The 461,373-nt window shown below is 38.3% G+C and carries 417 protein-coding genes, 21 tRNA genes, 6 rRNA genes, 4 pseudogenes and 5 riboswitches (2 of these 453 cut by a window edge); of the genes and pseudogenes, 381 read left to right on the top strand and 67 right to left on the bottom strand.

Annotation, left to right across the window (positions count from 1 at the left end):
- From KO172_RS02230 to KO172_RS02245, 4 genes are all read right to left on the bottom strand, one after another.
- A protein-coding gene (locus tag KO172_RS02230) for a copper amine oxidase N-terminal domain-containing protein (RefSeq protein WP_215491940.1) crosses the window boundary here: on the bottom strand, window positions 1–697 show its 5' portion. It extends 266 nt beyond the left edge of the window; 697 of the gene's 963 nt are visible here — the first part of the coding sequence; its start codon is at window positions 695–697; the stop codon falls past the left edge of the window.
- Window positions 698–823: 126 nt separating this feature from the next.
- Window positions 824–2,413, bottom strand: a complete 1,590-nt coding sequence (locus KO172_RS02235) for a copper amine oxidase N-terminal domain-containing protein (protein ID WP_215491941.1) — start codon at window positions 2,411–2,413, stop codon at window positions 824–826.
- Between the two features lie 210 nt (window positions 2,414–2,623).
- Complete coding sequence (locus KO172_RS02240) at window positions 2,624–5,824, bottom strand: stalk domain-containing protein (protein ID WP_215491942.1); 3,201 nt, start codon at window positions 5,822–5,824, stop codon at window positions 2,624–2,626.
- Window positions 5,825–5,907: 83 nt separating this feature from the next.
- Window positions 5,908–6,033, bottom strand: a complete 126-nt coding sequence (locus tag KO172_RS02245) for a hypothetical protein (protein WP_309557730.1) — start codon at window positions 6,031–6,033, stop codon at window positions 5,908–5,910.
- A gap of 347 nt (window positions 6,034–6,380) precedes the next feature.
- Here KO172_RS02245 and KO172_RS02250 point away from each other — a divergent pair, with 347 nt between their 5' ends.
- A complete protein-coding gene (locus KO172_RS02250) occupies window positions 6,381–6,899 on the top strand; it encodes an adenine phosphoribosyltransferase (protein WP_215491943.1) in 519 nt (172 codons plus the stop codon).
- Window positions 6,892–7,710 carry a tRNA 2-thiocytidine biosynthesis TtcA family protein gene (locus KO172_RS02255; RefSeq protein WP_215491944.1) on the top strand — a complete coding sequence of 273 codons (819 nt, stop codon included), beginning with the start codon at window positions 6,892–6,894 and terminating at the stop codon, window positions 7,708–7,710. Before KO172_RS02250 ends, KO172_RS02255 begins: the two co-directional genes overlap by 8 nt.
- 131 nt (window positions 7,711–7,841) lie before the next feature.
- Here the strand turns inward: KO172_RS02255 and KO172_RS02260 are convergent, their stop codons facing one another.
- The 3 genes from KO172_RS02260 to KO172_RS02270 all read right to left on the bottom strand — a co-directional run bounded on the left by KO172_RS02260 (window position 7,842) and on the right by KO172_RS02270 (window position 10,899).
- Window positions 7,842–8,009 (bottom strand): AbrB/MazE/SpoVT family DNA-binding domain-containing protein, encoded by a 168-nt coding sequence (locus tag KO172_RS02260; RefSeq protein ID WP_251320107.1) that lies wholly within the window; start codon window positions 8,007–8,009, stop codon window positions 7,842–7,844.
- Between the two features lie 698 nt (window positions 8,010–8,707).
- Entirely contained in the window at window positions 8,708–9,538 is an 831-nt protein-coding gene (locus KO172_RS02265) for a mechanosensitive ion channel family protein (RefSeq protein ID WP_215491945.1), read from the bottom strand.
- 77 nt (window positions 9,539–9,615) lie between these two features.
- The gene (locus KO172_RS02270; protein ID WP_215491946.1) at window positions 9,616–10,899 is read right to left on the bottom strand and encodes an alpha/beta hydrolase; all 1,284 of its coding nucleotides are present in this window, start codon (window positions 10,897–10,899) and stop codon (window positions 9,616–9,618) included.
- A 141-nt stretch (window positions 10,900–11,040) separates the two neighbouring features.
- Here KO172_RS02270 and KO172_RS02275 point away from each other — a divergent pair, with 141 nt between their 5' ends.
- The 9 genes from KO172_RS02275 to KO172_RS02315 all read left to right on the top strand — a co-directional run bounded on the left by KO172_RS02275 (window position 11,041) and on the right by KO172_RS02315 (window position 21,208).
- Window positions 11,041–11,589: a LemA family protein gene (locus KO172_RS02275; protein ID WP_215491947.1), complete on the top strand. Its 549-nt coding sequence runs from the start codon at window positions 11,041–11,043 to the stop codon at window positions 11,587–11,589.
- Complete coding sequence (locus KO172_RS02280) at window positions 11,589–13,358, top strand: DUF2207 family protein (RefSeq protein WP_215491948.1); 1,770 nt, start codon at window positions 11,589–11,591, stop codon at window positions 13,356–13,358. The genes KO172_RS02275 and KO172_RS02280 overlap by 1 nt, the downstream gene beginning before the upstream one ends.
- Before the next feature lie 1,415 nt (window positions 13,359–14,773).
- On the top strand, window positions 14,774–15,697 hold the full coding sequence (locus tag KO172_RS02285) for a substrate-binding domain-containing protein (RefSeq protein ID WP_215491949.1): 924 nt from the start codon (window positions 14,774–14,776) through the stop codon (window positions 15,695–15,697).
- A 65-nt stretch (window positions 15,698–15,762) separates the two neighbouring features.
- Complete coding sequence (gene pstC, locus KO172_RS02290) at window positions 15,763–16,629, top strand: phosphate ABC transporter permease subunit PstC (RefSeq protein WP_215491950.1); 867 nt, start codon at window positions 15,763–15,765, stop codon at window positions 16,627–16,629.
- The gene (gene pstA / locus KO172_RS02295; RefSeq protein WP_215491951.1) at window positions 16,622–17,428 is read left to right on the top strand and encodes a phosphate ABC transporter permease PstA; all 807 of its coding nucleotides are present in this window, start codon (window positions 16,622–16,624) and stop codon (window positions 17,426–17,428) included. Before pstC ends, pstA begins: the two co-directional genes overlap by 8 nt.
- Complete coding sequence (pstB, locus tag KO172_RS02300; protein ID WP_215491952.1) at window positions 17,428–18,180, top strand: phosphate ABC transporter ATP-binding protein PstB; 753 nt, start codon at window positions 17,428–17,430, stop codon at window positions 18,178–18,180. Before pstA ends, pstB begins: the two co-directional genes overlap by 1 nt.
- A gap of 15 nt (window positions 18,181–18,195) precedes the next feature.
- The gene (gene phoU / locus KO172_RS02305; RefSeq protein WP_215491953.1) at window positions 18,196–18,852 is read left to right on the top strand and encodes a phosphate signaling complex protein PhoU; all 657 of its coding nucleotides are present in this window, start codon (window positions 18,196–18,198) and stop codon (window positions 18,850–18,852) included.
- A gap of 8 nt (window positions 18,853–18,860) precedes the next feature.
- Window positions 18,861–19,532: a response regulator transcription factor gene (locus KO172_RS02310; protein WP_215491954.1), complete on the top strand. Its 672-nt coding sequence runs from the start codon at window positions 18,861–18,863 to the stop codon at window positions 19,530–19,532.
- Window positions 19,529–21,208, top strand: coding sequence for a sensor histidine kinase (locus KO172_RS02315; RefSeq protein ID WP_215491955.1), 1,680 nt, complete (start codon window positions 19,529–19,531; stop codon window positions 21,206–21,208). Before KO172_RS02310 ends, KO172_RS02315 begins: the two co-directional genes overlap by 4 nt.
- A 136-nt stretch (window positions 21,209–21,344) precedes the next feature.
- Here the strand turns inward: KO172_RS02315 and KO172_RS02320 are convergent, their stop codons facing one another.
- The 14 genes from KO172_RS02320 to dnaA form a co-directional block, all read right to left on the bottom strand.
- Window positions 21,345–28,703: an S-layer homology domain-containing protein gene (locus tag KO172_RS02320; protein ID WP_215491956.1), complete on the bottom strand. Its 7,359-nt coding sequence runs from the start codon at window positions 28,701–28,703 to the stop codon at window positions 21,345–21,347.
- Window positions 28,696–28,986 (bottom strand): hypothetical protein, encoded by a 291-nt coding sequence (locus KO172_RS02325; RefSeq protein WP_215491957.1) that lies wholly within the window; start codon window positions 28,984–28,986, stop codon window positions 28,696–28,698. Before KO172_RS02325 ends, KO172_RS02320 begins: the two co-directional genes overlap by 8 nt.
- Before the next feature lie 241 nt (window positions 28,987–29,227).
- Window positions 29,228–37,309, bottom strand: a complete 8,082-nt coding sequence (locus tag KO172_RS02330) for an InlB B-repeat-containing protein (protein ID WP_215491958.1) — start codon at window positions 37,307–37,309, stop codon at window positions 29,228–29,230.
- Window positions 37,310–38,078: 769 nt separating this feature from the next.
- Window positions 38,079–38,936, bottom strand: a complete 858-nt coding sequence (gene lipA, locus KO172_RS02335) for a lipoyl synthase (protein ID WP_215491959.1) — start codon at window positions 38,934–38,936, stop codon at window positions 38,079–38,081.
- Window positions 38,937–39,920 (bottom strand): lipoate--protein ligase, encoded by a 984-nt coding sequence (gene lplA, locus KO172_RS02340; protein ID WP_215491960.1) that lies wholly within the window; start codon window positions 39,918–39,920, stop codon window positions 38,937–38,939.
- Complete coding sequence (locus KO172_RS02345; RefSeq protein WP_215491961.1) at window positions 39,917–40,675, bottom strand: SigB/SigF/SigG family RNA polymerase sigma factor; 759 nt, start codon at window positions 40,673–40,675, stop codon at window positions 39,917–39,919. The genes lplA and KO172_RS02345 overlap by 4 nt, the downstream gene beginning before the upstream one ends.
- On the bottom strand, window positions 40,672–41,007 hold the full coding sequence (locus KO172_RS02350; RefSeq protein WP_215491962.1) for a hypothetical protein: 336 nt from the start codon (window positions 41,005–41,007) through the stop codon (window positions 40,672–40,674). The genes KO172_RS02345 and KO172_RS02350 overlap by 4 nt, the downstream gene beginning before the upstream one ends.
- Window positions 41,007–41,318, bottom strand: coding sequence for an STAS domain-containing protein (locus tag KO172_RS02355; RefSeq protein ID WP_215491963.1), 312 nt, complete (start codon window positions 41,316–41,318; stop codon window positions 41,007–41,009). Before KO172_RS02355 ends, KO172_RS02350 begins: the two co-directional genes overlap by 1 nt.
- 9 nt (window positions 41,319–41,327) lie before the next feature.
- Window positions 41,328–43,766 (bottom strand): DNA gyrase subunit A, encoded by a 2,439-nt coding sequence (gene gyrA, locus KO172_RS02360; RefSeq protein WP_215491964.1) that lies wholly within the window; start codon window positions 43,764–43,766, stop codon window positions 41,328–41,330.
- A 12-nt stretch (window positions 43,767–43,778) separates the two neighbouring features.
- Complete coding sequence (gene gyrB / locus KO172_RS02365; protein WP_215491965.1) at window positions 43,779–45,686, bottom strand: DNA topoisomerase (ATP-hydrolyzing) subunit B; 1,908 nt, start codon at window positions 45,684–45,686, stop codon at window positions 43,779–43,781.
- The gene (gene recF, locus KO172_RS02370; RefSeq protein WP_215491966.1) at window positions 45,676–46,776 is read right to left on the bottom strand and encodes a DNA replication/repair protein RecF; all 1,101 of its coding nucleotides are present in this window, start codon (window positions 46,774–46,776) and stop codon (window positions 45,676–45,678) included. Before recF ends, gyrB begins: the two co-directional genes overlap by 11 nt.
- Window positions 46,770–46,973 carry an RNA-binding S4 domain-containing protein gene (locus KO172_RS02375; RefSeq protein WP_215491967.1) on the bottom strand — a complete coding sequence of 68 codons (204 nt, stop codon included), beginning with the start codon at window positions 46,971–46,973 and terminating at the stop codon, window positions 46,770–46,772. Before KO172_RS02375 ends, recF begins: the two co-directional genes overlap by 7 nt.
- 36 nt (window positions 46,974–47,009) lie before the next feature.
- Entirely contained in the window at window positions 47,010–48,104 is a 1,095-nt protein-coding gene (gene dnaN, locus KO172_RS02380) for a DNA polymerase III subunit beta (protein ID WP_215491968.1), read from the bottom strand.
- Window positions 48,105–48,656: 552 nt separating this feature from the next.
- Complete coding sequence (gene dnaA, locus KO172_RS02385) at window positions 48,657–49,988, bottom strand: chromosomal replication initiator protein DnaA (protein ID WP_215491969.1); 1,332 nt, start codon at window positions 49,986–49,988, stop codon at window positions 48,657–48,659.
- Window positions 49,989–50,604: 616 nt separating this feature from the next.
- Between dnaA and KO172_RS02390 the strand changes: the two genes are divergently transcribed.
- From KO172_RS02390 to KO172_RS02465, 16 genes are all read left to right on the top strand, one after another.
- The gene (locus KO172_RS02390) at window positions 50,605–51,942 is read left to right on the top strand and encodes an ATP-binding protein (protein ID WP_215491970.1); all 1,338 of its coding nucleotides are present in this window, start codon (window positions 50,605–50,607) and stop codon (window positions 51,940–51,942) included.
- A gap of 839 nt (window positions 51,943–52,781) precedes the next feature.
- Complete coding sequence (locus tag KO172_RS02395; protein WP_215491971.1) at window positions 52,782–53,000, top strand: hypothetical protein; 219 nt, start codon at window positions 52,782–52,784, stop codon at window positions 52,998–53,000.
- 185 nt (window positions 53,001–53,185) lie between these two features.
- Window positions 53,186–53,320, top strand: a complete 135-nt coding sequence (gene rpmH / locus KO172_RS02400; RefSeq protein WP_215491972.1) for a 50S ribosomal protein L34 — start codon at window positions 53,186–53,188, stop codon at window positions 53,318–53,320.
- A 5-nt stretch (window positions 53,321–53,325) separates the two neighbouring features.
- Window positions 53,326–53,676: a ribonuclease P protein component gene (gene rnpA, locus KO172_RS02405; RefSeq protein ID WP_215491973.1), complete on the top strand. Its 351-nt coding sequence runs from the start codon at window positions 53,326–53,328 to the stop codon at window positions 53,674–53,676.
- A complete protein-coding gene (gene yidD / locus KO172_RS02410; protein ID WP_215491974.1) occupies window positions 53,669–53,884 on the top strand; it encodes a membrane protein insertion efficiency factor YidD in 216 nt (71 codons plus the stop codon). The genes rnpA and yidD overlap by 8 nt, the downstream gene beginning before the upstream one ends.
- A gap of 38 nt (window positions 53,885–53,922) precedes the next feature.
- Window positions 53,923–54,636 carry a YidC/Oxa1 family membrane protein insertase gene (locus KO172_RS02415; protein ID WP_215491975.1) on the top strand — a complete coding sequence of 238 codons (714 nt, stop codon included), beginning with the start codon at window positions 53,923–53,925 and terminating at the stop codon, window positions 54,634–54,636.
- Window positions 54,620–55,345 carry an RNA-binding cell elongation regulator Jag/EloR gene (gene jag, locus KO172_RS02420; protein ID WP_215491976.1) on the top strand — a complete coding sequence of 242 codons (726 nt, stop codon included), beginning with the start codon at window positions 54,620–54,622 and terminating at the stop codon, window positions 55,343–55,345. The genes KO172_RS02415 and jag overlap by 17 nt, the downstream gene beginning before the upstream one ends.
- Window positions 55,346–55,395: 50 nt before the next feature.
- Entirely contained in the window at window positions 55,396–56,751 is a 1,356-nt protein-coding gene (mnmE, locus tag KO172_RS02425; RefSeq protein ID WP_215491977.1) for a tRNA uridine-5-carboxymethylaminomethyl(34) synthesis GTPase MnmE, read from the top strand.
- Window positions 56,752–56,783: 32 nt separating this feature from the next.
- Window positions 56,784–58,661 (top strand): tRNA uridine-5-carboxymethylaminomethyl(34) synthesis enzyme MnmG, encoded by a 1,878-nt coding sequence (mnmG, locus tag KO172_RS02430; RefSeq protein ID WP_215493369.1) that lies wholly within the window; start codon window positions 56,784–56,786, stop codon window positions 58,659–58,661.
- Window positions 58,658–59,449: a metallophosphoesterase gene (locus KO172_RS02435; RefSeq protein ID WP_215491978.1), complete on the top strand. Its 792-nt coding sequence runs from the start codon at window positions 58,658–58,660 to the stop codon at window positions 59,447–59,449. Before mnmG ends, KO172_RS02435 begins: the two co-directional genes overlap by 4 nt.
- Window positions 59,450–59,480: 31 nt before the next feature.
- Entirely contained in the window at window positions 59,481–60,182 is a 702-nt protein-coding gene (rsmG, locus tag KO172_RS02440) for a 16S rRNA (guanine(527)-N(7))-methyltransferase RsmG (protein ID WP_215491979.1), read from the top strand.
- A gap of 674 nt (window positions 60,183–60,856) precedes the next feature.
- Window positions 60,857–61,627: a ParA family protein gene (locus KO172_RS02445; protein WP_215491980.1), complete on the top strand. Its 771-nt coding sequence runs from the start codon at window positions 60,857–60,859 to the stop codon at window positions 61,625–61,627.
- A gap of 4 nt (window positions 61,628–61,631) precedes the next feature.
- Window positions 61,632–62,468 carry a ParB/RepB/Spo0J family partition protein gene (locus tag KO172_RS02450; RefSeq protein WP_215491981.1) on the top strand — a complete coding sequence of 279 codons (837 nt, stop codon included), beginning with the start codon at window positions 61,632–61,634 and terminating at the stop codon, window positions 62,466–62,468.
- 1 nt (window position 62,469) lies between these two features.
- The gene (locus KO172_RS02455) at window positions 62,470–63,360 is read left to right on the top strand and encodes a PhzF family phenazine biosynthesis protein (RefSeq protein ID WP_215491982.1); all 891 of its coding nucleotides are present in this window, start codon (window positions 62,470–62,472) and stop codon (window positions 63,358–63,360) included.
- A 31-nt stretch (window positions 63,361–63,391) separates the two neighbouring features.
- Window positions 63,392–64,033 carry a cyclodeaminase/cyclohydrolase family protein gene (locus tag KO172_RS02460; protein ID WP_251320108.1) on the top strand — a complete coding sequence of 214 codons (642 nt, stop codon included), beginning with the start codon at window positions 63,392–63,394 and terminating at the stop codon, window positions 64,031–64,033.
- Between the two features lie 1,964 nt (window positions 64,034–65,997).
- A complete protein-coding gene (locus tag KO172_RS02465; RefSeq protein WP_215491983.1) occupies window positions 65,998–69,633 on the top strand; it encodes an S-layer homology domain-containing protein in 3,636 nt (1,211 codons plus the stop codon).
- Between the two features lie 294 nt (window positions 69,634–69,927).
- Here the strand turns inward: KO172_RS02465 and KO172_RS02470 are convergent, their stop codons facing one another.
- Window positions 69,928–70,164, bottom strand: coding sequence for a hypothetical protein (locus KO172_RS02470; RefSeq protein WP_215491984.1), 237 nt, complete (start codon window positions 70,162–70,164; stop codon window positions 69,928–69,930).
- Window positions 70,165–70,444: 280 nt separating this feature from the next.
- Here KO172_RS02470 and KO172_RS02475 point away from each other — a divergent pair, with 280 nt between their 5' ends.
- The gene (locus tag KO172_RS02475; RefSeq protein WP_215491985.1) at window positions 70,445–71,098 is read left to right on the top strand and encodes a hypothetical protein; all 654 of its coding nucleotides are present in this window, start codon (window positions 70,445–70,447) and stop codon (window positions 71,096–71,098) included.
- Between the two features lie 270 nt (window positions 71,099–71,368).
- Here the strand turns inward: KO172_RS02475 and KO172_RS02480 are convergent, their stop codons facing one another.
- Window positions 71,369–71,818 carry a hypothetical protein gene (locus KO172_RS02480; protein WP_215491986.1) on the bottom strand — a complete coding sequence of 150 codons (450 nt, stop codon included), beginning with the start codon at window positions 71,816–71,818 and terminating at the stop codon, window positions 71,369–71,371.
- Between the two features lie 126 nt (window positions 71,819–71,944).
- On the bottom strand, window positions 71,945–72,481 hold the full coding sequence (locus KO172_RS02485; protein ID WP_215491987.1) for a sigma-70 family RNA polymerase sigma factor: 537 nt from the start codon (window positions 72,479–72,481) through the stop codon (window positions 71,945–71,947).
- Between the two features lie 232 nt (window positions 72,482–72,713).
- Between KO172_RS02485 and KO172_RS02490 the strand changes: the two genes are divergently transcribed.
- The 8 genes from KO172_RS02490 (at window position 72,714) to tsaD (ending at window position 80,149) form a co-directional block, all read left to right on the top strand.
- Complete coding sequence (locus KO172_RS02490) at window positions 72,714–72,911, top strand: DUF1659 domain-containing protein (RefSeq protein ID WP_215491988.1); 198 nt, start codon at window positions 72,714–72,716, stop codon at window positions 72,909–72,911.
- A 33-nt stretch (window positions 72,912–72,944) separates the two neighbouring features.
- Window positions 72,945–73,157 (top strand): DUF2922 domain-containing protein, encoded by a 213-nt coding sequence (locus KO172_RS02495; protein ID WP_215491989.1) that lies wholly within the window; start codon window positions 72,945–72,947, stop codon window positions 73,155–73,157.
- Between the two features lie 617 nt (window positions 73,158–73,774).
- The gene (gene secA / locus KO172_RS02500; protein WP_215491990.1) at window positions 73,775–76,537 is read left to right on the top strand and encodes a preprotein translocase subunit SecA; all 2,763 of its coding nucleotides are present in this window, start codon (window positions 73,775–73,777) and stop codon (window positions 76,535–76,537) included.
- Window positions 76,537–77,641 (top strand): peptide chain release factor 2 gene (prfB, locus tag KO172_RS02505; protein ID WP_215491991.1). Its coding sequence is split into 2 segments (ribosomal slippage): window positions 76,537–76,611 and window positions 76,613–77,641, totalling 1,104 coding nucleotides; the frame shifts between segments, so codons are not numbered across the junction. The genes secA and prfB overlap by 1 nt, the downstream gene beginning before the upstream one ends.
- Window position 77,642: 1 nt before the next feature.
- Entirely contained in the window at window positions 77,643–78,059 is a 417-nt protein-coding gene (gene tsaE / locus KO172_RS02510; protein WP_215491992.1) for a tRNA (adenosine(37)-N6)-threonylcarbamoyltransferase complex ATPase subunit type 1 TsaE, read from the top strand.
- Window positions 78,060–78,066: 7 nt separating this feature from the next.
- The gene (tsaB, locus tag KO172_RS02515; protein ID WP_215491993.1) at window positions 78,067–78,738 is read left to right on the top strand and encodes a tRNA (adenosine(37)-N6)-threonylcarbamoyltransferase complex dimerization subunit type 1 TsaB; all 672 of its coding nucleotides are present in this window, start codon (window positions 78,067–78,069) and stop codon (window positions 78,736–78,738) included.
- Complete coding sequence (gene rimI, locus KO172_RS02520; protein WP_215491994.1) at window positions 78,735–79,151, top strand: ribosomal protein S18-alanine N-acetyltransferase; 417 nt, start codon at window positions 78,735–78,737, stop codon at window positions 79,149–79,151. The genes tsaB and rimI overlap by 4 nt, the downstream gene beginning before the upstream one ends.
- Complete coding sequence (tsaD, locus tag KO172_RS02525; RefSeq protein ID WP_215491995.1) at window positions 79,136–80,149, top strand: tRNA (adenosine(37)-N6)-threonylcarbamoyltransferase complex transferase subunit TsaD; 1,014 nt, start codon at window positions 79,136–79,138, stop codon at window positions 80,147–80,149. Before rimI ends, tsaD begins: the two co-directional genes overlap by 16 nt.
- A gap of 98 nt (window positions 80,150–80,247) precedes the next feature.
- Here the strand turns inward: tsaD and KO172_RS02530 are convergent, their stop codons facing one another.
- The 5 genes from KO172_RS02530 to KO172_RS02550 form a co-directional block, all read right to left on the bottom strand.
- On the bottom strand, window positions 80,248–81,885 hold the full coding sequence (locus KO172_RS02530; RefSeq protein ID WP_215491996.1) for a recombinase family protein: 1,638 nt from the start codon (window positions 81,883–81,885) through the stop codon (window positions 80,248–80,250).
- 72 nt (window positions 81,886–81,957) lie between these two features.
- Entirely contained in the window at window positions 81,958–82,134 is a 177-nt protein-coding gene (locus KO172_RS02535; protein WP_215491997.1) for a hypothetical protein, read from the bottom strand.
- 5 nt (window positions 82,135–82,139) lie between these two features.
- A complete protein-coding gene (locus tag KO172_RS02540) occupies window positions 82,140–83,081 on the bottom strand; it encodes a phage major capsid protein (RefSeq protein WP_215491998.1) in 942 nt (313 codons plus the stop codon).
- A gap of 245 nt (window positions 83,082–83,326) precedes the next feature.
- Window positions 83,327–83,728, bottom strand: a complete 402-nt coding sequence (locus KO172_RS02545) for a hypothetical protein (RefSeq protein WP_215491999.1) — start codon at window positions 83,726–83,728, stop codon at window positions 83,327–83,329.
- A gap of 163 nt (window positions 83,729–83,891) precedes the next feature.
- A complete protein-coding gene (locus KO172_RS02550) occupies window positions 83,892–86,195 on the bottom strand; it encodes a phage/plasmid primase, P4 family (protein ID WP_215492000.1) in 2,304 nt (767 codons plus the stop codon).
- 749 nt (window positions 86,196–86,944) lie between these two features.
- Here KO172_RS02550 and KO172_RS02555 point away from each other — a divergent pair.
- Entirely contained in the window at window positions 86,945–88,762 is a 1,818-nt protein-coding gene (locus KO172_RS02555) for an Eco57I restriction-modification methylase domain-containing protein (protein ID WP_215492001.1), read from the top strand.
- A 30-nt stretch (window positions 88,763–88,792) separates the two neighbouring features.
- Here KO172_RS02555 and KO172_RS02560 read toward each other — a convergent pair whose 3' ends face one another.
- On the bottom strand, window positions 88,793–89,494 hold the full coding sequence (locus tag KO172_RS02560) for a hypothetical protein (RefSeq protein WP_215492002.1): 702 nt from the start codon (window positions 89,492–89,494) through the stop codon (window positions 88,793–88,795).
- 1,304 nt (window positions 89,495–90,798) lie between these two features.
- Between KO172_RS02560 and KO172_RS02565 the strand changes: the two genes are divergently transcribed.
- From KO172_RS02565 to KO172_RS02575, 3 genes are all read left to right on the top strand, one after another.
- Window positions 90,799–91,641, top strand: a complete 843-nt coding sequence (locus KO172_RS02565; protein WP_215492003.1) for a KilA-N domain-containing protein — start codon at window positions 90,799–90,801, stop codon at window positions 91,639–91,641.
- 58 nt (window positions 91,642–91,699) lie between these two features.
- Window positions 91,700–92,179: a GNAT family N-acetyltransferase gene (locus KO172_RS02570; protein WP_034547755.1), complete on the top strand. Its 480-nt coding sequence runs from the start codon at window positions 91,700–91,702 to the stop codon at window positions 92,177–92,179.
- A 581-nt stretch (window positions 92,180–92,760) separates the two neighbouring features.
- A complete protein-coding gene (locus tag KO172_RS02575) occupies window positions 92,761–94,155 on the top strand; it encodes an MATE family efflux transporter (RefSeq protein WP_215492004.1) in 1,395 nt (464 codons plus the stop codon).
- Between the two features lie 65 nt (window positions 94,156–94,220).
- Here the strand turns inward: KO172_RS02575 and KO172_RS02580 are convergent, their stop codons facing one another.
- The 3 genes from KO172_RS02580 to ybaK form a co-directional block, all read right to left on the bottom strand.
- Complete coding sequence (locus tag KO172_RS02580) at window positions 94,221–94,535, bottom strand: AbrB/MazE/SpoVT family DNA-binding domain-containing protein (RefSeq protein ID WP_215492005.1); 315 nt, start codon at window positions 94,533–94,535, stop codon at window positions 94,221–94,223.
- Between the two features lie 614 nt (window positions 94,536–95,149).
- Window positions 95,150–97,990: an insulinase family protein gene (locus KO172_RS02585; RefSeq protein WP_215492006.1), complete on the bottom strand. Its 2,841-nt coding sequence runs from the start codon at window positions 97,988–97,990 to the stop codon at window positions 95,150–95,152.
- Window positions 97,991–98,029: 39 nt separating this feature from the next.
- Complete coding sequence (gene ybaK / locus KO172_RS02590) at window positions 98,030–98,497, bottom strand: Cys-tRNA(Pro) deacylase (RefSeq protein ID WP_251320110.1); 468 nt, start codon at window positions 98,495–98,497, stop codon at window positions 98,030–98,032.
- Window positions 98,498–98,577: 80 nt separating this feature from the next.
- Between ybaK and KO172_RS02595 the strand changes: the two genes are divergently transcribed.
- Both KO172_RS02595 and KO172_RS02600 read left to right on the top strand, forming a co-directional pair.
- Window positions 98,578–99,687: an amidohydrolase family protein gene (locus KO172_RS02595; protein WP_215492007.1), complete on the top strand. Its 1,110-nt coding sequence runs from the start codon at window positions 98,578–98,580 to the stop codon at window positions 99,685–99,687.
- A gap of 8 nt (window positions 99,688–99,695) precedes the next feature.
- Window positions 99,696–100,574, top strand: a complete 879-nt coding sequence (locus tag KO172_RS02600; RefSeq protein ID WP_215492008.1) for a glycosylasparaginase — start codon at window positions 99,696–99,698, stop codon at window positions 100,572–100,574.
- A gap of 29 nt (window positions 100,575–100,603) precedes the next feature.
- Here the strand turns inward: KO172_RS02600 and KO172_RS02605 are convergent, their stop codons facing one another.
- The 5 genes from KO172_RS02605 to msrB form a co-directional block, all read right to left on the bottom strand.
- Complete coding sequence (locus KO172_RS02605) at window positions 100,604–100,972, bottom strand: type II toxin-antitoxin system HicB family antitoxin (RefSeq protein ID WP_215492009.1); 369 nt, start codon at window positions 100,970–100,972, stop codon at window positions 100,604–100,606.
- A gap of 44 nt (window positions 100,973–101,016) precedes the next feature.
- A complete protein-coding gene (locus tag KO172_RS02610; RefSeq protein WP_215492010.1) occupies window positions 101,017–101,739 on the bottom strand; it encodes a DUF554 domain-containing protein in 723 nt (240 codons plus the stop codon).
- A complete protein-coding gene (locus KO172_RS02615; RefSeq protein WP_215492011.1) occupies window positions 101,739–102,470 on the bottom strand; it encodes an HAD family hydrolase in 732 nt (243 codons plus the stop codon). The genes KO172_RS02610 and KO172_RS02615 overlap by 1 nt, the downstream gene beginning before the upstream one ends.
- A gap of 283 nt (window positions 102,471–102,753) precedes the next feature.
- Window positions 102,754–103,659, bottom strand: a complete 906-nt coding sequence (locus KO172_RS02620) for a radical SAM protein (protein WP_215492012.1) — start codon at window positions 103,657–103,659, stop codon at window positions 102,754–102,756.
- Window positions 103,660–103,813: 154 nt separating this feature from the next.
- Complete coding sequence (gene msrB / locus KO172_RS02625) at window positions 103,814–104,830, bottom strand: peptide-methionine (R)-S-oxide reductase MsrB (protein WP_215492013.1); 1,017 nt, start codon at window positions 104,828–104,830, stop codon at window positions 103,814–103,816.
- 92 nt (window positions 104,831–104,922) lie between these two features.
- Here msrB and KO172_RS02630 point away from each other — a divergent pair, with 92 nt between their 5' ends.
- From KO172_RS02630 to KO172_RS02645, 4 genes are all read left to right on the top strand, one after another.
- The gene (locus tag KO172_RS02630; RefSeq protein ID WP_215492014.1) at window positions 104,923–105,561 is read left to right on the top strand and encodes a YARHG domain-containing protein; all 639 of its coding nucleotides are present in this window, start codon (window positions 104,923–104,925) and stop codon (window positions 105,559–105,561) included.
- An 841-nt stretch (window positions 105,562–106,402) separates the two neighbouring features.
- Window positions 106,403–108,883, top strand: coding sequence for an S-layer homology domain-containing protein (locus KO172_RS02635; RefSeq protein WP_215492015.1), 2,481 nt, complete (start codon window positions 106,403–106,405; stop codon window positions 108,881–108,883).
- Window positions 108,884–109,274: 391 nt separating this feature from the next.
- Entirely contained in the window at window positions 109,275–109,523 is a 249-nt protein-coding gene (locus KO172_RS02640) for a type II toxin-antitoxin system Phd/YefM family antitoxin (RefSeq protein WP_215492016.1), read from the top strand.
- Window positions 109,510–109,782, top strand: a complete 273-nt coding sequence (locus tag KO172_RS02645) for a Txe/YoeB family addiction module toxin (RefSeq protein WP_215492017.1) — start codon at window positions 109,510–109,512, stop codon at window positions 109,780–109,782. Before KO172_RS02640 ends, KO172_RS02645 begins: the two co-directional genes overlap by 14 nt.
- A gap of 186 nt (window positions 109,783–109,968) precedes the next feature.
- Here the strand turns inward: KO172_RS02645 and KO172_RS02650 are convergent, their stop codons facing one another.
- Window positions 109,969–110,775 carry a hypothetical protein gene (locus tag KO172_RS02650; protein WP_215492018.1) on the bottom strand — a complete coding sequence of 269 codons (807 nt, stop codon included), beginning with the start codon at window positions 110,773–110,775 and terminating at the stop codon, window positions 109,969–109,971.
- A 226-nt stretch (window positions 110,776–111,001) separates the two neighbouring features.
- Here KO172_RS02650 and KO172_RS02655 point away from each other — a divergent pair, with 226 nt between their 5' ends.
- The 6 genes and pseudogenes from KO172_RS02655 (at window position 111,002) to KO172_RS02680 (ending at window position 116,003) form a co-directional block, all read left to right on the top strand.
- The gene (locus tag KO172_RS02655; protein ID WP_215492019.1) at window positions 111,002–111,946 is read left to right on the top strand and encodes a D-2-hydroxyacid dehydrogenase; all 945 of its coding nucleotides are present in this window, start codon (window positions 111,002–111,004) and stop codon (window positions 111,944–111,946) included.
- A gap of 88 nt (window positions 111,947–112,034) precedes the next feature.
- Window positions 112,035–112,925 (top strand): annotated as a pseudogene (locus KO172_RS02660) (glycerate kinase); the annotation flags it as partial.
- Window positions 112,926–113,000: 75 nt separating this feature from the next.
- On the top strand, window positions 113,001–114,155 hold the full coding sequence (locus KO172_RS02665; protein WP_251320163.1) for an NAD(P)-dependent malic enzyme: 1,155 nt from the start codon (window positions 113,001–113,003) through the stop codon (window positions 114,153–114,155).
- Entirely contained in the window at window positions 114,155–114,664 is a 510-nt protein-coding gene (locus KO172_RS02670) for a hypothetical protein (protein WP_215492021.1), read from the top strand. The genes KO172_RS02665 and KO172_RS02670 overlap by 1 nt, the downstream gene beginning before the upstream one ends.
- 42 nt (window positions 114,665–114,706) lie before the next feature.
- Window positions 114,707–114,821: riboswitch (FMN riboswitch) on the top strand.
- Window positions 114,822–114,863: 42 nt separating this feature from the next.
- Window positions 114,864–115,508: an ECF transporter S component gene (locus KO172_RS02675; protein WP_215492022.1), complete on the top strand. Its 645-nt coding sequence runs from the start codon at window positions 114,864–114,866 to the stop codon at window positions 115,506–115,508.
- A gap of 93 nt (window positions 115,509–115,601) precedes the next feature.
- Window positions 115,602–116,003 (top strand): hypothetical protein, encoded by a 402-nt coding sequence (locus KO172_RS02680; protein ID WP_215492023.1) that lies wholly within the window; start codon window positions 115,602–115,604, stop codon window positions 116,001–116,003.
- 71 nt (window positions 116,004–116,074) lie between these two features.
- On the opposite strand, the gene gltS is transcribed toward KO172_RS02680, so the two are convergent.
- The 4 genes from gltS to KO172_RS02700 all read right to left on the bottom strand — a co-directional run bounded on the left by gltS (window position 116,075) and on the right by KO172_RS02700 (window position 121,556).
- Window positions 116,075–117,328, bottom strand: a complete 1,254-nt coding sequence (gene gltS, locus KO172_RS02685; protein ID WP_215492024.1) for a sodium/glutamate symporter — start codon at window positions 117,326–117,328, stop codon at window positions 116,075–116,077.
- 721 nt (window positions 117,329–118,049) lie between these two features.
- Window positions 118,050–118,673 (bottom strand): response regulator transcription factor, encoded by a 624-nt coding sequence (locus KO172_RS02690; protein WP_215492025.1) that lies wholly within the window; start codon window positions 118,671–118,673, stop codon window positions 118,050–118,052.
- The gene (locus tag KO172_RS02695) at window positions 118,663–119,940 is read right to left on the bottom strand and encodes a sensor histidine kinase (protein ID WP_251320111.1); all 1,278 of its coding nucleotides are present in this window, start codon (window positions 119,938–119,940) and stop codon (window positions 118,663–118,665) included. The genes KO172_RS02690 and KO172_RS02695 overlap by 11 nt, the downstream gene beginning before the upstream one ends.
- Entirely contained in the window at window positions 119,937–121,556 is a 1,620-nt protein-coding gene (locus tag KO172_RS02700) for a hypothetical protein (RefSeq protein WP_215492026.1), read from the bottom strand. The genes KO172_RS02695 and KO172_RS02700 overlap by 4 nt, the downstream gene beginning before the upstream one ends.
- A 285-nt stretch (window positions 121,557–121,841) precedes the next feature.
- Between KO172_RS02700 and KO172_RS02705 the strand changes: the two genes are divergently transcribed.
- From KO172_RS02705 to thiT, 24 genes are all read left to right on the top strand, one after another.
- On the top strand, window positions 121,842–125,159 hold the full coding sequence (locus KO172_RS02705; protein ID WP_215492027.1) for a stalk domain-containing protein: 3,318 nt from the start codon (window positions 121,842–121,844) through the stop codon (window positions 125,157–125,159).
- 466 nt (window positions 125,160–125,625) lie between these two features.
- Window positions 125,626–127,134 (top strand): hypothetical protein, encoded by a 1,509-nt coding sequence (locus KO172_RS02710; RefSeq protein ID WP_215492028.1) that lies wholly within the window; start codon window positions 125,626–125,628, stop codon window positions 127,132–127,134.
- 28 nt (window positions 127,135–127,162) lie between these two features.
- Complete coding sequence (locus KO172_RS02715) at window positions 127,163–128,056, top strand: LptM family lipoprotein (RefSeq protein WP_215492029.1); 894 nt, start codon at window positions 127,163–127,165, stop codon at window positions 128,054–128,056.
- Window positions 128,057–128,157: 101 nt separating this feature from the next.
- Window positions 128,158–128,886, top strand: a complete 729-nt coding sequence (locus tag KO172_RS02720; RefSeq protein ID WP_215492030.1) for a copper amine oxidase N-terminal domain-containing protein — start codon at window positions 128,158–128,160, stop codon at window positions 128,884–128,886.
- A gap of 27 nt (window positions 128,887–128,913) precedes the next feature.
- Window positions 128,914–130,134, top strand: a complete 1,221-nt coding sequence (locus tag KO172_RS02725; RefSeq protein ID WP_215492031.1) for an SPFH domain-containing protein — start codon at window positions 128,914–128,916, stop codon at window positions 130,132–130,134.
- Window positions 130,135–130,144: 10 nt separating this feature from the next.
- Complete coding sequence (locus KO172_RS02730; protein WP_215492032.1) at window positions 130,145–131,638, top strand: TFIIB-type zinc ribbon-containing protein; 1,494 nt, start codon at window positions 130,145–130,147, stop codon at window positions 131,636–131,638.
- Window positions 131,639–131,953: 315 nt separating this feature from the next.
- Entirely contained in the window at window positions 131,954–133,462 is a 1,509-nt protein-coding gene (locus tag KO172_RS02735; RefSeq protein WP_215492033.1) for a hypothetical protein, read from the top strand.
- A gap of 501 nt (window positions 133,463–133,963) precedes the next feature.
- A 16S ribosomal RNA gene (locus KO172_RS02740) occupies window positions 133,964–135,498 on the top strand.
- A gap of 200 nt (window positions 135,499–135,698) precedes the next feature.
- Window positions 135,699–138,558 (top strand): 23S ribosomal RNA (locus KO172_RS02745).
- A gap of 35 nt (window positions 138,559–138,593) precedes the next feature.
- Window positions 138,594–138,710 (top strand): 5S ribosomal RNA (rrf, locus tag KO172_RS02750).
- The 16S, 23S and 5S rRNA genes sit together here, the layout of an rRNA operon.
- 573 nt (window positions 138,711–139,283) lie before the next feature.
- Complete coding sequence (locus KO172_RS02755; protein WP_215492034.1) at window positions 139,284–140,009, top strand: YfjL-like protein; 726 nt, start codon at window positions 139,284–139,286, stop codon at window positions 140,007–140,009.
- Window positions 140,006–140,755: a YfjL-like protein gene (locus KO172_RS02760; RefSeq protein ID WP_215492035.1), complete on the top strand. Its 750-nt coding sequence runs from the start codon at window positions 140,006–140,008 to the stop codon at window positions 140,753–140,755. The genes KO172_RS02755 and KO172_RS02760 overlap by 4 nt, the downstream gene beginning before the upstream one ends.
- A gap of 234 nt (window positions 140,756–140,989) precedes the next feature.
- Window positions 140,990–142,150 (top strand): serpin family protein, encoded by a 1,161-nt coding sequence (locus KO172_RS02765; RefSeq protein ID WP_215492036.1) that lies wholly within the window; start codon window positions 140,990–140,992, stop codon window positions 142,148–142,150.
- Window positions 142,151–143,588: 1,438 nt separating this feature from the next.
- On the top strand, window positions 143,589–143,912 hold the full coding sequence (locus tag KO172_RS02770; protein ID WP_215492037.1) for an ArsR/SmtB family transcription factor: 324 nt from the start codon (window positions 143,589–143,591) through the stop codon (window positions 143,910–143,912).
- A gap of 137 nt (window positions 143,913–144,049) precedes the next feature.
- Window positions 144,050–145,276 carry a putative DNA modification/repair radical SAM protein gene (locus KO172_RS02775; protein ID WP_215492038.1) on the top strand — a complete coding sequence of 409 codons (1,227 nt, stop codon included), beginning with the start codon at window positions 144,050–144,052 and terminating at the stop codon, window positions 145,274–145,276.
- Complete coding sequence (locus tag KO172_RS02780; protein WP_215492039.1) at window positions 145,254–145,982, top strand: TIGR03915 family putative DNA repair protein; 729 nt, start codon at window positions 145,254–145,256, stop codon at window positions 145,980–145,982. The genes KO172_RS02775 and KO172_RS02780 overlap by 23 nt, the downstream gene beginning before the upstream one ends.
- 94 nt (window positions 145,983–146,076) lie before the next feature.
- Complete coding sequence (locus KO172_RS02785; RefSeq protein ID WP_215492040.1) at window positions 146,077–147,549, top strand: DUF1538 domain-containing protein; 1,473 nt, start codon at window positions 146,077–146,079, stop codon at window positions 147,547–147,549.
- Window positions 147,542–148,204, top strand: a complete 663-nt coding sequence (locus KO172_RS02790; RefSeq protein WP_215492041.1) for a P-II family nitrogen regulator — start codon at window positions 147,542–147,544, stop codon at window positions 148,202–148,204. Before KO172_RS02785 ends, KO172_RS02790 begins: the two co-directional genes overlap by 8 nt.
- Window positions 148,205–148,710: 506 nt before the next feature.
- On the top strand, window positions 148,711–149,628 hold the full coding sequence (locus tag KO172_RS02795) for an ABC transporter ATP-binding protein (RefSeq protein ID WP_215492042.1): 918 nt from the start codon (window positions 148,711–148,713) through the stop codon (window positions 149,626–149,628).
- Complete coding sequence (locus KO172_RS02800; protein ID WP_215492043.1) at window positions 149,621–150,418, top strand: hypothetical protein; 798 nt, start codon at window positions 149,621–149,623, stop codon at window positions 150,416–150,418. Before KO172_RS02795 ends, KO172_RS02800 begins: the two co-directional genes overlap by 8 nt.
- The gene (locus KO172_RS02805; RefSeq protein WP_215492044.1) at window positions 150,418–151,371 is read left to right on the top strand and encodes a sensor histidine kinase; all 954 of its coding nucleotides are present in this window, start codon (window positions 150,418–150,420) and stop codon (window positions 151,369–151,371) included. Before KO172_RS02800 ends, KO172_RS02805 begins: the two co-directional genes overlap by 1 nt.
- Window positions 151,372–151,534: 163 nt before the next feature.
- Window positions 151,535–152,476 carry a DnaJ domain-containing protein gene (locus KO172_RS02810; protein ID WP_215492045.1) on the top strand — a complete coding sequence of 314 codons (942 nt, stop codon included), beginning with the start codon at window positions 151,535–151,537 and terminating at the stop codon, window positions 152,474–152,476.
- Window positions 152,477–152,496: 20 nt separating this feature from the next.
- On the top strand, window positions 152,497–155,076 hold the full coding sequence (clpB, locus tag KO172_RS02815) for an ATP-dependent chaperone ClpB (RefSeq protein ID WP_215492046.1): 2,580 nt from the start codon (window positions 152,497–152,499) through the stop codon (window positions 155,074–155,076).
- Between the two features lie 149 nt (window positions 155,077–155,225).
- Window positions 155,226–155,319: riboswitch (TPP riboswitch) on the top strand.
- Window positions 155,320–155,342: 23 nt separating this feature from the next.
- On the top strand, window positions 155,343–155,894 hold the full coding sequence (thiT, locus tag KO172_RS02820) for an energy-coupled thiamine transporter ThiT (RefSeq protein ID WP_215492047.1): 552 nt from the start codon (window positions 155,343–155,345) through the stop codon (window positions 155,892–155,894).
- A gap of 457 nt (window positions 155,895–156,351) precedes the next feature.
- Here the strand turns inward: thiT and KO172_RS02825 are convergent, their stop codons facing one another.
- Both KO172_RS02825 and KO172_RS02830 read right to left on the bottom strand, forming a co-directional pair.
- The gene (locus KO172_RS02825) at window positions 156,352–156,519 is read right to left on the bottom strand and encodes a CC/Se motif containing family (RefSeq protein WP_215492048.1); all 168 of its coding nucleotides are present in this window, start codon (window positions 156,517–156,519) and stop codon (window positions 156,352–156,354) included.
- A gap of 141 nt (window positions 156,520–156,660) precedes the next feature.
- The gene (locus KO172_RS02830) at window positions 156,661–158,031 is read right to left on the bottom strand and encodes a cation:dicarboxylate symporter family transporter (RefSeq protein WP_215492049.1); all 1,371 of its coding nucleotides are present in this window, start codon (window positions 158,029–158,031) and stop codon (window positions 156,661–156,663) included.
- 353 nt (window positions 158,032–158,384) lie between these two features.
- Between KO172_RS02830 and KO172_RS08130 the strand changes: the two genes are divergently transcribed.
- From KO172_RS08130 to KO172_RS03030, 41 genes and pseudogenes are all read left to right on the top strand, one after another.
- Window positions 158,385–158,729: a recombinase family protein gene (locus KO172_RS08130; protein ID WP_374047639.1), complete on the top strand. Its 345-nt coding sequence runs from the start codon at window positions 158,385–158,387 to the stop codon at window positions 158,727–158,729.
- Entirely contained in the window at window positions 158,716–159,924 is a 1,209-nt protein-coding gene (locus KO172_RS02835; RefSeq protein ID WP_374047640.1) for a DUF4368 domain-containing protein, read from the top strand. Before KO172_RS08130 ends, KO172_RS02835 begins: the two co-directional genes overlap by 14 nt.
- A 62-nt stretch (window positions 159,925–159,986) precedes the next feature.
- A complete protein-coding gene (locus KO172_RS02840) occupies window positions 159,987–160,478 on the top strand; it encodes an NUDIX hydrolase (RefSeq protein WP_215492050.1) in 492 nt (163 codons plus the stop codon).
- A gap of 122 nt (window positions 160,479–160,600) precedes the next feature.
- Window positions 160,601–160,921: a DUF3847 domain-containing protein gene (locus KO172_RS02845; protein WP_116480551.1), complete on the top strand. Its 321-nt coding sequence runs from the start codon at window positions 160,601–160,603 to the stop codon at window positions 160,919–160,921.
- 240 nt (window positions 160,922–161,161) lie between these two features.
- Entirely contained in the window at window positions 161,162–162,646 is a 1,485-nt protein-coding gene (mobQ, locus tag KO172_RS02850) for a MobQ family relaxase (RefSeq protein WP_008800883.1), read from the top strand.
- 54 nt (window positions 162,647–162,700) lie between these two features.
- Entirely contained in the window at window positions 162,701–163,162 is a 462-nt protein-coding gene (locus KO172_RS02855) for a DUF5680 domain-containing protein (RefSeq protein WP_004819996.1), read from the top strand.
- Window positions 163,163–163,186: 24 nt separating this feature from the next.
- A complete protein-coding gene (locus tag KO172_RS02860) occupies window positions 163,187–163,678 on the top strand; it encodes a hypothetical protein (protein ID WP_008800989.1) in 492 nt (163 codons plus the stop codon).
- A 148-nt stretch (window positions 163,679–163,826) separates the two neighbouring features.
- Window positions 163,827–164,075: pseudogene (locus KO172_RS02865) on the top strand (type IV secretory system conjugative DNA transfer family protein); the annotation flags it as partial.
- A gap of 43 nt (window positions 164,076–164,118) precedes the next feature.
- Window positions 164,119–165,789, top strand: a complete 1,671-nt coding sequence (locus KO172_RS02870; RefSeq protein WP_215492051.1) for a recombinase family protein — start codon at window positions 164,119–164,121, stop codon at window positions 165,787–165,789.
- A 68-nt stretch (window positions 165,790–165,857) separates the two neighbouring features.
- Complete coding sequence (locus tag KO172_RS02875) at window positions 165,858–166,610, top strand: alpha/beta fold hydrolase (protein ID WP_018370703.1); 753 nt, start codon at window positions 165,858–165,860, stop codon at window positions 166,608–166,610.
- Window positions 166,611–166,738: 128 nt separating this feature from the next.
- Window positions 166,739–167,059 (top strand): DUF3847 domain-containing protein, encoded by a 321-nt coding sequence (locus KO172_RS02880; RefSeq protein ID WP_009216383.1) that lies wholly within the window; start codon window positions 166,739–166,741, stop codon window positions 167,057–167,059.
- Window positions 167,060–167,298: 239 nt separating this feature from the next.
- Window positions 167,299–168,759, top strand: a complete 1,461-nt coding sequence (mobQ, locus tag KO172_RS02885) for a MobQ family relaxase (protein WP_215492052.1) — start codon at window positions 167,299–167,301, stop codon at window positions 168,757–168,759.
- Between the two features lie 71 nt (window positions 168,760–168,830).
- Complete coding sequence (locus KO172_RS02890; protein WP_003031946.1) at window positions 168,831–169,649, top strand: class I SAM-dependent methyltransferase; 819 nt, start codon at window positions 168,831–168,833, stop codon at window positions 169,647–169,649.
- Between the two features lie 108 nt (window positions 169,650–169,757).
- Window positions 169,758–169,922, top strand: a complete 165-nt coding sequence (locus tag KO172_RS02895; protein ID WP_004831908.1) for a transposon-encoded TnpW family protein — start codon at window positions 169,758–169,760, stop codon at window positions 169,920–169,922.
- Between the two features lie 41 nt (window positions 169,923–169,963).
- Window positions 169,964–170,401 (top strand): annotated as a pseudogene (locus KO172_RS02900) (type IV secretory system conjugative DNA transfer family protein); the annotation flags it as partial.
- 96 nt (window positions 170,402–170,497) lie between these two features.
- Window positions 170,498–172,345, top strand: coding sequence for a recombinase family protein (locus KO172_RS02905; RefSeq protein ID WP_215492054.1), 1,848 nt, complete (start codon window positions 170,498–170,500; stop codon window positions 172,343–172,345).
- A 98-nt stretch (window positions 172,346–172,443) separates the two neighbouring features.
- Window positions 172,444–173,037 (top strand): TetR/AcrR family transcriptional regulator, encoded by a 594-nt coding sequence (locus KO172_RS02910; RefSeq protein ID WP_215492055.1) that lies wholly within the window; start codon window positions 172,444–172,446, stop codon window positions 173,035–173,037.
- A 19-nt stretch (window positions 173,038–173,056) separates the two neighbouring features.
- Window positions 173,057–173,644, top strand: coding sequence for an MptD family putative ECF transporter S component (locus KO172_RS02915; protein WP_215492056.1), 588 nt, complete (start codon window positions 173,057–173,059; stop codon window positions 173,642–173,644).
- Between the two features lie 19 nt (window positions 173,645–173,663).
- On the top strand, window positions 173,664–174,365 hold the full coding sequence (locus KO172_RS02920) for an energy-coupling factor transporter transmembrane component T (RefSeq protein ID WP_009529547.1): 702 nt from the start codon (window positions 173,664–173,666) through the stop codon (window positions 174,363–174,365).
- Entirely contained in the window at window positions 174,358–175,752 is a 1,395-nt protein-coding gene (locus KO172_RS02925; RefSeq protein ID WP_215492057.1) for an ATP-binding cassette domain-containing protein, read from the top strand. The genes KO172_RS02920 and KO172_RS02925 overlap by 8 nt, the downstream gene beginning before the upstream one ends.
- 24 nt (window positions 175,753–175,776) lie before the next feature.
- Complete coding sequence (locus tag KO172_RS02930) at window positions 175,777–177,132, top strand: MATE family efflux transporter (protein ID WP_215492058.1); 1,356 nt, start codon at window positions 175,777–175,779, stop codon at window positions 177,130–177,132.
- Window positions 177,133–177,417: 285 nt separating this feature from the next.
- Window positions 177,418–177,702 carry a hypothetical protein gene (locus KO172_RS02935; RefSeq protein WP_445080627.1) on the top strand — a complete coding sequence of 95 codons (285 nt, stop codon included), beginning with the start codon at window positions 177,418–177,420 and terminating at the stop codon, window positions 177,700–177,702.
- Window positions 177,703–178,050: 348 nt separating this feature from the next.
- A complete protein-coding gene (locus tag KO172_RS02940; RefSeq protein ID WP_445080628.1) occupies window positions 178,051–178,824 on the top strand; it encodes a hypothetical protein in 774 nt (257 codons plus the stop codon).
- Window positions 178,825–178,939: 115 nt separating this feature from the next.
- Window positions 178,940–179,356: a hypothetical protein gene (locus KO172_RS02945; protein WP_215492059.1), complete on the top strand. Its 417-nt coding sequence runs from the start codon at window positions 178,940–178,942 to the stop codon at window positions 179,354–179,356.
- A gap of 2 nt (window positions 179,357–179,358) precedes the next feature.
- The gene (locus KO172_RS02950; RefSeq protein ID WP_008750788.1) at window positions 179,359–179,562 is read left to right on the top strand and encodes a helix-turn-helix transcriptional regulator; all 204 of its coding nucleotides are present in this window, start codon (window positions 179,359–179,361) and stop codon (window positions 179,560–179,562) included.
- Window positions 179,563–179,718: 156 nt separating this feature from the next.
- A complete protein-coding gene (locus KO172_RS02955; protein ID WP_081689748.1) occupies window positions 179,719–179,832 on the top strand; it encodes a transposon-encoded TnpW family protein in 114 nt (37 codons plus the stop codon).
- Window positions 179,833–180,032: 200 nt separating this feature from the next.
- Complete coding sequence (locus tag KO172_RS02960; protein ID WP_215492060.1) at window positions 180,033–181,055, top strand: PTS sugar transporter subunit IIC; 1,023 nt, start codon at window positions 180,033–180,035, stop codon at window positions 181,053–181,055.
- A gap of 135 nt (window positions 181,056–181,190) precedes the next feature.
- A complete protein-coding gene (locus tag KO172_RS02965) occupies window positions 181,191–182,669 on the top strand; it encodes a C69 family dipeptidase (protein WP_215492061.1) in 1,479 nt (492 codons plus the stop codon).
- 279 nt (window positions 182,670–182,948) lie between these two features.
- Window positions 182,949–183,221, top strand: a complete 273-nt coding sequence (locus KO172_RS02970; RefSeq protein ID WP_215492062.1) for a type II toxin-antitoxin system RelB/DinJ family antitoxin — start codon at window positions 182,949–182,951, stop codon at window positions 183,219–183,221.
- Entirely contained in the window at window positions 183,218–183,496 is a 279-nt protein-coding gene (locus KO172_RS02975; protein ID WP_215492063.1) for a type II toxin-antitoxin system YafQ family toxin, read from the top strand. Before KO172_RS02970 ends, KO172_RS02975 begins: the two co-directional genes overlap by 4 nt.
- Window positions 183,497–183,645: 149 nt before the next feature.
- On the top strand, window positions 183,646–183,939 hold the full coding sequence (locus tag KO172_RS02980; protein WP_215492064.1) for a hypothetical protein: 294 nt from the start codon (window positions 183,646–183,648) through the stop codon (window positions 183,937–183,939).
- 93 nt (window positions 183,940–184,032) lie between these two features.
- Window positions 184,033–185,139, top strand: a complete 1,107-nt coding sequence (locus tag KO172_RS02985; RefSeq protein ID WP_215492065.1) for a metal ABC transporter substrate-binding protein — start codon at window positions 184,033–184,035, stop codon at window positions 185,137–185,139.
- Window positions 185,139–185,798, top strand: coding sequence for a metal ABC transporter ATP-binding protein (locus tag KO172_RS02990; protein WP_215492066.1), 660 nt, complete (start codon window positions 185,139–185,141; stop codon window positions 185,796–185,798). Before KO172_RS02985 ends, KO172_RS02990 begins: the two co-directional genes overlap by 1 nt.
- A complete protein-coding gene (locus tag KO172_RS02995; protein WP_215492067.1) occupies window positions 185,782–186,624 on the top strand; it encodes a metal ABC transporter permease in 843 nt (280 codons plus the stop codon). The genes KO172_RS02990 and KO172_RS02995 overlap by 17 nt, the downstream gene beginning before the upstream one ends.
- Window positions 186,617–187,240, top strand: coding sequence for a hypothetical protein (locus tag KO172_RS03000; RefSeq protein ID WP_215492068.1), 624 nt, complete (start codon window positions 186,617–186,619; stop codon window positions 187,238–187,240). Before KO172_RS02995 ends, KO172_RS03000 begins: the two co-directional genes overlap by 8 nt.
- 307 nt (window positions 187,241–187,547) lie before the next feature.
- Window positions 187,548–188,162: a TetR/AcrR family transcriptional regulator gene (locus KO172_RS03005; RefSeq protein ID WP_215492069.1), complete on the top strand. Its 615-nt coding sequence runs from the start codon at window positions 187,548–187,550 to the stop codon at window positions 188,160–188,162.
- Between the two features lie 107 nt (window positions 188,163–188,269).
- Window positions 188,270–190,039 (top strand): ABC transporter ATP-binding protein, encoded by a 1,770-nt coding sequence (locus tag KO172_RS03010; RefSeq protein ID WP_215492070.1) that lies wholly within the window; start codon window positions 188,270–188,272, stop codon window positions 190,037–190,039.
- The gene (locus tag KO172_RS03015) at window positions 190,036–191,760 is read left to right on the top strand and encodes an ABC transporter ATP-binding protein (protein WP_215492071.1); all 1,725 of its coding nucleotides are present in this window, start codon (window positions 190,036–190,038) and stop codon (window positions 191,758–191,760) included. The genes KO172_RS03010 and KO172_RS03015 overlap by 4 nt, the downstream gene beginning before the upstream one ends.
- A gap of 25 nt (window positions 191,761–191,785) precedes the next feature.
- On the top strand, window positions 191,786–192,376 hold the full coding sequence (locus tag KO172_RS03020; protein ID WP_215492072.1) for an MptD family putative ECF transporter S component: 591 nt from the start codon (window positions 191,786–191,788) through the stop codon (window positions 192,374–192,376).
- Window positions 192,376–193,104 (top strand): energy-coupling factor transporter transmembrane component T, encoded by a 729-nt coding sequence (locus tag KO172_RS03025; protein ID WP_215492073.1) that lies wholly within the window; start codon window positions 192,376–192,378, stop codon window positions 193,102–193,104. The genes KO172_RS03020 and KO172_RS03025 overlap by 1 nt, the downstream gene beginning before the upstream one ends.
- The gene (locus tag KO172_RS03030) at window positions 193,101–194,492 is read left to right on the top strand and encodes an ABC transporter ATP-binding protein (RefSeq protein WP_215492074.1); all 1,392 of its coding nucleotides are present in this window, start codon (window positions 193,101–193,103) and stop codon (window positions 194,490–194,492) included. The genes KO172_RS03025 and KO172_RS03030 overlap by 4 nt, the downstream gene beginning before the upstream one ends.
- Before the next feature lie 35 nt (window positions 194,493–194,527).
- On the opposite strand, the gene KO172_RS03035 is transcribed toward KO172_RS03030, so the two are convergent.
- The 3 genes from KO172_RS03035 to KO172_RS03045 form a co-directional block, all read right to left on the bottom strand.
- Entirely contained in the window at window positions 194,528–195,004 is a 477-nt protein-coding gene (locus tag KO172_RS03035) for a nitrous oxide-stimulated promoter family protein (protein WP_215492075.1), read from the bottom strand.
- 142 nt (window positions 195,005–195,146) lie between these two features.
- Window positions 195,147–196,811, bottom strand: a complete 1,665-nt coding sequence (locus KO172_RS03040; RefSeq protein WP_215492076.1) for an amino acid ABC transporter ATP-binding/permease protein — start codon at window positions 196,809–196,811, stop codon at window positions 195,147–195,149.
- Window positions 196,801–198,531: an ABC transporter ATP-binding protein/permease gene (locus KO172_RS03045; protein WP_215492077.1), complete on the bottom strand. Its 1,731-nt coding sequence runs from the start codon at window positions 198,529–198,531 to the stop codon at window positions 196,801–196,803. Before KO172_RS03045 ends, KO172_RS03040 begins: the two co-directional genes overlap by 11 nt.
- Before the next feature lie 454 nt (window positions 198,532–198,985).
- Window positions 198,986–199,120, top strand: a riboswitch (cobalamin riboswitch).
- Between the two features lie 69 nt (window positions 199,121–199,189).
- Between KO172_RS03045 and KO172_RS03050 the strand changes: the two genes are divergently transcribed.
- The 36 genes from KO172_RS03050 to KO172_RS03225 all read left to right on the top strand — a co-directional run bounded on the left by KO172_RS03050 (window position 199,190) and on the right by KO172_RS03225 (window position 243,631).
- Entirely contained in the window at window positions 199,190–200,734 is a 1,545-nt protein-coding gene (locus KO172_RS03050; RefSeq protein WP_215492078.1) for an ABC transporter substrate-binding protein, read from the top strand.
- On the top strand, window positions 200,735–201,652 hold the full coding sequence (locus KO172_RS03055) for an ABC transporter permease (protein ID WP_215492079.1): 918 nt from the start codon (window positions 200,735–200,737) through the stop codon (window positions 201,650–201,652).
- Window positions 201,652–202,419, top strand: a complete 768-nt coding sequence (locus KO172_RS03060) for an ABC transporter permease (protein ID WP_215492080.1) — start codon at window positions 201,652–201,654, stop codon at window positions 202,417–202,419. The genes KO172_RS03055 and KO172_RS03060 overlap by 1 nt, the downstream gene beginning before the upstream one ends.
- The gene (locus KO172_RS03065) at window positions 202,416–203,171 is read left to right on the top strand and encodes an ATP-binding cassette domain-containing protein (protein ID WP_215492081.1); all 756 of its coding nucleotides are present in this window, start codon (window positions 202,416–202,418) and stop codon (window positions 203,169–203,171) included. The genes KO172_RS03060 and KO172_RS03065 overlap by 4 nt, the downstream gene beginning before the upstream one ends.
- Window positions 203,149–203,823 carry an ABC transporter ATP-binding protein gene (locus KO172_RS03070; RefSeq protein WP_215492082.1) on the top strand — a complete coding sequence of 225 codons (675 nt, stop codon included), beginning with the start codon at window positions 203,149–203,151 and terminating at the stop codon, window positions 203,821–203,823. The genes KO172_RS03065 and KO172_RS03070 overlap by 23 nt, the downstream gene beginning before the upstream one ends.
- Window positions 203,824–204,457: 634 nt before the next feature.
- Window positions 204,458–206,233 carry an ABC transporter ATP-binding protein gene (locus KO172_RS03075; RefSeq protein ID WP_215492083.1) on the top strand — a complete coding sequence of 592 codons (1,776 nt, stop codon included), beginning with the start codon at window positions 204,458–204,460 and terminating at the stop codon, window positions 206,231–206,233.
- Window positions 206,234–208,003, top strand: a complete 1,770-nt coding sequence (locus tag KO172_RS03080; RefSeq protein WP_215492084.1) for an ABC transporter ATP-binding protein — start codon at window positions 206,234–206,236, stop codon at window positions 208,001–208,003.
- 414 nt (window positions 208,004–208,417) lie between these two features.
- A complete protein-coding gene (locus KO172_RS03085; RefSeq protein WP_215492085.1) occupies window positions 208,418–209,113 on the top strand; it encodes an ABC transporter ATP-binding protein in 696 nt (231 codons plus the stop codon).
- Window positions 209,114–211,354 carry an FtsX-like permease family protein gene (locus KO172_RS03090; protein ID WP_215492086.1) on the top strand — a complete coding sequence of 747 codons (2,241 nt, stop codon included), beginning with the start codon at window positions 209,114–209,116 and terminating at the stop codon, window positions 211,352–211,354.
- A gap of 385 nt (window positions 211,355–211,739) precedes the next feature.
- The gene (locus tag KO172_RS03095; RefSeq protein WP_215492087.1) at window positions 211,740–212,183 is read left to right on the top strand and encodes a hypothetical protein; all 444 of its coding nucleotides are present in this window, start codon (window positions 211,740–211,742) and stop codon (window positions 212,181–212,183) included.
- A gap of 14 nt (window positions 212,184–212,197) precedes the next feature.
- Window positions 212,198–212,641 (top strand): hypothetical protein, encoded by a 444-nt coding sequence (locus tag KO172_RS03100; protein WP_215492088.1) that lies wholly within the window; start codon window positions 212,198–212,200, stop codon window positions 212,639–212,641.
- Between the two features lie 238 nt (window positions 212,642–212,879).
- Complete coding sequence (locus tag KO172_RS03105) at window positions 212,880–213,149, top strand: type II toxin-antitoxin system HicB family antitoxin (protein WP_251320165.1); 270 nt, start codon at window positions 212,880–212,882, stop codon at window positions 213,147–213,149.
- A 241-nt stretch (window positions 213,150–213,390) separates the two neighbouring features.
- Complete coding sequence (locus KO172_RS03110; RefSeq protein WP_215492089.1) at window positions 213,391–214,050, top strand: nucleoside recognition domain-containing protein; 660 nt, start codon at window positions 213,391–213,393, stop codon at window positions 214,048–214,050.
- Window positions 214,051–214,069: 19 nt separating this feature from the next.
- Window positions 214,070–214,774, top strand: coding sequence for a nucleoside recognition domain-containing protein (locus KO172_RS03115; protein ID WP_215493378.1), 705 nt, complete (start codon window positions 214,070–214,072; stop codon window positions 214,772–214,774).
- Window positions 214,774–214,986 carry a hypothetical protein gene (locus KO172_RS03120; protein ID WP_215492090.1) on the top strand — a complete coding sequence of 71 codons (213 nt, stop codon included), beginning with the start codon at window positions 214,774–214,776 and terminating at the stop codon, window positions 214,984–214,986. The genes KO172_RS03115 and KO172_RS03120 overlap by 1 nt, the downstream gene beginning before the upstream one ends.
- Window positions 214,987–215,070: 84 nt before the next feature.
- Window positions 215,071–215,550, top strand: a complete 480-nt coding sequence (locus tag KO172_RS03125; RefSeq protein WP_215492091.1) for a ferritin — start codon at window positions 215,071–215,073, stop codon at window positions 215,548–215,550.
- Between the two features lie 153 nt (window positions 215,551–215,703).
- On the top strand, window positions 215,704–217,014 hold the full coding sequence (locus tag KO172_RS03130; protein WP_215492092.1) for a C1 family peptidase: 1,311 nt from the start codon (window positions 215,704–215,706) through the stop codon (window positions 217,012–217,014).
- 10 nt (window positions 217,015–217,024) lie between these two features.
- The gene (locus tag KO172_RS03135) at window positions 217,025–218,368 is read left to right on the top strand and encodes a C1 family peptidase (protein WP_215492093.1); all 1,344 of its coding nucleotides are present in this window, start codon (window positions 217,025–217,027) and stop codon (window positions 218,366–218,368) included.
- Window positions 218,369–218,916: 548 nt separating this feature from the next.
- A complete protein-coding gene (locus KO172_RS03140; RefSeq protein WP_215492094.1) occupies window positions 218,917–222,933 on the top strand; it encodes an S-layer homology domain-containing protein in 4,017 nt (1,338 codons plus the stop codon).
- Between the two features lie 283 nt (window positions 222,934–223,216).
- A complete protein-coding gene (locus tag KO172_RS03145) occupies window positions 223,217–224,695 on the top strand; it encodes an amino acid adenylation domain-containing protein (protein WP_215492095.1) in 1,479 nt (492 codons plus the stop codon).
- Complete coding sequence (locus KO172_RS03150; RefSeq protein ID WP_215492096.1) at window positions 224,676–225,395, top strand: GNAT family N-acetyltransferase; 720 nt, start codon at window positions 224,676–224,678, stop codon at window positions 225,393–225,395. Before KO172_RS03145 ends, KO172_RS03150 begins: the two co-directional genes overlap by 20 nt.
- A 5-nt stretch (window positions 225,396–225,400) precedes the next feature.
- Window positions 225,401–225,622, top strand: a complete 222-nt coding sequence (locus KO172_RS03155) for an acyl carrier protein (RefSeq protein WP_070599521.1) — start codon at window positions 225,401–225,403, stop codon at window positions 225,620–225,622.
- Between the two features lie 236 nt (window positions 225,623–225,858).
- On the top strand, window positions 225,859–227,049 hold the full coding sequence (locus KO172_RS03160; protein WP_251320112.1) for an MBOAT family O-acyltransferase: 1,191 nt from the start codon (window positions 225,859–225,861) through the stop codon (window positions 227,047–227,049).
- Window positions 227,050–227,057: 8 nt separating this feature from the next.
- The gene (locus KO172_RS03165) at window positions 227,058–228,806 is read left to right on the top strand and encodes a polysaccharide deacetylase family protein (RefSeq protein WP_215492098.1); all 1,749 of its coding nucleotides are present in this window, start codon (window positions 227,058–227,060) and stop codon (window positions 228,804–228,806) included.
- A complete protein-coding gene (locus KO172_RS03170) occupies window positions 228,790–229,440 on the top strand; it encodes a 4'-phosphopantetheinyl transferase family protein (protein WP_215492099.1) in 651 nt (216 codons plus the stop codon). The genes KO172_RS03165 and KO172_RS03170 overlap by 17 nt, the downstream gene beginning before the upstream one ends.
- Before the next feature lie 48 nt (window positions 229,441–229,488).
- A complete protein-coding gene (locus tag KO172_RS03175) occupies window positions 229,489–229,950 on the top strand; it encodes a hypothetical protein (protein ID WP_215492100.1) in 462 nt (153 codons plus the stop codon).
- A gap of 88 nt (window positions 229,951–230,038) precedes the next feature.
- A complete protein-coding gene (locus KO172_RS03180) occupies window positions 230,039–230,857 on the top strand; it encodes a hypothetical protein (protein ID WP_215492101.1) in 819 nt (272 codons plus the stop codon).
- Window positions 230,850–231,245, top strand: coding sequence for an HIRAN domain-containing protein (locus tag KO172_RS03185; RefSeq protein ID WP_215492102.1), 396 nt, complete (start codon window positions 230,850–230,852; stop codon window positions 231,243–231,245). The genes KO172_RS03180 and KO172_RS03185 overlap by 8 nt, the downstream gene beginning before the upstream one ends.
- Before the next feature lie 31 nt (window positions 231,246–231,276).
- The gene (locus tag KO172_RS03190) at window positions 231,277–231,768 is read left to right on the top strand and encodes a methyltransferase family protein (RefSeq protein ID WP_215492103.1); all 492 of its coding nucleotides are present in this window, start codon (window positions 231,277–231,279) and stop codon (window positions 231,766–231,768) included.
- Window positions 231,769–232,069: 301 nt separating this feature from the next.
- On the top strand, window positions 232,070–232,603 hold the full coding sequence (locus KO172_RS03195; RefSeq protein ID WP_215492104.1) for a cysteine hydrolase family protein: 534 nt from the start codon (window positions 232,070–232,072) through the stop codon (window positions 232,601–232,603).
- Window positions 232,604–232,798: 195 nt separating this feature from the next.
- Window positions 232,799–234,994, top strand: coding sequence for an AAA family ATPase (locus KO172_RS03200; protein WP_215492105.1), 2,196 nt, complete (start codon window positions 232,799–232,801; stop codon window positions 234,992–234,994).
- 63 nt (window positions 234,995–235,057) lie between these two features.
- Complete coding sequence (locus KO172_RS03205) at window positions 235,058–237,073, top strand: site-specific DNA-methyltransferase (RefSeq protein ID WP_215492106.1); 2,016 nt, start codon at window positions 235,058–235,060, stop codon at window positions 237,071–237,073.
- Window positions 237,074–237,075: 2 nt separating this feature from the next.
- Window positions 237,076–240,048: a type III restriction-modification system endonuclease gene (locus KO172_RS03210; protein WP_215492107.1), complete on the top strand. Its 2,973-nt coding sequence runs from the start codon at window positions 237,076–237,078 to the stop codon at window positions 240,046–240,048.
- A 211-nt stretch (window positions 240,049–240,259) separates the two neighbouring features.
- The gene (locus KO172_RS03215; protein ID WP_215492108.1) at window positions 240,260–241,513 is read left to right on the top strand and encodes an L-cysteine desulfidase family protein; all 1,254 of its coding nucleotides are present in this window, start codon (window positions 240,260–240,262) and stop codon (window positions 241,511–241,513) included.
- Window positions 241,514–241,525: 12 nt separating this feature from the next.
- Window positions 241,526–242,251, top strand: coding sequence for a gamma-glutamyl-gamma-aminobutyrate hydrolase family protein (locus KO172_RS03220; RefSeq protein ID WP_215492109.1), 726 nt, complete (start codon window positions 241,526–241,528; stop codon window positions 242,249–242,251).
- Window positions 242,252–242,263: 12 nt separating this feature from the next.
- On the top strand, window positions 242,264–243,631 hold the full coding sequence (locus tag KO172_RS03225; protein ID WP_215492110.1) for an APC family permease: 1,368 nt from the start codon (window positions 242,264–242,266) through the stop codon (window positions 243,629–243,631).
- Between the two features lie 146 nt (window positions 243,632–243,777).
- On the opposite strand, the gene KO172_RS03230 is transcribed toward KO172_RS03225, so the two are convergent.
- Genes KO172_RS03230 through KO172_RS03245 form a run of 4 tightly spaced genes read right to left on the bottom strand, consistent with a single transcriptional unit; the run spans window position 243,778 to window position 246,765 of the window.
- A complete protein-coding gene (locus KO172_RS03230; RefSeq protein WP_215492111.1) occupies window positions 243,778–244,464 on the bottom strand; it encodes a phosphoribosylaminoimidazolesuccinocarboxamide synthase in 687 nt (228 codons plus the stop codon).
- Between the two features lie 22 nt (window positions 244,465–244,486).
- Complete coding sequence (locus tag KO172_RS03235) at window positions 244,487–245,833, bottom strand: O-antigen ligase family protein (protein ID WP_215492112.1); 1,347 nt, start codon at window positions 245,831–245,833, stop codon at window positions 244,487–244,489.
- A 4-nt stretch (window positions 245,834–245,837) separates the two neighbouring features.
- Window positions 245,838–246,287 carry a hypothetical protein gene (locus KO172_RS03240; RefSeq protein WP_215492113.1) on the bottom strand — a complete coding sequence of 150 codons (450 nt, stop codon included), beginning with the start codon at window positions 246,285–246,287 and terminating at the stop codon, window positions 245,838–245,840.
- The gene (locus tag KO172_RS03245) at window positions 246,277–246,765 is read right to left on the bottom strand and encodes a DUF4330 domain-containing protein (protein ID WP_215492114.1); all 489 of its coding nucleotides are present in this window, start codon (window positions 246,763–246,765) and stop codon (window positions 246,277–246,279) included. Before KO172_RS03245 ends, KO172_RS03240 begins: the two co-directional genes overlap by 11 nt.
- A gap of 188 nt (window positions 246,766–246,953) precedes the next feature.
- Here KO172_RS03245 and KO172_RS03250 point away from each other — a divergent pair, with 188 nt between their 5' ends.
- The 32 genes from KO172_RS03250 to KO172_RS03405 all read left to right on the top strand — a co-directional run bounded on the left by KO172_RS03250 (window position 246,954) and on the right by KO172_RS03405 (window position 278,836).
- Complete coding sequence (locus KO172_RS03250) at window positions 246,954–247,892, top strand: ABC transporter ATP-binding protein (RefSeq protein WP_215492115.1); 939 nt, start codon at window positions 246,954–246,956, stop codon at window positions 247,890–247,892.
- Window positions 247,893–247,947: 55 nt separating this feature from the next.
- Window positions 247,948–248,991 carry an ABC transporter permease gene (locus KO172_RS03255; RefSeq protein WP_215492116.1) on the top strand — a complete coding sequence of 348 codons (1,044 nt, stop codon included), beginning with the start codon at window positions 247,948–247,950 and terminating at the stop codon, window positions 248,989–248,991.
- Window positions 248,978–250,087 carry an ABC transporter permease gene (locus KO172_RS03260; RefSeq protein ID WP_215492117.1) on the top strand — a complete coding sequence of 370 codons (1,110 nt, stop codon included), beginning with the start codon at window positions 248,978–248,980 and terminating at the stop codon, window positions 250,085–250,087. Before KO172_RS03255 ends, KO172_RS03260 begins: the two co-directional genes overlap by 14 nt.
- A 331-nt stretch (window positions 250,088–250,418) precedes the next feature.
- A complete protein-coding gene (locus tag KO172_RS03265) occupies window positions 250,419–251,072 on the top strand; it encodes an SIMPL domain-containing protein (protein WP_215492118.1) in 654 nt (217 codons plus the stop codon).
- Entirely contained in the window at window positions 251,072–251,473 is a 402-nt protein-coding gene (locus KO172_RS03270; protein ID WP_215492119.1) for a GNAT family N-acetyltransferase, read from the top strand. Before KO172_RS03265 ends, KO172_RS03270 begins: the two co-directional genes overlap by 1 nt.
- A 9-nt stretch (window positions 251,474–251,482) precedes the next feature.
- Window positions 251,483–251,746, top strand: a complete 264-nt coding sequence (locus tag KO172_RS03275; protein WP_215492120.1) for a hypothetical protein — start codon at window positions 251,483–251,485, stop codon at window positions 251,744–251,746.
- Between the two features lie 202 nt (window positions 251,747–251,948).
- Entirely contained in the window at window positions 251,949–253,073 is a 1,125-nt protein-coding gene (locus tag KO172_RS03280) for an acyl-CoA dehydrogenase family protein (protein WP_215492121.1), read from the top strand.
- An 8-nt stretch (window positions 253,074–253,081) separates the two neighbouring features.
- A complete protein-coding gene (locus tag KO172_RS03285; protein ID WP_215492122.1) occupies window positions 253,082–253,906 on the top strand; it encodes a phosphate/phosphite/phosphonate ABC transporter substrate-binding protein in 825 nt (274 codons plus the stop codon).
- 28 nt (window positions 253,907–253,934) lie between these two features.
- Window positions 253,935–255,071 (top strand): cobalamin-independent methionine synthase II family protein, encoded by a 1,137-nt coding sequence (locus KO172_RS03290; protein ID WP_215492123.1) that lies wholly within the window; start codon window positions 253,935–253,937, stop codon window positions 255,069–255,071.
- Window positions 255,064–255,552 carry an OsmC family protein gene (locus tag KO172_RS03295; protein WP_215492124.1) on the top strand — a complete coding sequence of 163 codons (489 nt, stop codon included), beginning with the start codon at window positions 255,064–255,066 and terminating at the stop codon, window positions 255,550–255,552. Before KO172_RS03290 ends, KO172_RS03295 begins: the two co-directional genes overlap by 8 nt.
- Window positions 255,553–255,700: 148 nt before the next feature.
- Window positions 255,701–256,033, top strand: a complete 333-nt coding sequence (locus tag KO172_RS03300; RefSeq protein WP_215492125.1) for a carboxymuconolactone decarboxylase family protein — start codon at window positions 255,701–255,703, stop codon at window positions 256,031–256,033.
- Between the two features lie 259 nt (window positions 256,034–256,292).
- Complete coding sequence (locus KO172_RS03305) at window positions 256,293–256,763, top strand: glutathione peroxidase (protein ID WP_215492126.1); 471 nt, start codon at window positions 256,293–256,295, stop codon at window positions 256,761–256,763.
- A gap of 406 nt (window positions 256,764–257,169) precedes the next feature.
- On the top strand, window positions 257,170–258,468 hold the full coding sequence (locus KO172_RS03310; RefSeq protein WP_251320113.1) for a DUF3798 domain-containing protein: 1,299 nt from the start codon (window positions 257,170–257,172) through the stop codon (window positions 258,466–258,468).
- Window positions 258,469–258,537: 69 nt separating this feature from the next.
- The gene (locus KO172_RS03315; RefSeq protein ID WP_215492127.1) at window positions 258,538–260,118 is read left to right on the top strand and encodes a sugar ABC transporter ATP-binding protein; all 1,581 of its coding nucleotides are present in this window, start codon (window positions 258,538–258,540) and stop codon (window positions 260,116–260,118) included.
- A 3-nt stretch (window positions 260,119–260,121) separates the two neighbouring features.
- Window positions 260,122–261,177: an ABC transporter permease subunit gene (locus KO172_RS03320; RefSeq protein ID WP_215492128.1), complete on the top strand. Its 1,056-nt coding sequence runs from the start codon at window positions 260,122–260,124 to the stop codon at window positions 261,175–261,177.
- Window positions 261,177–262,289, top strand: coding sequence for an ABC transporter permease subunit (locus KO172_RS03325; RefSeq protein ID WP_215492129.1), 1,113 nt, complete (start codon window positions 261,177–261,179; stop codon window positions 262,287–262,289). The genes KO172_RS03320 and KO172_RS03325 overlap by 1 nt, the downstream gene beginning before the upstream one ends.
- Before the next feature lie 155 nt (window positions 262,290–262,444).
- A complete protein-coding gene (locus tag KO172_RS03330) occupies window positions 262,445–263,689 on the top strand; it encodes an MFS transporter (protein WP_215492130.1) in 1,245 nt (414 codons plus the stop codon).
- A gap of 95 nt (window positions 263,690–263,784) precedes the next feature.
- Window positions 263,785–264,387: a DUF3793 family protein gene (locus KO172_RS03335; protein WP_215492131.1), complete on the top strand. Its 603-nt coding sequence runs from the start codon at window positions 263,785–263,787 to the stop codon at window positions 264,385–264,387.
- 81 nt (window positions 264,388–264,468) lie between these two features.
- Window positions 264,469–265,140 (top strand): response regulator transcription factor, encoded by a 672-nt coding sequence (locus KO172_RS03340; protein ID WP_215492132.1) that lies wholly within the window; start codon window positions 264,469–264,471, stop codon window positions 265,138–265,140.
- Complete coding sequence (locus tag KO172_RS03345) at window positions 265,137–266,423, top strand: bifunctional folylpolyglutamate synthase/dihydrofolate synthase (RefSeq protein ID WP_215492133.1); 1,287 nt, start codon at window positions 265,137–265,139, stop codon at window positions 266,421–266,423. The genes KO172_RS03340 and KO172_RS03345 overlap by 4 nt, the downstream gene beginning before the upstream one ends.
- A gap of 36 nt (window positions 266,424–266,459) precedes the next feature.
- Window positions 266,460–266,984 (top strand): NADPH-dependent FMN reductase, encoded by a 525-nt coding sequence (locus tag KO172_RS03350; protein WP_215492134.1) that lies wholly within the window; start codon window positions 266,460–266,462, stop codon window positions 266,982–266,984.
- A gap of 158 nt (window positions 266,985–267,142) precedes the next feature.
- Window positions 267,143–269,698 carry a sulfatase-like hydrolase/transferase gene (locus KO172_RS03355; protein WP_215492135.1) on the top strand — a complete coding sequence of 852 codons (2,556 nt, stop codon included), beginning with the start codon at window positions 267,143–267,145 and terminating at the stop codon, window positions 269,696–269,698.
- A gap of 88 nt (window positions 269,699–269,786) precedes the next feature.
- Window positions 269,787–270,791 (top strand): LCP family protein, encoded by a 1,005-nt coding sequence (locus KO172_RS03360; protein WP_215492136.1) that lies wholly within the window; start codon window positions 269,787–269,789, stop codon window positions 270,789–270,791.
- Window positions 270,792–270,978: 187 nt separating this feature from the next.
- On the top strand, window positions 270,979–273,099 hold the full coding sequence (nrdD, locus tag KO172_RS03365) for an anaerobic ribonucleoside-triphosphate reductase (RefSeq protein ID WP_215492137.1): 2,121 nt from the start codon (window positions 270,979–270,981) through the stop codon (window positions 273,097–273,099).
- Window positions 273,100–273,609 carry an anaerobic ribonucleoside-triphosphate reductase activating protein gene (gene nrdG, locus KO172_RS03370; protein WP_215492138.1) on the top strand — a complete coding sequence of 170 codons (510 nt, stop codon included), beginning with the start codon at window positions 273,100–273,102 and terminating at the stop codon, window positions 273,607–273,609.
- A 100-nt stretch (window positions 273,610–273,709) separates the two neighbouring features.
- A complete protein-coding gene (locus KO172_RS03375; RefSeq protein ID WP_215492139.1) occupies window positions 273,710–274,618 on the top strand; it encodes a stalk domain-containing protein in 909 nt (302 codons plus the stop codon).
- Between the two features lie 118 nt (window positions 274,619–274,736).
- Window positions 274,737–275,912, top strand: coding sequence for a carboxylate--amine ligase (locus KO172_RS03380; protein ID WP_215492140.1), 1,176 nt, complete (start codon window positions 274,737–274,739; stop codon window positions 275,910–275,912).
- A gap of 133 nt (window positions 275,913–276,045) precedes the next feature.
- A complete protein-coding gene (rpsF, locus tag KO172_RS03385; protein WP_215492141.1) occupies window positions 276,046–276,336 on the top strand; it encodes a 30S ribosomal protein S6 in 291 nt (96 codons plus the stop codon).
- Between the two features lie 11 nt (window positions 276,337–276,347).
- On the top strand, window positions 276,348–276,803 hold the full coding sequence (locus KO172_RS03390) for a single-stranded DNA-binding protein (RefSeq protein WP_215492142.1): 456 nt from the start codon (window positions 276,348–276,350) through the stop codon (window positions 276,801–276,803).
- A 17-nt stretch (window positions 276,804–276,820) separates the two neighbouring features.
- On the top strand, window positions 276,821–277,045 hold the full coding sequence (gene rpsR, locus KO172_RS03395) for a 30S ribosomal protein S18 (RefSeq protein ID WP_215492143.1): 225 nt from the start codon (window positions 276,821–276,823) through the stop codon (window positions 277,043–277,045).
- A 423-nt stretch (window positions 277,046–277,468) separates the two neighbouring features.
- The gene (locus KO172_RS03400) at window positions 277,469–278,356 is read left to right on the top strand and encodes a stalk domain-containing protein (RefSeq protein WP_215492144.1); all 888 of its coding nucleotides are present in this window, start codon (window positions 277,469–277,471) and stop codon (window positions 278,354–278,356) included.
- Between the two features lie 111 nt (window positions 278,357–278,467).
- Complete coding sequence (locus KO172_RS03405) at window positions 278,468–278,836, top strand: hypothetical protein (RefSeq protein WP_215492145.1); 369 nt, start codon at window positions 278,468–278,470, stop codon at window positions 278,834–278,836.
- Window positions 278,837–278,884: 48 nt separating this feature from the next.
- On the opposite strand, the gene KO172_RS03410 is transcribed toward KO172_RS03405, so the two are convergent.
- The 4 genes from KO172_RS03410 to KO172_RS03425 form a co-directional block, all read right to left on the bottom strand.
- The gene (locus KO172_RS03410) at window positions 278,885–279,604 is read right to left on the bottom strand and encodes a hypothetical protein (RefSeq protein ID WP_215492146.1); all 720 of its coding nucleotides are present in this window, start codon (window positions 279,602–279,604) and stop codon (window positions 278,885–278,887) included.
- Between the two features lie 127 nt (window positions 279,605–279,731).
- Complete coding sequence (locus tag KO172_RS03415) at window positions 279,732–281,477, bottom strand: NADH-dependent [FeFe] hydrogenase, group A6 (protein WP_374047641.1); 1,746 nt, start codon at window positions 281,475–281,477, stop codon at window positions 279,732–279,734.
- 10 nt (window positions 281,478–281,487) lie between these two features.
- Window positions 281,488–283,065 carry an NADH-ubiquinone oxidoreductase-F iron-sulfur binding region domain-containing protein gene (locus KO172_RS03420; protein WP_215492147.1) on the bottom strand — a complete coding sequence of 526 codons (1,578 nt, stop codon included), beginning with the start codon at window positions 283,063–283,065 and terminating at the stop codon, window positions 281,488–281,490.
- A 3-nt stretch (window positions 283,066–283,068) separates the two neighbouring features.
- On the bottom strand, window positions 283,069–283,551 hold the full coding sequence (locus KO172_RS03425; RefSeq protein ID WP_215492148.1) for an NADH-quinone oxidoreductase subunit NuoE family protein: 483 nt from the start codon (window positions 283,549–283,551) through the stop codon (window positions 283,069–283,071).
- A gap of 704 nt (window positions 283,552–284,255) precedes the next feature.
- On the opposite strand from KO172_RS03425, the gene rpsJ reads away from it, so the two are divergent.
- The 37 genes and pseudogenes from rpsJ (at window position 284,256) to KO172_RS03610 (ending at window position 304,933) form a co-directional block, all read left to right on the top strand.
- A complete protein-coding gene (gene rpsJ / locus KO172_RS03430) occupies window positions 284,256–284,570 on the top strand; it encodes a 30S ribosomal protein S10 (protein WP_215492149.1) in 315 nt (104 codons plus the stop codon).
- A gap of 49 nt (window positions 284,571–284,619) precedes the next feature.
- Window positions 284,620–285,246 (top strand): 50S ribosomal protein L3, encoded by a 627-nt coding sequence (gene rplC, locus KO172_RS03435; protein ID WP_215492150.1) that lies wholly within the window; start codon window positions 284,620–284,622, stop codon window positions 285,244–285,246.
- A gap of 18 nt (window positions 285,247–285,264) precedes the next feature.
- On the top strand, window positions 285,265–285,885 hold the full coding sequence (gene rplD, locus KO172_RS03440; protein WP_215492151.1) for a 50S ribosomal protein L4: 621 nt from the start codon (window positions 285,265–285,267) through the stop codon (window positions 285,883–285,885).
- Window positions 285,885–286,181: a 50S ribosomal protein L23 gene (gene rplW / locus KO172_RS03445; RefSeq protein ID WP_215492152.1), complete on the top strand. Its 297-nt coding sequence runs from the start codon at window positions 285,885–285,887 to the stop codon at window positions 286,179–286,181. The genes rplD and rplW overlap by 1 nt, the downstream gene beginning before the upstream one ends.
- An 18-nt stretch (window positions 286,182–286,199) precedes the next feature.
- Complete coding sequence (gene rplB, locus KO172_RS03450) at window positions 286,200–287,033, top strand: 50S ribosomal protein L2 (protein WP_215492153.1); 834 nt, start codon at window positions 286,200–286,202, stop codon at window positions 287,031–287,033.
- Window positions 287,034–287,043: 10 nt separating this feature from the next.
- Window positions 287,044–287,328 (top strand): 30S ribosomal protein S19, encoded by a 285-nt coding sequence (gene rpsS / locus KO172_RS03455; protein WP_215492154.1) that lies wholly within the window; start codon window positions 287,044–287,046, stop codon window positions 287,326–287,328.
- Between the two features lie 16 nt (window positions 287,329–287,344).
- A complete protein-coding gene (gene rplV / locus KO172_RS03460) occupies window positions 287,345–287,680 on the top strand; it encodes a 50S ribosomal protein L22 (protein ID WP_215492155.1) in 336 nt (111 codons plus the stop codon).
- Window positions 287,681–287,691: 11 nt separating this feature from the next.
- A pseudogene (gene rpsC, locus KO172_RS03465) lies at window positions 287,692–288,318 on the top strand (30S ribosomal protein S3); the annotation flags it as partial.
- Between the two features lie 216 nt (window positions 288,319–288,534).
- Entirely contained in the window at window positions 288,535–288,966 is a 432-nt protein-coding gene (gene rplP / locus KO172_RS03470) for a 50S ribosomal protein L16 (RefSeq protein ID WP_215492157.1), read from the top strand.
- On the top strand, window positions 288,956–289,162 hold the full coding sequence (rpmC, locus tag KO172_RS03475; RefSeq protein ID WP_058259852.1) for a 50S ribosomal protein L29: 207 nt from the start codon (window positions 288,956–288,958) through the stop codon (window positions 289,160–289,162). Before rplP ends, rpmC begins: the two co-directional genes overlap by 11 nt.
- A gap of 4 nt (window positions 289,163–289,166) precedes the next feature.
- Window positions 289,167–289,421 (top strand): 30S ribosomal protein S17, encoded by a 255-nt coding sequence (rpsQ, locus tag KO172_RS03480; protein ID WP_019214294.1) that lies wholly within the window; start codon window positions 289,167–289,169, stop codon window positions 289,419–289,421.
- 28 nt (window positions 289,422–289,449) lie between these two features.
- The gene (gene rplN, locus KO172_RS03485; protein ID WP_215492158.1) at window positions 289,450–289,818 is read left to right on the top strand and encodes a 50S ribosomal protein L14; all 369 of its coding nucleotides are present in this window, start codon (window positions 289,450–289,452) and stop codon (window positions 289,816–289,818) included.
- Between the two features lie 17 nt (window positions 289,819–289,835).
- Window positions 289,836–290,150, top strand: a complete 315-nt coding sequence (gene rplX, locus KO172_RS03490) for a 50S ribosomal protein L24 (protein WP_215492159.1) — start codon at window positions 289,836–289,838, stop codon at window positions 290,148–290,150.
- 14 nt (window positions 290,151–290,164) lie between these two features.
- Window positions 290,165–290,707 carry a 50S ribosomal protein L5 gene (gene rplE, locus KO172_RS03495; RefSeq protein WP_215492160.1) on the top strand — a complete coding sequence of 181 codons (543 nt, stop codon included), beginning with the start codon at window positions 290,165–290,167 and terminating at the stop codon, window positions 290,705–290,707.
- A gap of 13 nt (window positions 290,708–290,720) precedes the next feature.
- Window positions 290,721–290,906, top strand: coding sequence for a type Z 30S ribosomal protein S14 (locus tag KO172_RS03500; protein ID WP_215492161.1), 186 nt, complete (start codon window positions 290,721–290,723; stop codon window positions 290,904–290,906).
- A gap of 21 nt (window positions 290,907–290,927) precedes the next feature.
- Entirely contained in the window at window positions 290,928–291,320 is a 393-nt protein-coding gene (gene rpsH, locus KO172_RS03505) for a 30S ribosomal protein S8 (protein ID WP_309557791.1), read from the top strand.
- 21 nt (window positions 291,321–291,341) lie between these two features.
- Complete coding sequence (gene rplF, locus KO172_RS03510) at window positions 291,342–291,878, top strand: 50S ribosomal protein L6 (RefSeq protein WP_215492163.1); 537 nt, start codon at window positions 291,342–291,344, stop codon at window positions 291,876–291,878.
- A 12-nt stretch (window positions 291,879–291,890) separates the two neighbouring features.
- Window positions 291,891–292,253, top strand: a complete 363-nt coding sequence (gene rplR / locus KO172_RS03515) for a 50S ribosomal protein L18 (protein ID WP_215492164.1) — start codon at window positions 291,891–291,893, stop codon at window positions 292,251–292,253.
- Between the two features lie 17 nt (window positions 292,254–292,270).
- Window positions 292,271–292,777: a 30S ribosomal protein S5 gene (rpsE, locus tag KO172_RS03520; protein WP_215492165.1), complete on the top strand. Its 507-nt coding sequence runs from the start codon at window positions 292,271–292,273 to the stop codon at window positions 292,775–292,777.
- A gap of 12 nt (window positions 292,778–292,789) precedes the next feature.
- On the top strand, window positions 292,790–292,966 hold the full coding sequence (gene rpmD, locus KO172_RS03525) for a 50S ribosomal protein L30 (RefSeq protein WP_215492166.1): 177 nt from the start codon (window positions 292,790–292,792) through the stop codon (window positions 292,964–292,966).
- 15 nt (window positions 292,967–292,981) lie between these two features.
- Window positions 292,982–293,434 (top strand): 50S ribosomal protein L15, encoded by a 453-nt coding sequence (gene rplO / locus KO172_RS03530; RefSeq protein WP_215492167.1) that lies wholly within the window; start codon window positions 292,982–292,984, stop codon window positions 293,432–293,434.
- A gap of 1 nt (window position 293,435) precedes the next feature.
- The gene (gene secY / locus KO172_RS03535) at window positions 293,436–294,695 is read left to right on the top strand and encodes a preprotein translocase subunit SecY (RefSeq protein WP_215492168.1); all 1,260 of its coding nucleotides are present in this window, start codon (window positions 293,436–293,438) and stop codon (window positions 294,693–294,695) included.
- 10 nt (window positions 294,696–294,705) lie between these two features.
- On the top strand, window positions 294,706–295,353 hold the full coding sequence (locus tag KO172_RS03540; protein WP_215493384.1) for an adenylate kinase: 648 nt from the start codon (window positions 294,706–294,708) through the stop codon (window positions 295,351–295,353).
- Between the two features lie 8 nt (window positions 295,354–295,361).
- Window positions 295,362–295,646, top strand: a complete 285-nt coding sequence (locus tag KO172_RS03545; protein ID WP_215492169.1) for a KOW domain-containing RNA-binding protein — start codon at window positions 295,362–295,364, stop codon at window positions 295,644–295,646.
- Window positions 295,647–295,655: 9 nt separating this feature from the next.
- Entirely contained in the window at window positions 295,656–295,874 is a 219-nt protein-coding gene (gene infA / locus KO172_RS03550) for a translation initiation factor IF-1 (RefSeq protein WP_019214308.1), read from the top strand.
- Between the two features lie 11 nt (window positions 295,875–295,885).
- Window positions 295,886–295,999, top strand: a complete 114-nt coding sequence (rpmJ, locus tag KO172_RS03555; protein WP_019214309.1) for a 50S ribosomal protein L36 — start codon at window positions 295,886–295,888, stop codon at window positions 295,997–295,999.
- A gap of 16 nt (window positions 296,000–296,015) precedes the next feature.
- Window positions 296,016–296,369 (top strand): 30S ribosomal protein S13, encoded by a 354-nt coding sequence (rpsM, locus tag KO172_RS03560; protein WP_215492170.1) that lies wholly within the window; start codon window positions 296,016–296,018, stop codon window positions 296,367–296,369.
- A 13-nt stretch (window positions 296,370–296,382) separates the two neighbouring features.
- Window positions 296,383–296,781 (top strand): 30S ribosomal protein S11, encoded by a 399-nt coding sequence (gene rpsK / locus KO172_RS03565; RefSeq protein ID WP_019214311.1) that lies wholly within the window; start codon window positions 296,383–296,385, stop codon window positions 296,779–296,781.
- 38 nt (window positions 296,782–296,819) lie between these two features.
- Window positions 296,820–297,773, top strand: a complete 954-nt coding sequence (locus KO172_RS03570) for a DNA-directed RNA polymerase subunit alpha (protein WP_215492171.1) — start codon at window positions 296,820–296,822, stop codon at window positions 297,771–297,773.
- A 10-nt stretch (window positions 297,774–297,783) separates the two neighbouring features.
- Window positions 297,784–298,125, top strand: a complete 342-nt coding sequence (gene rplQ / locus KO172_RS03575; RefSeq protein ID WP_215492172.1) for a 50S ribosomal protein L17 — start codon at window positions 297,784–297,786, stop codon at window positions 298,123–298,125.
- A 60-nt stretch (window positions 298,126–298,185) separates the two neighbouring features.
- Window positions 298,186–298,710: a HutD family protein gene (locus KO172_RS03580; RefSeq protein WP_215492173.1), complete on the top strand. Its 525-nt coding sequence runs from the start codon at window positions 298,186–298,188 to the stop codon at window positions 298,708–298,710.
- A 1-nt stretch (window position 298,711) separates the two neighbouring features.
- Entirely contained in the window at window positions 298,712–299,662 is a 951-nt protein-coding gene (locus KO172_RS03585; protein WP_215492174.1) for a hypothetical protein, read from the top strand.
- 437 nt (window positions 299,663–300,099) lie between these two features.
- Window positions 300,100–301,116: a class I SAM-dependent methyltransferase gene (locus tag KO172_RS03590; protein ID WP_215492175.1), complete on the top strand. Its 1,017-nt coding sequence runs from the start codon at window positions 300,100–300,102 to the stop codon at window positions 301,114–301,116.
- Between the two features lie 102 nt (window positions 301,117–301,218).
- The gene (locus tag KO172_RS03595) at window positions 301,219–302,409 is read left to right on the top strand and encodes a cation diffusion facilitator family transporter (protein ID WP_215492176.1); all 1,191 of its coding nucleotides are present in this window, start codon (window positions 301,219–301,221) and stop codon (window positions 302,407–302,409) included.
- 23 nt (window positions 302,410–302,432) lie between these two features.
- The gene (locus KO172_RS03600) at window positions 302,433–303,767 is read left to right on the top strand and encodes an ATP-grasp domain-containing protein (protein WP_215492177.1); all 1,335 of its coding nucleotides are present in this window, start codon (window positions 302,433–302,435) and stop codon (window positions 303,765–303,767) included.
- Between the two features lies 1 nt (window position 303,768).
- Window positions 303,769–304,563 carry a hypothetical protein gene (locus KO172_RS03605; protein ID WP_215492178.1) on the top strand — a complete coding sequence of 265 codons (795 nt, stop codon included), beginning with the start codon at window positions 303,769–303,771 and terminating at the stop codon, window positions 304,561–304,563.
- Between the two features lie 112 nt (window positions 304,564–304,675).
- Window positions 304,676–304,933 (top strand): hypothetical protein, encoded by a 258-nt coding sequence (locus tag KO172_RS03610; protein ID WP_215492179.1) that lies wholly within the window; start codon window positions 304,676–304,678, stop codon window positions 304,931–304,933.
- Window positions 304,934–305,060: 127 nt separating this feature from the next.
- Here KO172_RS03610 and fdxA read toward each other — a convergent pair whose 3' ends face one another.
- Complete coding sequence (fdxA, locus tag KO172_RS03615) at window positions 305,061–305,228, bottom strand: 4Fe-4S ferredoxin (protein WP_215492180.1); 168 nt, start codon at window positions 305,226–305,228, stop codon at window positions 305,061–305,063.
- A gap of 181 nt (window positions 305,229–305,409) precedes the next feature.
- On the opposite strand from fdxA, the gene KO172_RS03620 reads away from it, so the two are divergent.
- The 39 genes from KO172_RS03620 (at window position 305,410) to KO172_RS03810 (ending at window position 347,134) form a co-directional block, all read left to right on the top strand.
- Window positions 305,410–306,105 (top strand): tRNA1(Val) (adenine(37)-N6)-methyltransferase, encoded by a 696-nt coding sequence (locus KO172_RS03620; protein ID WP_215492181.1) that lies wholly within the window; start codon window positions 305,410–305,412, stop codon window positions 306,103–306,105.
- Window positions 306,092–306,928, top strand: coding sequence for a 16S rRNA (cytidine(1402)-2'-O)-methyltransferase (gene rsmI / locus KO172_RS03625; RefSeq protein ID WP_215492182.1), 837 nt, complete (start codon window positions 306,092–306,094; stop codon window positions 306,926–306,928). Before KO172_RS03620 ends, rsmI begins: the two co-directional genes overlap by 14 nt.
- A 1-nt stretch (window position 306,929) precedes the next feature.
- Complete coding sequence (locus tag KO172_RS03630) at window positions 306,930–307,868, top strand: DNA double-strand break repair nuclease NurA (RefSeq protein WP_215492183.1); 939 nt, start codon at window positions 306,930–306,932, stop codon at window positions 307,866–307,868.
- Complete coding sequence (locus tag KO172_RS03635) at window positions 307,865–309,706, top strand: ATP-binding protein (protein WP_215492184.1); 1,842 nt, start codon at window positions 307,865–307,867, stop codon at window positions 309,704–309,706. The genes KO172_RS03630 and KO172_RS03635 overlap by 4 nt, the downstream gene beginning before the upstream one ends.
- A 2-nt stretch (window positions 309,707–309,708) precedes the next feature.
- A complete protein-coding gene (locus KO172_RS03640; RefSeq protein WP_215492185.1) occupies window positions 309,709–311,145 on the top strand; it encodes a glycogen synthase in 1,437 nt (478 codons plus the stop codon).
- Window positions 311,146–311,593: 448 nt separating this feature from the next.
- The gene (locus tag KO172_RS03645; RefSeq protein WP_215492186.1) at window positions 311,594–313,036 is read left to right on the top strand and encodes an aspartate ammonia-lyase; all 1,443 of its coding nucleotides are present in this window, start codon (window positions 311,594–311,596) and stop codon (window positions 313,034–313,036) included.
- Window positions 313,037–313,620: 584 nt separating this feature from the next.
- A complete protein-coding gene (locus tag KO172_RS03650; protein WP_215492187.1) occupies window positions 313,621–314,556 on the top strand; it encodes a carotenoid biosynthesis protein in 936 nt (311 codons plus the stop codon).
- Window positions 314,543–315,592 (top strand): DMT family transporter, encoded by a 1,050-nt coding sequence (locus KO172_RS03655; protein ID WP_215492188.1) that lies wholly within the window; start codon window positions 314,543–314,545, stop codon window positions 315,590–315,592. Before KO172_RS03650 ends, KO172_RS03655 begins: the two co-directional genes overlap by 14 nt.
- A gap of 191 nt (window positions 315,593–315,783) precedes the next feature.
- Entirely contained in the window at window positions 315,784–319,179 is a 3,396-nt protein-coding gene (locus KO172_RS03660) for an InlB B-repeat-containing protein (RefSeq protein WP_215492189.1), read from the top strand.
- Window positions 319,180–319,337: 158 nt separating this feature from the next.
- The gene (locus KO172_RS03665) at window positions 319,338–319,910 is read left to right on the top strand and encodes a methyltransferase domain-containing protein (protein WP_215492190.1); all 573 of its coding nucleotides are present in this window, start codon (window positions 319,338–319,340) and stop codon (window positions 319,908–319,910) included.
- Between the two features lie 397 nt (window positions 319,911–320,307).
- A complete protein-coding gene (locus KO172_RS03670; RefSeq protein WP_215492191.1) occupies window positions 320,308–322,026 on the top strand; it encodes an ABC transporter ATP-binding protein in 1,719 nt (572 codons plus the stop codon).
- A complete protein-coding gene (locus tag KO172_RS03675) occupies window positions 322,019–323,734 on the top strand; it encodes an ABC transporter ATP-binding protein (RefSeq protein ID WP_215492192.1) in 1,716 nt (571 codons plus the stop codon). Before KO172_RS03670 ends, KO172_RS03675 begins: the two co-directional genes overlap by 8 nt.
- A gap of 63 nt (window positions 323,735–323,797) precedes the next feature.
- Complete coding sequence (locus KO172_RS03680; RefSeq protein ID WP_215492193.1) at window positions 323,798–323,968, top strand: hypothetical protein; 171 nt, start codon at window positions 323,798–323,800, stop codon at window positions 323,966–323,968.
- A 90-nt stretch (window positions 323,969–324,058) separates the two neighbouring features.
- The gene (gene metG, locus KO172_RS03685) at window positions 324,059–325,996 is read left to right on the top strand and encodes a methionine--tRNA ligase (protein ID WP_215492194.1); all 1,938 of its coding nucleotides are present in this window, start codon (window positions 324,059–324,061) and stop codon (window positions 325,994–325,996) included.
- On the top strand, window positions 325,996–326,766 hold the full coding sequence (locus KO172_RS03690; protein WP_215492195.1) for a TatD family hydrolase: 771 nt from the start codon (window positions 325,996–325,998) through the stop codon (window positions 326,764–326,766). Before metG ends, KO172_RS03690 begins: the two co-directional genes overlap by 1 nt.
- Window positions 326,759–327,292: a ribonuclease M5 gene (gene rnmV, locus KO172_RS03695; protein WP_215492196.1), complete on the top strand. Its 534-nt coding sequence runs from the start codon at window positions 326,759–326,761 to the stop codon at window positions 327,290–327,292. Before KO172_RS03690 ends, rnmV begins: the two co-directional genes overlap by 8 nt.
- Window positions 327,285–328,145, top strand: a complete 861-nt coding sequence (rsmA, locus tag KO172_RS03700) for a 16S rRNA (adenine(1518)-N(6)/adenine(1519)-N(6))-dimethyltransferase RsmA (protein WP_215492197.1) — start codon at window positions 327,285–327,287, stop codon at window positions 328,143–328,145. Before rnmV ends, rsmA begins: the two co-directional genes overlap by 8 nt.
- Window positions 328,135–328,476: an ArsR/SmtB family transcription factor gene (locus tag KO172_RS03705; protein WP_215492198.1), complete on the top strand. Its 342-nt coding sequence runs from the start codon at window positions 328,135–328,137 to the stop codon at window positions 328,474–328,476. Before rsmA ends, KO172_RS03705 begins: the two co-directional genes overlap by 11 nt.
- 120 nt (window positions 328,477–328,596) lie before the next feature.
- Window positions 328,597–328,789, top strand: a riboswitch (cobalamin riboswitch).
- A gap of 82 nt (window positions 328,790–328,871) precedes the next feature.
- Complete coding sequence (locus KO172_RS03710; RefSeq protein WP_215492199.1) at window positions 328,872–329,582, top strand: energy-coupling factor ABC transporter permease; 711 nt, start codon at window positions 328,872–328,874, stop codon at window positions 329,580–329,582.
- Window positions 329,569–329,862, top strand: coding sequence for an energy-coupling factor ABC transporter substrate-binding protein (locus tag KO172_RS03715; protein WP_215492200.1), 294 nt, complete (start codon window positions 329,569–329,571; stop codon window positions 329,860–329,862). The genes KO172_RS03710 and KO172_RS03715 overlap by 14 nt, the downstream gene beginning before the upstream one ends.
- Before the next feature lie 15 nt (window positions 329,863–329,877).
- The gene (locus tag KO172_RS03720) at window positions 329,878–330,558 is read left to right on the top strand and encodes a CbiQ family ECF transporter T component (RefSeq protein WP_215492201.1); all 681 of its coding nucleotides are present in this window, start codon (window positions 329,878–329,880) and stop codon (window positions 330,556–330,558) included.
- Window positions 330,559–330,562: 4 nt separating this feature from the next.
- Window positions 330,563–331,375 carry an energy-coupling factor ABC transporter ATP-binding protein gene (locus KO172_RS03725; RefSeq protein WP_215492202.1) on the top strand — a complete coding sequence of 271 codons (813 nt, stop codon included), beginning with the start codon at window positions 330,563–330,565 and terminating at the stop codon, window positions 331,373–331,375.
- A complete protein-coding gene (locus KO172_RS03730; protein WP_215492203.1) occupies window positions 331,356–331,949 on the top strand; it encodes a precorrin-2 dehydrogenase/sirohydrochlorin ferrochelatase family protein in 594 nt (197 codons plus the stop codon). The genes KO172_RS03725 and KO172_RS03730 overlap by 20 nt, the downstream gene beginning before the upstream one ends.
- Window positions 331,918–332,820, top strand: a complete 903-nt coding sequence (gene hemC / locus KO172_RS03735) for a hydroxymethylbilane synthase (protein WP_215492204.1) — start codon at window positions 331,918–331,920, stop codon at window positions 332,818–332,820. Before KO172_RS03730 ends, hemC begins: the two co-directional genes overlap by 32 nt.
- A complete protein-coding gene (gene cobA / locus KO172_RS03740) occupies window positions 332,813–334,291 on the top strand; it encodes a uroporphyrinogen-III C-methyltransferase (RefSeq protein ID WP_215492205.1) in 1,479 nt (492 codons plus the stop codon). Before hemC ends, cobA begins: the two co-directional genes overlap by 8 nt.
- Window positions 334,281–335,237, top strand: coding sequence for a porphobilinogen synthase (hemB, locus tag KO172_RS03745; protein WP_215492206.1), 957 nt, complete (start codon window positions 334,281–334,283; stop codon window positions 335,235–335,237). The genes cobA and hemB overlap by 11 nt, the downstream gene beginning before the upstream one ends.
- Entirely contained in the window at window positions 335,237–335,839 is a 603-nt protein-coding gene (locus tag KO172_RS03750) for a ribonuclease H1 domain-containing protein (RefSeq protein WP_215492207.1), read from the top strand. Before hemB ends, KO172_RS03750 begins: the two co-directional genes overlap by 1 nt.
- A gap of 69 nt (window positions 335,840–335,908) precedes the next feature.
- The gene (locus KO172_RS03755) at window positions 335,909–336,289 is read left to right on the top strand and encodes a helix-turn-helix domain-containing protein (protein WP_215492208.1); all 381 of its coding nucleotides are present in this window, start codon (window positions 335,909–335,911) and stop codon (window positions 336,287–336,289) included.
- Window positions 336,289–336,831 carry an ImmA/IrrE family metallo-endopeptidase gene (locus tag KO172_RS03760; protein ID WP_215492209.1) on the top strand — a complete coding sequence of 181 codons (543 nt, stop codon included), beginning with the start codon at window positions 336,289–336,291 and terminating at the stop codon, window positions 336,829–336,831. The genes KO172_RS03755 and KO172_RS03760 overlap by 1 nt, the downstream gene beginning before the upstream one ends.
- Window positions 336,832–336,842: 11 nt before the next feature.
- A complete protein-coding gene (locus tag KO172_RS03765; RefSeq protein ID WP_215492210.1) occupies window positions 336,843–337,937 on the top strand; it encodes a C39 family peptidase in 1,095 nt (364 codons plus the stop codon).
- 54 nt (window positions 337,938–337,991) lie between these two features.
- Entirely contained in the window at window positions 337,992–339,131 is a 1,140-nt protein-coding gene (gene dsdA / locus KO172_RS03770; RefSeq protein WP_215492211.1) for a D-serine ammonia-lyase, read from the top strand.
- A 59-nt stretch (window positions 339,132–339,190) separates the two neighbouring features.
- Window positions 339,191–339,529 carry a hypothetical protein gene (locus KO172_RS03775; RefSeq protein ID WP_215492212.1) on the top strand — a complete coding sequence of 113 codons (339 nt, stop codon included), beginning with the start codon at window positions 339,191–339,193 and terminating at the stop codon, window positions 339,527–339,529.
- 1 nt (window position 339,530) lies between these two features.
- Complete coding sequence (locus KO172_RS03780; RefSeq protein ID WP_215492213.1) at window positions 339,531–340,715, top strand: cation:proton antiporter; 1,185 nt, start codon at window positions 339,531–339,533, stop codon at window positions 340,713–340,715.
- Window positions 340,715–341,161, top strand: a complete 447-nt coding sequence (locus tag KO172_RS03785; protein WP_215492214.1) for a GNAT family N-acetyltransferase — start codon at window positions 340,715–340,717, stop codon at window positions 341,159–341,161. Before KO172_RS03780 ends, KO172_RS03785 begins: the two co-directional genes overlap by 1 nt.
- Before the next feature lies 1 nt (window position 341,162).
- Window positions 341,163–342,218 carry a BMP family ABC transporter substrate-binding protein gene (locus KO172_RS03790; protein ID WP_215492215.1) on the top strand — a complete coding sequence of 352 codons (1,056 nt, stop codon included), beginning with the start codon at window positions 341,163–341,165 and terminating at the stop codon, window positions 342,216–342,218.
- Complete coding sequence (locus tag KO172_RS03795) at window positions 342,211–343,281, top strand: ATP-binding cassette domain-containing protein (RefSeq protein ID WP_215492216.1); 1,071 nt, start codon at window positions 342,211–342,213, stop codon at window positions 343,279–343,281. The genes KO172_RS03790 and KO172_RS03795 overlap by 8 nt, the downstream gene beginning before the upstream one ends.
- Window positions 343,262–344,227, top strand: coding sequence for an ABC transporter permease family protein (locus tag KO172_RS03800; RefSeq protein WP_215492217.1), 966 nt, complete (start codon window positions 343,262–343,264; stop codon window positions 344,225–344,227). Before KO172_RS03795 ends, KO172_RS03800 begins: the two co-directional genes overlap by 20 nt.
- Window positions 344,211–345,077, top strand: a complete 867-nt coding sequence (locus KO172_RS03805) for an ABC transporter permease subunit (RefSeq protein ID WP_215492218.1) — start codon at window positions 344,211–344,213, stop codon at window positions 345,075–345,077. Before KO172_RS03800 ends, KO172_RS03805 begins: the two co-directional genes overlap by 17 nt.
- Complete coding sequence (locus tag KO172_RS03810; RefSeq protein ID WP_215492219.1) at window positions 345,074–347,134, top strand: glucosaminidase domain-containing protein; 2,061 nt, start codon at window positions 345,074–345,076, stop codon at window positions 347,132–347,134. The genes KO172_RS03805 and KO172_RS03810 overlap by 4 nt, the downstream gene beginning before the upstream one ends.
- A gap of 99 nt (window positions 347,135–347,233) precedes the next feature.
- On the opposite strand, the gene KO172_RS03815 is transcribed toward KO172_RS03810, so the two are convergent.
- Complete coding sequence (locus KO172_RS03815) at window positions 347,234–348,076, bottom strand: C40 family peptidase (protein ID WP_215492220.1); 843 nt, start codon at window positions 348,074–348,076, stop codon at window positions 347,234–347,236.
- Window positions 348,077–348,183: 107 nt separating this feature from the next.
- Between KO172_RS03815 and pcp the strand changes: the two genes are divergently transcribed.
- The 21 genes from pcp (at window position 348,184) to KO172_RS03920 (ending at window position 362,626) form a co-directional block, all read left to right on the top strand.
- On the top strand, window positions 348,184–348,825 hold the full coding sequence (gene pcp / locus KO172_RS03820) for a pyroglutamyl-peptidase I (protein ID WP_215492221.1): 642 nt from the start codon (window positions 348,184–348,186) through the stop codon (window positions 348,823–348,825).
- Window positions 348,826–348,844: 19 nt separating this feature from the next.
- Window positions 348,845–349,285 (top strand): GNAT family N-acetyltransferase, encoded by a 441-nt coding sequence (locus KO172_RS03825; protein ID WP_215492222.1) that lies wholly within the window; start codon window positions 348,845–348,847, stop codon window positions 349,283–349,285.
- A gap of 103 nt (window positions 349,286–349,388) precedes the next feature.
- Entirely contained in the window at window positions 349,389–349,943 is a 555-nt protein-coding gene (locus KO172_RS03830; RefSeq protein WP_215492223.1) for a TetR/AcrR family transcriptional regulator, read from the top strand.
- A gap of 73 nt (window positions 349,944–350,016) precedes the next feature.
- Window positions 350,017–350,697: a hypothetical protein gene (locus KO172_RS03835; protein ID WP_215492224.1), complete on the top strand. Its 681-nt coding sequence runs from the start codon at window positions 350,017–350,019 to the stop codon at window positions 350,695–350,697.
- Window positions 350,678–351,094: a DUF2871 domain-containing protein gene (locus KO172_RS03840; protein WP_215492225.1), complete on the top strand. Its 417-nt coding sequence runs from the start codon at window positions 350,678–350,680 to the stop codon at window positions 351,092–351,094. The genes KO172_RS03835 and KO172_RS03840 overlap by 20 nt, the downstream gene beginning before the upstream one ends.
- Before the next feature lie 281 nt (window positions 351,095–351,375).
- Entirely contained in the window at window positions 351,376–352,257 is an 882-nt protein-coding gene (locus KO172_RS03845; protein ID WP_251320114.1) for a transporter substrate-binding domain-containing protein, read from the top strand.
- 8 nt (window positions 352,258–352,265) lie between these two features.
- Window positions 352,266–352,937 carry an amino acid ABC transporter permease gene (locus KO172_RS03850; protein ID WP_215492226.1) on the top strand — a complete coding sequence of 224 codons (672 nt, stop codon included), beginning with the start codon at window positions 352,266–352,268 and terminating at the stop codon, window positions 352,935–352,937.
- A 9-nt stretch (window positions 352,938–352,946) separates the two neighbouring features.
- The gene (locus KO172_RS03855; protein WP_215492227.1) at window positions 352,947–353,684 is read left to right on the top strand and encodes an amino acid ABC transporter ATP-binding protein; all 738 of its coding nucleotides are present in this window, start codon (window positions 352,947–352,949) and stop codon (window positions 353,682–353,684) included.
- Window positions 353,685–353,697: 13 nt separating this feature from the next.
- The gene (locus tag KO172_RS03860) at window positions 353,698–354,678 is read left to right on the top strand and encodes a glutathione S-transferase C-terminal domain-containing protein (RefSeq protein WP_215492228.1); all 981 of its coding nucleotides are present in this window, start codon (window positions 353,698–353,700) and stop codon (window positions 354,676–354,678) included.
- 159 nt (window positions 354,679–354,837) lie between these two features.
- Window positions 354,838–355,635, top strand: coding sequence for a PilN family protein (locus KO172_RS03865; protein WP_215492229.1), 798 nt, complete (start codon window positions 354,838–354,840; stop codon window positions 355,633–355,635).
- 100 nt (window positions 355,636–355,735) lie between these two features.
- Window positions 355,736–355,812, top strand: a tRNA-Ile gene (locus KO172_RS03870).
- A 4-nt stretch (window positions 355,813–355,816) separates the two neighbouring features.
- A tRNA-Phe gene (locus tag KO172_RS03875) sits at window positions 355,817–355,892 on the top strand.
- A gap of 147 nt (window positions 355,893–356,039) precedes the next feature.
- The gene (locus KO172_RS03880) at window positions 356,040–356,324 is read left to right on the top strand and encodes a hypothetical protein (protein WP_215492230.1); all 285 of its coding nucleotides are present in this window, start codon (window positions 356,040–356,042) and stop codon (window positions 356,322–356,324) included.
- Window position 356,325: 1 nt separating this feature from the next.
- A complete protein-coding gene (locus tag KO172_RS03885) occupies window positions 356,326–356,934 on the top strand; it encodes a DUF4230 domain-containing protein (protein WP_215492231.1) in 609 nt (202 codons plus the stop codon).
- Window positions 356,935–356,946: 12 nt separating this feature from the next.
- Window positions 356,947–357,438 carry a ferritin gene (locus KO172_RS03890; protein ID WP_215492232.1) on the top strand — a complete coding sequence of 164 codons (492 nt, stop codon included), beginning with the start codon at window positions 356,947–356,949 and terminating at the stop codon, window positions 357,436–357,438.
- 89 nt (window positions 357,439–357,527) lie between these two features.
- A complete protein-coding gene (locus tag KO172_RS03895; RefSeq protein ID WP_251320166.1) occupies window positions 357,528–358,064 on the top strand; it encodes a rubrerythrin family protein in 537 nt (178 codons plus the stop codon).
- Window positions 358,065–358,194: 130 nt separating this feature from the next.
- On the top strand, window positions 358,195–359,463 hold the full coding sequence (gene murA / locus KO172_RS03900; RefSeq protein ID WP_215492234.1) for a UDP-N-acetylglucosamine 1-carboxyvinyltransferase: 1,269 nt from the start codon (window positions 358,195–358,197) through the stop codon (window positions 359,461–359,463).
- 11 nt (window positions 359,464–359,474) lie between these two features.
- Complete coding sequence (gene mreB, locus KO172_RS03905; RefSeq protein ID WP_215492235.1) at window positions 359,475–360,500, top strand: rod shape-determining protein MreB; 1,026 nt, start codon at window positions 359,475–359,477, stop codon at window positions 360,498–360,500.
- Between the two features lie 119 nt (window positions 360,501–360,619).
- A complete protein-coding gene (locus KO172_RS03910) occupies window positions 360,620–360,958 on the top strand; it encodes an arsenosugar biosynthesis-associated peroxidase-like protein (protein ID WP_215492236.1) in 339 nt (112 codons plus the stop codon).
- Window positions 360,959–361,909 carry an arsenosugar biosynthesis radical SAM (seleno)protein ArsS gene (arsS, locus tag KO172_RS03915; RefSeq protein WP_215492237.1) on the top strand — a complete coding sequence of 317 codons (951 nt, stop codon included), beginning with the start codon at window positions 360,959–360,961 and terminating at the stop codon, window positions 361,907–361,909.
- A 297-nt stretch (window positions 361,910–362,206) separates the two neighbouring features.
- Window positions 362,207–362,626: a flavodoxin gene (locus KO172_RS03920; protein WP_215492238.1), complete on the top strand. Its 420-nt coding sequence runs from the start codon at window positions 362,207–362,209 to the stop codon at window positions 362,624–362,626.
- An 88-nt stretch (window positions 362,627–362,714) separates the two neighbouring features.
- Here KO172_RS03920 and KO172_RS03925 read toward each other — a convergent pair whose 3' ends face one another.
- The gene (locus KO172_RS03925) at window positions 362,715–363,488 is read right to left on the bottom strand and encodes a ZIP family metal transporter (protein ID WP_215492239.1); all 774 of its coding nucleotides are present in this window, start codon (window positions 363,486–363,488) and stop codon (window positions 362,715–362,717) included.
- A 103-nt stretch (window positions 363,489–363,591) separates the two neighbouring features.
- On the opposite strand from KO172_RS03925, the gene KO172_RS03930 reads away from it, so the two are divergent.
- The 40 genes from KO172_RS03930 to KO172_RS04125 all read left to right on the top strand — a co-directional run bounded on the left by KO172_RS03930 (window position 363,592) and on the right by KO172_RS04125 (window position 388,406).
- The gene (locus KO172_RS03930) at window positions 363,592–364,143 is read left to right on the top strand and encodes a hemerythrin domain-containing protein (RefSeq protein WP_215492240.1); all 552 of its coding nucleotides are present in this window, start codon (window positions 363,592–363,594) and stop codon (window positions 364,141–364,143) included.
- Between the two features lie 100 nt (window positions 364,144–364,243).
- Window positions 364,244–364,510 carry a hypothetical protein gene (locus KO172_RS03935; protein WP_215492241.1) on the top strand — a complete coding sequence of 89 codons (267 nt, stop codon included), beginning with the start codon at window positions 364,244–364,246 and terminating at the stop codon, window positions 364,508–364,510.
- A 173-nt stretch (window positions 364,511–364,683) separates the two neighbouring features.
- Window positions 364,684–365,217 (top strand): TIGR01440 family protein, encoded by a 534-nt coding sequence (locus KO172_RS03940; protein ID WP_215492242.1) that lies wholly within the window; start codon window positions 364,684–364,686, stop codon window positions 365,215–365,217.
- A gap of 166 nt (window positions 365,218–365,383) precedes the next feature.
- Window positions 365,384–366,292 (top strand): NAD(P)/FAD-dependent oxidoreductase, encoded by a 909-nt coding sequence (locus tag KO172_RS03945; RefSeq protein ID WP_215492243.1) that lies wholly within the window; start codon window positions 365,384–365,386, stop codon window positions 366,290–366,292.
- Window positions 366,293–366,324: 32 nt separating this feature from the next.
- Window positions 366,325–367,788, top strand: a complete 1,464-nt coding sequence (gene guaB / locus KO172_RS03950; RefSeq protein WP_215492244.1) for an IMP dehydrogenase — start codon at window positions 366,325–366,327, stop codon at window positions 367,786–367,788.
- A gap of 4 nt (window positions 367,789–367,792) precedes the next feature.
- Complete coding sequence (gene thyX / locus KO172_RS03955) at window positions 367,793–368,506, top strand: FAD-dependent thymidylate synthase (protein WP_215492245.1); 714 nt, start codon at window positions 367,793–367,795, stop codon at window positions 368,504–368,506.
- Complete coding sequence (locus KO172_RS03960; protein WP_215492246.1) at window positions 368,506–369,111, top strand: histidine phosphatase family protein; 606 nt, start codon at window positions 368,506–368,508, stop codon at window positions 369,109–369,111. The genes thyX and KO172_RS03960 overlap by 1 nt, the downstream gene beginning before the upstream one ends.
- A gap of 13 nt (window positions 369,112–369,124) precedes the next feature.
- A complete protein-coding gene (locus KO172_RS03965) occupies window positions 369,125–370,522 on the top strand; it encodes an MATE family efflux transporter (RefSeq protein ID WP_215492247.1) in 1,398 nt (465 codons plus the stop codon).
- Complete coding sequence (locus tag KO172_RS03970) at window positions 370,506–371,495, top strand: LCP family protein (RefSeq protein WP_215492248.1); 990 nt, start codon at window positions 370,506–370,508, stop codon at window positions 371,493–371,495. Before KO172_RS03965 ends, KO172_RS03970 begins: the two co-directional genes overlap by 17 nt.
- Window positions 371,496–371,508: 13 nt before the next feature.
- Window positions 371,509–372,663, top strand: a complete 1,155-nt coding sequence (locus tag KO172_RS03975) for an iron-containing alcohol dehydrogenase (protein ID WP_215492249.1) — start codon at window positions 371,509–371,511, stop codon at window positions 372,661–372,663.
- Window positions 372,664–372,703: 40 nt separating this feature from the next.
- A complete protein-coding gene (locus KO172_RS03980; protein ID WP_215492250.1) occupies window positions 372,704–373,231 on the top strand; it encodes a GNAT family N-acetyltransferase in 528 nt (175 codons plus the stop codon).
- A 650-nt stretch (window positions 373,232–373,881) separates the two neighbouring features.
- Window positions 373,882–375,416: ribosomal RNA gene (locus KO172_RS03985) — 16S ribosomal RNA — on the top strand.
- A gap of 72 nt (window positions 375,417–375,488) precedes the next feature.
- A tRNA-Ala gene (locus KO172_RS03990) sits at window positions 375,489–375,564 on the top strand.
- 134 nt (window positions 375,565–375,698) lie between these two features.
- Window positions 375,699–378,558: ribosomal RNA gene (locus KO172_RS03995) — 23S ribosomal RNA — on the top strand.
- 35 nt (window positions 378,559–378,593) lie between these two features.
- Window positions 378,594–378,710 (top strand): 5S ribosomal RNA (gene rrf, locus KO172_RS04000).
- Window positions 378,711–378,716: 6 nt separating this feature from the next.
- Window positions 378,717–378,791, top strand: a tRNA-Asn gene (locus tag KO172_RS04005).
- A 5-nt stretch (window positions 378,792–378,796) separates the two neighbouring features.
- A tRNA-Leu gene (locus tag KO172_RS04010) sits at window positions 378,797–378,885 on the top strand.
- A gap of 10 nt (window positions 378,886–378,895) precedes the next feature.
- A tRNA-Met gene (locus tag KO172_RS04015) sits at window positions 378,896–378,971 on the top strand.
- A 427-nt stretch (window positions 378,972–379,398) separates the two neighbouring features.
- Window positions 379,399–379,474: transfer RNA gene (locus KO172_RS04020), tRNA-Glu, on the top strand.
- A gap of 127 nt (window positions 379,475–379,601) precedes the next feature.
- Window positions 379,602–379,678, top strand: a tRNA-Met gene (locus KO172_RS04025).
- Between the two features lie 45 nt (window positions 379,679–379,723).
- Window positions 379,724–379,799: transfer RNA gene (locus tag KO172_RS04030), tRNA-Val, on the top strand.
- Window positions 379,800–379,804: 5 nt separating this feature from the next.
- A tRNA-Asp gene (locus KO172_RS04035) sits at window positions 379,805–379,882 on the top strand.
- A 32-nt stretch (window positions 379,883–379,914) separates the two neighbouring features.
- Window positions 379,915–379,990, top strand: a tRNA-Thr gene (locus KO172_RS04040).
- A gap of 16 nt (window positions 379,991–380,006) precedes the next feature.
- A tRNA-Tyr gene (locus KO172_RS04045) sits at window positions 380,007–380,091 on the top strand.
- A gap of 3 nt (window positions 380,092–380,094) precedes the next feature.
- A tRNA-Gly gene (locus tag KO172_RS04050) sits at window positions 380,095–380,168 on the top strand.
- A 13-nt stretch (window positions 380,169–380,181) separates the two neighbouring features.
- A tRNA-Arg gene (locus KO172_RS04055) sits at window positions 380,182–380,258 on the top strand.
- Between the two features lie 4 nt (window positions 380,259–380,262).
- Window positions 380,263–380,340: transfer RNA gene (locus KO172_RS04060), tRNA-Gln, on the top strand.
- Between the two features lie 3 nt (window positions 380,341–380,343).
- Window positions 380,344–380,432: transfer RNA gene (locus KO172_RS04065), tRNA-Ser, on the top strand.
- A gap of 44 nt (window positions 380,433–380,476) precedes the next feature.
- Window positions 380,477–380,570 (top strand) — tRNA-Ser (locus KO172_RS04070).
- A 5-nt stretch (window positions 380,571–380,575) separates the two neighbouring features.
- A tRNA-Ile gene (locus KO172_RS04075) sits at window positions 380,576–380,652 on the top strand.
- 4 nt (window positions 380,653–380,656) lie between these two features.
- Window positions 380,657–380,732, top strand: a tRNA-Trp gene (locus tag KO172_RS04080).
- 71 nt (window positions 380,733–380,803) lie between these two features.
- Window positions 380,804–382,087 (top strand): triphosphoribosyl-dephospho-CoA synthase, encoded by a 1,284-nt coding sequence (locus tag KO172_RS04085; protein WP_215492251.1) that lies wholly within the window; start codon window positions 380,804–380,806, stop codon window positions 382,085–382,087.
- Window positions 382,088–382,127: 40 nt separating this feature from the next.
- Window positions 382,128–382,559, top strand: coding sequence for a nucleoside deaminase (locus KO172_RS04090; protein ID WP_251320115.1), 432 nt, complete (start codon window positions 382,128–382,130; stop codon window positions 382,557–382,559).
- A tRNA-Ser gene (locus KO172_RS04095) sits at window positions 382,560–382,649 on the top strand.
- A gap of 16 nt (window positions 382,650–382,665) precedes the next feature.
- Window positions 382,666–382,742, top strand: a tRNA-Arg gene (locus KO172_RS04100).
- Between the two features lie 33 nt (window positions 382,743–382,775).
- Window positions 382,776–383,927 (top strand): peptidoglycan DD-metalloendopeptidase family protein, encoded by a 1,152-nt coding sequence (locus KO172_RS04105; protein ID WP_215492252.1) that lies wholly within the window; start codon window positions 382,776–382,778, stop codon window positions 383,925–383,927.
- A 1-nt stretch (window position 383,928) separates the two neighbouring features.
- Window positions 383,929–385,209 (top strand): alpha/beta hydrolase family protein, encoded by a 1,281-nt coding sequence (locus tag KO172_RS04110; protein ID WP_215492253.1) that lies wholly within the window; start codon window positions 383,929–383,931, stop codon window positions 385,207–385,209.
- A 48-nt stretch (window positions 385,210–385,257) separates the two neighbouring features.
- Window positions 385,258–385,431: a hypothetical protein gene (locus KO172_RS04115; RefSeq protein ID WP_215492254.1), complete on the top strand. Its 174-nt coding sequence runs from the start codon at window positions 385,258–385,260 to the stop codon at window positions 385,429–385,431.
- Window positions 385,432–385,517: 86 nt separating this feature from the next.
- Window positions 385,518–387,176 carry an ABC transporter substrate-binding protein gene (locus KO172_RS04120; RefSeq protein WP_215492255.1) on the top strand — a complete coding sequence of 553 codons (1,659 nt, stop codon included), beginning with the start codon at window positions 385,518–385,520 and terminating at the stop codon, window positions 387,174–387,176.
- A gap of 102 nt (window positions 387,177–387,278) precedes the next feature.
- Window positions 387,279–388,406: a YcjF family protein gene (locus KO172_RS04125; protein WP_215492256.1), complete on the top strand. Its 1,128-nt coding sequence runs from the start codon at window positions 387,279–387,281 to the stop codon at window positions 388,404–388,406.
- Window positions 388,407–388,461: 55 nt separating this feature from the next.
- Here KO172_RS04125 and KO172_RS04130 read toward each other — a convergent pair whose 3' ends face one another.
- Entirely contained in the window at window positions 388,462–389,739 is a 1,278-nt protein-coding gene (locus KO172_RS04130) for an ArsB/NhaD family transporter (RefSeq protein ID WP_215492257.1), read from the bottom strand.
- 126 nt (window positions 389,740–389,865) lie between these two features.
- Between KO172_RS04130 and mnmH the strand changes: the two genes are divergently transcribed.
- The 45 genes from mnmH (at window position 389,866) to KO172_RS04355 (ending at window position 439,676) form a co-directional block, all read left to right on the top strand.
- Window positions 389,866–390,882, top strand: a complete 1,017-nt coding sequence (gene mnmH, locus KO172_RS04135) for a tRNA 2-selenouridine(34) synthase MnmH (RefSeq protein WP_215492258.1) — start codon at window positions 389,866–389,868, stop codon at window positions 390,880–390,882.
- A 51-nt stretch (window positions 390,883–390,933) separates the two neighbouring features.
- Window positions 390,934–391,476 (top strand): DUF1836 domain-containing protein, encoded by a 543-nt coding sequence (locus KO172_RS04140; RefSeq protein ID WP_215492259.1) that lies wholly within the window; start codon window positions 390,934–390,936, stop codon window positions 391,474–391,476.
- Complete coding sequence (locus KO172_RS04145; RefSeq protein WP_215492260.1) at window positions 391,473–392,324, top strand: DegV family protein; 852 nt, start codon at window positions 391,473–391,475, stop codon at window positions 392,322–392,324. The genes KO172_RS04140 and KO172_RS04145 overlap by 4 nt, the downstream gene beginning before the upstream one ends.
- Before the next feature lie 135 nt (window positions 392,325–392,459).
- Window positions 392,460–392,975: a hypothetical protein gene (locus KO172_RS04150; protein ID WP_215492261.1), complete on the top strand. Its 516-nt coding sequence runs from the start codon at window positions 392,460–392,462 to the stop codon at window positions 392,973–392,975.
- Window positions 392,976–392,992: 17 nt separating this feature from the next.
- On the top strand, window positions 392,993–393,385 hold the full coding sequence (locus tag KO172_RS04155; protein ID WP_215492262.1) for a hypothetical protein: 393 nt from the start codon (window positions 392,993–392,995) through the stop codon (window positions 393,383–393,385).
- 123 nt (window positions 393,386–393,508) lie between these two features.
- A complete protein-coding gene (gene purC, locus KO172_RS04160) occupies window positions 393,509–394,219 on the top strand; it encodes a phosphoribosylaminoimidazolesuccinocarboxamide synthase (protein ID WP_215492263.1) in 711 nt (236 codons plus the stop codon).
- Window positions 394,219–395,607 carry an amidophosphoribosyltransferase gene (purF, locus tag KO172_RS04165; protein WP_215492264.1) on the top strand — a complete coding sequence of 463 codons (1,389 nt, stop codon included), beginning with the start codon at window positions 394,219–394,221 and terminating at the stop codon, window positions 395,605–395,607. Before purC ends, purF begins: the two co-directional genes overlap by 1 nt.
- Complete coding sequence (gene purB, locus KO172_RS04170; RefSeq protein WP_215492265.1) at window positions 395,594–397,030, top strand: adenylosuccinate lyase; 1,437 nt, start codon at window positions 395,594–395,596, stop codon at window positions 397,028–397,030. The genes purF and purB overlap by 14 nt, the downstream gene beginning before the upstream one ends.
- 9 nt (window positions 397,031–397,039) lie before the next feature.
- Window positions 397,040–398,314, top strand: a complete 1,275-nt coding sequence (locus KO172_RS04175) for an adenylosuccinate synthase (RefSeq protein WP_215492266.1) — start codon at window positions 397,040–397,042, stop codon at window positions 398,312–398,314.
- An 84-nt stretch (window positions 398,315–398,398) separates the two neighbouring features.
- Window positions 398,399–399,055: a hypothetical protein gene (locus tag KO172_RS04180; RefSeq protein ID WP_215492267.1), complete on the top strand. Its 657-nt coding sequence runs from the start codon at window positions 398,399–398,401 to the stop codon at window positions 399,053–399,055.
- Window positions 399,056–399,206: 151 nt separating this feature from the next.
- Window positions 399,207–399,301, top strand: a riboswitch (SAM riboswitch).
- A 68-nt stretch (window positions 399,302–399,369) separates the two neighbouring features.
- A complete protein-coding gene (locus tag KO172_RS04185) occupies window positions 399,370–400,368 on the top strand; it encodes a methionine ABC transporter ATP-binding protein (protein WP_215492268.1) in 999 nt (332 codons plus the stop codon).
- Entirely contained in the window at window positions 400,365–401,018 is a 654-nt protein-coding gene (locus KO172_RS04190; protein ID WP_215492269.1) for a methionine ABC transporter permease, read from the top strand. The genes KO172_RS04185 and KO172_RS04190 overlap by 4 nt, the downstream gene beginning before the upstream one ends.
- Window positions 401,019–401,036: 18 nt before the next feature.
- Window positions 401,037–401,894, top strand: a complete 858-nt coding sequence (locus tag KO172_RS04195; protein WP_215492270.1) for a MetQ/NlpA family ABC transporter substrate-binding protein — start codon at window positions 401,037–401,039, stop codon at window positions 401,892–401,894.
- A gap of 165 nt (window positions 401,895–402,059) precedes the next feature.
- The gene (glmS, locus tag KO172_RS04200; protein ID WP_215492271.1) at window positions 402,060–403,844 is read left to right on the top strand and encodes a glutamine--fructose-6-phosphate transaminase (isomerizing); all 1,785 of its coding nucleotides are present in this window, start codon (window positions 402,060–402,062) and stop codon (window positions 403,842–403,844) included.
- Window positions 403,845–403,852: 8 nt separating this feature from the next.
- On the top strand, window positions 403,853–404,722 hold the full coding sequence (gene galU, locus KO172_RS04205; protein ID WP_215492272.1) for a UTP--glucose-1-phosphate uridylyltransferase GalU: 870 nt from the start codon (window positions 403,853–403,855) through the stop codon (window positions 404,720–404,722).
- The gene (locus KO172_RS04210; protein ID WP_215492273.1) at window positions 404,712–405,350 is read left to right on the top strand and encodes an HAD family hydrolase; all 639 of its coding nucleotides are present in this window, start codon (window positions 404,712–404,714) and stop codon (window positions 405,348–405,350) included. The genes galU and KO172_RS04210 overlap by 11 nt, the downstream gene beginning before the upstream one ends.
- Before the next feature lie 9 nt (window positions 405,351–405,359).
- Window positions 405,360–406,241 (top strand): phosphate/phosphite/phosphonate ABC transporter substrate-binding protein, encoded by an 882-nt coding sequence (locus KO172_RS04215; protein ID WP_215492274.1) that lies wholly within the window; start codon window positions 405,360–405,362, stop codon window positions 406,239–406,241.
- Window positions 406,238–406,972, top strand: a complete 735-nt coding sequence (phnC, locus tag KO172_RS04220; RefSeq protein ID WP_215492275.1) for a phosphonate ABC transporter ATP-binding protein — start codon at window positions 406,238–406,240, stop codon at window positions 406,970–406,972. The genes KO172_RS04215 and phnC overlap by 4 nt, the downstream gene beginning before the upstream one ends.
- Complete coding sequence (locus tag KO172_RS04225; protein ID WP_215492276.1) at window positions 406,944–408,521, top strand: PhnE/PtxC family ABC transporter permease; 1,578 nt, start codon at window positions 406,944–406,946, stop codon at window positions 408,519–408,521. Before phnC ends, KO172_RS04225 begins: the two co-directional genes overlap by 29 nt.
- Window positions 408,522–408,739: 218 nt before the next feature.
- The gene (locus KO172_RS04230; protein ID WP_215492277.1) at window positions 408,740–410,008 is read left to right on the top strand and encodes an FTR1 family iron permease; all 1,269 of its coding nucleotides are present in this window, start codon (window positions 408,740–408,742) and stop codon (window positions 410,006–410,008) included.
- 13 nt (window positions 410,009–410,021) lie between these two features.
- Complete coding sequence (locus tag KO172_RS04235; protein ID WP_215492278.1) at window positions 410,022–410,705, top strand: iron transporter; 684 nt, start codon at window positions 410,022–410,024, stop codon at window positions 410,703–410,705.
- A gap of 52 nt (window positions 410,706–410,757) precedes the next feature.
- Window positions 410,758–411,999 carry a DUF2318 domain-containing protein gene (locus tag KO172_RS04240; protein ID WP_215492279.1) on the top strand — a complete coding sequence of 414 codons (1,242 nt, stop codon included), beginning with the start codon at window positions 410,758–410,760 and terminating at the stop codon, window positions 411,997–411,999.
- A 7-nt stretch (window positions 412,000–412,006) separates the two neighbouring features.
- The gene (locus KO172_RS04245) at window positions 412,007–413,281 is read left to right on the top strand and encodes an ABC transporter permease (RefSeq protein ID WP_215492280.1); all 1,275 of its coding nucleotides are present in this window, start codon (window positions 412,007–412,009) and stop codon (window positions 413,279–413,281) included.
- Window positions 413,268–414,416 carry an ABC transporter permease gene (locus KO172_RS04250; protein WP_215492281.1) on the top strand — a complete coding sequence of 383 codons (1,149 nt, stop codon included), beginning with the start codon at window positions 413,268–413,270 and terminating at the stop codon, window positions 414,414–414,416. Before KO172_RS04245 ends, KO172_RS04250 begins: the two co-directional genes overlap by 14 nt.
- Window positions 414,416–415,102, top strand: a complete 687-nt coding sequence (locus tag KO172_RS04255) for an ABC transporter ATP-binding protein (protein ID WP_215492282.1) — start codon at window positions 414,416–414,418, stop codon at window positions 415,100–415,102. Before KO172_RS04250 ends, KO172_RS04255 begins: the two co-directional genes overlap by 1 nt.
- Window position 415,103: 1 nt before the next feature.
- A complete protein-coding gene (locus tag KO172_RS04260) occupies window positions 415,104–415,547 on the top strand; it encodes an FMN-binding protein (RefSeq protein ID WP_215492283.1) in 444 nt (147 codons plus the stop codon).
- Window positions 415,548–415,575: 28 nt separating this feature from the next.
- Entirely contained in the window at window positions 415,576–415,995 is a 420-nt protein-coding gene (locus KO172_RS04265; RefSeq protein ID WP_215492284.1) for a DUF4418 family protein, read from the top strand.
- The gene (locus KO172_RS04270; RefSeq protein ID WP_215492285.1) at window positions 415,973–416,647 is read left to right on the top strand and encodes an ABC transporter ATP-binding protein; all 675 of its coding nucleotides are present in this window, start codon (window positions 415,973–415,975) and stop codon (window positions 416,645–416,647) included. Before KO172_RS04265 ends, KO172_RS04270 begins: the two co-directional genes overlap by 23 nt.
- On the top strand, window positions 416,644–417,846 hold the full coding sequence (locus KO172_RS04275; protein WP_215492286.1) for an ABC transporter permease: 1,203 nt from the start codon (window positions 416,644–416,646) through the stop codon (window positions 417,844–417,846). Before KO172_RS04270 ends, KO172_RS04275 begins: the two co-directional genes overlap by 4 nt.
- A 169-nt stretch (window positions 417,847–418,015) precedes the next feature.
- On the top strand, window positions 418,016–418,903 hold the full coding sequence (locus KO172_RS04280; RefSeq protein WP_215492287.1) for a YitT family protein: 888 nt from the start codon (window positions 418,016–418,018) through the stop codon (window positions 418,901–418,903).
- Between the two features lie 113 nt (window positions 418,904–419,016).
- Window positions 419,017–419,901 (top strand): Ppx/GppA phosphatase family protein, encoded by an 885-nt coding sequence (locus KO172_RS04285; RefSeq protein WP_215492288.1) that lies wholly within the window; start codon window positions 419,017–419,019, stop codon window positions 419,899–419,901.
- Window positions 419,902–419,905: 4 nt separating this feature from the next.
- Window positions 419,906–422,032, top strand: coding sequence for a polyphosphate kinase 1 (ppk1, locus tag KO172_RS04290; protein ID WP_215492289.1), 2,127 nt, complete (start codon window positions 419,906–419,908; stop codon window positions 422,030–422,032).
- A gap of 104 nt (window positions 422,033–422,136) precedes the next feature.
- A complete protein-coding gene (locus tag KO172_RS04295; protein ID WP_215492290.1) occupies window positions 422,137–423,306 on the top strand; it encodes an aminotransferase class V-fold PLP-dependent enzyme in 1,170 nt (389 codons plus the stop codon).
- Window positions 423,290–423,787 carry a DUF4446 family protein gene (locus KO172_RS04300; RefSeq protein WP_215492291.1) on the top strand — a complete coding sequence of 166 codons (498 nt, stop codon included), beginning with the start codon at window positions 423,290–423,292 and terminating at the stop codon, window positions 423,785–423,787. Before KO172_RS04295 ends, KO172_RS04300 begins: the two co-directional genes overlap by 17 nt.
- Before the next feature lie 261 nt (window positions 423,788–424,048).
- The gene (locus KO172_RS04305; RefSeq protein ID WP_215492292.1) at window positions 424,049–428,401 is read left to right on the top strand and encodes a S8 family serine peptidase; all 4,353 of its coding nucleotides are present in this window, start codon (window positions 424,049–424,051) and stop codon (window positions 428,399–428,401) included.
- 11 nt (window positions 428,402–428,412) lie between these two features.
- Window positions 428,413–431,466 carry an S-layer homology domain-containing protein gene (locus KO172_RS04310; RefSeq protein WP_215492293.1) on the top strand — a complete coding sequence of 1,018 codons (3,054 nt, stop codon included), beginning with the start codon at window positions 428,413–428,415 and terminating at the stop codon, window positions 431,464–431,466.
- Window positions 431,467–431,698: 232 nt separating this feature from the next.
- Entirely contained in the window at window positions 431,699–432,718 is a 1,020-nt protein-coding gene (locus KO172_RS04315) for an L-threonylcarbamoyladenylate synthase (RefSeq protein ID WP_215492294.1), read from the top strand.
- 42 nt (window positions 432,719–432,760) lie between these two features.
- Window positions 432,761–433,195 carry a ribose 5-phosphate isomerase B gene (gene rpiB, locus KO172_RS04320; RefSeq protein ID WP_215492295.1) on the top strand — a complete coding sequence of 145 codons (435 nt, stop codon included), beginning with the start codon at window positions 432,761–432,763 and terminating at the stop codon, window positions 433,193–433,195.
- A gap of 9 nt (window positions 433,196–433,204) precedes the next feature.
- Entirely contained in the window at window positions 433,205–433,828 is a 624-nt protein-coding gene (gene upp, locus KO172_RS04325) for a uracil phosphoribosyltransferase (protein ID WP_215492296.1), read from the top strand.
- A gap of 9 nt (window positions 433,829–433,837) precedes the next feature.
- A complete protein-coding gene (locus KO172_RS04330) occupies window positions 433,838–434,863 on the top strand; it encodes a glycosyltransferase family 4 protein (protein ID WP_215492297.1) in 1,026 nt (341 codons plus the stop codon).
- Window positions 434,860–435,966, top strand: a complete 1,107-nt coding sequence (gene wecB / locus KO172_RS04335; RefSeq protein ID WP_251320116.1) for a non-hydrolyzing UDP-N-acetylglucosamine 2-epimerase — start codon at window positions 434,860–434,862, stop codon at window positions 435,964–435,966. The genes KO172_RS04330 and wecB overlap by 4 nt, the downstream gene beginning before the upstream one ends.
- The gene (ychF, locus tag KO172_RS04340) at window positions 435,966–437,063 is read left to right on the top strand and encodes a redox-regulated ATPase YchF (RefSeq protein ID WP_215492298.1); all 1,098 of its coding nucleotides are present in this window, start codon (window positions 435,966–435,968) and stop codon (window positions 437,061–437,063) included. Before wecB ends, ychF begins: the two co-directional genes overlap by 1 nt.
- A complete protein-coding gene (locus KO172_RS04345; RefSeq protein WP_215492299.1) occupies window positions 437,063–437,992 on the top strand; it encodes a ribonuclease H-like domain-containing protein in 930 nt (309 codons plus the stop codon). Before ychF ends, KO172_RS04345 begins: the two co-directional genes overlap by 1 nt.
- A 9-nt stretch (window positions 437,993–438,001) precedes the next feature.
- On the top strand, window positions 438,002–438,235 hold the full coding sequence (locus KO172_RS04350) for a glutaredoxin family protein (RefSeq protein WP_215492300.1): 234 nt from the start codon (window positions 438,002–438,004) through the stop codon (window positions 438,233–438,235).
- Between the two features lie 10 nt (window positions 438,236–438,245).
- Window positions 438,246–439,676 carry an aminoacyl-histidine dipeptidase gene (locus KO172_RS04355; RefSeq protein WP_215492301.1) on the top strand — a complete coding sequence of 477 codons (1,431 nt, stop codon included), beginning with the start codon at window positions 438,246–438,248 and terminating at the stop codon, window positions 439,674–439,676.
- Window positions 439,677–439,761: 85 nt separating this feature from the next.
- Here KO172_RS04355 and KO172_RS04360 read toward each other — a convergent pair whose 3' ends face one another.
- Together KO172_RS04360 and KO172_RS04365 are read right to left on the bottom strand one after the other, a co-directional pair.
- Window positions 439,762–441,054: a sensor histidine kinase gene (locus tag KO172_RS04360; RefSeq protein ID WP_215492302.1), complete on the bottom strand. Its 1,293-nt coding sequence runs from the start codon at window positions 441,052–441,054 to the stop codon at window positions 439,762–439,764.
- 1 nt (window position 441,055) lies between these two features.
- Window positions 441,056–441,751 (bottom strand): response regulator transcription factor, encoded by a 696-nt coding sequence (locus KO172_RS04365; RefSeq protein WP_215492303.1) that lies wholly within the window; start codon window positions 441,749–441,751, stop codon window positions 441,056–441,058.
- Between the two features lie 136 nt (window positions 441,752–441,887).
- Between KO172_RS04365 and KO172_RS04370 the strand changes: the two genes are divergently transcribed.
- The 4 genes from KO172_RS04370 to KO172_RS04385 all read left to right on the top strand — a co-directional run bounded on the left by KO172_RS04370 (window position 441,888) and on the right by KO172_RS04385 (window position 445,069).
- Complete coding sequence (locus KO172_RS04370) at window positions 441,888–442,781, top strand: ABC transporter ATP-binding protein (RefSeq protein ID WP_215492304.1); 894 nt, start codon at window positions 441,888–441,890, stop codon at window positions 442,779–442,781.
- A 1-nt stretch (window position 442,782) separates the two neighbouring features.
- Window positions 442,783–443,535 (top strand): ABC-2 transporter permease family protein, encoded by a 753-nt coding sequence (locus KO172_RS04375; protein ID WP_251320117.1) that lies wholly within the window; start codon window positions 442,783–442,785, stop codon window positions 443,533–443,535.
- A gap of 8 nt (window positions 443,536–443,543) precedes the next feature.
- Window positions 443,544–444,248: an ABC transporter permease gene (locus KO172_RS04380; protein ID WP_215492306.1), complete on the top strand. Its 705-nt coding sequence runs from the start codon at window positions 443,544–443,546 to the stop codon at window positions 444,246–444,248.
- An 80-nt stretch (window positions 444,249–444,328) separates the two neighbouring features.
- Window positions 444,329–445,069, top strand: a complete 741-nt coding sequence (locus tag KO172_RS04385; RefSeq protein ID WP_215492307.1) for an alpha/beta fold hydrolase — start codon at window positions 444,329–444,331, stop codon at window positions 445,067–445,069.
- A gap of 60 nt (window positions 445,070–445,129) precedes the next feature.
- On the opposite strand, the gene KO172_RS04390 is transcribed toward KO172_RS04385, so the two are convergent.
- The gene (locus tag KO172_RS04390; RefSeq protein ID WP_215492308.1) at window positions 445,130–446,077 is read right to left on the bottom strand and encodes a helix-turn-helix domain-containing protein; all 948 of its coding nucleotides are present in this window, start codon (window positions 446,075–446,077) and stop codon (window positions 445,130–445,132) included.
- Between the two features lie 228 nt (window positions 446,078–446,305).
- Window positions 446,306–447,448: an AI-2E family transporter gene (locus tag KO172_RS04395; RefSeq protein ID WP_215492309.1), complete on the bottom strand. Its 1,143-nt coding sequence runs from the start codon at window positions 447,446–447,448 to the stop codon at window positions 446,306–446,308.
- 455 nt (window positions 447,449–447,903) lie between these two features.
- Between KO172_RS04395 and KO172_RS04400 the strand changes: the two genes are divergently transcribed.
- The 6 genes from KO172_RS04400 (at window position 447,904) to KO172_RS04425 (ending at window position 454,896) form a co-directional block, all read left to right on the top strand.
- Complete coding sequence (locus KO172_RS04400) at window positions 447,904–448,542, top strand: TetR/AcrR family transcriptional regulator (protein ID WP_215492310.1); 639 nt, start codon at window positions 447,904–447,906, stop codon at window positions 448,540–448,542.
- 63 nt (window positions 448,543–448,605) lie between these two features.
- Entirely contained in the window at window positions 448,606–450,357 is a 1,752-nt protein-coding gene (locus tag KO172_RS04405) for an ABC transporter ATP-binding protein (protein WP_215492311.1), read from the top strand.
- Window positions 450,358–452,082 (top strand): ABC transporter ATP-binding protein, encoded by a 1,725-nt coding sequence (locus KO172_RS04410; protein ID WP_215492312.1) that lies wholly within the window; start codon window positions 450,358–450,360, stop codon window positions 452,080–452,082. It abuts the gene before it with no gap.
- An 8-nt stretch (window positions 452,083–452,090) separates the two neighbouring features.
- Entirely contained in the window at window positions 452,091–453,599 is a 1,509-nt protein-coding gene (locus tag KO172_RS04415) for an ABC transporter ATP-binding protein (protein ID WP_215492313.1), read from the top strand.
- Window positions 453,596–454,297, top strand: a complete 702-nt coding sequence (locus KO172_RS04420) for an energy-coupling factor transporter transmembrane component T family protein (RefSeq protein ID WP_070599250.1) — start codon at window positions 453,596–453,598, stop codon at window positions 454,295–454,297. The genes KO172_RS04415 and KO172_RS04420 overlap by 4 nt, the downstream gene beginning before the upstream one ends.
- Window positions 454,298–454,314: 17 nt before the next feature.
- Window positions 454,315–454,896 carry an MptD family putative ECF transporter S component gene (locus KO172_RS04425; RefSeq protein ID WP_215492314.1) on the top strand — a complete coding sequence of 194 codons (582 nt, stop codon included), beginning with the start codon at window positions 454,315–454,317 and terminating at the stop codon, window positions 454,894–454,896.
- A 301-nt stretch (window positions 454,897–455,197) separates the two neighbouring features.
- Here KO172_RS04425 and dinB read toward each other — a convergent pair whose 3' ends face one another.
- Window positions 455,198–456,439, bottom strand: coding sequence for a DNA polymerase IV (gene dinB, locus KO172_RS04430; RefSeq protein WP_251320118.1), 1,242 nt, complete (start codon window positions 456,437–456,439; stop codon window positions 455,198–455,200).
- 401 nt (window positions 456,440–456,840) lie between these two features.
- Between dinB and KO172_RS04435 the strand changes: the two genes are divergently transcribed.
- The 4 genes from KO172_RS04435 to truA are packed head-to-tail and all read left to right on the top strand — an operon-like array spanning window position 456,841 to window position 460,049.
- Window positions 456,841–457,656: an energy-coupling factor transporter ATPase gene (locus tag KO172_RS04435; RefSeq protein WP_251320119.1), complete on the top strand. Its 816-nt coding sequence runs from the start codon at window positions 456,841–456,843 to the stop codon at window positions 457,654–457,656.
- Window positions 457,653–458,513: an energy-coupling factor transporter ATPase gene (locus KO172_RS04440; protein WP_215492316.1), complete on the top strand. Its 861-nt coding sequence runs from the start codon at window positions 457,653–457,655 to the stop codon at window positions 458,511–458,513. The genes KO172_RS04435 and KO172_RS04440 overlap by 4 nt, the downstream gene beginning before the upstream one ends.
- Entirely contained in the window at window positions 458,506–459,318 is an 813-nt protein-coding gene (locus KO172_RS04445) for an energy-coupling factor transporter transmembrane component T family protein (protein ID WP_215492317.1), read from the top strand. Before KO172_RS04440 ends, KO172_RS04445 begins: the two co-directional genes overlap by 8 nt.
- Window positions 459,315–460,049, top strand: coding sequence for a tRNA pseudouridine(38-40) synthase TruA (truA, locus tag KO172_RS04450; RefSeq protein WP_215492318.1), 735 nt, complete (start codon window positions 459,315–459,317; stop codon window positions 460,047–460,049). The genes KO172_RS04445 and truA overlap by 4 nt, the downstream gene beginning before the upstream one ends.
- Window positions 460,050–460,192: 143 nt before the next feature.
- Here the strand turns inward: truA and KO172_RS04455 are convergent, their stop codons facing one another.
- Window positions 460,193–461,077 (bottom strand): YitT family protein, encoded by an 885-nt coding sequence (locus KO172_RS04455; RefSeq protein ID WP_215492319.1) that lies wholly within the window; start codon window positions 461,075–461,077, stop codon window positions 460,193–460,195.
- On the bottom strand, window positions 461,074–461,373 hold the 3' portion of the coding sequence (locus tag KO172_RS04460) for a gamma-glutamyl-gamma-aminobutyrate hydrolase family protein (protein ID WP_215492320.1). The gene runs 399 nt beyond the window's last position; only the last 300 of its 699 coding nucleotides appear in the window; its start codon lies beyond the right edge, outside the window; it ends in the stop codon at window positions 461,074–461,076. The genes KO172_RS04455 and KO172_RS04460 overlap by 4 nt, the downstream gene beginning before the upstream one ends.

The following is a 461,373-nucleotide window of genomic DNA, read 5'->3' on the forward strand; positions in this document are numbered from 1 at the left end:
GAGCTTCTGCAACGAATCTTAGTGGAAGCATAGTTCTACCGTTTTTAATGTATGCTGCTGCGTCCATCTCAGTTTTGTTTTCTCCTGCAAGACTCACCTTGTTAATAGCCTTGGAGCCTATAGTGATAACGGCTCTAAGTTCATTATCTGCAAGTGGCGCAAGCTCTACTTTTTCTACTGGCTTTTCTTCAGTCTTTTCTACTTGCTTATCTAAAGCTAAGTCCTTTACATAGTCTTCCGCTAAAAAAGTGTAGTGTATAGACTTATTTCCGAACATCTCTTTAAGACCAGCTTGAATACCATCATAGACAAAGTCTGCCCACTTTGATGGTTTATCTGATGTATCATATGAAAACATCTTACCCTTTGGAAAATCATAACCAGCCTTAGGGATAAGCTCTATTGAGAACCTATATTCCCCGCCTGCATTAAATACCTCACCATGATATGGTGGTTTAAGTACCTTTCCTTCACCTGTCCAACATTCAAATTTAACATCAACTTCTCCTTCAAGAACCTTCACATCGACAGGCTTAATCTCCTTACCTATGCCATAAACATCTTTAAAGTTAGTTTCTATAACTACCTTATCAATCTCCTTAGTCTTAGCCACAAGCGTATTGTCCTTCATTGGCACAAGACCCACTAATAATACCAAAGCCATGGCGATGGCTAAAATATTTCTTATCTTTTTCATACTACTTCCTCCTTAACGTAGCTTTATTGAAGTTACACTTCTGTCATCATTATACTTCATTAGCATATTTAATGCAATAGAAAAGATCCGCCAGGCGAACCCAGCGGACCCTTTAGGACTTTTAAATTATTTAGAGTAAATTTTTCTTACGAAAGTTACTTGTTGCTTTCCAGCATCCCAAGTAATGTCTTGACCATCTTGAAGGCCTAACATTCTAGCAATGTTTGCAACAGCAAGCATAGTTCTTCCGTTCTTCATTTCAGGTTTAACATCGTTAATATATGGTACAGAGTTGACGATCATCTTGTTAGTGTCAACAGGGATTTCAATTCTGTTTATACCGTCCCAAATAAGAACAGTTCTAGTTTCCTTAACCCAAGAAACTTGTAAGCCAAGAGCCTCAGCAACATATCTTATTGGAAGCATAGTTCTGCCGTCCTTAACATAAGCAGCAACGTCCATAGCCATGATGGATTGGCCACTCATGTCAGCCTTGTTAAGGATAGTTGAGCCGATAGTGATAACCGCCCTTGATTCAGATTTTAGAACAGGAGCCTTCTTTTCTTCCTCAGCCTTGTCATTTTCTTCCTCATCAGCTTTAGCTTGTCTTTCGTAGTAGTTAGACTTTTTGTTTCTGCGATATCTGTAATAATAATAGTCGTCATCATCGTAGTAACGTCTGTAAGTTCCAGTTCTGCTGTCGTAGTAATATCCGTCACGCCAGTAAGGAGCACTTGTAAATGTTACTGTAACTGTTACATTGCTCTCTGGCATTGTAAAGTCAGCCTTGTCATAGTAAGTGTAACTACGATCATAACGCCAATTATAATAATCATCATCGTCATATCTGTCATACCAGTAGATGAAATCATCATAATCATCCTCATCTACAGTGTAATTATTTAACCTACACCAATATTTGTAGTTACTAAAGCTACGTACAGTGCTGTTAGTGTCGTAGCACCAACGTCTGTAGTCGTAGAAGTTGTATCTGTAAGAGTACTTGTAGCCATATCTTCCGTACCAGTATGGATATTCATTGTAGTAGTTTTTGTATTCGAAATTTCTTAAATCAAGAACATGTCCAGATGCATCTGTTACTACAATACTGTCAACAACATAGCCACTGTTTGGATAAGCCTTTACAGTTACTGTTTGACCAACAACAGCTGGATTAACATTTACTTCTGCATATCCAAATGATGAATCTTTTATAATTATATTCTTTCTTGTTGCTGCATCTCTATTGTTTGCAGATAATCTATTAGTATCTGCAACTACTCTATCTAATACAGCCTTATCTTGAGCGCCTTCGATTGCAGCAGTTGCTACACGTTTTTCTTCTGCTGATAAATATGGGTCGTTAGAAACCTTTGTCTTAGCCGCTTCTTTTGCTGTTGTTTCTGCTTTTTTATCTTTAGTTTCTGCTTCGCTAGCTGCATTTTTTGCCTCATCTACAGTTTGAGCATCTCTAATTGTTCCTAGTGCACGATTCTTATCTTCTGTTGATAAATAAGTTAAAGAATCAACTTTTGTCTTAGCTTCTTCTTTAGCCTTTGCTACAGGGTCAACTGCTGGTGGTTGTTGTGGTGTTCCTGTATTAGTTTGTGCTGGAGTTTGAGTTCCTGTCTCCCCAGCAAATACATTCACAGGAGCGAAGCCTATAAGCATTACAAAGACTAATGCTATCGATAAAATATTTCTTATCTTTTTCATACTACTACCTCCTAATTGTAGATATAATTTAGAAAGTCCTATACCGTTCCTTCTTAACACTATTATACCCCTTTATCAAGAGATTTACAAGAGCTAATTACTCTATCTTGTTAAAATTTTTAATTTTTTCATAGATACACCACTAAGTCTAGTTGTATACATATAAAAAGGCCCACTGACAAGGCAGCGGACCTTCAATATAAATATTAACTATTTAACTTCAATGTTTCTTGTGATGCTTGCGCTCTTAGTGATAGGGTTCCAGAATATGTCCTTACCATCTTCAAGGCCAAGCGCCCTTCCAATGTTCGCAATCGGTAGCATAGTTCTGTTATTTCTCATCTCAGGCTTAACATCACTTAGAGTAGCAAGTCCATTAACAATAATCTTGTTAGTGTCAACAGGTATCTCGACTCTGTTTTCCTTATCCTTAATGATAACAGTTCTGCTTGCGTGGTTCCACTCTACATTAAAGCCTAAAGCTTCTGATACATATCTAACGCTAAGCATAGTTCTACCGTTCTTAATATATGGCGCGATATTCATCTTGACAACGTTCTTGATGTCGCCAATGTATTGAACAAGGTCGCTAGAGCCTTCAGTTAATATAGCCTTCAAAGCAACGAATTTTTTACTTTCCTTCTTTACTTCCTTTGCTTCAGCTTTTCTCTCAACTTTTCTTTCTTCTCTTTGAGGTCTATATACCCTCTCGTCGTCTCTGTAGCTTGGTCTGTATGAGTAAATGTCTCTAAATGTAACATCGATACTTACGTAGCTGTCAGGCATTACGAAAGTTTCACTGTCTATAGAGATGATTCTTTGTCTTGCATCCCTAACCACTATGCTATAAACTTCGTAGCCAGGGTCTGGTCTTGTGAATATACGAACCCACTCGCCCTCCTCAGCTGTTCTTGTTAATGTCCATGCGTCACCGTTGTATAGTCTGTCGAAGAAGATGCGGTATCCCTTTTCTGTTGGTCTTGGTGTTGGTGGGTTGATAGGTGTGTCCGCGTTCTTAGTCCACTTAGCATATAGTGTTATAGCTCTAGTTATAGGTGTATTAAAATCAAACTTATTTGTCAAAGTTGACTCAGTGAACCATCCGCCAAAAGTGTATCCTGCAGCACTTGGATCTTGTGGCTTAAATGCTTTTGCGTTTTCTTTTACAGTTTGAGCTGGTACTTGATTGCCTCTACCCATCATATTAAAGCTTACAGTAATTGGATTTGGGTTTGGATTTGGAGTTGGAGTTGGATGTTCTGGGTCTGGGTTTGGATCTGGGTCTTGATGTCCTGGGTCTGGATCATTGCCATGGTCTTCATCGTTATCGCCATGGTCTTCATCGCCACTACCAGTATTACCATGATCATCTTCTGATTCATTAGGCTTTAATTCCCACTTAGCATATAGTGTTATCGGCTCTGTTATATTTCCAATAAACTTATTTGTGCATTGGCTATCAGTATACCAGCCAACAAAATCATATTTTGTGTCATTCATGCCATCGATTCCTGGAACCTCAGAGTTCTTTGCTACATATTGCACTACAGTCGATGGACTAGCTCCGTGACCATTCTTAACAAATGTCACTTTAACAGTTTCTACCTCATCTTCTGTATCTGTTTCGACTTGTACAAATTCAATCTCAATCCTTACGTCACATGGAGGCATTTTGAATTTTCCGTCAATAACACTTATAGAATATTTTTCTCTATCGTCTTCATTCTCAGGACTTAAAGTTAAGGTATTAACTTTGTAACCTCTTGGTATATCGTACTTTAGTGTAACCTCATCATCTACTGTTGCCTTTTGTGATTTAATAGTTTGGTTGTCTTCTTTATTTATATACTTTACTTCATATATTATCTTTTTGAAACTTGCTGTTACTGTTACGTCACATGCTGGCATTAAAAATGAAGAGTCGCCTGTTAAAGATACATTTTCTCCATTGCTAGCTTTAACAGTTATTTTATCTATTTCATATCCTGGCTTTGCATTTACTTTTACAGAAACGCCACTGTAATATGTTGCTGTTTTTTGGCTCTCTTCAAAAGTTCCAAATTCTGATTCTGTATATTTAATTTTAAAATTTTTAGCCTTAGATAAAAATCTTACTGTTACGTCGCATGCTGGCATTATGAATTCATCATTTACTAAGTCGAAAGTTTCATTTTTCTCATTAAATACAATTATTTTATCTAACTCGCTAGTGTCATATAACTTGTATGATACTTTAACTTTAGTGCCTGGTGTTATTTTTTTATCTTTTCCGTCTGCTGTTTTGCATTTAAACCACTTAAATCCGCCGTTTGAGTTTGCAAATGTGTCAAATTCTGTCCTTGGTATTTCTGGTTCTGGATTAGCTACTAATTTCCATATAGCTGTTAGAACAAGATGTTGATCTGTTGTTCTTATTTCATCTCCTTCTTTTGCGTATAGAGTTTGTTCTCCAAGTTTGTAACTCCACTTATCAAACTCTTTATTCTTTGGAGCCTTAAATTTACAAGGTGGTGCTTTAAAAGTTGAGTTCTTAGGGGCAGAGCTATCATACATAATTCCAGATCCTTCGCCAGATCTAAATCCAACATTAATAGTTTCTGGAGTTATTTCTACAGGACATCTTCTAACTTTCAAATAATAAGTATATCCTTCGTCACCCTCTGCTGCTTTTACTTTTATAATAAATTTTTTAGTAATATATTCACCAATAGAGCTAGTAAATGATTTTCCACCTTCAACATCTTTAACTTCTAGTTTTTCATTTCCGCATGTAACTTCTATGTTTTGATTTGAATCTGGACATTCCATTAATACAACAACATCTGCAGAATTATTAACTAGCGTCACTTCATAACTATTTTCTAAAGTTGAAAATTTTGGTATATAGTCATAATAATCCCAATTAATACCACTTGACTCTTTACTTCCTACTTTAATATCTTTTAAATAAGGATTAGTTTTATCAGTCATATAAGTTGCTGTAGCTTTTACATCCGTGTCTTTAATTGTAATTGTTTTCTTTGCATCTCTACTTGATTTTATGTCTCCAAGACCTTCAAATTTCCACTTGAAAAATTGTTCTCCTCTAGCCGAACGATCTTCTGGTGTTAGGTGAACACCTTCGCCTTCAAAAACTCTTTTTAAACTAGTAGTACCATCTACTACTGTAACAGTATGAGCCTTGTTAGGATCTCCTCTTGTTACTTTTATTGTGTAGTTTTCTTTATATCTTTTATCTGCTGATGTAACTTCAATTACAAATACGTTTACACCTGCATTTAAATAATACTTCCAGGAAGTGTATCCAGGTCTGTATAAATCCTCTCCATCAACAAGCAATCTTAAGCTTTGATCTATATCAGCCTTTTCTGTCTCAATAACAATATATCTTCTGTCTTGGTCTAGTTGCAACTCATAATTTCTTGTATCTGAGTTGAAACTTGGTGTTAAGCTTACTACTTTTGTTTCGCTTTGGTAACCGTTTTGCGATTTAACTACAATACTTCCAAGCTTTGTACTTGACTTAAATGCACCCCCCCAGCAGCTATATTTGTCGGCATCAAGCCTACTAGCATCATAAGTGCTAATACCATCGAAAAGATCTTTCTAATCTTTTTCATAATATTCCTCCTTCTTCTTATATGATTTTATCACACTAAAATCTTCTTATTAATATTATACTTCTTTATAAGAACTTTTGCAAGCAATATAAGATATATCTTATGTAATTTTGTTATTTTCGTACTATGATAAAGTGGATAGTCACATCCCGCCTCTCCTATGCATAGCAGTCTCCTATATAACACCTCGCTTCATATATATTAGCTCGCCTCTCATATAGTACCTCGCTTCTTATATAGTACCTCGCCTCTCATATATTAGCCCCTTTACTATACCATTCGCCAAGATATACGAAAACGATTGCCATAATCAAGAATTAGTGATATAATACCCTTTGGGTGATAATATGGATTTAAAAAGCACTATTAGGGTAATCGAAGGCTTCCCAAAGGAAGGTATTTCTTTTAAGGACATAACAACTCTTTTGAAGGACAAGGACGCTTTCAGATGCGCTATCGATGAATTAGAAAAAAATATAGAGGGACTTGGCGCTGAGTACATCGTGGGTCCTGAGGCGAGGGGCTTTATGCTTGGCTGCGCTCTTAGCTACAAGATGGGTCTTGGCTTCATTCCTGTTAGAAAGAAGGGCAAGCTTCCTGCTGAGACTGAGTCTTTCTCGTATGAAAAGGAATATGGTACTGACACTATCGAGATTCACAAGGATGCGATTAAGCCGGGAACTAAGGTTGTTGTAATTGATGACCTTCTAGCAACTGGTGGCACTGTTGAGGCTGTGAAGAACCTTCTTGTGAAGATGGGTGCCGAGATTGTTGCGTTTGAATTTTTGATTGAACTTACTGATCTTAAGGGCCGCGACAAGCTTCATGGTTACAAGGTCGACTCTCTAATCACATATAATGTATAGCATTGACAAAAAAGGGATTGAGCGCTTCATCATCAAGAGCTACCGCAAGGAGTTGTGGAAGAAGTTTCTTAAGGCGATAAACGACTTTAATCTCATCGAAGAAGGCGACAAGGTTTTGGTCGCTATCAGTGGCGGCAAGGACTCGATCCTACTTGCGAAGATGTTTGAGGAGCTAAAGAAGCACTCGATCATTAACTTTGACGTGTGCTACGTGAGCATGGACCCCGGCTTTACTAAGGAGAACAGGGACAAGCTAGAGGAGCTTTGTAAGTTTTTAGGCATAGACTTAGAAGTTTTTGAGACGGACATATTTGAGGTGGCGGAGAAGCTTGCGGGTGACTACCCGTGTTACATGTGCGCTCGTATGCGCCGCGGTGCTTTGTATAGCAAGGCCAAGGAGCTTGGATGTAACAAGGTGGCTTTGGGTCACCATATGAATGATGTGGTTGAAACGACTCTTATGAATATGCTCTACGCTGGCACTTTCAAGACCATGCGCCCTATACTTGACAGCCAAAACTTCGAAGGTCTAAAGCTAATTAGGCCTATGTACTACATAAGGGAGGATGACATAAGACGCTGGCTCAAAAGGAGCGACCTTAAGGCTTTGGACTGCGCCTGCTCTGTTACGAAGAAGAGAAGTGGCAATATTCGCTACGAGATCAAGGACCTTGTAGCTGAGCTTATGGCGAAGAACGACATGGCGGAGAGAAACATTTTGAACAGCGCGATGAATATTAATCTTGACTCTTGCGTTGCGTGGGAGAAAGATGGGAAGAAGTATTTACTTGGCGAAGAAATAGATGAATAATATATAAGAAAATGGTCGGATTGCTCCGACCATTTTCTTGTTTATATTATTTCTCCTTGTTTTACCATAGCTCATTACCCTTTGTTTCGCCCCAATCAATTTCTTCACTCTTGTAATTACCTTTGTATCCATCAAAAAGCTCTACTATGCTTTTTTCTTTTATTATGCTTTTGTATGATAATCTTGTCTTTGTCCTTGCTTATTGAAAGCTCGTCGTTTTCACTCCAACCAAGTTCATCTAGTAAAACTTTAGGAAGTCTTATACCTTGACTGTTGCCCCACTTTTGTAAAGTAATCATAGAATACACCTCCATATATATTTTTTTATTCACTTTGTCAATATTTAATCTTTTTACTCTGGAAGATAGTCAAAGCATGGGACTTCGCACATCGAAAAGATAGTTCCACCAGAGCTTAGTTCACCAAATTGACAATTGCACATCGAAAAGATAGTTCCACCAGAGCTTAGTTCACCAAATTGACAATTGCACATCGAAAAGATAGTTCCACCAGAGCTTAGTTCACCAAATTGACAATTGCACATCGAAAATTGTTTTCCTTCGCTTGCTGGTCTACGAAAACTGATAATTTCTAAGCTTACACATCAAAAAGATAGTTCCACGCAGCTTAGTTCACCAAATTGACAATTGCTAAGCTTGTCCGACTATAAATCCATATTCGTTCCGCTACGCTCCACTAGATGGATTTATGGCCGTCGTCCTACGCAAAGCAATTGAAGCAATTTGTCTCAATGCGCTGCTTTTGGAACATATCTTTTCTCACTAAAACAGTTTTCTCCGAATGCTGCGCTCGTGAATAACAATTTTCTCACTAAAATGCTTCGTATTTATATTGATTAAGAAAGGCGCTGCTTTTGGAACATATCTTTTCTCACTATTGAGATATTATAAAAGCGAACAAGCGTAAGGCGCAATTTGAAGAACCTCGACCTAACGGTCGAGAACCTTGGTGCTTAGCACGAACGCGATGGCTATAACTATTTATCAATTACAATGCTCTTATCTAGCACCCTAATATTATTTTCATTTAAAACACCTAAAGCAACGCTTCTCATCACTCTCTCCACTCTCCACTGCTCACCAGGTATAGTCTTGGCAGCGCAAGTAATCACTATACCACTAGATGCAAAGTCGGTGATGCCCCACACGCTCACATCCTCGATCACGGCGTGGTCGTCGTTAACTGGCTTTAGCGCCTCGGTCAAAAGATCTACTGCCTTCTTCGCGTCTGCATCGTAGGCTATCGGCACGTTGATCAGCGCTCTTTGTATGTTCTTGTTCCTGTTAGTAACGACTCTGATCTCGCCATTAGGCACAACGTGCAACTCGCCGTTGTAGTCGCGTATAGTCGTTGTGCGCAGGCTTATCCTCTCAACTATACCTGTTTTGCCCGCAACTGTGATGTCGTCGCCAATCACGAAGCTATCTTCAAGCATAAGAAAGATGCCGCTGATTATGTCCTCAACAAGACTCTTGGCCCCGAAGGAGATTGCGATACCGCCTATCCCAGCTGTTGTGATGATGGCTGAGGTGTTGACTCCGAATATCCTTAAAGCTGACAGAAACCAGGTAAATATTATAATGATCGTAACGAAGCTCTTCATAACGCTAAGGACTGTCTTAACTCTCTTCGCGTCGATGGCTCTGAGCTTGTCGTACTTCTTTCTTGCAAGCCTTGCGATGATTATACCTATAACCTTTATCACGACTATGGCGATGACTAGGTACAAGGCTGCTAGCGCTACTCTGCCAAGTGTGTTAAGGCCTCCTGCTTCATTCATTAGATGCAATTTTAATTTATCAAACATGCTATCCCTCCCAATATACCTTTATTATACCACAAAGATGAAAAAAAGTGGACATCTCGCCCACTTCTCTTAGATATCTATCTATCTTTCAAAAAATTACACATAATTTCAAGAGCCTTGATGTTCATAAGTATGCCCATGTGTGTGCCCTTCATTACCTTGAACCTCTTTCTTGTGTCAGCATCCATCTCCTCAAGCCTTAGCCCCATGCATGCAGAGTAAAGTGGCACTTGTCCGTCGCCTTCCTTAGTAAGCATCGCCTTTAATACAAGACTTCCGTCTTCGTCCTTTCTGTAGCAGCCTGAAACTTGCGTTGTGATGCCTTCCCCCACTATGAACATGGACTTGTCGCGCTTAAGTAAGTTTACATGACCCGAGAAGCTTTTGTACCTTCTGTAGCTCTTTGCATTTTTTGTAAAGCGGTCAAAGCGTGTCTTGCCGAGGTAGTCCTTCATGCGAGACTCTACATCTTTCACGCTGACATTTGCCGACGCAGCCTTTCTGTGCAGCGCCTCAAGCATATCATCGTAGCTTTTGTACTTCTTCGAAGCCAAATCGTCAAAGGCCTTCTCGTCTGTAATCCATTGGTATGGGTAGGCCTTCAGCATCTTATCCGTTGGATATAGCTCCACAAGTCCCTCGTAGTCCTCAACAACCTCTTGGTCTATGCCAAAGAGCTTCTCCAAGACGATGTCCGCAACGCCGCCTAAAATATTGCCACTGCTCATCTCGTTGTAGGCATGCGGCGCTCCCTCATACGGCGTACAAAAAGATATATACTTTTCGACTCTGTGCGAGTGTTCGTGCATATAGTGGGCGCTCACAAGGCCTCCCATGCTGTGCGCAACTATATCGACCTTGCCCCTCGCTCCTGCAACGCTCTTGATGAACTCCGCAAGCTTCTCGCTAGTAACTGTGTTTGACTTACGCCAATCGTAGGAGAAAAGGTAGATGGGTCTTTTCGGAAAATTAATTATAAGCGCGTTAAAAAGCATCGCATACGACGCGCCAGGTCCTGTGTGCCTATCGAAGATCTTCGCATACCTAAGGTCGCCCTCTTGCAGACCATAAGCCTCGTTTTTGATGTTAAGGTCCCTGTTTAGCTCTTCTTTGTCATAGTTTAAGGGTAGCCACAGCCTCTTTGCCTGAGCCTCCTTCTCGCGCGCAATCATGCCGACCTTGCGCTCTTCTTCGCCAACTAGAGCCTCGTCTATACTAAAGAGCTCACTACCAATGATGCCTGGTATGAAGATGATGGGTCTACCACAGTCTTCACTTGCAGCGTCCTCTCCTTGCACCATGTTATCGACGGCGTGCTTTGCCTTTTCTATAGTCTTAATAATGTCTTTTATCTTTTTCATAATACACCTCTTATGTAAGATAATTATAACACATATGCTTATGGTTTTGCTAAAATAATTATTGTCACAAATGGACAATTATTAAGTAGTTCCACTTCTTTTTGGGTACAATATTAATACAAAATAAAAAGGAGTGATACTATGCCAATAATAACAATTATTCTTATAGTGCTTGCACTTGTGGCACTATTCTTCATTTCAGAGCAAAGAAAATTCGTTTTCCTAAGCGAAAACATTGACAACGCTCTTGCAAACATCGAGGTAAACCTTAACTCGCGTTGGGACGCATTAAAGGCACTTGCTAGTGCAGTTAAGTCCTACTCAGAGCACGAGTTCGAGACACTTTCAGCCATCATTGATAAGCGCAGCGCGAGCGCAAAATCAGCCGCAGGCGTGAGTGAAGGCGAAGCGCTACTAGGAAGCGCACTATCAAGGATTAATGCCGTTGCAGAGAGCTACCCTGAGCTTAAGGCATCAGAGCTTTACACTAGGACCATGGACTCGATTAACGACTACGAAGGCAAAGTTAGAGTCAGCCGCATGGTATACAACGACAGCGTTACAAAGCTTAACAGAGCTGTGAAGATGTTCCCTTCATCCATAGTTGCAGGCGTTTTAGGCATTAACGCGAAAGACTACTTAGTTGTCGATGACAACAAGAAAGACATGCCAAACTTGGAGTTCAGATAATGAGAAGGCTCTTGGCATGCATCGCCGCAGCCATCATCATAATTTTCTCTTTTAATAGCTACGCATCCTCAGACGAGATCCACTCGATAGACATCAAGGCCAGACTTATGGACGACGGCTCGCTCATGGTAGAAGAGACGTGGAAGGCAAGGGCCGGTTCAGGCACCGAGTTTTTCATACCGAAGAGCCACATGCGTGACATAGTCATCATGGACTTCAAAGTCTCAGATGAAGATGGCGCTTACGAGACAGTCAGCAATTGGAACGTCGACTGGACCTTAGCTGAGAAGGCGCGCAAGTGCGGTCTACATGGCACAGCGGACGGAGTCGAGCTATGCTTTGGTAAAACAGAGCTAAACAAGGACAAGACCTACACACTTAGCTACAAGATGTACAGAGCGGCGCAAAGCTTTTCCGACATGGACGGCTTCAACATACGCTTTGTCAATGATATGATGGATCCTGCGCCAGAGAAGGTCTCCTTCGAGCTAAGCCTTGATGGTGGCGAGATCACAAAGGATAACGCACGCGTATGGGGCTTCGGTTCAGACGCGCCCATAGTCTTTGAAGGTGGCAAAGTCGTCGTGAACGAGATAGCAGACTTCAGTTCCGAGAGTCACCTAACAGTTCTCTTCGGTCTTGAAAAAGGCATCATACACCCCATTAGTGAGGGTAGCGGCAGCTTTGAAGAGCTTAAGAATGCTGCCTTAGAAGGCTCGGACTATGGTAGTCGTGATGATGATATAGAAACAGAAGTTCCTGCAGAAGTTCCTGCTGATAATGACGACTATTATTATCCAAACTATGGCAGATCTAATTTCTTCACGAGATTCATTGGCACTGCTAATCCAGTCGTTTTACCCATCATCTTCATAATCTTTATGTCCATCGTCTCATCGATTATGGGCATAATTACAAAGACTAGGTGCAGATCAGAAAACCGCTTGCCAAGCGATATTGGCTACTACCGCGACTTGCCGCTGGATGGCGATATACTTTTAAACTCAGCCATATACACAGTAAGGAGCGACTTTACTATCGATAATGTTGTTGCGGCATACTTCCTAAAGTGGATCAAAGACGGCAACATCGAGCTAGTTAAGGAGAAGTTCATTAAAGGGCTGATATTCAAAAAAGACGTTTTAGAAGACTGCTTCAAGATAGTCAAGGCACCCGTGACAGACGATGTCATGGAAGATTGGCTGTATAAGATGATTACGAGCGCCTCAGGTGACGACCTCGTGCTAAGAAACGATGAGCTTGTTAGAGCCTTCGAGCGCGGAAGCGTCGCCGAAAAGTTCGTAAAGAGCTACAAAGAGAATGCACTTAGTGCTGCTACAAGGGAAGATCTTATATATAGGAAGTCAGGCTTTATGCTTTCAAGCTACAATGTATACACAGAGCGCGGCCGCGAAGACGCGATTAAGCAGCTGGGCTTCATCAAGTTTTTAAAAGACTTCACACTGATTAATGAAAGAGAGCTAGTCGAAGCCTACTTGTGGGATGACTACCTAGTCCTTGCAACACTCTTTGGACTGGGAGATAAAGTCTTGGAGAAGTTCAAGAGCATAAACCCAAGCTACACATACGCAGGCTATAGAGGACTAGACCCAGTGATTATGTACCACGTTGTGAATAACGTAGGTTCATCCGTAAACCACGCCTACCATAGCAATAGATCCAGCGCCTCACATGGCGGAGGAGGAGGGATGTCGCATGGTGGCGGCGGAGGATTCTCATCCGGTGGTAGTGGAGGAGGAGGAAGATAGCCTTCGTAGGATTTTTCGTTCGATTTGCCCACGAAACTCGTTCGCTGCGCGCCCTCCCTCAACGTACGCGTTTGTACGATGTCGGTCGGTCGCTACGTTCCACTTCGTCCCGTGAATCAAATCGCTCCAAAAAATCTGTATGCGGCGGTTCATTTGAAGAAAATATGTGTATAGCGCAAAATCCATCATAGCGTAAAGGTTCACGTCTACAGACGGGGTTCTTCTTTATTTCAAGAACTTACGGTTGTGGATGGATTATTTTTAAATATTTAATTCACTTCGCCTTATCCATCATAGCGCAAAGGTTCTCGTACGATAAGTACGAGGTTCTTCATCGCTCCAAAAAATCTGTTTGTGGCGGTTCGATTGAAGAAATATATCTGTGGCGGAAGATATTGAGAAAAGTGATTTTAACGAGCGCAGTCATTGGGAGGAATTAAATTTTGTCTTCTCTATCAAATAAGAGAAAAGTGTTATTAACGAAGTGACGCATCTGAACAAATTGTGAAATTTATTAGCGAAGAGAGCTGCCCAAGTGTCTTGCACCAAGGTTCTCGTTCTTTAGAACGAGGTTCTTCCAAAACCATCTAGCTGAGCGTAGCGAACGAATATGGTTTTGCAAGTGAGTGAGCTTTTAGAAATTTCCAATTTGAGAAGCCTAAGTCACGAGTAATACACTTTTCGATTAACAAGACAAACTTCATACACAAGCAAGCGAGAGATGCACTTTTCGATGTATGACTCCCATGTTCAAAATAAAAATTCAAGATATAGCAAAGCAAGTACATATTGTGCTTGCTTTTTTCTTTGCTTGCGTACTATATAGTGGGAGGCTAGGTGCATATTGAGAAAAATATTTCACGAGCGCAGCATTCGGAGAAAACTGTCTTTAGTGAGAAAAGATATGTTCCAAAAGCAGCGCCTTTCTTAATCAATATAAATACGAAGCATTTTAGTGAGAAAATTGTTATTCACGAGCGCAGCATTCGGAGAAAACTGTTTTAATTTCTTGGCGCAACGAACCGCCCAAGTGTCTTGCACCAAGGTTCTCGTTCTTAAGAACGAGGTTCTTCTGGGCTCATCTAGCTGAGCGCAGCGAACGGATATGAGACCACAGGTGAGTAAGCTTAGAAATTATCAGTTTTCGTAGACCAGCAAGCGAAGGAAAGCCGTAAGTTTAATCAAATCGACGTTCACTAACGTTCCGTCTCTTTGTAAACTCTGGCATAAGGCATGCATAGCCAATCAAACTTCGTTTCACTCGTTCTCTTGGTGCATGGACTTAACAATTTTTGATGTGCAAAATTCGCTAAATTTTACATATTTTACAAACTCTTTACAATTCAAACACACACTCTTAACACTCCCCCATTATAATCAACTTGTAAAAATCATTTAAAGGAGTGTTATTTAAAATGACAAAAAAATTAATTTCATTAATGCTAGTACTTGTATTAGCTCTATCACTAGTAGCTTGCTCTAAGGGCGAGGATAAACCAGAGGAAACAGCTACTGAAACAAAAACAGAAGAAAAAACTGAAGAAAAAGCACCTGAAGCTTCTAACGAACCTATCACTGTAATATCAAGAGAAGACGGTTCTGGTACTAGAGGAGCCTTCATCGAAATCACTGGCATAGAAGAAAAAGACGGCGACCAAAAGGTTGACAAAACAACTATTGACGCTGTTGTTCAAAAATCTACTAACGCTGTGCTAATGACTGTTAACGGCGACAAAAATGCCATCGGCTACATCTCTTTAGGCTCTTTAAACGATAGCGTTAAGGCTGTCAAGGTTGAAGGCGTAGAAGCAAGCGCTGAAAACGTTCTAAACGCTTCATATAAGATTGCAAGACCATTCAACATTGTTTACAAAGGCGAGCTAAACGGACTTAAGAAGGACTTCCTTGACTTTATGATGTCTAAGGAAGGTCAAGAAATGGTTCTTGAAAACAAATACGTGCAAGTTGACACTGCAGCAGCTGAATACAAACAAAATTCTCAAAGTGGTAAGCTTGTTATAGGCGGCTCAACTTCTGTTACTCCTCTTATGGAAAAGTTTGCTGAAAAATACATGGAGATGTACCCAGAAGTTAAGATTGAAATACAAGCAACTGGCTCATCTGCTGGTATACAAGCTGCTATACAAGGCGCAGCTGACCTAGGTATGGCTTCAAGAGACCTATCTGACGAGGAAAAAGCAGAATTAACAAATGTAGTTATCGCAAAAGATGGTATCGCTGTTATAGTTCATAATGACAACGCAGTAGAAGACTTGACACTTGATCAAATCAAAGCCATCTTCGTAGGAGATATCAAAACTTGGGGCGACATTAAATAATTAAAATAAATTAGTACTACACGAGGAGGGCCCTAGCGCCCTCCATAATTATATAAGGAGTAATTATGAATAAAAACTTTAAAGAGACTTTCATGAAGTATTTCTTCTTCATCATCTCTCTTATCTCAGTCTTTGCTCTTTTTTTGATATGCTACTTCATTTTTTCAAGAGGCATACCTTTTGTAAAAGAGTACGGACTTAAAGCATTTTTATTTGGCAAAACTTGGGCGCCTAGAAACGTTCCTGCCTCTTATGGCATAGTGTCCATGGTCGTAGGATCTGTATATACAACACTTGGCGCGATAATTATAGGTCTACCTATAGGCCTTTTAACAGCCATTTACATGGCATTTTACGCCAATAAAAATATATACAAAATACTTGAACCCGCTGTTCAGCTCATGGCAGGCATACCTTCAATTGTATATGGTTTCTTCGCTCTAGTAGTTATGGTGCCACTTATAAGAAGTGCATTTGGCGGCGACGGCATGAATATAATAACGGCTTCCCTACTTTTAGGAATAATGATACTTCCAACGATAATATCGATTTGCGATTCATCATTAAGAGCCGTCCCCAAATCCTTCTATCAAGGTTCGGTAGCTTTAGGCGCAAGCAAGGAAATCAGCATATTTAAAGTAGTGGTGCCCGCTGCAAAGAGCGGCATCATCTCATCTTTCATCTTAGGTATAGGTAGAGCCATCGGCGAGACTATGGCAGTTTACTTAGTTGCAGGCAATCAGCCAAGAATACCAACCCATCTTACACAAGGCGTTAGAACCTTAACAACAAACATCGTTATAGAGATGGCATACGCGACGCCAAAGCATTTGCAAGCGCTTATCGCGACAGCCATGGTTCTATTTATCTTTATTTTGATAATTAATACTATTTTCTACTTTATAAAAGGAAGTGAGAAGAATTATGAGTAAATTTTTAAAAATCTTGATTAAGACCGCTGCCTACTTTACATTAGGGGTGCTTATCTTCATAATCCTCTACATTTCTATCAATGGCATACCAAACTTAAGGCTGTCACTTTTTGCGTTTAAGTACACAACAGAAAACGTATCAATGCTGCCAAGCCTCATCACTACGCTAATGGTAGTCGTTTTGACTCTTGTGGCCGCCGTGCCCATAGGAGTCGCGAGCGCCATCTACCTAAGTGAATACGCGAATAAAGGCTCTAAAGTCGTTAGACTAATTAGGCTTGGAACAGAGTCACTAGCAGGGATACCCTCCATCATCTACGGACTTTTTGGCCTGATCCTTTTCGTTTATCAACTACAAATGCAATACAGTGTGGCTGCTTGCGTGTTAACCGCCATCATTATGGTTTTGCCAATTATAATCAGAACATCTGAAGAGGCGCTTCTTAGTGTGCCTGACTCGTTTAGAAAGGCATCTTATGGTTTAGGCGCAGGAAAGCTCTCGACCATATTTAAAGTAGTTTTGCCTCCAGCCATGAACGGAATTTTGGCTGGGATAATACTTGCGATAGGAAGGATAGTCGGCGAAACAGCCGCATTTATCTACACTCTAGGTAACACTACTGGCCTACCGACTGCCTTAAATCAATCCGGCAGGACACTGGCCCTCCACATGTACTCTTTGAGCGAAGAAGGTTTTCACGTTGAAGAAAGTTTTGCGACTGCCTTCATATTACTGATAGTGGTCGTCATCATTAACATGCTATCAACAAAATTATCAAGAAAGGTTATGAGTAAATAATGAATAAAATTGAAGTTAAAAACGTTGACCTCTTTTATGGTGATTTTCAGGCTTTAAAAGACGTGTCAATAACAATGCCCGAGAACAAGATAACGGCCTTCATTGGTCCATCTGGCTGCGGTAAGTCAACTATGCTAAAGAGTTTAAATCGCATGAACGACCTTGTAGATGGCGTTAAGATTACTGGCGAGATCACTTTAGATGGCGAAGACATCTACGCGCCAAAGGTAGATGTGAACGAGCTTCGCAAGAGGATCGGCATGGTTTTTCAGCAGCCAAACCCCTTCAGCATGTCTATCTATGATAACATTGCTTATGGTCCTCGTGTGCACGGGATAAAAAAGAAAAAAGACCTTGACATCATCGTAGAGAGGTCGCTACGTGGCGCTGCTCTTTGGGACGAAGTAAAGGATAAATTAAAGAGAAATGCGCTTCAAATATCTGGAGGGCAGCAACAAAGACTATGTATAGCAAGGGCGCTAGCTGTTGAGCCAGAAGTTTTACTTATGGACGAGCCAACATCGGCCCTTGACCCAATATCTACATCTAAGATTGAAGAATTATGCGACTCACTTAAGGACCATTACACCATAGTCATAGTGACACACAACATGCAGCAAGCTGCTCGTATATCGGACTTTTGCTCTTTCTTTTTTGAAGGAGAAATAATCGAATCGGATCAAACGAGCACCATTTTCCAAAATCCAAAAAATAAAAAAACTGAAGACTACATTACTGGTCGTTTCGGTTAAAAAAGGGGTATAATCATGGTAAGAACAAGATACATTAACGAGTTAGAAAATTTAAAAAACGAAATCATTTTATATAGTGCTACAGTTGAAAAAATGCTGATGGATATGAAGGTCATCATCGAAGAGGCGCCAGATAGCTCTGATTTAGCGGATAAGCTAAGTGTGCTCGAAGCAAAAGATGAAGAAATACGCGGCTTTAGTAGAGATATCGAAACGCTTTGCCTTAAGATTATGTCGACGCAGCAACCCGTTGCAAAGGATTTAAGGTTTGTCTCGTCAACTTTGAATATCATTAGAAATATTGAAAAGATTGGCGGCCACGTGATTGAGGTCGCTGGCCTTTTAAAATTCACAAATGCACTCGAAGACTTCACTGAAGAGATTTTGGATATGTGCCTATCAACTAAGAAAATGCTTAAGAGCGCGATTGATGCCTTTATCACTGGCGACTTGGAAGAGAGCTACAAGGTCATCGCCTCTGATGACAAGATTGACGACTTGTTCAGTCACATTATGAATGAAGTCGCCACTAAGATTAGCGAGAAAAAAGAGGGCGCTCTAAGGCTCATAGACATAATTCAAGTAGCGAAGTACTTCGAAAGGATTGGCGACAACGCAGAGGCTATCGCGGACTGGAGCGTTTTTTCAATCACAGCAAAGCACTATGAGTAGGAGGAACTATGATTTATATAGTTGAAGACGACAGAAGCATTAGAGAATTAGTTCTATATGCTCTGCACAATGAAAATTACAAGGCTGAAGGCTTTGAGAATAGCGATGAATTATTTCTCGCGCTTAAAAAAGAGACGCCAACACTTATAATGCTCGACATCATGCTGCCTGGTATGAGCGGCCTTGAAATACTTGATAAAATGAAAAAAGATGCTGCACTAAAGAATATCCCTGTGATAATGCTAACAGCAAAAACAAGTGAGTTTGATAAGATTACAGGCCTTGATAGAGGTGCCGATGACTACATCACAAAGCCATTTAGCGTCTTGGAGCTCTTGGCAAGAGTTAGAGCCCTACTTAGACGCAGCAAAGTAAGTGAAGGCGAGGTCCTTGAGTACGCAGGCATAACTCTTGACTACGAAAAAAGAATCGCAAAAGTCGATGGACGCGAAATTTCTCTAACATATAAAGAATTCGAGCTACTCTACTTTTTACTATCAAACCCAAACATCGTTTTGACTAGAGATAGACTTATAGAAAAGATTTGGGGCTACGATTTTGAAGGAGAAACAAGAACCGTTGACGTTCACATCGCCTCAATTAGATCCAAGATTGAGCCATATCAAGGCATAATCAAGACTATCAGAAGCCTTGGCTACAAAGTTGGTGATGCTAAATGAAGAAAAAATTAAATATCACCTACGCCATCTGCTTTTTTCTAGCGATATTAATAAGCGTTTCATTCACAGTTTTTTTAATCTACAAAAATACTAGCGCAAACGAGCTAAGAGATTTGCAAGATGAATTGAAATTTGCCTCGAGCATAGATTTGGACGCACTTGAAAATATTGGCACATTTAAAAATAATATCCGTGTGACAGTAGTGGACCCTGATGGAAGGGTCATCTATGACAATTTTACAGATCCAAAAAATATGGAGAGCCATGCGGGTAGAAAAGAGATTAAAGAAGCACTTGCTGGCAAAGTTGGCAAGGACGTAAGGCTATCAAATACGCTTGGTAAAGACACTTACTACTACGCACAGCTTATGCAAGATGGAAACGTAGTAAGAATTTCAAAGCAAACAGAGTCCATACTCTCGCAGTTTATGAAGACAGTGCCACTAATTCTACTTATGTCAATCATCTTGATTATGGTCTTAGTCATAGTAAATAAAAAACTTGTCGATAAACTACTTAAGCCCATCGACTATGCGTCAGAGCACCTTCATAGAGATGATTTTAGTACCCAAAAGCTTGATGTTTACGACGAGCTAAGTCCATTCATAAGAACTATAGAGAGAAAAAATAAAGATATCAAAGACTATATCGAAAGGCTTGAAACTAAGGAAGCAACAGTAAGTGAGATACTTCGTAACATGAACGAAGGGCTAGTTTTAATTGATCCAGAGCTAAAAGTTCTTCAGTTAAACGAGGCGGCGAAGAGGCTATTTAAGGCCAATATGCAAAGTAATTACATCGATATGGATGTCGTGAGACTTACAAGAAGTCAAGAAGTTTCGGATAAATTAAATACTTTAAGAGAAACGCATAAAGCTTCAAGCTTCGAGCTTATGTCCGATGAAGACAGCCTAAAAATTTACCTTTCGCCTATTGAGAGCGGTAGCACACTTACAGGTATCATCATGCTTGTACTTGATGTGAATGACGAGAAGAAGGCAGAAAGGCTTAGACGCGAATTTTCTGCGAACGTTTCACACGAGCTAAAGAGTCCACTCACATCGATATCGGGCTACGCAGAGCTAATTAAGAATGGCATGGTGAAGGACGAAGACATCAAAAAATTCTCCGGCATCATCTTTGACGAAGCAGGTCAAATGCTAAGGCTTATTGAAAACATCATATTGATATCGAAGCTTGACGAAAAACCACAGCTCAAATGCGAAGAAGAAGTTTCGATTAAAGAGTGCATAGATGGCATACTAAAGCTGTATAAAGGAAAAATTGATGCGAAAAATTTATCGCTCGAGTGCCATATTGAAGAAGGACTTACGAAAAAAGTGCCGCTTGGCATGCTTTCAGAGCTTTACAGGAATTTGATATCAAACGCAATCAAGTACAATAAAGATGGCGGCAAAATCACCATAACAGTAGAAAGACGCGCCGATAATATCATAAGCAAAATTACAGACACCGGCATAGGCATCGCGCAAGAAGAAGTTCCTCGTATATTCGAACGCTTCTACATGGTTGACAAAGGAAGAAACAGAAACACAAACTCAACAGGTTTGGGACTCGCCATAGTTAAGCATATAGTTGAAGATATGGGTGGGACTATAGATGTGGCTAGCGAAATGGGAAAAGGAACTACTATGAAGGTGATCTTTAGTAAATAGTGTAAATTTGCTCTGCGAACTTAGTTTTGAGACGACTCAGGTGAATAAACGTTTTACAAATAAATACGTATATATACACAAAAGACGCATATCATTTAGGTATGCGTCTTTCTATCTTGATATTCTATTATTTTAATTATCTAATAACATTGTACTGAAACTTCTTTTGTTGAATTCTTAAATAATCAGTAACGATATTAAATGTAAGATTATCCATTACAACAGTATTCGCCTTATAATATCTATTATCTGTAAGCAATGTGTTGCTTGCGCATAGTATGTCTTCATATAGAGGCATGCTTGGATTGATATCCTTGTAAGTTAATAGTGTGTTTACGCTTCTCTTTAGATATACCTTATCAAGCACTCTTCTGAAGGCTCTATTAGATACATAAGCAACTTCTTGTCTTGTGATAGGCTTGTCAGCATCAAACTTCGCTGTACCATCTTGGTAAACGCCTAGCCAGCCAGCTTCATAAGCCGCTTCGACTTCAGCTGTTGCCCAGTGACCATTTCTTAGCATCATAGTATTGCCACTTGCCTCTTTAATGTCTTGGAACCTTCTAAGTGTTGCAACCCACTCAGCTCTAGTGATCTTACCTTCTGGTTTAAAAGTACCATCGCTATATCCTTGGAATACACCCGCTTGAGTTACGACTCTGATTGCGTCTGTGTACCAAACGTTTCCAACGTCACTGTAGCTTAGAGCGTAGTTTGCATCGTATCTGTAGCCGTCAGCCTTTAGAGCGTTGGCTAAGATTTGTGCCGCTTCGCATCTTCTTAAGCCATCGTATGGTCTGAACTTGCCGTTAAAGCCTTGCATGTATCTGATTTCTTTTTGCATTTCATCATTTTCGCCAACTTTGACAATCTTTTCAACAATCTTTTCTTTTTCGACAATTTTGTCTCTGTAGATAACTTCTGGATATGGTCTGTATCCTGGTTCACCGCCTGGCTTACCAGGTGAAGAAACTTGTTTAACTTTAGCAGTTACTACGATATCGCGATTGTTTATAACAATTGCATCTGCTGTATCCCAAGTATCAAATGCATATCCTGCAGCTGCATTAACATTTGGTTTTTTTAATGCTGCAAGTGTTAAATCTAATCCGCTTGTATTTTTTGCGCCCTTCTTAATAAAGAAAGCCTTAGACTTTGCTAGTTTTAATCCAGCTTCCGCCTCGAATCTAACTAAGACGTAACCCTCTGGTCTAGCAGTTGGATCGTTTGGATCGTATTCGATAATATCTTCAGCGCCAGTATAATTTGCTTTGATAATTGTTTCTTCTTTAAATTGATGTCTTTTTGCTAATGTATATGGAACATCAATATCATGTCCATTAGCATCTTTTCCTGGAATAGTCCAATTAATAAATCTGTATCCATTAATTGCTGTTGGATCTGATCCAGGTATTACAACTTGTGCATCAGGATTTACATAGAAGTAAGTTTTTTGTGGGTCTTTAGCCTTTGTAGTAGGATCTACTGTTACTTTTTTGTATCCGTCTGGCACATAAATAGGCTTGCCTTCTTTAGTTTTTGCTTCGTAAATGTTTTTAACTACCTTGATAGGTATGTCTACATCTTGAACTTCACCGTTTGCAAATGTTACTTTAGCCTTAATTTTTTCTATTCTAGATACTTCAGTTTCATCTTTTTCTTTTAGCTTATCATAAAGTTCTGTTGCTAAATCTGCATAAGCGTTTCCATTTGCATCTTTGCCTAAAATAAATGCTACTGTAGCATCAGTTGGCACATTTTGTTCATTTCCACTAGCATCCTTAACTTTGATTGCTTTTTTCAAAGTAACTTCACTTGGAATAAAGTTATTTATCCAAGTGTTGCCATCTTTAAATGATTCAGCAACTGTCAATCCTTCAGTCGAAACATTACCTTGATCTATTGTAACTTTTTCATATTGTGCAGTTATAGTTGTTTCTACAGGGAATTTATCTTCTATACCATCAGCTACCACATTTTCACTCCAAGTTCTTGGACCATTTTCATTCGATTTCCATTTAGTGAATTTCCATGAATACTCTTTAGGATTGCTTGCATCAACTGGAACATCTTTACCTGCTGGTTTAGTAACTGGTAGCTTAACTTTTTTATTAGGATTTACATAGAAAATTTGTTCTTCTTTTTCTGCTGGATTTGTAGAAAGTTTAGCCTTATCAGTCTTTTTAGTAGTTACTTTTACATAGTCATCTGGTGTTTCCGCTGGTTTATTTCCACTTGCATCTGCTGTAAGCACGTCATCTACATAAGTTGCTGTGATAATTGTTCCATTGATATCAGTGAATTTCTTAGGAGTGCTTGACTTGTAGACATCGCTTCCTAGCTTCCACTCCTTAAACGTCTTAGTGCCTGCGCCTACTGGATCTGCAATTTGGAATGTAACTTCCTTAGTTGGATTAACCCAATAGATTTTATCTGTCGTGTCAGTAGCCTCGTTTGTTGGCTTGAATGTAACCTTAACAAAGTTACTTGGAACTGTATTCGGCTTATTGTTTGGATCAGTTTGCTCGATTACATCTGTAGTGTACTCAGCTGTTATTGTTGTTTCTACATTAAATTGATATCTTTCATTATCAGTTTGAGCTAATTTATATTCTGTATTGCCATTAGCCCACTTAACGAAGGTATTTGTGCCCACTCCTACTGGATTGTCTTTAGTAATAAGAACGTTTGCCGCTGGATTTACATAGTAGTAAGTCTTTTGTGGGTCTTTAGCGTTTGTTGTTGGGTCTAGGATTACTTTTACATAATCTGTTGGTACGTAGTAAGGCTTTTCTGATAAAGTTTTTGCTTCGTAGATGTTTTTAATAACTTTGATAGGTATTTCTACTGTTTGTTCTTCAGCTCCTGGCATTGTGACTTTAGCTTTAAGTTTTTCTGTTCTAGATGGTTTATTGCCATCATCTTTTTCTTTTAGCTTATCATATAGATAATTCTTTAATTGATCTCCGCTTATGGCAGCATCATTATTATCTAAAAACTTAATCGTAGTACCTGTAGGTAAGTCTTTTAGTTGACCATTGTCATCTGTCACTTTAAGTGCTTTTTTTAGAACGTCTTCACTTGCTTCGTCAATAAATTTATTAACCCACTCAGTTGCATTCTTTTTAAGTGACTCGTGAACTGTAATTTCATTTGCCACAACCGTTCCTTTGTCTATTATAACTTTTTTATACTCTGCGTTTATTTCTGTATCTATCTTGAATATAGCTGTGATACCTGTGTCAATATTTGTATCCCAAGTTCTTGTAGCTGTTTCAGTAGAAATCCACTTTGTGAATTGCCACTTATATGCCTTTTCAGTTCCAGCAGCAGCTACTTCTTTACCTACTGGCTTAGCAATTGGAATTGTTACTTCAACACTTGGTTTAACCCAGAATATTTTATCTACATTTTCTGCAGCTTTGTCTGTCGGTTTAAATGTTACCTTAACAAAATCGTTTGGTACATTGGCAGGTTTATCAATTCCTGTTTGAGGAATTACATTTTTTCCTTGATATTTATATTGAGCAACGTGAGTTGTATTTTGTGAATATGCTGTAGCAATCTCTGGTGACCAAGCATCTTTGCCTCCCTTTTGTTCAAAGCCTTTAGCTATGTCAGGAGTTACTGTTGGAGCAGTAAGTGTTACTTCAGTATTCTTTAGTACCCAGTACACTGCTTGACCAGTTATAGTGCCGTGATCGCCTTTAGTAAATTCTACTTTTACATAATTTATAGTATCACTTGGATCAGATGTTAAAACATCTTTTAGATATTTAGCTGTAACTTCTTTTGCTTCCTTAATAACTGTATCTTCAGCTAAATCCCAGCCAACATGTTTCCAATGATCATCTGCTGTTACTTTTGGATGTCTTATATCAGAAAGTTTTTTATTCGCATCTGGATTTACCCAATAAACTGTAGTGCCGTCAAGTGTACCATTAGTACCCTCTTTAAACTCAACCTTAACATATCCAGGTTTTTTAACTGTTAGAATATCATCAAGCTTATTGTACTCGGCTTTGATTGTTGTTTTTTTCTTAAATGTAGCTGTAAGATATTTATCCCATGCGTTAAAGTCTGGTTTTTGTTCGTAGCCTTGATTTGCTGTTACGCTTGGTGCTGTTAATGTTACTTCTTTATTTGGATTAACCCAGTATTTAACCGTTTGATTTGCATCTATTGTTCCATCGTTTCCTGCAACAAATTCAACAAGTACAAAATTAGCTGGTACTGTAGCAGGTTTAGATCCATCTGAATTTGGAGCTATAACATCATCACCATTGTAATAGTATTGAGCAACGTGTTCTGTATTTGCAGAATATTTTGTAGCTTGTTTTGGTGACCAAGCCTCGTCGCCTGTTATTTGTGCGTAGCCTGTCGCTGGTGTTACTCTTGGTGCTGTTAATGATACTTCAGCATTCTTTAGTACCCAGTACTTTGCTGTATCTCCAGCTTTGATTTTACCGTGAGCGCCTTTAGTAAATTCAACTGTTACATATTTATCAGCATCAACTGTTGGCGCTGTTTTTAAAACATTTTCTAAATACTTAGCAGTAACTACTAATGGATTTGCTGTTTGCTCGTTAATTGCTGTAGTATCAGCAACGTCCCAACCATTGTGGCTCCAACCTGTACTTGGACTTACATTTGGATGAGTTACATCCTTAAGAGTTTTATTCTTTAGTGGATTTACCCAATAAGTTTGTGTTCCGTCAAGATGGCCATTATTACCAGCCTTAAACTCTACCTTTACATAGCCAGGTTTTTCTTCTGTTAATATATCGCCAAGCTCTTTGTACTGAGCTGTAATTTTTGTTGCTTCTGTAAATGTTTTTGTTAAAGGTTTGTCCCAAGCGTTAAGTCTTAACTGTTGCCTATAACCTATGTTAGGTTTTATTTCTGGAGCAGTAAGAGTTACCTCTTTATTAGGATTAACCCAATACATAATAGTTTGATTTTGAGCGAACTCACCATGGTCGCCCTTATCAAATGTTACAAGTACATAGCCCTGTGGCACAGTTGGTTTAACATTAGGATCTGTTTGTGGAATTACATCTTCACCATTGAATTTATATTGAGCTGTGTGAACTGTGTCTTCGTAGTAGTACTTAGCAACTTTTGGTGACCAGGCATCATTGCCTGTTTTTTGTGCGTAGCCAGTATTTGCTGTAACATTTGGTTCAGTTAAATTAACTTCTTCTTGTTTTAGAACCCAATATTGAGTTTTTTCAGTATTCGCAATAGTTCCGTGCTTGCCTTGATTGAACTCAACTTTTACATATTTATCTTTATTTTCTGTTGGCTCTTTCGTTAAAACTTTTTCTAAATACTGAGCTGTTACTTCTGTTTTTTCTGTAATAGCTGTGCTCTTATCTTTATCCCAGCCATTTTCCTTCCATCCATCATTTGCTTTTATAGTTGGATGAATGATATCAGAAAGTGTTATCCCTGCGTTTGGTTTAACCCAATACTTTGTTGTCCCATCAAGTGTACCGTTTGTTCCAACCTTAAATTCAACCAGTACAAAGTTATCCGGTACATTTGGTTTAGCATTTCCTGTTTGAGTGACAATATTTGAAACATATTGCGCTTCAATTGTAGTTTTATTAGCAGTAAATTGATGTCTTGGTTTCTTTGCAAGCTCATATACATCTGTCCCAATAGTCCATTTCTCAAAAGTATTATTAGCATTTCCTGTTGGATCTGCTCCTGGAATAACAACTTTAGCAGCCGGATTTACATAGTAATAAGTTTTTTGAGGGTCAGTAGCCTTTGTAGTAGGATCTACGATTACTTTTACATAATCACTTGGTACGTAGTAAGGCTTTTCAGTTAAAGTTTTTGCTTCGTAAATGTTTTTAACTACCTTGATAGGTATATCTACTGTTTTTGTTTTATTATTGGCAAATGTAATTTTTGCCGTAACTTTTTCTGTTCTTGTTGGTTCGTCTTTAGTATTATCTTTTTCTTGTAACTTTCCATAAAGATAATTCTTTAATGCATCGCCATCAGCTGTATATTCATTTGCTCCATCCACTATTGCAAAGGTGTCACTATTTGCTAGTGGTTTTAGGTCTCCATTTGCATCTTTAATCTTTACTTGTCCCTTTAATTGGTCAAGTGTCGGAATAAAGTCATTAACCCAATTATCTCCATCTTTAAATGATTCTTTTACTTCAAGCTCTTCTTCTTGTATATCGTTATTGTCCCAAATAGCGTAGAAAGTCTTTGCTTCTGTGATGTTTTTAAAAGCATCATCAGTGACTGGAGTAATTGTTCCTTGATTATCTTTTTTGCCCCAGCCCTTAAAAGTTTCTAGATCTTTTTTAGGCTCTTCAGCCTTGTCAGTTAAAGTGCCATCATATTCAACTTCTTTTACAATTTTTATTTCAGTATCAGGAGCTGTAAAATTAGCGAATTTACCACCATTCGCATCAAATGTCACTGGGATAATCTCAGTCATAGTAAGCTTTCCGCCGTTTATGACGTCGTATTTGAAGTCGTATTTGAACTTATGGTCTCCTGATGTAACAGTCTTATTTGTAGTATCAAAAGTTAAACCTGTTGTATCAGCTTTTACTTTAATATCTGTAGGCTTATTATATAAAAAGCTTACAAAAATCTTATCTGGTTTTCTACCTTCTCTTAAACTGTTAGTTCTTAGTATAACAGATTTAGTATCATTCTTTGGCAAATCAAAGATTGCAGTTTTTGTATTACTACCACTAGAACCTGTCATAGTTCCTTGTAGTTGTGGTCTTTCGCCCTCTACTACTGCTGTGCGCCACTCTGATACAAATTTTGATGAAGCAACTTGTTGTAGTCCTATCTCTAAAGTTAAGTGATATTTAATTCTGCCCTCTGCATCCGGTTTTTCAAATGTGGGTGAACCAGCATTTCCTGTTGTAGTTAACCTTGCAGTAAGCAGTTTAACCTTGTCAGAAACTTCCTCATCTAGTTTTACTTCATAAGTTAGAGGCTCTAGTTTATTATTAAATAAAGGTAGTTCTGCTGGATTCCCCTCTCCATCAGTCCAAGTATATGTGCCTGCTTGATTTACATTTAAAACACGCTCTACACCTGTCTCAACACCAGTCTCGTCATTCATTTGTATAAATCTTAAGTGTACCTCTTCAGTACCGAAGATTTCATTCCACTGGAATGGATTTCCACCAAGACCTGTAACTTTAAGATCGGCCTTAACTTCACCGTGGTACTTTAGCTTGTCCCCGTTCTTTGGCTCTTGGCCTTCTTCGAAGTAGCCGAACAGGCTTGCACCTGGGTCTGCGGATCTTCTCACTCTATTTTTTGCTGTCAATCTGTTTAACTCTAACATAAGCTTTGCGTCGTAGCTGTCGCCATTGATCACGCCTACAGTTACTAAGCCGTCCTCAGGAGCTTTCACCTCCTCTTTTGCAAATATTGCTTGTGGTGCAATGATTTGTAAAAACATTGCTATCGCTAGTATCAAAGAAGCTAATCTTTTAGTCATTTACTTTCACCTTTCCTCTACTTTTATTTGCGCTCTCTTCTTTATAGAGCAAAACCTTAGTTTCATTTCTTCTTATTTTATTGCCTAAATTATTAGGCTCGTTCATATCCCTTAAAATATCTTTACGCATATAGCTTAAATATATATGCTCTTTCTCACAATGTCCTCTTGCTTTTATCTTAATGCCGTTTTCTGCCGTGAGCACAAATCTCGAAAGCAGTGTCATTAAGAGCGTCACTGCGAGGACTAAAAGCACAGTCCCTTTAATTGTAATCTCCTTCATATATATCCCCTCGATTTAATTATATACATAGCGCATTTTGCATGCACTTCTCTTCATATTATTATACCACAAAATGCCGTCATTTTAAATAATTTATGTAAATTTAACACGTTGGTAACAATATTTTACAAAAGTTATCATTTTATATAAATATTTTTTAAAAAATAATAAAAAAATATTATTGCACACAAAAAAGATGCCAAGCATATAGCTTAGCATCTCTAAAATCTTTTGTATTAAATTATTTAATTCTGTACTCTCTTGTATCGGATCTTACTCCATTCAATTCTGCGTATACTTTAATTCTGTCTCTGTTCTTAAGTTTGCCACCTAATTCATCCGGTATTATAAAGTAGTACATCTTGTAATCAGAATCATATATTGCTTTAATTGTTGTAGTCTTATTTGATCTACTAACTTCAAGATATCCTATTGCACCCTCAGTCATAGATTCAACACTAACATCTGGATCTCCAGCACTTGGAAGTATTATGGTGATTGTTGGTTTTACTTTAGCTCCATCGCCGATATCTGTATCATCACTAAATTTCCACTCATTGTTAAGCTCTGTTAAGTCCCAACCTCTAAATACATAGTCATTTTTTACACCATTGCCAAGTTCTAGTCTACGAACAAGTGGCGTAGGAATGTTAACCACTTCATCTTTCTTTACATAGAACTTAGTATCGCCTAGCATAAAGGCTTTATTAGGATCAACTTTAAATGTTACTAGCACCATGTCATCTGGTTTTTCGTTTTGAATTTGTGTTTCGTCTGTTACGCTAGGATCTACTGGAATAACATCTGCTTTTGGTTCGTATTGAGCTGTGAATGTGATATCATTGCCGCCTAGTTCTAGTGCTTGATCCCAGCCATTATTAGCATCTTTTGCCTTGTAGTATTTTGCTGGAACTATTTCTGGTACTATTAGACCTTTTGCTTGATTAAGGCTTAAACCTTTGGCAACTTTATAAATTACTTTTTCAATTCCATCAGTTTGTCCTTCTTTAAGTGTTCCGTGGTCACCTTTTAAGAAAGTTACTCTGATGAATTTTTCTGTATCAATAAGGTCGTCTTCGTTAATCTCTTGTACTGCGTTTGTCCACTGAGCAAATAGAACTAAGTCTTTAATTATAGATTTGTTTTTAAAATCAAATAATGGATCTGTTTCACTTGCGTTTTTCGTTTCTTTCCATCCAGTGAATACGAAATTATCTTTCTTAGGATCAGTGGCAGGTTTTGTTGCTGTCTTTCCGTGTTCAACTAATTGTGTATCTGGTGCTTTTGATCCACCGTTTGTGTCAAACTCTACTTTGTGTGTATTAGCCTTCCACTGAGCTGTTGCTTTTTTGTCCTTGTCAAGCGTTATTTCTGCTCCCGCTTGGTAGATTGTTTCGTCGTTATCAAGTTTCCAGCCAGCGAATGTAGCATTTTCTTTTGTTAGTCCATCTGCGTTAGCTAATCTAACTTTTGTGCCAACTTTTACTTTTGTTGCTTCTGGTACATCGCCTGTAACATCTGTTCCGCCTTTTTCGTAAGTTAATTTTACTTTTCCGTCTTCGAAGATGGCTACGTGTGTTCTATCGCTTGTGATTGGAGTTGCCTCGTCGATAGGCTCTTGCCAAACGTTATTAAATGTGTAGTTTGCATTTACTACAACTTTTGGAACTGCAAGTTGTTTATCTGTTGCTGTTTCGTTTTTGCCTAAAACTTTTAAAGTAATTTCTGCATTTGGATCTACATAGTAGATTTTTTCTGTAACATTGCCTTCAAGTTTACCCTTGTTTTCATCTTCTGTTCTGAATGTTACTTTTACGTAGCCTTTTGGAATAACTTGGTTTGGATCGTTGGTTTTTTCTACTATATTAGCATTCTTTGTGAAATTAAAAGTAAATTCTGTATCTGTTTTAAATGTATCTTTTAATTTCTTAGTTTCGCTAGTATCCCAATTACCACCAATATATCCAACATCTGGAGTTTTTTCAATGCCATTAGCATATGATGTTAAATCAAGTTCTACTTCTGGTGAAACATAGTAAACAAATTCATTTGTAAGTGTGTTTTTGAATTTTCCGCCTGTGCCAGGTTTGAAAGTTATTTTTACATAATTTTCCATAGCTTTTTCAGGTTTTTCTCCATTTGGTCCAGCTGGGATGATTGGTTCGTGTACTTCAACTGGTATTACGATTGGATGTTCATTTGAGCCTTCTGTTGAACCGTCTTTGTATTTAACGATAACTTTTGCTGATGTATCGCCAACTGTATTGCCATCTGGTTTTGAAATAACTTCTATTGATTCAATTTCTTTGCCTGCTGGTGGTGTGATCTTGCCTTTTAAGTCCTTAGGAGTAATTTCTTTACCCTTTGGTGTATCTAATTTACTTATAGTGCTCTTGTCTATTAGTGGAGTAGAATCAATTTCTTCCTCATAAATAGCCTCAACTACTGATACTTTAGCTGAGTACTTGTTCTTTGCTAGGTCGATAGTTTCTTTTGGATCAAGATCTGTTAAACTATTATCATCTTCGCCAGTTTTTACTATTTGCCATCCTTTATATATATAGTTAACTTTTCTCTTGCCTAAAGAGCTTCCTTCGCCATCTGTTAATTCAATTTCTTGATTTACTTTACCTGTTGGATTTGTTACTTCTATAGTAACTTCCTTAGTAGGGTTAACCCAGAATGTTTTTTCAAACTTAGTTTCATCTGTAGCCTTATCTGTTGTCTTAACTACAACCTTGACATAAGTCTTTGGTACATCTGGTTTATTGTTTGGATCTGTTTGTTCAACTGCATCTTTTGCGTCAACTGGTTTGATGACAGTATCTTCTGTAAACATATGACGTTTAGCGAAATCAAATTTGCCATTTTCTTTACCATCTTCATTTTGACTTTTTTTGTCAGCTGTCCAATTAATAAATGTTGATGAACCTTCGGACTTAACTTCTGGTATTTCTACCCAAGCTTTTGGATTGACATAATAAACCTTATTATTTTTAGCCTTCATATCGCCAGATGGTGATACTGTTACTTTTACATAGGCTTTTGTAGCTGTATCTTTTAGAATATCTTTCAATCCACCATCTTTTGCGTCTTTCGCTTCTGCATCGGATAGATATTTAGGTTTTTGCCACTCTCTATTAAGTGCTTCGTAGCGGTTCTTGTAAACTGTGATTGGTATATTAAGTTCTTGCTTAGCACTTGCAATATCGCCTTTTTTGCTAGTAATCTTAGCTTCTTGTTCTTGAATCTTATCTTTATCTTGTGGGTTTGCAGTTTTAAGTGTTTTTAGTTCAGCCTCAAGAACCTTTAATTCTTCTTCAAGATTCTTTATTTCTGCTTCTGTCTTGAATAAAGCCTTAGCAATGATATTTACAGTACGAACTGTTTCTGTAGCATCGTCTTTACCCATTTCTTTAACAAGTTCGAATATATCTTCATCTTTTGTTATTTCTGTTTCAGTACCATCAGCATTTTTGTTAAAGAATTTAATTTTTACATTAGCTGGAATTGGTTTAACTACCTCTTTTTTTGTTCCATTTTCTTCAACAATTTCTTTCCATACTAATTGTGCTTTTAAGTCGTCAATAGTTGGAGCAAATTTATTGGACCAATCCTTTGTTCCATCTGCCTTAGGATCTTTAAAGGCTTCTGTTCTTACTAGGCCTTCTGCCTTAGCACTTAGTCCTGACCAATCAAAGTAGGCTGTGAATGTGTAGTTTTTGTTAATTTCTGTTTCAGCGTTCAACCACTTTTCATTGTCCCACTTAATAAATTTCTTGCCTTGGTCTGGTGTGATATAGTATCTGTTTTCTTCTTTTGCTAATGGTTTACCTTCAGAATCCTTCTTACCTTCTTCCCAAATAACTGGATGTGGTAGCTTATCTGACTTAAGTCCCTTGATTACATCGTAATGTAATTCTGTAACTTCTTTGCCGTCCTTGTCCTTAAATACGCCGCCTTTATGCTTGTCGTCAATCTTAAATGTTACTCTTACATAACCTTCTGGTGTCTTACCATCTTTTGGAACTTCGATTACTCTTGCGTCTTTATAATAGAAGTAAATTTCATCAGAGCCTGTGCCGTTGATGCCAAGGAACTCGTTTGTATCCTCGTTTACATCGTAGAATAGTTGTTGTTGCGGAGCGCTAACAAGCTTCCAGCCAGGTATATGTCTGTAGTTTCTTGCGTCGTAGTGACGGCATGCGCTTGTAACTTCTTCCTTGTCAATAACCTTGTACTTATCTAGAATTTCTTCTAATTTTGCTCTATTAGCTTCAAATTTTGCTTTGTTTGCTTTATTTGCTTCTAGTAAGATAGCTTCTTTTCCTTTATTGTCTGCTTTATTATATTCTTCGCTAGCCATAAGTGCATCAATGTCTGTTAGATCCAAGCCCTTGAAGAACGCATCTACTTCCGCCTTTCCTCTTTCATCTATATAGTTAACTTTGTAGTTACGTGTTCTGAATGGTCTGTAATAGAATCTGAATACGTTTTCAGGGTTTGGTTCATAAACAGGATTATCTTCAGTGCCTACGTTAATATTGTCTTGAACTCTGAAAGTTTGGAAGTATGTGTTATTTAGTTTAACGCGGTTGTTGTAAGCTTCGTATTCTGGTTTTAATTCAACATCAGTACCATTTTCCTTATAAGTGCCAGAAAGTTTTTCCATAAGCTCATCGTTATTAGCCAATATCCAGTGTTCGTCTTGCTTTTCTCCTGTTGCTGGAACATAGTCGTCTACACGCTTGTAAGATAGACTGTTAGGTTCTGGGTTTGGATACTTCTCATCATCTAGGACGAAATTGTTATTTGAATCCCTCTTTAGGTAGTAGTGGTAAACTTTTACCTCTGCTCTCTTGTTTTCAACCCAAATTGCCTTTAGATAGATTGGAGCAACTACATCTGTTCCGAAGGAATAAAGCTCTGGAACCTTATATCTAGTACGGTAGCCTGTATCTTGCTTGTCAGTATAATTATTATTTTGATCTTTTTCGTAATAAATTACTTCCCAGCCCAAAAAGTCATAACCGTAGCGAGTAGGAGGTGTTTTAGGTACTTTAAGCTTTTGTCCATGAGCAACGGTAAAGACTTGAAGGTTCTTAGCTTTTTCTGCGTCAGATATTATTTTATTGTCTTCAGGTGATTTTTCTAGATCATAATATCCTTTTACAGGGTATTCATTTTCTTCTTCTTTACCAATGTCGCCTTCTTTTATTTTTTTCTTCTCAGTTGTAAGATCATTTAGTTCAATATCATCAAGTTTGCCGCCATTTGGATCAAATGTAACCTTTCTTCTTTTATCTGGAATGTCCCATATAGCATAAAGGTTTGTTGGGTGGAAAGGCATGGTTTCTTTTGGATTCTTCCAAACCATCTTTTTCCCAGCAGGGTCTAGTGCCCAGCCCTTAAATACCTTGTCACTTGCAAGACCTTCTGGTCTCTTTACCACATAGTTGTTCTTTGAGTCTTTGGCAAATTCATTAGGATTAGTTTTATCTCTTTGTAGTAAGTCATATAGGCCTAGTTTGTATAAATTATTTGGGTTATCTAAAAAGTTTTCTGGCTTATCTTTAAAATACTCTCTGTCGTCTCTCTCTAAGTCATCTTGAACTAAGTCTGGACTTAGAACCTTTAGTGGGAATTCGTAGAAAGTTTCTAGTGCATTGGCCTTCTTGTTTTGCTCTTCTGTTCCTCCTTTAACAGGATACTTAAACTCACTATCGCCCTTAATCTTTGTTGGGTCGTAGTTAAATCTTAGTGGGTACTTATTACGTTTGTAATGGAATTGTAGATATCCGTTTTCTCCAAATGATTGACCACCTTCTTTTACATCTCCATATTCATCGGAATCGCTAAAAAAGACTGATATAAAGTCTAGCTGACCGATAGGTAATTTGAGCCCAAAGTTGTTATAGTATGTCCCACAATTGTTAGTGGTGATTTCATCACGTTCGTCGTTTAGTTCCCCAATTCTATCTTCGTTCACGCGGCCATCTTCCTGCTGATCCTCTCTGATTACCGGCCATGCAACTCCAGGTTTATAGTCCCTAGGTGTAAAGCCTGTAACTGTCGGGTATTTGTGGCCATAGCCCGGGTCACCTGTATCTGCCTTGGTTCTAACAAGGTCGTAACGTATGATGGTTTCGCCGTCCTTAAAGCCGTCCATCCAAAAGTCCATGTGGTGAGGGATAGATGGATGATCCTGCTTTATACCGAAGGAAAGGGTTGTAAAATCGAATCTATCTAAATCCTTGGTTGTGCCGTCGCCCTTGTCTATATGTTTAACATAGCCGCCCCAGCTAGTATAGTTCGCCATGTCAAGGAACTGATCAGCATCAAGTCTATAAGGTGGAGTGTCTAAATGCACTGGCCAGTTAGGTGTTTCATAGTTTGGTCCCCAGCCAAAAGATTGATAGCCCGGTGTAAAGCCTTTTGTTTGCTTGGCATCGTTTGGCCACTTATACATCATCTCATTAAATCTAGCCTTGTAGTGGTAGAGATTGCCAGGACCACCTAGCATTACCGCCTTTCCCTTTTGCGGGTCATAGCCCCAAATTTCTGGGTATAAAGTATTTTTTTCAGGTTGTACATTGGACTTAGTAAAGTATAGGTCGTAGACTTGTCTGTCGTAGTAGATGTTGTAGACAGTCTTGCCTGTGGCTGAAACTGCCTTGGTCATCGTTGGTTTGTTAGGGTCTTTGTTTTGCTCTTTAGTTAAGTCTTTATTATAAACAAAGAATTTGTTTAGATAAAGATTATGGCCACGATTGAATTTTTCGCCTTTCCAAATCTTTTGTAGACGAGTTTTATCTAGGTCTGGGAATGGGAGACCTGGTAAAGTTTTTTTGACTCCATTTTCTTGAACCTCTACCGGTCCTACGCTCTCCTTATCTAATTCTGGTCTTTTGCCTGTAAGCTCTTGAGGGTAAACACGAGTGCTCATATACTCGTATTTTTCAAAAATAGTAGCATTATCGGCATGGTCAGCCTTTTCTGTCCAGAATTGGATGGCGTAGTCTGCCTTGTCCTTGTCCTTCCAAACAGCTGTGAAAGTTAGCTTTTCTCTTGGTATTTCCTTGCCATTGCCAAGTTTAAGAGCAGGCATCATAAGTTTTATTTCTTCTTGAAGTTCTTCTTTTACAGGATCGTCATTTTTTTTAACGAGGTTACCGTTTCCATCTTTTTTATAATAAATTTTGCCTAAGTCAACTATGGCATTACCTTTGGCATCTTTAATGATTTCGCCTTTTTTATATTTTGTTCCATCATCCCCATACAAGTCATGAGATGGCTTCCAGCCTTGGAATTCACATCCTTCCTTTGTAGGGATGCTGTTTTCATCTATCTTAGGAATCTCTTGATCGTAGTAATAAGTTCTAGCTGGTAGAGGAGTGCCGTCTTGAGTGTCAAAAACAACATCGTAGTGAGCACGGTTGTAGCGATACTCAATCTTGAAATCAGTAGTGTCCTCTGGCACTTGAGTTTTTAGTTTCTCAACTTGTGGCACAAAGCCCGGTCTTTCATTTTCTTGTAGAGCTTGAACCTCCAAAGTAGAACCAGTGTTACCTGTTAAAATTTTCAGATTCTCATGATCACGTACAAACTCTTGATATTTTGCCTTTTGATCAGGATCCTTTAAATCATATTTTGTTTCGTGTCCCTCTTTATCTATAACTGTTCCGTCATTCTTTGTGATGGTACCGTCTTTGTTAGTAAACTTGTTGAAATCTTCCATATCTTGGAAAACGTGTTTAACAGTGATATTGCTAGTTGTAGCTGCGTATCTAAATTCTCTAAGTTCAAGATATTTATCACCATTGTCAGATTTTTTTTGACCATTCTTTGCTGCTTTTACAATGGCATCATAAGAGTTCTTAAAAACTTGTATTGTCTTAGAATCCTCGGTTATTTCTTCTTCTCCCTTAGGAGTCTTATAACCCGCCATGTCTGGAAGTTTGATTTTCTTATTAACCTTGGCTTGTTCATCTGGTGTCGCATTTGCGCCAACACTTGCAACGTATGGCTGATAGTTAACGCTGTATTTTTCGCCCTTTTCAGCCTTGAAGTCAGTACGCAAAGTGTATATAGCTGGCAAATCTGGTTCCTCTAAGTATTTCTTTGCAGTTGTGCCATCTTCCGGCCTAACTATCAAGGTTGGCGTTAGATTGTTGACATAGTTCGCCTTATCGCTTGCGATGTCATTGTGATCAACCCTCACCGTCCTTTCTTTTTCCGCCAATAAGTTTATAGGCATAGCTGTCGTGATCATCATAACAGCTAGTACTAATGTAAGTAGTCTTTTAAATCTTATGTTCTTCATACTTAATCCCCCTCTATGTATGATATATATATTATTCGATTATATGCATAGATAATCACTGTCATTATACCACAAAATTGCGCGTTTTACAAAAAATTTAACAAAAAAATTGCATTTTTAGCAAAATTTTACAAATTTTCTTGTCTAAGTAGAACTGAAAGAGCATAGTTATTAGACATATACTTACTACTTTGCTAGGTAGTAGGTCGTTGGGTATATAGTAGGCCGTTGGGTATATAGTAGCTCGTTTGCTATGTGCTAGTTCGTTGGGTGTGTAGTTGGTCATGAGGTATGTAGTGAGAAAAGTGCTTTTCACGAGCGTAGCCTTCGGAATAAATTGCATTAATTTCTTAGCGAAGCGAACTGACCGTGGGCTCATCTAGCTGAGCGTAGCGAACGGATATGAGACCACAAGTGAACAAGCTTAGAAATTAACAATTTATGTAGACGCAGCAAGCGAGAGAATGCACTTTTCGAGTTCTAATATAATTTATCTAGACAAGAAGCAAAGTAAAACACTTTTTGATGTGCAAGTTCTAATATAAAAAAAGACTATATGAATTTTAACTCATATAGTCTTTATCTTTGCTTTATTTGTTTTTATTTATAATTTCTAGGTATTTCTTGGAGCAAAGTGATATACAACTTCTTTCTTAGATAAAATGAGATGATTACGCGAAGTGGACCGACGAGGCAAGCGGAGTGTACAAATGTACTCGAGCATTGCCGAGAAGGGAACGAGCGTAAGGGCGCGTTTTATCAAGAAAGTCTATTTTTCGACCATGTCAGCCGCCTTATACGAACTCCTAACAAATGGTCCCGCAGCTATCTTCTTAATGCCTATGCTCTTGGCGTAGTCTTCGTATTCAAAGAACTCATCTGGGTGGACGTATCTCTTGACTTCATAGTGTTTCAAACTTGGTCTTAAATATTGTCCTATGGTTATATAATCACAGCCTGCTTCGTAAAGTTCTTTGATTAAATCTAAAACTTCTTCTTTTGTCTCTCCTAGTCCTACCATGAAGCCACTCTTTGTCTTTAGTCCCTTTTCTTTTGCGTACTTAATGACTTCGATGGAGTTTTTAAAGTTTCCTTCTTTACGCACTACTGGGAATAGTCTCTCTATGGTCTCTATGTTGTGGTTTAGTATGTCTGGCTTCTCGTCCATAACTATGTCTAGTAAGTCTTTCTTCGCGTGCATTTCGGGGATCAGTACTTCGACTGTTGTATCGGGGTTTAATTTTCTCACCCATCTGATGACGTCTCTAAACTGAGTTGCGCCCTCGTCTTCTAGGTCGTCTCTCGTTACTGAGGTAATAACTGCATGCCTTAGTCCAAGTATCTTCACTGCCTTCGCCAAATTTTCTGGCTCATGCGGGTCGACCTCTTCTGGCCTCTTAGTAGTAACGTTGCAATACCTACAGTTACGCGTGCAGTTCTCGCCAAGTATCATAAATGTCGCTGTTCTCGACTTGTAGCACTCCATCTTGTTTGGGCAGTTCGCCTCTTTACAAACGGTGTTGAGCTTTAAATCCTTTAGCATGTGCTCGATCTCGTCGTTGTTCTTATTGCCTGTAACTTTTATCCTTAGCCAATCCGGCTTTCTTATATAATTTCTCTCTTGCATTTAATCACCTGATTTCGTCTTTAATATATTCAAGGCTAATTCTTCCTTCGTAAGTCCTTCGATGTACTCACTCATATTTATGGACTTCATGGCATCCATAAGCGCATCCTTGTCAAGGCTCTTGCCTATGAAGAGGCTCTCTAGCTCCTCTTTCGCCTTCTCGCCGAAGTAGTCGCCATCTAGTCTAATGTCTTCGATGAGATTATCCTTTTCTTTCAAATATATATCCATCACGCAAGATTCGTTCATAAATGAGTGCACCTTATCAAACTTGCCGTAGCGAGCGTATGTCCACTCGTCATTTGCGTATTTATTTTTTCTTATCTCTTCGACTTTTTTAAGCTCTTCTTCACTTAAAACATATTCTTCGTCTATGTGATAATATTTTCTGATGTAGGCTTTAAGCTCTTCTATGAAGCTAGCTATGTCCATATTCATCATTGACTTAAGGCTAGTGATACGGCTTTTAACGCTTGTTAAGGACTTCTTCGCAAGCTTTAGCTTCGCAGGTGTTAGTAACCTTCCTATGTCCGTGGAGCTGTCTTGGTATATGATGCTTCCGTGGTGTATCATGAGCTCTCTGTCCTTGTACTGTGCGTTGCCTGAGATTTTCCTGCCATCAACTATGATGTCGTTACGACCTGTAAACTCTGCCTTAACGCCTTTTTCATTTAGGTAGCGAACGACTGGCTCTGTAAATTTTCTTAAGGAGTCCTCTTCTTTCTTCGTGATGATTGTGTACTGCACGATGTTTTTATCTGTATAGATGCAGCCGCCACCTGAGGGTCTTCTTACAAGCTTTGCCCCAATCTCATTCATATAGTCCCAGTTAACTTCCTTGTATGGATTTTGGTTTCTGCCTAAGAGTACTGTGTTGTCGTTTTGCCATATCATGAATAGCTCTTTTTTCACATTTTTTATTAAATACTCTTCAAGAGCGTGGTTGTACGCGCCGTCTGTCGATTTATTGTCTATGAATATCAATAGAAGTCCTCCCTCTTCGCGTGTTTTTTAATCTCTTTAAGTGCCTTCTTCTCTATACGCGAGACGCTCATCTGTGACAGGCCAAGCTCGCCTGCGATCTCAAGCTGTGTCTTTTGCTCGAAAAATCTCTTTCTGACTATCTCTTTTTCGGTTTTGGATAGGTTCTTCATCAGTGCCTCAAGCTGCTCACGGTTCTCAAAGTCTTTGAAGTTTTGGTCGTCGTCGCCTATGATGTCGGATAGTGCCGTCTTCTTGTCATCAGTACCAATCTCGTAGTCTATGGACTGAGGTGTATATACCTTACCTGCATCCATAGCGATGAGAACCTCGTCTGAGTCGATGCCTAAGTAGTCCGCGATCTCCTTAACGGTAGGCACCTCACCATTAACCATACTTAAATGGTGATACGCATCCTTGACCTTCTTCGTGTTCTCTTGCACTCTGCGCGGCACCTTGATAGTCCAGCCCTTGTCTCTGAAGTAGCGTTTGATCTCGCCAAGTATTGTAGGCGTAGCAAAGCTAGAGAACTTAAAGCCGCGGCTCGGTTCGTACCTATCCACTGCAAGTATAAGTCCCAAGGAAGCTATCTGAAAGATGTCGTCGTAGTCGATACCTTTGCCGACAAATTTCTTTGCAAGTATCTCGGCTATATACAAGTTCTTCTCGATAAGTTCGTCTCTAAGCTTTTGATCCTTAGTCTTGGCGTACTCTTCGAAGAGCTCCTGCATATTGTCCTTCTTCTTTGCCTTTGTCATGGTCTTGTCCTTATGATTTCAATCCTATCGTCCTGTTTAAGCATAGCTTCTGAAAGAGCGTTTATGATGTCAAAGTTCATCTCGAAGGCTTCATCATCTGGGAAGCGCTCTAGGTAGATGGTGATGATCATCGACTTCTCCTTAAGCTTGATATCCATCTTAAGTCTGTCTTTGTTAATGGCGTGCGCGATCAGAGCCATCTCACCAACGGCTGCCTTAGTGTCTTCTATGTCGTCAAACTTGTAGTTCTCCTCTGCCATAACCTTCATTACTAGCATCCTAAACATAGATAGGTAGTTTTCTTTGTTTTCTATCTCAAGTGTAAATAACATTATTCGTCACCTAGATTAAATAGTTTGTCAAGGTCTGTGATCTTGAAGACCTTCTTGATGTTCTTCTTAAGATTTTTTACTGTGATAGTTTTGTCCTCATCTCTTGTTAGCTTAAGAAGACTTATAAAGCTTCCTAGACCTGTTGAGTCGATGTACTCAAGCTTTGAGCAGTCAACAACTAAGTCCTTGTCAAGCTCTTCATATATATCAGCAAGTTTTTCTTTGAATTTTTTGTTATTATATATGTCGAGGTCACCTATTAATTCAATAAGGTAGTGATCCCCTTCATCGATTAAGTTTAAATCAAACATGTGGCCCTCCTATTCTTCAACTGAGGAGACAAACTTTGATGCACTCGCAACCTTGTCGTCCGCTTGCTTCATAAGTATAACTCCTTGTGTATTTCTTCCTAACTCGTTTATGCTGTCAGAGTCGATCCTGATTATAACGCCCTTTAGTGAGATGATCATGATCTCGTCTTCTTCTTCAACAGATTTTGCGACAACTATCGGTCCAGTCTTACTAGTTACCTTGTAGCAGATCATGCCCTTGCCGTTTCTTGCTTGTACCTTAAATTCGTCAAAGCTTGTCTTCTTGCCGTAACCATTCTCAGTGATCATAAGTAGGCTTGTGCCCTTTCTTGCCACTTCGATGGATACGATGATGTCGTCTTTGTTAAGCTTCATCGCCTTAACACCCATCGCTATCCTTGATGATGGTCTTGTTGTCTTCTCATCAAACATTAAAAACTTACCTTGCTTTGTTACGCAAACGATGTTTTCCTCGCCTGATGTTCTTCTAACGCCAACTACCTTGTCTTCATCTCTAAGGTTGATTGCCTTAAGGCCTCTCTTTCTGATGTTTTTGAACTCATCAAGGCTCACTCTCTTGTATATACCTTCTTGTGTAAGCATAGATAAGAAGCCGCCTTCTTCATCCTTCTTTAGTGGGATGATGGCTGAGATCTTCTCGTCTTTTTCAAGCTGAACAAGGTTTACTATAGCAAGTCCTCTTGCTTGACGCGAGCTCTCTGGTATCTCATAGGCTTTGATTGAGTAGATTCTACCCTTGTCTGTGAAGAATAATAAGTCGTCATGTGTCGAGACTACATATATGTCTTCAACAAAGTCTTCGTCACGTCTTTGCATGCCTTGGACTCCCTTGCCGCCTCTCTTTTGCATCTTGTATGCGCCCTCTGGCATACGCTTGATGTAGCCAAAGTGTGTTAGAGTGATAACAACGTCTTCGTCCTCTATCATGTCAATGGTATCAATCTCGCCTGGGTCTGGCATGATTCTTGTTCTTCTTAGGTCTTGATACTTTTCTTTTATATCTATAAGCTCGTCTTTGATGATGCCGTAGATAAGTCTTTCTGAGCCAAGTATCTCCTTGTATTGATTAATTAATTTAATTAGTTCAAGGTATTCTTCTTCAAGCTTGTCTCTTTCAAGACCTGTTAGTCTCTTAAGTCTCATCTCCATGATGGCATTTGCTTGGATTTCTGATAGCTTGAACCTAGTCATCATTTCATTAACAGCAGTCTTGTCATCCTTTGAGCCTCTGATTATCTTTATGATCTCATCGATATGGTCAAGTGCAGTGCGAAGTCCTTCAACTATATGCGCTCTCGCCTCAGCCTTAGCAAGGTCGAAGCGTGTTCTACGAGTGATGATCTCGTATTGGTGCATGATGTAGTACTCGATAAGCTCCTTAAGTGTAAGAACCTTTGGCTCGCCACCCACAAGTGCAAGGTTGATGATACCGAAGGTATTTTGCATTTGTGTGTTCTTATATAAATTGTTTAGGACAATGTTGGCGCTTTGATCACGCTTTATGTCTATAACAACACGTAAACCATCTCTGTCGGACTCGTCTCTGATGTCTGAGATGCCTTCGATCTTTTTATCTCTTACAAGCTCGGCTATCTTTTGTATAAGTTTTGCTTTGTTTACTTGGTATGGAAGCTCCTTGATTATGATCTTCTCTCTACCTTTTTTCTCTTCGATTTCGCAAAGTGCTCTTTGAACTATGCGGCCTCTACCAGTTCTGTATGCTTCCTTGATGCCGTCTTTACCCATAATCAGAGCTCCTGTAGGGAAGTCCGGTCCCTTGATGTACTTCATAAGACCATCGACATCTATGTCTTTGTTATCAATGTAGGCAACGCAAGCGTCGATTACTTCCTTTAGGTTGTGTGGCGCCATGTTAGTCGCCATACCAACAGCGATACCCGATGAACCATTAACAAGAAGGTTAGGAAAGCGTGATGGAAGAACTACCGGCTCTTTAGTTGTCTCGTCGAAGTTTAGCATGTAGTCAACAGTGTCTTTGTTAATGTCCCTAAGCATCTCCATGGCAATCTTTGTCATCTTTACTTCAGTGTAACGCATCGCAGCAGCGCCGTCACCATCGACACTGCCGAAGTTACCGTGGCCATCAACTAGTAAGTATCTTGTGTTGAAGTCTTGCGCAAGTCTAACCATGGCATCATATACAGCTGTATCGCCGTGTGGGTGGTACTTACCAAGTACGTCACCGACTACTCTGGCAGACTTTCTGTACTGACCTTGCGGTGTGATGCCAAGCTCGTTCATCGAGTAAAGTATCCTTCTGTGAACAGGTTTTAAACCGTCTCTTACATCAGGAAGCGCTCTTGAAACTATAACGCTCATCGCGTAGCTCAAGTAGCTATTCTTCATCTCGTGCTCGACATTGACATCCTTAAATTGTTTATCTTTTAAAATTACTTCATCTGTCATCTTATTACCTCATTATATATCTAAGTTCGACGCGTATTTTGCGTTCTTTTCTATAAATTCTCTTCTCGGTTCGACCTTGTCCCCCATTAGCATGGAGAATATCTCATCAGCATTAACAGCGTCGTCAACATTGACTCTTAAAAGTATTCTGTGTTCTGGGTCCATAGTTGTCTCCCAAAGCTGTTCAGGGTTCATCTCACCAAGACCTTTGTAACGCTGTATTGTGTAGTTGTCTCTGCCTATCTCTTTAAGTAAAACTTCTAGCTCGTCATCGTCGTATACATAGTACTCTTTTCTGTTCTTGCTAACCATGTATAGTGGTGGCTGTGCTATATAAATGTGTCCATCGTCAACAAGCTCTCTCATGTGTCTAAAGAAGAATGTTAGTAGAAGTGTCCTAATGTGAGCGCCGTCGACGTCGGCATCGGTCATGATGATGATCTTGCCGTATCTAAGCTTTTCTATGTTAAACTCAGTGTCTATACCTGTACCAAAAGCTGTGATCATCGCCTTGATTTCTTCATAAGCAAGTATCCTATCAAGCCTTGCCTTCTCAACGTTAAGTATCTTACCTCTAAGTGGAAGTATGGCTTGGAACTTTCTGTCACGGCCTTGCTTTGCAGAACCGCCGGCTGAGTCCCCTTCGACTATGAAGATCTCTGTCTCAGTGTTATCGTTCGATTGACAGTCAGCAAGCTTACCAGGTAGTGTTGTGTTATCCAAGACACTTCTTTTGCCTCTTGATAAGTCACGCGCCTTTCTAGCCGCCTCACGCGCTCTTTGCGCCGAGATTGCCTTCTCTATGATCTTCTTTCCTTCTTGCGGATGAAGCTCAAAGTAATCAGTAAGCTCAGTATATGCAACAGAGTTTACTATACCTTGCACCTCGCTATTACCAAGCTTAGACTTAGTTTGTCCTTCAAATTGTGGCTCCTTAAGCTTAACTGAGACTATGGCTGTTAGACCCTCTCTCGCGTCATCGCCTGATAAGTTTTCTTCCTTTTCCTTTATAATGTTGGCTTTTCTACCATAATCATTAAGCACTCTTGTTAAAGCATTTCTAAAACCTGTCAAATGGTAGCCGCCTTCTGTAGTGTGTATATTGTTCGCAAATGTTAGTACATTTTCAGAGTAACCGTCAGTGTATTGCATAGCTATCTCAAGCTCGCAGTCCTCCATGGACTTGTCGAAGTAGATGATGTCTTCACTGATAGGGTTCTTGCTGCGGTTGATGTATTCAACGAATGACTTGATACCGCCTTCGTAGTGGAAAACTTCCTCCTGTGGATCTTCTTCTCTCTCGTCGATTAAAGTGATGCGCACTCCTTTATTAAGGAAGGCAACCTCTCTAAACTTAGTGACTAAGACTTCCTTCGAAAATTCAGTTGTATCAAAAATTTCACTATCTGGCATGAATTGTATAGTAGTACCTGACTCCTTTGTGTCGCCAACTACCTTTATGTCGCCTTGCGCCTTACCTCTTGCAAAGTGCTGTTCATATATATGGCCGCCCCTCTTAACAGTTGCTATAAGCCACTCGCTAAGAGCGTTAACGCATGAAACACCAACACCGTGAAGACCGCCAGATACCTTGTATGCGTCGTTGTTGAACTTACCACCTGCATGAAGCACAGTAAGTACAGTCTCCAAAGTCGACTTGCCAGTCTTAGGGTGCACTTCAACCGGTATACCCGAGCCATTATCCTCTATAGATATACTGCCGTCCTTGTAGATCACAACCTTGACAGTGTCAGCTCTGCCCGCCAAAACTTCGTCTATGGAGTTGTCCATAACCTCCATAACACAGTGGTGCAGACCCTTTGTGCCAGTCGAGCCTATATACATGCCCGGTCTTTTTCTAACGGGTTCAAGTCCTTCAAGAACCTGAATACTACCCGCATTATAATTCTTATCTTCCATTTCTTCCTCCGTAAATCATTTCATTCGTTTCTAACTTTATAAGTAAATAGTCATCGTCTATCAAATCTTTAATATCATCCATATCCTGCAGCGTAAATATTACCTGCATATCAGAGACTGCATCAAGTAAGTACTTCTTCCTCGACTTGTCAAGCTCAGAAAAAACATCGTCAAGTAAGAGCGTTACATCCTTTTGAAAGCTCCTTATCATCTTGAGCTCACTAAGCTTCATAGAGAGCATCACAGTCCTTAATTGGCCTTGCGAGGCAAACTTTTTCGCCTCATTCTCAGCTATCGTTATAAGATAGTCATCCCTATGTGGACCCAAGGCAGTCGACTTTCTATCGATGTCCTTGTCAATGTTTGCTGTGAAAGCTTCTTCATAAGTCTTTTTAATGTCCGCTTTTATGTCAATGTTAGTCTTGTACTCGATACTTAAGTCTTCTCCACCACTTAAGTCATTGTGTATAGCCTTGCAAATGGCGTTAAAGTTCTCAGTAAAGGTCTTTCTCTTTTCTATAAGAGCCGCTCCAAGCGTAATTAGCTGCGCGTCATACGACTTTAGTACTGCCTTTAAAGAGTTTTTGTCTCTATACATCTTAAGCGCCTTGTTCCTATTCATAAGAACCTTGTTGTAGCTAAGAAGTTCATCGCGATACGAGGGCGATATCCTCGTTATGATGCTGTCGATGTACTTTCTTCTAAGAGCCGGCGCGCCTTTTAATATATTTAGGTCGAAGGGTTCAAAAAGAACCGCCTCAAACTTTTGCGTGTAGTCCTTCACATTCTTAAGCATCTTTTCATTTTGCTTAACAAGCTTACCTTTAGGCTCTATACTGATCTCTAATCTGTTTAGTATATCAGAGTAGAGGTACTCAAAAGAGGCATAACTCGATGAGCAGCCAAACTTTATTAGCTCATGGTTCCTTTCAGTCCTGAAGCTCTTTAAGAAACTAAGCATGTATATAGCCTCAATCACATTCGATTTGCCCTTGGCATTGCTTGCAAGTATTATGTTCTTTTTTGGATGAAACTTCAAATATAACTTTGAAAAGCTTCTAAAGTTTACAAGCTTTAAACTCTTTAACATATCTCTATACTTTCATCAAATAATGTAACAACGTCACCCACTCTGATCTTCTTACCTCTGCGAGTTTCTACCTCGCCGTTGACCTTAACAAGACCATCTTGAATGATGTTTTTTGCCATGGCGCCGCTATCTACAAGAGCGCAAACCTTTAAAACATTTTGCAGCTGAATGTATTCATCTTCTAGCTTAAACTTCATAATTCTCACCTAATCATCTATTATAATATATATCACTTACGCTTGCATCTTTACAGGTAAAACAAGGTAGCGATACTCTTCATTTTCAGTAATCTTCATAGGCCTAATGCTTTCAGAAAGCCTTAATGTAAGCTTATCCGAGCTCATAGCCTTGAGACCTTCAAGGACGTAGCGGCCGTTGAAGCCAATCTTGATATTGTCACCAGTTTTTTCTACCATGATGTCGTCACTTGCATTTCCCATCTCGTTCGAAGCAGTGATCTTTAAGTTGTTATCCTCAAAATCCATAACTATAAGACTAACTCTGTCCTCAAAGCCTATTAATGATACTCTCTCGATGGCATTGATTAAATCCATCCTAGATATCTCTACAGTAGTGTAGTCCTCACTTGCAAAGACTTCCTCGTAGTTAAAGAAGTCGCCTTCGATAAGCCTTGTATATAGTAGTGCTCTGTCTATCTTGAAGACTGCCTTGTCTCTTGCATATGATATCTCAACAATGTCATCAGTATCTTCAAGCATCTTTTGCACTTCAGATAAAGTTCTGTATGGAACTATGAAGGATGTTTCTTCTTCACTGTCCACCTTGAACTTTAAGGAACTAATTCTATAACCATCAAGACTTGCAGCGTCTAAGTAGCCCTTGCTAAATTTGAAGTAAACGCCACACAAAGTAGGTCTTGCTTGGTCTTGACTAGTCGAGAAAAGTGTCTTCTTGATAATCTTGTTAAGATCCTTCATCGATAGCTTCACGCTCTTGTCAGTTGCAACACGAGTGTCGATCTCTGGGTAGTCATCGTGAGGCATGCTCTTTAAGTTAAACTTTGAGAACTTCGCCTTGATCTCAACATCGTCACCTTCACAAGTGAAACTGATCTCACCTGAAGCTAGCTTTCTTACTATGTCACTTAAAAGCTTGTTCGAGAAGCAGCAAGTGCCCTCTTCAAGAACTTGGCACTCAACTTCGGATATGATGGTAAGCTCAGTGTCAGTTGAAACAAGCCTTATTCTGTTATTTGCAGCAGTAATTTTGATTGCTTCAAGAATTTCAAGAGGACTTCTTTGAGAGATAGCCCTTTGAGCAATCGTAATGTGTTTTAAAAATTGGTCTTTGTCGATAATAAATTTCATCTAATCACCTCTTATTTCTTGTTTGTAGAACAAATATTAATACTTTTTTTGATACTATCAAATAATTCCGTAGTATTTATTTTTTCTTAATAAAAATTTTTTAATTAAACTATAATTATATATTTTGTTCTTTTCTAATTTATATTTTTTCTTCTATCATATAATATATATAATAATTTTCTAATAGCAAATATTTTATTCAGAACGAATTTTTTTTTTAGATATCAAATATGGAAATATTTGATATCGCAAGAAAATTTAATTTTTGAATTTTCTTTTAATAATAAGAACCTCACCCTACCACAAAACTTTATTTTATCAAAACTATTTCTTTATAATAATAATTAAAAGAACCTCACCCTTCCACGATGCTTCGCATCGGGTGGGTACCCGAGAACCTTGCATTATTATTAACGCTTGCGCTTTAATAATAATTATAATAAAGAGTAATAGTAGTAGGCTCTGTATAATTGTGGATAACTTATCCTAATTAGGCTTTTTAGCTAATACTTATCCACAGGTCTTCTTGATAAAATGTTCACTAAATGGAACTTATCCACAGATGATCTTTTCCAAAGCGTCAACTGCTTCTCTAATTTCCTTATTTGCCTTCTTCGCCCTGAGTATTTTTTCATAGGCATATATCACGGTAGAGTGGTCGCGTCCACCAAAAGATTCACCAATCTTTGGATACGATAAATCCGTGTGTACACGAGCAAAATACATAGCTATCTGCCTTGGTATAGCTATGTCAGAAGACTTTTTCTTCGAGTGAATGTCATCAACACTTATATTGAAATACTTCGAAACAGCCTCCTTAATCGAGTCTATGGTGATCTCTTTTTCCTCAGTTTGACTCATAAAGTCAAGCGCACTCTTCGCAAGAGGCACAGTAATTTCAAGCTTAGTACCGCCTTCCTGTTCAGAAGCCGCCTTAACACCCATAAGCGCACCTTCAAGCTGACGAATATTCTGCTTAGCACGCTTTGCGATGTACTCAAGCACATCGTCACTAACATTAAGGTGCTCCTCGTCCGCCTTCGCCCTCAATATAGCGATACGCGTCTCCAATGGAGGCTGCTTAACCTCTATAGTTAGACCACTTTCAAAGCGGCTGATAATCCTGTCTTGAATATTTTTAATATCACTAGGCGACCTATCCGATGCGATAATTATCTGCTTATTCATAGTGTAGAGCGCATTAAAAGTGTGGAAAAACTCCTCTTGCGTTTGATCCTTGTACGACAAAAACTGAATATCGTCAATAATCAAGCAGTCCAAAGAGCGATACTTTTCCTTAAATTCGCGCATCTTTCTGTTTTGTAAGCAGCTAATAAGCTCATTTGTAAAGTCTTCACTAGTAATATATAAAAGCCTAAAATCCTTATGATCCTTTAGCATCTTATTGCCTATCGCATTGATAAGATGAGTCTTACCTAGACCAGTCTTACCAAATAAGAAGAATGGATTGTAAAGAAGACCTGGATTTTCCGCTATCCTCTTAGAATTTTCGAAGACATAAAGGTTTGCCTCACCAGGAATAAACCTGTTAAAAGTAAAGTAAGGATTCAAATTAGGAATTATATCCCCAGTTTTTTGAGAAGTCTCCTCAACACTTTGATGATAGTCATAACCTTCAGTCGGTTCCAAAATCTTAAGATCCACAACACCCATATCCAAGGCAATAAGCTTTCTCTTGATAAGGTCCTTGTAGTTAAACTGGACTATGCTCTTGATGAATAGGTTTGGAGCCAAAAGCATCAAGATGCCGTCTTCAAAGGCAACAGGTTCCAAAACACTGATCCAAAGGTCCATGTTGTTAAGAGCAATGTCTTCCTTAAGCGACTCCATACAAGATGCAAATATCGACTTTGCGTTGTTCATATTTATTACCTCCGTCCTATGTGGATACTTTATCCACAGACATCTGTCATTATATGTATTTTCACGAGAATGTACTTGTTCATAGAAAATACTATGTTTTCTGTGGATAAGTTTATATTTTTACTAACATATCCACAGTTTTTCCACAAGTTATTAACAGTTTACACAAGATATACTGCTCTATTTTCTAAGTCTTTTATATTATATCAACAAATAAAAAAATTATCAACATTTATTTTTGTGGTCTGTGGATAGACTGTGTATAGAACTTAAAAAGGTTCTCAATATATGGGACACTTCTTATATATAAGGACGCCTCTTATATAGTTAGTCGCTTACTATATATAAGTACGATAGCTATATACTTGCAAGGTTAGAAAGATTTTTAAGTAAACTTTGCTTTGTATATCGATTGCCTTAAAGCTAGACTAAGACAATCCCTTTTAAAATCCTCTTGAACAATTGGCGCTTTTGTGGTAAAATTAAGAAAAATAATTGGCGGGTTTGTGACAAAAGTACAAAAAATAATTGGCGGGTTTGTGACAAAAGTACAAAAAATAATTGGCGGGTTTGTGACAAAAGTACAAAAAATAATTGGCGGGTTTGAGGTGAAACTATGTTTAAAAGAAAAATTTATGCTAAGATGCTTGAGTGGAAAAGAAGGTCTAAAGGCAGCACTGCACTACTTATTGAAGGTGCAAGACGTATAGGTAAGTCAACTATAGTAGAAGAATTTGCAAAGAATGAATATGAAAGCTATATCCTTATAGATTTTTCACGAGCTGGTAAAGATTTAAAAAGTTTATTTGATGACTTAAGTAGTACTGATTATTTATTTATGCAGCTACAACTATTGTTCAATACTAAGCTTGTTGAGAGAAAGTCTTTGATTATATTTGACGAAGTGCAGTTTTGTCCAAAGGCTAGACAAGCTATTAAGTTATTAGTTGAGGACGGTAAATACGATTACATCGAGACAGGTTCGCTTATATCAATCAGGAAGAATGTTGAAAACATCCTAATACCGAGCGAGGAAGAAAAATTAAGCATGTATCCTATGGACTTTGAGGAATTTCTTTGGGCTACAGGCGATACGGCTAGTAACGATATATTAAGAGAGTGCTTTTTGAAAGGTGCATCTCTAGGCGAAGCGGTAAGCCGCAAGATGCTTCTAAAGTTTAGGCTTTATATGCTTGTTGGCGGTATGCCTCAAGCTGTTCTTAAATACATTGAGAGCAATAATCTTGAAGAAGTTGATATGGTAAAGAGAAATATAATTACATTGTACCTAGATGATTTTTATAAACTTGACATGAGGGGCTTTACATCTGATTTATATAGGAACATTCCTTCAGAATTGTCTAGGCACACAAGCGCATATAAAATTTCATCAGTTTTAAAAAATGAAAGGCCAAGCACGGTTCAAGATGAGATTAGAGAGCTTATCGAGTCAAAAACAGTACTCGCTTCATACAACAGCACAGATCCAGGCGCCTCGCTTGCCTTGACTAAAGATATAAACAAGTTCAAACTGTATCTTTCTGACACTGGCCTCTTTGTTACGTTAATGTTTATGGATAAGCCATTTACAAAGAATGAAATATATAAAAAATTGTTATCTAATAAGTCAGAGGTAAATCTTGGTATGCTCTACGAAAATGCAGTTGCAACATCACTTAGGTCTCTAGGCTACGACCTTTACTTCAACACCTCTTACGACGAAGATATAAAAAAGACATATGAACTTGACTTTCTTATTTCAAGTGGCAATAAAATCTACCCTATAGAAGTGAAGTCATCAGGATACAAAGCGCATAAATCCTTAGATGTATTTATCGATAAATACAAGTCAAGGATAGGAAAGAGTTTTGTTATATATACAAAAGATTATATGAAAGAAGGAGATATTGAATATTTGCCGGTGTATTATACTCAGTTTTTGGATGAAATATAAAAATTTGCATTGAATCAAGCCCTTTCGCTAGTTTCGAATTATTTTGTCTTTGCGGAGTGCATTTAGCACACCTCACTCCAAAAAATTCTGCACAACGCGAAATCATCTTGATTCCTCTGCAAATTTTGAAATTAACTATTATCACTTAAAGCCCTTTCGCTAGTTTCGAATTATTATATTACGAGCATTTAGTAAAACAGCTTTAACTTAAAATATTTACCTCTTAGCTCTAGCAAAACTATTTACTAAAATAGACTAAATACATTGAGCAAATAAAAGAAAAGTGCTTTTACAGAGCGAACCTTCGGAGAAAAATGTCTTAGTGAGAAAATTGATTTTCAAGAGCGCAGCCTTCGGAATAAATTGCATTAATTTCTTAACGAAGATGTCTGCCCGAAAATTCATCTAGTGGAGCAGAGCGTAACGAATATGAATTTTCAAGCGAACGAGCTTTTAGAAATTTCCAATTTGAGAAGCCTAAGTCACGAGTAATACACTTTTCGATTACTTGTCACAAAATAAATCACTTTTCTTTATAAGAAGAAAATTTTAAACAATTTAACAGACACTGTCTGTCATTTTTAATTTAAGAATATTAAATAAAAGATTCACCTAAGCATAATCCTCTTTAAAATTCTTGAACAATTGGCGGGTTTGTGGTAAAAGTGCAAAAAAGAATTGGCGGGTTTGTGCTTAGATATAAAATATTCCAGTCACTGTCTGGAATTTTTAATTTAAATAGATTAACAAAACACGCCCAACTATAATCCCTTTTAAAATCATCTTGTACTACGCCCCCTGCTGTGTTATAATAAAGTTATAATCAAGGGAGGTTTATCATGGACAATAAGAAAATTACGTTTTTTGAGTACACTATACTTAAGTTAATCATTGCAGGGCTATTCTTACTATTGTATTTTAATCCAAGTGTCTTTTGCATTTTTGAAAATACAATGCCTGACGCGATCATCTATTGCAAGGCGGCTTCTTTATTTTTTGCAATACTAACTATATCTAAGCTTTTTGATGCCATTTACAAGGCATCTTTGAATAAGTAACTTATATATAAGGTCTCTTAGGAGGCCTTTTTTATTTGTAATTACTACTAATACTACTAAGTATACTATAGTAATGGTCGCTTTAGTACTCGTTTATTAAGAATTTATTAATTTTCTCTTGACAAAGCGTATCTAATTAATTATAATTACTATAGGAGTTTATGTACTATAGGAGGTGTAGATAAATGAAGAGAACTTATCAACCTAAGAAGAGACAAAGAAAAGTTGAACACGGCTTTAGAAAAAGAATGTCAACTAAGTCTGGTAGAAATGTCTTAAGAAGAAGAAGATTAAAAGGAAGAAAGAAATTATCTGCATAATTACTATGCAAAGATCTTTAAGTTTAAGAAAAAAAGTAGAGATTAACAGGGTTTTCTTGGCGAAGAAGAAGGCCTTTAATGAGTCTTTTACGATATATTACCGCTATACGAACCTGGATCACCCTAGGTTTTGTTTTGCTATAAGTAAGAAGTACGGCAAGGCGAATAAGAGGAATTTATTAAAAAGAAGGCTCAAGGCCATCATCGAGGCGAATGCTTCTGACTTTGACAAGTCTTATGATATGGTTATCTCTGTCAAGCCCACTGTTATTGACTACGATTTCTACAAGATTAGAAAGAGGTTTCTTTCTTTATTAAGAAAAATAAATGTTTTAAAGGTTAAAGCTTATGAGTAGGATTATGATTTGCATTGTGAAGGGCTACAGGTTTGTGGCGCACAAGGTTTTACATAAAAGGCCGAGCTGTATTTTCACTCCAACTTGCTCTGAGTATGCGATAGAAGCTTTTGAGAAATATGGTTTTTTCAAAGGCTTGTATTTGTCTGTAAAAAGAGTGCTAAGATGCAATCCATTCTCTAAGGGTGGTTATGATCCGCTTGTATAGTTTACCTTTTTTACTTTTATTGTTTAGGAGGAATTTAGATGTTAGGTAAAATTCTAGGTTACCTGTTTAATTTCATATATGACCAGCTTGCAAGTATGGGCTCTGAGCCAGCGAACTTCTCATTTTTGGCAATGACTATCATAATCTCGACTGTTGTTGTGAAATTATTGGTACTGCCACTACAGATATCTTCTACTAAGAAGATGAAGAAGACTGCGGACTTGCAGCCTAAGGTTAAGGAGATTCAAGAAAAGTACGGCTACGATCAACAGATTGCCTCTCAAAAGGTTATGGAGCTTTATAGAAAAGAGGGCGCGTCAATTACTGGCGGCTGTCTTCCACTACTTATTCAGTTCCCAATCTTGATTGCCTTTTTCCAAGTGTGTCAAAATCCTGCAATCAACGCGTTTGGTGCAGAAAAGTATGCTGCTATGCAAAAGACATTCTTCTGGATTAAGGACTTATCAGTTGCTGACCCGTATTGGTATGGTCTTCCACTAATCGCAACAGCTGTAACATTCTTAATGAGTGTGACTACTCCAAAGGTTGGCATCACTGACGAGAATCAAGCTAAGTCGATGAACATAATGCAGTATTTTATGCCGATGATGACTTTTTTCTTTACAATTAAGTATCCTGCTGGACTAGCTCTTTATTGGGGTGTGTCAAGCTTATTTGCTGCAATTCAACAATTTGTGCAAAACAGGATTATTAAGAAAGAGGAGGTAATTGTAAGTGAAAAAGAGATTTGAAGCTAAGACTGTAGAAGAAGCCATCGTTCAAGCGGAATTGGACCTTGGCATGCATAGGGACGAATTTACTGTTGATGTAATAAATGAAGATACTAAGGGTTTCTTAGGTATCGGCGCGAAGAATGCTGTGATCGAGGTTGACTATACTATAAACGTAGAAGAACATTGCAGCTGCGGCTGTGAAGGTCACCACCATGACAATGACAATGACAATGATAACGACAATGATAACGACAATGACAATGACAATTGTGGAGATCATATAAAAGTATTAAAGAACTTCCTAAATGAGTTCTTTAGACTATTTGAAGTAAAGGCTTCGTACAAGATTGACGAGGCGGATGATATAATCACGGTACTAATCAAGGGCGAGACTTCTGAAGATACATCGAAGCTTATCGGTAAGAAGGGTGCGGTTTTGGACTCGATGAACACTATAGCGCAAATTCAGCTAAACAGAAACTTAGACGAGTTCAAGAGATTATTCATCGACATCGGTGATTACAGAAAGAAAAGACAAGAAAAAGTTAGAGAGCTTGCTATACAAGGTTGTGAAAGGGCTAGAAAGTATGGTACTAAGGTTTCATTAGAGTACATGACTAGCTATGACAGACGTATCGTTCACGAAACCTTAGCAGGTATTGAAGGCGTAAAAACATTTTCTGAGGGCAACGAGCCTCACAGAAGAGTTTGTATCATAGCGAAGTAATTAGGAGGCTTTTATAGCCTCTTTTTTTATTATGTGAATGGAGATTGATTATGAGAACTATATGTGCAATATCAACTGCAATGCAGCCGGGCGCCATCGCCATCATCAGGATGAGCGGCAGGGAGAGCTTTGCTATTGCGAAGAAGATATTTCGCTCATCGAGCGGCAAAAGTGATTTCAAAAGTAAATATATGTACTTCGGTAGAATTTACGACGGGGACGACTTCGTAGATGAGGTTTTGATCACCTTTATGAAGGCGCCAAATACCTACACTACCGAGGATATGGTTGAGATTTATTCGCACGGTAGCGTGATAAGTCAAAGAAGGATACTTAATCTCCTTCTGAAGCATGGCGCAGAACTTGCTGAGCGCGGTGAATTTACGAAGAAGGCCTTTATTGGCGGCAGGATCGACATCACGCAGGCTGAAGCTGTCGCTGACATGATTAACGCAAAGACCGACATGAGCTACAATCTATCCTTAAAAGCCTTTGATGGCTCAGTTCGTGACTTTATTAATGGTCTTGCGGATAGTCTTAAGATGCTTATTGCGAACATCGAGGTCGCTATCGACTACCCTGAAGAGGACATCGAAGAGATCAGCTACGAGCGCATCACTGCTACACTTACGGATGTGAAGGAAAAGCTTTCAAGCCATATGAAGCGCGCCTCTACATCGTCACTTATCAAAGACGGCATCAAGACGTCCATCGTCGGTGTGCCAAACGTAGGCAAGTCATCCTTACTAAACACATTCACACGCGAGGAAACGGCCATAGTCTCGAACATCGAAGGCACTACGCGTGACATGATTACTGAGTACGTCGACCTTGAGGGCATCAGCCTTAAGCTTATGGACACGGCAGGCATACGCGAGGCCTCGGACGAGATCGAGCGTATGGGTGTCGCGATATCGAAGAAGGCGATCAAGGACGCAGACCTTGTGCTTGCAGTCTTTGACTACTCCAAGCCTATGAGTGATGGCGACAAGGATATCATAGAACTGGTTCAGGACAAAAAGCACATATATATATTAAATAAGGTAGACGAAGGAGAAAATGGTGACTACCTTGACCACTTTGAGCAAGGCGCGAAGTTTATCCTAACGAGCCTAAAGACGGGCGAAGGCTTCGACGCGCTTAAGGATATGATTAAGGAGATGTTCTTAGGCGGCGAGATATCGCAAGATGACCTAGTTTATGCGAACATTAGGGAGATGGACCTCTTAAATAAGGCGCACTCAGCCATAAGCGAGGCACTTGGCGATGCTGAAAGTAGGCAGGTCTACGACTTACTCATAGTCAACATAAGAAGCGCTCTTGATAGCCTTCTTGAAGTGCTTGGCGAGAAGCTTGACAGCGAGATACTTGACAAGATATTCCAAAACTTTTGCATTGGCAAATAGACAAAGGAAGTGAAATTATGCAAAGAAGAGAAATAAAATACATTAGAGGCACTTTTGATGCTGTCGTAGTCGGTGCTGGACATGCGGGCTGCGAGGCAGCTCTTGCACTAGCGCGCCTTGGCAAAAAAACTGCGGTCGTAACTATCAGCTTAGATGCGATCGCTGCTATGAGCTGCAACCCAAACATTGGCGGCACTGGCAAGGGTCACCTCGTTCGTGAGGTCGACGCTCTTGGTGGCGAGATGGCGAAGAACATTGACAAGACCTACATACAGTCGCGTATGCTCAACACGTCCAAGGGACCTGCAGTCCACTCACTTAGAGTGCAAGCCGACAAGCAGGCCTACCACCGCGAGATGAAGAAGACACTTGAAAAGGAGCCTAATTTAACCATTATCCAAGGCGAGGTAGATGAAGTCCTTTTTGACGAGAGTGGCAAAGCGTCTGGCGTCAAACTATGCACAGGAGCTGTACTTGAGGCGAAGGCAGTCATCTTGGCGACAGGCACCTACCTTAAAGGAAGGATATTCGAAGGCGAGCTAAACTACGAGTCCGGCCCCGATGGCCGCTTCCCTGCTAAGTACCTATCCAGCTCACTTATTGAGCATGGCATAGATTTGCGTAGAATGAAGACAGGTACACCAGCGAGAGTCCACCGTCGCAGCATCGACACTTCGAAGATGGCTGTGCAAGAGGGCGACAAGACTATCGTCCCCTTCTCATTCATGAACGAGGCGGATGCCATCATGAAAGAGCAAGCAGTTTGCTACCTAACATACACAACTAAGCCTATGCACGAGTACATCCTTAAGCACATGGATCGCTCCGCAAGAACCATAGGCGACATCACAGGCGAAGGACCACGCTATTGCCCAAGCATTGAGGACAAAGTTCTGCGTTTCAAAGACAAGGATCATCACCAAGTTTTCATCGAGCCGGAAGGCACAGACACTGACGAGATGTACATCCAAGGTGTTTCGACTGCCCTACCCGAGGAGATGCAAGTTGAGATGTATAGGATGATAGAAGGCCTTGAGCACTCCGAGATTATGAGGAGCGCCTACGCGATAGAGTACGACTCGATCGACCCTACTTCCCTAAAGCTTAGTCTCGAGTCAAAGACAAAGGAGAATTTATTCTTTGCCGGCCAGATCAATGGTTCATCCGGCTACGAAGAGGCAGCCGCCCAAGGCATCATGGCAGGCATCAATTGCTACCTAAAACTTGAGGGCAAGGAGCCCTTCATTATAAAGCGCAGCGAGGGCTACATCGGTGTTTTGATCGACGACCTTGTGACTAAAGGCACAAACGAGCCGTACCGTATGATGACAAGCCGCTGTGAATATAGACTAAGTCTAAGGCAGGACAACGCGGACATGCGCCTTACAGAGTACGCATATAAGATAGGTCTTGCATCCGAAGAGCGTTACAATAGGATGCTTGCTAAGAAGGAGCGCATCGAAGGCGAGCTTGAAAGGATGAGAGCGAAGTCCATCGGCCCAAAAGACGAGACAAACGCCTACCTTGAAAGCCTTGGAACAGCGGCACTTAAGACCGCAGCCACACTTGAGGAGCTTCTTCGCCGCCCAGAGATACATTACAGTGACCTTGCTAAGTTTATGGAACTCGCACTAGATAAGAAGGATGAAGTGCTTGAGCTCGAGACAATCGTCAAGTACGACGGCTACATCAAGAAGCAAAATAAAGAGATCGAGAACTTCTTAAAGATGGAAGAACGCTCACTAGTAGATTTTGACTATAGCCTAGTCAAGGGACTTAAGATCGAAGCGAAGGAAAAGCTAGAAAAGTTTAGACCATCAAACCTTGGTCAAGCATCGAGAATTAGCGGCGTTACACCAGCTGACATCAACAACATCATCATCTACATGGAAGTAAATAAACGCAAATGATATACATTATTTTAGTTTTGCTGCTACTCGCCTTCTTCATCATGTGGAAGAAGAAGCTGGTAGTCACAGAATATACAGTAGCGGCACCCATTGACATGGACATACTCATACTCTCAGACCTGCACTCGATGAACTTCGGCGAAGGACAAAGAGAGCTCTTGGACCTTGTGGATAGCCTTGACTTCGACATCATCACCCTACCCGGCGACATCTTCGACGACAGCGTGGACGACGCGAAGGGATACGAGTTTGCGCGTGGCATCAAAAAGTACGAGTGCTACTACATCCTCGGCAACAACGAAGTACTCTCCGGCAAGGCCGAGCAGCACATGAAGAATATGCGCTCCCTCGGTGTACACACACTAGACGACGAGAAGCGCGTCATCACAAAGGATACAAAGCGCATCGCCATCTATGGCTTCACAGACCGCGACGCACTCAGTATGAAGGACCTCGCAGGCATAGTTGAGACCAGTCTTGATAAAGAGAGCGAGACTTATGACTATAGTATAGTACTTGCACATAAACCATTTGCAAGCAAGTACTTTGGAAAGTTCAAGGCAGACCTTGTCATCTGTGGCCACGCACATGGTGGTCAGTGGCGCCTACCTCCTATCAATAACGGAGTCTTTGCGCCAAACCAAGGAATATTTCCTAAGTATGCAGGCGGTGCATATGAGGCGAACGGCAAGTATGAAGTCGTCTCGAGAGGCCTCGCACGCGGACTAAAACTCGTGCCTAGGCTAAACAACCCGCCCGAGATCGTTTTACTACACTTAAGAAAATAATGTTCCACGTGGAACATTTGAAAGGATAGATATGCTAGAAACTTATTTGAATGATATTAATATCGAAGCGAATGATAAGCAAATTGCTGAGCTTGAGCGCTTCAAGGAGATGCTCGTTGAGAAGAACAAGGTCATGAACCTAACAGGCATCACAGACTCAGATGAGGTCGACAGGCTCCACTTCACCGACAGCGCCTACCCTCTTACTTTGCCAGAACTTAAAGGCACGAAAAGAATTATAGATGTCGGCACAGGCGCAGGCTTCCCCGGCATAGTTCTTAAAGTTCTCGCTCCAGACAAAGAGATTACTCTTAACGATAGTTTGTTAAAGAGACTAAAGTTTCTTGACGAGGTCATAGCCGACTTAGGCCTTGAAGGCATAACGACAGTCCACGCAAGGAGCGAAGACCTTGCACACGTGAGCGGTCAAAGAGAGGCCTACGACGTAGCCACATCGAGAGCCGTTGCTCGCCTAGCGACACTTACAGAGTATATGCTCGGCTTCGTAAAAGTCGGTGGCTACATGCTAGCGATGAAGTCTGGTGATATAGATGAGGAAGCTATGGAAGCCAAGAAGGCCATTATGGCAATGGGCGGAGAGCTAGTGAATGTGCATAAGTACAGACTCTTTGACGAGTTTGACAGGTCGATAGTGCTTATAAAGAAGGTGAAGCCGACGCCTAAGAAGTACCCACGCGGAAAAAATTTGGCAAAAACTAAGCCGATCTTGTAGTTTACTTATTTATATATAAGAGATCATATTTGATATGGTCTCTTTTTTGTTTGGCTCAATAACGAAAAGTGATTTATTTCAAATATTTAACGAAAAGTGTATTACTCGTGACTTAGGCTTTACAAATTGGAAATTTCTAAAAGCTCGTTCGCTTGAAAATTCATATTCGTTACGCTCTGCTCCACTAGATGAATTTTCGGGCAGCTCTCTTCGCTAATAAATTTCACAATTTGCTCAGATGCGTCACTTCGTTAATAACACTTTTCTGTCATTTGATAGTGAAAACAGAATTTTATCTTAAATAAATAAGTCATAAAGAAAAATCACTTTTCTTATATTATATTATATACAGAGAATACATATAGATGCAGCTCATAGCACTTATATATTGTCACTAAACAAAATGTTCCACGTGGAACATTACTCTTAAAACTTACCACAGCTCATAGGACAAGATTAATTCACAAACTAGGTAGGACAAAGACAATTCGTCGGAAAAATTTATGCATATGACGAAGATAAGCCTGAGCTCACAGCGAAATAGTACAAGTGGTACATTGGAGCTGTGACGAGGGTGTTCGAGTCCTAGGCGAAATTTTTATAGAATTGATTTGTTCCAACTTTCTATTGTTTTTTCTTATAATATATGCTATTATAAACTTAGAGGTGATTTCATGTCCAAAACTATTGTCATATTTAATCAAAAAGGCGGCGTCGGTAAAACTACGACTGCCATCAACCTAAGTTATGCACTTGCGAAGCTTGGCCAGAGGGTCTTGTGTGTCGATATGGACGCGCAGTCGAACCTTTCAAGCGGTCTTCTTGAAGACTACACAGAGGCCGCTTCATCAACGTACACGCTTCTAACAGAGGCTAGCAAGGACACAAAATCACTAATCAAGCGTACCAAGCTAGATAAGCTCCACGTCATCGACTCCTCGACCGACATCGCAGGTCTTGAGATCGAGCTTGCGCAAAAGGGCGAGTGGAAAGACATCTTAAGGCGCCGTTTAGACGAGGTCAAAAATGATTACGACTTCATCTTCATCGATTCGCCGCCATCACTTGGCATACTTTCCATCATGAGCCTTGCCGCAGCAAACTCTGTCATCATCCCGATACAAGCCGAGTACTACGCACTTGAAGGCGTTTCAAAACTGATCAAGACAGTAGAGCTGGTGAAGGAAAATTACAATCAGTCCCTTACGATCGAAGGCGTTCTAATCACCATGTTCGACTCGAGAAATAACCTTCACACAGAAGTCTTCTCCGAGGTCAAGAACTTTTTCAAGTCCAAGCTATACGAGGCAGTCATCTATAGAAATGTCAGACTTGCAGAGGCGCCAAGCTACTCGATGAGCATATTTGAGTATGACAAAGCCTCCAAAGGAGCAGAAAATTACATGAATCTAGCCGAAGAATTTTTACAAAAGCAAGGAAGGTGATCATATGGCGAAAAAACTTGGCAAAGGCCTAGGTAGCCTATTAGGCGTCGAAAGCATCACAGAAATCACAGAAAAGTCCAAAAACGAGCTTGTGGATTTAGATATGGCACAGGTAGTGCCAACAGAGGGACAGCCGCGTCAGTCATTTAATGCAGAGAGCATCAAAGAGCTAGCCGAGTCCATCGAGAAGAACGGTCTTTTACAGCCTATAGTCGTAAGACCTATGAAGGACGGCAAGTATCAGATCATAGCCGGAGAAAGGCGCTACAGAGCTTTTAAGAAGCTTGGCAAGAGCGTGGTTCCAGCCATAGTCAGAGACTACAAAGACGAAGAAATCGACAAATTGCAGCTCGTTGAAAATGTACAAAGAGAGGACTTAAACCCTTACGACGAGGCCATAGCCTACCTAAAACTCAAGGAAAAGTACGCCCTAAAGCAGGAAGACATCGCCAAAGCAGTCGGCAAGTCCCGTCCATACATCTCGAACATGACCAGACTATTATCCTTAGAGGATGAGATACTAGACATGCTTAAGAACGGCGAAATCACAGTATCACACGCCAAACTTATATTATCATTAGATACAAAAGAAGAAAGAATTAAACTTGCACACAAGATAAAAGACGCAGGCCTTACAGTCAAAGGTACCGAAGCGAGAACGAAGAGGCCCAAGAAGGCAAAGCCAGAGGACATCTACATCAAAGACATTCGCGAAAGACTCGAAGACTTCCTTACAACGAAAGTTTCGATCACACACACAAAGCGCGGCGGTACAATCACCCTAGACTACTACACAGACGACGACCTAACAAGGCTTGCAGAGCTGATTATGGAGGATTAGTATGGATCTACACGTATATATAGTTGACGCATTCGCAGCATGCCGTTTCGGCGGCACACCCATCGGCGTTGTACCAGACGCAAACAATATGAGCAAAGAAGACTGCCAACTCATCGCAAACGAGCTTAGAGTCAACCTCACAGCCTTTGTAGAGCCAGTCGACGAAGACGTCTTCAAAACCAGATATTTCACAAGTAAAAACGAGCTAGAAGCCTCCGGACAAGGCTCACTAGCACTCTTCTACGTCCTTACAAACCTTGGCTATATCAAAGCCATTGAGAATGGTGTCAAGCTCGTCTACGAAGTTACACGCGAGTCCAAGAAGAAAGTCTACATCTATTACAAAGACTACAAAATCGAGAACCTAGAGATCGAGACAAGTAGACCCGAGATAGTAAACAAAGCGCCCGAAATTACAAACATGCTTAGCGCGATGAGCCTTTCCACAGCAGACATAGGCATAACTGGCAAAGACGCCAAAGCCATGGTCGTGAATGCAGAAGAAAACACACTCGTGGTTCCAGTTAAGACGAGAGAAGCACTCTACAGCTACACAATCGACGAGTTCAAGTTCAAAGACGCGGCCAATAGCCTTGGAGTCGAGAACGTACACCTTTTCTGCGAGTCCGAAGACGGCATCTACTTCGTGAGAAACTACACAAAAGACATCTCCTTCGAAGAAGATGGTTCATCCGCTTACGCTAACGCGGCACTACAATATTACCTTATCAAAAACAAACTTACGACAAAACTCAAAGCCAAGATGTTCCAAGGCGAGACACTTAATAGACCGTCAAGAGTACAAACACGCTACCTTGAGGATAAGGATTCGGCGTTTATTACGGTTATGGGAACAGCACGCATTTCATTGGATGGAATACTTAATATCTAGTATATATAGACAAATACAAAGGAGGAAAATTATGTTAATCGAAAAATCACTAAGAGACTACCTAAAAGAAGTTAGATCAGACTCACCAGCACCAGGCGGTGGCTCAGTTGCAGCCTACTCATCAGCCCTAGGTGCATCACTTACAAACATGGTCATGGCGCTTACAGAAAGCAAGAAAGCCTTCCTAGAATTGCCAGAAGACGAGCAAAAAACAATGAAAGACTACTCGAAAAAGTTAGTAGAGCTATGCACAGAACTTGAAGACATCGTCGACACAGACTCAACAGCTTTCAACGATGTAATCAAGGCACTTAAGATGCCAAAAGAAACAGAAGAAGAAAAAAAGATCAGATCACAAATGATACAAGAAGGCTACAAAATCGCGCTAGAAATACCATTCAGATGCGCAGAGCTAGGTCTAGAAGCTATGAAGATGCAAAAAATCTTCGCTAAAAACGGCAACATCAACGCCATCACAGACGTAGGAGTAGGATGCTTACTACTACAAACAGGCGTAGAAGGCGCACTACTAAACGTTACAATCAACCTAAAATCACTTAAAGACGAAGCCTTCAGAGATGCAACAAGAGATAAAGTTGAGCACATGCTAGCAGAGTCAAAACAATACAAAGAAGAAACACTTGCGATAGTATACGAAAGATTGACTAAGTGATACAAAGTTATATAAGACGCTTCACACGAGGCGTCTTTTTCATGCGCACAAAAAAAGCAGTACACAAAGTACTGCCTTTGGGGATGGTAATAGTAACGGAACGGATCAGGACATATGTCCGTATCAGAGGCAAAAGAAATTGTTTAAATGAAGGAGAATTTCTTTTAACCCAAACTTAAGCATAGCCCTTGCTTAAGGTCTCTATATAAGTAAAAATTTCGTGAAACGAGAGCTGGGTAGCCCGAAGGCCTACGAAGGAGAACCTCCTAGATCACATTCCGGTAGTTCAAGTACCTAAGTACTTACTATTAACTACGACTTCATTGTACCATTTAAGCATAAGAAAGTCAATAGCATTGTAACATTCAGTTAAATTATTTTTTGCTAATCTCATATCTAATGTCTTCTTTCTTTATTAATATTTCTCAGATCTGAGTCTGAATGTTGCGAGCTGTGGGTCGAGCGCCTTTCTGTATGTCAGCTCTAAACATTCAGTTAAATTATTTTTTGCTAATCTCATATCTAATGTCTTCTTTCTTTATTAATATTTCCCAGATCTGAGTCTGAATGTTGCGAGCTGTGGGTCGAGCGCCTTTCTGTATGTCAGCTCTAAACATTCAGTTAAATTATTTTTTGCTAATCTCATATCTAATGTCTTCTTTCTTTATTAATATTTCCCAGATCTGAGTCTGAATGTTGCGAGCTGTGGGTCGAGCGCCTTTCTGTATGTCAGCTCTAAACATTCAGTTAAATTATTTTTTGCTAATCTCATATCTAATGTCTTCTTTCTTTATTAATATTTCCCAGATCTGAGTCTGAATGTTGCGAGCTGTGGGTCGAGCGCCTTTCTGTATGTCAGCTCTAAACATTCAGTTAAATTATTTTTTGCTAATCTCATATCTAATGTCTTCTTTCTTTATTAATATTTCCCAGATCTGAGTCTGAATGTTGCGAGCTGTGGGTCGAGCGCCTTTCTGTATGTCAGCTCTAAACATTCAGTTAAATTATTTTTTGCTAATCTCATATCTAATGTCTTCTTTCTTTATTAATATTTCTCAGATCTGAGTCTGAATGTTGCGAGCTGTGGGTCGAGCGCCTTACTGTAATGTCAGCTCTAAAACATTGAAATTTTCGCTCCATTAAAAACTTTCTTCCTATATATATGCATATACCCTCGCAGATAATATATACATAAGAGAACACATTGATATATATCCTTCATATATATATCACGTCAGATATATATGAGCTTCCTTTATATATAACAGCCAGTTATGGTATATGAAGCCTACTACTACATATGAGCCGCACAAGATAAACACGCGTGCTATGGTATATGAGGCCTACTACTACATAGGTAAAAAATCGTTTGCGCGCAGCGAGACAAAAAATTTAGCAGCAATTGAAGTTTGTAACACACTCTTAACATATGTGAGATATATTATGTGGTATAATGTATTTGTAAATAGTTACCACCGACAATATATGAAGATGTATGAGCTTGACAAGCTTGAATCTTACGGACTAATAATTGTACTGAGACTAATAATTGTTCATAAGAGTGGTTATATAGACTCTTGTTCGCAATTATTTAGAGCTGACATTACAGTAAGGCGCTCGACCCACAGCTCGCAATATTTGAAATGAGAATTCCAATTATTTAGAGCCGACTTGCTAAAAGGGCCAGGCCCACAGCTCGCAACAATCAAAATTAAAATTTCAATTGTTTAGAGCGGCCATACAGTAAGGCCCATCTTTCAAGCTCGCAACATTCGGCATTCGATCTAGGAAGTACTTTTAAAGAAAGAACATATTCCATATAAAACAAAATTCAACGGAGTTTAACCGAATGTTACAAGTTTGTTAAATTACTCGAATACATCTTGCAATATATCGTCGTAGATGGTATAATACATTAAGAGTGTAGGCTTTTCCTACACAAATACAAAAGGAGGTCATTAGACATGAGTAAAAAATTACTTGCACTATTACTAGCTATGATTATGGTAATAGGCTCATTTACTTCAGTTCTTGCTGATACTACTCCTAAAGCTGACGAAAAGAAAGCTGAAGAAGTAAAGACAGACAAGAAAGACGAAGCTAAGCCTGAAGAAAAGAAAGACGAAGCTAAGCCTGAAGAAAAGACTGAAGAAAAGAAAGAAGAAAAGAAGGAAGAACCTGCTAAGGACGAAGCTTTAGACAGAGCTATGGAAGTTCTTAAAAAAGCTAAAGTTATCGAAGGTTTCAAAGCCGGCGAAGAAGACTTCAAGGCTGAACAAAACATCACTAGAGCACAATTTGCTGCTATGATCGTTAGAGCAAACAACCTTGCAAAAGCTGCTGAAGCTGCAAAGGTAACTCCTACAGGATTCACTGACGTTCCAGTAACTCACTGGGCAAACGGCTATATCGCTATAGCTAAAAATCAAATGTACGTTAACGGTTATCCAAGTGGCAAGTTCATGCCAGAAGGACAAATCACTTACCAAGAAATGGCAAAGATGTTAGTTTGCGCTCTTGGCAAGGGAGAAGTTGGAGACATTTGGCCAACAAGCTACATCGTTAAAGCTCAATCATTAGGATTATTAAACGGCGTTACAGCTCCAGTATTCACTGAAAAGGCTACTAGAGGCGACGTATTCAAGATGCTTTACAACATGATGAACAGCAAAGAATTCGGAAACAGAAAGATTCTTAAAGCTATCGTTCTAGAAAACTCTAGAGTTGAAAACCTAGCTGATGACGAAGTAACTGTTGAAGTTATCGACGTTGTTCAAAAAGCTGAATGGGTAGAAAAAAGCAGATCAAATGATAAGAAGGGTGACCAACACACTTACAAACTTGACAAAGACCTTATGTTAGATGCTGAAGACTTACTTGGTAAAGTAGTTGACATCACAGTTGACCAAAACGACAAGATCGTTGAAGTAAAAGTTGATAAAACTTATGACTACGTAGAAGGTTCTATTGATGGTGTAGGTCCTAGAAAATTCGTTTTAGATGATAACACTTACAGCGCTGCATTTGATGAAAGATATTATTCAAGAGACGAAAGAATCTTCAGAACATATCTAAACAATGAAGACTACACATATGCAGACTTCGCTAAAAAGTTTAAAGAAAACAAATACGATTTTGCTAGAGCAACAGTTAAGAACGGTAAGGTTATCTTCATCGATGCTTACAATTTCAACGACATCGCTCCAGTAGTAGAAGTTAAAGACGGCGCAGTTTACTATCGTGACGATGCATGGGCTGCAAATGTTGTTAAAGCTTCAAAACTTAACGACAGAGTTGTTTTCCATGACGCTAAGGGATTCTCAGTAGCTGAAAGAAAAGCTATCGCAAAGGATGACGTTATCCACTTCTACAACGATTATAAAGATGCTATCGTTAGAAAAGACGCTAAGGTTGAAGCAAAATTAGACAAAACTCTTTTAAAAAGAGATGGCAGCGAATGGATTGTATTAGGTAAGGATGAATATATTCTAAATTCAGATGAACCACTACAAGCTATTTATAGCTATGAAGGTAAAAAATATTTAGTTCTTAAAGATGGCGACAGATCACTAGTTGATGGTATGCGTGGAGAAAACGTTAAAGTATTAGTTGCTTTAGACGGTTCAGCACAACTTATCGAAGGAACTAAAGCTTGGAACGACGGTATTAACGCTATAACAAGAATCACTTCAAGAGGAGAAGTTAAGTTCTTACCTTCAACAGGAGAAGAATTCTGGGCAGAAGAAACAAGAAATACAAGATATGTTGTTGATAAAACATCAAATAATAATAGATTACTTGATTTCAATGAAAATGATATAGTTTACCTAGCTAGAGGAGAAAAAGAAGAAATCTCTTATATGGGAAGACTTATCAAAGCTGGCGCATATCCACTTCATCCATATGCAAAGATGAACGGCAGATTCATAATGCTTGATACAAATAAGACAACTCAAAGAACTTACAGATATTTCTCTAATCTACATGCATATGCATTAGATAAAGATGGAAACTTACACCAAGTTGGAGATCTTAACAAGTTTATTGCTGACAACAGCGATAATAAAGATTTAAAAGCTTATGTAATGTCTGAAAAAGATCTTAAGGATACACTAGAAGACAAAAATACATTTGATCTTAACACTTATAAGTTCTTAAGCGATGATGAAAATCTTGCTAGCATTGTAATATTTAAGGATGCTGTAATAACATTTGACGCTGATTATGATTATGTTGAAGTTATAAAGACTTGGAACAACAAGACAGCTATAGATGTTATGGACTCTCACAACAATGTATTTACACTAGAATTAGTTAACGATGTTGACGCTAAATACAATTTTGGCAATGGAGACATAGTTAAAATTAAAGTTAATAAAGATTCTAAGGATGTTAAAAAAGGTTGTGTAGTTGGAGTTGAAATTCCAGTAGGCGCTAAGAAGTATTCAATTGAAGAAGGTAAATATCCACAAACATACAAGATTGGCGAAGACACTTACAAGTGGGATGCTAAACAAGTTGTATTCTATCCAAATGCATCAAAGACTGTTCAATTTACTAAAGATAAATATGGATTTATCAAGGTAATGAGATTTGTTAGAGACGGTGGTACAGTTTACACTAACATTCTTGATCAAGCTGCAGTAACAGCTTCAGGAAACTATGTAATTGTATTGAAAAACTCTAAGGGTGAGTTCGTTGCTAACTATTATGTAAACGATGATACAAGATTTGAAGATGAAACAGGCAGACCATTAGGATTTGGACACTGGGCTGTAGCTAGTTTCAATGCTTTGTACGGCGAAGGAACTGTTAAAGTTATAACTGATGGTAGATACGCTTCATTAGTAAAAGGATTAAAGAAGAAAGCTGCATTTGATGAAGACATGTTAAAGGCTGAATTAAACGAAAAAGTTAGAGATACAGTTGTAGCTCTTGGCAATATTGAGTTTGATTCATCTAAGAACACTGATACAGCAAAACTTGATGCATTTGCTGCAGAAGTTAAAAAAGCTTTAGAAAAAGTATTCAATAAGACTGGAGAGTCTGTTGTTGCAGCCTCAGCTACAGGTTCACCAGCATCTGTTAAAGTTACTGTAACTACAACTGGCAAAACTATTACTTTAGTTTCAACAATAGATGCTAAAGAGATTACAACAAAAATAACAGGTACAATACCTGCTATACCTGCTATGCCTGGTACACCTGGTGCACCAGCTGTTACAGCAAGTACAGAAGCTAAGAATGCTTACAAAGCTAACACAACAGTTGATGAAGATAAAGCTGCTAAAAAAGCTGTAGAACTAATGGAATATGCATTAAATAATGCTAGTGATCCAATAGTTGTAGGTGCAGATCCTAATCCAGGTCCTGCTTACGCATTAGCAGAAGTAGAAGGATTCATTAAAGCAGCTATGTCAAAAGCAGATGTTAAAAACTTTGACTTAAGTAAAGTAACATTAGTAGCTGCTGCAGATTCTACTCACCCAGTAGCATCTTTAACACATGTTGCTGATGATAAATATACTTTAGTATTCTATTACACATTAAGTTCAGGTTTACAACAAAGTAACTCAGTAAATATTAGATTAGTTAAATAATTAACCTAATTAAAATAAAGAAGGAGGGTCTTATGACCTTCCTTTTTTTGTACGATAATTTATAATAGATTAGAATAAGAGCCTATTCAAATTAGCAATGGGCTCTTTTATTTTGCGTGATATTACTTAGTATAATTGATAATAATATGTAAAAAAGTGCAGTTTTAGTAAATTTTATACTAAAACTGCACTATTTTGTGGTGGCACACATAATTTTCTCCTTTTTTGAAACATAAAATACTTACACTAGTGATATGTCATATTGACCATTATGACTTGTATACGTCTATCTAATTACAAGCTAAATGATTTGTTTGCTACGGCAACTGCGATAAAAGCACCTATAACATCTTTTAGTACATCATAGTATTCATTCATATTTTTTCCCAGATTAGATATCCAAGCAACTTCTGTTTTAATCATTTGCATACAAGTAAATTTATATACAAATATAAAACCAATTAATGAATATATGAGTTTTTTCCAACGTTCATTTTTCAAGTTTTGTTTGTCTTTGCTTTCTTTGTCCATGCATCGCACCTCCTTTACTTTATATTTTTAACCTCCTTTCCCTAATAATATTTATACATATCACTATATAGTATTATAACACAAACTTTGTATTTTGTCAAGTCTTATTTTTCTAGAACTCAGTAATTAAGCGAGCTATAGGCTTCTATAGCAGCCCATAGTTATTTAATCTTTTGCATATAATTTTTGCTTTAAAGTTATTACTGAATAATTTATTGTTGACAAATTCTTTTAATTGTTATATATTTTATTTAATTAAGATGTGAGGTGGAGTGTATATATGAATGAATTTTTTAAATCTCATATGTGGCCAGTAATTACGCTATTAATTGGAGGAGTTTTTCAATTTTTACTAACTTTGGCAACTGATAAAATAAAAGATAAGAAGGATAAAGAAAATGAAAGGAGAAAGTGTCTAAAAAAGTCTTATGATTATATTTTAAAGTATCTTAACAAGATACCGATTACCACAACAAAGGATGTTCTTAATAGCATGAGAGATTCCACTAGGTATGATGGATTAGAAACAAGTGATATTATATATAAAATGTATTCTGATTTGGAAAAATATGATTCTAACAAAGAGAAGCATGTTGATGAAATCAAAGAGCTTGAAGATAATATTGATCTACTTAAATATAATGAAAGAATGTATAGAGAAGCATGCGATATAGCGGAAGAATTTAAAAGCAAAGAGTATGAAGTTTTTAATTTATATGCTTCTAGAGAGGTTAAAATGGCTTGGTCACTTTTAAAAGTTATAGTGGACAGTGGCTATAAAAGAGATTCTAAAGGCGAATATAAAGCATTTATAATTGAGACTGATGATATAAATTTTGATAATAAATTTGTTGATGCTTATGAAAAACTGTATTCAGCAATAAGGAAAGATCTTGATATTAAAATCGATAATGATATAATTACTAAGAATTAGTGACGTAATTAATAAACCCACGCTTCAAAACTCTCTCTACACGTTTTATTTATAAAAGAAGACCCGTAGTACTCTCTATCATTTACTGAGTGCTACGGGCCTTTTATATGCTCTTAGGGGTATAAGTTTATTCCTGTCTTATGTTTTATCTGATTTAGTTGCAATTTGAAATAAGGATGCCATTATCCATTTCTTATTTCAGAAACTTTAGCTCTTTAATCTTGCACAAAAAAAGAGGACTTCTCGTCCTCTTATCTTCAATATTCAATTTTATGCGTTTTTCTTGCGCTTTGCTGTGAGGCCATCTTCTATGCGATCACAGTCTTTAATTCTGTCTCTGATGGTTCTTCTCTTGCTTTGTACTCTGACTTTGCCAAGGCCTTTCATATACACGGCGTTGTCTTCTATATCGTAGATGAGGTCTCTGTTTAGGTAGAGCATACAGCCATCGTTTCTCGACCTTACTTCTCTACACTTGATGCCTACGAGTTTGGTGCCATCAACGACTACGGCGAGTCCGGTTTTCTTCTTTGTAACGGTTTTCGCCCACGCTTTGTAGAGTCTCTCTTCGATGAGTCCTTCTCTAAATATCCTCGATATCGCTGTCCTTATGGATACGCCAAGGTTCTCTGCTGTGATGTCGTCGTATATGGCGACTGTTGTGTTGATCCCGTCTTTGTCGTAGCCGGGTACGAGTGCTAATAAGTTCTTTTCTTTCATATCTTCTTACCTCCATGATATCTTTCCGGTATAGTCTATTATAGTCCACTTGACGCTCTATGTCAATAGCTAATGTCTTCTTTTTCTGAAAATATTTGCCATTGTCTTAAAAATCATACTTTATGCTTAGCTGTATTTTTTATATTTGCGTCTAAGCTTTTTTAGTAGTGCTGTGACTTTTTTGTGTGCGGTGCTTTTGGAGCAGTGGAGTTCTTTGCCTATGTCTTCGAAGCTCATCTCGGTGTAGTATCTAAGGTAGATAAGCTGGGTCTCCTCGGCTGTAAGGCTTTTAAATATATTACCAAGGCTGTCTTTTCTAAAGAGTGCCTCGAAGTCGTCCATGCTTGTTTCGTCTTCTACGAGGAAGGCGTCTTCGCCTAGGGTGCACTCCTCGGTTTTCTTCTTATACTTATTAAGCAGGTGGTACTTGATGCGTGAGGCGATGAGGGCGAGGGCGTGTGCTCCGTGACTCTCTCTAAAGTCTAGCATGGCTTCTAATACTACGACTAGGAGCTCTTGCACGAGGTCGTCTCTATCTTTTGCAAGTGGGTAGTAGCGCGCGATGCTACTAAGTATAAGTGGCATGAGCCTTTCTAAAACTGTGGGCGCTATTTCCTTCATCTCTTGGTATCTGATTGCGACTGTATCAAAATCAATGTACATATGCATCTCTCCTTTCTTATCTTAAGTATAAGGATATGCATATCTTCTCTCAAATGATGAGTCGCGTGCATAATATGTGAGTGCGTGCATATATTGGTCACTTAGGATTGATATTGGACACTTAAGTGCACGCTAGCACTATTATCATAGTGGGTCCGCGTAGGAAACGAAGGCGCGTTTTAGTATATATAGGGTGTAAGGCTTAAGGCTTTACGAGATGAAAGGAGGTGAGATGATGGTTAAGACTTCTGTTAAATTATTCTTCGACGGCATGGGTAAGGACAACGCTGTAAGAAAGTTCTCTAGAACTGTAAACTACGTTGACAACACTGCTTCGAATGAGGACCTAAAGGTGTTTAAGGATGCTTTTACTGCTCTTTTAGGTAAGGAGATTAACAAACTACAAAAGATTAGTGTAACTGATCTATAGTTGTAGGCAAATTTATGGAAAGGAGGTGAGATAATGAAGAGATTACAATTAAGCTTTAAATGTGAGGACGGCAAGCCATATTCTATGTCTGTACAAGATCCTAAAGAGGGTCTTACAGCTGAAGAGGTTAAGAACGCACTAAAGACTATCGTTGAAAAGTCTTTACTTGTGAATAAGAACGACTCTAAGGTTATGTTGCTTGTTGGAGCGAAGAATGTTGAGACTAAGACTGAAGTCTTATTCTAACTATTTCACATTGAAATTTTACAGGGAACTTGTTCGCTTTTCGGCAATGCCCTGGGTACATTTGTACAGTTAAGTCCTTGCACCAAGAGAACGAGTGAAACGAAGTTCGATTGGCTATGCATGCCTTATGCCAGAGTTTACAAAGGTATGGAGCGTTAGCGAACATAGCTTTGATTAAACTTACGGCCAAGCTTGCTTCAAAGCTCCACTTCGTCCCCTGCCTAAATTTCCTCTGCGAAATAGCACGCGGGGTAGAGGTTTAGGAGCAGAAAAACAAAATAGTGTAAGTAATTGGGAGAAGGTAGATATACCTTCTCTTTTTTTATCTGCAATATACTGTAAGTGCAGGTATCTGTGGCGAGTACTTTATGTACTTGCTTTTTTTATGCCTCGCCTCTCACCATACACCTCGTTCACTACTATATAGCAAGCGCCCCACTATATACCACGCGAGTATATATATAGGAAGCTTCTCACTATATAGCAAGGGCCTATTATATGCCTCGCAAGCTGTACTTCGAAATTACTATTACCACTCATAATATTAATACTTATCTTGAAAAATATCTCATTATCGGGTATAATAGAGGGTGAAATAAAATAAAGAAGGTGAAAATATGGGATTATTTTCTAAGTTGTTTGGCTCTACTTCTGATAGGGCTATAAAGAAAAATCTAAATCAAACTGAGGCTGTTATGGCTTTGGAGGATGAATACTCTAGATTATCTGACGATGAATTAAAGAATAATACTAATAAATTAAAGGAAAGGCTTAAGGGCGGTGAGACGCTTGACGACATTTTACCGGAGGCGTTTGCAACTGTAAGGGAGGCTTCGAAGAGGGTTCTTGGCATGATGCCATACAGGGTGCAAGTCGAAGGCGGTATCATCTTGCATCAAGGCCGCATCGCTGAAATGAAGACTGGTGAAGGTAAGACTTTGGTTGAGACTATGCCTGCCTTTCTTAATGCGCTTGAGGGCAAGGGTGTGCACATTGTTACTGTGAACGACTACCTTGCTAAGCGTGACAGGGACTGGATGGGTAAGATCTTTGAGTTTCTAGGTCTATCTGTTGGCTGCATCATTCACGATATGTCTAAGGAAGATAGGAAGGTTGCTTACGCGTCTGACATCACTTACGGAACTAACAACGAGTTTGGCTTCGACTACCTAAAGGACAACATGGTTATCTACAAGGATGATATGGTGCAAAGGGAGCTAAACTACGCTATCGTGGACGAAGTTGACTCTATCTTGATAGATGAGGCGAGAACTCCTTTAATAATTTCTGGTCAAGGCGACAAGTCGACTGACCTATACGAGCTTGCGAAGACTTTTGTTTCGAGGCTATCTGTTAGGATTCAAGACCCTGATGAGCATGTAGACCCGCTTGACAGGTTTGTTAAGCCTGAGGTGGAAGAGGTCGAAACTAAGGACTACGTGGTTAATGAAAAGGACAGATCTGTCTTATTAACAGAGCTTGGAACTAAGAAGGCTGAGGAGTTTTTCAAGGTTGAGAACCTCTCTGACATTGAGAATATGGAGATCATTCACCATATCAATCAAGCGATGAAGGCAAGAAGTCTTATGAAGAAGGACAGGGACTATGTTGTGAAGGATGGCGAGATCATCATCGTTGACGAGTTTACTGGCCGTTTGATGTTTGGTAGACGCTACTCTGATGGTCTTCATCAAGCGATTGAGGCGAAGGAAGGCCTTGAGGTTAGAAGCGAGTCGAAGACTTTGGCGACTATCACTTTCCAAAACTACTTTAGAATGTACAAGAAACTTTCGGGTATGACTGGTACTGCGAAGACTGAAGAGGACGAGTTCCAAGACATCTACCACATGGATGTTATCGAGATCCCAACTAACAAGCCTGTAATCAGGGTGGACAATCCTGACGAGATCTACAGAACTGAGGCTGAGAAGTTTAACGCAGTTATTGATGATATAAAGAAGAGGCACGAGAGCGGCCAACCGGTTCTAGTTGGCACTATCAGCATAGAGAAGTCGGAAGAATTATCTAAACTATTAAAAAAGACTGGCATCAAGCACGAGGTCTTGAATGCGAAGTTCCACGACAAGGAAGCGGAGATTGTTGCGCAAGCTGGCCGTTTGGGTCAAGTTACTATCGCAACTAACATGGCAGGCCGTGGTACCGACATCATCTTAGGCGGTAACCCTGAGTTCATGGCTAAACAAGCGATGAGAAGGAAGGGTCTATCTGAGGAAGAGATGGCACAGGTTGATTCTCACGAGGACACTAAGGATACTGAAGTTCTTAAGAATAGAAAAGAATACGAAGATTTCGTTGAACAGTACAAGAACGAACTTCAAGAGGAGAAGAACAAGGTTGTGGCATCTGGCGGCCTACACATCATCGGTACTGAAAGACACGAGTCGAGACGTATCGACAATCAACTCCGTGGTCGTGCCGGAAGACAAGGCGACCCCGGTTCATCGACATTCTATATATCTGCTGAGGACGATTTGATGCGTCTATTTGGCGGCGACAAATTTAAAAATGCCATCGACATGATGAATATGGCTGAAGGCGACTCGATCAAGTCACCACTATTAACAAGGCTAATTGAGTCGGCGCAAAGAAAGGTCGAAGGTAACAACTACGGAATCAGAAAGCACGTTCTTAAGTACGATGACGTAATGAACAAGCAAAGGGAAGTTATATACACTGAAAGAAAGAAGCTACTTGAAGGCGCGGACTTCAGAGATAACATCGTTTCGATGATTAAGGACGTCATAGAGGGCTTCGTTAATACCATGACATTTGAGAAGGCGGACTCTTCTGAGTGGGACTTCAAGAGCTTATTTATGCACTTAAAGGCCATCTTCGACATAGACATGCAGGATGTGAAGGATCTTAATGTTAATGATGTGCACAAGGACGAGCTTGTAGACATGCTTGAAAGATGCGCACTTGACAGCTACGAAGCGAAGGAAAAGGAATTTACTCCTGAAAGATTCAGAGAAGTTGAAAGGGTTGTACTTCTACAAGTTGTTGACGAGAAGTGGATGGATCACATCGACGCGATGGATCAGTTGAAGCAAGGTATTGGACTTAGGTCGATGGCGCAAGAGGACCCTGCGAGAGCCTACGCTGTTGAAGGCTTTGACATGTTCGAGGCTATGAACGAGGCGATTAAGGAAGACACTCTAAGAATTTTATTCCACGTTGAAGACCCAAGCAAGGTCAAGAGGAGAGAGCAAGCCAAGAACATCAAGGAAGGCTTCGAAGGCGACGGATCTGACGAGAAGAAGAAGCCATATGTTAGAAAGACTAAGAAGGTTGGCAGGAACGACCCATGCCCATGCGGAAGTGGCAAGAAGTACAAAAACTGTTGCGGAAGGAATGAGTAATGAAGACCTTACAAGAGTATAAAGAAGATTATGCAGATTTTAAAGAGAGATATATAAAATTAGGAGACTATCTTTGACGCTGATGCTCTAAAAGAGAAGAAGCAAAAGCTTGAAGCCAAGATGGTGGAGCCGTCGTTTTGGGACGATAAAGAGGCTGCCGATAAGGTGATAGACGAGCTCAAAGACATTACAACGCCTCTTAATAGCTATGAAGAGATAGCCTCCAAGCTAGAGGATATGGAAGTCTACATCGAGCTATACGAGGAAGAAAGACCTGATAACTACAACGCTCTGCACACTTTGAGTGAAGAGATTGACATGGCGCTTGAGGAGCTAAAGGTGAGGACCTTACTTGATGGCGAATATGATAAGAATGGCGCTGTTGTCTCCATACACGCAGGTACTGGCGGCACCGACGCTCAGGACTGGGCAGAGATGCTCTACCGCATGTATACGAGGTGGGCATCTCATCATGACTACAAGCTGGAGCTCATCGACTACCTAGCGGACACTGAAGGCGGCATAAGAAGTGTTTACTTCAAGGTCTTAGGTGACTACGCGTATGGCTTTTTGAAGGCGGAGCGCGGGGTACACAGACTTGTTAGGATATCGCCCTTCGACTCGCAAAAGAAGAGACACACGAGCTTTGCATCCGTTGACGTCTTTCCTGACATCGACGAGACCATAGCCATAGATATAAAGGAAGAGGATCTAAAGATAGACTACTACCGCTCGCAAGGTGCAGGCGGTCAATCGGTTAACACGACAGACTCTGCGGTGCGCATCACGCACATACCGACAGGAGTTGTTGCGACATGCCAAAACGAGCGTAGTCAAAGGCAGAACAAGGAAGTCGCACTGCGCATACTCTACGGCAAGCTTGTGCAGCTTAAGGAAGAGGAGCGCAAGAAGACCATAGACGAGCTTACAGGCGACTACTCGCAGATTGCGTGGGGCTCGCAGATACGTAGCTACATCTTTAATCCGTACATGCTAGTTAAGGATCACAGGACAGATGTGGAGAACTTTGAGGTGCAAAAGGTCATCGACGGCGACATCGACAAGTTCATCTACGCCTACCTTGATCATGTGAGGGAGGCTTAGTATGAGAGAAGTACTAAATACACTCTCTGATACAGTGCGCGCCGCTGAGGCCATAGCTAAGACCATAGACCTAGGCGAGATTGTACTTTTAAAAGGGGAGATGGGTGCCGGTAAGACGACCATCACTAAGGCGATAGTTAAGGCACTCGGTTCGGATGACTACGTGACAAGTCCGACTTTCGCAATCATGAACGTATACAAGGCGAAGGAGGTCTCTATATACCACTTCGACTTATATAGACTCACAAAGTCCATGGATATCGACTCCTTAGGTCTTGATGACTACCTATATGATGAGAAGGCGGTGAGCCTAATTGAGTGGCCTGAGGCGATAGAGAGTGAGTTCAAAGACGCGAAGAGGATAAGCCTTACTAAAGACGGCGAGAGTCGTATTATAGAAACGAATTTTGATTATTAGAGGTTATATGAAGATATTAAGTTTAGACAGTTCAAGTAGATATATAAGCGCGGCGCTTGCAGTGGACGGCGTTGTGAGAGGCGAGTTCAACGTCTCATACGACAGGAGCGCCTCCGAAAAGCTTGCCCTGATGGCTAAGGAGATTTTGGACATCTTTGGTCTAAAAGTGGATGAAGTCGATGCCTTTGCAGTGTCAAAGGGACCCGGTTCCTTCACAGGACTTAGGATAGCCGCGGCCATGATTAAGGCCTTCAGCTTTAAGGACAATAAGCCAATTTACACCGTGTCTTCGCTAAAGGCGATGAGCTACCGCTACAAAGGGCTCAAATACATCATCCCCGCGATTGATGCGAGACGCGATAGAGCCTTTGCGGCGCTTTATAGCTATGAAGATGACTTTGAGCTGATGAAGGAAGAGAGAATCTACACTCTTGATGAGCTTGTAGACATGGTAAATGGACTTAGCGCTACTGTCATTATGCCGGGCGATTTCTACGGAAAATACAAGGAAAAGTTCGGTGCTAATGTCATAGCAGGCGTTTATAGAGAGAACGAACCCATAGCCAAGGAAGTCCTGGACTATGTCATAGATCACATGGATGAGATAAAGGCTGAGGACAGATACGGCGCGATACCTATATACATGAAGTCGTCGCAAGCTGAGGAAGACAAGAAGTGATTAGAAAAGCTGAGCTTATGGATGCCGAGGCCATATACGAGATTTTGCAAAGTACGGACGATGCGTGGAGCATGGGCGTCGTCGAAAGTGAGCTTAAAAGTGAAAGCTCTAAGGCCTTTGTCTATGTGGATGAAGAGGGAGCCGTGCAAGGCTTTGTCGACATCAAAATTTTGTACGATGAGGCGGATTTGATGCACATAGCGGCCTCGAAAGATATGAGAGGGCAGGGTATTGGCGCAAAGCTATTAGCAAAGGCGCTTGAGGAAGCGGAAGAAAAACCCATCGCATTAGAAGTTCGCGTAAGCAATTTCAAGGCGATAAGCTTATATGAAAAGTATGATTTTAAAATTGAGGCAAGGCGCAAAAACTATTATCATGGTGAAGATGCGCTGATTATGTGGAGGAGAAAGTGAAACATTTAGCTATAGAAAGTTCGTGCGACGAGACATCCATCGCCATCTTGGACGACTTGGAAGTTTTGTCAAATGTCATAGCAACGCAGATAGATACGCACAGAGAGTTCGGGGGCGTGGTGCCGGAGATTGCGTCAAGGATGCACATCGAAGCGATCTCGACTGTACTTGAGAAGGCGCTAGCTGAAGCGAAGACGGACTTAGAAGAAATTGAATTTATATCTGTAACGAGGGGACCGGGACTGATCGGAGCCCTACTTGTTGGCGTGTCCTTTGCAAAGGCACTAGCCATGTCCTTGGACGTGCCGCTAGTTCCTGTTAACCACATGAAGGGGCACATCGCAGCAAACTACATAACGACAGAGGGACTGAAGCCGCCATTCGTTTCGCTTGTTGTCTCAGGTGGCCACACCTACCTTGTTAATATGAAGGACTACTACGACTATGACCTAGTCGGCAGAACCTTGGATGACGCTGCGGGCGAATCCTTTGACAAAGTTGCCAGAGCCTTGGGACTACCGTACCCTGGTGGACCTGAGATAGAAAAACTCGCTATGGAAGGTAATCAAGATGCCATAGACTTGCCACGCGTTATGATGAAGTCGGGCGACTACAACTTTAGTTTCTCGGGATTAAAGACAGCGGTTCTAAACTACCTTCATAACGAAGAACAAAGAGGACAAGAAGTCAATAAGGCTGACGTCGCAGCATCCTTTCAAAAGGCCGCAGTCGATGTACTCGCAAAGAAGGCAGTCGATTTGAAAGACGAGCTCGGATATGACAAGATAGTGCTTGCGGGCGGCGTCTCGAACAATAAAGCCTTACGCGAGGCACTTATTAAGGAAGAGAAGGCACATGGCTTTACACTGTATTACCCAAAGGCCGTGTATACTACAGATAATGCTGCGATGATAGCTGCACAAGGGTATTTGGAATATGTGCATGGATGTTGTGGGATGGATCTGAGCTTTGAGGTTGATCCGAACCTAGGACTATAGTTAATTTCACATTCAAACGAGCCCTTAGTTGCTTTTAATTAGGGATTTGTTTTCTTAAAAATTTATCGGCATGAAGGTATTGACCTTTGTGCCGATTTTTAAATGTCAATTTTTCCTATAAAGTTCCAATAAATCCAAATGGTTTGCTTTTTTAATTTTGTATCTGGAATTTGTTCGAATTGTTCTACATAAATCTTGTCTACAAATGTTCTAATGATTTCAGGATCGAGTTCTTTAATATCTGTATATTTTCTTACTATCTTTAAAAATGACTCCACATTAAGCTCTTCTTGCTGGGATATTGCAATGGTTTCTTTAAGTTCAGCAATTTTTGTTTGAAGCATATTTTCTTCATCATCGTAAGCTTTAGCCTTTTTTTTAAATCGCTGGTCAGATATTTTACCTGCCAAGTTATCTTCATAGAGGCTTTGAACTATAGAGTCGATTTTTAAAATCCTATTTTTTGCATCTTCCATTTCTTTTCTTTGACTCCTTAATGTCTGATTTAATTCACTAGTCTTTTTCTTTAAAACTAAATCTACAAACTCGTCCTCATGTTCTTTTGCAAAGGCTGTAATTTTCCTTATTTCTTTAAGTAGTATTTCTTCGACTTGTATATTCTTTATTTTATGTGAAGTGCATTTGCCTTTTTGCTTTCTATAAGTTGAGCAGACAAAGTACTCTCTTTCATGCGACCAGCCTTTACCTCTTGCTTGATAAAGTTTTGCTCCACAGTCTGCACAGTATAGCATACCAGAAAGAGCTGGCATTTCACCTAAGTCATTTGGAACTCTTCTTGCTTTTCTTATCCTTTTTACAATATCAAAAGTTTCCTCATCGATAATTGCTTCGTGAACATTATCAAAGATCGCCCACTCAGACCTTGGATTGTCTACACTTTTCTTTGTTTTATATGATTTTCTCTTTGTTCTAAAGTTTACGACTTTGCCTAGATATTCTTCTCTGTCTAGTATAATTGCGACTGTATCAGGACTCCAGTTACCTTTAATCTTAGGAGCACTAACAGGATAGTTTATACCTATAGTTTTAAAGTGTTCAGCAGGGGTTGGTATATTTCTCTTTTTTAATTCGTTTGCAATTTGACTTGGACCATATCCTTTGACACAAAGGTTAAAGATAAGTTTAATAACTTCTGCTGCATCTTCATCAACTACCCATTTATTTTTATCTTCTTTATCTTTTAAATAGCCATAAGGTGGATTAGTTGATAGTGGTTTTCCACTTTGACCTTTAGATTTGAATATAGCCTGTACCTTCTTGCTCGTGTCTTTAGCATAAAACTCATTGAAGATATTAATGAAAGGTGTTAAATCGTTTTCTACTTGCTTACTTGAATCCACACCATTGTTAATAGCAATGAATCGTATATCGTTATCTGGGAATAGGACTTCTGTGAAGAATCCTACCTTTAGATAATCCCTTCCAAGTCTGCTCATATCTTTTACAATGATATTTTCAACTTTTCCATCTTTTATTAAGGCACTTAGTTTATTCCATGAAGGTCTGTCAAAGTTTGTTCCTGAATATCCATCATCTACAAAGAATTCTAAGTTTTTAAATCCCATATCTAAAGCATATTTTTTTAGTATGTTTTTTTGATTTATGATAGAATTACTCTCTCCTTGAAGATCATCATCTCTCGAAAGTCTACAGTATAGTGCTGTAATCTTTTCATTATCTGAGAAGTAAGAAGACTGTCTATTTAATTGTTCCATATTTTCCTCCCTTCTGACAGTCTTCAAGTGGCAATTACATATTACCGTACTTTTCAGACTATATCAAGTTAATTAAGCAGATAAACTCGCTTTTTTAAAAGAATCTACATTGCTCAATATTAAGTCTTTGATAATTTTATCTACACTCTTTTTTGCATTTTTACTATTCAGAGAATGAACTGTAAAAAGAGTGCCGTATGCTTCAATGCTGTCCGATGCCTTAATATCATTCTTTTTAACATCCAGCATAGTAATTATCCCTCTATAGATAAAGTAAGAACTGAATTTTTATCCATAAGTTTTGCATCAAGGTATTCACGTATGATAAAGCCTTGGTGTTGTTTAAGAGTAAACATCTCCGACAATCTTTTTATTGTAGGATTTTGTCTTTCAATAATCCAGTAATTTGAAAAGTCACCAAAAGCTATTGGTTTTTTACCTGCATCAATATCTGGCATAAAGTTAGAGATAAGAATTTCTTTCCCCATAAAAGTGCCGTCATATTGATTCCACAGGAAGCTACCTTGACTATCTTTTAAGCTTTGAAGATAAAGAGCTGTTTTATCATTCATTATCCATTTAGCATTTTCTCTATATTCACTATCTAAACAGAAGAATAGCCTTTTCAAATCATCAAGCTTTACTTCTTTCGTAGCTGATATGTTCTTAACCTTATCATCGACTAATATTCCTAAAGGTTCTTTACTACCAGAGCCAGTAAGGAAAGCTTTATCTTCAGCCTTTGCAAAATTATGTGCAAATGTATTTAGAATTATTTTATCGATGTCAGTATTTTGATTGCTCAATAAATCTTCGTGTATTGTAATTAAGTTAGAAAGTGTGTTATATTCTAGCTTTAAGCTCACATCTTTCATCTCTAAGACATCTGAAAACAAGTCTTGCTCTCCAGACTTTGTCCAAGTAGCCATTGATTTATTTGGAAAAGTTACAATGGAAGATGAGTCCACATCATTATTAAAAATTGTAGCTAGTTTTCTAAGTACACTTTTTCCTGCAAGCTTCTCTCTAAAATATTCTGTACTCTCTGTATCCATAAAAGGTGAACCATCCTTGATTAGACCAAGAGATTGAATATCTGTATATGATGATTCATTTTTCTTTCTTAAATAATTCCACAAATTAGTTCTGTAGGAATTACCTGCTAATACTTCGTTTCTTTTTAAATTTTCTTTCATTATTATACATGTCTCCTTTATATTTTATATTTGGGGTTAATACCCCCTTTGAACCTAAGTTTTTGTGCACGAGAGGGCGGCACCGTTGATGGTGAAAAGCTTTCTAGAGATTTAGATGCCCCCTAGGTCACAAATTATTTTTCATTAAAAGTATATGGGGCAGTGTGGCAGATGAAAATTAAACTTCCTATATAGAATGAAAGTATTAAGTCTTATATATTTACCTGCCACATAGCCACAAAGCTTTATAGCTTAAAACTATTTTGATTTAAAAACTCTACAAGACTCTCTGTTCCTTTGAATGGTATGACTGTGTCTTGATTATCCAGTGTGTACTTATATATTTTTTCCTTAACAACTTTTATAGGCGTCTTGTCAATCTTATGAAGAACGATTACATCCCTTAACTTGAAAGCATTATTTAGCATGTCTTCACTTACAATTTCATTGTTCCTATAAAGGTGCATATCTTTACAATATAGAACTAAGTCTTTTAAATCATTAAGCTTGACTTCTTGTTCATCTTTCTTAATGAGATACCTATAATTTTTCTCTCTTTTTAATTCTGTAGATACTCCCTTTGGGGAAGTAACCACGATTTTGTCGTTTAAAGTAAACTTTCTTTCTAAATCTTCTTTTGTAAGCATTTATATTTCCTCCTTATTTTATTTTTTGCTTAAAGCTATAATTACACACACTCATAAGCATCACCTCCTTAAATGAGGGCAAGTGTGGCAGGTAAAAAAGTATTTTATATATAGATACAAGATTTACAAATTAAATTTTTCATCTGCCACATTGCCACAAGTTTTATAGAAATTCTGAAACTAACCTATAGCCTATTAGAACTGTGGTTTTGTGTTTTCCATCTTTAGGTCTCTTTCTTAGTATGCTAGCTTTAGATTCTAAAGACTGCTTAAAGGTCTTCATGCTTTCAAGGTAGTAGCCATTTTCTAAAGACCACGACCTATATCTTTCGTATACTTCAGAAGTCCTAACTTCATAATCACTTCCTTCTTCTAAGCAGTCTTCCATAAAGATAGCTATCTTATCTGATTCTTTTTGATATTTTAATGTGGCATCTTTTACTGAATTAGGAATGGTTAATCCTTCTTTTTGTAAAAGTTTGTAGCCTTCAATAAGCCAGTTAAGAATTGCAGACCTTACCTCTTCTTTTGCAAATTCAGTCTTTAATGTCTTATCTTGCTCATCTTCAGTAAAATGTCTGTCAAAGGGAATGATGAGCATTCTTCCACTTGTGAATACAGTTACATCATTGACTATGGGTAAGTAATTGGTGTTGATGTAGATTTTAAATTGTGGTTTAAAGTCAAAGGAGTTCTCGTGAAGAAATCTCGCATTGATAGTATCGTTACCAGTTAGGCTTTTTACTTGAGCGACATTTAAGGGTAGTCCCTTACCAGGCTCTGGAATATTTACAAAGCGTACACCAGCAAGTCTCGCTATCTCTTCACTGGGTCCAGAGCTGTTCACTTTGTTTTTAAGAGCTAGTGTCTCAGGTCTTGATGCACAGGCATAAGTACCAAGAACTTTTAATATGGACTCACAAAGAGTTCCTTTGCCATTTCTTGTAGTCATTCCATATAGAATTGCCATACATTCATATCTTGTATCGCCTGTAAGTCCATAACCTAGTATCTTCTGTAAAAATTTAGCTTTTTCTTTATCACCACTCATAATTTCATCAATATAGCTAAGCCACCTATTGTTTTTTAATTTAGAGTCATAGATGACATCAGCCATCTTGCTTAAGTAGTCAGAACTTCTATGCTCATAAAATTCCATTGTCCTTAGATTTAAAGTTCCATTCGTACAGTTAAGAAGGTAGGGGTCTTTGTCAAAGTCTGAAACGTTTAAAGGATGATGAACTTCTGCATCTTTTAAAACGCTCACTCTGTAGCCTCTTGCTTGCCACCTACTTGAAAATTTAATGTAGGCTTTTCTTTTATGCTCATCGTCGATTTCGAGAGCAAGTGTGTGCATAAAGTTTGCAAGCTTCATACACAGCTTCATAGCCTTCAAGCTTCCTGTATCAGCTATCCATATCCCTTTTTCATAGTAATACCAGGACTTTCTTTCAGGAACATATCGAAGAGAGTCTTCGTAAAAGTCTGCAAAGATTTTTCCTGCACCTATATCTGTCCATGAGTATTTAGATGATAATGGTAGTCCCATTTCTTTTAATTTTTCAATGCCATACTCGAACTCTAGATTTGGATCTGTCCTTTGAATTGGCATGTATGTTTCTTCTAATGAATTGATAGCTTTTTCAATAGTCATTTCACCATAAGTTTTTCCTCCTCTGTTTTCATCCCACTTTTCTCTAAATAGTTTTGATTTTCTAAAAAGCCTATCTACTTGCTCAAAACTGCCACCTGCATAAAAAGCAAGAATTGATGCTAAGGCTAAGTCTGCTTCACTTGAAGAAGGGTAGTTTTTAATATCTCCACTCCATAGATTTAAAAACTTCTCTTTATTACTAGCCTTAGATGCTTTTTCTAAAATCTGCTCATCACTTAAGTAGCTTTTAAAATCTTGTGTACTAGACTTGATTTGTTTTTCTCTTTTCAGATATTTTTCTAAAAGCCATAGTAGCCCATCAGATTCTTCTACAATATCTCCTTCTTGAAAAATATTTCCTGTAACAGTTACAAAGCGATTAGTAAAGCCAGCAACATATACTTCAACCTCTTTAGTTTTCATCTTATATATGCTATTGTCATAAGCTATAGAGTTTGGTAGAAAAGTAAAGATTCTAAGACCTTTGCCACTTGGACTAAATTCAATGTATGACTTTGGAAAGTGGCTAACTATTTCTTTTGCCAGAGGATTTAAGTCATCATTAAGAACACAGTGATCCACATCAATAGCTACAAGATTATTTTCAACTCTTATTCCAAGTCCATCATATGAATTAAGTTTTTCAGCTGCTTTTTCAAATGATGAGAAAGTTCTTGAATCATCAGCAGATGCATATCTTTCTGTAATTGGATTGATAGGTATCTTTGTTTCCTTATCCTCTCTTATTTCATACTTCCATAGACACCAGCTTGTATTTTCTTTTAAATATTCTGGTATATTTTCTAAATTCACATATCTACTCCTTTCATATTTTTTAGAAGAAGAAATATCCCTCTATATTCCTTAGGACACTTAGAAGAGTTTTGAGTACTTAAGACAATTCTTTCAATGTAGACCTGTAAAGAGAAATCTCCATCTACTAGTCCTAAGACAAATTTGTATGTCTTGAGTAATTAAATATTAATAAGGTTAGTTTTCTTCCTTCACTAGCCCTAAGACATTTTTGATAGTCTTGTTAGGTTTTATTTTTCCTTCCCTATATAACAGGCGAAGAAAACTTATGAATTTTAACCCTATAGAAGAAATATTTTTTCCCCTTCACTAGCCCTAGGACAAAAATCGTGGTTTTGATTAGAAAAAGACGGAAATATATCCGTCTTTAGAAATTTATAAGGATTAAATTGTAAAATGTGGTATAATGTTGTAAGATGGTTACGTAAATTAGAAACTTTAGTTTTGATTGATTTAGAGATTTTCATTTGATAAATTTATGCGAAAATTAATAGATGAAAAGATGAATAAACTAGACTTACAAAAAGCTATAAATACAACTCCTCATACCATAGCTAAAATGGGATGAGATGAGAATGTGAGTATGGAGATACTTTGTAGAATTTGTAAGTATTTTAATGTGATATATCGGATATATTGGAAATTAGAGTGAAAATAAAAAACAATTTAGTTGACTTTTTTTAAATGTTGAGCAATATATTAATTACATAATAATACATAATTTTGTGGAGAGGAGAAGGTTACACTTAATGAATAATAACGATTTGGTAAAATCTTTTATTAATTATTCTAAGAAATATTTAATGGACTATTTTAGCCATTATTCTATTCATTCTAATTTGTCATTATTAGATGTTTATCCCTTAAAATATCAAACAACTAGCTCTGACTTGGACATGAGCATTGATTTTAATATTGATGCGTTGCATTTCTTAGGAAATTATTATGAGCAATCAATACCTATAAAACTAAAAAAAGATTATGGTAGATTCTTTACGAGTGATGAAGAATTAATAAAAGTTATGATTGATGAAGTAGATTTATTATCCGGTAAGATATTAGAACCCTCGTGTGGTTCAGGAAATTTTTTGGCAATTATTATTAATAAAATAATTAAAACCTTAAAAAATGATGGGTTAGATTCAAAAGAAATAATTGAGTATATAATAAACAATGTTAATGGGAATGATATTGATGAAATTGCTATTCAAATTTCAGAGCTAAATGTTCTCGCAAGTCTTATGCCATTAATTGTTGATGCCACTAATAAGGATCCTACCTACAAAATTAATAAACTAGGACTTGAAAAATATGACTTTATTGATAAAGATGAAATTAGAAAGAAATATTCTGTCATAATTGGCAACCCTCCTTTTGTAACAATGTATGGGAAGAGAAGTCGAAATATGACTGAATCAAAAAGATTATATTTTAACACTTTTGATTTTGTAGTTAATAAAAAAGGAAACAATAAATTTAATACATCTATGTTTTTTATTGAGAATGGATTAAAGTCATTAATTGAAGATGGTAGATTAATTTATATTTTGGATATTGCTTTTTTCGAGACAGCATATAATGATATTAGAAAGCATTTGATTCAAAATTATAAAATCAATAGAATTATAAAAGGAATAATGTCATTTGACGATGTAGCTAGTGGACAAATTATTTTAGATGTTTCTAATTCAAAAAAACAAAATTCAATAACACAATATATTGATTTTGAAAGAAAAATAAATGAAAAAATAGATCAAAGTTACTGGAATAACGAGGATAATGAATATAAAATATTAGTGCCTTTAAATAAATATGAAAAGTCTATAACAGAAAAAGTAACTAAATTTAGAAAATTAGATTATTATTTTCCTAAAAAAGGACTAAGGACCTGCTGCGCATTAACTGGTAGAACGAATGATTTTATAGTAAAAAAAGATAGTGATACAAATAATGAAATATTTCCATATTTAGAAGGTGCAAAAGGATTAGATAAGAGATTTGGCGAGTTAACAAATACAAAATTTATTAAATATGACTATGAATTACAACTAAAAATTTCTAATGATTTCAAAAAAGAACTTCAAGCTAAAGGTGTAAAAAACAAAAAAAGAATTACTTTAGGCGACAAGGAAGCATATCTATCCCCTAAAGTTTTTATAAGACAAAGTGCAACTAAAATAATAGCATCATATACAGAGGACCCATATGCTGCTAATAATAGTTTATATATTTTGACTAATAAAAAAAATACAGCTAAAGATAAAGAACTTCTTAAATACACTTGTGGCATTTTAAATTCGGATTTAATCACATTTTTTTGCTTAATCCATAAAATAATACGAATAGAAAGAGGCAAAACACCCCAAATAAAAATTTCTGATTTAAAAAAAATATGTATAAGTTATAATTCAATGTACAAAGAAGACATGATTTATTTGGTTGATCAATTGTTAGATAATCCAACAGATACAAATTTTAATAAGAGATTAAATAATTTGGTATATCAAATATATAATATAAGCGAAATTGAAATTAATTATATTGCACAATTTTTAAAAACCGTCTAATTATTATAATTGACGGTTTTTAAAATAAGACTATTTTTGATATTGTTTAAGCTTTGATCTAAGTTCATTAAACCTAGAATCTAATTCATCCCTTTTCCTTAATTGTTTTGAAATATTTCTTTCAATTGATTCTTTATATTTTATATAAAACAGCTCTAGAAATTCTTCTCTTGATCTATATTCCTCTGGTTCTTTAATATTAACCTGAAATTGAGGTTTAGGGTTGATTCTAACTGTGTGATTAATGTCTTTTAAAAATTGACATTTCACATATTTACCATTAGCAAAAGATATAAATTTTGTTTTATCATCGCTTGTAGACTCATATTCAAAAAATACATATAATAAATAAAAATGACCATCTAAGATAAAATTAATTATCTTTTCTGGCGTTCCCATATCAGGATTGCTATCGTCATAATTTTTTTTAGTAGCTTTAATATCTCCCCAGATAAGATCATCAAAATTGAAATCTTCACATTTGTAATTAAAACAAATATCATATGGATTTTTGGTAGAACCCTTAGGAGATCCTTTCGGATCATATATTCTTTCATGTGAATTTTGTTTTAAAAATTCAACAAAACTATCTTCTAAATAATCACTTATTTCTGCACCACTCCTAGATCTTGCACTAATATTTAATAAATAATTGTGCTTTTTGAGTATAGAATTGAAAATAGTTTCGATGTCATTTTTCATTAACATCTCAAATTGCTTAACATCCATCATTAACCTCCAAAATAAAATAATAATATATATTTATTATATCATAAATGATAGTTGTTATTCAAAAAATATTCTAGAAAATAATGTAGCATAATGTTAGTAACATTTTTCCTAACTTCTTATGAGATGTTTTTATATCAATCACTAACGAGAAAAGGAATAACAGTAATATTATATGGCAATATTGAACTTGAAGTTTATAAATTTCTAGATAGTTCTACTATGGAATTGAAAATGCCTTAATTAAATGCTACAAATTATAAAGTACTTATTATGCAAATACTATAAAAAATTGCTATAACTCAATTATTACTAAATATATAGATAAAATTAATGGTATTTTATATTTTATAAATAACAAAACATTTAAAGTTGGAAACAACTTCAACACAAAATTAACAAATGCAAAAACACTAGTTTATACTGCTGAATAAAATTAAGTACTCTTGAAGATATAAAAATATATCTATGTGGAGATTATATGACATCAGTAATGAAAATCGTGATAGCGCCATCATAAAGTTTAGAACATTTTTGAAGAGGTATTTTTATGTAATAGAGAAACAAATTGAACTCCAGACTTGAGTGGTAATATACAAAAATTAAATAGATAGGTTATAAAATTCTATAATATGTACGCAGATACAAATTTTGATAAAAGGATAAATACATTACTTTCAGTACCAAGTAGTATAGTCTTTGAATATCTGAAATAAGAAATGACAGTGATTTTAATGGGGTGGGTTATACTAGAATTAATATTGAAAACATTATATATTATTTTTTGTTATTTTTCAAAGTCTATTGCAAATTTTGCTTATCAATTTAGTATAAACAAATGTAATCTATAGAATTATTTAGAACTTTGAGTTTCATGAATATGTAAAAAGGCTATGAGAGTTCAAACTCATAGCCTTTCCTCTTGCCACCTAAAGACTTTAAGAACTAGCTTTTATAAAATCCCTAATTCAATGCGCCCTTGAACTCGTTCCCTCCTCGGCAATGCTCAGGTATGACTATACATTCCGCTTGCCTCGTCAGTCCACATCGTCCAATCATCTCGTTTGCTTTGTGAAATTGTGTTTGTGCGAAGCACCAAGGTTCTCGGGACCCATTCAAAGCGAAGCTTTGTAAATGGGTGAGGTTCTTCAATTTGCGCCTTGCGCTCATTCGCTTCTCGGCAATGCTCAGGTATGACTATACATTCCGCTTGCCTCGAAGCTCCATTTCGCGCAATCCATCATAGCGCAAAGGTTTTATGAAAATAAATCTTGTAAACAGTATATCAGCATAAAGGAGGAACTCATATGTCTAAGGTGAAAAAAGAGACGATTGAAGCAAAAGGCTTTGCTATTCAAATTTATACTGAAGACTTTCAAAACGATTATATAAGTCTAACGGATATTGCTAGATATAAAAATAATGATGATCCTAGATTTGTTATACAAAACTGGATGAGAAACAGAAATACTTTGGAATATATAGGTTTATGGGAAGTTTTGAATAATCCAGATTTTAACCGTGTGCAATTCGACACGTTTAGAAATGAGGCAGGACTTAATAGATTCACTATGACACCACAAAAATGGATTGATTCTACAAATGCTATTGGTATAATATCGAAGTCTGGGAGATATGGTGGAACCTATGCGCATTATGATCTTGCGATGGAATTTGCTTCATGGATTTCACCAGAATTTAAGCTTTACATTATTCAAGATTATAAGAGACTTAAATCAGATGAAAATTCAAAATTGTCACTGGGTTGGAACCTTAATCGTGAAATCTCTAAGATTAACTACAAAATTCATACAGACGCAATCAAAGAATATCTCTTAAAAGATCTTACCAACGAACAGTTGTCTTATAAATATGCAAGTGAAGCAGACATGCTAAATGTTGCTTTATTTAACAAAAGAGCTAAACAGTGGCGTGAAGAAAATCCTGAGTTAAAAGGTAATATGAGAGACTATGCAAGTCTGAATGAGTTACTTGTACTTGCCAATATGGAAAGCTATAATGCGATTCTTATTGGAAAAGGTATGGAGCAAAAAGAAAGAATGATGGAACTTAGAAAACTTGCTAGAACACAATTAATGTCACTTGAAAAACTTGGTGATAGTGGCATTAAAAGATTAGAAGGAAAGTAATAATAACATTTAGTATTTTATTAGATAAACAAATTAGAAGTTGTGGAGGATGATAAAAATGATTAGATTTGATGAAATTACGAATAAAAATATTTGGAAAGTTTGTGCATTAGAGCCATATGAAGAGCAAAAAGATTTTGTTGCTGATAACATACAGAGCTTGGCGGAAGCATATTCAACAAGAAATGAAGGCAATAATGCGTTGCCGCTTGCAGTATATGATGATAACACCCTGATTGGATTTGTTATGATCGGAAAAGGAACCGTTGGCAATGAAGAAGAAAGTCCTTTAATCAAAGAAAACTACTGCCTCTGGAGACTAATGATTGATAGGAAATATCAGGGACGAGGTATGGGAAAGCAGACGATTGATGCCGCAATCGATTTGATACGTACATTCCCATTTGGTGAGGCAAGAAAGGTATGGTTGTCGTATGAACCAGAAAACACTAGAGCAAGAGCAATATACTTAAAGTATGGCTTTTCCGAGAATGGAGAAATGTGTGGCAATGAAATTGTAGCCGTGTATGATTTATAAATTGGAACTTTTTCAGCTTATTTTAAAATTGTAGATTCATATATAGATTTCGACATAATGTATCTAGATTTAAGATAGACAACTTCCAGTTTGTAGCATTAACAATCCACCTGAATATGCAATTTTCATTTAGGCTGTGTATAGCGCAAAGGTTTTTAAGTCCATGCACCAAGAGAACGAGTGCTAGCGATGTTCGATTGGCTATGCATGCCTTATGCCAGAGTTTACAAAGAGACGGAACGAAGTGAACGTCGATTTGCTTAAACTTACGGTAGGACTTATAGTCCTAAGTTCTTCAATTAATTATCATCTCAAGAGTTTTGACTGAGGGTTTGAAGAAGGAATTGAATATTAGTTAGTTAAGGAAGGTCTATTGACCTTCCTTTTTTATTCTTTTGCATTCAAACGAGCCCTTGAACTCGTTCCCTCCTCGGCAATGCTCGAGTACATTTGTACACTCCGCTTGCCTCGTCAGTCCACATCGTCCAATCATCTCGTTTGCTCTGCAAAACTATGAAGCGATTCTATGGAGTATATAGGAAAAATCCTAAAAGACAAGTACTATGTGCTTGTCTTTTTTTATGTCATACATCAATGCCGCGTTCTTGCTTATAAAAGTTTATTGTGGTATAATAACAGTTAAGGGAGGTTTTACTATTACCACTACAAGCATCAAGAAAAAGTTTTTCTCCTATATAATACCGTCGCTCTCTGCCATGATCATATTTAGTTTATACTCAATGGTTGATGGCTTCTTCGTGAGCAAGTACGTCGGTGTCGAGGCACTTAGTGCAGTTAATATTTCAACGCCATTTATCAATATAGTTTTTGCGCTTGGTATAATTGCAGCGGTCGGCTCTCAAACGATGTGCGGCGTCTTTATCGGCAGAAAAAACTACATGAAGGCAAACAAGATCTTTAGCTTCAACATATTAACCGTGGCAGTGCTATCGGTCTTATTGACTCTTATTTTTTATTTCAATTTAGATAGGATAGCGACACTTTTGGGTGCAACTGAGGACCTAAAGCCGCTTGTCCTAAAGTACATTGGCTACATAGTCTACTTTGTGCCATTCTTAATGATTTCGTATAACTTCGAGGTCTTGGTCAAGGTCGATGGTTTTCCGCGTCTTGCGGTCGCAACCGTTATCACTTGCGGACTAAGCAATGTCATCTTGGACTATGTCTTCGTCGGACTCATGGGCAAGGGCCTAGAGGGCGCGGCGGTCGCAACAGGTATCTCGCAGGTCATCTCGACCGTGGTCTACCTTATCCACTTCACGCTTGGCAAGTCGAACCTGGAGTTTGTCGAGGTCAAGTTCTCATTTGACACTCTTAAGTCCATATTCTCCTTGGGTGTTGGCGACTTCGTTTCAGAGGTCGGCATCGCGATGATAGTTTTGTTCTACAACATATTCATAATTCGTTTCCTTGGTGAGAAGTCCATCGCGACTTTCTCTGTCGTAAGCTATGTCAATAACCTTGCGCTCACATGCTTTGCAGGTATCACGCAGGGCACGCAGCCACTTTTGAGCTATTATTATGGTAAGAGGGACTACGATACACTCAAGAAGCTCTTCCGTTACGCAAGCTTTGCGATACTTATAACGGGAACGGTCTTTTTGCTCGCTTCGCAAGTTTTAGCAAGAGAGATCTTCAATATATTTTTAGATGTAGACGAAGAGACTATGCTCTACTCGATACTTTCACTAAGAAAGTTCTCGGTCTCATTTATGATCACAGGCTTCAACGTCTTGATAGCCGCAGTCTGCGTTTCGTCCTTGAAGCCGAAGTACTCGGTTGTGATCAATGTCTTGAGAAGCTTCGTGATGATCTACCTCGCACTCTTTGTCTTGACAATGATCGAGCCAACGCTAATATGGTTTGCTTCGAGCGTATCAGAAGCACTGACCCTAGTCTTTGCATTTGTATTTTATAAGAAGCTGAGTAAAGAAAATAGAGAACGATATGAGTAATTTCTTGATAAAATGCAAAAGGCTGTGAGATTAATCTCACAGCCTTTTTATATTATATGTTATATTTAATAATCTACGGTTTCGCCACTTTTGTACTCGTTTAAAACATCACGCTTTAATTTCTTCACGGCCTTTGGCATGTTCTTTTTAACTCTTTTAAATTCATTCAAGAGTTCTTCACCTTCATAGCCATTATTAATTAGATCTTCCAAGATTAAATCCGAAAAGTCATCAAGCTCAACTGCCTTTGACAATATGATCTTGTCATCTTCGACATCAAGCTTAAGCTCGTCATCAACATTGATACCTAGAGCCGATAGAACTAGCTTTGGCAGTATAATGCCTTGGGAGTTGCCCCACTTTTTTATGGTAATGTTCATAATATCACCTCAAGTATAGTTTATACTATGTATAACTATTTGTCAAGATGTTTATGTGAAATTGAAATAAACAAAACCAGATTTTGATGAGATTGGAGCCAGACATCGAAAATTGCTTTCTCTCGCATGCTGCGCCTACATAAATTGTATTAGTAATCGAAAAGTGTATTACTCGTGACTTAGGCTTCTCAAATTGGAAATTTCTAAAAGCTCGATCGCTTGCAAAACCATATTCGTTCGCTACGCTCAGCTAGATGGTTTTGCGGCCAGCTCTCTTCGCTAATAAATTTCACAATTTGTTCAGATGCGTCACTTCGTTAATAACACTTTTCTCTTATTTGATAGAGAAAACAAAATTTTTATCTTACTATAGACCGTGCTCGTTAAAAGCACTTTTCTCGCTAAAGAGTTCTAAACTAGTCAAGAGGGCAAATCGAACGAAAAATCAGATTTCTTAGATAAAATGCGATGATTACACGAAATGGAGCTTCAAGGCAAGCGGAGTGTACAAATGTACTCGAGCATTGCTGAGAAGCGAATGAGTGTAAGGGCGCATTTGAAGAACCTCGTCCAAATAAACGAGAACCTTGATACTTTAGTATAATCAAGAAAGCCTATCTTATATCTATAACTTCGTCGTACTCAATCCCATCATCCCCATCAGGACCTATAACTGCAAAGCTTGCATCTTCTAATCTATGCAATTTATCCACATACTTTTCTTTTAATACGTTCAAATCTGTATCCAAGATCTCTCTATATGCCTTTAGGTCGTCTTCTTCACTCATTCCTTGCAGCATTCTCACGAAGGCAAGCTTACCTTTTTGTCCCTTGCCATATGCCTTATTGTACTTAAGTGTCGAGGCAATCTTTCTTCTTTCAAGCTCATCTTTATCAAGCTCGAAGCTCTTCAAGAAGTCTGCGGACTTTCTCATCACTTCAAGGCTTCTTGCAAGGTTTGGATCTCTAAATGTAAACTCTGCAAGGTAATCTATGCCGGCATTTAGTCCATCGCCGTAGGCACCGCCCTTGGCACGTATCTCTGTGTGAAGGTAGTCGTTTGAGACTATCTGTCTTAGCACTTCGACGTCGCCACTATTGTCCTCGTCTACATCTGTTGCTACAGCGTTGAAGTAGACTTTGGACGACACAACTAGCTTTGTGTTCTTCTTATCCCTCTTATGCTCTGTGCACACAGCAGCAGCTGGGATGCTCTCAAGTGAGGCTTCAAGTGCGGCTACTGCCTTGTCAAGCTCATCTATCCTCTCTTCGTATGAGTAGTGAGAAGTGAAGCCTTCCTTCCTAAACATAGTCTTAAGTAGTCTTTGGTAGTCACGGATCTCCTCATCCTTAAGTTCATCGAAATTAGCTTTGAGCTTCTTTACGTGTATGAACTTTTCTATACCATGGAGCTTAAGTGTAAGCCTTTCTTTCTCAAGTGTTTGCGCCTTCGCCACGTCCATGGCAATGTTGGAGGCGATATTCAAAACGTTGTTGTCGAAGTCTGAGACGCTCTCCAAAACGTTCATCTTTAGTACTTTCTCATCACTTGGGTCGGAGCACTTGATGATCTCGTCTATAAGTTTCATAGCATCAGCTGCCTTGTCTTTAGTAAACTTTGCGCTGCATTGAACGAATGGCGTAAGCTTACCGCTCTTATAATTCTTCACTACGCTTGAAGCGAAATTTATCGAGCCGGTAGTTTTGAATATGTCTGTCTCAAGTTTTTCTCTAGATGACTTCGTTGTCTTGATGTCTGCTAAGAGATCAACAAGGTTTGCGACCTTGACGTAGTCTTCCTCGGCTATGTGCGAGATATCGAAGAATAGGTTTAGGTAGCAGATCTTGCTGTCTTCTTTGGAGTAGTATATAAAGTCTTGCACCTTCTCAAGTGGCAGCTTTTCTATATCACGCGGCAAGTCCTCTAGCTTAAGAGCGGGTATTGACGCAATCGCTTCCTTTGTGTCAGGCTCTTCTTGCATAGCCTTAAGGTCTTCATTCTCCTTAATCAGTGCATCAAGCTCTTCTGGAGTGAGTGAAGCCTTGTACTTATTAAGCGCGTCCCTCTCTTCTTCGTCTCTTTCCTTGTAGAAGTCCTTCACAGGGTAGAAGTCCAGCATCTTGACATCCTTATGAGCGGCATTTACAAAGTTTATAAAGGCGCTTTCATCCTTCTTAAGCTCATCAAGTGTCTCGTTGAAGGCAAAGGCGCTCGCAGGTGACTTGTCAAATAGCCACATAGCAACCGACTTTAGCGCAAGAGCTATGCCCTTAGTAGCAGTGTTTGCGAACTCCTTAAGTGTGAAGTCCATAAGGTTTAGAACCGACTCATATATGTCCTTGTTGATGCGGCCAGACTTGATGGCATCAATCTCATCATGGGCAGCCTTTTTAAACTCCTCAAGCGTACCTGGCTCGGCATCCTTTAGTATAAGGCTAAGGTCTGTGTAATTGCCATTACCATAGCCATAGTTGGAGTAGCTCAAAAGGTCAGAAGCTATGCCCATCTCTTGGATCTTTTTCTTAAGAGGGGAGTTGGAGAAGTAGCTAAGGTACTTACTCAAAAACTCTGTCATTATGCTATCACGCGTATTGTCGATAGCGCCTGTAATGAAGGCGTAGGCGTAGTTGTGCTTGTCTGAGACGTCATTTGGGTAGGCGCGCTCAAAGACACACTTCTTAGGCTTAACTAGCTTCATGCCAATATTATTCGCAATGTCCTTGTACTCGTAGGCGGATAAAAATTCGTCTAAGTGCGCTAGCTCTGCGTCCACATCGCCATCACCATAAAGCACGATGTATGAGTTCGATGGGTGGTAGTGCCTTTTGTAGTAGTCAAGAAGCTCATCGTATGAAAGCTTTATGATCTCATACGGATCGCCGCCTGAGTTGTACGCGCAGTAGGAGTCTGGATATAGCTCCTCTTGCATAGCTTGGTAGATGAACTCTTCTGAGGAAGACATAGCTCCCTTCATCTCGTTATATACAACGCCTTGGTACTTAATTTCTTCATCTTTATTAAAAATTTCGCGTCTAGTGCCTTCTTGAAGGAAGACTCTCTTGTCTGTTAATAGTCTCGGATTGAAGACAGCATCTAGGTAGACGTCCATAAGGTTGTAGAAGTCCTTCGCGTTTCTTGATGATATCGGGTAGACAGTCATGTTTTGGAAGGTCATCGCGTTTAGGAAAGTCGCAAGTGATGACTTCGCAAGATCCATAAACGGCTCCTTCGTTGTGTACTTCTTCGAGCCAGATAGAACCGCGTGCTCAATGATGTGCATGATGCCCTTCGAATTCTCAGGTATAGTTCTAAAACCTATCATAAAGGCTTTGTTGTCGTCGTCGTTCTCAAACTTTATGACCTTAGCCTTAGTCTTCTTGTGCGTAAAAATTTTATAAGCAGAGCTTATCTCGTCTATAAATCCACTCTCCACTAGGGAAAATTTCTCGTTCATTTAATCACCTCTCATGTATTATCTTAATTGTAACATAGGCTACTTTACTATGTCAATGGCGCTCGCATCCGTAAGCTTCACTAGATCAGAGGGACTTACTTTGATTTGCAAACCGACCTTGCCACCGCTTACAAAAATATATTCCTTGTCCATAGCTGATATATCGATAAAGGTCTTAAGGCGCGTCTTCATGCCGATGGGTGAGCAGCCGCCATGCACGTAGCCTGTTAGTGGAAGTAGATCCTTTTGCTTAAGCATGTCGACCTTCTTCGCCTGAGAGGCCTTCGCAGCTTTCTTAAGGTCTAGCTCCATAGCCACGGGAACTATGAAGACGAAGTGCTCACCTTTGTTCGACTCGGTAACTAGAGTCTTGTAGACCATGCTCACGTCTTCATTCAAAGTCTTGGCAACGTCCACGCCGCTAATGCCGCCCTTGGTATCGTATTCAAACTCTTCATATTTCACGCCCGCTGCATCGAGTAGGCGCATCGCATTTGTTTTTTTCATAATATCACCTAAGATGATTATACCCAAAACTATTGCCCTACTCATGCATTTGTGCTATGATTTAACTAAGAGGTGAGACTATGTTACTTGTTAAAAACGCGAAGGTGAATGGCGAAGTTATCGATATTTTATCCTTAGACGGACGCATCACTAAGCTTGGTAAGAATACCCACAACGCTTATGCTATAGACGAGATTGACTTAGAAGGAAGGAGGGTCTACCCAAGCCTTATCGATGGCCACGTCCATGTGACAGGCGGCGGCGGAGAGATGGGTCCGACATCGAGAGTGCCTGAGATAAAGTATGGTGATATAATCATGTCAGGGGTAACGACTCTTGTGGGACTACTTGGCACAGACAGCGTGACTCGCTCTGTGGAGAACCTTGTCTCTAAGGTCAAGGCACTGAATGAATACAACATAAGGAGCTATGCACTCACAGGTGCCTACGAGTATCCATCCAAAACCATAACAGGCTCGGTGAAGAAGGACATCACATATATAGCTGAGATCATAGGATGCAAGCTTGCAATCTCAGATCACAGGTCAAGCTACATCACTGAAGATGAACTTGCAAGGCTCGCAAGTGAGTGCTACATAGGTGGTCTCTTCGCAGGCAAGGTAGGGGAGCTGCATATGCATACAGGAGGAATGGGTAAGGAAGGCCTTTCGAAAGTCTTCCACGTCCTTGAAAAGCACGAGATACCGATCAAAGTCTTTAGACCGACACATTGCAAGAACGTAGTAGAGGATGCGATTGAGTTTATGCACATGGGTGGATACGCAGACTTCACCGCAGGCAGCGGCCTTGACGCAATCGACTACGCGCTAAAGAAGGCGCCATTTGATAAAATCACGCTATCATCTGACTCGAACGGCTCAGTGCCTATCTGGTCAGAGGATAAGGAGCTCTTGGGTATAGGCGCGGCGAAGATAGGGGCACTTTTTGAGACTATAAAAGAGCTTAGAGATAAGTATGGTTATAGCCTTGAAGACATGATTAAGCTTGCATCTACCAATGTCGCAAAGGCACTCGAGATAGATAAGATAACAGGCGAGATCAAAGAGGGACTCTCACTCGACATCATGGCACTTGATGATGATGACATGATTGACACAGTCATTAGCAAGGGAGTCGTCGAGATGAAGGAGAAGAAGGTACTGCGCAAGACTAATTTTAGCGATTTTTAGGAGGAATTATGAGTATAATAGCAACTTGGAAGATGGCATACGAAGGCACTTTGCTCGCACGTAAGGCACTTTTAGAGGGCAAGACTTTGGAAGAGGCCTTGATTACGCTTATAAAAGATGTGGAGCTAAACGAGAATTTTCACTCGGTAGGCTACTCGGGACTACCGAACGAGGAAGGCATAGTCGAGTGCGACGCAGCCATGATGAACGGGGACAACCTGCACTTCGGTGCCGTTGCTGGCCTTAGAAATATAAGGAGCGCTGTATCAGTTGCACGCACGCTTATGGATAGAAGCTACAACAACTTTTTAGTCGGCGAAGGAGCTCTTAAGCACGCCATCGCCATGGGCTTTAAAGAGGAAGAGATGCTTACAGAAGAAGCGAAGAGACGCTGGGTTGAAGAGAGGGCGAAGGATCCAAAGGTCTACAAGGGTCACGACACTGTATGCGGCCTTATAGCTGAAGAAGGTAGAGTCATTGCGGGGACATCGACATCGGGTCTCTTTATGAAGAAGGTGGGACGCGTGGGCGACTCGCCACTAGTGGGACCGGGTCTATATGCCGACAGCGACATAGGAGCCGCAGCCGCAACAGGCGTCGGAGAAGACATAATTAAAGGCACACTATCTTATAGGGTCGTCTCACTAATGTCAGAAGGACTAAGCGCGCAAGACGCCGCGATAAAGGCAGTCATGGATTTAGACGCAAAGCTTAGGGCGAAGGGCGAAGAGCCGCGCGACTTCTCAGTCATCGCAGTAGAAAAGAGTGGCGCGTGGGGAGCCGCATCAAACATAGCCGAGTTTCCATTCATAGTAAGCGAAGAAAGTGGCGAAACGAGTATCTACGTAGCGAGAGACTTTGGACGCACGATAGAAAAGATTAAGTAGATGGACTTTGTATATAGAAAAGGCGAGGACTAAATCCTCGCCTTAATTATATCTGCATTGTTTTTAATATCCGAAGCTCTATCAAGAAGCTCCTTGTAATATCTTTCATCACTTCTTATATATATGTTCTCCATAGTATTGCTACTTAGCTCTGCCTTTACTAAAATCAAAAACTCGCCTCTCTTTAATTTTATGTCCTTTGCTTCACTAGGCAAAGGAACTTTCATATCATTATCAAAAAGAACATTGATGCATGCATTCAAAACTTCACTTGTGTATACAAATAATTCTTCCAAATTGTCCGCATCAGTAAAGCAAGCGTCAAAATCAGGAAAATTAGCATAGTAAGTTTCGTCTTCATACCTTACTACACATGGATAAACAGAAATGTTTTTCATAAGAGCCTCCTTTTGTACAACTTGTCAATATTAATATAAATATTTTAAAAAGCCACTGGCAAATATGCTGCCGCCATAGCAACTACAAGTGCGGGAAGCATATTGGCAACGCTGACTCTCTTATCAAAGAGTAGGTTTATGCCTATGCACGCGATTAGTACAGAGCCCACAAGCGACAAGTAGTCTATCGCAAGATCTGTTACATATGGCGCGATGAGCTTAGAAAGATACGTTATGCTCATCTGCAAGATAAAGACAGGCACGAAAGAGAATGTCGCTCCTTTACCCATGGACGCGGCCATCACGAAGACAACGATGAAGTCCAAAACAGCCTTCAAAGCAAGAGTTTGGTAGTCACCAGTTATGCCTTCTTGCATAGATCCGACTATGGCCATGGCGCCGATGGAAACAGTAAGAGATGTCGTTACGAAAGCAGCGATAAAGCCTTGATCCGAGTCGCTTTTAGTCTTTCTCTTAAGGTAGGCACCAAAGTTTTCAAAGCCTTCCTCGATACCTATGCTCTCACCTATAAGCGCGCCTATAGCAAGAGAGACCACCACAAGCATGGCTCTGCCGCTCTTAAGCGTGCTACCCGATATACTTAGCATGCCTTGCATAGTGCCAGCAAGTCCTATGAAGAAGATGCTCACACCAGATGATAGCACGAGAGCTCTCTGCACCTTTGGCTTGAAGACCTTAGCTGTTAGCCTTCCTAGTATGCCCGCTACTATGATGGCCAAGCAGTTAATTAGTGTACCTAGACCCATTAGTCAAGTGCCTTCTTTAAGACTTCTCTAAGCGCCTTTGCATCAGGGGCATAGTTTACGTAGTACTTACTTGGCTTTGCACCGAAGAAGACAGCCTTCATGCCACTTGCAAGAGCACCGAAGACGTCCGAGTCAATGTTGTTGCCGACCATGATGCACTCACTTGGTCTAACGCCTGCCGCCTTCATCGCACCGAAGAAGAACTTTGTGTCAGGCTTGCCATAACCGAAGTCTCCTGAAGCAAAGACGTAGTCAACGAGCTTATCAAGGCCAAGAGTGTGCGCCTTTCTGTGCTGCACCTCACTGATGCCGTCAGTAATCACACCAAGCTTCTCTCCAGCATCCTTAAGCTCCTTTATAAGCTCAAGCATGCCATCAATTGCTTCAGTGTAGTCGAAGCGTCTCTTTAGGAAGGCTTGAAGAAATTCTTCCTTAGTAGCGCCTCCTAGTATGTCCTTGACGTCATTATATACACCGTCCTTGAACAGCTCAAGTCTTTCTTCCTCGTATGGCTCCTCCATAAGTAAGTAGTCAAGAGGGTCTATGCCGATAGTTTCGTTGTAGGCAAAGTCCATGTGTCTAATCATGCGCGAGCGTAGAGCAGTTCTAAGCCTGCCCATGAACTCATTTGGATCCATGTCTATGTGCAAATCCATCTGTGCACGTTCAAATATTAGAGTGTTTATCTTGGCAGTTTCTAAGACTGTGTCGTCTAAGTCAAAAAATATCATATAGTAGTTACCTCCGTTAAAAATTATTCATAAGTTAACACTTTCGCATTCGAATGGCGCCTAGCGCTCGTTCGCTTTTCGGCAATGCTCGAGTACCGTTTGTACACTCCGCTTGCCGCTAAGCTCCACTTCGCCCCATCCATCCATTCGCTCTGCAAAAGTTGATATTGCGATTGCTCGCCTCCATTAAAAATTATTTATAATAATTACATTAATTACAATAATAGCATATATATTATAGCACATTCTCCAAGTTTTGTAGAGCTAGATTGAACGCGAAATTTTATTCTTTGCTCCACACTTGCCACTTCTTCATCTCGTTCCTACGCAAGTCCTTCTCACTACCCGCATCTCTATACTCCCTAAGCTTCTCTAGCATCGCCTCTTTGCCCTCAGGGAACTTCGCGAGTACTGGCAAAGGATTGGTCTTGTGTGTCGCCTTGATCACTGCATCCATGTCTATGTGCTCAAGTATGTAGATCTCTTCATTTAAAACTTCCTTTATCGAAAGTCTTCTAAACTTCTTCTCACGCACATAGTCTTTTAGAGGCGCTCTCTTAAATATAACCGTAGTTACAAAGACTACTTCGAATGGCTTTATCTTGTTTAGTAGCTTTGCAGTTTCTTCTCTATGCACCTTTGTCATATCCTTGCCACCGAGGCCGAGCATGATGTAGACTGAGTATTTTATGCCGAGTCTCTCAAGCTTCTTGCAGGCTCTCACACTATCTCGAGCTGTGTGACCTTTATTGTGAAAGCTAAGTACATCATCCGAGCCGCTCTCAAGTCCTAAGCACAGCCTATCGAGGCCAAGGCTCTTAAGGCGCAGTAGCTCCTCATCGCTCTTACGAAGTACATCACTTGCGCGCGCAAACATCGATATGTAGTCCACATCGAAGTACCTTCCTATGAGTTTGAAGACGCTCTCAAGGTATGAAGTCTTCACGCACAAAGGATTGCCCTCAAGCAGAGTGAACTTCTTAGGGCTGCGCTTCATCTTAGTATATTTACTTTTTTCGCTCTTAAGGTAGTCTTCTATGTCTTCGAGCTTAAACACGTGAAACTTTTGCCTGAAGTTAAGGTCGCAGTAGAGGCACTTGTGGTAGGAACAGCCACTTGTTAGTGGCACCATAAGGTTGTGCATCTCAGGCATAGGCGTGTACATGTATATGGGGTAGAAGCCTTCCATATATATCACCTCTTATAATAATATTAGCACTAAAGTGAGATCATGTCAAAAAAACAGCTATGATTTTTCATAGCTGTTTTCGTTTTACACCTTACTTTTTAAATTTTTTCCAAATTACCCTTGCTACTATTATTATAAGGATAATTATTACTATTCAATCACTAGTGATGCCTTTAGCTGGAGCTTCTTTTTCGTCTTTACTTAGCTCGGTATGCTCTATAAGCTTATCTTTTCCATCCTTTAAAAAGATGATGTAGTCAGCGTAGCCTTCCTCTGCCATCTTTTCAAGTGGAACGAAGCGTAGTGCAGCTCCGTCTATGCAATATCTAAGGCCGCCTTTATCACTAGGGCCATCATTAAAGACATGACCTAGGTGGTTCTTGCCATGAAGACTTTTAACTTCAACGCGCTTCATGCCATACGAGTCGTCCTCTCTATATGCAAGGCTGTCACTCTTAATCGCTCTTGCAAAGCTTGGCCAGCCGCAGCCTGCATCGAACTTTTCATCCGATGTAAAGAGAGGCTCGCCAGTTAATTTATCTACATAGATGCCACTTCTCCACTCATCATTTAGCTCGGAGGAGTGTGGATGCTCAGTGCCTTCCTTTCTCATCACGCGGTAGCTCAGCTCGTCAAGTAGCTCCTTGGCTTTCTCATCGCTGACTTCCTTATACTCACTCTCAAACAGTGGCTCATCCGCCTCAGCTAGGTTGATGTGGCAGTAGCCGCCAGGGTTTTTATCCAAGTAGTCTTGGTGGTAGTCCTCAGCATTGACAAAGTTCTTAAGAGCGCTCACTTCAACAGCTAGCTCGCCATGAAGCGCCTCCTCATAGCTATACACCTTGTATATGGCCTCTTTATCAGCAGCGTCACTGTAGTAAATGCCGGTTCTGTACTGTCTACCTCTGTCGCCGCCTTGCTTGTTAACACTCTTTGGGTCTATGACCTTGAAGTAGCGAAGAAGTATCTCTTCAAGACTTATCACACTCTTGTCGTAGACTAGTTTTATGGTCTCCGCGTGATCAGTCTCCTTAACCCTTTGGTAGTCAGTGTCAGCGCCTATACCATTGGCATAGCCGACAGTAGTATCTACAATGCCATTCACTCTTTTAAAGTAGCCTTCCATACCCCAGAAGCAGCCGCCTGCTAGGTATATAGTTTTGTATTTCATAATATCATCTCCATATATATTCTCACTACATAGATACCCATTCACTATTGAAATGATACTCTCTAAGTGTTATAATTATCATAGGTGATGAAATGAGAGTTAGAAGAAACACTAGTGTTTACATAAATTTTGAAGGTAGAGGCGAGGGTCAAAGAGATATGAGTAAGGTCTACGCATGTATACTAAGCGCAGTAGCCGTAGCTTTACTTGTCGCGTTTTACTTTTTGTATAGATACACAACAAGCCATGTATATATAAAGGAAGCGAGTGAGGACGCAAGGACTTATGAAGAGATCTGCAAAGAGACTACACTCGACCTTGAGAAGTTTAATAAGGCAGATGACAAGTTCAAGATGAAGATAGACGACGCAAGTTTTATTAAGGCGCAAGCAGAGTATTTTATGCCGCTTGAACCGAAGGAGAAACTTGACAAGAACTTTGCCAAGTCGTACAAAAAAGTCTTCGAAGACGAATACCTTTTCGCTGGCGATGCCAAACTGATACCACTGAAGCTCTTGAAGGCACTGTCGCGTAACGAGATCAGACTCATTAAGGCAGAGATACTTGCGCGCCACGGCTATGAATTTAAGACAAAGGAATTCGCTGATTACTTCAAAAGAAAGTCGTGGTACAAGCCCGATGAGCATTACAATAGTGCGTTTTTGTCGAGTACTGAGGCGCAGAATATAGCGTTTATTGTACAATATGAAAAAGAACTCGATCGCAAATAAAATTTCTTAATAAAATGCGCCCTTGAGCTCGTTCCATTCACGGCAATGCTCGCTTATTTCGCATTAAGTTGAGCTCTTTTGCTAGTTTTGAATTTTTTTGTCGCTGCGGAGTGCGCATTTGCACACCTCACTCCAAAAAATTCTGTACAACGCTAAATCATCTCGTTTTTCCTGCGAAATTTACTCGGTGTATATATACTGATAAAATATTTTGACAAAGCTAATTAGTGAGGAGAAAATATGTTTATTTAGATCAATAAGTGAGAAAATTGTTATTCACGAGCGCAGCATTCGGAGAAAACTGTTTAGTGAGAAAAGATATGTTCCAAAAGAAGCGCATTGAGACAAATTGCTTCAATTGCTTTGCGTAGGACGACGGCCACAAATCCATCTAGTTGAGCGTAGCGAACGAATATGGATTTGTAGTCGGACAAGCTTAGCAATTGTCAATTTGTTGAACTAAGCTTCGTGGAACTATCTTTTCGATGTGCGAACGGATATGAGATCACAGGTGAGTAAGCTTAGAAATTTCCAATTTGAGAAGCCTAAGTCACGAGTAATACACTTTTCGATTACTAAGACAGCCTCCATAGGCGCAGCGAGAGAGGTAATCACTTTTCGTTATTCAGATCATATTAAATCACTTTTCGATTAATAATGCATTTTCGTAGACGAGCAAGTGAGAGAAAACAATTTTCGTGATACACGCAAAACAATTTTTTATGAACAAGAGAAAAACATATGGAGCTTATCCTAATCAGATAGGCTCTCTTTTTTGTTTGAAAAAAGCTATATTATGGTATAAATAAGTATAATCAATATTCATACAGGAGGTAATACTATGAAGATGAAGAAAATTTTATCCATTGTCCTAGCTTTCGTCTTAGTACTAGGTACTATGAGCGCAAGCTTTGCACAAAATGAAGCAATGAGCAATAAAGACAAGATTGACTACCTTGTTTCAAAGGGATATGTCAAAGGTGACGCGAAAGGACTTAGACTAGCAGACCCTATCACTAGAGAAGAGTTTGCAGCTATGCTTACAAGAACACTTGGCAAGGAAAGTCTTGCTGACAAGGCAATCAACCTACCTAGCAAGTTTAGCGATATGGCTATGGGACGCTGGTCAAACGGCTTTGTCAATATCGCAAGCGAGCTAAAGATCATCAGTGGATACGAAGACGGCACTTTCAAACCTAGAAACAATGTTAGGTATCAAGAGGCCATCAAGATGCTTGCTGTGGCAGCTGGCGGAACTGATATCAAGGCAGGAGAAGGTGCTAACTGGGCTCTACCATACATCACATACGCTGCAAGTAATGGCGTGCTTGATGGACTTATGGACCTTGATTACAAGGCACAAGCTAGTAGGGAGAACGTTTTTGTAATGATATACAACCTTCTTAAGGGTATGAAGGAAGCTGATTTATCAAAGCTTACTGCCATAGTTACAAAGACAAATGCAAATTCAAATCTAAGTGAAAAGCAAGCAGAGATACTTGTATTAAAATCAAGCTTAGATGGCTTCAAAGAAGGTAAGGCCTACATCATTGACCTTAAAGACGGCATGGACCCTATGGACATAGTTGGCAAGGTATACGACCTAGACATCGACCAAAAGAACATGATTAAGACATACAGAGACAGCGCCATCGCAAAGACTGAAATCGCGCCTATCAATATCAAAGGTGCAAGACTATATGTAGGAGACTCTACTAAGGAATCAACAGTTCTTGAAGATAAGGCTGCTCTTACAGAGCAAAAGTTCCGCGGAGGAGCTGTTAACGGCAAGTACTTTGATTTATTCAACGACTTTGCTAAAGAGACAAACTACAAGGCAGACCTTGCATATGTAACAAGCGTTTCTGCAAAAGTTGTCTATATCAAGGCCTACACATTCGAAGACATCATGCCACTTATCTCTTATGACAATGGAGCAGTTAAAGTTCTTGACGACGAAACAGGCGCTATTGTAAAGAGAAATCTTAAGAAGGCATATATCTATAATGATGGCAAGCTTGCGGCAATAGACCCTGCTAAGCTTGAAAAGTACGACGTTTTGCACTTCTACGCAAGTGATGAGGCTATAGTCGTAAGAAATAAGGTAGAAGGAGAAGGCGCTAAGTACAAGATCAGTAGAGATGGAGCCTTCATCAACCTAGCTAATAAAGACTACAAGCTATCAGATGAAAAATCAAGAAGAGCCGTTGCAACTATTGACGAAAAAGTATTCACACAAGTGAACGCACAAAAGTACAACGACGAAGTAAAACTACTAATCAATGAAAAAGTTAATCTTGCACTAGACATCTTTGGCAATGTTCAAGTGATCTACGGCAAGCTTTCATTCGATGAAGACGTCTTTATGATAGACAGAGTTACTACAAACGCAGTCGCTCTTATTGACAGAGACGGCAAAGAAGTGAGAGTTCAAGACTCACTAGACCTTAAGATTTATAAAGATGGCAAGGAGATAAGACTATCCGAGCTTAACAACTACGACATGGTTTACGCACTATATACAAAGGATGCAGTACAAAAACTATTTGTATTGACAGGACACGCTGACTATGCCAAGGACTTCAAGCCGCTTGACAGAGATGCAAAGACATACAAGGTCTTCGCACCTACAAAGAGCGTTAAGAGAAGCACTATCTACGTGGCAGGCAAAGAAGTGAACCTTCTTGACAATACTTTGCTATATAATTTAGTAGAAGTAGGCAAGGACTACAAAGTTGAAACTATTAGCCTAGATGAAGTAAAGAACGCAGGCTTTAATAAGACAGTAACAGCTTATGTATTCACAGTTAAGGACCTAAACGCAAAAGACGTTACTAAGTACGACAGCTTCCGCGGCGCAGATGATGCACCAGTTGCTATAGTATTTAAAAACGTTGAAAAGAAGAAAGTAGTTGACACAGAAGACATACTTGAGCTAAGAAGCGACTACGATTCCAAACTTGATAAGTCCTTCGAAGGCTACGACAAGACAAAAACACTTAGAGTCTACGACACAGACGGCGCAAGCTTCCCTAATGCTAAAGCAGGCGATATCGTTAAGCTAAGCCTTGACAAAGATAAAAAAGTTTTAAGAGTAGATAAGCTCATCACAAGCCTAAGCGAAGAGTACACAATCACAAACGTATTATACGACGCAGGTGGCGCAGAAAAATTAATCCTTAAAGATAGCAAAGGTAAAGTTCAAAACCTATTCACAAACGATAAAAGGATAGTTTTCGGCAAGAACTATGCGAAGGATAGTGTGATTAAGATTGCATTAAATGAGAGTGCAGAGGTGTACGTAATATCTGTAATAAAGTAATTTCGCATTCGATTTGCGCCTAGAGCTTGTTAATTTCATACACCAAGAGAACGAGTGCTAGCGATGTTCGATTGGCTATGTATGATTTATTCCAGAGATCACAAAGGTGTCGAGCAAGGCGAAGACAGCTTTGATTGATCTTACGGATCGATTTTTGCCAATGCTCAGGTACGATCTGTACATTCCGCTTGACAAAAATCTCCACATCGCTTTATCCATAAATTTTTCCAGCAAAATCTTTGGCGGGGTATGTATAGAGAGGCGGTTCATCGCTTCGTAAAAAATTAGCTTAATTAAAATAGGGATCGATATAAATTATCGATCTCTTTTTTTGACCAAACTCTTGACTTTTTATTTAACGTACGGTATAATGTACATAAGAGGTGATATTATGAAAAGCATGAACGTTACTAACTTTAGAAAAGATATATTTAAGGTACTAGAAGACACTGTAAAATACAACAGCGTTGTGAATGTGTCAACAAAAGAAGGAAATGCAGTACTTATGAGCGAAGATGATTATGAGGGAATTATGGAGACTTTATATTTAAGCTCAATTCCAGGACTTAAAGAAAGCATAATAGAAGGACTTAATGCTGGGCCAGAAGAGTATGTGAGTGAAGACGATGTTAGATGGTAATTATAAAATATTCTATTCTAAAAAGGCTTTAAAAGATATTGATAATATAAAAAGTGCTGGACTTGAAAATACAGTAAAATCATTGATTGAAATAATAAAAGAAGATCCATTTACTAGTCCACCACTGTTTAAAAAGCTTGTTGGCGATATGAAAGGAGCCTACTCAAGAAGAATAAATTATCAACACAGGTTGATTTATAAAGTAGACAAAGATAGTAATAGTGTTTATATAATTAGAATGTGGTCACACTATGAATAAAAGTTTATAAAGCGATGCGTTTATTACGTGTCGCTTTTTTATTTATGGCTCTATGTCAAATATTGAGGAGACTTTTTTGTTGCTTAAGGCCATTTATTTACTAAGTGCAAAAAAAGCCCTCCTTACTGATTCTTCAGTAAGGAGGGTAGATATTTTACAATTAAACCAACTGCTTTATTTTTTAAGCTATTTAACTTTTTTTTGATTATCTAACTTTAATCCATCTACATCTTTTAAATTAATAGGTTTAAAGTATTCTACATAACCATTATTTAAATCCACTTTTTTAAGTTCTACTTTACGTCTATTCTCTTGGTCCTCTGGAATTTTTCCATTATTAAGCCATTCAGTAATATAAATTCGAAGCTCACTATATCTTTTTGCATTATGATTATAGTGCATATCCTTGGCTATTTGTTCTTGATTTGCTCCTCTATTAATGAATAATTGTATTACCTCTTCTGTTTTTTGTTCATCTCTTAAATTAGTATAAGTGGTAGACTCAAAATAATATGGCTCACCCTTATCGTTGATAGTAATTAAAGCAACATGCCCATACTTAGTACCATCTTTTTCTGTACCTTTAAGAAGTATAGATTTATATGGCAATCCAGCTTTCTTAAATAATTTAGCAGCAAACACAGATAAACTATGACAGTTGCCTTTCTTGCTATCTAAATTAATAGTATCTCCAGCATTATGGCTATATTTTAAATTGTAATTAATCATATAATTAACTACGTCTTTAATTTTGCCCTCTGGAGTATCTGCACTAGTTTTAAAGCTGTTAATGTAAGCTTCTGTCTTAGGTCCAACTTTATATCCATCATAAGGGAGCTCTGAGTTAGTCTCCCAAATACCCATCGTGCCATTATCAAAAATATCAGCTTCATATTTAAAATTACTCAAATCTTCTTTTATTTGAGCATTAGCTATAGGTGAAAACACAAATAGCATTACTAGTGTAATAGTTAATATCCTTTTAAATTTCATATAAAACACCTTCCTTATTTGTTTGTTTTTCTACTCTAATGTATACTTCTAATTTAGATTTAATTAACTTAATTATATCACATTATTATTTTTATTACAATGTAAACTACATGGATTATAAAGAAAAAGAATAATATAAATTAGAAACGTATCGCAAATCATCTAAGCCCACCCCCACCGTTTAAAATCACTTCTCTTTGGGCATATATACTTTAGAGGTGATATTATGAAGATTGTTTTCTTAGACATGTACAATTCAAATCCGGGCGACATTGACACGTCCATGTTCAAGGATTTTGGCGAATTCACTACATACGACAGAACTAATCCATCAGATATAAAAGAAAGAATAAAGGATGCGGACATCGTGATCACAAATAAGGTAAGGCTTGGCAAGGCTGAGCTTGAGGGCAGCAAGGTGAAGTTCATAGCCGAGGCGGCAACTGGCTTCGATAACATTGACCTAAATGCCATTAAGGAGCTTGGCATTGGCCTTGCGAATGTGCCTAGCTACTCAACATATTCGGTTGTGCAGCTAACACTTGCTCACTTACTTAATGCTGTTAACGATGTCTATTCTTATGCTCAAAAGGTTCGCGAGGGAGCATGGGTGGACAGCCAAGACTTTAATTTCTTCCTAGGTACTATACACGAGCTTGCAGGCAAGACTGCGGGCATCGTTGGCTATGGTGATATCGGTCAAAAGGTAGCTGATGCATATAGGGCTCTTGGTATGAAGGTCATTGCTTTAAAAGTAGCGGGTCACCATGCGGACGGGGACTTCTTCCGTGACTACGAAGACTTTTTCAAAGAAGCTGACATAGTGAGCCTTCACGCGCCAATGAACGCGGATTCAAAAGAAATTATTAATAAAAAGAGCCTTGCTCTTATGAAAAACACAGCCATCATCATAAACACTGCACGCGGCGGTCTTATCAACGAATCTGATTTAGCTGACGCGCTTAAGAACGGCGATGTTGCTTTCTATGCATCAGACGTTGCGGCACCTGAACCTATGACTAAGGACAACAAGCTATACGCACTTAAAAACGCGGCTTTCACACCGCACATCGCTTGGGCATCTTTGGAAGCAAGACAAAGGCTTTACAAGGTGATTTATGACAACATCGATGCCTATGTTAATGGAAGGAGCTTAAACAGAATTGTCTAGAAAGGTCGCACTTATCGCCGGCTCTTTCATATCGGGGATTTCTTCCTTGGAGCTACTTAAGGCGATAGAAGGAAAAATAAACGCTGATGTGGATATATATGCACTTCCAGACGGCTACGGCAACATCTATGAGGCGACAGAGGACCTAAAGTCCTTCAAGGTAGATGAGGCCATTGTCATGGACGAGGAAGGAGTAGAACACACTCTTAAGTACCTCAGATGCGATGACAATGTCATTGTGTCCTTCTCGAGCATCATAAAGTACAGGATGAAGGGCGACTTAAGCTCGACTAGCTACCTTGCAGGCGCTCTTGTGAAGAAGCTTATAGAAAATGGCGAGAAGAAGATCACCATCAGTGTAGGTGGCAGCGGTGTCAATGACGCAGCTGTTGGCTTTTTGCGTGCCATGGGCGTGAAGTTCTACAATGTATTGAACGAAGAAGTGACAGAGACTAGGGACATATACAAGATCAAAGGCTTTAACACGACTGCCATGGACAGTTTAATTCACGGCGTTGACTTTAAGATCATCAAGTACTCAAAGATGCGCTTCATAGGCTACCGCGGCACGACATATCAAAACAGGCTCATCACGGACAATCTCATACTTGAGATCTTCGAGCGCAATATGGAAAACTTCCAATACCTACTTCAAAGCGCCTTCAATTGCAAGGCTAAAAACGTAGAGGCGGCAGGCGCAGGTGGCGGTTCGATGTTTTCACTTTGCATGTTTTTAAAACCAAAAGTTGTGGATCTTGGCGATTTTCTAGAAAAATATTTTAATTTTGACAATATTACTCAAAAAAGTGATATAATAATCTTAGTTGACGACTATCTATCCTTAAAGCTTAGAAAAGAAAGCTTTAGGTCGCTAGTTCTTAATAAGGCAAAGAAGTATGACAAGAAGATCATAGGTCTTGCGCTCGACGCGGAAGAGGAGAAGGTATCCTTTATCGAGCAAGGCTTTACTAGGATGGTTGACCTTACATATGACTCCGAGTCACTAGATAGAGCGGCAAATATCATCAATAATTATTTAAAAGGAGAGGATGACATGGCTTACAAAGAAGAAGCACTTAAGTTTCATGAAGAAAAGAGAGGTAAATTAGAAGTAGTACCTAAGGTTGAAGTTAATAACGCGCACGACCTTGCACTTGCTTACACACCAGGTGTTGCAGAGCCTTGCAAGCTTATACACGACGACCCAGAATTGCAATACAAATACACTGCAAAAGGTAACCTCATAGCTGTAGTTACAGACGGTTCAGCAGTTCTTGGCCTTGGTAATATCGGCTCTAAGGCAGGTATGCCAGTTATGGAAGGAAAGTCCATATTATTCAAAAAGTTTGGCGGCGTTGACGCTTTCCCTATCATGCTAGATACACAAGACGTTGACGAGATCGTAAACACAGTTAAGAACATCGCTCCAGGCTTTGGCGGCATTAACCTTGAAGATATAAGCGCGCCTAGATGCTTTGAGATAGAAAGAAAACTTGATGAGATGCTTGATATACCAGTCTTCCACGACGACCAATATGGCACAGCCATCGTCGTAACAGCTGCACTTATCAACGCATGCAAGCTAATAAAGAAGGATTATGCAGACCTTAAAGTCGTTATCAATGGTAGCGGCGCAGCAGGCATTGCCATCGCTTATATGATGCTTAACCTTGGCGTTAAGAATATACTTATCTGCGACTCAAAGGGCATTATCTACAGAGGCAACGAAAAGAACAACTGGATCAAGAAAGAGATCGCTGAAAAGACAAATCCAAAGAACGAAGAAGGCACACTTAAGGATGCCATGGTAGGAGCAGACGTATTCATAGGCGTATCAGCACCAGGAGTGCTTACAAAAGATATGATCAAGACTATGAACAAAGACGCTATCGTCTTCGCTATGGCAAACCCAGTTCCAGAAATCTACCCAGACGAAGCAAAAGAAGCAGGCGCTAAGGTAGTTGGTACAGGTAGAAGCGATTTTCCTAACCAAATCAACAACTCACTTGCCTTCCCAGGTATATTCAGAGGCGCACTAGACAGACGCGCAAAGACTATTACCTTCGATATGAAGGTTGCAGCTGCACATGCAATCGCAAACCTTGTAGACGATAAAGACCTTACAGAAGAGCACATCATGCCAGATATGTTCGATGAGAGAGTTCCAAAAGTCGTTGCAAAAGCAGTTTACGACGCTTATAGAGAGTAATGAGCTACGGATTCATTAAAAAATTAGATAAAGTAGATAAAGAAGTGATGCTGGGAGTGAGCCTAGCATCACTTTCTATTACCACAGACTTTGACGGCACAGGCCTAAATAACCACTGCGCCTTCACTACAGCCACCAACATCTTGAAGATGATGGGCTTTGATGATGTAAGCTTTGATGAAGTGTATAGATATATAAAATCAGGGCCAGTTTTGTTTATGGAGCCGCGTGTGAAAAAAATTATTAAGAATAGAAAGACAAGCGTAAAAGTTAAAAGAAAATATTTTCCCAAAACCATGGACATAGTAAAGGCTATTGATGAAGGACATATCACAGCCATGCTACTCATAGAGTCAGTAAAAAGCGCACACTGGATTATAGTCACAGGCTACGCCATCAGCAAAGGCGATATCTACCTAAAGGTCTTCACTAACTGGTACCACGAGGCGCGCTACTACAAAGTGAATAGTGGGAGCAAGGCCGTGATGAGCCTCGAATTTTATATCTAAGGCTTGACAAAGAATACTACTAGGACTATAATAAAAGTACATCTAATACTTTGGGGTAAGGTGAAATTCCTTTTAACCGGCGGTAAAGCCCGCGAGCATATGCAGAACCTGTGAAATTCAGGTGCCGACTGTACAGTCAGGACGGAAAAAGATCTTAAAGGTTATTAGTTGAATAATCATTAAGGAGGGTGTTTTTTTTATGTCAAGAGCAAAAAAAATCACATTAATTGCAGTAGTTGCCGCTATGGCAATAGTTTTAACAGCGATAATTCGCTTTCCAATCACATCACTACCATTCTTAAAGTATGACCCGAAAGATGTCATCCTAACAACAGCAGGCTTCATCTTTGGACCACTAGTTGCGATCGCAGCGGCAGTCATTGAAGTACTTGTTGAGATGATAACCTTCTCCGAGTCAGGACCTTGGGGCGCAGTGATGAACATCATAGCAACACTTTCATTCTCAGGCGTTGCAGCAGCCATCTACCACAGAAAAAGAACAACAAAGGGAGCAGTTTTGTCACTAGTTTGCGCAGTTTTATCGCTAACAGTAGTTATGGCACTTTGGAATCTAGTTGTAACACCGATATACACAGGTTTTCCAAGAGCAGAAGTCGTAAAACTTATGCCAGTAATCATACCATTTAACCTAATCAAAGGCGGAGTCAACGCAGCACTGATCATACTTTTGTATAAGCCAATCAAGAGCGCACTTGCAAAAGCAGGCCTAGCAGAAGGAGTAGCAGCAGGAAAGAACGCAACTTGGAATGTGATTAAGATGCTAAGCTTTGTTGTATTGCTTGCATTGATTGCACTAATAATTTATTTAAGAAGTGGCATATAAATAATATTTAAGTGAGTACATTGATTAATGTGCTCACTTTTTTTACGCCTTGGGTATATATAGACAAACATCATATTAGAAAGGTGGCGCATCATGGTAAAGAAAAGATACCTACTACTAATCGCGAGCCTCGTGTGGCTATTCGCAGGGCTGAAGGTTCTAAGCCTAGGACTCGAGGCCTACAAAACAAAGTTCACGGCGCTTAACGTCCTTATGTCACTCGCAGTCTTCATAGTCTTTTGGCTCATGGTCTTTAATAGACTCGTAAACAAGCACACCGTGCGCATCAAAGCATACACAGAAGAGAAGAGATACTTTTGGAACTTCTTCGACCTCAAGAGCTTCATCATCATGGCGATCATGATGACAGGCGGCATACTTATAAGAAAGTACTCACTATTAGGCGTGAACTTCATCGCCTTCTTCTACACAGGCATAGGCGCGGCACTAAGCTTAGCAGGCTTGAAATTTATGTATAATTTTATAAAGTACTAGTGCCCTCCACTTACAAGTTAATGCAAATAAAAAAAACCCTCTCTACTAAGCAAAGTAAAGAGGGTATTATTTTATCTAAAGTTTTGCGCGATATTCAAAAATACGGTTATGGAAAGCGAGTTGATTATGTCGATTGCGAAGGCTCCAACCATTGGCAAGACAAAGTATGCCTTTGGTGATGGACCAAATCTTTCAGTAATCGAGTCCATGTTGGCGATGCCGTTGTATGTTGCACCCATGCCGAAGCCGCAAAGGCCGCCCGACAAAACTGCCGCGTCGTAGTTTCTACCCATAACCCAGTAGTTGATAAAGTACGCGTACAAAGCCATGAGCACAGTTTGCGCAAGTAGCACCACGAGCATGATGCCGGCAACATCCTTTAAGTCAAGAAGGTTGATGTCGATGAGCGCCATTACCAAGAAAATGTTTAAGCCGACGTCACCGCAGATGGAGTTAGCTCTCTCATCAACAGCAAACTTCGAACCCTTCTTGCCGATGGTGTTGACGAAGATGCCTGCAAGTATCATTGCTGTTACATAACTAGGTAGGCTCAATGGATTACCAAGTATGCTTACATTGTTTTTGATGAGAACTTGCAATATCGAACCGAGACCAACAGATACGAAGATGAGACCTAAAACCTTGACAAAGTCGAAGGCGTTTAGTGGAACAAGCTCTTTATAGCTAGCACCAGCGCTAACCTTTTCGAGACTCTCCAAAACATTATTCTCAGAGCTGTCATTGTATGTAGGCTTAGCCAAGTGATTTCTTCTAATAAGCATAGAACCGATAGGTCCACCTATAACAGAGCCCATAATTACACCGAAAGTTGCAGCCGCCATGCAGAAAGTTGACGCATTAAATAGGCCGTGCTCCTCAAAAGTGCTACCCCACGCGCCAGCAGAGCCGTGACCACCAACCATAGTAACCGAGCCGCAAACAAGGCCAAGCAGCGAATCTACCCCTATAACTTTGCACATGAAAATGCCAAGGACATCTTGAAAAATAACTAAAACCGTTGCTACAAGTAAGAAATAAACAAAACCCTTGCCGCCCTTCTTAAGCGTGTCGAGATCGGCACCAACGCCGATGGATGTGAAGAAGACCATCATGAAAGGATCCTTAAGAGTGTTGTCAAAAACAAAAGTACATAGCCCCGTAAGAGCTAAGACAAACCTAATGATAGCGAACAAAAAGCCGCCAATAACAGGCGCAGGGACACAAAAAGTCTGGAAAAATTTAACCTTCGTTCTGATAAATTTCCCCACCAAAAAAACCAAGATAGCAAAGCCAACCGTTTGCATTACATTAAATGAAAGAATCATTTAATAAACCTCCTTATTAAAGATTGCCTCTCCTATCTACAAGAATAATTATAACATAAAAATTGTAAAATGCAAGAGTAATTATATATAAAAGTATTACAAATATGTAATCTTTGTATATTGAGTGAAAGCGACATAGTATAAAGAAAGACTACACAGAAAAAATTGTGTAGTCTTTCTTTATGTCTTAAGATAAGAAAAGCACATCGAAAAGATAGTTCCACCAGAGCTTAGTTCATCAAGTTGACAATTGCACATTGAAAATTGATTTCCTTCGCTTGCTACGTCTACGAAAACTGATAATTTCTGAGCTTACTCACCTGTGGTCTCATATCCGTTCGCTTCGCTCAGCTAGATGAGCCCACGGGCGGTTCGTTTCGCTAAGAAATTAAGGCAGTTTTCTCCGAAGGCTGCGCTCGTGAAAATCAATTTTCTCTTTATGTCAGCGCAAATCCATCTACCCCGCACCAATTTCTTAAAGAAAATGCGATGATTGGGCGAAGTGAATTTAATAAAATATACAAAGTCACTCAAACCCTTAGTTTGCAGAGAAGTTGAGATGATTTTGCGTTGTACAGAATTTTTTGGAGTGAGGTGTGCAAATGCGCACTCCACAGCGACAAAATAATTCGAAACTAGCAAAAGGGCTCAACTTAATGCGAAATAAGTCGAGCATTGTCGAAAAAAGGAACGAGTCCAAGGGCGCATTTTATTAAGAAATTTAGTCCTCGATTACAAAGCCAGTGACCCGTGACTGAATCGCCAATTGCGTTCTCGTCTCAAAGCCTGTCTTCTCTAACAAATGCTTTATATGCGTCTTCACAGTATTTTGTGAAATATCAAGTTTTTCTGCTATCTCATCATTTCCTGCACCCGTTGTAAGCAGTCTTAAGACTTCAATCTCTCTTGGTGTGAACTCGCTTGACTTCGCCATACCTAGCGTAACCACAGGAGTATTATCAGGGTATATCGACTCACCCTTTAAAGTTCTCTCGACTATCTCAATCAGCGTCTCCTCAGAGACATCCTTGTACCAAAAACTCTCAATACCTATCTTTCTCGCGCGCTCCATCCAAGAGACTTCCGGCATACTCGTAACAGCAATTATCTTAAGATTTGGCTTTAGCTTTTTAATCTTTTCCGCGGCGTCAAGGCCATTCGACCCGTCATTCATCAGTATGTCCATGATTACGAGGTCAAGAGGCGCCTTCAAAACGTAAGTATCCGCAAACATCGCCGTATCAATGCAGTAGAGCACCTCGTACTCAGGCGACTGCTCGATGTAGAGCTTAAACAGCTCCCTCGAAACGAATTGATCGTCAACAATCATAATCTTATAAGTCATAATTTTCTCCTTTCAGCCAAGAAATCCTAAGAGTAAATACCTCACTCGTATCAATACTCATCTTTCCGCCATAAATCTTAAGACGCGCTCGGATGTTCTTTAAACCGCCCTTTTCCTTAATTTCAGAGCTTGGTTTATGGCCGTCGTTCTTTATAGTCAAATTTATCCTTAGACCATCTTCATTTATATCAATCCACACATTTTTCGCTTCAGCGTGGCGAATGGCGTTGTTCAGCGCCTTGTGGACTATGCTTATAAAAGTATTTTTATCATTTTCGCCCTCTGGCAAAGAGCCAGTAAAGTGAAAACCTATGCCGATTGACTCCGCAGTTTCAAGCAGTTTCTTCCAAAGAGCGTCCTTTACCTCTTCGTCTTCACCCTCATCCAAAACGACGAGACTCTCGTTCCACAGCTGCACTAGCCTCTTGCGCTCGTCCTCATTCTTGTCCTGTTTATCCAAGTAGTGCCTAAAATAAATTAGCGACTGAGCGATCTTGTCGTGAATCTTAATCTTTGAGCGCAAAATTTCCTTCTGCCTAGTGTATTCCAAAGCCGTATCTTGATAATCCTTCAAACGCTTGTTCGCAGCCTTTATCTCTTTATTCTTCTTTTTTATCTCTCCAAGCACGCCCCACTCCTCGGTGATGTTGTAGGCAATCGTCTCTCTGTACTTTTTCTCTTTATCTTCAATAATTTGGTAGAGCCATATCTTGCCACACGCCCCCATAACCAGAGGATCCTTTTGCAAAATTTGAGTTGAGTCGCTTACCTTGCACTCACGAGCAAGCCTTGCACAAGTCAAATCATTAATCAGATGCTTTCCAAAAACTTCGTAGCTAATCATTTGCATCTGCCTGTTGACAAGAGTCGGCGTTCCGTCAAGCTTCGAGAAACACAAGCCGTCAGGAAGATTATCCATACTCTCCTTAATCGAGTTTTTGCCGATTTGACTTTTTCTTATGCGCCTTAGCCTAAAGAAGAGATCGATCTGCGCCAGAGCTATGCCAAATAAGTAGCTCGTAAAATTAGATACCCAAAGATTTAAGAATGGTTTTGAAATCAGCATGCGCCTTGATCCAAGCTCCGCAAGTATTTGCACTAAAAATAAATTTACTAAAACCAAAAATACGCTCGAGGCAAAGGCAGCCGACCTTGGCTTTATATCCATCAGCTCAATCATCAGCCTAAGGCTAATTGCAAGCAGCACCATGCATATGGCGAAGATTATGCTTATTTCACTCGAGTTTAATTCAAAGATCCTCATCATAACCCATAACCTCCTAAGCTTATGCGCCAAAGACCACCCTCAAGGTCCTCTAGCATATCTAGCCCATCAATCACCATGCCGATGGTCCCCACCTCATCAGCACTTATTTTTATCTCTACTTCATCATCATTTACAAGATTTACATCCACAGCTTTGAGAGCATGATAATTTACTTCAAGTATCCTTTGAAAAACTTCGTAAATGGCAAGAGCAGTGTCTATATCCAAAGCGCTATCACTTTGCCAATTTATCTTAGATTCCACGCCGCTTAAGCTTAGATAATTTAGTGATTCAGTAAAAGCAAGACCCAGCTCAGCCATGGCGATGTTTTTATCTTTTTTACTTAATAAAAATAGGTTCGAGTACCTCTTGATGTAGGCACTCGTTATGCATGCCCTTTTTAGAACCGCTTCAAAAGATTCTTCGTCCTCGGGTAAATTATTCATTACAATCTTTAAAAAATTAAATTTATCACTTAAGCTCGAGTCGATGTAGGAGCGTATCTCATTTTGCTCCTCAAGCTTCGCCATCTTCTCCTTAAGCTTTTTATCCGCGCTCAAAAGTTCATTCTCACTCATAAGACTTTCATTTAAAGCGTATAGCCGCTTTTTAAGCGAGTTAAGCTCCTTTAAGTCTATAAACCAAAACGCCTCGCCGCCACTAATCCTTGCGCTCTCAAGTAGAGTGTCCTTGTCAAGCTTAGTAGCCTTACCAAGCGAAGCGTGTATCATTTCAGCAGTTACTGGTGGCATTTTAGTCGGCGCAAAAACTATATCCCCATCCATGTCCATGATTCCAATATTTAAGGACGATAGTCTTAAGAACTTGTCGTAGCCCCTGTTAGATGGGATTGACCTTGTAAATACCAAAGACTCGATAAAGAGAATAATTATAAGTATGTTAAATTCGGCACTTGCAATCGCCGTCTTGATATACACAAAGAAATCTCTGTTAATAACGTAAGAGAAAGTATATAAAATCCACAAAAGCATTGGAAGTATAGGAAGCATCACCGGCCACGGCGAGCGCATCGACCTCGACGCACGTAAGGCCGAGACCAAAGAAGCGATAGTTAATATTGCGGCATATAGTACGATTATGTAGAAGAGTGGCTTATACGCCTCAACACCCAAAGGCACATCCGTACTAAAGGCAAGGCCGTGGAAGTCATTCGTCAAAACCAAAATTACAAAACACTCAGTCGGTATCCAAAGAAGGTGCCACCACTTGCTGATAGGCTCGCGCTCAGACTTATTCACCATGAGCGAGATAAAAAATACAAGATGAATTATGTTTAACGAGAAAAGGTAGTAAATGTAGCGGATGTACTTGATCACGAGTATATTGTCAAAGAGGATCTCATACTTCAAAGTCCTCGCACCAAGGTAGCCAATCATAAGAAAGGCGATCATCTTAAAGTACTTTTTCGACTGCGTCCTAAGAATACGGCTCTCCATGATACGATCCCAAAGCAGGATCACAATCGTGTATAAGAAAAAGACGATGGCGTTCACAGAAAAATTAATTACGCCGAAGTACTCTAGTAGATGTAGGCTCATCGCCAGCAAAACGAAAAACGTACTCGTTATGTAACTTAAAATCTCCTTGCGATACATAGTAAACCCCCCTTCACATACTTTATATAGTAATTATATCATATAGCACTTTATTATACTAGAAAAAAACTAGGTAGATAGAAAAAAATTGCAAAAATATTTCTTATATATCACCCTTTTGGGTGATGTGGAAATGGTTTTTATTATATATAATGTACTTAAGGGAAAATATTTATACAAAAAAATTTTTTAAATATCACCCTTTTGGGTGATGTGGAAAATATTTTTATAGTATACAATATATTCAAGAAAAAATTTGAAAATTTCATTAAAGGAGTGAGAATTATGAAAAAGAAAAATGAAAGACACATCGCGATACTTTTGGCAGTGATGATGATCTTTATGAACTTCATCATAACGCCTGTTATGGCAAATGGGGAAGATAGAATAAAAGTAACGGAGATAGAAGCAACAGCGACTAATATGGAACCGGTGTTTGGTAACTCAGTTTCTTCAGAGCCTACATTTACTGTAACAAAAGGAACTGAAGCTCATTTTAATACCATTATGGGAGATTGGAAAAAGAAAAATGTAGAAACGGGAAAGTTTGAACATGGTGATGAAACTATTACTGCCGGGACTTGGAGATATGAGGTACAAATTAGAGTGGATGGTGCTTATGGAACAACTCACGTTCTTGACAATAATTTTACAGTTAAAGTAAATGGTGAATTATGGACAACTGAAATGGGCCTTGTTGACACCAACTTTTCATTTGGTCACGCTTACTCACCGGAATTTACTGTAGAGGAACCTGCCATTGACCTAACTTTTTATGATTCATATACATTTGATATCACAACAGTGTATAAAAATGTAGCTATTTCTTCATTTTCAGTAGCAAATAATGCAGCAGGTGGAACAAGACCTTATACTTTTTCAAAAACATCCGGTCCTGCTTGGATAAAAGTATCAACAGATGGAATAATTAGCGGAACACCTACTGCTATGGGAGAAAATGAAGATTTAGTCGTTAGAGTAACCGATAGTAATTCAAATTACAAAGAAATTACAATAAGTGTTGCAAATACAGTTGTTAAACCGGAAGATAGAATAAAAGTAACGGAGATAGAAGCGACAGCGACTAATATGGAACCGGTGTTTGGTAACTCAGTTTCTTCAGAGCCTACATTTACTGTAACAAAAGGAACTGAAGCTCATTTTAATACCATTATGGGAGATTGGCAAAAGAAAAACGTAGAAACGGGAAAGTTTGAAGATGGTCATGGTACTATTACTGCCGGAACTTGGAGATATGAGGCACAAATTAGAGTGGATGGGGTTTATGGAACAACTCACGTTCTTGACAATAATTTTACAGTTAAAGTAAATGGTGTATTATGGAGAACTAAAAAGAGCGTTGTTGACACCGACTATTCATTTGGTAACGCTTACTCACCGGAATTTACTGTAGAGGACTCTACTCACACAGACCATAGTGCTCGCACCAAAACTGACGGACAGCCGGCAACCTGCGTAGCAGACGGTTGGAAAGATTACTACAAATGCAACGGCTGCGATAAAGTGTTTGACGCAGCGACAAACGGCAACGAATACTCTGACCTTGCAGCGTGGAAGACCGGCGCAGGTAAAATTGATGCATTAGGTCACGATTATTCCGTAATGCAGCACGATGATACACAGCACTGGAAGAAGTGTTCACGTTGTGATAGCACTACCACAAAAGAAAATCACAGAGACGGAAGTGCTACCTGCACGGCAAAGGCAGTATGTTCTGTTTGCGGTACACAATATGGCGATCTTGCAGATCACAGCTACAGCACCGACTGGAAGTACGATACAAACAATCACTGGAAAGAATGCACTTGCGGCGACAAGAAGGATTCTGCGGAGCATACATGGAATGTAACTGCCGCAACAGAGGAAACAGATAAGCATTGTACTATCTGCGGTTATGTAGCAGAGCCAAAGCTCGGCCATACCCACAGCCTTACACTTGTTCCAGAAGTTAAACCCGACTGCGATACAGATGGAACAAAGGCATACTACACTTGCTCCTGCGGTAAATATTTTGAAGATGCTACGGCAACTAAAGAAATTACCGACCTTGAAGCGTGGAAGACCGGCGCAGGTAAAATTGAAAAATTAGGTCACGATTATTCCGTAATGCAGCACGATGATACACAGCACTGGAAGAAGTGTTCACGTTGTGATAGCACTACCACAAAAGAAGATCACAGAGACGGAAGTGCTACCTGCACGGCAAAGGCAGTATGTTCTGTTTGCGGTACACAATATGGCGATCTTGCAGATCACAGCTACAGCACCGACTGGAAGTACGATACAAACAATCACTGGAAAGAATGCACTTGCGGCGACAAGAAGGATTCTGCGAAGCATACATGGAATGTAACTGCCGCAACAGAGGAAACAGATAAGCATTGTACTATCTGCGGTTATGTAGCAGAGCCAAAGCTCGGCCATACCCACAGCCTTACACTTGTTCCGGAAGTTGAACCCGACTGCGATACAGACGGAACAAAGGCATACTACACTTGCTCCTGCGGTAAATATTTTGAAGATGCTACGGCAACTAAAGAAATTACCGACCTTGAAGCGTGGAAGACCGGCGCAGGTAAAATTGAAAAATTAGGTCACGATATAAATATAAACACACCAGCAAATGGAACAGTTAGACTTAGTAAAACTAAAGCGAAAAAAGATGACATAATTACTGTAACAGCTACAGCAAATCCAGGCTATGAACTTGACAAGATAGAAGTAGACGGAACAAAAATAACAGGCAATACATTTACAATGCCAGACAAAAACGTTTCAGTCGTTGTTACATTTAGAGTAAAAACTGTAACACCACCAACAGCTCACAGCATAACTGTCATCGCATACTCTCACGGCTCAGCTTCCGCAAGCAAGAGCTCAGCTAATCCAGGCGATCTCATCAGCATAAGCGTTTACCCAGACCACGGCTACGTAGTTGACGAAATCTACGTAAAAGACGCAGCCAATGCGTTGATATCAAGAAACGACTACAATTTCTACATGCCAAACAGTGCAGTAAATGTTTACGTACACTTCAAGCCATACTTCTACGACTATGACTACGACTACTATAGACCATATAGACCACATAGACACACAGAAGACAAGAAAGAGGACAAGAAATCTGAAGACAAAGCTATTGACAAGGATACTAAGAAGCCAGTAGAAAAGACAGAGTCAGAAGTGGTACTTAGTATCGGCTCAAAAGATATGAATAATAAGTACAACGGTATAGCTTCTAAGAAGGGCATGGACGTAGCTCCATATATCAAGAACGGTAGAACTATGCTTCCAATTAGATATATCGCTGAAGCCTTAGGCATGGGTGTTACTTGGGATGCAAAGACAAGAACTGTTATCATTCAAGATATGTTCTACAGGGTCGAAATACCTGTTAACACAAACAAAATTATTGTCAATGGAAAAACTTATACAAGCGACGTAAAACCTGAAATTAAGAATAACAGAACAATGCTTCCTATCGCGAACATTGCAAGAGCTCTTGGCCTTAAAGATGGTGAAGACATCATCTGGGATGCTAGCAAGAGACAAGTGATTATTAAGAGAATATACGATAAATAATTTTATAAGTCCTAGCAAGGTCCGTGCGCTCACTCCGCACGGATTTTTGCTAAAGAAAGCAAAAGTTTTCTTTTCATAGACCTCTCCCAAATGGTCCTGCCAAAGTGGCGGGATCATTTTTTTGAGTGGATTTGTTTTTTTGAGTAGAATTGTTTTAAAGAAAATTTACTTATGTAATTTTTCTTGCGATTTTAAATATTTTATATTTAAAATCTATGAAGTTAAAATCTTTTTCAAATTCGCAAAAATATTTCGAAGAAAATTTATTTGCAAAAATTTTCTTGTAAAATTTAATATTTTCATATTAAATTTTTCAAATATCACCCTTTTGGGTGATGTACAAAAGTGTTAATGGATGTAAAATAAAAGAAAATTTATAATGATAAATTTTCTTGCGATTTAAAATATTTACATATTTTAAATCTAACTAGAAAGAAATATCTTTCAAAGAAAAGGAGTGAGAATTATGAAAAAGATTTCTAGAAGCATAATTATTTTTATGCTTCTATCTGCATTATTATTATCTAGCTGTCAAAAGTCAAATGACCTAGCGAGTGAGACGGGTGCTAATGAAAAGGCAAAAACTGAGGACAAAAAAGATGATGATGCAAAAACTGAGGACAATAAAGATGATGATGCTGATAGTGGCAAGACCATAAGCAAGACTAAAGAGGCGCTAAAGTACGTTAAGGGCGCCAACTTCGGCTCTATGTCTTCTTATGTCGTTGATAAAGAGATTTGGAAGGACTTTGTCGACGAAAAGTATATAGACTATGTAAGTAAGGAAGGCCCTGGCATGCACTTACCTAGAGTGCTTTTGGACAGCGCCGATGCAAAGGACGCAAATAAAGAGATTGACGAGACTGAAAAGTGCCTTAGACAGCTATACGAAAAGCACGAAAGCGAGATAGAGGACGGTGACCCAGGTATTTACGCGGACTTCTCTGTGTATCAAGATGAAAGCGTTCTAAGCATTATGATTGAAACATACTGTTTTTGGGAGGGCGATTACCCTACGTACGAAGTATTTAACTTTTCTCTACCTGATGGCAAGTACATCTCAGACTTTGACCTTATGAAGCACTTTGGCGCAGAAAAGGATGAAGTGCTTGCTAGTATTGAAAATAGCTTAAAGGAAGATAGGGATTTGAACACCAAAATGTATTACCCAGACGTACATGATTATACGTTTATAAATTCGCCAAATAACTACATTGGCATAGTTTTAAATCATTTGTGGGACGATTTTGCTTCAACAAATCGCCAAATATATATAGACGAGGTCGGCAAGCCTAATTTTATATTTAATCAAAGTTGTTACTTTAATTTTATGGGTCCTGTAACTTTAGAGCTTAAGTTAAATAAATTTGATACGAATCCAATCTCAAGTGAATATATAAGGACGGCTAGAAAATTAGGCATAGATCCAAAGGACGAAAAATACAAAGCCTTAGTCATTTACTTAGGCTCAGCTTACGACGAAGAAAGCCTTAAGGACACGCTTTTAAAGTTAATTGTTTGGAGAGATAATTTTTCTAGCTATGATGATCCAAACCTATTGCTATCATTAGGTGATGGCGAAGGATCTGAAACGCCGATCTTAAAAGGTCAGGAGTGCTACCTAGTAGTGCCTAAGTACAAAAACGCTTCAATTATGCTTAAAGAGCTAAAACTTTCTGAGGGAGGCGAGCTAAAAGAAGTGGTTAATAACTACATGGACAATTGCGCGTGCTCTGGACCTACACTTGTCTGTCAAAATATTAGCGAGATAGCACCAAACGCGAAGATCACAATAAGGTATAGGGATGATGTACTTGAGTTTTCACCTAGTATCAGCCAAAAAGATGGCAGCGTGATCTTGCCAGATGAAGTCTACAACGCAGAAGATCTAATTGACTGGGACAAGCTAATCGGAGAAGACGCCTACCCAGGAAATATCTTTGACATACTTAAGTCAATGATGCCTAAGGGTTAGAGATTAAGAAAAATAGGAGGATAAAAAAATGAGAAAAAGATTATCCATATTATTAGTTCTGGCAATAATTTTCTCATTAGCGGCATGCGGTAAAGAACCTCTTGACGACAAGGCAGATAAGGCAAGCGAAAAGGTAAAAAACAAGGCAGACACAGAAAAGAAAGAAGAAAAGAAGGAAGAAGCAAAAGCCAAGGGCATGATAGAGGTTCACGGTGAAGGCATATTTACAACTCCAGAAGGCATCGAAGAGCTCAGTGAAGAAAGATTAAAAGAAATATATGAATATTTTGATGCCAAGCATTTAAAAACTGAGGGCATGACCTATGAAGAAGTAGAAGAATACATTGGCGTGCCAGGTGCTCACTTTGTAGACCATGATGAAGAAAATGAAAATGGAGAGCTTACAAAAAGCATTTTTTGGTATTCACCAGACCACTTCCTTTCTATGGTGTTTACTGCTGACAAGGATAGTCCTGATGACTTTGGCCTCACAGAGACTTGGGCCATGCCAAAGGCCATTGAAGAAGATGTAGAAGACCCAGTATCAGAAAGTGAAGAAAAACCGACAGTAGCATATTCAGATGAGACAGGCATGGTGGAGCTTACAGGCGGAAGCCAAAATATATATCCAGGAGATATCTCAAAGCTTAGCGAAGAAGAACTTGAAAAAATAGCTAAATACTTTAAAGATAACTATTACGAAACTCAGGGGATGACCTATGAAGAAGTAGCAGAATATATTGGCGCGCCAGGTGCTCACTTTGAAAACTATGATGAAGTGGATCCCAAAAGCGGAGAACTGACAAGATATGTTTGCTGGTATTCAGAAAACAGTGTCTTTGTTGCGTTTTTTAATGCTGATGCAGAACATCCTGATGACTTTGGCCTTGGATTGACCGAATACCATGAACAGTTTAAATAAAAAATAAATCACCCGTTTGGGTGATGTGCTAAAGTAAATTATATTATATAATTATATACAAGAAGAGAAGTTTACTTAAAGTACACAAAGGAGGTAGAATTATGAAGTGGATGAAAAAGGCACTTTGCCTAGGACTAGCCCTCATTATCATGCTTAGCGTGGCAGCCATTGCAAAAGAAGAGCCTGTGAAGATATATATCAACAAAGGCATAATTCCATCGGATCAGCCGCCCATCATCAAAAATTCGAGGGTGCTCGTACCACTAAGGGTTATCGCTGAGCAGCTTGGTGCAGATGTATCTTATGAGGCAAAGGAAAGACGCGTCAACATCAACAAGGATGAGATAAGCATGACCTTGGTTATAGGTGACGACACTATTTGGTATTCTGATAAGGAAAAGTCTGGTCCGGTCGCTATCGATGTGCCGGCTATGATTAAGAATGGCAGAACCATGGTGCCTCTAAGGGCTGTGGCTGAATTATTTGATATGAATGTTAAGTGGGATGGCAAAAAAAGAGCTGTCTATATCGACAACAATACAGAAAATCAGTACACTATCACATTGAAAAATGCCGGATTGAAGATCATGGATGCACTTAAACAAAAGGGCTCTTTACCGGACGGTACTTATGTCGCCGATGTCATAAGAGAAGAGATTGACTTCGACGGGGCCAAGGTCCAAGGCTACGCGGTCACTCTTAGAAAGGACAATCCAAACGACAAAAGCCTAGCTGAGCTTGTTGGCCACTACTTTATCGACGAAAGCGGCAGTACGATTTTGCACTACGACGTAGTTACTGATACGTATAAAAATATATTTTTAGAATAATTTTATAGTAAAAAGGAGGATATTATTATGGGATTTATTAGAGCATTTACAGGTGCCTTAGGCGGCACTTTCGCGGACCAATGGCTGGACTTTTACGGACCGGGCAATCTTTCTTCGGGCACTTTAGGTATATTTCCAGCGGTAGCTCAAGGACAAAACGCTGGGCGTGGTGAAAATACTAAGGGCAACAACAATATCATTTCAAATGGCAGCAAGATTATAGTTCCTGAAGGAACTGCGCTTATCACTATGCAAGACGGTATGATCACTGGCATTGTTAATGAGCCGGGCGGTTTTATATATTCGTCAGACGACCCTAACTCACAAAGCATATTCGCAGGAGATGGCTTAAGCGCTTCACTAATCAAATCTACCTGGGAAAAAATTAAATTCGGTGGCCAAGCAGGCGCTGAACAACTTGCCTTCTATGTCAATCTTAAGGAAATTCCTAAGAACAGATTTGGCACTCAAAGCGAAATATACTGGGACGATGCCTTCTTCGGCACACAAGTAGGCGCTGTAACTAGAGGTACCTACACTTTGAAGATAATCGATCCACTACTATTTGTCAAGAACTTTGTTCCGCAAAAGTACTTAGTTGCAAATGCACCTGCTTTTGACTTCCAAGATATGGACAACGAAGCGGCAGAAGAGCTATTTAACGAAGTAGTTTCATCACTATCAGCAGCCTTCTCAAACTATACGAATGACCCAACAAAGGGTAATCGTATGAGCAAGATCCAAGGCGACCAAATCGGTTTTGCTAAGTCACTATCTGACGCAGTTGAAGATGGTTATGAGTGGAGATCAACAAGAGGTCTTGAGATAGCAAAGACTGCGATACTTGCTATAGAGTACGACGAAGACACTAAAGTGCTTATGTCAGACGTTAAGAAAGCGGATGCCTTATCAGGTGCACGTGGCAACTCCTTCTTCCAACAAGCAGCAGCAAGAGGCATGCAGGCTGCTGGCGAAAACGGCGGCGGCGCTAACATGGCCTTCATGGGCATGGGCATGAACGCAGCAGGTAATATGATGGGAGCGACTCAGCAAGCTACAGGCCAAAGCACTTATCAGCCAAACTTTGGCGGCGTACAAAACGCAGGTGGCGGACAAAATGCGGCTCCACAAGCGGCTCCACAAGAGGATCCAACTGAAAAACTTATCAAGATGAAAAAACTTCTTGACGCTGAGGTTATTACACAAGAGGAATTTGACAAAGCGAAAAAAGACTTACTAGACATATAGAGGTGATCTTATGACTATAGATGAAGATATTAAAATTAGAGATATGACGAGTGATCTCAAAGACGGTCAAGTCAAGTGTCCTAAGTGCGGCTCGACCGACATAGCGACTAATACCAAGACTGGCAAACTTAGATGTAATTTCTGTAGACACGAGTTTGAGCCAGAGCTAGCACCCGAAGATGCAGATATAAGCACACTTGAAGGCACTACCATGGGCACAGGGGCAGCCGACATCAATGAGGCGGCAGATAGCATGATCACACTTAAGTGCGAGAGCTGCGGCGCAGAAGTAGTTGTTGACACAAACACGGGCGCGCAGGCGAGATGCCACTGGTGTAGAAACACCCTATCCATTAACAATGTTATTGACAATGGCGCAGTGCCTGACGTAATCTTGCCATTTAAGGTCACAAAGGCAGAAGCCCAAGAAGAGATAGGTAAATTCGTTAAGAAGAGAAGGTTCTTCGCTCATCCGACATTTTCGAGAGAGTTCACTACAGAAAACATCTCCGGCGTCTATTTGCCATACATGCTAGTTGATGTCAACGCCCACATGAATCTTTCTGGCGAAGGCCAGATAGAGACAGCGCGTTACCAGGTCAAAGAGGATGACAAAACGCATACCGAGTACGACGCAAACAGCTACGAAGTCGAGAGAGACTTCGATATATTCATAGACGATTTATCGATAGAGGCGAGCAGCGACAAACTTGATTATATGTCAAAGGAAAAGACTACAAATATTATAAATGCGATCATGCCATTTGACACAGAAAATTGCGTGAAATTTAACGCAAACTACATGAGTGGCTACACATCAGAAAAAAGAGACAATAACATCGATGCCCTAAGAGAGACGGCCCTGGCGCAAAGCTCTGACGTTGCAAGGCTTGCAGCGAAGGAAACCATAAAGGACTACGACAGAGGAGTTAGGTGGGACAGTGAAGAATACACAGTTAAGGGCGACTCGTGGAAGGCGGCCTACCTACCAGTGTGGCTATATAGCTACATGCAAAAGAACAAGGGCAAAAACCTACTTCACTACGTCGCAGTAAATGCTAGAACTAAAGAGACCATGGGCAGCGTCCCTATAAACTTCAAAAAACTATTTATCTACTCAGGCTTAGTTGAACTTTTTGGCGGTCTTATTGCTTTTATAATAAACATGGTCGCATCTATGAGCGTATTTGACGGTACAAAATTCCAAGACTATAAGGATGCCGGTTGGCTTTTACTAGTTTCAGGCTTCGTTTTTTACGCCACTATCTACTTAAGATATAGAAATATCGATGAAAGGCACCACTACGAGAACGAGACCAAGCACGAGATCAAAAATCTTGTCCGTGAAGATAGATTCATTAGGAAACTCACTGGTCTAAAAAAAGACCGTATCGAAGGAGAAAATGCTTCCGAGCTTAAGGGCAATAGGCTTGATCTAAAGAAAAACAAAGAGCTTAAGAAAGTTATAGACAAGGGTCTACTTGATGAGGTAGAAAAAAAATAAGAAAAGACTCAACGAGACCCTTGACGAGAGAGATAAAAATTCTAATAATAAAAATAAAGATTTAGAAAAATAAATTAATTTTGCTTTTTCATAATTCATATCACTAGAGAGGCGCTCCTATAATTATGGGGGCGCTTTTCTTTATGCAAATGGCAATAGATTTTTCTAAAAAAACTTACTTACGTAATTTTTCTTGCGATTTAAATATTTTCATATTTAAATCTAAAAAATCACCCTTTTGGGTGATGTGCTAAAGTAAATTTAATTTTATAATATACTTAGAATGATAAGATAATTTTAAAAGGAGTGAGAATTATGAAAAAGATTTCTAAAAGCATAATTATATTTATGCTAATGGCGGTGCTCTTATTAAGTAGCTGCCAAAAGACGAGTGATAAAAAAGAAACAAGTGATACAAGAGAGACAAGCGCAAAAACACAGGACCATAAAGATGATGATGCAAAAACTGAGGACAAAAAAGATGATGATGCTGATGCTGAAAAGACCATAAGCAAGAATAAAGAGACATTAAAATATGTTAAAGGCGCAATCTACGGCTCTGCATCATCCTACGTCGAAGACAGAGAGATCTGGACGGGCTTCGTTGACGAAAAGCACATAGAATTTGTAAGCGGCGACGGACGTGGCATGCACCTACCTAGGATACTTTTGGACACAGACGACGCAAAGAAGGCAAACAAAGATATTGACAAGATTGAAAAGGAGATTAAGGGCCTATACAATAGATGTAAGAAAGAGATCACTGATGAAGAAGTAGGCATATATGCGGCTTTCTCCGTTTATCAAGACGAAGATGTTTTAAGCCTTATGGTCGAGAGCTACAATTTCTGGGAGTCTAAAAACACTTCTTATTACGTATATAACTTTTCTCTACCAGATGGCAAGTACATTACAGACGCAGAGCTTATGAAGCACTTTGGCGTAGAAGAGGACGAAATTTTGGGCTTAATTGAAAGCTCTTTGAAGGACGAGCATGAGCTTGAAAACAAGCTTTACTATATGAACGTTTGCGATTCATCCATCTTAAACACACCAAGGAGCTACACAGGCGTGGCGCTTAATAACTTGTGGGACAACTTCGACCCAGATGCACATCATATCTATATAGATGAAGTTGGCGAGCCGCACTATATTTTCAAAAAAGTAGAATTTGATAGCCCTCTAATAGCGGATTTGAAGCTTAAGTCAAATAAACTTAGTGAAAATCCAATATCACCTGCATATATCAAGATGGCGAGAAAGCTAGGCATAGACATAAGTGACGACAAATACAAAGCCTTAATCATAAACCTAGGTGCAGCCTTTGATGAAAAAAGCCTTAAAAAGACACTTCAAAAGCTAGATCCTTGGGAAAATGATTTTAATAATTTTGAAGAACCAAGCATGTTACTTACAGTAAAATACGATGATCAAGATGAAAATCCATACCTAAACGGACAGGAGTGCTACCTAGTAGTGCCGAAGTACAAATACGCCTCGGTCGCACTCAAAGAGCTAGAAATATCGGGAGGCGGCAAGCTAAAAGAAAAGGACAACGATTACATGGATTATATTGCCACAGCCGGACCTACCTTTGTCCTACAAAATATTAGCGAGATAGCGCCAAACGCCAAGATCGTGATTAAGTATAGAGACGATATTTTTGAGTTTTCACCAACAATTAGCCTAAATGATGGCAGCATGATCTTGCCAGATGAAATCTACGACGCAGAAGACGTCCTTGATTGGAAGAACCTCATAGTAGAAGAAGCATACTCAATAAATTTCTTTGAGATACTTAAGTCAATGATGCCGAAGGGTTAAATAGATTAATTAATAAGAGAAACTACAGGTAAATAAAACACACTCCTAATAAACATTAAAGCGGTTAGGCATATACGACCTAGCCGCTTCTATTTTATGCCCTTATATAATAGGAAGAAAATATAAGAAGCGAGGCATATAGTAGTGAGCCTGTGACTATATAGCACGTGAGATATATAGTAAGTGACTTTATATATAGTGAGAGGCGAGGTGTATAGTGAGAGCCTTCCTATATATAAAGAGGGCCAATACACAAGACCTTGTGTGCACATAAGAGACGATACACAATTGTAAAAATATTTTTAAAAATTTTTTAATTATTTTAAAAAAACCCTTGACAAAGATAAAAATAAATGGTAGAATGGATAAGTCATCTGGAAAGACTCCAGAGGGCAAGCAAAACTGAATAAAAGTGAAAAGAACGATTTAAACCAATCAATTTTTATTGATAAATAATTTCGAATTTAAGAGCCAAGGTTAACTTGGGATTAAATAAACCATTTAATCGAGAGTTTGATCCTGGCTCAGGACGAACGCTGGCGGCGTGCTTAACACATGCAAGTCGAACGATGAAAGAGAATCCGATCTCTTCGGAGTGAAGAATCTCTGGATTAGTGGCGGACGGGTGAGTAACGCGTGAGCAATCTGCCTTACACAAAGGGATAGCCTCGGGAAACCGGGATTAATACCATATGATATCTAGCGACCGCATGGTAGATAGATTAAAGAATTTCGGTGTAAGATGAGCTCGCGTCCCATTAATTAGTTGGTGAGGGTAACGGCCCACCAAGATAGCGATGGGTAGCCGATCTAAGAGGATGACCGGCCACATTGGAACTGAGAAACGGTCCAAACTCCTACGGGAGGCAGCAGTGGGGAATATTGCACAATGGGGGAAACCCTGATGCAGCGACGCCGCGTGAGCGATGAAGGCTTTCGAGTCGTAAAGCTCTGTCCTATGGGAAGATAATGACGGTACCATAGAAGAAAGCCCCGGCTAATTACGTGCCAGCAGCCGCGGTAATACGTAAGGGGCGAGCGTTGTCCGGAATTATTGGGCGTAAAGAGTGCGTAGGCGGCAAATTAAGTCAGATGTGAAAACTAAGGGCTCAACCCATAGATTGCATCTGAAACTGATATGCTTGAGTCAAGGAGAGGAAAGTGGAATTCCTAGTGTAGCGGTGGAATGCGTAGATATTAGGAGGAATACCGGTGGCGAAGGCGACTTTCTGGACTTGTACTGACGCTGAGGCACGAAAGCGTGGGGAGCAAACAGGATTAGATACCCTGGTAGTCCACGCCGTAAACGATGAGTGCTAGGTGTCTGCTCATACGAGTAGGTGCCGTACGTTAACACAATAAGCACTCCGCCTGGGGAGTACGTACGCAAGTATGAAACTCAAAGGAATTGACGGGGACCCGCACAAGCAGCGGAGCATGTGGTTTAATTCGAGGCTACGCGAAGAACCTTACCAGGACTTGACATACCAAGGAAAGTTTTTAGAGATAAAAACCCTAGATTTATCTACCTTGGATACAGGTGGTGCATGGTTGTCGTCAGCTCGTGTCGTGAGATGTTGGGTTAAGTCCCGCAACGAGCGCAACCCTTACATTTAGTTACTAACAGGTTAAGCTGAGGACTCTAGATGGACTGCCGATGACAAATCGGAGGAAGGTGGGGATGACGTCAAATCATCATGCCCTTTATGTCCTGGGCTACACACGTGCTACAATGGTCGGTACAAAGAGAAGCGAAATAGCGATATCAAGCAAACCTCAAAAAACCGATCCCAGTTCGGATTGATCTCTGCAACTCGAGATCATGAAGCCGGAGTTGCTAGTAATCGCAGATCAGAATGCTGCGGTGAATGCGTTCCCGGGTCTTGTACACACCGCCCGTCACACCATGGGAGTAGGCAATACCCGAAGCCTGTGAGCTAACCGTAAGGAGGCAGCAGTCGAAGGTAGGGTCAATGACTGGGGTGAAGTCGTAACAAGGTAGCCGTATCGGAAGGTGCGGCTGGATCACCTCCTTTCTAAGGAGAACATTAGTTCTTTTCACTTTGGGCTTTGCTTTATGGATCTTGAAGAACTTAAAAAAGGTGCAAATCCTTTTAGATCCAAAAACCAAATAAAACTTAATAACCATAATCAAATGAAAACGAAACGACATTTATAAAGAAAATAAATACAGTAAATTTTAACAATAAGCGTTAAAGGATTTTTAAAAAAATTAGGTCAAGTTACTAAGAGCGCAGGGCGGATGCCTTGGCACCAAGAGGCGAAGAAGGACGTAGAAAGCTGCGAAAAGCTCCCTAGATCTGCAAACAAGAAACGAAAGGGAGATATCCGAATGGGGCAACCCACTTAAGCAAACCTTAAGTATCTATATATGAATAAAATAGTATATAGAGGCAATACCGGGAGAACTGAAACATCTAAGTACCCCGAGGAAAAGAAAGAAACATCGATTTTCAAAGTAGCGGCGAGCGAAATGGAAAGAGCCCGCTTAAAGAAATACTAAGAAAGTATCCGAATGATCTTGGAAAAATCATCCATAGAAAGTGAAAGACTTGTAAGAGAAGATATTAGTATTTCAATAAGCTTAACGAGTACCACAAGGCACGAGAAACCTGGTGGGAACATGGGAGGACCACCTCCCAAGGCTAAATACTACTTGGTGACCGATAGAGAACAGTACCGTGAGGGAAAGGTAAAAAGAACCCCGAAAGGGGAGTGAAATAGAACCTGAAACCCTGCGTTTACAAGCAAAGAAAGCACGTGAAAAGTGCAATCTTGTACTTTTTGTAGAACGGGCCAGCGAGTTACTTTTGTAAGCAAGGTTAAGAAGTTAAGCTTCGAAGCCGAAGAGAAATCAAGTCTTAATAGGGCGGTTTAGTTTACAGGAGTAGACCCGAAACCAGGTGACCTATCCATGAGCAGAGTGAAGTTAAAGTAAAATTTAATGGAGGCTCGAACCGGGTGTGGTTTAAAACACATCGGATGACTTGTGGATAGGGGTGAAAAGCCAATCGAACCTGGAGATAGCTGGTTCTCCTCGAAATAGCTTTAGGGCTAGCCTTTAGGATGTTTAATGGAGGTAGAGCTACTGACTGGTTGCGGGGTGTTTGTACATTACCAAAACCTATCAAACTCCGAATGCCAAGAAAACAAACCTAAGGAGTCAGACATAGTGGGATAAGCTTCTATGTCAAAAGGGAAAGAGCCCAGACCATCAGCTAAGGTCCCCAAATACCGATTAAGTGGTAAAGGATGTGAAGTTACCCAAACAACTAGGATGTTGGCTTAGAAGCAGCCATACATTTAAAGAGTGCGTAATAGCTCACTAGTCGAGTGACCTTGCGCCGAAGATTTCCGGGGCTAAATCGGATACCGAAGCTGTGGACTCAACTTGAGTGGTAGAGGAGCATTGTGTAATAGGCTGAAGCAGTATCGAAAGGCGCTGTGGACGAAACACAAGAGAGAATGCTGGCATAAGTAGCGAGAAGGAGTGTGAGAATCACTCCCGTCGAAAACCTAAGGATTCCTGAGCAAGGCTCGTCCCCTCAGGGTAAGTCGGGACCTAAGGCCAGGCCTAAAGGCGTAGCCGATGGACAACTAGTAAAAATTCTAGTACTATCAAATATCGTATAAATGAAGCGGGGACACAGAAGGATAAGCTAAGCGTACCAGATGGAAGAGTACGCTCAAATAAAAAGGCATGCCAGGACTAATAACCAGGCTAAGCTGATTTATGATGAGGATCGAAACAAAGTAGAGAAGTAGCCGATTTCACACTGTCAAGAAAAGCCGCTAAATAGATAAATGATACCCGTACCGTAAACCGACACAGGTAGGAAAGGAGAGAATCCTAAGACGCGCGGAAGAACCTTTGTTAAGGAACTCGGCAAAATGACCCCGTAAGTTAGCGAGAAGGGGAGCCAGAGCGATCTGGCCGCAGTGAATAGGCCCAAGCGACTGTTTACCAAAAACACAAGTTTCTGCTAAGTCGAAAGACGACGTATAGGAGCTGACACCTGCCCGGTGCTGGAAGGTTAAGGGGAAATGTTAGCGTAAGCGAAGCATAGAACTTAAGCCCCAGTAAACGGCGGCCGTAACTATAACGGTCCTAAGGTAGCGAAATTCCTTGTCGGGTAAGTTCCGACCCGCACGAAAGGTGTAACGATTTGGGCACTGTCTCAACAAAGGATCCGGTGAAATTGAAGTAATGGTAAAGATGCCATTTACCCGCGACAGGACGGAAAGACCCCATGGAGCTTTACTGTAGGCTGACATTGGATTTCGGTAGTACATGTACAGAATAGGTGGGAGGCAAAGATCCTGGTACGCCAGTATCAGAGGAGCCGAAAAGTGGGATACCACTCCTGTAGTGCTGGAATTCTAACCTTGAGCCGTAAACCGGTTTAGGGACACTGTCAGTTGGGCAGTTTGACTGGGGCGGTCGCCTCCCAAACAGTAACGGAGGCGTTCAAAGGTTCCCTCAGCACGGACGGAAATCGTGCAAAGAGTACAAAGGCAGAAGGGAGCTTAACTGCGAGATAAACAGATCGAGCAGATGAGAAATCAGGACTTAGTGATCCGGTGGTACCACGTGGAAGGGCCATCGCTCAACGGATAAAAGCTACCCTGGGGATAACAGGCTTATCTCCCCCAAGAGTTCATATCGACGGGGAGGTTTGGCACCTCGATGTCGGCTCGTCTCATCCTGGGGCTGAAGTAGGTCCCAAGGGTTGGGCTGTTCGCCCATTAAAGAGGCACGCGAGCTGGGTTCAGAACGTCGCGAGACAGTTCGGTCCCTATCCGTCGTGGGCGTAGGAAATTTGAAAGGAGCTGTCCTTAGTACGAGAGGACCGGGATGGACAAACCAATGGTTTATGAGTTGTAACGCCAGTTGCATAGCTCAGTAGCTACGTTTGGAAAGGATAAGAGCTGAAAGCATCTAAGCACGAAGCCCCCCTTAAGATAAGATTTCCTTTAAGTAAGACACCTTGAAGACCACAAGGTAGATAGGCAGTAAGTGTAAGAGTAGTAATACTTTGAGCCTAACTGTACTAATATGTCGAAAACTTGATCAAAAGACGCTTGTTGAAGAATTATGGTTATTAAGAAATGTGGCAGCAATAGCAAGAGGGAAACACCCGTTACCATACCGAACACGGAAGTTAAGGCTCTTAACGCTGAAGGTACTTGGTTGGAGACGACCTGGGATAATAGGTAGCCGCCACTTGATTTAAACAGATAGCATTATATGCTATCTGTTTTTGTTTCGCATTCAATTTGCGACTGAGGCTCGTTAAGTCCATGCACCAAGAGAACGAGCGATAGCGAAGTTAGATTGGCAATGCATGCCTTATTCCAGAGTTTACAAAGAGACGGAACGAAGTGAACGTCGATTTGAATAAACTTACGGATCGCTTTTTCGGCAATACTCAGGTACGTTTAGTACATTCCGCTTGACAAAAACCTCCACTTCGTCCTATGAATCATAGCGTAAAGGTTCACGTTCATTTATGGACGGGGTTCTTCTTTTCTTCGCAAAACTCGCTTCGCAGTAATTATGCTCAAATATATATTTACTTTGTTTGCTTCTCAGCAATACTTAGGTACGTTTAGTACATTCCGTTTGCCGAAAAACTCCACTGCGTCCCATGCATCATAGCGTAAAGGTTCATGTATGTTAGTAAATGCTACTTCTCAGAAATTTTAATTACACACAATTTATTCTTAGCCGCATATTTTTATATGCGGTTTTTTTGCTTAAAAAGCTATTTTATGATATAATCCACTAAAGGAGGCTACTATGAAGAAATTCAAAGCGCTATACTACAGTCTATACATAATTTTAGCTCTAATTGTCATCGGCTATTACCTTATTAATTATGGCAATCCCATCATCAAAGCGAGGGTAGAGAAAGATGCAAAGGAGTACATAAGTAGGCATTATAAGGATCTTGACCTTGAGATCGAGGGCGTTAGCTATCAAATGACGGGCGGATTTTACATCGTAGAGCTTCAGGACAAAAAGAGCCAAGACACGAATTTTCATCTAGATTATAAGGCATCCGGCAAGTTTATGTGTAGTACTTACGATGAAATTCTTGATAACACATACAAAAGGTACGAGGCCTTTCTTAAGGACTATGCCAAGGATATAGCTGATGAAGAGGCTTTTGATTTTGAGCTTAGTCTTCTTCCTGACAATGAGCTTAAGTATGAAAACTACCTTACACTTGATCAAGAATTTGACAGGGAGCATCTCCCAAGTAAGGTCTTAGCACACTTTCACGCATATGAAGATGAACCAAGCCTTGATGGCATGATGACTAGGCTTAAAAAAGTGCAAAAAGCCATGAGCAAAAGGAACTTGGACGTGCGCTACTACTCAGGCAGGATAATTCCCACAGCTGACAAGGCCAAAGAGGGTATGGCGGAGAAATGGGGGAACGCCATCAGCGCCGAGAGGGTTATGGAGAAGACTATATTAGATGGTAATATGGAAACCTTAGAGAGGAGGTCTAATAAATGACTAAGACTATAAAAATAATTTTATACACATTGCTTGTGCTGCTCTTGGGCATAGTTTTGTTCCTTGTACTGTCATTCTATGGCAATCCCATTAGCAAAATTATGGCGGATAAGGCAGCGGATGAATACTTAAAGACTCACTATACAGAACTTGACCTTGTACGCGAGCGTGCCTACTACAACTTTAAGGATGCTAAATATGTCGTAGAGCTCTGGGACAAGAATAGCGTCGACACGAAATTTGCTCTAAGTTTCGATAGCTTTGGTAAAATGAAGAACGATACTTATGGCGACAGGCTTTTTAACACTTTCCGTAGATACATGGGCTTTTTAGATGACCTAGCAGATGAGATAGCTAAGGACAGCGGACTTGATTTTGAAATATGGCTTAGACCAGATGATGATATTGATTATAGAGCCTATCTCACACTTGATCAGGACTTCGATGCAGATAATTTGCCAAGCAAGATTACGGCAGCTTTTAAGGCCTATGCAGAAAAACCGAGCTTAGAAGATTTAATGAATGGTCTTAAAAAACTTTATGAAGTGCTTAAAGAAAGGAATATACCAGTGTCGTCATACTCAGGCCTTATAATTCCTAACGCTGACAAGAAAGAAGATGGCGAGGCAGAGACTTGGAAGAACGCTATCAGCGTCAATGCTGTTCTGGAGGAAGTAATTATAAAAGAAGACATGGAAGAGCTGAAGAGAATATTTGATCAAGGAAATGAGATTTTATATAAATGAAATTTTGCGTTAAATTTGCCCACGGAACTTGTTCGCTTCGCTTCCTCCCTCAACGTACCCGTTAGTACGATGTCGGTCGGGCGCTACGTTCCACTTCGTCCCGTGAATCAAATTTCTCCGCAAAATTATTCTTCGGACAATATAGTGATGAGCGAAATTTGGTTTAGTGGTCCCACGCTTTTTCTTGACTAAAACTCTTTATTATGATAAAATTGTAGCACGAGGAGGGATACTATGAAATTTAAGAATATATTAGCGGCTATTACTATAGCCATGCTACTTATGGCGGGCTGCACCAATGTGCCTGAAGCGCCAAAGGAAAAAGTTGAGGTTGACAATGTGAAATACGACAAGTTCACATCTGAGAGCTACACAGCTATTTTCGAAGATTATATAAACAATACTGACGAGAAGAACCTTATCTACTCGCCGTACTCTTACAAGCTTGCTCTTGAGGGCCTAGGCACTGTGACAGCGGACTTTGATGCGGATGAGTACCTTGGCTACGCTGTTAAGGAAAATATGCCTAAGGAGCTTAGTGGCACTAAGACTAAGACCATTATCATGCTAAATAAGAATGAGTTTGAGACTAAAGATAAAAATATAAACGTCGTGAGCTTTCCAGATGAGGCTGTAAAGCTTAGTGATAACGCCAAGAAAGAGGTTTTTGGCGAGCTTTTGTGGCCTAGCGAATATGATAATGCGACTCGTTTTGCCATCATGAACGCGACTAAGTTCGAGTCCGAATGGGCTGAGCCATTTGACAAGAGTTTGATGAGGGATGACGAGTTTTGCACATATGGCGATGGCAGCGGCAAGCCGGGGGACATTATCAAGAAGAAGTACATGATTGGCGAGCTTGACACTCTTGCCTACGACGATGATGATGTCATGGTCGGCATGAAGCCTCTTAAGAAAACTAACTCAGCTGTCTACTTCATAGCGGCAAAGGACTTTACTAAGGACAAAATTGCAAAGATCGCCGCAAATATTACTACGTATGTCAATAAACTTCGCGATTATAAAGATGGTAATGGCGCAAAGTTCTACGACTATGTTAATATAAAAGTCCCTACTATATTGGACGAGACTAAGGTAGATGTTTTGAAAGCGGAGCTAAATGCGGGTCACGTGGGGCTTGCGAAGGGCTTCAAGGTTAAGGACACTATCACAAATAAGGGCGATGAAGAGCTATATATTAATGATATCACACAATTTGCACGCTTCAAGCTTGACGACAAGGGTGTAAGAGCTGAGGCGGTAACTGATATAAAGGACGGTGCTGAAGCACCTGTAGAGAATCCGACAGAGCTTAATATCGAGTGTACACAGCCATTCTTTGTAGCAGTTGAAAGCGAGGGGGTAATCACCTTCATTACCTTCATCGGATACTAAATTTTGCGTTCGTGCGTAGCACCAAGGTTCTCGTACGCAAGTACGAGGTTCTTCAAATTGCCCACGGAACTTGTTCGCTTCGCTTCCTCCCTCAACGTACCTCTTAGTACGATGTCGATCGGGCGCTACGTTCCACTTCGTCCCGTGAATCATAGCGCAAAGGTTCACGTCCATTTATGGACGGGGTTATTCTTTTTCTCTGTGTAGCGTAAAGGTTCACGTACGCAAGTACGGGGTTCTTCAATTACTCGTTGTACAATGTAGCAAGATATAAAATTGTCTACGGAACTTGTACATTCCGCTTGACAAAAATCTCCACATCGCGCAATCCATCATAGCGCAAAGGTTCACGTCCATTTATGGACGTGGTTCTTCTTTTCCAGCAAAATTGCTCTTCGGACAAAAGAGATCTAAATCAATTCGCTAATCTCATCATAGCGCAAAGGTTCACGTCCATTTATGGACGGGGTTATTCTTTTTCTCTGTGTAGCGTAAAGGTTCACGTACGCAAGTACGGGGTTCTTCAATTACTCGTTGTACAATGTAGCAAGATATAAAATTGTCTACGGAACTTGTACATTCCGCTTGACAAAAATCTCCACATCGCGCAATCCATCATAGCGCAAAGGTTCACGTACGCAAGTACGGGGTTCTTCAATTACTCGTTGTACAATGTAGCAAGATATAAAATTGTCTACGGAACTTGTACATTCCGCTTGACAAAAATCTCCACATCGCGCAATCCATCATAGCGCAAAGGTTCACGTCCATTTATGGACGGGGTTCTTCAAATTGCCCACGGAATTTGTTCCATCTATAATATCTCAATAGTGAGAAAAGTGATTTTCACGAGCGCAGCATTCGGAGAAAACTGTAATTAGTGAGAAAAGATATGTTCCAAAAGCAGCGCATTGAGACAAATTGCTCCAATTGCTTTGCGTAGGACGACGGCCGAGTGTCTTGCACCAAGGTTCTTGCCAAAGGGGCAAGGTTCTTCTAAATCCATCTAGTTGAGCGTAGCGAACGAATATGGATTTTTAGTCGGACAAGCTTAGCAATTGTCAATTTGTTGAACTAAGCTGCGTGGAACTATCTTTTCGATGTGTGAACAAGCATAGAAATTATCAGTTTTCGTAGACCAGCAAGCGAGGGAATTACTTTTCGATGTGCAAAATTATTCTTCGGACAATATAGTGATGAGTAACATTATTCTTTGAATAAGAGTCTTATAATAAATATTTATAGTAATGAGCGTGGTATATCCACGCTTTTTCTATTTGCAAAGCTAAAATAATATCTATAATAAACCTAGTCAATATAAATAAGTATAATGCGTGTACAAATCCTCTTCTTTTTCAAAATATATTGGGATAAACATATTGACTATTTTCTATGTGTGTGCTATCATCAATTTATAAATAAGAAAGGAGTGAAGGATATGAGTGAAAATATATATGCAGCTGTTTCTAAAAAGCTTAAGGCGATATCGGATCAAAAGAGACTAAAGATTGTTGACATGCTATCTTGCGGTGAGCTATGTGCTTGTGAGATTCTTGAAAAGTTTGACATCACTCAGCCGACTCTCTCTAGTGACATGAAAAAGCTCGAGGAGGCAGAGCTTGTCAAGAGCCGCCGCGAGGGCAAGAACACTTATTATACGCTAAACAAAAAGGCGCTTGAACACTTCCTTGAGCAGCTTGAGTACATCTTTGGTGACAAGCCTGATTGTATCTGTCACAGCAAGGAGAAGATTGATTACTAATATGTATTTCGGATAAAATATAAGATTTATCTAAAAAATGAGCTTATCTGTATTGGATAAGCTCTTTTTTTTACCCTATCCCTGCCCATATCTTGCCAAAATCGCCATTTAGTGATACAATTACCTTAGGTGATACTATGGATTTAAAGGCGAAGCTTAAAATTTTATCTGACTCGGCGAAGTATGATGCTTCATGCTCTTCGTCTAATTCTTCGCGCAAGAATACTGGCGGCATCGGTAATGCGGCCTCATCTGGCATCTGTCACAGCTGGTCTGAGGACGGCCGCTGTATATCTCTACTTAAGATCTTATTCACCAACGTTTGCATTTACGACTGCGAGTACTGCATCAACCGCGCTTCGAACGATGTCGTGCGTGCTTCGTTCACACCCGAAGAGGTTGCCGAGCTCACTATGAACTTCTACATCCGTAATTACATCGAGGGCCTCTTCCTATCGAGCGCCGTTATCAAGAGCCCCGACTACACTATGGAGCAGCTGATCAGGACTGCCGAGCTTCTTCGTAACACTTATCATTTTGCTGGATACATACATATGAAGGTCATACCGGGCGCGTCCAAAGAGCTAGTTACAAAACTAGCATCTCTAATTGATAGAGTCTCTGTCAACATAGAGCTACCGACCGAGAACTCACTTAAAATGCTCGCTCCGCAAAAGACTACTGATGGCATCATGAAGCCCATGAACAATATTAAAATGGCGATAGCTGAGAACAAAGAGGACAGGTTGAGGTACAAGAGCGCGCCACTCATTGCCCCGGCGGGTCAAACTACGCAGATGATTATAGGTGCCGCGAATGAAAGTGACGAGACCATCATCACGAAGGCGTCGCTTCTATATAAAGGCTTTAATATGAAGCGTGTCTACTACTCAGCCTTTGTCCCTGTTGTTAAGTCGAAGTACACATCCGGCATTAAAGCTGCGCCGCTACTTAGGGAGCACCGCATCTACCAAGCGGACTGGCTGATGCGCTTCTACAAGTTTAAGCCGAATGAAATCGTTTCACGCAAAAACCCCATGCTCGACCTGGACCTTGATCCGAAGGCTTTTTGGGCAATTACGCACATCGAGCTCTTCCCGATCGAAGTCAACAAGGCGAGCTACGAGGAACTTCTTCGCGTGCCCGGCTTCGGTCCGACAACTTGCAGAAGGATTATCAACGCAAGGCGCTTTGCCAAGCTATCGTACACTTCACTTGAGAACATGCACATCTCCTTAAAGCGTGCTAAGTACTTCATCACAGTAGGCGGTGTTTATAGAGGTGGTAAAGTGGGTACTCGTGAAGAGCTGCGCATAAAACTCATGGATAAGGTGAACTTAAATGAACAGCTATCGTTATTTTGATTACGACCAAAGCTTCGAGGGATTAATGACGGTCATCTTTGAACTTTATGAGGACATAGAGCGCGCGAAGTACATGAGAGAGGCTCAAGAGTCCCTACTCGACACTAAGGTCTTTATCGCGACGGATATGGAAAAGGCGACTCGCGTAATTAATGCCATCAAAGAAAAATTTTCAAGCCGCTTCATGAGGGAAGTCATTGCAGTCTTTTTGTCCTATGATCCTAAGAAAGAAGATATATTAATCCGCGCCATCAAGGGCATCTTCAAGCGCGGCTACGGCTACATCTTTTCTTCGGAGAAGGCGGCAAGCGAGTTTCGCCGCATACGTAGAAGCGTTTTATCAGAGAACCACTCGTACAAGGGTCTACTTCGCTTCAAAGAGGTAGAGGGCGGCGTGATGCTAGCTGAGTTTGAGCCAAAAAACGACATCCTTACACTACTCGTGCCGCATTTTGTAAAAAGATTTCCTACGATAAACTTCGTCATCGCCGATGTAAAGCGGGGTACGGCCGCCATGCACATGGACGGCAAAGTAGAGTTTCTGGAGCTAAAAAAGCTAAATTACGAAATTAGTGAGAGAGAAAAATTCTTCGAAGAGGCTTGGCAGGACTTCTACAAGGCAATTGCCATAGATGAGAGACGTAATGAAAAGCTCATGATATCCAATATGCCAAAGCGTTACTGGCACTACCTCACTGAAAAATAACTTGTATTTAATGAGGGTTTCCATTATAATGGAATTAAACAGTTTATCAGTCTAAATGATTAAATAAAATATATGCACAGAAGGAAGTGACATTTTGATTAAAGAAAAATTTAAAGAAGTCATAGCGACCGTTTTGCCGATCTCGCTACTTGTAATCATACTAAACTTCACATTCATACCGCTTGAGGCAGATCTATTCAAACGCTTTTTGCTAGGCGCAGTTTTCATACTTTTGGGGCTAACGATATTTCTTATCGGCGTCGACCTTGGCATCACACCTATGGGAGACAGCTTCGGTCACGCAGCAGTTAAAAGCGGCAAGCTTTCGGTCATAGCAATCATGGGACTTGTGCTTGGCTTCGTTATATCCATAGCTGAGCCGGACCTTCACATCTTGGCAGACCAAGTTGGTGATGTGACCTTAGGCGTGGTATCAAAGTCGTCCTTAGTTATGCTTGTGTCAATGGGTGTCGCAGTCTTGATATCGCTAGGCATGGTGCGTATAGTAAAGGTCTTCTCACTAAAGACATTCCTACTCATAACATACGGCGTCATACTAGTTCTTGGAATACTTGCAGACCAGTTTTTCCTAGCCATCTCCTTCGATGCATCGGGAGCAACTACAGGGGCGCTTACAGTACCCTTCTTACTTGCTTTATCCGCAGGTGCCTCAGCCATTAACAAAGATAGTCAAAAGTCCGAAGAAGACTCCTTCGGCTTAGTAGGCATAGCCTCTGCAGGCGCCATCATTGGTGCACTCTTACTTGGTATGCTGGGTAGTCCAAGCTTTGGAGACGTACCCGACTATGCTGCAGCAAGTGAGGCAGGAGTCATCTCGCACTTCATTCACGAGGCGCCGATAGTTGCAAAAGAGATCATTATCGCATTGCTACCAATCATCGTGATATATACGATATGTAACCTAGTCTTCTTCCACAACTCGAAGAGGATGAACGCAAGAGTCGCAACAGGCTGCGTGCTAACATTCGTAGGACTAGTAATCTTCTTAGTTGGTGTAAACTCCGGCTTTATGGATGTCGGACGTTATATAGGCCGCGTGCTTGCAACAGAGCACAGCAAGACCTTCATAGTTGCCATCGCCTTTTTAATGGGTGTTCTAACTATACTTGCAGAGCCGGCAGTGCACGTACTTACTAATCAGATCGAGGCCGTTACAGCAGGCTCAATCAAAAAGTCAGTAGTACTTATGACCTTGTCAATAGGTGTCGGCATCGCAGTTGCCTTGTCGATACTTAAGATACTAGTACCAGGGATGCAGCTTTGGCACGTCTTGCTACCTGGATATATACTTACATTCATCATTATGCGCAAAGTGCCAAACCTATTCGTCGGCATAGCCTTCGACTCAGGTGGAGTCGCATCAGGACCAATGACAGCAACATTCATACTTGCTTATGCGCAAGGAGTTGCAGCGTCAACACCATCGGCAGATTTGCTTATAGACGGCTTCGGTACCATCGCCATGGTTGCGATGACACCCTTAATAGCACTGCAAATACTTGGTTTATTCTACGTAAAAAATAAAGGAGGAGGAGCTAATGCGTAATTTAAAGTCTCGTCACTTAGAGATGCTAGTAGTCATAGTCGAGCAGCACAAAGCAAGCAAAGTCTTGCACTTAGCTGATGAGAAAGGCATTACAGCCTCAGTAGCCATGCTAGGCGTGGGCACTGCATCAAGGACAATCTTCGACTACCTTGGACTAAACGACAAGAAGAAAGAGATACTTCTAATCTTTGGCACAAACGAGGAGATAAGAAGCCTTGCAGCGTGCATCACAGAAAAGTTAGAGCTAAACAAGCCAAACCACGGAATCGCCTACATCGAGAGCGCATTCAACGTCTTTGGCACAGAAGATAATGATAAAGATAATGATAATATTAAAAGAGGTGAAACAATGTACAACGCCATCTATACAATAGTTGAAAAAGGAAACGCAGAAGACGTCATCGAAGCCGCACAAAAGGCAGGCTCAAGAGGCGGCACTATAGTTAACGCTAGAGGCTCCGGCAGTGAAGAAGCACGCAAAGTCTTCAACATGTTCATCGAGCCTGAGAAAGAGATCGTTTTGATTATATCCGAAGAGCAGATGACAAAGGATATAGTTGAGTCGATAAGGAAAGAGACAGGTATTGAGGAGAAGGGTAAGGGAATAATATTTGTGACGAATGTGGAGGCCACATATGGCCTAGTCAAAAATTAGGATTTTGCGTTAGAATTGCGCCTAAGGCTTGCGCGCTCGCTTCCTCCCTCAACGTACCCGTTAGTACGATGTCGGTCGGGCGCTCGTTATGCATCGCCTTATCCATCAATTCTCTCCGCAAAATCTGTATGCGATGCTTATTCATTTTTTTATCAAATCGCTCTGCATAGCGCAAAGGTTGTTAAGTCCATGCACCAAGAAAACGAGTGCGAGCGATGTTCGATTGGCAATGCATGCCTTATGACAGAGTTTACAAAGGTTCTTGTTCGTAAGACCAGGTTCTTCTTTTGCCTACAGAATCTACTCTTCGTACAAGATTGCGAAATTAAGCGCTAAATATAAACAATACGATAAGAGAGCTTCGGCTCTCTTTTTTGTGTGCAGCTAAAAGTGAATTCTTAAGCAAAACTTAATGATTCTTAAGAAATTCTTAAGGTTTAATTAAGAAAAAATTAAGATTTGTATATTATAATAAGACCATAAAGATAAACAAAGGAGTGAAAACTATGAATGAAATTTTAAAGGTAAATTCTGTAAGCAAGGTTTACGGCTCTTTCTACGCACTAAAGGATGTCAACATGTGTGTAAACGAAGGCGAGATTTATGGTCTTGTCGGCAAGAACGGCGCTGGTAAATCTACTTTACTTAAAATCATAACTGGCCTTAGCTACCAAACAAGTGGTTCTATCGAGCTTCTTGGCGATGCGGGCGCAAATATTAACATAGCGAGGAGAAGGACGGGCGCTCTAATCAACAGGCCTTACTTCATTCCAACGCTAAGTGCAAGGGACAATCTTGAGTACATCGCGATCAACAGGGACATCAAGGAGAGAAAGAAGAAGGTTAACGAAACTTTGGAGCTTATCGGCCTTGAAAATACTAAGAATAAGAAGGCGAAGAACTTCTCACTAGGTATGCAGCAAAGGCTTGCCATCGGTATCGCGCTTATCGATGACCCGGTCTTTCTAATTCTTGACGAACCAATCAATGGTCTTGACCCTATCGGTATCAAGGAGATCAGGGACCTTATCAAACTTGTTAATCAAGAGAAGAAGACTACTGTCATGATCTCGAGCCACATCCTAAGCGAGCTTAACATGGTTGCTACTAAGTACGGCTTTATTGACAATGGCAGACTTATCCAAGAGATTACTAAGGATGAGCTTGATGAAAAGCTTAAATCGTCGACAAAGATCAAGGTTGACGACGCTGCCAAAGGGGCTATAGTTTTGGAAGAGGACATGAAGCTTCATAATTACAAGGTTTTAGCTGATAATGTTATAGCTATCTATGATAATGTTAATAGCAGCGCCATATTCAAGGCCTTCCAAGCAGCAGACGTTGAAATTATCGAGATAAATCAAGCTAAGGAAGAGTTTGAATCTTATTTCTTAAGCTTAGTAGGAGGTAGAAGAGATGTTTAATTTTATAAAAGCAGAAATTTTTAGAATTAGTAAAAGAAAGTACAATGTAGGTCTGTACATCTTCGGTTTTGCAATGTGTGCCTTTGTCTTATACATCTTCGCAGGATTTCAAAAGAGCAGATTTGATGTAGACCGTGACCTTTCGATGATGTTCTTCACTTTAGGTCAAATAATGTCTATAGCATCCATACTAATACCTCTGATGGTGAACCTTACAGCTCTTGAACCATACGCATCGGGCGCAATTAACAACAACCTAGCTCTTGGCCAATCAAGGATGAAGATCTACTTAGCAAACGCAATCATTTCCTTCCTATATATCTTGGTCTACATGATCATCATGTGCACTATACTTCTAGCTGGGGGCGCACTTATCGCACCTACCAGCACTACACCATTTGCAGATATGATGAAGAACTTTCTTATAGGCTTTGCATATCTACTACCATGTATATGGTTTTACGCGTCACTAGTCTTGTTCTTCCAAATACTTACAAGACACAGATCTTCAGCCATTGCCATCTCTTATGTGGCCATGGCAATCTTCCAACCAGTTCTTTTAATAATTTTGAGTAAATTTAGGTTGTCTCCAAATTTAATATTCTTAGCACCATCAAGAATTGTCCAATCAATAACAACAATGATGGGTAGCTATGAATTTGACTTTTTACGAGGAATAACTTACACAGAAAGAATTATGAATGTTAACACCTTGCTTTATATCATGCTTGGCTGGATAGCTCTTGTTTGGGCTGGCATCTACTTTGTAGGCAGAAAAAGAGAATTTTAATGAGGAGGGTATTTCCTGCAATCATACTAGCAGCGGCACTAATTTTTTTAGTAGCCGCTCTTGGTTTAGATTTGATGACTGTTGTTATTGTGCTTTTAACTCTTGTGGCATATCTTTCTTACACCATATACCTATCAAGAAAAGAGCTTAGAGAATTTCGTGAAAATCTTGAGGACAAGGAAGCAAGCGAGATTAAGGTCGCTTTGCAAAGCTATTCTTATACGGGTGAATTGAATGAGATCTGTAAGATAATTGAAGCAATCATTGACTCGAAGAACACTATGGGTCAAAAGTACAACGCCTCGATCGAGAACCAAAACCTGATGATTACGAACATTTCGCACGATTTTAGAACGCCTCTTACCTCCATCATGGGCTACATCGATGTCTACGAGAGAACTAGGGACGAGAAGTACCTTGAGATAATCAAGAAGAAGGCCGAGGAGCTAAAGGACCTCATCGACGGTTTTTATGACTTTTCAAGGCTTGTGTCGAAATCCTACAAGATTGATAAGAGGGTCTTTAATCTCGATGACTTTATCAAGGAAGAGATAGTGAACTACTACGACTACTACATTGCCAAAGGCCAGATGATTGAAGTGAGCTTGGATAGAGTGAGATGCTTCCAAGATGAGAAGAACCTTAAGATAGTTGTCGACAATTTGATTTCAAATATGATGAAGTACTCCGAAGGCGGCGACAAGATTGAGCTAAAGTACAAAGATGGCTACTTCGAGCTAAAATTTTCTAATCTCGCGCATATAGTAAGCGATGATAGTATAGAGAGAGTTTTCGAAAGGAACTACACTATAGATAAGTCGAAGAATGATGCGTCGAGCGGATTGGGGTTAAATATTGTGGAGAATTTGTGTGAATTGATGGGACTTGAAGCAAGTGTATCGTACGAAGATGATGTATTTGCGATTACAATCAAAGGCAAAGCACTAAACTAAATAAAAAATAAATTCATAATAAAACCACTGAAGCGAATGATATTTAATTATCATCGCTTCTTTTTTATTATTTTTTACTATTTTCATTGAAAAATAAAAAATATGTTTATATTTTCATTTGCTGGGTATAAATAAGTCAGAGATAGTCAAAGGAAGTGATATTATGGAGTATAAAGATTACTATAAAATATTAGGTGTCGACAAAAAGGCCTCTGATGCTGAGATCAAGAAGGCTTTCAGGACGCTTGCCAAGAAGTATCATCCTGATTTGCATCAAGGTGACAAGGCGAACGAAGAAAAGTTCAAGGAAATAAACGAGGCTTACGAAGTTCTCTCTGACAAGGACAAGAGACAAAAGTATGACGCTTTCGGCTCGAACTACGACTTCAGAGGCGGACAAAACTTTAACCCGAACGATTTTGGTTTTGGCGGCTTTGGCGGTGCTAATGCGGGTGGCGGCACTTATTACAGATACGAAACAAACGGCTCTGGTGGTGACTTCTCTGACTTCTTCAATATGTTCTTTGGTGGACAGGGGGGCACTAGAAGCAGCAGAAGCTCAGCAGGCTTTAATATAAATGATATATTCAGAGGCAGAGCAAAGAAAGAGAGACAAAGGTACAACACTGAGCTATACATCACTCTCGATGAAGCATACAGTGGCTCAAAGAGGTCTGTCTCACTAAACATTGACGGCAAGAACATAAGCGTAAATCTAAACATACCAAAGGGTATTACCGCTGGCAAGTCCATAAAAGTGGCGGGCGAAAAGTGGGGTGTAAGTGGCGACATCTACTTCAAGATTCAATTCTTAAAGGATCATCGCTACGAGCTTGATGGCCTCGACATCAAAACTAGCGTGGATATCTACCCTTGGGGCGCATACTTCGGCTGCGAAAGAGTGGTTGAAGTCTTTGACAAGAAGATCAAGATTAAGGTGCCAAAGGGCTACGACACTACTAAGCTTATGAGGATCAAGGGCAAGGGCTTTACTGATATGAAGGGTGCAACAGGCGATTTATATATCAGATTTAACATGGTGAACCCAAAACTTGATGAGGAAGGCGAAAAATTATATAAAGAATTAGAAAAAAAATATAAATAAATATAATAGAAGGTGATATTATGAACATGGATAAATTAACGAAAAAAACAATTGAGGCGATAAATAATTCGAATGAGGCTGCGAGGTCACTCGGCAATCCTGAGATAAGACCAGCGCACCTACTTAAGGCACTACTTGAGGACAAGGAAGGCCTTATCAGAACTACAGTTGAAGCTATGGGTGTAAATGTAGACGGCATGCTTATGGATGCCCAAGGCATAATTAACAATTTCCCTAAGCAAAGCGGCGCAAATATCTACACATCGGCTGAATACAATAAAGTTTTGGAACTAGCAGAAAATGAGATGAAAAACTTCCAAGATGAGTACCTAAGTGTTGAACATCTATTCTTAGGTATCATGGAAGTGAAAAATGCGAACATCGATGCCATTTTCAAGAAGTACAATATAACGAGAGCGGCATTCTTAGATACTTTGAAGGGCTTTCGTGGCAATCAAAATGTAACTAGCGACAACCCTGAGATGCGTTATCAAGCGCTTGAAAAATACGGCAGAGACCTTGTGGAATACGCAAGAAAGGGCAATATGGACCCAATTATAGGCCGTGACGACGAGATCAGAAACGTTCTTATGATTCTTTCGAGAAGAACAAAGAACAATCCTTGCTTAATCGGTGACCCGGGCGTTGGTAAGACAGCCATCGTCGAAGGTCTAGCACAAAGAATTGTTAAAGGCGACGTGCCAGAAAATTTGAAAGACAAGACAATTTTCGAGCTTGACATGGGCGCTCTAATCGCTGGAGCTAAGTACAGAGGCGAGTTTGAAGAGAGATTAAAGGCAGTTTTAAAAGAAGTCGAAAAATCTGAAGGCAAGATAATATTATTCATAGATGAAATTCACAACATCGTCGGCGCCGGCAGAACTGAAGGCTCTATGGACGCTGGCAACCTTCTAAAACCGCTACTTGCAAGAGGCGTACTAAGAACCATCGGTGCGACAACCATTGACGAATACAGAAAATACATCGAAAAAGACAAGGCACTTGAAAGAAGATTCCAAAAAGTTATGGTTACTGAACCATCTGTTGAAGACACCATCTCCATCTTGAGAGGTTTAAAGGAAAAGTACGAGGTTTATCACGGAATCAGAATTTCTGACCCCGCTGTTATAGCTGCCGCAGTACTTTCAGATAGATACATCACCGACAGATATTTACCAGATAAGGCCATCGACCTAATGGATGAGGCCTCGGCGATGATTAGAACTGAGATTGACTCGATGCCAGAAGAGCTCGACTCGAAGAGAAGGCTTATTATGCAGCTTGAGATCGAGAGAGAGGCTCTTAAGAAAGAGGACGACGAGCGCAGCATGAAGAGGCTTGAGGAGCTTAACAAGGATTTGCAAGCGCTTCAAGAGGAATACGACGTCAGTCTAAAGAAATGGCAAGAGGAAAAAGACAGGATAGAGGACGTTAAAGAGCTTAAGAAGAAGATAGATGAGACAAAATACGAGATAGAAAAGGCACAAAGAGAATACAATTTGGAAAAACTTTCCGAGCTTAAATATGGTACACTTGCGAAACTTGAGGCAGAACTTAAGGAAAAGAACGAAAATGTCAATGAAAAGCAAAAGTATCTAAAGCTTGAAGTTACTGAAAACGAGATCAGAGACGTTGTATCGAAATGGACTGGCATACCTGTTTCTAAGCTTGAAGAGAGCGAAAAGGAAAAACTACTAAAACTTGACGAGATACTTCATCAAAGAGTAGTCGGTCAAGATGAGGCGATAGAAGCCGTATCAAACGCCATCATCAGAAACAGGGCAGGATTATCTGACCCGAACAGACCTATCGGCTCCTTCATCTTCCTAGGACCAACTGGCGTAGGTAAGACAGAATTAACAAAGGCCTTGACACAAGACCTATTCGACGATGAAAAGAATATGATTAGAATCGATATGAGCGAATATATGGAAAAATTCGCTGTATCTAGGTTAATAGGCGCACCTCCAGGATATGTTGGCTACGAAGAAGGCGGCGAGCTTACTGAAAAAGTAAGAAGAAAACCATATTCGGTAGTATTATTCGACGAGATAGAAAAAGCGCATCCAGATGTATTCAACATACTTCTACAAGTTTTGGATGATGGTAGATTAACTGACAATCAAGGCAGAACAGTCGATTTCAAGAACACCATCATCATCATGACAAGCAACATCGGCTCGCCAGACATACTTGAAGGAATTAGCGAAGACGGCAAGATTACAGACGAGACAAGAGAAAAAGTTAATGACGAGATGAAGGCCGCATTCAGACCAGAATTTTTAAACAGGATCGACGAGATTGTTATGTTTAAGCCGCTTATGAAGGCAGAAATCTTTGACATCATCGAAAAAGAAGTTGACAAGATCAGAGTTAAACTTGAAGCAAGATCCATCACTTTGACTATATCAGAAGCTTTGAAGGAATACATCCTTAAAGAAAGCTACTCATCAGCCTTTGGCGCAAGACCAGTTAAGAGATTCATTCAAAGAACAGTTGAGACAAAACTTTCTAGAATGATTATAGCTGGAGAAGTTATGGACGGCGAAAACATCACAATGGACTACGACGGAAAAGATATTGCAGTAAAGAAAAATTAATATAGACGAAAGAGCTTCTACTACGGTAGGAGCTTTTTTATGCCGCGCTGTGTATATTGACAAAGGAAGAGAATTGTAATACATAAATTCGTCTATATCCTTGACAATTAAGTTTCGTTGTGCTACAATCATCATTGTAATAATTAATATTTTATCACTAGGGGAGCCATTGGCTGAGAGATTTATCGACCCTTATGACCTGATCTGGTTAGTACCAGCGTAGGCAAGTGGAGTAACTCCTAGTGACATCATTAGGAGGTTTTTTTATGAAAAAATTTAGCACAAAAGTATTGACAGAAGCGGCAGTTATGATCGCCATGTCCATAGTACTTGGTAGATTCAAGATTTTTGAGATGCCACAAGGCGGCTCAATCACTCTTGGACAAATGATACCACTTTTATTCTTTGCAATAAGACACGGTGCTGGCTACGGCATCATCGTTGGCGCAGTGTATGGCGTTCTAGATATGATACTAGGCGGCTATGTAGTAACACCATTCCAAGCTATACTTGACTACCCACTAGCCTTCGGACTACTTGGACTTGCAGGCTGCTTCTCTAAACAAATTGTTAAAGAAGGAAAATCATTCTACGTACCAGCCTCTGTTATCATCGCAGTACTAGGTAGATTCATCTGCCACGTTGCATCAGGCTACATCTTCTTCGCAGAGTATGCAGAAGGATCAGGCCACGGCCCATTTATGTACTCAGTTATATACAACGGCTCATTCTTAGGAGTGGAAGCGGCAATTGCTTTTGTAATTATTCTTATTTTAGCAAAGAATGTGTTGCTTTATGGCTTAGATAGAAGCAAATAAGATTTTGCGCTTGTGCGAAGCACCAAGGTTCTCGGGACCCATCCAAAGCGTAGCTTTGAAGATGGGTGAGGTTCTTCTAATTGCGCCTAAGGCTCGCGCGCTTCGCTTCCTCCCTCAACGTACCCGTTAGTACGATGTCGGTCGGTCGCTCGTTATGCTGCGCCTTATCCATCAATTCTCTTCGCAAAATCTGATTTATTGGATAAGAACTAATATCTTATTCTTATGAAATTTAAAATTATATATCTTTTGCATTGGCTATTGTGAGTTTGCTTACAATAGCCTTTTTTTGATTTTGCACATCGAAAATTATTTTTGTGAAAATAAATTTTGCTTAAGCCCATAAACTAAATATATTTTTTAATTTGCAGAGAAAGCAAAATAATTCAAACTAGTCAAAGGGCTTGCTTTAATGCAAATAAAAAGACAGGTGCTTAATATAGCACCTGCCCATCTCTTATTTAATTACACCTTCAACAAGGTATAACTTTTTAAACAATATTTTCTTGAATTTCAAAGTTAGCGTATCGTCCATCGCCCTGACAGCAACAAAGACGTAAACCTTGAATCCATCTACTTCATAAAGATCGTAATCATCTTTATTACTAGGTTCTTCCAATTTCACGATTGGTGTTACTTCACCTGCGCCTCATTCGGAGCAGCCCAGTAAATCAATCGTTACAGTGTTTTTTCCTTCGCTCTTAAGAGCGCTCTTAAAACTATCTTCAAGAATAATCTTCATAATTGTAACCTCCTTTAATAGAGTTTAGTCCACAATTTCTTTTCTGTTGTAAATTTCTTCGTTCAATACACCAGTTCTCTTCGCAGCTATAACCCCAGCAAGTAGTGAGTCAGAGATGTTTAGAGCAGTTCTACCCATGTCTATGATTGGTTCAACTGAAATTAGTAGACCAACTAAGCCAACTGGGAAGTTTAGTGCACTTAAAACAACTATGGCAGTGAAAGTAGCTCCACCACCTACGCCTACAGTACCGAAGCTTGCTAGTACGCATAGCAATGCTACTTCAACAAGAAAAGCTATTGACAATGGATTTATACCCATAGTCGGTGCAATCATAACAGCAACCATAGCTGGGAAGACTCCGGCGCAACCGTTTTGGCCCACGCTTGTACCAAGTGTCGATGCTAGGTTTGCTATGCCCTCTGGCACACCTAAGTTATTTTCTGCATTGTTTATGGTAATAGGAAGTGTAGCTGCAGATGATCTTGATGTGAAGGCAAATAATAGATTACTCATAGATTTTCTGTAGAATGTGAATGGATTTAGTCCAGCTGTCAATAGATATAGCATGTGAACTATAACCATGATTATCATTGCTGCGTAGCTGATTAGTATGAAGTTTACAAGCTTTAGTATAGCTTGCCAATCAGATGTTGCAGTGATCTTGATCATTAGAGCTAAAACGCCGTATGGTGTTAGTCTAATTATGATTCTAACAAGGTGCATAATGACATCGGAGATGTCCTGTACCCCTTGAATAAACCTATCTGCCACGTCCTTCTTATAATTTTTAAGCTGCATAGCTGCAAGACCTATCATGAAAGCAAAGAAAACAACAGCAAGTGTTGCGTTATTGCCTTGACCAGTAAGTGCGTAGAATGGATTTGTTGGTATGATATTAACGATTTGCTCTTGCATAGGAAGTTTGCTGAAATCAGCTTGCTTCTCCATAAGCACCTCTTGTCTGTGCAATTCGTTTTCACCAGAATTTAGTCCATCGGCATTTAGTCCAAAGACTGCTGATAATGAGCCAGATACCATAGCCGCGATAAATACTGTGATTAAGAAGACAGCCATAATCCTAAATGTGCTCTTGCCCATGCCGCTTTCTTGCATAGCAACTGATTTAACGATGCTTATAAAGATTAGTGGGAAGGCCACCATTGTTAAAAGTTTTACATAAGCACTGCCGACTATCGAAATCCAGGATACTGATGTTCCAAGGACTTCCTTATCTTTAACGATAATTTGTAGTAGTGCGCCGAAAATGATGCCGACTGCTAAAGCTATCAAAACTCTAGCGTTGAAGCTTAGGTTTAGCTTCTTCATGTAGCTAATTGCAAATAGCATACATGCAAATATTGCAATAATTAATAATACAAATAATAAAGTCATTTTTTCTTCCTCCTTTGCTTGAAGCATACCACTTATGCTTTTAATTGTCAAGAAGGGTGCGTCACATAGATTGATTTATGCTTATGGTTTTGCGAAAAAACATTATACACATAACATTATATAAATATGGAACGAGATCAAATATCTAGTTTTAAATTTCGACGAAAAAGCAAGATGATTGAAGAACCTCGTACATTTAGTACGAGAACCTTTGCGCTAGCCAAAGTTGAGAATTTTCTGAACGAGTTGAACTTATTGTTCATCGCAGTGAAGAAAAAATTTGAAACGAGTCAAAAGGATTAACCTCTTAGGGACAGAGAAAATAATAAAAACTTGGAAAGGAGGTAATTCTCATGTCAAATACGAAAAGAACAGGACAAACGGCACTTTATGAGCGTTTAAGTCGTGATGATGACCAAGGGTCAGACCCTGAAATGCAAGGAGAAAGCAATTCCATCACCAATCAAAAACAGCTGCTTGAAAGCTATGCGAAAAGAAACGGTTTTGTAAATATCTATCACTATACCGATGATGGAGTAAGCGGAACGACCTTTGATAGAGAGGGATTTCAAAAGATGATAAAAGCAGTAGAAGAAAACAAAGTATCTACTGTGATAGTAAAAGATATGAGCAGGTTTGGCAGAGATTACCTCAAGAAAAATACAGTCTATCTTCAGAGCAAGAATGGAAGAAGGTAAAAGAGTATCTCCAAGCGTTCCATACGGCTATTATAGAAACCCTAAGAACAAACAGCAGTTACTTGTCGATAAAGAGAGTGCAAAGGTCGTAAAACGCATTTATAGGCTTGTAATAGAGGGATATGGCGTAACACAGATAGCAGATATACTAACCAAAGATAAAGTCCTTATCCCATCAGCCTATGCAGAAATACACTATCCTGAAAGTAACCACAGTTCCAAGAAAAGAGGAATAGAAGACCCGTATTTTTGGACACCAACCACAGTAAGCTATATCTTAGAAAAAAGAGAATATATGGGACACACCGTACTTGGGAAAACAATATGCTTTGATTATAAAACCAAAAAGCGAAGAAAGGCAAAAGAAGATGAACTCATTATCTTCAAAAACACCCATGAAGCCATCATTGACGAAGAAACATGGAACAATGCTCAACGATTAAGAAAAACAGTGAGAAGAAGTCCAAAGTATGGTACAACCTCACACCCGTTTACAGGACTTTTAATCTGTGCAGATTGTGGAGGAAAATTAAGCTACAGAGAGCCGGCAGAACATAAAGAAAAGAAATATGATAGTGATTACTCTTTTGTATGTCAACATTACCGACACAGAAAAGGCACTTGCAGTATGCACTACATCAAAGTAAAAACAGTAAATGAAATTCTATTAAAATCAATCAAAGAAATCACAGACTTTGCCAAAGAAGAAAAGCAAGAATTTCTAAAAGTGATGAACAAGTTATCTGATGAAAAAAGAGAAGAAAAGTATCAAGATGATAAAACGAAATTAGAAAAATTATCTTCAAGAAATGAAGAACTAACAACCCTTATTACAAAGCTATATGAAGACCATGCACTTGGGAAAATTCCTGTAAAACACTTTGATAGATTATTTAACACTTATGATACAGAGCAACAAGAATTAGAAAAGCAAATACAGTATTTTGAAAATGAAATAGAAAGCTATCATCAGAGAAAAGTTGACACCGATAAATTCCTAAAGATGATAGAAAAATATACCGATATTGAAGAACTCACAGTCCCAATGATAAATGAGTATATAGAAAAAGTAGTAGTCCATGAAGCAACAGGAGGAAGAAAAGGGAAAGATAGAAAACAACAAGTTGATGTTTACTTTAACTTTATAGGCAACTGTCAAGTACCACAGAAAGCTGATATAGAAAAAATGGCTTAAAAATGGTATAATATTACTAATTATTGAGATAGAAAATTAGAAGTTATAGGACAGGTGTTTTTATGAGTGAAATTTTAGCTAAGCCATGTGTTGGAGCAATTATTACCAAAACGGAAAATAATGAAAAATATATTCTTATTCAAACAAGACAAAAAGATGATGGAAATGAAACTAATGGAATGATAGAAATACCCGCTGGTAAGGTTAGAGAATATGAAAATATTTTTTCTGCACTGTGTAGAGAAGTTTTGGAAGAAACAGGATTGAAAATAACAAAGATTTATGGGAAAAATAGTGCAGTATCAAATAGGGTTGGAGATGTTACCACTATTTCGTTTGAACCATATTGTGTTACACAAAATTTATCTGGTGCGTATTCTATTATTCTTATTACATTTTTATGCGAGGCAGAGGGGAATTTGTTAAATTACACAAATGAAACCCAAAATATTAGATGGGAAAAGATTTCGTATGTGGAAGAATTGTTAAAAGAAAAAATAGAACAAGTATTCTTTATGCATGTAAATGCTTTGAAAAAATTTTTAAACCTATAAATCTCCGTTTGTCGAAGTAAAACAATTAAATAAAAACAATAATATAGCAACTTACAAAACAGTAAATCAAATCGGTTTACTGTTTTTCTTTGCTCAAAAATAGAAAGAGAGGAAAACAGAAAATGAAAAATATAGATGAAAAAATTTTAATGGCAGAAGAAGAAATTAAGCAGTTACAAAACAAAAGAAAAAAGCTCATCAGTCAGCAGAAACAGGAAGAAAGAAAAAAGAGAGATAAAAGGATATATGAAAAAGGAGCAGTCTTTGAAAGTATCTTTACCGAAAGCAAGGGTTTTACCAAAGATGAATTCTATCAGCTAATCACATTCCCAAATATCAAAGAGTTAGTCAATCAAAAAATCCTAAAAATCATAGAGAAGCGAGAACAAAGCGAAAACAAAATTATAGAAACACAAGAGGAAGAAATGAACACAGAGGAATAGTCCCTTGTTTACAAGGGCGCACTTATACACCCTAAAGGGTGTGTGCGTTCTCCGAAGGCTCTTAGCAGAGGGCATATCAGCTAACGCTGATACAGGGGAGCTACACTCCCCTACGGAAATAAATTTCCTACCCCTTGTGTACTTCCCAAAAGAAATCGGATAAAAGCTATCCGATTTTTTTAGGAAGTCTTATCTATCGCCACCATATCCATATAAGAAAAAGAAAGGAGGTTTTTAGCTATGGCGATATACCATCTTTGCATAAAGATTATCTCAAGAGGAAAAGGCAAAAGTGCGGTAGCAGCTTCCGCCTATCGAAGTGGTGAAAAGATAAAAAATGAATATGACGGCATAGTCCATGACTTTACAAGAAAAGGCGGAATAGCCCATACAGAAATCCTATTACCACAAAATGCACCACAGGAATTTTCAGATAGAGGAACATTATGGAACAGTGTAGAAAAAATAGAAAAAAGTAAAAATTCACAGCTTGCAAGAGAAATAGAAATTGCATTGCCTAAAGAATTAGACAGAGAAAAACAGATTGAGCTTGTAAGAGAGTATGTAAAAGAAAATTTTGTAAAAGTCGGTATGTGTGCTGACATTGCATTGCACGATAAAAATGAGGGAAACCCACATGCTCATATCTTACTTACTATGCGACCGTTCAACGAAGATAAGACATGGGGAGCAAAATCAAAAAAAGAATATATCCTTGATGAAAACGGAGAAAAAGTAAAACTCAAAAGTGGAAATTACAAAACCAAAAAAATCAATACAGTCGATTGGAATGAGCAAGAAAAAGCGGAAGAGTGGCGAAAAGCATGGGCAGATATTACCAACAAATATTTGGAAGAAAACAACATACAGGAAAAAGTCGATCACCGTTCTTATCAAAGACAAGGCATAGAACAAATACCGACCATTCATTTAGGAATATCGGCAAGTCAAATGGAGAAAAAAGGTATTGTTACCAACAGAGGAAATATCAACAGAGAAATCAGACATCAAAACATGATTTTAAGAGAAATTTCAAGACGAATAAAAGCCTTAATGAGATGGATAAGAAGTTTAACAACAAACAAGAACAAAGATAATCTAATAGAGAACCAAGAGGATATATCTTTACAATCCACCACCCCACTAAAACAAAATGATTTAACAGATATACTCTCTAATCTCATAAAAGAAAATGCAGATAATAGTAATATAAACTTAGAAAAATATATTGAAAGCTATCAATTTCTTAAAGAGAAAAATATTACATCAATACCCGAATTGAAAGAATGTATATCAGCATTAAGAGATAAGAACTACAAGACTACAAGAGCTATCAAAGATACCGAAAAGAAAACCAATGACAAAGTAGAGCTTATAGACCAATCAGAAAAGTATTTGAAACATAGAGACACATACAAAACCTATGTCAAGTTGAAGAAAAGCAAGCAAGAAGATTTTTATAACGAACATACAGCAGAAATTATTTTATTTGAGAGTGCAAGAAAATATCTAAAAGAGCATTTAGGAGAAAGTAAGACATTAGCTATATCCAAGTGGAAGTTAGAAGCAACAGCATTGAAGAAAGAAAAAGACACCCTATATTCTCAAATCTTAGATATGAGAAAAGAGGTTGAACAAGCTGAAAGTGTTAGAAACTGTATAGAGAAATTACTACAAGGAAATAGAGAACTAACACAGGTAAAGAGGAACGAGTTAGACCTATAAAACTAATTGGAAATATGGTATAATAATAAACAAATACAATTTTGATTTAAGGAGATGAACATTGTGCATGATTTGAAAATAAAAGGTATCATTGAATTTTTAATTAAGGCAAAAAAAGCAACTTATGCTGGCGATGGAAATACAACCAATTCATCAAGACCGTGTTCACATGATTTAAAGTATTTTGAAGATAATTTTGAATACTATGATTCTTATTTTGGAACAGATCCGTTCATTGGAGAGGAGGCTCTTTGGTCAAACGGAGAAATAATTTGGTCGATGAACTATGCAGGTCGAAAACTTGACAAAGAATTTGAGTACGGATTTTTAAAAGAAGCATTGCTTTTGGTTAATAGTGAAAATCCGTTTAGAGGACCTGATGAATATTCTAATGGTGATTATAAATATATGTGTGAAACGATAGGGGATTTTGAATGGTTTCAAGGATATGAATCAATAACTTTTCAAGGGAAATTAGTCTATGAGTGCTATTATCATGGAGGGATAGTTCGATAAATTTCGGTTTTAGGAGGTGGAAGTTTGGAATTTTATAAAGCGTTAGTTGGAGAAAAAAAGCAAAAGAAAAATATATTCAGCGATTTGATTGGGGAGTGGGATATTGAATGGGTTGATGGAAAAGGTACTGAAAAGGAAAGACATGTAATTGGAGAATGGATATTTTCAGAGATACTAAATGGTGATGGAATACAAGATATTTTTATTTGTCCATCAAGGGAAGAACGAGTATCCAATCCTCAGCCTGACGCAGAGTATGGTACAACAATAAGAATGTACAATCCTAACAAACAAAAATGGGATATTTGCTATACTTGTTTAGGTAAAATGGTATATTTAGAAGCTGAAAAAGTAGAAGATAAAATTGTACTTACAAATATAAGCAATGATAAAGGCATAAATTTATGGGTCTTTGATGATATTTCTCCTTCAAAATTCCATTGGGAAAATAAAACATCTTTTGATAATGGAAAAACTTGGATAACAAATGGAGAAGTATTTGCTAAAAGAAGATAATTATAGATAATGGTTTGTATCATGATTGATAACTTAATAAAACCGATACAGGAACAGTAAATCAAAAAAGGTTTACTGTTTTTCTTTCCCTAAAAGTTAAATTTCCATACAGGACAAGCGTCCATAAATATAAAAAGGTACTTGACAAAACGCTCTCTGGGGAACGACAAAAGATATTCAGCCTTATGTAGATGAGAAGTTCCAAAATAATATCTTGCTTACTCAAACCGAGCGATTAACCATGAATGGCAGACCGGCAAATCCAAAGTATGCAAGAAACAAGAATGTGCTTGTTATTGGTGGTTCAGGCTCAGGAAAAACAAGATTTTATGTAAAACCGAATCTAATGCAAATGCACTCGTCATATTGCGTAACAGATCCTAAAGGATTAATCTTATAGGGACAGAGAAAATAAAAAACTTGGAAAGGAGGTAATTCTCATGTCAAATACAAAAAGAACAGGACAAACAGCCCTTTATGAGCGTTTAAGTCGAGATGATGAAATGCAGGGAGAAAGCAATTCCATCACTAATCAAAAGCAACTACTTGAAAGTTATGCGAAAAGAAACGGCTTTGTAAATATCTATCACTATACCGATGATGGAGTAAGCGGAACAACCTTTGATAGAGAGGGATTTCAGAAAATGATAAAAGCAGTAGAAGAAAACAAAGTATCTACTGTGATAGTAAAAGATATGAGTAGGTTTGGCAGAGATTACCTTAAAGTAGGTTTTTATACCGAAATACTTTTCAAAGAAAAGGGAGTAAGATTTATAGCCATCAATAACGGAATAGATAGTGAAAAACAAGCAGAAAGCGACTTTACCCCATTTCTAAACATTATGAACGAATGGTACGCAAGAGATACATCAAGAAAAATACAATCTATCTTCAGAGCAAGAATGGAAGAGGGTAAAAGAGTATCACCAAGCGTTCCATATGGCTATTACAGAAACCCTAAGAACAAACAGGAGCTACTTGTTGATAAAGAGAGTGCAAAGGTCGTAAAACGCATTTACAGGCTTGTTATAGAGGGATATGGTGTAACAAAGATAGCGGATATACTAACCAAAGATAAAGTCCTTATACCATCAGCCTATGCAGAGATACACTATCCTGAAAATAACCACAGTTCCAAGAAAAGAGGAATAGACGATCCATATTTTTGGACACCAACCACAATAGGCTATATTTTGGAAAAAAGAGAATACATGGGACATACTGTACTTGGTAAAACAATATGTATTGATTACAAAACCAAGAAACGCAGAAAGGCGAAAGAAGAGGAACTGATTATCTTTAAGAACACCCATGAAGCAATCATTGATGAAGAAACATGGAATAACGCCCAAAGGTTAAGAAAGACAGTAAGAAGAAGTCCGAAGTACGGGACAACATCCCACCCATTTACAGGACTTTTAATCTGTTCAGATTGTGGAGGAAAGTTAAGTTACAGAGAGCCGGCAGAACATAAAGAAAAGAAATACGATTGTGATTATTGTTTTGTATGTCAACATTACAGACACAGAAAAGGCTCTTGTAGTATGCACTACATCAAAGTAAAAACAGTGAATGAAATTCTCTTAAAATCAATAAAGGAAATAACAGATTTTGCAAAAGAAGAAAAGCAAGAATTTCTAAAAGTGATGAACAAGTTATCCGATGAAAAAAGGGAAGAAAAGTATCAAGATGATAAAACGAAATTAGAAAAATTATCTTCAAGAAATGAAGAACTAACAACCCTTATTACAAAGCTATATGAAGACCATGCACTTGGAAAAATTCCCGCAAAACACTTTGATAGATTATTTAATATCTATGACACGGAGCAACAAGAATTAGAAAAGCAAATACAGTATTTTGAAGATGAAATAGAAAGCTATCATCAGAGAAAAGTTGACACCGATAAATTCCTAAAGATGATAGAAAAATATACCGATATTGAAGAACTGACAGTCCCAATGATAAATGAGTATATAGAAAAAGTTGTAGTCCATGAAGCCACAGGGGGAAGAAAAGGAAAAGATAGAAAACAACAAGTTGATGTGTATTTTAACTTTATAGGCAACTGTCAAGTACCACAAAAAGCCGATATAGAAAAAATGGCTTAAAAATGGTATAATATTGTTAATTATTTAGAGAGAAAAATTAGAATTTGTACACAGGATGGATTAGACTAATGAATATACATGAATTTGGAAAAGGTAATGAACAAGCAATTCTGCTGATACATCCTTCTGTTGTAAGATGGGATTATTTTGAACATTTAATTCCGCTTCTCAAAAACAAATATCATCTGATTATTCCGGCTCTTCCCGGATATGATTCTGAGGATGAAAGTGACTTTACAAGCATTGAGAAGATCGCTGCCGAATTGAATGAGTGGCTTCAGGCTGAAGAGATTGCCGAATTGTATGCAGTATATGGGTGCTCGATGGGCGGCTCCGTTGCTTTAATGGTAACGCTTGGACAACTTATTCCAATCAGACACTGCATTATGGACGGAGGCATTACACCATATCAGCTACCATGGCTTGTCACACGCTTTATCGCCTTGAGAGACTATCTCATGGTGATGCTGGGCAGGACAGGTGGAGTGCGCTTGCTTGAGAAGGCTTTTGCTACCGATGAATATTCGAAGGAAGATCTTCAATATGTTGCAGATGTTTTGAAGTGCTCCAGTAGAAAAACGTTATGGAGAACTTTTGACTCATGCAACAACTATAAGATTCCACAGCCCATTCCGAAGGTCGATACGCAAATGCATTACTGGTATGCCGATGGCGAAGAAAAGGAGCGAAAACTTGATATCGCCTACATGAATCAGCATTTTCCGCAAACAGAATTCAAGGTTTTGCCTAAACTGGGGCATGCAGGTCTTGTTTTACTGAAACCGGATTTATTTGTGACAATGATAAACGAATTGTTTTGAGACAGACAAATTGCAGTTTGTCGAAGTAAAACAATTAAATACAAGCTATAACATAGCAGTTCACGAAACAGTAAATCAAATCGGTTTACTGTTTTTTCTTTACTAAAAATCAGAAAGGAGAACAGAAAATGAAAAATATAGATGAAAAAATCTTAATGGCAGAAGAGGAAATTAAGCAGTTACAAAACAAAAGAAAAAAACTCATCAGTCAGCAGAAACAGGAAGAACGAAAGAAAAGAGATAAAAGGCTTTATGAAAAAGGAGCAGTTTTTGAAAGTATCTTTAACGAAAGCAAGGATTTTACCAAAGATGAATTTTATCAGCTAATTACATTCCCAAATATCAAAGAAGCAATAAATGAAAAAATCCTAAAAATCATGGAGAAAAGAGAAAAAACGGAAGAAGAAAATATAGAAAAACAAGAGAAAGTAACGGAAACAGAGCAGTAGTCCCTTGTTTACAAGGGCGCACTTATACACCCTAAAGGGTGTGTGCGTTCTCCGAAGGCTCTTGCAGAGAGCATATCAGCTAAAGCTGATACAGGGGAGCTACACTCCCCTACGGAAATAAATTTCCTACCCCTTGTGTACTTACCAAAAGAAACCGGATAAAAAACAATCCGATTTTTTTAGTAAGTCTTATCCATCGCCACTGTATCCACATCAGAAAAAGAGAGGAGGTTTTAGCTATGGCGATATATCATCTTAGTATAAAGATTATCTCAAGAGGCAAAGGCAAAAGTGCGGTTGCAGCAGCTTCTTATCGAAGTGGCGAAAAGATAAAAAACGAATATGACGGCATAGTCCATGACTTTACAAGAAAAGGCGGAATAGCACATACAGAAATCCTATTACCACAAAACGCACCACAGGAATTTTCAGACAGAGGAACGCTATGGAACAGTGTAGAGAAAATAGAAAAAAGTAAAAACTCACAGCTTGCAAGAGAAATAGAAATCGCCTTACCCAAAGAATTAAACAGGGAAAAACAGATAGAACTTGTAAGAGAATATGTAAAAGAAAATTTTGTAAAAGTCGGTATGTGTGCCGATATTGCTTTGCACGATAAAAATGACGGGAATCCACACGCTCATATCCTACTTACCATGCGACCATTAAATGAAGATAAAACATGGGGAGCGAAATCAAAAAAAGAATATATCCTTGATGAAAAGGGAGAAAAAGTAAAACTCAAAAATGGCAATTACAAAACAAGAAAAATCAATACAGTGGATTGGAACGAACAAGACAAAGCGGAACACTGGCGAAAAGCATGGGCAGATATTACAAACAAATATTTGGAAGAAAATAGCATACAGGAAAAAGTAGATCACCGTTCCTATCAAAGACAAGGTATAGAACAAATACCGACCATTCATTTAGGCGTATCAGCTACCCAAATGGAAAAGAAAGGCATAGCCACAGACAGAGGAAATATCAACCGAGAAATCAAACATCAAAATATGATTTTAAGAGAAATCTCAAGACGAATAAAAGCCTTACTAAATTGGATAAGAGGAATAGGCAAAGAAGAAAAAGAAGAAACTGATAATCTCAAATCTACCCTCCCACCCAATGAAAATATACTATCCGTTTTTGAAAATCTTATCCGTAAAAATGCAGATAACCATAATACAGATTTAGAAAAATACATCGAAAGCTATCAATTCTTAAAAGAGAAAAACATTATTTCCTTATCTGAACTGAAAGAAAGTATAGTTACTTTAAGAGATAAGAATTACAAGACCACAAGAGCCATTAAAGATACTGAAAAGAAAATAGATGGTAAAGTACAGCTTATTGACCAAGCCGAGAAATATTTGAAGTATAAGGACATCTACAAAGCCTATACGAAATTAAAGAAAATAAAACAGGAAGATTTTTATAATGAGCATACGGCGGAGCTTATTCTATTTGAAAGTGCAAGGAAACATCTCAAAGAGCATTTAGGGGAAAGTAAGACCTTAAATATATCCAAATGGAAATCGGAACTTACCACTTTGAAGAAAGATAAAAAGAGCCTATATAGTCAAATATTAGAAATACGAGAAGAAGTAGAGCATGCTGAAAAAGTTAAGACCTGTATAGAGCAGTTACAGGAACAAGAAAAACAACTATCACAGGTAAATAGGAATGAGTTAGACCTATAAAACTAAGTAAAAAAAGTATATAATATTAACTAGTGAAGACAAAAAATAAAATTTGAAGGAGGCGTTTACATTTGGGGAAAATAGAAATGCAAGAGAAAATAAAACCTGTTTTGAACGGCACTGCAGAAACTATGCTTCAAAGTTTTTATGCACGTGCAGAGTATTCACAGAGAAAGAAGCATAAATTCTATGATGCAAAAGCAGTAGAACTTGTAAATAAGATTGATTATGACTTTTCAACTGCAGCAAAAGATCGTACCATGAGTAGTGGTGTAATCGCACGCACACTCGTCTTTGACGAACTGGTCAAAGAATTTATTGGGCGAAACCCGACTGCTACAATAGTGAACATTGCCTGTGGACTGGACACAAGATTTTATCGTGTGGATAATGGTACTATCACTTGGTATAATCTGGATCTGCCTGATGTTATAAATCTCAGAGATCAGATTTTTTTAGAAAGCGGGAGAGTTTCATCTATCAGTGCGTCTGCTTTAGATCCAAATTGGTTCAAGGAAGTAAAAAACAGAGAGAATGTACTTTTTATTATAGAAGGACTGTCCATGTATCTCACTGCTGAAGAAAATGCCAAGATACTTTCTATCATTCATAAAAACTTTGACACCGCTACGGTCATAATGGAATGTATTGCAAAGATGTGGGTAAAACGAGAAGGGGTTGAAAAATCCATTCAGCAAACCGGAGCCAGATTCGTTTTCGGTGCAGACAGCTTTGATGATATAAAGAATATTGCTCAGGGGTTTCATAAGATTAAAGATGACAACATATTACGTGGTATGCGTGTTCTTATGCCTACATTAAAGCTAATCGACTGGCTTCCGATTGCGAGGAAGATCACGCAGAAGATTCTTGTTTTTAGTAAAGATTAAAGCAAACCACAGTTTGCATAACTAACAATTTAATAAAAACTAACACAGAACAGTAAATCATAAAAGGTTTACTGTTTTTTCTTTGTCTAAAATCGGAAAGGAGGACTTATGAAAGAAGAAAAAAGAGAAATACAAGCACCACCCAATAAACAGTTAATAATGGATATTGGAAAGACAAAATATACTGTAAACCTACATTTCAAACAAGGTACAGGAGAAACATACAAGGATAAAATACTGAAGTTAATCAAGAGAGAAACAGAAAAGATATAAATTTGTCAAAGAAATTTTGTTTATGTCCTTGACAAATCTTCCCTAAAGGAACGATAGTAATTGAGTGTGGTAAGATGCTTGAAGATAATGGTTATGAGATAAAAATCTTAAATACCATCAACTTTAAAAAGAGCATGAAGTACAATCCCTTTGCCTATCTCAGAAGTGAAAAAGACATCCTCAAATTGGTACAGACAATCATTGCAAACACTAAGGGAGAGGGGGAAAAATCAGGCGAGGATTTTTGGGTGAAAGCCGAAAAGCTCTACTATACAGCACTTATCGGCTATATCTTCTATGAAGCTCCAAGAGAAGAAAAGAACTTTGCAACTCTGCTTGATATGATTGATGCTTCAGAAGTCAGAGAAGATGATGAAACATATATGAATCCGATAGACAGACTCTTTGAAGCACTGGAAAAGAAAGAGCCTACACACTTTGCAGTCAAGCAATATAAAAAATATAAACTTGCTGCTGGAGTAATAGAATTAAGGAGAACACTTAATCACTATTTTAGTGAAATATGTACTTCTTAATTCTTTTTTTATTGAAAAATTAAGAGAAAGGGGGTAAAAATGAGGAATTTTGAAAAGATAACAGCACTCTATGAGAGATTAAGTCGTGATGATGAACTGCAAGGAGAGAGTAACTCTATCATCAATCAGAAAAAAATATTGGAAGAATACGCAAGCAAAAATAACCTGTCAAACATCATTCACTTTACAGATGATGGAATCAGCGGAACACAGTTTGACAGACCGGGATTTATGGCAATGATGAACGGAGTCAATCAAGGAAATATTGGTTGTATCATCGTAAAAGATATGAGCAGACTTGGCAGAGATTATCTCAAAGTCGGTCAATGTATGGAGATACTAAGACAAAAGGGCGTAAGACTAATCGCTATCAATGACAATGTAGATAGTTTTTACAGAGAAGATGATTTTACCCCTTTTAGAAATATCATGAACGAATGGTATGCAAGAGATACATCAAGAAAAATCCAATCGACTTTCAAGTCAAAAGGGGAAAGTGGAAAACATACGGCAAGTACACCGCCTTATGGCTATATCAAAGATGAAAAAGATAAAAACAAATGGATAGTAGATGAAAAAGCAGCAGAGATAGTAAGGCGAATATTTAACCTGACCATGCAAGGAAATGGTCCGTATCGAATAGCAAAGATATTAGAAAGTGAAAAAGTAGATATACCCGCCTACCATCAACAAAAATTAGGCTATGGACTATATCAAAGCAAAAACTTTGAACATCCCTATCGTTGGTGCAGCTCAACCATAGCAAGCATTTTAAAGAAACAGGAATACTTGGGGCATACAGTCAATTTCAAGACAAGAAAGCATTTCAAGGACAAGAAAAGTAAATATGTATCGGAAGATAACTGGCTTATTTTTGAAAACACGCATGAACCAATCATAGACCAAGAAACCTTTGATAATGTGCAAAGGATAAGGGGAAATGTAAAAAGGTATCCTGACGGTTGGGGAGAATATCACCCACTCACAGGACTGATGTATTGTGCAGATTGTGGGAGCAAGATGTATGTTCATAGAACGAGCAATTACAAAAATATACCCTATTACACTTGCAGTGCCTATACTAAAACACCTTGTGGCATGCTTTGTCCATCAGCACACAGAATAAAAGCGGAAGTAGTCTTAAACCTTATTAGGGAAACACTGAAAGACATTAAAAAATACCTTGATGAAGATAATGAAGCCTTTATCCGTTCCATTCAAAATGAAATGGAAGAAAAAGAAAAAATAGAGATAGAAAAGGAAAAGATAAGATTAACGGAAAGCCAAAACAGACTTCAGGAACTCGAACGACTGATGTGCAGAATTTACGAAGATATGATCCTGAATAAAATACCGAATAATCGCTATGAAATCCTTAATAATCAATATGAAACGGAGCAGGTAGCTTTAAGTAAAGAAATTAAGGACTTGGAGCAGCAGGTTTCAAGATATGAAAAAGAAACAGACAGAGCAAGAAAATTTATATCTCTTATCAGTCGTTATGAAAACTTTGATGAACTTACAACTACAATGATAAATGAGTTTGTAGAAAAAATTATCGTACACGAAAGAGATAGAAAAGGAAGTCAGACATCAAAGCAAAAGATAGAAATTTACTTTAATTTCATAGGAAATTATGAACTGCCACAGGCGGAGTTAAGCGAGGAAGAAAAGCAAAAATTTGAGGAAGAAGAAAGAAAAATCAAGGAAAGAAAAGACAGGCTTCATCAAAACTACCTCAAGCGTAAAGTAAACGGCAAGCAAAAAGAATATGAGGAGAGATATAAGGCAAGGCGAGAGGAGAAAAAACAGGAAAAGCTAAAGAGTTTGAAAAGAACAGGGATACCAGTAAGTGAGTATAGAAAAATATTTAAAAAACAAAAATGATATACAATATTTAGTTGACATTAACTATCATATAGTATATAATAAAAACAGACGACACTGTCGGTTTTTATTTGTTGAGTAGAAATGAGGTCTTTATTTTGAAAGAAGAAAAACAAAAAGTTGGACAAATTAGAAAAAAAGAGATTCGAGAAGCTGCAAAAAAATGTTTTTTTACAAAAGGCTTTCAAAGCACAACGATGGAAGATGTTATTACAGAGATAGGTATGAGTAGAGGGGGTGTTTATCATCATTATGCAAGTACAAATGAAATGCTTAAAGACTTAATGCTTGATGGTAATGATTACAGAAACAGCTTGATAAATGAGTATTTGGAAAATAATCGAGGCAAAGATAAATATCAGCAAATGGGTGATATTTTGGTTGATAAGTCACTGGCTGATACAGATTTGATGAGATTATATACGCTCCTTTTACAGGCAAAAAAATATAATGAGGATTTTGAAAAGTTGTATCAAGAATTGAAACTTAATACGACTAATGAGCTAAGTTTAATCGCCAAGCAGCTTGGAATTAAAGCAGATATATTTGGTGATGGTTTTTTAGTGAATTATATCAATGGATTGATATTAAGTTCAGAAATTTTAGGTGCGAGAAAGTCTTATAGCGAGCATAAACGATATATAAAAGAAACAATGATAAATTATATTGTTGATGTAGAAAAGAAAAATTAAAACAATTAGGAGGTTTCAAATGAGCAAACGATTAGAGGTAAAGGATTTAATCAATATAGGATTATTTTCCGTATTAGGATTCATATTTATGATGATTGGATCATTTTTAGCAATGGTTCCGGTTTTAATGCCGGTTGTCCCATTTGCACAGGGAGTTTTGGTAGGACCTGTAAATATGCTATATTCTACCAAGATTAAAAAAAGAGGAATGATTTTTATTCAATCATTATTGATTGCATTGATATATGTTGCTATGGGACATGGACCTTGGGCATTATTGACTGCTGTTATTGCGGGGATTATTGCTGAAATAATTTTGAAATCAGGAGAATATACGAATGTAAATAAAGCGAGATTAGCATTTTCTATTGCTCCACTTTGCACATTGGGAAATTGGTTACCAATTTTTATTTCAAGAAATGAATATATTCAGCAGATGTTAGAGCAAGGATACAATCAAGAGTTCATTGATAAGATGCTTAGTGTTATGCCGAATTGGATTATTGTTGTAATGGCAATAGTAGGAATTATCGGTGCATATATAGGTTGCAGCATTGGAATGGCATTTCTAAAAAAACACTTCAAAAAAGCCGGTATGGAAAAATAAGATTTCATGGAGAGTTAGGATGATAATCAAACTTGATTTTCGTACAAAACTTTTTATGACGATAGTTCTTTCATATGTGATGGTATTAGGCAATATTCAAACAAAGTATTTCGTGCAAGCCATTTTAATATCCACAATTCCGATAATACTTTTAATTAACGCAAAATATATAAGAGTAGCTATTATTGGAGTGGCTACTCTTTTGTTTGTTTATGCTGCTGATAAATTTCTGATAGGGCTTAATTACAATCCTGTGGTTGCAATTTTATTGATAATAGTGATGGTTATTAAAAAAATTCTCCCCGCATTTTTGATGGGGAGATATACCATACTTACATCAAATGTTGGAGAAAGCATTTACTCATTAAAAAAAATGAAATGTCCTGATGAAATAGCCATTCCCTTGACGGTAATGGTACGTTTCTTTTATGCTGCAAGGATTGATTATAGTAATATAAAAAAAGCTATGCGTTTGAGAGGATTGACGCTTAAAAGGTTAATAAAGAGTCCAATTTTATTATTTGAATATAGATTAGTGCCATTATTGATGTGCTTATCAAAGGCAGCAGATGATTTGACGGTATCAGCTATGACGAAAGGGTTGGCTGTAAATCAAAAGAGAACAAGTATTAGTGAAACATATATGGGACTTGTTGACTTTATGTTTTTCTTAATAATGGCATGGATAATCTATCTATATATAAGGGGAAAATATGCTTGAATTACAAAATTTAACAGTGGGTTTTGACGGTGAAAGCATATTGAAAAATATAAATATGATTTTCAAACCCGGTGAAGTAACCGTCATTACAGGACATTCAGGAACAGGAAAAAGTAGCTTGCTAAAAGTTATCAATGGAATCATTCCGGAATACAATAATGCAGAATTAGAAGGAGATATTGTATTTAACGGAAAATCATTGTTTGGCTTGACAATATTGGAACGATCTAAATTTATATCTACAGTGTTTCAAAATCCTAAAACACAATTTTATTGTATCAATTCAACCGATGAACTGGCTTTTCAGTTGGAAAATAGAAACATAGACAAAGATTTGATTTTAGATAAAATTCAGTATTATTCAGCGGTTTTAGGTACAAAGGAATTATTAGATAGGAATATCTTTGAACTATCTGGAGGCGAAAAGCAATTGATTGCAGTAACAGCTTGTGGGATTTCTGAAAATGAAATTATCTTGTTGGATGAACCCTCATCTTCCTTAGATCAGGTTGCAATAGAGCATTTACAGAATGCCATTATGGAACTGAAAAAAAGAAAGAAAATTATCATCATTGTGGAGCATAGATTGTTTTATCTGAAAGATATGCTTGATAAATTGTGTGTGATAGAAAATGGAACTTATAAAGAATACACAAAAGAGCAGTTTTGTGATGATTTCTTTGAACAGGTTTCTGAAAAACACAATCTAAGGAGTTTTAATGCGATTTCTAAAAACAATTTTTTAAGCAGGAAATATAAGCAAGTAGAAGTGTTAAAGAAAAATTCTTCAGATCTTGATTGTAAAGCATTGTCTTGTTTGAATTTCAAAAAAAAATATGAAAGAAAGGAAATCTTTGACTTCAGTATTGCCTTTGAATCCGGTATCAATTTCATCATTGGTCAAAATGGTGTTGGGAAAAGCACTTTTATCAATTTGCTGATGGGGCTGACAAGAGGAACAGGAGAGGTGTTTTATAAGGGAGAAAAACTAAAAAAACGATATGAAAATATTTTTGCAGTCATGCAAGATGTTAATTATCAACTTTTCACAGAATCTGTATGGCAAGAACTTGGAACAGTTACGAAACAGGATGATTTGAAAAATGAAGCCTTAAGAAAGGTACATTTATTTAATAAAAAAGAAATGCACCCAAGTTCGTTATCAGGTGGAGAAAAACAGAGATTGTTACTTGCTATGTCTATGGTAAGCCAAAAACCAATCATAATATTTGATGAACCAACGAGTGGACTTTGCAAAATGCAAATGGATATTTTGATTGAATTTTTGAATCAAATGGTATCACAAGGGAAAACTATTATTATAATCACACACGATTATGAATTTATAGATAGATGTAACGGAAAAGTATATGAGTTTGTGAAATAAATATAGGTAAAGGAGAATGATACGATGAAAGAAGATATGAAAACACAACTATTAACAAAAAGTCCTAAAGAACTGTTATTTAAGTTGGCAATTCCTGGAATAATCGGGATGATTGTCATAGGATTGTATCCATTTATGGATGGTGTGTTTGCGGGATGGATTATTGGAGACTATGCAATGTCTGCTATTAGTATATCCATGTCCTTAACAATAATAAATGGTGGAGTATCAGCACTTATTGGAGTTGGTAGTGCATCAATATTATCAAGGGCGATTGGAAAGGGAGATAAAGAAACAACTGACAAGATATTTGGAAATTTTTGTTATTGGGTAATTTTATTCTCTATAGTTATCACAATATTAGGTTTGATATTTGCACCTAATTTTTTGGATTTAGTAGGAGCAAAGGGGAATATTAAAGAACTTGGAGTCAGATATTTAAGAGTAGTTTTTTTTGGCTCCATATTTGTTAATTTTGCTCAAGCCGGAAATATGACAATGCGTGGTGAAGGTGCATTAAAGCAATCTATGATTATTATGGGGGTAGGAGCAATATTAAACATTATTTTAGATCCTATTTTCATGAAGTTGATGGGAGAATATGCGATTGAAGGGGCAGCTATTGCAACTGTAATCTCTCAAATTGTGCAAGCTATATTAACCTTCCGCTATTTTTCAAAGAAAAGTGCTTTTGTGGGGATTCATAAAATCCAAAAGAGTAAGGATATTTCCAGTGAAATGTTTAGCATAGGAAGTTCTGCAATGATGATGCAAATTTTATTTGCAGTACAGCAAACATTTTTGTTTAAGCAAGCCTTTGCGTATGGAGGAGATGATTGGGGAATTTTGATGTCTGCTACAATGCGATTATATATGTTTTCCTTTATTCCACTGTGGGGTATGAGTCAAGGTTTACAGCCTGTTATTGGGGCAAATTTCGGAGCAAAGCAATATAAAAGAGTAAAAGATACAATGAAGGTTTTTATGTACGGAGCAACTATTCTTGCAGCTCTTTCATGGATACCATCGATGTTTTATTCAGAAAAATTACTATCACTATTCAGTGTAAGAAGTGAAATCATAGAAGCTGGTGTTATGAATTTCAAGATGTTTTATTCTACATTCATCTTATATGGAATTATGATTATGACACTCACATTTTTCCAATCCATAGGAGATGGGAAAAAAGCAGGTATGATTGTAATGCTTAGACAGTTAGTTTTATTTATTCCTGCAATATTACTATTTCCAAAGGCATTTGGAGCGTCAGCAGTTTGGTGGACAGAACCTATCGTAGATTTTAGTATGATTATGTTGGGACTGTTTTTAATGCTTAATGGACTTAGGAAAATGGGAAAACAACAAATTACAAAAAGTTAGGTAGCTCAAAAGACAAAAGAAAAAATGAGAAAGGTTTGATGTATGAACATTATTTAACTATAAGGGATGGGTGATTAAGATGAAAAAATCTTTATATACAAAAGAAATAAATAATAAAAATTTCTATTTGCCTTATAGTTGTCTATTCTCTCAAACAATTAAATACATCTAAAGAAAAGGTAAACTCTTTTCAATTCGGAGGACTATTTACGCCAAAGTGTAGAAGTCCTCCTTTTTTTATTCTCAAAAAGCAAAAACAGAGAGCAGAAAAAGGAGGATAGCACAATGAATAAAAAAGAATATCACATCTATGTTAGAGGGAAAGCTGTACCTGTAAGTGAAGAAGTCTACAAAGCCTATTGGAAGATAACAGAGCATGAAAAATATCTTCAGAGAAAAGATTGGAAGTATGACGTGATTCCATTTTCAGCACTGGATAACGATGGACACTTTGTAGACAATATCATAGATGAAAGAATAGACTTAGAAAAAATTGTAGAGGTCAAAATGCAAATTGAAGAATTAAACAAGGCATTAGCTACACTCACAAAAAAGAAAGAGAGCTTATAGAAGCCATTTTCTACAAAGAAGAAAGTCTAAGATCGATTGGCAAAAAAGAAAAAGTAAGCTATCAAGCAATCGGAAAAAGGAGGGATAAGATTTTAGAAAAACTAAGAAAACTTTTAGAAGATAAATTCTAAAAAATGCTGAAAGGTTAAGTATCAAAGAATGGTGCTTAGCCTTTCTTTGTTTGGAACACAACAATATTGAAATGGAGGAATGAAAAATGAAAGAGTTAGAAAATGTAATGAGCCAGTTGGAAAAAGAAACTAAGAAAAAAGAACAGACGGAAAACAAAATTAAGCAACTAAGACAAAAGAACTCCCGCAAATTCATTTAGGCACAAGCAGTTATCAGATGGAGAAAAAAGGCATAGCCACCGATAGAGGAAATATCAACCGAGAAATAAAACATCAAAACAAAATACTAAAAGAAATTGCAAGACGAATAAAAGCCTTAATGAGATGGATAAGGAGTTTAACGAAAGATAAAAATAATGATATTTCAAAAGATAAACAGGACGATATGGCTATACAATCCACTACCCTACCAAAACAAAATGATTTAACAGATATGCTCTCTCATTTCATAAAAGAAAACTCAGATAACCACAATGCAGACTTAGAAAAATATATTGAAAGCTATCAATTCCTTAAAGAAAAAAATATTACATCAATACCAGAATTGAAAGAATGTATATCAGCATTAAGAGATAAGAACTACAAGACTACAAGAGCTATCAAAGATACCGAAAAGAAAACCAATGACAAAGTAGAGCTTATCGACCAAGCAGAAAAATATTTGAAACATAAAGACACCTACAAAGCTTATACCAAGATAAAGAAAAGCAAGCAAGAAGATTTTTATAATAAGCATACGGCAGAGCTTATTCTATTTGAAAGTGCAAGGAAACATCTCAAAGAGCATTTAGGGGAAAGTAAAACCTTAAATATATCCAAATGGAAATCGGAACTTACCACTTTGAAGAAAGATAAAAAGAGCCTATATAGTCAAATATTAGAAATACTAGAAGAAGTTAAACAGGCAGAAAAAGTTAAGACCTGTATAGAGCGATTACAGGAACAAGAGAAGCGACCATCACAGGTAAAGAACAATGAGTTAGGTCTGTAAAAATAAAAGTGAAATATTTATAACTTTGCTATTGACATTAAAATTATTATGTGATATATTTATAACATCGAGTTAGAAATATATCACTTGAAATTATATGTAAGGAGAATTTGAAATGAAAAACAAAGTATCTATACGAGAAGTTGTTGCAACAAAAATTATTATTGCAATTTTAATTGCAGGGTATTATTGGTTGTGGAGTAGAAGCGACTATCAGCCTGAATATCGACAATTTTCAAGCTATTGGGGTTTTCTTTTATTTTTGATACTGATAGTACATTATTTTAGAGTAAGAAAATATAAGAAAGAATACTTTGATGAATTGGCAGAAAAAAATCTACTCAGATGTGATGCGATATGCTTGAAAGTTTTTTGTCTTTTGATGGTGATTATAGCATATTTAGGAGGAATTTTAGGCCATGTAAACGCAATTTCAACAGCAATTATGGGATGGCTTATTATCGGAAGCGTAATTGCAATTACAATACTTCGTACGATTATATTTTTAATTATGGATTCTAAAGGGGTATAATTATGGCATTTATAACGAAAGTGAAAGAATATCGAGAAAAGGCAAAATATAAGCAATCTGAACTTGCTGAAATGGTAAATGCCAGAAGAGAAACTATTGTACATCTTGAAAATGGGAAATATAATCCATCATTAAAATTAGCCATGGATATTGCAAAAGTATTTAATGTTAGTGTAGAAGATTTATTTGAATTTACAGATGATTGAGATACACAATTTAATTTAAGAAAATATAATATGCAATTCTCAGAACAGTAAATCAAAAAAGATTTACTGTTTTTTTTCTTTGTCAAAAATGGAAAGGAGAACTTATGGAAGAAGAAAAAAAGGAAAATACAAGCACCACCCAATAAACAGTTAATAATGGATATTGGAAAAACAAAATATACTGTAAACCTACATTTTAAGCAAGATACAGGCGAAACATACAAGGATAAAATACTAAAGCTAATCAAGAGAGAAACGGAGAAGATATAAATTTATCAAAGAAATTTTGTTTATGTCCTTGACAAATCTTCCCAAAGGGATTGCTTTAACAAGAAAGTTAAAACATTCACATAGAACTAACAAAGATAAAATTAAATATTAATAAGTTTTCAAAATCGTGAAAAAATGGCAAAAAATCCCTTCACATAAAAATTATTAGTGCTATAATATCAAAAAAGGAGATTGATGAAATGAAAATAAAAGAATTTTTACACAAGAAGAACGTACTTATCTCATACAAGGTCTACCTTATTGACGTACTTGGCAACATGGCGATGGGTCTGTTCGCATCGCTACTTATCGGCACTATACTTAACACAATCGGCACTCACACAGGATTAAAATTTCTCTCTGAGGAGCTTTGGCCGCTTTGCAAAAACATGACTGGCCCAGCCATCGCCGCAGCGATAGGAGTTGCGCTAAAGGCACCGAACCTTGTCATGCTCTCATCGCTTGCAGTAGGCTACATCGGTAACGAACTCGGTGGACCTGTTGGCTGCCTTATCGCCTCAGTCGTTGCAATCGAGCTCGGTAAACTCATCTCGAAGGAGACTATGATTGACATCATCGCAACACCGCTTACAGTCATACTATCGGGCTTCGCGATCGCAAAATTCGTCGGCCCTTCCATCAATATGATGATGGTGGGACTAGGTGATATCATTATCGAAGCGACTAAGCTAAGACCATTCTTCATGGGGATAATAGTCTCCTTAATCGTTGGAATGGTTTTGACGCTCCCAATATCGTCTGCGGCTCTTTGCATGATGCTTGGACTAAGTGACCTCGCTGCAGGCGCTGCGACTGCTGGCTGCTGCGCGCAAATGGTGGGCTTTGCGGTGATCAGCTTCAAGGTGAACAGCTTCGACGGCCTTCTTGCTCAAGGACTTGGCACTAGTATGTTGCAAATACCAAACATAGTGAAGAATTGGAAGATATGGCTTGCACCAAGCTTAGCGTCCATGGTGACTGGACCTATCGCAACTTGTGTATTTCAATTAAAAAATACTCCGCTAGGAGCTGGAATGGGAACTTCAGGATTAGTCGGAATTTTAGAAACCTTTAATGCAATGCAAGGGGAAGATATGACCATGACAATGATTGGCGCTCTATTGACATATATTATTTTACCAGCAGTGTTGTCACTACTATTCCATAATTTATTTAAAAAATTGGGATGGGTGAAGAACGAAGACCTATTACTTTCGCGTTAATTTATAATTCTATTCCGATTAGACATTTTTCAAAGCTATACTATAAAATGTGTAGTCTTTTTTGTTATAATGGGTAAAAATCCTGTGTAAGATTTAATATTATTAAAGCAAAAGAAAAGAAAGAGAGGTAATTATATGGCATGTACAACAATCCTAGTCGGTAAAAATGCGAGCTACGACGGCTCAACTATAGTCGCAAGAAATGAGGACTCACCATCTGGCATCTTCTGCGCAAAGAGATTTGCAGTGATGAAGGCAAAGGATCAACCTCGCAAATACAAAGCAGTGATTTCAAAGGTTGAGATCGATTTACCAGATGACCCTATGGACTACACTTACTCTCCAAGCTCTGACACAAGTGAGGGCATTTGGGGTGCTTATGGTGTAAACGCAGCAAACGTTACTATGAACGCGACTGAAACTCTTACAACAAACGAGCTTGTTATGGGAGCTGACCCATTGGTAGAGTATCACAAGGACAAAGACGGTACTGAACACTTCGGTGGTATCGGTGAAGAAGACCTTGTTACTATTACACTTCCATACATCAAAAGTGCTAAGGACGGTGTAAGAAGACTTGGAGCTCTTCTTGAAAAGTACGGTACTTACGAAATGAACGGTATCGCTTTCCAAGACGAAAACGAAATTTGGTGGCTTGAAACTATTGGCGGACACAACTGGATGGCAAAGAGAGTGCCTGACAACGCTTACGTTATCATGCCAAACCAACTAGGCATAGACGAGTTCGACTTTGACGACGCTTATGGCGCAGAAGAAAACTACATGTGCTCAAAATCATTGAAAGACTTAGTTAAAAAAGCACATCTAGATAAGAGAATGAGTGAAGAAGAGGTATTTAACCCAAGAGATGCCTTCGGTTCACACGACGACTCAGACCACACATACAACACACCAAGAGCTTGGGTTCTACTTCGTTACTTCAATCCAAAGACATACTTCTGGGATGGAATGGACGCAGACCTAAGACCAACAGATGACGATCTACCATGGGCAATGGTACCTGAAAAGAAGATTACCATAGAAGAAGTTAAATGGGCACTTTCAAACCATTATCAAGGTACACCATACGACTGCTACGCAAAGCACAAAGACGAAATGAAATCAGGTATCTTTAGACCTATAGGTATAAACAGAAACAACGTTTTAGGCTTAACACAAGTTAGAGGCTACATGCCAGACGACTTGAAAGCACTTCACTGGCTAGCACTTGGCTCTAACGTATTCAACGCGATAGTTCCATTCTACACAAAGGTTTCTAAGACTCCAGACTATGTTGGCAAGGCAGTTACAAAGCCATCGACAGACAACTTCTACTGGATCAACAGAATCATAGGTGCCCTTGCAGACGCACACTTTGCAGAAAACGCATCCAATGTTGAACGCTACCAAATCAAGATCAATAATAAGATGAACGAACTAATCAACAAGTTCGACGAAGAATACGCAAACGCAAAGGATAAAGAAGCCTTCTTCGAAAAAGCAAACCAAGAAATATCCGACTTCGTAGAAAAAGAAACATTGGATTACTTGGATAAGGTATTGTTTACTTCTTCGTGCTTGATGAAGAATGGTTTCTCGCGTAGCGACGCATAAAATTTCTTGTTAAAATGAGCCCTTTCGCTAGTTTCGAATTTTTACTCACTGCGACGTATTATTCATACGACTCATTCGTAAAAATTCTGTACAACGCGAAATCATCTCATTTTTCCGGCGAAATTTACTCGTAGTACAAGAGCGACAAAATAAATAAATTCTTATATAAACAAGAAAACTGTGGGACTCATCTCTCACAGTTTTTTCATGCCACAATAATGACAATGTATTGACAAAGTCCTTATAAAGTGCTAGAATTATCTTAAGGATGGTGATATTATGAGTAACACTAACTTAAATGTAAGACTTGATAAAGACATAAAAAAGGCAGCTGAAGATATATATGCCGAACTTGGTTTAAATATGTCGACAGCCATAAATATGTTTTTAAGAGCTAGCATTAGAAAGGGCGGCATACCCTTTGACGTAAGATTAGACGTGCCAAATAAAGAGACACTAGAGGCAATTGAAGAAGGCGAAAGGATAGCTTATGACAGTTCGGTGCCTTCTTATGATAATACTGAAGACCTTAGAAGAGCTTTAGAAGTATGAAGTACAAAATAAAGTTTACTTCGAAATTCAAAAAAGATATTAAACTTTTTAAAGGACAAGAAAGAAGGCTTGATAAAGTTTTTGAAGTCATCGATAAGCTAGCTAAGGGAGAAAGATTAGAAGCAAAATATAAAGATCATCCTTTGTTGGGTGACTATATTGGTACAAGAGAGTGTCATATAGAAGCTGATTTACTGCTGATATATCAAAAGAAGAAAGATGTATTAGTACTGAACATTTTACGTTTAGGTTCACATTCAAAATTATTTGTATAAAAGATTGGTCGGATTGCTCCGGCCATTTTTTTTATGTTCAAATTACATATGTACGCATCAACATATATATTTTAATCCATACAAGCGTTGAAATCTTGACATCTTATCGGCCTTGCTATATAATAAGCCGTGTAATAAAGGAGGCTTATATGTCAAAGCGTGTCAAAGTTTTAATCGCAATACTATGCATCATCTTAGCCCTAATGTCGCTACTAAGCTTTTTCGTTGCGTCCATGAGCGCCTTCCACATATGTAGACGCAGCTCCTGCCCTATATGCCGCTTTATGGATATGGTATCAGACATGCAAAAGTCACTAAACCTTAGAAGCAAGGCAGTGCTACTAATATTATTAGTCTTGGTATATATAAAGAGCCTTACAAGTATAACGAGAGTCTCTTCATCAAAGACGCCCGTCGAGCTTATGGTAAGGATGAACGATTAGAAGATTTATAATAAGAAAATAAGAGAGTAAATAGTAGAATATACAAAATATACAAAATACAAAAAATATAATTAATATATAAAGGAGAATAAAATGAGTAAAAAAATAAATATCTTTTTAGCGTGCTTACTAGCTTTAGTTTTGCTATCAGCTTGTAATTCAAACAAGGCACCCGAAAAGACAGAGGCACCTCAAGCTGAGTCAATCCCAGCAAGTGAAGCAGACAGTATACAAAAGGACGGCGCTATCAAGGTCGTTACAAACATCTTCCCAGCATATGATTGGGTAAAGAACATCGCAGAAGGTACTGACGTAGAGGTAGTAAACCTTACTGACAAGGGTGTGAGCCTTCACAACTACGAACCATCAGCTTCTGACATCGAAGAGATTGCTAATTCAAACCTTTTCTTATATGTTGGCGGCGAATCTGATGAGTGGGCTCCAGATGCAGCTAAACAAGCAAAAAATGCAAAAGTTCTTAACATGCTTGAAATCTTAGGAGACAGTGTTAAGGAAGAGGAAGTTAAAGAAGGTATGGAACACGACCACGACCATGAACATGAAGATGCTGATCACGATCACGACCACGACCATGACCACGATCATGAACATGAAGATGCTGATCACGACCACGACCACGACCATGACCACGATCATGAACATGAAGAAGTAGAATATGATGAACACGTATGGCTATCATTAAAGAATGCAAAGACTATATCTAGAGCGATAGCTGATGCACTAGCTGAAATTGATCCAAAGAACGCAGACAAGTTTGATAAAAACTACGAAGTATACGCAGCAAAGCTTGATGCACTTGAAGCAGATTTTGAAGAAGCAAGAAAGACTGCAAAGGTTGACACTATCTTAGTTGCGGATCGCTTCCCGTTCCGCTACTTAGTAAATGACCTTGACCTTGACTACTACGCTGCCTTCGTTGGCTGCTCAGCAGAATCAGAAGCAAGCTTTGAAACTATCAGCTTCTTAGCACAAAAACTTGACGAGCTTGGCTTAAAGCACATCATCAAGCTAATGGGCTCAGACGGCAAGATAGCTGACACTGTAAAGAACTCTTCAAAGGCTAAAGATCAAGACATACTTGAGATGACATCTATGGAAAATGTAGGCTCAAAGGACGGCAAGAGCTACCTTGAATACATGCAAATGAACTTAGATGCTTTGAAGAAGGCACTAAATTAATGAAATTAACACTTAAGAACTTAGGATTTGGCTACAATGGTCAAGTCCTAAGTGACTTTATAAACCTAGAAGTAGATGACAAGGACTACATCGTCATCATGGGCGACAACGGTTCAGGTAAGTCCACACTTGTGAAGACCATCTTGGGTTTAAACAAGAAGATCTCAGGAGATATAATACTGGAAGGCATCACAAAGGACGAGATTGCCTACCTACCGCAGCTTATCTCCATAGCAGAGGACTTTCCAACTACAATCTTCGAGCTAGTCTTATCAGGCTTTAAGATTAAGAAGAGGTTCTTCTACACTAAAGAAGAAAAGAAGAGAGCCCTTGACTCTTTAGAGAAGTTCGGCATCTTAGATTTAAAAGACAGGCGCTTTTCATCACTATCAGGTGGACAAAGGCAGAGAGTTTTGCTTGCAAGAAGCTTCGTAGAAGACAAGAAGCTCCTTATACTAGATGAGCCGCTTGCAGGTCTAGATCCAGATGCGCAAGAGAGCTTGTACACAATGCTTAATGAGCTTAACAAGAGCGCAGCCATCATCATGGTGTCGCACGACATAGGCAGAGCAAGAGGCTTTGCCAAGAAGGTCATCAAGCTTGAAAACCATCATATAAAAGTGGAGAAAGGAGATGCTACACATGGACTTAGTGAATAAATTCATCTTCTACCTAGGCTACCCCTTCGTGCGCTACGCACTAGTATGCGCCTCACTCATAGCACTTGCATCAGCCTTCTTAGGCGTGATACTCGTTTTGAAGCGCTACTCTTACATCGCAAACTCACTTTCAAACGTAGCCTTCGCATCCCTATCGATAGCGACAGCCATCGGCTTCACACAAAAGCTTGCTTTAGCACTACCACTAACCATATTCTTCGCACTAATACTACTTCAAGGCAACAATTCCAAGAAAATTATCTCTGACGCAGCCATCGCCATGGTCTCAGTATCGGCACTGGCAACAGGCTACCTTGTTATGAACGTCTTTAGAGTCGGCCCCAACGTCTCAGTCGACGTGTGCACAACACTTTTTGGCTCAACATCCATACTAACACTTACAAAGTTTGACGTCATCACATCCATCGCCTTGTCAATACTCGTGATACTTTTCTTCATCTACTACTACAAAGAAATCTACATCACAGTCTTCGACGAGGACCTTGCGAGTGCGTCAGGCATCAAAGTTGAAAGGCTAAACACAGTCTTGTCTATGGTAGTCGCAGTTGTGATCACACTTGCAATCAGACTTGTGGGTTCGCTTTTAGTCGCAGCACTCATAGTCTTTCCAGCAGTTTCGGCGATGAAAGTCTTTCACTCATTTAGAAAGATCGCCATCGGATCGGCAGTTATATCGCTCATCTCGGCACTAGGCGGCGCAGTCTTTGCGATACTTGCCTCGACACCAGTCGGCTCGACCATAGTCGTGATGAATCTCGTAATATTTTTAATCATGTCAGTAATTGGAGGTATGAAACGTGGATAAAACAAGAAAGAGAATTTTGACCATAGTCGGAATCTTGATTTTAGTCTTGATGCTGTTCTCCTTTACGAGCAAAAAAGTAATTTATCGCTACATGCCAAACAGCGTTGCTAACCAAACCATCAAGAAGATGAAAGAGGCTTCCAAAGGGATGACGACTGATGAGAAGAAAGTAGAGCTGGATGAGAATGAGATGGCTAAGGAAGAAGCAGTGGATAATGATGAGAGCAAAGCAAAGGACGAAGATGCTTCTAGCGAAGAGGGCGAAGAAAGAGGGTACGATTACGACCTAACAGGCAACGACGCAGACATGAACTACGTCATAGTCGCAATGATCGCTGAAGATCCAAAGAGCTTCGAAGGCATCAAGATCAAACTTAGAGGACTTGCCATAGACCTTGAGACAACAGACACATCCGGCATGGATCACTACGTCGTTATCAACGATAGACAGGCGTGCTGCCAACAAGGTCTGCAATATATATTGAAAGACAAAAATCAAAAATACCCTAAAGAGCAAGAGATGATTACAGTGGAAGGGGAACTAACAGTGTTTAATAGCGAAGAGATTCCGTTTCCATTGGCTGTGATTAAAAACGCTCGCCTTATTTCACGCTAAAACAAGCCCTTTGACTAGTTTCGAATTCTTTTGTCGCTGCGACGTATCTTCATACGACTCGCTCCAAAAAATTCTGCACAACGTCAAATCATCTTGTTTTCTCTGCGAACTAAGTGTATTGATGAATATAAAAAATCTTTGTAAATATAAAGTTTAATATAATAATAAATAATGGCGAGATCACTCTCGCCATTTTTAATTAACTTAAGCAAATTTTTAATTAGTAGCAATAAAGTACTTGACAAAATAGTTAGCAAATGATAACATATATAAAAAGAACGAGTGTCGGTCAATTGGTGGTGAAAAATTGTCAAATAGAATTACAAAGAATCCTGATGAAAGAAGAAAAGAGCTTATAACTATTGCTTCTAAGCTTTTTGAAAAGTATGGGTATGAGAAAGTTTCTGTTAGAGATATTCTCGCAGAAGTTAATGGAGCGCCAGGAATGTTTTATTACTATTTTAAATCGAAAGAAGATATTTTCTTGGCTTGTATGGAAACGTATTTTGAAGAAAAACTAAAAAATAAGTTGGATATACTTCAAAATAAGGAAATGGATTACGAAGAAAGAATAAAAATTTTAAGAGAACTCATAGTAAAAGATATCAGTCAATTTACAACAAGATATAATTTTTCAAAAGAGAATTCAATTACTGATAACTCTTACAGGCTATGGGAATTGATTCATTACATTGGAAAATTTATAGATGTCTATTCAGAGTTTATAATTGAAGGAATTGAAAATAAAAAAATAGAAAATAATATGGGAATAAATAGAGAAAATGTGAGAAGTTTTGCAGCTTTTATTTTATACGGAGCTGTTGGAACAATATATAACGACTATATTATTAATGGAGAAAACAAAACAAATTCAAGTGAAGCCTTTGGAATAATAAGCGAACTATTTCAAAGATCTCATTAGAGAAAAATAAAATATAAGTATTATACAAGGGAAACATCAATGGTGTTTTCCTTGTATTAGTTTTAAGGCAAATGAACGAACTCGTTCGGTAAGGAGGCAAGTTTTAGATGAAAAAGAAGAAATCAATCAAAGATATTATTTCCTACAGTGAAATAAAAAAAGGACAACTTGTAGGAGGAATATTATTTGTTAGTCTTGGGATGCTATTAAGTATTTGTCCAATTTTGGTGATATACAAAGTCATAAAATCTCTATTTTTATATGGGAAATTAGAACAAAGTACAATGCAGTTTTGTATCTATGGACTTGCAGCAGTGGTATTGGCATATTGCTTGACTTACATAGGTAGTATTTTATGTCATAAGTTTTCATATGTTTTAATAGCTAACTTAAAAAAGAAGATATTATTTCATATTGGGAATCTTCCTTTAGGATTTTTTACCGGAGACAACAAGTCAAAAATAAGGCAAGTATTGGGATCGGATATGAATCAAATTGAGGGATATTTTTCTCATCAATTACCAAATTTAATTTCAACTTTAGTACTAATTTTAGCAATGATAATTGTTATGTTGAAGATAAATTTAATATTAGGTCTTACGACTTTGTTAATTATATTTGTTGGTTTAGGAATTCAGATTGCAATCATGGCAAAGATTATAAAGTCGGGTGGACTTGAGAAGAACTTTGCGATTTTAGATCAAATTAATTCAGCAACTACTGAATACGTTAAAGGTATGCCGGAAGTGAAAATATTTGGAACGGGAATAAAATCATTTAAAACTTTTTCAAAGTCAGTAGGAGAATATAGAGACTTTACAAGTTCGATGACATCAATGATAAGACCGGGATTTGTTTCATTTAGAATGTTTATTTTATCTGTTGCTACATTCATAGTTCCAGTAGGAATACTTTTAATGTCACGAAATAATAACTTGGATTTCACTACAGTCTTTATTTTCTATTTGATTCTTGCACCTGCCATTAGCGTACCTGCATTAAAACTTAGAGATTTTGCAGAAGGAATGAATTTACTAAATGAAGTTGTTTTGAGAATCTACGAAATTATAGATCAAAAAGAATTGACAATTGAAAATAGCAAGGAAGAGATAAAAGGTCATGATCTTGAATTTAATAATGTAAGCTTTTCTTATGGAAATGAAGAGGTTTTAAAGAATATAAGCTTCTGTGCTAAACAAGGAGAAGTTACAGCATTGGTTGGCTATTCGGGAGCAGGCAAATCTACCATTGGAACGCTAATACCCAGATTTTACGATCCTTCAGAAGGCTCTATTAAAATTGGTGGAGTTAATATAAAAAATATTCCGATGAACGCCTTAATGGAGAGGATAGCATTCGTTTTTCAAGACAGTGATCTTATCACAGATACAGTCTTCAATAATGTTGCTATGGCAAAGACAGGTTCTACAAAAGAGGATGTCATAAAAGCATGTAAAAAAGCAAGATGTCATGATTTCATTGAAAAACTTCCTGATGGGTATGATACTGTTTTGGGTAAAGGAACTTATTTATCTGGCGGAGAGAAACAACGTATTGCAGTAGCAAGAGCAATTTTAAAGGATGCACCTATATTAGTATTAGACGAGGCAACAAGTTTTGCTGATTCTGAAAATGAATATCTTATGCAGGAAGCTTTGTCTGAATTGGTTAAAGATAAGACAGTCATCATGATTGCTCACAGGTTAAATACCATAGAATATGCAAATCAAATTTTAGTAATATCTGATGGAAAAATTGCAGAAAGAGGTAAGCATGAAGATTTAATCCTTGCAGATGGAATATATAAGCGACTCTTTGATATTTATAAGAAGACAAATATTTGGCAAATGGATATAGAAGGGAGTGAGAATGAATGATAAGAAATATTACATTAGGAAAGATGAATAATATAAGAAAATCAATTATTTTAAATGTTTTGGCATCTATTTCCAACCTTATACCATTTATTGCTTTGGCGAAAGTTGTAGAAACACTATTTTTAAATAGAGGAGCAGATAATATAGATACGAGACTTTTATGGAAGTATTTTGGGATAATGGCAGTATTTTTCTTAATAACATTCTTATTGGAAAATTTAGCCACAAAATATACCTATGAACTTGGATACAAGACAAGTGCAGATGGAAGAATAGAGCTTGCAGACCACATAAGAAAACTGCCAATAGGTTATATTTCAGGGAAAAGTTCAGCAGAGATCTTAGATACATTAATGAATGATTTTTTCAAAGTTGAAACGGCAGTAACTCATCAATTACCTCAATTTTTCAGTGGTATATGTGTAGCGGTTCTTTGCTCAATATTATTTTTGATGATTAATGTAAAAATGGGAATAGCAACTCTTATAGGACTACCTATTTCTGTTCTACTTCTCACGCTCATGCAAAACTTTCAGAAACAAATTTATTTAAAAACAAAGAAAATGAGGATAAAAGAGGAAGAAGATATAAACGAATATTTGGATGCTATTAAGACTCTAAAAGCTTATAACAGCTTAGATGATACATTAACAAAGCTTGAAGAAGATATAGATAACTCAAGAAATGCAAATATTAAGAGTGAGAAAGGAGTTGGTTCATTAACTACTATAGCAAGTATGATTTTAAGAATAGGACTTCCTTTGATGAGTTTAGCGGGTTCCTATTTGTTTATAAATGGATCTTTGGAAATTGATACATTTTTAATGTTCTTATTTGTAGGCACAAGGATTTTTGATCCATTAGAGCTTGCACTTGTAAATTATACAGGTTTACAAATGGCATCAGTTTCAGGAGAGAGAATCATTAACTTACTTAACGCTAAACCTATGTCAGGAAATTCCGATGTAAACGAAAGCAACAAAATTGAAATCTGTGATGTTTCATTTTCTTATAAGGAATCTAAGGTTATCGATAATGTTTCATTAGACATTAATGAAAATGAATTAACCGCCTTTGTTGGTTACTCTGGCTCTGGAAAATCTACACTAATTAAATTAATTTCCAGATTTTATGATCCTAATGAAGGGACAATTAAAATTGGTGGAGTAGATTTGCTAACAGCCGACCCTGATAAATTAATGGATAAATTTTCTGTTGTTTTTCAAGATGTATATCTTTTTAAAGACACAATTTATAACAATATAAAATTTGGAAATGAAGATGCAAGTAAAGATGAAATCATGAATGCTGCAAAAATGGCAGGAGCTTATGACTTTATAGTCAAAAAAGATGATGGATTTGGCACTATGATTGGACAAGGAGGAGCGACTCTGTCTGGAGGCGAGAAACAAAGAATATCAATAGCGAGAGCAATATTAAAAAATGCACCAATAATACTACTTGATGAAGCAACATCTTCACTTGATCCTGAAAATGAACTTATTATACAAGAAGCCATATCAAATTTAATTAAAAATAAAACAGTTGTGGTTGTAGCTCATAAACTAAGGAGCGTAATGGGAGCTGATAAAATTGTTGTTTTAAACAAAGGAAATGTAGAGGAAGTTGGGAAGCATGAAGAACTTATTAAAAATGAAGGACTATATAAAGACTTATGGAATTATCAAGAAAAGTCTAAAGAATGGAAGATTGTACAGTAACAATCAATTTTAAAGGAGGAAACTTATGAAAACACAAAAGAAATCATCAAAAAACGCAGTTACAGCCGGTGTTTTAATTGCACTTTACTTTGTAACATATGCAGTAATTGGGGCAATATCTATGCCAGTCCCTGTTTTATTTTTACTAATGCCTATGCTTGTAGCACTACTTGCTGCACCAACCTATCATATGATTCTTGCAAAAACAAAGTCAGCTACTGCTATTGTAATCGCAGCTATCTTACCAAGTATTTTATTAGTTGCAACTGGGCATATTCCAATTGCACCATTAGTGGCAGTGCCTGCCGGAATAATTGCCATGTTCATAGCAAAAGGTGGGAATTATACAGACTTTAAGAAAAATACAATTAGTCATATGTTTTTTTCTCTAAACTTATTTGGAGGATTCTTACCAATTTGGGTTATGAGAGAAGCATTTTTTGAAAGTGTAATAAAAGGTGGCTTAGATCAAAGCTTTTGTAACACAGTAAGGGCATGGACACCAATATGGATGTTACCAGTTATGATTATAGGAACATTTATATTCTCTTTGATTGGTTCTTATTTTACAAAGAAAATACTAAATAAAAAGTTGGAATCCGCAGGAGTTTTATAATGGAAAATTCAAAGTTTGTTCTGGGGTCAAAATATGACCTCAGAACAAAACTTATCTTGCTTATAGGTGCAAATATTTTAATTTTTTTAGGGTTTGATTGGATCTATCAAAGCCTTATTACATTATTTTTCCTTGTCATTATTATTAGCGATGGTTATAAAAAATCCGCTATAAGGTATATTTTATTTTTTGTAATAAGTGTAGTATTGGAAAAATCTTTAGCCTATTTTAGTATGAATTTTCTTTTGAATTTAATTTTATTTATCTTGGCAATTGGAAGAAAATTTCTGCCATGTATTATCGTGGGTAAATGGATTTTAAATTCAACATCTGTTTCCAGTGCAGTGGCAACTTTACAAAAATTAAAACTTTCAAAAGACTCGCTCATAATGATTTCTGTAATATTTAGATGTTTGCCTACTATTAAAGACGAATGGAGTCATATAAATATGGCGATGAAAACTCGAGGAATTAATTTTAACTTAATCAATTTAACAAGAAGACCAACATTAATTATGGAATATTTTTTTGTGCCATTGTTCGTAAGTGTGATAGAACTTGGGGATGAGCTCTCTCAATCAGCCATTATAAGGGGACTCGATGCTCCTGTTAACAAAACAAGTAGACACCTAATTAAGTTTAGAAAAAATGATATTGGTGTTCTAATTCTTATGATTTTAATTTTATCAATAGTAATATTTATGAAAGTATCAGGGTGGGACTTATGATCGAAATTAGAGAATTAAGTTTTAAGTATAAGGGAGGATCTGATTACTCATTAAAAGATATAAATTTGAAAATCAAAAAAGGGGAATGCATTCTTCTGTGTGGTAGGAGTGGTTGCGGAAAGTCGACTCTATTAAAGCTTATGAACGGCATAATACCTGAGTTTTATGATGGGGACATTTCCGGCAGTGTTATGGTCAATGGTATGAATACATTTACTACACCAATTTATAAATTATCTAAGAATGTAGGCTCGGTTTTTCAAAATCCTAAAACACAGTTTTATACAATCAATACAACCGATGAAATTGCTTTTGGTTTAGAAAATTACGGAATAGAAAGAGAAGTAATTAACAAAAGGATTGAAGAAGTTGAAAAAGAGCTTCATCTTGAAAAGTTGATGAATAAAAATATATTCAATCTTTCTGGAGGAGAAAAGCAGAAGATTGCTATAGCAAGCATTTATGCATTAAACCCTGAGATATTTATTCTTGATGAACCGTCTTCAAGCTTAGACATAAAGTCAATGAAAGAACTATCTCTTACAATAAAAAAGCTTAAATCTTTAGGAAAAACTATTATTATTGCAGAACACAGGTTGTGGTATTTAAAAGACATTGTTGATAGAGCAATATACTTAGAGGATGGAAAAATCATCAGAGAATATAGTATGGACGAAATTGAAAATCTAAGTGAAGATGAACGAATGAGAACTGGACTTAGGCATTCTGATTATAAAGCTATTGAAAGATTTGATGATTTTGAAACTTCAAATAAAGGGACTTTATTAGAGTTAAAAAATCTAATATTCAAAAGAAATACCAAAATAATTTTGTCCATTGAGGATCTTAAATTTTGCTATGGGAATATTATTGGAATTGTTGGAGAAAATGGAATTGGGAAGTCTACGTTAGCAAAAATTATATGTGGCTTATACAAAGAAAATAAAGGTAAAATTTTAAAAGATGATGATAATTTAAATATAAAAAGTAGGCTAAATGAGAGCCTGCTTATTATGCAGGAAGTGAACTGCCAGTTATTTACAGACAGTGTTAAAGATGAAATAGTATTAACATCAAATACTAAAGATAATAATGCTTTAGATACTTGGTTAAAAGATATGGAGTTAAAAAATATCAGTGATAGGAATCCTCACACCTTGTCAGGAGGACAAAAACAGAGAGTGATTATCTTATCAGCTTTACTATCAGACAAGAAAATTCTATTTTTCGATGAACCAACCAGTGGATTGGACTATAGAAATATGAAAATAGTAGCTAAAAACATAAAGAAAGTAAAGGAAGAAGATAAGTTGATTTTAATAATATCCCATGACGTTGAGTTTTTAGAGTCAGTTTGTGACAGAATTTTAAATTTTAAAAGCATATAAAAATTGGCGAGATCACTCTCGCCATTTTCATGTCATTATTCACTTGTTTCTATATATTTTTTTATTGTCTTCTTTGCTATCAAGAGATTAATTACGAATTTAAGCCCTATCAATGGATGCTTCATCATGATCTTTCTGCCGGCGTACTTCATTATCGGCTCTATCTGTTCCAGATCGCTTGCCTTGTAGCAAGTAGTCGGACACTGGTGGCAGAAGGTTTTGTAGAAGGAGTGCGGACAGCGCTCTATGTGCCTAAAGGCCTTCATAACAAGCTCGTAGTACTCATCGTTAATTTTGTACTTCCACATACGCGGCCTAGATGAGATAAACTCGTCTATCTCGCCATCGAAGCAGTATTTATTGATGGGCTTTTTGCTGCGTGCAACTTTGTCCTCGCAGTAGATGGCCGTCATCAATAGAAAGACCTTCTTTTCGAATAGCTTTTTTGCAGCTTCCTCATCCTTGCCGATGGGGATTTTATTTTTTAATATAGGAAATGTTTTTGTTTTCATTTTTCACTTCTTTATATATTATTTTTATAAACTTCAGCCGTTCATTTTGCGATGAAAATCGATAGATAAGGCGAAGCATAACGAGTGACCGACCGACATCGTACTAATGGGTACGTTGAGGGAGGAAGCGAGCGCGCTAGCCTTAGGTGCGATTTTGGCGCAAAATAATCACATTATCACAAATGCGTAGAGTACTATCCCTATGACTTACCATAAGCACGGTCTTGCCCTTCATATACTTCTTAATCGAGTTTAAGATTATGCTCTCGTTAAGTGCATCCAAATTACTTGTTGGCTCGTCAAAAAGATATATCTCTGCGTCTTTCAAAAAGCATCTTGCAAGGCCCAGTCTTTGCTGCTCGCCACCTGAGAAGTTCTCGCCCAGCTCCTTGATATATGTGTCCAAGCCGTCCTTAAGTGAGCTCACGTAGTCAAGTATAGATGCCTTGCGTAGCGCCTCTTTGAGCTCTTCATCTGTAGCATCGGGTTTTGCTATCAAGAGATTGTCCCTAATGCTGCCTTCGAAGAACTCGCTCGTTTGCGTCATATAGCTAAGCTTTTCGTATAATGATGCAGTGTTTATATCCAAGATGTTCTTGCCAGCGATTTTGATCTCGCCACCCTCGAGGTTCCAAAAGTGCATGATGAGCTTAAGCATAGTCGACTTACCGCAGCCGCTCGGACCTTGAATGCCGATGAACTCGTGATTTTTAACTCTAAGCGAAAAATTATCCAAAATCTTCTCACTCTTGTATGCAAAGCTAATGCCATTAACTTCGATTATATCAGCTTCGTAAGAAGCAATTGCGTTCTTGCTTAAGTATCCTTTATTAGTAATCTCTTCAACCATAGGCTTCTCTTCAAGTATAGACATGACCCTATCAGCTGAGGCAAGAGTTTGAGCTAGGCCGTTACCAAGTAGTGAGACGGCTCTTACGGCACCGAAGCTAAAGTATGTTAAGCTAGAGGCTAATAAGATGTCAGAGCTGGCATTACCAGACTTTGCAAGCACTACAAAGACAGCCGCCGTTACAAAAACTTCCAGCATATCTTCAAGCGCAAGCAGCACCGCAAGCTGTCTAATAAGCCTGTCCTGGTTCGTCTTAAGTTTTGCGTTTAGCGCGTTTACTTTTTTAACCGCCCTCTTTTGATAAGCAAAGCTAATGATCTCAGCAATACCTCTTAGTAGATCTAAGAAGCTGTTACTGATGCTTGCAAGGCTGCGTCTCGTTTCAGCTGCCGCATCTCCTGCAAGAGATGAGAATACCATTGGCAAGACCACGGCGATGGCTATGTGACCCACAAGCATTACAATTGCTGCTAGAGGAGATATTTGTCCTAAGGCGAGTGCATATACAAGGCTGGTGATGATCGCTATACAAACCGGGGATATGGTGTGCGCGTAGAATACCTCTAAAAGCTCCATATCAGATGAGATGGCGCTGATAAGGTCACCTTTGTTCATCATCTCAATCTTGGCTGGTGCGAGTCTACGAATCGCTGCGAAGACCCTGTTTCTTAATAGAGCCAAGACTCTGAAGGCGATGAGGTGATTCATGTACTGCTCAAGATATCTAAATAAGCCCCTTAAGATGACAGCTCCAGCCATTATCTTCATGATAAATGCAGCCTTTGAGCCGCCTTCAACGTACTCTATTATAAGCCTTGCACCTAGAACGCCGATGGCTGTGTAGAAGAGGAAGGAGATGCATCCTGCTAAAACAGCCACTGCCATGTATTTACTTAGAGGTTTAACAACTTTTACTAGCTTCGAAATTACTTTTAATCCATCTCTCTTACTTTGCATCGTTAAGACCTCCTTCCAAGCTCTCTTGCGCATCATAAATGCGCTTGTACTCGCCACACTGCTTCATAAGAGTCTCGTGCGTACCTTCTTCTACGAGATTAGCCTTTGCCATGACATAGATCTTGTCAGCGTCCTTAATCGATGAAAGGCGGTGACTTACTATGATGACAAGTTTTTCCTTCGCAATCTCTTTAATATTGTTCAAAATTATTTCTTCACTTTCTATATCAATGTTGCTAGTTGCCTCGTCAAAGATAAAGATCTTAGGGTCATAGACCATGGCTCTAGCAAGAGCAAGCCTTTGCCTTTGGCCGCCGCTAAGGTTTAGTCCGCCGCTTGATAAAGGCATTTCAAGGCCGCCCTTGTCCATAATCTCATCATATAGATTAACCTTCTTCAGAGCTGTGTATATGGCACTGTCACTAACATCATCCCTTGCCATGACGATGTTTTCCCTTAAAGCACCTTCAAAGATGTGCGCGTTGTGCGTGATCCTGTTTACGTTCTTGGCGATGGATGCCGAAGCAAGCTCAGTATATGGAGCGCTTCCAATAAATACATCTCCACTCGTCCCTCTCATCGCAGCTGAGATGAGCTTTGCAAGAGTCGACTTACCAGAGCCGCTCTCACCAACAAGAGCGATGTATCCTTGAGTAGGAAAGTCGATCGTGATATTATTAAGCGCATAAGAGTCCCCGTCAGGGTACTTGTAGGAAAGCTTCTTCACACTTAGCTTAAGATCCTTATCATTAGGAAACTGAGCTTCTCTATCATCCTCGTTTAGTTCTAGAAAATCGATAAGCGTCTTGCCAGCAGCAACACCAGTCATTGCAACGTGAAAGCTCGACGTCAAAGTGATCATCGGCCTAAACGCATCCATCGACATAATCAGTATCATAATCAAAAAGTTTAGAGCAAGTCCAGTCTTAGTATACACATAAAGACTTGTGAATATACACGCAATCGATGAGCCGTATGCGATCCACTCGATAAGAGTGATAGAGTTTAGCTGCATAGCAAGTATGCGCATAGTCTCATTTCTGAAGTCTTCAGCCTTCTCGTCAAGCTCCTCAGCCCTCCTTATGTCCGCTCTGAATATCTTTAGAGCAGTGATGCCTTGTAAGCTGTCTAAGAATAGCTCGCCGACATCTTGATACTTGCGCCAGTACTTCTTTTGCATGCGTCCAACCATAGTCAAGATAAACTTCAAAAGTAGTGGTATGATAGGCATTAAAACTAAGAAGACTAGTCCAACGCGCCAGTCTATGTATGACAAGATAGCAAAGTTAACAAGACTCGCACCGAAAGCGCCGTAGTACTCAGGCAAGAAACGTCCGTAGTAGTTTTGCAGCTGCTCAATAGTGTCCGAGCCTAGATTGATTAGAGTCGCAGTCGAGATTTGCTCCTTGTAGCTGGGACCAATCGAGGCCGCCTTAGTGATGAGCCTTTCTCTAAGCTTACCCTTCACCTCACCAATGATGTTCGATTGGTAGTCAGTCACCTTGTATAGAGCAAGGACCCTGATAGCAATACCAAGGACAAAGATTATTAGAAGTTTTTTTATGTCAATGGTACTTTTAGAGTAAAGAGCCTCAGCTAAAGAGCCGAAGGCAAAAGCAAGTAGAGCAGTCCCTACAACGCGTAGCATCATCATAAAGACACTGCTTAGTATGTATTTTTTCGCCTTGCCTATAGATTTGAATAAATATTTATCAAGCATATATTCTCTCCTTTGTATATAGTCGTTACATAAACATTAGCATGAACTAATAAGATAAGTATAACATAAAGCAAGCGCTTTTTCTATAAATTTATGAAATACAGTGTGATTGTAGTAGTGATTTGTTACAATTGTGTTAAATACCCATAAAGACTTGTATTTCTATGGTGAGGGTGATATGATGAATAGTAAGAACATATGTAAATACATATTATACGAAGGAAAAACAAGGAGGAAAAATGAAAAAGAAATTATTCGCAATGATACTTTGCTTAGAAATTATCAGTTTTCGTAGACCAGCAAGCGAAGGAAAACACTTCTTGCATTAAAACTTGAATTGGCTGATTGTGAATACAAAGATTAGTTCATTAATTATTAAAAAACTGGCTAGAAATTAAATAAACTATATACAAGAAGGCATCGTATGATGTCTTCTTTTTTATACATTTTGATTGACTTAATAAAATTTATGCGTTATAATGTGCTCAGATAGAATATAACAAGGAAGTAGGTTAGAATCCTACACAGTGCCGCTACGGTATTTGCATTTATGCATAAGTCCGATACTTGTACTTTAGTTTTGTTCCGGTTCAGGGCAAGGCTAGTTTTTTTAGCACAGTTAATTCTATACTATATCTTATTAAAGGAGAAAGATTTTATGAAGAAACTTATTTTCTTAGTAGTCATATTGTCGCTAGTGTTCACATATGGCTGCAAATCAAATGAAAAGCCAGCTGAAGTTAGTGACAATGCTAATGCTAGCGAAAAAACTGAAGCTAATGAAAAGGCTGACGTTAATGAAATTGTTGTTGGTCAAACTTGGGTTATCTCAAGTGACGATCCACTTGACGGAGCCAATGGTTGGAGTATAACTAACCACGGCATTAGCGAGTACGTATACACACTACAAGCTGATGGTACTCTTAAGTCGAGATTCGTTAAGTCTATCGAAGCTAAGGATGAAACTCACTTCACAGCTGAACTAAACGAAGGAGTTAAGTTTGCTGACGGCAGCGAAGTTGATGCAAAGGCATTCTCTGAAGCTATGAACATGATCATGGAAAACAACGAGTTCGCTCGTGCTTCTGCTGGTAAGATTACTTTCACTCCAGTAGAAGATTACAAGGTAGACATCGTTACTGAGCTTCCTACTGTTAATCTTGAATCCATCTTTGCTGAATGGACTAATGTTATGTTCAAGAAAGATGGTGATAAGTACATCTTCACTGGCGCTTACAAGATTAAAGAGCTTAAACCAGGCGCTGAAGTTGTACTAGAAAGAAACGAATACTACGATGGCTTTGAAGCTAGACCTGAGACTGTCACTATAAAGGCGTTCAAGGACGGCAACGCTCTTAAGCTTGCTTACGAAAGTGGCGAAGTAGACCTTGCTTTTGGTCTTACTAATGATGTAGCTGTAGGCTTAAAAGACAAGGGCTTTAAGGCGCTTGACTACAACGCAGGCTACCAATACTACTGCTTCTTAAATCTTAAGAGAGATCACTTAAATGACCTTCACTTCAGAAAGGCTCTTGACCTTCTTGTTAATAGACAAGAGATTATTGACGCACTTGGCGGTGGAGACATGCCTACTGGACTATTCGCAAAGAACTTTAGCTTCAATGGCGATCAAAAATTAACTTATGACATAGAAAATGCTAAGGAAGAATTCAAGGCTGCTGGCTACACTTATGAAGGCGACAAGCTTATGGACAAGAGCGGCAAGCCTGTTAAGCTTACTATATTAACATACTCTGCGAAACCAGACCTACCAGTTATAGGTCAAGTGCTTGTATCTGACTTAGAGCAAGTAGGTATCGAAGCAAGCGTGTCACTAGCTGACAGCATCGACGAAGAAGCTGCTAAGGGCAATCACGATATATTATTATACGCTCAAAACCCAACAGCAAGTGGCAACCCACACTACTTCTTTGCTCAACACTTCAAGACTGACGCTGTTAAGAACCACAGCTACTACTCAAATGCTGAAGTTGATAAGATTATAGACGAGCTTGGCGTTACAGCTGACCTTGCTAAGAGAGACGAGCTTTCAAAAGAAATTCAAGCAAAGATCTACGAAGACCTTCCAATACTATACACAGTTGACCCACACTGGTTCGTAATGCTTTCTGACAATATCAAGAATTATGAAATCTGGAACGGCGACTACTTTGTAACAAATCCAACACTAACAGTTAGATAGATGAAAGTCATAAACTTTTTTTGCAAATGGTTTTTGATCTTCTTCGTAGGCTCACTTATTGCCTTTGGCATAGTTAGGCTTATGAGCGGAGACCCGGTGATGATGGCTCTTAGCGAAAGAAACCTACCTGCCACTGAGGAGAACGTAAACTATTTAAAAAAAGAATTTGGTCTTGACAAACCGCTTATATCACAGTATTTAGACTGGATAGGAGATTTTATAAAGGGTGATTGGGGCAAAAGCTACATGACAGGCGTCAATCTTAAGCCTGAAATACTAAGAAGAGCTCCAGTCTCACTTTTGCTTGGCTTACTTGGGCTAGTATACGCAAGTATATTAGCCTTTTGGCTAGGCTACCTTGCCAGTTTGAAGCGTGGATTTTTTGATAAACTAACAAGGGCACTAGCATTATTCACGCAGACAGTGCCTGTTTTTATACTCATCATACTCTTCGTCTACTTTTTCGGAGTGAAGTACAGGTTTATCAAATTTTTCAAGTCAGGCTCCATAGCAAGTCTAGCAGTCGGAGTTTTCTTCGTCGGCCTTCCACTTATAGGGCCGATGTCAAGAACAGTCAGGATCTACTTCTTGGAAGTGATGAAAAAGCCATTCTTCAGCTTCTACCTTGAGAGAGGCTACAAAAGAGAAAGAGCGCTTTTAAAGTATTGCTACCACGAGCCCTTACAAGGCTTAACAGGTCTACTAATAAGTCAAAGCGCCTACGTCATAGGTGCCAGCTCAGTTGTTGAGTTCGCTCTATCTATACAGGGACTCTCGGCACTTTTAATCGAGTCCATAGCGCACAGAGATTACCTAATCATACAAACATACATAATGATGATCATCATATGGATGTTCTTTGTGCATTTAATATTCACAGTGTTTTCAAAAGTCTTTATTAGAAGGGGGAGTGCGTAATGAAAAAAGCTATAGTTTCCGTAGTCATCATTTTACTCGTGGCGATAGTTTTGTCAATAATACCTACGCAAAACCCGAAGTTCGTCGACATCAAGAACAAGTTTCTTCCGCCATCGGCTGAGCACATCATGGGCACAGACCACCTTGGCCGCGACATCTTCTCGCTCATGGCACAAGGCTTTTTAAGAACACTCTATGTAGTTGTGATAGCAAGCGCCGTCTCGTATATCTTAGGCATGTTTCTAGGCATAGTCGCAGGCTTTTATGGCGGCTTTGCACTAAACATTATCAGGTTCTTAACCGACCTAACGCTTATCATACCTACCTTCATAGTCGCCTTGATCGCGTCCATAGTCTTCACAGACTCAGTACTTGCGGTTGGACTTGCACTTGGCTTTTCAAACCTAGGCTTCTTTGCTAATCAAAGCTACAAACTAAGCGAGATTATACTAAAGGACCCTTACGTTGATACACTAAGAATGCTGCAAGCGCCAAACTCCTACATTATGAGAAAGTTCCTACTACCACAGCTTCTTGCACCGAGCCTAAACCTTATGGGTAACAAGGCATCAAATCACATCTTGGCATATGCTTCACTTACATTTATAGGCCTAGGAGCAGACATCACCGCGCCAGACTTTGGAACCATGCTCTACCAATACAGAGGCTACATCATAGATAAGCCGCTCATAGTACTGTGGCCGGCACTAGGCATATTCTTCCTAAGCCTTATCTTTCACTACACATTTGACGAGGTGAACATATGATAGAGCTAAAGAATTATTCAGTAAGCATAGCTGATAAGAAGATCATCAAGGATATAAACTTTAAACTTGCGCCCGGCGAAGCCATAGGCATCATAGGTGCTTCGGGTGCGGGTAAGAGCGTATCGTTTAGATCGGCACTTGGCTTAATAAAAAACGCGCACATAGACGGCGAGATATATTATAAAGGAGAAAAAGTCACAACACTTAAAGATAAACTAAAAGGGCCCATAGGCTACATAACACAGGATGTACAAAACTCACTAAACCCCTACATCAAAGTTCTAGATCAGATGACCTCTGACCTAGTCTTCGCCAAGGGTATGAAGAGAAGCGCAGCGAGACAGAAGGCGCTTTCGTCTTTGGAGATGATAGGCATCAAAAGAGAGAACGCGAAGAAGTACCCAGATGAGTTCTCAGGTGGTATGCAGCAAAGAGTAGTTATATCGATGATACTCAATAGAGACCCAGAGCTCTTGATAGCAGACGAGATATCGAGCGCACTTGATAGAGAGTCCACAGACATGGCCATAGACATAATCAAAAGGCACATGCAAAAGAGCAAGATGAGCCTTATCTATATCACGCACAACCCCTACGACGCGATCGAACTAACAGATAGGATCTGTGTTTTTAAAGCGGGGCAAATCACCGAAGACAAGACATCAGCTGATATATTTACAAGTACAGATGAGAATACAAAGTCATTATTAGAGGCGGCAAGGATTATATATGGAAAAGATACTAGAGATTAAAAATTTAAAAAAGAGCTTTAAGATGTCAGACGCGCCGACCATATCAGATTTAAACCTAGACCTTTATGAGAATGAGTTTTTAGGCATCATTGGCCCCTCAGGTAGTGGCAAAACAACCCTACTTAGGCTCATAGCTGGGCTCATAGTCCTAGACAAAGGAGAGATACTCTACAAAGGACGCGACCTACCCATAGTTGGAGATAAAAGAAGAAACTTAGAAGACTTTCCGGTGCAGCTGATATTTCAAAATGCAGTCTCGTCCTTCGACAGCAAGAAAACGATTATGGACAGCTTTAAAGAGGCACTTCACTTTTCAAAGAAGGACTTAAACCTTGATGAGCTTAAAGAGCTTATGGACGAGTTCGAACTAGATGAGTCAGCACTGGATAAGAGGCCCTACGAGCTCTCAGGCGGTATGATTAGCCGCGCGCAAATAATTAGAGCGCTTCTAACACAGCCCAAAGTTCTCTTAGCAGACGAGATTACATCGCCACTCGATGTCAACCTTAAGCTCAAGACTACAGAGCTACTTGACAGCTACAGGAAAAAACACGGCATGAGCATAATACTTGTTAGTCATGATGTGCAGTTATTGGAGCATGCGTGTGACCGGGTTGTTAGCATAAATGATATAATGGTTAGGGCTAATTAATTCTTAAAAAAATTTCGCCTAAGGCTTGTTCCTTCATTGCCAATGCTCGACTTATTTCGCATTAAGTTGAGCCCTTTTGCTAGTTTCGAATTTTTTTGTCGCTGCTGAGTGCGCATTTGCACACCTCACTCCAAAAAATTCTGTACAACGCAAAATCATCTCAACTTCTCTGCGAACTAAGAGTTTTAGAGACTTTGTACAGCATTATCAAAAATTCACTTCGCCTTATCCATAAATTTTTTTTGAAGAATGGCTTTAGGTTTAAACTTTAGTTTAAACGCTAAAACCTTAGTTGACACGTGGTAAAAATTTGATTTTATAAAATTTAATAAATATTTTGGTGGATACAATTAACTTTGTATCCATTTTTATTGCTAGATATGTTTTTACATCAAAATATTTATTTACGACAGAGAATCATCGCCAAACTTATGATTTGCAGAGCGAACGGATGGATAAGGCGAAGCATAACGAGCGACCGACTGAGGTGTACGTACGGGTACTCCGCAAGGAGGAAGCGAGCGCGCGAGCCTTAGGCGCCGTTCGAATGCGAATCATTTGAATGCAAATCTTTGACAAGCAAAAAAATTAGTAGTATAATAAACCTACTATATGGCGTAAACGAGGTGATACTATGAGAAAACTTTCTCTAATTAAAAAATACATACAGCCATACATATTTATTTATTTACTAGCATTTTTATTCGAAATCATGTCGAGTGCACTGCAAATGCTCATACCTATAATCTTAGGTACGACTATCGACAGCATCATAGGCAGCGAGGAGCCGACTAACAAGATCATGATTTCATTCATAAATCTTTTAGGCGGCAGAGACTTAGTTAGGGAGCGCCTTGGCCTTATCGCAGTGGCTTTCATTACTATCAGTTTTACTATAGCGTTACTTAACTTCTTAAGGCCATACATGAGTGGCAGAGCGACTTACAGCATCAGCAAGGGCATTCGTGACAATATTTATGCGAAGATTTCTTCTCTAAGCATTAAGGACATGGCATCGATCACAACAGGTGACATGCTTCAAAGGGCGTCAAGCGACATCACTCAGTTTGAAAGCATTGTCTCCACTACCATGATGGCGCTTATGGGCAATATCTCATACATTATTATTTCTTTAATCACGCTATTTACAATAAACTTGAAGCTTTCACTAGCGTCTATTGCACTTCTACCGATACTTTTCGTAGGAACTTTTATTTTTGATAGGAAGGTTGTCAAGACCTTCGACGAGTTCGAAAAGTCGGAGGCGAGACTTACTAGCATAGTGCAAGAGAACCTATCGTCTTACAAGGTCGTAAGAGCTTTCTTTAAGCAAAAGCACGAGATTGAAAAGTTCGAAGAGGCGAACATGGACCTTGCGATGAAGGACTACAAGATCATGGAGTACTTCGCGTTCTTCTGGTCGATAGCCGAGTTTATTTGCTTCTTACAGATAGCTTTGACAGCCATCTTCGGTGTGCTTATGCACCGCAGTGGAGCTGTATCTTTAGGTGAGTTTACAGCGGTCTTTGCCGTTGCCTTTAACATGGTTTGGGTCGTTTTAGGCACAGGTAGAATGCTTTCGAGGTTCACTAGGGTAACTGTTGCCATAAGACGCTTCGACGAAGTTTTAGAGATGGACTCTGAAGACCTTGACAAGGGCATCAAGGACATGGATATCAAGGGCGGCCTAGTCTTTGATAAGGTAAACTTTGCCTATGACCAGACGCATGGTGCACTTAAGGATTTATCCTTTAGTATAGATGCAGGCAAAACGCTTGGCGTACTGGGACTTACTGGCTCTGGCAAATCAACTTTAGTTTCTCTTATACCTAGGCTTATGGACTACGAGGGATCGATCAAGGTTGATGGCGTCGAGCTCAATACTATAGCCAAGCGCAAGATAAGGGAGAACACGTCAATCATTCTTCAAGAGCCCTACCTATTTAACAAGAGTATAAAAGAAAATATTGCATATAGATGGCCTGAAGCGAGCGATGAAGAGATCATCAAGGCGGCTAAGATTGCTGACATTCACGATGACATCATGAACTTTCCTGATGGCTATGATACAATTGTCGGAGAGAAGGGTGTGAGTCTATCGGGCGGACAAAAGCAAAGGCTTGCGATTGCGAGGACTATACTAGTTCACACGCCTATAATTATCTTCGACGATGCGCTATCGGCTGTTGATACGCAAACCGACATCAACATAAGGACTGCGCTTAGCCAAAACGAAAAAGCTCAGACAAAGATCATCATCTCGCACAGAATTTCAACTCTTATGAACGCTGACAAGATCATCGTTATGAAGAGGGGAAAGAAGGTTCAAGAGGGTACACATGAGGAGCTAATCCACGAAGACGGCCTTTACAAAACTATCTATGATATACAAAACATCGAGGTGGACTAGATGAGGATTACATTATTTAATTTAGTTAAAAAATTTAAGAAAGAAGCTGCAACCGTTGCGACTCTTAACATGATATATGCGGTGCTACTTGCGTTTTGGCCGCTATTAACAAAGTTTATCATCGATAATTACATCTACAAAAACGACGTAGAGGGCTTTCCGAAATTCGTCATCTTGATGCTAGCCTTTGTCGTGATGATATCATTAACAGAGCTTACTTACTGCTTTGCAGCGGGCAAATTCGAAAAAAAGGTCATACTTTACTTAAGAAGCGAAACCTTTCTTAAGACGCAAAAGCTATCTGCCAAGTACATGGACACGCACCAAGTTGGCTGGCTAGTTTCAAGGCTTGTCCACGACACTATGTCAATCAAGGAATCAGTTGCGTGGAACCTCTTCGATATGGCGGACAGCGCTTCGAGACTAATCATCATATTTATCACAATGTATTTACTTAACGCGAAGTTATCGCTATATGTATTAGCAAGCATGCCGTTCATAGCCGCCTTTACTTACATCTTCCAAGGCAAGATGATGAAGGCGCAAAAGGACATCAAGGAAGCCTCATCAGACCTTACAAGCAAGTTAAATGAAGACATACAAGGACAAAAGACCATAAAGACACTGCTTAGAGAGAAGGAAAACCTTGAAGAGTTCAAGGCAATATCTGCAAGGTACAAAAGACGCGGCAAGCACTCAATAACAATGCAAAGTTTGTATATACCGTCGCTTGCCTTCCTAGGTTCCATCGCCACAGCTTTTATACTTAAAGATGGTGGAGCGGCAGCCATAGTCGGTACCTTGACAGTAGGTACGCTCTTTGCCATGGTTCAGTACTCGACAGAGATCTACGAGCCTATTAGGCAGCTTGCCTCAGTACTAACTGAGCTTATATCGATGCAAGCCTCTATGGAGAGAGTAAACAGCATACTTGAAGCAGACGTAGAAGTCTACGACACGAAAGAGATAGAAGAGGTCTACGGCGATGCACTTGAGGCACCTAAAAAGTCGCTTCCACAGATGAAGGGCGAGATCGAGTTTAAGAACGTCTCCTTTGCATACAAGGACGAGGACTATATACTCAAAGACTTTTCACTTAAGATAAAAGATGGCGAAAGGCTTGCACTAGTCGGCGAGACAGGCGGAGGTAAGTCTACCATCATTAACATAGCGTCACGCTTTTACGAGCCAACAAAGGGCAAGGTCTTTATCGATGGCATTGATTACACACAGATGCCGCTTAAGTGGGTGCAAATGAACCTAGGCTACGTTTTGCAAACGCCATACCTTTTTAGAGGCAGCATACGAGACAACATTCTATATGGTAGAGATGGTGCGACAGAAGAGGATATGCTTAGAGCCGCTGAAGTGGTCGGCTTAGATGAGATAGTTAAGTCATTCAAAGATGGCTACGACACAGACGTCGGTGAAGGCGGAGGAAAGCTTTCACAAGGCGAGAAGCAGCTAGTGAGCTTCGCAAGAGCCTTGATCAAGGATCCGGCTATACTGATACTAGACGAAGCGACATCCTCAGTCGATACTTACCAAGAAAAGAGGATACAAGACGCAATCGAGAAACTTCTTGAAGGAAGAACCTCAATCACCGTTGCTCATAGATTATCCACAATAGTTACTAGCGACAGAATTTTGTATATACATCAAGGACGCATAGCAGAGATGGGTACGCATAGGGAATTGATTGCTAAAAAGGGACTTTACTATAATTTGTATAGGAATCAATATATTGAAAGTCAATTAGAAAATATATAACTCTTTCTATAAAAATTGCGCCTTCTGCTAGTTTCGAATTATTTTGTCGCTGCGGAGTGCTCTTGCACACCTCACTCCAAAAAATTCTGTACAACGCAGAATGCATCAATTTTTCCTACGAAAGAGAAGCGAAATAAATGAAATAAGGCGACTCTTCTATAAAGACAATCACATTTGCTCCAAAAAATTTATTTGCGATGGATTGTATAAGAGAAAAAACTTTTTCCTACGAAAGAGCAGCAAAATAAAATAAAACTTCTTGTAAAGATGCAGTTACTTAAACAGTAGCTGCATTTTTTTGCAAAAAAGTCCATTTGTGATAAAAGTTAGTTGACGCTAACAATAGCTTGTGATAATATATACTTGAAAATATAATTAAAAGTATATTTATCGATAAAGCAGTGAGGTGTTTATATGATAAAAATTTCAAGTTTGCATAAGTACTACGGCACAAAAGATAATAGGGTGGAGGTACTTAAAGGGATTGATCTTGAACTTGAAGACGGCAAGATTATCTGTGTCTTAGGTCCATCTGGCTCTGGTAAGTCAACTTTATTAAATATTTTAGGCGGGATTGAAACTATTGACGAAGGTGATGTCAGTGTATTTGATAAGGATCTTAAATCTATGTCAAAGAAGGCGCTTGAAAATTACAGGCGCGATTACCTTGGTTTTGTTTTTCAATTCTATAATCTAATCAGCGACCTCAATCTTCTTGAGAATGTTCAAGTGGGCGAGTATCTATCGAAGGAGCCGCTTGATATAGATGAGCTTCTAAAGGACTTAGGACTTGATGAGCACAAGTACAAGTACCCAAACGAAATTTCTGGTGGTCAAGCACAAAGGGCATCCATCGCAAGAGCTATGATTAAGAGTCCAAAACTTCTTATCTGCGACGAACCAACTGGCGCACTTGATTATGAGAGCGCAAAAGATGTTTTGTGTTTAATCGAAAAACTTAATCAAAAATACGGCGCAACAATCATCATCGCGAGCCACAACACACAAATTGCCAAGATGAGCGACGTAATTTTGTCCTTGCATAACGGCAGCATCAAGAGCGTAGAAGTAAATACAGAGAAAATCTCTGCAAAGGAAGTGACTTGGTAGATGAGAAGTCCTATTAATAAACGTGTTTACAGGCAGTTTAAATACAAGCCTTTAAAAGTCATACCCATCTTGCTAGCACTTACTTTTATAGTTGTCTTCGCATCGTCATTCTTCATCTCGCAAGAGTCAGTTGAAAAGCTTTATAATAAGCAAATAATTAATGGAAAAGTTGAAGATGGCGAGTTTGAAGCAATTTATGCGCTTAGCGATGAGGCAAAAGATGAGATAAAAGATATTGGTGTAAAACTTTATGAAAATTATTATTTTGAAGAAGAAGTAGCTAGTCGTAAAGTTTTAAGAATTTTTAAAAATAGAAAAGATATAAACGAGGCACAAATATTTGAAGGTGCTTTGCCTAAAAAAGATGATGAGATAAACATCTCTGCTAATTATGCTAGAAATAATAAAATAAATATAGGTGACGAGATTACTATTAAAAATAAAAAGTTCAAAGTTTCTTCTCTAGCATCCTTCCCTGATTACTCCTCAGCACTTAAAAATAGAAACGATCTTGTTATGGACACAGGTCACTTCGGCATAGCGACTATATCTGAAGAAGCCTTTGACGATATGAAGGACGCTAAAGTGAAATATCTTTACTCTTATCACACAGATGAGGCTTTAAATAAAAAAGATGCGAGAGAAAAATTAAAAGATATAGTCAAGATAGTTAACAAGGATAATCTTGTGGTTGACGCTGTCACACGCTTTGACAATAAGTGCATCACCTTCATTGCAGATGACATGAGTGGCGACGTACCTACAATGAGCATAGTTACAGCACTTCTCTTCCTTGCAATCGCTTTCATTTCGAGCGCAGAAGTTAAATCCATCATCGAAGAAGAAGCGCCAATCATCGGAACTTTGCTTGCTTCAGGCTATAAAAAGAGAGAGCTTCTTTTAAATTACATGGCAATGCCACTATTCATAGTAATAATTGCGTCAATAGCGGGAAATGCGATAAGTTATCTTCATGTGTATAAAATATATGCAAACGTTTATTATCAATCCTATGATTTACCAGTATTTGAGCCATATATCACACTTCGCTCCTTCTTGATAACATCGATTATGCCACTAGTTTTGTATCTTGTGATCAACTACATCATCATAGCAAAGAGCCTTAAGATGAGACCAGTCGATTTCTTGAGAAAAAACTTTAAAAAGGCAAAAACAAGAAGTAGATTTAAGCTAAAAAATATGAATTTTATAAATAAATTTAAATTAAGAGTTATATTTGCAAATAAATTTAGCTACGTTTCCTTGCTTTTTGGCGTTTTTATAGCAAATTTATTACTCATCTTTGGTGTTTCGGCCAAACCCATATTTACAAAATATGCTGATGATATGCAAAATCAGATGAAATACGCCCACACCTACATTGTCAAGAGCGATATGGATGATTTAGATGCGAGCAAGATAAGCTTAGTAAGCGTTGAACTAGTTGATAAAAACGACGAAAAAGTCCAAACTTATGGCATAGACGCTGATACAAAATATGATGAGATTGATGTAAAAAGCCTTAAAGATGATGAGGTAGTTATCAGTCTCGGTCTTTCAAAGAGATTTAACTACGAAATAGGCGATAAAATTAAGATTAGAGAGCCATACAATACAGAAGAAAAATATCTTGTGGTCAAGGACATAGATAGGACCAATAATTATTTCCAAATTTTTACAAAAAGAGAGATTTTAAATAAAATTATAGGCAAAGACAGTGATTATTACAACGCTTATCTTAGCGATAAAGAGCTAAAAATTACTAAAGAAAATCTACTTACACATATAGACAGAAAAGAAATGTCAAGATTCATGAGACACTTTTTAGATTCATTCTCAGCAGTTTTCATCATGATTCAGCTCGTTGCCGTAGCATTCTTCTTTATATTGATACTCATGGTAACAGAGCTCATCATAGACAAAGCCAAACTCAATATGACCTATCTAAAAGTTTTTGGATATAAAGATAAAGAAGTCGCGAAATTTTATGTAAATACAAGCTTTGCCATGCTAATAATATTTCAAATAATACTAATTCCAATCCTAGATAAACTCGTTAAATATTTTTATTTTATAGCAATGCAAAAATTTGACGCATATTTAGAAGTAACAGTACCAGTGAGAGTTTTTGTTACAAGCTATTTGATGACAGTTGTAGTCTTTATACTTTGTCAATGGATTGAGAGAAGGAAGATTGCTAGGATTGATATGGTGAAAGAGTTGAAGGTAATAGCAGGATAATTATATAAGAGGCCTTAAGTGGTCTCTTTTTATTGTAGTTAGAATACCCCCAGTTAGACTGGGGGTATTCTAACTACAAAGAAATCGGATAAAAAGCAATCCGATTTTTTTAGGAAGTCTTTATCATCGCCACCATATCCATATCAGAAAAGAGGATTAACACAGGTAAATAAGAAAGAGTTAGAGGTATAAAATTCGAATAAAATTAAAATAATAGTATGATACTAAACGAATTTTTGAGTGAAGAAATATGAATAAATATTGCGTGCATGGTGAAAAATTAATATTGACATTTTGTATATAAAGACATATAATTTATACGTAATTTTGTGCTTAAAATTAGATATACGTTAGTATCATTATTGTACTTTAAGGACGGTTGATTTTGGAGAAAATATATAGAAGAAGCCTAGTTGCGTTTATTTATAATTTAATAATAATGATTTTTGGAGCGCTTGTTGCATTTTTAATTTCCGGAGTAATTGGAGGATATAAAGTTGCAATTATTATATCATCTATCATCATTATTTTGGTTGTAATAAGTATATTTAGGCAATTGAGAACTAAAATAATTATAAATGGAAATGATTTATCGATAAACGATGGGAAAAAGGAATTTAACTATAATCTAAATGAAGTTCATATTTCTTCAGAACAAAGAAACAATGACTCGTTTTTCTTATATATTTATACAGAAGATGGTAATAAGGAAATGTTTGATTTATCTTCGCTAGGAAAAAGAAAATATAATGAACTTATTGAAGATTTAGGAGTGGTTGGAGTAAAAAGCAAAACAATTAAATTAAATGATGTTAATAAAAATAATTAAAAAGGAGAATGAAAATGGAGAAGTATTTAGAAGCATTTTTTTCAATGGGAGTATATGCCTATGTTGTGATTGCAATTTTTATATTAGCGGCTGTTTTTTCGTTTGTGTCAATTAAAATGAACAAAAATGCCTTGACTAAATGGTTAGCTGTACATCCTAATGCGGTGAAAATTGAGCTTTCTTCCGGAAATAATGTAATCACTCAAAAACAATTATATGCTAGAGTAATCAGTGGTGAAGCTGCTATTTTTAATGAAAAAGCAAAATATATAGTTTGTGCAGATCCAGGAGATATTGTTTTAGAAGTAACTTACACATATACTAGACCTGGAGTGTTATATAAAAACGTTACTACAACATGGGGACCTGCAAAAGTGGAGCTTAATGTTGAAAGAGGAAAAGACTATTTACTAAGTTTTGATAAGAAAGAAGAGCAATTTAAGTTATCTAGTAAATAATTATTTGATTGACTTGAGTTGAAGAAATAGCTATCGTTCAAAAATTTTGTATTAAAGATAGTTATTATTTAATATTATGTATCGGTTTAATTAACAGCAAATCAAACAGGTTTGCTGTTTTTTGCTGTTCAAAATAAGGCGTCAATAAATAAGAAAAGGTACTTGACAAAACGCTTCATGGGGAGAGTTTCCAGACGTTGAGGGCTGTCATGCGCAAGGCGACACTATAGATGAAATTATTGAAGATGCTACTTTAGCTCTAGAGCTTCACTTATCCGAAATGCTTAAAGATGGCGAAAAGCTTAATCCGCCAAGTGACATTAAGTCTATAAAGACAGACAAGAACTCTTTTGTGAGCATAATTAGAGCAGATGTTAACCTTAACAAAGGTAATAAATCTGTTAGAAAAACACTTACCATCCCATCATGGTTAAATGACAGAGCAGTTGAGATGAATATCAACTTTTCAAAAACTTTGCAGGAGGCGTTGGCTAGAAAGATTATATAAGAGACCTTAAGTGGTCTCTTTTTATTTATTTCTATATATGGGCAATAGTGTAAATATATTTGATTAATTTCGTGTAAAATCAATTATCTGCTTAAAAACTATTGACCTTTACTAGTTAGCGTTGTATAATCTACTTGTTAGCATAGACTAATAATATCATTTTCAAAAAGAAGATGACGATTCTGAATCGATCATCACTAGTGAAAGATACAAAAACATCCAAAAGGATATGAAGGGAATCATGAAGAAGTCTTCTGAAAAGAAGCTTAGCTTCTCTGATAAAGTTGACAGAGTTGTTACAAACAGATTCCTAGCTATCCCTATATTCTTAGCTATTATGTGGTTTATATATTATGTATCAATCTCTACTTTAGGAGATTACTGCATAGGCTTTATTGAACAAACTTTTGAAAAACTTGGCGAGATCATAACTACTAAGCTACCTGAACTAGGTGCTTCTGAAGTTGTTACATCGCTTGTAAATGATGGTATCGTCCAACCTATAGGTTCGATATTCACATTCGTTCCACAATTAATGCTACTTTTCTTCTTCCTATCTTTACTAGAAGACTCAGGATACATGGCGAGAGTTGCATTTATCATGGACAAGTTATTTAGAAAGTTCGGACTATCCGGTAAAAGTTTCATACCTATGCTTATAGGTACGCTCTGTTCATTCCCTGGCGTTATGGCTACAAGAACTATTGAGTCTGACGCAGACAGACGTATGACTATATTACTAACACCGTTTATACCATGCGGAGCTAAACTTCCTATCTTTGCCATGTTTATATCCCTAATATTCAATGGTACCCCTTGGATAGCTCCAATGATATATCTAATTTCTATCGCTGTTGTAATTATAGCCGGCATAATATTGAAGCGTACTAATAGATTTTAAGGGCCCTGCTCCTTTCGTTATGGAACTTCCTCCATATAGAGTTCCAACACTAAAGAATGTTATTATTCACATGTGGAAAAAGGGTAGAAGCTTTATCATCAAAGCGGGAACAGTTATCTTACTTGCTTGCTTAACACTTTGGTTCTTACAAAGTTTCAACTTCTCTCTTGAGTTCTTAGGTGACTCTATCGAAGACTCAATGCTTGTGAAGATTGGTAGCGTGTTAAGATATGTATTCGTTCCACTTGGCTTTGGCGATTCGTGGGCACCTGCTGTTGCATCTATAACAGGCCTTGTTGCTAAGGAAGTTGTAGTTGCTACGTTTGCAACAGTTGGTTCTAAGGCACCTATCTACTTCAGCTACGTTAGCGCTTTTGCATTCATAATATTCACTATGTTTGCAGCTCCTTGTTTTGCAGCTATCGGCGCGATGAAGAGAGAGCTTGGTAACACTAAAGACACATTATTTACAGCAGGCTTCCAAACAGGTCTTGCTTATGTCTTAGCTCTAATTGTTAACCAAGTTGGAAACTTGATCTTCCGCGGTACTAAGTTTACTGAAAAAGTAATGCTTGACTACGGTGCCGCTGAAGAAGCCTCAGAAGCAATCGACGTTAAGGGTAACCTAATTATATATGTTCTAATTGCTCTAGTAGTAATTGCCGTTGTTGGTGCACTTATTGCAAGAATTCAGCAAAGACAAAAATATAAGAAGGTGATATAATGAGTCCCATCGATATAGCTATAGTTGTTCTTGTTTTAATATTTGTATTTTTTGGTATAAAGAAGACAGTATACTCAATAAAGAATGGCAAGTGTGCTTGCTGCTCTGAAAAGTGCGAGTGCAACAAGAAGAACGCAGAGCTTCAAAAGGCTACGAAGAGTGGCTTAAGAAGAAAAACGAGAAAAAAGAAGCTAATTAAATACTATAGATGAAGAGCCGGTTCGTGCCGGCTTTCTTCATATAATCATTTTGTTATTCGGCCGTATATAAAATTTATATTGAAAGAGGGAAAGATAATGAAGAAAGAAGTATTACAAGCATTAAACGATCAAATTAACTTTGAGTTATACTCAGGTTACATTTATCTAAACCTTTCCATCGCTATGGAAAGAGAAAACTACAAAGGCTATGCAAAGTGGCTTGCTAATCACTACAAAGAAGAATTAGCTCACGCTGATCAATTCATCGAGTTTATTCAAAAACGTGATGCTAAGCCAGAACTTATGCCTATCGAGATGAAAGATTTCACGGTTAAAGAACCTCTAGAAGTAGCAAAGATCATCTTAGATCATGAAAAGAAAGTAACTGAAAAGATTTACAAGATTCATGACATCGCTAAGAAGAACGATGACTACGCAACAGAAATCTTTATGCATCAATTTATAAGCGAACAAATCGAGGAAGAAGAACTTGCTCTAGATATCGTAGATAACTTCACACTTGCTGGAGATAACATCGCAGCAAAGATTACTATAGATAGAGAACTAGGCGCATAATAGTTTTATTTATACGGCTTGGATATATCGGGGGGACTTAATGTCCCTCCATTTTTAAATGAGAATTTCTTGTAAAGTTATTGCAAAATAATTGTCTTCGCGGTATAATTGTTACGAGAGATGAAATATTTATTATATATAAAGGAGGACAATATGCAAAAATCAATTACTAAAGATGTGCTTATGAAGTTTAAAAAGTCTTACGACGAAGGCTTCAGCAAGGCAGCACAAAATATGATAGCATCTGCTGGTATCTTAGACGCTTCCATAAACTTTACGAAGCTTAACAAGAACCCAGATGTCTTCAAGAAAACTGTCAAGATCGGCAAGATGACTAATCAAAGACAATCCGGTAGATGCTGGATGTTTGCAGGACTTAACACTGTTAGAGTTAATCTAATGAAAAAGTTTAAGCTTGGCGACATCGAGTTTTCACACAAGTACCTATACTTCTACGACAAGCTTGAAAGAGCTAATCAATACCTTGAAGATGTTATAGCGCTTAAGGATAAGGACCTTGACGACAGACTAACAAGAGACGTTGTCTTCTATGCAGCAGACGACGGAGCTTGGTGGACAACATTCTCTAGACTAATCACTAAGTATGGTATAGTACCTGAGTATGCTTATCCAGACACAGCCGATGTTATGAGAACTGACAGCCTAATCTACGTACTTGACAAGAGACTTAAGATCGCTGCAAAAGACATTAGAAAGGCAAAAACTGATGAGGCCATAGACGAGATTAAAGAAAAGGCACTTAAAGATGTCTACAAGATCACAGCTATCTCACTAGGTGTGCCTCCAAAGAGATTCGACCTTATCTTAAGGGACAAAGACGACGAACTTATCGAGAGAAGAAACATCACAGCCATCGACTTCTACAGAGAATTCATCGCTGACGATTTAAGTGAATACGTTGAGCTAGGCAACTACCCAGGCAAGGGCAAGGAAGAAAACAAAGTTTATGAAAGAGACTTCATTCAACAAAGACTTGGCGGCTCACTTAAGTATCTAAACGTTTCTATGCAAAGAATGAAGGACATAGTCATCTCCATGATTGATGATGACGAAGTTGTATGGTTTGCATGCGACGTAGGTAAGGACTCTTCAGTATCACGTGACGGAGCAGGAACAGGCCACCTAGTATACAATCTACTTGATAGAGACAGCTTATTTAACATAGATACAAAGCAAACAAAGGTAGAACGTATGGAAACTTGCGAGTCTAATGCAACTCACGCCATGGTCATAGTTGGCTACGACAGAACTGACGATGGACTTAAGTTCAAAGTTGAAAACTCTTGGGGCGAAAAGGCAGGCGTCAGAGGCTACTTAGTTATGGACGAAGAGTGGTTCGATAACTACGGCTTCGAGATCATTCCTAAGAAGAAGTACCTAAATGAGGAAGAGCTAAAAGCGCTTGACGAAGAGCCAATAAAGCTAATGCCATGGGAGCTATAGGAGGTAGAAGATGAGACAATTAAGCACAGATAAATTAAATTTATTAGAACAAGAATTCTTGTCAGATAAGAAAAACATCGTTGCAATGAACGCAGCAGTACAAAGCGGCATTAGAAAAGTTGCAACAGACATTAACAAAGTTAAAGAAAACCCATATAAGTTCAACCTAGACATTGAAAACGGCGAAGTATGCAACCAAAAGGCATCAGGCAGATGCTGGATGTTTGCTTCACTAAACTTTATGAGAAACGTAATCATCAAAAAGTATAAATTAGAAAATTTCGAACTTTCACAAAGCTATCCATTCTTCTTTGATAAACTAGAAAGAAGTAACTACTACTTCGAAACAGTTATTGAAAAGGCAGACGAGCCTATAGAAGACAGAGTTATGCAATACCTTATGGGCGACCCACTATGTGACGGCGGCCAATGGGACATGTTCGTAAACATCGTTAATAAATACGGTCTAGTACCAAAGTACGTTTATCCAGAGTCAGTAGCTTCATCAAACACAAGAGAGCTTAATAAGTACCTATCCAAGATACTTAGAAAGAACACAGTTACACTTAGACAAGCAGTTAAAGAAGGTAAGAGCAAAGCTGAAGTAAACGCACTTAAAGAAGCTGCTCTACAAGACGTCTTTAACGTACTAACAGCAACACTAGGTAAGCTTCCAGAAACATTCGATTTCATAGCACACGACAAAGACCATAAACTTATCGAAGAAAAGAACCTAACAGCACAATCCTTCTTCAAGAAGTATGTTGGACTTAAGCTTGATGACTTCGTTTCAATCACAAACGCGCCAACAAAAGATAAACCATACAACAAGACATTCACAATCAAATACCTTGGCAATATCGTAGAAGGCAAAGAAGTTAAGCACCTTAACCTAAAAGTTGAAGACCTAAAGAAAGCCATCGTTAAGCAATTGCAAGACGGCATGCCAGTATGGTTCGGCTGCGATGTAGGTAAAGATATGTTCACAGGCGATAAAGACGACAAGAGAGCAACCCTTGCCAAAGGAGTCATCGATTACGAAACACTATTTGACCTAGACCTAACACTATCTAAGGAAGATGGCCTTAACTATGGCTACTCACTAATGACACACGCCATGACATTCACAGGCGTAGAAATGGAAGGCACTAAGCCAGTCAGATTCAAAGTCGAAAACTCATGGGGCGACGAATTCGGCTACAAAGGCCACTTCGTTATGAGTGATGAGTGGTTCGACAACTTCGTCTACCAAGCCGTAGTTAATAAGAAGTACCTAAGCAAGAAAGAACAAGAAGATTATAATAAGAAAGCGGTAGTGTTGAAGCCTTGGGATCCAATGGGATCACTAGCATAGGATTTTGCGTTAAAATTGCATCTTGCGCTTGTTCCTTCCTTAGCAATGCTCGAGTACATTTGTACACTCCGCTTGCTTCGTCGGTCCACTTCGCGCAATATATCAATTTTTCCAGCAAAATCAGTATTACGATTGTTCGTTGACACTATACAAATATCATCAGAGATCAAAGTTAATCTTTGGTCTCTTTTTATATGTGTCTGTGTGATCTAATACGGGCTGCGCCTTATCCAGCATAGCGTAAAGGTTCATGTCCATTTATGGACAGGGTTCTTCTTCTCTTCGCATAGCGCAAAGGTTTTAGGACGTATAGTCTTAAGTTCTTCAATCAGTTTGCGATGGTACGTTGACACTATAAAAAATAGCAAAAAATACCATTAGAGAGCAAATTGAGTTTTGCTCTCTTTTTGTATTTTAGCCACTTCAATGTTACAAGCGTGTTACATAACGCTTAAAAGCTTGATTATTATTAGTAAGAGGTGTTATACTAGACTTAGGATAAAGATATATTCACATTTATAAAGGGGATAAAAAAGAAGGAGGACATTATGAAAAAGAAAGTACTAGGACTCTTGTTAGCACTTATGATGCTTGTGACAATGAGCGCAGATGCAGCATATGCACTAAGCTTCTCAGAGGTAAAATTGTCAGATGCAAAGGGAATTTACTTTGAAGACGCAAATTTAAATCCTGACGAGCTAGATCCAAATCTGAAACTAGATGAGGACATAGAGCCAGTGAAGGTAGTAGAGCCAGAAGCAAAAGTGCTTGAAGAAGAAAACAATCTTGATAATGCGGGCGACACACTTGAACTCGGCGAAGAAAGAGAACCTGAGGCAGTAGCTACACCAGCAGGCTTTAGTCTAGATTCAATAAACACCATAGCTAAAGACCAAGATGGTAATTGCTATGGAGTTAAAACTTATGGCGGCGACAGGGATAATGTTTTAACAAAATATTTTTACAAAATAGACGAAGCAGATTATAATACTTTATCTCAAGACTTTTTAATGACTTTTAAAAGAAAAGATGGACAGCCTTTCAAAGTTTACGACTCTAAGATAAGCAACGGAGATATAAGTGAAGCAACACCAAGTTATAGCGATATTAATGCAGTGTTTACGGAACTACAATTTAAACATCAATCTGCTTATGATGTAGTGGTTTCTGGAAATTATTCTCCTGTCGATAGAATTCCAGAACAAGGTAATCTCACTTGGATTATTGAATTAAATAAAGACTGGGATATTAAAGCAACACCAGGCTTTACAGATAGATCTAATACTAGGTCAATTTATATGAATTACGATGTGGAACTAGACGGCAAGAATCATAAAATTCATAATACAGATAATAAAAGTGAAATAATTCTTCAGCTTGGATCAGGACATAGTGGAGCCAGTGCAATAGTCAGAACAGCTACGCTTAAAAACCTTACTATAGATGGAAAGGGATTCGATGAAAATGTACTAAATAGGTGTATAAAAGTTTATGATAAGGGAGTATTAAACTTAGAAAATGTTCAAATTATAAACGGCAATACTGATCAAGTAAATGATGGCGCTGGTATAACTCTAGGATCTGAAGGAAAGCTTAACATGGACGCAAAATCCTCAATTAAAGATTGCTTGGCCATCCGAGGCGCAGCTATCAACGCAGATGACAATACAATTTTAAATATAAATGGCTCTAAATTTATAAATAACCTTGCAGACCTAGGTGGAGCTATATGCTCTTTGAATAAAAAGAGCACAATTAACATTAAGGATGCGACTTTTGTTAACAATCAAGCAATTTTATTGTCGTTTGATGGTTATGCAAATGGTGGAGCAATTTACACTCAATCTAATACAAGCATAGAAAATTCTACCTTTGTAAACAATTATGCTCAAAAGTCTGGAGGAGCTATTTATCATATAAGCGCACCTAAGTTTGATATAAAAGGATCTACTTTTAAAAACAATGGTATATTAAGGATTCCACAAGGCACATACTTTACTAATAAAGGTGGAGCAATTTATGCTAATGAAGTGAATATATCAGATAACTGTACCTTTGAAGGCAATATAGCTGATTATGGTGGAGCACTTATTAATAATGAAAAAGCAGAAATTTCTGACTCTATTTTTAAAGGTAATCAATCTTCTAGCGGAGGATCTATATATTCATTTAAAAATCTAATAATTCATGACAAGTGTACTTTTGAGAATAATGAAGCTTACCATGGTGGAGCAATATATGCTAACAATCTTACTATAAATAAAACTGAATTTAATAACAATAAGGCTTATAAGATGGGTGGAGCCATATATGCAAAAGACACCGTAAAAATTATTGGTTCAAACTTTAAAGAAAATACAGCAGCGCAGCAGGGAGGAGCCATATATTTGTTAAAAGGTGGATCTGAAATTAAAGATTCAATTTTTTATAACAACGGCTCAAATCTTGGCGGTGGAGCAGTGTTAATTGCTAAAGATAGTAATGGCATTACAAGTATTCAAAAAACTTCTTTTATTCATAATTTTTCAAACGAATTAGGTGGAGGAGTTTTACTAAGTGCTAATGGTAAATTAGAAATCAATGAGTCAAAGTTTATCGATAATGATGCATCTTACGGAGCGGGGATTTCTAGTTCAGCTAACGGAAATGTAGATAAAAATTTAAATAATATAAAAGTTACAAACTCTATATTTGATGATAACACTTCATATATGGGTGCTGGTATCTTCACAGCTTTCCCAACAGAAATTAATAGCTACACATTTACAAAAAATAAAGCAGCACTTAAAACAGGAGATGATGAAAAGAATCCACATGTTTCTGGTGTGGGTGGAGCTGTTGAAGTTATTAATAACACAACTATTATCAAAAACACTACTTTTGAGGGAAATTATGCTTATGGCTCAGGGGGAGCCCTAGGCATTAACGGTGTTGAAAGACATGATAATGAAAATAAAGATATATCATCTATTAAAAATAATATAAAAGTAGAGATTTCTGAAGGCACAAAATTTATAGGAAATACTTGTGGTGTCGGACAAGGTGGAGCTATATATACTATACCATTCTTATACGATTTAGAAGGTTATGGCACTAGCGTTAATGAAAACACTCTTAAGCAAGAAGGGTATAAAAACTTAAAAATAAGTCATGATACTTTATTTAAGGACAATTTAGCGTTTAGTGGTTTTGCTGATCCACCAGATAATTATCAAAATTATGTTTTTTTAGACTTTAGTAAAAATACTTTTAGTGAGAGAATAAATGATCAAATAACTGCAAAATCACTACTAAATAACTATGATGTAAACTATAAGAATGAAAAGATAAGTGCTTATTTTGATCCTAATGGCGGAGAATTTACAAATGAAGCTAATCCAAAGGCAATAAGAGTAGTTAAAGAAGATAAAGTTAAAATTAGTGATGAAGATAAAGGCGCAGAATTTATTATATTGCAAGCACCAAAGAGAGATGGCTATAAGTTCTTAGGATGGAAAGGTACAAGATATGTACCTGGAGCTAATATGGAAGAAAGACTTAAGCTAGCGATTGAAAAAGCAAAAGCAGAAATACATTCATTTGAAAGGATATACAATCCTGGCGAAAAAGTTACATTAAAGTCAAACTTTATATTCACTGCGCAGTGGGAGAAGGCGTCTGCACCTAGTACTCTTATTCTTACTTTAGATGAAAACTACCCACATGGCAAGATTACTGACTACGATGTAATGCAAGGCGAGTTTATAGATCCATATCTATATACACCGCGCAGAAGAGGATATGTCTTTGAAGGATGGAGCTACAGTAGAGATCGTATGCGCGAAGTAAGAAAGGGCGATCAAGTATATACTAACACAGTGCTATATGCAATGTGGACTAAGAGGAAGGCAAAGGCAGAAGAAGCACCTGAGCCAGAAGAAATAAAAGGACAAGAACACAAAGCCTACATCTTCGGCTACCCAGATGGCACTGTTAGACCTAACGGCAAGATCACGAGAGCCGAAGCAGCAGCTATGCTTGCAAGACTTTTAGACATCGAAGCATATGGATCAGCAGATGCACCAATGTTCCCTGACACTCCAAGCTCGTGGTACAACAAAGCCATCAACGCGGTAGTGACTAGAGGCATAATGCAAGGCTACCCAGACGGAAACTTTAGACCAAACAGCCCTATAACAAGAGCGGAGTTCACTAAGATGATAGCCGTGATAGACAACAAGCCTTACGGCACAGCGCCATTCGCAGATGTTATAGGTCACTGGGCAGAGCGTCCTATAGGCGCTGAGTACCAAGCGAAAAGAATTTTAGGCTACCCAGATGGCACATTTAGACCAGACGCTCACATCACAAGGTGCGAAGCAGCTGTTATATTAAACAAGATATTTGAAAGAAACTTCGATGCTATGTCATTAATCAAGTGTAAAAACCCACAAATGATTAAGTACTTCACAGACCTTGATATATCGTTCTGGGGTTACAATGATATGGTAGAAGCAACTAATACTCATGAATACATTAGAAGAACTAAGAACAGAGTTGAAGAAGACTGGTTATTAATTAAATAAATTTCTCAATGGATACATGTCATGTGATATGTATCCATTTTTTATTGATACTTCATAGCGAGAAAAGTGATTTTCATGAGTAGACCAGCAAGCGAAGGAAAACACTTCTTGCATTAAAACTTAAATTAACTAGTTGTGAACACAAAGACCAGTTCATAAAATAAAAATAAAATTTCTTATAAACTATAAACAAGAAGGCATCGTATGATGTCTTCTTTTTTGCTCATATGCGAAATTATTGACAATCAACACATCTTGTGATAATATTGTTGTGAGGTGTAATATGCTATTCATCGATCAACTCGACCGTATAACAAGTAAATATCTTGACAAAGTAGCCATCGTTGACAAAGAGAAGTCCATCACTTTTAGTGAGCTTCGTGCGAGGGCTATGAGTCTTGCAAGCGAGATACATAAGGTGCATCCACAAACGAAGCGTCCCATCATGGTTGAGACTGACAGGCTACTTGAGACTATAATCTCTTTCTTCGCTGTTCTTTACAGCGGCAACTTTTACGTGCCCATCGATGCGGCTATGCCTCGTGAGAGGATTGAGACTATCAAGAAGCGTCTTGAGAGCACTCTAGGCATTTATCATACGAAGAACATTTTCGAGGATTATGCTCTTCACTATGACCATGACCATGATTATGGCTGTGACGATCTTGCTCTTGATGATATCAGAGCTAAGATGATAGACACAGATCCTGTTTATGTTTTATTCACATCAGGCACAACTGGTGAGCCAAAGGGCGTTGTTATCAGTAATTTCATGCTCGTTGACTTGCAAGATTGGCTTTACAAAACACTAAAGATAAACGAAAACGATAGGCTTGCAAATCAAACGCCACTCTTCTTTGATGCGTCGCTTAAGGAGCTTTGTCTATTTACTAAGACTGGAGCTACTCTATACCTTATGGATCCAAAGGACTTTTTATTTCCTGTTAAGGTGGTCGACTACCTAAATGAAAATAGAATTACGGCCATACTATGGTCGGTGTCGGCGCTTAATATACTTGCAAATTCAAATGTTTTTGATATAGATAAACCAAAATACTTAAGGCTAGTTACTTTTGCTGGCGAGCAAATGAGCGCGCAAAAGCTAAACATCTGGCGCCAAGCTGTAGAAGCTGAGTACTTTAACCTATATGGACCGACTGAGGCGACTTGCGACTGCTGCTATTACAAGGTTGACAGGGACTTTCAAGATGATGAGATCATCCCCATAGGCAAGGCTTGTGAGAATATGGAGGTCATGATACTTGATGGCGAGCGTGAAGCTGACGAGGGCGAGCTTGTTATCAGAGGTAGAGGCGTTTCATATGGCTACTACAACAAGCTTGACCAAACTGAGAAAGCTTTCGTGCAAAATCCACTAAACAAGGCATATAGAGAGATTGTTTACAGGAGCGGCGACTTTGTTAGAAGAAATAAGTTTGGCGAGATAGAATTTTTGGCTAGGAAGGACAATCAGGTCAAGGTCTTTGGGCACAGAATCGAGCTAGACGAGATAGAAAGACAGGTATACGCCATGGGCATACACGAGGCGAGCGCTGTTTTTGATAAAGAAAATGAAATTATAATTTTGTTTTACTCAGGAAAGGAATTTTCGAGGAAGGAGTTTAAGGACTTTATCCTTGAAAGGCTGCCAAAGTACATGCTTCCATCGAAGTTTGTGCATATGGATGCTCTTCCTAAGACGCAAAATACTAAGATTGACAAGAAGAGGCTTTTAGAAATTTATGAACGTGGAGAAGTTTAAATCACTAAAGGAGCTTGAGATTTTAAAATCTTATGAGGGCTCCATCACAAACGATTACATGAACACTTCTCTATATGAAGCTAATATCGATAGGCTCTACTACATAAAAGGCGATATGAATTTCTATGTCCTAATCAAAAGAGAAGGCTATTACAAACTTTATTATTATATAAACGATATCAATGAAAAATTTGATGCGAAAGGAACTTTTGTGAGCGAAATCGTTTCTAAACAAATGGATGAGACGCTTGAAAATATGGGCTTTGAGCTATACAAGACAAGAGTGAGACTGCGCTTAAATCATAAGGAGCCTTATGAATCAAGCCGCGTGAATTATATGGATGATGCGGACTTCATATATCATGCACTTCAAAATTTTGATGAGTACTCAGGTGAGAGACTTGACTTAGATGAGGTACGTGAGCGCATAGAAAAAAAACTTTTCATAGGCATAGACGGCGCTGGCTTTATCGAATTTAGTACAGATGCGTTTAAGGACAGTATCGAGCACTTCTACATAGACCCGGCTAAAAGAGGCGAGGGACTCGGCAGCGAGATCTTGCACCATTATCTAGGAAGCGTGTCTAAGAAGAAGCGCGTCAATGTGTGGACTGATGAAGGCTCGAGAGCGATAAAACTATACCATAAATTTGGCTTTAAAGAGGACGGACTTAAGTCCTACGTATATATTTGGAGGTAAGACTGATGAAAGAAAAAATTAAAGAAATCATCGAAGACGTCACTGGTGAAGCAGTTGAGGACACAACAGAGATCATCGAAGAAGGCATACTTGACTCCTTCGACATAGTGACTTTAGTTATAGAATTAAATGACGCTTTTGGCGTTAAAATACAAGTTTCCGAGCTATTGCCAGAAAATTTTGCAAACGTTTTAGCGATAGAGAAACTAATTAAATCATTGCAATGAGTTTTACAAGCTTCACTTTCATAGTATTCTTACTATGTTCCTTTATTGTGTTTAAGGCTACTAAGTATAGGTGGCAGGCGCTTTTACTCATCTCTTTAGCTTATTATGCAAGCTTTAGTGTAAAGGCCTTCGTCTACTTAATCTTTGTAATTTTAAGCACTTATTTTTCTGCCATTTATCTAGAGAAGCATAAGAATAAATTTATTTTGGCTCTCACACTCATTTTGAACTTTGGTATGCTAAGCTTAGTTAAGTTTACGAGTGTCAATATCTTCGAAAACTTCATTCCGCTTGGCATTTCATTCTACATCTTCATGGCGAGTGGCTACGTGATTGATGTTTACAGAGCAAAGTACGAGGCACAAAAGAACATCTTCAAGTACTCTCTCTTCGTTTCATTCTTCCCGCAAATGATGCAAGGACCTATCTCACGCTACGACGACATCTCACAAGGTCTCTATAGCGGGGCAAGCGATGCAAAGGACATCTCTTATGGTCTTATGCTCATACTTTATGGATTCTTTAAAAAGCTTGTCATTGCGGACAGGGCAGCAGTCTTTGTGAACAAAGTTTTTACTGAGCCAGATTTATATTCGGGCATCTTCGTTTTTATTGCAATTATATTTTATTCAATACAAATTTATTGTGACTTCTCAGGCGGTATCGACGTTGCAAGAGGCGCAGCGTACCTTTTTGGCGTAAAGCTTGATCGAAACTTCAAAAGGCCATTCTTTGCGACAAGCCTTGCAGACTTTTGGAGACGCTGGCATACAAGCCTTGGCACGTGGATGAAGGATTACGTTTTTTACAGCCTTTCACTATCAAAAGCCTTCGTCTTCATCAACAAAGCTTCGAGAAAGCACCTAGGACGAAAGTTTGGTAAGTATCTAACACTTAGCATAGCAAGCTTTATTGTCTACTTCATCATAGGTATATGGCACGGCGCGGGACTAAACTTCCTTGCCTTCGGTCTATATAATGGTACGATAATCAGCTTGGGACTTATATTCGAAGAGCACTTCAAGGCACTAAGAACCAAAATTGGCTTAAAAGATACTTCACTTGCCTATAGACTAACAAAGATATGCTCAACACTGATGATAGTCTTTGTAGGAAGATACTTTACAAGGTCAGCAAGTCTTAGAGGAGCACTGCACATGATGAAGAAGACCCTTGTCGACAGAGCCTTCAGGTTTGCAGATACAGGTCTAAGTACACTTGACTACGCCATCATACTTATCTCGCTTATAATCGTCTTCATCGTTTCATACAGTGAAGAAAAGGGCGTCGATGTCAAAGAGAAGGTGCTTAAGACCAAGACTAGCTACCTATGCATGGGCCTTTTCATCTTCATGGCATTCGTAGCCTACTTCGGAGTCTTTGCGAGCGGCTTTACAAAAGTAGACTTTATATATAGAAATTATTAGGTGATCATATGAATGAAAAGAAATTTATAAAGATATTTTTCATATCAATCTTAATACTAGCTTTATTGATAGCGGCTCTAAACCTTATAGTAGATCCGTTTAATGTCTTTGGCGACAAATTTACAAAGTGGTACACATACGACTTTACACAAAATCCAAGAACAGCAAAGATCGAGTATATCAAGGGCAAGGATTACCAAAATTTCATACTTGGAGCGAGCGGTGCTTCATCCATACCCATAAAGTATCTAGAAGAGTATACAGGCAAGAAGTATTTCAATCTCTTTTCCTACGGTGCAGACCTTTATGTAGTGGAGAAAAACCTTGACTACATCCTAAAGAATTATGAGGTTAAGTCCATAATCCTGCCGCTTTCTATACCGTCGGCGTCGAAGTACAACGAGCCGAGGACATCACTAAACTACTACATGAATCCAGACGTTTCAGGCGAGAGCAAAGCACTTTTCTACTCAAGATACACACTCGCTAATCCGAGAAATGCCGTGGAGAAACTCATCAGCATGGGCAAGAGGTCGCACGTGCAAATGAATTTTGACGCCTTCAATATAGACGGCTCATACGACAAGAGCCAAAGAGACATTGAATACATCGGTAGTGAAGAAGAGTACATGGAGGCGAGCGGCTTTGCAAAGGATTACTCACCTGTCAAGCTCAATCACATGGACGAGGCACTCTCAGCCATACGCCGCATGAAAAAGGCATGCGACGAGGCAAATGTCGAACTAACAATGATTCTTTGCCCAATGTACAAGGATGAGAACGCAAGATATGACAGAAAAGAGGTAGAAAAGTACTACGAAGAGCTTGCCAAGATCAGTCCGTTTTGGGACTTCACGGGCACAAAATATGAGAACGACCCAAGATTCTTCTACGACCCGTCACACTTTAGAAATGCCCTTGGCAAGATGATGCTTGAGAGCATATATGAAGGACGCAAGGACTTTGGTAGGTACGTAGACAAGGTAGAGGCGCCTACTTACACAGACGAAAAGACAGACACAAGGAGCTTCTACATCTTTGAACTGCACCACGTCGACCCAGACCCTGCCAACGAGTACATCATAACAGAAAAAAAGCTTGAGAGCCTAATGAAGTTTTTGAAGAAGAACAAGATAGAGACAGTCTCATTTAAAGATATATATAACTATGTCAATGGTAGAGGCACACTTCCAGAGAAGTTCTGCGTCTTGACCTTTGACGATGGTTACAGATCCAACTACACAATCGTCTACCCAGTGCTTAAGAAGTATGGCTTCAAGGCAAGCTACTTCCCTATAGGCAGGACCATGGGTCTAGATAAGTACCCAGACAGTGGAGAGGCGATGTTTGTTCACTACAGTGTAGAAGAAGCTAAAGAGATGACAGACATCATCGAGTTTGGCACACACACATACTGGATGCATCAGTCATACCCGAACAAAAACTACACTTTCCGCAGAACAGCAAAGAAACTTCCAAAAGAGAGTGAGGACAGATACATTGAAGCATTTAAAGAAGACACTGCGAAGTTCAAGCAGCTCTACAAGGAATTTGCATCAGGAGAGCCTCTAGTCTTTGCTTATCCAGAGGGCGACTACGACAAGCTTAGCGAGCTAGTCAGTGAAGAAGTTGGCTATAAGGTCACACTTGGGGTTAAGCCAGGCAAGAACTACATCGTAAAGGGTCTACCAGAGACACTCAAGAAGCTAAAGAGAGTCAACATAGACGAGAAGACAGACCTTGATCAGTACAAGTAAGATGATACAAGTCATAGATACATTAGCTCAAGACCCATCTAGCCTAGAGATTAAAGGCACACTTCTTTTAAAAGTGAAGACAGACTCATCACAGCTAGAGGATTTTCAAAAGTACTTGAGCAGCACAAATCTTGCAGAGCTAGATGAGATTAAAAACGAGCAAGATAAACTTCGCTTCATAAAGACAAGAGGCCTGGTTAATATGCTTTTTGCGCATGATAATTGCGGCGCAGAAGCCATATGGAAGAGAAGTAAATACGCTAAGCCATATATATCTGGCTGGGACAAAGACTTTAGCATCTCGCACAGCACAAAGATATCCATCGTGGGAGTGTCAGCAAGGCATGTGGGAGTAGACATAGAAGACATAGGGCGCGATATAGACCTAACAAAGTTTAAAAGAACTGGTTTTTTGAACTTCGATGAGGGTGCTTATGAGAGTAAGGAAGAATTCCTTATGCGTTTCACAGCCCTTGAAGCCTACCTTAAGTATATAGGCAGAGGTTTTTATCATGATGCCAGAGATATTAGCGTAAGGAAAGCCAGTGGCAGTATAGTGATTGAGGATGGCAGCTTAATCAAAGCAGAAACGATTAGGGATGGCGACTATACCATTAGCATGGTTATGGGATAAAGAATAAAACCCATCGAAATCGATAGGTTTAGAAAAAAGAGGCAAAAGATGGACAGAGAAAAAGTAAAAGTATTATTTGATAAATACACAAAAAAGTTACGCATAGTGCCTGAGTGGGACATAAGACTTGAATTTGTCGAAGACCCCGAATGGAAGAAGACGGGCGATTTCAAGATAGATCCAACAGACAAGAAGGCTGTGCTTATGCTAAACGCGGTAAATCCAAAGGACGAGAACATTGAAGAAACCATAGTTCACGAGCTAATGCACATCAAGATGTATCCACTAGACCAAGTATGCGAGTCGATGATTATAAATATGTTCGACGAAGGGAGCAAGGCACAAAACTTTGCTTATCAAGAGTTCTTCACGACGCTTGAAGTGACTGTTGAAGAGCTTGCAAAGTGCTTCCTATACGAGTTTGGCGAGAACAAAGAGCTCTCATACGGAAGGATGAAAAAGATCAAGTCCTTTAATGATCTTTATGACGGCTTAAATAGTATTGAATAAAACACGCGCTCTTTACTTATGGTAGAGAGCTTTTCTTTGCCTTGAAAAATGACTTTGCTAGTGATATAATTAATTAAAGAGGTGGACTATGGCGGATATTATGGAGTTCAAGGGCAAACTTGAACTAAAGGATGATATAAAGGCGCTTAGGGAAGAGCTTGTAAGGCTTGTAGAGGAGCGCGACAATTTAATATATACGACTTGTCCCAACATTAAGATGAGGTACATGATAGAGGTGGGCTACCTTGAATACAAGCTCTACGAACTAAGTCTTAAGTATCAAAGGCTCAAGAGGAAGAAGGAACTCATTCAGGCAAAGGTCTATAGAGATGAAAAAGTTATCGTCATAGAGATAGATGAGATGCTTGACAAGGAGTTTGAGAGGTATCAAGAAGAGCTTGAAGAGAAGCTTAAGGAAGTAAACGAGTCAATCAAGAGGAGCGAGGGCGAATTTTTATCGGATGTAGAGAGCGAAGACCTTAAGGATATGTATAGAAAAGTAGTTAAGAAGCTGCACCCAGACATTAACCCAGAAGTCACTGAGGCTGAGAAGGAACTTTTCATTAGAGCAGTCGAAGCATATAAGGCGGGGGACGTCTCTAGTATGAAGCTTATATATGTAGTATCTGGCGCGGATGAAGAGACAAAGGACGATGAGTCTAGCTTAAAAACAGTTTTGGACTTTGCCGAAGAGAAGGCTCGCCTTGAAAAGCTTATTGAAAATATTAAAAAGAACATGGATGAGATCAAGAGCCGCTTCCCATACACACTTAAGGTCTATCTTGACGATGTAGAGCTTAGGAAGAAGAAAAAGAACGAGTTAGAAGATTCAATAAATGATTATAATCTTGCAATAAAGGATGTGGAAGAAGCTATAGCAAAGCTATTGGAGGAGAAAGATGAGTGATTTAGTTAAAAAAGATGATGGCGGCGGTCTTTTAGGTGTCTTGCATGGCACTAGTGGTCTTGTGGTGCCAAAGCCATTCGAACGTGAGATATATCTATTCACAACGCATGTCGCAGGTACAACGCACGTTGACAATATTTTAAAGATAGACAAGCATTTGGATATTGACGATAAATTGTTATTCTTCAGAGAAGAGAATCCTCACGACGAAAAGGCTATACGCATAGAAACTCTTCGAAAGGAAAAGATTGGCTACGTGCCAAGAGTTGACAACGTGGTATTCTCTAGGCTGATGGATGCCGGCAAGGAGCTCTATGCCAGGATCAAGGGCAAAGAGTTTATTGACGAGTGGCTCAGAATAGAGATAGACATCTACCTAAAGGACTAGGGTACATAGCAAAGCTATGAAGGAGGTAAAGATGAAAGATAAAGAAAAAAGTATGCCCGTCTTCGGAGTTGGGCCGCTATTTGTTGTAACAACAGTTTTAGCAACCGTAGTCGCAGTAGTTTTGAATAGAAGCGGAGCCCTTGTCAACACGAGACTCGGCGGAGCGAAGTGGATTTACATCGCAGTTGAAATCATTTTCATAGCGCTGGGCGCCTATCTATGGCTAGCCTCAGTCATCGGTTCAAAGATCAACATAAATGCAAAAGAGGGTAAACTCATCACTACAGGGGTCTATGGAATCGTCAGAAACCCAGTTTACTCGGCCTTCCTAGCCATATCTACAGGCATAATCATAGGCGAGAGGAGCGCGGCGCTCTTAGTCGTGCCCGTGGTATTGTGGGGTTTTCTCACAGTTCTTATGAAGAAGACAGAAGAGAAGTGGCTTTACGAGAGATTTGGCGAAGAGTATCTAGCATATAAAAACCGTGTCAATAGAGTGATACCTTGCTTTAGAAAGAAATAAATAGATAAAATAATCCCCGATACAATTACGTATCGGGGATTTCTTAAACTATCTGTCCTTTTTAATTAATTCTTTTGTCTCTAAGTTGTACTCGTACTCGATGTCTTTGCCACTTGCATCTTCAAGCTCTACATCAAGCTTAGTAAAATCGCCAACTGTTTCATGCTCAAGGCTGAATGAGTCTAAGTGGTATCCTTCTCCAGCCTCACTTAGTGAAGAAGCTACTAGCTCATCTATGTTCTTGATTATAAAGAGTATAATGTGATATAATATTGATACTAAAAGGAGGCTTATATCAATTATGAACGCATTAATTGTATTAGATGTACAAAAAGGGATTTTAAAGAAAAAAGATTTTTCAAACACTTTAAAAAATATTAAACTATTAATAAATGATTTTAAGAGCAAAGGCGATGTCGTAGTCTTGACACAACATTTTTCAGACGATAGCGATAGTCCGTTTTATAAAGGATCCAGCGATGTAGAATTGTTAGATGAATTTAGAGAAGCTGCTGATTATGTGATACCAAAATCATCATGTAATACATTTCATAATACAAATCTTCAAGAAATATTAAGTGAAAACAAAGTATCAAAGGTTTATATCTGTGGTTTTAACACGGAATATTGCTGTTTATTTATTAGTATATTGTCTTCTGATAGAGGTTATGAAACTATATTTGTAGAGGATGCCTGTGGAACTTTTGGAGATGAAGAAATATATGAAATGCCAGGACTAGATATTAATGATTTTATTGGCTCAATACTTAATTGGTCAGGTGAAGTAGAAGTACTATATACAGAAGAATATTTCAATGGTGTAAGCGAGGAATAAAATTTAAGCAAATAGAAACATGATGATAGATGTCAAGAGATAAAAGTACTTGGCATCTATTTTTATGGGCTAAAGAGAATATTATGTGATATAATTAAATTAGTGAGGTGTGAATATTGAAGAACGGAAAGAAAACTATGATAGGCATCATACTTAAGGAACTATACTAGACAAAAGTATAAAAAGGAGAAATATATGTTATTAGAGGATGGCACAATGAATATTGATTTGAAAGAATTGGATATATTTGATACTGAGTATATTAATTTGGTCAAAAAGACTTGCTTTATATTTGGAAATAATGGAACAGGCAAAAGCACATTTGCAAGTCATTTAAAAAACAATTTAGGTGATTACGATGTTAGGGTATTTCAAGGATTTGACAGCGTTGTAAACAGTAATGATGAATTGAACGCTGTTGTGTTAGGAGAAGAAAATGTTGAAATTGACAACAAAATAGCCAATATTAAATTAAAGATTGAAGAAATAAATGTAGATATAAAAGATAAAGAAAAGCTAGTTGATGAAAATAATTCGGATGAGAATAATCTATATTCAAAAATGAAAGCTGCTGAGACAAATTTCAGAGAATTAGAAGATAAAATTGAAAATTTTTATTCTAAAAAAGCATCTATAATAAAAAATATAGATCCTAAAATTACGAAAACTACTTATAATAAAAATGATTTTAAAAATGACATTAATATGGCAAATTTGTTGTCAAATGAAGAACAAGATAAATATAATGATATATTAAAATATGATATTAAAAATGCTAAGAAAATTGATTTTGAAAATATTAACTTTGATAATGAATTAAATAGAGTCAATGAATTATTGACAAAGAGTGTACAACCATCAAAAAAAATATCGAGATTAGATAATAATGATGAGAAACGAGAGTTTGCTAAAAAAGGATTAAAAATACATAAAGAAGGTGAAGTATGTAGTTTTTGTGGGAATTTAATATCCCGTGAATGTTTCGATGAATTGAAACAGTATTTTTCTGGAGAGGATATAAAAAAGTTTGAAAATCAACTTCATGAAGAGGAAAAAATATTAAATCAGAATAGAGAAAATATAAATAAAATCAATCTAGATAGTGAAAATTTTTACGTTCAATATTATGAGAAAGTTATAGATTTAGAGAAGAGTTTTTTAAAATTAAAAAAAGAAATTCTGGAATTTTATGAAAAATTAATAGATATTATTTCAAATAAACAAAAAAGATTATTTGAACCTATGGAACAATTAAATATAAAGACGCCTGATAATTTAGAGGAAATATTGAATAATTATAATAAATTGTGTGATCTGAATAACAATACAAATATAGAAAATCAAAAAGATGATGCTAGGAATAATCTAAGATTACATATGGTAAAAGAGAGTTTGCTAGAATTTGAGCACACTGAAAAGAAAGATGAATTAACGAAACTCGAATTTGCATATGGAGTATCAAAAGTAGAATTTAATAAAGTTAAAAAAGAAATTGAAAATCTAAATACTGAAAAATCAAATCTTGATAAAGAAATACTAGAGCTTAAAGCAAGTAGTAAAAATGAGGAAAAGCTAGCAACTGAAATAAATAAACGTTTAGCTATTTATGTTAATTTTAACTTGCTTCATTGTAAAGACGGACAAAACGGATGCTATCGGGTGAAGGATAAACAGACTGGCAAAGTAAGAGATGTGAAACAGTTATCAACAGGAGAAAAGAATATAATAGCGTTTTTATATTTTTTAGAGAAATTAGAAGAACTAAATTCCGGTATAGCTAAAAAGAAAAAAGTAATAATTTTTGATGATCCAATGAATTCTAATGATATAAATATGCAATATATTATAATTGATGAACTAAATAAATTAATAGAAAAAGCAAATAAAAATGATTATATAGAAAAATTGATAATAATGACTCATAATCATCACTTTTATATAAATTTAGCTGGATTTCCAAAGACTAGATACAGAGTTTGTGATCATTTGCGTTTTGTATCAAACGGAATAAATACGAATGTAATAACTATTGCCAATAAAAATGAAGATTTTAAATCAAGTTATGATTCATTATGGCAAGATCTGAATTTTGTTTATAGTTCTAAGGAAGGGAGTGCTGGTCTATTGTGCAATATTTCTAGAAGAATAATAGATTCATTTATCAATTTCAATTCTATGACAAAAAATGATTTTTATAAAGATAATGGCGATGCGAAAAAATTGTTTGATGTAAATTCGCACGAGTTATATGATTTTGATGCTGATTTTTTTGGACTAGATAAAAATAAAATTATAAAAACTTTATATAAATGTTTTGAAAGTAATAATGCAAAAGAGCATTTTAAAAACTATTTTAATACAGAAGATATAGAGGAAATTATTAATAATTAAGATTAAAAAAATTATCTAAATATAAAGTAGTTTTAAATGACATAAACTTTGGGGAGGAAATATATGATAGGTAAAAACTTACAAGATAATCTTGATATAAAAGTTAACAGTAAAAAGATGGAGAAACTTAAAGATGATTTTCCTGAGTTTTTCACAAAAGAAGGAGATTTTAAGCTTGATTCATTTAAAGATTTTTTAAAAGAGGAAGAAGTTGAGCTAACAAAAGAAGCTTATGAACTAAACTTCTTAGGCAAATCTTATGCCAAATACCAAAGCTCATTAAATACTGAAACATATATTTCGCCAGAAGTTGAACACAATGAAAAGCCTGAAAACAAAAACAGTGAAAACGTTTATATAGTTGGAGATAATATAGATGCACTAAAACATTTATTGGGTTCATACTCTGGAAAAATCAAATGCATCTATATAGATCCACCATACAATACAGGCTCTGACGGTTTTGTTTATCCTGATAATTTTAAATTTACTAATGAAGATCTTGCGGAAAAGATAGGCATAACAGAAGAAGAGGCAGATAGAATTTTAAATCTTGAAGGGAAAAGCTCTCATGCTGCTTGGTTAACATTTATGTATCCTAGATTATTATTAGCAAGAGACTTATTAGCTGATGATGGCGTTATTTTTATTAGCATGGATGACAATGAGCAAGCAAATTTAAAGTTAATGTGTGATGAGATATTTGGTGAAGAAAATAAAGTTGGGAATTTGCCAACAATAATGAATTTAAAAGGTAATCAAGACGAGTTTGCTTTTGCAGGTACTCATGAATATACCGTAGTTTATGCGAAAAACAAAGCTGATTTAATTATAAAAAATTTAGAGCTAGATGAAGAGGAAATTTTATCGGAGTGGATGATTGATGATATAGGATATTATAAAAAAGGTGCTTCTTTAGTATCCACTGGAGTTAATTCACCTAGAGAACATAGACCAAATTTATGGTTTCCTATTTTATTTAAAGATGATAAGATATTTTTACCTGACAAAGAATTGTTGAATGCATTATATGATATGAAATCTAAAAAATTTAATGATGGAGTGTTAGAAGAATATATTGATTCAAAGAAAAATGAAGGTTATAATGTTATATTACCTTATGTAAACAAACAAAAAGCAAGGTGGCGTTGGAGTTATAATAAGCTAAAAAGAGAGTTAAATGAGGTTATTATAACAAAAACACAAAATGGAATTTCATTAAATAAGAAACAGAGACCAGATTTATTAGATATACCTAGTAAAAAAATGAAATCTTTGCTTTATAAGCCTGAGTATTCAAGCGGAAACGGCACTGCAGAGTTAAAATCGCTATTTAATATTGATAGACTATTTGATAATCCTAAGCCAAAGTCATTATTGATGGATTTAATTAGCATCTCAACAACCCAAGGCTCATTAATCCTAGACTTTTTCTCAGGAAGTGCAACAACTGCAGATGCAGTTATGCAGCTTAACGCAGAAGATGGAGGCAGTAGAAAATATATTTTAGTACAATTACCTGAAGCTATAAAAAAAGACAAACCAGCATACAAAGCAGGCTACAGAACAGTTGATGAAATTGGTAGAGACAGAATTGAAAGAGCAGCTGCAAAGATAAAAGATGAAACAAAAGCAGATATCGACTATGGATATAAACTTTACTACTTAGAAAAACCAAGCGAAAAAACGCTGCTAGACTTAGAAGAGTTTGAGCCAGAAATAAAACTAGTTTCAGACGACATGATATCAGTTTTTGATAATAAACACGCTAGTGGTAAAGAAAATATTTTAGCAACATGGCTAAATGAAGACGGCTACGGTTTAACAAAAGAAACAAAAGATTACAAATTAGAGAACTATACAGCACAGTTAATCGAAAAGACTTTGTACATTATAGATCAAGGACTAAAGTCAAACGACATAATGAAACTTATAAAGCAAATTGAAGATGATACATTAGATATAACAAGATTAGTTATATATTTGCATTCAATGGAATTCAATGTTTTAAATGAATTAAGAAAGAATATAAAAGTTTTGAAGAATAATAAGAACGTAACTTTGATTGAAAGGTTTTAAGTATGATAGAGTTAACTATATTGCCACATCAAAATGATTTTTTGACAGCCATAAAAAAAGCCTTTGATGGAGTAGTTATAAAAAAATCAAACGATGTGTACGCGAATCCAATTATTGATTTGCATGATGAAAAAATAAAAAATAATATTAATGAGTTATGGAACGGATATGAAGAACTTCCAAATATTCCTCAAGTTTGGAGAAAAAGTGATGGAAATGACTATCTAGGCTTAGATATCAAGATGGAGACAGGAACAGGAAAAACATATTGCTATACAAGAATGATGTATGAACTAAATCAATTGTATGGTTTTCATAAGTTTATTATACTTGTTCCTACAACTGCAATTAGAGAAGGATCTAAGAGTTTTTTAACTGCTGATTATGCAAAGAGGCATTTTGCGGATCTTTATCCAAATAAAAAACTATTCTTAGCAAGTTTAGAGGCTCAAAAAAATCCTAAGGGCAGAAAGCTTTTTCCAGCAGCTGTAGCTGAGTTTGTAAGAGGAACAAGTTTAGAGAAAAACAAATTTTCAGTATTACTTATGAACTCTGGTATGTTATTATCAGAAAGCACTATGAATACTGATTATGATCAAACTGTTATTGGTACATTTACTAAGCCATACAGGGCTCTTGAAGCTACAAGACCAGTTGTTATTATCGATGAGCCTCATAGATTTAAAAAAGCTAATTCAGCATACAAAACACTTATTAAAGGAATTAATCCTCAATGTATCATTAGGTTTGGCGCTACATTCCCTGAGCTTAAAAATAATGAAATTGATTATAATAACTTAATTTTCAATCTAAATTCTGTTCAAGCATTTAATCAAAACCTAGTAAAGGGTATTGAAACGTATATGATAGATGCTGAAAAAGAGAATGAAAGCAAACTAAAACTAATGGATTTTAAGAAAAACCCTAAAGTATGTACATTTAGAGACGAGATAAATAAGAAAACTATTGAATTCAAAAAAGGCGAGTCTCTAGCTTCTTTTGGTAATGACTTTTCAGGACTAAGTGTTGATGAAATAGGAAAGCTTGGAGACGATGGGATTAAGAGCGGCGTCAGATTATCAAATGGTCAAGTTCTTTCTTTGTCTGATATTATATATGGTGGCATATATACAGATACTTATCAAGAGCTCATGCTTAAACAAGCCTTAGTGAATCATTTCGAATCTGAAAAAGAAAATTTTATGAGAAGTAAAAAAATAAAAACGCTTAGTTTATTTTTTATAGACTCTGTTAGTTCATACAGAGATGAAAACGGTGGTAAAGGTAGTTTAAGACTGAAGTTTGAAGATTTACTTAAAAAGCATCTAAAACATGAAATAAATAATATTGATAAAGAGCTTGATAATAGACAAGATGAAAAATTGTTAGAGTACAAAGAATACTTAGAAAGTTCCTTAGAAGATATTAGTAAAACTAATGGTGGATATTTTAGTCAAGATAATGCATCCTCTGACAAAGAAATTCAGGAAGAAATTGATAAAATACTAAAAGATAAAGATTATTTGTTAAATTTTAAGGACAATAAAGGCAAATGGAATACAATGAGATTTATTTTTTCAAAGTGGACTTTAAAAGAAGGTTGGGACAATCCTAATGTATTCCAAATTGTTAAATTAAGATCTTCTGGATCAGAAATAAGTAAGCTTCAAGAAGTAGGAAGAGGATTAAGGTTACCAGTTGATGAAAAGGGTCAAAGAATTTCTGATGAACAATTTTATTTAAAGTATTTGATTGATTATTCAGAAAAGGATTTTGCAAGCAGGCTTTTAGATGAAATAAATTCAGATCAACCTAATAAGCTTATGAATGTTAAAAGCGTACTACCTAGATTGTCGACACTTATGAATAAACCTCAAGATGATATTTTTGTTGATATGCTAAGCAAAAAATATATTGATTTAGATGGCAATATAAAGACAGAAAAACTTGATGACTTGTATCAAGATTACCCTGAAGCAATCAATAACTTAAAACCAAGTAAAGTTATTGATGGTACAAAGAAGAAAAATGTTGTAAATATTAGAAAAGATAAATTTACTTCTATTAGAAAACTTTGGGAAAAAGTAAATCAAAAATACTATATGAAGTTTGAAAGTATTCCAGATCAAGAACTTGTTGATGCATTGTATAAAATATTAGATTCAGATGTGTATAAAGATACTAATATATTAACGAAAACAGAAAGAATTGAATCAGTAGATGGAGCGGTAGTTTTAAAAGATAGAGTAAGTAATTTCTTCACGGTTGATGAAAGGTTGACATACTCAGAATTTCTTATGCAGTTGAATAATCAAATTGCAGTTCCAATAAATTTAATACATCAGGCACTTTGTAAATATTACGATGCAAATGCAAGCATTGATGAGAGGTTGTTCACAAAAGTAAGCATACAAGCAGTTGTTAGCGAATTCAATAAGTGGCTTGATGAAGAGTTATTGAAGAAGTTTTCTTATAAGGCTTTAGATGTAGATATCAAAGAAACAAGTTTGACTGATTATAAAGGTGAGGTTGTTGATAGCATATCGCAAGGACTTCTAGGAGTATACAGAGATGACAACTGTAGTGTACCTAAGAAATTTATATATGATGCTGTTGTATATGATAGTCCTAAAGAAAAAGAGACATTAATAAAAAGTGACATTGCAGATGTGGTTGTTTTTGGAAAGATTCCACGTAAGTCAATACAAATACCACTATTCACTGGAGGAACAACGAGTCCAGACTTTATGTATGTGATTAATAAAAAAGACGGTGAGTCACAAATAAATTTCATAGTAGAGACAAAGGATATGAAAGATGAAAAATCTCTTAGAAGTGAAGAGGATTTAAAGATAAGGTCAGCAGAAAAATTTTTCGAGACTATGAAGGAAGATGGCATTAACGTTGTATTTAAAAAGCAATTAAAGAACGATGACATTGTTTCTATGATAAGCAACATAATTAAAGAAAATTAATTAATCCACACCCAATAAAGACTATCGCTTGATAGTCTTTTCTTTTGTCTCACCTAACTTATCACGCTCCACCTCTCTTGTGCTTATACATTTTTATGCTTTTGGTTTTTCTCGTTAAATTGCTTTTGCATAAGTATAGATTTTTCTTATAGCAGCTATCAACTTTTTGTGATATAATATTTGAGGAATATTTTACATAGAGGAGATTAAAATGAAAGATTACACTGAATTATTGAAGAAGGAGCTGATCATGGCTCTTGGATGTACTGAACCTATCGCGATAGCTCTTGCTGCGGCGAAGGCTAAGGAGGTTCTTAATGCTGACATTGTTAAGGCTGAGATTATCTGTTCGGGTAATATCATTAAGAATGTTAAGGGTGTTACTGTTCCTAACACTGGTGGTATGAAGGGTGTTGAGGCTGCTTCGGCTATCGGTTTTGTTGCTGGGGATGCATCTTTGGGTCTTGAGGTTTTATCTAAGGTTAAGGATGAGGACATCGCGAAGGCTAAGGAGCTTCTTAAGAGGGACATCATCTCTGTTGGTTTGAAGGAGGGTGTTGAGAATCTTGATATTGAGATCAAGGTTTGGGACAAGGATGGCAATGATGTTGATGTTGAGATTAAGAACAAGCACACTAACATTGTCAAGGTTGTGAAGAATGGCAAGCTTTTGCAAGTTGACAACTGTTACACTCACTCGACTGATGACAAGCTTTATGAGGACCTTTCTTTAAGGGGTATCTATGATTTTGCGACTAATGTTGACTTGTCGGGTCTTAAGGATCTTCTTGAGAATCAAATTGTTTTGAACTCTAGGATTTCTGATGAGGGTTTAACTGGCAAGTGGGGTGTTGCTATCGGCAAGATTTTGATGGATGAGGACAAGTCTTTAAGAAGTGTTGCAAAGGCTAGGGCTGCTGCGGGCTCTGATGCGCGTATGAGTGGCTGCTCGCTTCCTGTTGTTATCAATGCTGGTAGTGGTAATCAAGGTATCACTTGTACTATGCCGCTTGTAACTTTTGCTGAGGCGAAGAATTACTCTAGGGAGGATTTGTACAGGGCTTTGATTGTATCGAATCTAACTGCGCTACATATTAAGAGGTTTATTGGCAGGTTATCTGCGTTTTGTGGTGTAACTTCTGCGGGGGTTGCTGCTGGTGCTGGTATCTGTTATATGGAAACTAAGGATTTTGAACTTATGGAGCACACTGTTTCTAATGCTTTGATGATTGCATCTGGTATGATCTGTGACGGTGCGAAGCCTTCTTGTGCTGCGAAGATTGCAACTGCTGTTGATGCGGGCATTTCTGCTTATTACATGGCTAAGAATGGCAAGAATTTCGAAGCTGGCGATGGTCTTCTTAAGGATTCTGTTGAGGAAACTATCAGAAGTATCGGTTATGTTGCTAAAGAGGGCATGAAGGAAACTGATATTGTTGTTTTAAATACTATGATTAGCAAGTAAGGGGTGTTACATATGAAGAAACCTATAGTTGGTATTTCGGGTTCCATCATCATCGATGGTAGTGGTAATTTCCCTGGATATAGAAGAAGTTATGTTAATGAGGACTATGTAAAGAGTGTTATCAAGAATGGTGGTATTCCATACATAATCCCGATGAACTCTGATGAGTCTGTTGTTAAGGAGCAAATTAGTCATGTTGACGCGCTTATCTTAAGTGGCGGTCACGATGTTACTCCTCGCTTCTATGGTGAGGAGCCTCACAAGAGTCTTGGCGGCATTCTTCCTGAGAGGGACATCTTTGACTTTAATTTAATCAAGTATGCTATGGAGAAGGACATCCCTGTTCTAGGTGTATGCAGGGGCTACCAAATTATGAATGTTTACTTTGGCGGCAGCTTGTATCAAGATGTGGGTCTAAAGAAGGACACTTATGTAAAACATAATCAAGTTAATTTCCCTACTATGACTAGTCACAGTGTTGACTTGGTAGATGGTAGTAAATTAAAAGAGCTTTTTAAAGAAGATACCATAATGGTGAACTCGTTTCACCACCAAATTGTGAATAGAGTGGCTGAGGGCTTTTTGGCTTCGGCTATCAGTAAAGATGGTGTTGTGGAGGCTATAGAAAAGAAAGATCACAAGTTTATGCTCGGTGTTCAATGGCACCCTGAGATGCTTCATCAAACTGAGGAGAAGATGAATCTTTTATTCGCTACTTTAATCAAATCTGCTATGTAAAGGAGTTTTTAAATGGATAAAGCTACTAAGAAATTAGGTTTTTGGTCGATTGTATTATTGACCATCAACTCTGTAATCGGTTCTGGTATATTCTTATCACCGGGATCTGTTGTTAAGATGTCAGGTAAATATGCGCCTGTAATTTATCTTGCTGCAGCCATCTTTGCTGCGGTACTAGCTATCACTTTCGCGTCTGCTGCAAAGTATGTATCTAAGGGTGGAGCTGCTTATGCTTATACTAAGGCTGCCTTTGGTGACAACTGGGGTCTATACATAGGTATAACAAGGTTCTTCTGTGCGGCTATCGCGTGGGGTGTTATGGCTACTGGTGTTGTTAAGACTGTATTAAATATATTCGCGCTTGACAGCTCAAACTTTGCTTATATCACAACTGGTTTTATTGTACTTATGGGTGTATTATTCGTAATTAATATTTGTGGTACTAAGATTTTAGAGTTTGTAAGCAATATTTCTACTATCGGTAAATTGCTAGCACTTGTTACTGCTATACTTGCTGGCGTTTTAATCGTTATCTTCACTGGTCAAAACAACTTCTCTGAGGTTGAAAGTGTTACTAGCGAAGTAACTAGTAACATGGATGTACAATCGATTGTTATGGCGATCATCGCTGCTTTCTATGCCTTCACTGGCTTCGAAAGTGTTGCCTCTGGTTCTGAGGATATGGAAAAGCCTGAGAAGAACTTACCTAAGGCTATACCTCTAGGAATTTTAGTTATCGCCTTCATCTACATCGGCATAGTTCTAGTTTGTATGATGATAGACCCTGTTGCTCTTGTAGAGACTAAAGAGGTTGTTGCGCTTGTTGATGTATTCAAAAACAAGATTATTAGAAATGTAATCCTATACGGCTCTCTAATATCTATGTTCGGTATCAACGTTGCAGCATCTTTCCATACACCAAGAATTATCGAGTCTATGGCTAAGCAAAACCAAGTGCCAAAGATTTTCGCAACAAGAACTGACAAGGGCTTCCCAATATTCTCAATGATAGTCACTGCTGTTTTAGCTATCGTTCTACCAATTGCCTTCAACTACAGCATGGGCTCTATCATGATCATAAGTGCGATCGCAAGATTTGCTCAATTCATCATAGTGCCTCTTGCAATAATTACTTTCTTCTACGGCAAGAACAAGGAAGAGATCGTTCAAGGAGTTAAGAAGAACTTCTTCACTGACGTTATCATCCCAGTATTATCAGTATTATTAACAGTACTACTACTAGTTAAGTTCAACTGGGTAAAACAATTCACAATAAACACTGACGGAGTATTGACTCCAAACTATCTAGCCATAGTATCTATGATCATAGGCTACGTATTTATACCTTTGATGGTGTATTTATACAACAAGAGAAAATAATTAATATTTGGTATTTATAAAGCTCTATATGCGGTGCAGGTATTGACCTGTGCCGCTTTTTATTGCAAATCATCTTGCAAAAAAAAGAGATGCCTATCTAAGCATCTCTCTTTTGTATATTGTCTTGTGTATATTAACTTTGTGTATTACTTAAGTCCTTCTAGTAGTATCTTCTCTAGCTTAAGTGGCTCTACGTACTCATCAGCTTTGTATGCACGCATGTTGCCGCCTGAGATCTCGTCTATCAAGGCAACTTTGCCATCTATCATGCCAAACTCGAACTTGATGTCGTATAGCTCAAGGTCTTTCTTTGCAAGCTCATCTTTTACAAACTCGCCTATCTCTTTAGCAAGACCTACTAGCTCGTCATACTCCGCTCCTGTCATGATGCCAAGTATCTCTAGTGCGTCCTTAGTAATAAGTGGGTCGTTTCTGTCGTCGTCCTTAAGTGTGATCTCAACGTATGAAGGAAGCTTCATGCCGCTCTCTGCGTATTGGCCGTAGCGTCTGATGAAGGAGCCAACTGCTCTGTATCTCACGATGACTTCAACGCCGTTACCAAAGACTTTCGCCTTTCTAACTACAGCTTCGTTCTTGTCTGGATCTGCTGAAACGAAGTGAGTATTTAAACCCTTTGCGTTTAGTTTTTCATAGAAGAACTTTGTTAAAAGGCATGCACTGTGTCCTGCGCCTTCCATTGTAAGTCCAACTTGGTTTTGGCCTGGGTCGAAGACACCGTCTTTGCCAGTTACGTCGTCTTTAAATTTTAATAATACTTCTTTGTCGTTTAACTCGTAAACGTCCTTTGTTTTTCCTTGGTATATTTTTTTCATTAACTTTACCCCCCCCTAATTATTATATATTATCAAGCTTTTGCTCATCTACGTTAATGTTTTTGAGTGCGCTTACAAGACCCAATACTAGCCATAAAACTACGATGATCCTGTAGATGTAGACTATGTGCTCAAACATTGCGTGTGTTAGTATGCCAAGTGTTGCGGCTAAAAGTCCTGCTGCAAAGGTTTTGACCTCGCTGCTCTTTGCCTTGTAGATTAGCTTTATCTCTTGGGCTATGGCTGTTATGATTATAAGCACGAAGCTTATAAAGCCTGTGAAGCCGCCTTCGGCCATCATCTCAAGGTAGGTATTGTGCGCGTGGAAGATTGGCATACTTCTTATATATCTTTCGAAGACGTACTTAAATGGCTTGTGTCCAAAGCCGACTCCGACTACTGGATGATCCTTGATCACATCTTTGGTAATTGACCAGATTTTGAATCTGTAGCTTGTTGACGAGTCTTTCACGTTCGATATTGACATGATACGCCTTTTGATGTTCTCGGGTAGAAAACTTAGCGCCAAGAGGAAGAACGGCAGCGCGACAACTATAAGTGGTCTTGCTTGGAAGAAGAGGAAGACTAGTGCTGCAACGCCTAGTGACATAATGCCGCCTCTTGAGAATGTTAGCATCAAAGAAAGAAGCATCAGTCCAACTATGCATAGGTAGACGAACTTCTTGAATGCGTCTTTGTGTGCCCAGAAAAGACTCACGACTATAGGCACTACGAGTACGATGTACTCTGCGAAGACATTTGGATTCATAAATACTGAATATGCACGCTTCGATATCTGTCCTGCGACTTGACTGTCGAGCCACTCACGCCTAACTGTGCCGAAGAACTTGTACTGAACTATACCCCAAAGGCAGATTAGTGCTGCGTTGATGGCAAGGCTAGTTGCGATTTTGTTGTAGTCATCTTTGTTTTTAACAGCTATATTTACAGATAAGAATATTGCAAGTCCTGCGAAGTTCATGGCTAGGTCTCTCATAGAGCCAAGCGGCTTAACCGATGTTACAGTGCCTATAATTATCATGATTACGCCTAAAGCTACGGCTACGAAGCTTGAGTTTATCCTTAAGCTTTCCTTTTTATATATATACACGTCCACTAGATACATGGCTAATATGGCAAGTGCGCCAGCGATTGAGACTATGTCCGGAAGAAAGTTGTAGCCAAGTATGAAGAGGTTTAGCATCAGAAACTTTCTCTTCGCAAAGAAGGGAAGACTGATTAAAAGTAGCACAAGTGCGAGTGCAATCTTAGTAGAGACAAACTTATATGCAGCTAAAAATGCTGCCGCAGCAAGCACTGGATAGAGTAGATTGTTTTTAATCTTGTAATTTTCTATAATTGCTTTCATCTTTTTACCTCTCAAGTCTGTATGCATAACTGAAGAACTTGTATACTAGAGAGCTCTCGTAGTACTTGTTCTTCACTATCACTTGGAAGAATTTTGCCAGTATACAAAGTATTAGTAGAACTAAAGTCCTTTTTATACTAAAGCCAAGCGCAAAGTTTGCGAGCAATATGGCTACGGCTGTTAAGACAAGAGTGTGCATATCATTGTCCAGGTATAGAGAGTTTAAAACATTTGATGATGTAGTCGTTTTGGTACCTTGCGCCTCTAGCTTCTTAATTAGCTCATATGACTTTGTATCAGCTAAGACATCTGTATCCATGAGCTTTCTTACTATACTAGACTTTGACTTTTTATCCTTCATCTTGAAAGTCTTATAAGTAAGTGATGAGAAGTAGCTTCTCTTTAAAAACGCGTATATACTTGTGATTAATCTTACGAAAAAACTACTCTTCATCAACATCAAGTCCTATTAAGAAGGATTCCATGCTTATATATTTAGTTTTGATACTGTACTTAACGCCGGCTCTAACTTGTTCGCCCATAGCCCAGTATGCGTTGGCATCGTCTTTAAGAGTTGCTTCAACAGTGATAGCTACGTCATACTTACCAGGGACAGGTCTAAATACCCAGTCTCCATCCTTATTAAGAGCTTCTTGGTGAGATATTGTTTCAAGCTTAGTGATCTTACCGATAGGAACTGATCTGTCAGTCCAGAATAGGTCGTCGCCTTCGTGTAGCGACTTAAGTGTTATGTCCCTTACGTCTTGTATCTCAAAAGTTAGATTTGCCTTTCTCATCATCTTACTTTCATCAGGCTTTATAAAGTATCTCTTAGCTGCAAAGACTATCGCAAAGACTAAAACAACTATGATTAATAAGTCAATGATATTTATTAAGCCAAACAATTTTCCTTTTTTGTCAATAATGTTCATTATGTGCCTCCTAGTTAAAATTTATCGTTAATATTATACATTATATGCACTTAAAAGTAAAGATGTCATGGCGTTTCACAAGAAAAATTATGCAGATTAGATATATTTACATGCACTTTACATAATTTTTATACTATTTTAATGGCTTTAGTGATATAATTATGACAATAGTGATATAGGAGGTAATTATGGATACTGTTATAGAGGTAAGGGGTCTTGTTAAAAAATACAAGGAGCTCACTGCTGTTGACAATTTGGATTTGGACGTAAAGAAGGGCGAGATACTTGGTCTTCTTGGACCCAATGGTAGTGGTAAGTCTACTACCATAAACTGCATATTGTCGCTGCTTAAGAAGACTAGTGGCAGCGTAAAGATATTTGGCGAGGAGATGAAAGCTGATGCCTATGACATTAAAAGAAGGATAGGCGTTGTTTTTCAAGACGTGGCTGTTTATGACGAGCTAAGTGTTTACGAGAACATCGACTACTTCTGCGGTCTATACATTAGTGATAAGGCTGAGAGGAAGGAGCTTGTACAAAGGGCAATTGACCTTGTTAGTCTTAACGATTTCGTGAAATTTAAACCGAAAAAGCTATCTGGCGGTTTGCTAAGAAGGCTTAATATTGCATGTGGCATTGCTCACAGACCTGAGATTATCATTCTTGACGAGCCGACTGTGGCTGTCGATCCTCAATCAAGAAACAATATCTTGGAAGGGATTAAAAAGCTTAACGATGAGGGCTCAACCATCATCTACACTTCGCACTATATGGACGAGGTTGACTTTTTGTGTGATGATATAGTCATAATTGATAAGGGCAAGGTCATTGCAAAGGGCACTTCTGAGGAGCTTAAGGACATGATCACTATGAATGAAAAAATTAGCTTTACATCGAAGGAACTTAATGAGGAGCTCATTACAAAGATCAAGGCTCTTGATAATTTGCTTAGCTTTGAGAACAAGGACGACTCTGTTAAACTAAGCTTCTCTCATGGCGATGGCTACCTAATGAACTTAATCAAGCTTCTTGATGAGAATAAAATTCACTACAGCTCTCTAAATGTTGAAAAGCCAAGTCTTAATGACGTTTTCTTGGAATTAACTGGCAAAGATTTGAGGGATTAGTATGTGGCTGCACTCATTTAAAAATACATTTAGATACCTTTTAAGGCAGAGGGCAATGTTATTTTGGGCTTTAATATTTCCTATAGTTCTAGGAGTATTCTTTAAGCTTGCCTTTGGTAATATCACACAGATGGATAAGTTCAAGACCATAGACGTGGCTGTGAATGAAAACCTTATGAAGGATGAGAATTTTAAACGTTTTATGAAGGAGATGGAGGACGAGGAATATTTCCATGTGACTGAAGCTAAAGACAAGGATGTTTTGGACGAAAAAGATGCTCCTAAGGCCTACATCGAATCAATGGACAAGATTTATACTAAGCGCTCTGGCATTTCTGAGACTATAGTTGAGACGATAATGAATGTGTATTCACAAAAGTTCTCTATGATAGCTAGGATAATGCAAAAGGATCCGACTACTGATTTAAGTAAAATTGTGGGTGTGGATGATCATATAAAAGATGTTTCGCGTAAAAATATGGATATGACAAACACGTTTTTCTACACGCTTCTTGGTATGACGGCAATCTATGGCTACATGTGGGGTATGTTTGTTATTTATCAATACGAAGCAAATCTATCGACTAATGCAAAGCGTAATGTAATTTCGCCAACAAAGAAGAGCACTATGCTATCGGCATCGCTTTTGGTCAGCTGGATTATTAACTTCGTCATAATATTGATATTTATTATTTATTTAAAATATGGTCTCGGGGTTGACTTTGGCGGTAGAGCCCTTCCACTTATTGTGCTTAGCTTACTAGCGTCACTAAGTGGTGTTGCCTTTGGCGTCTTGCTTGGCGTTTCAAATAAGGCAAGTTTAGACACGAAGATTGGTTTAGGCATCGCCATAACTATGCTTATGTCGTTTTTAGCTGGTATGATGGTATCGGACTTAAAGATAATTATCGCTGAGAAGGCACCCATCATCAACAAGTTAAATCCAGTTGCAATAGTGACTGATGCAGTTTATTCGTTATACTACTACGATTCGATGGCAAGGTTTAATTGGGATATGATTAATCTAGCTTTGATTACTTTGTTATTCGTAGTGGCTTCACTATTTTTCATGAGAGGTAAAGAATATGAAAGTCTTTAAAAATTATTTTAAAATAGTATGGGCTCACAAGACAGCCATCATTCTTTATACAATCATTTTTGCTGTTATTATGAGTTTTAGCACAAAGGGTACAAAAGAGGCCTCTTATAAAAGTATTGATGTAAGAATATATTTAAAAGATAACGCCAAGACAAGTCTTTCTAAGGCGCTTTGTGATTATTTAAAGACTTGCACAAAGCCTATCGACATGGACGAATCTTTGGTAGAAGACAAGCTTTTCTACGCCAATATTAGCTGCGCAATTGAAATACCTAAGGACTTTGATCAAACGAAGAAAGTTTTATTTAAGGCGGCACCAGATGAGATGTACGGCATGAGCGTTAAGGAGAAGGTCAATATCTACTTAAGTCAAGTAGATGCATACGAGGCGGCAGGCTTTAGTGAGGATGATGCCATTAAGTATACTAAAGAAGATTTGGATAAAAAGTTTGATGTTGAGATAAAAGAAGGCAGCGTCGATACTAAGAGAGATAATTCACGCATTTACTTTAACTTCCTAAATTATGTTTTACTTGCGCAAGCCATCATGGTTGTAGCGACCATAGTCAAAGTCTATAGGAAAAAGCCTATACTTATGAGAAACCTTGTATCGCCTATGCCAAGAACGAAGATTAATTTTCAGATGATGCTCGGCCACATCGTTACGGGACTGTTCTTATGGCTACTATATATGATACTTTTCGTGCTTATGTATAAGTATGACTTTACTAAGACGCACGTCAACCTCATGATGCTTAACTCATTTATATTTACGATTACAGTAGTAGCCATGTCGGTGATGATAGCAAATCTAATTAAGAGCGAAAATGCCATCTCAGGCGTGATGAATGTAGTCTCACTCGGCTCGTCATTCTTGTGCGGTTCCTTTGCTCCGCAAGAGCTGCTTGGTGATACAGCCTTGACATTAGGAAGAGTCTTTCCAGGCTTTTACTACATTCAGAGTAACGACATGCTTATGGAGAAGCCAGAGTTTAGCACTATGCTTCCGAATGTATTAATAATGGTAGGTTTTGCAGTGGTATTTATAGTGGTGAGTATAGTGGCAAGACCAAAAGCAAACGACAACGTAAACTAATTTCACAATAAAATGCGCCCTTGAGCTCGTTCCTTCCTCGGCAATGCTCAGGTACATTCGTACATTCCGCTTGCCTCGTCGGTCCACATCGCTCAATCATCACAGTGCGAAGTACCAAGGTTCACGGGACCCATCCAAAGCTTGCTTTGATGATGGGTGTGGTTCTTCTTTTCTCCGTGAAATTATGCGTATATAAGAAATTGAAGAGATATAAGAGAAAAAATTTCGCTTTCAATAAAATATCTTAGCGTTCACAGCAATATTGTGGGCGCTATTGTTTTGTGATATAATTAAGACAAATAAGTATATCAATGCAGAGGGAGGTATTATTATGGGACAAATAAAAGTAACAGGCAAGGGCACATTATCATTAAAGCCAGACACTATTGTCGTAAGATTTACATCAAGCGCGGTCTACACTGGCTATGCTGAGACCATCGCCAAGGCGAGCGAGGCGACTAAGGACTTGAAAGCTGTCATTGCAAAGGCAGGCATCGATGGCGAGCTTCTTAAGACTGCAAAACTTGATGTAAGTCCATCGTATGATACTTGGTATGACGATAAAGACCATAGACATAGAAAGTTTATTGGCTACGAGTACACTCATAACTCGAACATCAAGATCGATAATGACAACAAGCTCTTAGGCAAGCTTTTGTATGAGGTGAGCACTTCGCCACTTGATGTGGAATTCGATATAAGCTACACTGTTAAGGACATGGAGAAGGCTAAGAATGATTTGCTTAGAGAAGCTGTTAAGGACGCGAAGGAAAAGGCGGAAGTTTTGAGCGAGGCGGCAGGTGTTAAGCTTAAGGGTATAGAGGACATTAGCTACTCGTGGGGCGAGCTTAAAATATATTCTCAGCCGCTAAGCCTAGAAGCGTATAGCTTAAAAGCTGCACCATCGGAGTCATTCGATATAGACATAGACGCTGATGATATCGACGTAAACGACACTGTAACTGTAGTTTGGGAGATAGACTAGTGAAATTAGTTGAGATAGATGAAAGCTATTTAACACAAATAAAGGCTCTTTACGAAGAATCTGGCTGGAGTGCTTATCTAGGCGATGACGCAAAGCTTAGTAGGGCGATAAAAAATTCATTGCTAACACTTGCGTATATGGATGAAGGCGAGCTTGTGGGCTTTGTAAGATGCGTAGGAGACGCTGAACACGTTGTCTTAGTGCAAGACCTTGTCGTTAAGAAGGCATATAGACGCAAGGGTCTTGCGAAAAAGCTTATGAAGGAAGTTTTTGAAAAGTACAAGGACGTTCGCTGGATACAAGTTAATACCGACGGCGAAGATGAAGTAGCAAATGCTTTCTACAAGGCCATCGGCATGAAAGATATCAGTGAAGCGGGCGTAGTGAGTTATTTTATATAGAGGTAAGAAATGATAATCATAGAAATTTTATACTTTTTAATAATGTTTTCAATTAAAGGAGTCTCTAGTCCAGACTCTATGCTATTTTTTACTACACCATTGATTGTTTTTACTGTCTTTGGTCTAGCAGAATTTATTCTGTGGGCAAGTAAAAAGTTTGATAAGGATAGCAAGTCAAGCAAAATAAAACTTGTATTTTATCTCGCAGCAACCATGCTTATGATATACATTAATGTAACATTAGTCGCAATGAGCTTAAATCCAAGAGCTTAAATGTTTTTTAGGGTTAGACCAGTGGTCTAGCTCTTTTTTTATACAGCTTATATAATTTTAAAATATCAGAGAAAAATATATATAAAAAAATCTTATACAAACGGCTGAAACTATTGAAAAATCTAATTTGTAATGGGCTCACTCTTGTGCTATACTTAAGTCGATAGTGATATCGACATAAACACGAAAGGGAGGGTTTATTATGAATTCATTTGAAAGAGCAAGGGAATTTGCAAAGAAATACATTGATCCCGTTGCAAAACAATTAGACGAAGAAGCAAAATTTCCAAAGGAAATTTTTGATAAACTAGGAGAAGAAGGTTTCTTTAAGGTAATGATACCTAAGGAAATGGGCGGTGAAGGCGGTACTATAAAGGACCACTCACAAATCTGTATGGCTCTTGCTGAAAGCTGTGCATCTGTTGGTTTATGCTATATGATGCATAACGTAGCACTTATGTGTATCTTAGCTAATGGTAATGACGAGCTTAAAAATAAGATTGTTAAAGAAATTCTTGAAGATAAAAAATTATGTGCACTTGCATACAGCGAATTTGGCACAGGAACTCACTTCTACATGCCAGAGATGGGTATTGAACACAAAGAAAACTCTTGTGTATTAAACGGTTCTAAGTCAATGGTTACTTCAGCTGAATACGCTAGCTACTACTTAGTATTAGTGCCTTCTAAAAAAGAAGGAGAAATCGATAACTGGGTAATTCCTATAGATAAAAAAGGCGTTCATTTTGAAATGAAAGCTTGGAACGGTATGGGTATGAGAAGCAACGCATCTTGTCCAATGCTTCTTAAGGACGTTGAACTTGAAAATATGTATAGAATTGGCGAATGGGGTAGCGGTCAAGCACAAGTATTCTCAGTTGTTGCACCATACTTCATCTTAGGTCTAGCAAGTGTTTACTCAGGTCTAGGCAAAGCCATCTCTACAGCAGCTAACGAACACGCTATGAAGAGAAAATACCCTTCAGGACAATCTCTTGCAAACATTGAAACAGTTCAAATACACTTAGCTAAGATTTACAACAGAACTCACGCAGCAGAAGCATTTACAAAGCTTGCAGCTGAAAAGGCTGAAAGAGGCGACGCTGATGCAGTTGTTGACATCATCGCAGCTAGAGTTAACGCAAGTGAAGCAGCTATTGAGACATCTATCGATGCAATGAGAGTTGCTGGCGGTAAGGGCTATAACAAACAAAACCCTATAGAAAAATACATGAGAGACGCATATGCAAGTCAAATCATGGCACCATCAGTAGACGTGCTTACAATTTGGCTTGGTAAATTGATCACAGATCAACCAATACCATAGGAGGAAAGATGACTAATAAAATTAAAGTTGGAGCAGTTCTTTATGATCCAAAAGTTAGTATCATTTGGGATATGATCCACAAATTTTTTGAAGAAAGAGGCATGGAAGTTGAAGGAGTTTACTTCAAGGACTATGACTTACAAGTAGATGCTGTTGTTAACGGCGATATTGATATCGCTTGGAACTCACCATTAGCTTGGTTACAAACTCAAATCAGGACTCACGGAAAAAGTGAAAATGGTCCTATGAGAGATACAGATAGAGACAGAAAGACTATCTGCCTAGTTAAAAAAGGCTCAGGCATAAAATCTTTTGAAGATCTTAAGGGCAAAAAGATAGGCTTCGGCGCATTTGATAGCCCTCAAGCAAGACTTATTCCTATCTATTATTTAAAAACTAAAGGCTTAGAATATGGCAAAGACTACGAAGAAGTAAGATTTGACAAGGGTGTTGGCCTTAACGGAGACCATGTTGGCGGCGAACTTGACGCTGTGAAAGCACTTGAGGCAGGCGATGTAGACTGCGCTTTCACTATTGATTTAAACTTCAACGCTTGGTCAAAGGACGGCACTATCGATGCAAACGCTCTAGAAGTTTTAGGCGAAACACCTCACTTCGATCACTGTATATTCTCAGCTCGCGTAGGCTTCCCATCAGAAGACTTCAAAGCTTGGGCTAAGATACTTCTTCAAATGGACTATAATGATCCAGAACACAAGAAGATTATGGACCTTGAAGGCCTTAGAGAATGGGTTGAAGGCAGAACTAGTGGTTTTGAACAAATCACTAACGCCGATAAGTATTTAGACTTCTTCGGCAAGTATCGTGACTAGGGCATTCTCCACTTCACTTATAGGAAGCATGCCAAGAAATGAAGATATATTAAGGGCCCTTAGAAAGAGATCTAAGGGTTCTCTAAGTGAAGAGGATTTTATTAAGTTAATAGATGCTGAGGAAGAAGCCGTCCTACGCATGCAAGAAAAACACGGCATCAGCTACGTCACATCAGGCGAATTATCAAGAGATAACTACGTTTCATTTATATCGACAAAGTTAAATGGCGTTAAAATGATGTCAATGTCTGAGATGCTTGAGTACATCGACGATAAAAAAGCATTTGAACAAATACTTTCTATACTTGACGTTCCAGCCATAAGCATAAAAAACGCAATATGTACAGGAAAAGTCTCTCGTAAGACCAATATCGTTTGTGACGAACTAAAGAGACTAAAGGCAAGAACTGATCACAAGGTAAAAATCACTTTGCCAGGACCCTATCTAGTAACTCGCTCAATGTGGCTATATAACTTATCTAGCAAGGCTTACGGTTCTAAGGAAGAGCTTGGCGAAGATGTTATCAAGATTTATAAGGAAGAGATAGAAGAGCTTCAAAAGATTGGCGTTGACATAATTCAGTTTGATGAACCAGTTTTAACTGAAGTCGTATTTACCGAAGGAAAGCCGCGTACCTTCATGTGTGCAGCGCTTTCAGAAAAGAAAGATCCGACAGAGGAGCTAAAATTTGCGACTCACCTAATTAAGTCATGCATGGAGCATATCGATAGGACTAAGTCGATACGCGCGCTTCACGTCTGCCGTGGCAACTGGTCCAAGGACGAGAGCATTTTACTAGAAGGACCATATACACCGCTAATCAAATTATTTGAAGACATAGATACAGACGCACTATTCCTTGAATTTTCAACAAAGAGAGCAGGCGAGCTAAAAAGCTTATTTACTTCAGACAAAATTAGAAAAAATTATATCCTAGGTCTTGGCGTTATCAATCCAAGAACTGATGAGATTGAATCGCATGAGGATATGGTCAAGAGAGCCGAAGAAGCGCTTGGCTATATTGACAAAGAAAGATTATTCTTAAACCCAGACTGCGGTTTCGCTACTTTTGCAAATAGACCTGTATCAACACTTGAAATAATTGACAAAAAATTAGCAGAGCTTGAGACAGCAGTTAAAGAATTGAAGGAAAAATATGAGTAGCTACGGTAATTTTAATAGTACGGAAGAGATGGGCCGCTTTGATTTTACGATGAGAGCGACATCGAACGACATCAAAACCGTTAACAGCTACGGCGACATGGCCTTCATATCGACAGACCAAGAGCTGCCATACGATAACGAGAAAAAAGAATTATCGTCGGTGGAGATATTTTTGGCAGGAATTTTGGAGTCGATGATGCTCACAATCATTAGAGAAGCCAAAATCAAGAAGCTTTCACTAGATGAGATAGAAGCAAAGGCAGAAGTAAAGACGACAAACCCACTTCGTACGCTAAAAGTAGTTGGCGTTGATGATGCACCGCGCATAGACGAGATTAAGATCAAAGTGTATTATTATATAGACGATATCACAAGAGAAGAAGCAGATAAGTTTATGAGAGATGCTTTGGATATGGATATGGTTTATAGCGGAGTGAAAAAGGGATTTAACATAGAGACAGAATTTATATATGAGCTATAGAAATCAAAATAGTAGGGGCAGATGCTCCCTACTATTTTTTTATCTTATAATACACGGCAAAACTATAAATATATTCAATATCAAAGCCATTTGCTAATGGGTAATACATAATCGAAGAGAATAAAAATATATAAATGGAGGTAATTTTATGGATTTTAACAAAGAAAGAGAATTAAATGGTGCTATGAACAAAGAGCTAGTCAATTCAGCGCCAGAAATCATGAAAGCCTTTGGTGACTTGCATGCTGTTTACACAAAAGAAAGCGCTGCTACACTCATTGAAAAAGAAATGGTTGCTCTAGGCATCTCAATCACAATCAAGTGCATACCATGTATGCTAGCTCACATCACAAGCTTTAAAAAAGCAGGCGGCACAAGAGAACAACTTGTTGACGTTATCAAAACTTGTATCTTGATGAATGGCGGTCCAGGAACTGCGTATGGGGCAAAGGCGTTAGCGATGTATGACGAACTAGACTAAATTTCACGTTAATTTTGCGTTAAAATTAGCCCTTGAGCTCGTTCCTTCCTCGGCAATGCTCATGTACGTTTAGTACATTCCGCTTGCCTCGTCGGTCCACGTCGCTCAATCATCTAATTTTTCCTGCAAAATTAATACATAGTGAATAAAAAGATTTAGATTTCATAAAACAGATTTAAAAGTCTTGTGGCAAGTCCATAAGACTTTTTTCATGCTTATGGGTATATATAATTGAAAGAATATATATTAGGAGGTACTTATGTTTTACGATTATAAAGTTAAGAACATATTAGGTGAAGAAGTTTCTATGTCTGAGTACAAAGGCAAGGTAGTGCTTATAGTTAACACTGCAAGCAAGTGCGGCTTTACTAAGCAGTACGAAGGTCTTGAAGAATTATACGAAAAGTATAAGGACCAAGGCTTTGTGATCTTGGGCTTTCCATGCAATCAATTTGGCTCTCAAGAGCCGGGAGACAATGCTGAGATAAAAAATTTCTGCACATCTACATTTAGCGTGACTTTCCCTATGATGTCAAAGGTCGATGTCAATGGTGAGAGTGCAGATCCTTTGTACAAATTTTTGAAAAAGGAGCAAGGCGGCATACTTGGTGACGAGATTAAGTGGAACTTCACAAAGTTCTTGGTCGATAGAGAAGGAAGGGTTGTAGATAGATTCGCTTCACAAAAGACACCTAAGGCACTTGAAAAGGAAGTAGAAAAACTATTGTAGCAGTAGGACTATAATCTATGTAGCACTCATATATATGGGTGCTTCTTTTTTTTATGAAAAGCTTTGTAGCAACTTAGCACTTTTCTTGCTTAAGTAAGTAAACCTATTGCAAGTTGGCGGTTCATATATTGCATATGATACTCACAAAGTAGTATTGTATGCACATATTTGCAAATTTTTATATAAAAATTTCAAAAAGACTTGTCTTTTATAACATAAAGTGCTATAATATATAAAAGAGCTTCCACTTGATAAAGTGTAACATAGCTATCGTGACTATTAGTAACGCCATTAAGTTAATCAAGGCGGAGGAGTTACTTCACGAGATTAAGGCTCTTTGAATTATAACTTAAGATCCGTTGAAATTATCTTAAGCTAAGAGGACATTAAAGTACGAGGAGGTTTTATGATGAAAAGAGTACTTGCGATGTTAATCGCGCTAATTATGATGTTTTCTCTAGTAGCATGTAACAAAAACGATGCACCTGCTACTGACGCAAACAAGACTGAAGGCGAAAAAACTACTGAAGCTACTGATGGCGAAGCTAAAGACGGCGAAGCTACTGAAGCTAGTGATTTTCACATCGGTGTTGTAACTGGTACTGTATCACAATCTGAAGACGAACAACGTGGTTGTGAAGCTATGATCAAGAAATACGGAGATGCTAAGGAAGGTGGACTTATCGTTCACAAGAACTATCCTGACAACTTCTCTGCTGAACAAGAAACAACTATCCAACAAATAGTTTCTCTTGCTGACGACCCTAAGCTAAAAGTTATCGTTGTTAACCAAGGTGTACCTGGTACTGCAGCAGCATTTAAGCAAGTTAAGGAAAGACGTCCTGACATTTTCTGCTTCGTATCTAACTCTCAAGAAGACCCTAACCTTATCGAAAGCGCAGCTGACTTAGTTATCGACCCAGATAACGTTACTCGTGGATATTTAATCCCACTAGCTGCTCAAAAGATGGGTGCTAAGAAATTCGTTCACGTTTCTTTCCCAAGACATATGTCAATCGAACTATTGTCCTTAAGAAAAGATATCATGGAAGCAACTTGTGATAAGATCGGTATGGAATTTGCTATGGAAACTGCACCGGACCCAACAAGTGATATCGGTATCCCAGGCGCACAAAACTTCATTTTGGAACAAATGCCAGCTTGGGTTCAAAAGTATGGTAAAGACACAGCATTCTTTGCAACAAACGATGCTCACACTGAACCAATGCTTTTAAAAATCGCTGAATTAGGCGCATTATTCGTAGAACAAGACTTACCATCTCCAATACTTGGATATCCAGGAGCTCTAGGACTTGACCTTAAAGACGCTGCTGGCGACTTCCCTAAGATTGTAGAAAAAGAAGAAGAAGTATTATCTAAGAAGAACCCTGGTAGAATGGGTACTTGGACTTATTCATACGGTTTCTCTACAACTCAAGCTCTAATCGAACTTGGTAAGAGAATGGTTGAATCTGGTAAAGACATGATGAACACTGACGACGTTGCAGCTGTATTATCTGACATGACTCCAGGTGCTGCTTGGAAGGCAACTGTTTACAAAGACAGAACAAGCATGGAAGAAAGAAAGAACCACTTACTAGTACTACAAGACACTTACGTATTTGGTAAAGGTTTCTTAAAGATGACTGATGAAGAAGTTCCTGATATCTATAAGATGCTAGAAGATTTTCAATCTAAGAAATAGACATATTTGATTAATGGACGGAGCGGCTTCATGCTGCTCCGTTTAACATTATTGGAAGGCGAGGTTTTTATGGGCGAGTTATTAGAGTTTAGAAATGTAGGAAAAAGCTTCTCCGGTAACCATGTTTTAAAGGATGTTTCTTTCAAACTTAAAGAAGGGGAGATTCTAGGACTTGTAGGAGAAAATGGTGCTGGTAAATCGACCATGATGAACATACTCTTTGGTATGAGTTTCATTAAAGAGACTGGTGGCTATGAAGGAGATGTTCTTATCAATGGTGAAAAGGTTAACTTCAAAAACCCTATCGACGCACTAAATGCCGGTATCGGTATGGTGCATCAAGAGTTTTCATTGATTCCTGAATTTACTGCAACAGAAAATATATTGTTAAATCGTGAGATTACTAAGAAGAATCCAATCTCTGCTATCTTTGGTAAGCAATTGGAAACATTAGAGAGATCTACGATGGAAGAGAAGGCAAAAGAAGCTATCGAAAAGCTTGGAGTAGATATAAACTCAAAGACTTTGGCAAAGGATATGCCAGTTGGTCACAAGCAATTTTTGGAGATAGCAAGAGAGCTTTCTAAAGAAAAAGTAAAATTAATTATCATGGACGAGCCGACAGCGGTACTAACTGAGTCGGAAGCTGATATACTGATTGACGCGATGAAGAGACTTGCAAAGAAAGGTATTTCCATCATCTTCATCTCTCACAGACTTCGTGAAATCATCGATGTTTGTGACAAAGTTATAGTTCTTCGTGACGGAGAAATTATTAAAGATACTGAAAACAAAGACCTTAATATCATGGAGATAGCAAGCTGGATGGTTGGCCGTGATATGTCAAAGAAGGAACAGGCTAAGGAGCTTAGACAGATCGGAGACGAAACTATCATGAAGGTTGAACACCTTTATGTAGATATGCCGGGTGAGTCGGTTCGTGATGTTTCCTTCGAAGTTAAGAAAGGCGAGATACTTGGAGTGTGCGGTCTAGCTGGACAAGGCAAGCTTGGTATACCAAACGGTATCATGGGTCTATATCCATCAGGAGGCAGCGTTACTTATGAAGGTGAGCCGTTAGATATCGCACATACAAAGGAAGTTTTGAAGAAGAACCTAGCCTTTGTATCTGAAGACCGCCGTGGTGTTGGCTTACTTCTTGACGAAGGTATTGACTGGAACATAGCTTTCGATGCAATGATGGTCAACGATAGATTCACTAAGAAAGTTGGTCCATTTAAGTTCAGAGACGACAAGGCGATGAAAGAAGCCGCACTTAAATACATTGACGAGCTTGAAATAAGGACACAAGGTCCTAGTGAAAAGGCAAAGAACTTATCAGGTGGTAATCAACAAAAGGTATGTTTGGCAAAGGCATTTGCCCTTGAACCAAAATTCTTATTTGTATCAGAGCCAACTCGTGGTATAGACATAGGTGCGAAGTCACTAGTTCTTGAAGCACTTAAAAAGTACAACAGAGAACACGACACATCCATAGTCATAATATCGAGTGAGCTTGAAGAGCTAAGAAGCATAGCTGACAGAATACTTGTTATATTTGAAGGAAAAGTTTTTGGAGAGCTATTACCTACAGATCCGGTAGAGTACTTTGGACTAATGATGGCCGGAACTAAACCGGAGGAGGTGTAGAATATGAGAGAAGAAAGTTTTGTTAAAAAAGTAGGACTTCCTAGAATAATCATTTTCTTTTTCATAGTAGGACTTTTCATAGTAGGATCCTTTATAGGTGTTGACCTTAAGAGATCTTTCATAGACGTTCTAACACGTTTCGGTATGAACGCAATACTAGTATTATCAATGATACCTATGATACAAGCAGGCTGCGGACTTAACTTTGGTTTGCCAGTTGGACTTATAGGTGGTATGCTAGGCGCAGTTTTATCCTTAGAGTTAAGACTAACAGGATTTGGCGGCGTAATGTTTGCCCTTGGTCTAGGAATGCTTTTCGGAGCAATCTTTGGCTGGGTATATGGTTTAATTTTGAATAGAGTTAAAGGCGACGAAATGATTATCGCAACATACGTTGGTTTCTCATTCATCGCACTAATGAATATATTCTGGGTAGTACTTCCATTTAGAAATCCTGAATCAGTTATGGGTTTCAACGGTGAAGGTTTAAGAACAACTATATCCTTAAAGGCATACTGGGAGAAAGCCTTCTCTCGTATACTTGGTATAGAACTACAAACAGCAAGCGAGCTAGGAGACAAATTACTTATACCAACAGGTATGTTCATAGTCTTCGCAATATTTGCATATTTAGTTTATTTATTCTTCAAATCTAAAAAAGGTACAACAATGACAGCTGTTGGCTCAAACGAAAACTACGCAAGAGCAGCAGGTGCACACATCAACAAGACAAGGATGCTAGCAGTAATCCTTTCATGCGCAATAGGCGCAGCTGGTATGGTTATCTACGAACAAAGTTACGGCTTCGTTCAAATGTATAACGCACCACAATTCTTCGCTTTCCCAAGCGTTGCAGCCATACTACTTGGCGGTGCATCCATTAAGAAAGCTAATATAAAGAACGTTTTGATAGGTACACTACTTTTCCAAGGTATACTTACAATGACACCAACAGTTATTAATACAGCAATCAAGGTTGATATATCAGAAGTTTTAAGACTTATCATATCAAACGGACTTATACTATTTGCCTTGACACGTAAGGAGGGTGGAAAATAATGAAAAAGCGTAATAAATTCTTTACAGTAAATGAATACACCGTTCCTGTGATGTTCATCATCATATGCGCGATAGGTATAATATTTAGTAGATTCACACCACAATTTTTGATCTCACAAGTAGTTATAAGATTTGCAAGAAACGCCTTTTTGGTACTTTCATTACTAATACCTATAGTTGCCGGTCTAGGCATCAACTTTGGTATGGTACTAGGAGCCATGGCAGGACAAATCGCACTTATCTTTGTTGAGAACTGGGGCATAACAGGACTACCAGCAATACTAATTGCTGCACTAGTTTCCATCCCAATCTCCGTAGTTTTAGGTTTGTTCGCAGGTGGCGTACTAAACAAAGCAAAGTCAAGAGAAATGATCACATCCATGATACTAGGTTTCTTCATGACAGGTATCTACCAATTCTTCGTACTATACATCTTTGGTGGTATCATACCATTTGGCAACAAGAGCCTAATACTATCACGTGGTTATGGTGTTAGAAACGCAATCGACCTACAAAGTCAAAAAGGACTAGATAAGTTATTAGATAGAATCGTTGGCCAAGACCTATCCATATTCGGAGTACAACTACCAATTGCTACCTTCATAGTTATCATACTAGCTTGTCTTTTCATAGTTTGGTTTAGAAAGACAAAACTAGGACAAGACATGAGAGCCGTTGGAGCCGATATGAAGATAGCCGAAGACGCAGGTATCAACGTTGACAAGACAAGACTTAAAGCCATCGTCATCTCAACAGTTATGGCAGCCTTCGGACAAATCATCTACCTACAAAACATAGGTAACCTAAACACATATAACGGCGCAGACCAAACAGCACTATATGCAGCAGCAGCACTACTAATAGGTGGAGCGAGCGTATCAAAGGCGACAATCAAAAACGCCCTTGTTGGTACAGTACTTTTCCACTTGATGTTCATAGTAATGCCTACAGCAGGTGCTAACATCACAGGTAACTCAATGATAGGTGAGTACCTAAGAACATTCATCTCATACGCAGTCGTTACAGTTACACTTATACTTCACTCTATAAGAAGAAAGAGCGAAGCACAAGAACAAATGGAAAAATTAAAAGACGAAGAAAGCAAAAAATAAATTTCTTCTTTAAATAATACCGAAGATAGGGTGCTGACATGTGTTGGCACTCTATTTTCTTTTGCATAAAACTCTTGACATATGAGTTAGCGTATGCTAACATATACTCAATATTAATGTTTTTAAACAAAGGAGGGCTATTAATGAGGTTTTCTATGAAAAAATTACTTAAAAACAAAAGTTACTTAAGTTATTTTTTTGCAAGCGCTTTGTCGATGGGTGCGTCAAATATTTTGCAGTTTGCTTTGGCTCTATACATCTTGGATATGACAGGTTCTCCCTTGATTTACGCCTCTATACTTTCTATAATCATAATTCCAAGGATAATATTGACACCCATAGCTGGTGTTTTAGGTGACAGGCTAAGACGTATAGATATAATGAAGGTTTTAAACTTTGCTCAGGCTCTTCTTATGCTAATATATGCGATATTTGCAATTTTTTACAAAAATATTTCTCTTATTGCGGTTTACGCTCTTGTAGTTCTTCTTGAGATGATTGAGGTTTTTTACAATGCGGCGGAAAATTCAATACTCGCTGAGATTATTGATCAGGATCTTATGGAGGAAGCTGTCGCTTTTTCAAAAGTGGATGATGGCATTGTCTATGTGACTACACCTATGCTTGCGGCATTTATCTACAAGCAATTTGCTTTGAGTGGATCTTTTATTTTGGTTTGTGCCTTGATGAGTTTAACATTTATTTTGAATTTCTTCATAGAAACGCCTTTTGAAGTCAAGGGCAATCACGACGGGGAAAATTCTTTTAAAGGCTATTTTACTGATTTTAAAGAAGGTTTAGTTGAGCTAAGCAAAAATAAATTTGCAAAGGTCTTTGTTGTTGTAGCTCCCTTAATAAATTTTTCTTTTGATGCAGTTTGTTCAGTAATTATAACTTATGTTTTTTTAGAAGTTTTTAAGCTTGATGAATATGTTTATGGCGTCTATAGAACGATAACTGCATTAGTGAGCATAACTCTACCATTTATTATACTACCTGTAGTTAAAAAATTTAAGCCGCTAAAATTATTGAAGTGTGCTTCTTTATCTATAGCCACATGCATCTTTTTAATGGGAGCAGCTGTTTACTACGGCAGCTTGGATTTGGAAAATAATGTGATTATTAGCGTTATCTTGATAACAATTTTTGACTGCTTAATAATTAGTTCAGTTATGCCGCTTAATATAGCGACACAGGTTTTTTTCCAAAAGAATGTTAAGGATGAGTACAGAAGTAGGATTTTATCAGTGCTTAGAATGCTTGTTCTATCATCGATACCTCTTGGCAATATGTTTTATGGATTTCTAGCAAATACATTTGAGGCTCATATATGTATCTTTGTCGGCAGTTTGGCAGTTTTTATAACATATCCACTTATTTTATATCTATCGAGAGAATAAAAACGCTTGACATATTAGTTAGCTTGTGCTAATATATTCTTAAGTCGTTAGCCCACGCTAACGCTTTGTAAATATTTATAGAGAGGAAGAGTGCCATGTGCGAGGTGAAGTTTGAGAGCATCTTAGCAAATCACTGCTCACCTGTCCTTATGGGGACTAAGCTATCGAATTTAATATCTGTTTCGAAGCAGGACGCAGGTCATGGCGATGAGCTTCTCAAGAAGTACAAAAGTGCATTTAAGACTTATGGCATTGCCATAGAAATGCTTTGTGAGTGCGACGAGAGAATGCAACTTTTTGTCTACAATGAAGAAAGGCTTAGGAGGCATCTACATAAGGAGAGTATAGCGAGCTTTCTTATGGACTACGGTTACAGTAGTAGTGACCTAAGTAGCTGTCTAGCTGTGCTTAAGGCTAAGCTTAGACACTTTGAATTTCCTCACGAGATTGGTATCTTTTTAGGTTTTCCGCTAGATGATGTCAGAAGCTTTATCGAAAATCAAGGACAAAACTACATCTACTGCTCTTACTGGAAGGTTTATCACAATCCCGACCTTGCTAGGCGCACCTTCGACCTATATGACAGGCTCAGAGCCTTTGTTAAGTCTAGGCTCGATGAGGGTGACTCTATCGAGGTAGTAATGCGCGATGTTTACAAGAGTTCTAAAGGACTACACGATTTATTGAATGCTTATTAATACTTTGTGGGTAGAGAGATCTATCCACTTTTTTCTTGCTATTATCACGAATTCATTATATAATTATCTTGAGGTGTTCTTATGATATTGATAGTTGAAGACGATAAAGACATAAACAATTTAATTAAGGAGCTCTTAGGAGAGCGTGGGTTTGAAACGAAGCAGGTCTTTGATGGGGCTGAAGCGGTTGACTACCTAAAGAATAATGAGGTGGACTTGATGCTTTTGGACCTTATGATGCCTAAGCTTATGGGTGAGGACGTGATTAACTATGTAAGAAGCCGTGGTATGAAGATGCCTATCATAGTTTTATCTGCGAAGATTGACAAGGCGACTAGGCTTGGCTGCCTTGACCTTGGCTGCGACGATTTCATTATGAAGCCTTTTGATACTGATGAGCTTATAAGTCGTGTGAGGGCTCAGCTAAGGCGCTCTAATGCATACAACAGACTCGGCGAGAAGGCTGTGCGCTTCGAGGACTTCTACCTTGACAATGACAACAACGTCATAAGCTTTAAGGAAGTGCCCCTTAATTTAACGCGCATGGAGTACAAGCTATTAAGACTATTGATTGAAAATCCTAAAAAAGTTTTCACAAAGGAGAACCTGTATAGATCTGTTTGGGAAGATGACATCTACTCAGACAACACCATCAACGTGCATATATCAAACCTCAGAAATAAACTAAAGGAGATTGACCCGGATCATAAGTACATAAAGACTGTTTGGTCCATAGGTTATATATTGAAATGATAAATTATTTTGAAAAGGCAAGCGAGATACTTGACGGGCTCTATGGCACGGCTAAGCGCAAGCGTGACATGACTAGCAATGAGAACATGAAGAGGCTTGTGGAGATTTTTGGGATAGATCTAAGTAAGCTTAACGTGATTCATGTCGCAGGTACTGTTGGCAAGGGCTCGTTTTGCATAATTTTGGACAATATTTTACGCGAGGCGGGACTCAAAACTGGCCTCTATGTAGGACCATCGATAGAGGGTATGAACGACAGAATACGCATAAACGGCGCCTTCATACCACCAGAAAAGTTCTACACTTACCTAAAAACTATAGTTGACAAGATTACAGAGCTCGAGATCAACTGCATCTACTTCGAGGTAGTCACTCTCATCGCTCTTATGTACTTTGCTGACGAAGGAGTGGACTTTGCCATCGTCGAAGTGGGGGTTGGCGGTCTATATGACTCGACAAACTGCTTTTCTACAAAGGCTGCGGACGTCATAATGAAGGTTGACTACGACCATCAGAATGTGCTTGGCAACACTTTGGAAGAGATTGCCTTCAACAAGGCAGGCATCATCATGCCGTTTGATACGGTCTACGTTTATCCTCAAGGGGACAATGTCATAGAAGTCATTAAGGACGAGGCGAAGAAGGTTGATGCGAAGGTAAAGCTTATGCCAGCTGATGTAGATGTAGAAAAAACTGATACAAAGACAAGCTTTATATATGATGGCGAGGAGTACACTGTAAGCCTTGCAGGCGCCTTTCAAGCGACAAACGCGGCCATGGCTGTGTGGGTAGCAAAGGACCTTGCCACAAGGTTTAGACTCGATATAGATGATGAGGCTATAAGGAAGGGCTTAGGCGAAGTAAAGTGGCCTTGCCGCATAGAGACTTTGAAGGAAAAGCCATACATCATCATAGACGGCGCGCACAACGAGATAAGCGCTGCTGAGCTAAAAAACTACCTAATGAGTCTTGGCAAGAGGGTCATAATGATTACTTCGTTTTTGAAGGATAAGGACTACAGGAAGGTCTTCCAAACTTTCGAGGGTTTGAAGGCAGACTTTATACTAACGAGCCTTGTCTTCAAAGGCAGAGACTTTGAGTTCGAAAAGCTTGAGGAGGCCATAGGCGAAAGAGACGGCATCTACTTTATCAAAGACAACAAAGAGGCATACGAGAAGGCGCTTGAGCTATATACAGATGACTCGGTGATAGTTGTTGCAGGCTCACTCTACCTTGCGAGCGTTTTCAGAGATTTAATCACAGGAGAAAAGCATTATAATTAACGAACCTGGGTATATAGTCTAAGAAGGGGTGATTAGATGAAATTAGTATTTTTGATAGGCTCACAAAGAGAGGGCTCACTGAATAAACTATTAGCAAGGGAAGTAGAGAAGGAATTTGGTGATTACGAGATCGTTGAGTACTACCCAAACGATTTTAAAATGTTCAATGGGGATCTTGAGAAGCCAGAAGAAGCTTGGATAAAGAAGATTAGAGAGGACATAAGAGAGGCAGAAGGAGTCATCATCGCTTCACCTGAGTATAACTACTCAGTTCCAGGAACAGTTAAGAACATGATAGACTGGCTATCGAGACCAAATGATGAAGGTAAGTACCTTATAGGCGGCAAGAAATTTGCTCTACTAGGAGTGACTATGGGGCTTGATGCAACAAGGCTTGCACAAAAAGAATTAACAGCAATTCTTCATCAACTAGGAGCACATATTGATACTAAGAATATGATCAGCGTGCCATTCGCCGATGCACAAGGTAAGTTCGTAGAGGAGAACAAAGAGAGAATAAAGAACTTCGCTGATAAGTTTAAAAAGTTTATTAAGGCTTAAAGCTATGCATATAGAGCTGCGCGGTGCGGCTCTATTTTTATATGAGAAGTGACAAAGTTCTATGCAAATTATTTATTAAAATTATGTAAAAGAGGTGCAAAATATGTTATAATTAAACATAGTTAATTAAGCCTAACGGCACAAAGGAGACGAATGAAGTGAAAGACAAAAAGCTGAATATAGTTTTCGGCATCATATTTTTAATAAATGCAATTTTTTATTACAACGTATATATATACAAGGTAGCTTTGGAATTAAGACCAAGGCTTATTTTATTGCTCGCAGCAGTAGTACTAACATCTATGATAGACATATCAGTCCTACTTGCCTTCAAGAGTAAGACATATAAGGTGGTAGTCGCCTCTCTTATAGGGCTACTAAGAGTTGCAGCAAGCATATTCTACGCAGAGTTTGCGAATTTTGACATACTTTCTAGAACAGGTCAAGCCAAGGAACTTAAGGGTGTTGGCACAGAGATCATGCACAAGTTCAACATCTTCCTACTTATCATTTGCATACTTACACTAGTAAACATATATTTGATAATAAGCGCGCGCATAAGAAAGAGAGACGAAAAGTATAAAGACACTATATTTGAGATAGCGTTTAGGTGCGTTATCTCACTTATCATAGCAGGCATACTTGTAGTCGTACCGCAAAGCTTTGCCAAGGGCATCTTCGGTACAGAGCTCTTCTCAAGCATCGCTCTAAGCAATATTAAAAGAGAGCTTGCAGAGAAAGAGATGCATGATGAGGGTATTGAGGACGACATAGCCCTACAATTTAGCAAAAGAGAGTTTAAAAATAATGAGTTCACTGGCATTGCCAAAGATAAAAACATCATCATAATTCAGTGCGAGAGCTTGCAAAATACCTTCGTAGGTAGAGAGTATAACGGCCAAGAAATCACACCATTTATGAACAAGCTCATCAAGGAGAAGGGCAGCATCTACTTTGACAACTACTTCGAACTTCTAGGCATGGGCAACACCTCAGACGCCGAGTTCGTCTCAACAAACGGTATATTCCCGTCTCTGAACGGACAGTCATACAAGCTCTTCGAAGACAACGAGCACTACGGACTACTCAAGTCTTCAAAGGATTACGGCTACACTAGCATGGCGTTTCACGGCAATGTTGGAAAGTTCTACGATAGAGAGCATTTCTACAAGAAGATGGGCATAGAAAAAATCTATCTTGGAGAAGACTTCAAGCAAGATGAAATCATCAACATGGGTCTGTCAGACAAGTCATTTTTCAAGCAATCCATAGAAAAGTACAAAGAACTAGCACCAAAGAATGAGAAGTTCTTCTCACTCATGGTTACGCTTACAACACATACACCATTCATACTGCCAGATGAGCTCTCACATATCAAGCCGAAGGCAGGCGATGAAGACGACTTCGTGTATAAGTATGCAAAGTGTGCAAGGTACACAGACGAGGCTATCGAAGACTTTTTCAAGGACTTAGATGAGATAGGTCTACTAAAGGATTGCGTCATCGCTATATATGGAGACCACCATGCAATGTCAGTTAAGAACCCAGACCAGCTAAACTCAATTACAAAGTGGCTAGGTAGAGAGATTGACTACGACGAGATGATGAACATCCCATTATTAATAAGAGTGCCAGGACTTGATAAGAACGTTCAAAGGCACAACATAGGAAGCCAGCTAGACCTATATGCAACACTTTTAAACCTACTAGGCTGGGACAGAACTAAGTATCCAAACATGGGCATAGACCTACTTGGAGATGATGAAGAGACAGAAAATAACGTCGTCTTCCCACAAACACACTTACTTAAAGGAAGCTTCATTACTAAGGACAAACTATTTGAGTATCCAAGAGACAGAGTCTTCGAGCACGGCCGCTATATTAACAGAAAAACAAGAGAAGTACTGAATGTAGAAGATGCAAGAGAGCTTTCCAAAAGAGCGGTCATCACTACAGATTACTCATACAGCCTTATGAAGTCAAACTCACTTATGAACCTAATCAAAGCACCAGAGAAGCTTGCATCAGATAAAACCATACTCATGGGTGGAGGCGAGCTAGAAGGTCTTGCAAGAAGCAACGTCCTTGACGCCTTCGAGTACAACTACAAAAGAGGAAAACGTAAGTTCGAAGTTGACCTTTCCAAGACCACAGACGGTAAATATGTTGGACTAGAAGACTGGGACGGCATCATAAGAAGGTTCTTCGTTACTAAAGATACAAAGATGCCAGAAGTCAAGAGACTTAGCTACGAAGAGTTTAAAAATCTTGTGCCACTACGCGATCGCAAAGCCATCGACCTAGATGTGCTAGCAGGCTTTATGAACGAAAAACAAGATACAGAAGTCTTCATATGTACAAAAGACGATACCAAAGAGCTACTTAGCTATATAAAAGAAAACTACGAAGGACTTATGAAGCGCTTAACAGTAGAAGTTCACAGTAAAGACGAGTACAAGAGTGCAAACGATTTTGGCTTTAAAAACATTGTCTATAGCCTAGAAAACGCAAAAGACATAGACCTTGAGCTCAAAGAGATAAAAGACTTCAAGCTCACAGCCATCGCTTTGGATGCATCAAAGCTAGATGAAGAGACTGCGAAAAAATTAGTAGCAAGCGGTCACAAAGTCTACGCATATAAAGTCAATACCAACGAGCTAGCAGAGAAATTATTCACTCTTGGCATCACAGCCATATACACAGATAAGCTATAAGCTTAACAAAATCTTAACAAAATTATAAAGAGTATTGAAAAACATTGTACCTTGTAATATAATATGAGAGTACAAAAGGAGAATGATTATGAGAAAGAAATTTGTCATTTCCTTCATCGTTGCGCTTATAGCATTCAGCTTTGTTTTTTACAAGGCACAAAAGAAGCTAGACAGCGGTGCAGGACTTAATAAGAATATAGAAAACACAGAAAATGAAGACGCACACGAGGAGAACAAAGAGAGCGAAGAAGAGCTAAACCCTGTCTTCCCCGACGACCAAAAAGTGCTTAAAGAAGAGCACGGCAACGAACTTTGCTTCATACTTATGGGTATAGACAAAAGAGACGCAGGACAACAAGAGATGAAGGGACAAAGATCAGACACTATGATGCTATGCAAAGTAAACTTCGACGACGGCTCAATCAAGATGCTAAGCCTTCCTCGTGACAGCATAGTAAAAATTAGAGGCAAAGACGATAAATTAACACACGCTCACTCATACGGAGGACCAGCACTAACACTTAAAGCAGTTAGAGATTGGTTAAAGCTCGACGTTCGTTACTACGTAAGAGTTGACTACAAAGCAGTTGAAGAGCTAGTAGGTATAGTTGGAGGCGTTGAGTTTGACGTGCCAGTCGATATGAACTACCACGACACAACAAAAGGTAACGAACTACACATCAACATTAAGAAAGGCAAGCAAACCATCACCAAAGACAATGTCATAGGTCTACTAAGATTTAGAAAAGGCTACAACGACGGCAAGTATGGCGTGCAAGACTATGGTAGACAAAAGACACAACAAGACTTTTTGAAAGCACTTGCAAAGAAGATGCTTAGACCAGAAAATATATTGAAGATAGGATCAATTTGGAAGACAATCAACAAAAATGTTAAGACAAACATCCCAGGAGGAACCATCGCAACATCCATCTTGCAAGCCGGCATAGGTAGAGTACACGCAGATAAGATGGAAACCGCTTCACTTATAGGAACTGAAGGTCATATTGGAAAGCTTAGTGCACAAAAAATTCCTCAAAAAGAAATTGATGAGAAGGTGTATCCTTGGTTTGGAGATTATAAGTTTAGATAATAAGAAGGCGAGAGAGCCTTCTTTTTTTGCGCAAAATATATTTAAAGTTTTCATCGCTTCATCACATAAAAATATATGAACAAATCTTAACAAATTATTTATATTTTACTATTGTCATCTGCCACTATATGTAGTATAATAATAATTGCAATAAGGAGAAGCAATCAAAATATTGTGGAGGTAAAAGATGTATATATTCAAGAGAAGCGGCGAAAAAGTGCCATTTGACGAATCTAAGATAATTGTAGCTATTAAAAAAGCGATGAATTCTTCAACAGGGGTGTACGAAGAAGGTCTTGCTGAAAAGATAGCTGATGAGATCAAAAGGGAAGCTGTTGTAGCTGAGAGACCTCTTTCGATTTATGATATCGAAGACAAGGTTTACTACAAGCTTATCGAGAACAAGAACCCTGCTACTGCTAGAAGTTACGAAAACTACAAGGCTGTTCAAGCGTTTAAGAGAAGGATAAACACTACTGACGAGAGCATTATTGGTCTTCTTGACAGAAAGAACAGTGACTTAATGAAGGAAAACTCTAACAAGAACGCTCACATTGCATCTACTCAAAGAGATTTGATTGCTGGAGAGGTTTCTAAGGACATTGCTAGAAGACTAATGATTGATGATGACTTACTTCAAGCGCACGACGAAGGCTCCATCCATTTGCATGATATGGACTACATCATTCAACCTATGTTCAACTGCTGCCTTGTTAATATGAAGGACATGCTTGACAACGGAACTGTTGTTAATGGCAAATTGATTGAAAGCCCAAGATCATTCCAAGTTGCCTGCAATGTTATGACACAAATCATTGCGCAAATCGCATCTAACCAATATGGTGGTCAATCCATCGACATAAAATGTCTTGCTAAGTACTTAAGACGCAGCTATGAAAAGAACATGAAGCTTGCTAAGGAAATGTTTGAAGATGAGACAAAGCAAGACGAACTTGCAAGAAAACTTACTCAAAGGGATCTTGAAAGTGGTATACAAACTATACAATATCAAATAAATACACTTATGACTTCGAATGGTCAAGCGCCTTTCGTTACTCTTTTCATGCACATGGAAGATGATTTCGAGTATGCAGATGAGCTTGCTATGATCATCGAAGAGATTTTAAAGCAAAGAATTCAAGGCATCAAGAACGAATGCGGTGTTTATGTGACACCTGCTTTTCCAAAGCTTGTTTATGTGCTTGATGAAAACAACGTTCACAAGGATTCCAAATACTACTACTTAACAGAGACAGCTATTAGGTGTACTGCAAAGAGGATGTACCCTGACTATATCTCTGCTAAGAAGATGAGAGAAAATTACGAAGGCAACGTTTTTGCACCTATGGGCTGCAGAGCATTCTTATCGCCATGGAAGGATAAGGACGGCAACTACAAGTTTGACGGCAGATTCAACATGGGTGTTGTTTCTCTAAACTTACCGCAAATAGCTATCGTTAGCGGCGGCGATGAAGATAAATTCTTCGAAATACTTGACAAGAGACTTGACCTATGCAGAAAGGCATGTCTACTAAGATACGATATACTTAAGAACGTTACAAGCGATTCATCTCCAATACACTGGAGACACGGCGCTATCGCGAGACTTCATGAGCACGAGTCTATCAGACCACTTCTTCAGAATGGTTACGCGACTGTAACTTTGGGCTACATAGGCCTATATGAAGCGACTTATCTAGTACGCCATACTACTCATACTGACGAGCATGCGACTGATTTTGCACTAAAAGTTATGAGAACTATGAACGAAAAGCTAAACTCTTGGAAGAGGGAAGATGGCTTAGGATACGCACTTTACGGCACTCCTGCTGAAAGCCTTTGCTATAGATTTGCGAAGAAGGACCTTGAAAGATTTGGCGAGATAAAGAACGTAACTGACAAGGGTTACTATACAAACTCTTTCCATGTTGATGTTAGAGAGAACATCTCTGTATTTGATAAGTTCAAGTTTGAAGCTCAGTTCCAAACACTTTCAAAAGGCGGCTGCATAAGCTATGCTGAGATACCAAACATGGCAAATAACTTGGAAGCACTTGAAACTATAGTAGACTATATTTATGACAATATTCAATATGCAGAATTCAATACAAAGTCTGACTACTGTCACGTTTGCGGCTATGACGGCGAGATCATAATAAACGATCATAACGAATGGGAATGCCCTCAATGCCACAACAAGGATCAAGCAAAGATGAACGTTACAAGAAGGACATGCGGCTACCTTGGCGAAAACTTCTGGAACGAAGGCAAAACTAAGGAGATAAAGCAAAGGGTACTTCACATATAAATGAACTACGCGCAAATAAGGAAGTACGACATCGCGAACGGCCCTGGCGTTAGAACAACAATATTTTTAACAGGTTGCACTTTGAACTGCAAGAACTGTTTCAACAAAGAGTATCAAAACTTTCACTTTGGACATGTTTTTGATGAAAAGGCATTTGAGGAAGTTATTAGTTGCTTAAGTGATGACAATATCCGCGGCCTATCGGTTTTAGGAGGCGAGCCCTTTGACAACCTTGCAGGCCTTAAGGACTTCATAGGAAAGCTCAGAGAGAAGACAGATAAAGACATCTGGATCTACTCCGGCTACACCTACGAAGAGCTCTTAGAGAAGGACGGAGCCAAAGATGTTCTAGATAAGATAGACGTCCTTGTTGATGGACGCTTCGTTGAAGAGCTAAAGGATTTGAAGCTAAAGTTTAGAGGCTCATCAAACCAAAGAATCATCGATATGAAGAGAACACTTAAAGAGGGAAAAGTATTACTCATGGACAAATATATGAAGGAAGATTGACTAGTCAGTCTTCTTTTTTTTAATTAAAATATTAAAGTACTTGACTTATTATTGTAATAATGTATAATAGAATTAAGAAACAAATCAAGGAGGGTTTTAAATGAAGAAGAAAATTTCATTATTATTAGTGGCTTTAATCTTAATAGCGTTTATACCACAAATGACAGCACAAGCCAAGAATGTTACAGCTTTAAAGTCAAATCAAAAGTTTGCTTTTACAAGAGGCGTAGCTTATGGAAGAGATGACATAGACATAAGCTCTTATTCTATTGAAGGAAGCAATTATGTGAAACTTCGTGATGTTGCAGCTATACTGGTTGGAGAGTTTTATCAATTTAACGTAGGCTATGATAAAGAGAGAAACTTAGTAATTGTAGAACCATATATTCACTACAATAAGTCAGAATCAGACTTAAGTAAAATTACAAATAATAAAGCGAAAGCCACAGTGAGCAAAAAGCCGATTTTAATAAATGGCGAAGAAAAATTAGTGAACATGGCATATATTAATGGCAATAATTATATGAAGCTAAGAGATATAGCAAGCTTGATTGGTTTTCCTGTTAAGTATGAAGAACAAAGTAAAACAGTATTGCTGGCTATGGATACTGAAGAGGGTCAGGAAGCAAAAGTTATAGAGACATATGATTTAGCTGATGATATGGATATTGATAAGATTAAAGATATTTTTGATGCTTTTATTGAGAACAACGAAGCAAAGGCAGAAATGGCTGGAGAATCTATTGAAGGGTTTAACATAGATATTAGCTTTGAAATTCAACGTGAAGATTTATATGAAAATGCTGAGAAATTAGGAATCATTCCTTCAAAAAATTACAATAAAGTTAAGAAAACAGTTATAAGAAAGTTGTCACCTGGTGGATTTAGCTATAGCGATGAAATAAATTATGAATTCGAATATGATGATTATACAGGTATTAAATTAACTTTATATGATTATGGAGTAAGAGATTATCAGTTATTTTATATAAATCCATATAGAAAATAACAAATAGATCAGAAATGCAAAAGGAGAGTAAAAGCGCTCTCCTTTTTTTATGCCATATCGTTGACAAAGCGGTGCCTATGGTGTAGACTAAAGATAGAATTACATTGGAGGTAAATATATGAAATATAACGCTATAATACTTGGCACGGATCACAACTCATACTCAGTTGCAAGAACTTTTTACGAAGCATATGGCGAGAAGCCGATAGTTGTAGGAGCGGCTCTACTTGTGCCTTTCGTTGCAAGCACGATTGCAGAGGTGCACATCGTGAAGGACTTTTCAAGCGATGACGATGTTTTTGTAAAAACTTTAAACGAAATTGCAAAGGCAAGAAGTGAGGAGGACTTCATCTTCTTCGCACCGACTGAGCACTATGTCGATCTTCTTGTAAGGAATGAGGACAAGTTCGATTTCAAGGCACATGTGCCATATCCAGATCCAAAGGAAGCGGAAAAGCTCATACTTAAGTCTGAGTTCTACAAGATCCTTGAAAAGATTGGCGTAGCTTATCCAAAGACTTTTATAGCGAAGAAGGATAATTACAAAGAGGTAAATATCGAGGGCGAGGCCTTCCTAAAGGCTGATGAATACAATGACTTCATAGAGTCAAATGCGACAAATATTCAAAAGGGATACCACGCGATGAATAAAGACGAGACTTTAGCTATACTTGACGAGATTTACAAGAGCAACTACACTGGCTCCATCATAGTTCAAGACTACATCTATGGCGGACAAGGAACTGAGTACTCGCTTAATGGCTACAGGTCGCACGATGGCAAGGTGTCCATGGTCTTAGCAAGAAATTTATTATCAGACATGAGGCCTATGTGGGTCGGCAATCACTTGGTGCAAGTTGACCACTATGACGATGAGATGTTTAATATAGCAGAAAAAATTACCTCTAGCCTTGATTATAAGGGGCTCTTCAATTTTGACTTTAAGAAGGATGCAAAGACAGGCAAAGTTTATACGCTTGAGATGAATATTAGACAAGGTAGAACTTTCTACTATGCGACTCTTGGTGGGGTCAATCTAATGAAGATTGCAGCGGATGATATGATACTTGGTAAATCTGTAAGTGAAAGAACAAAGAGAGCTTTTATGCTCACAGCTATTGACAAAGATATTTGCAGAGAGCACCTTGATAAAGAACTTTTAAAGGACTTCGACAAGAAAGAAAGACAAGAAAACACAGCTATACACATAGTGAATTCAAAGGACGCTGCGCCTGAGAGGCTAGAGAGGGTTATGAACGCTCTTAAGCGTCAAGCGGATGATTTGTATAAGTAGACTTATGGAGATAGAGGGATCTATCTCTTATTTGTAAAAAATTCTTGACAAAGAGGAGAATTTATTATATACTAACAAGGTAACCTTGCTCTTTATTTAGTAAAGAGCCATGAGTCCAAAAGGAGGTGGAAAGATGAAAAAATATGAAGCTATGTATGTTTTTTATCCTGAAACAAGTGAGGAAGATAGAAATAAATTCCTTGATAGGATAAAAGCAGTTATCGAAGCAGAAGAAGGTAAAGTAACTAACACTGATGATTGGGGACTAAGAAAATTAGCATACCAAATCAAATTCAAAACTGAAGGCTACTACTTCTTAGTAAACTTTGAAGCAAAAGAAGAAACAATTTTAGAACTTACTAGAATTGCAAGAATCACAGACGTTTTACTACGTCACATGATAGTAACAGACGAAGATAAATAAGAGGTGAAAAGATGAACGTATGTAGTTTAATCGGAAGATTAACAAAGGATCCTGAGCTAAGATATACACCTAGCACAAATCAAGCAGTTATCACATTTACTATAGCTGTTGATAAGGGTTTATCTAGAGAAAAAAGAGAAGAGATGGAAGCAAAGAACATGCCAACAGCAGACTTCATTTCCATAGTAGCTTGGGGTAGAACTGCAGAGAATATCAGTAATTTTGTTTCAAAGGGCAACATGGTAGGAGTAACAGGTAGAATTCAATCAAGAACATACGAGGCTAAAGATGGTACTAAAAGGTACGTTACAGAAGTCATAGCATCATCCGTAGAATTCTTAGAAAGAAAGAACATTACTTCACAAGCTTCAACTCAATCACACGAAGACTACTTCAGTAATGAAGAAGACTTCTCAAATGTAGATGAAGGCTTTGCTCCTGGAAGCAATAGGGATATTCCATTTTAATTAAAGGAGGGAATATAATGCAAAGAAGATTCAGACCTAGAAAAAAGGTATGTGCTTTCTGCCAAGAAAAAAGCGAACACATAGATTATAAAGACGTTGCAAAACTAAGAAAATACATCACAGAAAAGGGTAAAATCTTACCAAGAAGAATCACAGGTACTTGCGCTAAACATCAAAGAGAGATCACAGCAGCTATCAAGAGAGCAAGACAAGTGGCGCTATTACCTTATACACAGGATTAGTACGTTTATGTGCTAAAATTGCGGTATAGCAAAATAAATAAATTATTAAAAGCTTTCACTTTGGTGAGAGCTTTTTTTGATGCTTATCTCAAAGCTCCACGAGTGTAGCGTAAAGGTTCTCGTCTGTTTACTGACGAGGTTCTTCAATCATCTTGGCGCTTTGCGATAAGGTTCCCGGGTACCCGCCCGATGCGAAGCATCGTGGAAGGGTGGGGTTCTTCTTTCTTCAAAAAATCACTATAAATTTTGTGCTTTCTTAGAAAATATAAATTAAAAAACTTTAAAAGCTTTCACTTTTGTGAGAGCTTTTTTAATGCTTTATTACAAATTTGTTAAAAATCACGAAAATCCATTTACTTTTGATTGAACGGGTGTATAATATATATAGGTAAAGTAATAAAAAGTGATAAAAGGAGGTTTATTATGAAAAAGTTTTTATCATTTGTTTTAGTATTTGTGCTAGTTTTGTCCATGTCTGTGAACACTTCTATGGCGAAGCTTCTTAAAGGGGAGATAGTAGTATTTGCAACTGAAGTAGGACCAGAAGATGCTACTATATTAATAGCTGACAAAACTTATCCTGTTAAGAATTGCACTGTTTTATCTATAAACGGTGAAGTAATTCCTGAAGCTGAGGTAATTATGGACGCAGGCAAGGCAATGCTACCTCTAAGAATTATTGCTGAAAAGCTTGGCTACGAAGTTGGCTGGAACGGCGCTGAGAAAAAGGTTACGCTTAAAAAAGCTGATAAAACCATAGAAATAAGTGTAGCTAAGGATGATGCAGCTAAGCTTATCAAGAATTCTACTTATGTAAGTCCAGCTTTTGTTGAAAAGAATCTTGCTGAAAGCGCTATAGTGACTGAAAGACTTGGCGATGACTCAAAAGAATTTTATGATACCAAGATGCCTATAACTCAAGATAAGACTATTGAAAGAAGCTTAAGAAATGTCATCATTGATGAAAAGCACGAGTATAAGGACAATCTAAGCTCGGATGACGCGATGAAGCTAGTAAAGGAGAAATGTCTTGAAGGTCTAAAGAATTTTGCGAAGACTTTGAAGGAAAAAACTAAGGAAGAACCAGGTAGGTTTGACGATGACATAAAATTAATCGAAAAAGATATCAATAGAATGATATACATTGGCAAAGTATCTAAGTTTTACAGATACACAATAGGACCTTACGATGTTTTATATGACAGAACAGATGGCAAAATCTACTTCCAAATATATTCATCAGGAAGTTATATTAAGGAAATGGATGTGAATGATCCGGATTTGTATATGTCAATTTTTATCGTGGGTTAAAGAAATTTCAATTAAGCTCCATTAATTTGGAGCTTTTTCCATGTCTACACAATTTGCAAAAATGATTTTTTAGTATTATAATATAAGTAAGTTTATTAGTGGGGTGTCAAAATGGAAAACCTTAATAAAACAAAGTCAAAGAGCAAGGTAAGTAAGATATATAACTACACTGTTTTAGGCATATATGTTTTGGTTTTGCTAGCATATACAGTTTTTAAGCTTATGGGTGCTGATGAAAAGACGGGCAGTATCATCCTTAATGCTGTGCTACTAAGCTTATTATTTGCGTTAGTGGGACTAATATTTATCCCGAAAAATACTCTTACATGGATAAACATTATCTTGCCTGTGGTAATCAATCTACCATACTTCTTAGGTCTTGTAGCATTTACGCGTGGTTTGGATTGGCTCGGTGTTATATCTTACTACTTTGAGAGGGTAATTACTTCGCCAATAAATTTAATAAAGGCGTTTTTCTAGATTACGCATAAAAATGCAGCTACATTATGTAGCTGCATTCGTTTTTATCTAATTACTTGCGGATATATTATCTATGGCTGTTCTATCTGAAATCTCGCTAATGTCTATCGGGCTCGAGTTTGACTCTGGCATATCGTCGAACTTGCCTTTCCAGGCTGGTTTTATTTGAACGTTTAAGTTCTCATCTCCTAGTTCGATTCTTATATCGTCAATGCTGCTATCACCATTACCTGAGGACACACAAAAGTAGGATAATGTATCTTTACTTTCGCTTAGGCCGATGTCGCCTCTAAAGCCGCCTGCTCTAGCTACTCCTACTGGCACAATTTCATCTGAACTTAGCTCTTTTGTAAAGTCTTTGTTTGGATAATAAAACTTGACGTCTGACATACCATAGTCATAGTCTTGATAAACTATAAGTAGTGGGTAGTCTAAATTGTTTAGCTTTACGAGTGAATATGTGTAAGTGCAATTAAATCCATCATCTTTTGTAGCTGGATTAAATTTCTCTGGGTTCATATTGTCCAAAACACTTGTGTATACTTGCTTTACTTTTTCAAGATTCTCATCTTTTTGAGCTGCTGCGTTTTCTTCAGCATCTTTACTTTCTTCGTTGTCTTCGCTTTCTTCATTATCTTCGCTTGATTTATCGTTTGCACTCTCTGTAAGATTCTTATCTTCAAGTGTAGTTTTTTGTTTTGATGAACATGCTGTTAGGCTTAAGATAAATGTAAGGCTAATTAGAAGAGCTATTATTTTTTTCATCATAAGGTCTACTCCTTTTCATAGATATTTTATATATCAATTCTAGCATATTTTTCTTTGTTTTACAATAATTTTGTATAGAGAAAACCCTCTTCACCACGTGGCAAAGAGGGCATATCTTTATATTAAATTACATCTTTGGATCGGCTTCGTAATGTGTGTGCAAAAGTTCGTGTGCTAATTCGCCGCCAACTTCGCCAAGGTACTCTTTGTAAAGTTGTATGATTTTTGGATTGGCGTGTGATTTCCTTATTACTTTACCTTTATCTATATTATAGATGGCTTCAGCTCTTCTCTTAAGTATTGAGATGTCGCCGTTATGAAGCGGTTGACCGCCTCCGCCTATACATCCGCCTGGGCAAGCCATAACTTCTATCGCATCGTATTCTTTTTCTCCTGACTTAACCATGTTTAGTAGTTTTCTTGTATTGCCAAGTCCGTTTGCTACGGCGATTCTGATTTCTCTTCCATCTATATCAACTGTTGCTTCCTTGATGCCGTTAAGGCCTCTAAGTGCAGTAAATTCAATCTCTTTAAGCTCTTTTCCTGTTATAGTCTCGTAAGCTGTTCTGCATGTTGCCTCGATAACGCCGCCTGTAGCTCCGAAGATTGCGCCTGCGCCTGTTGATTCACCCATTGGGTCGTCGAAGTTCTCGTCTTTAAGGTCTTTAAAGCTTAGTCCTGCTTCTTTGATCATTGCGCCAAGCTCATTAGTTGTGATAACTATATCAACGTCGCTGTGGCCCCTGCTCTTAAGCTCATCTCTTGCTGATTCGTATTTTTTAGCTAAACAAGGCATTACTGATACGACTACCATATCCTTAGGATCTATGCCAAGTTTTTGGGCAAGGTATGTCTTTGCAACTGCTCCAAACATTTCATGAGGGCTCTTGCAGGATGATGGTATATCGATCATATCTGAGAATTGTTGCTCCATAAAGTTTACCCAACCTGGACAGCAGCTTGTAAGTATTGGCATTTTGCCGCCCTTTGTAAGCCTTTGAACGAATTCGTTTGCTTCTTCGACTATAGTAAGGTCGGCTGCGAAGTTTGTATCGAATACTTGGTCGAAACCTAGTCTTCTAAGTGCGCTAACCATCTTACCAGTAACTATAGTTCCTGGCTCCATGCCAAATAGCTCGCCTAGAGCAACTCTAACTGCTGGAGCTGTTTGAACAACAACGTATTTCTTTGGATCTGCAAGTGCTTTCCATACTTTTCTTGTGTAGCTCATACCATGAAGTGCGCCTGTAGGGCAGACTGTAACGCATTGACCGCAGAAAGTACAAGTTGTTTCGAACATGCTTCTATTAAATGTTGATCCAACATGACAGTCAAAACCACGGCCAACCTCAGCAAGTGCACCAACTGTTTGCACTTCGTTACACATAGTCTCGCATCTTCTACATAGTATACACTTTTCTGGCTCTCTAACCATAGACAAACTTCTGTCGTCTATAGGTATATGTCTTCTTTCGCCTGCATATGGGATTTCTCTAACTCCAAGGTCTTGTGCCAATTTTTGAAGTTGGCAGTTAAGGTTCTTTGTACAAGTCAAGCAGCTGTTTGGATGGTCCGAAAGCAATAGCTCAACTATAGTTCTTCTTGCTTGAATTGCAAGAGCGGAGTCAGTTAGTATATTCATACCTTCTTTAACAGGAGTTGCGCATGAAGCAAGTAGTTTACCGCTTTTCTTATCTTCAACCATGCACACTCTGCAAGAAGCAAGTTTATTTACAAATTTTATATCATGTAAGTCCATATGGCATAGTGTAGGAATCTTTACGCCTATGGTCTTAGCAGCGTCAAGTACTGATGTTCTTTCCTCAACAGATACATTTACGCCGTTAATAGTTAAATTTATCATCTTAGCCATAAGTACCCTCCTATACCAATACTACTGCCTTAACTGGGCAGACATTCATACAGTTACCACACTTGATACACTTAGCTGTGTCAATAACGTGCTTTTCCTTAACCTTGCCACTGATACAGTTAACAGGGCAGTTTCTAGCACATTTTGTACAACCGATACACTTGTCAGTGATGAAGTAGTTAAGTAGACTCTTACACTTCTTAGCAGGACAAGTCTTGTGCTCAGCAACGTGCGCTAGATATTCGTCTCTAAAGTATGTTAGTGTTGAAAGTATAGGGTTTGGAGAAGATTGACCAAGTCCGCATAGTGATGACTTGCTCACTATGATCGATAGTGTTTCTAATTTTTCTATATCTTCCTGTGTACCATTGCCAGAAGTTAGCTTTTCAAGCAATTCAAGAAGTCTCTTGTTACCGATTCTACAAGGTGTACATTTGCCACAAGACTCATCAACTGAGAACTCAAGGAAGAACCTACATACGTCAACCATACAGTCTTCTTCGTCCATAACAACCATACCGCCTGAACCCATGATAGATCCTATAGCCTTAAGAGATGCAAAGTCAACCTTAGTATCGAAGAGTCTCTCAGGAATACATCCGCCAGAAGGTCCACCTGTTTGTACAGCCTTAGCCTTCTTTCCACCTTGAATGCCGCCGCCTATGTCAAAAACTATCTCTCTAATAGTAGTTCCCATAGGTACTTCAACAAGGCCAGAGTTTTCTACCTTACCAACAAGTGAGAATACCTTAGTTCCAGGAGAGTCTTCAGTACCGATGGACTTGAACCAGTCAGAACCGCGCTCAATGATTTGAGCGATGTTAGCAAAAGTCTCAACGTTGTTGATAACAGTTGGCTTGCCCCAAAGTCCTCTCTCGGTTGTTCTGTATTCCTTGTTTCTTGGCATACCACGCTTTCCTTCGATAGACTCCATAAGAGCAGTACCTTCACCGCATACGAAGGCTCCAGCACCTAGACGAAGCTCGATTTGGAAAGAGAAGTCTGTTCCTAAAATATTGTCACCTAATAAATTGTTTTCGTTCGCTTTTTGGATAGCGACTTTCAGGCTTTCTACAGCCTTTGGATACTCAGCTCTAACGTAGATAAAGCCTCTTTGAGCACCGATAGCGTAGGCACATATGGCCATACCTTCTAATACACTATGCGGATCCTTCTCCAAAACAGATCTGTCCATGAAGGCACCTGGGTCACCTTCGTCAGCGTTACAAATTACATATTTTATGCCTTCTGGCTGAGCAAAAGCAGCCTCCCACTTTTTACCAGTAGGGAAACCAGCACCGCCTCTACCTCTTAAACCAGAAGCTTTTACTTCACTAATGATATCTTCTTTTTGCATATTAAGGACCTTCTCTAAAGAGAAATATCCACCTAATGCTATGTATTCATCCAACGATGCAGAATCGATTACATCACAGTTCTTAAGAACAATACGATGCTGCTTTTCAAAAAATTCGCCCTTTTTAGTAATCACGTCACCATCAATATTAAAAGAGCCGTCCTTTTTAAGTCTATCAAGAAGAAGATCCTTAGTTTTCTTTTGAATTTCTAATAGATTTTCCTTATTCATTTACTACTCCTTATACTTATTAATAATTTCTGTAACTTGACTTTCTTTTACATGTTCATAAACATCGTCACCAACAGTTATAACAGGTGCTAGTGCACACTCACCAACACATCTAGTCTCAACAATAGAGAACAAGCCATCAGAAGTTGCTTCACCCTTAGCTACATTTAGCTCCTTTAAGAAATCATCAAGTAGTTTGTCCGCACCCTTAACGTAGCAAGCAGTACCTAAGCAGATACATATAGAGTGCTTACCCCTTGGTTTAAAAGTGAATTGACTGTAGAAAGATGCAACGCCGTAAATTTCGCTGCTATGTTTATTTAATTTAAGAGCCATAAAGTCTACAATCTCTTCAGGTATGTATCCAAAGAGTCTTTGTGCTTCTTGAAGAACAGGCATTACAGCGCCCTTATCATTCTTCTTATCTTCAACAAATTGTAAGAACTCGTCGAACTTAGCACGGTCTTTGTTAAAACAAAAAGCCATAATTTACCTCCTTTAAAAAATAAAAATAGTGCCATTTCCATTCTAATATAAAAAGCATATTTTGTCAATGAGATAAATCAAAAAAGTAGTATTAAATTATTTAGCATCCAAAAGCAAAGAAAAGGTATAGTTAAAATTAATTTTCCGCGTGCGTGTAATGAGTCGAAAACCATTTTAAACGAGTGATATATAAGGGGCGAGGTAGTATATGAGAGGCGAGGTGATATATAGTGAGCGAGGCAATATATGAGAGGCGAGGTGGCACATAAGAAGTGAGGTAGTATATAAGAGGTGATATATGTATACATTAGTAGGCATTATAAAAGAGGAAGCCTACGCATAGAAAAAAAATATTAAGCTCAAAGACGCTTTTAAAAGTTAAAAATATATATAGCTATATATAATATAAAGGAAGAAAAAAATTTAATAAAAAGAAAAATATTTTTAAAAAAGCCTTGACATAGCCCTGCATATTATGTATAATATATGAGTGCTTAAATCAAATGGCTATGACTAAGAAAGGTTGCGCATCATGTTTTTTTTGTTGCGTGATGTGGTAATTTCCCTAGTTTTATGCAAGTCTACTCACTTTAAGAAGTAGGCGATTGATTGGCATATTTTATTTACACTTAGAGAAAACGCACGGCTGCGTGTGTAAGAGTTGACTCTCTAGGAAGTAAAAAATATTACATGGAGGTAATTAAATGTCAAGCAAAAAACAAAAAATCAGAATTAGACTTAAAGCTTATGATCACACACTATTAGATCAATCAGCTCAAAGAATTGTTGAAGCTGCTAAGAAGACAGGCTGTAAGGTATCAGGACCAGTTCCACTACCAACAGAAAAGCAAATCATAACTATTTTAAGATCAGTTCATGTAAACAAAGATTCAAGAGAACAATTCGAACAAAGAACTCACAAGAGATTAATCGATATCCTTGAACCAAACGACAAAACTGTAGACGCACTTATGAAGATGAACGTGCCTGCAGGTGTAGATATAGAAATTAAACTATAATCTATAAGATTTTATTTAAAATCCGCTGTAAATTATGGAGGTGCAGTTAATGAACGGAATTTTAGCAAAAAAAGTTGGAATGACTCAAGTTTTCGAAGAATCAGGAAACTTAGTTCCAGTAACTGTTCTTCAAGCCGGACCTATGGTAGTTGTACAAAAGAAAACTGTTGAAACAGATGGTTACAACGCTATCGTAGTAGGTTTTGGAGAAATCAATGAAAAGAATGTAAACAAACCTCGTAAGGGTCAATTCAAGAAAGCTAACGCTAGCTACAAAAGATACCTTAGAGAGTTTAAAGTAGAAGATGTAGAAAAGTACAACTTAGGTGATGAAATCACAGTTGAGATCATGGAAGGCGTTGAATTTGTAGACGTTATCGGAACATCAAAAGGTAAAGGTACTCAAGGTGTTATAAAGAGACACGGCTTCGGTAGAGGTAGAGAATCACACGGTTCTAAGTTCCACAGAATGCCAGGTGGTATGGGTGCTGCAACATGGCCAGGAAAAGTATTTAAGGGCCACAGAATGATGGGCCGCATGGGTAATGAAAGAACAACTGTTCAAAACCTAAAAGTAGTAAGAGTAGATAAAGAAAACGGAATTATCCTAATCAAAGGTGCTGTACCAGGACCAAAGAAAGGTTTAATTACTGTTAGAAAAGCAATAAAGAAATAGCGCTAAAGGAGGATTAAAATGCCAAGTTATAAAGTTTTAAACATGGAAGGTAAAGAACTTGAGACAATTGAATTAAATGATGACATCTTTAATCAAGAAGACAACCCTCATCTTATTTACCAAGTAGTAGTTAATCATTTAGCGAACAAACGTCAAGGAACTCAAAGCACTTTAACAAGAGCTGAAGTTAGAGGCGGTGGAAGAAAGCCTTGGAGACAAAAAGGAACTGGTAGAGCAAGACAAGGAAGTACAAGAAGCCCTCAATGGAAAGGCGGCGGAGTTGTATTCGCACCAAAGCCAAGAAGCTACGGCTACAAACTTCCTAAGAAGTTAAAGAGATTAGCTTTAAAAGTTGCTCTTTCAAACAAAGTTCGTGATAATGAGCTTATTATAGTAGATGATATAAAATTACAAGAAGTTAAGACAAAATACGCTTTTAAAGCACTACAAAATCTTAACGCAAAGAAAGCATATATAGTTACTAAAGATAACGATAAAGATACACAAAGAGCTTTTAGAAATATACCATTCACAATGATTAGTGAAGCAAGAAACATAAACGTATATGATATAGTAAGACATGATAGCATGATACTTACAAAAGCTTCTTTAGAAACTATCGAGGAGGTGTTCAAATAATGCTTAATCCACATGATATAATCATAAAACCCATAGTTACAGAAAAATCTATGAGAGATATGGAAGAAGGTAAGTACACTTTCAAAGTAGACAGAAGAATCAACAAGTCAGAAATCAAAAAAGCAATTGAAAACATTTTTGATGTAAAGGTTGAAAAAGTAAACACAATGAACATGCTAGGTAAGTTAAAAAGACAAGGCGCTCACGAAGGAAGAAGACCTAACTGGAAAAAAGCCATTGTTACACTTAAGGAAGATTCAAAGAGAATTGAATTCTTTGAAGGCATGGCAAATTAGTGATAGGAGGGAAATTTAATGGCTATTAAAACATATAAACCAACTACTCCGTCCAGAAGAATGATGGCATCACCTGCTTTTGAGCTTATCACAAGAGATAAACCAGAAAAGTCACTTGTAGAGAGCATTAAGAAAAACTCAGGTAGAAACAACACTGGTAGAATCACATCTCGTCACAGAGGCGGGGGAGCTAAGAAGATATACAGAATTATCGACTTTAAGAGAAATAAAATAGGCGTTGTTGGAAAAGTTGCTCACATCGAGTACGATCCAAACAGAACAGCAAACATCGCACTAATTCAATACGAAGACGGCGAAAAAAGATACATCCTTCATCCAGTAGGATTAAATGTTGGAGATAAAGTAGAAGCTGGAGAACACGTAGACATCAAGGTAGGTAACGCACTTAAATTAAGAGACATCCCAGTAGGTACTCTAATCCACAACATTGAAATGAAGCCAGAAAAAGGCGGACAACTAGCAAGAAGTGCCGGATCATACGCACAACTTATGGGTAAGGAAGGCAAATACGCACAACTTAGATTACCATCAGGCGAAATGAGAGTAGTATTACTAGACTGTATGGCAACTATAGGACAAGTAGGCAACCTTGACCACGAACTAGTTAACCTAGGTAAAGCTGGTAAGAAGAGATTAACAGGAAGACGCCCTCACGTAAGAGGTTCAGCGATGAACCCAGTAGACCATCCACATGGTGGTGGTGAAGGTAGAGCACCAATAGGTAGACCATCACCAATGACACCTTGGGGTAAACCTGCTCTAGGACTTAAGACTAGAAAGAAAAAGAAACATTCTGATAAGTATATAATCAGAAGAAGAAACGATAAGTAGGAGGGTTTAAATGGCAAGATCAATTAAAAAAGGACCTTTCGTAGACGAACACTTAATGAAAAAAGTTGAAGCTATGAACGAAGCCAACGATAAAAAAGTTATTAAAACATGGTCAAGACGTTCAACAATCTTCCCAGAATTTATAGGACACACAATCGCTGTATATGACGGTAGAAAACACGTTCCAGTATATGTTACAGAAGATATGGTAGGACACAAACTTGGAGAGTTCGTACTAACAAGAACTTTCAGAGGCCATGTTGCTAAAGGCGATAAGAAAGCAACTGTAAAATAATAGAAGGAGGATATAAATGGAAGCAAAAGCAATAGCTAAATATATTAGAATTTCTCCTAGAAAAGTACACTTCATATGTAACGAAGTAAGGGGAAAACATATTGATGAAGCTCTTTCTATTTTAAAATTTACACCAAAGAAAGGCGCAAGAGAACTATTAGCAGTACTTGAATCTGCAATAGCTAACGCTACAAATAATTTTGATTTAGATAGAGACAAATTATATGTTAAGGATGCACAAGCAACTGATGGACCAAGAATGAAAAGATATAGACCAAAGGCTCACGGTTCAGCTTATCCAATACTAAAGAGAACTGCACACCTTTCAGTTGTAGTTTCAGACGAGAAATAAGGAGGTAAGAAATGGGCCAAAAAGTAAATCCACATGGACTAAGAGTCGGAGTTATTAAAGAATGGAGCTCAAATTGGTATGCCGACAAGAAAAGTTTCTCTGATAATTTAGTTGAAGATTACAAAATAAGAGAATATTTGAAAAAAGAGCTTTACCAAGCAGGAGTTTCAAAATTAAAAATTGAAAGAACAAGAAAGAAAATAAAAGTTACTATATACACAGCAAAACCTGGTATCGTTATCGGTAGAGGCGGAGAAGGTATAGAAGCACTTAAGAAGAAAATCGAAAGACTTACTACTAAAGCAGTTTTAGTAAACGTTGAAGAAGTAAGAAAGCCAGACTTAGATGCTCAACTAGTAGCTGAAAACATTGCCTTCCAACTAGAAAGAAGAATCACTTTCAGAAGAGCAATGAAGGGCGCTATCCAAAGAACAATGAAAGAAGGAGCTAAGGGTATCAAAACTCAAGTATCCGGAAGACTTGGTGGAGCCGACATGGCTAGAAGCGAAGGTTATTCAGAAGGAACTATACCACTACAAACACTTAGAGCCGACATTGACTATGGTTTTGCAGAAGCAAACACAACATACGGCAAGATCGGTGTAAAGGTTTGGTTATACAAAGGAGAAGTACTTCCAGAAGTAACTGACGAAAGAAAGAAAAACTTCAAAAAGAGAAATCAAGACGACAAGAAGAGAGATTTCAAAAAGAGAAGAAGAAACAACGGTCAAAACACTGGTTTTAAAGACAGAAAGAACGGCGAGAGAAACAATAACAACAGAAGAAGCTTTAAGCCAGAAGCAAAAGAAGCACAAAACGCTAATAACGAAAATTAGTAAGGAGGAAAACATACTATGTTAATGCCTAAAAGAGTAAAGCATCGTAGAGTTCATAGAGGCAGAATGAAGGGTAAAGCATACTCAGGTAACACAGTTACTTACGGAGAATACGGCCTTCAAGCTACTGAACCAACATGGATGACAGCAAACCAAATAGAAGCTGCTCGTCGTGCGATGACAAGATATATAAAAAGAGGTGGAAATATCTGGATCAAAGTATTCCCAGATAAGCCAGTAACAAAGAAACCTGCAGAAGTACGTATGGGTTCCGGTAAAGGTGCTCCAGAGTATTGGGTTGCAGTAGTAAAACCAGGAAGAGTATTATTTGAAATGGGTGGAGTTTCAGAAGATATAGCAAGAGAAGCTATGAGACTTGCAGCAATGAAACTTCCTATAAAGACTAAATTTGTAGTTCGTGAAGAAGGTGGTGAAGCTAATGAAGGTTAAAGAAATACGTGATTTAACAACTGAAGAATTAAATCAAAAAGAAAAAGAACTTAAAAAAGAACTTTTTAACCTAAGATTCCAATTAGCTACCGGACAATTAGAAAACCCAAAGACAATTTCTCAAGTTAGAAAAGACATTGCTAGAGTGAAAACAATTGTCAGAGAAAGAGAACTTTCTCAAGTAAAGGAGGCTTAAATCAATGGAAAGAAATCTTAGAAAAGTTAGAACAGGTACAGTAGTTTCTGATAAGATGGAAAAGACAATAACTGTTGCAGTTGAAACAAAAGTTAGTCATCCTATATATAAGAAGAGAGTAAACAGAACTACTAAATTTAAGGCTCACGATGAAAACAATGAAGCAAGAGTTGGCGATTTTGTAAAGATTATGGAAACAAGACCACTATCTAAGACAAAAAGATGGAGACTCGTAGAAATTATAGAGAAAGCGAAATAGTCCTTTTATAGGAAGGGAGGTTAATAAATTGATACAATCTGAATCAAGAATGAGAGTAGCTGATAACTCCGGAGCCAGAGAGGTACTAGTAATTAAAGTCTTAGGTGGCAGTAAAAGAAAGTATGCCGGAGTAGGTGACATCGTGGTTTGCACTGTTAAGAATGCAACACCAGGAGGCGTTGTTAAAAAAGGTGACGTTGTTAAGGCAGTTATAGTTAGAACAACACAACCTATTAGAAGACCAGACGGATCATATATAAGATTTGATGATAACGCAGCAGTTATCGTAAAAGAAGATAAAAATCCTGTAGGAACTCGTATATTTGGACCTGTAACTAGAGAACTAAGAACTGGTGGTTATATGAAGATCATATCACTAGCTCCAGAAGTTCTTTAATGAAGGGAGGTTAAATTATGCACGTTAAAGTAGGCGACAAGGTAATTGTTATTGCCGGTAAAGATAAAGGAAAAACAGGTAAGGTATTAAAAGCATTACCAAAGAAGGATCGTGTTATTGTTGAAGGTATAAACATTCAAACAAAACACCAAAAAGCTCGTGGACCTCAAGAACCAGGTGGAATCGTTAAAGCAGAAGGAGCAATTCATGTTTCTAATGTAATGATATATAATGAATCACTTAAAAAAGGTACAAGAGTAGGCTATAAGGTTTTGGAAGACGGCAAGAAGGTTAGATACATGAAAGCCGACGGAGAAACATTAGACAAATAAGGGAGGTAGAACGGATGGCTTCCAGACTGGAAACAAGGTACAAAGAAGAAATTGTGCCTCAATTGATGGAAAAATTAGGATATGATAATATAATGCAAGCTCCTAAGCTAGATAAGATCGTTATAAACATCGGTTTAGGACACGCTAAAGAAAATCCAAAAGTTCTTGAAAATGCCTTAAGAGAATTAGAGCTAATAACTGGACAAAAACCTGTTATTACACACGCTAAGAAATCTATAGCTAACTTTAAGCTAAGAGAAGGCATGAAGATCGGATGTAAAGTAACACTTAGAAGAGACAAGATGTACTACTTCTTAGACAAGTTAATGAACATCGCTCTTCCAAGAGTAAGAGACTTCAGAGGTGTAAGCAGCACTTCATTCGACGGTAGAGGAAACTATGCATTAGGTATTAAAGAACAATTAATATTCCCTGAAATCGTTTACGACGAAGTAGATGAAATCAGAGGTATGGATATCATAATTGTTACTACAGCAAATACTGATAAAGAAGCTAAAGTATTCTTAGAGCTTCTTGGTATGCCTTTTAGAAAGTAAAAGGAGGAAGTAGATGGCTAAAAAATCAATGGTTGCTAAGCAACAAAGAAAACAAAAATACAAGGTAAGAGAATACAACAGATGTAAGATATGCGGAAGACCACATGCTTACCTTAGAAAATACGGAATTTGCCGTATATGCTTCAGAAAGTTAGCATATAAGGGAGAAATTCCTGGCGTTAAAAAAGCAAGCTGGTAGAAGGAGGAGTGATGTAATATGATGACGGATCCAATCGCGGATATGCTTACAAGAATCAGAAATTCTAACTCACAAAAACACGATTCAGTAGATATTCCGAAGTCAAGAATTAAACAAGAAATCGCTCAAATACTTTTAGATGAAGGTTATATAAAGGGCTTTGAAGTCGTAGAAGACAACAAGCAAGGCTTAATAAGAGTTGAACTTAAATACCTTCCAAACAAAGAAAGAGTAATTTCCGGTATCAAGAGAATTTCTAAACCCGGACTTAGAATATATGTAAATTCAAACGAAGTGCCTAAAGTATTAGGTGGATTAGGTATAGCAATACTTTCTACATCTCACGGTCTTATGACAGATAAAAAAGCTAGAGAAGACAAAGTGGGCGGAGAAGTAATCTGCTATGTATGGTAAAATTAGCTAGGAGGAGTAATAATGTCAAGAATAGGTCTTAAACCTATTACAGTACCTCAAGGCGTAGAAGTTAAAGTTAATGACGGAGTAGTTACTGTAAAAGGACCAAAGGGCGAACTAAAAGAAAACATCTGTAAAGATCTTACAATAAAGATTGAAGATGGTATCTTAAATGTTGAACGTCCTAACGATGAAAAGAAAATAAAAGCTCTACACGGCCTAACTAGATCACTAATCCATAATATGGTTACTGGTGTAACAGAAGGTTTCTCAAAAGAACTTACTATTATAGGTACAGGTTATAGAGCACAAAAGAATGGTAATAAACTAGCCTTAACACTTGGTTTTTCACATCCACTTGAACTAGAAGATCCAGAAGGAATTACAGTTGAAGTGCCTGAACAAGACAAGATTGTTGTTAAAGGTTTAGACAAACAAAAAGTTGGACAATACGCAGCATACATCAGAACATTCAGAATGCCTGAGCCTTACAAAGGAAAAGGTATTAGATACACTGACGAGTATGTAAGACGTAAAGTTGGTAAGACTGGTAAGTAGGAGGATAATTAGATGATAAACAAAGAAGCAAAAAAAGTAAGTCGTCAAAAAAGACACTTAAGAATCAGATCTAAGATTTCCGGTACTCAAGAAAGACCAAGACTATGTGTATTTAGAAGTGATAAACATATATATGCACAACTTATAGATGACGTTAATGGTGTAACACTTGCACAAGCATCAACACTTGATAAGTCTTTGAACTTAGAGAGAACATCAAACATCGATGCAGCTAAAGCTGTTGGTACAAAGATTGGTGAAATCGCTAAAGAAAAAGGCATAGAAGAAGTTGTATTCGACAGAGCAGGTTACATCTATCATGGTAGGATTAAAGAACTAGCTGACGCAGCTAGATCAGCAGGTCTTAAATTTTAACAAAGGGAGGGGAATTGATGGAACACTTAATTATTGATGCAGCAACTCTTGATCTTGAAGAACAAGTTGTTTCTATAAACAGAGTTGCAAAAGTAGTAAAGGGTGGTAGAAACTTTAGATTCTCGGCCTTAGTTGTTGTTGGAGACAGACAAGGACATGTTGGCGTTGGTATGAGCAAGGCTCTTGAAGTACCTGAAGCTATAAGAAAGGCAGTACAAGACGCTAAGAAGCACTTAATTGAAGTTGCTATAGTTGATACAACTATACCACACGAAATTAAGGGTATCTATGGTGCAGGTAAGGTATTCTTAAAGCCAGCTCCTAAGGGATCAGGTATTAAGGCATCTTCCGCTATCCGTGCCGTATGTGAACTTGCAGGTATCGAAAACATTTCTGCAAAACGTCTTGGATCAAACAATCCTCGTAACATTGTAAACGCTACTATCAACGGACTTATGAACTTAAAGAGAGCCGAAGAAGTTGCAAAAGCAAGAGGAAAATCTGTAGAAGAGTTATTAGGATAGGAGGTTTAAGTTATGAACACTATTAAAATTAAACTTAAAAGAAGTTTTATTGGTAAACCTTCTGATCATATAAAGGTAGTTAGAGCTATTGGTCTTAGAAAGATTGGCCAAGTAGTAGAAAAGAATGATACCCCACAAATTAGAGGGATGATACACAAAGTAGACTACATGCTTGAAATCGTAGACTAATAAGGAGGTGTAAAGATGAAGCTAAATAATTTACAAGCTCAAGAAGGCGGCAAGATCGGTCAAAAGGCTACTCGTAGAGGTAGAGGTATTGGATCAGGCTTAGGCAAAACTTCTGGCCGTGGTACAAAAGGACAAAAGTCAAGATCAGGTGGAGGAGTTAGACCAGGCTTCGAAGGCGGTCAAATGCCACTATTCAGAAGATTACCTAAGAGGGGCTTTAAAAATATATTCAGAAAAGAATATGCAACAGTTAACATCTCCAGCTTAAATATCTTTGATGATGGTGAAACTGTAGATACACAAAAGCTTATCGATAGAGGCTTAGTTAGAAAGAACTTAGCCGTAAACGGTGTTAAGGTTTTAGGTAATGGAGAATTAGAAAAGAAAATCAATCTTAACGTTGAAAGAATAAGTGAAAGTGCTAAAGAAAAGGTTGAGGCAAAGGGCGGAAAGGTAGAGGTGAAATAAAATGTTTAAGACTCTAAAGAACGCATGGGCTGTTAAAGAGATAAGAGTTAAAATTTTATTCACTCTTGCCATGTTATTCATTTATAGACTTGGAAACTTTATTCCACTTCCATTTGTAAACAGAGATGCTCTTCAAAGCTTCTTTCAAGCAAACAACTCAAGCCTTTTAGGCTTTCTAGATATGATGGCAGGTGGAGCGTTATCCAGATTAAGTATATTTGCATCAAACATTTATCCTTACATCAACGCATCCATCATCATTCAGCTACTAACAGTTGCTATTCCAAAGCTAGAAGAACTTGCTAAGGAAGGCGAAACTGGTAGAAAGAAAATTAACAGATATACAAGATACCTTACTATACTACTAGCTGTAATTCAAGGTGTTGGTACAGTATTTGGACTACTTAGAGGAACAGTTACTGGCGGCACACTAGCAAAATTACTTATGGTACTTTGCTTAGTAGCTGGTACACAATTCTTAGTATTCCTAGGTGATCAAATCACTGAAAAGGGCGTTGGTAACGGTATTTCACTTATCATCTTCCTAGGAATCATCGCAAGACTTCCTGAAACAGTAGGACAATACTTCAAATTAACTAAAGCTGGACAATACAACTTAGTTAACGTTATAATTATGACTATCGCTATGATAGCTATAGTTGCTTTCGTTGTAGCAATACAAGAAGGCGAAAGAAGAATCGGCGTACAATATGCCAAAAGAGTAGTAGGTAGAAAGATGTATGGTGGACAATCAACACACATCCCTATGAAAGTTAATATGGCAGGAGTTATGCCAGTAATCTTCTCTACATCATTCCTTGGAGCTTTCCAAACAATAGGAATGATCACTGGAGGTTCATTTGGTAAGTTTATGGAGACATATTTAGGATACAACTCAGTAGCATTTGCGGTATTAAATATCATACTAATTGTATTCTTCACATTCTTCTACAACGAAATACAATTCAACCCAATTGAATACTCTAAGAACTTACAACAAAACGGTGGTTTCATCCCTGGCATCAGACCAGGTAGACCTACTAGCGACTTCTTAACAAAAGTTGTTAGAAGAATCGGTCTTGTTGGAGCTATATCGCTTGCATTACTTGCAACACTACCTATAATACTTGGATCAGTATTAAAGATGCAAACACACTTTACAGGTACAGGTATCATAATCGTTGTTGGTGTTGTTATTGAAACAATCAAGCAAATCGAAGCTCAAATGATGATGAGACACTACAAGGGTTTCTTAAGCTAGGAGGTTAATGATGAGATTATTAATTTTAGGACCTCCAGGAGCTGGAAAAGGAACTCAAAGTGATAAGATTGTTGAACATTACAAAGTAAAACATATTTCTACAGGAGATATGTTCAGAGAAAATATTAAAGGTGGTACAGAGCTTGGTAAGAAGGCAACTGAGTACATGGACAAAGGACTTTTAGTTCCAGACTCACTTGTTAACGATATGGTTATGGATAGATTATCCAAAGACGACCTTAAAGAACATGGCTTCTTACTAGACGGTTACCCAAGAAATATAAGCCAAGCTGAAGCGCTTAAAGACATGCTTAAAAAACTTGATATGCCGCTTGACGCAGTTATCAACATAGAAGTACCTTCTAAATTCTTAATTGATAGAATCACTGGAAGAAGGGTATGCCCTAAGTGCCAAAGAAGTTATCACATACAAAACAATCCACCAAAGGAAGAAGGAGTATGTGATTACGATGGCGAAGCTCTTATTACTAGAAAGGACGACAACGAAGAAACTGTTAAGAACAGAATCGATGTTTACGAAAAAGAAACAAAGCCTTTAGTAGATTTCTATACAGCTGAAGGCATCATATTGAATATCGATGGAACTCTTTCTATTGATGAGACTTTTGAATCGATAAAATCTAAATTGGGTAGATAGGTGAAACGATGGAATCTACAAAGGATATTGTAGTAGGACAACTGGTTAAATCTAAATCCGGAAGAGATATGATGAGACTGTTTTTGGTCTACGGTGTTGTTGACGATGCACACGTGCTACTTGTTGACGGAAAACTAAGAAAGCTTGAGAAGCCTAAGCTTAAAAAGATCAAGCACTTAATCGTATATCATACAATAGTTGAAGATTTTCAAAAGAAAGTAGAAGAAAATTCAAGATTAACAAACAGTCAAATAAGAAAGTATCTAGAACCTTTCTTAGAAGAGGAACATTAGGAGGACAAAATGGCTAAAAAAGACATTATCGAGCTTGAAGGTGTAGTAGTCGACGCACTACCAAACGCCATATTCAAGGTTAAGCTTCAAAATGAACACATAATTACATGTCATATCTCTGGAAAATTAAGAATGAATTATATAAGGATTCTACCCGGAGATACAGTAAATGTCGAACTTTCTCCATATGACTTGGAGAGAGGACGTATAACTTGGCGTAAGAAGTAAGGAGAGATAAAATGAAGGTAAGACCATCAGTTAAGAAAATTTGTGATAAATGCAAAATTATCAAAAGACACGGAAAAGTTATGGTAATTTGCGAAAATCCAAAACATAAACAAGTACAAGGTTAATAGGAGGTGTAGCTTAATGGCAAGAATTGCAGGTGTTGATATCCCTAGAGATAAAAGAGTTGAAATATCTTTAACATATATATTTGGTATAGGTCTTTCAACTTCGCAAAAAATATTAAGTGAATGTGGAGTAGATCCTAACACAAGAGTTAAGGATTTAACTGAAGCAGAAGTAAACCTAATCAGAGATAAGGTTGATCACATCAAAGTTGAAGGTGACTTAAGACGTGATGTTGCTCTAAATATAAAGAGACTTCGTGAAATAAACTCATACAGAGGAATTAGACATAAAAGAAATCTTCCTGTAAGAGGACAAAGAACAAAGACTAATGCTAGGACAAGAAAAGGCCCTAACGCAGGTAATAAGTAAGGAGGTAGAGTAAATGGCAGTTAAAAAAGGTACAAAAACTAAAACTAAAAGAAGAGTTAAAAAGAACATAGAAAAAGGCCAAGCTCATATTTCTTCATCTTTCAACAACACAATGGTAACAATTTCCGATATGCAAGGAAACGTATTATCATGGGCTAGTGCTGGACAATTAGGCTTTAGAGGTTCTAGAAAATCAACTCCATTCGCAGCACAAGAAGCAGCTGAAACAGCAGCTAAGAAGGCTATGGAGCACGGTTTAAAAACTGTTGAAGTTTATGTAAAAGGACCAGGAGCTGGTAGAGAAGCAGCTATAAGAAGTCTGCAAGCAACAGGACTTGAAGTTAACATGATCAAAGATGTTACGCCTATACCTCATAACGGTTGCAGACCACCTAAGAGAAGAAGAGTATAATTTGAAATATACTTTTTTAGTCTAAGGAGGGGTTAATTGTGATTGAAATAGAAAAGCCACATGTACAAGTACAAAGTGCTACAAGTGACGGAACTTATGTTAAGATGATTATAGAACCTCTTGAAAGAGGCTATGGAGAAACACTTGGTAACTCATTAAGAAGAGTACTACTTTCTTTATTACCAGGTGCAGCTGTAAACAAAATCAAGATAGAAAACGTATTACACGAATTTTCTACTATTGACGGAGTATTAGAAGACGTAAGTGAAATAATATTAAATATTAAGAGCTTAGTGCTTAAATACACAGGAGATGAACCGCAAAAGCTTCTTATCGATCAAAAAGGACCGAAGGAAGTAACTGCAAAAGATATAATCGCATCACCTGAAGTTGAAGTTATAAATCCTGATCATCACATAGCAACTATAAATGAAGATGGAAAATTAAGTATTGAAATGGACCTTGTAAGAGGCAGAGGCTATGAACTAACTGATATATACAGAACTGGCGACGAAACTGAAGCTGAGATAGGCATCATACCTATAGACGCATCATTCTCACCTGTTAAGAAAGTTAATATATCGATTGACAATACAAGAGTAGGACAAATAACAGACTTTGATAAATTAACACTCGAAGTATGGACTAACGGAACTATAAAAGCAGTAGATGCTGTAAGCTATGCAGCAAAGATTATAACTGAACACATGGGACTACTAATGGAACTATCCGACGGTATAGACGATGTTGAAGTTATGATTGATGTTCCTAACAAGAAGAAAGACAAGGCACTTGATATGCAAGTAGAAGAACTTGATCTTTCAGTTAGAAGCTACAACTGCTTGAAGAGAGCTAATATTAACACAGTTCAAGAGCTTGTTAGCAAGACTGATTCAGAAATGATGAAAGTAAGAAACCTTGGAAAGAAATCACTAGAAGAGGTTAAGAATAAGCTTGCAGAACTAAACTTATTTTTAAAGGAAGAAGAATAGGAGGAAGCTTATGGCACAATATAGAAAATTAGGCCGTAGAACTGATCATAGAAATGCTATGCTTCGTAACTTGGTAACATCACTTATAAAAGAGGGAGAAATTAAAACTACAGTTACACGTGCAAAGGAAACTAAGAGAATGATTGATAAGATGATCACTCTTGCTAAGAGAGGCGACATGCACGCAATCAGACAAGCACAAAGCTACATCTATGACAAAGACGTAAGTAAAAAATTATTTACTGAAATCGCACCTAAGTATGCAGATAGACAAGGCGGCTACACAAGAATATATAAACTTGAACCAAGAATTGGTGACGGCGCCGAAATCGCATTATTAAGATTAATATAAGTTAAGATGTATACAAAGTGGGCTTGAGATGGTCCACTTTTTTACCGCGAATTTTAAAATATGAAAGATTTAAATAGTAAAAGAATCGTTTCCACTTGGAAGGGAGGCACAACAGAAGAGCTTTGCATAGAGCCAAAAGATGCCTCGCTTCAAGAGAGAAACTTTGATTTAAGGATATCATCTGCGACCATAGACCTTGAGCGCTCAGAGTTTTCAGACTTCACAGGATACAGACGCTACCTAATGAAGCTAGAAGGGGATATCACACTTTTGATAGATGACAAAGAAGTCATTATTAAAGAAGACGAAGCCTTCGAGTTTATGGGAGACGAAAAAGTCATCTCCATAAGCAAAGAGCCATCAAGAGATTTTAACGTCATCATTAAGGAAGACAGAAAAGCAGATATATCTATAATAAAAAACAAAACAAAGGGCACAGATGAGGGTGCATATATATTCGCCCTTGAAGACGCTAAACTTAACGGAAAAAATGTAGAGAAATATTCTTTATACGAATCAGAGGGCGAAGAGATGAGCCTAGAAGGTAGATTCATTTATATAAAGATATTCACAATGGAGGATTAATATGAAAAATTCAAAATCAATACTAGCGTTAGTACTAGCATTAATGCTAACAATGACATTATTCGCATGCAATAAAGCAGACGAAAACAAAGCTGTAGAAGAAAACACAGAAAAGACAGAAGAAGCAAAGACAGAAGAAAACAAAGAAGAAGAAAAAGAAGCAAGCAGTGCACAAGAAGCACCAAAGGATGCACTTACACTAGAAGTGAAGAAAGCAGAAAGCTTAGACGCTAAGTATGATAACGCCTACGCATTTATGGATACAGAAAACGAAGAAGAAAAGGCAAAGTATGATGAATTATATCCAAATGATCCATACAAACAAGAAGTAGAACTAAAAGACACAGAAGAACCTAACAAAGCAAACTACATTGCACTACAAGACAAACTAGGTTACATGGACAGAATGCTTGACGAAGCAACAGATGAAAAGCCATATGACACAGCAAGAAATAAAGGTGAAAGAGTCCTTAACTATATTCTAAGCCAAGAAGATGGCAAAGACCCAGTATTCTTCGCAAACAGATACCTATACGATTTTCTAGGACTTGAACTAGAAACAGGCGACAAACTAAAAATTAAAGACTGGGCAGACAAGATAGATGAGCCAACAAACGTTATACTTGGCTTCAATCAAAAAGACAGATACGAACTAGGTAAGACATACGAAATCGACTACTTTGGAAGCAAGCTTAGCATAGTTCCAGTTGGCGTTGCAAAAGAAGGCGCTAAATTTGTTAATGGTAAAGGCGAAGAAATCAATCTTGATAACGCCATCATCACACCACTTAACTACAACGCATCAAAAGCAATGTTAAACGAAGAACAATGCAAAGAAATTAACAATACTAGTCTACTAATATCACCAGAAGCAGATAAGGCTATGTATGTAGGTAATTATCTTAGAGGAGCATATAAGGTAGTTCATCTTTCAGACCTAATTTTGCGTTAAAATCGCCCCTAACACTTGTTCACTTTTCGGTAATGCTCGAGTACACTTACGTACGCTCCGCTTACCTCAAAGCTCCACTTCGTGTTATGAATCGATTTTTCCAGCAAAATTATAAATAAGATGAATATATTATAATTAGTACAGATAATTAATAAATAAGAGCATGTGGGAAATATCTCACATGCTTTTTTTGTACCCCAAGATATACAAAATTTAAGTTTTGGAAGTGAGCTATATAGTAGCAAGCTTCTCATATAATAGCAAGCCTTGCTATGATAAGAAGCCTCTCATATAATGGGAGCCTAGCTATATACACGGCGGCTTTTATACCTATGCACGCCTCTTAGATATAGCTAATTAGCCATTGCTCACACAATTTAGCGTATTATTTTGTTTTAATAATCTTTCTAATGGGTAAACTTAAGCAAGGTGATTTTATGAATTTTGATACTATTATAGATGAAGCTCTTAAGAAGAAGGAAGCGATGCAAGGCTCTTTCTCGGGTCCTATTAAAAGACATGCTTCTAAGCTAAGGTTTAAGACGATAATGATGAAGGGTGAGGCGCACTTGCAGCTTGAAAGTTTTGAGGGTAAGAAGGCTTTTCACGAGAACATCGCCATGCGTGATGCGAAGGCAAGGCTAGGCGCTCTTATGAATGAGTACAAGCAGCTCTTCATAACTCTTGGCTCTGAATCTTATCAAGTTTTTAACAACAAGGGCAAGTTCAAGCTTCTTAAGGTTAAGACTGAAAGAGCGGCGAAGGCGCAATCTCATAACAAGAAGAAAAATTACATACTTGAGGAAGGGGAATGCATTGACTTTCTTATCTACCTAAAGGTTATGAGTGAGGACGGCAAGGTCTACAAGAGCTACTACGACAAGTTTAAGCAGATCAATAAGTACCTTGAAATCTTTGACAAGGCGCTTGAGAAGGTAGATACAAGTAAGAAGCTACGCATACTTGACTTTGGCTGCGGCAAGGCATACCTAACTTTTGCAGTTTATTATTATCTAAAGAATATAAGGAAGCTCGACTTCTACATCGAGGGTCTCGACCTTAAGGAAGATGTTGTTCATGACTTAAACTCCATCAAGGATGCGCTTCACTACGAGGACATAGACTTTGTATGTAAGGATATAAAGGACTACTCCAAGACTGATAATATCGACATCATGCTTACTCTGCACGCTTGCGACATAGCGACCGACATCGCCATAAAGAAGGCGGTGGATCTAAATGCGTCACTTATACTATCGGTTCCGTGCTGTCAAAAAGAGCTATTCCCTAAGATTAAATCTAACGAGCTTGAGGGCATTCTTAAGCACGGCATACTTAAGGAGAGGGTCGCAGCAATCGTCACTGACTCACTTAGAAGTCTTTACCTAGAGATGCATGGCTACAAATCAGAAATCATAGAGTTCATCGACATGGATCATACACCTATCTTATGATCAGAGCCTTCAAAGACAAGGCTAATCCATTAGCCAAGGCTCAGTACGATAGTATCAAAAAACTATTTAATTTAGAAAATATTTTCATAGAAGGTTAGACAGATGATAGAAAAATTAATTTACTTTATAAACAGACCTAACAGAAACACGCGTGATGCGTTATTTAGAAAGAAGACTGGTTACTTCGTTTCAATCACGGGTATCATCTTTAACATACTTTTAAGTGCAGCGAAGCTTACAATCGGTATCTTTGTTCACTCCATCGCCATCATGGCGGATGCGGTAAACAACATCTTTGACACCATCTCGTCGGTGATTACACTTTTGGGCTTTAAGTTATCGGAGAAGCCGGCGGATAGGGAGCATCCATACGGACACGGTAGGCTCGAGTACATATCAGGCCTTGTCATATCCATCATCGTCATCATCATAGGTCTGCAATTCATAAAGTCGTCGTTTTTAAGAATACTGCACCCAGACATCGTTAAGTTCGACCTTGCAAGCTTTATAATTATGCTGCTTTCGATACTTGTCAAAGTTTTCATCACTTTCTTGAACAAGGGTGCAGGCGAGATGATAGACTCGAAGGCGATGAAGGCAACTAGCATAGACTCACTTGGCGACGTCTTCACGACTATGGTTGTCATTGTGCCGATGATTAGCTCACTTTTCACAACTGTACAAGTCGACGGCTACTTCGGTATACTAGTTTCACTTATGATTATTAAGAATGGTATAGAGATGATAAAGGAGACCATAGGCCCAATTTTAGGCGAGGAGCCAGACAGGGAGCTTGTGGAGCTTATACACAAAGACTTAGAGTCTGAGCCATTAATCAAGAACGTGCACGACTTTCACGCACACAACTACGGTCCTGATAATGTCTACATCTCCTTCGATGTTGAGATGCCAGCACACCTTACCATTGAAGAGGCACACAGCGTTATAGACACTTGGGAGAGGATACTTGAGGACAAGTACAAGATCACCATCATCATACACGTTGACCCTTACATGGCTGAGGACGAGTGTTCTGAGCTTTACAAGAAGCTTGAGAATGCGGTGAAAGATGACAAAAATGTTGTTGCTTTACACGATTTTAGAGTTGTAAACAGTAAGTCTAGCAAGGACATCTTGCTACTAGACCTCGTTTTGAACGATATGCAGGGTAAGGACAAACAGACGCTTGCGGACGAGATGTGTAAACGTTTTGAAAGTGAAGTCTCAGATGACTACGACTATAGATTAAGGATAGTACCGAATTTTACAAATATAGGAGACGATTTGAAGTAATAGTTTGATTTTAGGAGGTAATTATGAAGGATATGGATTATGATAAGATAGGCGAAAGATACATCGAGATAGTGAAGGAGGACCCTGAGAAATATTATAAGGATTATAAAAAGCTCTTGGAGAAGGTTGAAAAGTTGACTGCGAAGTACAAGGGTAAGCCGGTTCCTGCTATATACCAACCTTTCTTCGTATCGGATGAGGACGAGGAGAACTTCAAGTACATCTCTGAGATGATGATGAGGATATCAGACAAGGTGACTAAGGCTTACGTTGCAATATCTGCTTTTAGAAACAGCTTTGACTTCGATGACAAGATGAAGAAGCTTTTGATACACAAGCCATTGCTTTCAACATTTGTACCAATCTGCCGCTACGACATCTTCTACAAGTCGCGTGATGAGTTCAAGTTCTGCGAGCTAAACACTGACGGATCCTCTGCCATGAACGAGGACAATGAGCTTGCACCTATGATGCTTGAGCTTGAAGCTATGAAGGAGATGGAGAAGCGCTACGGCTACAAGTTCTCATACTACGAACTGTTTGACTCGTGGGTTGATGAGTTCATAACGCTATACAAGGAAACTAATGGCGAAGAAAATTTCAACCTTGCCATAGTCGACATCATGTCAAGCGCATCAACAGAAGAGTTCGAACGCTTCAAGAGAGCCTTTGAGAAGAGAGGTATCAAGACCATCATCTGCGATGTAAGAGACATTAAGCGTAAGGACGGTCACATATACTCAGGAGATTTTAGGATAGACGCTGTCTACAGAAGGCTTGTTACCTTCGAAGCAGTTGAGCACTGGGACGAGATACAAGAGTTTGTTGATGCATACCTTAACGATGAGTTCGTTATGATAGGTTCCTTCAAGAGCCAAGTTATGCACGACAAAAGGATATTCATAAAGCTCTTCGAAGACAGAGTTAAGAAGTTCTTGTCAAAGGACGAGCTTGAGTTCATAGAAAAACACATACCATACACAGCCATGCTTACAAAGAGCACTGTTAATGAAGTTTTGGATAATAAGGACAAGTACATCATAAAGCCTGTTGACCTAAACGCATCAAGGGGCGTCTACGTTGGCAAGGACCACTCCGCAAAAGAATTTGAAGAAATTTTGAAAAAGCATGCAGACACTGGGTATATATTCCAAGAATACATCGAGCTATACAAAAGAGATGTTGTGATCTTTAACGATAAGGGTGAGCTAGAGGTGAAAGAGCTTAAGTCCATAGCCGGCCTCTTCATATATAACAAGAAGTTCAAGGGTCTCTACACTCGCTATGGTGAAGGCAATATAATTTCAAGCTTGCACCAATATTACCTTGGTGTAAACATCAGAGCAAAGGAGTCTTAAAGTGAAGAAGAAATTAATTTTGATGCTTGCTATGTTAATGGCGGCCGCACTAGTATTAACAGCGTGCAAGAAAGACGTACCAAAGAATAATGAAGCAAAAGAAAATACTGCTCAAGAAGATAGTAAAGACGACGCTAAAACAGAAGAAGATAAGAAGAATGATGAGTACGCTGAGCTTGTTAAGAAGACGAAGGGCGTATCGGACCTTATAGAAGGCGACTTAGTTATCCAAGATGTAAAGGTTTACAAGGCGGTAGAAGAAGGAGACAAACTTTCACTTTTAGTTAATTATGCAGAGTTTGGATATAAGTACAACGACCACGTTTTTGAAAACACAGCCGGTATGCTAATGCCGCTTAAGCTTGTATATGTGAAAAGTGGTGATGAATACGAGTTAAAAGAAAAGATTGATGCAGAAGATGGCGAAGGATATTATGCTTCTTTAGTTAAGATGGCAGACGGAGATGAAGAGCTTGCCAAAGAGGTAGCTGTGCAAGGCATAAACCCAAGATACGACAGCGTTATGAAGGAGCTTTACAAAGCTGCTCAAAAGGCAGGACTAAAGGACTTCACGCTAGATATTGACAATGCACCAGGCTACCCAAAGGATGAGTCTTTATTCATAGAAGACGTTCCTAACGAGCCTAAGAACACCATTGCCATAGTTAATAAAGAAGCTTACGAAAAAGCAAAGAAGAACGAAGCTAATGAAAATTGGCCACATATAGATGGCTTATTGTATCACAAAGATACAAAGATCGCAGTTAAAAACATTATTGACGACTTTACAAAATAATGTATACTTTAGCCTTGTCTATAAGATGAGGCTAAAATATTGCATTATTACTTGTAATTTTTGAATTCTTAGTGTATAATGACTGTAGGGAAATAGAGAAAGGGAGTGCGTGATGAAAGAGTTAGAACTAAAAGTTATTAAATCTGAATCATCAAAAGGCTTATACATAGAACTTGGTCAGGGAGTTGTTGACTTCACAAAAGCAATCAAAGCTAAGATATATATATCTGTAGGCGACAAAAAAGTAGAAGCTAGTATGATTAAGTTCCCAAAGGGCTTATATATAGTACCACTTAAAGAAAGACAGTTAAGAGTACTTAAGGTCGAAGAGGGTAAGACATATAAGTTCAAGATAGAACACAGAAGATAGCTATAAGCATTAAGGCGAAACATAAGTTTCGCCTTTTATTTTTGCGTGAAATAAGAGCTAGATTGCATAAAAATTGCACAAAAAAAGACTTCACAAATGTGAAGCCTTTAATCGATACTCCTATGTCTTAGTTTTGTTTTGGAGCATCTACTGGACAAACACTGCTGCATTGTCCGCAGTCGATGCATTTATCTGCATCAATTATGTAGATATCGCCTTCAGATATAGCGTCAACTGGACACTCTGGTAAGCATTGTCCGCATGCTATACATTCTGAACTGATTACGTATGCCATAATATCCCTCCTTGTACTTATATTATAATGAATGTAGATACGTTTGTCAAGTGATTAGAGTCACATTATCCATTTAAATAATGCGCTGCACTAACAGCTCTACTATCATCCATTATATCTATACCCAAATATGATTGTCTTTAATCACGATAAATGATATAATATTTATAAGGAGGCATATATGGACAAGGTAGCAGGTACAAACTATTACATATATCAAGACAAGGACGACTTTTCTTATGGTATAGACGCAATACTTCTTTCTGACTTTGCAAAGGCGAAGGAAGATCACATAGACCTTTGCACTGGTAACGGCATAGTCGCGCTTAGACTTTCCTACCTTTACAAGAAGTCGAAAGTGGTCGGAGTCGACATAGATGAGAAGGCGATAGATTTATGCAAAAAGTCCATAGCCGTGAACGAAATTAATGACAGAGTAGAGGCTATAAGGCTTGACATAAGGGAAGTGGAGGAGCACTTTAAGAAGAACGCCTTCGACAGTCTCTCTGTAAACCCGCCCTACCTTGATCCAAAGGATAATATAGCAACAGATGACTACAAAAGGCAGGAAATCCTACTTAAGCTTGATGATATAGCAAAGGCAGCGAGCTACCTACTTAAGCCATTTAGTAAGGTTTACATGGTGCATAGACCATCAAGGCTTATCGACATCGTCTTGAGCTTTAAAAAGTATGGCATCAACACTAGAAGGCTCAGAGCTGTTAAACCATTTGCGGACAAAAAGGCGAACATGATACTTATAGAGCTCGAAAAGTCAGACAAGACTGGCTTTGAATATATGAATGAACTTGTCGTCTACAACTCAGACGGCACTTACACTGATGAAGTAAAGGAGATTTACTATGGACATCAATAAAGGCACTTTATATATAGTCGCAACACCCATAGGTAACTACGAAGACATAAGCTTACGTGCGCTGAACGTATTAAAGAGCGTAGACTACATTGCCTGCGAGGACACAAGGCACTCAGGTGTGCTTCTTAAGCACTACGAGATTAAAAAGCCGCTCTTTGCCTACCACAAGTTTAATGAGAAGGACAAGACGCCATATATACTTGAGCTTCTAGCTGATGGTAAAAGCGTCGCAATAGTATCAGATGCAGGCTCACCTGGCATATCGGACCCAGGAGTTGTAGCGGCTCGTGCTGCAAGAGAAGCTGGATATACCGTGACAGCCATACCTGGAGCGACAGCCTTTGTTACATCACTTATGGCAAGTGGCATAGACCTTAGTCACTTTGCCTTCATAGGTTTTGCACCGCAAAAGGATGCGAAGCGTAAGAAGTTTTTGGAAAGCTACAGAGCGTACAAGATGCCACTAATCTTCTACGAAGCGCCGCATAGACTTATCGCTTTCTTAGAAACGGCACTTGACGTTTATGGTGACAGAGAGGCCTTTATAAGCCGTGAGCTAACAAAATTATACGAGGAGCACCTTCATATGCACCTAAGTGAGTTAATATCACACTTCAAAGAGAATGAGCCACGTGGTGAGTTTGTTATCACGATTTTAAATGACGCTGCAAGTGATGAAGATGAGACCATGGACATAAACGAAGCTGCAAGAGCACTTATAGGCGAGGGGATGAGCATAAAAGATGCTACAAATAAGTTAAAGGAGCTTGGCTTTAAGAAGAACGATGCCTACAAGGCTCTGCTTGAGATAAAGGATGAATAATATGAACGAAGAATTACTCATAAAGATTAGAGATATAAACTCTTTGCTTAGAGAAAAGTCGAAAATTTTCGATGAGAAGGGCAAGGAAGGTATAAAGAGTGAGATCTATGGCGTGCTTGCGGATAAGTACATGATAGAGGACGAGGTGGATCTAGAAAAAATTGCAGACGAAGGCGGTTTATGGGCAGTTGACGGCTCTCTGAATAGGATAGGCGCCTTGTATCCGCACTACATCAGTGTCATAGACGCACTTGTGATATCGACAAAGGATAATTATGAAAAGAGGCTCACTACAGTTTACTCGCCTATTGAGGATAGGATCAGAGAGGAAGATGAGTTTTCCTTTGAGCAAGAGGTCTACATCAAGAAGGAGATGGCAAGGCTAGAAGTAAGAGTGTGCATAGAAGCCTTGAAGGAGAGAAAGCCAAAGATGATATTCATGGACGGAGGCTTCATTCGCTACATCATTAGCTGCGAAGACGACTTCAACGAGCTACGAAAAATCTGCGTAGATGAAGGCATCATCTTAGTCGGTGTCATCGAAGAGATCAAGACAGCCACTATCTCAGAAGCAATAAAATTTGAGGCCTACGACAAGGAGATATTATACTCCCTACTTGATTACAAGGAAGCGATGATTATAAGGGACGCATGCAACAAGAAGGCAGAGAGCGGCATAGTGAGCGCCTTTGCTAGAACATCGATGAAGCCTAATGCCATCGGCGTGGATATATGCAAAGAGCAAAGAGATTACATGCACATGGTTTTAGAGACTATACTTAAGCTAACACCAAAAAACTCCAGAGGCATACCGCTTATACTTGACATAGTTGATAAGAAGGTCAAGATTACTGAAGAAATGAAAGAAGATGTTCTTGTTAAAGAGCTTGACAAGGACATATATGATAGATATTTTAACGAAGTGAGGAATTTAAGATGAAAGTTTTAGGTCTTACAGGAACTAGCGAGGTATACATAGCCTCGAATACGAGAAATTTTAGAATAAATGAATTTTTGCTTATAGAGGACGAGAAGAGAAACTACATCGGTGAAGTCGTTGAAGCTAATACCTATAACCGCTTTATGCCGTTTGAGAAGGAGAAGGACTTTATCGACCAAAGCGTGATTGAGTCACTGTTGAAGTTGGGCTACAATGTTGACAACGAAGTAGTCTACCTTGCCAAGCTTAGACTCTTGGAAGAAGCGATGTATCCTATCATGGCAGGTTCAAAGCTTAGGCTTCCAAGCTTTGACGAGATTAAGGATCTCATCATCAAGTCATCACCTAAAGCTGGTCTTGTGCTAGGCATCATAAAGAACACAGACGACCTTTATGAGAAAGCAGACGAGGAGCTAAAGAACTTAGTCTACACCTTTGAAGGCGGCACAAGACTTAAGCAAAATGATCTACCATACATCTACGATGTTGGAGAGCTTAGTCAGTATCCACACATCGGCGTCTTCGGAGGCTCCGGCTCGGGTAAGTCATTTGCACTTAGAGTCATCATAGAAGAGCTTATGAAGAAGAGAATTCCGACTATAGTCCTAGATCCTCACTATGAGATGGACTTCAAGCTTAAGACCTACGACGAAGCACCAAGCTACGAAGCATACTACGAAAGCTTCCTTCTTGGTAAGGAAGTTGGTGTTGACTACAAGGACATCAACGTCTCGGAGTTTAAGAACCTTCTTAATGCGGCTGGCATGATGACAGACGCGATGGAGGCGGCAGCAGACGAGATTTTCGTTAGAGGTGAGGACCACAATGCCTTTAGAGCGAGACTTGACGAGATCATCGAAGCCATAGACATGGGGGAAGATGGCATTAATAAGGCTATACAAGACGAGAACAACGGTGATCCTGATACGGCAGAGTTAATTAGATTAGAAAGACTAAAAGGCTATTACAAAAAGTATGGCAGAAGACTTAACACAGCGAGCCTAAAGGGCATTGGCTGGAGGTTCAACAGACTTGTTCAGGACAATGTCTTCAGTAACGACTCAGAAGGTATAGAGACTGCACTTAGAAGTGGCAAGCTCATCTCATTAAAGGGACCAACAAGACTACTAGAAGTTTACTCAAGCTATATACTTAAGAAGTTCTACTACAAAAGAAGAGCATACATGGATGCAAAGCTTCTTGGCATGGGCATAGAGGACTACTTCCCACCATTCATAATCATAACAGACGAGGCACACAACTTTGCACCGAAGGGCTACGAGAGCGCATCCAAGTCCATACTCAAAGAGCTTGCACAGGAAGGAAGAAAGTACGGTGTCTTCCTAGTCTTAGCAACGCAAAGAATAACGCTGCTTGATGACACAATCACTGCGCAGCTTAATACGAAGTTTATACTAAGAACAGTTAGAGAGTCTGACATCAGTACCATCAAAGAGGAGACAGACATATCCTCCGACGATGCCAAGAGACTGCCTTACCTTACAACAGGCGATGCCTTTATCTCGCAGGCCTCCTTCGGTAGAACGATATTCACAAGATTTCGTTATGCAGATACCAAGGCCATAGACAAAGTCAATCCGTTCCTAGAGCTAAGAAGTCAAACTGAAGACAAGATGCTCTCAGTTTATGAAGGGCTTAAGGATAGTCTACCTATCAGCGACTTTAACTTAACACGCGAGGCAGCAAGGCTTGAGAAGACAGTTGGCACACTAAGCGCCGAAGAGCTTCTTGATATACTTGAGCGCCTTGTAGAGAGTGGAAAGCTTGACAAGAGAAAGAATCCATTTGGACAAGATGAATATATAGAGAAGGCATAAGTATGAGGATATTTTTTTTAGCAGCAGAAGTAAGTCCCTTCGTTAAGACGAGAGGGCTAGCAGACACTATGCGCTGCCTACCCAAAGAGGTAGCTAAACATGATAACGATGTCTACGTCTTTATACCACTACACAAACCTATCAAAAGAGAGTATCAGTCTAAGCTCGAGTTTATGTCAAGCTATGGGGTTATGATGGGCGACGGCCTTATATATGCGAGCGTCTTCAAGTACGAAGAAGATGGTGTAAAGTACATCTTCATAGATAACGAAGACTACTTCAACAGAGACAGGATATATGGTGAGTTCGATGATGCCAAGCGCTACATCTTCTTTACAAAGGCAGTTTTGGAGTTTATAAAGACCTACAAGATCAAGCCAGACATCATACACGCGAACGACTGGCACACAGGCCTTGTGCCCGTGCTACTTAAGCAGTATGTCAAGAGCGACAGCTACTACAGAGACATCAAGACAGTATTTACGGTGCACAATCTTAAGTACCAAGGCGTATTCAATCAAAACATCATAGCCGGCATAGTCGACACAGACCTTGAAGTTTTGAAAGATGAGAATTACGAGTTCATCGACTCCATCAATATGCTTAAGGCGGGCATAGTCTCCTCAGACATAGTCACAACCATTAGCAAGTCGTTTAGAGACGAGCTGATGGATAAGCACTTTGGCGAGGGATTAGATGAAGTCTTTAAGGAGTATAGCTACAAGTTTCACGGCATTGTTAATGGCATAGACACAGATAAATACAATCCATTGACAGACAAGGCGATCTTTAAAAACTACGACGCTGCGAGCTTTAAGCTTAAGAGATATAACAAAGAAGCGGTGCAAGACTACTACGGCCTTAAGAAAGATGGTGACAAGCCACTTGTCGTTATGATTAGCCGTATGAAGCGCTCCAAAGGTATAAGCTTAGTCATAGGTGCCATAGAGGAGATGATGAAACTCGACTGCAACTTCATCATCATGGGTACAGGCATAAAGAGCTATGAAGAGAAGTTTAGAGAGTTAGAAGAAAGCTACCCTGACAAGATGGCTTCAAGGATCTACTACAACGAGAACGAAGCGAGAAGATTATACGCAGCCTCCGACATACTCCTAATGCCATCAGAGGTAGAACCTTGCGGCAGTGCACAGATGATAGCCATGCGCTACGGCTCACTTCCATTAGTAAGGAAGGTTGGCGGACTTAAGGACACAGTCATCGCGTATCACGACGATAAAGAGCATGCAAGTGGTTTCGCCTTTGACAATATTGATCAGAGGGAAATGTACGAGGCACTCGGCAGAGCCTTGAAGCTTTATTATCAAGACGAAGATGAGTTTAACAGAGTCTTGAAGAACGCGATGAGCCTTGACAACGGTTGGCACAAGACAGCAGACGAGTATTGCAAGCTTTATAATGAACTAAGCGAAGTATAGATAAAATTTCATATTATTATATGAGCCTCTTTACAATATAGTAGAGAGGTTTTTTATATTGAGAGCTTTGCTATGTAGATAGAGGCTTGCCATGTAGATAGAGGCTTACTATATAACGAGAGCTTTGCTATGTAGTGAGAGACTTGTCATGTATTAGTAGCCTTGCCATCTTTTAAAAATTTGTAAAACTTAAAATTTATCTTTTATAAGTGAGCTCACATGGATGCAAAGAATAAGTAAAAAAATATTTTTGAACAGATTAATATATTTCTTTCATATTTATCTCATTAAGGACTGTGATTTGAGTCACAATGAATTATCCTTCGTCTTAGCTTGCAAATACTTTAATGGATTAAAAACTTTGCTGCATCGTCCTAAAGCTAAGTGCTTGCAAGCTTTTCAATTATGTGTTAGAATTAAGGTGTAATTAAAAAACGGGAGGTAAGTCATGGAAGACATCAAAACAAGAATAGAATCAGACTCTATTGGTGAGAAGGAAGTACCAGTAGACGCTTATTATGGCGTACAAAGTTTAAGAGGAAAGGAAAACTTTCATATCACAGGTAGACATATTCATCCAGAGATGATAAAGGCTTTAGCAGAAATTAAGAAGGCTTGCGCTATTACAAACCAACAATCACGCCTTATGTCAAAGGAAAAGGAAGAAGCCATCGCCAAGGCTTGCGACTTAATCATCGAAGGTAAGTATCACGATCAGTTCATCTGCGACGCAATACAAGGCGGTGCAGGTACAACAGCTAACATGAACGCTAACGAAGTTATTGCCAACCTTGCAAACGAAATTATGGGTGGCGGACTTGGTACATATGACCATGTACATCCTAACGACGACGTCAACATGTGCCAATCAACAAACGACGTTTATCCAACAGCAGGTAAGATAGCTGCCGTTAAACTTGTTAACAAGACTATCGACCAGTTGATGGACCTTATAAACGCACTTGAAAAGAAGTCAATCGAGTTCGACGACGTTATCAAGATGGGTAGAACACAATTACAAGACGCAGTACCTATAAGATTAGGTCAAGAGTTTCACGCATACCAAAGCGCACTACGCCGCGACGTTAGAAGAATCAAAAAAGCTAGAGACGTTATCAAAGTTATAAACATGGGCTCAACAGCCATCGGTACAGGCATCAACGTTGATGTTAATTACTATGTTAATATTACTGAGACACTTGCAAGAGTGACAGGACTTTCACTAAAGCAAGCCGACGATATGATAGACGGCACACAAAACCTTGACGGAGTAGCACACCTATCAGCAACTATCAAGACATGCGCAATCACACTTTCAAAGATGAGTAACGACTTAAGACTTATGAGCTCAGGTCCAAAAACAGGCTTAGGAGAAATTATACTTCCAGCTAGACAAAACGGCTCATCCATCATGCCAGGTAAGGTAAACCCAGTTATACCAGAAGTTGCTAGCCAAGTTGCCTTCTCAATCATAGGTAACGATATGTGCATCACTATGGCAGCTGAAGCAGGTCAACTAGAGCTTAACGCATTTGAACCAGTTATGTTCTACAAGCTTTTCGAATCAATCGAAACACTAGGTAACGCTTGCGAAACACTTAGAGTAAACTGCATAGAAGGCATAGTCGCAGATAAAGAAAGATGCAAAGCACTACTTGATAACTCAGTAGGTATGGTTACAGCGCTTGTTCCACACATCGGCTACAAGAAGTCAGCAGCTATCGCCAAAGAAGCACTTAAGACAGGCGAGAGCGTAACATCAATCATACTAAGAGACAATATCTTAGATCAAAAAGAGATAGACGAGATCTTCAATCCATTCCAATTAACTAAACCGGGTATTGCAGCGAGGGAGTTAATCCAAGAAAAAGGCGATTTTGAAGAAGAATAAAATTTCGCATTCAAGCGAGCCCTTGAGCTCGTTCCTTCCTTAGCAATGCTCACGTACGTTTAGTACGTTCCGCTTGCTTCGTTAGTCCACGTCGCCCAATCATCTCGCTTGCTCTGCGAAATTTACTCGGGGTATTAGATTATTTTATAGATTGCTTACTTCGTCAGTCTACTTCGTCCCATTCATCACAAGTGCGAAGCACCAAGGTTCTGGGGTACCCATTCAAAGCGAAGCTTTGTAAATGGGTCAGGTTCTTCTTTTATTCGCAAAATTTACTCGGGGAAAAAGATTTATTTTATAGATCGCTTGCTTCGTCAGTCCACGTCGCCCAATCATCTCGCTTGCTCTGCGAAATTAACTCGGGGAAAAAGATTTATTTTATAGATCGCTTGCTTCGTCAGTCCACGTCGCCCAATCATCTCGCTTGCTCTGCAAAATTAGTTCGGAGCAGATAAACTATTTTAATAAATAAAACATAAAACTCATTGGGGAGCAAATGCATTAAAATTTGGTGCAAATGCTCCCCATTTTTATTTGCAAATTTATGCTATAATATATTTATAAAGCAGATAAAGGAGTTTATTATGAACTGGATCAATGCATTTGAAATAATTTGTTACATAATCGTCAGTATATTTTTGCTTGACGTCATAAAGAAGAAAAACTGGAACGAAGTATACATGTTTATATCAGCAGCGATTGCAGGCTTCTCACTGGAGCTATTAGCAGTGCGGCTAACAGACATCTACCACTACTCGAACCTCTACTACATAATGATAGGAGTGGAGCCGTATCAATTTCCATTCTTTGGTGGACTTATGTGGGGCGCAGTAGCAGTCTGTGCGTATAGACTTGCAAAGAAATTTAAGCTAAGCCCACTAATGACAGCGCTTCTATCAGGCTTCTTCGTTGTGTCCATGGACCTGCTTCTAGACGTTGCAGCCATAAGACTATCAGGCGGCTTTTGGGTTTGGGATGGAAGAGATATAAATTTAGTCATTGACCACCACAGCTTCATGTCCGTAATATGGGTAAACTTCCTAGGCTACATGTTCGAAACACCGTCGATAATATATTATTCAGAAGTCTATTGGCGTCGCAATGAAAAATCCATCATAAAAAATATAATTGTCGCCATAATCATCGGCCTTATGTCAGTTGCAACAGTTGGTATCTTAAGCTTTATATCACTTAAACTTAACGATATAACGGACGAATGGTTTTCCTGCATTGCCTTCGTTATTTTGTGGCTGTATATATTTATAAGGCTTATTAGAGAAATAATTATAAAGAGAAAGTTTATTAGGATAAAACTAAACGACCCTGCACTGACAATCTTTTGGCTTGCACTATATCTTTACTGTTTAGCGGGGCTTGCACACTTGGGTATATTAGGCGCAAAACCTATTTACGCTGCGCTTTGCTTGGCGCTATCTCTTGGAACAGTGCTACTTACTTTAATTACTTTTAGTGCTGATGATGAAGATCTTAGAAAGGAGCTTCAAGATGAAGAAAAATAATAAGCTTAGCGCAATAATTTGCGCGATATTAGCGGCAGTTTTTTATGCGTTAAATACACCATTGTCAAAAGTTTTATTAAAGAACATCTCACCGACATTCATGGCAGCCTTCCTTTATTTAGGAGCAGGCATAGGCGTTGGCTTTATGTACTTATTTCAATACAAAAAAGAAGACAGCTCAATGCGCTTAAGTAGAGAAGACCTGCCATATACGATACTGATGGTGGTCTTAGATGTCATTGCACCAATACTTTTGATGATTGGTATATCCATAGGCTCATCAGCAAACGCATCACTTTTAGGAAACTTCGAGATAGTCGCAACAAGCATCATCGCTTTAGTATTTTTTAAAGAAGCAGTTTCGAAAAATCTTTGGATAGCGATAGCCTTCATAACAGTTTCAAGTATAATACTTTCATTCGAGGGCAAAGGAGCATTTAGCTTCTCATATGGTTCGCTATTTGTAATACTTGCAACGCTTTCGTGGGGACTTGAAAACAATTGCACAAGGAAAATTTCAAATAAATCAAGTTATGAGATAGTTACGATCAAAGGGATATTCTCAGGATTGTCATCATTAATCATCTCATTCGTCATCGGGGAGAAGCTTCCTGAATTTAGATACATTCTCTGCACACTTTTACTAGGTTATGTGGCTTATGGCTTAAGCATCTTCCTATACGTAAGAAGCCAAAGAGACTTAGGAGCAGCAAAGACAAGTGCATACTATGCCATCGCTCCATTCATTGCAAGTTTTTTGAGCTTTCTAGTTAATTCAGAGGCCTTGAGCGCTTCGTACTTCATAGGCCTAGTATTTATGGTCTTAGGAACCATCTTTGTAGTTATGGATACAATCATAATGAAGCATACACATCTGCATACACACACAATAGTTCATACACACGGCGGCTATACACATACACATATCTTTACTCATGAGCATACACACAAGCACTTGCTTAACGAGGAAGGCAAGAGCCACAACGACTTTTTAAACAGCGAAGAACATAAAAGACTGCATAAGAATAATTTATAGATGAATGAAATTAATAAAAACTATGGGGGGAGCATTTACAATAAGATGTGCATAAGATGCTCCCCCCCTCCATTTTAAATATTAAAAAAATTTCATATATATGAAGAGAAACGATTGATTATTGTTTAAATATATGATAAAATTACTTTATCAGAATAAAAAATTTTGTATATAAGTTTAGGAGGATTGTAATGAAAAAGAGACTACTTTCACTACTACTAGTCATGATGATGCTTATTACAGCTATGCCACTTGCAGCAGCGCAAAGCACGAACAATTACAAAGTTGACTGGTTAGTACAAAACAATATCGTTCAAGGAAGGGGAGATGGTGAGCTTTCACTAGGCAAAAACATCACTAGAGCAGAGTTCACTAAGATGGTTTTAGCCGTAACAGGTGAGCTTAATCAAGCTAATCTATATGCAGCTGCGTCTGCATTTAAGGATGTAAACAATCATTGGGCGAAAAACATAATTAGCTACGCAACACAAAGGGGATACCTTGCAGGTTACCAAGATGGATCATTCCGTCCGAATGCACATATAAAACTAGATGAGTGTATAGCGATACTAGCAAGACTAAACCCAGACTTTGCAGAGCCAAAGGTAAAGACAGGTTACTGGGCACAAGCCTACATTGACTATGCTAAGACAAGCGGAATTTTAAATGGCATTGCAAACACAAATAACCTTAAGACCTTTGCCACAAGAGAGACAGCCTTCAACATGGTATATAACGAAGTTCAAGTCTACACTTTTGTTAATAAGAAGATAGCTGAAGAAGCTCGCAGACTTCTTGAAGAAGATGCAGCAAAGAAGGAAGAAGAAGCTAGAGAAGAAGAAGCTAGACAAGCAGAAGCTAGGAAAGCAAGAGAAAGAAAAGAACGCAGAGAAAGACAAGAGCGTAGAGAAAGAGAAGAACGCTTAGATAGATACTATAGAATAGAGTACAACGTTTACTTTAACTTAGGAAGCGGATATGAATTTAAAGATAGAGTGATAGCAAATACTTTCTATAAATTACCTCTAGCACCATCAATTGCGCCAAGTGGTAAAAAATTCAAAGCTTGGAATGTCAATGGCGCTGAGTACATGGCAGAGGCGTATGTTTATGTAGACATAGACCTATATATAAGCCCAGTGTGGGAAAATATACCTACGCCACCAACACCAGAGCCACCTACGCCACCAACACCAACAAAGTATAAAGTAACAGCAACAAAGGCAACAGCAGACCCTACAGAAGCAGAAGTAGGAGCAGAAGTAAAAATCAAAGCAGACGAGGCAGAAGAGGGACAAGAATTTGCAGGCTGGGAAGTAACAGGTATAACACTTGAAGAAAGTCAAAAAACAAGCAAAGAAATAACAATAACAATGCCAGCAAATGCTGTTACAATCAAAGCGACATTTAAAGATAAAACAGTAGTACCACCTACACCAACAAAGTATAAAGTAACAGCAACAAAGGCAACAGCAGACCCTACAGAAGCAGAAGCAGGAGCAGAAGTAAAAATCAAAGCAGACGAGGCAGAAGAGGGACAAGAATTTGCAGGCTGGGAAGTAACAGGCATAACACTTGAAGAAAGTCAAAAAACAAGCAAAGAAATAACAATAACAATGCCAGCAAATGCTGTTACAATCAAAGCGACATTTAAAGATAAAACAGTAGTACCACCTACACCAACAAAGTATAAAGTAACAGCAACAAAGGCAACAGCAGACCCTACAGAAGCAGAAGCAGGAGCAGAAGTAAAAATCAAAGCAGACGAGGCAGAAGAGGGACAAGAATTTGCAGGCTGGGAAGTAACAGGTATAACACTTGAAGAAAGTCAAAAAACAAGCAAAGAAATAACAATAACAATGCCAGCAAATGCTGTTACAATCAAAGCGACATTTAAAGATAAAACAGTAGTACCACCTACACCAACAAAGTATAAAGTAACAGCAACAAAGGCAACAGCAGACCCTACAGAAGCAGAAGCAGGAGCAGAAGTAAAAATCAAAGCAGACGAGGCAGAAGAGGGACAAGAATTTGCAGGCTGGGAAGTAACAGGTATAACACTTGAAGAAAGTCAAAAAACAAGCAAAGAAATAACAATAACAATGCCAGCAAATGCTGTTACAATCAAAGCGACATTTAAAGATAAAACAGTAGTACCACCTACACCAACAAAGTATAAAGTAACAGCAACAAAGGCAACAGCAGACCCTACAGAAGCAGAAGCAGGAGCAGAAGTAAAAATCAAAGCAGACGAGGCAGAAGAGGGACAAGAATTTGCAGGCTGGGAAGTAACAGGCATAACACTTGAAGAAAGTCAAAAAACAAGCAAAGAAATAACAATAACAATGCCAGCAAATGCTGTTACAATCAGAGCGACATTTAAAGATAAAGAAGTAGAAAAAGTTTTTGGTATTGAAAAAATAAGTTCAAACGTTGGGACATTTACTGTAAGTTTAGATGATCAAGATATTGAAAAAGCAAAGGCTGGAGAGACTATAAAAGTTAAGGCCGATGTTCCTGGTGGATATAAACTTATAAAAATTAGTGTAGCTGTTAAAGAGATTGGCAAAAGAATAGAATTACTTTCCAAAAATGAAGAGGGCAGTATTATAACTTTCAAAATGCCAGATTGTGATATACAGATCCAAGTTTTGTATTGTCCTTTGGAATCAAAAATCAAAAATCAAGTATTTAATCAGCTAAAGGAAGCAACAAGAGAACTAAAAAACAACTTTACGCTTGATATTGATTTAACAGAAATTGATGTTAAGGACTTTGAAGGTGAAGTTATGGCGGGGTTTAATGATTTTAATGCAGTAAAGGAAGGAACATACCTTGATGCTATTTTATCTGGATTTAGCTATGGAAGTAAAAATCCTGAAGATCAAATTAAAAATCATCATTATATAGATGTAAACCTTTCATATACTCACACAAAAGAGCAAGAAGCAAAAGTTGATAATTATGTATCTAAAGTTATTAGTGAAAGAAGAATTAGTGAAGCTGAAACAGATTACGAAAAGGTAAAGGCTGTTCATGATTATATTATTACAAATGCAGCATACTTCAAGCTAACAAGCTCGACTGACAAGATAACTATTGGGTTAGTACAAGAAGGAAACGAAAAGTTTAATACAGTTAATGGCGTTTCAGTTCATTCACCATACGCTTTATGCGATGATGATAACGAAAAGAATGTTGGTGTTTGCCAAGCATATGCAGGTCTATTCCAAAAGTTTATGGATAAGCTTAATATAAAGTGCCACTACGCAACAGGATATGCAGGCGAAAAACATGCATGGAATATAGTTGAAATTGGAAAAAAATATTACAACATTGATCTTACATTTGATGATCCAGCAAACGCTTCAGGAGAACAACAAGGACCAAAATCAGGTCTTGAAAATTATGAATACTTTTTGAGAGGAGATAGATTTTTTAATAACCCAGGTAAAGATGACATTCCACATACAAGAAATAACTTAAAAGATATCACCGTTCAAAATGAAGATTATGAAGGCAGAGCAAAAGGATACCTTGATAAAACACAAAATGCAAACCAAATAAGTATAGATCCAGCAGCATAAACAATTATAATATCAAAATACTAAGTAGATGTACACAACGTGCATCTACTTTTTTATCAAAAAGAAGCTTTCATAAAAATTGTTTATAAAAATTAAGAAACAATATAACATATAGAATATTTTAAATATGTTCTGGGTATATATGCTATGGTGATGATATGAAAAAAATAGATACAAAAAAATATGTTGATGAATTTTATAAAAAGATAGCCGAGGACAACAAGGTTTCGGACGAAGAGAAGCAAAGGGCGGTTGCCTACTCCTTAGGTTACACTGACGAGGACATAGAGCTTGGAGGCGACTTGGGTCTTGGCTGCGGCAATCCCATTCAAAATGCTAAGCTAAAGGATGGCGAGTGGCTACTTGACCTTGGCTGCGGCAAAGGTGTCGACGTCTTCAAGGCGGCTCGTGAGTTGCACGGCACAGGTAAGGCTGTAGGCATTGACAGGCTTCCCGAGATGATTGAGCGTGCGAATTTCATCCGTGACAAGAGAGGCTTTGACAATGCGGACTTTCTAGTCTCAGACATTGACAACATCAATCTGCCTGACAATACCTTCGACGTCGTTATATCAAACTGCGTTATCAATCTATTAGAAGATAAGGAAAAGGTTTATAAAGAAATATTCCGCGTGCTTAAACCGGGTGGACGTGTTTCTATAAGTGACATCATTCAGATAAAGAAGCTTCCTGATGATATCTTGGCAGACCCCATCTTCCACGCGACATGAGTCGGCGGCTCCATCACTTCAGAGGCTCTGAAGAGTATACTAGAGAAGGTTGGCTTTATGCCATACACAATTGTCGAAGAGGAATTGACAGAGGAGTACTTAAACAAGTGGGGACACGAAGGCCTTGACGAGTACATTAAAAGAGGCAAGATACTTGCGATAAAACCATTTAATTAATTTAAAATTTATATTTATGGATGTCTTTTATTAAGACATCCATTTTCATTGTAAAATAATTTAACCATTTAACAAAGTGACTTGACAATTAGCTTGCAAAGTGATACGATTGATACAGTGAAGAATTTATGATATCTGACCCTCCCCGCAACCTTTTTCTACTTCGTTTGTGTGGTGGGGCATTTTAATTATTCATAAATTTTACTAAGGAGGTGTTGCTATGAAAGCGATTCTTAACACGTATAAACTAGTACGTAAGCATGCAGGCTCCACATACATATTCATTTTAATTGAATCTTTAATCACAGCTCTTGTTAGTCCAGCGATAATTTACGCTACGGCTATGGCTGTCGACTCGATTCTTAATTATGTACATGGAGAACGTAATTTATTTCCAATTATTTTATTAATAATTTTATTTGCTTGGGGAGAAGTATCGAAGTTCATTCGAAACATTTTAGACATAAAGCTTGAGCAAAAACTTGAACTTAATTTAAACACGGCTGTCATGAATAAGCTTGATAAAATATCTTTGGAAGAGATTGAAAAGTCAGGTTTTCAAGACAAGCTAAATAAAGTAAAAGATCGTCCGCACATGGCAGTGATCGAATTATTCAATTCATCCATAGCCATAGCAGCTATTGTGGTGAAGGTAGTGGGTATTGCCTTTGTGTTCTTTACAATCTCTATTTATCTTGGCCTTGCTTATATGATAAGTGCTGCGCTTGATGTTTTCTTCAGCTTCAAGGCAGTCAATAATATGAATAAGATGTTTGAAAACACTTCGCACAATGAGCGTGAGATGGAAAATATTTTAAGGATACTTAAGGATAAGAACGCCATCTATGAGATAAAAGTTTTTCAAATGAAGAACTTGTTTCTTAAGAAATTTAAAAAATATTCCGAAGCTGTTTTTGATGAGAGGCTTAAAACAACTATTGCAAGTCAAAAATATCTTTTGCTTAGCTCTTTTATAAATATAATATGGATGGGACTTGCAATACTCTTCGTCCTACTAAAACTTATTCAAAGAGCAATTACTGTCGGTTCGCTTACAGCTGTCATCACATCTGCGTCGACTACTTTGGATATGGCTGAGGACTTTGTTTATGAAGCGTCTAGTGTAGCTAATTCTGGCTACATCGCAGAAACACTTCTTTATATCTTGGATTATGATGAAAAAGAAGTCAAATCACAAATCGAGAGTGGCGACAAAATTGTTTTTGATAAATTATCTTTTAAATATCCACAAAGCGAAAATATTGTTTTAGATGATTTATCTTTAGAGATTGATAAGAACAAAGTTACTGCCATAGTTGGCGAGAATGGCGCTGGCAAGTCAACTATAATTAAGTTAATAGCTGGTCTTTACAAGCCAACGAGCGGTACTGTTAAGATCAATGGCACTGAGCCATACTATTTATCGAAAAAAGACTTGGCAGATGAGCTTGCGATAGTTTATCAAGACTTCCAAAACTATGAGCTTAGTATAAAGGATAATGTTTTGCTTGGCGATGATAAAGATATTTCAAGTGATTTACATTTAATGGAGCTTGATAAATATGATGCCAATACTAATTTAGGTAAGCTTGAAGACGACGGCGTATACCTATCTGGTGGAGAAAGCCAAAGACTTGCCATAGCTAGAGCCATCTCAAAGTCTTCTGATTTTCTAATCTTTGATGAGCCAACTGCATCCATGGATCCTATGATGGAAGCAAAAATGTATGAGGGCATAATCAAAGTGCTTAAGATGCGCGGCGCTATAATTATCACTCACAGACTTGTCTTATCTAAGCTTGCTGATGAGGTTTTAGTAATTGATAAGGGAAGGCTTATTGAACGAGGCACGCATGAAACGCTTATGAAAAAGGGCGGCAAATATGCAAAGATGTTCACTGAGCAAGCGGCTTGGTATAAGGAGGCAAAAAATGACTAAGGTAATTAAAAAAGTTTTTAGCGTAACACCAATCGCGATCATATATGTCTTCATCTACCATATAATTTCAGGTTTCTTTGTTGCAGCAAAGCTATATGCTTCGATGCATATCATACAAAGCGGCTATGAATACATCAAAAACTTTTCTGATATAAACGTTTTTATTAGGTATGGAGTCATGCTTTTAATCATCATAGCACTTGAAAGACTTCTTGAGTACCTATATGCGATAGCGATGAATGGCTATTTGTTTGAAAAAACTGACAGCTACTTAAATAGAGAGATGGCAGCAAAATTATCAAAGATAGACTTAATAAACTTTGAGGATAGAGATTTTTTAACTATAGAAGAAAGAGCGGCGAGTGCTGTTGACGACGAAAGGTTAAGTAATTCAGTAAGGCTACTTGCTATGGCACTAGGCCAAGGACTTGAAGTTATCTTGATACTTGTAACACTTTGGACTTATAGCCCATACTTAGTTGCACTAGCAGCCTTAACAGTAGTGCCGTACCTAATCACAAGACTTATACGCGGCAAAGCCTTTTATGATTTAAAGAGCATAGAAGCCTTTGACGAGAGAAAACTAAATTATTTCTATAGCATATTTACAGATACTAAGACTAATAGGGAGATAAAGTCATATAACAGCTCTGAGTTTTTCTTGAGTAAATATACTAGCGTTTTTAAAGATACAAGTAAAAAATATTTTGATGAGAGACTAAAAGATGCTAAGTCACTACTTTTCTGCGACATATTAGGCGTCATAGCCTTCTCCATCGCCATAATAATAACTATAAAACTTGCCTTCGATGGCAAGATACTCATCGGTATGATGGGTGCTGCACTTATGGCTTATCAAAATATGCAAAACTCAAGTAAGGATATGATAGTCACTGTCGGCAATTTACCGAGAAACATTTCCTTCGCAAGCGATTACTTTACTTTTATGGACAGCAGTGAAGAGAAAAAAGCTTATGATGTAAATTTTGGCAAAATTAGTGTAAAAGATGCTTCATTTACTTATCCAAAGACTGATAACGGTCTTCATGATATAAGCTTAAGTATAGACGAGGGCGAGAGCGTGGCAATAGTTGGCTATAACGGTTCAGGCAAGACAACATTTACAAAGGCTTTGACTGGGGTCTATGATGCCAGTGGAGAAATATCTTTTGCTGGAGTAAATATAAAGGGAAGAGGACTTAGCTTTGATGATTACACTATAGTTCCTCAAGAAAGAACTGAGATTAATCTTAGTATAGCTGAGCATATCGCGTCAAATGAAACATATGACGAGGCAAAGCTAAAGTCGCTGCTTGATTACGTAGGCTTAGACAAATTATATAAAGAGCACTCACTTGATACAAGGCTCGGCAAGGACTTTGACGGAGTAGAGCTATCTGGCGGCGAAAGACAAAGGCTTGATATAGCAAGGTCTATGTATAAGGATGCTAAGCTTATAATACTTGACGAGGCAACATCGGCTCTTGACCCAATGCAAGAGAGTGAGATCTTAAAGAAGTTCCTCGACATATCAAAGGGAAGGACGTCCATCATCGTTACGCATAGACTTGGTATATGCAAAAGTGTAGATAAGATAGTAGTCTTTAAAGATGGCAGAGTGTATAGCATTGGTACGCATGATGAGCTATTGACAAAGTCTCAATACTATAGAGAGATGTATGAAGCACAAGCAAAATTTTATAAGTAAATATATTGACAAGACTATAAGTAAGATATAAAATAGTATTAAAATTAATAATAGGAGCATGATATGAAGGAAAAGCATATAAATAATGATAGCAGTATGAAAAAGCCATTAATATATGAAGACTTAAGTGAAGAAGAATTTGACAATGAGATAATGAAGGCGCTTGACGATTTTGATAATGGCAGGACATATACTAGTGAAGAGGTCGAGAAAGAGCTTGATAAAATTTTATAAGCAATAAAGAATTAATCAAAGACTATATATAAATGGTCTTTGATTTTTTTGTGCCTTTATGCTATAATTAAGGGAAAAGGAGTTGAGAGAATGGAAAAATATTATTTAAGTACACCAATTTATTATCCAAGTGGTTACTTACACATAGGAAACACATATACGACTATAGTTGCGGACATGCTTAAGAGGTACAAGGAGCTTCAAGGCATGGATGTATATTTTGTTACAGGCTCCGACGAACATGGTGAGAAGATTCAAAAGAACGCTGAGAAAGCTGGCGTTACTCCTTTGGAATTCGTTACTAATATTAATGAACAAATATATAAGCTATGGGACTTACTTGACATAAGATATGATAAGTATATAAGAACTTCGGATAAGTCTCATGATGAGATGGTTAAAAAGATATTTACAAGACTATACGAGCAAGGCGACATATACAAGGGCGAATATGAGGGACTTTACTGCACACCATGTGAGTCGTTCTGGACTGAGTCTCAACTTGTCGATGGCAAGTGCCCTGACTGCGGTAGAGAGGTGCACCCTGCACACGAAGAAGCGTATTTCTTCAGGCTAAGTAAGTACAAGGACAGACTTTTGAAATACTACGAAGAGCATCCAGAGTTCATTGAACCAGAGTCTAAGAAGGCTGAGATGGTTAACAACTTCTTCAAGGAAGGTCTTCAAGACTTATGCGTTTCAAGAACATCCTTCGACTGGGGCGTTCAAGTGCCATTCGATCCAAAGCACGTTGTTTATGTGTGGATAGACGCTTTGTCTTCATACATTGATGCGGCAGGATACTTGCAAGATGACGAAAAGTTCAAAAAACTTTGGCCAGCTGATATTCACTTAGTTGGTAAGGATATTTTGCGTTTCCACGTAATCATATGGCCAGCACTACTTATGGCTCTAGATCTACCACTACCTAAGAAAGTCTTTGCACATGGCTGGATACTTTTTGAAAGCGACAAGATGAGTAAGAGCAAGGGCAATGTCATCTACCCTGAGCCAATAGTTAAGCTATATGGCAGAGACGCGCTTAAGTACTACGTTATGAGAGAGTTCAACTTTGGTAGCGATGGTAACTTCCAAAGCAAAAAGTTTATGGAAAGAGTAAACTCTGATCTTGCAAATGACCTTGGTAACTTAGTTTCAAGAACTATTGCCATGGCAGAAAAGTACTTTGGCGGAACTGTTAATAAAAAGACTTCTGATGATGCAATCGATAAGGATTTAATTGATGTAGCTCTAACAAGAAAAGCTGTTCTTGATGAAAAGATGGAGCACCTTAACCTATCAGTAGCCATTGATGAAGTGTTTAAGCTAATCAGAAGGTCCAACAAGTACATCGACGAAACATGCCCATGGACTTTAAACGATGACGAACACAAGGAAAGACTTGAAACTATCATATATAATTTACTAGAAGCATTAAGAATATCATCTGTATTACTAAGCCCATTCATCCCAGATACTGCAAAGAAGATTAGGGAAGCGCTTGGCTTAAGTGAAGAAATGAAATATGAAGAATGCGATGAATTTGGTAAAGTAGATAAATACACTGTAAAGAAGATAGATACACTATTCCCAAGACTTGATGTTGATAAAGAAGTAGAGAGACTACTTGAGGAAAACGCAAATTTAGTTAAGTCGAGAGAAGAAAAGGATGGCAAGACAAAGGCTGAGGACGCTGATGCTAAGCCAGCTATAGAATTTGATGATTTTGCAAAGCTTGATCTAAGATTAGGCGAAGTAATTGACTCAAAGGAACATCCTGAGGCTGACAAACTTTTGATTAACACAGTTAAGATTGGTGATGAGACAAGAACTATTGTTAGCGGCATCAAGAAGTGGTACAAGCCAGAGGACATCATAGGCAAGAAGGTTGTCGTTGTATGCAACTTAAAGCCTAGAAAGCTTAGAGGCGTTGAGTCGCAAGGCATGATACTTGCTTGCGAAAACGGCGATGACTTATCACTAGTTACATCGATTGAAGATATGCCAAGTGGCTCAGTGATCGCGTAATGGTATTCGTTGATTCACACGCTCATCTTGACGACGAAGCCTTTGATGAGGACAGAGAAGAAGTCATAAAAGATATCTTATCTGGAGGAAACTACTTCTTCAACATAGGCTGCGACCTTAAGACAAGCTACTCAAGCTATGAGCTTAGTAAAAAGTACGATCACGTCTACGCAGTTGTAGGCGTGCATCCGCATGAGGCGAAGTACTACACAGCTGAAACGCGCGAGGCACTTAAAGAGCTACTTACTAAGGATAAGGTTATGGCGATAGGCGAGATTGGCCTAGACTACCACTACGATTTGTCGCCACGAGATGTACAAAGAGAGGTCTTTATTGATCAGATAAACCTTGCTAGAGAGATGGATGTGCCCATCGTTATTCATACGCGTGAAGCGATGGAAGAGACTTACGAGATACTTGAAAAGCACGCAAAGGGCATGAATGTTCTTTTGCACTGCTATACAGGGTCTATAGAGATGGCGAGAAAGTATCTAAAACTTGGCTACAAGCTAGCTTTAGGTGGAGCGCTAACTTTTAAAAATGCAAAGAACACTGTGGATGTTGCAAAGGAAGTTGATTTGAAAGACCTACTTATAGAGACGGACTCACCATATATGACGCCGGTGCCATATAGAGGCAAGAGAAATGACCCGAGAAAAGTAGTCTTGGTTGCAGAAAAACTTGCCGAGATCAAGGGCATCAGCACAGAAGAAGTTTTAGAAGCGACAAAGAAGAACGCATTTGAATTTTTTGGAGTGAAAAATGATTAAAGAACTCATAGTTGTCGAGGGCATGGACGACATCGCTCAGATTAAAAACGCTGTTGATGCCGACATCGTTGCAACACATGGCTATAAAATTAAAAAAACGCTCTTTGATGAGCTTAAGAAAGCTGTCAAGACGAGGGGAGTCATTGTTTTTACTGACCCTGATTATGCTGGTAAGATGATTAGACGCACCATAAATGAAAATGTCAAGGGCTGTAAAAATGCTTATCTAAAGCAGTCAGATGCGATTAAGAAAGATGATATCGGCGTTGAGAATGCTTCGAAGGAGGCAATTATCGATGCACTGATGAACGCAAGAGCATCGACAGAAGAGAGGACCGTACTATATACATCGAAGGATTTGTTTGATAATGGTCTTTTAGGCGCAGATGGTTCTAGTGAAAGGCGCGAAAAACTTGCGAGCCTACTAAAAATTTCTAATTCAAACGCAAAAAAGATGCTCGACGCACTAAACTATTATCAAATTTCGAGAGAAGATTTTGTGGAGGCTATGAAGAAAATTGACTGAGAAAGGTTTATATAGCATAGCAAGACTCAAGGAGCTGCAAGAGGACTTCGGCTTTGAATTTAAAAAAGCGCTTGGACAAAACTTTTTGATCGATGGCAATATCATTAGAAAGATAGCACAGGAGAGCGGCATCACAAAGGATACTACAGTTATGGAGATAGGTCCTGGCATAGGAACCTTGACAGAAGAGCTAGCAAAGCACGCAAAGAAGGTCATTGCCTTTGAGCTTGACGAGTCGCTTAAAGAGATACACAAGGAGACACTTGGACGCTTTGACAATGCCACAGTCATTTACAAGGACTTTATGAATGCCACAGAAGACGAGATCAAGGCATTGACGGGAGGACCCTTCAAGGTATGCGCCAACCTTCCATACTATGTGACGACACCCATACTTACATTTTTGCTCGAATCAAAGCTAGAGATTGAATCCATCACGGTTATGGTACAAAAAGAAGTCGCTCAAAGGATAGTCGCCGATGAAAAATCAAAAGACTACGGCAGCATATCGGTATTTACACGTGCCTATGGAGATGTGCGCATAGCATTTAATGTGTCAAAGGACTGTTTCTACCCCAAGCCAAAGGTGGACTCAGCAGTTTTATATATAGAAAAGAAGAAAAAAGATTTGGCAAACGAAGAGCTATTCTTAAAGATAATTAGAGCAGCCTTCATGAAGAGAAGAAAAACACTTGCGAACGCTTTATTTAATAGCGAAGTGGGTATAGATAAGGTGCACACAATAGATGCACTTAAAGCCATTAAGAAAGGCGAGAACACAAGGGCAGAGGAGCTAAGCTTCGATGACTTTGTAAGTATAACGAGAGACTTGGAGGGAATATATGGAAAGTAAAGTATTAACACAGGAAGAACTGGATGCGATTAAAAATGATAACATCGACTACAAGGTAGTTGAGAAGTTAGCAGACATTATGAAAGCACTTAGCGAGCCTTCCAGAATACAAATCATACACGCACTGAGCCTAAGCGAGATGTGTGTAACAGATCTTTCATACGCACTAGGTATGACACAGCCACTTGTTAGTCACCACCTAAGGATACTAAGAAACCTTGGCCTCGTTAAGTACGAAAGAGACGGCAAGCAACTTGTCTACTCACTAGATGACGAGCACGTGCTTATGTTATACAAGCAAGGCTTGGAACACGCAAAAGAAAAAGCTTAATAGTAATCGATATATTATCTGTCACTATAATGGTGGCAGATTTTTTATGGCTTGTATGTAAATTAGTCTTTAATTAGATTAAATAAATATGCTACATACATCCATCAATATGAGTATTAACCTTGCATTCTAAGTTCTGTAGTGATATAATTATATTGATATCGTTTAAGGGAAGTTTTAAAAACGCAGTCGCCGCTGCCGTTGGCGCATACTGAGTAAACACTTATGTCACTGTTATTTCATCCATAATGGGAAGGCGTTTACAAGGGATTAAAGCGCTAGCCGGAAAACCTTACTTTATCGAGAAACACCTTCGGCAAAGAGAGGTTCTTTTCCAAATCAATTTGATTTTCAAAAGGAGTCTTTGCGTGGGGAAATAAAAGGAGGAATAATTTATGAGAAAGAAAAGTATCATTCTCATGAGTCTTTCACTAATTTTATTGTCCGCAGACGCATTCGCAATGCACATCATGGAAGGTTACCTTCCTAAAGAGTGGTGCGTAATCTGGGGACTTGTATCTTTACCATTCATCATACTTGGTATAAGAAAAATTGCTAAAGACTCTGATTCAAACGAGAAGAAAGTTTTACTTGCACTTGCAGGTGGCTTTATCTTCGTACTATCTGCTATGAAGATCCCTTCAGTAGTAGGTAGCTGTTCACATCCAACAGGTACTGGACTTGGTGCAATACTATTTGGACCACTTCAAACATCCGTTTTAGGTTTAATTGTTTTAATTTTCCAAGCTTTGTTATTAGCTCATGGTGGTTTAACTACTTTAGGTGCTAATACTTTCTCTATGGCTATAGCTGGACCATTCTTAGCTTTTGCCATCTATCACTTGTTAAAGAAACAAAATAGAAGCCTTGCAGTATTCTTAGCAGCAACTCTTGGTGACTTATTCACTTATGTTGTTACTGCAACTCAACTTGCTGTTGTTTACCACGAAGGAATTGGATTTACAGCTGCTTTAGGTAAGTTCTTATCTATCTTTGCTGTTACTCAAGTTCCTATCGCTATAGTTGAAGGTTTACTAACTGTTGTTATTGTTAACCTTATAGTTAGATACAAAGGTGAGGGGGTACTTACAAATGAAAGATTATAAGAAGACTAATTTGATTTTAATCATACTTGCTATCTTACTTGTTGTACTACCACTTGTTTTCGTTCAAGGCGAATATGGCGGATCTGATGATGCCGCAAGTGAAGAGATTGAAGCATTAAAACCAGGCTATGAGCCATGGTTCGAGTCCCTTTGGGAACCACCATCGGGCGAAGTTGAATCCTTGTTATTTGGTCTTCAAGCTGCTATCGGTGCTGGAGCTATTGGCTACATCATTGGCAGCTGGAAGGGAGATGCAAGTAAGAAGGAAAAAGATAAATAAAGGAGCTTAGGTAAATTGCTACTCATTGATCAGTTCGCATATACCAACGGCTTAAGGCATATCAAGGCAGGATATAAATTTATATTCTGCCTAGCTATGCTAGTTTTAGCTATTGGTCTTGACAATATATATGTAAATTTAGGCATATTCATCTTAATAATATTCTTAGAGCTTGCATTTGCAAAGTTTAAAGTAAGAAACGTCTTATCATTTATTAAAGTTCCGACTATATTCATATTCTTAGGAACAATATTTTTGATAATTGGTTTTTCTAAAGAAAATCATTTTGTCTATTCCATAAACATCTTTGGCATATACTTTGGAGTGATTGAGGGGCAAGAGATGCTGTTTCTTAACGTGTTTATGAGATCTCTTGCGGCGACCTCTTCGGTCATATTCTTAAGTGTAACGACACCCATGGTCGATATAATCAAAGTTTTCAAGAGCTTGCATCTGCCAAACATCTTCATCGAGCTCTTTATGCTTATTTACCGCTTCATCTTCATCATCATAGAAGAGGCGCAAACAAACATAAACTGTCTTGAGATAAAGTTTGGCTTTATAAACACTAAGACATCGTTTAAGTCTATCAAGATCTTTGTTGAGAACATGGTCTTAGGTATATTTAAGAGAAACGAAGAGATGATTAATGCTTTAAATATCAAGCTATACAATGGGGAATTTCCGGTTAGGTGATTATATGTTAGAAGTAAAAAATTTAGAATATACTTATGAGAGTGGACAAAAGGTCTTAGACGGAGTAAGCCTCTCGACTAATAACGGCGCCATCACCATGATTATAGGTGAGAACGGTGCCGGTAAGACTACTTTATTTAAAAACATACTTGGGCTACTAAAGAGGGACAAAGGCGAGATACTTGTTGATGGTGAGCTTCTTCGCTACGACAAGAAGAGTCTTTTGAATTATAGAAAGAACGTTACTATGGTTTTTCAAGACCCGGACAATCAAATCTTCTACTCGAACGTGTTTGATGACACTGCTTTTACGCTTAGAAACCTTGGCTACGACGAAGAAACTGTCAAGGCAAGGGTTGAGATGGCGCTTAAGAATGCAAACGCATATGAGCTAAAGGACGAGCCGGTTCACTTTTTAAGCTATGGACAAAAAAAGAGGGTTGCCATCGCTTCGGCGATCGCCTTGGGTGCAAAGTACATCCTTATGGACGAGCCGACTGCAGGACTTGACCCTGTGTCTATCGGCATACTTAAGAAGACTATCGCTTCTATTGCGAAGGATAGTTCGCTTCTAATATCTACTCACGATATGGAGTTTTGTTATGAGATGGCTGACTACATATATGTAGTTAAGGACGCAAAGATTATCAAGGAAGGCAATAAGTATGAGATCTTTAAGGATGAAGATCTTATTAAGCGCGCCAATCAAGAGCTGCCTATATGTGTTAGGGTTGCTAATGCTATGGGTCTTGACTTCTTTGAGAACAACGATCAAATGATAGAGAGATTAAAGGCTTATGCTAAGCATAGCTCTTAATATAAAGGATAGACCTGTTACCATAGTTGGTGGCGGGTCTGTCGCTTTAAGAAAGTTTAAAACGCTTCTTAGTGAAGGAGCAAAGCTTACTGTCGTTGCTAAGGACTTCATAGATGGCTTTGCCTGCGAAGGAGCAAATCTGATAAAGGGTGTTTACAAAAAAGAATACATAGAAGGAGCCTTACTAGTCTTTATCGCGACTGATGATGAAGAGCTTAACGATAGAGTTGCACGTGATGCGAAGGAGCTTGGCATCTTATATAACAGGTGTGACAAGAAGGACGACTCTGAATTTCACTCTATCAACATGAAGAAGCTTGGCGGCATAGACATCTCCATATCGACAGGTGGAAGGCTTCCTGATCTAAACAAAACGATTATGGACCAGATGCAAAGCTACGCTGTATATGATGATGAGTTTTTAGACTTAGCATCGAAGCTAAGAGAGTGCTACATAAAGTGCCATAGACAAGACGAGATTAAGAAGATAAAGACTTACAGTAAAGAAGAAATTTTAAGCTATATAAAGGAGTTTGAAGACTTTGAAACTAAAGGTGGGAACGAGGACAAGTAGGCTTGCGCTGAAGCAAGTTGAGCTTGTATTTGATAAATTAAAAAATTACTACGACATTGACTACGAAGTTGTGGGCATAGAGACGCTTGGAGATATCGACAAGAAGACATCCATACGCCAGATGGGTGGCAAGGGTGTCTTTGTCAGGGCGATTGAAGAAGCACTTGTTGATGGCAAGATCGACATCGCTGTGCACTCATTAAAGGATATGACTTCTGAGCTTGCGCCTGGTCTTGAGATCATATACTTTGGTCAGAGAGCAAGAAGAAATGACATAGTTGTTCTTAACAGAGTGCATAGTGGTAAGACGGCTCTTGAGCGCAGCATGAAGGTTGCTACCGGCTCCTTAAGACGCAAGTTCTTACTTGGGCAAAAGGACAATGACTACATAGTTTCTGAGATAAGGGGCAACATCGAGTCGAGAGTAGCAAAGCTTGATGAGATGGGCTTCGACGCTATTATATTATCAAGAGCGGCTATAGATAGACTCGATTTAAATGATGAGCTTAAAGGTAGACTCATAGACTTAGATGAGGACGAGTTTTTACCATCGCCATGCCAAGGTGTTATAGCTCTTGAACTTAACTCGAATAATCACGAGCTAAAACAGATGCTAATGTCTATAAGGGATGCGAAAACTGATTTTGAAGTAGACATCGAGAGAGCCTTTCTTAGTGAGTCGGGCGCATCGTGCAACAAGCCGCTTGGTATACATGTAGTATCAAAGGGCGATAAGGCACATGTCAAGGCCTTTATGGCATCAGACGACCTAAAGAGGTACAAGTATCTAGACTTTGATACGGACAAAGAAAGCTATGCGCGTGATGTGAAAAAATACACTGAAGTGATTAAAGGTGAGATAGATGGCTAAGGTATATTTAGTTGGAGCGGGCCCTGGTGATGAGGGCCTAATTACTATAAAGGGGCTAAGCTTAATACAAAAGGCGGACTACATTATCTACGATAGGCTTATCAATTACAACTTGCTCAATGAAAAGAAGGAAGGCGCAAATGTATTCTACGTCGGCAAAGAGGGGATGAAGTCCTCTTGGAAGCAAGATGAGATTAATGAGCTTCTGCTTAAGTGCGCACGTGATGAAGGCAAGATCATAGTTAGACTAAAGGGAGGCGACCCGCTTGTCTTTGGACGCGGTTCTGAGGAAGCACTCTACCTAAAGGAGCACGGCGTTGATACAGAGATAGTGCCCGGCATCTCATCATCGATAGGCGGCCTTATATATGCAGGTATACCTACGACACACAGAGAAGTCGCAAGGAGCTTTCACGTCTTTACTGGTCACACTATGAACGGACCTGCAGAGCTTGATTGGGAAACCCTTGCACATATGGAAGGGACACTCATCTTCCTTATGGCTATGAGTAATATAGAGACCATTGCAAAGAAGCTTATAGAAGCTGGCAAGGATCCAATGACTAAGGCAGCCTTCATATACAAGGCGACAAGGTCTGATCAAAGAAGATATATAACAACACTTAAGGATGCTTACAAGACTAAAGTGGATAATGATATAAAGAATCCATCGGTCTTTGTAGTCGGAGATGTGGTTAACTTTGCCAATGATATAGACTTCTTTGGAGACAGGCCATTTAAGGATAGAAGCTTTATACTATTAAGAAAGAAGGAGTTCAATCAAGACTTCAAGGACTTCCTTATCGACAATAAGGCAGAGTTTTTGGAGCTTGAGACTATAAAGTACACTCCTATACAAGATGCAGGCTTTGATAATGCACTTAGGCATATAGAAGATTACAAGTGCCTAATACTTACTAGCCGTAATGCAGTAGAATTTTTCTTTAGGAGAGCCTTGGAGCTTGCTATAGACTTTAGAAGATTTGCTAATATCAAGATAGCCTCCATAGGTCAGAAGACTATGAAGGACATAGCTCAGTATGGTTTCAAAGCAGACTATGTATCAGAGAAATATACATCAGACGAGCTGATCAAGAATGTAATCTCGAACTTTGACAAAAAGGCAAAGGTTTTGTATCCTCACTCAGATAAGGCCAAGGGCAACATTAGAGCGGCACTAGCTGACTACGATGTGGACGCCTTTGAAGTGTATAAGAACAGCGATGAGGCATATGAGAAGATGTACCTTGATGATAAGGTGTATGACATATTCTTCTTCTCGTCATCGGAAGCTATTAGCTTCAATAAGTTCTACCCAGAGATAATGGCAAAGGCGAGGATATATTCCATAGGACCATATACTACAAAGAGCATAGAAGAACTTGGCTACAAAGTATATAAAGAAGCCAAAGTACATGACTCAGAAGGCATGATAGATTTAATTAAAGAGGAGATAAACAATGAAGAATAGAATGAGAAGACTAAGACTTAATGCGAACATTAGAGAAGTATTCGCAGAGACAGCTCTTAGAAAGGAAGACCTTATATATCCACTTTTTGTGAAAGATGGAGTTAATGAGGTAGAAGATATAAAGAGCTTAAAGGGACAAAAGCAATACACCGTTGACAAGCTTGATGAAGTGATTAAAGAGTTAAAGGACTTGGGCATACGCTCAGTAATACTATTTGGCGTGCCAGAGCACAAAGACGCGTGCGGCTCAGGTGCTTATGCAAAGGACGGCGTTGTTCAAAGAGCGATTAGAAAGATTAAAGAGCTTGACAAGGACTTCATCGTTATAGGTGACGTGTGCATGTGCGAGTACACTGATCACGGTCACTGCGGCATCTTGCACGAGGACTATGTAGATAATGACGAGACTGTTTCATACTTACAAAAGATAGCCGTGTCCATGGCAGAGGCAGGAGTAGATATAGTCGCACCATCGGACATGATGGACGGACGCGTTGCGAAGATTAGAGAGGCACTTGATGATGCTGGCTACATCAACGTATCAATCATGAGCTATGCATCAAAGTTTGCATCAAACTACTACGGACCATTCAGAGATGCAGCAGGTAGCGCACCAAGTTTTGGCGATAGAAAGCAGTATCAAATGGACTACAGAAACAAAAGGGAAGCACTTAGAGAGATACTATTAGACGTAGATGAGGGAGCCGACATGCTTATAGTTAAGCCTGCCATGGCATATGGAGACATAATTAAGCTTGCAGCCGAAGAGACTAAGTTACCTATAGTTGCTTACTCAGTAAGTGGAGAGTATGCTATGCTATACGACGCAGTTGCGGGTGGCCTTGTCAAAGAAGACATCATCATGGAGACTATGCTTTCATTTAAAAGGGCGGGAGCAAATTTAATCATCACATACTTTGCTAAGTACTTAGCAGAAAGATTATAATGGCGAAGAAGTATTATGCCGTGAAGTCCGGCAGAGTTAGCGGCATATATGAGACATGGGACGAAGCAAAAGAGCAAGTTCATGGATATAAGCAAGCGATGTATAAGTCGTTTAAGACCTTAGAGGATGCTCAGTCATACATGGAAGACGAGGCGCCTGAAGTCAAAAATGATTTGACTGGAAAACTTCTTGCTTATGTTGATGGGAGCTTCAGCAATATAATAAAAAAATATGCAGCAGCTGCCGTATATGTCATAGATGATGAAGTGATAGCTACAGAGGCACTTGCATATGATAACAAAGAGCTTGTTCAAATACGAAACGTTGCAGGCGAGATCAAAGCATCAATGATGGCGATTGACTACGCGATAGACAAGGGCTACGACGAAGTGCACATCTTTTTCGACTACGAAGGTATACGCAGCTGGGCCATGGGTTATTGGAAGACAAACATAGACGCGACTAAGGACTACAAGAAGTTTTTCGATGCGAAGAAGGACGAGGTCGAGATACATTTTCATAAGGTAGAGGCACACACGGGAGATAAGTATAACGAGCTTGCAGACAGCTTAGCTAAAAAAGCACTGATTAAAATGTCTTGACATCTACATTCTAAGAGTATATAATAAAGGTACTTGAATGACAAAGATTAATATATGGAGGTTGAACTTATGAATTTTGCAATGAAGTTAAAAAGATTGAGAGAACGTGCAGGCTTAACTCAAACTGAGCTTGCGGAGCAACTAGGTTTATCATTAAAAACTATATCAAGATACGAAGTCAATGGTATGAGACCTCGTAGTAGACAAACATATAACGACATGGCTAATATATTTAGAGTAGACGCATCATACTTATTAGTTGATGATGACGACTACAAAGTTCCAGTTCAAGATCAAAACTATGACATGCTTGTCAATGGTATGATAGGCTTGTTTGCTGGTGGCACACTTAGTGATGAAGACAAGAAGGCTGTTGTTGAAGCGATAACTGAAGCTTATTACAAGTCGAAGTATCAAAATGCAGACAAAAAAGAAGGCAGCAAGAATTAGTGAGTGAGAAATATTTAGAAGACGCACTCAATTTGATAGAAGAACACGGGACAAACGATCCATATGAGATATTAGAGAACCTTGGAGTGGTAGTTATACCTATTAACATAGGTGCTGCCTTCCTTGGTATGTTTAGAATTTTAGACGGTGTAAGCTACGTAATATATAATACTCGCGTGGATGAAATCGTGATTAAAGAAGTCCTGGCACATGAGCTAGGACATTTTTTATATCATAAAGAGTATGCAAGTGAAGCTGAGCTAGCCGACTTTGGTTTAACGCAAGAGTCGTCCATCATAGAAGCGCAGGCCAATACCTTTGCGGCGCATCTACTTATAGATGAGGATGAGCTCTTGGACACCTTAGAGGAAGGCATGAGCTATATGGAGCTTGCTCAAAGACTTATGATTGATGAGAACCTACTACTTTATAAGCTTAAGTCGATGAAGAAGAGAGGACTTAAGATTAATTTAAGCGAAGTGGCTCGCAGTGAATTCTTTCAAAATCTTGCAGAACAAGCTAAAAATTACGATATAGACTAGTGGAGGAAACTATGAAGAAGAAAATTTTAACTTTAGCAGCATTACTGCTTATAAGCTTATGCTTATTTGCGTGCAATGGAAAAGAAGCCAATAAATTTGCTATAAAAGGACAATACACAACAGCAGGTACTGATGGTGTGTTGACTTCTTATGACATCGATGGCAAAGAATATGTCATCTTTGATCAATTCTTAGAAGAGCTTAACCCAACTATACATAGAGTTGGTAATGTTTATGAGATGGTAGATGGAGTGCCTTCGCCTAAGAAGAGCGAAGACGGCCACTACTACCTTGACGATGGTATGCTATACAGCACAGACAAGGCCATAGAAGCAGTGAGACTTGACAAGGATACTTATAGTAAACTAGAAGACGTTAAGTTCCCTATATACTACAAGGACGAAGCGACCAATTTAGACAGTGGAGTAAAGAAGCTTAACGATGTAATCTTCTACCCACTAGAGCACTTAGAAGAAGTGTTTAAGTTCAAAGCCGAAAACGGCGAATTCGTTTTCGAGACAAAGGACGATAACGAGCTTGAAGTTCTTAATCAAAGGGACTACGACTGGTATATAGATCAAAAAGAAACAGGCAAGTACTCTGAAAACAACTGCGGACCAAGCTGCGCTGTTATGACTTTGTACTTCCAAAAAGGTTATGACAAGGCAGTCACAGCTGAGATGGCAAGGAACACTCGCCTTAACGATGGTGGCTGGTGGTATACTAACGACGTTAGTGACTTCTTGAAAGACTCAGGTGTTACACACAAGATGAAGTTCTACAAGAACCCAGACAGCTTACTTAAGCCGCTTAGAGAAGGCAAGGTATGCATCATTTGCATCGATTCATCAACACTACGCTACAATCCAGACGCGAACTCACACTTCAACAAGTACTACACAGGTGGCGGCGGTCACTTCATAGTTGTTAATGGTTACAAGGTTGTAGATGGAAGACTTTATTATATAGTAAACGATCCTAATTCTTGGGGTATGAAGTACTCAGACGGCACTTACATGGGTAAGGATAGATACTACGACGCCATCGACATAGACAAGACAGTTAGAGAATGGTCAAGAGAGTATTACATTATAGATAATAAATAGTGAATAGGCGACTTAGTCGTCTATTTTTTTGACTAAAAAAGGAGGTATATAGAAGTGGACATACTAGATAAATTAAAAAATAGAGAAGAGACTTACCTTCCTATCAAAAGAACGAAAGCTGTAGAGGAGTTTGGCTTCTCACTATATGATGCGTATCAAAGCAAGAGACGCTTCGAACGCTTTGCACGCTTTTTCATGGAAGCCTTTGATGAGATAGATAGCAAAGACTACTACAAGAGCGCGCTTAAGAAGTCAGAGCTTGGATGCGAAGTTTACTTAAAGCTTGACTCACAGCTAAAGGTTGCGCATAGTGTTAAGGCGAGAGGCGGCTTTAACGAAGTCATGTCTAAGGTAGAAGAAGTGCTTACACAAAAGGGCATGATGGAGAACTTCGACACTCTTAGCCTTGATGATATAAGATGCATAATGAGTGAATACACGATAGAGGTCAGCTCTACCGGAAACTTAGGTTTATCCATAGGACTATGTGCCAAGGCTTTCGGCTTTAAAGCAAAGGTTCATATGAGCCGCGACGCTAAGGAGTGGAAGAAAAAACTACTTAGAGAGGCGGGAGCAGAAGTCGTAGAGTATGAAAGCGACTACACATACGCAGTGAAGATGGGCAGATTGAGTGCTAGTAAGAATCCAATGAGCTACTTTGTTGATGACGAGATGAGTGAGAAGCTCTTCTTAGGCTATGCGGCATCCATCTTCGAAGTGGCAGATGAGGTGAGTTTAAGCACTATGCATATAAGCCGCGAGGAGCCGCTACATGTCTTTCTACCTTGTGGTGTAGGAGGCGCACCTGGTGGCATTGCCTTTGCCTTGAGAAGCTTCTTCAAAGACATGGTGCGCATATATTTTGTAGAGCCAACAGAGTACCCTTGCATGCTATATAGTTATGTAAGTGGTGAAGCTAAGTCTGTTAACGAGATAGGACTTGGTGGCATAAGTGTTGCCGATGGTCTTGCATGCAGTGCACCATCTAAGCTAGTCTTTCCTATGCTTGACGCTCTTGTCGATGGCTTCTTCACCTTTAACGATGAGAGCATTCTCTTAGCAAAAAAGCGCATATACGATATGGACCATGAAGTAGTAGAGCCATCAAGTGCGGCAGCCTTGCTTGCATATGAGAAGCTTTCTAAACCTAAGAACTCAATTCTTTGGATGACGGGATCTAATGTTGATAAATAGCTTCTAAAGTATTGAATTCTACATTTATTAGTGATATAATTAAAATTTGGAGGGATATTATGAATTTATTAGTTGTTATTTTAAATGAAATGGATAAGCTTGATGAATTATTACTTGAGCTTTCTAAAAAATCTATCACAGGAGGAACTATACTTGAGAGTCAAGGTATGGCAGCAACACTTGCTGATTGGCACAAAGAGATAAGCGCCTTCGGTGGTTTAAGAAGAATTTTGAACGGACAAAGACCATTCAACAAGACTTTGTTAATGGTACTTGACGACGAAAAACTTGCCGTAGCAAAGGACGTTGTTAAAACTGTTATGGGCAATATTGAAAATGAAAATACAGGAATCATGTTTACACTAGATGTAAAGAGTGTGGAGGGCTTGACTAAATAGTATGAACTTCGAAATTTTATTACACTTAGGTACAATACTTTTAGTCGGCTTTATAGTTGCTAAATTGCTTGGTCTTTTAAAATTTCCAGAAGTAACTGGCTACTTGATAGCAGGCATACTTATAGGACCATCAGTCTTCGGTTTTATACCAGAAGAAGCAGTTAAGAGTTTCGACATCATCAGTGAAGTCGCACTTGCCTTCATCGCCTTTTCCATAGGTGCTGAACTAAAGTTTGACGACTTAAAGAAGGTTGGTAAGGCCATCTTCCTAATAACTATACTAGAAGCACTAGTTGCCTTCTTCTTAGTAACAGTAGTTATGCTTTTATTAAAGCAAAGTCTACCATTCTCACTAGCTATAGGTTCAATCGCGTGCGCAACAGCACCAGCAGCTACACTTATGGTTATCAAGCAATACAAAGCAGAAGGACCACTAGTTAGAACATTAATACCTGTTGTTGCATTAGACGACGGTGTATGTATCATCGCCTTCGGCGTTGCATCAACACTCGCACAAAATATGATACAAGGCGGCGCTTTCTCCATGATGAACATGGTAGGTAAGCCAATAATACAAATTTTCTCTGCACTTGCACTTGGTATTGTCGCAGGCATCATCATGGTTAAGGCTATGAACTTTATGAAGAATCAAGGACAAATACAAGTTGCCTTTATAGGTGTCATCTTCTTACTTGCAGCTATATCACTACGCTTCGACCTATCAAGCCTTCTTACTATGATGGCTTTTGGTACAACAATTTGTAACACATCATCAAACGAAGTTAAAGTTTTCACTGCAATCGAAGTTATCACACCAGCTATATTCTTATGCTTCTTCGTACTATCAGGTGCGGATCTAGACCTTTCGAGCTTAACAAAGGTAGGCGTACTTGGTGCAGCTTATGTTGTAGCAAGAGTTATAGGTAAGGCACTAGGAGCAGGTATCGGCGCAAAGATAGGCAGCTTGTCATCATCAGTTCAACAAAACCTAGGCTTCTGCTTAGTACCACAAGCCGGTGTTGCTATAGGTCTTTCACTTATAGCAAAGAGAATCATACCTGCACCACACGGAGCAGCAATCAGAGACATCATACTTTCAGCTACAGTTATTTATGAACTTATAGGACCACTATTAACAAAGATGGCACTATTCAGAGCTGGAGAAATTAAGAAGGAGAACATATAATGAACATAAAAATTAAGTATTTTGAGGAACTAAACACAACTGAGCTATATGAAATACTTAAGCTTAGACAGTCGGTCTTCGTAGTTGAACAAAACTGTCCTTATAACGATGTGGACGAGTTTGATCCACTTTCGGTTCATTTAATGATGATAGAGGGTGATGAGCTTATAGGCTACGCAAGGATTACTGAGAAGGATACTCGTTACCCAGAAGTCTCCATAGGTCGCTTTCTTGTGAAGAAAGACTTTAGACATAGTGGTTTTGGCGATAAGTTATTCACAAGGGCGATTGATTACATCACAGACGACATGAAGGAAGACACAATTAAGATACAAGCACAAACATATATGAAAGACTACTACGCAAAGAAGGGTTTTAAAGAGATATCAAAGGCTTATCTCGAAGACAACATTGAGCATGTAGACATGCTTTATAAAAAAGATTAAGATGCAAAAGAGATTATTCGCCGTGCTTATGGCCTTGTGCCTAGCTCTTATTGCTTGCGGCACAAAAACAAGCAAAGAAGAAAGAAAGGATCTTAGCATACTTCTACTTATCAATGGCACACTTGGTGACAAGAGCTTTTTTGACAGCGCTGAGGCTGGTATGAAGCTTATCAAAGAAAAGTATCCTGATATTACGACTAAGACCATACAGATGGGTACTGATGAGACGAAGTATGATGCGATACTTGAAGAGAACACAGAGTCCAAGGCATATGACATCATAGTAGTTGGCACTTGGCAGCTAAAGGATAAGATACAAAAGATTTCCGACAAGTATCCAGAGCAAAACTTCATACTCTTCGACGATAACGCAAATGACGGCGAGAAAAAGTATGAGAACATCTACTCGATACTCTACAAGCAAAACGAGGGAGGCTTTTTAGCAGGAGCTCTTGCAAGCCTTGTTGAAAGCAGCGAGGGATATAGTTTTGCCAAGAAGACTAAGAAGCTTGGACTTATTGGCGGCATGGATAATAAGATTATAAAGGACTTCTTACTTGGCTACGAAGATGGAGCAAAGTATATCGATAGCGAGGCTACGATACTTAGTAGCTACGTTGGTAACTTCACTGACGCCATCAAGGCGAAGGACCTTGCAAACATCTTGTACAAAAAGAAGGATGTTGATATCATCTTTAACGTTGCATCCATCGCGGGCCTTGGCATCATAGACTCGGCAGTAGAGAACGAGCGCTACGTCATAGGCGTGGATTCAGATCAAGCGGCTCTACTAGGTGACGAAAAGGCGAAGTACATCCTAACATCTATACTTAAGAGGGTCGATGTATCCTTACTAAGAGCGATTGATAAGTACAAAAAGGGAGAGAATATTTTTGGCACTACAGAGTTTTTGGGAGTAAAGGAAGGCGGCATAGCAATTGCTGATGGCGCATACTACGAGGCGAATATAAGTAAAGACACAAGAGATAAGATGGAAGAAATTATTGCTGAAATAAAGGCTGATAAGATTAGTATAAGGTCAGAGTTCAATGATTAAGATACGGAATTTACACTTTGCTTATGGTGAGAACGTCATCTTTGACAAGTTTACACTTGATATAGACGCTAGGCTTAGCTTTCTTATGGGCAAGAATGGTGCGGGAAAGACGACGCTTCTAAAGCTCATACATGCAGACTTAAAGGGCTACACTGGAGAGATAGTCTCGGACGAAGCCTTCATGGTGAGTCAAAGCTTTATGCTCTTTGACGATTTAAGTGCTATAGAAAACATCGCCATCGCCATAGATATGAAGAAGGAAAAAGTCCTAAGCCTAGTTGAGACATCGCCATTCTATATATCAGGTCTTGATAGAAAAGTTAAAGAGATGTCGACTATAGAAAAACAGACGCTTGAGCTTATCGCGATGAGCTTATCAGATAAGAAACTAATCCTACTTGATGAGGTGAGTGGGGCACTAGACTCGAGTGTAACTCAAAAGCTAATTGACTACATCAAGTCTTCTACAAAGAGCTTTCTTATGGTCTCGCACGACTCTGAGTTTATATCAGCCTTCGATGCTGAAGTGATTTATTTGAATGAGCAAAAAAACATTTCTTCACAAGCATCACATATAGTCACAGAGGGCAAAGATAAAAAGATTATTGGTATATATATAAAGGACGAGGCTGCTCTAGAAGAGCTTATGAATAAGTACAAAAGTTTTGCTTACGTAGCAAAGGATGTGCGCGAGGCTGTGCTTATGGACGAGAGGGCATATAGGAACATCTTCATATACGAGATGCTAGCTAATACAAGGCACGACTACGAAAGAGAAGCAGAGGACTTTATTAAGAGATATAAATTAAAGTTTAAGCCAAATGACATCACAAGTACACTCTCAGGTGGCAACTTGCAAAAGCTTGTCTTCTTTAGAGAGATGCTACGCGATGAAGAGGCATACATTTTATATAATTACAAGAAGGGCATGGACTTCGAAGCGAAGGCGCTTGCTCAAGAGGCGATACTAAAGAGGCGAGATGAGGGTAGGACGATATACATCATCTCGGACGATTATGAAGAATTAAAGGAGGATATAGTAGATGAAATCAAAGTCATTTAAGAGATATTTCATTTTGCTATATCCTATTTTTATGCTTATTGTCTTATTAATACTTGCGCTTCTTTCACATAAGAGCTTTGCAGATATTGGGGCTGCGGCATTAAAACCATTCACCTCGCATCTATATAGACTGAGCTTTGTTAAAGAGTTTATGGTCATTAGCTTTTTATCCCTTGCTATGAACCTTTCCTTGTCGATGGGCGAGATGAATTTTTCGCTTGAAGGCATTTTTCATATGGGTATATTTTTATGTGCACTTGTAGCTATATACTGCGCAAATTTTTTCTTTATTATAATTTTCATTCCAATCATTTTATTCTTACTATGGCAAGTACCTAAGGGCATATCCAGTGGAGATGGCAAGAAACTCATCATATCGTCACTGATCTTTAACTATGTGATTTTAGGCATTATCAATTACTTGGTATATACATTCTTCTCTGATGAGAGCATCTCCTCAGCTGTAACAAAAAAATTTGACTTCGCTCTTGACATAAGAGCAGCTCTTCTACTTAGTGCTGTCTCTCTTATAGTCTTCGTAGTCCTTGCACGTAAGTTCTCTTTAGTAAAGAAGCTTAAGCTAATTAAGGATGCACCGAGCGTTTTAATCTCGACTGGAACTGATATAAATAAAGAAAAGAGGGCGATTGACCTTTGCCTTGCTATGCTTACATCTGTGGCAGCATTTTTATATTTATTTTTAAACTACGAGCGCTTCAGCTTGCAAGGCTTTACAGGCTATGGATTTGACGCGATAACTGTGTCTTTACTCGCTCGCGGCGACTTTAAAAAACTTGCCTATCCAGCAATTTTAATTACATACATAAGACTTTTAAGCCTTGTCATGCAGACCGAATTTTCATTCGTCTCGTCTGTGATGTATTTAATGCAAGGCGTTCTCATTTTTATATCAATATTGGAGGCGCGCAATGACAGAAATTATTAGAGCTTTTATACGCATATTTTTATTGTGCCTAGCCATCAATGCGATGAGAAATATTGGCCTATGCCTATTGCACGCGGACGGCCTTGTCAATATCTCAGCAATCACAGCCATCATCGTCTTTAATGAAACGTCGTCCTTTGCACTAAGCTTAAGCACGGCTGTACTTGTGTGCATGAGTGTAAACATCTTATTCGTCTACCTAACGAAGAGAAGGGGCACTTCGGACATTGTTTATGGTATAGCGATGAACCTTATGCTGCGCGGTCTATCAGGACTTATGCTCTATCTATACGCAGGCGACCTTGCTATGTCGACTTCACTGAGCATAAACTTCGACTCTAATATATTTGGAGTCAACATCTTCATAATCTTGGGAGCAGTAATGAGTCTAGCCTACTATGTATTCTTATATAAGACAAAGGCAGGCCTTGAGCTAAGAGCCGTGGGACTTGATGAAGAAAAGGCTAAGTTTAGAAAATTAAATATATTTAGCTTGCGTCTTTATGCTATTATCTTTGCATCCGTTTTTGCGGCGCTCGTTGGAAGCTTCTTATCGCTTTCGTACTTTTCATACTTCACAGAAAACATCTCGCAAAATGTGGGCTACGTATGCTTGGCACTTGAAGGCTTCTCAGCCATACATCCAGCTCTAACGCCAATCGCAAGCCTTGTATACGCTGTCTTTACTTATCTTGCAGGCTCCTTCCAAAGCGTGGCGGCCATTAACTACAAGCTACTTGATACTCTGCCTTACATCGTTATGCTTGTGCTCTTATACTTCTCTAAGGGCAAGGGCAAATTGCACGGCAAGAATTTTTATGATATAATAAAAAAAGAGGTGAAAGAATGAAAAAATTACTTAGAAATTTATTTATAGTATCGATACTGCTACTAACACTGATACATACAGGAGAAGTTAAGGCAGCATCACTTAATTTAATCATAGACGGAAACAATGTTACAAAGAGCGCAAGTCCTATCCTCAAAGATGCGAGGACACTAGTGCCACTTCGTTTTATCGCGGAAACTTTTGGAAGAAACGTTGAGTGGAGTGACGCAGAAAGGAGCGTTACAGTTAGTGACGGCGCGAATAACTTCAAGCTATACATTGATTCGTTCCTTATAGACATAAGTGACGGCTCACTTAAGTTTACAGATGTTGCGCCTTGTATAGTCAAGGGCAGAACTTACTTGCCACTAAGAGCAGTAGCAGAGCTTATGAACATAGCTGTTGGCTATGACGACCAAAGTAGAACTGTTAATATCGACTCTAGTGCATTTAATCAAAGCACACAAAGCACTATGCTAATGGGACTAGAGCCAAATCAAAACATCACTACTAAGATGAACTTTACTTTTGCAAGTGATAAGACATTTGCAAAGGCAAAGCTGCTTCTACTTGATGAAAATAACGAAGGATATATACAAGACGTTAAAACAAACATGAGTGAAACTCTAGAGTATCTTCCAAGTATGAAGGATGCTGGATGGAAGAAATTAGTCCTTGCACTATATGATGCGAGCGGCAAGCTTGTAGACGCGACAGGTGCGAGAGTAAACATAAATGTTCTTCCAAGAGTAACATATACAGGAGTTGACAATGGCGGCTTAGTGCAAGATGAGTTAAAGATTACTCCAGATATAAATTTTGTCGCATCAAAGATGAAGGCGATAATAACAAACCTAACAACAGGAGCAACAGAGACTAAGGACAATCTTGATCCAGAAGGAGAGTTCGCGTTTAGACCAAGCTATCTAGACTCAGGCAGCTACTCAATCATGCTATCGGCCTTTGATGAACTTGGAAACGAACACTTCGGCGAGACTAAGACCTTCACTATGAACATAAGTCCTTACATCAATATAACAGGTGTGCCAAAAGACGGTGTCATCTCTGGACAAGTGACTCTTAATGTGCAAAGAAACTTCGACGTTATGAGAACTGACTACATGCTTAGAGATCCACTTACAGGAACTGAGAGCGTTATCGAGTCGAAGTCCTACGGCGCATGCAAGTTCTTCCCGAATGTAAAGGATGCAGGTCAAAAGGAAGTCTTCGTTAGATGTATAGACGCTAGCGGCAAGACTATGGAGAGCGAGCACAAGCTTGTCTTGATAAAGGGTGACTCCAAACTATTGATTCAAGGCGTTGCACCAGGCGGTATAATTCATAAGTATATAGACCTAAATGCAGTGTCTAATGTTGGTGTCAACAGCGTAAACTATTATCTAAGAAACCTTAGAACAGGTAAAACTAAGACTATAGCAGAGAACGTTGCATATGGCGAGAACTATAGATATAACGTAAATAGCGATGATGAGGGCGAGAACGAAATTTACGCAACAGGTAATCAAATTGATGCCTTCATAAAGGGTGAGAGCATAAAGTTTAGAATTTATACAGGAAAGATTTTTACAAAGCAGCCACTTATGGCTAAGGATAAGTTCCTTGACTACACAAAGAAGGTTGCTAGACGCGAATTTTTAAGAACAGACCTAAGCGGCGCCATCACAACAGCGCAAGCTATACTTGAGTCGGGTTGGGGTCAATCAGTGCCAGTTGATAAGTATACAGGTAAGTTCTCAAATAATTTATTTGGTGTTAAAGGCAGTGCATCAAACGGCACAGTTACCATCACAACATCTGAAGTTTATAACAACGTCAAAGTAAGTATAGATGCAAACTTTAGAGCGTACAAGTCAGCCGATGAATCCTTCGTTGACCACACAGCACTTTTACTTGAAAGAAAGTGGTATGCGCCATTTAGAAAGGTAATGTTTAACGACCAAAGAGGCGTTTACGCTATCAAAAGAAGTGGCTATGCAACAGATCCAAAGTATCCAGGCAAGCTTAAAGCCATCATCGATAAATATAATTTGAAAGAGCTAGACAAAGTTAATATATAAAACAAAGAGCAAGGCTAGCCTTGCTCTTTTACTTGCAGCATAAGTGAGTCTACATTAGCTATCAGTAAAAAATCCTCTGGATCACTCCAGAGGATTATTTTATTCAGTAATTCTATATGCCTTGTAGCCCTTTGTTCTAAGCTTAGTTATTCTTACACCAGTTGTCTCTATGGACTCAGCAACCTTGCCATCACCAATGTAGAGCATCATGTGCTGACCAGCCTTGTTTAGTATGTCGCCCTTTTGCAATTGATTCATAGGTATCTCTACGAAGCTCTCTGGATACCAATCAAGCGTCCATGAGTATAAACCATCAGCAGGCACATCAAAGCCTGCTACCTGTATAGCTGACGAGACAAGACCTGAGCAGTCAACATTTGCGTAAGGCGCTCCTAAAACAGAGTATATATAGTCGATCATAGTTTCGACCTTCTCAGCCCTAGGTGGACTTTGGTATACGAACTCTTGCGTGCTGTCTATGAGTATAGTCTTAGATGGAGCGTCGTAGCCAACTTTGAAGTTAGCCGCTTGAGCAATGTCCCTTAAGCTCATGTAGTTGTAGTCATTAATGTTGTAGGACTTAACTATCAAAGAAGTGTAACTAGGTCTCATGCCTAGATACTTAAACTTTGGATTCAAGTTTAACTTCTTCACACTAAGAGGAGCAAGCTCGCTACCGTTTTCAGTATAAGAGCTATCCCTTACTACAACAGGAGTGCTTTCATCAACCATGACCTCAAAACCCTTTTGCGTACCCATCATAAGCTTTGCGACATCTCTTAGCTTGAAGTAGTTGTAGCCCTTGATGTTGTAGCAGCTCACATTTTGCACCTTGCCGTCAACACTAATATTTACATTATTAAGCTTAGCAGTGTTACGTGCACTAGCCTTGCTGCTTATTAAGATTAGTCCTATAAGCAAAATAAAAATTTTCTTTCTCATACTAACCTCCTATAAAATTTCTTCTTAACTATAGTATATATGATAATTCATTTTATTGCAATTGAATAATATTTTGGGGTATATATAAATGTAATGAGGTGACATAGATGAAGATATTAGTAACAGGCTTTGATCCCTTTGGCGGAGAAAATATAAATCCATCCATAGAAGCAGTTAAAAAGTTGCCAGAAAATATAGCTGGAGCAGAAATTATTAAACTTGAAGTGCCAACCGTAATTGGTAAATCAATTGAAAAGATAAAAGAAAAGCTTGAAGAAGTGCATCCAGATGTCGTCTTATCAATTGGTCAAGCAGGAGGCAGGACAGATATAGGTGTTGAAAGAATTGGTATTAACTGCGATGACTGCAAGATAAAGGACAACGAAGGTAATCAGCCTATAGATGAAAAAATTATTACAGATGGACCAGCGGCATATTTCTCAACACTACCAATCAAGGCCATAGTAAAAAATATAAAGGCTGGAGGAGTGCCAGCGAGCGTGTCAAACACAGCAGGTACCTTCATTTGTAATCACGTTCTTTATGGTGTACTTCACTTACAAGCAAGTAAGTATAAAGAGATGCGAGCAGGTTTTATACACATACCGTTTTTGCCAGAACAAGTAGTAGAGAAGAAAAATATGCCATCGATGACAATCGAAACTATAGTTAAGGGACTTACTTTGGCAATCGAAGCAATTGTAAATAACGATACTGACATAAAAATTACAGGCGGAACAACGCACTAAATAAAATTAGGAGGTATTTATGATATTTAGAGAAATTGAAGAAAAAGATATACAGAGCTTAGCTGCTTTAATGAAATCAGTTTACAACGAAGCTCCTTGGAACAATGAGTGGACTATGGAGACTGCGAGGGAAGCAGTGGAATGCCTCACAGCCTTTCCAAAGTTCTTTGGCCTACTTGCCATAGAGGGTGATGATATAGTAGGCGCCATTATGGGTAATGTTCGTCCATATTCAAAGCAAAGGACATACTACATCGACGAGTTCTTCGTATCAAGTGCGCATAGAAGACAGGGCATAGCAAAGAAGCTATATGAGAGCGCAAGAGAGAAGCTAAAGAATATGGGGGTAGCAGGTGCTTTCTTCACCACACTTAAGGGTAGCGACGCATATAAGTTTTATATAAAGGAAGGCGCCTTCGATCTAGATGACTCGGCAGTCTTCTACCACCCATTTAATTAAAGATAAAGACTAGTTGATTCTAGTCTTTTTTTGCGTAAAACTATTGACAAAAAAATTAATCAATGCTATAATCATATTGAACAAGGTTCAGTTAGGAGATTATATGACAAAAACTGTTACATCTAAGGATGCTATACTTCTTAAAATCAGAGAGATGGTTGCGAAGAAAGGACTCAATGCACTTAGCATAAGAGGACTTGCTAAGGAGCTTGGCTGCTCAGTAGGAACGATCTACTACTACTATCCATCGAAGGATGAGCTCATCATCGAAGCGATAGAGAGCGTATGGGAGGACATCTTCCACACGTCAGATTGGACTAAAGATGAAGCCTTCTCAGAATACATCAAAGACATCTTTGAGTATATCTTAGATGGCGTTAAGAAGTATCCAAACTTTTTTACACTACACTCCATTATGCTTCAAAGCAATACTAAGCCTAAAGCAAAGTCATCAATGTATATCTACATGACTAGACTTATGCAGAGGATGAAAGAAGTTTTAAACGCAGATGAAAAAGTTAGAGATGACGCTTTCACAGATGAGTTTACAAAGGACGACTTTATAAGCTTTATTATGTCAAACATCATGAGTCTCATACTTGACAAGTCGTACAAGAAGGATTTCTTCATATCCGTGATAGAAAAACTACTATATTAATAACCCGTCACACGCTTGACGGGTATATATAGAAGCTAATCTGAACAATGTTCAAACACAAGGAGATGATTTTATGCGTGCAATTTTTGAAAGTCTCTTCGACGCTATATACCTAGTAACAGTTCTTACTATAGGCATAAAAATGATGAAAGAGGCTAGGGGAAGAAAAGAGTACTACTTATTTGGGCTGATGGCAGTCGTTCTAGGTTTTGGAGACGCCTTCCACTTAGTACCAAGAATGCTAGCACTACTTACGACAGGTCTTGATGACTACACAGTCCCACTAGGCATAGGTAAGCTTATCACATCCATCACCATGACCGTATTTTATATAATTTTATACTATGTATGGAGGATACGCTACAAGATCGAAGGCAAAGAAGGACTCACATACACAGTTTATGCGCTAGCTATACTTAGAATACTTACATGCCTATGTCCAAGGAATGAATTTTTATCAAAATTACCACCACTATCTTGGGGCATACTAAGGAACATTCCATTCTTAATAATTGGACTTATAATTATTGCAATCTTTTACATCTCACAAAAAAAGCATCATGACAAAAACTTTAAGTACATGTGGCTAACGATAGTTCTAAGCTTTGCGTTCTACGCGCCAGTCGTTTTGTTCTCGCAAGAGCACCCAAACCTTGGCTTACTTATGATACCAAAGACATGCGCTTACGTATGGACAGTTTTGATTGGATACAAAGACATGAAAGGAGACAAGTATGAAGAAAAGACTACTTAATACCGCCTTCATCTATGGCATACTTGGCTTAGTAGCCGGCGCCTTCTATAGAGAGTACACAAAGTTTATAGGCTTTAGTGGATACACAAGCCTTGCCTTTGTACACACGCACCTTTTAGTCTTAGGCATGCTTGTCTTTTTATCGCTTGCATCCTTTTCCTTGATTGGCGATTTTACAAAGAATAAATACTTTAAACGCTTCTACTACACATATAACACAGCTCTTATATTAACAGCTTCAATGATATTTGCAAGAGGCATCTACGAAGTACTTAAATTTGAAAGTAAGGCGCTTGATGCATCCATCTCAGGCTTAGCAGGCATAGGACACATAGTCTTGGTAGTGGGACTTGTGTTTTTATTCACCTCACTAAAAGAAGCAATCAAAGAAAAATAACAAAGCAAAGTATAAATAAAATATATGCGCAAGACTTAATGCTTAAAAACTTAATTACACTTATACATGAATTATGTATATACATTTTGAATATACTTTATTCAACCCTCATTTCTCTATTAGCCTCATCTATATGATGAGGCTTTCCCTTTATTAAATATTTAATAAATTTATATTAAAGCGGTTTACTATAGATATAATTTATTTGACAGAAGCGACAAATGATGTTATATTTTTAATGTGCTGACATTAGTTGGTAACAGAACTTTAGGAGGTTTTTTATGAAAAAGAAATTATTTAGGACTAGTATTTTATTAATGTTGTTGCTATCTTTAGTGATATTTTCAGTAGCTTGCACAAAGAATAATGATACAAGTGACAATAAACCAAAAGAAGAAACAACAGCAAGTACAGATGAAACAAAAACATCTGAAGAACCAAAAGAAGAAGCTACCAATGGTGAAAAGGAAGTTATAAAAATATCAACAACTGGAAACCATGCATTTTTCTCTGAAACTAATGAAAAAACTGGAGAACTTCAAGGTTATGAAATAGATGTTTGGAATGAAATTGCAAAAAGAAATAATTGGGAAATTAAATGGGAGATAGCAGGATTCCCTGGAATTCTTGAGTTATTAGAAGCAGGCCGTGTTGATACTGTAGCTGATCAAATTGGAGTTACTGATGAACGTAAAAAGACATATAATTTTAGTGATGTATATTTCTATGTTCCATATAAGGTTGTAGTAGCAGAAGATAATAACACTATTCATGGAATCAAAGATGTATATGGTAAGAAACTAGGCTTACTTACAAATGATATAGCATATGCGTTTAAAGATCAATTTGACCCAGATGGAAAAATTGAATATGTTGAATACGATGTTAGTACTGCAGTTCATACAGACGTAGCATTAGGACGTATTGACGCATCACTAATGTCTGCTATGCACATCAATGACGTAAAAGAAAAGTCCGGATTAAAAATTAAAGGCGTTGGTGACACTGTTTATACAGAAGATGCTGCATATCCTTTCCATAAAGATGAAAGAGGAGAAAAACTTTTAAAAGAAGTTAACAAGGTTCTTAAAGAATTAAAAGAAGAAGGATTTTTAAGCGAAACAGCAAAAAAATGGTTTGGCTTTGATCCTATGGCTGAGTAAACGTTTGTATGGATCGTTTTAATATAAATCTCTTTTTTAAACTATTTCCAAAAATATTAAGATATTTGCCAGAAACATTTAAGCTGGCATTTATAACTATATTTTTCTCTTTATTAATAGCTTTAATTGTTGCTATTATAAGACAATATAAAATAAAGGGTTTATATACTTTAACGTCAATATATGTTTCATTTTTTAGAGGCACACCATTTATTGCACAGTTATTTTGGTTCTATTATGGACTTGCACAAGTCTTTGAATCAATAAAATCAATGAATCCATTTCAAGCTTTAGTTATATGTATGAGTGCTAACTATGCAGCATTTATGTCAGAAGACATACGTGCTGCATTGAATTCTGTTAGCAGATCTCAGTATGAAGCAGGTCTATCAATAGGAATGTCCCCATTAAAAGTTATACAGAGAATAATAATACCACAAGCAGCTAGAGTTGCTGCACCGGGATTGTCTAATCATTTTATAGGGATATTTAAATCTACATCTATTGGATTTATGATTGGATATAAAGATATGATGGCTGCAGTAAGTTTGGAAACATCTAAAGTATATAGATTTTTGGAAGGATATACAGTTGCTATAGTTATTTATTGGATAATAATTTCAATATTATCATATGGCCAAAAGAAATTAGAAGAGAAGCTTAATTTGAACTATAAGTAGGAGACAATAATGATTAAAATAGAAAATTTATGTAAAAAATTTGATGATTTTGAAGTATTAAAAAACGTTTCACTATCGCTAGAAGAAGGAAAAGTGGCAGTTTTAATTGGTCCTTCAGGATCAGGAAAATCAACATTTTTAAGATGTATAAACTTTCTTGAAAGAGCTGATAAAGGCACTATTAGTATCAATGATTGTACTATTAATTGCGAAACAGCTACTAAAAAAGAAATTAGTCAATTAAGATCTTTAACATCTATGGTGTTTCAAAATTATTGCCTTTTTTTAAACAAAACTGCTCTCGAAAATATAATGGAACCAATGATATCGGTTCAAAAACTTAGTAAAACTGAAGCTAGAGAAAAAGCTCTTGAAATAATAAAATCAATTGGACTATATGACAAACAAGGTAATTATCCAACACAACTTTCTGGCGGTCAACAACAAAGAATTGGTATTGGCAGAGCCATGGCTGTTAATTCTAAGTTAATGCTAATAGATGAGCCAACATCTTCTCTTGATCCTGAATTGGTAGGAGAAGTTTTAAAGCTTTTATATGAATTAGCTAAAGAAAAAACAACTATGATAATTGCAACACATGAGATGAAATTTGCTAAACATATAGCTGACAAAGTTATATTTATTGATAATGGAGAGATAATAGAAGAAGGATCTGCGGAAGAAATTTTTAATAATCCAAAGTCTGAAAGGTTAAAACAATTTTTAAATAAATTTCAGGTAAAATAAAGGAGTATTATTTATGAACTATATTGAATATAACGGAAGAAAAATATCTGTCAGACCTGCTGTAAAGGACTATGAAATTGATGAGAAAGGCGCTTATGTAAGACAGATTCCATGGTTCAGGGAGCCTTTTGGAGAATCATATAAAAACCCTGTAGAAAAAGATAGATATACACTTTTTTGGGCAAAAGATTGCGCTTGGTCTAATCGCGTTGCTATAGTTTATTCATTATTGGGTTTGTGTGAATCAATTAAGGAAGAGATTGTTGATTGGACTGAATTAGATTTGCCTGTTGGCTGGGAATGCGTAAACTCTAAAGATTGTATAAACAAGGAAAGTAATGCTCGTTTTGTTGGCGAGCTATATTATAGAACTGATAGTAATTTTGTAGGAAGACCAGCTGTACCATTGTTATTTGATTATAAAAGGCAAGTAATAGCAAATAATGATTATCACAAAATGACATATTATTTAGAAAAAGATTTTAAATCTCTTCATAAAAAAGGAGCACCTAATTTATTACCAAGTAGCATCGAAAGTGAAATAGTAAAAATGGGCTCTTGGCTTTATGACAATATCAATAACGCTATTTATAGAATGTGCTTTGCTAACAATAAAACACAATACAAGATAGCCTATGATATATTTTACAAGGCTATGGAAGAATTGGAACAAAGACTTGCAAAGTCAAGATTTATCTTTGGTGATTATTTAACAGATTCAGATATACGTCTATTTTCTACATTGGTAAGATTAGATGTGGATTATGGTAAATATTTAAATCTTGATATTTATTTAGCAGATTATAATAATTTGTTTGATTATTGCAGAGAAATATATCAAATAGCAGAAGTAAGTAAAAAAACTTTTTTTAAAAAAATATGTAGGAAAGAATTTAATGAGGAAGATATAAAGAACGTTGAAAAATTATGGTCTGAGAAAATTGATAGGAAGAATAAGATTAAGTCGAGTGATAACATATTTATAATAGAATAAGTATACAATACAGTAGTTTTATGGTTATAACTTAAACATTAATATTTAATTTCTCTATTAGCCTCATCTATATGATGAGGCTTTCCCTTTATTAAATATTTATTACAGAGCATATTTACATGGTAAAAGTGGTATAATTATATCAAAGGAAGTGAGACCATGAATAAAAAACAATTTATGATATTTATAATATGTTTACTGCTTATTGCTTTAGCTGTAGTTTCTTTCGTATATATAAGACAGACAAACTTACTTAGAGAACAGGCAAGGCGCATAAGATATCTTGAAGATCAAATAAGAGAAAAAGAGAGAAAAAACCAGGAGCTAGAAGAAGCTAAAAGAAAAGACGATGAAGAGAGCAAAAAATATTCTAATCTATATGTGGCTATGGCAGACAAATGCGGCTTAAGTATTATGGATGATAGAAAAAAAGCTATGGTAGTTCCTTTGGGAAGCGCTTATGACGAGGAGACTTTAAAAGAAGTTTTAGCAAAGCTAAAGCTATGGTCAGTTTGCTACGATGTCAAGGATATAAACAAGTTACTCGTGCTAGCAAAGGCTGAGGGCACAAGCGATACTTACCTTATGGGTCAAGAATTTTATATCGTAGTTCCTAAGTATAAGGATGCTGAAGTTTCACTTAAAGAGCTTGAACTTTTAGAAAATGGCAAGCTTAATACTGTTGGCAATGAATTTTTAGACGGCAAGAAATTTACTGGACCTGTACTTGTATGCCAAAATATTTCAGACATAGCACCTAATGCACTAATCTGTATCGATGGTGAAGGTAGAGAGATAAAGTTTAGTCCATTTGTCAGTTTGAAAGACGGCGAGCTTATATTGGATGACGAAGTATACAATGCTTATGCCGCTCTTGATATGAAGGTGTATGATAAGACTGATTACGATGAAAATTTATTTAACGAGATCAAGTCTTACTTATATAATTATGATTAGTAAAGGCAGCTCTTAGGGGCTGCCCTTTATATTGTTTAGCTAAAGAAATGAAAAAAATTCTTGACATTTCTACTTCAATAAGGTATAATAATCGTTGTTGGGACCTTTAGCTCAGTTGGTTAGAGCGTCCGGCTCATAACCGGCAGGTCCGGGGTTCGAGTCCCTGAAGGTCCACCAATTTGCCCAGATAGCTCAGTCGGTAGAGCAGTAGACTGAAAATCTACGTGTGGCTGGTTCGATCCCGGCTCTGGGCACCATGCTTAAGTTTTTACTTAAGCTTATTTTTTTGCCCAAAATCAAAAAATGCTAATATTTTCCTATAAAAATATATTTTTGTTTATTTTAAAAGCCTCATGGGTATATTAATAACAGATGATACTAAGTGCAAGGAAAGGATGAATATAATGAATGACGTTCTTCTTATCAATAGGATAGATGTTCAGAAGGAGTATGACAAGAAAAAGAAGGTCTTTTTTATTGTTGACTACAAAAGTGAAGACTACTCTGAGTATAATATAGTGAAGCTACTTTCTAGTTTGGAAGACATTAAGTCTGAGGACATAGTCTTTAGATACAACGGTTTTCAAATCCAAACTGAGATACGAAATATACCTGCCATCTTAAAGGCTTTGATGGATGAGAAAGTTCCTGTCTATAGCGTCTTTGAGATGTATACACCGGTGGTTTAGTATGAGTAGATTATCGCAAAGGCAAAGAAGACTTCGCTTCTACAGATTGCTAGTAATTATACTTATTGCCATCATTGCAATCTACTTCTTCGTTTTTAGAAAGAAGTTTATTGGGGTGAATAAGGAAGAAAGAGTTGACAACTTAAAGGCTTCCATAGAAGACATAGGAGACTTAGTAACTGTCGAGTACAACTACACTGACATATTGACATACAAGGACAGCTTGACTCTTATGGATATGAAGATACCATTCACAGACAAAAGCTACATTATTAAGTATAATGGCTACATAAAGGCCGGCATAGACTTATCAAAGGCGGTAGTAAAGGACGTAGGCGATACTAAAGTTGAGCTTGAAGTACCTAAGGCTACTATCACAGATAGCGTGCTTGATGAGAAGTCCATGGTCATACTTGATCAAAAGAACAATATATTTAATCCACTAGACTTGGGAGACTACCAAGAGACACTTAAGAAAGAATTGAATGCAAGAGAGCTAAAGGCTAAGAAGGACGGCATACTTGAAAGGGCGCAAGATAATGCGGACAAGATTTTAAGAAAAATGCTGCAAAGCCTTGGCTATAAAGATATTAATATAAGTTACATTTAGGAGGTAATTGATATGAAAATTAGTAAGCAAGTTGCAGATGCTCTAGTAGAACAATACAATTTTGAATTGGAAAGTGGCTATATTTACTTAGCTATGGTACATGATTTAAAGGACAAAGCTTGGGATGGCTTCTCTCACTTCATGGACAAACAAGCTGGGGAAGAATATGAACACGCTACAAAGTTTAAAAACTTCATCGAAGAAATCGGTGAAAGAGTTGAATTAAAAGCTATTCCTGAACCAAAGAAGGAATACAAATCAGTTCTTGAAATCTTTAAGACAGCTTACAAACATGAACAAGAAGTTACAAAGAGAATCGAAAACATCTTTGATCTAGCACTTAAGGAAAAGAACTATGTAGTTGTTGAGTTCTTAAACTGGTTCTTAAAAGAACAAGTTGAAGAAGAAGACAACATGAGAACTATCGTTGAAGTATTAGAAAACCTAAAGGATGGCTACACTGGCTTATATCTATATGATAAGGAACTAGGTAGAAGAGAATAATTAAGGTATTTGAGGGTGCTTAAATGCACCCTTTAAATATAGATAGCAGAGCTATAAATATAATTTTAGGAGGAAAAATTTTGAGAGCAATGACACAAACAAACCTTCAATCAGCATTTGGAGGAGAATCACAAGCACACATGCGTTATCTTTACTGGGCAGGAGCTGCAGAAAAGGAAGGCTTCAAGAACATAGCAAGATTATTTGAAGCAACAGCAGAAGCAGAGAGAGTTCACGCTCATCTACACTTCAGAGCAATGAAAGACTTAGAAGGTGACTTCACAGTAACATCAGGAGCAGGTTTCGGAGATCACGGAACATCAAAAAACTTACTTGCAGCAGCAGGTGGAGAACACTTTGAACATACAGAAATGTATCCAAGTTACATATTAGTAGCTGAAGAGCAAGGCGAAAAAGCCGCTGTATCAGCAATGAAATTCGCAGTTGAAGCAGAAAAAGTACACGAAAAATTATTCTTAAAAGCAAAAGAATATATTGATCAAGGCAAGGACCTAGAAGTATCTAAGATATATCTATGCCCAGTATGCGGTTTCATCTCACTAACAGGTGAAGAAGAAAAGTGCCCTATCTGCAGTGCACCAGCATCAAAATTTGTTGAATATTAATACTCTTTAATCAAGAAGTACTTATTGAGTTCTCACACGCAATGTGTGGGAACTTTTTTTATGAAAATAGTAGAATTATTTTAACATATGTGATAAAATAGTACTGATTAATATAGAAAGAGGTAATTCATTGGCAAAGTTACTTATACAAGAATCGAATCCTTTGCTTGGAACAGTAAGAGTCAGCGGTGCAAAGAACGCCGCTCTGCCTATACTTGCTGCGACTATACTTGGCACTGAAGACATAATACTAGAGGACCTACCTAAACTTAAAGACGTCGAAGTTATGTGCGAAGTGCTTTCCTCATTAGGAGCAACGATTGAAAAGATAAACGAACATACAATTAAAATAAATTCAAACACTATTAATAAATACGAAGTAGACTACCAACTAATGCATAAGATGAGAGCATCCTTCATCGTTATGGGTGCGCTTATAGGCAGGATGGGTAAGGCAAGAAGCTCTATGCCGGGAGGCTGCGCGATAGGAGCAAGGCCAGTTGATTTGCACCTAAAAGGTTTTAGATCACTTGGCGTCAACGTCGATGTTGAGGAGAATGATGAGTACACAGACATCTTCGCTCACGCAGATAATTTAGCAGGCAATAAAATTTACCTAGACTTCCCTTCAGTTGGTGCGACACAAAATATCATCTTAGCTGCTGTTCTTGCACAAGGCGAGACAGTTATCGACAACGCGGCGATGGAGCCCGAGATTGTTGATATGGTTAACTTCTTAAACAAGATGGGCGCGAAGATATATGGAGCAGGTACGTCGACTATACGTATTAGAGGTGTTGAAAAGCTTTTTGGTGCGACTCATCAAATCATGCCAGACAGGATAGAGGCGGGCACTTTTATGGTGGCTGCAGCTGCAACACATGGCGACATCATACTTAACAACGTCATAGTAAGTCATATGAGACCAGTCATAGCTAAATTGCGTGAGGCAGGCTGCGACATATATGAAGACACTGACACTTTAAGGATAGTTGCAACAAAGAAGCTTAAACCGATAAAGGTAAAGACACTACCATATCCAGGCTTCCCAACAGATATGCAAGCGCAGTTTATGGCGCTTGAGACCATCATCGAAGGCGAGTCTGAGGTTATAGAGACAGTTTTTGAAAACAGATTTATGCACGTTGATGAGCTAAGAAAGCTTGGCGCCAATATTGACGTAGAAGACAGAACAGCGACAGTTAAAGGCGTAGATAAGCTTCACGGCGCAGAAGTTAGGGCGACAGACCTTAGAGCCGGAGCAGCCCTTGTCATAGCGGCGCTATGCGCAAGTGGCGATACTAAGCTATCGGACATATACCATATCGACAGAGGATATGAAGATTTTGAAGAGAAATTTAGATCTTTAGGCGCAAAAGTCTATAGAGTAGAGGAATAAGGAGGATACGCATGGGATTAAGATCTGATGTAGGCATTGACTTAGGTACAGCTAGTGTACTTGTTTATGTAAAAGGAAAAGGCATAGTACTTAAAGAACCGTCTGTCGTTGCGATAGACCAATATACAAATAAATTCTTGGCTGTTGGCGAAGAAGCAAGAAAGATGCTTGGCAGAACACCAGGAAACATCGTCGCTATAAGACCGCTTAGAGAAGGAGTTATCTCTGACTACAGCGTTACACAAAGAATGCTTAAATACTTCATACAAAAGGCACTTGGCAGAATGCTTTTCAAGCCAAGATTAATTGTTTGCGTTCCAAGCGGCTGTACAGAAGTTGAGAAGAGAGCGGTTATTGAAGCTGCAAACGAAGCAGGCGCAATCAAGACCTACCTTATCGAAGAACCTATCGCAGCAGCTATAGGCGCAGGACTTGACATCACACAACCTAACGGCAACATGATCATAGATATAGGTGGCGGTACAACAGACATCGCAGTTATATCACTTGGCGGCATCGTTGTAAGTAAGTCAATCAAGGTGGCAGGCGACAATTGCGACGAAGCAATCACAAAGTACATTAGAAAGAAATTTAAGATGATGATAGGTGAGAGATCATCCGAAGAGCTAAAGGTAACTATAGGCTGCGCTTATCCACTTGAAGAAGAACAATACATGGAAGTTAAGGGTAGAAATCTTATGAGCGGCCTACCTATGAACGTTGTTGTTTCATCAACAGATATGCTTGAAGCGCTTAAAGAGCCGGTTCAAGAGATCATCGAAGCAGTTCACACAGTACTTGAGAGGACACCACCTGAGCTTGCAGCCGACATCTCTGGCAGAGGCATAATACTTACAGGTGGCGGCGCTTGCTTAAAGGGACTTGACACACTTGTTACAGAACAAACAGGTATACCATGCAGAGTTGCTGAAGATCCAGTAGAGTGCGTTGCTATAGGTACAGGTAAGTCACTTGATTGGGTAGAGATACTTGAGAAGTCAAACAACAAAAGCGGTGCGAGCGTAAGATTTAGATAATTTTATCTATACTTATAAGACAAACTATTAATATTATTTATACAAGAGCGGTTATTGATATAACTGCTCTTTTTTTGGTATAATAGTAGTGGCAAGCATTATAAAAAGGAGGAATAAAAATGAGTCAATATTTTGAAAGAAAAGATTTACAAGAATTCGGCAGAGGCGCTTTAGGCGAACTTAATAAAGAGATGTGGGATAATTTCATGAAGTATTACGCAAGTGTATACCAAGACAGCAAGCTAACAGCTAGAGAAAAATCACTTATCGCACTTGCAGTTGCACATGCTATCCACTGCCCATATTGCATCGAAGCATACACAACAGCATGCTTAGACCAAGGCTACACTAAAGAAGAAATGATGGAAGCAGTTCACGTTGCAAGCTCTATCACAGGAGGAGCAGTACTTGCTTACTCAACTCAAATGAAGAAACTTGCTGACGAGATGGAGATGTAATTGTCTTACCTAAAGAGTTTACAAGAAGCAGTCCAGCCATTTGCAAAGACGGTTGGGTACGATATCTTAGCTAAGGAGCCAAAGACACTGCAGCTAAACATAACGAGGAAGTGTAACCTTGCGTGCAAGCACTGTCACGTCGAGGCCTCACCTACAAGAGATGAGGATATGGATATGAAGACTGCACAGAGGGCCATGGAGATATTAAAGGAGTGGGACTTTACAACTCTTGATATAACAGGCGGCGCGCCAGAGATGAGCAGCGTTTATAAGTACCTCATCGAGACAGCCTCGTCTATGGGTAAGAAGCTTATGACTAGAAGTAACCTTACTATCTTTTTGGATGAAGAATACAAGGACTTACCTGAGTTTTTAAAAGAGCACAAGGTAGAGATCATCGCTTCGCTGCCATTCTACGAGGAAGTAAAGACTGACAAAGTTAGAGGCATAGGCGTCTTTCACGACTCAATCGAGGTCTTGCAAAGGCTATGCAAGCTTGGCTATGGTAGAGATGAAGAACTGCAGCTAAACCTTGTATATAATCCGAGTGGAGCCATGATACCAGCGGGTCAAGAGGAGCTTGAGGCGATATATAGGACCAAGCTTAAAGAGGGGTATGACATCGACTTTAACAATCTATATAGCATGACAAATGCACCTATAGGACGCTTTGGCGAGTGGTTAGATAAGTCGGGCAATATGCAAAAGTACTTAGGAAGACTATGCACTGCCTTCAACCCAGCGACTGTCGATGCACTTATGTGCCTTGACACGCTCTCAGTTGACTACGACGGCAGCCTTCACGACTGCGACTTCAACCTTGCACTCGGAATGAAGATATCAGGGGAGCACAAGAGCATCTTCAACATCGAAAAAGAAGATTTAATCGGAAGAAAAATTAGAACAATGAACCATTGCTACTCATGTACCGCAGGAAGCGGTTCCTCATGAGGTGGAGCATTGGAGTAGTTACTCACATGTAGGCTTTCTGTCATATGACGGGAAGCTTTTTTTATATCTTATATATATATTAAGCTGCTTTTTAATCTTAGGGAGCCAGCTACTATATAGCAGGCCCGCTACTATATACCTCGCTCGCTACTATATAGCTCGTTTCATAAGCCTTATGCGCTTCTTAATACATAGCGTTTCACTTATATAAAAATATTTGCAAAATACTCTTGCTTTTTATAAAAATATATTGTATAATGAATTCAGTTAGCAATGACTAACAAAAGGAGGTTTTTTATGAAAGCGAGCGTAATATTCTGGTCAGGCACAGGCAACACAGAAGCTATGGCGAACGAAATCGCTGCAAAGCTTAAAGAGCTAGGTGCAGATACTAAACTATTGACAGTTGAAGAAGCAAGTGTTGACGATGCAAAGGACGCAGATTTACTTGCATTAGGCTGCCCAGCAATGGGAGCAGAAGAACTTGAAGAAGACTACTTCAGACCTTACTTTGACAGCATCAAAGACGTGATCAAAGACAAAAAAGTTGCTATCTTCGGTTCATACGAGTGGAACAGTGGAGAGTGGATGGACCTTTGGAAAAACGAATGCGCTGACAGCGGCATCGCAGTTGTAGATGCACTTATCGCATATGACCATCCAGATGCAGATGCACTAGCTAAGTGCAGAGAACTTGCAGAAAAATTAATGAAGTAATTATCAAGGAGTGCTAAGCCCCCTTGGCGCCCCTTGTACATATATAAAAAAACTGCCCGCGAAGGCAGTTTTTGTATCGTATGGAGTTTTATCCTAGTAGTATATCTAAGATCATCATGATGACGAAACCAAAGATGATGCCGTATGTGGCTTCTCTTTCGTAGCCTTTTGAGTGCGTATCTGGAATGATTTCGTCGCAGATAACGAATAGCATCGCTCCTGCAGCTGAGGCAAGTACTACTGGAAGTACAGGCTTAAACACATTAACAAGGCCAAATCCAAGAGCGGCGCCTACAGGCTCAACTAAGCCAGTTAGTGCAGCAACTATGAAGGCATACTTCACAGAGTATTTCTCACGCACAAGACTTAGCGCAACGGCTAGACCCTCAGGCATATTTTGAATGCCTATACCAAGGGCAAGCGCAAGACCGTCACTAATGTTTTCGGTACCAAAGCCTACACCTGTTGCCATACCTTCAGGGAAGTTGTGTATGGTTATCGCAATGATGAATAACCAGATCTCACTAAGTGATGATGAGACACCTTCGCGTCTTTTGTCGATAAGGTGCTCGTGCGGCGAGTACTTGTCAATCATGTCAATGATGAAGGCACCAAATAAGATACCTAGTGAAGTGATTATAACAGCTTTGAAGTCGCCACCACCATACTCAATCGATGGCATAACAAGCGAAAAGCAAGTCGCAGCTAGCATGATACCTGCTGCAAAGCCAAGCATCATATCTAAAAGCTTCTGTGATACATTCTTAGTAAAAAATACGGGCACAGCACCTAAGGCAGTCATTAGACCTGGAAAGACAAGTCCTATTGCGATGGTAGCCTCCCTACTTAATAAATTGTTCATATGTGCATCCCCTTAAGATAATTTATTTAAGAGCATTTTATTATAAAATATTTTAAAAGTCAAGAAAAAGGGTATAAAGAACTTGCAAAGGAGTTGAAAAAAGATGTATTATATAGATACACTTAAAAGCGAACACGAACATATAATTAAACTCACAGACCATATACTTAAAGTTTCAAAAGACATCTTGCACGGCACAGTAAATTCTAGTGATATATTGACCATAACAGACGTGATTAGAAACTATGCAGATAAATATCATCACAAAAAAGAAGAGGACCTAGTCTTCAAAGCTATGCTAGAATATCTTGGTGAGCTTGCTGAGAAACTTGTTACAAGCGGCATGCTTGTTGAGCACGACCTAGCACGTTACGAGCGCATGATGATAGAATTTAGTCTTGAAAGCTACGAAAAAGATAAATCAGATGAGGCGCGCCTTGAACTCATAGGCCACCTTATGAGCTATCGCTCGCTACTTATTAGACACGCAGACAAAGAGAACAAGGTAGTCTATCCATTTGCAATGAAGAACTTGCCAGAAGATGTGCAAAGAAAACTTGACGAAGAGACAAGGGTCTTCGAAGAAGAAAATAAAGAACAAAGAGAAAAGTACTTAAAGATCATAAACGATTTTGAATTGGTAACAATTTTATAAGGAATTTAATAAAAATGATGTCAATGCTACTCATTGAGCTTATAGCTTAAGGGTAGCATTTTAATTTTGTATGATATCGCTTTTAAGTGCGTTGCATAATATGGACTTAAAAAGAGCTACACAAGCAGCACCTGCACAAGCACCACAAACACCACCAGCACCTGTACCAAATCCACAAGAGAATGGTAATGAAGGTGCAGATGAAGATAAGGGTAAGCCAACAAAGCCTGTTGTTCAAAAGAATCAGATTAATAAAAATGAAGACGAAGCTTCAAAGCAAGAAAGAAGTTCTACGATTTTCTTAAGAAGCATGCTGTGTATGACACAGGCTACGAACTTAAGGAAGATGACAAGATCATTAATCTAGTTACTTGCACTTATGAGAAGAAGAATCAAAGACTCATAGTGCTAACAATTGTAGATAAATAAGAGAAGCGCCTCCCGTGCATAATGCATGGGGGCGTTTTTATATGAGTGGATTGACAAGCTAGGGCCTTTGGTATAGAATGGGTATATAGATAGTAGTAAGGAGTGATATATATGGAATACAAAGAGGCGCTTAAGAAGGTACTTGATGAGTTTCAAGCTGAGGCAAATTTAAAAGAAGGCGAGATACTTGTTGTTGGCTGCTCGACTAGTGAGGTCGTTGGTGGCAAGATTGGCAAGGCTTCGTCTATGGATGTTGCAAAGGAATTCATCGAAGCCTTTATGGACTTTGCCAAAGAGCACAAGGTCTACCTTGCTTTCCAATGCTGCGAGCACTTGAACAGGGCTATAGTTACTACAAAAGAGTGCATGGAGAAGTACTTCTTAGAAGAGGTAAGTGTTGTTCCTAAGATGCATGCTGGAGGTTCTATGGCGACTATCGCATATAAGAAGCTAGATGAGCCTGTAGTTGTTGAGTATATACAAGGCCACGGTGGTATCGACATAGGTGACACCTTTATAGGCATGCACATCAAGCCTGTCGCTGTACCTGTAAGAGTAAGCGTGAAAGAGATAGGTGAGGCTCACCTTACACTTGTTAGAAGAAGACCTAAGCTAATAGGTGGCGAGAGGGCACAGTATAAGTAGTTAGATAAGAGGAGTGAGGAGCTCCTCTATTTTATTAACGAGGTCTATAGTGAGAAGTAGATAAGGAAAAAATATGAAGAAATATCTTAGTCAATGCTTGAAAAAGACTTGAATATGTGATAAAATGATATGAAGATAATTTTAATTATTAGTAAAGGAGGATAAAATGTACGATATTATTGTAGTGGGCGCCGGCCCTGCAGGTGTATCTGCTGCACTATATGCAAAGAGCCGTGGCTTCAATGTGCTTTTATTAGAAAAGGACGAAGTCGGAGGACTTATTAAAGGCGTTTCACACGTGACACACTATGTTGGACTAGATGAAAACGAGTCAGGTGAGACTTTTAGAGAGAAGCTTGAAGAGCAAATCGCAGACGCTGACATCGAGCTTAAGTATGAAGAGGTTATTGATCTTGACTTAAAATATGAAGTGAAGAAGGTAAAGACTAGACAAAATTCTTACAATGCAAAGGTCGTTATAATTGCAATGGGCTCTACTCCAAAGGATCTTGGCCTTGAGAACGAAAAGGAAATTGGTGTTGAACACTCAGCACTAGGACTTGATGATGAGATCGAAGACAGAATCATCTTCGTAGCAGGTGGTTCAGACGGAGCAGCAAAGGAAGCACTACACCTTTCTAAGCTTGCAAAGAAGGTCTACCTTATCGAAGAGAGAGATGAGCTTGGCATGATTGATGAGTTCAGAGAAAAGATTGAAAATTCTGACAACATCGAAGCTATGACATCTTCGAAGATTGTAAGTGCAAGCGGCACTAAGGACAAAATCACTGAAGTTTGCATATACGATTCTAACGAAAAGGAAGAAAAGATATTTGAAAACGGCGAGGACGAATTTTTAATCTTTGCCTACATCGGACAAAAGCCTAACACTGAGCTAATCAAGGATAGCTTAGAGATGGCGGGTGCATTCATAAAGACTGACGGAGTAAAGACATCCATACCGGGTGTGTTTGCTTGCGGCGATATTATAGATAAAAAGATTAGACAGATAGCAACTGCTGTAGCTGAAGGCTGCACATGCGCTATCGAAGCACAAAAGTACTTGGGATATTAGTACTTAAATATTACGAAGAAGGGGTGTAAAAGATGGAGTTTATTGGAAACGCACTGACATTTGACGATATACTACTAGTGCCAAATTTTTCACAAATTTTGCCTAGAGAAACTAGTACTGAAACAAGACTAACTAAGAAGATCAAACTAAATATACCGATGATGAGTGCTGGCATGGATACAGTAACTGAATCAAAGATGGCGATCGCTATGGCAAGAGAAGGCGGTATTGGTATCATTCACAAGAACATGTCTATAGAGGACCAAGCTATCGAAGTTGACAGAGTTAAGAGAAGTGAGCACGGTGTTATCACTGATCCTTTCTACTTATCTGCTGAGCATAAGATTGCTGATGCTGAAGCCATTATGAAAAAGTACAAAATCTCTGGTGTGCCTATAACTGATGAAGACGGTAAACTAGTTGGTATCATCACTAACAGGGACATGAGATTTGAAACTAACATGGAAAAGAAGATTGCCGAAGTTATGACTAAGGATCATCTTGTAACTGGCAAGGAAGGTGTTTCCATGGACGGAGCTTTGGAAGTTATGAAGGTTCACAAGATTGAAAAACTTCCAATAGTTGACGATGAGAACCACTTAAGAGGCCTTATCACTATTAAGGATATAGAAAAGTCAATCGAGTTTCCAAACTCTGCAAAGGACTCACAAGGAAGACTACTATGCGGTGCTGCTGTAGGTATAACTGAAGATATGCTTCAAAGAGTTAAGGCTCTATATGATGCAAAGGTTGACGTTATCGTTCTAGACACTGCACACGGTCACTCAAAGGGCGTACTTGATGCTGTTAGAAAGATCAAGGAAAACTTCCCTGACTTACAAGTTATAGCAGGTAACGTTGCAACTTACGAAGGCACTAAGGCTCTAATGGAAGCTGGTGCTGACTGCGTTAAGGTTGGTATAGGACCTGGATCTATCTGTACAACAAGAGTTGTTACAGGTATCGGTGTTCCACAAGTAAGCGCCATCATGGAAGCTTACAGAGCATCTCAAGAAACTGGTATACCTATCATCGCTGATGGTGGTATCAAGTACTCTGGAGACGTAACTAAGGCGATAGCTGCTGGTGCAGATGTTGTCATGATGGGATCATTATTTGCAGGAACTGACGAATCACCAGGAGAAGAAGTTATCTTCGAAGGTAGAAGATACAAAGAATACAGAGGTATGGGCTCACTTGCAGCAATGAAGGCTGGTTCATCTGATAGATACTTCCAATCAAAGGCTAAAAAGTATGTACCAGAAGGTGTTGAAGGTAGAGTTCACTACAAGGGCAAAGTTGGGGAAGTTATATATCAATTACTTGGCGGCTTGAAATCAGGTATGGGTTACCTTGGATGCAAGGACATCCCTACACTTAAGACTAATTCAAGATACGTTCAAATTACAAGCGCATCACTAATTGAAAACCATCCACATGACATAACTATCACTAAGGAGACTCCAAACTACTCGCCTAAGAACAATAGGGATTAAGATTATGGATAAGATGTTAAAAGTTTTAGACAATGGCTACGTAAGGCTAGTAAACCATTTGGGTAGTGACCTTACAGTAGTAAATGCAGCTAGGGTTTCTTATCAAAAAGAATCCTTCGAGCTTGATCAAAATGACGAGAAGCTAATAAGTTTCTTAGCTAAGCACGATCATACATCGCCATTTAGACATGCTATGCTGCAATTCGAAGTCTACGCACCACTTATGGTTGCTAGACAATGGTGGAAGTACATCATAGGTTCTTCTCACATGGAAGGCATAGGCGACACTATGAACGGCTGGAACGAGTCTTCAAGACGTTACGTTACTGAAGAGCCTGTCTTCTACGTTCCGAACGAGAACGAGTGGAGAAGTATGCCGGATAATAAAAAGCAAGGCAGCGGTGACCCGGTTGCTGCTGAATTAGGTTCTGAATATACGAAAGAGCTTCTTGAGCTTATTGAAAAGGGCCAAGGCCTATACGAAAAGGCTATGGAAGACGGCATTTGCTCTGAGCAAGCAAGATTATTCTTACCAGCTTATGGCTTATATGTAAGATGGTACTGGACAGCTTCTTTGCAATCAGTTGCACACTTCATCAAGCAAAGGATGGACGGCCACGCACAAAAAGAAATTAGAGACTATGCAAAGGTTATTTACGACTTAAGTTTGGAAGACTTCCCAGTAGCTATGAAGGCTCTTATTGAAAACGTAAATTAATGATAATATATTTTACAAGGCACGGTTTAACAGAATACAATAAGGAGAGGAGAATTCAAGGTTTACTTGATTCTCCTCTTACAATTGAAGGCAAAGATAAGGCGAAGGAGCTTGGAGAGCGCTTAAGAGGTGAGGGCATAGAGCTTATATACTCCTCTGATCAAAAGAGGGCTATGGACAGTGCTAATATTATTAACGAGGCCTTAAATCTTGAGATAAGACCAAGAAGAACACTGCGCGAGGTATCAATGTTAAGTCATGAAGGTATGACTTGGGCAGAGAGCGTTGCTACTGATCCAGAGCGTGAGGACCTTATTATGCAAAGACCCGATTTATTTAACGAAGGCGGCATATATCCATACAAGGACGCGCTAGAGGATGCGGAGGCCTTCTTGAAGGAACTGATTAAATGCAGTTATGAGAAGGTTCTAGTTGTAACGCACGGAAGCAAGCTTAGAGTAATAACAACTGTGCTTGAAGGATTTGACTTAAAGGACGCAAACAGGGTAGAGCTTATAAAAGGCTTAAGCCTTAAGATTTATAAGTACGATGGAAGTGAGTTTACGCTCCTTCACGACGACCACGACTACGACAATTTTGTATAGGAGGCAAGATGAGATGAGAGAGGATAGATACGACAATCCCTTAGTTAGAAAACCAATTTATCAATTATTAATAAAGTATGCAGTGCCATCTATACTATCATTCTTGGTAAGCGCCATCTACAATATAGTTGACCAGATCTTCATAGGCAACATTGTAGGTCACCTTGGCAATGCGGCAACGACAGTTAGCTTTCCCATAGGCATAATATCTACAGCGCTAGCACTACTTTTAGGCATAGGAACTGCGTCGAACTTCAGTATATACAAGGGCAGAGGTGACGACGAGAGAGCAGAAAGGATTGTTGCGACAGGCATCACAGGACTGCTTTTCGTGTCAATTGTGGAGCTCGTTATAGTCATAGCCTTTCTAGATCCATTGTTAAGGCTTTTTGGCGCGAGTGACAATATATTCCACTACGCACACGACTACGCTTTTATAACATCACTTGCGATAGTCTTCGTTGTGTTTTCAATAGCACTCTCGCACATAATTAGAGCGGACGGTTCGCCAAAGTATGCGATGATGCTTAACGTTACAGGTGCAATACTTAATGTTATCTTGGACTACATATTTATGATTCACTTCAAGATGGGCATCAAGGGTGCTGCATGGGCAACATTCATAGGTCAAGCAGTAAGCTTTGTTCTAGCACTGTATTATATATTCTTCTTGAAAGATAATCCAATTCGTAAAAAGGATTTCAAGATACATCCAGAGGAACTAGCAGCTATATTGAAGCTTGGTTCGGCAGCATGTATCAATCAATTAGCAATGGTAGTTGTGCAGATAGTTATGAATAACGTTATGACATACTACGGAGCAATGAGTAAGTACGGACCCGACATACCACTAGCCGCGGTCGGCATAGCCTCGAAGCTATATATAGTCTTGATTGGCTTCAACATAGGACTCGCACAAGGTGGTCAGCCAATCATTGGTTATAACTACGGAGCAAAGATATACAGACGTGTAAAGGATACCTACCTAACGACCATCAAGATATCTGTCATATACAGCACGGTCTTCTTCTTGCTAGTTGAAATATGGCCGCAAATCTTTGTTAATATCTTCGGTAAAGGCAACGAACTATACATGGAGTTTACAACTATACTACTAAGAATCACTATGATAATGACAGCACTAAACGGACTTCAACCAATCACGGCAAACTTCTACACATCCATAGGCAAGGCGAAACTTGGTATCTTTGTTTCATTAACAAGACAGGTTTTATTCTACCTACCACTGATTATAGTTTTGCCACAATTCTATGGCATACTTGGAGCACTTTACGCAACACCAATCGCAGATTTCATAGCCTTTGTACTTGCAATGTACTTTGTAATTAGAGAGTTTAAAGCTATGAATAGAGCGGGAGATGAGGTAATATTAAATGCAGAAATTCGTTAAATTTTTTAAAATATTTTTAATAACAATACTAGTTTGCATACTGTTCTTCGGCTTGTATTATTATAAGAAGCTTTCTAAGAAGGACAACAAACTAGTTATAGTTGATGAGACTAAGATCAATCAGAAGACGACAGATAAGCTTGAAGGAGAGCTAGTATTTGCTTTCTTCGGTATAGATGGAGAGAACGGTCTTGGCTATATCAAGCAAAAACTTGCAAGGCTTGATGGCAAGACTGGAGAGGATAGGTACTTCACTACAGGTAACCCATCAGATACCATGATGCTAGTAAAGATTGACAAGAAGACAGCTAAGGTTAATGTCGTGAGCGTGCCAAGAGATACTAAGGTCAAGATAGTAAATCACGAAGGCTTAAGAAAGATTAACGCATCTTTTGCAAAGGACGGACCTTACGCGGCCATTGATACACTTAGAGAGTTTTCGAACGTTGACTTTACTAATTACATTGCCGTAGACTACAAAGGCGTTAAGGCTATAGTCGACATCATAGGCGGCATAGAAGTAGATGTGCCGTTCGACATGGACTATGACGACCCAACAGACACACCACCACTACACATTCACTTAAAGAAGGGCAAGCAAAAGCTCGATGGTAAAAGTGCGATGGAGTTTCTTAGATTCAGAAAGTCGAACGAAGGACAGGGTGATAAGTTCCTTGGCGACGTCGGTAGAGTAACTCATCAGCAGTACTTTATAAAGGAGCTTATGAAGCAAACACTTAGCGCAAAGAACATTGCAAAATTGCCACGCATGATACAAGCAGGACTTGAGCATGTCTTGACAAACATTAGCATAGATGAGATGCTTGATTTGGCAAAGGTATTTACAGCCTACAAGCCAGACAAGCTTACTATAGAGACAATACCAGGCACAGATAAGTTTGAAGGTGGCGCGTCTTACTTCATCGCAGATGAGGAAGAGACAGCAAAGCTATTTACAAAGATATTTAAGTAATAGGAGGAGAAAGATGGACGCATTTTATTTTTACAATCCAGTTAAAATTCATTTTGGAGAAGGATCAATTAGAGCACTAAAGGAAGAGATGAAACCATATAAGAAGGTTTTACTTACTTATGGCAAAGGCAGCATCAAGAAGAACGGCATCTACGACAAAGTTATGGAAGCACTTGAAGGCAAGGAAGTTTACGAGCTTTCAGACATAATGCCAAACCCAAGAGTAGAGAAAGTTTATGAAGGCATAAAGTTAGTTAAGGACAACGGCATCGACTTCATACTAGCAGTTGGCGGTGGCTCAACTATCGACTGCTCTAAGGCAATAGCTGCAGGTGCAAAGACAGATGAGGACTTCTGGAAAAAATACTTTATCGACAAAGACGATGTACTTGATGCAACTCCACTAGGAAGCGTGCTTACAATGGCAGGCACAGGAAGCGAGATGGACAACGGCGGCGTTATCACAAACTGGGAGGAACAATTAAAGCTAAGCTTCGGCGGCGACCCGTGCTATCCAAAATTCTCAATACTTGATCCAACATACACATATTCACTACCTAAGCACCACTTAATCAGCGGCACAGTAGATATGTTCAGTCACATCATGGAAGAGTACTTCTCAATGCCAGACGAAGAAAATACAACAGACGAAATCAGCGAAGCACTTATGAAAACTATAATCGAAAATATCTATATAGCACTAGACGACCCAAGAAACTACAGAGCAAGAGCCAACCTTATGTGGGTATCGACACTTGCCATCAACGGCCTAACATCACTAGGAAAGCGTTCAGACTGGCTAAGCCACAGACTTGAACACACATTATCAGCCTTCTACGACGTTTCACACGGCATGGGACTTGCAGTAATGCATCCAAATTACTTAAAATATGTTTACAAGGGACACGAAAAGAAATTTAGAAGATGGGCAGAAAACGTTTGGAAGATGGACACATCTAAGATGACAGACGACGAAGCGGCACTTAAGTCCATAGAAAGATTGCAAGAATTCTTCAAATCCATAGGTGCACCAACAACACTTAAAGAACTTGGAATACCAAAGGACAATATTGAAGCCATGGCAAAGAAGACAGGCGTATACAAGACAAGCTACTCAGACCTAAAACTACAAGACGTAATCAATATCTACGAGCAAGCATACGAATAAAAGATAAACAAAAAAATATATATAAGGGAAGAAATTTTTAATGAAAGACATTACTACAGATAAACTAATCCTAAGAGACGCAAAAGTCAGCGATGCACAAGACATGTTTGAATACGCTAAACTTGAAGAAGTGACAAAATATCTTTCATGGAAAGCACATCAAACAGTCAAAGACTCAGAGAAAATTTTAGATTTACTAAGCAAAGAAGCAAAAGAGAAAGACTCCTACGTACTTAAAGCCATAGTCCTAAAAGAAAATAATAAGATGATAGGCACCATAGACGCGAGAATCTTTGGAGAGGATTTAAAAGACGCAGAGTTCGGTTACTGCCTTAACCCAAAGTATTGGAACAAAGGTTACATGAGCGAAGCACTTAAAGCATTTATGAAAGCACTTCATAAAGAACACAGCGTAGAGAATATATTTGGCTGCTTCGAAAGAGAGAACATAGGATCGAAGAGAGTTATGCAAAAGAACGAGATGTACTACTACGAAACAGTAAAGAGAAACTTTAAGAACAAAGGTGAGGTCGAACTCATAAGATACAAAGAACTTAATACAAAGTAAGACAAAAGATATAAAGCAGTGGAGTGAGTCCACTGCTTTTTTTGTATGCAAAGGCATTTTGCATGATGAGTAAAATTGCTACACGAATGACGAATCGATGATATGTGACGATCGATTGATGAGTGACTTGCATTAGATAAGGCAAAAAGAAAAAGAGATTGGCGTGCACTAGAGTTGTGACGATTGATACAATAGTGTAAAGTAAATTGACTAAATTTTGAATAATGTAATATTGTATGTAAAAGTAAAATTATTTAAAAATTAAAAATTAAAAATTAATTTCTTAGATAAAATGTGATGATTGGGCGAAGTGGACTGACGAGGCAAGCGGAGTGTATAAGTACATACTCGAGCATGCCGAGGAGGGAACGAGCTCAAGGGCGCATTTTAGCAAGAAATATACTACAGCTAGTATTAGACGAAGGATCTAGATACAAGCTTTAAAATTTTTTTAAAAAATTTTAAAAAAAGAGAAAAAAGACTTGACAAAGGTAAGGAATAAATGGTAGAATGGATAAGTCATCTGGAAAGACTCCAGGTGGCAAGCAAAACTGAATAAAAGTGAAAAGAACGATTTAAACCAATCAATTTTTATTGATAAATAATTTCGAATTTAAGAGCCAAGGTTAACTTGGGATTAAATAAACCATTTAATCGAGAGTTTGATCCTGGCTCAGGACGAACGCTGGCGGCGTGCTTAACACATGCAAGTCGAACGATGAAAGAGAATCCGATCTCTTCGGAGTGAAGAATCTCTGGATTAGTGGCGGACGGGTGAGTAACGCGTGAGCAATCTGCCTTACACAAAGGGATAGCCTCGGGAAACCGGGATTAATACCATATGATATCACATCTTCGCATGAAGAAGTGATTAAAGAATTTCGGTGTAAGATGAGCTCGCGTCCCATTAATTAGTTGGTGAGGGTAACGGCCCACCAAGATAGCGATGGGTAGCCGATCTAAGAGGATGACCGGCCACATTGGAACTGAGAAACGGTCCAAACTCCTACGGGAGGCAGCAGTGGGGAATATTGCACAATGGGGGAAACCCTGATGCAGCGACGCCGCGTGAGCGATGAAGGCTTTCGAGTCGTAAAGCTCTGTCCTATGGGAAGATAATGACGGTACCATAGAAGAAAGCCCCGGCTAATTACGTGCCAGCAGCCGCGGTAATACGTAAGGGGCGAGCGTTGTCCGGAATTATTGGGCGTAAAGAGTGCGTAGGCGGCAAATTAAGTCAGATGTGAAAACTAAGGGCTCAACCCATAGATTGCATCTGAAACTGATATGCTTGAGTCAAGGAGAGGAAAGTGGAATTCCTAGTGTAGCGGTGGAATGCGTAGATATTAGGAGGAATACCGGTGGCGAAGGCGACTTTCTGGACTTGTACTGACGCTGAGGCACGAAAGCGTGGGGAGCAAACAGGATTAGATACCCTGGTAGTCCACGCCGTAAACGATGAGTGCTAGGTGTCTGCTCATACGAGTAGGTGCCGTACGTTAACACAATAAGCACTCCGCCTGGGGAGTACGTACGCAAGTATGAAACTCAAAGGAATTGACGGGGACCCGCACAAGCAGCGGAGCATGTGGTTTAATTCGAGGCTACGCGAAGAACCTTACCAGGACTTGACATACCAAGGAAAGTTTTTAGAGATAAAAACCCTAGATTTATCTACCTTGGATACAGGTGGTGCATGGTTGTCGTCAGCTCGTGTCGTGAGATGTTGGGTTAAGTCCCGCAACGAGCGCAACCCTTACATTTAGTTACTAACAGGTTAAGCTGAGGACTCTAGATGGACTGCCGATGACAAATCGGAGGAAGGTGGGGATGACGTCAAATCATCATGCCCTTTATGTCCTGGGCTACACACGTGCTACAATGGTCGGTACAAAGAGAAGCGAAATAGCGATATCAAGCAAACCTCAAAAAACCGATCCCAGTTCGGATTGATCTCTGCAACTCGAGATCATGAAGCCGGAGTTGCTAGTAATCGCAGATCAGAATGCTGCGGTGAATGCGTTCCCGGGTCTTGTACACACCGCCCGTCACACCATGGGAGTAGGCAATACCCGAAGCCTGTGAGCTAACCGTAAGGAGGCAGCAGTCGAAGGTAGGGTCAATGACTGGGGTGAAGTCGTAACAAGGTAGCCGTATCGGAAGGTGCGGCTGGATCACCTCCTTTCTAAGGAGAACATTAGTTCTTTTCACTTTGGGCTTTGCTTAAAAACAAATACCCAAACAAAACCATCAACATGGGGGTGTAGCTCAGTTGGGAGAGCACCTGCCTTGCAAGCAGGGGGTCAGGAGTTCGAATCTCCTCATCTCCACCATGACTTTTCAAAAGAAAAGTCAAAACCAAATAAAACTTAATAACCATAATCAAATGAAAACGAAACGACATTTATAAAGAAAATAAATACAGTAAATTTTAACAATAAGCGTTAAAGGATTTTTAAAAAAATTAGGTCAAGTTACTAAGAGCGCAGGGCGGATGCCTTGGCACCAAGAGGCGAAGAAGGACGTAGAAAGCTGCGAAAAGCTCCCTAGATCTGCAAACAAGAAACGAAAGGGAGATATCCGAATGGGGCAACCCACTTAAGCAAACCTTAAGTATCTATATATGAATAAAATAGTATATAGAGGCAATACCGGGAGAACTGAAACATCTAAGTACCCCGAGGAAAAGAAAGAAACATCGATTTTCAAAGTAGCGGCGAGCGAAATGGAAAGAGCCCGCTTAAAGAAATACTAAAACAATATCCGAATGATCTTGGAAAAATCATCCATAGAAAGTGAAAGACTTGTAAGAGAAGATATTAGCATTTCAATAAGCTTAACGAGTACCACAAGGCACGAGAAACCTGGTGGGAACATGGGAGGACCACCTCCCAAGGCTAAATACTACTTGGTGACCGATAGAGAACAGTACCGTGAGGGAAAGGTAAAAAGAACCCCGAAAGGGGAGTGAAATAGAACCTGAAACCCTGCGTTTACAAGCAAAGAAAGCACGTGAAAAGTGCAATCTTGTACTTTTTGTAGAACGGGCCAGCGAGTTACTTTTGTAAGCAAGGTTAAGAAGTTAAGCTTCGAAGCCGAAGAGAAATCAAGTCTTAATAGGGCGGTTTAGTTTACAGGAGTAGACCCGAAACCAGGTGACCTATCCATGAGCAGAGTGAAGTTAAAGTAAAATTTAATGGAGGCTCGAACCGGGTGTGGTTTAAAACACATCGGATGACTTGTGGATAGGGGTGAAAAGCCAATCGAACCTGGAGATAGCTGGTTCTCCTCGAAATAGCTTTAGGGCTAGCCTTTAGGATGTTTAATGGAGGTAGAGCTACTGACTGGTTGCGGGGTGTTTGTACATTACCAAAACCTATCAAACTCCGAATGCCAAGAAAACAAACCTAAGGAGTCAGACATAGTGGGATAAGCTTCTATGTCAAAAGGGAAAGAGCCCAGACCATCAGCTAAGGTCCCCAAATACCGATTAAGTGGTAAAGGATGTGAAGTTACCCAAACAACTAGGATGTTGGCTTAGAAGCAGCCATACATTTAAAGAGTGCGTAATAGCTCACTAGTCGAGTGACCTTGCGCCGAAGATTTCCGGGGCTAAATCGGATACCGAAGCTGTGGACTCAACTTGAGTGGTAGAGGAGCATTGTGTAATAGGCTGAAGCAGTATCGAAAGGCGCTGTGGACGAAACACAAGAGAGAATGCTGGCATAAGTAGCGAGAAGGAGTGTGAGAATCACTCCCGTCGAAAACCTAAGGATTCCTGAGCAAGGCTCGTCCCCTCAGGGTAAGTCGGGACCTAAGGCCAGGCCTAAAGGCGTAGCCGATGGACAACTAGTAAAAATTCTAGTACTATCAAATATCGTATAAATGAAGCGGGGACACAGAAGGATAAGCTAAGCGTACCAGATGGAAGAGTACGCTCAAATAAAAAGGCATGCCAGGACTAATAACCAGGCTAAGCTGATTTATGATGAGGATCGAAACAAAGTAGAGAAGTAGCCGATTTCACACTGTCAAGAAAAGCCGCTAAATAGATAAATGATACCCGTACCGTAAACCGACACAGGTAGGAAAGGAGAGAATCCTAAGACGCGCGGAAGAACCTTTGTTAAGGAACTCGGCAAAATGACCCCGTAAGTTAGCGAGAAGGGGAGCCAGAGCGATCTGGCCGCAGTGAATAGGCCCAAGCGACTGTTTACCAAAAACACAAGTTTCTGCTAAGTCGAAAGACGACGTATAGGAGCTGACACCTGCCCGGTGCTGGAAGGTTAAGGGGAAATGTTAGCGTAAGCGAAGCATAGAACTTAAGCCCCAGTAAACGGCGGCCGTAACTATAACGGTCCTAAGGTAGCGAAATTCCTTGTCGGGTAAGTTCCGACCCGCACGAAAGGTGTAACGATTTGGGCACTGTCTCAACAAAGGATCCGGTGAAATTGAAGTAATGGTAAAGATGCCATTTACCCGCGACAGGACGGAAAGACCCCATGGAGCTTTACTGTAGGCTGACATTGGATTTCGGTAGTACATGTACAGAATAGGTGGGAGGCAAAGATCCTGGTACGCCAGTATCAGAGGAGCCGAAAAGTGGGATACCACTCCTGTAGTGCTGGAATTCTAACCTTGAGCCGTAAACCGGTTTAGGGACACTGTCAGTTGGGCAGTTTGACTGGGGCGGTCGCCTCCCAAACAGTAACGGAGGCGTTCAAAGGTTCCCTCAGCACGGACGGAAATCGTGCAAAGAGTACAAAGGCAGAAGGGAGCTTAACTGCGAGATAAACAGATCGAGCAGATGAGAAATCAGGACTTAGTGATCCGGTGGTACCACGTGGAAGGGCCATCGCTCAACGGATAAAAGCTACCCTGGGGATAACAGGCTTATCTCCCCCAAGAGTTCATATCGACGGGGAGGTTTGGCACCTCGATGTCGGCTCGTCTCATCCTGGGGCTGAAGTAGGTCCCAAGGGTTGGGCTGTTCGCCCATTAAAGAGGCACGCGAGCTGGGTTCAGAACGTCGCGAGACAGTTCGGTCCCTATCCGTCGTGGGCGTAGGAAATTTGAAAGGAGCTGTCCTTAGTACGAGAGGACCGGGATGGACAAACCAATGGTTTATGAGTTGTAACGCCAGTTGCATAGCTCAGTAGCTACGTTTGGAAAGGATAAGAGCTGAAAGCATCTAAGCACGAAGCCCCCCTTAAGATAAGATTTCCTTTAAGTAAGACACCTTGAAGACCACAAGGTAGATAGGCAGTAAGTGTAAGAGTAGTAATACTTTGAGCCTAACTGTACTAATATGTCGAAAACTTGATCAAAAGACGCTTGTTGAAGAATTATGGTTATTAAGAAATGTGGCAGCAATAGCAAGAGGGAAACACCCGTTACCATACCGAACACGGAAGTTAAGGCTCTTAACGCTGAAGGTACTTGGTTGGAGACGACCTGGGATAATAGGTAGCCGCCACTTAAATAAGCTTGTGTAGCTCAATGGCAGAGCAACCGGCTGTTAACCGGTAGGTTGTAAGTTCGAGTCTTACCACAAGCGCCAAACAAGCCGGGGTGGCGGAACTGGCAGACGCACAGGACTTAAAATCCTGCGACCCCTAAAGGTCGTATCGGTTCGATTCCGATCCTCGGCACCATAAAAGACATCGCGGGATGGAGCAGCTGGCAGCTCGTCGGGCTCATAACCCGAAGGTCGCAGGTTCAAATCCTGCTCCCGCAACCATAAAAGTTACGGAAGAGATCCAATAAACAAATAGATATCAATAAGACGGTTCAGCAGACTGTTTCAGACCAATCGAACAAACTACGTTGTTCTCTTGGGAAACAGGTTGCACTTGACCTACTAAAGTTCGCCCTAGCGTGCTCACTAAGTTAGGTCAATGAAATCCTGCTCCCGCAACCATAAGATTACGGGTATAGATGAAGTCCTTAAATAGACTATCAAAAGACGGTTCAGCAGACGTTTTTTACCAATCGAGCATCGCAAAGCTTGCTCTCTTGGAAAAACGGTTGCACTTGACCTACTAAAGTTAATTACGGCTGACGCCTAATTCACTAAGTTAGGTCAATGAAATCCTGCTCCCGCAACCATAAAAGTTACGGAAGAGACCTTTATATATAATTTAATAAAAATATTAATAAGTAAATATGGCCCTATGGTCAAGCGGTTCAAGACACCGCCCTTTCACGGCGGTTACCCGGGTTCGAATCCCGGTAGGGTCACCATTTTTATTCCAAAACAAGAAAAGAATTTATTAATTTTATATTGACAAATTCTTTAAAATGTATTAATATAGAAGTGTAGTCACTTAGGAGAGTAATGTAAGCTACTTTGTTGATTACAGTCTGTTATGGCGGAGTAGCTCAGTTGGCTAGAGCATTCGGTTCATACCCGAAGTGTCAGGAGTTCAAATCTCTTCTCCGCTACCAAGTTCTTTTTAGAACTAAAAGTTAATAGATTTATAATTCATGCATGGACGATTAGCTCAGCTGGGAGAGCATCTGCCTTACAAGCAGGGGGTCATAGGTTCGAGCCCTATATCGTCCACCATGCATGGCCCGGTAGTTCAGTTGGTTTAGAATGCTAGCCTGTCACGCTAGAGGTCGTGGGTTCGAGCCCCATCCGGGTCGCCATAAAAGATTAGGCGAAATTTATCGCCTAAGTTGCCGGCGTAGCTCAATTGGTAGAGCAACTGACTTGTAATCAGTAGGTTAGGGGTTCAAGTCCTCCCGCCGGCTCCATATCTTTTAGCATTTAGGAAGAGTACCCAAGTGGCTAAAGGGGGCGGACTGTAAATCCGTTAGCTAAGCTTTCAGTGGTTCAAATCCACTCTCTTCCACCATATGCGGGTGTAGCTCAGTGGTAGAGCCCCAGCCTTCCAAGCTGGTTGCGAGGGTCCGATTCCCTTCACCCGCTCCATAATTCAATATATGCGACTATAGCTCAGCTGGATAGAGCAACGGACTTCTAATCCGTGTGCCGGGGGTTCGACTCCTCCTAGTCGCGCCATTGTTGGGATGTAGCCAAGTCGGTAAGGCACCAGACTTTGACTCTGGCATTTTCGTAGGTTCGAGTCCTACCATCCCAGCCATGCGGAGAGGTATCGAAGCGGTCATAACGAGGCGGTCTTGAAAACCGTTTGGGTGCAAGCCCACGTGGGTTCGAATCCCACTCTCTCCGCCATTTTTTTTATTTAAAATGGTAATGACCATAATTTAATAACTATTGGAGAAGTACTCAAGTGGCTGAAGAGGCTCCCCTGCTAAGGGAGTAGGTCCTAATTTACGGGGCGCGAGGGTTCAAATCCCTCCTTCTCCGCCATATGTGGACCTTTAGCTCAGTTGGTTAGAGCGTCCGGCTCATAACCGGCAGGTCCGGGGTTCGAGTCCCTGAAGGTCCACCATTTTAGGGGTTTAGCTCAGCTGGTAGAGCAACGGTCTCCAAAACCGTGTGCCGAGGGTTCGAAACCTTCAACCCCTGCCATAAGCCTTTTATAGGCTTATTTTTTTAGCTTTTTATTCTTTGTATATATCATTTAGAATGGATGTGTTTCTATGAAGGCACGCGCTTTTTTTGAAACAATTGAAGAGATATTTTTGCAGTCTTTAAAAGATGAACTTAATCTAACACCTAAGCCTGGCTGTGTTGATGGACATGATAGTGGTCCGCACGCAGACATGGATTATGATGTGTTTTTAAGTAGTATTTCATCTCTTAAGGGCTATTTTTTTGAAATAATGATGATTTCGAACACGCCTAAGAGCTTTGCTGATACCTTTGAGGCTATTAGGCCTATTGGTATGATCTATGAGAGGAAGATGTATGAGGCTACATCTGGGATTAACACGCACAAAGGTGCGATCTTCACTCTTGGTGTGATTGCCTGTGCTATCGGGAAAATTTATTATGATAACAAATACCTTACTATTGACTTGATTAGTGAGTATGTTAAGAAGCTTTGCGCTAATATTTTTGACGATTTTAGCAAAGAAGAAATGCAAAAGACGAATGGCATGCGCATATACAAAAAGAATGCTAAGCACTCTGGCATAAGGTATGAAGCGAAGAATGGCTTTAAGACGGCTCTTGATGCTTATGACTTTTATAAGGAAGTGAAGGATTTCTTAAGGACTTTTGTTTATATAGTAGCAACTCTTGATGATACAACGACTATTAATAGAGTAGGTGAGTCTGGTCTTAATTTCTCAAAAGCTTATGCAAAGAATGTTTTAAATAGTAAAAATTTTTCTGAAGATATCATTGCTATGGATAAGCTATACACACAGAAGAATATTTCAACTGGTGGCTGCGCTGATACTATAGAGCTTGTTTACTTTTTTAAGCGTATTGATGATTTTATGGTATCTTTTATGAAGGATTTTTTAAGGGCGAAGGAAGCTAGATGGAAGATCATTACTGATGCAATTGAAAGCTACAAGATGCCAATAATTACTCTTAACTTAAATATCAAAGGTATGCATAAGGACAAGTATGAGTTCGCTCCTTTATATAGTAAGGCAAAAACGCTTTTAGCTTCTTACGACTTAGTGTATGAGGATAGTGATGCGTTCACAGCTGCATACTTAGCGAAGTCTGATGCAATTACTGAGAAGAAGAAATTTGTGAGCTTAGAAGAGTCTTATGAGTACATGCGCTTTGTTGATATCGATGTGATTGATAGATCTTTTGCGCCTATATCAAGATCTCAGCTTGACCTTCCTAAGAGGACCTGTATAGTATGTGGGGAAGATAGGTTTACATGCATGCGTGAGGCAAGGCACACTCAAGAGGAGTTTAATGCTCAGTTAGACGATGCTTTATTAAATCTTGACAAATAATAGAGTTTACTATATAATATTAACTATGGAAAAAAGGTTTATGAACATGGCAATCAGAGAGGCGATAAAGGCTTATAGGCTTGGTGAGGTTCCTGTAGGTGCTGTCATTGTGAAAGATGGCGAGGTAATTTCAAAAGCCTACAATGAAAGCATTACTTCGACTGATGCGTCTGCTCATGCGGAGATGCTTGCTATAAGACGGGCGTGCGAGAAGCTCAAGAACTACAGACTCACAGGCTGCGACATATACGTAACGCTTGAACCTTGTATGATGTGCCTGGGTGCGATTTTAGAAGCACGCATAAAAAACTTATATATAGGTCTTCTTGATTACAAGAAGGGCTCTTGTATTAGCAAAATGCAGCTTCACAACTCATCTCTTAGCTATCATAAGCTAAATGTAGTATATAGTGAAAGCAAGATTTATAAATTCCTTTTACAAAACTTTTTCAAGACCTTAAGAAACAAATAGGGAGTGGTATCGAAGAGGTCATAACGGGGCGCACTCGAAATGCGTTAGGGGCCATGCTCCACGTGGGTTCGAATCCCACCCACTCCGCCAATACAATATTTTACGTGCACTAGTAGCTCAGTTGGATAGAGCAGCGCCCTCCTAAGGCGTGTGCCGGGGGTTCGATTCCTCTCTAGTGCGCCATTTCTTTTTACATATAAGGAGGTTTTTGACAGCGTGAGTTTTAAGTTAAAAAAGCTTGGTGTTGTGGCAGGTCTAGCAGTTTTAGCCCTTGCACTTACTTTGCTTTTCGTATATAAGAATTATTTCTCTAAGGTGGAAGTTTTTTCTTCTGGAGAGTCCTTAGGTGTTTATGCAAGTGTGCATAATTTTAATGAAGCTATTGATAAATATAAATCAAAATATGAAGATAGATATGATGTAGATTTAAAAAAGGCTAAATATGAGTTCAAAAGAAGCGATGAAGAGCCGAAGAATACTATATCTGAGTGTGCTTTTAATATTGATGCTTGTGCCATCGAAAAGGATGGTAAGTCACTTTATGCGCTTAAAAATGAAGATGCGGCGAATGAATTTTTACAATCTCTTGAAAATCATTACTACAGTGACAATACTATGAGCGTAGAAATTAAGGATGATGTAAAAATTTCTAAGTTAACTATGCCTTTAAGCGAGATTAAAACTGTAAAAGAAGCGCTTAAAGAGGTTGTAGAGAACAATAAACTAAAGAATGACAAGGCCATAAACGTGCTTTTGACAAAGAAGGAAAGCACTGAAGAGGTTATCACTATGCCTGTTGAGAGCCAAGAAGATCCATCTCTTCCAAGAGGCGAAACTGTGCTTTCTATGGACGGTGAGGAAGGCCTTAAAGATGTTAAGAGCATCGCATATTACGAGAACGACGAGCTTATTAGCAAGGTTGTTTTAGAGGAAAATGTTAAGAAAAAGGCTGCTCCAAAGCTTGTGCTTGTTGGAACTAGAAAGGCTTTGGCTGACGGCAGCTTTATAAAACCTACCAGAGGTGGTTATTCCTCAGGTTTTGGTAGCAGATGGGGCAGAATGCATCAAGGTGTTGACATAGATGCTGATTATGGTGATGACGTATTTGCTGCAGATGGCGGAGTTGTAAGCTACGCAGGTACTCTTGGTACTTATGGCAAGCTTGTTGAGATAGACCACCAAAACGGTTACAAGACAAGATATGCGCACTTAAGCAGTATAAATGTTTCAAAGGGAGATACTCTTACTAAAGGTGAGTTTATAGGCAAGGTAGGAGCGACTGGCAGAGTAACTGGACCGCATCTACACTTTGAAGTTATTGTTAACGGCAAGGCTCAAGACCCAATGAATTACTTAAGAGGATATTAAAATGAAACGCAAAGTACTAGTACTTTTGCTAATAGTTATGTCGCTTAGCTTAATTTCATGTGCAAAGAAGATAGATGATACAAAAGCAAAAGACATTGCCGAATCTTGCATGCAATCTCTAAGAGACTCAGATGGCAAGGCACTTTTCAAAGCAGCAAAGCTTGAAGGTCAAAAGCAAATTACGGAAGAAGATTACCAAAGGTCTTTGGATCTTACTATGCAAAAACTTGGAAAATTCATAAAATCAAATACAGAAGACTTTATATATAAGGATGATAGATTCATATTAACTAGCTATGATGAGTTTGAGTATAGAGACGCTACATCCATTATCGAGCTAGACAAAGCTGGGACTATGGTCAACTCTTACTTCGTGCTTACTAATCCAAAATGTGAAGTAAACGATGACTTTGAAGAAAAGCCATTTACACTGAACAATGGTACAGCAAAGATGTATGGCATCATATGCAAACCTAAGAATCCAAGCACTAAGGCGATAGTTGTGATGCTGCAAGGCTCAGGTCCTCAAGATATGGATGAGACCATAGGTCTAGCAGGCAACAAGCCATTCAAAGATATTGCACATGGTCTTGCAAAGCTTGGCATAGCAACACTTAGATATGACAAAAGATATGTAAACAATGCAGCTGTTGATTATACTATAGATGAAGAGATTATCTCCGATGCAAAAAAAGTTATAGATGGACTAAAGGAAGACAAAGAATATGATGAAGTATACCTTCTAGGTCACTCGCTTGGTGCCATGGTAGCACCAAAGATTGCAAGAGAAGAAGGACTTAAGAAGGTAGCAATGCTTTCTGCTTCAACTATGAAGTTTACAGACATCATCTACAATCAGCAGCTTGAGTATCTTAACTCGGGTGCGGTAGGTCAAGCAGCTGCAGAATTTCAAAAGAAGGAGCTTGACAAGATCAAAAAGCAAATTGATGAGATGACTGAGAAGACTAAGGGTAATTTCTTTAGTATGCCTGCTTCATATGTGTACTCAGTTAACCAAGTTAGTCCCGTAGAAGACATAAAAGCAGCTGAATTTGATGTATTTATAGCACACGGCTCAAAAGACTTCCAAGTGAAGAAAGATGAGCTTGATAAGTTTGAAAAAGCTTTGAATGGTAGAGAGCATGTTATATACAAATTATACGAAGGACTTAATCACATGATGATGCCAGAGGACTCAGACAAATTCTCTATGGATATATATGATAAGCCAAACAATGTAAGTGACGACGTAATTAATGATTTAGCAGAATTTTTTATATAGACAGATTGGCGAATAGTGATATTCGCCTTTTTTCTTAAGGAGATGTATATGTTAAGAGGGATTGCATTTGCACTAATATTTATAGGTGTATCCATGCAGCTTCCAAGCAAAGTAGAATCATATAAGAAATATAAGAGCATAGACAATTTACTAGAGATGCTTGCTTATCTATTAATAGCACTAGGCTCATTCCTACTTGCGCTTGGATACATCTTTGGATAAATATTATATACGCAAGAGGTAAACTAGATATTCAGCTAGGACAAGGAGCTAGCTTTATATAAATATAATTTTTATAGGAGGATTTTATGAAATTCAAAAGACTAATGGCTCTAATGCTTGCATTAATAGTGTTCTGTGCATTTGCTATAGGCTGCTCTAAGCCAGCTAGCGATGCAGGAAAAACTAATGAAGAAGAAAAAGTAGCCGATGAAACAAATGAAGCTGAGGCTACAGAAGAGCCAGCAGCTGAAGAGGACGACGGTCCTGTACAAGAAGGAGGAATTTTAACTTCATATACGTTTATGATGCCAGAGGTATTTGGTTTGTTTGCTAACGATTTTAACTACGGAGCAAGAGATGTATGTCCAAACGTATTCAATAAACTTGTAAAGATGAATGCTAACTATGAAATTATTCCAGATTTAGCTGAAAGCTACGAGTACAAAGACGATGGCAAGACTATAGTCTTCCACCTACGTGACAATGTTAAGTGGCACGATGGTGTAGACTTTACTGCTGATGACGTAAAATTTACTTTTGACATGTACAAGTCTGGACAAACTGTATTGGGCGATTTCTTTTATTACCTTGAAGCAGTTAATGTTATAGACAATAAAACTGTTGAATTAAAATTTAAAGAAGCAGGAGCTAATATCTTATCTTTCTATGCATCTTATGACGTTTATATCATGCCTAAGCATATATATGAGGGCTCAAATGTAGCACAAAACCCTGCAAACAAAGCGCCTATAGGCACAGGTCCATTCAAGTTTGTAGAAAAGACTGAAAGTGCTATCACTCTTGAAAAGAACCCTGATTACTTTGGCGAAGGACCATATCTAGATAAACTTATCTTCAAATATTATGAAGATGGAAATGCTATGATACAAGATTGGTCAGATAATAAACTTGATATTACTGGCGCTTTCCCAAAAGACATTGATGAATTAGTTAAGAGTGGCAAGTGCAAATATGTAGAAAATGATTCAACAAACAAAATAGGTCTAATATTCAATACTAAAAATGAAAAGTTCTCTAATCCTAAGCTAAGAGAGGCAATCCTTTATGGACTAGATAGAGAAGAGCTTGCTAAAACTTACCCTGGTGGAAGATTTGTTCCAGCTGAGTACTTTATACCTAACGTTTACAAGTGGGCACTTAATGATGATGCAAAGTTGCCTCAAAGAGATCTAGAAAAAGCTAAGAAGCTTATGGAAGAAGCAGGCTTTACTATGGACAGTGACGGATACTACTTGGAAGCAAGTATGGATACACAGGACAATTCATGCCCTGAAGAATTAGCTAAAGCACTTGAAGCACAATTTAAAGATATGGGTATAAAGCTTAAGATTAATAAACTTGATTGGTCAGCATATAATGACAAAATTATGACTAATAAAAATTTTGAAATGGCTTTCTCATATAGTTATTTAGATCCAGATGTATCATCTATAGGAAATTCATTTAGATCTGATTCATACTCAAACAGCTCTAGCTATGCAAACGAAGAGATGGACAAAGAGCTTGCTCTTGGCTTAAGTAAACTTACTCAAGAAGAAAGAGCACCTCACTACAAGAAAGTTCAAGAGATCTTAAGAAGAGACTTACCAGTTATCTTCCTAATGGATATGCATTCTAAATATCCACTTAAGACATATATCAAGGGCTACCCTGGAGACAAAGTTAAAGACGAAGTTTCTTGGGGAGAATACACGCTAACTTGGATAGATGAAAGCAAGAAATAATATTTAACTTAATAAACACTAAATGAGCGTAAGAGGCAATTTGCTTTTTACGCTTTTTCTTTTCTATTAATAGCTTTTGGGTATAAATACTTAGGTGATTATATGAAAAATATCAATGACAATATCAATCTAGCAGATGAATTATACGATAAAATCGAGAGGGAACTTGGCAAGCTTAAAAAGGTGAAGATACTTGTGCTAGGCAAGACTGGTGCAGGCAAATCGACACTAATCAATGCTTTATTCCGTGAGGATATATTAAGGACGGGAGTTGGCTATCCCATGACCAAAAACATTGTCAAGGTAGAGAAGGACGGTGTGCCTCTTACTTTATACGACACACGCGGACTTGAGCTTGATAACGACTCGCGCCTTGAAGTATACAAGGAAGTAGCAAACTTTGTGAGCGAAATGCTGATGAAGGGTGATGATGAAAAACTGAGTCTCATCTACTTTTGCATCAACGCTCAAGGCCTTAGGATAGAGAAGGAAGAGGAAGAACTTATAAGAACGCTAAGCAAGGAGAATAAAGTCATCATAGTCCTTACAAAATTCTTCTCTGAAGAAGCTAAAGATTTCTACGACTTTATTAAAAATATGAATATGGGTGAGTTTGCGATAGCTCCAGTACTTGCGAAGAACCTTAAGATTAACCGTGACAATGTTATTGTCTCGCATGGACTTGAGGATCTTGTACAGATGAGTATGGACGCACTTGAAGAAGAATACCAAATATCTTTTAACAATGCCCAACATGCAGATTTAAAATTGAAAGCAGAAAAGGCACGCAGTTGGGCGAAGAAATACATTGCCTCAAGTTTTGGAGTTGGTTTCGTTCCAATACCATTCTCCGATGCATCGGTACTGGTGCCTATGGAGCTAACTATGCTTGCTCACATCACAGCCATCTTTGGAGTGCCAGTTAATAAAAAGAGACTCGCTTCACTACTTGCTGGTCTCGGCGGAACTATGGGCGCGACATATCTTGGACGCTTTATAGTAAGTAATGCGCTAAAATTCTTCCTAGGCGCAGGAACTGTGGTCGCTGGTCTCATAAGCGGCGCAACTGCTTCAGCCATCATGGCATCACTTGCCTTTGCCTACATCGAAGTACTGACAGTTCTTCTTAAAAAAGCAAAGTCTGGTGATGAGATTGACGACAAAGAGCTTGAAGAGATGCTAAAGAAGCTCTATAAAGATAATTTAAAGAATCACAAGAAGCTTAAATAAATTAAGACCTTAAGAGTTAACTCCTAAGGTCTTTTACTTTGCTTATATTAAACTATTATCTATATGTGAACCAAACGAGGATGTAGCCGACTAAGACTGCTGTCAAGGTGAACGGCACGCTCATCTTCATAAAGTCTTTGTTCTCAACAGTGTAGCCTGCCTCCTTAAGTATACCAAGCGAAGCAATGTTCGCTGAGGCACCTATTGGTGTGATGTTTCCTCCAAGAGTCGCACCGCTAAGTAGTCCGAAGTAGAAGACTGTCATGTCGAATGGCACGTGAGTTGAGATAACAGAAAGAACTGGAAGCATTGTCGCAACATAAGGAATATTATCCACGAAGGCACTAATTAAAACGCTGCCCCAAACAAGTGCTGTGTATAATAAAAGAGGTCTATCTGCTAGCTTTATGAATAGCTTCGCTATCTCGTCTATAACTCCAGCATTTTCAATACCGGATATAATTATGAAGAGTCCTGCAAGTAGTCCAAGAGTGTTGAAGTCAATCTCGCTTGCAACAGTCTTTATTATGGACTTGTCTTTATGTCTTAATAGGTGATAAATTACACCAAAGACAGCTACGCCAACGCAGATAAGGCCGTTTAGTATGTCAATCTTTTCATCTTGTGGTATAAATGATGCAAAGATTAAAAGAACTATCATTAGTATTACTAAAATTGTTGGCATATAGTCCTTAACCTTTGTTACTTCAATCGCGTCAACCTTGCCTTGCATATCTTTTGTTTGAAAGTAAATAATAGCAGAAGCGATTATTGCCGATATTTGCACTATCCAGAACATACCCATGCGTCCATTATATACGAAGAAGTCGAAGAAAGTCATGTTTAACGCACTTCCTAGGAGTATCGAAGATGTATCGCCGACCAAAGTTGCCGCACCTTGTAAATTTGACGATATGGATATAGCTATAATCATTTTTACTGGTGATATCTTTAGTTTTTTCGCTAAGCTCATCGCAACTGGAGCTATCATAAGTACTGTAGCAACATTATCAATAAAGGCTGAGACGAAGCCAGCAAACATTGATAAGAAAAGTATGATGAGCCTTATGTCCTTAACCTTGTTTATGATTAGGTCTGCAAGTCTCGTTGGCATTAAACTTTCTGAGAAAAGCGAGACAAGCATCATAGTTCCACCTATCATTAAGAGCACGTTGAAATCAATTGCGCCCCAAACTGTGTTTATTGGAACTATGTTTAAAATTATAAAAACAAGCGCACTTATGCCGACAACTAGTGGTCTATGATTAACGAATTTAATCATAAATATGTATGTTATAATGAAAAGTGCAGCTGCGAGTATGAGTCTGTCCATATTGTCCTCCTTATATATTAGTCTTAACTAAATTATTATATAAAGAATAGTAAAAAAAGTCAAGGCGCGCACAGGCTTATCTTGATTTTTTCTTGCGTATGCTGTATTATGTTTATAGGTGAAATTATGTTAGAAGAGTTAAATTATGAAGATATAGAAAATTTAGATAATATAGTCTTAGTTGATGTAAGGAGCGAAGCTGAGTATAAGAAGGCACATATACCTGGCGCGATAAACATAGCCATACTCAATAATGATGAGAGAAGCGAGGTAGGAACCTTGTATGACAAGGTCTCATATGAACTTGCCAAGGTCAAGGCGGTCGAGTACGCATCGAAGAAGCTTCCTGAGCTTTACAAAAAATATTTAGAGCTTGAGGAGACTTGTGACGAGATCGTTATATACTGCGACAGAGGGGGCTATAGGTCTAGCGTTCTTGAAAAGACTTTTCGTGCGCTTGGTATGCACATCTCTAAGCTTAGTGGCGGCTACAAGGCATATAGAAAGTACATCACACAAAAGCTAGATGAGTATCTTGACAGGATCAAAGTCCTTACTCTATATGGACTTACAGGCACGCACAAGACCTATATACTTAGAAGGCTTAAGGAAGATGGACTTAAGGTTTTGGACCTTGAAAAGTATGCTAATCATAGAGGCTCAATCTTTGGTTCAGTCGGTTTAAGTGAGAAGGTTTCGCAAAAGATGTTCGATTCCTACATCTATGAGGCGATAAAGAAAGACCCTGATGCAACTTATGTAACAGAGGGTGAGTCAAGAAGGATAGGTGACATCGTCTTAGATGAAAAGCTATACACAAAGATGCTTGAGTCGGAAAAGATTTTAGTTGAGGCCTCACTTGATGAGAGAGCAAAAAACATCTGCGAGGACTATTTGCCAAAGGACAACGAAGAAGAACTCCTAAGGACCTTCGAAGAGTTTAAAAAGTTTATAAGCAAGGAGAGGTACGAAAAATACAAGGACATGCTACTAGCTAAGGATTACATTGAACTAATCAAGGATATGATGAAGAGCTACTACGATCCTAAGTACTCCTTCAAGCAATATGAATACATCAAAACCTTTACAGATGCAAGCTATGAAGACATCAGAGATTTTATAAAAAAGCGCTTGACATATTAATCTAGTTATGCTAAACTATGGATGTAGTATTAAATACTAAGTGGAGGCAATATGAAAGTTAAAATATTAAATGGTCTTAGCGAGTTAAAGCTTCCAAGATACAAGGACTTGCCTGACTTTGGTATATATTCAGAGCAGCTAGTCGAGATAGTAAACAAAGCTTTGGAAGCGATGTTCGATGAGGACAATAAACTAACAAAGTCCATGGTCAATAACTATGTCAAGCACAAGATCATGCCTAGCCCAATCAAGAAGCGCTACTTTCGTAATCACATCGTTTATTGCATAGTGATCACGGTTCTAAAGAACATATTGAGTATAGCCGAGATTGATGATGGCATCTTGCACGAGCTTAAGAAGAGCTCAATCGAAGAGTCGTATAATTACTTTTGCTACAAACTTGAAGACGTGATGAAACTCATCATAGATATCTTGGAAAGGCAAAAAAGTGACGGAGTGAAGATAAGAACATCTATCGACATAGACCTTGACAAGAGGAACGGTTTTACGCTTGCAATTGTTAGCGTTTGCACAAAAGTTATTACACAAAAGCTATTAGAATACGAGCTTTTAAATGCTAAGGAGGACATATGAGTAAAGTAGGAATAATTATAGATACAGCCTGCGACGTACCTAAAGAAGCATATGAAAAATTAAATGTAGCAATGCTGCCACTATGGGTGCACTTTTCAGACAAATCATACAGAGATGTTTTAGATATAGAAAAGGATGAGTTTTATGACTTACTTGATAAGGAGTTTCCTAAGACAAGTACACCATCGCCAGTAGAGATAAAAGATATAGTTGACAAAGAATTTGCAGACGGCGCAGATGAAGTTATAATCATCACATTATCATCAAAGCTTAGCGGTGCCAATAATTTAGCAAATCTTATAGCTATGGACTACGATGGAAAGGTGAAAGTTTTTGATACAAAGAACATCGCCATAGGTGCAGGCTTTTATGCATATAGAGCAGCTAGCCTAAGAGACGAAGGACTTGGTGCAGACGAGATCATCAAGATTATGACAGATGACAGGGACGCTATGAAGTCTAAGACATACTTTGCTATACCAGAACTTACTAACCTTATCAATGGTGGAAGGATAGGCAAGGTTCAAGGTGTTATCGGTCAGTTCTTAAACATCAAACCCATCATCACATGTAACATGGACGGAGTTTACTACGCCATCGACAAGGTAAGGGGTTTTTCTAAGGCACAAAAGAAACTTATAGATAGAATTAAAGAAGAACTAAGCGGTGTGAAGGACTATTACTTAGCAATTTGCCACGGTGCAAATCCTGAAGCATTTAATTTAGTTAAGGAAGCACTTAAAGACGAAGTAGCAAAGGCGAAGGTATATGTTGAAGAACAAATTGCACCGACACTAGCAGTACACACAGGCAGAGGCCTAGTAGGTGTTGCGTATTATAAATTATAGCTATCAAGCTTAGGAGATTATTCTCTTAAGCTTTTTTTAACAATTTTGTAAGATTTAAGTGCTTGTATATAGCTTTGATAAGTTATATAATATACTTAACGATATATCAGACGAAAGCACAAGGAAGGTGGTTTTATGAAACTTAATAAGAAAAATATGTTTTTTGTCTTATGTCTATTAGCATTAAACCTATTATTTATCAGTGCGTGCTCAAATAATATTGCTTCGAAATTTCCAAAAGATGAGGACGGCTATCCAGAGCAAAATTACGCAATGATAGATGGCGAAGTTTATGAGGTAGAAAAGAAAGAAGGTATGTATGGAAAAGATGAAAGTGATAATCCTGATGAAAAGACCATAGACATAGGCACAAATAAAGATGAAGTAGAAGTAGTCTTGCCAGCAGGAAATTGCTGTGACGAGTGGGTCATATCGCCAAAGAATGATGTAGCCGAAAAAACCTTAGTGGAATTTAAAGTTAAGGGCGAATTAAAAGAAGGAGGCCCGTCGACTTGTGTAGACGTATATAAAGTGAAAGTTAATGGCGATGAGACCATAGAGTTTAAAAATGTAAACGTTACGAATGAAGATGAATATGAGGCTAAAAAGGCTTACTTTGTATTAAAAATTAGGGTAAAAAAAGAAAAGTAAATAAGGAGGAATAATAAATGAGTAAAAGTAAAAAAATAATATATGCCATATTAATTATTGTAATAATTTTTGCAGCATATAAATTGATTAATAATAAAAATACAAATAATGAAGAAGTTTTATATCCAGCTATTAACGATGAGCTAATTAGTGAATTGGAAGATGGAAAGAAACCATATCTATTTGACAGTGAAGGTGTTCTTAATGAATATCTAGCTAAAACATATTCAGATAGCAAATTTGAGGTAAAAGATAAAAAAGACAGTGGCAATACCATTATCTATAATATAAACTTAGCTGATAAGGATAAAGATTTTGAATTGACTTTGAAGCAAAAGGAAATTGAAGTGAATAAAGAAAAGTTAAATATATGGGTTGTTACAGATAGTAAAGAAATAACAAAGAAGTAAATAGATTATATAAGGACTTATTGATTAAGTCCTTATATTTTTGCAAAAAAACATTTCATAATGATTGAAAAATGTTTTTCTTAGTGATATAATTAGAATGTAATTTTTAAGGAGGATGACGACATGGAAAAGTTAGAACAAGTATATGAAGGCAAGGCAAAGAAGGTCTTCAAGACTGATGACCCTAAGAAGTTTATTTTGTCTTATAAGGACGATGCTACTGCATTCAACGGTAAGAAGAAAGGTACTATAGTTGGCAAAGGGGTAGTCAACAACAAGATGAGCAACTTCTTCTTCCAAAAATTAGAGAAGGAAGGCATACCAACTATATACATCGAAGAATTAAACGACAGAGACACACTAGTTAAGGCTGTTGAGATAGTTCCACTTGAAGTTATAGTTAGAAACGTAACTGCAGGTAGCTTCTCTAAGAGGATGGGTGTTGAAGAAGGTAAACAGTTACTTCACCCAATAGTTGAGTTCTCATACAAGTCAGATCCACTTGATGACCCATTCATCAACGATGATTATGCAACAGCACTTGGTCTTGCAACAAAAGAAGAAGTAGAAACTATAAAAGACTACGCTAGAAAGGTTAACGAATACCTATGCAAGCACTTCAAATCTGTTGGCATAAGACTAGTTGACTTCAAGTTAGAGTTTGGTAGATACGACGGCAAGATCATCTTGGCTGACGAAATCAGTCCAGATACAATGAGACTATGGGACTACGAAACTAACGAAAAACTTGACAAAGACAGGTTCAGACGTGACCTTGGTAATGTTGAAGATGCATACCACGAAGTCATGAGAAGACTTGGACTAGAAAAGTAATGTTTGATAAAATGCATGAAGAGTGTGGCGTTTTCGGTGCTTATTCACTTAAGCACGAAGACGTCTCTACTCTGATATACTACGGATTATTTGCGTTACAGCACAGAGGCCAAGAGTCTTGCGGTATTGCTGTAACAGACACTTATGGTGCGCAAAATGTTGAAGTTTATAAGAACATGGGCCTTGTTAATGACGTTTTCAACAAGGACAATCTAGCTAAGCTAAACGGCAATCTTGGCGTTGGTCACGTTAGATACTCAACAAGCGGTAACTCCAATGTTGCAAATGCGCAGCCACTAGTTATAAACTACTGGAAAGGCACTTTAGCCATCGCGCACAATGGCAATATTGTCAATCAAAAAGCACTAAAGGATGAACTTTCACAAACAGGAGCCATCTTCCAAACTACTTCTGATTCTGAAATCATTCCTTATCTTATAGCAAGAGCTAGACTTGAATCCAAATCTGTTGAAGAGGCGGTTGCAAAGGCTATGCCTAAGATAGTTGGTGCGTATTCACTTGCAATAGCAAGTCCACAAAAGCTTATAGCTGCAAGAGACCCGAACGGTTTTCATCCACTTTGCATAGGTCAAAAAGAAGATACATACTTTGTGTCGAGCGAGTCATGCGCTCTTGACGCAGTTGGAGCAAAGTTCATAAGAGATGTTGAGCCAGGCGAAGTCGTTGTTATTAATGAAGATGGCATAAAATCTGTCTACAAATACGAAGCTAAAAAATCCATCTGCATCTTTGAATACATCTACTTTGCAAGACCCGACTCAGTTATAGATGGCATCAGCGTTTATGAAGCAAGATTAAACGCAGGTAGGATGCTACACAAGAGATATCCAGTTGATGCAGATGTTGTTGTCGGCGTTCCTGACTCAGGCACACCAGCAGCTTATGGTTACGCACAAGAGTCTAAGATACCATTCTCCATAAGTTTCATCAAGAACAACTATGTCGGCAGAACATTTATTAAGCCTACACAAGATCAAAGATCGACAGGAGTTTCCATAAAGCTAAATATACTTAAGGACGAGGTTAAAGGTAAGAAGATAGTTCTAGTCGACGACTCCATCGTTAGAGGCACAACTATGAAAAACATTGTCAAGGATCTTAAGGAACTTGGTGCAAAGGAAGTTCATGTTAGGATATCCTCGCCACCATTCTTACATCCGTGCTTCTATGGTACTGATGTTCCAACAAACAAAGAGCTAATAGCTTATAAATACACTCAAGACGAGATTAGAGACTACATTGGCTGCGACACACTTGGCTACTTAAAGGTTGAGGACCTTAAGGAGCTTGTAGGTGGCAGGTGTGACTATTGCAACGCTTGCTTTACTGGTAATTATCCAACAGAGGTGGAAGATGGACAAATATAATAAATATATATCGCCGTTCTCAGAAAGATACTCATCTAAAGAGATGCAGTATATATTTTCAGAAGAATATAAATTTAAAACATGGAGAAAGATGTGGATAGCCCTTGCAGAAGCAGAAAAAGAGATGGGTCTAGACATATCAGATGAAGCTATCGAAGAAATGAAGGCAAACAAGGACAATCTTAACATCGAAGTCGCTAAAGAGAGAGAAAAGCTTGTGCGTCACGACGTTATGAGTCATGTCTACGCTTATGGTCTTCAAGCGCCAAAGGCAAAGGCAATCATACACTTAGGAGCAACTAGCTGCTACGTTGGTGATAACACTGACCTTATCACTATGCATGAAGCTCTTAAGCTTATCAGGAAAAAAGTTCTTACAGTTATGAAGAATCTTAGAGACTTTGCCATGAAGTACAAAGACCTTGACACGCTTGGCTACACTCACTACCAAGCAGCTCAACCAACAACTGTTGGCAAGAGAGCATGTCTATGGCTTCAAGACCTTTACATGGACCTAGAAGAGCTAGATAAGTTATTACTAGACTACAAGCTACTTGGTTCAAAAGGAACTACAGGCACACAAGCCTCTTTCATGGAACTTTTTGACAATGACGAAGCAAAAGTAAAGAAAGTTGATGAACTTATAGTGAAAAAACTTGGTTTCGACAAAGTTTTAACTATAAGCGGACAAACATATACAAGGAAGATAGACGCCAAGATACTTAATGTTCTTAGCCTAATCGCTCAAAGTGCATACAAGTTCTCAGGCGACTTAAGACTACTTGCAAATTTAAAAGAAATAGAAGAGCCACTAGAGAAAAATCAAATCGGTTCATCTGCTATGCCATATAAGAGAAATCCTATGCGTGCAGAAAGAATCGCATCAATCTCACGCTACATCATAGTAAACTCACTTAATCCGCAAATAACTGCTGCAACACAATGGTTCGAAAGAACACTTGATGACTCAGCTAACAAGAGGATAGCTGTGAGCGAGGCTTTCCTAGCACTTGATGGAGTACTAGATATATACATCAACGTTAGCGACGGACTCATAGTTTATGAAAATGTTATCAAAAAGCACTTAAACGAAGAGCTTCCATTTATGATAACAGAAAACATACTTATGGAGTGCGTTAAACGTGGTGGCGACAGACAAGCCCTTCATGACAAGATCAGAGTGCACTCAAGAGAAGCACAAAAGAGGATCAAAGAAGAGGGCAAGGACAATAATTTATTAAAGCTAATTTCTGAAGACAAAGACTTTAACTTGACTATGGATGACATAGAAGAGATAAAGGCTGCATCAAAGATTAGCGGTAGAGCATCTTCACAAGTTGAAGAATTTGTAAGTGAAACTATTGACCCGATACTTGAAGAGAACAAGGACAGCATCGGTATCAAAGTTGAACTAAATGTTTAGGAGGTATATATGATTACAGCTATAGTAGGAGCTAACTGGGGTGACGAAGGCAAGGGTAAAGTAACCGATATGCTAGCATGTAATGCAGATTATGTTGTTAGATTTCAAGGTGGAGCCAACGCTGGCCACACTATTATCAATAATTATGGTAGATTTGCACTTCATCTATTGCCATCAGGAGTATTTAATGAAAACACTGTCAATATACTTGCCAATGGCGTTGCATTAAATATACCATTCTTCATTAACGAGCTTAAGTCAATAATTGATGCGGGCGTTAAAGAGCCTAAAGTTTATGTATCCGACAGAGCACAAATAGTTATGCCATATCATATAGACTTTGATAAGTACGAAGAAGAAAGACTTAGCAAGGCATCCTTTGGCTCTACTAAGTCAGGTATTGCATATATATTCGCAGATAAATATCAAAAGATAGGCTTCGAAGTGAATGAGCTTTACGACGAAGAATATCTTTCTGAAAAATTAGATTTGATACTACCAATCAAAAACGCTATACTTAAGGAGCTTTATCATAAAGAGCCGCTTAAGAAGGAAGATGTTTTGAAGACGCTTCTTGAATATGGCGAAATGATTAAGCCTTATGTCAAGAACACATCCAAGATGCTTAGAAAAGCTATCAAAGATGGCAAGAAAATATTATTTGAAGGTCAACTTGGCACACTAAAGGACACTGATCAAGGCATCTACCCAATGGTAACAAGCTCATCAACACTTGCTGGCTACGCATCCATAGGAGCTGGAGTGCCACCATATGAAATTAAAAACATCATCGCAGTGACAAAGGCATACTCATCAGCAGTAGGCGCAGGCGAGTTCGTTAGCGAAATCTTTGATGAAGAAGCAAATCAATTGAGGACTCATGGCGGTGACAAAGGTGAGTTCGGCGCAACAACAGGTAGACCAAGAAGAGTTGGCTGGTTCGACGTAGTCGCAACAAAGTACGGCATCGAAATGCAAGGCGCAACAGATATTGCCTTCATGGTCGTAGACGCACTTAGCTACTTAGATGAAATACCAGTTTGCGTTAGCTACGACATCGATGGCGAGATCACAGATGAATTTCCTAACACATCCAAGCTTAAGAAAGCAAAACCTGTTTTGGAAAGACTTAAGGGCTGGAAGAGCGACATAAGAGGCATAACAAAGTACGAAGAACTTCCAAAAGAAGCAAGGGACTACATCGAGTTCATCGAAGAAAAACTTGGTAAGAAATTCAAATACATTTCTACAGGACCAAAGAGAGAAGAAATGATAATAAGATAAAGATTAACTACGCTTGTGTATATGAGCGTAGTTTTTTTGTAAAAAATTGTATTTGTGATATAATACTTATAAGGAGATGGTAGTATGAATAAGAAGATAGCTTTATTTCTCTTAGTGCTTTGTTTACTAATGAGTTTTGGCTGCACAAATACAAAGAAAGAAAGCAAAAATGATATTGAAACTAAGAATGAAATGACTGAAGAGACAAGAATAAGTGAACTAGAAAAAGAAAATAAGAAGCTTAATAAAAAAATTATAGATTTAGACATTAAAGCATATACGAATAAAAAAATGCTTGATTTTTATAAAGGTATACTTAGTAATATGAACGAAAAAGCTGATGATGATTTAAAAAATAAAATAGTGGCCGCTACAATTAATCCAGTATTTTCGATGAATGATGCTCCACTCAGTGAAGAAGAGGTGCTATCTATTAATGAACTTGAAAATAATACTTTCAGTGTTAATTTATCATATGATAACGTTGACCCAGAGTTAGTAAGAGACTATTCGCTTACATTTAAAAGGAGGCTTCCATATCTTGATTCTGAAAATCTTTTTGAAATAAAAACAAAGGCTATATATAATATAATGTTTCTTAGATATCATTATGTAGAAAAGGTGTTAATTACATTTAAAGACTTAAAAGTTGGCGACACAATTACTATAGTTCTAAGTGATGAACTTGCTAAGCTATGTGATTATAAGAGTGGCAGCATCACCATAAACATAGTAGATTAATTAAAATTAAGCGGGGCATTACATTGTCTCGCTTGTACTATATTTATAAAGAAAATTTATAAAAAGATACACTTTTTTATAAAAAAATCTATATTTGTGATTCAAATCACATATTTAATATAAAAGGACATGTATAATCTAAACACAATATAATTCATCCAGAGAGGCGGAGGGACTGGCCCTATGAAGCCCGGCAACCTGTTTAATCAAGGTGCCAATTCCAGCGGTATTACCGAGAGATGACGATACACTTTACTCTTTATCTTTTGGTAAAGGGTTTTTTTTATTGGATTTATCCAAGAAAGGAGGAGCTTATGATAGAAGCAAAAAATTTAATTAAGACTTACAAGGTAGATGGCAAAGAATTTAATGCTGTTGACAATGTAAGTTTCAAAGCAGAAAAGAAAGACATCTTAGCCATCATAGGTTTATCTGGTGCAGGCAAGTCGACTCTTGTTAGACTACTCAACAGACTTGAGGAAGCTGACGGAGGAGAAGTAATCATAGACGGAGTGAACATCTTTAATTTAAAGCAAAAAGAGCTCTTAGCTTTAAGAAAGAGAATCGCTTTCATCTTTCAAACTTTCAACCTTTTCAGTCAATACACAGTTCTAGACAATGTGTTATTCCCATTAAGCTTAAATGGTTTTAAGGGAGACAAAAAGGCTGAAGCGAGAAAATTTCTTGATTATGTTGGCCTACTTAATAAAGAGAAGGCATATCCAAGCGAATTATCTGGCGGACAAAGACAAAGAGTTGCCATAGCAAGAGCCCTTGTATCTAAGCCTGAGATCATACTTTCAGACGAAGCGACAAGTGCACTTGATCCAGAAAGTACTAGGATGGTCATAGATTTATACAAAAGAGCAAGAGATGACTTTGATACGACTACCATAATGATAACTCATCAAATGGAAGCGGCAAAGGATGCTTCGAACAAAATTGCTCTTATGGAAAATGGAAGAATTATAGAAGAAAACACTACTACAGAGCTTTTCAAAAACCCAAAGACAAAGCTTGCACAAAGCTTTATCAAGAAGGCAGCTCCTGATATAGAGCTTGATTACAGTGCTTTCAGTGGAACGCTAATCAGACTTTCTTACTCGAAGGACACAGTTAAGACTCCTGTATTAAGTAACGCAATGAAGACCTTTGACGTTGACATAAACATCATAGACGGTAACATCAGTAACGTCTTAGACGAAGAGCTTGGCTACATGGTTATCGAGCTTCGCGGCTCAGAAGATGAGAAAGCAAAGCTTATTAAGTATCTTAAAGATAACTGTGCAGAGGTATCGGAGGTGATAGCATGAGATTCAAGGAGATAATGGACATAGTTTTACCAGCACTTCCTGAAACTATAATCATGATTTTAGTTCCAGCACTCATCGCTTTGATTATAGGGCTACCTTGGGGCATACTAAGTTTTATAACTAGACCTAAGGGACTTAGAGAGAATAAATTTATATACACTATAACCAATGGCTTAATCAATATTTTTAGAAGTATGCCAGCCATTATACTAATCATAGTCTTAGCGCCACTATCAAGAATTATAATTGGTAAGGCTATAGGTACTGAAGCGGCGCTTGTACCACTAACATTTGCTGCAGCGCCCTTCATCGCAAGACTATATGAAGGCTACTTCTTAGAAGTAGACTCAGGAGTTATAGAAGCAGCCAAATCAATGGGCGCAAGCAACTTTGAGATAGTCAAGGTGCTTTTAAAAGAGACAGTACCAGCAGCTATACTTGGTGTAACGACTACCATCATTAACTTAGTTGGCTACTCAGCAATGGCTGGAGCACTTGGTGGAGGCGGTCTTGGCGACATCGCCATCAGATACGGCTATCAAAGAAATCAACTTGACATACTTTGGATATCGGTCGCACTTATAGTTGTCATAGTACAAATTGTACAATTCACAGGAAACACAATTTATAAAATTACAAACAAAAAATAAATTTAAGGAGAGAATAAAATGAAAAAAATATTTACATTACTATTAGCATTAACATTATTAACAACTCTTGTAGCTTGCAAGAACTCTACAGGAAACACAAATAAAGATAAGGCAGAGACAGGTTCTGAAACAAAGACAGAAACAAAGACAGACGATGATAACAAGATTATCATAGGTGTGTCACCAGTACCTCACGCAGAAATTACTGAAGCACTTAAAGATGAATTCGCAAAGGAAGGCCTTGACGTTGAAGTAAAGGTATTTGATGACTACGTTCAACCAAACCTAGCTCTTGATCAAGGCGACATTGACGCAAACTTCTTCCAACACATTCCATACCTAGTAAACTTTGCTAGAGAAAGAGGACTTAACTTAGAGAACCTTGGCTCAGTACACATCGAACCAATGGGCTTATACTCAGACAAGATCAAATCACTAGACGAGTTAAAAGAAGGAGACGAAGTTTTAATTCCAAGCGACCCATCAAACGGACGCAGAGCTCTATTACTTCTTGAGAAGAATGGTCTAATCACACTTAAAGATGATACTAAAGAAGACTTAACTGAGAAGGACATTGATCAAAACGTAAAGAACTTAAAGTTCACTCCAGTAGAAGCAGCAAACATTCCAAATGTTTATAAGGATGCAGCACTTGCAGCTATAAATACAAACTTCGCTCTTGGCGCAGGACTTAATCCATCAAAGGATGCTATCGCTCTTGAAGATAAGGACAGTCCATACGCAAACATCATTGCAGTTAGAAAAGGAGACGAAACAAAAGATAAGTTTAAAAAGCTAATTAAAGTTTTCCAATCAGACGCTTGCAAGAAGTTTATCGAAGAGAAGTATAACGGAGAGATATATCCAGCATTTTAATATATACGTAAGAAGTGGTGACTAAGCTCACCACTTTTCTTTTATAAAAAATTTACTACAAAGCTATTAAATATATGTTATAATTAGTATAGATGTTTTGCGTAAGTTTCTTACGCATCAGATATAATTTGTTTATGATATAAAGAGTATTGAAAGGAAGATAATATGTGTGGTATAGTTGGATACTATGGCAAGAAGGATGCTATCAAGCATGCGATAAGCGGTTTATATAGTCTTGAGTACAGAGGCTACGATTCGTCAGGCGTGGCATTCATTAAAGATGGGTTTCTTAAGGTGTATAAGAGAGTTGGCAGGATAAAGGAGCTTGACAAGGCGTGTCCTAAGGAAGATTCTGACATAGCCATCGCTCATACGAGATGGGCAACGCATGGAGCAGTGAGTGAAACGAATGCTCACCCTCATATAGACACAAGCGAAACGTATGCCATAGTTCATAATGGTGTTATAGAGAACTATCTTGAGCTAAAGAATTTAATGCCAGATTTCACTCCAAAAGGAGAAACCGACACAGAAGTTCTTATCGAGTACATCGCAAGAAATATGAAGAATCATGACCTTGCTAGTTTTATTGAAGCGCTTGAAGCTGTTAAAGGCAGCTATGCCATACTCGTTTTAGATAAGAAGACAAAGAATCTATACTTTGCAAAGAATGGCTGCCCTTTGCTAGTGAGTGTTAAGAATGACGAATACCTATTTGCAAGCGACATCTCTGCTGCAATCGAGTTAAGTGATGAGATCATCTACTTTGAAGATGGCGATATGGGTGTTATAAACTCTGATGGCATCAAGATATACAATGGCGGTAATGAAGTTCACAGAGAAGCGCAAAAATCTAATATTAATATAGAAGAAACTCAAAAAGATGGCTACGAGCACTTTATGCTTAAGGAAATACACGAAGAGCCAAAGAAGTTTAAGGAGCTACTTGATAGACACATACGTGACGGTAAGGTTTACTTCGACGAGCTAGATGGACTTAATCTAAATGACTTTGACAATATCTACGTAACAGGTTGCGGTACTGCATATCATGCGAGTCTACTTGCTAAGAACTACCTTGAAAGGTTCTTAGAAAGACCTCTTATAGCAGAGACTGCAAGCGAGCTAAGGTACTCATACAACTTCATAGGAAAGAAGACTCTACTTATAGCAATCAGCCAATCAGGCGAGACAGCTGACGTTATGGGTCTTGTGAAGGAAGCAAAGGCAAGCGGAGCAACAGTTCTAGCGATAACAAATGTAATTAATTCATCACTTGATAGAATCGCCGACTACAAGGTGCACATCTTTGCTGGACCAGAGATCTCAGTCGCATCGACTAAGGCCTTTATGATGCAGATACTTTGCATCTATTTACTAGGCATATACTTTAGAGATGGCCTTGCTGGTTATGACTGCGGCATGTACAGCCAAATCATTGATGAGCTTATCAAAATATCTAAAGAGATGGACTCAGAGATTACAAGGCTTGAGCCTATCGCTAAGGAAGTCGCTTCTAAGATCAAAAATAAGGAGAAGATTTTCTTCATTGGTCGTGATCTTGACTATATAGCAGCTCTTGAAGTTTCTTTAAAGCTTAAGGAGATTAGCTACATCAACTCAATAGCTTTTAAAGCAGGCGAGTTAAAGCATGGCAGCATTGCACTTATAGACGAGAACTCATCAGCCATAGCCTTTGCAAACGAAGGACAAATTTTCGAAAAGACAAGAACTACTATGGAAGAATTAATGGCGAGAGGCGCTGAGACTATACTTGTGACAAATCAATCTGAAGGCGAGAGCATAGTTACTCTAAAGAGAACCTTTACTATATTCACGCCAATATACAGTGTTCTTTTTGGCCAACTTATGAGTTATTATACAGCGATGGTTTTGGACCGCGACATTGACAAACCTAGAAACCTTGCAAAGAGCGTAACAGTAGAGTAGGAGGACATATGATTAGAAAAGCAATAATACCTGCGGCGGGCTTAGGCACGAGGATGCTTCCTCAGACTAAAGCATCGCCGAAGGAGATGATACCAATCTTCGATAAGCCGACACTTCAATACATAGTTGAAGAGGCATACGACTCAGGTATAAGTGATATATTGATTATAACAGGCAGAAATAAAAACAGCATAGAAGACCATTTCGACAGAAACATTGAACTTGAGAAGTCTCTTGAGGAGTCGGGAAAGATTGAGATGCTTAAGGAGATTAGGAAGATTTCAGACATGGTGAACATATACTACATTAGGCAGAAGGAGCCGCTTGGACTAGGACATGCTATACTATGTGCGGAGAGCTTTGCCGGCGGGGAAGATGTAGCAGTGCTTTTAGGAGACGACATCGTTTATTCAAAGGAGCCTTGCTTAAAGCAGCTGATGAACGCATATAATGAGAGAGGCAAATCCATCTTGGGAGTCGGCTACGTTGCTAAAGAAGACACTTCGAAGTATGGCATCATCGCTTACGACGAAAAAGTGAACGAGAGACTATACAAGGTTAAGTCCATAGTTGAGAAGCCAGACATTGACAAGGCACCGTCGAATATAGCAGTTCTTGGTAGATACATTTTGAAGAACGATATCTTTAGCTTGCTTAAGAAGACAAAACCCGGTAAGAATGGCGAGATACAATTAACTGACGCCATCGACATGCTATTAAAACAAGACGATATATATGCTTATGCCTTCGAAGGACAAAGGTACGACCTTGGCAGCAAGCTTGGCTTCATAAAGGCGAACCTTGACTTTGCACTTAGAAGCGATATAAAGGGAGATGTTTTAAACTACATTAAGGATATAGTGAAAGATGAGACTTAAGGACTTTGAGGCAGCCATATTTGACCTAGATGGAACTGTCTTTGACTCGATGGACGTTTGGAAGAACGTAGACTTAAAATTTTTTGCAAGGCACTCGCTTTTCTTAACAGATGACTACTTTGATAATATCTTGCACAAGACTCTAGTAGACTCTGCGAAGTATACTATAGAGCGCTACGCACTTAGTATGACGCCAGAAGAAGTCGTTAGAGAGTGGACTCGCTTAGCAAAGGAAGAGTTTGAAAACGATGTTGTACCAAAGAAGGGCATCATTGATTATTTAAAGAAATTAAAGGCGAGAGGGGTCAAGACATCTATCGCCACAGCTAATGAGAAGGACATCTTCACAAGTACATTAAAAAAGTTTGATATGGATACACTTTTCGATGACATAGTGACACTATCCGAAGTCGGTTCGGATAAGTCGTCACCAATTATATACCTAAAGTGCATTGCCAAATACAATATTATGCCGCAAAACACACTAGTCTTCGAGGACCTACCCAAGAACTTAAAGACTGCGAAGAAGGCAGGCTTTATAACGGTTGGAGTGCTTGATAACGAGGACTACTTGTCACATATTTCTAAATATAGCGACATCATTATTAGAGATTTTACAGAAATTTAGGAGGACATTATGAAAAAAATTATTTTAACTTTACTTATTTTATCTATGCTTATGGGACTAGTTGCTTGTAAGCCAAAGGAAAAAGACGAACTTAAACTAGGCTTCGTGCCACTTGTTGATCAAGACAAGCTTGAAGATATGACGGAACCATTGACAAAAATACTTACAGACAAGCTTGGAACAAAGGTATCAATGTTTACATCAACAAACTATGTTGGTGTAGTTGAAGCACTTGGTTCGGGTAAAGTTGATTTTGCAATCATACCGCCATTTGCCTATGTACTAGCGAATAAAAATGGTGGAGCACAAGTACTTTTATCAGCACTTAATAAGGACGGCAAGAATTACTACAGAAGTGAATTATTAGTAAGAAAAGATTCTGGCATCAAAGAAGCTTATGAAAAGGACGGCTACGCAGCACTTAAGGGTAAGAAGATTGCCTTCGTAGATCCAGAGAGTGCATCAGGCTACATCTATCCAGGAGCTATGATAGTTAAAGGCGGCCTTGATCTTGAAAAGGACCTTGAATATATGTTTGCAGGCGGCCATGATAAGGCAGTACAAATGCTTTTAAATGGCGACGTTGATGTGTGCGCGACATATGAAGGCGCAGAAAAGAAGCTTATGAAGGACTTTGAGGGTCTTGATGGATTAGAAGTTTTAGAGTATACAGACAAGATCCCATATGTATGCGTTGCAGCTAGCAAGGACCTTTCAGATGATATGAAGAAAAAGATAAAAGATGTTTTCCAAAATGATTTATCAAGCGGTGAAGGTAAAGAAGCTTGTGAAAAGATATTCAACTTAACAGGCTTTGTTGAAGCAACAAACGATGACTTCCAAAACGTTATCGACACTGCTAAGATTATGAACGTTGATTTAGATAAATGATATTAGAAGTAAAAGATATATCTGTACAGTATGAAAAGAATATAGACGCGATTAAGGACGTCTCCTTCGATGTAGAGGGAGGCGACTTTGTCGCGCTTATAGGTCCATCTGGTGCGGGTAAGTCAACACTATTAAAGGCGATAAACGCTCTTAACCCACTTAGCAAAGGTAGCGTTATATACAAGGGCGAAGATGTTCATAGTCTTGGCGCAAAAGATTTAAGAAAGCTTAGAAGAAACATTGCCTTCATCTTTCAAGATACGAGCATCATAGAAAACATTTCTGTCCTTGATAATGTTTTACTAGCACGTCTTGGAGAGAAAAAGTTCTTTGAGGCGATGCTGTCAAAGTACACAGACGAGGAGTATGATAGTGCACTCAAAGCCATAGAGATGGTTGGATTGAAAGAGAAGACTTATGCACTTGCAAAAGATCTCTCAGGTGGACAAAAGCAAAGGGTTGCCATAGCAAGGGCGCTTTTTCAAAAGTCAGACCTTATCTTAGCAGATGAGCCTATATCGTCTCTTGATATAGAGACAAAAAGGTCCATCATGGACATTTTTAAAATGCTTAATAATGATTACAAGAAGATCATCGTCATAAGCATGCACGACCTTGATTTATCGCTTGAGTATGCGAAGAGAGTGATTGCCATAAAAGATCACAGAGTTTATTTCGACAGGAGCGTAAGTGAACTAGATTATGACAGAGTTAAAGACTTATTTATCTAAGAAAAGAAGGAAGAATATACTAGCAGCACTTGCATTTTTAACGCTGCTAATAGCTTCAGGCTTAGGATCACAAGTGTCCTTAAGCTCTTTTTTGCGTGGACTGCCAGATATGTTCGACTTAGTAAGAAGGATGTTTACACTCGACTTTCAATACATCATCTCGGTTATGGATCTAGTCTTCGAAACCTTCCTTATGGCTTTTGCATCATCAGCCTTGGGAGTCTTCATGGCTTGTCTTATAACATTCTTCCTGCCATACAATACGAGTCCCTCAGAGCTAGTATCCAAAGTATTAAGCGCAGTCTTTTCTGTATTTAGAACTCTGCCATCACTTATATGGGCGGCTCTACTTGTGAGCTTCTTCTCGGCTGGCCGCTTCTCAGGCTTATTAGCACTTAGCATAATTTCATTTTTTATGTCTACTAAACTTATCAAAGAATACATAGAGGCCATGAATAGGAATGACTTCGACTTCTACAGGTCGCTTGGCATAGCTAAAGGCAAAATTTATTACAAGATAATATTAACTAAGATGAGAAAGTTTATAGTCTCGACATTTTTACTATGCTTAGAGAGTAATATCAGAAGCGCGTCTATACTTGGTCTTGTTGGCGCAGGTGGTATTGGCCAAAGACTGTGGCTCGAGTTAAACCATATGAACTACGACAGAGTCTCGTCAATCATCTTTATGCTATTGATATTAATCTTCGTTATAGACCTTGTGAGTCAAAAGCTAAGAGAGATAGAGATCAAGGTGCCGATAAAGATAAATGATCTTAGCTCATACAGAAGAAGCAAGAGATTAAAGACGCTTTTCTTTATACTCTTCATGCTTGCTTTATTTCTTGTGCTAAGACTTACTATCAATATCACATACGAGCGCTTTGTACTTGGCCTTAAGCAAGGAGGCGTAATTATATCAAAGATACTTACACCTGACCTTGCCTATCTATCAAGAGCCGTGCCAGCAGCACTTGAGTCAGTAGCCATCGCTGTCTTTGCTTCGCTTATGGGGGCAATTATATCATTTATATTCACAGCATTTACAGCAGCGAACATCGCCCCTTCGAAGAAGGTCTCAGTCTTATTCAAGCTCATCATCAATGTAATCAGAACCTTCCCAGCCATCATCACAGCGATCATCTTCTTCAGAGGACTAGGACCAGGACCCTTTGCAGGTGCACTAGCGCTTACAGTATACACATCAGGCATGCTTAGTAAGCTCTACTTTGAATACATCGAGGACATAGCAGCTGATTCCATCATGTCTATGAAGGCACTTGGACTAAGCCCATTTACCATGTATGCAAAGCTCATATATCCAAAGACATACCGAAGCTTCTTAGGCTTCGTACTATATAGACTCGAGTCCAACATTAGAAACTCATCTGTACTCGGCCTTATCGGTGCAGGAGGTATTGGTACACTGCTTTCTATGAACATAGCGTGGCGAAACTGGAACAGAGTTGGCTCACTACTACTAGTGAGCTCGGTGATGATAATATTTTTTGATTACTTATCATCAACAATTAGAAAAAAATTATTATAATTAAGTGGGCAGACAATGCTCACTTTTTTATTGCAAATACAAGTGTAATGATATAAAAAAATATTTATATATATATTTAAAAAGGTATTGACTTTAAATTGTTTAAATAGTATAATTAGCTATAGCTAATGAAAGTTAGCTAAAGCTAATGATATATTGGCTGAGAAGGTTTATTTAATGGCGAATATACTTGCCAAATATTTTCGAAAGGAGGAACTATGAAAAAACTAAGCATAATATTGGTGACAGCACTAGTTTTTTTGATGTCCATAACTAATGTTTTTGCAGGTAATGTAGATAAAATATACAAAGACTGGGAAGATGTAAGTAAGGACATGGAAGTGGTTTTAAGAGATGCTCTTAAAATTTATGAAGCAGGCGGTCCAGATGCAGGCAAGGAAGGCTATGACAAAATTAACGAAGCTTATTTTAGATATTATGAAAAATTAGGCTTTGAAAAAATTGTTATGACAACAATTTCTGGAAAGCGTGGATCAACCGTTGAAAACCAATTTTATTTGGCGAGAAAATCTATGCGTCAAAATGAAGATATCGATGTTGTTAAAGATGAAGTTGAAGTACTAATTAGATATCTACACGAAGATGCAAAGACACTTGACGGTATGAGAGGTAAAACCAGTTCTGGCTGGGGCGTTTTCTTTAGCGTTTTAGGACTTACTTTAAGAGAAGGTCTTGAAGCCATCCTAATCGTTGCAGCCCTTATTGCTTATCTTGTAAAGACAAACAATTTAAAATACGTAAAAGGCGTCTATGTCGGCGCAATTTTAGGTATTGTTGCTTCAATAATTCTTGCGATTATTTTCAATATAATTTCTGCAAAATTTGGCGAAGACAGCAGTGGTGTTAGCCAAGAGATTTTTGAAGGATGCGGAATGTTTTTGGCTGTTATTGTTTTATTCTATGTATCAAACTGGATGCTATCAAAATCTGAAGTGGAAGTTTGGAATCATTACATCCAATCAAAAGTTGAAAGTTCAATTACAAAGGGAAGTGCTATGGCTTTAGTATTCAGCTCTTTCTTGGCAGTTGCCCGTGAAGGCGCAGAATTGATTATTTTCTTCCAAGGTATGAGAGAAAATATTTCAAACAATCCTGCATATATGTGGGGCGGCCTTGCATGTGCAATCGTAGTACTTGCAATTGTGTATGTATTGATCACTAAGATGAGTGTAAAGCTTCCATTAAAGCCATTCTTCACAGTTACATCAATCTTGATGTTTGTACTTTGTATCTCATTCATGGGAAAAGGAGTCGCCGAACTTCAAGAAGCTGATATTATCGGCAGGACAATAATTCCATGGATGAATGGATTTACGATTGACATCTTAGGAATTTATGATAGGGTAGAAACCCTATTGCCACAAGTTATCTTAATAGTAATAACTATTGTAACAGTTATCGTTCAAATTAAACGTAACAAAATTAAAAGAGCAGAACTTGAAAAAGATTATGCAAATAAGAACTAATAGGAGGTTTATTATGAGTTCAAAAGTAAAAAAATTATTAGCATTAGCGCTTGCAGTTATGACAATTGCAGCATACGGATGCAACAAAGCACCAAAACCAGCTGAAGAAAATACAGCTAAAGTTGAAGACAAAAAAGATGAAGACACAAAAACTGAAGACACAAAAACTGAAGACACAAAAGATGAAGACAAAAAAGACGTTGCAGCTCCTGGTGAAGACGCAGGATTCGACGAATTCCCAATTGGTGACGAACAAGAATCAGGCCCTCTAGCAGTTGCTGGTGTTTATTTCCAACCAGTAGATATGGAACCAGCAGGTAACTCATTATCAAAAGAAGAAGCTGACTGCCATATCGAAGCTGACATTTCAGCAACAGAAGAAGGCACAACTCTTGGATACGGCGCAGGCGACTTTGTTCCTTGGCTAAATGTTAAAGCTTATATCCAAAAGAAGGGTTCAGACAAGGTTCAAGAAATTGCTTTCATGCCAATGAACGCATCAGACGGTCCACACTATGGTGCAAATATAAAATTTGAAGAAGGTCTTGGAACATACGACGTTAAGTTTGAAATTTCTGCTCCAGGAAACGACTACCTTCTACATGTTGATAAAGAAACAGGTGTAACAGGAAGATTCTGGACAGAGCCAATCGTTATTGAATGGCCAGAATTTGAATGGACAGGTCCAAAGTGGTAAAAAATATTGGAAATGGCTTTAAGCCATTTCCACCTTGTACATAGGAGGAATTATGTTAAAGATATTTATTAAAGTAATGGAGGCGGGAGTAGGATTCTCGTTAATAATGGGCTTGGCGCTTGGATATCTAAGTACAGAAAACTTCAAAAACAAATATAAAATTATTTTTGGTACAGTCTTTGTGGGCACTCTTGCGGCAATTATCTCTTCAGTAATTAGAGAAATTCCAAATTTTGTCAACAGGAGCTCTTTGTCATTTTGGTCAATGGTACCAATAGTAGTTGCTTTTATTGGAATTATCATCTTTTATTTTTTTAAAGAAAAATCCAGTATTTATAAAAATATTTTTGTTTGTTTTTTGTCTTTGTATATAATAGCGTCATTTTTCTATTATATGCCGGCTATCTTTGTCCAGCTAAACAATTTTGTTTACTATGGAGAATCTGCTGTTTCCACCATGGTTTTATATAGAATCATTGGTTATGTATTTGCAATTGTTCTTATGCTTTTATCTAGTATTGCAATTTTTAAAATCATCAGACGAGTTGGCAAGACATATAGGGATAAAATTTTAATGATCTCATTTTTAATTTGGGGAATAAATCAAATTTTTATTGTCCTTCAAAGACTATACGCAGTTGGCTTCTTACCAAGAAATGCAAAATTATTTAGCGCAATTGCTTGGGTAATAAACCACGCACACTACATTGGGTTTATTCTAATGATTTTTTCAATTATCCTACCAATAATTTTATATTCAAATAATATGAAAGTTAAGGAAACTTTTAAAAATCCTGCAGAATTAAGAAAAAAGAAATACCATATGAGATGCAACAGAAATCTGGCAAAATTTTTCTTGATTTTAATTGTAATTAATGTTTTTAGTTTAACTTATCTAAGGGCATATTCGGGTCGTGATATTGCACTTTCTGAACCAGAAGAATATGTAATTGAAAATGATATGATTGTTGTTCCGCTATCAGAACTTGAAGATATGAAACTTCACCGCTATCAATACACGGCATCTGATGGAGTTCACATGAGATTTTTCTTAATTAAAAAGTCTCAAGGTTCCTATGGTGTTGTACTTGATGCTTGTGAAATTTGCGGACCATCCGGTTATTATGAGCGTGGCAATGATGTTATTTGCAAATTGTGCGATGTTATTATGAATCGTGGTACGATTGGTTTTAAGGGCGGATGCAATCCAATCCCTATACCATACATTGTTCATGATGAAAAAATAAAAATCAGCACGCAAGATCTTGATGCCAATAGCTTTGTATTTAAGTAGGTGACTTATGTTTTTTAGAATGATTAGGGGTGCAATCTTTAGGCAAAAGAAAAAAATGGTCTTGATTGCATTTGTAGTAATGCTTGGCACTTGTCTTTCAACCGGCATGCTTAACACTATGCTTGGCATTGGTGACAAGGTCAATAGAGAATTGAAAGCTTATGGGGCGAATATAAACGTTGTTCCAAAAGAATCTTCCATGCTTGATGATATTTATGGAATCGGTGAGGATAGTCAGAAAAATTATTTGAAAGAAGATGAACTTGGCTTGATAAAAACCATCTTCTGGTCTTTCAATATCGTTGATTACACACCATATTTAAATATCAATGCAAAAGTCGATGGAGAAACTACGAGAGTTGTTGGTACATGGTTTTATAATCATATGGACCTTCCAACTGGCGAGGCCATTGACACAGGTATGAGAAAATTAAAAACTTGGTGGAATATCGAAGGTGAATGGATTGAAGACAAAGATACAGATAAGGCCATGGTTGGCACTGTATTTGCTCTAAGACACAATTATAAGCTTGGTGATAAAATTAAAGTCGTAGGTTCTTCTACAACAAAAGAATTTACGATTGCAGGCATTTTTGATTCAGGTAGTGATGAAGATTCGCACATTTATCTTCCATTAAAAGCTGCTCAAGAATTAGATGGAGTATCAAATGTAGTTTCTCGTGTTGAAGTTTCTGCACTAACAACTCCTGACAACGACTTAGCAAGAAAAGCTGCAAGAAATCCAAAGTCTCTTACAATCAAGGAGTGGGAGGTTTGGTATTGTACAGCATATGTAAGTGCGATTTGCTATCAAATTCAAGAAGTTATGACTGATTCAATCGCAAAACCTATTAGGCAGGTTGCGGAAAGCGAAGGCGATATTTTAAATAAGACAACTTTATTAATGGTTTTAATCACAGCTCTTAGCTTAATTGGTTCAGCACTTGCGATATCAAACCTAGTAACAGCATCTGTTATGGAAAGACGTGCTGAAATTGGACTTCAAAAAGCAATTGGCGCAAATAACACAAGAATTATTACAAGAATTTTAGTTGAAAATATTAGCACGGGTATTATGGGTGGAACTGTTGGTTACTTCATAGGACTTGGTCTTACTCAAATAATCGGTATAACAGTTTTTGGATCTGGAATTCCTCCAACACCAATGGTAATACCTATCGTAATTATTTTGATTTTGCTTGTAATTGTTTTGGGCTCGATTCCAGCCATTAGATATTTGCTAAAACTTAATCCAACGGAGGTGCTTCATGGAAAAGGCTAAAAGAAAAAATATACAATTCTTTTGGAAGATGGTTGAATCATCGATAGCAAGAAGAAAAGCTCGTATGCTTACAGCCCTTCTTGCAATTGCCATGGGTGCAACGATTCTATCGGGTCTTGTTACAATCTACTATGACATTCCAAGACAATTGGGCAAGGAATTTAGAAGTTACGGGGCAAATATGATTGTTATTCCAAAGTCTCAAGACGATAAGATTGGCGATAATCATATTGAAGAAATTAAAAAACTTGCAGGAGATAAACTAGTGGGAATTGCTCCTTACATTTATCAGAATGCAAAAATTAATGAGCAGCCTTTTGTAATAGCGGCTACAAATTTTGATGGCTTAAAAAAGAACAGCCCCTTCTGGCTAGTCGATGGTGAATGGCCAAGCGAAAAAAGGACTGTTATGATTGGTCACGAAATTTCAAAAAAACTTGGCTTAAAAATCGGTGATCCTTTCGTACTGAGCACTCCAAAAGAAAATTCGCAAGAAATGAGAGACAGCGACTTCAAGGTAGCTTCGATTGTAACGACTGGTGGTAAAGAAGAAGATTTGATATTTATGTCTATTGAAGATATTAGATCTATCATGGGCGATTTGAATATCAATATCATTGAATGTTCAATCGATGCAAACAGTGAAGAGCTACAAGTAATTGCAGATAATATAAATAAAATTGATGCTACTGTCAGCGCAAGACTTGTTAAAAGAGTTACAGAATCACAAGGCGTGGTACTTGAAAAGCTTCAAGCTCTTGTGTGGATAGTTACAATTATTGTTTTATTTATTACGATGATTTGCGTTAGCACAACCATGATGGCTGTTGTTGCAGAGAGAAGAAAAGAGATTGGCCTTAAAAAAGCCTTGGGTGCACACAATAAATCAATCATTTATGATTTCTTGGGCGAAGGATTTTTACTTGGACTAATGGGCGGAGCTCTTGGTTCTTTACTTGGATATTTATTTGCAAGTGAAGTTTCAAGACGAGTTTTCGCAAGAAGTGTAAATTTCTTATGGGCCCTAGTTCCAATTACAATCATTACATCAATAGTAATTACGATTGTAGCTTGCATTATACCAGTTAAAACTGCGACTGCAGTTGATCCAGCACTTGTATTGAGGGGGGAATAATGAACATATTAGAATTAAAAGATATCTCAAAGATATACGGCGATTTAAAAGCGCTCGATAAAGTAAACTTAAACGTAGAAAAAGGCGAATGGGTTTCAATCATGGGTCCATCAGGTAGTGGTAAAACGACAATGATGAACATCATCGGTTGCATGGACAAGCCTTCTATAGGCGAAGTTTTACTTGAAGGAATTGATATTTCTAAATTGAATCAAAAGGAATTAACAGAAATTAGAAGAGATAAGATTGGTCTTATTTTTCAACAGTTCCACTTGGTAAACTATTTAACTGCTTTAGAAAACGTTATGATGGCGCAATACTATCACTCAATGGTAGACAAGGAAGAAGCCTTGCAAGCACTTGAAAGCGTTGGATTAAAAGATAGGCACAACCATTTACCAAATCAGCTTTCAGGTGGAGAGCAACAACGTGTTTGTATTGCACGCGCTCTTATCAACCACCCTTCACTCATCTTAGCAGACGAGCCAACGGGAAATCTTGATGAAAAGAATGAAATGCTAGTATTGGATATTTTAGAGAGACTCCATAACAATGGATCTACAATTGTAGTTGTTACTCACGACCAAGAGGTTGGTGTGGAAGCAGAAAGAATTGTCTTCCTTGAGCACGGAAGAATTGCTAGAGAAGAAAAACAAAAAAGACAAAGACCAATTCTGGAGGTTTAATATGAAAAAGATTTTATTATTATTGTTGGCTGTAAGCTTACTATTGACAGCTTGCGCCAAGAAGACTGACGATGCTTGCACAGATGCTTCATGCGCTGATGCATACAAAGACGGCACTTACCACGGTGAAAGCCAAGTTGATGAATGGGGCGGTAAGGTAACAACAGATATCACTATCAAGGACGGAAAAATTGTTGACGCAAGTTTACAAAACTTACTTGCTGACGGAAGTGAAAAAGACGAAAATTATGGAAAGGCCAAAGAAGGCGCTACTAATCCAGGTCTTTATAAGATTGCTCAAGAAGCAGTTAAAAATTCTAAAGAGTATCCAAAGCTTTTAATTGAAAAAGGTAAGATCGAAGATGTAGAGGCTATCGCTGGTGCAACTGTTACATTCAAATCTTTCAAAGAAGCTGTAATTGATGCATTAAAGGATGCAAAATAAAATTAATATAAAAGTTCAGGAGGTTAATATGAACAAAAATAAAATTATTGGAATTCTATTTATAATATTAGGTGTTTTAGTTTTCTTAACACCAGGAACACTTGCTCCAGTATGTCCTGCAATGGCAGATGGAAAGTTTATGAAGTGCCACTGGATGGGACAAGCAATTAAAGGTATTGGTGGTGTTATGACTGTTCTAGGTCTTATTTATACACTTATTTGCTCTAAGAAACAAATGTTCTTTACACTAGCTATCTCCAATGTAGTAATCGGAATTTATGCAATTTTATTGCCTGCAAAATTAATTGGTGGCTGTATGAATGCTGAAATGGCTTGTAGAGCAAAAACTATGCCTATGATTTATATTTTAGTCGGACTTTATATTGTTATTAGCGTTGTTGCTGCAATTTTAAATAGGTCTTGCAATGAATCTAATCAATGTAAATAATCTATCCAAATCATTTAGACGTGGGGAGAGAGATTTTTTCGCAATCGATAACGTAAGTTTTGATGTTAGCGAAAAAGATTTTATAAATATCATTGGTAAAAGTGGGAGTGGTAAATCAACACTCCTTACTCTTTTATCTGCGATCATTGAGCCCACATCAGGAGAAATCTTTGTAGAAGGAAAAAATCTTTCTAATATGGACGATGAAGAAAAAAGTGGATACAGGAATGAATTTATTGGTTATGTTCCTCAATCACTTGGAACTTTACCGACCTTGAATGTCCTTGACAATGTAAGACTTACTTACTTTTTTAAAAAACGTGAGGGAGATGGAATCGAAAGAGCTAGGATGCTCCTAGATATGCTCGGTATATTGAACTTGGAAAATGATTTTTGTAAAAATTTGTCAGGCGGCGAATTAAAAAGAGTTTTAATTGCAAGAGCCCTAATGAACGAACCGAAAATTTTAATTGCAGATGAGCCAACTTCAGATTTGGATTCAAAAACTACAGTTGAAATTATGGACATGCTAAAAGAAATTAATGAAAAAGGGACAACTATCATTATAGTAACTCACGACAATGATTTATTAAAATATGGATCGCGACTTCTTGAAATGACAGACGGTAAATTAAATGAGGTGGTCAAATGAGATTAAGTTCCAAACAAATTGCCTTTAAAAATATTCAAAACAAAAGTGCAAGAAGTGCTTTGCTTATAATTTTAACAGCAATTTTAACACTAGTTTTATTTTTATCTAGTTTTTTGATTTTGTCACTTGGAAATGGCATGCACTCACTGGCTAATCGTATGGGAGCGGATATTATAGTTGTACCTGAAGGTTATGATTCGAAAATTAGAGGCGCAATTCTACGCGGCGAACCAAACACATTCTTTTTAGACAAGTCTGTCGTTGAAAGAATTAGAAAAATCGATGGAGTTAAAATTGCAACACCACAATTATTCATTGCCACTCTTTCTGCTGGTTGCTGCTCATTTCCAATACAAGTTATTGGCTTTGATTCAGACACAGATTTTGTAGTAAAACCTTGGCTAGAGACTCAAGCTAAACTTCCCTTAGGAAAAGGAGAAATTTTGGTTGGACACAATATTGTTGGCGATATGCATAAACACGTTAAATTTTTCAATCAAGAATTTATTATTAGAGGCAGACTTGCAAAAACAGGCATGGGCTTTGACAATACAGTGTTTGTAAATTTTGATGAAGCAAGGCGCCTTGCTAAAGAATACGAAAAAATTCTTCATCTTGAAGACAAGGATCATGAAAATATGATTTCATGCGTAATGATTAAGGCCGATAAAAACGTTGATCCAGTTGAAATTCAAAATAAGATTAGGAGCGAGTTTAAAGGCGAGGGCGTTTATCCTCTTCTATCACAATCAATGATGAACGAAGTCAGCACATCAACACAAGACATGATCAAGTATGTTTATATATTAATTGCTCTAGTATGGCTATTGGTCTTCCTTGTACTAACTCTCGTTTATTCAATTACAATTAAAGAACGTAAGAGAGAATTTGCAACACTAAGAATTTTAGGAGCTAGCAAAAAGCATCTAAGAAGTATTATCTTGTGGGAGATATTTACTATAAATATCGCAGGTTCTGCATGCGGAAGTGTGCTTGCTTTAGTTATTTCAATTTTATTTGGAACTTGGTTTAGTCGAAGTTTCAAAATGCCATTTTTAGCACCAAATGTTTTAACGCTTGCAACAATATTTATTGCTGTTTTTGCAATCGGCACAGTAATGGGACCAATCTCATCACTCGGATCAATTAGAAAGATGAACGCAGAAGAACTTGGACTTTTATTAAGACAAAACGATTAATATACACTTTGAAACTGTTATGTATTTATTATATCTATGGAGGGTTTTTCCTTCATAGATATTTTTATGTAAAATATATATTACTATTTCCTTTATATTGCTATTGACTAAGGATTTTATCTTATGGTATAATCATTGTGTGTGAGAGAAATAGGGGGAGGTAATTTAATTGGCACTATTCAAAAAGGAAAAATTTACAAAAGAGAAAATTACAAAATTAATTAAAGAGTACATATTGATATTGTTTGGTAGCTTCATAGTAGCGGCAGGGATGTTTTTCTTCTTCAATCCAGCGCACCTTTCAGTAGGCGGAGCAAACGGTCTTGCTGTCGTACTTAATCACTACCTTGAGATTGGCGTTGGTAACTGGATGTATGTTATCAATATCGGTCTATTCATACTAGCCTTCTTAACTATAGGTTCGCAGTTCGGCGTTAAAACTATCATTGCGTCACTACTTACATCAGGCTTCTTTGACTTACTAGAAAAACTTATGCCGCACTTCCAACCATTGACAGGGGATACCTTCGTAGAGTTATTTTTCGGTGTCTTCGTTACAGCGGTTGGTATGGCGATAGTATTCAATCAAGGTGCATCGACTGGTGGTACAGACATCATTGCAAAGATACTTAACAAGTTTATCGGCATGGACCTTGGCAAAGGCGTTTTAGTATCTGACGTATTGATTACATTACTAGCAAGTAATGCCTTCGGCGCGAGGATTGGTATCTATTCACTATTTGGTGTTATCGTTAATGGCTTCTTAATCGACTTTGTCATCGAAGGTATGAACATGAACAAAGAGGTCAAAATTATTGCTGAAGACACTAAGCCTATCGAGGAGTTCATCATCAAAGAGCTAGATAGAGGCGCAACCATATACAAGGCTTACGGCATGTATACAAAGGAACCAAAGGACATCATCATGATTTTGCTTGACAGAAAAGACTTCTTAAGACTTAAGAACTTCTTAAAAGACCTCGATCAAAAGACTTTCATTTCAGTTTCGAACGCATCAGAAGTCTTAGGTTATGGATTTAAAAATTTAAAAGACTGATATATGAGAAAAGCCTTTCAAGTGAAGGGCTTTTTGCTTTTTAAAAAAAATATTACATACTTTACAATTTCTTAACAAAGAAGTATTACAATGATTATTATAAGGAGAATAAAATGAAATACGCACTAATTGATATTGGAAGTAACTCAATACGCCTAAACGTTTATAACAAGGACGATATTCAAAAGGAAGTCTTCTCAAAGAAGTACATGGCAGGTCTTGCAAGCTTTGTTGAAGATGGAAAACTTAGCAACAAGGGCATAAAAAAATTGATCAAAGTGCTTTCAGCGCAAAAGATGTTGCTTGATTATTTGCCAGTTGATGAAATTTACGCCTTTGCCTCGGCTTCTTTAAGAAATGTCGATAATGGCAAGGACATTGTGAAAAAAGTTAAGAAGGAGCTTGATCTAAACATCGATTTAATATCGGCAGACGAAGAGGCTTTCTATGGAGCTGAAGGCATGAAGATGGTATACGACTTTGATGATTACTACACCATAGACATAGGAGGCGGCTCGACAGAGCTTTGCTATCTAAAGAATAAAGAGATTAAAGACATGGCATTTTTAAGGGCAGGATCCTTATCATTGTTCCGTGACTACGTTGAAAACACTATACCGAGCGTTAGAGAGTACGATGAGATGATAAACGCCATCGACAAGATGCTGGCTGAAAATGTTTTCACATACAAATGCACAAAGCTTGTGGCTTCAGGCGGAACAGCGAGGGCTCTAGGCAATATCTTCGAAGAGTTTTATGACGGTGATGACAAAGAATACACTATTGACGATGTAAAAAATTATATCTATGAAATGATTGATGGGAATAAAAAGATTATTCGTACAACTGTTATGGTTGTGCCTGAAAGACTTCACAGCATAGTGCCAGGAGCTATCATGCTATATAGACTCTTAAAGCACCTTGGCATAGAAAAGGTCAATGTCTCAAAGCTTGGTGTGCGCGAGGGATATTTAAAGGATAAGATAATTAAGGAGTGAAATTATGGAAGAGTTCATGCAAAACCGCGAGTTGAGCTGGCTAAAATTTAATCAAAGAGTACTTGAAGAGGCGAGCGACGAGAGCGTGCCGCCACTTGAGAGATTCAAGTTCATATCGATATTCACATCGAACCTGGACGAATTTTTCATGGTTAGAGTCGGATCTTTGTTTGATTTGATGAAGTCTAAGAAGGAGTTCATCGACAAAAAATCTGGTATGACAGCTAAGGAGCAGCTTGATGCCATATACAAGACAATGCCCTACTACTACGAGATGAGGGACAAAATCTACAAGGACGTCATCAAAGAGCTAGATAAGTACAATATGCACAATAAAAATATGAAGTCCTTAAACGATGAGGAGCTAAGTTATGTAAAAAGCTTCTACCTTAGTAAGATTGAGCCATTAATTTCCGCGCAAATAGTTGACGCAGCACATCCACTTCCATTCTTAGAGAATAAAAAGTTATATATAGTGACTGAGATGTGGGACACTGAAGGCAATATTGCGCATGGACTTGTAGCCATCTCAGACATATTCGAGCGCTATCTATCGCTGCCAGGCGATGAATTTAACTACATCAGAGTCGAAAAAGTGATTGAGCATTACGTTCCAACCATGTTCCTAGGCTATACAATTAAGGAGCAATCACTTGTTGCGGTCACTAGAAACTTTGATTTCGAAACAAATACTGAGATCGAAGAGGAGATTGCCGACTACAAAGACTTTATGAAAAAGGTCATCAAAAAGAGGACACGTCAAGAGGTTCTTCGCCTTGAAATTTCTAACACAAAGTCAAAGAGCATTACTGATTTTCTTAAGGCCGAGCTTGGTATTACGGATGAGATGATACTTGTGACAAAGAGTCCCATCAATATGAAGTACGTCTATGGTCTTGAGGACATCATTCCGAGCTCCGTCATCAAAAAAGTTTCTTACGAAGACTTTACTCCATTTAAAAAATATTCCTTAGAGCGCGGCTCTATCATTAAAATAATAGAAGAGAAGGATCTTTTACTAAGCTACCCATACGATGATATTGATACCTTTCTTGACTTGATTAAGGAAGCTGCCGAGAGTGACAAGACCATCTCTATAAAGATAACTATATACAGGCTTGCTAAGCACTCGAAGCTTGTCGAATACCTTAAAAAAGCCTGTGACAATGGCATCGAAGTCACTGCACTTATGGAGCTAAAGGCGCGTTTTGACGAAGAGAACAATATTAATTATTCAGAAGAATTATTTAAGGCGGGCTGCAATATAATGTACGGCTTTGAAGAGTACAAGACGCACTCAAAGCTTTGCCTAATCACATACAAGGACGATAGGGAGAATATCAAGTACATCACGCAAATAGGTACCGGCAACTACAATGAAAACACATCGAAGATTTACACTGACTTTTCACTGATGACATCTAATGAAGAGATAGGCCTTGACGCAAATGATTTTTTCAAAAACATGTCAGTCGGCAAAATTAATGGTAAGTACCTTCACATATTACAAGCACCATCGACTCTTAAGGTTAGACTACTTAAGGAGATGGATAGAGAGATAGCTAAAGGTAAAGACGGATACATCAGATGCAAGATGAACTCACTTACAGATTATGATTTTATAGAAAAATTTGCCGAAGCTTCACAAAATTTTGTCAATGTCGACTTGATTATACGCGGTATATGCTGCATAGTACCTAATGTGACTGGCTATACAGACAATGTTCATGTCTCGTCCATAGTCGGACGCTTTTTAGAGCATTCAAGGGTCTACCAATTTGGAAGAGGCAGTGATATGAGGATATATATCTCAAGTGCAGACCTTATGACAAGAAACACAGAAAAAAGAGTCGAGATAGCCTGCCCAGTATACGATGAAGAGACAAGAGCAAGACTTGTAAGCTACTTAGATACACAGCTTAAGGATAATATTAAGAGAAGGATACTTGTTAACTCGGGTGACTACATCAAACCAGAGGTACAAGGCGAAGCGCTTATCGCTCAAGATTATTTCATGCATAAAGCAAATGAAAAGAGAGAAAAGTTTTATGAAGAGCTTGAGAGAGCTAAATCAGATGAAGCGCCTAAAGAAAACTTTTTTACTAAGATTAAAAAGATATTTACAAAGTAATATTTATTTTGAGAGCCTTTCATATGAGAGGCTTTTGCTTTGCCAAATTCATAGTAATTGAAAAATGCACTCAGCTGTGATATAATTACAAAAGAGGTGATTATATGCATTATTTTGACAACGCATCGACAACATTTCCAAAGCCAGAGAGCGTATATGTAAAATTTAATGAAGCATTTAGAGAGTATGGGGCCAATCCAGGAAGGAGCGGCCACAGGCTAGCACTTAGGGCGATGGAAGAAATAATGCAGACAAGACTAAGTCTTGCTAAGCTGTTTAATGTGGATAATCCACTTAATATAAGCTTTCATATGAACACAACATATGCACTTAATGCTGCTATCAAAGGCACGCTTAAGAATGGCGATCATGTAATCACAACATCGATGGAGCACAACTCTGTTCTTAGACCACTGTTTACACTTAAAGAGATGGGCATAATCGAGCTAACAGTAGTCAAGGCAGAACTAAGCGGCGAGGTCGGTAAGGACAAGATAGTCTCAGCAATTAAAGAGAATACTAGGATGCTTGTTATGACTCACTCCTCGAACTTGCTTGGCACAGTTGAGGACATTGACGAGATCTCAAAGGCTGTTAAGAAAGTTAATAAAGACATACTTATACTTATAGATGCAGCTCAATCGGCAGGCATCATAGACATAGACTTAAAAAAGCTCGATATAGATATGCTTGCAACAGCTGGGCACAAGTCTTTATTTGGTCCGCAAGGTACAGGTGTCTTGTACTTAAGAGAGCCAGAACTTGTTATGCACACTGTTGAAGGCGGCACAGGATCAAGATCAACCGAGGTTTATCAGCCTATGGACATGCCGGATAAGCTAGAAGCAGGCACACCAAATGGACACGGCATCATAGCCTTAGGCGCAGGAGTTGAATTCATACTTAGTGAAGGCATAGATAAGATAAGAAAGCACGAGGAAGCTCTTACAAAGCTCTTCATAGATGGCATAAAGGACATTGAAGGCGTAGAGATATACGGCCTACTTGATGAAAAGAAGAAGACACCGGTTGTTTCTATAAACATGGAAGGCGTGGATTCATCGATACTAAGCTACGTTTTAGATGATGAGTACGACATACAAACACGTCCAGGCATACACTGCGCGCCACTTGCACACGAAACCATTGGCACAATTAAAAAGGGTGCGGTTAGATTTAGTTTTTCGTATTTTAACAAGGAAGACGAGATAACTTATGCAATAGAGACATTAAAGAAGATTAAAAAAGAGGCGGCAGATGGAAAATATCAATAAGTTTATAAATGACAATATCTTAATCATAGTTGCAGCTCTAGCTGTTTTATTAATTGCGCTACTAGTCTTAGCTCTTGTACAAGTTTTGAAGTATAAAAAACTTAAGGAGAGATTCGATACCTTCACTCAAGGTATGGACGGCATCAGTGTTGAAAAGCTCTTAGCAACTTTTGGAAAAGACATAAAGGACATACACAGAGACATGATACTTAATGAGGACAGATTCAATCGCATAGAGACTAATCTTAGCTTCTGCGTGCAAAAGCTTGGCTTCGTTAGGTACAATGCTTTTCAAGACAGCGCATCAGAGCTAAGCTTCTCCATATGCTTATTGGATAAGTTTAACAACGGCGTCTTACTTTCTGTTATTCATGGCAGGGAGCAAAGTGTTAGCTACGGCAAGATGATTAAGAATGGAGAGAGCACATCGCCACTTTCAGAAGAAGAAGTGAGCGCAGTAGATAAAGCAATCAGAGGATAGTAAAATATTTATAGTAGACTTGTCTAATGACAGGTCTATTTTTATGCTTAAGAACTTGTCTAATATATAGGATGCGTGGCACTATATACGACGCGTGGCACTATATACGACGCTTGCTACCATATGAGAGGCTTAGTTATATATGAGAGGCTTGCTATTATTAAAAAAGAAATTTTCTTCACAATTATACATTTACTAGAGAACGCTGCATGCTTATAGTATAATATACTTGGATTATTTGATAGATAAGGAGGGACAATTTTGAATAATATAAAGAGAATTTTTGCTTTATTCTTAGCAATAATTGTAATGAGCATCTCTTTTACTCAACTTAGCTTTGCGAAAGAAGGAGCTAAGACAAAGAATTTTAATGAAGAAATTAGACTCATAGTCGAGCTTGACGAAGCACCGCTTGTGTTAAAGACTAAGAGTGCGAAGGTCTTTAGCAAAAGCAGTATAAGCTGTGATGCTATGAAAAAGATTAAAAAGTCTGAAGAGAGCGTTAAGATGCTTATGCGCAAAGCCGGCATAGAGTACAAGGATATATACTCCTTAGACACCTTTGTGAGCGGTTTTTCTATATACACACAGAAAAAGAACATAAGCATCATCTCTAAGATAAAGGGTGTTAAGAATGTGCACGTTTGCGAAAAGTATAGCATAGCTAGGCCCATAAATGCGGCGAAGCCTGCAATGTATGCTTCGCTTGATATGATCAGTGCGCCTAAGGTGTGGCACTCGAAGAAGTACAAGGGCGAAGGACAAGTTGTTGCCGTTCTTGATACTGGCTTTGATACTAATAACCTTGATAGCTTTAGACTTGATAAAGAAGCACTAGATAGTGTTGCTCTTACTAAAGAAAAGGTCGCTATGCTTAAGGAGAAGTACGGACTTAAGGGAGTCTATATCAGTCCAAAGATACCTTACGTCTACAATTATCAAGATGAGACAGCGGAGGTTGATGCACTTCAAGATAGGTACGGTTCAAGACATGGCCTACACGTTGCAGGCACCATAGCAGCGAATGAAAAGGATGACTACAAGAACGCAAACAATCTAGCTAAGAGTGCAATCAAGGGAGTTGCGCCTAATGCACAGCTCATCATAATGAAGGTCTTCTCAACATCGCTTACCGACCAAAGTACTTATACGGATGCTCAGTGTAAAGCAATTGAAGATGCTTATAAGCTTGGCGCAGATGTTATCAATCTTTCACTTGGTTCGCCTGCTGGCTTTATCAAGAAGGACGACATAGTTGATATGGCGATAGAAAACGCTACCAAGGCGGGTTGCTTAGTCGCAGTTGCTAATGGCAATGAAGGCACAGCATACTTTGATGACGCTAATGATAGCACTAAAGAAGAAGGCGTAAAGGCGCTTAAGGGTAACCCTGATTATGGTATGGCGGGCGACCCTGCATGTGCGAAGGCAACAACATCGGTTGCAGCGATTACTAACATGAAATATTTGAGCTGCTCAATACGCTCAAACAATAAGGACCTTGATGGCATTGAATTTTCTTGGGGTGCCGAGATTGTTCCTAAAGACTATACGTTTAATAAATTTGTCTATGCTAATAAGGGCAGGGCAAGTGAGATAAAGACCTTAGCACCTGAGATGATAAAGGACGCCTTAGTCTTGGCAGATAGAGGAGAGTGCACTTTTAATGAGAAGGCAAGTAATGCTAAGCAAGCTGGAGCAAAGGGTCTTATAGTTATCAACAACGAAGACGAGATGACTAGTATGATTGGCTTTAAAGATGAGAGCTTCCCTGCCATCATAGTAAGTAAGAGTGATGGGGCAAAGCTTTTAAAGCATATCAAAGACGCAGGTTTAAGTATAGCCATCAATAAAGAGATGAGCGTTCATGATAACCCTAAGGCAGGAAAGATGGCAGACTTCACAAGCTGGGGTCCTACGCCAAACCTTAGGATGAAGCCTGAACTTACTGCGCCAGGGGCTGACATCTACTCCATAGACCAAGACAATGCATATCAAATAATGAGTGGCACGTCGATGGCAACACCACATGTTGCTGGTGCGGCAGCCATACTTATGCAATACCTAAAGGACAAGAGTTCACTGTTTTACGAAGAAGCGAAGACGGCTTCAAAGAGAGAGCAGCTAGCGAAGACATTGCTTATGAACACAGCACTTCCACAAAAGGATGCTGACGTGTACTACCCAGTCAGAAGACAAGGCGCAGGCCTTATTGACCTTGCTAATCTTATGAAGTCGAGGCTAACGATTAAAGCAATTAGCAAGAACGATAAGGACCTTGATGCGAAAGCTGAGTTAGGAAGCTTTATGGATAAGGACTTCACTATCGATTATGAAGTCAAGAATTATTCGGATGAGGACATTGAATACACTCTAGTGCCATCTATGATGACTGAGAACTACGTTAATGATCAAGAGCTTGGACCTATGTCGACTGAGACTGATAGAGATATGAACTTCACTATAGACAAAAAATCTTTTATAGCGAAGGCTTCTAGCACAAGCAAGTTAAGTGTGAACTTTAACTTTGCAAATGACGATATCGATATCAATAACTATGTGGAAGGTTTCCTAAGCTTCGTGCCAAAGGATACTAAGAAGGACGCGACTTTATCCGTTCCATACCTTGGCTTCTATGGCGACTGGTCTAAGCCGAGGATTTTTGACGTCTTTAGTCACGAGTCGGATGATAATATAAAGCCAAACTTTATTAACGAAGATACAGAGAACGCTATGGGAGATGTCTTTGACTACAATGAAGAGAACGAAGATGAAGAAGAACTTGACAGTAGATTGAATCAGTTCAAGTACAAGGGCAAGTGGACTTACATCACTAGTCACGCATCATCAGAGGAGCTCAAGGTAAGATTTGCCCTGCTTAGAAATACTGAGTATATCAAGGCAAGGATAGAAGACGTAAATGGCAAGCTGCTTAAGGACAATCTTGTAGACCTAAGCTACTTTACTAAATCAAGCCTAGCTGACAATGGTGGAGAGAACTGGATAAGCTTATACAAGGACGATTTCGAAGAGAACTCTTTATCTAAAGTTGTACTTAAGGCTAAGCTCAACATAGAGAAAGACGCGGTGCAAGAGGAAGGTGTGCCTATCTACTTTGATGATATCGCTCCCATCGTCAAGTCTATAGAGCTTGTAAGTGAAGGCGATGCAAAGTATGTAAAGCTAAGTGTTTCTGATAACATTGGCATAGATACTATAGGAGCTGAGCAAGTTAAAGAGATTGGCAAAGATGATGAAGGAGAGCCTATATACAAGGCGCATAAGTATAATGAGGTTAGTGGACTATACTACGGCGCTACTGAGTTCTATACAGAGGATGAAGGCAGAGTGACTGAGCAAGATGAAAAAGTTATTAAATCACTTGCAAAGCTTAAAGAGTCAAGTAAGGAGCACACTGTCTATATAAGAGTAGATGATATAGCTGACATTGAAAAGATACGCGTCTATGTAAAGGACCTTGCAGGTAACTGGTTAGATGAGGTAGTACTTGATACTAATTATAAAAAAGAAGGAAGTGTTAGCTTAAAACTCATAGGCGAGAACGCAGCCTTTACTACCGAAGCATCTAGCTTTACACCAAGCAAGTGGAGGAAGAATACTTATAAGCTTGAGAAAGGTGCTTATGGCAATTTAGAAATAAAGCTTGCAAAGAATGATAAGAACTATGCGATAGACACAGCCTTGGTCAATGGAGTAGAGATGAAGGATAGCTTTATCTACGATCAAGATCAAAGATTATACTATCTAGCATATAGATTCGAAGAAGATACAAGCTTCTTGGCGAGAGTAAAAGAAGAGAAAGAAAAGAAAAAGGACTTCCCTAAGGGCAATGCTTACCCTGCCATCTACCTAACACAGCCAGCTAACCTATGGACACTTAGTGAGAACGGGCCTCTTAATGATCAAGGAGAGGAGCCAGAGATAATTGATGGCAAGCTAGTGGTCAAGGGTGCTCTTGGCTTTACTAAGGTAGATGAGCTTAAGAAGCTAAGCCTAAGCATACTTGAGAGCACAAATAATAAGGTCTTAGTCAAGAAGGACATCACTAAAGAAGTAAAGGCTGAATATACTGGCGAGATCAGTAACGAGGAAGGCGTTGTATATGATGGGCTTGCACTAATCTTCGATACTAAGATAGATATGCCAAAGGCTTATAACGATATTAAGCTACAAGTAGAAGCGGAAAATAAGGATGGTAAGAAGACCGTTACAGCCCTAACACTTGCTTTTGATGAGAGCCCTGCGACATTTAACTATACTATCGATAAAAGAGATATAAAGAGTGCTTATGCGACTATAAGATATGCACTCTCTGATGACAATAAGAACACCGAGCTTAGCATCGATAGAGTGAGTTCAGATGACAATAACGATTACATTGAAACAGTTTTTAGAAAGACATATAACGAGTTTGACATTGACAGGCTAGGATCTATTAGATACATTTATAAAGACAAGTTCACTGTAAAGCTAAAGCCGGGCTATAACAAGTTTAAAGTTTCGATTAGTGAAGTGGGTACAGCTAGAGTTAATGAGAAGTACATCCTCATCTATATGCTTGACCCAAAAGTGAAGCTTAAGAACTTTAAATAAGGAGGCAGAGCATGAAAAAGAAATTAGAGATACTTATTGTACTAGTATTAGCTTTAGTTTTAGTTTTATCTATGGATATATCTGCAGCCTCATATAAGGACCTTGATGGACACTGGGCGAAGGACTATGTAGATGACAAGTTGGCTATAGAACTCTTTGATGAACATGGCGAAGTCTACGGAGCAAACGATGTGCTTACGAGAGCTGAAGTGCTTAAGGCTATAAATAAATTAACGCGCATTAATAAAGAAAGCAAGATTGACTTTGATGACATAGATAAGGACGACACTTATTATACTGAATTTAAGAAGGCGGCCTACACAGGCTTCATTGGTCTTAAGAGTAAGAAGGCAGAGCCTAAGCGCTTAGTAAGTAGAGCGGAAGCTGTGCATATGCTAGCCCTTGTTTATGGCATAGACGCAAAAGACTCAGCGAATGCTTTTACAGACTTAGAAGGAATTAGCGAGGCTGGATATATAGATGCATTCAAAGCACTTGGAGTAATAAGTGGCTACCCAGATGGAAAATTTAAGCCGAAGGATGCTATCAAGAGAGCAGAGTTCACGGCTATGGTGAGCGCCTTATACGCAAGGTTTGCTGCACCTTTAAGGTACCCAGCTTCATATAAAAACACAGATAAGACTAAGCTTAAGAGTTTACTTATACATGGTAGCACTTATGCGAATGAGGCAAGCGAGAATGAAAAGAATGAGTACAAGCTTGCTTATGCTAACGCAAAACTTATTTTAAATAACAAAAAGGCTATACAAGTAGAAGTAGATCTTGCTTGCGAGAAGCTTAGCAATGCTATAGACGCGCTTAATAAGGACTATGCTAGTCAAGGTAAGAAAGTTGAGCTTAAGGAAGATATGGACGAAAGAAATCCTAAAAGCGATTTAAAGAACTTAGTATATATGTCCGAAGCCTTGGAGAAGAAGCTTGACCTTGAATACTACAAAATTAACTATGAGAGAGCTTTGAAAGACTTTAAAGAGACTCTTGCGATGGCAAAGCAAGTTCTTGATGATGAATTTGCTAGCATGGAGGCCATAGCTGAATCGAAAGCGAAACTTGAAGATAAGCTAGATGGTCTTTATGCATCTAATAATGAACTTGAAGAGATAAAGGATGCTGCGACTAGATTAAAAGATCTCATTAAAGACAAGAAAGATGATAAGCTTGAAGAGCTGATTAAGAAGGCACAAATGCTTATAGTTTCGAAGCCTATGCATCAATGTGCAGACGAGATGATACTTAAGCTTAACGATGCAATAATCAAAGTCCTTGACGAACTTGATGATAAGGCAGCCATTGAAGAGATGGTCAAAGAGGCATTAGAGAACCTAGAAGACATTAGCAAGGGAAGGATCTTCTTCTTAGAAGATAGGTCTTACACACTTATGAGAACAATTAGAGCGAATAAGGACACGGACGGCGAGGAGTCAAAGGAAACTTTGCTTAACGCACTTAAAGATGCCAGCAAAGTTAAGGAAGACTACGACACTGCCATAGAAGAACTTAAGGATATGCAAGCAGCTGCAGATGATTACGAAGGCCTACTAGCAGACCTTGGCCTAAACGAGAAGAATTCAGATAAGCTAGCAGCCATAGATATAATTAAGCATGTGAAGGGAGTTGCGGCTTCTAAGTCTAAGATCACAGACCTTGATAAGATATCTCAGCTTTGGGATAAACTTGATAGTACAGACGAGCTTCTTAAGGATGAGATGGCTCTTGATGATGAGTTAAGAAAGCTTGAAGACTTTATAAGCCTAAATAAGCTTAAACTGAAGGAAAGTGATACGGCTCTCATAGATGAAGCAGATGAAATGCTTGGAAGGGAAAAGCTTAGCGATGAGGAGCTTAGCGCAAAGAAGAAAGAGCTTGAAGAACTATTAGCTAAGCTATACAAAGCTGTGATTAGTAGAAAGGACGCAGAAGACACTTTAAAAACTGCTGAAGCAATTATCAAAGAGAATGCTACTTATAAGGCAGTACTTTTAAATAAAGAAGCTTTAAAGGCAGCACTTTCAATGGATGATGAAAGAGCCATTACAAAGGCAAATGAAGAACTTAAGAAAGAGATTGCAAGGCTGATACCGATTAAGCTCATCTACCAAGGAAGGGATATAGAAGGCGAGACTATAAGCTTCGATATGAAGTCCGATATGAGTGTGGACGAAGTAAGGCGCCTTGTTTATCCAATGCAAATGGATAAGAGTGCACTTAGCTCATGCAAGATGAAGCTAAGCCTAGGCGAAGGAACTAAGCAAGACCTTGCAGTTAGGAACGCCAAGGAAGAGATAGTGACGTTCAGAAAGCCAAGCATGAAGGACAAGATCAGGATCAAGTTCACTTTTAACTTTGCTGGCAAGGCTTACGAGTGTACGCTTGAGTACAGGTCAGAGGACAAGGCAAAGAGGTTCAAAAATATCATAGGCATCTATAGAGCGCTTGAAGGAGAGAGCATAGACGAGAAGTTCTTTAAAAATTACGAAGGCGGCGAAGCAAAACTTTTCGATATTGCTAAGGGCGAAGATGCAAGTGAGGCTTTAAAAGTAAAAATTCTAAAAGATGGAGAGCTTCTTAGTAGTAAGGACACTAAGCTTAGCAAGGGAGTTTATGACGTTATCTTCTACTACCTTGATGATGCTGAAGAAGTAAGCGCATCTACAAGTTCAAAGCTCATAGTTGATGAGGCTATCAGTACAAAGGATTTATTATATGTCTACGATGGCGATAATGCGTCATACATCATTCCTACTAAGGATGCGAGTGGCAATATAATTTTCGGCTTCAAGGTGAAAGAAAGATGCTTTGCCTTTCCAAAGACGGTAAAGATATTCTCTCAAGATAGTGGCGTGGCTTTTCTTAATAAAGACTCTAAAGCAGAGCTAGGAGTTAAATTTATTGATGCGAGTGGTAAAGAGCTAAGCACGAGGGCAGATGCTCTTAAGGCTAAGGAGATCTTTTTAGTCTTATTAGAGGATGCAGAAGGAAGCCTTGGCGATAGGAACTTAAGTCTTAAAAAAGGCGAGAGATATCAAGTACCAATAATTAAATAGCTTTATATATTAAGAGGGACTAGCTTAGCCCCTCTTTTTTATGCCGCGCGAGGTGATATATGAGAGGCTTGCTACCATATGAGAAGCTTGCTACCATATGAGAGGCTTAGTACTATATACCAAGCGAGCTATGTTTTGTAAATATATTGTATCTAATTAAACGCATTTTCAAGAGCCTTTGTATTGATAATTCATATCTTTTGTGGTAAAATTAAGTTTAGAGGTTGATATAATGACAGAGCTTTTAAAAATTACAGATGATAATATAAAATTGTGCGCTGAAGAGATTAAAATGGGCGGTCTAGTTGCCTTTCCAACTGAAACTGTTTATGGCCTAGGAGCCGATGGACTAAACGCTGAAGCTGTTAAGAAGATTTACGAAGCAAAAGGTAGACAAAGTGACAACCCACTAATACTTCATATTGCGTCTTTAGATATGATAGAGCCGCTTGCATATTATGACAAAAAATATGATGCTCTTCTTGATGCCTTTTGGCCAGGACCTATGACTATAATCTTGAAAAAGAAGGACGTAGTTCCAAGCGTAATCACAGCAGGTCTTGATAGCGTCGCAATACGTATGCCATCGAGCGAGGTTGCACGAAAACTTATAGAGTATGCTGGGACTCCTATAGCAGCACCGAGCGCGAACATATCTGGCTATCCATCGCCAACGTGCGCAGAGCATGTATACAAGGACCTTCACGGCAAGCTTAAGTACATACTAGCTGGAGAGATGAGTGAAGTAGGTATCGAATCAACTGTTATCGACCTAAGTAGAGACAAGGTACGCATACTAAGACCGGGCAAGATTTCCTTAGAAGACTTGCAAAAGATAATACCGGATGCAGAGTATGATGAGGCAATCACTGATGATAAAGAAGTGAAGAAACCAATCAGCCCTGGACAAAAGTATACACACTACAAGCCTAATGCCAAGGTGGTCATCATCATGGGCGAGGGTGAGGACCTTATTAAAAAGATGAAGGCCGAGTATGAGGCAAACCTTGACAAGAAGCCAGTAGTCTTTACACTTAGGGAGTACGAAGACGAGTTTCATGGTTTCAAGACCATGGACCTAGGCAGTATCAAGGAGCCCATAAGCATATCGCACAACATCTTTAACCTATTAAGGACGGCAGATGATATGGGATACGGCTACATCATCATGCAAGGTTATGAGCGCAAAGGTATATTCATGGCGATTATGAATAGGATTATCAAGTCTTCGGGCCACAACATTAAGTATTGAAAATAGAAAATGTATATGATAAAATTGTAAAGGAGAGGTATCATGAGAAAGATAGGCATAGCATCAGATCATGGAGGATTTGAACTAAAGGAAAAGTTAAAAGCTTATATGAGCGAAAAAGGTTTAGACGTCGTTGATTACGGCACAGACTCTACAGAGTCAGTTGACTATCCGGTTTATGGCAAGAAAGCAGCGAAGGGTGTAATTGCTGGCGAAGTAGAGAAGGCAGTCGTTATCTGCGGCACTGGCATAGGCATATCACTAGCTGCAAACAAGGTAGAAGGCATCAGATGCGCACTTTGCACTAATGAATACATGGCTAAGATGTCAAGAAACCATAACGATGCGAACATGCTAGCTCTTGGCGCAAGAGTTATAGGAGATGAACTTGCGAAATCTATACTTGATACATTTTTAGCGGAAGAATTTTTAGCAGGAAGACATAAAAGAAGAGTCGATTTAATCGAAAATTGTTAGGAGGGTATTATGGTAACTGTATTTGATCATCCACTTATTAAACACAAACTAAGCATATTAAGAATGAAACAAACTGGCACAAAGCAATTTAAGGAGATAGTTACAGAGCTATCTATGCTTATGGGCTACGAAGTAACTAGAGATTTACAATTAGAAGAGATGCCTATAGAGACACCTATATGTAAAACTGTTGGCTATAGTTTAGCTGGCAAGAAGATAGCACTAGTGCCTATACTTAGAGCTGGTCTTGGTATGGTAGACGGCATGCTAAGCCTACTACCTGCAGCAAAGGTTGGTCACATAGGTCTATATAGAGATCCAAAGACTTATGAACCGGTTGAGTACTATTGCAAGCTCCCTTCAGATATAGAGAAGAGAGAAGTTATAGTTCTTGACCCAATGCTTGCAACTGGTGGAAGTGCCACTGCAGCTATAGATTTTTTAAAGAAGAGAGGCGCAAAGCACATTAAGCTTGTAAACATCATTGCTGCTCCAGAAGGAGTTGAATACGTAAAGAGTCACCACCCAGATGTTGACATCTTTGTAGCAAATGTTGATGAAAAGCTTAATGAACACAAGTACATCGTTCCAGGACTTGGAGACGCAGGAGACAGACTTTTCGGAACTAAGTAGGTGAATTAATTGAGAAGAATATATTTTGCAGCTTTTGTAAGTTTAGTTTTAGCGCTTATACTTACAAGATTGCAAATAAAATTGTCTAAGAAGCTTGGCTTTATCGACGTGCCGAAGGATCAAAGACGTATGCACACAGACTCTGTGCCAACATGTGGCGGCTTCGCTATGTTCTTTGCAATCTTCATTCCATATATGATACTATACAAATTTACGCCAAGGAACACAGCCATTTTCATAGGCTCTATCATCATTATGCTATCGGGTTTTTACGATGACATACATGACCTTAAGCCGAAGTATAAGGTGTTATTTCAGCTTATGGCGGCGCTTGTGGTTTACTTTTTAGGCAATATTAGGATAATGAACATAGGTAACCCATTTATCGATAACAACCTTTTGAGCTTGGGTTTTCTATCTCTGCCTGTAACACTATTTTGGATAGTTGGTGTTACTAATATCATAAACTTAATAGATGGCCTTGATGGTCTAGCAGGCGGTGTTGTCTTTATCTCATCAATGACCTTAGCTGTAGTTTCTGTTTCGTATGAACAGTACTCACTAACAGCACTAGCTTTATGCATAGGCATGAGCTACCTTGGCTTTTTGAAGTACAACTTTGCACCTGCAAAGATATTCATGGGAGACACTGGAGCCTTGCTAGCAGGATTTTTGCTCGCAGTAGTAACTATACAAGGAGCGATGAAGGCGGTCGCTGCCATCGGCATCATAGTACCAATCATGATACTTGGACTACCAGTCTTCGATACAACTTTTGCAATGATTAGAAGGCTGCTTAGCGGTAGATCGATTGCTTCAGCTGACAAGGGCCACTTGCATCATAGATTATTAAGAAAGTATTCGACAAAGAAGACAGTTTTGATATTATATACAATATCAGCCATATTCTCAATCTTTGGCATACTTGTGATGAAGCTTAGAAACACAGTATCTGTACTTTTGTCTGGAATTATTTTTATGATTATAGTATTTTTAGCATATAAGATTGGATTGTTTAAGGATGGTGAAAATTGAAAGCTTTAATAATATTTGGCACAAGGCCTGAAGGTATAAAGATGGCACCTATTATTAAAGAGTTAAAAACTGCTGATAATGTTGAGCTTGTAACATGTATAACAAGTCAGCACAGAGAGCTTTTAGACTCTGTAATAAAGGTTTTTGATCTTGAGATTGATTATGATTTAAATATATTTGAGAAGGGACAGACTTTAACCGATATAACTGTTAGGTCCCTAAAGGGTCTTGAAGAGGTTATTAAGAAAGAGAAACCTGATGTAGTTCTTGTGCAAGGTGATACTACAACAGTATTTGCAGGTGCACTTGAGGCCTTCTACAATGGAGTTAAGATAGGCCACGTTGAAGCAGGCCTTCGTAGTGGCAACATCCATAGTCCATTCCCAGAGGAAGCGAACAGAAAGCTTACTGGTATCATGACTGACTTTCATTTTTGCCCAACACAAAGGGCGAAGGATAACCTTATCAAAGAAGGATATGATGAGAGTAAGTTATACATAACAGGTAACACTGTTATAGATGCCCTACTAATGACTGCTGACAAGGTAGACTCTTTTACAAGAGATGACCTTAAGAAGCTCGACTTAAATAAGAAGCTAATACTTCTTACTTCGCATAGAAGAGAGAACCAAGGTGAACCTATGGAAAATATCTTCTCAGCTGTAAGAAAGATTGCTGACGAGTTTGATGATGTAAGCATAGTCTTTCCTATGCATCCAAATCCAAGGGTTAGAGAGCTTGCGAAGAAGCACCTTGATGGAGCGGACAATGTTTTACTAACAGAGCCTGTTGAGTATGAAGACATGGCATATATATTAAAGAACGCTTACATGGTTGTAACAGACTCAGGCGGATTGCAAGAGGAAGCACCTGCACTTGGTGTTCCTGTTCTTGTTATTAGACGCGAGACTGAAAGACCAGAAGGCATTGAATATGGTACTGCAAAGCTTGTCGGAACTGAGTTCGATAGTGTTTATACTAATATGAAGACGCTACTTACTAATGAAGACGAGTATATGAAGATGCACAAGGCCATCAACCCATATGGAGACGGCAATAGCTCCAAGATAATCAAAGATATATTGATAAGAGAGGTAAAGTAATGAAATTAGGTATAGTAGGACTACCCAATGTTGGCAAGTCAACACTTTTTAATGCGATAACAAAGGCAGGAGCGGAAGTTGCAAACTATCCATTCTGCACTATAGACCCCAATGTTGGCGTTGTTGAAGTGCCAGATGAGAGATTAAAAATATTAACAGAAGTAAATAAATCAAAGAAGACAATACCAGCTGTTATTGAGTTTTATGACATAGCAGGTCTTGTTAAGGGCGCGTCAAAGGGCGAGGGCCTTGGTAACAAGTTCCTTTCACACATAAGAGAGGTTGAAGCCATAGTTCACGTACTAAGAGTCTTTGAAGATGAAAACATAGTACATGTTGACGGCAGCATAGACCCTATAAGAGATATAGAGACTATCAACCTAGAGCTTATATTCTCAGACCTTGATATGGTTGAATCTAGGATACAAAAGCTTATTAAGCAGGTGAAGGGTGACAAGTCTTTACAAAGCGAGCTTGACTTACTTAATGAAGTGAAGAAGGTTCTTGAACAAGGTAAGTCTGCGAGAGTCTTAGAACTTAATGATGATCAAAAGGCTATGCTTAGAAGCTTTAATCTTTTAAGCTTAAAGCCTATAATTTACGTTTTAAATGTATCTGAAGATGACTACATCAATGACTTAAAGGATAACAAGTACATTGCAAGACTTAGAGAGTATGCAGAGAGCGAAGGATCTGAGATAGTTCCTATCTCTGTAAAGATTGAAGAAGAGATGAGTGAGCTTGATGATGAAGAAAGAAAGGCTTTCTTAGAAGACATGGGCATAAAAGAGTCTGGTCTTGACAGACTTATCAAAAAGAGCTACAAGCTTCTTGGTCTTATGAGCTTCTTAACAACTGGTGAAGACGAGACAAGAGCGTGGACTATTAAGAATGGAACTAGAGCCGTTGATGCAGCGGCAAAGATTCACTCAGACATCGCAAGAGGCTTTATACGCGCGGAAGTTGTTAGCTACGACGACCTTGTTGCTAACGAGATGTCTATGAACAAAGTAAAAGAGAAGGGCCTTATGAGACTAGAAGGCAAGGACTATATTATGCAAGAAGGAGATATAGTTTACTTCAGGTTTAATGTATAATGAAAATTTTAGAATATGATGAAAAATTAACTTTTAAGTCTAAGTACTACGATGAGGAAGCTGTTTTTCTTGATATTGAAACGACAGGACTTAGCCCCATGAGAAGCTTTATCTACCTCATTGGGCTAGTTTTTATTGACTTAAGTAAAAGCACTATGCATATAACACAGCTCATAGCTGAGGATGCTGATGAAGAGGAAGAAATTATCTCTATAATGAATGAGAAGCTTAAAGGATACAAAACAGTCGTTACATACAACGGCAACTCCTTCGACCTTCCTTTCATATCTAAGCGCGCTGAGCGTTATGGCATAGCCGTGCATGAACTAGCGTCCTTTGATATGTATGAGAAGCTTAGACTGCATAAGGACACCTTAGGGCTTGACGGACTTAAGCAAAAGAATATCGAGAAGAAGCTTGGAATCATTAGAGAGGACCGCTTTAATGGCGGTGAGTGCATCAGCTTCTACAAGGACTACGCGAAAAACAAGACTAAGGAGAGCTTCGATAGATTCGTTCTTCATAACTATGATGACCTTTTATATATGCCTGCAACCATGTCCATACTCGACCTCTTAGATGAGAAGATCACCATTGACATAGATGGACGCAAGTATAAATTTGATAAGCATAGTATTAAAAAGGATATCTTAGTGATTGATTTCACAACTGATATGGGTATCAATACTTATGTAGAGGAGCAGGGCTACCTCGTAGAAGAGAACGAGGGACACAGGCACCTAGAGTTTACACTCAAGACTGGCTACATGAATGATGCGCGTAAGGTGAAGTACCTAGAGAAGAAAAGCTTAGGCAGGCTAAAATGTGACGACTTTGATGGCGAAGACTTAGTGGCAGGTGGCATTGTTCCTATACGCATACAAAATAAATTATTTATTCGAAATATAATTAAATTAGGTAGTATTTAGGAGGTTAAGATGAAATTAGAACTTTATTACAAGGCTGAGTGTCCATACTGCGAGAAGGTACTTGGATATATGATGGACCACTGCAATGTTAAGGGTGTTGAGCTTATCGACATCAAAGAGGGAAACAACAACGAAGACTTAATCAAAAGAGGCGGCAAGGATCAAGTGCCATGTCTTTTCATAGATGGCAAGGCACTTTATGAATCGGACGATATAATTAAATATTTTAAAGAAAATTTTTAGGAGGTTTATTATGGATTACAAAGAATTACCAGCACAAGAAGTTTTTCATTGGTTTAGAGAGATCAACCAAATTCCAAGAGGCTCAGGCGACGAAAAGAGAATTTCTGACTACCTATACAATTGGGCAAAGGAAAGAAATTTAGATGTATGGCAAGACAAGGCGCTAAACATCGTTATACACAAGGGCGCTACAAAGGGTTATGAGAACGCACCAAAGGTTATCTTGCAAGGACACATGGACATGGTTTGTGAAAAGACTTTAGATAGCGACCACGACTTCTCAAAAGATCCAATTGAGATGATAGTTGACGGCGACTACCTAAGAGCCAACAACACAACACTTGGCGCTGATGACGGTATAGCTGTTGCGATGGCACTTGCAGTACTAGATGCAGATGACATTGAGCATCCAGCATTAGAAGTAGTATTTACAACTGCAGAAGAAACATCCATGGTCGGAGCTATAAACTTAACAAACGAACACCTAAGCGGCGACTACCTATTCAACATTGACTCTGAAGAAGAAGGCATATTCTTATCTTCAAGCTCAGGTGGAGTTAATAGTGAATCCAAATTCAAAGTAGAATACAAAGATAACGACAAAAAAGCTTTAGAAATAACACTTAAAGGCTTTACAGGCGGACACAGCGGCATGGAAATCATCAAGCAAAGAGCAAACGCTATCAAAGTTTTAGCAAGACTACTTAATGAGTGCAACTGCGATAAACTAAGATTAGTCTCAATCGAAGGTGGTACTAAGCACAATGCCATCGCCAACGTCTCAAAGGCTACTATAGTTCATAAAGATTACGCTAAAGTTAAAGAAGCAATGAATGAATTATTCAGCCATATCAAAAAAGATTATCATATAGAAGATCCAAATATGACACTTGAATTTAAAGAAGTCAAAGCAGATAAACGCATGACAAAGAAAGATACAGATAGAATTATAAACTTCTTAATGCTTGCTCCACACGGCGTTATATACATGTCTAAGGACATAGAAGGTCTTGTAATGACAAGCTGCAACGCAGCTATATTAAGAACTGAAGCGGGTAGCGTAAACTATCTATGTTCAATCAGAAGCTCATCAGATGCAGCTTTAGTTGAAGTAAGAGAACAAGTTAGAATCATGACAGAAGTACTTGGCGGCAAAGTTGAACTTTCGGAAAGCTATCCTTCATGGGAATTCGATGAAGACCCAGTACTAAGAGACTTAGTATCAAAGGTTTACAAAGAAGAAACAGGCAAAGACGCAGAAGTAAGCGCTATACATGCAGGACTTGAATGCGGTCTACTAAAACAAATCTTACCAGATACTAAGATGATAAGCTTCGGACCAAACATCTACGACGTTCATACAGCAAGAGAGCACCTAGATATTAAGTCAACTGAAAGAATGTGGAAGTTCCTAAAGGCACTTTTAAAAGCTGTTAAGTAACTATAAAACACAATAGATAGAATGATAAAGACCTCTTTACCGTCAAAGCAGTAAAGGGGTCTTTTATATTGGAAAATATGTTTAATTAAAATTGGCTTCTACCTTTAAAGACAAAAGATACTTCGAGACCTGGGTTTTTATTGTTTATAATAAATTCTGCGTCGTGCAGCTCGGCAATTTGCTTAGAAATAAAGAGACCTAAGCCATGTTTTGTTATATTAGTCAAGTCTTCTTCGTTAATTCTTCTTATAATATCTTCAGATAATCCGCAGCCTTCGTCCGATATAGTGATACTTATCATATCTTTACTCTCATTAAGCACAACTTTAATTTTTCCGCTTGTATAAGTAAGCGCGTTCTTTAAGATATTTTCAAGCATTCTATAAAATAAATTCTCATCTAACTTGATCTTAATATCTTGATTTTCAATATTATTTTCGAAAGTAATGTCTCTATCGGGATTTTCATTTAGTTTGTCAACTATAAGTTTTCTGATTATTTTTAAAGGATTTTCACAAGTAAAATTCTCTTTATCGATGTTAGATAATGATATGGTGAGGTTTAGACCCTCTAAGATATTTGAAATTTTTAAAACTTCGTCCTGTATAAGTTTTTTATCAGGATTTTTTTTATTTACTTCCCAAGAAATTTTAGCAAGCGGCGTCCTCACGTCATGGCTCACACCTCTGATCCACTTGCATTGTGATTTTTTCAAGTTCTTATATTTTTCATTTGCTTCGTTTATGGTAGCCATCAAATCTTTTAATTCGCCGTATTCATCAAGCTTTTCATAGTCGTCCTCATACAGCTTATCAATTGCTCTTTGCAGTGGGAGTATATTTTTAAGGATATTTTTAATATCTAATTTATAAAGCACATAGACAAATAATAAGAATAAAATTACAAATACTAAAACAAGTATTATATTGAAAATAAATTTGCTGTAACTATAGTAATTCGAAGGTAATTTGTCCAAGGAATGTTTCGGATATGCAAAGACAATTAGGCCATCGTCTAAAACGTAGGTAAATACAGGGTAGTCAGCTAAGTAGTATCTCGCAAATCTTGCAACATCTCTTATGTCAAACTTATTTTTAAGCTCTTTTGGCTTGTTAAAGCTCTCTATAAGATTTCCATCTTTATCGAGTCTTATAGCCCAAATATCTTTTTCTTGTAAAAACGCTGTATTTTTCTTGTTTAGATAAGTATCCGTTTTATTTTCTTTCACATAGGAGTAAATATAATTAGGGTTTGGATATTTATTATTTAATCTATAGTTTAGGTAGAGAAAAATCATAAGTAAAAATAATAGAAAGAATAATAAGCTTAGTATTCTAATTACAATTTTTTTAAATCTTTTTAATATATAATTAAACATTTTAATCCTCTTTAATTAGTTTGTAGCCAAGACCCTTTATTGTAATCAAAATCTTGGGATTTCTTGGATCGTCTTCAAGCTTTTCTCTGAGCCTGTATATGTGCGTTATCAAAGTATTTTCGTAACCATAAGAGTCTTCCCAAATATTATCTAAAATTCGGTCAATTGAAACTATTGTATTTATATTTTGGGATAAATAATCTAAAATTTTAAATTGCTTTGCTGTTAAAGGAATTTCTTCACCATTTTTTTCAAGTATCCCTCTCGATTTATCAAAAACTACCTTACCTAAATTAATTTTCTCATCACTTTTAATTTTTTTACTTCTTCTTAAAACTGCATCTATCCTCCAAAGAAGCTCATCAGGAAAGAAGGGCTTGACTATGTAGTCGTCGGCCTTATTTTCAAAGCCTAATCTTCTGTCATCAATGCCATCGAGTGCAGATAGTATTATAACAGCTACATTAGACGTGCTTCTTATCTCCTTTAATAGATCAAAGCCGCTGCCGTCTGGAAGCATTAGGTCTAAAACTACCAAATCAATTTTATAATTTTCTAATTTAAATCTGGACTCCTTCAAGTTTTTGGCAGTATAAACTTCTTTAAAACCCTTGTCTTTCAAAAAATTATATAAATTTTCTAGCAAACTTTTTTCATCATCAACTAACAATATGCTAAAATTACTTCTAAAATCCATTGTCCCACCTCATTAAGACCATTATACAACATTTTTTTAATATATTTGGTTTTATTTGAATTTGTTATCTAAAAGTGAGCTTGTGTAAACTTTATATTTATCTTTGAGTGTTATTATGATCTTAGGAGGAATGATTATGAAAAAAATACTTGAAGTAAAAAATTTAAAAAAATCTTACAACAAAAAATTGGTCTTAGACATTGACTCTTTAGAAATCGAAGAAGGTTCTATCTATGGACTTATTGGTAAAAATGGTGCAGGTAAGTCAACTCTTATGAAGATAGTGCTTGGTCTTGTAAAAAAAGATGAGGGCACAGTTAAAGTCTTCGATCAAGAGGTAGAGGCCAAAAATCAAAAGGATATTAACAAAAACCTTGGTGCCCTTATTGAAAACCCATCCTTTTACGAGCACTTAAGTGGTTACGAGAACCTTGAGATAGTCGCAAGTCTAAAAGGTATTAAAAAAGACAGCATTACTAAGACTTTAGATCTTGTAGGACTTAACAATGTAGGTAAGAAGAAGGCTAGGAACTACTCCTTAGGTATGAAGCAAAGACTTGGTATAGCCATGGCACTTATGGGCAGCCCTAAACTATTGATATTAGATGAGCCAATCAACGGTTTAGACCCTCAAGGGATTGAGGAGATGAGAAATTTGTTTAAAAACATCGTGAAGAACACTTCTACTAGCATTCTTATTTCTTCACACATACTTGATGAGATAGAAAAAATTTCTACTCACATAGGCATACTTAAAGAAGGCAAATTGACTTACAACGGAAGTTTAGATGAATACAGAAGACTTCATCCACCATATATATCAATGATTACATCTGACAATAATAAAGCTTTAGAACTTTTAGATCTTGATATAAATTGCATAAGTGATAAGAAGATAATTTTAGGTAAAAAATCTAACCAAGAAATTGCAGACATAGTTAATTTTTTAGCAGAAAAAGTAGATATATACAGGATAGAGGAAGAAAAAGAAAGTCTAGAAAAGCTATTTATTGAAGAAAGCAGGTCTTAAGATGAAAAACTTAGAGAGGAAAAAATATAAAAGACTTGGAACAAATTTCTTAATAATAGTAGTGTTCATCGCTCAAATGCTGATGGTAGCAGGTGTTAGTCACTCGAAATCGTTCGCGGAAGGGGCATATCCACTTGCCTACATCCTAGACACGTATTTATTCATATCGCTACTGATTAACCCAATACTGATCTCGTCTCTTGTTAAAAAAGTTATAGAGATTGAAGAAAAAAATAATATGTGGAAGATTCAAATTATGCTTGGAGAGAAAGTTAACCACATACTTATAAATAAATTTAAAAATTTATCGTTAAAATTAATTATACTGCAAGCACTTGAAGCTCTATTCTTTATCTTACTCGCAAGAAAATCAGCAAATTTCAGTATGAGTAGCGAAATGCTCTTAAGATTTGTTCTAGTTAACTTATCAGCTCTGATAATAAATTTATTTTTCTTGGGATTTTTTATGATAGTGGAGATGAAGACAAAAAAAGTCTACACTTTATCGTTTATTTCAATAATAGGTGGACTTACAGGTATCATCACCATGCTAACATCTAAAGCACTGTCATTTATCAACCCCTTTGCATGGATGGCAAGCCTTTTAAATGTTTCTTATGTGCTAGAAAATGAAAAGTTTATTCAAGTTCTAAACCCAATAAATTTCTACACATTAATCATTGCTTTTGCATTTTTAGTGCTTATGATAATTTATATAAAGACAATGAAATCATATAATTTATGGAAGGACTAGGAGGAAAAATGTTAAAATTAGAATTAAAAAAGATAAAATTTATAAACATATTGCTAGTAAGCCTCATAATACCCTTATTAGCCAACGCTTTTGGACTTATAAACTACATGGGTAACAAGGCTTCACTAACGCACGAGTGGCAAAGTCTGTGGGCACAAGTAAGTTTATTCTACTTTTCGTTCTTCTATATACCTTTAATTGCAATCGTCGTAGCAAGCTTGTGGTCAGTAGAGCACAAGGCAGGACTTAAATTTATAAGACTAAGTCCAAAGAAGAACATATCCTTTGTATTAGCAAAGATGCTTTTAGCTTTCATTATAGTAAGTCTATGCCAAATATATTTCTTCTTGCTTTTTTATTTAGGAGGAAAATTTATAGCAAATTTTGCGAGTATAAACTTTAGCATATATATTTACTATATAGCGATGAGCATACTTTTATCACTTCCAATCATAGCAATCTTCAGTGCACTTGCCATAAGGATCAAATCCTTCGGCATCATAGTTCTTCTCTCTAGTATATTTACAATACTAGGCTTGGGAACTGCGTATAGGGCACTCAAAATAGTTGGACTAAGCTTTTTGGCAATCGAGTCAAACAACTTAAGGTTTATAAATGCTCATGATTTAAGCTTATTAGTAGTCTTTGCAGCTGCGGAGATCTTGATATCCTTGTATCTATCTAAGAAAATTTTAAAATACGAAAATAAATAATATCAAGGGGCACAATCATATAAATTGATATGTGCCTTCTTTTTTATTTGTGCTATAATATAGTCAAGAAAGGAGTCAGTATGAACTACATTACTTACGGCGATAAAAACAATAAGTCCTTAGTCTTTATTCACGGTCTTGCATCGACTGCGAAGCTATGCTTTGGAGCACTTTTGCCATATTTAAGTGATTATTACGTTGTTTTATGTGAGCTTGACTGTCATTATGATGAAAGTGACAAAGATATCTTCTCCATGAAGGAGTGCATAGAGAGAATCGAAGATTATATTGTGAAAAATTTATCTGGCGAAGTTTATGGTCTGTGCGGCTTTTCGATGGGAGCGACCATGGCTGTAGATCTTATTACAAGGGGCAAAATAAGGGCTCAAAGGCTTATACTTGATGCCGCCATCACTATAGAGATGGGTCTTATGGCAAAGCCGTTCGCCTATGCATTTGCTATAGGTACTGATAGGATCAAAAAGGGAAAGTTCATACCAAAGTTTATGCTTGACTACTTTATGGGCAAGGGCAACGACAGCGTGAGTGAAATGATGTATGCAAATATCACTAAGAAGACTATATTAGACGCATGCAAGAGTCTGTATCACTACCAAGTATCAGATGAGCTTAAAAATTACACTAAGCCTGTTTTGTTTTTAAGGGGTAGTGAAGAGGCGGTGCCGAAGAAGAGTGAGGAGGTCCTAGCGCAATACTTACCACAGATGGAGAGTATGATCATAGAAGGCAAGGGACATGGCCAATTCTTGCACGAAGAGCCACAAGAGTATGCAAAGAAATTATTAGACTTTCTTAAGTAAGACAAGTTAATCTATATATAAAGAAATGCACCTCATATGAAGTGCATTTTTCATTATTATTTAATTTTTGATTTTCATAAGTTGCGATGGAAGGCAGCCTTTGTATCTCTTATAAAGCGTTGTGAACCTACTTTGTGATGAGTAGCCAACAGACTTTGCTATGGACTTAGCGTCAAGGTCGGTTGTTAGTATTAGGTTCTCCGCTACATTCATCCTTTTTCTTTGTGTGAACTCAGTTATACTCATGCCGTACTTCTTCTTAAAAGTGTACTTAAGCTTGGTTGGGCTCATCATGGCGATCTTTGAAAGAAGCTCCTCCTTAAAGTTCATAGAGAAGTGATCCTCTATATACTTTGCTACGTTAGTGATGGATCTGTCATCATCTGGTGCTAGCTTTACATCTCCTTTTTCATCAGCTAAGGCACTAAGCGAGATGGCTATCCATTCCTTAGCTTTTTCTTCGAAGAATACTTTTGCGCTATCTTCGTCAAGCTTGCACTTAAGTATCTCCGTCGCTATCTTTTCAATCTTTTTAGCTACCATTCCCTTAGTCTCTACAAAGGTGGAAGGGATTTTTGTTTTATTAAGATTATTCGTCTTATAAAAATCATCATCAAGGAAGCCCTCTTTAATCTTTAAGCTCACAGCACTATATCTAGAGTTCTTGTGCAAGACATACTTAGACACAGGCCTTGACCTATCCATTATATATATAGTTCTTGGCTCAACCACTTGATAAGGGTAGAAAGTTTCGCCCGAGGCAGATATGATGAAAGTCGACGATATACAGTAGTGCATTGAGACATCAGGTGCGTCCTTATATACGATGTCATCAAGCATCTTCAAATCATGAATATCAAAGATAAAGTCATCACTTTCGTAGAACCAGTAGTAGCCCTTAATATTTTCTTTGTTTATTAGATATGTTTCGCCAAGCCTTGGGAATTGTTTAGGACTTTCGATTTTTTCACTGACATAGGATTGGATTAAGTTTTTAAAAGTATTCATAGCTTCATCTCCACTATCACAATTAGACAATATATCAGAATGATATATGCGTGTAAATATATTGTAGCACAGTTTGAAGCCTTGTACAATAGATATTGATAAAAAACTTAGTAATAAGTAAGAAAAAGTTTATTTGCACTAAACTTTGTTAATATATGTCTGAATAAGATAGTAGATATATGCCCCGCATAAAAAATGCACTCCAAGTATGAAGTGCATCCTTATATATTATTTCGTTTTTATATCTATACCTTTTTTCTTAAGCTGCTTGTTCTTGTATATAGTAAGCAGTGTATATATAGTCGAGAACAGTGGTACAAAGAGTATCATACCTATGACACCGAAGAGCGCACCGCCTACAGTGATAGCGACTATGACAAACATCGGAGGTAAACCTACCTTGTTACCAACTATACGTGGGTAAGTGACGTTGCCGTCAAACTGTTGCAAGCATAACATAAAGACCACAAACATCAAAGCCTTAAATGGCGATTGAAGTAGTATTAGAAGTGCGCCAGTTATGACACCGATGTAGGCTCCTAGTATTGGCACCAAGGCACCAAGACCTACGATGATGGATATCGCAGGAGCAAATGGGAACTTAAATATCAGCATGCCAACAAAGCACATTGAACCAAGAGCAAGAGCCTCAATGAATTGTCCTGTGAAGAAGTTGTAGAAGTTGTCAAAAACTATCTCCCCAAATCTAACAAACTTATCAGCCAAGCTTTCAGAGAAGGCAGAGTATAGTAGCTCCTTCGTCTTTCTAGATAAGTCTTCCTTAGATAGCAGCGCATATATTGCAAAGGTGAAGCCCATAAACACAGCAAATAAAGTGTTTAATACCGAGCCGACCCTTTTAACAACAGTGTTGAATAGGTCCGCGTTTGCATTTTTAAAGTAGTTCATAAGAGCTCTCTGTGCACTGTCGATGTTGAGCTTAGAGAAGAATTCGCGGATGTTCTCTTCGTACTCCTTAAGTATAGGCAGCTTAACAAGTTGATCTTCAAACTCAGGAAGCTTTTCTGCAACACTAATAAGGGACTCTTGCACACGAGGCGCAACGATGTAGCCAAGTAGGAACATAACGCCGATGAGTATGCATATAGTTAGGAGCATGGATATACCGCGTTTGAAACCAATTTTCTTTGGTCTCCACTTGCCAAAAATTTTCTCCTCAAACAGTTTAAGCGGTATATTAAGTATGAAGGCAGCAAAGCCACCTGCCAAGAACGGCGTGATGATGCTTAAGAAGAAGTTTAAGTGCGACCACAAAGACTTCAAATTCGAAAGCGCCACATACAAAATGACACCGAATGCAACTATCTTTAAATAAAAGAACAACGATTTTTTACTGTATTTCTCGTCCATAAATAAGCCCCCTTCTTAATTTAATTATACAATAGACAAAAATTTTATTCAACATAAAAGTAAAATTTACATAAATTTTACAAGAACTTAAGCGTAAAAACACATGATATGACTTATAATATACTTGTAGAAATTTTTAAATCAATAAAAGGAGTGTGTTCAATGAGATTAATGTCACTAGCATTTTCACTTATTAAGTATCCGAATATTTATAAGAATGCGGATAAAATACACTTCAAAAAACCTCCAAATTAATATTTAAGCAGAAAGATAGGCTCGTTGAGAGTCTATCTTTTTTACTCATTATATCATGAGCAGTAAATATGAACTTTTTTAATTTGTGGTGTGTTGCACTTGTTATTATAAATTATCTTGACAAAAAAAATGAAAAGTGATAATATAATTATCAAAGATAATCTAATTATCAAAACTTGAAAAATGAGAGGAGAAAATACATGTCATATTGCTCTGATATAACGAAAAATAGAATTTTAGAATGCGCGAAAGAGGAGTTTTTAGATAAGGGCTTTGAGAAAGCACAGGTAGCTGAAATTGCTAAATTGGCAAATGTAACTACAGGAGCGATTTATCGTCATTTCAAAAACAAGGAAGCATTATTTTTTGCTCTAATTGAAGAGGAATATAATTATACGCTAGCTATTGTTTCTGATGTTGAAAAAAGGAGTGAACATAAAACTATTCAAATAGAATCTGATTCAGTCGATGATGAAGCGATTATAGAAAATTTATTTCTGGAAACAATGCTATTTGTTGATTATATGTATGCACATTTTGATAACTTTAAGCTGATCTTTGCATGTAGCAAAGGGTCTAAAGTGGAAAACTTTATTGAGGATATTACTGAAAGATATACAGCTAAAAACATGAAGCTTATTCATTTTAATGCTAAACAAGAGCAAATCAACACAGAAATTAAAGAGTTTGAAGTTCATGTTATTACAAAAGGATATATCACATCCTTATGCGAGTGCGTTCTTCACGATATACCACATGATAATGTTAGTGAATATATTAGAAGCATTGTTGTTTTTCAATATTATGGTTGGCAAGGTTTAATGAAGAAATACAATTAATAATTTTTAGCCTTGAGGTTAGCGAACGCTAACTTAATTGTCGAATGAAGGGAGGCTTTATTCTTGGAAAATAAAAATAAAAGTGCTATTTCAGAGTTATTTAAATATGCTGGTAGCGAGAAAATACAATTATACAAATCAATTTTGTTAGCGATCATAGGGGAAGTATTTGGAATGATTCCCTTTTTAGCCATAGCTAAAATGATAGAAAAAATTTATCAGTCAGATCTGTCATTTCAAACAGTGCTTTCTATAACTCTTGTAGCTTTAGGTGGACAAATTTTAAAAGGCATTTTCACTTTGTATTCAACAATGACTTCACACAAAGCAACATTTCACATTTTGAAAAATATAAGAAGCTTAGTTGCAGAAAAAATGTTAAGAGTACCTATGGGGGTAATGATAGATACTCCCATAGGCAAATTTAAGAATTTAATTGTAGATATAGTATCGAAGTTAGAGGATTCAATGGCACATTTTATGCCGGAGATAACATCGAGTATAGTATCTCCTGTTTTATTTTTAGTTTTAATTTTTGTTTTGGACTATAGGATGGGCTTGGCTTCGTTACTTACAATTCCTTTGGGAATGCTTGGATATATAGGGATGATGAAAGATTATGAGTCTAGAAGCAAAACTTATACTACAGCTCAAAATAATATGAATAGCACATTGGTTGAATATGTTAATGGCATTGAGGTTATAAAAGCTTTTAATCATAGTACATCTTCATATGAAAAATTTACGAGTGCAATTCAATTTTTCCATGATAGTACCCTTGCTTGGTGGAAACAAAGCTGGTTATGGTCAGCATTTGTTCAAGCGGTTATGCCGTCAACACTTTTAGGCACTTTGCCAGTTGGTGCATATTTATATATGAATTCTCAAATATCTCTATCAAATTTCATTGTGTGTATTATCTTACCTATCGGCTTTATTGCGCATTTAATGAAAATCGGAAAGTATTCGGAGCAATTCAGTATGGTTAAGGCGAGTTTAGATGTGATAGATGAATTTTTATCGAAAGATGAACTTAAAAGACCAACAGAGAGAGTAGTTCTTGATAATACGCTGTATCGTTTTGAAAATGTTTCGTTTGCTTATGATAAAGAACTTGTATTAAAGAATATCAGTTTTGAATTAAAACCAAATACAGTAACGGCACTGGTTGGCAGCTCAGGATCCGGAAAATCAACTATAGCAAAGTTAATGGCTGGCTTTTGGGATCCAACAGCAGGTAAGATAATTTATGGCGGTAAAAAAATTTCTGAAATTCCATTTGAACAGCTAACAAGTGAGATAAGCTATGTTGCTCAAGATAATTTTTTATTTAATACAAGCATAAAAGAAAATATTAAAATGGGAAATCCAAATGCAAGTGATGATGAAATCATTGAAGCTGCAAAAGCAGCATCTTGCCACAATTTCATTATGGAACTTGAAGATGGATATGACACAAAAGTCGGTGATGCAGGAGGTTCTTTGTCTGGTGGAGAAAGGCAAAGAATTACGATTGCAAGAGCCATGTTAAAACAAGCTAAAGTCATTATTTTAGATGAAGCAACGGCTTTTGCAGACCCTGAGAATGAGTATTTGATTCAAAGTGCAATCAACAATCTTATTAAAGGAAAGACTCTTATCGTGGTCGCTCACAGACTATCTACTATTAGAAATGCTGATACAATCCTTGTTATGAAAGATGGGGAAATTGTAGAGAATGGAACTCATGATAATCTTGTAAAAAAAGATGGAGTATATGCTTCCTTGTGGAAAAATTATGTGGGCGGATTAGATGATGAAAAGGAGGCGATTTAAATGATTACGATTGTAAAACGAATATTAAAAACATCAGGGAAATATCGAAAAAATGTAATCCTTGGTCTTATATTTAGTGGATTAAAATCATTTTTTGTTTCTTTGATGTTGTTGGCGGTTTTATTGATTATGATTAATCTTGAACAGATGAATATGACTATTATTATGCAGGCAACAGCGATTATAGTTGTGAGTATATTCGGCAGATTCATATTTCAGTATCTTTGCGATAGAAAACTTAGTGCTTCAGGCTATGAGATTTTTAAGGATAAAAGAATTGAAATAGGCGAAAAATTAAAGAAAGCTCCGATGGGATATTTTTCAGAAAAAAACTTAGGGACAATTCAAGCTGTTTTAACGACAACTATTTCCGACTTAGAAGCTATGGCAATGCTTGCGATGAACTTTATTGTTGGTGGATTTTTTCAAGCTCTAACTATGACAATCATGTTATTAATCTTTTGTTTTCCAGTAGGGATGGTGTCTTTAATTGCGATAATCCTTGGGATAGTTGTTCTTAAATTAATCACAAAGAAAACTGAAAAATATTCTCCTATTATGCAAGATTCGCAGGAAATATTAGTTACAGAAGCAATTGAATATATCAGAGGAATTTCAGTGCTTCGTTCATTTAAGAAAGGGACTGATGGAAAAAATAAAGTTGAAAAAGCTTTTATGAGGAAATGCGAAGTTGATATAGAGGTCAATGAAGGTTCAGCTTATTTAATGAAATTATATGAAATGATTTTCAAGGTAGCAAGTTGTGCCTTAGTGCTTGTTGCTACGGTTTTATATATGAATTCACAAATTCCACTTTCATATGCACTGATGTTTATAGTATCTGCCTTTCTGATTTTTTTGGAATTGGAGTTGGTCAGCGATGGAGCTTTTTTAAGCAGAATGCTCGCAACGCAGCTTAACCGATTGGAATATATTTCGGACATACCTTCACTTGATGATGGTGGAAAAGAGATTGATTTGGATTCCTATGATATTGAATTGAAAGATGTTTGTTTCGGCTATGGAGAAAGGGAGATTTTGAACAATATAAACTTGCAAATAAAGTCTAATAGCAGTTTGGCTATCGTGGGTGCTTCAGGTTCAGGGAAAACAACGCTATGTAATCTGATAGCAAGATTTTGGGATGTCAAGGAGGGTGAAGTTCTTATTGGTGGACATAATGTTAAGGATTTTACTTCGGAAAGCTTATTAAAAAATATCAGTATGGTATTTCAAAAGGTTTATTTATTTAATGATACGATTGAAAATAATATAAAATTTGGAAATCCTAATGCTACACATGATGAGGTGGTTAAGGCTTGTAAGAAAGCTTGTTGCCACGATTTTATAACAAGCCTTAGTGACGGATACAACACTGTTGTTGGAGAAGGCGGAACAACATTATCCGGTGGAGAAAAACAGAGAATTTCAATTGCACGAGCAATTCTTAAGGATGCTCCAATTATTATTCTTGATGAAGCAACTTCAAGTGTAGATCCTGAAAACGAGCATATACTAATTAGTGCAATTAATGAGTTAACAAAAAATAAAACTCTCATTAGCATTGCACATAGATTATCTACGGTAAGAGAAGCAGATCAAATTATTGTTATTGACAAAGGGGAAATTGTACAACAAGGGAATCATAAGGAACTAATTAGTCAAGATGGAGTATATAAACATTTCATTGAAATTAAAAAACAATCTATTGGCTGGCAAATATAGGTGATGAAATGGAAAATGTAGTTATTGATTTTGAGAATGTGAGCTTCAGCTATGGGACACAAAAAGAAGGGTGTCTAAAGAATATAAATCTTAAAATTCAAGAAGGGGAATTTGTATTGCTTACCGGACAATCTGGTTCGGGAAAAACAACTGTTACAAGATTGATAAATGGCTTGATTCCTCATTTCTTTGAAGGAATTTTGACTGGAAGCGTGAAAGTAATAGGAGATGATATAAGGACTGTTACTCCCGGAGAAATGGGTAAAAATATTGCTTCTATATTTCAAAATCCACGAAGTCAATTTTTTACGACGAATAGTACCAATGAAGTGGCATTTGCTCTTGAGAATTATGGAGTAGATAGAGATGAAATGATAGATAGAGTAAATTGTTCGTTTCACGATTTTGAAGCTGAAAATCTTATGGATAGGGATATGTTTTCTTTATCTAGTGGTGAAAAACAGAAGATAGCGATTATAGCTGCAAAAACCTTGAGTCCTAAGATTTATGTTTTCGATGAGCCATCTGCAAATTTAGATATTCCTTCGATTCTTAAATTGAAGGAAATAATGGAAAGCTTAAAGAAACAAGGACATACAGTGATTGTTTCAGAGCATAGATTGTTCTACTTAAAAAATTTGGTAGATAAATGCTTGATAATGAAAGATGGAGAAATTGATAGGCAACTAAATCACGATGATATTGAAAATTTGGATGAAACGGATCTTCAAACATATAAACTTAGAACATTTAATTTGAGCAATATCAAGTATGGCTTAAAGAACAATGCACCTATTAGTAAGCAACAATCAGACTTTAAGGTGGAGAATTTATCATTTTCGTATAATGCAAATAATTCGATTTTAAATAATTGTAATTTAGAAGGAAATTTTGGTGAAACAGTAGCTATAGTTGGACACAATGGAAATGGCAAAACGACATTAGGAAAAATAATGTCGGGTTTACTAAAAGCAAAAAGTGGACAATTTTACATTGATGGTAAATTTGTAAAGCAAAAAGAATTATACAAAAATGTATATTTTGTGATGCAGGATGCAGATTATCAACTTTACTCTGATTCTGTCGTTTCCGAACTGATGCTTAGTTCTATGAATAGTATTAAGCAAAATGATGAAAAAATAGAAAATGCCATGACTTTATTGAATATTTCATCATTCAGAAATAGACATCCGCAAAGTTTATCAGGAGGGCAAAAGCAGCGAGTTACTATTGCAGCTGCTATAGCTTCAAATAAAAAAATTCTGATTTTTGATGAGCCAACCAGTGGACTTGATTATGAGAACATGAAAGGTGTATCGGAAGCAATAAATTATCTTCGCAAAAAGGGAAAACTGATTTTTGTTATTTCTCATGATTTAGAGTTTTTAAGTAAAGTAGCAAGTAAAGCAGTGTTTATAGAGAACAATACTATCATTAAAAGCATCAGCTTAAAGAGTAGTGATGATTTTGAAACGGTAAAAAAATTTTTATTACAGAATGAGAGATATGAAGAATGAATAAATCTTGCAAACAAAATGGAATAAGATATGATCCGAGGATTAAGTTGTTACAAGTTTTAATTATAGGGATTTTAGTATTTACATTGGCTGGTAAAAAGTATGAAGTTCTACTTTTTTTGTCAGTATTTGCATATGGAATGATAAGTGGAATTTACAAAACTTGTTTTAAATTCTTAGTTTTATATGTAGTGTTGTTTATGCTAGCAGAAATAAGTCCTTTATTTATTTCAACAACAATACACTACTTTATCCTTCCCTTTGCAACATTGACATTTGCGGCTATTAATATGAGTAGGACAAGTGATGTATCTGAAGTATTAGCTTCCTTGCAAAATATGAAAATCCCATACTATATCAACATTCCATTGGCTGTTATATTAAGATTTTTTCCTACCTTGAAACATGATTTTATTTGTATAAGGCAGGGAATTAAAACGAGAGGGATTGATATTTCCTTCCTTGGATTTTTAAAACATCCATTTAAAATTTATGAAATGATGTTGATTCCTATGTTAATGCGAATGTTATGTACTGCAACTGAGTTGTCGGCATCTGTTGAGACACGAGGACTTGGAGTTTCGTGCAAAAAAACTAGTTATACAGAAGTCAAATTTCGTATGCTTGATATGTTATTGCTAGTAATAATGATTGTATTTTATATAACTATCATCATTATGAAAATAAAAAATATTTAAAAATAAGGAGAATGATTATGGAAGAAAAAAAGAAATTTCAAATTAAAGATTTAATTATTACAGCACTAATGGTGTTATGCTCACAGGTTTTATACAGAGTATTAACCTTTTTGTTCGTAACGCCATATACAATGTTATTGGCTGTTCCAATATGGGCAATTATTGGAGCTATTGCTTATTTCTTAGTACCTTTTAAAACAAAAAATCCGTGGATGATTTTATTGTTCTGCATACTTACAGGAATTATAAGCTTTTATCCACCATATATAATTAGTTTGATAATCGCAGGAATTATTGCGATAGTAATTGCACAAACAAAGGGAATACAAAATTATAAAGGATTAACAATCGGTTATATAATATTTTGTATTCTTGCTGGTTTTGGTGGAATGTGTGTTCCATTTCTTTTCTATGCAGAGCAAACGATTAAATCTTATGAAAAAATGTTTGGCAGTGAATATATGGAAACTCTAACTAAACTTGTTTCCCCTATGACCTCAGTACTATTTCTTGTTGTTATAGCGATTTGTGCGTTGATTGGAGCAGTAATTTCTAAGAAACTATTGAAGAAGCATTTTGAAAAAGCAGGAATGATTTAGGATTTTTCATAGAGAAAATTGGGGGAAGGGATAATAATGAAAATGACAAGATACTTCATTACAATCAATCAAATTATTTGCCCTTCTTAAATTCAGAAATGCTTTTATATAGCAATATCTTTTAAAAAAACAGATAAATAGAAAACAATAAAACATTAGTTTTAAACTGAGAGGACTTTTTACGCCAAAGTATAGAAGTCCTCCTTTTTATTCAAGAAAAAATTTATATTTGTCTAAAAAGAAGAAGCCTTTGAATCTTCTCGCAAAAGAATCCGCAAGTTAATCTTGCGGATTCTTTATTTCATATCATATTCTTAAAGCCACTTGGCAAGGTCACAACGCTTGGCTTCTCAGGCATCTTATTGTTAAGCTCGAGTCCCAAGTAGCCTATCTTGTCATCTCCAAACTTCTCTCTGATCTCATTGAAGACTTTTTCAAGTCTATCGTCCTTGACAATTTTCTTAGGGGCGAATAGACTCAGCTGCTCGGTGTTTGTGTTCCTTGTAAGGTTTATCGCGGATATGCATAGGCTCCTTATGCCTTCTTTGAAGTCGTAGCGCGACCTGAAGAGCTCCATCGCCATATCGTTTATTCTAAGTGCGCTTATGCTTGTCTGTGTAAAGACCTTTTGGAAACTAAGCGTCTCAAGCTTTCTGTCTCTTATCGATATCCTTACTCCGCCTGCTTTGAGATTCTCTTCGACCAATTTTTTGCTCACATCAATTGCGAGTTCTTCGAATATTTTTTTAACCTCATCGTAGGAGTGTAGGTCTGCCTTAGTGGTTACACCTCTGGATATGGACTTAATCTCGTCGCGGTGGTAGTAGTCACAAACTGCACTTGTGTCGTAGCCGTTAGCGTACTGCCATAGATATAGTCCTCTTATGCCAAGCTTTCTTCTTAAAAAGCTCACATCTGCCTTTGCAAGCTCGCCTAGGGTGTTTATGTCCATATACATAAGCTTCTTCTTAGTCTTAGAGCCTATGCCAATGATTTTATCTGTAGCTAGCGGCCAAACTATGCTCTTAAAGTCATCTTTAGCTATGAGTGTTACGGCATCTGGCTTCTTAAGGTCGCTTCCAAGCTTTGCGAATATCTTGTTAAAGCTCACTCCAATGCTTACGGTGATGCCGAGCTCCTTTTTGATGCGCTCTTTGATTTTGTAAGCAATCTCTTCGCCGCTTCCAAATAGTGTCTTGGAGCCTGTTACGTCGAGCCAGCACTCATCAAGGCCGAAGGGTTCGACTTGATTAGTGTAGCTGTAGTAAATTTGGTGTGCGCGCCTCGAGAATTTTAGGTACTCATCGTAGTGTGGCCTTACTGCAACTAGATTAGGGCACTTCATCTTCGCCTCATATAAGCTATCTCCCGTCTTCACACCAAAGGCCTTTGCTTCGTAGCTCTTTGCGAGAACCACGGAGTGTCTATCTTCTACCGAGCCACAAACTACGAGCCTCTTTCCAATGAGTGAGGGGTCGAGCCTTCTCTCTATGGATGCGTAGCAGTTGTTCATGTCGGAGTGTAGTATCGTTCTTGTCATCATCTCACCTGTCTTTCATCTACTTAAATCAATACTTATTATTACTTGAATGACTAAGACAATTATAGACCATTATTTCTGGAATGTCAATACTACTTTTGACTTATATTGTATACCATTAGACATATAAACTGAAATTACAAGCCAAATAAAGAAACTAAGTGTGCTAACGACATATATAGTAGAAGGAGTATGACCATATACCTCATCATGTATATAGTCATACACAGAGGATTATATAAGAGGCGAGGTATATAGTTGGAAGCTTACTACTATATGAGAGGCGTGGTATATAGTGGGAGGCTTACTACTATATGAGAGGCGAGGTACATAAAGGGCAATTCTTAGCTTAAACATCTTGTAAAATCGTGTGGAATATGGTATTATTAAATTTAGGTGATAGCATGATTAAATTTGATAATGTAAGCTTTGCTTACGATCGCAATGAAAAAGATAATAAGGCTTTGGACTCTGTCAGCTTTGAGATAAAGAAGGGCGAGTTCGTATCCATACTTGGTATGAACGGCAGCGGCAAGTCAACCATAGCGAAGATTATGGACGGCATCTTGCTTCCAACTGAAGGCGACGCAACTGTCATGGGTATGAATACGAAAAGCGAAGCGAACCTTCTTGAGATAAGACAGAACTTAGGTCTTGTTTTTCAAAACCCTGACAATCAAATCATAGCGACTATAGTCGAAGAGGATGTTGCCTTTGGTCCTGAGAACTTAGGACTACCGACTCCTGAGATTAGAAAGAGGGTCGACGATGCTTTAGAGATAGTTTCGATGACGGAGTATAAGAAGCACGCACCGAACTTATTAAGTGGTGGACAAAAACAAAGACTTGCCATCGCAGGTATACTTGCTATCAACCCAAACATCATTGTCTTTGATGAACCGACTGCCATGCTAGATCCAGTTGGCAGAAAGGAAGTCATGGACACTATCATTAAATTAAACAGAGAATATGAAAAGACTATCATACTAATCACGCACTTTATGAGTGAGGCTGTCTTGTCTGATAGGCTTATGGTTATGCATGAGGGAAGGCTTGTGTGGGACGACACTCCTAGAAGGATATTCTCCGACGTCAAGAGAGTGCACTCGCTTGGCCTGGATGTGCCTCAAGTAACGGAGCTAAGTAATCTACTCAAGGAAGACGGCTTTAATGTGAGTGGTGACGAGCTTAGCATAGATGAATTGGTGGCAAAACTATGATTGAAATACAAAATTTATCATTTATATACAATAAGAACACACCATTCGAGGTGAAGGCGCTTGACGATATCTCACTTACTATCAAGGACCACAGCTTTATAGGTATCATTGGTCACACAGGCTCTGGTAAGTCAACATTTATGCAGCAGCTCAATGGCCTACTTAGACCTACATCTGGAACTATCATCATAGACGGTGTTGATATAACTCAAAAGGAAATCAAGTTAAACAAACTACGCGAGAGCGTGGGCATGGTCTTTCAATATCCAGAGTACCAACTCTTTGAAGAGACTGTTGCAAAGGATGTTGCCTTCGGACCTAAGAACCTTGGACTAAGTGATGAAGAAGTGGCGATACGTGTCAAGGATGCGATTGAGGATGTTAAGCTTGATTACGAATGGATCAAGGACAGGTCGCCATTTGAGCTATCGGGTGGACAAAAAAGGCGTGTTGCTATAGCGGGCATACTTGCTATGAGGCCTAAGGTGCTTATACTTGACGAGCCAACAGCAGGTCTTGATCCGCGTGCTAGAGAAGAAATACTTAATGAAATCTACGATATATACAAGAAGTCTAAGATTACAGTAGTTTTAGTTTCGCACTCCATGGAGGATGTCTTTACTTATGCAAACGAGATAGTTGTCTTAAGCAAAGGAAGGCTTATCATGCACAAGACTACTGACGAAGCAGTTAAAGAGAGGGAACTACTGAAGAAGTACGACGTTGGTGTACCTGAGATAACAGAATTTATGTTTACTTTGCAGGAGAAGTATCCAGGACTTAATCCATATGTCAAGACTGTCGAAGAAGCTAGAAAGCACATAGAAGAGTATTTTGAGGTGAAGAAAAATGTTTAATAACATATCAATCGGACAATACTTTCCTACAGACAGCTTTGTTCACAGACTAGATCCAAGAGTCAAGCTGATCTTCGTCTTCGCTTTTATGATAGCGATATTCTTCGTTGATTCATACAGCATACTAGCTCTTGTTGGCTTATCGATAATCATGCTTATAGTCTTGAGCAAGGTGCCACTAAAGATTATATTTAAAGGACTAAAGCCTATGCGCGTAATCGTCATCATGACACTTGTTTTTAACTTATTCTTTACGCCAGGCAGACAAATATTTCCAAATATTAAGTGGCCATCAATGTCTTACGAAGGACTTAACACAGGACTTTTCATGTCGTTTAGACTTTTATTGCTACTACTTGGCTCATCGCTACTAACACTTACGACATCGCCTATCAGATTAACTGATGGATTAGAGTCACTTATGAGTCCACTTAAGGTTTTCAAAGTGCCTACACATGAACTTGCTATGATGATGACTATAGCACTAAGGTTCATACCGACACTTGCTGAGGAGGCAAGCAAGATCAAGATGGCGCAAGAGTCGAGAGGTGCAAGCTTTGATGGCAAGAACCTAATCGAGACAGCAAAGAAGATGCTGCCGCTTATGATACCACTTTTCCTAAACGCGCTTAAGAGAGCGGACGAGCTAGCAGTTGCGATGGATGCAAGATGTTACAGCGGAGGAGAGCACAGAGGCAAGCTAAACCCACTTATCTATACTAATGTAGATAGATTAGCTATACTAGTAATACTTGTTTACTTTGCGTTTATAATATCGACAAAGTATCTATTTAATTTCATATGAAGAACATAAAATTACTTATAGATTTCGACGGAACAAATTACTCAGGCTTTCAAGCACAAGAGAATGCACACACAGTTGAGGACGAACTCAACTCATCCATAAGCAAGGCTTTGGGTGAAGAGATAAAAGTTATTGGCTGCTCAAGAACCGACAAGGGAGTCAGTGCTAGAGGCTTCGTCTTGAATTTTAAAACTGAGTCAGTCTGTCCGGTCGATAAGATGATATATCCAATAAACGACAAACTCCCTGAGGACATAAGAGTACTTAGTTCAGAAGAGGTAGCTGATGATTTTCACGCGCGCTTCTCATCGAAGGGCAAGTACTATAGATACACCTTGGAGCATAGAAAGTTTGCAAGAGCTACGGATAGGCACTTTGCATACAACTTTCCTTATAAGCTTGATACGTCTTTGATGCGCAAGGCAGCTATGTATATGGTAGGCGAGAAGGACTACAGAGCCTTCATGGCAATAGGCAGCCCAGTCGATACTACAGTCAGAACCATACACTCTGTAGACATCATTGAAGACGGTGACTTCGTCTACATAGACGTAAAGGGCAAGAGCTTTCTTTACAATATGGTAAGGATCATGGCAGGCACGCTAGTCTTTGTAGGCACAGGCATCTTGGATATAGATGAGATGGCTAGAGCCATAGATGAGGGTGACAGGAGAGGACTTGCACCAACCTTGCCAGCGAAGGGACTAGTCTTAGAAGAAGTTTATTATTAATATATATCTCTTGGCTTGAGCTGAGAGATATTTTTATGCCTAAAGCCCCGCGAATCGTCTAAAATATGGATGGAATTAGGGGTATCTTACGCAAAAAAACCCAGTTCATATGAACTGGGTTTTATTATATATAAGCTTTCTTATTAAAAATTGTCTGCGCCTTTAAAGCCTCTACCTCTTACTTCGTTTGTGTCTTGTATAGTGATGAAGGCGTTTCTATCGATGGAGTTTGTTATCTTCTTAACATCAACTATCTCCCTAGGACTTACTAGCATAAATATAATCTTGAGGTCCTTCTTTGACCATGCGCCATATGAGTCAATGATGGTAGCGCCGCGCTCAAGTCTGTTCATAAGTTCAAAGGAAAGCTTCTCGTATTCCTTAGAGATGATGAGCACACTCTTTGTTGCGTCGAAGCCTGTTTGCACTTTGTCAAGCACTTGGTAGGCAACGAACATCGATAAGACTGTGTATAGTCCCTTCAAGACGCCGAACTTAATGCTGGCTAAGCTTATGATGATACCGTTCATCGCCATAAGCGCGCTGCCTATGTTAATGTTGTAGCGCTTCTTGCACACTGCGGCAACTATGTCAAGGCCGCCTTGGCAAGCGCCGTGTCTAAATAGTACGCCCATGCCTATACCATTAAGCACGCCACCAAAGATGGCACTGATTAGTATGTCATCAAAGGTATTAAGCTTTTGCATTGGTCTAAACAGTACCATAGTAGCGGATAAGACGAAGGTAGTTATGAAAGCGTAAACTAGGAACTTCTTGTCAAGCTCTTTGAGTCCGAACAAAAATATCGGTAGGTTTATTAAGAAGAGCATGATACCTGCTGGTAGTCCAGTAAGTAGTTCTATGATGATTGAGATACCACCAACGCCGCCTGCAAGTAGTTTGTTTGGTATGAAGAAAAAGTTTATTGCAAAACTAGATAGCAAGCAGCCTATGACGATGGCTGTTAGTGTAGTAACGATTTCTGCGTTGTCACCAAAGTATTCATATCTGTCAAATTTCTTTTTCATTGTAATTTTATAAACTCCTTAAATATATTTATTGCTTCTCCTATGTTATTCACAGCCATAGCCTCTGGATGAAACTGCACTAGATATATATTTCTACTAGCATCCTCCATCGCTTCAACTATACCGTCGGAAGACTTTGCAGTTACCTTGAAACCTTCCGCTATATCCTTAACGGCTTGATGATGCTCTGTATTAACAAGCATCTTCTTAAGGCCTGTTGCCTTGTGTAAAAAGCTATGCTCTTTGATTGTGATGTAGTGTGCACCACTGCCAATAGTATCGAAGTTTACGTGTTC

Origin of the sequence: Fenollaria sporofastidiosus, from assembly GCF_943169635.2 — a bacterium.
Taxonomy (GTDB): Bacteria; Bacillota; Clostridia; order Tissierellales; family Peptoniphilaceae; genus Fenollaria; species Fenollaria sporofastidiosus.

Bases quoted from the DNA above. Each gene is read 5' to 3' on its own strand.
- KO172_RS03295 (WP_215492124.1), top strand. From the start codon at position 255,064: ATGAGTAGCTACGGTAATTTTAATAGTACGGAAGAGATGGGCCGCTTT.
- KO172_RS02985 (WP_215492065.1), top strand. From the start codon at position 184,033: ATGAGTAAAAAAATAAATATCTTTTTAGCGTGCTTACTAGCTTTAGTT.
- KO172_RS02455 (WP_215491982.1), top strand. From the start codon at position 62,470: ATGGATCTACACGTATATATAGTTGACGCATTCGCAGCATGCCGTTTC.
- KO172_RS03830 (WP_215492223.1), top strand. From the start codon at position 349,389: ATGACAAAAACTGTTACATCTAAGGATGCTATACTTCTTAAAATCAGA.
- KO172_RS02350 (WP_215491962.1), bottom strand. From the start codon at position 41,007: ATGTTATTTACACTTGAGATAGAAAACAAAGAAAACTACCTATCTATG.
- KO172_RS03230 (WP_215492111.1), bottom strand. From the start codon at position 244,464: ATGAAAAAAATATACCAAGGAAAAACAAAGGACGTTTACGAGTTAAAC.
- KO172_RS03545 (WP_215492169.1), top strand. From the start codon at position 295,362: ATGGAATCTACAAAGGATATTGTAGTAGGACAACTGGTTAAATCTAAA.
- KO172_RS02260 (WP_251320107.1), bottom strand. From the start codon at position 8,009: ATGATTACTTTACAAAAGTGGGGCAACAGTCAAGGTATAAGACTTCCT.
- KO172_RS03825 (WP_215492222.1), top strand. From the start codon at position 348,845: ATGATATTTAGAGAAATTGAAGAAAAAGATATACAGAGCTTAGCTGCT.
- KO172_RS02960 (WP_215492060.1), top strand. From the start codon at position 180,033: ATGAAAATAAAAGAATTTTTACACAAGAAGAACGTACTTATCTCATAC.
- rpmC (WP_058259852.1), top strand. From the start codon at position 288,956: ATGAAGGTTAAAGAAATACGTGATTTAACAACTGAAGAATTAAATCAA.
- KO172_RS03145 (WP_215492095.1), top strand. From the start codon at position 223,217: ATGCTATTCATCGATCAACTCGACCGTATAACAAGTAAATATCTTGAC.
- glmS (WP_215492271.1), top strand. From the start codon at position 402,060: ATGTGTGGTATAGTTGGATACTATGGCAAGAAGGATGCTATCAAGCAT.
- KO172_RS03540 (WP_215493384.1), top strand. From the start codon at position 294,706: ATGAGATTATTAATTTTAGGACCTCCAGGAGCTGGAAAAGGAACTCAA.
- KO172_RS03090 (WP_215492086.1), top strand. From the start codon at position 209,114: ATGAGAAGTCCTATTAATAAACGTGTTTACAGGCAGTTTAAATACAAG.
- KO172_RS03810 (WP_215492219.1), top strand. From the start codon at position 345,074: ATGAAAAAATTACTTAGAAATTTATTTATAGTATCGATACTGCTACTA.
- KO172_RS02355 (WP_215491963.1), bottom strand. From the start codon at position 41,318: ATGTTTGATTTAAACTTAATCGATGAAGGGGATCACTACCTTATTGAA.
- KO172_RS02310 (WP_215491954.1), top strand. From the start codon at position 18,861: ATGATTTATATAGTTGAAGACGACAGAAGCATTAGAGAATTAGTTCTA.
- KO172_RS02615 (WP_215492011.1), bottom strand. From the start codon at position 102,470: ATGATATTTTTTGACTTAGACGACACAGTCTTAGAAACTGCCAAGATA.
- KO172_RS02795 (WP_215492042.1), top strand. From the start codon at position 148,711: ATGAATGAAATTTTAAAGGTAAATTCTGTAAGCAAGGTTTACGGCTCT.
- KO172_RS02710 (WP_215492028.1), top strand. From the start codon at position 125,626: ATGAAAAAGATTTCTAGAAGCATAATTATTTTTATGCTTCTATCTGCA.
- KO172_RS03620 (WP_215492181.1), top strand. From the start codon at position 305,410: ATGGACAAGGTAGCAGGTACAAACTATTACATATATCAAGACAAGGAC.
- KO172_RS03595 (WP_215492176.1), top strand. From the start codon at position 301,219: ATGATAGAAAAATTAATTTACTTTATAAACAGACCTAACAGAAACACG.
- rpsF (WP_215492141.1), top strand. From the start codon at position 276,046: ATGAAAAAATATGAAGCTATGTATGTTTTTTATCCTGAAACAAGTGAG.
- secY (WP_215492168.1), top strand. From the start codon at position 293,436: ATGTTTAAGACTCTAAAGAACGCATGGGCTGTTAAAGAGATAAGAGTT.
- KO172_RS02390 (WP_215491970.1), top strand. From the start codon at position 50,605: ATGTTTAAAAGAAAAATTTATGCTAAGATGCTTGAGTGGAAAAGAAGG.
- KO172_RS03610 (WP_215492179.1), top strand. From the start codon at position 304,676: ATGAAAGAGTTAGAACTAAAAGTTATTAAATCTGAATCATCAAAAGGC.
- KO172_RS02765 (WP_215492036.1), top strand. From the start codon at position 140,990: ATGAAATTTAAGAATATATTAGCGGCTATTACTATAGCCATGCTACTT.
- KO172_RS04125 (WP_215492256.1), top strand. From the start codon at position 387,279: ATGAAAAATATCAATGACAATATCAATCTAGCAGATGAATTATACGAT.
- KO172_RS02345 (WP_215491961.1), bottom strand. From the start codon at position 40,675: ATGACAAAGGCAAAGAAGAAGGACAATATGCAGGAGCTCTTCGAAGAG.
- KO172_RS03710 (WP_215492199.1), top strand. From the start codon at position 328,872: ATGAGAAAGAAAAGTATCATTCTCATGAGTCTTTCACTAATTTTATTG.
- KO172_RS04180 (WP_215492267.1), top strand. From the start codon at position 398,399: ATGAATAAGAAGATAGCTTTATTTCTCTTAGTGCTTTGTTTACTAATG.
- KO172_RS04395 (WP_215492309.1), bottom strand. From the start codon at position 447,448: ATGGACGAGAAATACAGTAAAAAATCGTTGTTCTTTTATTTAAAGATA.
- KO172_RS03285 (WP_215492122.1), top strand. From the start codon at position 253,082: ATGACTAATAAAATTAAAGTTGGAGCAGTTCTTTATGATCCAAAAGTT.
- KO172_RS03320 (WP_215492128.1), top strand. From the start codon at position 260,122: ATGAGAGAAGAAAGTTTTGTTAAAAAAGTAGGACTTCCTAGAATAATC.
- KO172_RS03725 (WP_215492202.1), top strand. From the start codon at position 330,563: ATGTTAGAAGTAAAAAATTTAGAATATACTTATGAGAGTGGACAAAAG.
- KO172_RS03065 (WP_215492081.1), top strand. From the start codon at position 202,416: ATGATAGAGCTAAAGAATTATTCAGTAAGCATAGCTGATAAGAAGATC.
- rplD (WP_215492151.1), top strand. From the start codon at position 285,265: ATGCCAAGTTATAAAGTTTTAAACATGGAAGGTAAAGAACTTGAGACA.
- KO172_RS03380 (WP_215492140.1), top strand. From the start codon at position 274,737: ATGAAATATAACGCTATAATACTTGGCACGGATCACAACTCATACTCA.
- dnaA (WP_215491969.1), bottom strand. From the start codon at position 49,988: ATGAACAACGCAAAGTCGATATTTGCATCTTGTATGGAGTCGCTTAAG.
- upp (WP_215492296.1), top strand. From the start codon at position 433,205: ATGGTAACTGTATTTGATCATCCACTTATTAAACACAAACTAAGCATA.
- KO172_RS03940 (WP_215492242.1), top strand. From the start codon at position 364,684: ATGGAATACAAAGAGGCGCTTAAGAAGGTACTTGATGAGTTTCAAGCT.
- thyX (WP_215492245.1), top strand. From the start codon at position 367,793: ATGGATAAGATGTTAAAAGTTTTAGACAATGGCTACGTAAGGCTAGTA.
- KO172_RS02810 (WP_215492045.1), top strand. From the start codon at position 151,535: ATGGAGTATAAAGATTACTATAAAATATTAGGTGTCGACAAAAAGGCC.
- rplC (WP_215492150.1), top strand. From the start codon at position 284,620: ATGAACGGAATTTTAGCAAAAAAAGTTGGAATGACTCAAGTTTTCGAA.
- KO172_RS02775 (WP_215492038.1), top strand. From the start codon at position 144,050: ATGGATTTAAAGGCGAAGCTTAAAATTTTATCTGACTCGGCGAAGTAT.
- yidD (WP_215491974.1), top strand. From the start codon at position 53,669: ATGAGTAGGATTATGATTTGCATTGTGAAGGGCTACAGGTTTGTGGCG.
- KO172_RS02845 (WP_116480551.1), top strand. From the start codon at position 160,601: ATGAAAAATATAGATGAAAAAATTTTAATGGCAGAAGAAGAAATTAAG.
- KO172_RS02325 (WP_215491957.1), bottom strand. From the start codon at position 28,986: ATGAAGGAGATTACAATTAAAGGGACTGTGCTTTTAGTCCTCGCAGTG.
- KO172_RS03880 (WP_215492230.1), top strand. From the start codon at position 356,040: ATGAATGACGTTCTTCTTATCAATAGGATAGATGTTCAGAAGGAGTAT.
- KO172_RS02415 (WP_215491975.1), top strand. From the start codon at position 53,923: ATGTTAGGTAAAATTCTAGGTTACCTGTTTAATTTCATATATGACCAG.
- KO172_RS03220 (WP_215492109.1), top strand. From the start codon at position 241,526: ATGAAGAAACCTATAGTTGGTATTTCGGGTTCCATCATCATCGATGGT.
- KO172_RS03660 (WP_215492189.1), top strand. From the start codon at position 315,784: ATGAAAAAGAGACTACTTTCACTACTACTAGTCATGATGATGCTTATT.
- KO172_RS02695 (WP_251320111.1), bottom strand. From the start codon at position 119,940: ATGATGAGGATCTTTGAATTAAACTCGAGTGAAATAAGCATAATCTTC.
- rsmI (WP_215492182.1), top strand. From the start codon at position 306,092: ATGGACATCAATAAAGGCACTTTATATATAGTCGCAACACCCATAGGT.
- purB (WP_215492265.1), top strand. From the start codon at position 395,594: ATGGACAAATATAATAAATATATATCGCCGTTCTCAGAAAGATACTCA.
- rpsR (WP_215492143.1), top strand. From the start codon at position 276,821: ATGCAAAGAAGATTCAGACCTAGAAAAAAGGTATGTGCTTTCTGCCAA.
- KO172_RS02630 (WP_215492014.1), top strand. From the start codon at position 104,923: ATGAGAGTTAGAAGAAACACTAGTGTTTACATAAATTTTGAAGGTAGA.
- rplE (WP_215492160.1), top strand. From the start codon at position 290,165: ATGGCTTCCAGACTGGAAACAAGGTACAAAGAAGAAATTGTGCCTCAA.
- KO172_RS03590 (WP_215492175.1), top strand. From the start codon at position 300,100: ATGAATTTTGATACTATTATAGATGAAGCTCTTAAGAAGAAGGAAGCG.
- KO172_RS03130 (WP_215492092.1), top strand. From the start codon at position 215,704: ATGCAAAAATCAATTACTAAAGATGTGCTTATGAAGTTTAAAAAGTCT.
- KO172_RS02470 (WP_215491984.1), bottom strand. From the start codon at position 70,164: ATGGACAAAGAAAGCAAAGACAAACAAAACTTGAAAAATGAACGTTGG.
- KO172_RS03055 (WP_215492079.1), top strand. From the start codon at position 200,735: ATGAAAGTCATAAACTTTTTTTGCAAATGGTTTTTGATCTTCTTCGTA.
- KO172_RS03665 (WP_215492190.1), top strand. From the start codon at position 319,338: ATGAAAAAAATAGATACAAAAAAATATGTTGATGAATTTTATAAAAAG.
- KO172_RS04085 (WP_215492251.1), top strand. From the start codon at position 380,804: ATGAAGGCACGCGCTTTTTTTGAAACAATTGAAGAGATATTTTTGCAG.
- KO172_RS02780 (WP_215492039.1), top strand. From the start codon at position 145,254: ATGAACAGCTATCGTTATTTTGATTACGACCAAAGCTTCGAGGGATTA.
- KO172_RS02895 (WP_004831908.1), top strand. From the start codon at position 169,758: ATGAAAGAAGAAAAAAGAGAAATACAAGCACCACCCAATAAACAGTTA.
- rnmV (WP_215492196.1), top strand. From the start codon at position 326,759: ATGATTAAAGAACTCATAGTTGTCGAGGGCATGGACGACATCGCTCAG.
- KO172_RS04455 (WP_215492319.1), bottom strand. From the start codon at position 461,077: ATGAAAAAGAAATTTGACAGATATGAATACTTTGGTGACAACGCAGAA.
- KO172_RS03930 (WP_215492240.1), top strand. From the start codon at position 363,592: ATGTATTATATAGATACACTTAAAAGCGAACACGAACATATAATTAAA.
- KO172_RS02790 (WP_215492041.1), top strand. From the start codon at position 147,542: ATGCGTAATTTAAAGTCTCGTCACTTAGAGATGCTAGTAGTCATAGTC.
- KO172_RS03410 (WP_215492146.1), bottom strand. From the start codon at position 279,604: ATGATGAAAAAAATAATAGCTCTTCTAATTAGCCTTACATTTATCTTA.
- KO172_RS02675 (WP_215492022.1), top strand. From the start codon at position 114,864: ATGTCAAGAGCAAAAAAAATCACATTAATTGCAGTAGTTGCCGCTATG.
- KO172_RS02715 (WP_215492029.1), top strand. From the start codon at position 127,163: ATGAGAAAAAGATTATCCATATTATTAGTTCTGGCAATAATTTTCTCA.
- KO172_RS04355 (WP_215492301.1), top strand. From the start codon at position 438,246: ATGGATTACAAAGAATTACCAGCACAAGAAGTTTTTCATTGGTTTAGA.
- KO172_RS04360 (WP_215492302.1), bottom strand. From the start codon at position 441,054: ATGTTTAATTATATATTAAAAAGATTTAAAAAAATTGTAATTAGAATA.
- KO172_RS04300 (WP_215492291.1), top strand. From the start codon at position 423,290: ATGGAAAATATCAATAAGTTTATAAATGACAATATCTTAATCATAGTT.
- KO172_RS03240 (WP_215492113.1), bottom strand. From the start codon at position 246,287: ATGAAGAGTAGTTTTTTCGTAAGATTAATCACAAGTATATACGCGTTT.
- KO172_RS02990 (WP_215492066.1), top strand. From the start codon at position 185,139: ATGAAATTAACACTTAAGAACTTAGGATTTGGCTACAATGGTCAAGTC.
- KO172_RS03965 (WP_215492247.1), top strand. From the start codon at position 369,125: ATGAGAGAGGATAGATACGACAATCCCTTAGTTAGAAAACCAATTTAT.
- KO172_RS03190 (WP_215492103.1), top strand. From the start codon at position 231,277: ATGAAAGATAAAGAAAAAAGTATGCCCGTCTTCGGAGTTGGGCCGCTA.
- KO172_RS03630 (WP_215492183.1), top strand. From the start codon at position 306,930: ATGAACGAAGAATTACTCATAAAGATTAGAGATATAAACTCTTTGCTT.
- KO172_RS03080 (WP_215492084.1), top strand. From the start codon at position 206,234: ATGAGGATTACATTATTTAATTTAGTTAAAAAATTTAAGAAAGAAGCT.
- KO172_RS03085 (WP_215492085.1), top strand. From the start codon at position 208,418: ATGATAAAAATTTCAAGTTTGCATAAGTACTACGGCACAAAAGATAAT.
- KO172_RS02935 (WP_445080627.1), top strand. From the start codon at position 177,418: ATGAATAAAAAAGAATATCACATCTATGTTAGAGGGAAAGCTGTACCT.
- KO172_RS02930 (WP_215492058.1), top strand. From the start codon at position 175,777: ATGAAAGAAGATATGAAAACACAACTATTAACAAAAAGTCCTAAAGAA.
- KO172_RS04145 (WP_215492260.1), top strand. From the start codon at position 391,473: ATGAGTAAAGTAGGAATAATTATAGATACAGCCTGCGACGTACCTAAA.
- KO172_RS04375 (WP_251320117.1), top strand. From the start codon at position 442,783: ATGAAAAACTTAGAGAGGAAAAAATATAAAAGACTTGGAACAAATTTC.
- KO172_RS03645 (WP_215492186.1), top strand. From the start codon at position 311,594: ATGGAAGACATCAAAACAAGAATAGAATCAGACTCTATTGGTGAGAAG.
- hemB (WP_215492206.1), top strand. From the start codon at position 334,281: ATGAAGAATAGAATGAGAAGACTAAGACTTAATGCGAACATTAGAGAA.
- gyrB (WP_215491965.1), bottom strand. From the start codon at position 45,686: ATGGAAGATAAGAATTATAATGCGGGTAGTATTCAGGTTCTTGAAGGA.
- KO172_RS03110 (WP_215492089.1), top strand. From the start codon at position 213,391: ATGAAGAAGTCTTCTGAAAAGAAGCTTAGCTTCTCTGATAAAGTTGAC.
- KO172_RS03730 (WP_215492203.1), top strand. From the start codon at position 331,356: ATGCTAAGCATAGCTCTTAATATAAAGGATAGACCTGTTACCATAGTT.
- dnaN (WP_215491968.1), bottom strand. From the start codon at position 48,104: ATGAAATTTATTATCGACAAAGACCAATTTTTAAAACACATTACGATT.
- KO172_RS03855 (WP_215492227.1), top strand. From the start codon at position 352,947: ATGATTAAAATAGAAAATTTATGTAAAAAATTTGATGATTTTGAAGTA.
- KO172_RS03315 (WP_215492127.1), top strand. From the start codon at position 258,538: ATGGGCGAGTTATTAGAGTTTAGAAATGTAGGAAAAAGCTTCTCCGGT.
- KO172_RS04245 (WP_215492280.1), top strand. From the start codon at position 412,007: ATGTTTTTTAGAATGATTAGGGGTGCAATCTTTAGGCAAAAGAAAAAA.
- KO172_RS03340 (WP_215492132.1), top strand. From the start codon at position 264,469: ATGATATTGATAGTTGAAGACGATAAAGACATAAACAATTTAATTAAG.
- KO172_RS03835 (WP_215492224.1), top strand. From the start codon at position 350,017: ATGCGTGCAATTTTTGAAAGTCTCTTCGACGCTATATACCTAGTAACA.
- KO172_RS03970 (WP_215492248.1), top strand. From the start codon at position 370,506: ATGCAGAAATTCGTTAAATTTTTTAAAATATTTTTAATAACAATACTA.
- KO172_RS02755 (WP_215492034.1), top strand. From the start codon at position 139,284: ATGAAGAAATTCAAAGCGCTATACTACAGTCTATACATAATTTTAGCT.
- KO172_RS03895 (WP_251320166.1), top strand. From the start codon at position 357,528: ATGACACAAACAAACCTTCAATCAGCATTTGGAGGAGAATCACAAGCA.
- KO172_RS03030 (WP_215492074.1), top strand. From the start codon at position 193,101: ATGATCGAAATTAGAGAATTAAGTTTTAAGTATAAGGGAGGATCTGAT.
- KO172_RS02705 (WP_215492027.1), top strand. From the start codon at position 121,842: ATGAAAAAGAAAAATGAAAGACACATCGCGATACTTTTGGCAGTGATG.
- KO172_RS02955 (WP_081689748.1), top strand. From the start codon at position 179,719: ATGGATATTGGAAAAACAAAATATACTGTAAACCTACATTTTAAGCAA.
- KO172_RS02530 (WP_215491996.1), bottom strand. From the start codon at position 81,885: ATGGAACAATTAAATAGACAGTCTTCTTACTTCTCAGATAATGAAAAG.
- KO172_RS03800 (WP_215492217.1), top strand. From the start codon at position 343,262: ATGAAATCAAAGTCATTTAAGAGATATTTCATTTTGCTATATCCTATT.
- KO172_RS04310 (WP_215492293.1), top strand. From the start codon at position 428,413: ATGAAAAAGAAATTAGAGATACTTATTGTACTAGTATTAGCTTTAGTT.
- KO172_RS02585 (WP_215492006.1), bottom strand. From the start codon at position 97,990: ATGAACGAGAAATTTTCCCTAGTGGAGAGTGGATTTATAGACGAGATA.
- KO172_RS03330 (WP_215492130.1), top strand. From the start codon at position 262,445: ATGAAAAAATTACTTAAAAACAAAAGTTACTTAAGTTATTTTTTTGCA.
- KO172_RS02265 (WP_215491945.1), bottom strand. From the start codon at position 9,538: ATGTTTGATAAATTAAAATTGCATCTAATGAATGAAGCAGGAGGCCTT.
- KO172_RS04295 (WP_215492290.1), top strand. From the start codon at position 422,137: ATGCATTATTTTGACAACGCATCGACAACATTTCCAAAGCCAGAGAGC.
- KO172_RS03420 (WP_215492147.1), bottom strand. From the start codon at position 283,065: ATGAATAAGGAAAATCTATTAGAAATTCAAAAGAAAACTAAGGATCTT.
- KO172_RS02760 (WP_215492035.1), top strand. From the start codon at position 140,006: ATGACTAAGACTATAAAAATAATTTTATACACATTGCTTGTGCTGCTC.
- rpsK (WP_019214311.1), top strand. From the start codon at position 296,383: ATGGCAGTTAAAAAAGGTACAAAAACTAAAACTAAAAGAAGAGTTAAA.
- KO172_RS04415 (WP_215492313.1), top strand. From the start codon at position 452,091: ATGGAAAATGTAGTTATTGATTTTGAGAATGTGAGCTTCAGCTATGGG.
- KO172_RS03425 (WP_215492148.1), bottom strand. From the start codon at position 283,551: ATGGCTTTTTGTTTTAACAAAGACCGTGCTAAGTTCGACGAGTTCTTA.
- KO172_RS04115 (WP_215492254.1), top strand. From the start codon at position 385,258: ATGTTAAGAGGGATTGCATTTGCACTAATATTTATAGGTGTATCCATG.
- KO172_RS02840 (WP_215492050.1), top strand. From the start codon at position 159,987: ATGAGTGAAATTTTAGCTAAGCCATGTGTTGGAGCAATTATTACCAAA.
- KO172_RS02875 (WP_018370703.1), top strand. From the start codon at position 165,858: ATGAATATACATGAATTTGGAAAAGGTAATGAACAAGCAATTCTGCTG.
- KO172_RS04130 (WP_215492257.1), bottom strand. From the start codon at position 389,739: ATGGACAGACTCATACTCGCAGCTGCACTTTTCATTATAACATACATA.
- KO172_RS03125 (WP_215492091.1), top strand. From the start codon at position 215,071: ATGAAGAAAGAAGTATTACAAGCATTAAACGATCAAATTAACTTTGAG.
- KO172_RS03655 (WP_215492188.1), top strand. From the start codon at position 314,543: ATGAAGAAAAATAATAAGCTTAGCGCAATAATTTGCGCGATATTAGCG.
- rplO (WP_215492167.1), top strand. From the start codon at position 292,982: ATGAAGCTAAATAATTTACAAGCTCAAGAAGGCGGCAAGATCGGTCAA.
- KO172_RS03205 (WP_215492106.1), top strand. From the start codon at position 235,058: ATGATAGGTAAAAACTTACAAGATAATCTTGATATAAAAGTTAACAGT.
- KO172_RS03935 (WP_215492241.1), top strand. From the start codon at position 364,244: ATGGACTTAAAAAGAGCTACACAAGCAGCACCTGCACAAGCACCACAA.
- KO172_RS02255 (WP_215491944.1), top strand. From the start codon at position 6,892: ATGTATAGCATTGACAAAAAAGGGATTGAGCGCTTCATCATCAAGAGC.
- KO172_RS03885 (WP_215492231.1), top strand. From the start codon at position 356,326: ATGAGTAGATTATCGCAAAGGCAAAGAAGACTTCGCTTCTACAGATTG.
- truA (WP_215492318.1), top strand. From the start codon at position 459,315: ATGAAGAACATAAAATTACTTATAGATTTCGACGGAACAAATTACTCA.
- KO172_RS03405 (WP_215492145.1), top strand. From the start codon at position 278,468: ATGGAAAACCTTAATAAAACAAAGTCAAAGAGCAAGGTAAGTAAGATA.
- KO172_RS02730 (WP_215492032.1), top strand. From the start codon at position 130,145: ATGACTATAGATGAAGATATTAAAATTAGAGATATGACGAGTGATCTC.
- KO172_RS03360 (WP_215492136.1), top strand. From the start codon at position 269,787: ATGAGAAAGAAATTTGTCATTTCCTTCATCGTTGCGCTTATAGCATTC.
- galU (WP_215492272.1), top strand. From the start codon at position 403,853: ATGATTAGAAAAGCAATAATACCTGCGGCGGGCTTAGGCACGAGGATG.
- KO172_RS03865 (WP_215492229.1), top strand. From the start codon at position 354,838: ATGAATAAAAAACAATTTATGATATTTATAATATGTTTACTGCTTATT.
- KO172_RS03060 (WP_215492080.1), top strand. From the start codon at position 201,652: ATGAAAAAAGCTATAGTTTCCGTAGTCATCATTTTACTCGTGGCGATA.
- KO172_RS04250 (WP_215492281.1), top strand. From the start codon at position 413,268: ATGGAAAAGGCTAAAAGAAAAAATATACAATTCTTTTGGAAGATGGTT.
- KO172_RS02770 (WP_215492037.1), top strand. From the start codon at position 143,589: ATGAGTGAAAATATATATGCAGCTGTTTCTAAAAAGCTTAAGGCGATA.
- KO172_RS03945 (WP_215492243.1), top strand. From the start codon at position 365,384: ATGTACGATATTATTGTAGTGGGCGCCGGCCCTGCAGGTGTATCTGCT.
- KO172_RS04350 (WP_215492300.1), top strand. From the start codon at position 438,002: ATGAAATTAGAACTTTATTACAAGGCTGAGTGTCCATACTGCGAGAAG.
- KO172_RS02805 (WP_215492044.1), top strand. From the start codon at position 150,418: ATGAGGAGGGTATTTCCTGCAATCATACTAGCAGCGGCACTAATTTTT.
- KO172_RS04195 (WP_215492270.1), top strand. From the start codon at position 401,037: ATGAAAAAAATATTTACATTACTATTAGCATTAACATTATTAACAACT.
- KO172_RS02490 (WP_215491988.1), top strand. From the start codon at position 72,714: ATGATGGTTAAGACTTCTGTTAAATTATTCTTCGACGGCATGGGTAAG.
- KO172_RS04110 (WP_215492253.1), top strand. From the start codon at position 383,929: ATGAAACGCAAAGTACTAGTACTTTTGCTAATAGTTATGTCGCTTAGC.
- KO172_RS03350 (WP_215492134.1), top strand. From the start codon at position 266,460: ATGAAATTAGTATTTTTGATAGGCTCACAAAGAGAGGGCTCACTGAAT.
- ppk1 (WP_215492289.1), top strand. From the start codon at position 419,906: ATGGAAGAGTTCATGCAAAACCGCGAGTTGAGCTGGCTAAAATTTAAT.
- KO172_RS03025 (WP_215492073.1), top strand. From the start codon at position 192,376: ATGGAAAATTCAAAGTTTGTTCTGGGGTCAAAATATGACCTCAGAACA.
- KO172_RS03775 (WP_215492212.1), top strand. From the start codon at position 339,191: ATGAATTTATTAGTTGTTATTTTAAATGAAATGGATAAGCTTGATGAA.
- thiT (WP_215492047.1), top strand. From the start codon at position 155,343: ATGAAAAAATTTAGCACAAAAGTATTGACAGAAGCGGCAGTTATGATC.
- phoU (WP_215491953.1), top strand. From the start codon at position 18,196: ATGGTAAGAACAAGATACATTAACGAGTTAGAAAATTTAAAAAACGAA.
- KO172_RS03265 (WP_215492118.1), top strand. From the start codon at position 250,419: ATGGGACAAATAAAAGTAACAGGCAAGGGCACATTATCATTAAAGCCA.
- pstA (WP_215491951.1), top strand. From the start codon at position 16,622: ATGAGTAAATTTTTAAAAATCTTGATTAAGACCGCTGCCTACTTTACA.
- KO172_RS03795 (WP_215492216.1), top strand. From the start codon at position 342,211: ATGATTAAGATACGGAATTTACACTTTGCTTATGGTGAGAACGTCATC.
- KO172_RS04235 (WP_215492278.1), top strand. From the start codon at position 410,022: ATGAGTTCAAAAGTAAAAAAATTATTAGCATTAGCGCTTGCAGTTATG.
- KO172_RS03250 (WP_215492115.1), top strand. From the start codon at position 246,954: ATGGATACTGTTATAGAGGTAAGGGGTCTTGTTAAAAAATACAAGGAG.
- KO172_RS04380 (WP_215492306.1), top strand. From the start codon at position 443,544: ATGTTAAAATTAGAATTAAAAAAGATAAAATTTATAAACATATTGCTA.
- KO172_RS04185 (WP_215492268.1), top strand. From the start codon at position 399,370: ATGATAGAAGCAAAAAATTTAATTAAGACTTACAAGGTAGATGGCAAA.
- KO172_RS02495 (WP_215491989.1), top strand. From the start codon at position 72,945: ATGAAGAGATTACAATTAAGCTTTAAATGTGAGGACGGCAAGCCATAT.
- rpsH (WP_309557791.1), top strand. From the start codon at position 290,928: ATGACGGATCCAATCGCGGATATGCTTACAAGAATCAGAAATTCTAAC.
- KO172_RS04440 (WP_215492316.1), top strand. From the start codon at position 457,653: ATGATTGAAATACAAAATTTATCATTTATATACAATAAGAACACACCA.
- KO172_RS02480 (WP_215491986.1), bottom strand. From the start codon at position 71,818: ATGAAAGAAAAGAACTTATTAGCACTCGTACCCGGCTACGACAAAGAC.
- KO172_RS04175 (WP_215492266.1), top strand. From the start codon at position 397,040: ATGATTACAGCTATAGTAGGAGCTAACTGGGGTGACGAAGGCAAGGGT.
- KO172_RS04090 (WP_251320115.1), top strand. From the start codon at position 382,128: ATGAACATGGCAATCAGAGAGGCGATAAAGGCTTATAGGCTTGGTGAG.
- dinB (WP_251320118.1), bottom strand. From the start codon at position 456,439: ATGATGACAAGAACGATACTACACTCCGACATGAACAACTGCTACGCA.
- KO172_RS03890 (WP_215492232.1), top strand. From the start codon at position 356,947: ATGAAAATTAGTAAGCAAGTTGCAGATGCTCTAGTAGAACAATACAAT.
- rplV (WP_215492155.1), top strand. From the start codon at position 287,345: ATGGAAGCAAAAGCAATAGCTAAATATATTAGAATTTCTCCTAGAAAA.
- KO172_RS03715 (WP_215492200.1), top strand. From the start codon at position 329,569: ATGAAAGATTATAAGAAGACTAATTTGATTTTAATCATACTTGCTATC.
- KO172_RS03705 (WP_215492198.1), top strand. From the start codon at position 328,135: ATGGAAAGTAAAGTATTAACACAGGAAGAACTGGATGCGATTAAAAAT.
- KO172_RS04190 (WP_215492269.1), top strand. From the start codon at position 400,365: ATGAGATTCAAGGAGATAATGGACATAGTTTTACCAGCACTTCCTGAA.
- KO172_RS03690 (WP_215492195.1), top strand. From the start codon at position 325,996: ATGGTATTCGTTGATTCACACGCTCATCTTGACGACGAAGCCTTTGAT.
- rplR (WP_215492164.1), top strand. From the start codon at position 291,891: ATGATAAACAAAGAAGCAAAAAAAGTAAGTCGTCAAAAAAGACACTTA.
- KO172_RS03790 (WP_215492215.1), top strand. From the start codon at position 341,163: ATGCAAAAGAGATTATTCGCCGTGCTTATGGCCTTGTGCCTAGCTCTT.
- rplW (WP_215492152.1), top strand. From the start codon at position 285,885: ATGCTTAATCCACATGATATAATCATAAAACCCATAGTTACAGAAAAA.
- KO172_RS03070 (WP_215492082.1), top strand. From the start codon at position 203,149: ATGGAAAAGATACTAGAGATTAAAAATTTAAAAAAGAGCTTTAAGATG.
- ybaK (WP_251320110.1), bottom strand. From the start codon at position 98,497: ATGAAAAAAACAAATGCGATGCGCCTACTCGATGCAGCGGGCGTGAAA.
- KO172_RS03195 (WP_215492104.1), top strand. From the start codon at position 232,070: ATGAACGCATTAATTGTATTAGATGTACAAAAAGGGATTTTAAAGAAA.
- KO172_RS02925 (WP_215492057.1), top strand. From the start codon at position 174,358: ATGCTTGAATTACAAAATTTAACAGTGGGTTTTGACGGTGAAAGCATA.
- rpmH (WP_215491972.1), top strand. From the start codon at position 53,186: ATGAAGAGAACTTATCAACCTAAGAAGAGACAAAGAAAAGTTGAACAC.
- KO172_RS02540 (WP_215491998.1), bottom strand. From the start codon at position 83,081: ATGAAAGAAAATTTAAAAAGAAACGAAGTATTAGCAGGTAATTCCTAC.
- nrdD (WP_215492137.1), top strand. From the start codon at position 270,979: ATGTATATATTCAAGAGAAGCGGCGAAAAAGTGCCATTTGACGAATCT.
- KO172_RS03135 (WP_215492093.1), top strand. From the start codon at position 217,025: ATGAGACAATTAAGCACAGATAAATTAAATTTATTAGAACAAGAATTC.
- KO172_RS02555 (WP_215492001.1), top strand. From the start codon at position 86,945: ATGAATAATAACGATTTGGTAAAATCTTTTATTAATTATTCTAAGAAA.
- KO172_RS02915 (WP_215492056.1), top strand. From the start codon at position 173,057: ATGAGCAAACGATTAGAGGTAAAGGATTTAATCAATATAGGATTATTT.
- KO172_RS02610 (WP_215492010.1), bottom strand. From the start codon at position 101,739: ATGGGTCTAGGTACACTAATTAACTGCTTGGCCATCATAGTAGCGGGC.
- KO172_RS02275 (WP_215491947.1), top strand. From the start codon at position 11,041: ATGCCAATAATAACAATTATTCTTATAGTGCTTGCACTTGTGGCACTA.
- purF (WP_215492264.1), top strand. From the start codon at position 394,219: ATGTTTGATAAAATGCATGAAGAGTGTGGCGTTTTCGGTGCTTATTCA.
- KO172_RS04155 (WP_215492262.1), top strand. From the start codon at position 392,993: ATGAGTAAAAGTAAAAAAATAATATATGCCATATTAATTATTGTAATA.
- KO172_RS03960 (WP_215492246.1), top strand. From the start codon at position 368,506: ATGATAATATATTTTACAAGGCACGGTTTAACAGAATACAATAAGGAG.
- KO172_RS02465 (WP_215491983.1), top strand. From the start codon at position 65,998: ATGAGTAAAAAATTACTTGCACTATTACTAGCTATGATTATGGTAATA.
- KO172_RS03580 (WP_215492173.1), top strand. From the start codon at position 298,186: ATGAAAGATTTAAATAGTAAAAGAATCGTTTCCACTTGGAAGGGAGGC.
- KO172_RS02645 (WP_215492017.1), top strand. From the start codon at position 109,510: ATGTTAGATGGTAATTATAAAATATTCTATTCTAAAAAGGCTTTAAAA.
- KO172_RS02545 (WP_215491999.1), bottom strand. From the start codon at position 83,728: ATGCTTACAAAAGAAGATTTAGAAAGAAAGTTTACTTTAAACGACAAA.
- KO172_RS02830 (WP_215492049.1), bottom strand. From the start codon at position 158,031: ATGACTTTATTATTTGTATTATTAATTATTGCAATATTTGCATGTATG.
- guaB (WP_215492244.1), top strand. From the start codon at position 366,325: ATGGAGTTTATTGGAAACGCACTGACATTTGACGATATACTACTAGTG.
- KO172_RS02575 (WP_215492004.1), top strand. From the start codon at position 92,761: ATGTCATACATCAATGCCGCGTTCTTGCTTATAAAAGTTTATTGTGGT.
- mobQ (WP_008800883.1), top strand. From the start codon at position 161,162: ATGGCGATATACCATCTTTGCATAAAGATTATCTCAAGAGGAAAAGGC.
- KO172_RS03635 (WP_215492184.1), top strand. From the start codon at position 307,865: ATGAAAGTTTTAGGTCTTACAGGAACTAGCGAGGTATACATAGCCTCG.
- KO172_RS02475 (WP_215491985.1), top strand. From the start codon at position 70,445: ATGAATGAATTTTTTAAATCTCATATGTGGCCAGTAATTACGCTATTA.
- KO172_RS02435 (WP_215491978.1), top strand. From the start codon at position 58,658: ATGATATACATTATTTTAGTTTTGCTGCTACTCGCCTTCTTCATCATG.
- KO172_RS04365 (WP_215492303.1), bottom strand. From the start codon at position 441,751: ATGGATTTTAGAAGTAATTTTAGCATATTGTTAGTTGATGATGAAAAA.
- gyrA (WP_215491964.1), bottom strand. From the start codon at position 43,766: ATGACAGATGAAGTAATTTTAAAAGATAAACAATTTAAGGATGTCAAT.
- KO172_RS03160 (WP_251320112.1), top strand. From the start codon at position 225,859: ATGCTAAGCTTAGTTAAGTTTACGAGTGTCAATATCTTCGAAAACTTC.
- KO172_RS03245 (WP_215492114.1), bottom strand. From the start codon at position 246,765: ATGAACATTATTGACAAAAAAGGAAAATTGTTTGGCTTAATAAATATC.
- KO172_RS02880 (WP_009216383.1), top strand. From the start codon at position 166,739: ATGAAAAATATAGATGAAAAAATCTTAATGGCAGAAGAGGAAATTAAG.
- nrdG (WP_215492138.1), top strand. From the start codon at position 273,100: ATGAACTACGCGCAAATAAGGAAGTACGACATCGCGAACGGCCCTGGC.
- KO172_RS02605 (WP_215492009.1), bottom strand. From the start codon at position 100,972: ATGAAAAACATTTCTGTTTATCCATGTGTAGTAAGGTATGAAGACGAA.
- KO172_RS03020 (WP_215492072.1), top strand. From the start codon at position 191,786: ATGAAAACACAAAAGAAATCATCAAAAAACGCAGTTACAGCCGGTGTT.
- KO172_RS03850 (WP_215492226.1), top strand. From the start codon at position 352,266: ATGGATCGTTTTAATATAAATCTCTTTTTTAAACTATTTCCAAAAATA.
- KO172_RS02570 (WP_034547755.1), top strand. From the start codon at position 91,700: ATGATTAGATTTGATGAAATTACGAATAAAAATATTTGGAAAGTTTGT.
- KO172_RS02995 (WP_215492067.1), top strand. From the start codon at position 185,782: ATGGACTTAGTGAATAAATTCATCTTCTACCTAGGCTACCCCTTCGTG.
- KO172_RS02975 (WP_215492063.1), top strand. From the start codon at position 183,218: ATGAAGTACAAAATAAAGTTTACTTCGAAATTCAAAAAAGATATTAAA.
- KO172_RS03390 (WP_215492142.1), top strand. From the start codon at position 276,348: ATGAACGTATGTAGTTTAATCGGAAGATTAACAAAGGATCCTGAGCTA.
- KO172_RS03300 (WP_215492125.1), top strand. From the start codon at position 255,701: ATGGATTTTAACAAAGAAAGAGAATTAAATGGTGCTATGAACAAAGAG.
- rplB (WP_215492153.1), top strand. From the start codon at position 286,200: ATGGCTATTAAAACATATAAACCAACTACTCCGTCCAGAAGAATGATG.
- mobQ (WP_215492052.1), top strand. From the start codon at position 167,299: ATGGCGATATATCATCTTAGTATAAAGATTATCTCAAGAGGCAAAGGC.
- purC (WP_215492263.1), top strand. From the start codon at position 393,509: ATGGAAAAGTTAGAACAAGTATATGAAGGCAAGGCAAAGAAGGTCTTC.
- KO172_RS03920 (WP_215492238.1), top strand. From the start codon at position 362,207: ATGAAAGCGAGCGTAATATTCTGGTCAGGCACAGGCAACACAGAAGCT.
- KO172_RS02235 (WP_215491941.1), bottom strand. From the start codon at position 2,413: ATGAAAAAGATAAGAAATATTTTATCGATAGCATTAGTCTTTGTAATG.
- rplQ (WP_215492172.1), top strand. From the start codon at position 297,784: ATGGCACAATATAGAAAATTAGGCCGTAGAACTGATCATAGAAATGCT.
- rplF (WP_215492163.1), top strand. From the start codon at position 291,342: ATGTCAAGAATAGGTCTTAAACCTATTACAGTACCTCAAGGCGTAGAA.
- KO172_RS03200 (WP_215492105.1), top strand. From the start codon at position 232,799: ATGTTATTAGAGGATGGCACAATGAATATTGATTTGAAAGAATTGGAT.
- KO172_RS02280 (WP_215491948.1), top strand. From the start codon at position 11,589: ATGAGAAGGCTCTTGGCATGCATCGCCGCAGCCATCATCATAATTTTC.
- KO172_RS04260 (WP_215492283.1), top strand. From the start codon at position 415,104: ATGAAAAAGATTTTATTATTATTGTTGGCTGTAAGCTTACTATTGACA.
- pcp (WP_215492221.1), top strand. From the start codon at position 348,184: ATGAAGATATTAGTAACAGGCTTTGATCCCTTTGGCGGAGAAAATATA.
- KO172_RS02285 (WP_215491949.1), top strand. From the start codon at position 14,774: ATGACAAAAAAATTAATTTCATTAATGCTAGTACTTGTATTAGCTCTA.
- KO172_RS04435 (WP_251320119.1), top strand. From the start codon at position 456,841: ATGATTAAATTTGATAATGTAAGCTTTGCTTACGATCGCAATGAAAAA.
- recF (WP_215491966.1), bottom strand. From the start codon at position 46,776: ATGTTAAAGAGTTTAAAGCTTGTAAACTTTAGAAGCTTTTCAAAGTTA.
- KO172_RS02655 (WP_215492019.1), top strand. From the start codon at position 111,002: ATGAAGATTGTTTTCTTAGACATGTACAATTCAAATCCGGGCGACATT.
- KO172_RS03670 (WP_215492191.1), top strand. From the start codon at position 320,308: ATGAAAGCGATTCTTAACACGTATAAACTAGTACGTAAGCATGCAGGC.
- KO172_RS08130 (WP_374047639.1), top strand. From the start codon at position 158,385: ATGTCAAATACGAAAAGAACAGGACAAACGGCACTTTATGAGCGTTTA.
- KO172_RS03180 (WP_215492101.1), top strand. From the start codon at position 230,039: ATGGCGGATATTATGGAGTTCAAGGGCAAACTTGAACTAAAGGATGAT.
- KO172_RS04345 (WP_215492299.1), top strand. From the start codon at position 437,063: ATGAAAATTTTAGAATATGATGAAAAATTAACTTTTAAGTCTAAGTAC.
- KO172_RS02460 (WP_251320108.1), top strand. From the start codon at position 63,392: ATGTTAATCGAAAAATCACTAAGAGACTACCTAAAAGAAGTTAGATCA.
- KO172_RS03680 (WP_215492193.1), top strand. From the start codon at position 323,798: ATGAAGGAAAAGCATATAAATAATGATAGCAGTATGAAAAAGCCATTA.
- KO172_RS03275 (WP_215492120.1), top strand. From the start codon at position 251,483: ATGATAATCATAGAAATTTTATACTTTTTAATAATGTTTTCAATTAAA.
- KO172_RS02950 (WP_008750788.1), top strand. From the start codon at position 179,359: ATGGCATTTATAACGAAAGTGAAAGAATATCGAGAAAAGGCAAAATAT.
- KO172_RS02650 (WP_215492018.1), bottom strand. From the start codon at position 110,775: ATGAAATTTAAAAGGATATTAACTATTACACTAGTAATGCTATTTGTG.
- KO172_RS03925 (WP_215492239.1), bottom strand. From the start codon at position 363,488: ATGAACAATTTATTAAGTAGGGAGGCTACCATCGCAATAGGACTTGTC.
- KO172_RS03325 (WP_215492129.1), top strand. From the start codon at position 261,177: ATGAAAAAGCGTAATAAATTCTTTACAGTAAATGAATACACCGTTCCT.
- KO172_RS03010 (WP_215492070.1), top strand. From the start codon at position 188,270: ATGAAAAAGAAGAAATCAATCAAAGATATTATTTCCTACAGTGAAATA.
- KO172_RS03910 (WP_215492236.1), top strand. From the start codon at position 360,620: ATGAGTCAATATTTTGAAAGAAAAGATTTACAAGAATTCGGCAGAGGC.
- KO172_RS02700 (WP_215492026.1), bottom strand. From the start codon at position 121,556: ATGTATCGCAAGGAGATTTTAAGTTACATAACGAGTACGTTTTTCGTT.
- KO172_RS02395 (WP_215491971.1), top strand. From the start codon at position 52,782: ATGGACAATAAGAAAATTACGTTTTTTGAGTACACTATACTTAAGTTA.
- fdxA (WP_215492180.1), bottom strand. From the start codon at position 305,228: ATGGCATACGTAATCAGTTCAGAATGTATAGCATGCGGACAATGCTTA.
- KO172_RS02720 (WP_215492030.1), top strand. From the start codon at position 128,158: ATGAAGTGGATGAAAAAGGCACTTTGCCTAGGACTAGCCCTCATTATC.
- rpsM (WP_215492170.1), top strand. From the start codon at position 296,016: ATGGCAAGAATTGCAGGTGTTGATATCCCTAGAGATAAAAGAGTTGAA.
- rplP (WP_215492157.1), top strand. From the start codon at position 288,535: ATGTTAATGCCTAAAAGAGTAAAGCATCGTAGAGTTCATAGAGGCAGA.
- KO172_RS03305 (WP_215492126.1), top strand. From the start codon at position 256,293: ATGTTTTACGATTATAAAGTTAAGAACATATTAGGTGAAGAAGTTTCT.
- rpsQ (WP_019214294.1), top strand. From the start codon at position 289,167: ATGGAAAGAAATCTTAGAAAAGTTAGAACAGGTACAGTAGTTTCTGAT.
- KO172_RS04400 (WP_215492310.1), top strand. From the start codon at position 447,904: ATGTCATATTGCTCTGATATAACGAAAAATAGAATTTTAGAATGCGCG.
- KO172_RS02635 (WP_215492015.1), top strand. From the start codon at position 106,403: ATGAAGATGAAGAAAATTTTATCCATTGTCCTAGCTTTCGTCTTAGTA.
- KO172_RS02920 (WP_009529547.1), top strand. From the start codon at position 173,664: ATGATAATCAAACTTGATTTTCGTACAAAACTTTTTATGACGATAGTT.
- KO172_RS03335 (WP_215492131.1), top strand. From the start codon at position 263,785: ATGTGCGAGGTGAAGTTTGAGAGCATCTTAGCAAATCACTGCTCACCT.
- KO172_RS02445 (WP_215491980.1), top strand. From the start codon at position 60,857: ATGTCCAAAACTATTGTCATATTTAATCAAAAAGGCGGCGTCGGTAAA.
- gltS (WP_215492024.1), bottom strand. From the start codon at position 117,328: ATGATTCTTTCATTTAATGTAATGCAAACGGTTGGCTTTGCTATCTTG.
- KO172_RS04285 (WP_215492288.1), top strand. From the start codon at position 419,017: ATGAAATACGCACTAATTGATATTGGAAGTAACTCAATACGCCTAAAC.
- KO172_RS02725 (WP_215492031.1), top strand. From the start codon at position 128,914: ATGGGATTTATTAGAGCATTTACAGGTGCCTTAGGCGGCACTTTCGCG.
- KO172_RS03310 (WP_251320113.1), top strand. From the start codon at position 257,170: ATGATGAAAAGAGTACTTGCGATGTTAATCGCGCTAATTATGATGTTT.
- KO172_RS02330 (WP_215491958.1), bottom strand. From the start codon at position 37,309: ATGAAGAACATAAGATTTAAAAGACTACTTACATTAGTACTAGCTGTT.
- KO172_RS03255 (WP_215492116.1), top strand. From the start codon at position 247,948: ATGTTATTTTGGGCTTTAATATTTCCTATAGTTCTAGGAGTATTCTTT.
- KO172_RS04255 (WP_215492282.1), top strand. From the start codon at position 414,416: ATGAACATATTAGAATTAAAAGATATCTCAAAGATATACGGCGATTTA.
- KO172_RS03400 (WP_215492144.1), top strand. From the start codon at position 277,469: ATGAAAAAGTTTTTATCATTTGTTTTAGTATTTGTGCTAGTTTTGTCC.
- KO172_RS04230 (WP_215492277.1), top strand. From the start codon at position 408,740: ATGAAAAAACTAAGCATAATATTGGTGACAGCACTAGTTTTTTTGATG.
- KO172_RS03035 (WP_215492075.1), bottom strand. From the start codon at position 195,004: ATGAAAACAAAAACATTTCCTATATTAAAAAATAAAATCCCCATCGGC.
- KO172_RS02905 (WP_215492054.1), top strand. From the start codon at position 170,498: ATGAGGAATTTTGAAAAGATAACAGCACTCTATGAGAGATTAAGTCGT.
- KO172_RS04240 (WP_215492279.1), top strand. From the start codon at position 410,758: ATGTTAAAGATATTTATTAAAGTAATGGAGGCGGGAGTAGGATTCTCG.
- KO172_RS02315 (WP_215491955.1), top strand. From the start codon at position 19,529: ATGAAGAAAAAATTAAATATCACCTACGCCATCTGCTTTTTTCTAGCG.
- KO172_RS02945 (WP_215492059.1), top strand. From the start codon at position 178,940: ATGAAAAACAAAGTATCTATACGAGAAGTTGTTGCAACAAAAATTATT.
- KO172_RS03175 (WP_215492100.1), top strand. From the start codon at position 229,489: ATGGACAGAGAAAAAGTAAAAGTATTATTTGATAAATACACAAAAAAG.
- KO172_RS03100 (WP_215492088.1), top strand. From the start codon at position 212,198: ATGGAGAAGTATTTAGAAGCATTTTTTTCAATGGGAGTATATGCCTAT.
- KO172_RS02560 (WP_215492002.1), bottom strand. From the start codon at position 89,494: ATGATGGATGTTAAGCAATTTGAGATGTTAATGAAAAATGACATCGAA.
- KO172_RS03980 (WP_215492250.1), top strand. From the start codon at position 372,704: ATGAAAGACATTACTACAGATAAACTAATCCTAAGAGACGCAAAAGTC.
- mnmE (WP_215491977.1), top strand. From the start codon at position 55,396: ATGAGAACTATATGTGCAATATCAACTGCAATGCAGCCGGGCGCCATC.
- KO172_RS03640 (WP_215492185.1), top strand. From the start codon at position 309,709: ATGAGGATATTTTTTTTAGCAGCAGAAGTAAGTCCCTTCGTTAAGACG.
- KO172_RS04410 (WP_215492312.1), top strand. From the start codon at position 450,358: ATGATTACGATTGTAAAACGAATATTAAAAACATCAGGGAAATATCGA.
- KO172_RS04370 (WP_215492304.1), top strand. From the start codon at position 441,888: ATGAAAAAAATACTTGAAGTAAAAAATTTAAAAAAATCTTACAACAAA.
- KO172_RS03140 (WP_215492094.1), top strand. From the start codon at position 218,917: ATGAAAAAGAAAGTACTAGGACTCTTGTTAGCACTTATGATGCTTGTG.
- KO172_RS02600 (WP_215492008.1), top strand. From the start codon at position 99,696: ATGAGTATAATAGCAACTTGGAAGATGGCATACGAAGGCACTTTGCTC.
- KO172_RS02595 (WP_215492007.1), top strand. From the start codon at position 98,578: ATGTTACTTGTTAAAAACGCGAAGGTGAATGGCGAAGTTATCGATATT.
- KO172_RS03750 (WP_215492207.1), top strand. From the start codon at position 335,237: ATGGCGAAGAAGTATTATGCCGTGAAGTCCGGCAGAGTTAGCGGCATA.
- KO172_RS03150 (WP_215492096.1), top strand. From the start codon at position 224,676: ATGAACGTGGAGAAGTTTAAATCACTAAAGGAGCTTGAGATTTTAAAA.
- KO172_RS03280 (WP_215492121.1), top strand. From the start codon at position 251,949: ATGAATTCATTTGAAAGAGCAAGGGAATTTGCAAAGAAATACATTGAT.
- KO172_RS03375 (WP_215492139.1), top strand. From the start codon at position 273,710: ATGAAGAAGAAAATTTCATTATTATTAGTGGCTTTAATCTTAATAGCG.
- KO172_RS02620 (WP_215492012.1), bottom strand. From the start codon at position 103,659: ATGGAAGGCTTCTACCCCATATACATGTACACGCCTATGCCTGAGATG.
- KO172_RS03840 (WP_215492225.1), top strand. From the start codon at position 350,678: ATGAAGAAAAGACTACTTAATACCGCCTTCATCTATGGCATACTTGGC.
- KO172_RS03765 (WP_215492210.1), top strand. From the start codon at position 336,843: ATGAAGAAGAAAATTTTAACTTTAGCAGCATTACTGCTTATAAGCTTA.
- KO172_RS03585 (WP_215492174.1), top strand. From the start codon at position 298,712: ATGAAAAATTCAAAATCAATACTAGCGTTAGTACTAGCATTAATGCTA.
- KO172_RS02375 (WP_215491967.1), bottom strand. From the start codon at position 46,973: ATGAAGTTTAAGCTAGAAGATGAATACATTCAGCTGCAAAATGTTTTA.
- KO172_RS04150 (WP_215492261.1), top strand. From the start codon at position 392,460: ATGAAACTTAATAAGAAAAATATGTTTTTTGTCTTATGTCTATTAGCA.
- cobA (WP_215492205.1), top strand. From the start codon at position 332,813: ATGGCTAAGGTATATTTAGTTGGAGCGGGCCCTGGTGATGAGGGCCTA.
- KO172_RS03185 (WP_215492102.1), top strand. From the start codon at position 230,850: ATGAGTGATTTAGTTAAAAAAGATGATGGCGGCGGTCTTTTAGGTGTC.
- rsmG (WP_215491979.1), top strand. From the start codon at position 59,481: ATGCTAGAAACTTATTTGAATGATATTAATATCGAAGCGAATGATAAG.
- phnC (WP_215492275.1), top strand. From the start codon at position 406,238: ATGATATTAGAAGTAAAAGATATATCTGTACAGTATGAAAAGAATATA.
- KO172_RS04210 (WP_215492273.1), top strand. From the start codon at position 404,712: ATGAGACTTAAGGACTTTGAGGCAGCCATATTTGACCTAGATGGAACT.
- KO172_RS02580 (WP_215492005.1), bottom strand. From the start codon at position 94,535: ATGAACATTACCATAAAAAAGTGGGGCAACTCCCAAGGCATTATACTG.
- KO172_RS03260 (WP_215492117.1), top strand. From the start codon at position 248,978: ATGAAAGTCTTTAAAAATTATTTTAAAATAGTATGGGCTCACAAGACA.
- KO172_RS03785 (WP_215492214.1), top strand. From the start codon at position 340,715: ATGAACATAAAAATTAAGTATTTTGAGGAACTAAACACAACTGAGCTA.
- KO172_RS04420 (WP_070599250.1), top strand. From the start codon at position 453,596: ATGAATAAATCTTGCAAACAAAATGGAATAAGATATGATCCGAGGATT.
- KO172_RS03780 (WP_215492213.1), top strand. From the start codon at position 339,531: ATGAACTTCGAAATTTTATTACACTTAGGTACAATACTTTTAGTCGGC.
- KO172_RS04215 (WP_215492274.1), top strand. From the start codon at position 405,360: ATGAAAAAAATTATTTTAACTTTACTTATTTTATCTATGCTTATGGGA.
- KO172_RS03075 (WP_215492083.1), top strand. From the start codon at position 204,458: ATGAGAAAACTTTCTCTAATTAAAAAATACATACAGCCATACATATTT.
- KO172_RS04140 (WP_215492259.1), top strand. From the start codon at position 390,934: ATGAAAGTTAAAATATTAAATGGTCTTAGCGAGTTAAAGCTTCCAAGA.
- KO172_RS04225 (WP_215492276.1), top strand. From the start codon at position 406,944: ATGACAGAGTTAAAGACTTATTTATCTAAGAAAAGAAGGAAGAATATA.
- KO172_RS02565 (WP_215492003.1), top strand. From the start codon at position 90,799: ATGTCTAAGGTGAAAAAAGAGACGATTGAAGCAAAAGGCTTTGCTATT.
- KO172_RS02245 (WP_309557730.1), bottom strand. From the start codon at position 6,033: ATGAAAAAGATTAGAAAGATCTTTTCGATGGTATTAGCACTTATGATG.
- KO172_RS04265 (WP_215492284.1), top strand. From the start codon at position 415,576: ATGAACAAAAATAAAATTATTGGAATTCTATTTATAATATTAGGTGTT.
- KO172_RS02640 (WP_215492016.1), top strand. From the start codon at position 109,275: ATGAAAAGCATGAACGTTACTAACTTTAGAAAAGATATATTTAAGGTA.
- KO172_RS03155 (WP_070599521.1), top strand. From the start codon at position 225,401: ATGAAAGAAAAAATTAAAGAAATCATCGAAGACGTCACTGGTGAAGCA.
- KO172_RS04445 (WP_215492317.1), top strand. From the start codon at position 458,506: ATGTTTAATAACATATCAATCGGACAATACTTTCCTACAGACAGCTTT.
- KO172_RS04120 (WP_215492255.1), top strand. From the start codon at position 385,518: ATGAAATTCAAAAGACTAATGGCTCTAATGCTTGCATTAATAGTGTTC.
- KO172_RS04390 (WP_215492308.1), bottom strand. From the start codon at position 446,077: ATGAATACTTTTAAAAACTTAATCCAATCCTATGTCAGTGAAAAAATC.
- KO172_RS04275 (WP_215492286.1), top strand. From the start codon at position 416,644: ATGAGATTAAGTTCCAAACAAATTGCCTTTAAAAATATTCAAAACAAA.
- KO172_RS04315 (WP_215492294.1), top strand. From the start codon at position 431,699: ATGACAGAGCTTTTAAAAATTACAGATGATAATATAAAATTGTGCGCT.
- KO172_RS02680 (WP_215492023.1), top strand. From the start codon at position 115,602: ATGGTAAAGAAAAGATACCTACTACTAATCGCGAGCCTCGTGTGGCTA.
- pstC (WP_215491950.1), top strand. From the start codon at position 15,763: ATGAATAAAAACTTTAAAGAGACTTTCATGAAGTATTTCTTCTTCATC.
- KO172_RS02320 (WP_215491956.1), bottom strand. From the start codon at position 28,703: ATGACTAAAAGATTAGCTTCTTTGATACTAGCGATAGCAATGTTTTTA.
- KO172_RS02940 (WP_445080628.1), top strand. From the start codon at position 178,051: ATGGAGAAAAAAGGCATAGCCACCGATAGAGGAAATATCAACCGAGAA.
- secA (WP_215491990.1), top strand. From the start codon at position 73,775: ATGGGATTATTTTCTAAGTTGTTTGGCTCTACTTCTGATAGGGCTATA.
- KO172_RS03045 (WP_215492077.1), bottom strand. From the start codon at position 198,531: ATGCTTGATAAATATTTATTCAAATCTATAGGCAAGGCGAAAAAATAC.
- KO172_RS03040 (WP_215492076.1), bottom strand. From the start codon at position 196,811: ATGCAAAGTAAGAGAGATGGATTAAAAGTAATTTCGAAGCTAGTAAAA.
- KO172_RS03415 (WP_374047641.1), bottom strand. From the start codon at position 281,477: ATGGCTAAGATGATAAATTTAACTATTAACGGCGTAAATGTATCTGTT.
- KO172_RS03235 (WP_215492112.1), bottom strand. From the start codon at position 245,833: ATGAAAGCAATTATAGAAAATTACAAGATTAAAAACAATCTACTCTAT.
- rpmD (WP_215492166.1), top strand. From the start codon at position 292,790: ATGAACACTATTAAAATTAAACTTAAAAGAAGTTTTATTGGTAAACCT.
- KO172_RS03860 (WP_215492228.1), top strand. From the start codon at position 353,698: ATGAACTATATTGAATATAACGGAAGAAAAATATCTGTCAGACCTGCT.
- KO172_RS03015 (WP_215492071.1), top strand. From the start codon at position 190,036: ATGATAAGAAATATTACATTAGGAAAGATGAATAATATAAGAAAATCA.
- KO172_RS02735 (WP_215492033.1), top strand. From the start codon at position 131,954: ATGAAAAAGATTTCTAAAAGCATAATTATATTTATGCTAATGGCGGTG.
- KO172_RS03210 (WP_215492107.1), top strand. From the start codon at position 237,076: ATGATAGAGTTAACTATATTGCCACATCAAAATGATTTTTTGACAGCC.
- mnmH (WP_215492258.1), top strand. From the start codon at position 389,866: ATGTTAGAAGAGTTAAATTATGAAGATATAGAAAATTTAGATAATATA.
- lipA (WP_215491959.1), bottom strand. From the start codon at position 38,936: ATGCAAGAGAGAAATTATATAAGAAAGCCGGATTGGCTAAGGATAAAA.
- KO172_RS02800 (WP_215492043.1), top strand. From the start codon at position 149,621: ATGTTTAATTTTATAAAAGCAGAAATTTTTAGAATTAGTAAAAGAAAG.
- KO172_RS02835 (WP_374047640.1), top strand. From the start codon at position 158,716: ATGGAAGAAGGTAAAAGAGTATCTCCAAGCGTTCCATACGGCTATTAT.
- pstB (WP_215491952.1), top strand. From the start codon at position 17,428: ATGAATAAAATTGAAGTTAAAAACGTTGACCTCTTTTATGGTGATTTT.
- KO172_RS03165 (WP_215492098.1), top strand. From the start codon at position 227,058: ATGAATGAAAAGAAATTTATAAAGATATTTTTCATATCAATCTTAATA.
- KO172_RS02485 (WP_215491987.1), bottom strand. From the start codon at position 72,481: ATGTACATTGATTTTGATACAGTCGCAATCAGATACCAAGAGATGAAG.
- KO172_RS03290 (WP_215492123.1), top strand. From the start codon at position 253,935: ATGCCAAGAAATGAAGATATATTAAGGGCCCTTAGAAAGAGATCTAAG.
- KO172_RS03500 (WP_215492161.1), top strand. From the start codon at position 290,721: ATGGCTAAAAAATCAATGGTTGCTAAGCAACAAAGAAAACAAAAATAC.
- tsaE (WP_215491992.1), top strand. From the start codon at position 77,643: ATGAGAGAAGTACTAAATACACTCTCTGATACAGTGCGCGCCGCTGAG.
- KO172_RS02855 (WP_004819996.1), top strand. From the start codon at position 162,701: ATGAACATTGTGCATGATTTGAAAATAAAAGGTATCATTGAATTTTTA.
- KO172_RS02870 (WP_215492051.1), top strand. From the start codon at position 164,119: ATGTCAAATACAAAAAGAACAGGACAAACAGCCCTTTATGAGCGTTTA.
- rpsS (WP_215492154.1), top strand. From the start codon at position 287,044: ATGGCAAGATCAATTAAAAAAGGACCTTTCGTAGACGAACACTTAATG.
- KO172_RS03675 (WP_215492192.1), top strand. From the start codon at position 322,019: ATGACTAAGGTAATTAAAAAAGTTTTTAGCGTAACACCAATCGCGATC.
- KO172_RS04270 (WP_215492285.1), top strand. From the start codon at position 415,973: ATGAATCTAATCAATGTAAATAATCTATCCAAATCATTTAGACGTGGG.
- KO172_RS03755 (WP_215492208.1), top strand. From the start codon at position 335,909: ATGAATTTTGCAATGAAGTTAAAAAGATTGAGAGAACGTGCAGGCTTA.
- KO172_RS03600 (WP_215492177.1), top strand. From the start codon at position 302,433: ATGAAGGATATGGATTATGATAAGATAGGCGAAAGATACATCGAGATA.
- KO172_RS03050 (WP_215492078.1), top strand. From the start codon at position 199,190: ATGAAGAAACTTATTTTCTTAGTAGTCATATTGTCGCTAGTGTTCACA.
- rpsJ (WP_215492149.1), top strand. From the start codon at position 284,256: ATGTCAAGCAAAAAACAAAAAATCAGAATTAGACTTAAAGCTTATGAT.
- KO172_RS04425 (WP_215492314.1), top strand. From the start codon at position 454,315: ATGGAAGAAAAAAAGAAATTTCAAATTAAAGATTTAATTATTACAGCA.
- KO172_RS03805 (WP_215492218.1), top strand. From the start codon at position 344,211: ATGACAGAAATTATTAGAGCTTTTATACGCATATTTTTATTGTGCCTA.
- KO172_RS02535 (WP_215491997.1), bottom strand. From the start codon at position 82,134: ATGCTGGATGTTAAAAAGAATGATATTAAGGCATCGGACAGCATTGAA.
- KO172_RS03215 (WP_215492108.1), top strand. From the start codon at position 240,260: ATGAAAGATTACACTGAATTATTGAAGAAGGAGCTGATCATGGCTCTT.
- KO172_RS03345 (WP_215492133.1), top strand. From the start codon at position 265,137: ATGATAAATTATTTTGAAAAGGCAAGCGAGATACTTGACGGGCTCTAT.
- KO172_RS03845 (WP_251320114.1), top strand. From the start codon at position 351,376: ATGAAAAAGAAATTATTTAGGACTAGTATTTTATTAATGTTGTTGCTA.
- KO172_RS03815 (WP_215492220.1), bottom strand. From the start codon at position 348,076: ATGAGAAAGAAAATTTTTATTTTGCTTATAGGACTAATCTTAATAAGC.
- KO172_RS02670 (WP_215492021.1), top strand. From the start codon at position 114,155: ATGAGCTACGGATTCATTAAAAAATTAGATAAAGTAGATAAAGAAGTG.
- KO172_RS02270 (WP_215491946.1), bottom strand. From the start codon at position 10,899: ATGAAAAAGATAAAAGACATTATTAAGACTATAGAAAAGGCAAAGCAC.
- infA (WP_019214308.1), top strand. From the start codon at position 295,656: ATGGCTAAAAAAGACATTATCGAGCTTGAAGGTGTAGTAGTCGACGCA.
- KO172_RS02965 (WP_215492061.1), top strand. From the start codon at position 181,191: ATGGCATGTACAACAATCCTAGTCGGTAAAAATGCGAGCTACGACGGC.
- KO172_RS03120 (WP_215492090.1), top strand. From the start codon at position 214,774: ATGAGTCCCATCGATATAGCTATAGTTGTTCTTGTTTTAATATTTGTA.
- tsaB (WP_215491993.1), top strand. From the start codon at position 78,067: ATGAAGATATTAAGTTTAGACAGTTCAAGTAGATATATAAGCGCGGCG.
- KO172_RS03225 (WP_215492110.1), top strand. From the start codon at position 242,264: ATGGATAAAGCTACTAAGAAATTAGGTTTTTGGTCGATTGTATTATTG.
- rnpA (WP_215491973.1), top strand. From the start codon at position 53,326: ATGCAAAGATCTTTAAGTTTAAGAAAAAAAGTAGAGATTAACAGGGTT.
- ychF (WP_215492298.1), top strand. From the start codon at position 435,966: ATGAAATTAGGTATAGTAGGACTACCCAATGTTGGCAAGTCAACACTT.
- mreB (WP_215492235.1), top strand. From the start codon at position 359,475: ATGGGATTAAGATCTGATGTAGGCATTGACTTAGGTACAGCTAGTGTA.
- KO172_RS03115 (WP_215493378.1), top strand. From the start codon at position 214,070: ATGGAACTTCCTCCATATAGAGTTCCAACACTAAAGAATGTTATTATT.
- rpsE (WP_215492165.1), top strand. From the start codon at position 292,271: ATGGAACACTTAATTATTGATGCAGCAACTCTTGATCTTGAAGAACAA.
- KO172_RS02665 (WP_251320163.1), top strand. From the start codon at position 113,001: ATGGCTTACAAAGAAGAAGCACTTAAGTTTCATGAAGAAAAGAGAGGT.
- msrB (WP_215492013.1), bottom strand. From the start codon at position 104,830: ATGAAATACAAAACTATATACCTAGCAGGCGGCTGCTTCTGGGGTATG.
- rpiB (WP_215492295.1), top strand. From the start codon at position 432,761: ATGAGAAAGATAGGCATAGCATCAGATCATGGAGGATTTGAACTAAAG.
- KO172_RS02970 (WP_215492062.1), top strand. From the start codon at position 182,949: ATGAGTAACACTAACTTAAATGTAAGACTTGATAAAGACATAAAAAAG.
- KO172_RS02980 (WP_215492064.1), top strand. From the start codon at position 183,646: ATGTCAAAGCGTGTCAAAGTTTTAATCGCAATACTATGCATCATCTTA.
- KO172_RS02690 (WP_215492025.1), bottom strand. From the start codon at position 118,673: ATGACTTATAAGATTATGATTGTTGACGATCAATTCGTTTCGAGGGAG.
- KO172_RS04385 (WP_215492307.1), top strand. From the start codon at position 444,329: ATGAACTACATTACTTACGGCGATAAAAACAATAAGTCCTTAGTCTTT.
- KO172_RS03975 (WP_215492249.1), top strand. From the start codon at position 371,509: ATGGACGCATTTTATTTTTACAATCCAGTTAAAATTCATTTTGGAGAA.
- KO172_RS03650 (WP_215492187.1), top strand. From the start codon at position 313,621: ATGAACTGGATCAATGCATTTGAAATAATTTGTTACATAATCGTCAGT.
- rpmJ (WP_019214309.1), top strand. From the start codon at position 295,886: ATGAAGGTAAGACCATCAGTTAAGAAAATTTGTGATAAATGCAAAATT.
- KO172_RS02450 (WP_215491981.1), top strand. From the start codon at position 61,632: ATGGCGAAAAAACTTGGCAAAGGCCTAGGTAGCCTATTAGGCGTCGAA.
- metG (WP_215492194.1), top strand. From the start codon at position 324,059: ATGGAAAAATATTATTTAAGTACACCAATTTATTATCCAAGTGGTTAC.
- rplX (WP_215492159.1), top strand. From the start codon at position 289,836: ATGCACGTTAAAGTAGGCGACAAGGTAATTGTTATTGCCGGTAAAGAT.
- clpB (WP_215492046.1), top strand. From the start codon at position 152,497: ATGAACATGGATAAATTAACGAAAAAAACAATTGAGGCGATAAATAAT.
- KO172_RS02250 (WP_215491943.1), top strand. From the start codon at position 6,381: ATGGATTTAAAAAGCACTATTAGGGTAATCGAAGGCTTCCCAAAGGAA.